General features: G+C 57.3%; 424 protein-coding genes, 2 tRNA genes and 3 other annotated features. Of the genes, 218 read left to right on the top strand and 208 right to left on the bottom strand.

All coding sequences use genetic code 11. The annotated features are described in order from the left end of the window. The first annotated feature begins 638 nt into the window (after window positions 1-638). The 14 genes from WKS99_RS11560 to WKS99_RS11495 all read left to right on the top strand — a co-directional run bounded on the left by WKS99_RS11560 (window position 639) and on the right by WKS99_RS11495 (window position 16,148). Window positions 639-1,400 carry an IclR family transcriptional regulator gene (locus WKS99_RS11560; RefSeq protein ID WP_186853347.1) on the top strand — a complete coding sequence of 254 codons (762 nt, stop codon included), beginning with the start codon at window positions 639-641 and terminating at the stop codon, window positions 1,398-1,400. A gap of 205 nt (window positions 1,401-1,605) precedes the next feature. Continuing rightward, on the top strand, window positions 1,606-2,436 hold the full coding sequence (locus WKS99_RS11555) for an RraA family protein (protein WP_186853348.1): 831 nt from the start codon (window positions 1,606-1,608) through the stop codon (window positions 2,434-2,436). A 44-nt stretch (window positions 2,437-2,480) separates the two neighbouring features. Then, window positions 2,481-3,299: an RraA family protein gene (locus tag WKS99_RS11550; protein ID WP_186853349.1), complete on the top strand. Its 819-nt coding sequence runs from the start codon at window positions 2,481-2,483 to the stop codon at window positions 3,297-3,299. A gap of 23 nt (window positions 3,300-3,322) precedes the next feature. Next, entirely contained in the window at window positions 3,323-4,363 is a 1,041-nt protein-coding gene (locus tag WKS99_RS11545) for a tripartite tricarboxylate transporter substrate binding protein (RefSeq protein WP_186853350.1), read from the top strand. A gap of 74 nt (window positions 4,364-4,437) precedes the next feature. After that, window positions 4,438-4,899, top strand: a complete 462-nt coding sequence (locus tag WKS99_RS11540) for a tripartite tricarboxylate transporter TctB family protein (protein WP_262670033.1) — start codon at window positions 4,438-4,440, stop codon at window positions 4,897-4,899. Window positions 4,900-4,910: 11 nt separating this feature from the next. Further along, window positions 4,911-6,413 (top strand): tripartite tricarboxylate transporter permease, encoded by a 1,503-nt coding sequence (locus WKS99_RS11535; protein WP_186853352.1) that lies wholly within the window; start codon window positions 4,911-4,913, stop codon window positions 6,411-6,413. Between the two features lie 1,203 nt (window positions 6,414-7,616). Continuing rightward, window positions 7,617-8,405, top strand: a complete 789-nt coding sequence (locus WKS99_RS11530; protein WP_340406068.1) for an IclR family transcriptional regulator — start codon at window positions 7,617-7,619, stop codon at window positions 8,403-8,405. A 315-nt stretch (window positions 8,406-8,720) separates the two neighbouring features. Then, window positions 8,721-10,409: a nitrilase-related carbon-nitrogen hydrolase gene (locus tag WKS99_RS11525; protein ID WP_340406066.1), complete on the top strand. Its 1,689-nt coding sequence runs from the start codon at window positions 8,721-8,723 to the stop codon at window positions 10,407-10,409. 18 nt (window positions 10,410-10,427) lie between these two features. Then, window positions 10,428-11,741, top strand: a complete 1,314-nt coding sequence (locus tag WKS99_RS11520; protein ID WP_186853355.1) for a cytosine permease — start codon at window positions 10,428-10,430, stop codon at window positions 11,739-11,741. Between the two features lie 44 nt (window positions 11,742-11,785). Next, complete coding sequence (locus WKS99_RS11515; RefSeq protein ID WP_186853356.1) at window positions 11,786-12,871, top strand: DUF917 domain-containing protein; 1,086 nt, start codon at window positions 11,786-11,788, stop codon at window positions 12,869-12,871. 110 nt (window positions 12,872-12,981) lie between these two features. Continuing rightward, window positions 12,982-13,653: an AroM family protein gene (locus WKS99_RS11510; protein WP_340406063.1), complete on the top strand. Its 672-nt coding sequence runs from the start codon at window positions 12,982-12,984 to the stop codon at window positions 13,651-13,653. Window positions 13,654-13,665: 12 nt separating this feature from the next. Next, window positions 13,666-14,607 (top strand): aminopeptidase, encoded by a 942-nt coding sequence (locus tag WKS99_RS11505; RefSeq protein ID WP_186853358.1) that lies wholly within the window; start codon window positions 13,666-13,668, stop codon window positions 14,605-14,607. Window positions 14,608-14,622: 15 nt separating this feature from the next. Next, the gene (locus WKS99_RS11500; protein WP_186853359.1) at window positions 14,623-15,483 is read left to right on the top strand and encodes a hypothetical protein; all 861 of its coding nucleotides are present in this window, start codon (window positions 14,623-14,625) and stop codon (window positions 15,481-15,483) included. Beyond that, window positions 15,480-16,148, top strand: a complete 669-nt coding sequence (locus WKS99_RS11495) for an aspartate/glutamate racemase family protein (protein ID WP_340406059.1) — start codon at window positions 15,480-15,482, stop codon at window positions 16,146-16,148. The genes WKS99_RS11500 and WKS99_RS11495 overlap by 4 nt, the downstream gene beginning before the upstream one ends. Window positions 16,149-16,569: 421 nt before the next feature. On the opposite strand, the gene WKS99_RS11490 is transcribed toward WKS99_RS11495, so the two are convergent. The 8 genes from WKS99_RS11490 to WKS99_RS11455 all read right to left on the bottom strand — a co-directional run bounded on the left by WKS99_RS11490 (window position 16,570) and on the right by WKS99_RS11455 (window position 21,061). Further along, window positions 16,570-16,839, bottom strand: a complete 270-nt coding sequence (locus tag WKS99_RS11490; RefSeq protein ID WP_340406057.1) for a hypothetical protein — start codon at window positions 16,837-16,839, stop codon at window positions 16,570-16,572. A 51-nt stretch (window positions 16,840-16,890) separates the two neighbouring features. Continuing rightward, window positions 16,891-17,055, bottom strand: a complete 165-nt coding sequence (locus tag WKS99_RS11485) for a hypothetical protein (RefSeq protein ID WP_186853361.1) — start codon at window positions 17,053-17,055, stop codon at window positions 16,891-16,893. A gap of 72 nt (window positions 17,056-17,127) precedes the next feature. Continuing rightward, window positions 17,128-17,352, bottom strand: a complete 225-nt coding sequence (locus WKS99_RS11480) for a tautomerase family protein (RefSeq protein WP_340406053.1) — start codon at window positions 17,350-17,352, stop codon at window positions 17,128-17,130. Beyond that, window positions 17,318-17,509, bottom strand: coding sequence for a hypothetical protein (locus WKS99_RS11475; protein WP_340406051.1), 192 nt, complete (start codon window positions 17,507-17,509; stop codon window positions 17,318-17,320). The genes WKS99_RS11480 and WKS99_RS11475 overlap by 35 nt, the downstream gene beginning before the upstream one ends. Window positions 17,510-17,525: 16 nt before the next feature. Continuing rightward, a complete protein-coding gene (locus WKS99_RS11470) occupies window positions 17,526-17,726 on the bottom strand; it encodes a hypothetical protein (protein ID WP_340406049.1) in 201 nt (66 codons plus the stop codon). Window positions 17,727-17,754: 28 nt separating this feature from the next. Then, window positions 17,755-17,880: a hypothetical protein gene (locus WKS99_RS11465; protein WP_279287590.1), complete on the bottom strand. Its 126-nt coding sequence runs from the start codon at window positions 17,878-17,880 to the stop codon at window positions 17,755-17,757. 656 nt (window positions 17,881-18,536) lie between these two features. Beyond that, window positions 18,537-19,736, bottom strand: coding sequence for a sodium/glutamate symporter (gltS, locus tag WKS99_RS11460; protein WP_186853364.1), 1,200 nt, complete (start codon window positions 19,734-19,736; stop codon window positions 18,537-18,539). 83 nt (window positions 19,737-19,819) lie between these two features. Further along, window positions 19,820-21,061 carry an NAD/NADP octopine/nopaline dehydrogenase family protein gene (locus tag WKS99_RS11455; RefSeq protein ID WP_340406046.1) on the bottom strand — a complete coding sequence of 414 codons (1,242 nt, stop codon included), beginning with the start codon at window positions 21,059-21,061 and terminating at the stop codon, window positions 19,820-19,822. A gap of 150 nt (window positions 21,062-21,211) precedes the next feature. Between WKS99_RS11455 and WKS99_RS11450 the strand changes: the two genes are divergently transcribed. The 9 genes from WKS99_RS11450 to WKS99_RS11410 all read left to right on the top strand — a co-directional run bounded on the left by WKS99_RS11450 (window position 21,212) and on the right by WKS99_RS11410 (window position 33,900). After that, complete coding sequence (locus WKS99_RS11450; RefSeq protein WP_340406043.1) at window positions 21,212-22,099, top strand: LysR family transcriptional regulator; 888 nt, start codon at window positions 21,212-21,214, stop codon at window positions 22,097-22,099. 1,147 nt (window positions 22,100-23,246) lie between these two features. Next, entirely contained in the window at window positions 23,247-23,516 is a 270-nt protein-coding gene (locus tag WKS99_RS11445; protein ID WP_340406041.1) for a hypothetical protein, read from the top strand. A gap of 903 nt (window positions 23,517-24,419) precedes the next feature. Beyond that, entirely contained in the window at window positions 24,420-25,943 is a 1,524-nt protein-coding gene (locus tag WKS99_RS11440) for an AbgT family transporter (protein ID WP_340406039.1), read from the top strand. A gap of 36 nt (window positions 25,944-25,979) precedes the next feature. Next, the gene (locus WKS99_RS11435) at window positions 25,980-27,194 is read left to right on the top strand and encodes a M24 family metallopeptidase (RefSeq protein ID WP_262670017.1); all 1,215 of its coding nucleotides are present in this window, start codon (window positions 25,980-25,982) and stop codon (window positions 27,192-27,194) included. An 82-nt stretch (window positions 27,195-27,276) separates the two neighbouring features. Continuing rightward, complete coding sequence (locus tag WKS99_RS11430) at window positions 27,277-28,308, top strand: NAD/NADP-dependent octopine/nopaline dehydrogenase family protein (RefSeq protein ID WP_262670016.1); 1,032 nt, start codon at window positions 27,277-27,279, stop codon at window positions 28,306-28,308. Between the two features lie 70 nt (window positions 28,309-28,378). After that, window positions 28,379-29,413 (top strand): asparaginase, encoded by a 1,035-nt coding sequence (locus tag WKS99_RS11425; RefSeq protein WP_340406035.1) that lies wholly within the window; start codon window positions 28,379-28,381, stop codon window positions 29,411-29,413. A gap of 35 nt (window positions 29,414-29,448) precedes the next feature. Beyond that, window positions 29,449-30,387, top strand: a complete 939-nt coding sequence (locus tag WKS99_RS11420; protein ID WP_340406033.1) for a LysR family transcriptional regulator — start codon at window positions 29,449-29,451, stop codon at window positions 30,385-30,387. A gap of 45 nt (window positions 30,388-30,432) precedes the next feature. Then, on the top strand, window positions 30,433-31,722 hold the full coding sequence (locus WKS99_RS11415) for an aminotransferase class I/II-fold pyridoxal phosphate-dependent enzyme (protein ID WP_340406031.1): 1,290 nt from the start codon (window positions 30,433-30,435) through the stop codon (window positions 31,720-31,722). A 1,026-nt stretch (window positions 31,723-32,748) separates the two neighbouring features. Beyond that, window positions 32,749-33,900 (top strand): tyrosine-type recombinase/integrase, encoded by a 1,152-nt coding sequence (locus WKS99_RS11410; RefSeq protein WP_262670012.1) that lies wholly within the window; start codon window positions 32,749-32,751, stop codon window positions 33,898-33,900. Window positions 33,901-34,032: 132 nt separating this feature from the next. Here the strand turns inward: WKS99_RS11410 and WKS99_RS11405 are convergent. Next, window positions 34,033-34,108 (bottom strand) — tRNA-Met (locus WKS99_RS11405). Between the two features lie 3 nt (window positions 34,109-34,111). Further along, window positions 34,112-34,198: transfer RNA gene (locus WKS99_RS11400), tRNA-Leu, on the bottom strand. Window positions 34,199-34,687: 489 nt separating this feature from the next. On the opposite strand from WKS99_RS11400, the gene prfB reads away from it, so the two are divergent. The 3 genes from prfB to WKS99_RS11385 all read left to right on the top strand — a co-directional run bounded on the left by prfB (window position 34,688) and on the right by WKS99_RS11385 (window position 37,849). After that, complete coding sequence (prfB, locus tag WKS99_RS11395; RefSeq protein WP_186853368.1) at window positions 34,688-35,809, top strand: peptide chain release factor 2; 1,122 nt, start codon at window positions 34,688-34,690, stop codon at window positions 35,807-35,809. A 112-nt stretch (window positions 35,810-35,921) separates the two neighbouring features. Next, entirely contained in the window at window positions 35,922-36,599 is a 678-nt protein-coding gene (locus tag WKS99_RS11390; RefSeq protein ID WP_240286584.1) for a TIGR00266 family protein, read from the top strand. A 257-nt stretch (window positions 36,600-36,856) separates the two neighbouring features. Beyond that, complete coding sequence (locus tag WKS99_RS11385; protein WP_147573461.1) at window positions 36,857-37,849, top strand: 4-hydroxy-2-oxovalerate aldolase; 993 nt, start codon at window positions 36,857-36,859, stop codon at window positions 37,847-37,849. A 129-nt stretch (window positions 37,850-37,978) separates the two neighbouring features. Here WKS99_RS11385 and WKS99_RS11380 read toward each other — a convergent pair whose 3' ends face one another. The 4 genes from WKS99_RS11380 to WKS99_RS11365 form a co-directional block, all read right to left on the bottom strand. Next, entirely contained in the window at window positions 37,979-38,407 is a 429-nt protein-coding gene (locus WKS99_RS11380) for a CBS domain-containing protein (RefSeq protein WP_147573462.1), read from the bottom strand. 132 nt (window positions 38,408-38,539) lie between these two features. Then, on the bottom strand, window positions 38,540-38,710 hold the full coding sequence (locus tag WKS99_RS11375) for a hypothetical protein (RefSeq protein ID WP_340406024.1): 171 nt from the start codon (window positions 38,708-38,710) through the stop codon (window positions 38,540-38,542). Window positions 38,711-38,769: 59 nt separating this feature from the next. Beyond that, window positions 38,770-39,774 (bottom strand): ATP-binding protein, encoded by a 1,005-nt coding sequence (locus tag WKS99_RS11370; RefSeq protein ID WP_186853370.1) that lies wholly within the window; start codon window positions 39,772-39,774, stop codon window positions 38,770-38,772. Between the two features lie 4 nt (window positions 39,775-39,778). Beyond that, window positions 39,779-40,717 carry a DnaD domain protein gene (locus WKS99_RS11365; RefSeq protein ID WP_147573464.1) on the bottom strand — a complete coding sequence of 313 codons (939 nt, stop codon included), beginning with the start codon at window positions 40,715-40,717 and terminating at the stop codon, window positions 39,779-39,781. A 413-nt stretch (window positions 40,718-41,130) separates the two neighbouring features. Here WKS99_RS11365 and WKS99_RS11360 point away from each other — a divergent pair, with 413 nt between their 5' ends. From WKS99_RS11360 to WKS99_RS11305, 12 genes are all read left to right on the top strand, one after another. Next, window positions 41,131-41,442: a cell division protein ZapA gene (locus WKS99_RS11360; RefSeq protein WP_340406021.1), complete on the top strand. Its 312-nt coding sequence runs from the start codon at window positions 41,131-41,133 to the stop codon at window positions 41,440-41,442. Between the two features lie 68 nt (window positions 41,443-41,510). After that, window positions 41,511-43,595, top strand: a complete 2,085-nt coding sequence (locus tag WKS99_RS11355; RefSeq protein WP_186853373.1) for a U32 family peptidase — start codon at window positions 41,511-41,513, stop codon at window positions 43,593-43,595. A 21-nt stretch (window positions 43,596-43,616) separates the two neighbouring features. Then, complete coding sequence (locus WKS99_RS11350) at window positions 43,617-44,741, top strand: LuxE/PaaK family acyltransferase (protein WP_240286576.1); 1,125 nt, start codon at window positions 43,617-43,619, stop codon at window positions 44,739-44,741. Further along, complete coding sequence (locus WKS99_RS11345) at window positions 44,738-45,997, top strand: acyl-CoA reductase (protein ID WP_340406017.1); 1,260 nt, start codon at window positions 44,738-44,740, stop codon at window positions 45,995-45,997. The genes WKS99_RS11350 and WKS99_RS11345 overlap by 4 nt, the downstream gene beginning before the upstream one ends. Window positions 45,998-46,021: 24 nt before the next feature. After that, window positions 46,022-46,471 (top strand): dUTP diphosphatase, encoded by a 450-nt coding sequence (dut, locus tag WKS99_RS11340; RefSeq protein ID WP_186853376.1) that lies wholly within the window; start codon window positions 46,022-46,024, stop codon window positions 46,469-46,471. Window positions 46,472-46,528: 57 nt separating this feature from the next. Then, a complete protein-coding gene (locus WKS99_RS11335) occupies window positions 46,529-47,380 on the top strand; it encodes a DUF2262 domain-containing protein (protein ID WP_340406014.1) in 852 nt (283 codons plus the stop codon). A 36-nt stretch (window positions 47,381-47,416) separates the two neighbouring features. Continuing rightward, window positions 47,417-48,016: a Maf family protein gene (locus WKS99_RS11330; RefSeq protein ID WP_262670005.1), complete on the top strand. Its 600-nt coding sequence runs from the start codon at window positions 47,417-47,419 to the stop codon at window positions 48,014-48,016. Beyond that, window positions 48,013-48,855, top strand: coding sequence for a rod shape-determining protein MreC (gene mreC / locus WKS99_RS11325; protein WP_147573472.1), 843 nt, complete (start codon window positions 48,013-48,015; stop codon window positions 48,853-48,855). The genes WKS99_RS11330 and mreC overlap by 4 nt, the downstream gene beginning before the upstream one ends. A 41-nt stretch (window positions 48,856-48,896) precedes the next feature. Continuing rightward, entirely contained in the window at window positions 48,897-49,409 is a 513-nt protein-coding gene (locus tag WKS99_RS11320; RefSeq protein WP_147573473.1) for a rod shape-determining protein MreD, read from the top strand. 34 nt (window positions 49,410-49,443) lie between these two features. After that, on the top strand, window positions 49,444-51,744 hold the full coding sequence (locus tag WKS99_RS11315; RefSeq protein ID WP_262670003.1) for a penicillin-binding transpeptidase domain-containing protein: 2,301 nt from the start codon (window positions 49,444-49,446) through the stop codon (window positions 51,742-51,744). Window positions 51,745-51,854: 110 nt separating this feature from the next. Next, the gene (locus WKS99_RS11310; RefSeq protein WP_240286571.1) at window positions 51,855-52,664 is read left to right on the top strand and encodes an Mrp/NBP35 family ATP-binding protein; all 810 of its coding nucleotides are present in this window, start codon (window positions 51,855-51,857) and stop codon (window positions 52,662-52,664) included. A 350-nt stretch (window positions 52,665-53,014) separates the two neighbouring features. Further along, on the top strand, window positions 53,015-55,417 hold the full coding sequence (locus WKS99_RS11305; protein WP_240286521.1) for an S-layer homology domain-containing protein: 2,403 nt from the start codon (window positions 53,015-53,017) through the stop codon (window positions 55,415-55,417). Between the two features lie 54 nt (window positions 55,418-55,471). Here the strand turns inward: WKS99_RS11305 and WKS99_RS11300 are convergent, their stop codons facing one another. The 9 genes from WKS99_RS11300 to WKS99_RS11260 form a co-directional block, all read right to left on the bottom strand. Beyond that, complete coding sequence (locus WKS99_RS11300) at window positions 55,472-55,960, bottom strand: hypothetical protein (RefSeq protein WP_340406007.1); 489 nt, start codon at window positions 55,958-55,960, stop codon at window positions 55,472-55,474. A 281-nt stretch (window positions 55,961-56,241) separates the two neighbouring features. Continuing rightward, complete coding sequence (gene rpiB / locus WKS99_RS11295; protein ID WP_147572373.1) at window positions 56,242-56,676, bottom strand: ribose 5-phosphate isomerase B; 435 nt, start codon at window positions 56,674-56,676, stop codon at window positions 56,242-56,244. A gap of 19 nt (window positions 56,677-56,695) precedes the next feature. Then, window positions 56,696-57,499 (bottom strand): histidinol-phosphatase HisJ family protein, encoded by an 804-nt coding sequence (locus WKS99_RS11290; RefSeq protein WP_186852855.1) that lies wholly within the window; start codon window positions 57,497-57,499, stop codon window positions 56,696-56,698. 93 nt (window positions 57,500-57,592) lie between these two features. After that, window positions 57,593-60,028 carry a glycogen/starch/alpha-glucan phosphorylase gene (locus WKS99_RS11285; RefSeq protein ID WP_147572371.1) on the bottom strand — a complete coding sequence of 812 codons (2,436 nt, stop codon included), beginning with the start codon at window positions 60,026-60,028 and terminating at the stop codon, window positions 57,593-57,595. Between the two features lie 243 nt (window positions 60,029-60,271). Next, window positions 60,272-61,708, bottom strand: a complete 1,437-nt coding sequence (glgA, locus tag WKS99_RS11280; RefSeq protein WP_340406002.1) for a glycogen synthase GlgA — start codon at window positions 61,706-61,708, stop codon at window positions 60,272-60,274. A 51-nt stretch (window positions 61,709-61,759) separates the two neighbouring features. Beyond that, a complete protein-coding gene (glgD, locus tag WKS99_RS11275; RefSeq protein ID WP_147572369.1) occupies window positions 61,760-62,875 on the bottom strand; it encodes a glucose-1-phosphate adenylyltransferase subunit GlgD in 1,116 nt (371 codons plus the stop codon). Continuing rightward, window positions 62,872-64,080 (bottom strand): glucose-1-phosphate adenylyltransferase, encoded by a 1,209-nt coding sequence (locus WKS99_RS11270; RefSeq protein WP_340405999.1) that lies wholly within the window; start codon window positions 64,078-64,080, stop codon window positions 62,872-62,874. The genes glgD and WKS99_RS11270 overlap by 4 nt, the downstream gene beginning before the upstream one ends. A gap of 77 nt (window positions 64,081-64,157) precedes the next feature. Continuing rightward, on the bottom strand, window positions 64,158-66,221 hold the full coding sequence (gene glgB / locus WKS99_RS11265) for a 1,4-alpha-glucan branching protein GlgB (RefSeq protein ID WP_340405997.1): 2,064 nt from the start codon (window positions 66,219-66,221) through the stop codon (window positions 64,158-64,160). A gap of 195 nt (window positions 66,222-66,416) precedes the next feature. Next, the gene (locus WKS99_RS11260; protein WP_340405995.1) at window positions 66,417-67,562 is read right to left on the bottom strand and encodes a D-alanyl-D-alanine carboxypeptidase family protein; all 1,146 of its coding nucleotides are present in this window, start codon (window positions 67,560-67,562) and stop codon (window positions 66,417-66,419) included. A gap of 293 nt (window positions 67,563-67,855) precedes the next feature. Between WKS99_RS11260 and hemW the strand changes: the two genes are divergently transcribed. From hemW to rlmH, 4 genes are all read left to right on the top strand, one after another. After that, complete coding sequence (hemW, locus tag WKS99_RS11255) at window positions 67,856-69,103, top strand: radical SAM family heme chaperone HemW (protein ID WP_262669983.1); 1,248 nt, start codon at window positions 67,856-67,858, stop codon at window positions 69,101-69,103. Between the two features lie 260 nt (window positions 69,104-69,363). After that, complete coding sequence (locus tag WKS99_RS11250) at window positions 69,364-70,659, top strand: UDP-N-acetylglucosamine 1-carboxyvinyltransferase (RefSeq protein ID WP_147572364.1); 1,296 nt, start codon at window positions 69,364-69,366, stop codon at window positions 70,657-70,659. 103 nt (window positions 70,660-70,762) lie between these two features. After that, window positions 70,763-71,575, top strand: coding sequence for an MBL fold metallo-hydrolase (locus WKS99_RS11245; RefSeq protein WP_147572363.1), 813 nt, complete (start codon window positions 70,763-70,765; stop codon window positions 71,573-71,575). Then, entirely contained in the window at window positions 71,569-72,051 is a 483-nt protein-coding gene (rlmH, locus tag WKS99_RS11240; RefSeq protein WP_147572362.1) for a 23S rRNA (pseudouridine(1915)-N(3))-methyltransferase RlmH, read from the top strand. The genes WKS99_RS11245 and rlmH overlap by 7 nt, the downstream gene beginning before the upstream one ends. A gap of 154 nt (window positions 72,052-72,205) precedes the next feature. Here rlmH and WKS99_RS11235 read toward each other — a convergent pair whose 3' ends face one another. The 6 genes from WKS99_RS11235 to recG all read right to left on the bottom strand — a co-directional run bounded on the left by WKS99_RS11235 (window position 72,206) and on the right by recG (window position 79,304). Further along, window positions 72,206-74,047 (bottom strand): 5'-nucleotidase C-terminal domain-containing protein, encoded by a 1,842-nt coding sequence (locus WKS99_RS11235; RefSeq protein WP_340405991.1) that lies wholly within the window; start codon window positions 74,045-74,047, stop codon window positions 72,206-72,208. Between the two features lie 19 nt (window positions 74,048-74,066). Then, window positions 74,067-74,945, bottom strand: coding sequence for a 4Fe-4S cluster-binding domain-containing protein (locus tag WKS99_RS11230; protein ID WP_340405989.1), 879 nt, complete (start codon window positions 74,943-74,945; stop codon window positions 74,067-74,069). A gap of 46 nt (window positions 74,946-74,991) precedes the next feature. Continuing rightward, the gene (gene mutY, locus WKS99_RS11225; protein WP_186852861.1) at window positions 74,992-76,038 is read right to left on the bottom strand and encodes an A/G-specific adenine glycosylase; all 1,047 of its coding nucleotides are present in this window, start codon (window positions 76,036-76,038) and stop codon (window positions 74,992-74,994) included. A gap of 297 nt (window positions 76,039-76,335) precedes the next feature. Beyond that, window positions 76,336-76,725 carry a C-GCAxxG-C-C family protein gene (locus tag WKS99_RS11220; RefSeq protein WP_240286535.1) on the bottom strand — a complete coding sequence of 130 codons (390 nt, stop codon included), beginning with the start codon at window positions 76,723-76,725 and terminating at the stop codon, window positions 76,336-76,338. Between the two features lie 19 nt (window positions 76,726-76,744). Beyond that, window positions 76,745-77,197: a GNAT family N-acetyltransferase gene (locus tag WKS99_RS11215; protein ID WP_240286537.1), complete on the bottom strand. Its 453-nt coding sequence runs from the start codon at window positions 77,195-77,197 to the stop codon at window positions 76,745-76,747. 10 nt (window positions 77,198-77,207) lie between these two features. Next, entirely contained in the window at window positions 77,208-79,304 is a 2,097-nt protein-coding gene (gene recG / locus WKS99_RS11210; protein ID WP_340405984.1) for an ATP-dependent DNA helicase RecG, read from the bottom strand. A gap of 168 nt (window positions 79,305-79,472) precedes the next feature. Here recG and WKS99_RS11205 point away from each other — a divergent pair, with 168 nt between their 5' ends. Beyond that, the gene (locus WKS99_RS11205) at window positions 79,473-80,411 is read left to right on the top strand and encodes a D-2-hydroxyacid dehydrogenase (RefSeq protein ID WP_240286541.1); all 939 of its coding nucleotides are present in this window, start codon (window positions 79,473-79,475) and stop codon (window positions 80,409-80,411) included. A 42-nt stretch (window positions 80,412-80,453) separates the two neighbouring features. Here the strand turns inward: WKS99_RS11205 and WKS99_RS11200 are convergent, their stop codons facing one another. From WKS99_RS11200 to WKS99_RS11105, 20 genes are all read right to left on the bottom strand, one after another. Then, entirely contained in the window at window positions 80,454-81,017 is a 564-nt protein-coding gene (locus WKS99_RS11200) for a DUF2313 domain-containing protein (protein ID WP_340405979.1), read from the bottom strand. After that, window positions 81,014-82,069, bottom strand: coding sequence for a baseplate J/gp47 family protein (locus tag WKS99_RS11195; RefSeq protein WP_186852954.1), 1,056 nt, complete (start codon window positions 82,067-82,069; stop codon window positions 81,014-81,016). The genes WKS99_RS11200 and WKS99_RS11195 overlap by 4 nt, the downstream gene beginning before the upstream one ends. Beyond that, a complete protein-coding gene (locus tag WKS99_RS11190) occupies window positions 82,066-82,440 on the bottom strand; it encodes a hypothetical protein (RefSeq protein ID WP_147572354.1) in 375 nt (124 codons plus the stop codon). Before WKS99_RS11190 ends, WKS99_RS11195 begins: the two co-directional genes overlap by 4 nt. 10 nt (window positions 82,441-82,450) lie before the next feature. Next, complete coding sequence (locus WKS99_RS11185; RefSeq protein ID WP_340405976.1) at window positions 82,451-82,837, bottom strand: hypothetical protein; 387 nt, start codon at window positions 82,835-82,837, stop codon at window positions 82,451-82,453. 11 nt (window positions 82,838-82,848) lie between these two features. Further along, window positions 82,849-83,799, bottom strand: coding sequence for a hypothetical protein (locus WKS99_RS11180; protein WP_147572352.1), 951 nt, complete (start codon window positions 83,797-83,799; stop codon window positions 82,849-82,851). Beyond that, entirely contained in the window at window positions 83,796-84,368 is a 573-nt protein-coding gene (locus WKS99_RS11175) for a LysM peptidoglycan-binding domain-containing protein (RefSeq protein WP_240286545.1), read from the bottom strand. The genes WKS99_RS11180 and WKS99_RS11175 overlap by 4 nt, the downstream gene beginning before the upstream one ends. Before the next feature lie 41 nt (window positions 84,369-84,409). Continuing rightward, complete coding sequence (locus WKS99_RS11170; RefSeq protein WP_340405973.1) at window positions 84,410-84,976, bottom strand: hypothetical protein; 567 nt, start codon at window positions 84,974-84,976, stop codon at window positions 84,410-84,412. After that, the gene (locus WKS99_RS11165; protein WP_340405972.1) at window positions 84,973-85,227 is read right to left on the bottom strand and encodes a molybdopterin oxidoreductase; all 255 of its coding nucleotides are present in this window, start codon (window positions 85,225-85,227) and stop codon (window positions 84,973-84,975) included. Before WKS99_RS11165 ends, WKS99_RS11170 begins: the two co-directional genes overlap by 4 nt. Next, on the bottom strand, window positions 85,221-85,604 hold the full coding sequence (locus WKS99_RS11160; RefSeq protein WP_147572350.1) for a hypothetical protein: 384 nt from the start codon (window positions 85,602-85,604) through the stop codon (window positions 85,221-85,223). The genes WKS99_RS11165 and WKS99_RS11160 overlap by 7 nt, the downstream gene beginning before the upstream one ends. A gap of 2 nt (window positions 85,605-85,606) precedes the next feature. Beyond that, window positions 85,607-85,996 carry a hypothetical protein gene (locus WKS99_RS11155; protein WP_147572349.1) on the bottom strand — a complete coding sequence of 130 codons (390 nt, stop codon included), beginning with the start codon at window positions 85,994-85,996 and terminating at the stop codon, window positions 85,607-85,609. A gap of 51 nt (window positions 85,997-86,047) precedes the next feature. Further along, complete coding sequence (locus WKS99_RS11150) at window positions 86,048-87,106, bottom strand: phage tail sheath subtilisin-like domain-containing protein (RefSeq protein ID WP_340405970.1); 1,059 nt, start codon at window positions 87,104-87,106, stop codon at window positions 86,048-86,050. After that, window positions 87,103-87,606, bottom strand: coding sequence for a hypothetical protein (locus tag WKS99_RS11145; protein WP_340405968.1), 504 nt, complete (start codon window positions 87,604-87,606; stop codon window positions 87,103-87,105). Before WKS99_RS11145 ends, WKS99_RS11150 begins: the two co-directional genes overlap by 4 nt. Then, the gene (locus WKS99_RS11140) at window positions 87,603-87,923 is read right to left on the bottom strand and encodes a hypothetical protein (RefSeq protein WP_262669968.1); all 321 of its coding nucleotides are present in this window, start codon (window positions 87,921-87,923) and stop codon (window positions 87,603-87,605) included. Before WKS99_RS11140 ends, WKS99_RS11145 begins: the two co-directional genes overlap by 4 nt. After that, entirely contained in the window at window positions 87,920-88,270 is a 351-nt protein-coding gene (locus tag WKS99_RS11135) for a hypothetical protein (RefSeq protein ID WP_262669967.1), read from the bottom strand. The genes WKS99_RS11140 and WKS99_RS11135 overlap by 4 nt, the downstream gene beginning before the upstream one ends. A 1-nt stretch (window position 88,271) precedes the next feature. Beyond that, on the bottom strand, window positions 88,272-89,285 hold the full coding sequence (locus tag WKS99_RS11130) for a phage major capsid protein (RefSeq protein ID WP_186852870.1): 1,014 nt from the start codon (window positions 89,283-89,285) through the stop codon (window positions 88,272-88,274). Window positions 89,286-89,306: 21 nt separating this feature from the next. Further along, a complete protein-coding gene (locus WKS99_RS11125) occupies window positions 89,307-89,693 on the bottom strand; it encodes a hypothetical protein (protein WP_186852871.1) in 387 nt (128 codons plus the stop codon). A 56-nt stretch (window positions 89,694-89,749) separates the two neighbouring features. Continuing rightward, window positions 89,750-90,682: a hypothetical protein gene (locus WKS99_RS11120; RefSeq protein ID WP_262669965.1), complete on the bottom strand. Its 933-nt coding sequence runs from the start codon at window positions 90,680-90,682 to the stop codon at window positions 89,750-89,752. Further along, entirely contained in the window at window positions 90,679-91,818 is a 1,140-nt protein-coding gene (locus tag WKS99_RS11115; RefSeq protein ID WP_262669964.1) for a phage portal protein, read from the bottom strand. The genes WKS99_RS11120 and WKS99_RS11115 overlap by 4 nt, the downstream gene beginning before the upstream one ends. Window positions 91,819-91,915: 97 nt before the next feature. Next, window positions 91,916-93,178 carry a PBSX family phage terminase large subunit gene (locus WKS99_RS11110; protein WP_186852874.1) on the bottom strand — a complete coding sequence of 421 codons (1,263 nt, stop codon included), beginning with the start codon at window positions 93,176-93,178 and terminating at the stop codon, window positions 91,916-91,918. Next, the gene (locus tag WKS99_RS11105) at window positions 93,175-93,468 is read right to left on the bottom strand and encodes an XRE family transcriptional regulator (protein WP_147572341.1); all 294 of its coding nucleotides are present in this window, start codon (window positions 93,466-93,468) and stop codon (window positions 93,175-93,177) included. Before WKS99_RS11105 ends, WKS99_RS11110 begins: the two co-directional genes overlap by 4 nt. A 172-nt stretch (window positions 93,469-93,640) precedes the next feature. Here WKS99_RS11105 and WKS99_RS11100 point away from each other — a divergent pair, with 172 nt between their 5' ends. The 5 genes from WKS99_RS11100 to WKS99_RS11080 all read left to right on the top strand — a co-directional run bounded on the left by WKS99_RS11100 (window position 93,641) and on the right by WKS99_RS11080 (window position 97,681). Further along, complete coding sequence (locus tag WKS99_RS11100) at window positions 93,641-93,844, top strand: helix-turn-helix transcriptional regulator (RefSeq protein WP_147572340.1); 204 nt, start codon at window positions 93,641-93,643, stop codon at window positions 93,842-93,844. After that, entirely contained in the window at window positions 93,841-94,266 is a 426-nt protein-coding gene (locus tag WKS99_RS11095) for a hypothetical protein (RefSeq protein ID WP_147572339.1), read from the top strand. The genes WKS99_RS11100 and WKS99_RS11095 overlap by 4 nt, the downstream gene beginning before the upstream one ends. A gap of 47 nt (window positions 94,267-94,313) precedes the next feature. After that, window positions 94,314-95,156 (top strand): RluA family pseudouridine synthase, encoded by an 843-nt coding sequence (locus tag WKS99_RS11090; RefSeq protein ID WP_262669963.1) that lies wholly within the window; start codon window positions 94,314-94,316, stop codon window positions 95,154-95,156. Window positions 95,157-95,249: 93 nt separating this feature from the next. Continuing rightward, window positions 95,250-96,977, top strand: coding sequence for a phospho-sugar mutase (locus WKS99_RS11085; RefSeq protein WP_147572338.1), 1,728 nt, complete (start codon window positions 95,250-95,252; stop codon window positions 96,975-96,977). Window positions 96,978-97,201: 224 nt separating this feature from the next. Beyond that, window positions 97,202-97,681 (top strand): hypothetical protein, encoded by a 480-nt coding sequence (locus WKS99_RS11080; protein ID WP_340405960.1) that lies wholly within the window; start codon window positions 97,202-97,204, stop codon window positions 97,679-97,681. A gap of 66 nt (window positions 97,682-97,747) precedes the next feature. On the opposite strand, the gene WKS99_RS11075 is transcribed toward WKS99_RS11080, so the two are convergent. From WKS99_RS11075 to WKS99_RS11060, 4 genes are all read right to left on the bottom strand, one after another. Continuing rightward, window positions 97,748-100,825, bottom strand: a complete 3,078-nt coding sequence (locus WKS99_RS11075; RefSeq protein ID WP_147572336.1) for an S-layer homology domain-containing protein — start codon at window positions 100,823-100,825, stop codon at window positions 97,748-97,750. A gap of 485 nt (window positions 100,826-101,310) precedes the next feature. Next, window positions 101,311-102,306 (bottom strand): helix-turn-helix transcriptional regulator, encoded by a 996-nt coding sequence (locus WKS99_RS11070; RefSeq protein WP_186852886.1) that lies wholly within the window; start codon window positions 102,304-102,306, stop codon window positions 101,311-101,313. Between the two features lie 59 nt (window positions 102,307-102,365). Beyond that, window positions 102,366-102,698: an arsenate reductase family protein gene (locus WKS99_RS11065; protein WP_147572395.1), complete on the bottom strand. Its 333-nt coding sequence runs from the start codon at window positions 102,696-102,698 to the stop codon at window positions 102,366-102,368. Next, entirely contained in the window at window positions 102,695-102,913 is a 219-nt protein-coding gene (locus WKS99_RS11060) for a DUF1653 domain-containing protein (protein ID WP_147572394.1), read from the bottom strand. The genes WKS99_RS11065 and WKS99_RS11060 overlap by 4 nt, the downstream gene beginning before the upstream one ends. Window positions 102,914-103,042: 129 nt before the next feature. Between WKS99_RS11060 and WKS99_RS11055 the strand changes: the two genes are divergently transcribed. The 4 genes from WKS99_RS11055 (at window position 103,043) to WKS99_RS11040 (ending at window position 111,823) form a co-directional block, all read left to right on the top strand. After that, window positions 103,043-105,403 carry a sugar phosphate nucleotidyltransferase gene (locus tag WKS99_RS11055; RefSeq protein ID WP_147572393.1) on the top strand — a complete coding sequence of 787 codons (2,361 nt, stop codon included), beginning with the start codon at window positions 103,043-103,045 and terminating at the stop codon, window positions 105,401-105,403. Window positions 105,404-105,744: 341 nt separating this feature from the next. Further along, on the top strand, window positions 105,745-107,403 hold the full coding sequence (locus WKS99_RS11050) for a ribonuclease J (RefSeq protein WP_186852889.1): 1,659 nt from the start codon (window positions 105,745-105,747) through the stop codon (window positions 107,401-107,403). Window positions 107,404-107,533: 130 nt separating this feature from the next. Continuing rightward, entirely contained in the window at window positions 107,534-108,301 is a 768-nt protein-coding gene (locus tag WKS99_RS11045; protein WP_147572391.1) for a type II toxin-antitoxin system PemK/MazF family toxin, read from the top strand. Window positions 108,302-108,850: 549 nt separating this feature from the next. After that, complete coding sequence (locus WKS99_RS11040; protein ID WP_340405952.1) at window positions 108,851-111,823, top strand: S-layer homology domain-containing protein; 2,973 nt, start codon at window positions 108,851-108,853, stop codon at window positions 111,821-111,823. A gap of 78 nt (window positions 111,824-111,901) precedes the next feature. Here WKS99_RS11040 and WKS99_RS11035 read toward each other — a convergent pair whose 3' ends face one another. Both WKS99_RS11035 and gap (WKS99_RS11030) read right to left on the bottom strand, forming a co-directional pair. Next, entirely contained in the window at window positions 111,902-112,333 is a 432-nt protein-coding gene (locus WKS99_RS11035) for a hypothetical protein (RefSeq protein WP_240286492.1), read from the bottom strand. Between the two features lie 185 nt (window positions 112,334-112,518). Then, a complete protein-coding gene (gene gap / locus WKS99_RS11030) occupies window positions 112,519-113,529 on the bottom strand; it encodes a type I glyceraldehyde-3-phosphate dehydrogenase (RefSeq protein WP_147573480.1) in 1,011 nt (336 codons plus the stop codon). A gap of 368 nt (window positions 113,530-113,897) precedes the next feature. Between gap (WKS99_RS11030) and WKS99_RS11025 the strand changes: the two genes are divergently transcribed. From WKS99_RS11025 to WKS99_RS11015, 3 genes are all read left to right on the top strand, one after another. After that, the gene (locus WKS99_RS11025) at window positions 113,898-114,947 is read left to right on the top strand and encodes a sensor histidine kinase (RefSeq protein ID WP_240286495.1); all 1,050 of its coding nucleotides are present in this window, start codon (window positions 113,898-113,900) and stop codon (window positions 114,945-114,947) included. A gap of 136 nt (window positions 114,948-115,083) precedes the next feature. Next, the gene (locus tag WKS99_RS11020; protein WP_186853384.1) at window positions 115,084-116,571 is read left to right on the top strand and encodes a DUF1846 domain-containing protein; all 1,488 of its coding nucleotides are present in this window, start codon (window positions 115,084-115,086) and stop codon (window positions 116,569-116,571) included. A 19-nt stretch (window positions 116,572-116,590) separates the two neighbouring features. After that, complete coding sequence (locus WKS99_RS11015; RefSeq protein WP_340405949.1) at window positions 116,591-118,120, top strand: DUF6056 family protein; 1,530 nt, start codon at window positions 116,591-116,593, stop codon at window positions 118,118-118,120. Window positions 118,121-118,161: 41 nt separating this feature from the next. Here WKS99_RS11015 and WKS99_RS11010 read toward each other — a convergent pair whose 3' ends face one another. Then, window positions 118,162-120,426 (bottom strand): glycogen/starch/alpha-glucan phosphorylase, encoded by a 2,265-nt coding sequence (locus tag WKS99_RS11010; RefSeq protein ID WP_340405948.1) that lies wholly within the window; start codon window positions 120,424-120,426, stop codon window positions 118,162-118,164. Window positions 120,427-120,829: 403 nt separating this feature from the next. Here WKS99_RS11010 and WKS99_RS11005 point away from each other — a divergent pair, with 403 nt between their 5' ends. After that, window positions 120,830-123,871 carry an S-layer homology domain-containing protein gene (locus WKS99_RS11005; protein ID WP_340405947.1) on the top strand — a complete coding sequence of 1,014 codons (3,042 nt, stop codon included), beginning with the start codon at window positions 120,830-120,832 and terminating at the stop codon, window positions 123,869-123,871. Window positions 123,872-123,926: 55 nt separating this feature from the next. On the opposite strand, the gene WKS99_RS11000 is transcribed toward WKS99_RS11005, so the two are convergent. Then, window positions 123,927-124,682, bottom strand: a complete 756-nt coding sequence (locus WKS99_RS11000) for a M23 family metallopeptidase (RefSeq protein ID WP_340405946.1) — start codon at window positions 124,680-124,682, stop codon at window positions 123,927-123,929. A 147-nt stretch (window positions 124,683-124,829) separates the two neighbouring features. Here WKS99_RS11000 and WKS99_RS10995 point away from each other — a divergent pair, with 147 nt between their 5' ends. The 4 genes from WKS99_RS10995 (at window position 124,830) to WKS99_RS10980 (ending at window position 128,199) form a co-directional block, all read left to right on the top strand. After that, complete coding sequence (locus WKS99_RS10995; RefSeq protein WP_147572313.1) at window positions 124,830-126,080, top strand: M16 family metallopeptidase; 1,251 nt, start codon at window positions 124,830-124,832, stop codon at window positions 126,078-126,080. 89 nt (window positions 126,081-126,169) lie between these two features. Beyond that, complete coding sequence (gene lspA, locus WKS99_RS10990) at window positions 126,170-126,655, top strand: signal peptidase II (protein ID WP_147572314.1); 486 nt, start codon at window positions 126,170-126,172, stop codon at window positions 126,653-126,655. Next, window positions 126,642-127,550, top strand: a complete 909-nt coding sequence (locus WKS99_RS10985; protein WP_147572315.1) for an RluA family pseudouridine synthase — start codon at window positions 126,642-126,644, stop codon at window positions 127,548-127,550. Before lspA ends, WKS99_RS10985 begins: the two co-directional genes overlap by 14 nt. 184 nt (window positions 127,551-127,734) lie before the next feature. Then, window positions 127,735-128,199: a helix-turn-helix domain-containing protein gene (locus WKS99_RS10980; RefSeq protein ID WP_340405945.1), complete on the top strand. Its 465-nt coding sequence runs from the start codon at window positions 127,735-127,737 to the stop codon at window positions 128,197-128,199. 238 nt (window positions 128,200-128,437) lie between these two features. Here WKS99_RS10980 and pta read toward each other — a convergent pair whose 3' ends face one another. Next, the gene (gene pta, locus WKS99_RS10975) at window positions 128,438-129,412 is read right to left on the bottom strand and encodes a phosphate acetyltransferase (protein ID WP_147572317.1); all 975 of its coding nucleotides are present in this window, start codon (window positions 129,410-129,412) and stop codon (window positions 128,438-128,440) included. A gap of 239 nt (window positions 129,413-129,651) precedes the next feature. Here pta and WKS99_RS10970 point away from each other — a divergent pair, with 239 nt between their 5' ends. After that, a complete protein-coding gene (locus WKS99_RS10970; RefSeq protein WP_340405944.1) occupies window positions 129,652-130,347 on the top strand; it encodes a helix-turn-helix domain-containing protein in 696 nt (231 codons plus the stop codon). A gap of 184 nt (window positions 130,348-130,531) precedes the next feature. Continuing rightward, entirely contained in the window at window positions 130,532-132,340 is a 1,809-nt protein-coding gene (gene lepA, locus WKS99_RS10965; protein WP_340405943.1) for a translation elongation factor 4, read from the top strand. Window positions 132,341-132,547: 207 nt separating this feature from the next. On the opposite strand, the gene WKS99_RS10960 is transcribed toward lepA, so the two are convergent. After that, the gene (locus tag WKS99_RS10960) at window positions 132,548-133,186 is read right to left on the bottom strand and encodes a recombinase family protein (RefSeq protein ID WP_340405942.1); all 639 of its coding nucleotides are present in this window, start codon (window positions 133,184-133,186) and stop codon (window positions 132,548-132,550) included. A gap of 209 nt (window positions 133,187-133,395) precedes the next feature. On the opposite strand from WKS99_RS10960, the gene WKS99_RS10955 reads away from it, so the two are divergent. The 4 genes from WKS99_RS10955 (at window position 133,396) to WKS99_RS10940 (ending at window position 136,652) form a co-directional block, all read left to right on the top strand. After that, window positions 133,396-134,340: an L-lactate dehydrogenase gene (locus WKS99_RS10955; protein ID WP_340405941.1), complete on the top strand. Its 945-nt coding sequence runs from the start codon at window positions 133,396-133,398 to the stop codon at window positions 134,338-134,340. Between the two features lie 65 nt (window positions 134,341-134,405). Beyond that, entirely contained in the window at window positions 134,406-135,458 is a 1,053-nt protein-coding gene (spoIID, locus tag WKS99_RS10950) for a stage II sporulation protein D (RefSeq protein WP_340405940.1), read from the top strand. 299 nt (window positions 135,459-135,757) lie between these two features. Next, entirely contained in the window at window positions 135,758-135,898 is a 141-nt protein-coding gene (locus tag WKS99_RS10945) for a hypothetical protein (RefSeq protein WP_340405939.1), read from the top strand. Window positions 135,899-136,412: 514 nt separating this feature from the next. Next, the gene (locus WKS99_RS10940; protein ID WP_340405938.1) at window positions 136,413-136,652 is read left to right on the top strand and encodes a hypothetical protein; all 240 of its coding nucleotides are present in this window, start codon (window positions 136,413-136,415) and stop codon (window positions 136,650-136,652) included. A gap of 56 nt (window positions 136,653-136,708) precedes the next feature. Here WKS99_RS10940 and ilvC read toward each other — a convergent pair whose 3' ends face one another. The 5 genes from ilvC to ilvB (WKS99_RS10915) all read right to left on the bottom strand — a co-directional run bounded on the left by ilvC (window position 136,709) and on the right by ilvB (WKS99_RS10915) (window position 142,274). Then, the gene (gene ilvC, locus WKS99_RS10935) at window positions 136,709-137,728 is read right to left on the bottom strand and encodes a ketol-acid reductoisomerase (RefSeq protein ID WP_147572325.1); all 1,020 of its coding nucleotides are present in this window, start codon (window positions 137,726-137,728) and stop codon (window positions 136,709-136,711) included. Then, window positions 137,709-138,275, bottom strand: coding sequence for an acetolactate synthase small subunit (ilvN, locus tag WKS99_RS10930; RefSeq protein WP_147572326.1), 567 nt, complete (start codon window positions 138,273-138,275; stop codon window positions 137,709-137,711). The genes ilvC and ilvN (WKS99_RS10930) overlap by 20 nt, the downstream gene beginning before the upstream one ends. 15 nt (window positions 138,276-138,290) lie before the next feature. Beyond that, on the bottom strand, window positions 138,291-139,994 hold the full coding sequence (gene ilvB, locus WKS99_RS10925; RefSeq protein WP_340405937.1) for a biosynthetic-type acetolactate synthase large subunit: 1,704 nt from the start codon (window positions 139,992-139,994) through the stop codon (window positions 138,291-138,293). Between the two features lie 151 nt (window positions 139,995-140,145). Then, window positions 140,146-140,631: an acetolactate synthase small subunit gene (gene ilvN / locus WKS99_RS10920; protein ID WP_147572328.1), complete on the bottom strand. Its 486-nt coding sequence runs from the start codon at window positions 140,629-140,631 to the stop codon at window positions 140,146-140,148. A gap of 14 nt (window positions 140,632-140,645) precedes the next feature. After that, window positions 140,646-142,274, bottom strand: a complete 1,629-nt coding sequence (ilvB, locus tag WKS99_RS10915) for a biosynthetic-type acetolactate synthase large subunit (protein ID WP_340405936.1) — start codon at window positions 142,272-142,274, stop codon at window positions 140,646-140,648. 65 nt (window positions 142,275-142,339) lie between these two features. After that, window positions 142,340-142,574 (bottom strand) — a binding site (T-box leader). 357 nt (window positions 142,575-142,931) lie between these two features. On the opposite strand from ilvB (WKS99_RS10915), the gene WKS99_RS10910 reads away from it, so the two are divergent. After that, window positions 142,932-146,126 (top strand): S-layer homology domain-containing protein, encoded by a 3,195-nt coding sequence (locus tag WKS99_RS10910; protein ID WP_340405935.1) that lies wholly within the window; start codon window positions 142,932-142,934, stop codon window positions 146,124-146,126. 164 nt (window positions 146,127-146,290) lie between these two features. Here the strand turns inward: WKS99_RS10910 and WKS99_RS10905 are convergent, their stop codons facing one another. Further along, window positions 146,291-146,641: a hypothetical protein gene (locus tag WKS99_RS10905; protein WP_340405934.1), complete on the bottom strand. Its 351-nt coding sequence runs from the start codon at window positions 146,639-146,641 to the stop codon at window positions 146,291-146,293. Window positions 146,642-147,019: 378 nt separating this feature from the next. On the opposite strand from WKS99_RS10905, the gene WKS99_RS10900 reads away from it, so the two are divergent. The 7 genes from WKS99_RS10900 (at window position 147,020) to WKS99_RS10870 (ending at window position 154,056) form a co-directional block, all read left to right on the top strand. Continuing rightward, window positions 147,020-147,934, top strand: a complete 915-nt coding sequence (locus tag WKS99_RS10900; protein ID WP_340405933.1) for a prephenate dehydrogenase — start codon at window positions 147,020-147,022, stop codon at window positions 147,932-147,934. 459 nt (window positions 147,935-148,393) lie between these two features. Beyond that, a complete protein-coding gene (locus WKS99_RS10895) occupies window positions 148,394-149,569 on the top strand; it encodes a cation diffusion facilitator family transporter (protein WP_340405932.1) in 1,176 nt (391 codons plus the stop codon). Between the two features lie 105 nt (window positions 149,570-149,674). Continuing rightward, the gene (locus WKS99_RS10890) at window positions 149,675-150,367 is read left to right on the top strand and encodes a response regulator transcription factor (RefSeq protein WP_147572387.1); all 693 of its coding nucleotides are present in this window, start codon (window positions 149,675-149,677) and stop codon (window positions 150,365-150,367) included. Between the two features lie 50 nt (window positions 150,368-150,417). Continuing rightward, window positions 150,418-151,845, top strand: a complete 1,428-nt coding sequence (locus tag WKS99_RS10885; RefSeq protein ID WP_147572386.1) for a sensor histidine kinase — start codon at window positions 150,418-150,420, stop codon at window positions 151,843-151,845. A gap of 30 nt (window positions 151,846-151,875) precedes the next feature. Then, the gene (locus WKS99_RS10880; RefSeq protein WP_340405931.1) at window positions 151,876-153,120 is read left to right on the top strand and encodes a S1C family serine protease; all 1,245 of its coding nucleotides are present in this window, start codon (window positions 151,876-151,878) and stop codon (window positions 153,118-153,120) included. Between the two features lie 136 nt (window positions 153,121-153,256). After that, window positions 153,257-153,760 (top strand): NUDIX hydrolase, encoded by a 504-nt coding sequence (locus tag WKS99_RS10875; protein WP_240286474.1) that lies wholly within the window; start codon window positions 153,257-153,259, stop codon window positions 153,758-153,760. Window positions 153,761-153,813: 53 nt separating this feature from the next. Beyond that, window positions 153,814-154,056 (top strand): hypothetical protein, encoded by a 243-nt coding sequence (locus WKS99_RS10870; protein ID WP_186852880.1) that lies wholly within the window; start codon window positions 153,814-153,816, stop codon window positions 154,054-154,056. Between the two features lie 41 nt (window positions 154,057-154,097). Here WKS99_RS10870 and WKS99_RS10865 read toward each other — a convergent pair whose 3' ends face one another. From WKS99_RS10865 to WKS99_RS10845, 5 genes are all read right to left on the bottom strand, one after another. Next, complete coding sequence (locus tag WKS99_RS10865; RefSeq protein WP_240286472.1) at window positions 154,098-155,030, bottom strand: LCP family protein; 933 nt, start codon at window positions 155,028-155,030, stop codon at window positions 154,098-154,100. Between the two features lie 374 nt (window positions 155,031-155,404). Continuing rightward, window positions 155,405-156,871: a hypothetical protein gene (locus tag WKS99_RS10860; RefSeq protein ID WP_340405930.1), complete on the bottom strand. Its 1,467-nt coding sequence runs from the start codon at window positions 156,869-156,871 to the stop codon at window positions 155,405-155,407. Further along, on the bottom strand, window positions 156,868-157,374 hold the full coding sequence (locus WKS99_RS10855) for an RNA polymerase sigma factor (protein ID WP_340405929.1): 507 nt from the start codon (window positions 157,372-157,374) through the stop codon (window positions 156,868-156,870). Before WKS99_RS10855 ends, WKS99_RS10860 begins: the two co-directional genes overlap by 4 nt. 108 nt (window positions 157,375-157,482) lie before the next feature. Next, window positions 157,483-158,496 (bottom strand): alpha-hydroxy-acid oxidizing protein, encoded by a 1,014-nt coding sequence (locus tag WKS99_RS10850; RefSeq protein ID WP_147572379.1) that lies wholly within the window; start codon window positions 158,494-158,496, stop codon window positions 157,483-157,485. An 81-nt stretch (window positions 158,497-158,577) separates the two neighbouring features. After that, window positions 158,578-160,269 (bottom strand): Na/Pi cotransporter family protein, encoded by a 1,692-nt coding sequence (locus WKS99_RS10845; RefSeq protein ID WP_147572378.1) that lies wholly within the window; start codon window positions 160,267-160,269, stop codon window positions 158,578-158,580. Between the two features lie 348 nt (window positions 160,270-160,617). Here WKS99_RS10845 and WKS99_RS10840 point away from each other — a divergent pair, with 348 nt between their 5' ends. Further along, window positions 160,618-161,313 carry a YjjG family noncanonical pyrimidine nucleotidase gene (locus tag WKS99_RS10840; protein ID WP_340405928.1) on the top strand — a complete coding sequence of 232 codons (696 nt, stop codon included), beginning with the start codon at window positions 160,618-160,620 and terminating at the stop codon, window positions 161,311-161,313. Between the two features lie 59 nt (window positions 161,314-161,372). On the opposite strand, the gene WKS99_RS10835 is transcribed toward WKS99_RS10840, so the two are convergent. Then, entirely contained in the window at window positions 161,373-162,968 is a 1,596-nt protein-coding gene (locus tag WKS99_RS10835) for an ABC-F family ATP-binding cassette domain-containing protein (protein WP_147572376.1), read from the bottom strand. A 454-nt stretch (window positions 162,969-163,422) separates the two neighbouring features. On the opposite strand from WKS99_RS10835, the gene WKS99_RS10830 reads away from it, so the two are divergent. Then, the gene (locus WKS99_RS10830; RefSeq protein WP_340405927.1) at window positions 163,423-166,047 is read left to right on the top strand and encodes an S-layer homology domain-containing protein; all 2,625 of its coding nucleotides are present in this window, start codon (window positions 163,423-163,425) and stop codon (window positions 166,045-166,047) included. Window positions 166,048-166,131: 84 nt separating this feature from the next. Here the strand turns inward: WKS99_RS10830 and WKS99_RS10825 are convergent, their stop codons facing one another. The 5 genes from WKS99_RS10825 to WKS99_RS10805 all read right to left on the bottom strand — a co-directional run bounded on the left by WKS99_RS10825 (window position 166,132) and on the right by WKS99_RS10805 (window position 173,050). After that, complete coding sequence (locus tag WKS99_RS10825) at window positions 166,132-166,554, bottom strand: hypothetical protein (protein WP_340405926.1); 423 nt, start codon at window positions 166,552-166,554, stop codon at window positions 166,132-166,134. Window positions 166,555-166,737: 183 nt separating this feature from the next. Further along, window positions 166,738-169,860 (bottom strand): efflux RND transporter permease subunit, encoded by a 3,123-nt coding sequence (locus tag WKS99_RS10820; protein ID WP_186852893.1) that lies wholly within the window; start codon window positions 169,858-169,860, stop codon window positions 166,738-166,740. Window positions 169,861-169,866: 6 nt separating this feature from the next. Further along, a complete protein-coding gene (locus WKS99_RS10815; protein ID WP_147572333.1) occupies window positions 169,867-171,036 on the bottom strand; it encodes an efflux RND transporter periplasmic adaptor subunit in 1,170 nt (389 codons plus the stop codon). A gap of 11 nt (window positions 171,037-171,047) precedes the next feature. Then, window positions 171,048-172,427: a TolC family protein gene (locus WKS99_RS10810; protein WP_340405925.1), complete on the bottom strand. Its 1,380-nt coding sequence runs from the start codon at window positions 172,425-172,427 to the stop codon at window positions 171,048-171,050. After that, complete coding sequence (locus tag WKS99_RS10805; protein ID WP_147572335.1) at window positions 172,424-173,050, bottom strand: TetR/AcrR family transcriptional regulator; 627 nt, start codon at window positions 173,048-173,050, stop codon at window positions 172,424-172,426. Before WKS99_RS10805 ends, WKS99_RS10810 begins: the two co-directional genes overlap by 4 nt. A gap of 427 nt (window positions 173,051-173,477) precedes the next feature. On the opposite strand from WKS99_RS10805, the gene WKS99_RS10800 reads away from it, so the two are divergent. Further along, complete coding sequence (locus tag WKS99_RS10800) at window positions 173,478-176,432, top strand: S-layer homology domain-containing protein (RefSeq protein WP_340405924.1); 2,955 nt, start codon at window positions 173,478-173,480, stop codon at window positions 176,430-176,432. A gap of 81 nt (window positions 176,433-176,513) precedes the next feature. Here WKS99_RS10800 and WKS99_RS10795 read toward each other — a convergent pair whose 3' ends face one another. The 40 genes from WKS99_RS10795 to WKS99_RS10600 form a co-directional block, all read right to left on the bottom strand. Continuing rightward, complete coding sequence (locus WKS99_RS10795; RefSeq protein WP_186852896.1) at window positions 176,514-177,020, bottom strand: hypothetical protein; 507 nt, start codon at window positions 177,018-177,020, stop codon at window positions 176,514-176,516. Between the two features lie 301 nt (window positions 177,021-177,321). Beyond that, window positions 177,322-178,143 (bottom strand): amidohydrolase family protein, encoded by an 822-nt coding sequence (locus tag WKS99_RS10790; RefSeq protein ID WP_340405923.1) that lies wholly within the window; start codon window positions 178,141-178,143, stop codon window positions 177,322-177,324. Between the two features lie 161 nt (window positions 178,144-178,304). Next, on the bottom strand, window positions 178,305-178,649 hold the full coding sequence (gene rplQ / locus WKS99_RS10785; RefSeq protein WP_147572401.1) for a 50S ribosomal protein L17: 345 nt from the start codon (window positions 178,647-178,649) through the stop codon (window positions 178,305-178,307). A 189-nt stretch (window positions 178,650-178,838) separates the two neighbouring features. Beyond that, window positions 178,839-179,789 carry a DNA-directed RNA polymerase subunit alpha gene (locus WKS99_RS10780; RefSeq protein ID WP_147572402.1) on the bottom strand — a complete coding sequence of 317 codons (951 nt, stop codon included), beginning with the start codon at window positions 179,787-179,789 and terminating at the stop codon, window positions 178,839-178,841. Window positions 179,790-179,923: 134 nt separating this feature from the next. Continuing rightward, window positions 179,924-180,526 (bottom strand): 30S ribosomal protein S4, encoded by a 603-nt coding sequence (rpsD, locus tag WKS99_RS10775; protein WP_147572403.1) that lies wholly within the window; start codon window positions 180,524-180,526, stop codon window positions 179,924-179,926. A 22-nt stretch (window positions 180,527-180,548) separates the two neighbouring features. Then, the gene (rpsK, locus tag WKS99_RS10770; protein WP_147572404.1) at window positions 180,549-180,950 is read right to left on the bottom strand and encodes a 30S ribosomal protein S11; all 402 of its coding nucleotides are present in this window, start codon (window positions 180,948-180,950) and stop codon (window positions 180,549-180,551) included. A gap of 14 nt (window positions 180,951-180,964) precedes the next feature. Then, window positions 180,965-181,333 (bottom strand): 30S ribosomal protein S13, encoded by a 369-nt coding sequence (gene rpsM / locus WKS99_RS10765; RefSeq protein WP_147572405.1) that lies wholly within the window; start codon window positions 181,331-181,333, stop codon window positions 180,965-180,967. 18 nt (window positions 181,334-181,351) lie between these two features. Further along, window positions 181,352-181,465, bottom strand: coding sequence for a 50S ribosomal protein L36 (gene rpmJ / locus WKS99_RS10760; protein ID WP_008982609.1), 114 nt, complete (start codon window positions 181,463-181,465; stop codon window positions 181,352-181,354). Window positions 181,466-181,712: 247 nt separating this feature from the next. Then, window positions 181,713-181,931 (bottom strand): translation initiation factor IF-1, encoded by a 219-nt coding sequence (infA, locus tag WKS99_RS10755; protein ID WP_020989775.1) that lies wholly within the window; start codon window positions 181,929-181,931, stop codon window positions 181,713-181,715. Further along, window positions 181,918-182,217 (bottom strand): KOW domain-containing RNA-binding protein, encoded by a 300-nt coding sequence (locus WKS99_RS10750; RefSeq protein WP_147572406.1) that lies wholly within the window; start codon window positions 182,215-182,217, stop codon window positions 181,918-181,920. The genes infA and WKS99_RS10750 overlap by 14 nt, the downstream gene beginning before the upstream one ends. Then, on the bottom strand, window positions 182,210-182,974 hold the full coding sequence (gene map, locus WKS99_RS10745; RefSeq protein ID WP_147572407.1) for a type I methionyl aminopeptidase: 765 nt from the start codon (window positions 182,972-182,974) through the stop codon (window positions 182,210-182,212). Before map ends, WKS99_RS10750 begins: the two co-directional genes overlap by 8 nt. A gap of 11 nt (window positions 182,975-182,985) precedes the next feature. Further along, a complete protein-coding gene (locus WKS99_RS10740) occupies window positions 182,986-183,618 on the bottom strand; it encodes an adenylate kinase (RefSeq protein WP_147572647.1) in 633 nt (210 codons plus the stop codon). Window positions 183,619-183,640: 22 nt separating this feature from the next. After that, window positions 183,641-185,023, bottom strand: a complete 1,383-nt coding sequence (gene secY, locus WKS99_RS10735) for a preprotein translocase subunit SecY (protein ID WP_340405922.1) — start codon at window positions 185,021-185,023, stop codon at window positions 183,641-183,643. Window position 185,024: 1 nt separating this feature from the next. Then, on the bottom strand, window positions 185,025-185,465 hold the full coding sequence (rplO, locus tag WKS99_RS10730; RefSeq protein ID WP_147572409.1) for a 50S ribosomal protein L15: 441 nt from the start codon (window positions 185,463-185,465) through the stop codon (window positions 185,025-185,027). Window positions 185,466-185,480: 15 nt separating this feature from the next. Then, complete coding sequence (gene rpmD, locus WKS99_RS10725; protein WP_050623215.1) at window positions 185,481-185,663, bottom strand: 50S ribosomal protein L30; 183 nt, start codon at window positions 185,661-185,663, stop codon at window positions 185,481-185,483. A gap of 14 nt (window positions 185,664-185,677) precedes the next feature. Continuing rightward, window positions 185,678-186,178 carry a 30S ribosomal protein S5 gene (gene rpsE, locus WKS99_RS10720; protein ID WP_147572410.1) on the bottom strand — a complete coding sequence of 167 codons (501 nt, stop codon included), beginning with the start codon at window positions 186,176-186,178 and terminating at the stop codon, window positions 185,678-185,680. A gap of 18 nt (window positions 186,179-186,196) precedes the next feature. Then, window positions 186,197-186,556, bottom strand: a complete 360-nt coding sequence (gene rplR, locus WKS99_RS10715) for a 50S ribosomal protein L18 (RefSeq protein WP_147572411.1) — start codon at window positions 186,554-186,556, stop codon at window positions 186,197-186,199. Window positions 186,557-186,573: 17 nt separating this feature from the next. Beyond that, the gene (rplF, locus tag WKS99_RS10710) at window positions 186,574-187,119 is read right to left on the bottom strand and encodes a 50S ribosomal protein L6 (RefSeq protein ID WP_147572412.1); all 546 of its coding nucleotides are present in this window, start codon (window positions 187,117-187,119) and stop codon (window positions 186,574-186,576) included. A gap of 14 nt (window positions 187,120-187,133) precedes the next feature. After that, window positions 187,134-187,532 (bottom strand): 30S ribosomal protein S8, encoded by a 399-nt coding sequence (gene rpsH / locus WKS99_RS10705; protein WP_147572413.1) that lies wholly within the window; start codon window positions 187,530-187,532, stop codon window positions 187,134-187,136. A 704-nt stretch (window positions 187,533-188,236) separates the two neighbouring features. Further along, a complete protein-coding gene (locus WKS99_RS10700; RefSeq protein ID WP_147572414.1) occupies window positions 188,237-188,422 on the bottom strand; it encodes a type Z 30S ribosomal protein S14 in 186 nt (61 codons plus the stop codon). Window positions 188,423-188,437: 15 nt separating this feature from the next. Next, window positions 188,438-188,989 (bottom strand): 50S ribosomal protein L5, encoded by a 552-nt coding sequence (rplE, locus tag WKS99_RS10695; protein ID WP_147572415.1) that lies wholly within the window; start codon window positions 188,987-188,989, stop codon window positions 188,438-188,440. A 20-nt stretch (window positions 188,990-189,009) separates the two neighbouring features. Beyond that, window positions 189,010-189,327: a 50S ribosomal protein L24 gene (gene rplX, locus WKS99_RS10690; protein ID WP_147572416.1), complete on the bottom strand. Its 318-nt coding sequence runs from the start codon at window positions 189,325-189,327 to the stop codon at window positions 189,010-189,012. Window positions 189,328-189,342: 15 nt separating this feature from the next. After that, window positions 189,343-189,711 (bottom strand): 50S ribosomal protein L14, encoded by a 369-nt coding sequence (gene rplN / locus WKS99_RS10685; RefSeq protein ID WP_147572417.1) that lies wholly within the window; start codon window positions 189,709-189,711, stop codon window positions 189,343-189,345. A gap of 12 nt (window positions 189,712-189,723) precedes the next feature. Then, window positions 189,724-189,984, bottom strand: coding sequence for a 30S ribosomal protein S17 (gene rpsQ / locus WKS99_RS10680; protein WP_023346506.1), 261 nt, complete (start codon window positions 189,982-189,984; stop codon window positions 189,724-189,726). 15 nt (window positions 189,985-189,999) lie between these two features. Next, complete coding sequence (rpmC, locus tag WKS99_RS10675; protein WP_147572418.1) at window positions 190,000-190,197, bottom strand: 50S ribosomal protein L29; 198 nt, start codon at window positions 190,195-190,197, stop codon at window positions 190,000-190,002. After that, a complete protein-coding gene (gene rplP / locus WKS99_RS10670; RefSeq protein WP_147572419.1) occupies window positions 190,197-190,628 on the bottom strand; it encodes a 50S ribosomal protein L16 in 432 nt (143 codons plus the stop codon). The genes rpmC and rplP overlap by 1 nt, the downstream gene beginning before the upstream one ends. Next, on the bottom strand, window positions 190,628-191,476 hold the full coding sequence (rpsC, locus tag WKS99_RS10665; protein ID WP_147572420.1) for a 30S ribosomal protein S3: 849 nt from the start codon (window positions 191,474-191,476) through the stop codon (window positions 190,628-190,630). The genes rplP and rpsC overlap by 1 nt, the downstream gene beginning before the upstream one ends. 15 nt (window positions 191,477-191,491) lie before the next feature. Beyond that, the gene (gene rplV / locus WKS99_RS10660; RefSeq protein ID WP_147572421.1) at window positions 191,492-191,824 is read right to left on the bottom strand and encodes a 50S ribosomal protein L22; all 333 of its coding nucleotides are present in this window, start codon (window positions 191,822-191,824) and stop codon (window positions 191,492-191,494) included. A 12-nt stretch (window positions 191,825-191,836) separates the two neighbouring features. Next, complete coding sequence (rpsS, locus tag WKS99_RS10655; protein WP_147572422.1) at window positions 191,837-192,109, bottom strand: 30S ribosomal protein S19; 273 nt, start codon at window positions 192,107-192,109, stop codon at window positions 191,837-191,839. Window positions 192,110-192,123: 14 nt separating this feature from the next. Continuing rightward, window positions 192,124-192,957 (bottom strand): 50S ribosomal protein L2, encoded by an 834-nt coding sequence (rplB, locus tag WKS99_RS10650; protein WP_147572423.1) that lies wholly within the window; start codon window positions 192,955-192,957, stop codon window positions 192,124-192,126. Between the two features lie 14 nt (window positions 192,958-192,971). Continuing rightward, entirely contained in the window at window positions 192,972-193,271 is a 300-nt protein-coding gene (gene rplW, locus WKS99_RS10645) for a 50S ribosomal protein L23 (RefSeq protein ID WP_340405921.1), read from the bottom strand. After that, on the bottom strand, window positions 193,271-193,891 hold the full coding sequence (gene rplD / locus WKS99_RS10640; RefSeq protein ID WP_186852898.1) for a 50S ribosomal protein L4: 621 nt from the start codon (window positions 193,889-193,891) through the stop codon (window positions 193,271-193,273). Before rplD ends, rplW begins: the two co-directional genes overlap by 1 nt. A gap of 19 nt (window positions 193,892-193,910) precedes the next feature. After that, window positions 193,911-194,639 carry a 50S ribosomal protein L3 gene (gene rplC, locus WKS99_RS10635; protein ID WP_186852899.1) on the bottom strand — a complete coding sequence of 243 codons (729 nt, stop codon included), beginning with the start codon at window positions 194,637-194,639 and terminating at the stop codon, window positions 193,911-193,913. A gap of 262 nt (window positions 194,640-194,901) precedes the next feature. Then, entirely contained in the window at window positions 194,902-195,213 is a 312-nt protein-coding gene (gene rpsJ, locus WKS99_RS10630) for a 30S ribosomal protein S10 (protein WP_147572427.1), read from the bottom strand. 432 nt (window positions 195,214-195,645) lie between these two features. Continuing rightward, window positions 195,646-196,350 carry a hypothetical protein gene (locus WKS99_RS10625; protein WP_340405920.1) on the bottom strand — a complete coding sequence of 235 codons (705 nt, stop codon included), beginning with the start codon at window positions 196,348-196,350 and terminating at the stop codon, window positions 195,646-195,648. After that, window positions 196,347-197,189 carry a permease prefix domain 1-containing protein gene (locus WKS99_RS10620; RefSeq protein ID WP_340405919.1) on the bottom strand — a complete coding sequence of 281 codons (843 nt, stop codon included), beginning with the start codon at window positions 197,187-197,189 and terminating at the stop codon, window positions 196,347-196,349. Before WKS99_RS10620 ends, WKS99_RS10625 begins: the two co-directional genes overlap by 4 nt. A 14-nt stretch (window positions 197,190-197,203) precedes the next feature. Then, the gene (locus WKS99_RS10615) at window positions 197,204-197,569 is read right to left on the bottom strand and encodes a permease prefix domain 1-containing protein (RefSeq protein WP_340405918.1); all 366 of its coding nucleotides are present in this window, start codon (window positions 197,567-197,569) and stop codon (window positions 197,204-197,206) included. Between the two features lie 4 nt (window positions 197,570-197,573). Further along, the gene (locus WKS99_RS10610; protein WP_340405917.1) at window positions 197,574-198,239 is read right to left on the bottom strand and encodes a hypothetical protein; all 666 of its coding nucleotides are present in this window, start codon (window positions 198,237-198,239) and stop codon (window positions 197,574-197,576) included. Window positions 198,240-198,250: 11 nt separating this feature from the next. Continuing rightward, a complete protein-coding gene (locus tag WKS99_RS10605) occupies window positions 198,251-198,610 on the bottom strand; it encodes a PadR family transcriptional regulator (protein WP_317246513.1) in 360 nt (119 codons plus the stop codon). 151 nt (window positions 198,611-198,761) lie between these two features. Then, window positions 198,762-200,210, bottom strand: a complete 1,449-nt coding sequence (locus tag WKS99_RS10600; RefSeq protein ID WP_262669520.1) for a nicotinate phosphoribosyltransferase — start codon at window positions 200,208-200,210, stop codon at window positions 198,762-198,764. Between the two features lie 189 nt (window positions 200,211-200,399). On the opposite strand from WKS99_RS10600, the gene rbr reads away from it, so the two are divergent. Beyond that, window positions 200,400-201,002: a rubrerythrin gene (gene rbr / locus WKS99_RS10595; protein ID WP_240286421.1), complete on the top strand. Its 603-nt coding sequence runs from the start codon at window positions 200,400-200,402 to the stop codon at window positions 201,000-201,002. Window positions 201,003-201,045: 43 nt separating this feature from the next. Here rbr and WKS99_RS10590 read toward each other — a convergent pair whose 3' ends face one another. Together WKS99_RS10590 and WKS99_RS10585 are read right to left on the bottom strand one after the other, a co-directional pair. Continuing rightward, entirely contained in the window at window positions 201,046-202,569 is a 1,524-nt protein-coding gene (locus tag WKS99_RS10590) for a peptidoglycan DD-metalloendopeptidase family protein (RefSeq protein WP_147572433.1), read from the bottom strand. 314 nt (window positions 202,570-202,883) lie between these two features. Next, window positions 202,884-203,174 carry a hypothetical protein gene (locus WKS99_RS10585; RefSeq protein ID WP_147572434.1) on the bottom strand — a complete coding sequence of 97 codons (291 nt, stop codon included), beginning with the start codon at window positions 203,172-203,174 and terminating at the stop codon, window positions 202,884-202,886. A gap of 541 nt (window positions 203,175-203,715) precedes the next feature. On the opposite strand from WKS99_RS10585, the gene typA reads away from it, so the two are divergent. Continuing rightward, window positions 203,716-205,545, top strand: a complete 1,830-nt coding sequence (gene typA, locus WKS99_RS10580; RefSeq protein ID WP_147572435.1) for a translational GTPase TypA — start codon at window positions 203,716-203,718, stop codon at window positions 205,543-205,545. Window positions 205,546-205,650: 105 nt separating this feature from the next. Here typA and secG read toward each other — a convergent pair whose 3' ends face one another. From secG to mnmG, 5 genes are all read right to left on the bottom strand, one after another. Continuing rightward, window positions 205,651-205,884, bottom strand: a complete 234-nt coding sequence (secG, locus tag WKS99_RS10575) for a preprotein translocase subunit SecG (protein ID WP_147572436.1) — start codon at window positions 205,882-205,884, stop codon at window positions 205,651-205,653. A 187-nt stretch (window positions 205,885-206,071) separates the two neighbouring features. Beyond that, window positions 206,072-206,449 (bottom strand): RidA family protein, encoded by a 378-nt coding sequence (locus WKS99_RS10570; protein ID WP_147572437.1) that lies wholly within the window; start codon window positions 206,447-206,449, stop codon window positions 206,072-206,074. Window positions 206,450-206,554: 105 nt separating this feature from the next. After that, window positions 206,555-207,451: an MBL fold metallo-hydrolase gene (locus WKS99_RS10565; protein ID WP_147572438.1), complete on the bottom strand. Its 897-nt coding sequence runs from the start codon at window positions 207,449-207,451 to the stop codon at window positions 206,555-206,557. Further along, a complete protein-coding gene (locus tag WKS99_RS10560; protein WP_147572439.1) occupies window positions 207,448-207,693 on the bottom strand; it encodes a DUF7336 domain-containing protein in 246 nt (81 codons plus the stop codon). Before WKS99_RS10560 ends, WKS99_RS10565 begins: the two co-directional genes overlap by 4 nt. A 16-nt stretch (window positions 207,694-207,709) precedes the next feature. Further along, window positions 207,710-209,587 carry a tRNA uridine-5-carboxymethylaminomethyl(34) synthesis enzyme MnmG gene (mnmG, locus tag WKS99_RS10555; protein ID WP_186852908.1) on the bottom strand — a complete coding sequence of 626 codons (1,878 nt, stop codon included), beginning with the start codon at window positions 209,585-209,587 and terminating at the stop codon, window positions 207,710-207,712. A 291-nt stretch (window positions 209,588-209,878) separates the two neighbouring features. On the opposite strand from mnmG, the gene WKS99_RS10550 reads away from it, so the two are divergent. From WKS99_RS10550 to WKS99_RS10475, 16 genes are all read left to right on the top strand, one after another. After that, complete coding sequence (locus tag WKS99_RS10550) at window positions 209,879-210,331, top strand: hypothetical protein (protein ID WP_186852909.1); 453 nt, start codon at window positions 209,879-209,881, stop codon at window positions 210,329-210,331. Window positions 210,332-210,702: 371 nt separating this feature from the next. Continuing rightward, window positions 210,703-212,766, top strand: coding sequence for a single-stranded-DNA-specific exonuclease RecJ (gene recJ / locus WKS99_RS10545; RefSeq protein WP_186852910.1), 2,064 nt, complete (start codon window positions 210,703-210,705; stop codon window positions 212,764-212,766). A gap of 41 nt (window positions 212,767-212,807) precedes the next feature. Continuing rightward, entirely contained in the window at window positions 212,808-215,042 is a 2,235-nt protein-coding gene (locus WKS99_RS10540) for a RelA/SpoT family protein (RefSeq protein WP_147572443.1), read from the top strand. A gap of 21 nt (window positions 215,043-215,063) precedes the next feature. Continuing rightward, window positions 215,064-215,273, top strand: coding sequence for a hypothetical protein (locus WKS99_RS10535; protein ID WP_186852911.1), 210 nt, complete (start codon window positions 215,064-215,066; stop codon window positions 215,271-215,273). A 27-nt stretch (window positions 215,274-215,300) separates the two neighbouring features. After that, window positions 215,301-215,741: a D-aminoacyl-tRNA deacylase gene (gene dtd, locus WKS99_RS10530; protein WP_340405916.1), complete on the top strand. Its 441-nt coding sequence runs from the start codon at window positions 215,301-215,303 to the stop codon at window positions 215,739-215,741. A gap of 125 nt (window positions 215,742-215,866) precedes the next feature. Beyond that, the gene (locus WKS99_RS10525) at window positions 215,867-216,481 is read left to right on the top strand and encodes an MBL fold metallo-hydrolase (protein WP_262669525.1); all 615 of its coding nucleotides are present in this window, start codon (window positions 215,867-215,869) and stop codon (window positions 216,479-216,481) included. Window positions 216,482-216,493: 12 nt separating this feature from the next. Then, window positions 216,494-217,951 carry a coproporphyrinogen dehydrogenase HemZ gene (hemZ, locus tag WKS99_RS10520; protein ID WP_340405915.1) on the top strand — a complete coding sequence of 486 codons (1,458 nt, stop codon included), beginning with the start codon at window positions 216,494-216,496 and terminating at the stop codon, window positions 217,949-217,951. 45 nt (window positions 217,952-217,996) lie between these two features. Further along, on the top strand, window positions 217,997-218,935 hold the full coding sequence (locus WKS99_RS10515) for a uridine kinase family protein (RefSeq protein WP_147572448.1): 939 nt from the start codon (window positions 217,997-217,999) through the stop codon (window positions 218,933-218,935). Window positions 218,936-219,047: 112 nt separating this feature from the next. Further along, entirely contained in the window at window positions 219,048-220,910 is a 1,863-nt protein-coding gene (locus WKS99_RS10510) for a glycoside hydrolase family 13 protein (RefSeq protein WP_340406078.1), read from the top strand. A gap of 148 nt (window positions 220,911-221,058) precedes the next feature. After that, complete coding sequence (locus WKS99_RS10505) at window positions 221,059-221,868, top strand: helix-turn-helix domain-containing protein (protein WP_240286406.1); 810 nt, start codon at window positions 221,059-221,061, stop codon at window positions 221,866-221,868. 242 nt (window positions 221,869-222,110) lie between these two features. After that, window positions 222,111-222,761 (top strand): GntR family transcriptional regulator, encoded by a 651-nt coding sequence (locus tag WKS99_RS10500; RefSeq protein WP_186852917.1) that lies wholly within the window; start codon window positions 222,111-222,113, stop codon window positions 222,759-222,761. A 245-nt stretch (window positions 222,762-223,006) separates the two neighbouring features. Then, window positions 223,007-223,795, top strand: coding sequence for a carbon-nitrogen family hydrolase (locus WKS99_RS10495; protein ID WP_186852918.1), 789 nt, complete (start codon window positions 223,007-223,009; stop codon window positions 223,793-223,795). Between the two features lie 23 nt (window positions 223,796-223,818). Further along, the gene (locus WKS99_RS10490) at window positions 223,819-224,511 is read left to right on the top strand and encodes a DUF2848 family protein (protein ID WP_240286403.1); all 693 of its coding nucleotides are present in this window, start codon (window positions 223,819-223,821) and stop codon (window positions 224,509-224,511) included. Beyond that, entirely contained in the window at window positions 224,512-225,579 is a 1,068-nt protein-coding gene (dctP, locus tag WKS99_RS10485; RefSeq protein ID WP_340405914.1) for a TRAP transporter substrate-binding protein DctP, read from the top strand. It begins immediately after the preceding gene. A gap of 101 nt (window positions 225,580-225,680) precedes the next feature. Beyond that, on the top strand, window positions 225,681-226,166 hold the full coding sequence (locus tag WKS99_RS10480; RefSeq protein WP_186852921.1) for a TRAP transporter small permease: 486 nt from the start codon (window positions 225,681-225,683) through the stop codon (window positions 226,164-226,166). Then, window positions 226,163-227,431, top strand: coding sequence for a TRAP transporter large permease (locus WKS99_RS10475; protein WP_186852922.1), 1,269 nt, complete (start codon window positions 226,163-226,165; stop codon window positions 227,429-227,431). Before WKS99_RS10480 ends, WKS99_RS10475 begins: the two co-directional genes overlap by 4 nt. Window positions 227,432-227,470: 39 nt before the next feature. Here WKS99_RS10475 and WKS99_RS10470 read toward each other — a convergent pair whose 3' ends face one another. The 17 genes from WKS99_RS10470 to WKS99_RS10390 all read right to left on the bottom strand — a co-directional run bounded on the left by WKS99_RS10470 (window position 227,471) and on the right by WKS99_RS10390 (window position 242,977). Then, on the bottom strand, window positions 227,471-227,983 hold the full coding sequence (locus tag WKS99_RS10470) for a Gx transporter family protein (RefSeq protein WP_340405913.1): 513 nt from the start codon (window positions 227,981-227,983) through the stop codon (window positions 227,471-227,473). Continuing rightward, the gene (locus WKS99_RS10465) at window positions 227,964-228,341 is read right to left on the bottom strand and encodes a NusG domain II-containing protein (protein WP_240286397.1); all 378 of its coding nucleotides are present in this window, start codon (window positions 228,339-228,341) and stop codon (window positions 227,964-227,966) included. The genes WKS99_RS10470 and WKS99_RS10465 overlap by 20 nt, the downstream gene beginning before the upstream one ends. Continuing rightward, window positions 228,338-229,375 (bottom strand): FAD:protein FMN transferase, encoded by a 1,038-nt coding sequence (locus WKS99_RS10460; RefSeq protein WP_340405912.1) that lies wholly within the window; start codon window positions 229,373-229,375, stop codon window positions 228,338-228,340. The genes WKS99_RS10465 and WKS99_RS10460 overlap by 4 nt, the downstream gene beginning before the upstream one ends. A 33-nt stretch (window positions 229,376-229,408) precedes the next feature. Then, on the bottom strand, window positions 229,409-229,651 hold the full coding sequence (locus WKS99_RS10455) for an RNA-binding S4 domain-containing protein (RefSeq protein WP_147572461.1): 243 nt from the start codon (window positions 229,649-229,651) through the stop codon (window positions 229,409-229,411). A gap of 64 nt (window positions 229,652-229,715) precedes the next feature. Next, complete coding sequence (locus tag WKS99_RS10450; RefSeq protein WP_147572462.1) at window positions 229,716-229,991, bottom strand: HU family DNA-binding protein; 276 nt, start codon at window positions 229,989-229,991, stop codon at window positions 229,716-229,718. 76 nt (window positions 229,992-230,067) lie between these two features. Continuing rightward, window positions 230,068-230,868, bottom strand: a complete 801-nt coding sequence (gene mazG, locus WKS99_RS10445) for a nucleoside triphosphate pyrophosphohydrolase (protein WP_240286393.1) — start codon at window positions 230,866-230,868, stop codon at window positions 230,068-230,070. Window positions 230,869-230,965: 97 nt separating this feature from the next. Next, window positions 230,966-232,801, bottom strand: coding sequence for a putative polysaccharide biosynthesis protein (locus WKS99_RS10440; protein ID WP_340405911.1), 1,836 nt, complete (start codon window positions 232,799-232,801; stop codon window positions 230,966-230,968). 72 nt (window positions 232,802-232,873) lie between these two features. Next, window positions 232,874-234,178, bottom strand: coding sequence for an amidohydrolase (locus tag WKS99_RS10435; RefSeq protein ID WP_340405910.1), 1,305 nt, complete (start codon window positions 234,176-234,178; stop codon window positions 232,874-232,876). Window position 234,179: 1 nt separating this feature from the next. Beyond that, the gene (locus tag WKS99_RS10430; protein WP_147572466.1) at window positions 234,180-234,452 is read right to left on the bottom strand and encodes a hypothetical protein; all 273 of its coding nucleotides are present in this window, start codon (window positions 234,450-234,452) and stop codon (window positions 234,180-234,182) included. 34 nt (window positions 234,453-234,486) lie between these two features. Next, complete coding sequence (locus WKS99_RS10425; RefSeq protein ID WP_147572467.1) at window positions 234,487-235,311, bottom strand: purine-nucleoside phosphorylase; 825 nt, start codon at window positions 235,309-235,311, stop codon at window positions 234,487-234,489. A gap of 10 nt (window positions 235,312-235,321) precedes the next feature. Continuing rightward, window positions 235,322-235,714, bottom strand: coding sequence for a zinc ribbon domain-containing protein (locus WKS99_RS10420; protein WP_186852929.1), 393 nt, complete (start codon window positions 235,712-235,714; stop codon window positions 235,322-235,324). 192 nt (window positions 235,715-235,906) lie between these two features. After that, entirely contained in the window at window positions 235,907-236,518 is a 612-nt protein-coding gene (lepB, locus tag WKS99_RS10415; RefSeq protein WP_240286383.1) for a signal peptidase I, read from the bottom strand. A 68-nt stretch (window positions 236,519-236,586) separates the two neighbouring features. Then, window positions 236,587-238,839 (bottom strand): ATP-binding protein, encoded by a 2,253-nt coding sequence (locus WKS99_RS10410; protein WP_340405909.1) that lies wholly within the window; start codon window positions 238,837-238,839, stop codon window positions 236,587-236,589. Next, the gene (locus tag WKS99_RS10405) at window positions 238,836-239,918 is read right to left on the bottom strand and encodes a metallophosphoesterase family protein (RefSeq protein WP_262669536.1); all 1,083 of its coding nucleotides are present in this window, start codon (window positions 239,916-239,918) and stop codon (window positions 238,836-238,838) included. Before WKS99_RS10405 ends, WKS99_RS10410 begins: the two co-directional genes overlap by 4 nt. A 2-nt stretch (window positions 239,919-239,920) precedes the next feature. Further along, complete coding sequence (locus WKS99_RS10400; RefSeq protein WP_340405908.1) at window positions 239,921-240,697, bottom strand: TIGR00282 family metallophosphoesterase; 777 nt, start codon at window positions 240,695-240,697, stop codon at window positions 239,921-239,923. A 363-nt stretch (window positions 240,698-241,060) separates the two neighbouring features. Further along, window positions 241,061-242,482, bottom strand: a complete 1,422-nt coding sequence (locus tag WKS99_RS10395; protein WP_147572472.1) for a glycine--tRNA ligase — start codon at window positions 242,480-242,482, stop codon at window positions 241,061-241,063. Between the two features lie 68 nt (window positions 242,483-242,550). Next, window positions 242,551-242,764 (bottom strand) — a binding site (T-box leader). A 39-nt stretch (window positions 242,765-242,803) separates the two neighbouring features. Next, the gene (locus tag WKS99_RS10390) at window positions 242,804-242,977 is read right to left on the bottom strand and encodes a ribbon-helix-helix domain-containing protein (protein ID WP_240286377.1); all 174 of its coding nucleotides are present in this window, start codon (window positions 242,975-242,977) and stop codon (window positions 242,804-242,806) included. A 94-nt stretch (window positions 242,978-243,071) separates the two neighbouring features. On the opposite strand from WKS99_RS10390, the gene WKS99_RS10385 reads away from it, so the two are divergent. Continuing rightward, a complete protein-coding gene (locus WKS99_RS10385; RefSeq protein WP_240286375.1) occupies window positions 243,072-243,293 on the top strand; it encodes a hypothetical protein in 222 nt (73 codons plus the stop codon). Window positions 243,294-243,331: 38 nt separating this feature from the next. Here the strand turns inward: WKS99_RS10385 and WKS99_RS10380 are convergent, their stop codons facing one another. The 14 genes from WKS99_RS10380 to WKS99_RS10320 all read right to left on the bottom strand — a co-directional run bounded on the left by WKS99_RS10380 (window position 243,332) and on the right by WKS99_RS10320 (window position 257,633). Next, window positions 243,332-244,072, bottom strand: a complete 741-nt coding sequence (locus tag WKS99_RS10380; RefSeq protein WP_147572475.1) for a DivIVA domain-containing protein — start codon at window positions 244,070-244,072, stop codon at window positions 243,332-243,334. 123 nt (window positions 244,073-244,195) lie between these two features. Continuing rightward, a complete protein-coding gene (locus WKS99_RS10375) occupies window positions 244,196-244,696 on the bottom strand; it encodes a cell division protein SepF (protein WP_147572476.1) in 501 nt (166 codons plus the stop codon). A gap of 26 nt (window positions 244,697-244,722) precedes the next feature. Continuing rightward, window positions 244,723-245,448, bottom strand: coding sequence for a YggS family pyridoxal phosphate-dependent enzyme (locus WKS99_RS10370; RefSeq protein WP_240286373.1), 726 nt, complete (start codon window positions 245,446-245,448; stop codon window positions 244,723-244,725). A 50-nt stretch (window positions 245,449-245,498) separates the two neighbouring features. Beyond that, complete coding sequence (locus WKS99_RS10365) at window positions 245,499-246,764, bottom strand: HlyD family efflux transporter periplasmic adaptor subunit (protein ID WP_240286371.1); 1,266 nt, start codon at window positions 246,762-246,764, stop codon at window positions 245,499-245,501. A 104-nt stretch (window positions 246,765-246,868) separates the two neighbouring features. Further along, window positions 246,869-246,979: an RNA chaperone Hfq gene (locus WKS99_RS13530; RefSeq protein ID WP_147572479.1), complete on the bottom strand. Its 111-nt coding sequence runs from the start codon at window positions 246,977-246,979 to the stop codon at window positions 246,869-246,871. A gap of 119 nt (window positions 246,980-247,098) precedes the next feature. Continuing rightward, window positions 247,099-247,335 (bottom strand): RNA chaperone Hfq, encoded by a 237-nt coding sequence (gene hfq / locus WKS99_RS10360; protein ID WP_147572480.1) that lies wholly within the window; start codon window positions 247,333-247,335, stop codon window positions 247,099-247,101. A gap of 67 nt (window positions 247,336-247,402) precedes the next feature. Beyond that, window positions 247,403-248,344, bottom strand: coding sequence for a tRNA (adenosine(37)-N6)-dimethylallyltransferase MiaA (gene miaA, locus WKS99_RS10355; protein WP_147572481.1), 942 nt, complete (start codon window positions 248,342-248,344; stop codon window positions 247,403-247,405). Between the two features lie 21 nt (window positions 248,345-248,365). After that, window positions 248,366-249,040, bottom strand: a complete 675-nt coding sequence (locus WKS99_RS10350; RefSeq protein WP_240286369.1) for a hypothetical protein — start codon at window positions 249,038-249,040, stop codon at window positions 248,366-248,368. 165 nt (window positions 249,041-249,205) lie between these two features. Beyond that, window positions 249,206-251,236, bottom strand: coding sequence for a DNA mismatch repair endonuclease MutL (gene mutL, locus WKS99_RS10345; protein WP_340405907.1), 2,031 nt, complete (start codon window positions 251,234-251,236; stop codon window positions 249,206-249,208). A gap of 50 nt (window positions 251,237-251,286) precedes the next feature. After that, the gene (locus WKS99_RS10340) at window positions 251,287-251,796 is read right to left on the bottom strand and encodes a hypothetical protein (protein ID WP_340405906.1); all 510 of its coding nucleotides are present in this window, start codon (window positions 251,794-251,796) and stop codon (window positions 251,287-251,289) included. A 2-nt stretch (window positions 251,797-251,798) separates the two neighbouring features. Then, window positions 251,799-252,554, bottom strand: coding sequence for an AAA family ATPase (locus WKS99_RS10335; protein ID WP_340405905.1), 756 nt, complete (start codon window positions 252,552-252,554; stop codon window positions 251,799-251,801). 10 nt (window positions 252,555-252,564) lie between these two features. After that, window positions 252,565-255,171, bottom strand: coding sequence for a DNA mismatch repair protein MutS (gene mutS / locus WKS99_RS10330; RefSeq protein WP_340405904.1), 2,607 nt, complete (start codon window positions 255,169-255,171; stop codon window positions 252,565-252,567). A 25-nt stretch (window positions 255,172-255,196) separates the two neighbouring features. Continuing rightward, entirely contained in the window at window positions 255,197-256,612 is a 1,416-nt protein-coding gene (gene miaB, locus WKS99_RS10325; protein WP_147572488.1) for a tRNA (N6-isopentenyl adenosine(37)-C2)-methylthiotransferase MiaB, read from the bottom strand. Between the two features lie 373 nt (window positions 256,613-256,985). Further along, window positions 256,986-257,633, bottom strand: a complete 648-nt coding sequence (locus WKS99_RS10320) for a GNAT family N-acetyltransferase (RefSeq protein WP_240286363.1) — start codon at window positions 257,631-257,633, stop codon at window positions 256,986-256,988. Window positions 257,634-257,888: 255 nt separating this feature from the next. Between WKS99_RS10320 and WKS99_RS10315 the strand changes: the two genes are divergently transcribed. The 5 genes from WKS99_RS10315 (at window position 257,889) to argB (ending at window position 264,153) form a co-directional block, all read left to right on the top strand. Continuing rightward, the gene (locus tag WKS99_RS10315) at window positions 257,889-258,344 is read left to right on the top strand and encodes a hypothetical protein (RefSeq protein ID WP_340405903.1); all 456 of its coding nucleotides are present in this window, start codon (window positions 257,889-257,891) and stop codon (window positions 258,342-258,344) included. Window positions 258,345-258,556: 212 nt separating this feature from the next. After that, window positions 258,557-259,624, top strand: a complete 1,068-nt coding sequence (locus WKS99_RS10310) for an alanine racemase (protein WP_147572491.1) — start codon at window positions 258,557-258,559, stop codon at window positions 259,622-259,624. A 60-nt stretch (window positions 259,625-259,684) separates the two neighbouring features. Beyond that, entirely contained in the window at window positions 259,685-260,905 is a 1,221-nt protein-coding gene (locus WKS99_RS10305; RefSeq protein ID WP_262669544.1) for a carboxylate--amine ligase, read from the top strand. 59 nt (window positions 260,906-260,964) lie between these two features. After that, window positions 260,965-261,681 carry an aspartate/glutamate racemase family protein gene (locus WKS99_RS10300; RefSeq protein ID WP_147572493.1) on the top strand — a complete coding sequence of 239 codons (717 nt, stop codon included), beginning with the start codon at window positions 260,965-260,967 and terminating at the stop codon, window positions 261,679-261,681. A gap of 108 nt (window positions 261,682-261,789) precedes the next feature. After that, window positions 261,790-264,153 (top strand): acetylglutamate kinase, encoded by a 2,364-nt coding sequence (gene argB / locus WKS99_RS10295; protein WP_340405902.1) that lies wholly within the window; start codon window positions 261,790-261,792, stop codon window positions 264,151-264,153. A 14-nt stretch (window positions 264,154-264,167) separates the two neighbouring features. Here the strand turns inward: argB and WKS99_RS10290 are convergent, their stop codons facing one another. Beyond that, window positions 264,168-264,338, bottom strand: coding sequence for a ribbon-helix-helix domain-containing protein (locus WKS99_RS10290; RefSeq protein WP_186852942.1), 171 nt, complete (start codon window positions 264,336-264,338; stop codon window positions 264,168-264,170). 133 nt (window positions 264,339-264,471) lie between these two features. Here WKS99_RS10290 and WKS99_RS10285 point away from each other — a divergent pair, with 133 nt between their 5' ends. Further along, window positions 264,472-264,624, top strand: coding sequence for a hypothetical protein (locus tag WKS99_RS10285; RefSeq protein WP_340405901.1), 153 nt, complete (start codon window positions 264,472-264,474; stop codon window positions 264,622-264,624). An 80-nt stretch (window positions 264,625-264,704) separates the two neighbouring features. Here WKS99_RS10285 and WKS99_RS10280 read toward each other — a convergent pair whose 3' ends face one another. Then, entirely contained in the window at window positions 264,705-265,733 is a 1,029-nt protein-coding gene (locus WKS99_RS10280) for a glycosyltransferase family 2 protein (protein ID WP_186852944.1), read from the bottom strand. 95 nt (window positions 265,734-265,828) lie between these two features. After that, window positions 265,829-266,992 carry a UDP-galactopyranose mutase gene (gene glf, locus WKS99_RS10275; RefSeq protein ID WP_186852945.1) on the bottom strand — a complete coding sequence of 388 codons (1,164 nt, stop codon included), beginning with the start codon at window positions 266,990-266,992 and terminating at the stop codon, window positions 265,829-265,831. A 180-nt stretch (window positions 266,993-267,172) separates the two neighbouring features. After that, window positions 267,173-267,428, top strand: a binding site (T-box leader). Between the two features lie 316 nt (window positions 267,429-267,744). On the opposite strand from glf, the gene ileS reads away from it, so the two are divergent. The 3 genes from ileS (at window position 267,745) to WKS99_RS10260 (ending at window position 272,762) form a co-directional block, all read left to right on the top strand. After that, the gene (gene ileS, locus WKS99_RS10270) at window positions 267,745-270,522 is read left to right on the top strand and encodes an isoleucine--tRNA ligase (RefSeq protein ID WP_340405900.1); all 2,778 of its coding nucleotides are present in this window, start codon (window positions 267,745-267,747) and stop codon (window positions 270,520-270,522) included. Window positions 270,523-270,868: 346 nt separating this feature from the next. Next, the gene (locus WKS99_RS10265) at window positions 270,869-272,233 is read left to right on the top strand and encodes a Na+/H+ antiporter NhaC family protein (RefSeq protein WP_147572500.1); all 1,365 of its coding nucleotides are present in this window, start codon (window positions 270,869-270,871) and stop codon (window positions 272,231-272,233) included. A gap of 16 nt (window positions 272,234-272,249) precedes the next feature. Then, window positions 272,250-272,762, top strand: coding sequence for a macro domain-containing protein (locus WKS99_RS10260; RefSeq protein WP_147572501.1), 513 nt, complete (start codon window positions 272,250-272,252; stop codon window positions 272,760-272,762). Between the two features lie 45 nt (window positions 272,763-272,807). On the opposite strand, the gene WKS99_RS10255 is transcribed toward WKS99_RS10260, so the two are convergent. Next, a complete protein-coding gene (locus WKS99_RS10255; protein WP_147572502.1) occupies window positions 272,808-272,960 on the bottom strand; it encodes a ribbon-helix-helix protein, CopG family in 153 nt (50 codons plus the stop codon). Window positions 272,961-273,337: 377 nt separating this feature from the next. Here WKS99_RS10255 and rpsO point away from each other — a divergent pair, with 377 nt between their 5' ends. From rpsO to WKS99_RS10240, 3 genes are all read left to right on the top strand, one after another. After that, window positions 273,338-273,604 (top strand): 30S ribosomal protein S15, encoded by a 267-nt coding sequence (gene rpsO, locus WKS99_RS10250; protein ID WP_008982127.1) that lies wholly within the window; start codon window positions 273,338-273,340, stop codon window positions 273,602-273,604. A gap of 265 nt (window positions 273,605-273,869) precedes the next feature. Further along, on the top strand, window positions 273,870-276,020 hold the full coding sequence (locus WKS99_RS10245) for a polyribonucleotide nucleotidyltransferase (protein ID WP_340405899.1): 2,151 nt from the start codon (window positions 273,870-273,872) through the stop codon (window positions 276,018-276,020). A gap of 207 nt (window positions 276,021-276,227) precedes the next feature. After that, on the top strand, window positions 276,228-278,102 hold the full coding sequence (locus tag WKS99_RS10240) for an LTA synthase family protein (protein ID WP_340405898.1): 1,875 nt from the start codon (window positions 276,228-276,230) through the stop codon (window positions 278,100-278,102). A 39-nt stretch (window positions 278,103-278,141) separates the two neighbouring features. Here the strand turns inward: WKS99_RS10240 and WKS99_RS10235 are convergent, their stop codons facing one another. The 3 genes from WKS99_RS10235 to WKS99_RS10225 form a co-directional block, all read right to left on the bottom strand. Continuing rightward, window positions 278,142-279,338, bottom strand: coding sequence for a vWA domain-containing protein (locus WKS99_RS10235; RefSeq protein WP_186852950.1), 1,197 nt, complete (start codon window positions 279,336-279,338; stop codon window positions 278,142-278,144). Window positions 279,339-279,341: 3 nt separating this feature from the next. Then, complete coding sequence (locus tag WKS99_RS10230) at window positions 279,342-280,151, bottom strand: AAA family ATPase (protein WP_147572506.1); 810 nt, start codon at window positions 280,149-280,151, stop codon at window positions 279,342-279,344. Window positions 280,152-280,342: 191 nt separating this feature from the next. Beyond that, window positions 280,343-280,561, bottom strand: a complete 219-nt coding sequence (locus tag WKS99_RS10225) for a hypothetical protein (RefSeq protein WP_340405897.1) — start codon at window positions 280,559-280,561, stop codon at window positions 280,343-280,345. Window positions 280,562-280,614: 53 nt separating this feature from the next. On the opposite strand from WKS99_RS10225, the gene WKS99_RS10220 reads away from it, so the two are divergent. The 3 genes from WKS99_RS10220 to WKS99_RS10210 are packed head-to-tail and all read left to right on the top strand — an operon-like array spanning window position 280,615 to window position 281,363. Further along, the gene (locus WKS99_RS10220; protein ID WP_186852952.1) at window positions 280,615-280,929 is read left to right on the top strand and encodes a DUF6442 family protein; all 315 of its coding nucleotides are present in this window, start codon (window positions 280,615-280,617) and stop codon (window positions 280,927-280,929) included. Window positions 280,930-280,933: 4 nt separating this feature from the next. Beyond that, window positions 280,934-281,143, top strand: coding sequence for a helix-turn-helix transcriptional regulator (locus WKS99_RS10215; RefSeq protein ID WP_147572509.1), 210 nt, complete (start codon window positions 280,934-280,936; stop codon window positions 281,141-281,143). Window positions 281,144-281,168: 25 nt separating this feature from the next. After that, the gene (locus WKS99_RS10210; protein WP_147572510.1) at window positions 281,169-281,363 is read left to right on the top strand and encodes a hypothetical protein; all 195 of its coding nucleotides are present in this window, start codon (window positions 281,169-281,171) and stop codon (window positions 281,361-281,363) included. A gap of 65 nt (window positions 281,364-281,428) precedes the next feature. Here the strand turns inward: WKS99_RS10210 and rnhA are convergent, their stop codons facing one another. The 11 genes from rnhA to dnaA all read right to left on the bottom strand — a co-directional run bounded on the left by rnhA (window position 281,429) and on the right by dnaA (window position 292,529). Continuing rightward, window positions 281,429-281,866: a ribonuclease HI gene (rnhA, locus tag WKS99_RS10205; RefSeq protein WP_147572511.1), complete on the bottom strand. Its 438-nt coding sequence runs from the start codon at window positions 281,864-281,866 to the stop codon at window positions 281,429-281,431. A 37-nt stretch (window positions 281,867-281,903) separates the two neighbouring features. After that, window positions 281,904-282,287 carry an SHOCT domain-containing protein gene (locus WKS99_RS10200; protein ID WP_147572512.1) on the bottom strand — a complete coding sequence of 128 codons (384 nt, stop codon included), beginning with the start codon at window positions 282,285-282,287 and terminating at the stop codon, window positions 281,904-281,906. A 112-nt stretch (window positions 282,288-282,399) separates the two neighbouring features. Continuing rightward, entirely contained in the window at window positions 282,400-284,910 is a 2,511-nt protein-coding gene (gyrA, locus tag WKS99_RS10195) for a DNA gyrase subunit A (RefSeq protein ID WP_262669552.1), read from the bottom strand. A 26-nt stretch (window positions 284,911-284,936) separates the two neighbouring features. Beyond that, complete coding sequence (locus tag WKS99_RS10190; RefSeq protein ID WP_340405896.1) at window positions 284,937-285,089, bottom strand: hypothetical protein; 153 nt, start codon at window positions 285,087-285,089, stop codon at window positions 284,937-284,939. 131 nt (window positions 285,090-285,220) lie between these two features. Then, window positions 285,221-287,176, bottom strand: a complete 1,956-nt coding sequence (gene gyrB, locus WKS99_RS10185; protein WP_147572515.1) for a DNA topoisomerase (ATP-hydrolyzing) subunit B — start codon at window positions 287,174-287,176, stop codon at window positions 285,221-285,223. Window positions 287,177-287,279: 103 nt separating this feature from the next. Then, window positions 287,280-287,543 (bottom strand): extracellular matrix regulator RemB, encoded by a 264-nt coding sequence (gene remB, locus WKS99_RS10180; protein ID WP_147572516.1) that lies wholly within the window; start codon window positions 287,541-287,543, stop codon window positions 287,280-287,282. Window positions 287,544-288,049: 506 nt separating this feature from the next. Beyond that, window positions 288,050-289,162, bottom strand: a complete 1,113-nt coding sequence (gene recF, locus WKS99_RS10175) for a DNA replication/repair protein RecF (RefSeq protein WP_147572518.1) — start codon at window positions 289,160-289,162, stop codon at window positions 288,050-288,052. After that, complete coding sequence (locus WKS99_RS10170) at window positions 289,159-289,374, bottom strand: RNA-binding S4 domain-containing protein (protein WP_147572519.1); 216 nt, start codon at window positions 289,372-289,374, stop codon at window positions 289,159-289,161. Before WKS99_RS10170 ends, recF begins: the two co-directional genes overlap by 4 nt. 21 nt (window positions 289,375-289,395) lie before the next feature. Continuing rightward, the gene (locus tag WKS99_RS10165; protein WP_340405895.1) at window positions 289,396-289,782 is read right to left on the bottom strand and encodes a hypothetical protein; all 387 of its coding nucleotides are present in this window, start codon (window positions 289,780-289,782) and stop codon (window positions 289,396-289,398) included. Window positions 289,783-289,825: 43 nt separating this feature from the next. Further along, window positions 289,826-290,932: a DNA polymerase III subunit beta gene (gene dnaN, locus WKS99_RS10160; RefSeq protein WP_147572521.1), complete on the bottom strand. Its 1,107-nt coding sequence runs from the start codon at window positions 290,930-290,932 to the stop codon at window positions 289,826-289,828. Window positions 290,933-291,209: 277 nt separating this feature from the next. Next, complete coding sequence (dnaA, locus tag WKS99_RS10155) at window positions 291,210-292,529, bottom strand: chromosomal replication initiator protein DnaA (protein WP_147572522.1); 1,320 nt, start codon at window positions 292,527-292,529, stop codon at window positions 291,210-291,212. Window positions 292,530-292,993: 464 nt separating this feature from the next. Here dnaA and rpmH point away from each other — a divergent pair, with 464 nt between their 5' ends. From rpmH to WKS99_RS10110, 9 genes are all read left to right on the top strand, one after another. Continuing rightward, a complete protein-coding gene (rpmH, locus tag WKS99_RS10150; protein WP_040649988.1) occupies window positions 292,994-293,128 on the top strand; it encodes a 50S ribosomal protein L34 in 135 nt (44 codons plus the stop codon). A gap of 198 nt (window positions 293,129-293,326) precedes the next feature. After that, window positions 293,327-293,689, top strand: coding sequence for a ribonuclease P protein component (gene rnpA, locus WKS99_RS10145; RefSeq protein ID WP_186853222.1), 363 nt, complete (start codon window positions 293,327-293,329; stop codon window positions 293,687-293,689). Beyond that, the gene (gene yidD / locus WKS99_RS10140; RefSeq protein WP_147572524.1) at window positions 293,686-293,904 is read left to right on the top strand and encodes a membrane protein insertion efficiency factor YidD; all 219 of its coding nucleotides are present in this window, start codon (window positions 293,686-293,688) and stop codon (window positions 293,902-293,904) included. The genes rnpA and yidD overlap by 4 nt, the downstream gene beginning before the upstream one ends. 45 nt (window positions 293,905-293,949) lie before the next feature. After that, on the top strand, window positions 293,950-295,434 hold the full coding sequence (locus tag WKS99_RS10135; RefSeq protein ID WP_262669554.1) for a YidC/Oxa1 family membrane protein insertase: 1,485 nt from the start codon (window positions 293,950-293,952) through the stop codon (window positions 295,432-295,434). A gap of 2 nt (window positions 295,435-295,436) precedes the next feature. Further along, window positions 295,437-296,423 carry an RNA-binding cell elongation regulator Jag/EloR gene (jag, locus tag WKS99_RS10130; RefSeq protein ID WP_186853221.1) on the top strand — a complete coding sequence of 329 codons (987 nt, stop codon included), beginning with the start codon at window positions 295,437-295,439 and terminating at the stop codon, window positions 296,421-296,423. A gap of 62 nt (window positions 296,424-296,485) precedes the next feature. Then, on the top strand, window positions 296,486-297,805 hold the full coding sequence (locus tag WKS99_RS10125; protein WP_340405894.1) for an aminotransferase class I/II-fold pyridoxal phosphate-dependent enzyme: 1,320 nt from the start codon (window positions 296,486-296,488) through the stop codon (window positions 297,803-297,805). A gap of 30 nt (window positions 297,806-297,835) precedes the next feature. Further along, window positions 297,836-298,771: a DNA polymerase III subunit delta gene (locus WKS99_RS10120; RefSeq protein ID WP_340405893.1), complete on the top strand. Its 936-nt coding sequence runs from the start codon at window positions 297,836-297,838 to the stop codon at window positions 298,769-298,771. Between the two features lie 83 nt (window positions 298,772-298,854). After that, window positions 298,855-300,117 carry a PSP1 domain-containing protein gene (locus tag WKS99_RS10115; protein WP_340405892.1) on the top strand — a complete coding sequence of 421 codons (1,263 nt, stop codon included), beginning with the start codon at window positions 298,855-298,857 and terminating at the stop codon, window positions 300,115-300,117. Window positions 300,118-300,215: 98 nt separating this feature from the next. After that, window positions 300,216-301,160 carry an AEC family transporter gene (locus WKS99_RS10110; RefSeq protein WP_147572531.1) on the top strand — a complete coding sequence of 315 codons (945 nt, stop codon included), beginning with the start codon at window positions 300,216-300,218 and terminating at the stop codon, window positions 301,158-301,160. A gap of 151 nt (window positions 301,161-301,311) precedes the next feature. On the opposite strand, the gene WKS99_RS10105 is transcribed toward WKS99_RS10110, so the two are convergent. The 18 genes from WKS99_RS10105 to WKS99_RS10020 form a co-directional block, all read right to left on the bottom strand. Continuing rightward, window positions 301,312-302,490, bottom strand: coding sequence for a glycoside hydrolase family 3 protein (locus WKS99_RS10105; protein WP_340405891.1), 1,179 nt, complete (start codon window positions 302,488-302,490; stop codon window positions 301,312-301,314). A gap of 10 nt (window positions 302,491-302,500) precedes the next feature. After that, window positions 302,501-303,361 (bottom strand): fumarylacetoacetate hydrolase family protein, encoded by an 861-nt coding sequence (locus WKS99_RS10100; protein WP_340405890.1) that lies wholly within the window; start codon window positions 303,359-303,361, stop codon window positions 302,501-302,503. 146 nt (window positions 303,362-303,507) lie between these two features. Next, on the bottom strand, window positions 303,508-303,882 hold the full coding sequence (locus tag WKS99_RS10095) for a desulfoferrodoxin family protein (RefSeq protein ID WP_240288863.1): 375 nt from the start codon (window positions 303,880-303,882) through the stop codon (window positions 303,508-303,510). A 228-nt stretch (window positions 303,883-304,110) separates the two neighbouring features. Next, complete coding sequence (gene aspS, locus WKS99_RS10090) at window positions 304,111-305,910, bottom strand: aspartate--tRNA ligase (protein ID WP_240288862.1); 1,800 nt, start codon at window positions 305,908-305,910, stop codon at window positions 304,111-304,113. 54 nt (window positions 305,911-305,964) lie between these two features. After that, window positions 305,965-306,456 carry a hypothetical protein gene (locus WKS99_RS10085; protein ID WP_340405889.1) on the bottom strand — a complete coding sequence of 164 codons (492 nt, stop codon included), beginning with the start codon at window positions 306,454-306,456 and terminating at the stop codon, window positions 305,965-305,967. Between the two features lie 49 nt (window positions 306,457-306,505). Further along, window positions 306,506-306,946 carry a hypothetical protein gene (locus tag WKS99_RS10080; RefSeq protein ID WP_340405888.1) on the bottom strand — a complete coding sequence of 147 codons (441 nt, stop codon included), beginning with the start codon at window positions 306,944-306,946 and terminating at the stop codon, window positions 306,506-306,508. A 109-nt stretch (window positions 306,947-307,055) separates the two neighbouring features. Then, window positions 307,056-307,541: a hypothetical protein gene (locus tag WKS99_RS10075; protein ID WP_340405887.1), complete on the bottom strand. Its 486-nt coding sequence runs from the start codon at window positions 307,539-307,541 to the stop codon at window positions 307,056-307,058. 48 nt (window positions 307,542-307,589) lie between these two features. Further along, a complete protein-coding gene (gene hisS / locus WKS99_RS10070) occupies window positions 307,590-308,957 on the bottom strand; it encodes a histidine--tRNA ligase (RefSeq protein WP_340405886.1) in 1,368 nt (455 codons plus the stop codon). A gap of 333 nt (window positions 308,958-309,290) precedes the next feature. Beyond that, on the bottom strand, window positions 309,291-309,707 hold the full coding sequence (locus WKS99_RS10065; protein ID WP_147572547.1) for a methylglyoxal synthase: 417 nt from the start codon (window positions 309,705-309,707) through the stop codon (window positions 309,291-309,293). 173 nt (window positions 309,708-309,880) lie between these two features. Beyond that, window positions 309,881-310,615 (bottom strand): nucleotide-binding protein, encoded by a 735-nt coding sequence (locus tag WKS99_RS10060; RefSeq protein ID WP_147572549.1) that lies wholly within the window; start codon window positions 310,613-310,615, stop codon window positions 309,881-309,883. A gap of 105 nt (window positions 310,616-310,720) precedes the next feature. Beyond that, the gene (gene rsmG, locus WKS99_RS10055; protein ID WP_340405885.1) at window positions 310,721-311,434 is read right to left on the bottom strand and encodes a 16S rRNA (guanine(527)-N(7))-methyltransferase RsmG; all 714 of its coding nucleotides are present in this window, start codon (window positions 311,432-311,434) and stop codon (window positions 310,721-310,723) included. A gap of 24 nt (window positions 311,435-311,458) precedes the next feature. Beyond that, complete coding sequence (locus tag WKS99_RS10050; RefSeq protein ID WP_186853211.1) at window positions 311,459-311,827, bottom strand: hypothetical protein; 369 nt, start codon at window positions 311,825-311,827, stop codon at window positions 311,459-311,461. Window position 311,828: 1 nt separating this feature from the next. Beyond that, a complete protein-coding gene (mscL, locus tag WKS99_RS10045; protein ID WP_262669562.1) occupies window positions 311,829-312,263 on the bottom strand; it encodes a large-conductance mechanosensitive channel protein MscL in 435 nt (144 codons plus the stop codon). 222 nt (window positions 312,264-312,485) lie between these two features. Next, window positions 312,486-313,787 (bottom strand): serine--tRNA ligase, encoded by a 1,302-nt coding sequence (serS, locus tag WKS99_RS10040; RefSeq protein ID WP_240288860.1) that lies wholly within the window; start codon window positions 313,785-313,787, stop codon window positions 312,486-312,488. 172 nt (window positions 313,788-313,959) lie between these two features. After that, entirely contained in the window at window positions 313,960-314,583 is a 624-nt protein-coding gene (locus WKS99_RS10035; RefSeq protein WP_186853208.1) for a hypothetical protein, read from the bottom strand. Further along, the gene (locus tag WKS99_RS10030) at window positions 314,576-315,469 is read right to left on the bottom strand and encodes a ParB/RepB/Spo0J family partition protein (RefSeq protein ID WP_147572562.1); all 894 of its coding nucleotides are present in this window, start codon (window positions 315,467-315,469) and stop codon (window positions 314,576-314,578) included. Before WKS99_RS10030 ends, WKS99_RS10035 begins: the two co-directional genes overlap by 8 nt. Window positions 315,470-315,589: 120 nt before the next feature. Beyond that, window positions 315,590-316,345, bottom strand: a complete 756-nt coding sequence (locus tag WKS99_RS10025) for a ParA family protein (protein ID WP_147572564.1) — start codon at window positions 316,343-316,345, stop codon at window positions 315,590-315,592. A gap of 222 nt (window positions 316,346-316,567) precedes the next feature. Next, window positions 316,568-317,377, bottom strand: coding sequence for a ParB/RepB/Spo0J family partition protein (locus WKS99_RS10020; protein ID WP_340405884.1), 810 nt, complete (start codon window positions 317,375-317,377; stop codon window positions 316,568-316,570). A gap of 393 nt (window positions 317,378-317,770) precedes the next feature. On the opposite strand from WKS99_RS10020, the gene WKS99_RS10015 reads away from it, so the two are divergent. Both WKS99_RS10015 and gap (WKS99_RS10010) read left to right on the top strand, forming a co-directional pair. Next, on the top strand, window positions 317,771-319,015 hold the full coding sequence (locus WKS99_RS10015; RefSeq protein ID WP_435321447.1) for a dicarboxylate/amino acid:cation symporter: 1,245 nt from the start codon (window positions 317,771-317,773) through the stop codon (window positions 319,013-319,015). A gap of 314 nt (window positions 319,016-319,329) precedes the next feature. Beyond that, window positions 319,330-320,349, top strand: coding sequence for a type I glyceraldehyde-3-phosphate dehydrogenase (gap, locus tag WKS99_RS10010; protein WP_340405883.1), 1,020 nt, complete (start codon window positions 319,330-319,332; stop codon window positions 320,347-320,349). A 46-nt stretch (window positions 320,350-320,395) separates the two neighbouring features. Here the strand turns inward: gap (WKS99_RS10010) and WKS99_RS10005 are convergent, their stop codons facing one another. Further along, entirely contained in the window at window positions 320,396-320,872 is a 477-nt protein-coding gene (locus tag WKS99_RS10005) for a hypothetical protein (protein WP_147572571.1), read from the bottom strand. A 430-nt stretch (window positions 320,873-321,302) separates the two neighbouring features. Here WKS99_RS10005 and WKS99_RS10000 point away from each other — a divergent pair, with 430 nt between their 5' ends. The 5 genes from WKS99_RS10000 to WKS99_RS09980 all read left to right on the top strand — a co-directional run bounded on the left by WKS99_RS10000 (window position 321,303) and on the right by WKS99_RS09980 (window position 327,206). Then, a complete protein-coding gene (locus WKS99_RS10000; protein WP_147572573.1) occupies window positions 321,303-321,878 on the top strand; it encodes a xanthine phosphoribosyltransferase in 576 nt (191 codons plus the stop codon). Window positions 321,879-321,959: 81 nt separating this feature from the next. Beyond that, the gene (locus WKS99_RS09995) at window positions 321,960-323,270 is read left to right on the top strand and encodes a BMP family ABC transporter substrate-binding protein (protein ID WP_147572574.1); all 1,311 of its coding nucleotides are present in this window, start codon (window positions 321,960-321,962) and stop codon (window positions 323,268-323,270) included. Window positions 323,271-323,482: 212 nt separating this feature from the next. Beyond that, window positions 323,483-325,102 carry an ABC transporter ATP-binding protein gene (locus tag WKS99_RS09990; protein ID WP_340405882.1) on the top strand — a complete coding sequence of 540 codons (1,620 nt, stop codon included), beginning with the start codon at window positions 323,483-323,485 and terminating at the stop codon, window positions 325,100-325,102. A gap of 2 nt (window positions 325,103-325,104) precedes the next feature. Next, entirely contained in the window at window positions 325,105-326,208 is a 1,104-nt protein-coding gene (locus WKS99_RS09985) for an ABC transporter permease (protein WP_147572577.1), read from the top strand. Beyond that, the gene (locus WKS99_RS09980) at window positions 326,208-327,206 is read left to right on the top strand and encodes an ABC transporter permease (RefSeq protein WP_340405881.1); all 999 of its coding nucleotides are present in this window, start codon (window positions 326,208-326,210) and stop codon (window positions 327,204-327,206) included. The genes WKS99_RS09985 and WKS99_RS09980 overlap by 1 nt, the downstream gene beginning before the upstream one ends. Window positions 327,207-327,315: 109 nt before the next feature. Here WKS99_RS09980 and WKS99_RS09975 read toward each other — a convergent pair whose 3' ends face one another. Beyond that, entirely contained in the window at window positions 327,316-328,266 is a 951-nt protein-coding gene (locus WKS99_RS09975; protein ID WP_340405880.1) for an AraC family transcriptional regulator, read from the bottom strand. A gap of 417 nt (window positions 328,267-328,683) precedes the next feature. Here WKS99_RS09975 and WKS99_RS09970 point away from each other — a divergent pair, with 417 nt between their 5' ends. The 6 genes from WKS99_RS09970 to WKS99_RS09945 all read left to right on the top strand — a co-directional run bounded on the left by WKS99_RS09970 (window position 328,684) and on the right by WKS99_RS09945 (window position 333,970). Next, entirely contained in the window at window positions 328,684-329,772 is a 1,089-nt protein-coding gene (locus WKS99_RS09970) for an NAD(P)-dependent oxidoreductase (RefSeq protein ID WP_147572578.1), read from the top strand. A gap of 55 nt (window positions 329,773-329,827) precedes the next feature. Next, window positions 329,828-331,228 carry a sodium/glutamate symporter gene (locus tag WKS99_RS09965; RefSeq protein WP_186853200.1) on the top strand — a complete coding sequence of 467 codons (1,401 nt, stop codon included), beginning with the start codon at window positions 329,828-329,830 and terminating at the stop codon, window positions 331,226-331,228. Window positions 331,229-331,442: 214 nt separating this feature from the next. Further along, window positions 331,443-332,612 (top strand): stage II sporulation protein P, encoded by a 1,170-nt coding sequence (gene spoIIP, locus WKS99_RS09960; protein ID WP_240288851.1) that lies wholly within the window; start codon window positions 331,443-331,445, stop codon window positions 332,610-332,612. A gap of 69 nt (window positions 332,613-332,681) precedes the next feature. Then, window positions 332,682-332,858 (top strand): hypothetical protein, encoded by a 177-nt coding sequence (locus WKS99_RS09955; RefSeq protein WP_240288850.1) that lies wholly within the window; start codon window positions 332,682-332,684, stop codon window positions 332,856-332,858. Continuing rightward, window positions 332,848-333,291: a tRNA adenosine(34) deaminase TadA gene (gene tadA / locus WKS99_RS09950; protein ID WP_147572582.1), complete on the top strand. Its 444-nt coding sequence runs from the start codon at window positions 332,848-332,850 to the stop codon at window positions 333,289-333,291. The genes WKS99_RS09955 and tadA overlap by 11 nt, the downstream gene beginning before the upstream one ends. 460 nt (window positions 333,292-333,751) lie before the next feature. Next, window positions 333,752-333,970 carry a hypothetical protein gene (locus WKS99_RS09945; RefSeq protein WP_186853196.1) on the top strand — a complete coding sequence of 73 codons (219 nt, stop codon included), beginning with the start codon at window positions 333,752-333,754 and terminating at the stop codon, window positions 333,968-333,970. Window positions 333,971-334,363: 393 nt separating this feature from the next. Here the strand turns inward: WKS99_RS09945 and WKS99_RS09940 are convergent, their stop codons facing one another. The 9 genes from WKS99_RS09940 to WKS99_RS09900 all read right to left on the bottom strand — a co-directional run bounded on the left by WKS99_RS09940 (window position 334,364) and on the right by WKS99_RS09900 (window position 342,656). Then, entirely contained in the window at window positions 334,364-335,620 is a 1,257-nt protein-coding gene (locus WKS99_RS09940) for an acetyl-CoA C-acetyltransferase (protein ID WP_240288848.1), read from the bottom strand. A gap of 247 nt (window positions 335,621-335,867) precedes the next feature. Then, window positions 335,868-337,913 carry a hypothetical protein gene (locus WKS99_RS09935; protein ID WP_340405879.1) on the bottom strand — a complete coding sequence of 682 codons (2,046 nt, stop codon included), beginning with the start codon at window positions 337,911-337,913 and terminating at the stop codon, window positions 335,868-335,870. Then, window positions 337,888-338,790: an ABC transporter ATP-binding protein gene (locus WKS99_RS09930; protein ID WP_147572589.1), complete on the bottom strand. Its 903-nt coding sequence runs from the start codon at window positions 338,788-338,790 to the stop codon at window positions 337,888-337,890. Before WKS99_RS09930 ends, WKS99_RS09935 begins: the two co-directional genes overlap by 26 nt. Beyond that, window positions 338,787-339,158: a GntR family transcriptional regulator gene (locus WKS99_RS09925; protein WP_186853193.1), complete on the bottom strand. Its 372-nt coding sequence runs from the start codon at window positions 339,156-339,158 to the stop codon at window positions 338,787-338,789. Before WKS99_RS09925 ends, WKS99_RS09930 begins: the two co-directional genes overlap by 4 nt. 51 nt (window positions 339,159-339,209) lie before the next feature. After that, window positions 339,210-339,623, bottom strand: a complete 414-nt coding sequence (locus WKS99_RS09920; RefSeq protein ID WP_186853192.1) for a hypothetical protein — start codon at window positions 339,621-339,623, stop codon at window positions 339,210-339,212. Window positions 339,624-339,825: 202 nt separating this feature from the next. After that, window positions 339,826-340,875: a tyrosine-type recombinase/integrase gene (locus WKS99_RS09915; protein ID WP_329962952.1), complete on the bottom strand. Its 1,050-nt coding sequence runs from the start codon at window positions 340,873-340,875 to the stop codon at window positions 339,826-339,828. A 161-nt stretch (window positions 340,876-341,036) separates the two neighbouring features. After that, window positions 341,037-341,843: a hypothetical protein gene (locus WKS99_RS09910; RefSeq protein ID WP_262669585.1), complete on the bottom strand. Its 807-nt coding sequence runs from the start codon at window positions 341,841-341,843 to the stop codon at window positions 341,037-341,039. Window positions 341,844-341,859: 16 nt separating this feature from the next. Next, a complete protein-coding gene (locus WKS99_RS09905; RefSeq protein WP_340405878.1) occupies window positions 341,860-342,285 on the bottom strand; it encodes an ImmA/IrrE family metallo-endopeptidase in 426 nt (141 codons plus the stop codon). Further along, the gene (locus tag WKS99_RS09900; RefSeq protein ID WP_340405877.1) at window positions 342,285-342,656 is read right to left on the bottom strand and encodes a helix-turn-helix domain-containing protein; all 372 of its coding nucleotides are present in this window, start codon (window positions 342,654-342,656) and stop codon (window positions 342,285-342,287) included. Before WKS99_RS09900 ends, WKS99_RS09905 begins: the two co-directional genes overlap by 1 nt. Before the next feature lie 191 nt (window positions 342,657-342,847). Here WKS99_RS09900 and WKS99_RS09895 point away from each other — a divergent pair, with 191 nt between their 5' ends. After that, window positions 342,848-343,087, top strand: coding sequence for an XRE family transcriptional regulator (locus tag WKS99_RS09895; RefSeq protein WP_340405876.1), 240 nt, complete (start codon window positions 342,848-342,850; stop codon window positions 343,085-343,087). A gap of 21 nt (window positions 343,088-343,108) precedes the next feature. Beyond that, window positions 343,109-343,291, top strand: coding sequence for a zinc-ribbon domain-containing protein (locus WKS99_RS13525; RefSeq protein ID WP_445297954.1), 183 nt, complete (start codon window positions 343,109-343,111; stop codon window positions 343,289-343,291). Here the strand turns inward: WKS99_RS13525 and WKS99_RS09890 are convergent. Beyond that, entirely contained in the window at window positions 343,280-343,744 is a 465-nt protein-coding gene (locus WKS99_RS09890) for a DUF2321 domain-containing protein (protein WP_262669590.1), read from the bottom strand. The genes WKS99_RS13525 and WKS99_RS09890 overlap by 12 nt on opposite strands. 94 nt (window positions 343,745-343,838) lie before the next feature. Between WKS99_RS09890 and WKS99_RS09885 the strand changes: the two genes are divergently transcribed. Beyond that, complete coding sequence (locus WKS99_RS09885; protein WP_262669591.1) at window positions 343,839-344,186, top strand: hypothetical protein; 348 nt, start codon at window positions 343,839-343,841, stop codon at window positions 344,184-344,186. 104 nt (window positions 344,187-344,290) lie between these two features. Next, window positions 344,291-344,425 carry a hypothetical protein gene (locus tag WKS99_RS09880; protein ID WP_262669592.1) on the top strand — a complete coding sequence of 45 codons (135 nt, stop codon included), beginning with the start codon at window positions 344,291-344,293 and terminating at the stop codon, window positions 344,423-344,425. Window positions 344,426-344,591: 166 nt separating this feature from the next. Here WKS99_RS09880 and WKS99_RS09875 read toward each other — a convergent pair whose 3' ends face one another. Further along, window positions 344,592-345,284, bottom strand: coding sequence for a DUF4145 domain-containing protein (locus tag WKS99_RS09875; protein WP_262669593.1), 693 nt, complete (start codon window positions 345,282-345,284; stop codon window positions 344,592-344,594). 182 nt (window positions 345,285-345,466) lie between these two features. On the opposite strand from WKS99_RS09875, the gene WKS99_RS09870 reads away from it, so the two are divergent. The 43 genes from WKS99_RS09870 (at window position 345,467) to WKS99_RS09665 (ending at window position 368,548) form a co-directional block, all read left to right on the top strand. After that, entirely contained in the window at window positions 345,467-345,664 is a 198-nt protein-coding gene (locus WKS99_RS09870; RefSeq protein ID WP_340405875.1) for a hypothetical protein, read from the top strand. Beyond that, on the top strand, window positions 345,648-345,845 hold the full coding sequence (locus WKS99_RS09865; RefSeq protein WP_340405874.1) for a hypothetical protein: 198 nt from the start codon (window positions 345,648-345,650) through the stop codon (window positions 345,843-345,845). The genes WKS99_RS09870 and WKS99_RS09865 overlap by 17 nt, the downstream gene beginning before the upstream one ends. A gap of 84 nt (window positions 345,846-345,929) precedes the next feature. Beyond that, the gene (locus tag WKS99_RS09860) at window positions 345,930-346,583 is read left to right on the top strand and encodes a polymer-forming cytoskeletal protein (protein WP_340405873.1); all 654 of its coding nucleotides are present in this window, start codon (window positions 345,930-345,932) and stop codon (window positions 346,581-346,583) included. Continuing rightward, window positions 346,567-346,692 (top strand): hypothetical protein, encoded by a 126-nt coding sequence (locus WKS99_RS09855; protein WP_340405872.1) that lies wholly within the window; start codon window positions 346,567-346,569, stop codon window positions 346,690-346,692. Before WKS99_RS09860 ends, WKS99_RS09855 begins: the two co-directional genes overlap by 17 nt. 225 nt (window positions 346,693-346,917) lie before the next feature. Further along, on the top strand, window positions 346,918-347,070 hold the full coding sequence (locus WKS99_RS09850) for a hypothetical protein (RefSeq protein WP_262669596.1): 153 nt from the start codon (window positions 346,918-346,920) through the stop codon (window positions 347,068-347,070). Between the two features lie 2 nt (window positions 347,071-347,072). Beyond that, complete coding sequence (locus tag WKS99_RS09845) at window positions 347,073-347,897, top strand: DUF1351 domain-containing protein (protein ID WP_340405871.1); 825 nt, start codon at window positions 347,073-347,075, stop codon at window positions 347,895-347,897. Next, window positions 347,890-348,765, top strand: a complete 876-nt coding sequence (locus tag WKS99_RS09840; protein WP_340405870.1) for a hypothetical protein — start codon at window positions 347,890-347,892, stop codon at window positions 348,763-348,765. Before WKS99_RS09845 ends, WKS99_RS09840 begins: the two co-directional genes overlap by 8 nt. Then, a complete protein-coding gene (locus tag WKS99_RS09835; protein ID WP_340405869.1) occupies window positions 348,755-349,420 on the top strand; it encodes an MBL fold metallo-hydrolase in 666 nt (221 codons plus the stop codon). Before WKS99_RS09840 ends, WKS99_RS09835 begins: the two co-directional genes overlap by 11 nt. Then, window positions 349,417-349,629: a helix-turn-helix domain-containing protein gene (locus tag WKS99_RS09830; protein ID WP_262669600.1), complete on the top strand. Its 213-nt coding sequence runs from the start codon at window positions 349,417-349,419 to the stop codon at window positions 349,627-349,629. Before WKS99_RS09835 ends, WKS99_RS09830 begins: the two co-directional genes overlap by 4 nt. Before the next feature lie 43 nt (window positions 349,630-349,672). Next, on the top strand, window positions 349,673-350,110 hold the full coding sequence (locus WKS99_RS09825) for a DUF4373 domain-containing protein (RefSeq protein WP_262669601.1): 438 nt from the start codon (window positions 349,673-349,675) through the stop codon (window positions 350,108-350,110). A 178-nt stretch (window positions 350,111-350,288) separates the two neighbouring features. Next, the gene (locus tag WKS99_RS09820; protein ID WP_340405868.1) at window positions 350,289-350,738 is read left to right on the top strand and encodes a hypothetical protein; all 450 of its coding nucleotides are present in this window, start codon (window positions 350,289-350,291) and stop codon (window positions 350,736-350,738) included. Beyond that, a complete protein-coding gene (locus tag WKS99_RS09815; RefSeq protein ID WP_340405867.1) occupies window positions 350,729-351,181 on the top strand; it encodes a DUF1064 domain-containing protein in 453 nt (150 codons plus the stop codon). Before WKS99_RS09820 ends, WKS99_RS09815 begins: the two co-directional genes overlap by 10 nt. Before the next feature lie 20 nt (window positions 351,182-351,201). Continuing rightward, a complete protein-coding gene (locus tag WKS99_RS09810; RefSeq protein WP_340405866.1) occupies window positions 351,202-351,501 on the top strand; it encodes a hypothetical protein in 300 nt (99 codons plus the stop codon). Next, window positions 351,498-352,061 carry a hypothetical protein gene (locus WKS99_RS09805; protein ID WP_340405865.1) on the top strand — a complete coding sequence of 188 codons (564 nt, stop codon included), beginning with the start codon at window positions 351,498-351,500 and terminating at the stop codon, window positions 352,059-352,061. The genes WKS99_RS09810 and WKS99_RS09805 overlap by 4 nt, the downstream gene beginning before the upstream one ends. Window positions 352,062-352,083: 22 nt before the next feature. After that, window positions 352,084-352,746, top strand: coding sequence for a DNA cytosine methyltransferase (locus WKS99_RS09800; RefSeq protein ID WP_340405864.1), 663 nt, complete (start codon window positions 352,084-352,086; stop codon window positions 352,744-352,746). Then, window positions 352,736-352,978 carry a hypothetical protein gene (locus WKS99_RS09795; RefSeq protein ID WP_340405863.1) on the top strand — a complete coding sequence of 81 codons (243 nt, stop codon included), beginning with the start codon at window positions 352,736-352,738 and terminating at the stop codon, window positions 352,976-352,978. Before WKS99_RS09800 ends, WKS99_RS09795 begins: the two co-directional genes overlap by 11 nt. After that, on the top strand, window positions 352,962-353,387 hold the full coding sequence (locus tag WKS99_RS09790; RefSeq protein WP_340405862.1) for a DUF551 domain-containing protein: 426 nt from the start codon (window positions 352,962-352,964) through the stop codon (window positions 353,385-353,387). Before WKS99_RS09795 ends, WKS99_RS09790 begins: the two co-directional genes overlap by 17 nt. Beyond that, window positions 353,374-353,784 (top strand): DUF551 domain-containing protein, encoded by a 411-nt coding sequence (locus WKS99_RS09785; protein WP_340405861.1) that lies wholly within the window; start codon window positions 353,374-353,376, stop codon window positions 353,782-353,784. Before WKS99_RS09790 ends, WKS99_RS09785 begins: the two co-directional genes overlap by 14 nt. A gap of 20 nt (window positions 353,785-353,804) precedes the next feature. Beyond that, on the top strand, window positions 353,805-354,119 hold the full coding sequence (locus tag WKS99_RS09780; protein WP_340405860.1) for a hypothetical protein: 315 nt from the start codon (window positions 353,805-353,807) through the stop codon (window positions 354,117-354,119). A gap of 1 nt (window position 354,120) precedes the next feature. After that, the gene (locus tag WKS99_RS09775; RefSeq protein WP_340405859.1) at window positions 354,121-354,249 is read left to right on the top strand and encodes a hypothetical protein; all 129 of its coding nucleotides are present in this window, start codon (window positions 354,121-354,123) and stop codon (window positions 354,247-354,249) included. Then, window positions 354,246-354,635, top strand: a complete 390-nt coding sequence (locus WKS99_RS09770) for a GNAT family N-acetyltransferase (protein WP_340405858.1) — start codon at window positions 354,246-354,248, stop codon at window positions 354,633-354,635. The genes WKS99_RS09775 and WKS99_RS09770 overlap by 4 nt, the downstream gene beginning before the upstream one ends. Further along, window positions 354,632-354,844 (top strand): hypothetical protein, encoded by a 213-nt coding sequence (locus tag WKS99_RS09765; RefSeq protein WP_340405857.1) that lies wholly within the window; start codon window positions 354,632-354,634, stop codon window positions 354,842-354,844. The genes WKS99_RS09770 and WKS99_RS09765 overlap by 4 nt, the downstream gene beginning before the upstream one ends. 72 nt (window positions 354,845-354,916) lie before the next feature. Further along, window positions 354,917-355,849, top strand: coding sequence for a hypothetical protein (locus tag WKS99_RS09760; protein ID WP_340405856.1), 933 nt, complete (start codon window positions 354,917-354,919; stop codon window positions 355,847-355,849). Continuing rightward, window positions 355,846-356,166 (top strand): dATP/dGTP diphosphohydrolase domain-containing protein, encoded by a 321-nt coding sequence (locus WKS99_RS09755; RefSeq protein WP_340405855.1) that lies wholly within the window; start codon window positions 355,846-355,848, stop codon window positions 356,164-356,166. Before WKS99_RS09760 ends, WKS99_RS09755 begins: the two co-directional genes overlap by 4 nt. Continuing rightward, window positions 356,163-356,534, top strand: coding sequence for a YopX family protein (locus WKS99_RS09750; RefSeq protein ID WP_340405854.1), 372 nt, complete (start codon window positions 356,163-356,165; stop codon window positions 356,532-356,534). The genes WKS99_RS09755 and WKS99_RS09750 overlap by 4 nt, the downstream gene beginning before the upstream one ends. A gap of 3 nt (window positions 356,535-356,537) precedes the next feature. Further along, the gene (locus WKS99_RS09745; protein WP_340405853.1) at window positions 356,538-356,903 is read left to right on the top strand and encodes a hypothetical protein; all 366 of its coding nucleotides are present in this window, start codon (window positions 356,538-356,540) and stop codon (window positions 356,901-356,903) included. Then, window positions 356,896-357,234: a hypothetical protein gene (locus tag WKS99_RS09740; RefSeq protein WP_340405852.1), complete on the top strand. Its 339-nt coding sequence runs from the start codon at window positions 356,896-356,898 to the stop codon at window positions 357,232-357,234. The genes WKS99_RS09745 and WKS99_RS09740 overlap by 8 nt, the downstream gene beginning before the upstream one ends. A gap of 197 nt (window positions 357,235-357,431) precedes the next feature. Next, the gene (locus tag WKS99_RS09735) at window positions 357,432-357,662 is read left to right on the top strand and encodes a helix-turn-helix domain-containing protein (protein ID WP_340405851.1); all 231 of its coding nucleotides are present in this window, start codon (window positions 357,432-357,434) and stop codon (window positions 357,660-357,662) included. 618 nt (window positions 357,663-358,280) lie between these two features. Continuing rightward, window positions 358,281-358,628: a transposase gene (locus WKS99_RS09730; protein WP_108979855.1), complete on the top strand. Its 348-nt coding sequence runs from the start codon at window positions 358,281-358,283 to the stop codon at window positions 358,626-358,628. Next, entirely contained in the window at window positions 358,621-359,859 is a 1,239-nt protein-coding gene (locus WKS99_RS09725) for a PBSX family phage terminase large subunit (protein ID WP_340405850.1), read from the top strand. The genes WKS99_RS09730 and WKS99_RS09725 overlap by 8 nt, the downstream gene beginning before the upstream one ends. Further along, on the top strand, window positions 359,856-361,277 hold the full coding sequence (locus WKS99_RS09720) for a phage portal protein (RefSeq protein ID WP_340405849.1): 1,422 nt from the start codon (window positions 359,856-359,858) through the stop codon (window positions 361,275-361,277). The genes WKS99_RS09725 and WKS99_RS09720 overlap by 4 nt, the downstream gene beginning before the upstream one ends. Next, window positions 361,274-362,836, top strand: coding sequence for a phage minor capsid protein (locus WKS99_RS09715; protein WP_340405848.1), 1,563 nt, complete (start codon window positions 361,274-361,276; stop codon window positions 362,834-362,836). Before WKS99_RS09720 ends, WKS99_RS09715 begins: the two co-directional genes overlap by 4 nt. Next, window positions 362,833-363,042 (top strand): hypothetical protein, encoded by a 210-nt coding sequence (locus WKS99_RS09710; RefSeq protein ID WP_340405847.1) that lies wholly within the window; start codon window positions 362,833-362,835, stop codon window positions 363,040-363,042. Before WKS99_RS09715 ends, WKS99_RS09710 begins: the two co-directional genes overlap by 4 nt. Before the next feature lie 416 nt (window positions 363,043-363,458). Further along, on the top strand, window positions 363,459-363,959 hold the full coding sequence (locus WKS99_RS09705) for a hypothetical protein (RefSeq protein WP_340405846.1): 501 nt from the start codon (window positions 363,459-363,461) through the stop codon (window positions 363,957-363,959). Between the two features lie 13 nt (window positions 363,960-363,972). Beyond that, entirely contained in the window at window positions 363,973-364,944 is a 972-nt protein-coding gene (locus WKS99_RS09700) for a phage major capsid protein (RefSeq protein ID WP_340405845.1), read from the top strand. A gap of 17 nt (window positions 364,945-364,961) precedes the next feature. After that, complete coding sequence (locus WKS99_RS13520; protein ID WP_186853471.1) at window positions 364,962-365,222, top strand: cadherin-like beta sandwich domain-containing protein; 261 nt, start codon at window positions 364,962-364,964, stop codon at window positions 365,220-365,222. Window positions 365,223-365,236: 14 nt separating this feature from the next. Then, complete coding sequence (locus WKS99_RS09695) at window positions 365,237-365,713, top strand: hypothetical protein (protein ID WP_340405844.1); 477 nt, start codon at window positions 365,237-365,239, stop codon at window positions 365,711-365,713. Continuing rightward, the gene (locus WKS99_RS09690) at window positions 365,661-366,110 is read left to right on the top strand and encodes a hypothetical protein (RefSeq protein ID WP_340405843.1); all 450 of its coding nucleotides are present in this window, start codon (window positions 365,661-365,663) and stop codon (window positions 366,108-366,110) included. The genes WKS99_RS09695 and WKS99_RS09690 overlap by 53 nt, the downstream gene beginning before the upstream one ends. Next, the gene (locus WKS99_RS09685) at window positions 366,110-366,520 is read left to right on the top strand and encodes a minor capsid protein (protein ID WP_340405842.1); all 411 of its coding nucleotides are present in this window, start codon (window positions 366,110-366,112) and stop codon (window positions 366,518-366,520) included. Before WKS99_RS09690 ends, WKS99_RS09685 begins: the two co-directional genes overlap by 1 nt. After that, window positions 366,510-366,980 carry a hypothetical protein gene (locus tag WKS99_RS09680; protein WP_340405841.1) on the top strand — a complete coding sequence of 157 codons (471 nt, stop codon included), beginning with the start codon at window positions 366,510-366,512 and terminating at the stop codon, window positions 366,978-366,980. Before WKS99_RS09685 ends, WKS99_RS09680 begins: the two co-directional genes overlap by 11 nt. A gap of 14 nt (window positions 366,981-366,994) precedes the next feature. Beyond that, window positions 366,995-367,525, top strand: a complete 531-nt coding sequence (locus WKS99_RS09675) for a hypothetical protein (RefSeq protein WP_340405840.1) — start codon at window positions 366,995-366,997, stop codon at window positions 367,523-367,525. 3 nt (window positions 367,526-367,528) lie between these two features. Next, window positions 367,529-367,960, top strand: coding sequence for a hypothetical protein (locus WKS99_RS09670; protein WP_340405839.1), 432 nt, complete (start codon window positions 367,529-367,531; stop codon window positions 367,958-367,960). 15 nt (window positions 367,961-367,975) lie between these two features. Continuing rightward, a complete protein-coding gene (locus tag WKS99_RS09665) occupies window positions 367,976-368,548 on the top strand; it encodes a Gp15 family bacteriophage protein (RefSeq protein WP_340405838.1) in 573 nt (190 codons plus the stop codon). 26 nt (window positions 368,549-368,574) lie between these two features. Here WKS99_RS09665 and WKS99_RS13515 read toward each other — a convergent pair whose 3' ends face one another. After that, on the bottom strand, window positions 368,575-368,748 hold the full coding sequence (locus WKS99_RS13515; RefSeq protein WP_445297956.1) for a zinc-ribbon domain-containing protein: 174 nt from the start codon (window positions 368,746-368,748) through the stop codon (window positions 368,575-368,577). 38 nt (window positions 368,749-368,786) lie between these two features. Here WKS99_RS13515 and WKS99_RS09660 point away from each other — a divergent pair, with 38 nt between their 5' ends. The 11 genes from WKS99_RS09660 to WKS99_RS09610 all read left to right on the top strand — a co-directional run bounded on the left by WKS99_RS09660 (window position 368,787) and on the right by WKS99_RS09610 (window position 377,880). Further along, on the top strand, window positions 368,787-371,471 hold the full coding sequence (locus WKS99_RS09660) for a hypothetical protein (protein WP_340405837.1): 2,685 nt from the start codon (window positions 368,787-368,789) through the stop codon (window positions 371,469-371,471). Window positions 371,472-371,488: 17 nt separating this feature from the next. Then, window positions 371,489-371,887, top strand: coding sequence for a hypothetical protein (locus WKS99_RS09655; RefSeq protein WP_340405836.1), 399 nt, complete (start codon window positions 371,489-371,491; stop codon window positions 371,885-371,887). Continuing rightward, window positions 371,884-373,344 carry a hypothetical protein gene (locus tag WKS99_RS09650; protein ID WP_340405835.1) on the top strand — a complete coding sequence of 487 codons (1,461 nt, stop codon included), beginning with the start codon at window positions 371,884-371,886 and terminating at the stop codon, window positions 373,342-373,344. Before WKS99_RS09655 ends, WKS99_RS09650 begins: the two co-directional genes overlap by 4 nt. Further along, complete coding sequence (locus WKS99_RS09645; RefSeq protein ID WP_340405834.1) at window positions 373,341-374,564, top strand: hypothetical protein; 1,224 nt, start codon at window positions 373,341-373,343, stop codon at window positions 374,562-374,564. Before WKS99_RS09650 ends, WKS99_RS09645 begins: the two co-directional genes overlap by 4 nt. Next, entirely contained in the window at window positions 374,564-375,007 is a 444-nt protein-coding gene (locus WKS99_RS09640; protein WP_340405833.1) for a hypothetical protein, read from the top strand. The genes WKS99_RS09645 and WKS99_RS09640 overlap by 1 nt, the downstream gene beginning before the upstream one ends. Window positions 375,008-375,019: 12 nt before the next feature. Continuing rightward, window positions 375,020-376,135 carry a hypothetical protein gene (locus WKS99_RS09635; protein ID WP_340405832.1) on the top strand — a complete coding sequence of 372 codons (1,116 nt, stop codon included), beginning with the start codon at window positions 375,020-375,022 and terminating at the stop codon, window positions 376,133-376,135. 12 nt (window positions 376,136-376,147) lie between these two features. Then, window positions 376,148-376,423: a hypothetical protein gene (locus WKS99_RS09630; RefSeq protein ID WP_340405831.1), complete on the top strand. Its 276-nt coding sequence runs from the start codon at window positions 376,148-376,150 to the stop codon at window positions 376,421-376,423. Next, window positions 376,420-376,851 (top strand): hypothetical protein, encoded by a 432-nt coding sequence (locus WKS99_RS09625; protein WP_340405830.1) that lies wholly within the window; start codon window positions 376,420-376,422, stop codon window positions 376,849-376,851. The genes WKS99_RS09630 and WKS99_RS09625 overlap by 4 nt, the downstream gene beginning before the upstream one ends. Then, the gene (locus tag WKS99_RS09620; RefSeq protein WP_340405829.1) at window positions 376,844-377,179 is read left to right on the top strand and encodes a hypothetical protein; all 336 of its coding nucleotides are present in this window, start codon (window positions 376,844-376,846) and stop codon (window positions 377,177-377,179) included. The genes WKS99_RS09625 and WKS99_RS09620 overlap by 8 nt, the downstream gene beginning before the upstream one ends. A 146-nt stretch (window positions 377,180-377,325) precedes the next feature. Beyond that, window positions 377,326-377,586 carry a phage holin family protein gene (locus tag WKS99_RS09615; RefSeq protein ID WP_340405828.1) on the top strand — a complete coding sequence of 87 codons (261 nt, stop codon included), beginning with the start codon at window positions 377,326-377,328 and terminating at the stop codon, window positions 377,584-377,586. A gap of 33 nt (window positions 377,587-377,619) precedes the next feature. Next, on the top strand, window positions 377,620-377,880 hold the full coding sequence (locus WKS99_RS09610) for a hypothetical protein (RefSeq protein ID WP_340405827.1): 261 nt from the start codon (window positions 377,620-377,622) through the stop codon (window positions 377,878-377,880). 15 nt (window positions 377,881-377,895) lie between these two features. On the opposite strand, the gene WKS99_RS09605 is transcribed toward WKS99_RS09610, so the two are convergent. Further along, window positions 377,896-378,165 (bottom strand): hypothetical protein, encoded by a 270-nt coding sequence (locus WKS99_RS09605; protein ID WP_262669576.1) that lies wholly within the window; start codon window positions 378,163-378,165, stop codon window positions 377,896-377,898. A 61-nt stretch (window positions 378,166-378,226) separates the two neighbouring features. Here WKS99_RS09605 and WKS99_RS09600 point away from each other — a divergent pair, with 61 nt between their 5' ends. From WKS99_RS09600 to WKS99_RS09580, 5 genes are all read left to right on the top strand, one after another. Next, window positions 378,227-378,991 carry a peptidoglycan recognition protein family protein gene (locus WKS99_RS09600; protein ID WP_340405826.1) on the top strand — a complete coding sequence of 255 codons (765 nt, stop codon included), beginning with the start codon at window positions 378,227-378,229 and terminating at the stop codon, window positions 378,989-378,991. Window positions 378,992-379,007: 16 nt separating this feature from the next. Further along, complete coding sequence (locus tag WKS99_RS09595; protein ID WP_340405825.1) at window positions 379,008-379,259, top strand: hypothetical protein; 252 nt, start codon at window positions 379,008-379,010, stop codon at window positions 379,257-379,259. Window positions 379,260-379,535: 276 nt separating this feature from the next. Then, window positions 379,536-379,910 (top strand): hypothetical protein, encoded by a 375-nt coding sequence (locus tag WKS99_RS09590; protein ID WP_340405824.1) that lies wholly within the window; start codon window positions 379,536-379,538, stop codon window positions 379,908-379,910. A 6-nt stretch (window positions 379,911-379,916) separates the two neighbouring features. Next, complete coding sequence (locus WKS99_RS09585; RefSeq protein ID WP_340405823.1) at window positions 379,917-380,381, top strand: hypothetical protein; 465 nt, start codon at window positions 379,917-379,919, stop codon at window positions 380,379-380,381. Beyond that, entirely contained in the window at window positions 380,378-380,599 is a 222-nt protein-coding gene (locus tag WKS99_RS09580; protein ID WP_340405822.1) for a hypothetical protein, read from the top strand. Before WKS99_RS09585 ends, WKS99_RS09580 begins: the two co-directional genes overlap by 4 nt. Before the next feature lie 12 nt (window positions 380,600-380,611). Here WKS99_RS09580 and WKS99_RS09575 read toward each other — a convergent pair whose 3' ends face one another. Next, window positions 380,612-381,283, bottom strand: a complete 672-nt coding sequence (locus WKS99_RS09575) for a hypothetical protein (protein WP_340405821.1) — start codon at window positions 381,281-381,283, stop codon at window positions 380,612-380,614. A 168-nt stretch (window positions 381,284-381,451) separates the two neighbouring features. On the opposite strand from WKS99_RS09575, the gene WKS99_RS09570 reads away from it, so the two are divergent. From WKS99_RS09570 to WKS99_RS09490, 17 genes are all read left to right on the top strand, one after another. Beyond that, window positions 381,452-382,207, top strand: a complete 756-nt coding sequence (locus WKS99_RS09570) for a hypothetical protein (protein WP_340405820.1) — start codon at window positions 381,452-381,454, stop codon at window positions 382,205-382,207. A gap of 113 nt (window positions 382,208-382,320) precedes the next feature. Next, window positions 382,321-382,743, top strand: a complete 423-nt coding sequence (locus tag WKS99_RS09565) for a hypothetical protein (RefSeq protein WP_340405819.1) — start codon at window positions 382,321-382,323, stop codon at window positions 382,741-382,743. Window positions 382,744-382,757: 14 nt separating this feature from the next. Further along, on the top strand, window positions 382,758-383,180 hold the full coding sequence (locus WKS99_RS09560) for a hypothetical protein (RefSeq protein WP_340405818.1): 423 nt from the start codon (window positions 382,758-382,760) through the stop codon (window positions 383,178-383,180). A gap of 15 nt (window positions 383,181-383,195) precedes the next feature. Then, window positions 383,196-383,534: a hypothetical protein gene (locus WKS99_RS09555; RefSeq protein WP_340405817.1), complete on the top strand. Its 339-nt coding sequence runs from the start codon at window positions 383,196-383,198 to the stop codon at window positions 383,532-383,534. Window positions 383,535-384,011: 477 nt separating this feature from the next. Next, a complete protein-coding gene (gene proC / locus WKS99_RS09550; protein WP_240288844.1) occupies window positions 384,012-384,869 on the top strand; it encodes a pyrroline-5-carboxylate reductase in 858 nt (285 codons plus the stop codon). Window positions 384,870-384,884: 15 nt separating this feature from the next. After that, entirely contained in the window at window positions 384,885-385,694 is an 810-nt protein-coding gene (gene proB, locus WKS99_RS09545; RefSeq protein WP_186853183.1) for a glutamate 5-kinase, read from the top strand. Beyond that, window positions 385,691-386,035, top strand: a complete 345-nt coding sequence (locus tag WKS99_RS09540) for a TIGR04076 family protein (RefSeq protein WP_240288843.1) — start codon at window positions 385,691-385,693, stop codon at window positions 386,033-386,035. Before proB ends, WKS99_RS09540 begins: the two co-directional genes overlap by 4 nt. 31 nt (window positions 386,036-386,066) lie before the next feature. After that, window positions 386,067-386,693 carry a LysE family transporter gene (locus WKS99_RS09535; protein WP_262669606.1) on the top strand — a complete coding sequence of 209 codons (627 nt, stop codon included), beginning with the start codon at window positions 386,067-386,069 and terminating at the stop codon, window positions 386,691-386,693. Between the two features lie 59 nt (window positions 386,694-386,752). Beyond that, a complete protein-coding gene (locus WKS99_RS09530) occupies window positions 386,753-388,009 on the top strand; it encodes a glutamate-5-semialdehyde dehydrogenase (RefSeq protein ID WP_147572607.1) in 1,257 nt (418 codons plus the stop codon). A 92-nt stretch (window positions 388,010-388,101) separates the two neighbouring features. Further along, entirely contained in the window at window positions 388,102-388,599 is a 498-nt protein-coding gene (locus WKS99_RS09525) for an HDIG domain-containing metalloprotein (protein ID WP_147572609.1), read from the top strand. A gap of 190 nt (window positions 388,600-388,789) precedes the next feature. Beyond that, on the top strand, window positions 388,790-389,473 hold the full coding sequence (locus WKS99_RS09520) for a DapH/DapD/GlmU-related protein (RefSeq protein WP_147572611.1): 684 nt from the start codon (window positions 388,790-388,792) through the stop codon (window positions 389,471-389,473). Window positions 389,474-389,549: 76 nt separating this feature from the next. Then, window positions 389,550-390,533 carry a ribose-phosphate pyrophosphokinase gene (locus WKS99_RS09515; RefSeq protein WP_147572613.1) on the top strand — a complete coding sequence of 328 codons (984 nt, stop codon included), beginning with the start codon at window positions 389,550-389,552 and terminating at the stop codon, window positions 390,531-390,533. Between the two features lie 57 nt (window positions 390,534-390,590). Then, on the top strand, window positions 390,591-391,184 hold the full coding sequence (pth, locus tag WKS99_RS09510) for an aminoacyl-tRNA hydrolase (protein WP_340405816.1): 594 nt from the start codon (window positions 390,591-390,593) through the stop codon (window positions 391,182-391,184). Window positions 391,185-391,212: 28 nt separating this feature from the next. Further along, on the top strand, window positions 391,213-392,529 hold the full coding sequence (locus WKS99_RS09505) for a tetratricopeptide repeat protein (RefSeq protein WP_340405815.1): 1,317 nt from the start codon (window positions 391,213-391,215) through the stop codon (window positions 392,527-392,529). 88 nt (window positions 392,530-392,617) lie between these two features. Then, window positions 392,618-393,391, top strand: coding sequence for a hypothetical protein (locus WKS99_RS09500; RefSeq protein WP_240288840.1), 774 nt, complete (start codon window positions 392,618-392,620; stop codon window positions 393,389-393,391). A 202-nt stretch (window positions 393,392-393,593) separates the two neighbouring features. Then, on the top strand, window positions 393,594-397,106 hold the full coding sequence (mfd, locus tag WKS99_RS09495; RefSeq protein WP_445297955.1) for a transcription-repair coupling factor: 3,513 nt from the start codon (window positions 393,594-393,596) through the stop codon (window positions 397,104-397,106). Between the two features lie 151 nt (window positions 397,107-397,257). Then, window positions 397,258-398,571: a peptidylprolyl isomerase gene (locus tag WKS99_RS09490; RefSeq protein ID WP_340405813.1), complete on the top strand. Its 1,314-nt coding sequence runs from the start codon at window positions 397,258-397,260 to the stop codon at window positions 398,569-398,571. 61 nt (window positions 398,572-398,632) lie between these two features. Here the strand turns inward: WKS99_RS09490 and WKS99_RS09485 are convergent, their stop codons facing one another. Further along, window positions 398,633-399,049: a RidA family protein gene (locus tag WKS99_RS09485; protein WP_147572623.1), complete on the bottom strand. Its 417-nt coding sequence runs from the start codon at window positions 399,047-399,049 to the stop codon at window positions 398,633-398,635. Window positions 399,050-399,095: 46 nt separating this feature from the next. Continuing rightward, entirely contained in the window at window positions 399,096-400,313 is a 1,218-nt protein-coding gene (locus tag WKS99_RS09480; RefSeq protein WP_147572625.1) for a pyridoxal phosphate-dependent aminotransferase, read from the bottom strand. Between the two features lie 219 nt (window positions 400,314-400,532). Between WKS99_RS09480 and WKS99_RS09475 the strand changes: the two genes are divergently transcribed. The 5 genes from WKS99_RS09475 to WKS99_RS09455 form a co-directional block, all read left to right on the top strand. After that, window positions 400,533-401,483 (top strand): LysR family transcriptional regulator, encoded by a 951-nt coding sequence (locus WKS99_RS09475; protein ID WP_186853177.1) that lies wholly within the window; start codon window positions 400,533-400,535, stop codon window positions 401,481-401,483. A gap of 135 nt (window positions 401,484-401,618) precedes the next feature. Beyond that, window positions 401,619-404,279, top strand: coding sequence for a cation-translocating P-type ATPase (locus tag WKS99_RS09470; RefSeq protein WP_340405812.1), 2,661 nt, complete (start codon window positions 401,619-401,621; stop codon window positions 404,277-404,279). Between the two features lie 85 nt (window positions 404,280-404,364). Continuing rightward, complete coding sequence (locus WKS99_RS09465) at window positions 404,365-405,873, top strand: spore germination protein (protein WP_147572631.1); 1,509 nt, start codon at window positions 404,365-404,367, stop codon at window positions 405,871-405,873. Next, window positions 405,870-406,955: a Ger(x)C family spore germination C-terminal domain-containing protein gene (locus tag WKS99_RS09460; RefSeq protein WP_186853176.1), complete on the top strand. Its 1,086-nt coding sequence runs from the start codon at window positions 405,870-405,872 to the stop codon at window positions 406,953-406,955. Before WKS99_RS09465 ends, WKS99_RS09460 begins: the two co-directional genes overlap by 4 nt. A gap of 16 nt (window positions 406,956-406,971) precedes the next feature. Continuing rightward, window positions 406,972-408,084, top strand: a 1,113-nt coding sequence (locus WKS99_RS09455) for a GerAB/ArcD/ProY family transporter (protein WP_340405811.1), incomplete at its 3' end; no start/stop codon positions are given.

Genomic DNA, 408,084 nt, shown 5'->3' with positions numbered 1-408,084 from the left:
TCGCTGACTTTTAGGGCCGCCTCGGTCGTCACACGCGACGGCCGGGCGGCCCGCCCCTATATATAGCCTCTTTTGTGTCTCAATCATGCTTTTAGGATTTCAGCGGCCCCATTCCCATTAAGGACTTCGCTTGATTCTAGGTATGAGGGAAAGGCGCAAATTAGCAAGGAAGAAAAGACTATGCTCCCACCTGGGAAACAGACATAAATCAGTCTCACTCCAGGGACCAAAGCGGTATGGACCGCGAAATTCCTCCATCATTCTCTTTCTGTGCTGCGGCAACATTCTGTTCATCGCTGGCATAGCCATGCCTCGTAGACGTCGTATATACAAAAGTGTAGTCCTTACTGTAAGAAAAACTACAAACAAAATTCAATCATGAGCTGTGCCGCAGGGGTCCCCCATTATGGCACAGTTCTTTAATTTTTATAAAAACTGGTCAAAAGCTGGAGGTCGTGTAAGCCCCGTTTTATCTCTGGCTTTTCTGGATCTGGAGCAGGTAATAAGTAGAAAATTGAGTCGGGTATAAATTAAAAGGCCCCACATGGTTGCCCTGCAATCTTAATTTGCCAACCGGTAATTGACATGCGTTGAGCCCCCCGCTACAATAGCAAAAGAACGAGAGGGAGGGATACTATATGACATCTGGTGAAAAAACCGTTTCACTGTTGAAATTACTTGGGCAGGCTCCCTATGTCCACAGTGTTACTGAACTGGGAGAAAAAATTGGATGCACAAAGAGCGGAACATGCAAGCTATTAGCGGCCCTGGTAAAAAGCGGATTGGCTACCCAAACTGTAGATCGAAAATACACTCTGGGACCGGTGGTATATATTTTAGGAAAAACTTATGAAGATCACATCGGCTTATCCAAAATGGTTAAGCCGTATTTGGTGCGGCTACGGGATCTCACCGGGGAGAACGCCTCCTTCAGTATGTTGGTTGACGGAAAGGCCAACCTGGTCTACCGGGAGGAGAGTCTCCAAGCCGTCCGGGTGGCTGGCAGTGTGGGGCAAGAACGCCCCCTGTATGCCGGTGCCAATGGGAAGGTCTTGGGGGCCTTTCAGAGCGACGAGGTCATCCGTCGCCGTCTGATGGAGGAACCCATTACACCACTGACTGAGCGCACTATTATTTCGCCAGATGAGCTTTTGAAGGAGTACGCTAAAATTCGCGCACAGGGATATGCCATCAGCGATGGGGAATTGAGTATTGAGACCATCGGCATCAGCGCCCCCATTCGGGATGAGTCCGGGACCGTCTGGGCGGCTATCTCCATCGGCGCTCCCCGACTGCGGGTGGATCAGACCAAACTAGAACGGTACATCTTTTTAGTCAAGGAAATCGCAAAGGAGATGTCCAAGGATCTAAGCAGCGGCGCCATTGGAAATTCACTGTGACAACGCAGGAAACATCCCCGTACTCATTTTCCTATCAGGAAACAGTATCGGGGATTTTATTAAAAATTGTCCAATATAAATGTGGAATATTGATGAATTTTCTTTGATTTTCTTGTATATATTGAATATTTTTCTTTCTTATGATATCCTATATTCAGAAAATAAGTTTCCTATTTAGAAATATCATTAAGAAGGAGTATAGGTTATGGATATCACACAAGTGGAAAAGGCTAATGAAGAGGTTGCCGCCCTGCGCGCCCAGCGCGACAAGGATTACGCGGAGTACGAGGCGGCCGGACGAGTCTGGGGTCTGGTCCCCCGGGAGCGGATCACTCGGATCAAATTTCCTCGCGTCAGCAGGCAAATTATCGACGGTTACCTATCCATGGAGGACATGAGCACCACTGTCTCTGATGTACTGGACTCCTACGGGATCGACGGGGCCATCCCCACTTCTTATTTGAAGCCAGTGATTCCCGGCAGCAAAATCTGCGGTCCCGCGGTAACTATTCGGAACATTCCGGTCCGTAAGACACCCACCCAGGGCGCCCACGACCATGACTTCATCGCAATGTCTACCCGGGATATCTACTACCTAGGAGAGCCAGGCGACGTTTTGGTGTCCGACTTTGGCGGTAACCTGGATGTATCCAACATGGGCGGCCAGAGCTGCACCGTTGGCAAAAGCTGCGGCTTTGCCGGCAATATTGTCAACGGTTGCTGCCGGGATGTGTCCTCCATCCGAGAGATGGGTTACCCCGTATTCAGTTGCGGCACCACTCAGATCACCGGAAAGTTCCGCATGGAGTGCATCGAGATGAACGGTCCTGTCACTCTGTGCGGCAAACTGGTCATCCCCGGCGACCTAATGGTGGCGGACGACTCCGGTGTGTGCATCGTCCCTTATGAACTGGCAGAGCCTGTACTAGAGGAGTGCCTAAAGATCGCCGCCTCCGAGGAGCGGATGCGCCAACTGATCGTATCCAAGGCTCCTATTTCTGAATTGCGGCCTCTGTTCCGGGCACGGTATAAATAAGAGCCCATATTTCACTTTGCCGGAAACGGAAAGGAGTTTTTGATATGATAGATCCGAAAGTTGCCGCTGACTATGAAGAATATAAGGCGGCAGGACGTATCTGGGGCGTAATCGACAAGGAGAACATCAAGATGATCAAGTTCCCCCGAGTGCCAAAGGAGATTGTCGATGGCTTCAAGGCACTGGAGGACGACCTGACCGGAACTGTCAGCGACCTTCTGGACGCACTGGGTTACAACAAAGTGATCCCCGCTTCTGTACTGAAGCCCATCGAGCCGGGCCACTTGATTGTTGGCACTGCGGTGACCCTGCGTAGCATCCCCATCGAAAAGACCACTACTAAAGGCCTGATGGACCACGATTTCATCAAAATGGCCTCTCGAGAGGTTAATTATCTGGCAGAACCCGGCGATGTACTGGTGGGTGACGCCGGCGGTATGACGGATATGAGCAGCATGGGTGGTCAATCCTTTGTTTCCGCCAAGATTCGTGGACTGGAGGGTGTGGTCATTGATGGTGCGGTCCGAGATGTTGGCGAAATCCGCAAGTATCAGATGCCCACTTGGTGCCGAGGTGTCACCCCCAAGACAGGCAAGTGCCGTATTGAGGCCATTGAGATCAACGGCCCTGTGGTGCTTGCAGGTGTCCAGATCAATCCTGGCGATCTGATCATCGCTGACGACTCAGGGATCTGTGCCGTACCTCCTCAGCATGCAGCTTATATACTGAAAAAATGCCAAGAAATCCTGCCTGACGAGGAAGTCATGCGGGAACTCATTGAACGGGATGCCCCCATTGCAGAAATTAAAAAGCTCTTCCGCAAGCGCTACACCGACGACGCACCCAGCACCGAGAACACCTAAGTAGTCTTTAGGAGGAATTTGATATGAAAAAGCTTGTTTCTTCCGTTCTGTCTCTCGCCATGCTCCTCTCTCTCGCAGCTTGCTCCGGTGGCGATCACTCCAGCACCTCCGCCGGCGGAAGCACCAGTTCCAACACCGGATCCAGCGCAAACACTTCGGGTGACTCTAGTACAGCTCCACAAGTAGAATTCCCTGAAATCATTACGGTCACTGTCCCCTTCAATGCTGGCAGCAACACCGATATCCAGATGCGCTTTATTCAGCCCTACCTGGAGAAACACCTTGGCGCTACCTTGGTAGTCAACAACGCCGGCGGCGCCTCCGGCGTCATCGGCACCACCGCTTTTGTCTCTCAGGCGGCGGACGGTAGCAACATCCTGTTCAGCCTCCCTACCCCTACTGTCTACCGCCCCGCTAGCGGCGAAACCACCTACACGGTGGACGACTTGATCCCTGTCTCCCGGATCACCGCAGATCCCTTCTATCTGGCAGTTTCCGGAGAGAACGACAAATTCCCTGATGCCCAGTCCGTCCTCACCTATATCCAGGAGAACCCCGGCCAGTTCACCTACGCCAATGCCGGTAACGGCGGTATCGCCCATGTGGCCTTTGCTTCTTTCCTGTCAGGCGAGGGGCTGGACGCCCTCAGCGTCCCCTTCACCGGCGGTACCTCCGACTGCTACACGGCGGTGATGGGTGGTCATGTGATGTCTTATGCAGTAAGTGAGTCCGAGCTGACCGGCCGCTCTGACATCCGGCCGGTGATCAATCTGGGCTCCAAGTCCAGCACCCCAGGCTTCGAGGACGTACCCACCCTAGGAGAGCTGGGCTATGAGGGCTATGAGACCAACGCCTTTGCCGGCTTCTACTACATGAAAGGCGTGGATCAGACCTATGTAGATGCCTTTGACGCAGCAGTCAAGGCCACCCTTGAGGACGAGGAATTCCAAGCTGCGGCAGCGGAGTCCAACTTTATGCACAGATATGCTGACCATGAGGAGTTCTCCCAGCAGGTACACAATGCTGCAGAGCTGGCAGTTCCTGTCCTGGAGTCCCTCCAGTAAGCTCTCACGATGCTGGACCGGCCGCGTCCTGTCTGGGGAAGCGGTCCGGTCCAGCTTCATTTTAGACATTCGAGGTGAAACCTTTGAATAAACGAAATTGTATCACCGGAATCTTAGTGCTGGCATTTTTCATTTTATTTTATGTTTACAGTCTTCAGCTCCAGCCCGCAGCGGCCCTTTGGCCCAAGTTTATCTGTGTGACCGGCATGGCTTTGTCTGCCGCTAACATCGTGATTTCCGGTGTGAAGTGGCAAAAAGAGCGGGACCAGGCGACGGTATTTCCTCTAAATTCAGGGCAAATCAAGCGCGGCATCATCCTCGCATTTATCGCCGCGCTCTGGATCTTTGCGATCCCACGGGTTGGCTTTTTGAGCTCTTCCATGTTATTTACTGGAATTACTATTTTAATCTTTGAGCCGGTCAAAGATAAAAAGCATATCGTCCGGGATATCATAGCGACTATCTTTTTCTCTGTTTTCCTGTTCGCCATGTTCTCTCTTCTGGGCATCCGATTCCCCAGAGGGATCCTGATCTGAAGGAGGCACCCATGACCGAAATTTTAGGCTATATTGCCACCGCATTTTCTCCAGGTAATCTGATTTTTGCCCTTGTCGGCACGATTTTGGGAATCATCGTGGGGGCTCTGCCCGGCTTCACTCCTACTATGGGCATCGCAGTGCTTATCCCGGTAACCTACACCATCGACTCCACTACCGCTCTGGTATTTTTAGGGGCCATCTATTGTGGTTCCATGTTCGGAGGCTCCATCTCCGCTATTTTAATCAATACCCCTGGTACCAGTGCCGCGGCCGCCACCGCCATGGACGGTTATGCCATGACTTTGAAGGGGAAGTCTCACGAAGCTCTGGTGGAGTCCGCAATGTCCTCTTTCTGGGGCGGTATCCTCAGTGTTGTAGCCCTGCTGTTTTTAGCTCCCCCGTTGGCTCGTTTCGCCTTCCAATTCGGCCCCCAAGAGAGGTTCATGATGGCTCTCTTTGGTCTGACCATCATAGCCTCTTTGACCGCCAAAAGCGTACTCAAGGGCTTGATGATGGGTTGTGTTGGTCTGGTTTTGGCCTGTATAGGCATCGACCCTGTCCAGGGCAGCATTCGCTTTACCTTTGGCAGCACTTTTTTCATGGGTGGCATTCAAATGATCCCGGTGGTCATCGGCCTGTTCAGTATGTCCCAGGTGTTCACTTCTTTGAAAGATCCTCTCGAGGTGGCAAGCAAGGACTCTCTGGTGCAGTACAAGAGCAGTAAATTGAAACTAAAAGATATTTTCAAATACCCCAAAATCTATTGGTGGTCTTCTGTCATTGGTCTGATTGTGGGTATTATTCCCGGCACCGGGGGGGATGTGGCCTCCTATGTAGCCCACAACACTGGTCATATGTTTACGAAGGACCCGGATTATGGCAACGGTTCCCGGGAGGGTGTCGCTTGGTGTGAGGCGGCCAACAATGCGGTCACAGGCGGCACTCTGATCCCTACTCTGACTCTAGGTGTCCCTGGCAACGCCACCACAGCAGTGCTACTGTCCGCCCTTACCATCCAGGGCTTAACTCCTGGCTACGGCCTGTTCACCACAGAAAAAGAAATCACCTACCCCTTTATTTGCGCTCTATTTATTGCAAATGTAATGATGGCGGCCATCGGCATCTGGGGCGCTAAATACTTTGCCCGGGTTACTCTAGCCCCCAAAAATATTTTAAACGCCTGCGTGCTGTTCCTTAGCGTTATCGGAACCTATGCTATCCGGGGCAGCGTGGCGGACATTCTGCTCATGCTGGTGTTCGGCGTGATTGGCTATCTCTTGAAGCTATATAAATACAATGTGGTCCCCATTGTACTCGGCTTGATTTTGGGCCCCATCGCTGAAGCCGGTCTATCCCAGGCACTACTTTTAAACAACAATTCCATCTCTGCCGTATTTACCTCTATGGTGACCAGACCAATTTGTATCGTGCTGTTTCTGTGTATGGTAATCTCAGTCAGCTATCCTTATATCTCTCAATACCGCGCCAAAAAAAAGAGCCAGACATCGTAAGTTTTCTTCAAAGCCCATCTCAAACAGGGGAATGCGTCTGATCAAGGGAGGCATTCCCCTGTTTTTTCTATTGGACCGCTGACCCCTACTGTAATTTAGAAGCAGCCATTTGAAAGTTCCAGCGGTCCTATTGTGCAGCATATTCCCCACCAAGTTTACCTCCGACACTGAAACCCATGCAACTACCAAAGCGCAGTACAGGCGGCAGAGATTATGGAGCACATCCTCTCCAGTAGTCTATAGCCCTCTCTTCCCCGGAAAAATTTTCGTACGGCTCAAGAAATTAGTCAGACTAACGCCTCAACAAAATCATCAAGCTAGAAAAGTAATAAAAAGCAGAGAAGCCCCGTTGGAATCAGCTTATTCCAGCGGAGTTTCGGTTGCGGGAGGAGGGACTTGAATCTCCGACCTCCGGGTTATGAATTGCGGTTCGGATATGATTTCTGCTCTGTCGGGGGCTTTTGTACCCTTTCTGCAAGGAGCTTGTGTGCTGTCTGTCTCTGTTTGCTCCATTGGTTCCGTTCTGTCTGACCCTCGTGTATCACAGTTTGGGGCAGGCTAAAACGACCTCATTAAAACCGTGTACCGGCCAGGACTGAAGCCCCCGATCATGGTCGAATAACCTCCTCAACAAACACTTCTATGTGGGAGTCTTTGTAGGCTAGGAGGCATTGAATCTTTTGCATATCGAGTAAAAGAGCTCATACTACAACTGTTCCTCTACACTTGGCAAAACAAAAAACAGAAAAATATGATACGTTCCTGTTGTCTATTCTGAGTCTTTCAAGGGAATCAGGGACTTCTTATGGCACTGTTTTAGGATTTGGATAAAGGAACCAAAAATTTTGCACTAAAGCTGAAGGCGAGATGCAAAATTTTCACCCGTTCAGGATAATCCATAGATCGGTAAAAACTGCGGGCCTAGTTTTTTGCTGAGTAAGGTGACCGAGCGGCACCTTTGATCCGTATTCTCCGGAATGGACCATATGTCTCTATTAGCGAGAAAGTTGCTGACCTGAAGTAGATGGACATCGCTTTGAAACAGGGCGGATTAGCCGATTCACGCTTGATTCTCATACAGGTAAAGTCGAGGTAAAAACCATAAAACAAAAAAGTAAGTAGCAGCAATTTAACCTATCCGGTTGACAGAAGCGAGGAGAATTGGTACACTTTAAACGATTTATCTAATAAAGGTGGTACACCGTGAAAGAAGATTTGGATAAGCGGGATGACATGAGCTATCTGCAGACAGCAGGCCGTGCATTGTCTATCTTAAAAATGTTTCGGCAAGAGAATACCCTGTCTCTTCCTGCTATTGCCAGCGGGCTGGGCGTGGGGAAGACCATTGCATACCGGTTGGTACATACCTTAATGACAGAAGGCTTTTTGGTGCAGGACCCTCTTACTAAGCAGTATTCTTTAGGAGAACAGGTACTTCTGCTTGGTTTCTGTGCAGTGCAGAGGCAGGATGTAAAACGGATTGCCCATGACTTTCTCTGGAATTTTCATGAGCGCACAAAAATCAGCACCTATCTCACCATTCCCTGTGGAAACCAGAGCCTATGTGTGGATCGGGTGGTCTCCGACAGTACCGGGCGTCTGAGCACCGTGTTTGTAGGCGGAGTATATCCACTGTTCTGCGGGGCTACCAACCGGGTACTGCTGGCTTTTGCCTCCCCCCAGTTTCAAAGCGGATATCTGCGCAGCCTGGAACTGCCAGGGGAGGAAATGGCTCAGTTGGCCGAAGATCTGAAGCAAGCGCAAGCCCGCGGCTATGACTTTACCCATAACAGACTTACAGAGGGACTCTTTGCCGTTGGTTTTCCCATCTATAATTCCTCCAATCAGTTGGTAGCTGGCCTGAGTGTGGGTGGAGTGGATGACCCAGCCCGGCCGGATGCAGTGGAGCAATTCGTTCAGCAAGGCCGCCAGCTCGCTGTGGAAATTAACAATCAAATGGGCTCCAATTATTACAGCAATTTGATCTATTGATGATTTTATACTGAAAGATTCAGGAAAATAGCGCAAAAACAAGCCAGGCGGGGAGAAAACAACCCCCGTCTGGCTTGTTACATTTTGACCAAAGCCAATTAAGCAAACAGAATGTTTCCTGTGTATTTTACCGGCTTCTATCTTGACAAACGCTAAGTGTAGTGCTACTATAATTACAATATTCCATAATAAGATTTTTTATTTCTATTATAGGAATATTTGCAAAAATCGGATGACTATCTTGAGAAAAAATATTCAGTTGAAAGAAGTGGGATCGTCGGGAAGATTCGGGACAATAAAAGGAGGGTAAGGACCATGAAGTACAAGGGAGCGGCAATCCAATTCGACTGTCGTTTCATGGAAAAAGAGAAAAACCTGTCTCAGCTGGCCGGTCTGATACGACAGGCAGCCGGTCAGGGGGCAAAGCTCATAGTTTTGCCCGAAATGTGCGCTACAGGCTATTACTTTGACAGCATGGATCAGGCATCGGAGATGGCGGAGTATGTGATCGGCGGGCGGACGGTAGGGTTACTGGAGGACTTAGCCCGGGAACTGGACTGTTATTTGGTAGCCGGGCTCCCTGAGTCGGAGGGGGATCGACTTTACAACACTGCCGTCCTCGTGGGGCCAGGAGGCCTAATTGGCCGTCACCGGAAAATGCACCATTACACTCCTGACAGCACCTGGGCCAAGACGGGAGATGAGCCGGTAGCTGTATTTGACACCCCCATTGGAGTCGTTGGCATACAGATCTGTATGGATCTAAGCTACCCAGAAGCCTCCAGGTTGAGCCGCCTAATGGGGGCGCAGATTTTATGTTCCCCTATGAATTGGAGTGAGGCATCTGTCCCTTCCAGTATCTGGATAACCCGTGCCAAGGAAAATGGGATGTATGTCATTGCAGCAAACCGACACGGAGAGGAAAAGGGATTTTCCTTCTGCGGTGGAAGCGGTATCATTGGCCCGGACGGCAGGGTACTAGCATGTCACCCCTACGGAAACGGTATTGCTTTGGCCGAGATTGACTTGGATACTCAGACGGATAGGAGTGAGATCCCTCCGCGCCGCCCGGAGCTCTACCGTGAATTGCAGCTGCAGCGCTATCCTTGGTTCCAGAGTCAGTATTATCAGATCTTTGCTCCGCATCCTCTGCTCCAAGGCAGCCTGTTTTCTGTAGCGGTATGCAGCATGGAACCGGAGTACCGGGAGGGACATCTGGCCAATATAAAGCAGACCATCTGCCAGGCCGGAAAGCGAGGGAACCGCTTGTTGATACTGCCTGAGCTGGTACTAGGAGGCGTTCCCGAAAACCTGAAGCAGGCACAGCGTATCGCTATCCGGGCAGATGATCCAGTGTGGCCGGAACTGTCTGATTTGGCTGTAGAGAACCATGTCGATGTAATCTTGGGCTTTGTTCTGGAGGAGAACGGGAAGCTTTGGAATGCAGCGGAATGTCTGTGTGAGGATGGCACCCGACACTGTTACCGTAAGAGTCACCTGACTCGCCGGGAGGCACAGTGGGCGGAAGCGGGGGACCAGGCCGGGCTGATTCTTGACCGCCCCTATGGCAGAATCGGCATACTGTTAGGGAGTGAAATTATGGTCATGGAGGTACCCCGGCTGCTGGCCAACAGCGGGTGTGACATTTTTGCTGTCCCGGCGGTTAAAAATCCAAACTGTCTCTCCGGCTGCCCGGAAGCCCAGCAGGCGAGAGAGAATTATCACCCTGCCAGAGTACGTGCCAACGAAAACAATACCTACACAGCCTTTGCCGTCCAAGAGGGAATAAGCGGCATATTTGGACCGGATATGTTTCTTGAGCCCAGAGATGAGGTACTACTCCGAGAGAAAGGCTTCAGGGAAATGAAACTGGATACACGTTTTATTTTGACGGATATACAGGGCCACCCGGCGGTAAACGTAGTCCGAGAAAAACCTATGCTAGGCACTAGACATACCATTTGGTATGACCGGCTGATAGAAAAAACGGATTGTGTGCTGTAACAAAGAAAGGAGATAGCTATGAGTGACAAGCAACATAATGTGAGCACTTCGGTAACCGAGGGTGGTGTGGAAGAACAGGACTATATCTATACTCCCGTTCCCAAAAATAAACGGTACGGCTGGATCAAGATGTTTTTTGTCTGGCTGTGCTGGAATGTGGTGGTGGGAGATCTGGCCACTGGTACAGCACTAGGCTCCAGCATGAACTTTCGGGATGCCCTCATTGCCTTGTCTATCGGCGATATTATCCTAGTGGTAGTCATGATTATGACTGTGTATATCGGGTCCAAAACCGGACTGGCGGCTATGTCCCTAATCCGATTTACTGTGGGCCGGGTAGGAACTTATATTTTCTCGGCGATTATCTGTTTTACTTCCGTGGGCTGGTTCGCCACGCAGTTAGGTTTCTTTGGGCAGATCTGGACCAAGTACATCCCCCTGAGTGTGCCGGTGTTGGCAGTACTGGGGGGAATCATGATGGCCTCCACCGCAATCAAAGGATTTAAAGGAATGGAGAAGTTGAGCACCTTTGCCGCCATCCCCCTGTTACTGTTCATTGTTCTGGCTCTGGTCAACTGTGTACGTCTCATCGGTGTTGATTCTCTGTTCTCCTATAGCCCTACCGGCAATCAAATCGGCGCTATGACCACCGGCGTGACCACGGTCATCGGCAGCTGGGCTGCTGGCATGGCCACCGTGCCCGACTGCGGCCGGTTTGCAAAGACCGATATTGTAAAAATTTCTATTGTATGGGTTAGCGGTCTGTTTTTCGGCCATTTCCTGTTGCCCATCGCCGGCATTGCCGCCGCCCTGCACTTGGAAACGTGGGACTTTGGCGTGGTGTCCGACTACATCGGCGTGCTAGCCACCGGTTCCGGGTTGATTGGTGCTGTACTCATTACCCTGGCAGCCTGGACCACCAATCAGCAGAATCTCTACTCCGCAGCCAATGCCGCCTGCAACATCATTGAAGTAAAGAAAAAGGCCCCCATTACTATTATTTTAGGCGTCATCGGAATTGCTTTGGGCTTCTGTGGTGTAGTGGACTACTTTGTGCCCTATATGACTTGGCTGGGTATCGTGATTCCTCCCATGGCCGCAGTCATGGTGGCTGACTATCTGGTGCTCCCCCTGTTTGGGATCAAGCACGACTATAACTACAACGATATCTCCTATGAAAAGCTCCCTCTTATCAAGTGGCCGTCAGTTCTGGCGTGGGGCTGCGGTGTAGTAGTGGCCATTTTCACCCCAGGTATCCAAGCCGTCAATGGCATGGTGGCTACCGTTGTCCTACACGTAGTATTCAATCTGGTGTCTAACAAAAAACATTGAGTGCAGGGAAATTGTGGAGCAGATAACAGAAAGGAAGAAAAATCATGGAACGCAATGGGATTAAGCTGACCGAGCAACATGTCCGTTGGGCAGCTCTGGGAGGAGCCATTCTGGGCGGCGGTGGAGGAGGATCGGCGGTAACCGGGGCGGAAACCGGCGAGTTGGCTGTGCGGTTTAGCCCCCTGGAGCTGACTCCGCTGGATCAAATCGATCCAGAAACTGTGATTGTCACGGCCTCCATGGTTGGGGCTCCTGCGGCCCAGGAAAAGTTTGTTTCTCCCGCAGATATGATGCGCTGTGTGGAGCTGTTTATCAAGAGCACAGGAATTCGGCCCGGTGGCATCATCACTAACGAAAATGGCGGTGGTTCTACGTTCAACGGTTGGCTGGAGGCATCCGTGCTGGGAATTCCCTTATTGGACGCCCCGTGCAACGGTCGTGCTCACCCTACAGGCGTGATGGGCAGCCTGAATCTTCACCGCGATCCTACCTATGTCACCACTATGACCTGTGTCGGTGGTCGGAAAGAATTGGGACGGTATGTGGAATGCACTGTGACTGGTTCCATCGACCACTGCTCCAAGCTGGTTCGAGCGGCTGCAGTGGAGGCTGGTGGCCTAGTAGCTGTAATCCGCAATCCAGTAAAAGCCTCTCTCCTGCAAAAAAATAGTGCTGTGGGCGGGCTGTCCCAGGCTATTGAGACGGGTCACCGCTATGCTAGGGGTCTGGAGCAGTCTGTACAGGCAGGCGTACAGGAGGTTTGTGAGTTTTTAGGCGGCGAGATCCTAGCTCATGGCCCGGTAGAAGAGTATCAGTTGCGCAGTGAAGGTGGCTTTGATGTGGGTGTTGTCAAGATTTGCGGATATGAGATGTCTTTCTGGAATGAGTACATGACGGTAGACGGGCCGGACGGACAGCGCCGTGGCACTTTCCCTGATTTGATCATGACCTTTGACAGCCAGACTGGCCGACCGACCCCAACCTCTGACCTGAGACTTGGCCAGGAGGTCTACCTAATCCATGTAGGGTATCAACATTTGAAACTGGCCGCCCCCATGTTTGACAAAGATCTGCTAGCCGGAGTGGAAAACATTATTCACCGCCCCATGGTGGAACACGTTCCTTTCTGACAAAAAAAATTTGGGGGCAGGAAAAAAGCAATGCTGACCGACCCCCGCTGCCGGATCACTGGCGGCGGGGGTTTTATAGATCGAATAAATATGGGACGGAGGAAGACAAGATGATGAAAGTTGGCGCCATTACCATTGGACAGTCGCCCAGAGAGGACGTAATTCAAGACCTGCTTCCCCTGATGGATGATCGGGTGGAATTAATTCAGGCAGGAGCGTTGGATGGGCTCACCCGAGAGGATATTCGTGCCTTTGCACCGGGGCAGGAGGATTATGTCCTGATCTCACAACTGCAGGATGGGAGCCCCGTAATGTTTGCCGAGCGGTATATCCTACCCAGGTTACAGCAGTGCATCGAACTCCTAGAGGAGCAGGGAGCGGAGCTGATACTGTTTTTGTGCACCGGGGATTTTCCTGACGTGTTTCACTCCAAAGTGCCTCTGATTTTCCCCTGTAAGGTACTCAACGGCCTTGTGCCGGCACTGGCTAGCCGTGGAAAGATTGCTGTTGTGGTTCCCACCCCCCAGCAGGTGGCACAGTCGGAGCAGAAGTGGAAACAATACGTCCAAGAGAGCACTGCAATTCCTGCCTCGCCTTACGGAGATCAGGAGGCTCTGGATGAGGCTGCCCGGACCGTATCAGAGCTAGATGTAGATCTAGTAGTGATGGACTGTATTGGCTATCACACTGGAACGAAGGAACGGTTTCAGAAATTATCCAGAAAGCCGGTAATTTTGTCCCGAACCCTAGCGGTTCGCGTCATGATGGAACTACTGTCGTAAGGAGGAAAAAAGATGGAGCTAGTGGAGATCGGAAAAAATATATTGACCAGTTGTATGAATGTTCGGCCAAAGGAGCAGGTACTGGTGGTAACTGACGATGAAAAGTATGCTATTGGCCAGGCGCTGTATCAGGCGGCCAAGGTGTTGGGATCGGAGGCTATGCTGATGACCATGTCTCCTCGGGCAGTGTCGGGTCAGGAGCCACCCGCTGCGGTGGCCGCCGCCATGAAGGCTGCAGATGTGGTCCTTTGCCCTATGAGTACATCCATTACCCACACCCGGGCCAAAATCGAGGCTGCGGCGGCGGGAGCGCGGATTGCCACGATGCCAGGTATCACAAAAGATATGTTTACCAAGGGTGCTATGACTGCTGATTATAGGCGGGTCATGGAGTTCACCGAGCGAGTGGCAGAATTGTTAACTAAGGCCAGCACGGCTCGTATCGAGAAGCAGGGGCGTGTTATGACACTAGATCTCCGGGGCCGGCCCGGCGTATCCAGCCCCGGCATCTATCGAGAGAAAGGGCAGGCGGGAAATCTTCCTTCGGGAGAGGCCTATATTGCTCCAGTAGAGACAGGGGCCAACGGCAGCATGGTGATTGACGGCTCCGTGGTTGGAATTGGTCTGCTAAAAGAACCTCTGGAGGTAGAAGTAAAAAACGGGGTCCTGCAAAGTATTCGGGGCAAAGAAGCGGAAAAATTGGACATCCTTTTGAAAAGCAGAAATAATGCTACATTGTGTGAGTTGGGAATTGGTACCAACTATGCTGCTGGACTGGTTGGCATCATCCTGGAGGACGAAAAGGCCTATCAGACTGTCCATATCGCTTTTGGAACCAATGTGGGATTTGGTGGCAACAATCAGGCAGACTGCCATATCGATGGCATTATTAAAAATCCCACATTATATCTGGATGACAAGTTGGTAATGCTGGACGGAGTATTCCAGATCTGAAGGGATAGTTATGCTATGGAAACAGCCCAGTTTACTCTATGGGGAAGCCAGTGTCAGCAAATGATTGCCCACTGCATTGCAACAAGTGGCATTCTGACCCCCTATCTGGAGCATGGCCAAATTCTATTTAAGGGTTCTTCAACAGTGTCCTGCCTATCTAAACTGGTGACAGGTGACACCCTTCGTATCTGCGGGCGGTGGACAAAAAACGGCATGAAAGGGGCGTTGCATAAGTGCAAAGGGGCTCATTTCATGCTATATCGGCAGGGGAAAGCTCAAAAAGTGGATGATTGTTTGGAGCAGACCATGAAAGGCCTGGGTCCGGAGACACTATTTATTACCGGAGCAAATGCCTTGGATGCTTTTGGTCACGCTGCGTTGCTCATCGGAAGCCCGAGTGGGGGCGGCTATGGCATCTGCATGCCCTATCTATACACAGAGGGTATCCAAACATTAATCCTGTCCAGCGTATTGAAGCTGATCCCGGGCGATTTGACCCAAATCATGGGCCATGTGTCTATGCGGCGTTGTGGATTCTCTTATGGCATGGCCTGCAGTCTTGCCCCTATTCCTGGGGAGATTATAACAGAAATTGAGGCTATTCAATTTTTTGCAAAGGTGCAAGCTCAGATTTTTGCAAAGGGCGGGTTTTTCGGCGCCCAGGATTCAACAGCTATTCAGATTCAGGGAGAGCGGGATCAAGTGGAGCGAGTTCTTACGTTGGTAGAGTATATAAAGACCTTACCAGAGGAACCGCCAGTAGATCACGACAGCCTAGATGAGTGTAATTTTCCTTGCTCGGAGTGCGGATCCCATCACAGTTGCGGATATTCTGGCCGGCAAAATATTTTCCACAAAATTGGGGGAAAAGAGTGAATAAATTGAAAACATATAAAGTGGGCCTGATTCGGGTCTTGACCACAGAAGACGAGGAACTGCTACAGCTGCACGGAAAGCTTATCGAATCCTATTTCCCCATGCTGCAAGTAGTGTCCCGATGCATTCCCGATCAACCAGAGGGAATTCATGATGATGTGACATTTACTTCTGGTGTACCCAAGGTAGTGAAGCTTGCCGTGGAGTTGTGGCAGGAAGGGTGCCAAGCCATTATTGTCAGTTGTGCTGGTGACCCGGGAGTTGCAGAGGCAAAACAGGCAGTGCCTATTCCGGTTATTGGAGGCGGTGCCAGCACTGCCGCACTGAGCACATTTTTTGGCAGCTATCCAGCTGTCCTAGGTATTACTGAAGATGTACCAGAGAGCTACCATCGGATATTGGGTGATCGAATTGTGAACAATGCAAAGGGAGATGGGGTGGAGAATATTTTAGACTTGATGACAGCCAAGGGGTACGAGGCTACTATGGAAAAGGCGGCTGCACAGAAAGCACTGGGGGCTGATGTAATTGCTTTAAGCTGCACTGGAATGTCCAGTATCCAAATTGCCTCATCGATAGAGAAAGCAGTGGGAATTCCTGTTTTAGATCCTGTTATGTGCGAAGGACTATTAACAGTATTTGAATTGCTGCGAAAAGGAATCTAAACTATGCGTCTCTGCCAACCACCTTTCTGCGATTGGATGCCCACACCCGTTGTTGCAGAATCGGTATCACGAGCAGCAAACAGACATATCAAAAATTAGCGCACAACACCGAACGGTATGCTGGCAATTCCCCAGTTTTATTCCTTGTTGGCAATTATATACCAGACTGTAGCGCTTGGCAGAATCTTCCTTATCAATGGATCAGAGGGCAACTTGGAGCGACTTTCAAGGAATACTGTTGGCGCAGGGCCTTTGACGAGAAAAAACTGTCTGGGCCGCCGCCTCGGGGATAATAAGGTTGATTTTCTCCTTATGTACCACAATGTTCTCCCTCTGTTTCAAAAATTTCACCTTTGAATAGGCACAGAGGTACGACCGCAAAGCCGCACCTCTGTGTCGTGAAATCAAAAAGGAGGATCGTTTAGCCAGCCCAAATCTTTTTATCCGTAGGGATGTATATATCGGGCACTCGATAGGAAATGTGGCTCACGTTCATCACGTGTGTGTACCACAGATTTTCGCTGATGATGTTGTTGCCCCAGGTACCGCAGCCCAAGGTGGTGGTGGGGTTTAGGCCGTTGTCCATGGCACCGCCCAGAGCAGTGCCGCCCACCTGGTTGACCGCATAGCGGGACACATTTACCACGCCGGGGACCGCTTCAATGTGCTTCTGAGTATTAGAGTGGATCACCACACTGTGGTCAGGTTGGCCCGAGCAATTTCCATGGCCTCATCCTAGGTGTCATGCAGGAACAGCGCCAGCATGGGGAATGGGTTGAGACGGGTAATCATTGTTGGTGTTGGGGTTTGAAGCGCTGCTATTCGAACTGGAACCTGGGGAGCAGGCGGTGAGGATTGCCGTCAAGGATGCGGCAAAGGCAAAAGCTTTTACGATTGACTTTCTCATAAATAATCTCCTCTCTTCTCATATCCATACAAAAACTTTCTTTGGTACAGTATCTTCCAATTGCAAATCGCTTTATTCTTCCAAGGCCTTCTCCATCGGCTTTTTCTCCTCAAACTCCGGCATCTCAGCGGTCATGACTCCGCCCACGATATACCGGTTCCGGGGGAGTTCGTCCACGATGACCCGGACCTGCCTGGGCTTGGCGTCGAAGTTCCGGATCATAATCTCAGAAATCTCCACCATGGTCTTCTCGATGACCTCCTTAGGCTTGCCTTTGGGCATCTGAATGTTGCACATGTAGGGCATCCTGTTTCACCTTCTTTGAAAAATCTTTAGGTTTTCCGTCAATCATCAAATGGGAGCCTTCCCATCTGTCCAGCAGGTGGCATCGAACGTCCCGCTTGCCGCACCCAAGGTTTTCGCTGAGGATCTCCGTCACCCAGTTCATCAGCATGTTCTTGGCCTCCAGGCTACGGCCGGGGCCGCAGTTGAAGACAACTGTGGGGGGGCAGACGGCCTCTGCACTTGCCGCCCTCATAGATTTTTTCCGGGTCAGACTCGTAGATCCCGATGCGCACCATGAGGGGCGCAAGAATGTCCGCCGTGGCGGCTGTGATTTCCCGCAGGGACTTCTCCACCGCCAGGTCGTCCAGCCCCTTGGGCATGGACATACGATAAAACGGCGTACTTGGTTCCTCCTTAAAAATCCATCTCGATGGCATTGTATTTGATTTTGCCCTGATAGATGGTAGCCATCGGAGTAAACTTCACCGGACCCGGGTAGGTCAGACCGAAGGCGTCGCAGAACTCGCGCTCCCCGAACACCTATGCCCACATGACCGCCTCGGCTCAACGGCAGGCGGCGGAGATGATGAAAAACGCCCTCTCCGCCAATCTATAACCTTATTCAACCCAGAAAATTTCCCGTATGGGTCAAAATTTGAAAGCCAAAAATAATCCGCTGGAATCAGGCGATTCCAGCGGATTTCTGGTTGCGGGAGTAGGACTTGAACCTACGTGAGCTACGCTCTGAAGTTCAGTTTGGGCCTTTTCAGCGCTTTCCGGGCCTGTCCCAACCGAAGGCAGGTACTCTCCAAGTCTCTTTGCCCCGTTGCCTCCATTGATTTTTTCCTATTCTGGTTCAAGTTACGGGTCAGAAGATGTCAAGCAACGCAAAAACTTCTATAAAAAAGACAAAGAAAGGATCACAGAACAACCAAAAAATGTTTTATCAAAGCAAGGGCACCAATATCCAGAATAGCTGGTTTTCTCTCTGCTCTATCTAAACTCCAAGCGGCCAGACTGTCAAGAGGGTTTTCGAGGTACGCAGGTCACCAAGAGTCCCTCCTCATTCTCCTTGGTAAAACCTTGTGTGCAATTCTGTACGAAAATGCAAGGGAAAGCACACGGAGACGATGGGCCCCCGCCCGTAGCAACTCTACGGCCTTGGTTTTTGTGTAAGTTGGAGGAACATTCTCCGCTCATCCAAGAAGATTCATCAGAGCGGTTAAAATCAATGCATTGACCACATCGATAATCACGGAACCAACGCCTGGCACAACAAAGAACGCAGTGGGCGAAGGTCCCCATTTCTTTGTAAATGCCTGCATATTCGATACTCCATTGGGCATAGCCCCTAAACCAAAACCGCAGAAACCTGTTACCATCACGGCCGCATCATAATCACGACCCAAGATGTAATAGCCCACAAAAATCATAAAGATTGCGATGAACACAACCTGCGTGGCCAGGGTGACGATCATGGGGACCGCCAAATCAATTAGCTGCCACAGTTTCAGAGACATCAGCGCCATAGAAACGAAAAGGGATAAGCTAATATTACCCAGACAATCAATTTCCGGCAGAGGAGTTTCAAATTTTCCGGTGTAGGTGCTGACATTGCGTAGCACCACACCCATGACCATGCCTCCTACATAGGAGGGGAACGTGATGCCCACCATCTTCAGCAGCAAGTAGATAATAGTGCCCACGCCCATACATAAAATGATCTGATTCACTGCGGAAACCATACCTTTGGCACTCAGTGGGATCTCCATTTCATGGGTAGACGCTTGTGTCGGGTCCTCTCGGCGGGCAGCAGCAGTTTCAGCTAATCCGTGACGGCGGACCAGGAAGTTGCCCACAGGACCGCCAACAAGTCCGCCACTGACCAGGCCAAAGGTTGCAGCGGCCAAACCAACTACCAACGCCCCCTCACAGCCATAATTCGTTTCAAATAGAGGAGCAAAGGAACCTGCAGTACCGTGTCCACCGGTCATAGATGCCGAGCCGGTACACAGCCCCAGAAGAAGGTCGATGTCGAACAGCTTGGCCAGTCCAACTCCGATAGCGTTTTGGAAGATTACCAGCAGTGTCAGCAAAACAGTAAACTGAATGGCGCGCTTTCCGTATTTCAGCAATACTTTTACATCGCAGGTAAAGCCGACAGCGGTAAAGAACACCGTCATAAAAACATTTTGTAGGGTGGTGTCCAGTTCGAGCAGAAACATCCCTGACTGGTGGCCGAAAAGGACAACAAGCGAGAACAGGATGCCTCCTACCACAGGGTCAGGAATACACAGCCGATCCAGCACCTTAACGTAGCGCTTGATACCCTTGCCGGCAAAGAGAACGATCACGGCTACGGCCAAAGTTTGTAAAATATCCAAGGGGATTGTCATATGGAATCTCCTTTCATAATACGGTTAAAATCCGAATCTCAATCCCTGTAGCGTGAAACGTCGCAGGGATTGAACGATATCGTTCAGACTAGGCGGGTGCCCTCATTTAAGTAGGTTAGCAGGTCCTCCTTGGACATATTGTCAATGCCCAGATAGGCCAAGGTGTAGCGGCTGTCCTGGAAGAAGTTCTTCTTGTGCATGGCGCCGGCCAAGACAATCATGGAGTCGATAATGGGTGTGGGCACGCCGTACTGTACGCCCAAGTCGTGGTAAATTTTGCACCCAATGGGCACATCCTCGGTCATGTAACGGTGATGGATGGTGTTGGGGCCTGTGTTACCCTCGTTGGAGGGCTGATCCAGCGGGAAGACCACGTTGTCGTTGCCGTTCTCGTCTAGGCCCATGTACTCCTGAGTCAGTACGCTGCGGCGGGAGAAGAACATCTCATACTTGTACTCAGGGCAACCCACGCCGATTGCCTTGGCCAAGGCAATTTCTTCGTTATAAAACTGATACTGCACCTCGCAGATAGAGGGGCACAAGCCGTGGGAGTACATAGAGTAGGTGGTCTTATCGTTGCCGCAGAAGATAACGCCCCAGTTCTCCATGGTGGACACGCCCAGCACAGTGGCGGGGACATGAATGACAGGGTTGACGTTTGCAAAGTCAACGTCCAGAATGGTGTTGGCTTTGGAGGGGCCGTCGCCTCGAGTTACGGCATCCATGCAGGGCAGATACTTGGAGGCCTCCAAGAAATCATCGGTGTCCTTCATAGGCAGAGCAGCACCCCGCAACGTGATGGCGCGGTATTTGGCACTTACATGGGGGAACTGAAACTTACCGATGGACTCAATCCGGGTGCCGTAGGGGGCGGAGGACCAACCACCCACGATAACCTTCTTAGCGCAGCCCATTTCCTGCATCAGGCGGCGTAGAAGTAGGCAACCAAAGTTGTCGGCGAAGATATTGATTACCTGACCATCCTCTAGGTGGGGAATTAAGGCCCGGAAGGTTGCTTCATGCCCCCAAGAGCCCATAGCAATAACAATATGGCCCACACCCTTTACGGCGGCGGCGATGTCGCTGGTCACCAAGTCGAAGAAGGCCCGCCCAGAGCGCTCAAAGCAGTACTTGTTGCGCTGAACACCGTCCAGAAGGATGCCGGTCTTTTCCACGTCTTTCAGGGAACTGGCGGCGAAGGGCATAGCGTCATAGAGGCGTACCTCCTTACCAGCCAGTTTCATGTCAGCTGCGCAGGTCTTACCCACGGCGCCCCCGCCCAGTACCGCAATTGGCATATCCTGCAAATACTCCATCTTACTCATATCTTGCCTCATTCTTTCATAAGTTACAATTTTTTTAAAATGGCATCATTATTTTGTTGCAAATTCAATAATATAGTGCTAATATTAATTTGTAAAACGAATAGTTTAGATGAAGTTCATTCGATTTTTCGATTAAATAGAGGATAGCTTATGGATGAGCGTACACTTCGTGCATTTACAAAAGTAGCGGATCTAAAGAGTTTCACAAAGGCTGCAACCGAGCTCGGCTATGTGCAATCTACCATCAGCAATCAAATCAAGCAGTTAGAATGCGAGCTGGGATTTCCGTTATTTGACCGAATTGATAAAAAAATTTACCTGACCTCCCTCGGTCAGGAATTCCGTTCCTATGCTGATTCGATTTTAGAAAATATACATCGATCTGTCATGTTAGGAAAATCGGACAAAGAAATACACGGTGTCATTCGTGTGGGCGTTTTGGAATCGCTGTTATTCAGCACATTGGTCAACATATTGCCGCATTATGCCAGCCAATGGCCCAATATTGAGATTCAAATTAAAATGGGTCGGACAAAGGACCTCCAAGAGTGGCTCAGGCTAAACCAATTAGATATGGTTTACCTGTCTGACGACTTAAATTCTGATCCGGATTTTTTCTGTGCTTATCAGCATAAGGAGACACTGGCTTTTGTATCCAGTCCCAACCACGAATTGGCCGGTCGTGAGCAGATAGCCTTGGAAGATTTTTTCTCGTACCCCCTGGTCGTGACAGAGCGATCCGGCATCGTTTACCGAAAACTGCAACGCCTTGCATATTCTTGCGGGATGCTGCCTAAGAATTCACTGGTGGTGGACAATACAAAGGCGATTGCCGAAATATTAAAAAACAGTGAGGGGTTGACTTTCCTTCCCGAATATTCAGTCAGGCGTGATATAGGGAGCAACACTCTGGTCAAGTTGAACGTCAGCGTTGCACCGCAAATTTATTTCAGCCAAATCATCTACCACCGCGGAAAGTGGGTGGCATCCTTTATGAAGGGTTTTATAGATCTGATCCGAAAGCAGCATACACTTTAACCGTATTTTATGCTCAGTTCGTTTTTCCGTTTTGTGGACCGTATGAGCCTTTGCGATCTCTGCCCCGTAAGAGCAGAAACTGAGTGGTGGGGTAGAAAAAGACATTTTAGAACGACAAACTGCACTTTTCCCTTTGCGTCTCAAATGTAACTGTGTCAAAAAGAACATAGCCGGCGCACAGTATCCGGCGGCCTTGCCAATTTGACAAACGGCAGGACGAACCGTGGGGTTGAAAAAAGTGCAGTATAAAGGCAGGTTCTCAGACGGCCACCGCAGGAACTACTTCTGCTCGCAGTGCAGGCAGTTACGAGAGCTTTCACAGTGTATCAAAAGCGGGGGCAAAATTTGGCCTGTGATATCACTTCTGCGATCGTCATCCCCCGGACACCTACTGTCACAAAGAAAAAGCAGGGGAATCTGTCTGTCCTTTTCTATAAGAGATACCTTTTTCGGACTGGACACCTCATCCCCAAAATTGCGCCGCCTAATCAAAGATAAAAGTTCTCCCTGGGATCAAAAGAGCGACGTTTAACAAAGAGAATGTGCGAAAACCCAAAAATTTGAATCGTTTGATGACTCTGCGCCATTTCCCGTCTATTTCCCGTTTCCTTGGTATTGTGTGTCGTTACAAAGGAGATGGAACAACATGGGAAAACACGGAGCCGACAGGAAGGGCAATCTCCAGAAACGGAAGGATGGCCGTTGGGAGGGACAGTACACCGCCAGCCGACCCCTGGAGACCGGGGCTATATTGACAACTACATCAAGATAAACATTAGGAAGATCTCGCTTGGGCAAGCTCGCCTCTTTAGAGCTACAGAAGTTCCGCAAGAGGCTGCTAAACAGCGGCCGAGTGAATCGGGGCAAGAGCAAAAGCCAGCCATGCCAAGACGGTCAGAAACCTCCACCAGATTATTACCTCAGCTATGAAGCTGACAAAAGAGTTGGAATCAACTTTCGCTGGTCCAGCCTAGAGTTGCGCCATGCCCAAGGGGAAGTACAGGGAGATGACACCCCCCCGGTGGAGCAGCTGGGCTACTTTCTGCGGAAGGCAAGGGACATCGGTGTGTTCGAACTCTACTCATGGAGTTGGCCCCCGGAGTACGGAGAGGTGAACTTCTAGGTCTGAAGGTGGGAGGACCTTGACTTGGAACAGGGCGACCTCCGGATACGGCGGCAAATTGCCCATATTAATGGAGAGGTGGTGCAGGCCCCACTCAAAACAAAAAACGCCTACCGCACCCTGCCTCTGGAAAAGGATATGGTAGACATTCTGAATCAGCAGAAAAAGAAAGTCGGGGAAGGCCCCTGGGTGTTCCCTAGTACCACAGACGGTCCCATCTCTCCAGACAGCGTCCTGCACATGCTCCACCGGGTGCTGAAACGGGCAGGACTACCCAGAAGTCAGGTTCCATGATCTCCGGTATATCTTCGCTACCCTGGCCCCGCAAAACGGGGTAGATATGAAAAACGGTGTCCGGGATGCTGGGGCACCTCTCTGCCGGGTCCACCCTGAACACTCCAAATTTCCGTATGGGCCGGAACCTAGGTCAGATTTGAAAGCCAAAAATAAAGCTCATAAAAAAGTCGCAGAAAGCAAAAATAATCCGCTGGAATCAGATGATTCCAGCGGATTTCTGGTTGCGGGAGGAGGACTTGAACCTCCGACCTCCGGGTTATGAGCTGCTGTTGGTTTGTCCATCTGCTGCGGTTCAACGCTTTCCGGGCGTTTTTGGGCCTAAAATGGGCCCAAACCCGGAGGTTATATTTTCTCTGTTCCGACCCAGTTTTTCCGGTTCTGGGTCAGATCTTGGGTCATTCACTGAGATTCCTTCTGACACAATAAGCCTTTAGCGGAGGAATGTCATACTCCACCACATTTCCAATAATAGTGTGATCTACTGTACCATAACAGTGGGCCACAATGCGACAGTGTTGCGGTAGACAGAATCGACCGCAAAGATGGAATAGCTGGCTCCGAACTGCTCCACCGCCAGGTCGATTTGTTCGCAATAAGAGACGATATGCTTTAAACACTGCATACCGAGTTGTGGGAGGATTCATTTAGGAGAAACGATTTTCCCCCGCACAAGAGCTATGCCGCCTCCACAGAAATTGTCTATTTTGACAAATTTGATTGCAAAAACCCGTCTATATTTTAATAAATCACAGGACTAGACCTGTTGATACAAAGAAAAAGTGGTGTTGGACAGATTGGGGCCCTTGTATGATAATAATTCCATCGGGCCCATGATTATGAAAGAAAAAAAGAGGGAAGCGCTGCAAAATCAACAGATAGTGAAACGGGAGGTTGTTTCATGTGAAGAAAAAAAGCACGCTAGGGTTTTATGAGAGAGTAGAAAAAATTGGAAATAAAATCCCCAACCCTATGGTATTTTTTGTCTGGTTTGCAATTCTTGTCATCGTTCTCTCTTGGGTCTGTACTGCCGCCAGAGTGACAGCGGTTAATCCCGCGACTGGCGAGGTAGTAGTACCCTACAACTTACTATCCAGAGAAGGGATTGTCCGGATGCTGACCAGCATGGTCAGTAACTTCCAGACCCTCTCTGTTCTGGGGCCCGTACTGGTATGCATGTTCGGCGTGGGGATCTGTGAGCGGTCCGGTCTATTCCGTGTGGTACTGCAGAAGGTGGTAGAAAGCTCCAAAGGCTCTGATTTGCGGGTGCTGCTGGTTTTTACCTTTGTTGCTGTGTTAGCTGATGCCGCCGGCGGGACTGGCTATGTAGTGATGCCCATTCTTGGATCTGCTCTATTCGCCTCTATGGGTAAGCCAGCGGTGGCCGGCGCCCTGTGCGGATACGCCACAGTCTCTGGTGCCTTCTGTGCTAATTTGCTGCTGACCAATATGGACGTAGTCAACGCCAGCTTTACAGTAGCCGCCGCCCAAACTCTAGACCCCGACTTCACTGCATCCCCGGCTATGACATATTTTTTCTCGGCGACCTCGGTCTTTATTTTGACCGCTGCCTCTCTGTTTGTGACCACTCGTATAGTGGAGCCAAGACTGCGGAACCGGCCAAACGTAGTGGTAACGGAACGGCAGATTGCAGAACTCACACCAGAGGAGAACCGGGGACTGCGAGCCGCGTTGATTGCTGTTCTGGTGTATCTGGCCATCATCCTAGTTATGTGCATTCCCAGTAACGGATGGCTACGGGACCCAGAGACCGGTGGCCTGGTAATTGCCGCTGCTCCCCTGATGCAAGGTCTCCCCTTCTTTATTGCACTGCTGTTCTTTATCCCCGGTGTGGCCTACGGATTCAGAAGTGGCCACTTTAAAACCAGCAATGATTTGGTGGATGCTATGGGCAATGCCATGGTGGACATGGGTCCTTTCGTGGCCCTATGCTTTGTGATCGCCCAATTTTTGGCCTACTTTGAGTGGTCTAATCTAGCTACCATTCTGGCCATCAAGGGTGCGGAACTGCTGGAGTCCTCTGGTTTACCGCCGCTGGCCATCATGTTGCTATTCATTCTCCTGTGTGCGTTCTTGAACTTGTTTGTGGGCAGTGCCTCTGCCAAGTGGGGCCTGATGTCCTCAGTATTTGTCCCCATGTTCATGCTGCTGGGTTATCACCCTGCGGTGACCCAGATGTGCTTCCGGGTAGGTGATGCGGCCAGTGACCCCATCACCCCGGCCTACGCCTATTTTGCCATGCTGCTTTCCCTGTGTAAAAAGTATGACAAGGATTTTGGATTTGGGACCCTGATTTCCAACATGCTCCCCTATTCCCTGACTTTCCTGGCCTGCTATATGATCCAGTTCATTATCTGGTTCGTGTTCCAGATTCCCCTGGGGCCGGGTGTCAGCTTTATGCTATAAACGCTATCATTGTATATCATTAAGGAGGTTTTCACTATGACGATCAATGAAATCAAGGAACAGCTCAAACAGTACGACCGCAAGCAGCTCTACCGGGAAAAGGTCATCAAAATGCAGAAGGCCATGGCTGAGCAGGGAATCGATGGCATCATCTGCTTCAAGCCCCAGAATACCTTCTTCCTGTCTGGCTTTAACCCCATTTTGTACAGCCACCCTGTTGTGGTTGTCATTCCCCAGGAGGGTAATGCGGTCCTTCTAGTTCATAGCCTTCGCGCCCGCCACTCCGCAGATGAGGCTGCCATTGAGGATATTAGACTGTTTGGCATGTGGGCCAATCAGAAGCCAATAGCCAACGACGCCTACTCCGCCATTGATATCATCGTTTCTGACTTGAGAATGAAGGGGAAGGTTCTGGGCTATGAGGGCGACTTTATCTCCCTGTCCCAGTATCAGAAGCTGCAGGATATCACCCAGGCGACCAAGATGGTGGATGTCTCTGATTTCCTCAAACGCTCCCGCAATATCAAAGACGAGTACGAGATCAACCTGCTACGTCTGTCCTCCTATCTGACCAACGTGGGCATGGAGGCGGCCCTTGCCAATATTCGCAAGAGCGAGGCCGAGGCGAGCATTGCCGCCGAGATCGCTATGCGGGAGACCTGGGCAAAGGAGCTCAGCGAGTTTGAAATCAGCAGTTTCGGCAATACCGAGGGAGGCATCGTCACTGCCCTGTGGTGCTATTCCAACTCCGGCTACCGGGTGCCCTATGGCTGCGAGTGCCCAAGCAATCGTGTCCCTCAGGAGGGTGAGGTGTGTTTGCCTGTTTGCTGGGCCGCGATCGACGGCTATCACTCTGAAAATGAGCGCACTGTTATGATCGGCAAGATCCCGGAGCGGTACGAGAGGGCGTATGACGCGATGCTTGCCGGGCGCCAGAATGTGTTCCAGATGATGAAGGCCGGTGTGGCGGTATCCGACGTGTATGCTGCCGGTGTTGCACCATATATCGAGGCGGGTTTCGGTGACTATCTGCCCGGGCGTATCGGCCACGGCCTGGGTCTGAGCCTTCACGAGTTCCCCTCCCTTTCCAAGGACAGCAGCCTGGTCCTAGAGGAGGGAATGGTGGTCACTGTAGAGCCCGGCCTGGTATTTGCCGGCTGGGGCTCCACCCGTCACTCGGACACTGTGGTTGTTCGAAAGGATGGAATTGAAATTTTGACCTGCTCTCCGGAGGAACGGCTGGTCCGCTAAACTCCCCTTCCCCCATCCATCCTCATGGGTGGATGGGGGAATAATATTTCAACGTTGTTGATTATGAAAAGAGGTATGCGCTATGAAAATTGCAGTTCTTGGTCTTGGAAAAATTGGACACAACACAGCCGCTCTGCTGACCCAGCGAGGGTATGAGGTCACCGGCTTTACCAGAGATGCGGAAAAAGCACGCGCTGCGAACGAACACGGCATTACCGTGTCCGGCGCGCTGGAAGGAAACTTTAAGGTGCAGGCCACAACGGACATCGCACAGGCGGTGGACGGGGCCAAATTTCTGGTGGTGACCACCACCTCGAAGGGGCACAAGCCCATGGCCCAGCTGCTGAGGGGCCACCTGCAGGAGGGCCAGCGAATCGTGATCTTTACTGGAAATTGGGGCGCCTATGAGTTCTACAGCGTGCTACGGGATGAGGTGAAGGCCAAGCATGTGATCATCGGGGAGACCAGCGGAAACATGGCCGCCTCTCCCACCCTGACCTACCCCGCCACCACAATGATGAAGCCCTCGAAGAAGAGCATGAGCTTTGCCACTATCCCAGGCACGGCGGCTCCTGCGGTGGTGGAGGAGCTGAAGCAGGCCTTCCCGGAATTTTATCCTGTAAAGAATGTGTTGGACACCTCCATGAACAACACGAATCCGCCTGTACATGTCCCCTTCTGCCTGTTCAATATTACCCGGATGGCCAACGGCGAGGACGCCCAGTTCTACGGGGAGTGCCTCCCGCCGATTCTGCTGGACTTCACTATGGCGGCGGATGCAGAGCGCTGCGCTGTTACCAAGGCCATCGGCGGTGAGCCCAAAACAATTTTGGAGCTGATGAACGCGGCCTGGAATGTGAACTATGACAACATCAAGGACCTGGGCCTCAATAATCCCAGTTTGAAATCGGTCAAGCTCCCCAAGACCCCCTATCACCGCTTCTTAACAGAGGACGTGCCCTATGGCTATTTGGCTGTGAGCCGCTTAGGAAAAAAGTATGGGGTACCCACCCCCCGCATCGATCTGATGGTGGAGGCCTATCGCTATCTGCTGGGGGAGCACGCAGAGATGGATGGACCGGAGTTCGATGTGGATATGGCCGAGATCCTGTAAAGGCCGGACCAATACCGCATATCTCACCTGGGAGGGAATCGCTCAGGCAGCAGGGAAAGGAGGAAGCGCTGTGAAGAACATCCTATTGCTGACCACAGGGGGGACGATCGCCTGCACTGAGGGAGCAAACGGCTACACCCCCACGCTCAGCGGCGAGGCGTTGCTGGAGTATGTGCCTCAGGTGCGCGAGTATGCGCGCCTGAGGGTGCAGCCCCTTTTAAACAAGGACAGCACCAATATGGAGCCGCGAGATTGGCTCTCCATCGCTGACGCGATCTTTGATCATTGGCTGGAATATGACGGGATCGTGGTCCTCCACGGGACCGACACTATGGCCTACTCCGCCTCTGCGGTCAGCTTTATGACGCTTGGGATCGGGATCCCCGTAGTATTTACCGGATCACAGCACCCGGCGGGGCAGCCGGAGAGCGACGCCCCGCGCAACCTAGCCGACGCCATCTGCACCGCCTGCCGATGCAATCTTGGCGGAGTGCTTCTGACATTTGACGGCACGGTATTCAACGGATGCTGTGTCAGCAAGGTGAGCACCAGCGAACTTCACGCCTTTGAGAGCTGCGGCGGCACCCCGGTGGGGCGTATCCGCCATGGGGCGCTGCAAATCACCGCGCCGCCCCACCGTGATGTCCGAACCAGCCTGACCTGGCGGCGTAGTCTGGACAGCAGGGTGCTGTTTTTGAAAATCACGCCAGGAATGGACGGCGCGCTCTTAGAGCTGGCCACCCTTGGACACTATCCCATCGTGGTGCTGGAAGGCTTTGGACTGGGTGGGATTCCGTCGGGAGAGAACGGCCTGCTGGAGCGCATCACCCAGCTGCACCGGCGGGGGATCCTGGTGGTAGTGACCACCCAGTGTAGCCGCGGGCGGTGTGACATGACGGTATATGAGGCAGGGCAGGCCGCCCTGGAGCACGGCGCCCTGTGCTCCTCTGTCATTTCCAAGGAGGCACTGCTCACAAAGCTCATGTGGATCCTGGCTCAGACTCAGGCACCCGAGGAAATCGAGCAGCTATTGTTTTACGATTTTTGTGGGGAACTTGGCACAAATTTTCCGCCGATTGACAAGGATGGAGCGAGGGTCATATAATTCTTTCATCCTTAGAAAGCAGGCGGGTGGGATGGATGAATCTTTTGAATTTAGAGTATTTTTTGGTGGCGGCAGAGGAGATGAATTTTACACGTGCCGCGAAGAGGCTGTATATCGCCCAGCAGTCTCTCAGCAATCACATTGCACGTCTGGAGGACAGTCTGGGGGTAGAGCTGTTTGACCGCACACCTCCCATGACACTGACCCCTGCGGGCCTGTGCCTGCTGCGCTATGCCAAGCAGTTTCAGATCTCTCTGGACGACCTGAAGCGTGAGCTGCAGGACATCAAGGACTGCAAGAGCAGTGAGCTCACACTTGGAATCACTCAGGGGCGCGGCGCAATCTATCTTCCCATTTTGCTGCCCCGCTTTCAGGCGGAATACCCAAATTTAAAGATCCATCTGCTGGAGGCGAGCTCCGCACAGCTGGAGCAGGCCCTTCATGAAGGAAAAGCGGATTTGATCATCGGGTTCGCGCCCAAGGACCCGCTCCAGATTACGGCTCAAAAGGCCTGGAAGGAGGAATATGTAATCCTGGCCCCTAAGACGATTTTAAAGGATTACCTACCCCAGCGCTGGGGTCAGCTTGTTCAGGCCCCGGAGCGGGTAACCCTAAAAGATCTGGAGCCCTGCCCCTTCCTGTCCATTCAAAGGGACCTGTATGTGGGTTCCATCTTCCAACATTGTTGCGCCCGGGTCCATATGATTCCCAACGTGATCGTAGAGTCCCGCAACATCAATATTGTCTTAGGCCTGTGTATGAAGGGAATGGGCATCTTGGTGTGTCCCAAGGTGTTTCTATACCCCTACCTGCAGACTCAGATACTGCAGAAGGAAGAACTGTTGCTCTTCCCTCTGGACTACAGCGATCAGATTTACGTCAGCTATTTGACACAAAAATATATGTCCTATGGCACACAAAAATTGATCGAGCTGGTCCAGGAGCTTGGCCAGGAGCTTCCAAACATGCTATAAGGAATCTCAATATCCATAAATAATCGAATAAAATGGAGGGATCCCATGAATACTGTACAGCTGTCTCCTGAAGAGTTGGGAGAATCGTACCACCAAACAATGGAAGAATTTTTATGCTGGAAGAAAAAAGGCCTGTCTCTGAATATGGCACGAGGAAAACCATCAAAGGAACAACTGGAATTATCACGTGGGTCATTTTCTATTCTGGATTTTGACCAATGTATAGAAGACGGCATAGACGCCCGCAACTATGGAGAAATCCAGGGGATGCCCAGTGCCAGACGCTATTGGGCGGAGTTGCTGGAGGTGGATCCCTCTCAGTGTTTTGTTGGGGGAAGCTCCAGCCTGACCATGATGTACGACCTGATTGCCAAGGCATGGAGCCATGGATTACTTCACAGCGAAAAGCCATGGGGACAGCTAGAAGCGGTCAAGTTCCTGTGTCCTGCGCCGGGATATGACCGGCACTTCCGAATCACACAAGCCTTTGGCATGAAGTTGGTCCCCATTCCCATGACAGACGAGGGACCTGATATGAACGCTGTGCGGCAGTGGGCATCCGATCCAACGGTCAAGGGTATATGGTGTGTCCCAAAATACTCTAACCCAGATGGCATCATATATTCCAATCAGGTCATCGAGGAGATCGCATCCCTTCGGCCAGCTGCCCCTGATTTTGTGGTGATGTGGGACAACGCATACCTGATCCTTGCTCTCCAAGGAGATGCCCAGCCAATTCCGGAAATTTTACATCTGTGTGCCCAGAAGGGGAATCCGGACCTGGTCGTTGAATTTGCTTCTACCTCTAAGATTACACTACCTGGAGCGGGAATGGCAGTTATGGCCGCCAGCGAGAACAACATCCATTATTTTACTCAGCTGATGGAACCCCAGATGATCAGCTATGACAAGGTCAATCAACTGCGTCAAGTCCACTTTTTACAGGATCGGGACCATACTCTGTCCCTGATGCGGCAGCACGGCGAGATCCTTCGTCCCAAATTTGAAGCATTTCTAGAGGAGTTTGAACAGCAGCTTGCCCCGCATGATCTTGCCTCCTGGACTCGGCCGAAGGGTGGATATTTCATCGGTCTATACACAAAACCGGGCTGTGCAAAGCGTACCGTAGAGCTGTGTCGGGAAATTGGTCTTATCTTAACGGATGCAGGCGCTACATACCCCTATGGCCATGACCCGAATGACCGTCACATTCGGATTGCCCCCTCTTATCCCCCCTTGGAAGAAGTACGTTTGGCGGCGAAAGCATTCTGTACCTGCCTAAAGCTAGCGACCTTAGAGCAGCAATACCGCAGGACCGCACTTGATGCAATATGAGGCAGTATCTCATGATGTAAAGATTTTCCTCCTGCAAAATAGCTGCCTGCAGAATCAATGAATGGCCCTTATAGAGTTCTACATATTTCTCTGGGAGTGAATTTTCACCCTCATGAACATCCATCCGACCTCGGACATTTCGTTGAGAATGGGGCGTTTAATTCTGGAACAAAAACAAATCAATGGCCAGCTCACATCCATGCAGAATATCACCTACGACCGTTGTCCGTACCAAGCGGTGGGACGATTTTACCCACCTTTGGGTGGGGCAAGCAGAGCGTCTGGCTTGCCGCGAGCGGCAGCCAACGCGGTTTCCGGGCAGAAGCCCGGACCCACTTTGCGGCCAGGGGCCGAAGACAGAGAGAAGAAAAGCGGCTCTGTCGATCACCGGGATTGCGATGCTGTTGACAAAGAGAAATCACCTTGCGTCAAATGGAGTGAGAACAAATACGAGAACAGCCCCTGTTTGGCCGTGTGCACCGTTGTGTGCCTCGATTACGGGAGGGGCAGAGTCCCTACCCCTCCCAGACAAGCCCAGGCCAACGTGGGCCGTTGTTCCCGGCCGTTTTGGACCGGGGGTTTTCTCCCTCCCGGCCCCTTTTCGGAGGACGAAAAATATAGCAGGATAAAGGCCGGGGTCGCCGTTGGCGCCTCCGGCCAGTCACATCTGCCCGCAGTGCGGGCAGTTACGGGGAGTTTCCGGTGTATCAAAAGTGGGGTCAAAAACAGCAGGCGGGGATTACGTTTGCGGTCACGATTCCCAAGAGGCTACTGTCGCAACGAAAAAACAGGGGTCACACGAGTCTTCTCCGCTACGAGAGACACCCTTTTCAGACTGGACGCCCCCTCAAAAATTGCACCGCATGAAACAAAGATAGAGGCTCTCCCTGGAGCCGGAAAATGCGATGCTCAACAAAAAAAGGACAGAAACCAAGAAATGTGAATTGTTTGATAACTCTGCGCCGTGCCCCTGGCTATTTCTGTTTTCTGTGGTATGTTGTGTCGTTGCAAAGGAGGCGATACAACATGGCAAAGCGCAGAGCCAACGGGGAGGGCAACCTCCGCAAGCGCAAGGACGGCCGCTGGGAGGGCCGGTACACCGCCGGACACGACCCGGAGACGGGAAAGGCCATCTATCGGAACGTCCTGGGCCGGACCCAGGCGGAGGCCAGAGCCAAGCTGAAGCAGGCCATTGAGGAAGCCAAGCAGGTCGACCCGGTAAAGGCAAAGCAGTACACCGTGGGAGAGTGGATGGACGTATGGTTCGAAAATTACGCCAAGGTGAAGGTTCGTCCCTCCTCCCACCAGACCTACCGGGGTTACATCGACAACCACATTAAGCCCAGCATCGGAAAAATCCCACTGTGCAAGCTCACCTCTCTGGAGTTACAGAAGTTCTACAAAAAGCTGCTGAGCAGCGGCCGAGTGGACCGAATTGAGAGCAAGAAACAGAGTAAGGGCCTGAGCCCTAAGACCGTACGGAATCTCCACCAGATCATCGCCTCGGCGATGAAGCTGGCCAGGGAGCAGAGGCTCATCGCTGCAGATCCCACAGAGGGCTGCGCCCTGCCCAAGGTCGAGCACAAAGAGATGAAAACTCTCCCGGTGGAGCAGCTGGCGTCCTTCCTGCGGGAGGCGAAGGAAAGCGGTGTATTCGAGCTCTACTACGTAGAGCTGGCCACCGGATTGCGGAGAGGTGAATTGCTCGGCCTGAAGTGGGAGGACCTTGATCTGGAACGGGGCGGTCTCCGGGTTAAACGGCAAATAGCACGAATCAATGGCGAGGTAGTGGAGGCACCTCTGAAAACAAAAAACGCCTACCGCACCCTGCCCTTGGCAAGGGATACGGTAGACGTTCTGAATCAACAGAAAAAGAAAGTCGGGTCAAGCCCTTGGGTGTTTCCCGGCCCCACGGGCGGCCCCATGTCTCCAGACAGCGTGCTCCACATGCTCCACCGGGTGCTGAAGCGGGCGGGACTTCCAAGAGTTAGATTCCATGATCTGAGGCACACCTTCGCTACTCTGGCCCTGCAGAACGGGGTGGACATAAAAACCGTCTCTGGCATGCTGGGGCACTACAGTGCCGGATTTACCCTGGATACCTATGCCCACGTGACCACGGCGGCGCAGCGGCAGGCGGCGGAGGCCATGGAAAGCATCCTCTCCGGCAGTTTATAGCCCTGTCCAGTCCAGAAAAATCCCCGTATGGGTCAGAATCTGGGTCAGATTTGAAAGTCCGAAATAAACCCCTCAAAAAAGTTGCCAAAAACAAAAATAATCCGCTGGAATCAGGTGATTCCAGCGGATTTCTGGTTGCGGGAGGAGGACTTGAACCTCCGACCTCCGGGTTATGAGCCCGACGAGCTACCAACTGCTCTATCCCGCGATATGGTGCCGGAGACCGGGATCGAACCGGCACGGGATCGCTCCCACGGGATTTTAAGTCCCGGGCGTCTGCCAATTCCGCCACTCCGGCATGGGTGGCTTCCGATCTTCTTTTGAAGGCTAGAATAGTTTACCATATGAAATGGACTATGTCAAGTCAAAAAATATCTTTTCTTTTCCCCATAGTTCCCCTCGGCTGGATGTACAAAAACGGACACATATCCCCACAGGGCCCGCATATACTGATATGTATATCCCTTCTCCCCGCCATCTGCTGATGAACTGGGGAGAGACATAACTGGAGGAACCAATTATGGATGAACACAAGACCCCTATTTTAGAGCTGCCTGAGCGTTCCGCCCCCAAGGACGATTTGGATGATCTAATCTTCCGCGGAGAGGGCTGGCTGGCCAGTGATCGTTAGGGGGCCGTTCACGTCTGGAACGGCCCTCATTGATTCCTTTCTGGGCGAGGGCAGGTTTTCCTTTACTTTTGTTTCCAGCTCATATATAATAATTGGGCCTAAAACCAACTTGTCCCCGGCTATTCCGGGAGTTTACGAGAGAGAGTTGAGGACCGCATGCTCCAATTTGATGAATATAAAGTCAAGCTGAACAACCTGCTCCCCGCCCTGAAGGAGCTGGCTCAGGCCCTTGATCTGGATGGGGCCGAGCGCGAGCTGGATATGCTCCAGGCTGAGTCTGCCGCCGACGGCTTTTGGGACAACCTGGCCAAGGCCCAGAAGGTCCAGCAGCGGATCAAGAACCTGCAGGACAAGGTGGACAGCCAGAAAAAGCGCCAGAGTCAGTGGGACGACCTGATGGCCCTGTGCGAGATGGGCAACGAATTTGAGGACGAATCCCTTATCCCGGAGCTCGAGGATGGCTTCGCCCATCTGGAGGCCGATATGGAGACGGCCCGTTTGGAGACGCTGCTCACCGGCGAGTACGACCGCTCCAACGTGATCCTGACCATTCATCCCGGCGCCGGCGGGACTGAGGCCCAGGACTGGGCACAGATGCTTTACCGGATGTACACCCGCTGGACCGAGCGCCACGGCTTCACCTATCAGATCATGGATTACCAGGAAGGGGACGAGGCCGGCATCAAATCGGCCACTATCATGATTGAGGGGAGCAACGCCTATGGCTACCTCAGAGGAGAACACGGCGTTCACCGGTTGGTGCGGGTGTCCCCCTTTGACGCTAATGCCCGGCGGCAGACCTCCTTTGCCTCCGTGGAGGTCATGCCCGACCTGCCCGAGGATGTGGAGATTGAAATCCGCCCTGAGGACATTGAGATGCAGGTCTACCGGGCCAGCGGCGCCGGCGGCCAGCACGTCAACAAGACCTCCTCCGCAGTCCGTCTCATTCACAAGCCAACTGGCGTGGTGGTAGCTTCCCAGCAGGAACGCTCCCAATTCCAGAACAAGGACAACTGTATGAAGATGCTCCGGGCCAAGCTGGTGGAACTGCAGATGCAGGAGAAGGCGGAGAAGATTTCCGATCTAAAAGGCGTCCAGCTGAAGATAGAGTGGGGCAGTCAGATCCGCTCCTACGTCTTCATGCCCTACCAGATGGTGAAGGACAACCGCACCGCCTATGAGACCAGCAACATCAACGCCGTAATGGACGGCGATCTGGATGGCTTTATCAATGCCTATCTCACGGCGGAGGCCACAGGTAACTGGGCCACCAAATAATAAGCAGCCTGCCGGAGCTCTCTGGCAGGCCGCTTTTTTATATCCTGGTTGTATCAGCTTCCCGCTTCTGATATACTGGAGGTACCACCAATAAAAAGAAAGGCGGGATACTATGAAATACGAGATCAAGGGTGAGCCCACCCCGGTAGTTATCTGTGAACTGAGCGCGGGGGAAAGTATGATCACCGAAAAAGGCTCTATGGTTTGGATGAGCCCTAATATGGAGATGCAGACCTCGGCAGGAGGCCTGGGAAAAGCCTTTGGTCGGATGTTCTCAGGAGAATCCATCTTTCAGAACATCTATACAGCCCAGGGCGGTCCGGGGACGATTGCTTTTGCGTCTAGCTTTCCAGGCGCTATCCGGGCTGTGGAGATTACTCCGGATCGGCCCATCGTGGTCCAGAAATCTGCCTTTTTGGCGGCCACCGATGGGGTGGAGCTCTCCGTCTTTTTTCAAAAGAAGTTAGGGGCCGGCTTTTTCGGCGGCGAAGGCTTTATTATGCAGAAACTTTCTGGCCGCGGAACCGTCTTTTTGGAGATCGACGGCTATGGTGTGGAATACGATCTGGCGGCCGGACAGCAACTGATTGTAGATACAGGAAATCTCGCTGTTATGGACACCAGTTGTTCCATTGACATCCAATCCGTAAAAGGAGTCAAAAATATGATCTTTGGCGGTGAGGGGTTGTTCAACACCGTTGTCACCGGTCCGGGGCACATCACGCTCCAAACCATGCCCATCAGCGCCTTTGCCGGGGCTATCTCCTCGGTGCTGCCCACCAAGGGATAGAATCGTTTTGCCCTGTCAGGTGTATCTCCCGGAATCTTTTTCCCTTTCAGGCCCTGTGTACCGCCCCCTCTTGACATCGTCCCACTTCTGATAGAAAATGTGAGTATGGCGTCCCATGCAGTGACCAGCGGTCAAGAAGCTTTGATCCGCATGGCACTGGGGTCCATTCAAAGGATGGTGAGGTCTTGTCCAGAAATCCCATGTCCTGATCTATGATTTGTCTACAAAAAATGTACAAACAATAAAGGAGCAGCGCTATGTTAGTAATGGATTGCACCCTGCGAGATGGGGCCAATGTGGTAGGCAAGGGCTTCGATGCCCGGCTGACCAAAATGATGATCGAGGGAATGATCGCCGCGGGTATCACCACCATCGAAATGGGAAACTGTTTGGGTCTGGGCGCATATGAGGCCAATGGTTCTATTGCCCCCTGCACAGACGAGGAGTATCTCCAGCTGATACAGCCTTATCTGTCCCAGGCTGAAATCGGTATGTTTCTGGGCTATAAGAACGCCACCCAGCCCAATGTGGATCTGGCTGCCAGATATGGGTTGAAATTTCTCCGCATCGGCGCTAACGCCGGCGACGGAGCAGGAGCCTGCGAGGGAATCCGGCGGGTAAAGGCTGCCGGCATGAAGTGCCGTTACTCTTTGATGAAGGCCTATGTCCTGTCCCCCAAGGAGTTGGCAGAGGAAGCCAAGATGCTAGCTGACTGCGGACTGGATGAGATCACTATCATGGACTCTGCCGGTACCATGATGCCCCATGAGACAGAGGCCTATACCAAAGAGCTGGTCGCTGCTGTGGATATCCCTGTGGCATTCCACGGCCACAATAACCTGGGACTGTCCGTAGCCAACGCCATCGCCGCCGCTGAGGCCGGGGCCACCGTCTTTGACTGCGGCCTGCTGGGCATGGCCCGCAGCGCCGGCAACTGCGCCACTGAACTTCTGGTAGCCACTTTCCAACGGCTGGGCTATTTTAAGGACATTGACCTCTACAAGCTGCTGGCCTTTCTGGACGGTGAGTTAATCCCTGCCATGGAGGAATACAACTACCACGTGGCAGTTAAGCCCTTTGACCTGATCCTGGGTCTGGCGGGCTGCCACTCCAGCTTTACCAAGCGGTTTCAGAACATTGCCGATGAAATGGGCGTGCCTCTGTATCAACTGATCGTAGAAGTATCTAAGCGGGACCAGAAGGCCCCCAGCGAGGAACTGATCCGCCAGATCGCCGCGGATCTGGTCTGATTTCCAACAGTCCTATATTCGCTTCAAATCCGGACGATTTCCGCTCCCTAGAGGAGATACATTTATATCCAAAGAACGTTTAAAAAATGTGCGTCCATGCTGAACATGGACGCACATTTTTTACCGCTTTTACCGCACCACTATATTCTCCGATATCTCACACAGAGCCTGGGACGCCTCCATGTCGAAGCGGTGGCTGCGGGCCAGATCCGCCAGGGAGATGACGCCTACCAGCTTGCCTTTTTCAACAACAGGAAGCCGGCGGACCTGCTGGGTGGACATGAGCCGGGTGGCCTCCCGGCAGTCATCTCCCGGAGCTACTGTGGCACAGTTCCGGGTCATAATATCCCGGACCATGGTCTGGGCCGGGTCCTCCTCCGCGGCGATGCAGCGCAGGACGATATCCCGGTCCGTCACCATTCCGCGCAGCCGGCCGTCGCTGGAACAGACCGGAAGTGAGCCTACATTGTGCCGGCTGATGAGCCGGGCGGCCAGGGAGGCCGAGGAGGTTGGCTCGATGGTGACCACGCTGGGATTCATCAGTTCTCTTACTTCCATGTAAAAACCGCCTTTCCGGTAAAAATTGGTCTTGCACCAGTTTGTCCGGAAAGGCGGTTTTTTATTCTGTCTCCTGAATCCTATTTATCTCCCGAATGACAAATCGGCCGCTCTCATTCCTACGGACAGAGATCACTTTTTGGATATTCTCTGGTCGATTCGGTAAAATACCTCACCCAGCACAGAGCATATGGCAAAAAACAAAATGACCTTGACCGGTTCAAACTCGGGCAGCAGCACAGCGCCCAGTCCGCCGCCCACGATCAGCGCCATAACCAGCAGCAGCGACCTTCTGAAACGCATGATAACCACCTATCTTCCATCACTTTTTCTCTATGGAAAACGCTTCGAAATTCAGGGTATTACAGTCTGCCTTTCTTCAACAGGCGGATGTCGTCACCGAAAAACTCCAGCAGGTGATACTCCCCATCCAGGCGGGAGGCGATCTGGGGTGAGTATCGCCGGGCCGCCTCCTCCATGGTCAGGTTGGAGGAGATAACTGTGTGCAGCCCCGCCACCAGCCGGGAGTTGATGAGCTCATAGAGAGCAGACTGGGTAAACTGGGTAGTCAATTCGCTGCCCAGATCGTCTAAAATCAGCAGGTCGCAGTTGAGATAGCGGCGGGTCTCATCCCTGGCCTCCTGGCCGTCCTGGCTGTCCCGGAGGAACTTCTTGGCTTCGAACTGGGCAAAGATATTTCCCGCGGTATCGTAGACCACAGAGCGTCCCCCCTCTGACACCGTACGGGCGATACAGGCGGACAAAAAGGTCTTGCCCAGCCCCGGAGCGCCGGAGAGGAACAGATTTTTGTAGTGGAACCTGCCGAACTTCTGCGCATAGTTCAGACAGACCTCGTAGATCAGCTCCATGTTTTCCCGGGGGGAGATCCCCCGGTTCGGCCAGGGAGTCTGACTGTAATAGTCGATGCGGAAGGAGTCGAAGGACTGCTCCCCTAGGTCCAGCAGCTTGGACAGCTCCCGGATCTGCTCCTGGGCACACAACCGCTTCAGGCAATCGCACATCTGAGCTCCCCTCCAGCCGGTGTCTCCGCACAGAGGACAGGCAGGCTTGTCCTCCAGGGCATCGGCGGGCAGTCCCATAGCGCCCAGCAGGACAGCCCGCTCCTGCTGCAGGTCCAGATTTTTTTCCTTTACCGTCCGTACCGCCTGGGCGGGGTTCCCTCCCTGGCGCAGGGTGGCGGCGACCAACTGGGCCATGGTCCCCTGAAGCTGCCGGTCCAACTGGGCCAGGCGAGGCTCCCGGCCGTAGGCTCTGTCCCGCAGCCGGTCCAGCTCCACCCTTCTTCGGCGCCGCTCCCCTTCCAGCCGGTCCACAGCCCGGCGAAGCACATTGGGATCATATGCCATAGGTTCACCCTTCCTTCTTCATCTGGTCCAGCATACGGCGCATCCGCTCCATGTTTTCCCGTGTCCGCTTCTCCTGGTCCGCCGGAGCCCCCTGAGGCGGCTGGCCAGCCCGCAGGGGCCTGGGGTCCCGGTCGCCCGCCTGGATGGCGGCGGCGGTGTGGAGGCCTTTCTGGTGCCAGCGGCGGAGAATACCGTTCATATAGCCCCAATCCATAGACTGCTTCTTCAGCACCGTCTTTTCATACGCCATCCGCAGGGCCTCGTCGTCAAAGCCCATATCGTCCCAGGCGGCGATATAAGTCCGCTCCTGGGACACCAAGGGGTGCGGCGGGATGTCCAGCAGCCGGAGCACCTGGGCCTCCCGGCCCCGGAGGTGGGTCAGGCGCTGGAGATGGGCCTCGGCCCGCTCCATCGTGTCGATGCCCTGGCGGGCCCAGACAAAGCCCTCCTTTTTGATCTGGGACAGGAAGGGGCGCCGTCCCGGCCCGTATTTTCGTTCCATCTCCTCGGTACACCAGCCCACCAGCATCAAAACAACCTCGGCAGGCAGAGCCAGATGGTCATAGAGTGTGTACAAAGACCGCAGGTCGTTGGCGGACAGCTTTTTGCCCAGCCGCCGCTCCACCTCGTCGCACAGGGCGGGAAAGGTGGATGTATTTTCTTTCAGGGCGGCGGTAATATCCTCTAGGGAATACTCCGGGGGAGGAGCTTCCGGGACAGGGGGGGCGGAGACGGGGGGCTGCTCCGGTGCCATCCCCAGCTTTTTTAACTGGTCCAGAGCTGTGTCCAGACGCTGCTGGGACCAGGTCAGATGGGACAGGTCCCCGTGGCGCAGAAAATGGAGATAGAGCAGGGCGGCATCGCCGCTGTCCAGTCTCAACAGCCGGTCAGCCGCCTGGTCTGTCATGGCCAGGACGCTTCCGGGCAGCAATGTTTGGGCCATACTACCGCCCTCCTTTCTAAAAACGGTCCCGCTCCCGACCCGAGGCAGGGCGGAGGGACCGTGGCTGTGTTTCTTCATTTTACCGCAAAAACCGCCCGGCGTAAACAGGAAATTGCGGAGGCCTCCGGTCCATCCCCGCTGTTCGCCGCGGGTCGGCGCTTCTGGTTGTCACGCCTCCCCGGCTCACGACGCGTGGCTTCCCTCCGTCTCGGGCTGGAAACAGCCGCTTATGCGGCTTCGGTTTCGCGCCCTCGCTCCGGTCCATCCCCGCTGTTCGCCGCGGGTCGGCGCTTCTTGGAAAAATTCATGGATTATTTGTTTTTCAAATGTTTCCTTCTGTGGTATAATGATGAGTAAGTTGGATTCGTATGCCCATTTGGCATACAAAAGATAGAAGAAGGGGAGGAGCTCCGATGAAGAACAAAGTGGTAGTGACCATCGCGGGACAGGAGTATACCATGGTGGCGGTAGAGGACGAGGCCTATGTCCGCAAGTGCGCTGACTATGTGGACAGCCAGCTGCGTGATCTCATGAGCAACAAGCTGCCCAAGGAGACGGCCGCCGTGCTGGCCGCCATGAATATGGCCGACCTGTACTTCAAGGAACAGGATGCCGCCGAGAATCTCCGCCGCCAAATCAAGGAGAATCTGGAGGAGGCCAGCCGGCTGAAGATGGAGCTGTCTGAGGCCAAGCGGGAGATCTTCAAGCTTCAGACCCGCAAATAACCGCCGGAGGCGGACACGACTTTTGCCGCGTGTCCGTCCCGTGCCTTTGATTTTCCAGGAGGTATCCCATGTTGGAACTGCTCGCGCCGGCCGGCTCTATGGAGGCGGTGACGGCCGCCGTCCAGAACGGCGCCGACGCCGTCTATTTTGGATATGGAGATTTCAACGCCCGCCGCAACGCCAAGAATTTTTCTGAGGAAGAGGCCGCGGCGGCGGTTTCTTATTGCCATCTCCGGGGCTGCAAGGTACATCTAACTCTGAACACCCTGCTTACTGACCGGGAGTTGCCGGGGGCGGCGGAGGTTGCCGCTCACGCCAGTCGCATCGGCGTGGACGCGGTCATTGTACAGGACCTGGGTGTGCTGCGTATGCTAAGGCAGACCGTCCCGGACCTGCCCCTCCATGGCTCCACCCAGATGACCGTCCACTCTTTGGACGGGGTAAAGCAGTGCGCTGACCTGGGCATCAGCCGGGTGGTGCTGTCCCGGGAGCTGAACCGGGACCAGATCGCCTATATCTGCCAGAACTCCCCCATCGAGATCGAGGTGTTTGGTCACGGGGCGCTGTGTATGTGTTACTCCGGCCAGTGTTATTTCTCCTCGGTCATTGGGGGGCGGAGCGGCAACCGTGGTCTGTGCGCCCAGCCCTGCCGGCTGAAGTATGGCTGGAACGGCCGGGCGGACGAGTACCCTCTCTCTCTAAAGGATATGTCCCTGGTGAGCCACCTGAAGGAGCTTCAGGACATGGGGGTGGCCTGCCTGAAGTTGGAGGGCCGGATGAAGCGGCCGGAGTATGTGGCCGTGGTCACCGGTGTGTACGCCAGAGCTCTGAAGGAGGGCCGCTCCCCTACCCAGGCGGAGCTGGATGCCCTGGAGCAGGTCTTTTCCCGCCAGGGCTTTACGGACAGCTACTTCATGGGTCAAAAGGGCCCCGAAATGTTTGGTACGCGCCAGGAGGGAAAGGAGCCCAAGGAGCTCTATGCCCAGGCCCGGGCCACCTATGAAAACGGCGAGAACCGGAAGGAGCCGGTGAGAATATACGCCATGATCCAGGCCGACCAGCCAGCCCGGATCGCCGTGGAGGACAAGGAGGGCCGGATGGTCCATGGGGAGGGGCCGGTGCCCGAGGCGGCTCGAAACGTGCCCCTGACACGGGAAAAGGTGGAGGGCCAGCTGTCCCGCACCGGAGGCACCCCCTACTCCTGTCAGAAGGTGACCGCCAAAGTAGAGGAGGGCCTATCCCTTCCCCTGTCCGCCCTGAATGACCTGCGCCGCCGGGCCCTGGAGGATCTGTCCGTCCAGCGGCAGGCCCTCCCCCAGAGGAGGGTGGAGCCCTTCCGGCCGGGTGTGAGGTATGAGAATCCCAGGGGGACGCCTGTATACACAATTTCTGTCCGGGAGGCGGCCCAGATCAGTGGAGAGCTGCTGCGGCTGTCCCCTGCTCTGATCTACTTACCCGCCGACCAGGGCGCTGCCCACCCGGAGGTGGTGAAGCGGTGCCAAGAGGCCGGTGTCCCCGTCGCCGCCCTTATGCCCCGTGTGTACAGCGACCGGGAAACTTTGGCCCTGGAGGAGGATTTGGCTGCCCTGCGCCGCATTGGAGTAGACCAGGTGCTGGCCGGCACACTGGGCGCTGTCCGCCGGGCTGCCCAGCTGGGCTTTTCGGTCCGGGGAGACTACGGCCTTGGGGTATATAACAGCCAGACCATGAAAGAGCTGAAGCGGCTGGGACTCATCTCCGCTACCGCCTCCTTCGAGCTGAAGCTGGCCCAGATTCGGGACCTGTCTAAGGCTATTCCCACGGAGCTCATCGCCTATGGCCGCCTACCTTTGATGATTACAGAAAACTGTATTATCCACAACCATTCCGGCCAGCACACCTGCTCCAACGTGAACCTGCTCACCGACCGGAAGGGGGAGCGGTTCCCGGTGGTCCAGGCCTACGGCTGCCGCAACGAGATCTTGAACTCCAAAAAGCTGTTTTTGGCTGACCGGACCCAGGACTATGGCCGCCTGGGCCTGTGGGCGGCCCGGCTGATGTTTACCACGGAAAACGCCATGGAGTGCGCCCAGGTATTGGAACGCTATCTGGGACAGGGGTCATACCAGCCAAATGAGTATACTCGGGGACTCTACTACCGAGACGTGGAGTAACAGAGACTAGGGGGAAACGCCGTGTTCAGCCGACAGCGCCTGTTTTGGCTCCACCAGCCCTATGACCTGGAGGGCTCCGACCCGGACTTTCTTCGGGCGGTGCGGGATAACTGCGCCTTCCATATGGCCCGCTGCCCGGAGTACCGGGCCATTGCGGACCACATCGGCTTCTCTCCAGAGCAGATACAGACCATAGCTGACCTGGCCCGGCTCCCCGTCCTGCCTACCCTGTTTTACAAGCGGCACGCCGTCTTTTCCATGCCCCGGTGGCGAATGGCCATGCGGGTCACCTCCTCCGGCACCAGCGGCAGGTTCAGCCAGGTGGGCTTTGACTGGGGCTGTCTCCTGGCGGAGGTACCCATGGTCCTTCGCCTGGGCTGGCGGCACGGCCTGATCTCTCCCAGGCCCGCTCACAATGTGATCCTGGGCTATCAGCCCCACCGCCAGAATAAAACAGGTGTCACCCGCACCATGTTCGGCCTGACCTGGTTTGCCCCTCCCATCAGCCGGACCTACGCCCTGCGCTATGGGGACGGCGGCTATGTCCCCGACCTGGACCATGTGGCGAAGGCCCTGGAAAAGCTGGGCAGTTCCCGGTTTCCCACCCGGATCATCGGTTTTCCCTCCTACCTCTGGTTCGGTCTGAAGCGGATGGAGGAGCTGGGCCTGCGGGCGCAGCTGCCGAAGGGCTCCCGCATCCTCCTGGCCGGAGGCTGGAAACAGCACTACGCCCAGCAGGTGGAAAAGCCTGTCCTCTATGGCCTGGCCGGTCGGATACTGGGCATCCAAGAGGCGAATATCAATGAGTTTTTCGGTGCGGTAGAGCACCCCATCTTTTTCAACGCCTGCAAAGAGCACCACTTCCACATCCCCGTCTACTCCCGCGTCATCATTCGGGATGTGAATACATTGGAGCCCCTGCCCATGGGGAAGGTGGGGCTGATCAACCTGATCTCTCCCCTCCTCCGGGCTACCCCGGCTACCAGCGTCATGACGGATGATCTGGGCTATCTCACGCCGGGGGAGGAATGTGGCTGCGGCCTCCGCTCCCCCTATCTGACCATCCTGGGCCGGGTGGGGCTGGCGGAGATTCAGACCTGCGCCGCCGGAGCTGCGGAACTGCTTGGGAAGGGGGAGATGCCGTGATTCTTGCCAATGGAGCCCTTCTCCCGGACAGCGACCTGCCAAAGGTGCTCTCCGGTCTGGAGGCGGAGATTAACCACACCCGAAGCGCCTCCCCTTTGGAAGCGGAGGCCGTCGTGGATGCCTGCGCTACGCTGCTGGACCGGCTGGATCAGGGAGAGCTGGACCATCTCCTGTCCCGGTTTGCCACCCCACAGCTTCTGGATACTCTGGGGAGGTACCGCCACACGCTCCAGCCGGAGAGCCTGCGCTATAAACTGGCCGTAGAGCTGGACGGTCTCTGGACAGGGGAGCGCCCCCGGCCCTTTGGCCGCTCTGTGGTCCTGCCCCTGGGCACCCTGCTCCACATTGCCGCCGGCAACATGGAGGGCCTTCCCGCCTTCAGTGCCCTGGAGGGCCTGTTGACCGGAAACGTCAACCTGCTGAAGCTGCCTTCTGGAGATACGGGCTTGTCCCTGGCTCTGCTCAAGCTGCTGACAGACATCAAGCCCGATCTGGCCCCCTACCTCTATGTCTTTTCCATCCCCTCTGCCGACCGGACCTCCCTGGAGGTCCTGGCCAGCCTGGCGGACGGCATCGTCACCTGGGGCGGGGATGAGGCTGTCCGGGCCGCCCGGAGCATGGCTCCCGCCGGCTGCAAGCTGATTGAGTGGAGCCACCGGCTCAGTTTCGCCTATGTATCTGGCCGTCCGCCGGAGGAGGAATGGTATGCCCTGGCCCGCCATATCCTGTCCACCGGGGGGCTGCTGTGCTCCTCCTGCCAGGTGATTTATCTGGACACCGACAGCCTGGATGATGGCAGGGCGTTCTGCCATAGCTTCCTGCCTATCCTGGAGCGCGCGGCCGCCGCCTGTCACCCGACCCCCGGACAGGCGGCCCAGGCCACCCTCCACGGGTATGAGCATTTTTTGGAGCAGACGGTGAGAAACACTGGGGCCCAGGTCTTTCTGGGGCGGGGCTGCTCGGTCACCCTTTGTCCCGACCAGGAGTTGGAGCTGTCGCCTCTCCATGGAAACATACTGGTAAAACGGCTGCCCCGTTCCCAGCTTTTTTCTGTCCTTCGACGGCAGAAGGGAAGGCTTCAGACCGCCGGACTGCTCTGCCCCCCGGAGGAGCGGGAGGAGCTGACCGCCCTTCTGGTCCGGGCGGGACTGACCCGAATCACCGCCGCCGGCACTATGTCCGCCCCATTTCAAGGGGCGGGACATGACGGGGAGCACCCCCTGCGCCGGTATGTGCGCATCGTGGATATCGAATAGAAAAAGGATTAGGAGTTTACAATTATGGAGTTGAAGATCAAAGCAGTTTCCCCTAAAATTGGGAGCGACATCCCCCTGCCCTTCTACGCCACCCCCGGATCGGCGGCCATGGACCTGCACGCCTGTATGGAGGAGGCGGTGGTCATTCCTGCCGGCGGCCGGAAGGTCATCCCAACTGGCATCGCCATCGCCCTGCCCTCGCCGGACTATGTGGCGCTGGTCTTTGCCCGGAGCGGGCTGGGCATAAAACATGGCATCGCCCCCGCCAACTGTGTGGGCGTCATCGACAGCGACTACCGGGGAGAGATCCTGGTGGGCCTGCAAAATTCCGGGGACACGGACTTTACCATTCAGCCCGGTGAGCGCATCGCCCAGCTGATGGTCACCCCGGTAGTCCAGGCCGAGCTGAAAATCGTGGATGAGCTGGACGACACCCAGCGGGGCGCCGGCGGCTTCGGCTCTACCGGAAAATAAGCGACAAACACGGGCCCCTTTAACCAGGCCCAGTGTGACGAGCATGGAGGAAGCAGTATGTTTGGACTGTTCAAAAAGAAAGAAGCGCCCAAGGAGCCTCCCTCCCAACAGAGGGACGAGTGGAAGGAGTTCGCCGCCCCCTTCCTGCCGGAGGAGTTGTCTATTGTGGCTGTCACGGACGCCAGCGGCTTCGGCTCTGTCAAAGAACCGGAGCAGGAGCTCTGGCGGGTGGGCATCGGCCTGACCGCCTGGATGGAGGAGGACAGCCCGGACATCCACCGGGGAGAGGCCAGCCTAGTCTCTCTGGCCGACGACACCCTGCGGAACTATCTCCGCCAGCGGGTCCGGCCTGACTTTATCATCAAGTTCACGGCGCGGGTGTCAGAGGATGGCCGGAGGCTCCTCTTACTGGACCTGCCGGAGCCGGGCTTTGATCCGGACCTGAAGGCCATCCTGGAGGAGCAGAAAAAGCCTGTATCCTTCTGGGAGGACGGTCTGGGCACCTTTACCTTGAACCGCTCGGTGGGCTGGTTTGAGACTGAGGCGGAGTGGCTGGGCCAGCCTGCCCGCCTGGACTTCGACCGGGACGAAAACCGGGCGGACTGTCTGACGCATTTTCACACCCTGATGGAGCGTCAGGAGGAGTGGGACCAGAGGGTGCGGGCCTTGGCCGCGGAAAAGCTGCTTGACCTGGCCAACGACTGGGCTCAGGAGTCGGAGGAGGGCCGGGAGACGGCGGAGATCACCCAGGAGCAGTTCATGGAGCGCATGGAACTGGACGCCATTCAGATCTATGAGGACGGAGCCTTCGAATTTTGGTTCAACGACGGGGACCTGTTCTGGGGGCACTCCATCCACGTCACCGGCTCTCTGACAAATGGGCCGGAGGAGGCCCAGATGGAGGGATGAGTCCTCCCACCTATTTTCTCACCAAGGAGTTTTGTTATGCGTATCATCCTCGCCTCTCAATCCCCCCGGCGGCGGGAGCTGCTGGAGCGGATGGGGGTCGCTGAATTTGACATCATTCCTGCGCAAGGGGAGGAGGTCATGGACCCCTCGCTGTCTCCGGACCGGCTGGTGGAGGAGCTGTCCCGCCAGAAGTGCGCGGAAGTCGCCGCCGCCCACCCGGACGGCCTGGTCATCGCCGCTGACACGGTGGTATCTGTGGGCGGGCTGGTGCTGGGCAAGCCCCACAGCCGGGAGGAGGCGGTCCGAATGCTCTCCGCTCTGTCCGGTCGGGAGCATATGGTATACACCGGCGTCACCCTCTTTTCCGGTGGCCGGACCGCCACGGAGCACGAGGCCACCTCTGTCCGCTTCCGCCCCCTGTCCCAAGGGGATATCGACCACTACCTGGCCACTGGAGAGCCCATGGACAAGGCTGGGGCTTACGGCATCCAAGGGTACGGCAGTGTGCTTGTAGAGGGCATCTCCGGGGACTACTATAATGTGATGGGCCTGCCGGTCTGCCGGCTGGGCCGGATGCTGGCCCGGTTTGGAGTGGACACATTGTCCATGGCCGCGAAAAAGGAGCAAGGAACGTGAAAGATTTTCTCCGCCAGAACGGGATCCTGCTGGTCATCATCGCCTTGCTGCTGACCATTCTGATCGGGGTGGGCACCGCCTTTATGGGCGGCAATGCCGACCCCCTGTCCAACGTGGTGAACACGGTCACCAGCCCCATACGAAATGGCATTGCTGCCGCCGCTGACTGGGCGGAGGGAGTATATAACTATGTATTCCGCTATGGCCAGATCCAGGAGGAGCTGGACAGCCTGCGGGCCCAGGTGGCCGAGCTGGAGGACCAGGTTCGAGAGGGGCAGGAGGCCGCCAAGCAAAACGAGCGCCTGCGGGAGCTGCTGGACCTCCAGGCCAAACGTGAGGACTTCGTCTTTGAGTCCGCGCGGGTTACTGGGCGCTCCACTGACAACTGGGCATCCACACTGACCATCAGCAAAGGCACCTCCGCCGGCGTGGAGGCGGGCGACTGCGTCGTGACCTCCACCGGCGTGCTGGTGGGAGTTGTGTCCAAGGTGGGGCTGAACTGGTCCACCGTCTCCACAATTATCAACACAGACATTGAGATTGGGGGCATCGTCACCCGAACGTACAGCGCCGGGGTGCTGGAGGGAGACTTTGCCCTGATGGGCCAGGGCCGTCTGAAGCTGAGTTACCTCCCCCACAGCGCTCAGTTGGTGTCTGGGGACGAGGTGCTCACCTCCGGCAAGGGGGACGTGTATCCTTCCGGGCTGGTGGTAGGTCAGGTGGAGGGCGTCTTTACCGACCCTTCTGGGATGACCCGCTATGCCGTGGTGGTCCCTGACGCCGACCTGTCCTCCTTAGTTGAGGTATTCGTCATCAAAGACTTTGATATCCAGGAGTAGGCGCGGCCTGTGGCCGCCCTACCCAGTAAGGAGCGTTTCATTTGACCCGACGTGACCTGATCCACAAGTGGCTTGTCTATGCCCTGGGCCTGCTGCCCCTGTGGCTGCTGGACGACTATATCCTGCCTCGGTACCCCCTCTTTGGCGTAACACCCATGCTGCTGCCTGTGGCGGCAGCCGCTGTGGCGGTGCTGGAGGGGGCCTATGCCGGAGCGGGCTTTGGAATGGCGGTCGGCCTGCTGTGGGAGCTGGCCTACCCCGGAGGCTTTGGCGGCCTGGTGCTTGGGATGGCCCTGGCCGGCATGGCCATTGGGGCCCTCGCCCAGTATGCCCTGAGCCAGTCCTTTCCCGGCTGCCTGCTCTGTTCCGCCGCTATCCTTGCTCTGCTGGACCTGCTGCGGGTGCTGCGGGGGCTCATCACCCACGCGGCCTCCCTCCCGGCGCTGCTCCAGGTGGCCGTGCCCGAATTTCTCTATTCCTTGGCCTGGACTCCGGTAGTCTATCTCCTGTTCCGGGCCATATTTCGCCGGGTGGGCGGGACCAAGCTGGCCTGATTCGCCCTTTTCTTCTCCAGGATGGAGGTATTCCATGGATGTAAAACAATTTCATCGCCGGGTCCTGTGCATCGCCTTGCTCCTTTCCCTGTGTCTTACCGCCATGGGGGCCACACTGTACGACCTCCAGATCAATCAGGGTGAGGCGCTGTATGAGCGATCTCAGAACAAGATCGCAGAAACCCAGATAGTCGAAGCAGACCGGGGAGACATTCTGGACCGAAATGGCCGTGTGTTGGTGTCTAATCGGGTGGTCTACCAGGTGACGCTGGACCTGGATCACATGGGAAAGGAGCCGGAGGAGCGCAACGCGACCCTTCTGTCCCTCATCCACGCGGCTCGGGCCTCTGGGGTAGAATGGAGCGACACCCTGCCCATCTCCGCCGATGAGCCCTTTGTGTTCACTGAGCAGTCCCCCTACTTTACCCTCTCACAAAATGAGGACGGGACCCCTTCTAAGACTTTGACCCGCCTGGGCCAGTTGGCTGTCAAAATGAAATGGATCACCGACCCCACCAAAGAGCCCGAGCCAGTAGAAACAGCCCCTGTACAGCAGGAGGAGCCTGGGCTTTGGGACAGGATCACCGGATTTTTTACTGGCAAGACGCCCCAGAAAGAGGTCCAGACACCAGTGCAGGAGAAGGATAGCTCACTTCCTACCGCCCGGCAGCTGCTTGGTAAAATGTGCGCCAGCTTTGAAATCGCAGGCGAGGGCGCTGTGGACAAGAAGTCTGCGGAGGCATCCGGGCAGGCGGTGCCCGACCTGAATATCGGAGACATGGACCCGGCAGATGCCCGGGCCATCGCCGGACTGCTGTATGAGCTGTACTTGCGTTCCCGTGAGGTCACCTGGACTCCCTATGTCTTTGCCGAGGGCGTGGATATCGATTTCATCTCCCGTGTCAAAGAGCTCTCTCTGCCTGGAGTGGTCATCGAGCCCACTACCGTCCGTCAGTACCACACCCAGTATGCCGCCCACATCTTAGGGCGGGTAGGACTGATGAACCGTTCAGAGGTGGAATACTATACCTCGCTGGACGAGGACGGGGACGGTAAGCCCGACTACGAGATGGACGATACCGTAGGTAAGGAGGGGGTGGAAAAGGCCTTCGAATCCTTCCTGCGGGGTACCCCAGGGATCCGGGCCGTGGATCGGAACACCAGCGGAAAGATCTTGTCAGAGAGTTGGATCACCGAGCCAAAGCCAGGGGACAATATTGTGCTCACCATCGATATTGACCTGCAGAAAAAGGTGGAGGACACTCTGGCCTCCTCCCTGCCCAATCTGGTCAGTGAGGAGGTGGAGGGCGCGGCCTGCGTGGTGCTGGATGTAAACAGCTTTGATGTATTGGCTTCCGCCTCCTACCCTACCTTCGACCTGGCCAACTACTCCCGTGACTGGGAGAAAAATTCTACAGATCCCCTCACTCCCCTGGTCAACCGGGCACTTACAGGCACCTACGCCCCCGGCTCCACCTTTAAGATGGTCACCGCTATCGGAGCACTGGAGGAGGGCATTATCACTCCCGACTCCCAAATACGGGACCTGGGCCGCTACACCTACTACCCCGGCACTCCTCCCCAGTGCTGGTACTACCGCCAGTACGGCAAGTATCACGGGCTCATCAACGTCAGCGAGGCTATCGAGGTATCATGCAACTACTTTTTCTACGACGTGGGACGGCGGCTTGGCATCGACCTGTTGGTAGACTACGCCACCCGCTTTGGCCTTGGCCAAAAGACGGGCATTGAGCTGGAGGAGTCCTCGGGCGTCATGGCTGGCCCCGAATATACTGAGAGCATGGGCGGGACCTGGTACGAGGGCTCGGTCCTATCTGTGGCCATCGGCCAGGAGAGCAGCCAATTTACCCCTATCCAGCTTGCCAGCTATATCTCCACACTGGTCAATGGAGGCACCCGAAAGTCCACCCACCTGCTGAAGGAAATCAAATCCAGCGATTACTCCCAAATCGTGGAAACCTATGAGCCGGAGGTCCTCAGCACCATTGAGATACAGGACAAAAATCTAGAGGCTGTCAAGGCCGGAATGCTGGCCCTGACCACTGACGGCTCGGTACGCCGCTACTTTCAGGACCTGCCTGTCCAGGTGGGCGCCAAAACTGGCTCCGCCCAGGTCAGCGCCCAGACGGAGTCCAATGCCGTTTTCGTCTGCTTCGCCCCCTATGATGACCCGGAGATCGCCTTGGCCATGGTGGTGGAACACGGCGGAAGCGGCTCAGAACTGGGCGCCATGGCAGCCGATATTCTCTCCTATTACTTCTCAACCAAGGGCAGCATGGATGAGATCCCCATGGAAAATACTTTGATCCGGTAGTTTCCGGTCCTTTTTTGCCTCTGTCTTGACGGGCGGAGAGAAAAGGGGTACACTTTGAGAGAACGACTATACTCGGGCCCGGCCCGTATGATTGTAAGGAGATGTTCCAAGTGTCTGAATGTACTCATGACTGCTCCAGCTGCAGCGCCGATTGCTCCTCCCGGGATATGCGTGTCCCTGCCAACGCCATGTCCAGTGTAAAGCGGGTCATCGCCGTTGTCAGCGGGAAAGGCGGCGTCGGCAAGAGCACCGTCACCGCCAGTCTGGCCGTCGCTATGGCCAGAAAGGGCCGTAAGGTAGCCATCTTAGATGCCGATATCACCGGCCCCTCTATCCCAACCGCTTTTGGCATCCATGAGAAGGCCACAGGAAGCGACGCCGGCATCGACCCCGCCGTCACGGCCGGCGGCATCAAGCTCATGTCCCTGAACCTGCTCACCGCAAATGAAACGGACCCCGTGGTATGGCGTGGACCCGTCATTGCCGGCGTAGTCACACAGTTCTGGCAAGAAGTGGTCTGGGGCGATGTGGACTATATGTTCGTGGATATGCCCCCCGGCACTGGCGACGTGCCTCTAACTGTTTTCCAGTCCCTTCCCGTGGACGGTATTATTGTCGTCACTTCTCCTCAGGATCTGGTATCCATGATCGTGACAAAGGCTGTAAATATGGCTAAGATGATGGATATTCCCGTCCTTGGGCTGGTAGAGAATTACAGCTATTTTCAGTGTCCTGATTGCGGCAAGAAGCACGCGATTTTCGGGGACAGCCATTTGGAAAAAGTGGCGATGGAACTGGAGATTCCTGTGCTGGCCCAGTTGCCTATTGATCCCAGCCTTGCCGCCGCCTTTGACGCTGGAAAGATTGAACAGGTCGAACGGAATTATTTGGAAGACGTTGCGGCCCGCCTGGATGGCTAAGGTCAAGTAAAATGTCATACAGAATCCCTTTGTCCGCCGGTCCTATGGACCGGCGTTTTTTTCTGGTAGGCGCGCTATGTCTACCAAATGTCTACCAAAAAAAGCGGGAAAGTGCTGGGAAACAGGGCTTTCCCGCTTTTCCATTTTCTGGGTGTCTACCAGATGTCTACCAAGGGCACTTTTTCTTTGAAAAAGCCCCCTTTTTTATTTGCTCTTAGCGGGTTTTCCTCACCTTTTTTGCTTTGCAAGGGGCGTTATACAGGGCTGATGCCCTAAAAAGTCCTCAAAGCCTCGAAAAAATGGGGATTTTGTCAGAAAAGTCCCCGAAAAAATTTAAGGAGGAATCCCGAATGAGAAACCTGAAACGGGCTCTTAGCCTGGCTCTGGCTTCCGTCATGGTCATGGGCCTGATGGTAGTCGGTTCCGGAGCGAGCTACGTCGATGTGTCTTCCAAGAACAATCAGGAAGCCATCGAAGTTCTCCAGGCCGTCGGTGTTATGACCGGCGACGAGAACGGCAAGTTCAACCCCGACGCCAACGTCACCCGCAACGAGATGGCCGTCATCATGTCCAACATGCTGGACTACAAGGTGTCCAACTACGCTGGCACCGCCCCCTTTACCGATGTGCCCGCCTGGGCTGAACCCTATGTGGCCGCCTGCTGGACCCACGGCATTATCTCCGGCTATGACGCCAAGACCTTTGGCGGCAGCGACTCCGTCACCGCCGCCCAGGCCGCTCTGATGATGCTGAAGGCCCTGGGCTACTTCCAGTATCAGTCCGACTTCGGTGACGACTGGCAGCTGTCCACCATCCGTCAGGCTAACCAGATTGACCTGTACAACGACGTGGATGTTGCCGCTATTGAGGCCATGACCCGGAACGACGTGGCCCAGCTGGCTCTGAACACCCTGGAGGCCACTCAGGTCATCGTGGGCCGTGAGCCCGGCAAGGTGGTCACCCCCGACGGCACTACTGTGTACCTGGGCTCCGCTGAGTACAGCGACCTGTACAAGTCCGGCAACCGTTATAACGCCATTAATGGCAAGAAAGATGACGACAGCAAGAAGTACTCCGCCGAGCTGGGCGAGGACCTGTTCGCCGGCGAGCTGAAGAAGAAAGCCGACGACCACGACGACTTCGGCCGTCCCGCTGTCATCTGGTCCTACGAGGGCGACGAGATCGGCAAGTACGCTGGTGAGGAGCCCGTCATGACCTATGTCAAGGACTTTGACAAGGACGAGGTAAAGGACTTGGAGAAGGACGGCTACGACTTCGACGGTGCCACCATCTATGTCAACGGCTCTGATGAGACCGGGCTGGACAGCGTCGCAGACTTGGCCGCCCGCAAGTACAAGGGCACCGTCATTGAGCTGTACGCTGCTGAAGATGACGACAAGAAGATCGACCGGATTGTCCTGCTCCAGGGCTACCTGGCTCAGGTGACCGACATGGACGACGAGGATGTCACCATGGACGTCTACAACCCCTGGCTGAATAATGACGACGAGGCCGTTTCTTTCACGGTTGAGGACAACAGCAAGGATGACGACGACTGGTTCGACCGCCTGTCCAAGCGTTATGACGTGGACGACTACTTCGTCATCTTCATTGAGGCTGCCGACGTGAACGACGACAATGATGTGCTGGCCGTGTCTGACGTAGAGACCGTCAGCGGCACCGTCAAGACCGTCAAGATCACTGACGATATGGAGAATGGCTACAACGGCAGCTTCACTCTGGACGGCACCAAGTACACCCTGGCCTCCGGCTACAACAATGTCGAGATCAACGCCGGCGACGAGTATGACTTCTTCCTGGACGAGAACGGCTTTGTGATTGGCGCCAAGGCTGCCAACGACGAGGTCAATGTTGACGACTATATCTTCGTGAAGGAAGTTGGCGAGAGCGGCTTCGACAACATCGCCAAGGCCCTGTTTATGGACGGCACCTCCAAGACTATCACCGTGTCCGAGTTGGACAACGACGATGACTTCACCTGGGATAAGTCTGAGGATGCCAAGAAGTTCTACACCTTCAAGGAGAAGAAGAACGGCGAGTATGAGTTGAAGCTGGTGGACGATCAGAATAAGGCCGAGAGTGCCACCGTGGATAACGTCGCCAAGCCCATCTCCGGCGTTACCAAGACTGGTAACTCTTCCACTCTGTTCATCGCTAAGGATAAGGTTTACACCGGCGTGAAGAACGCCCCCGAGGTTGAGGCCGGCAACGTATACTACATCTTCGACGGCGGCCGTCTGGTCGTTGTGTACTCCGAGAACGAGGGCTCCGCCAGCACCAGCGCTGACGAGCTGGTCTATGTCCTGTCCGACAACTACGCTGTGGGTCTGGACGAGGACGACGAGGAGTACTATGAGTACGATGTCTTCATGGACGGCGAGAAGACCACCCTGCTGACCCGTAAGGATGATCTGGAGGTTGGCCTGTACCAGATCAAGAGCTACGAGGACGACCTCTATGCCGAGTTTGAGAAGAACGTTGACGGCGATCTGGTGAAGACCGAAGAGTCTGTGTCCACTGTCGACTACGAGGACGGCACCCTGACGTTGGACGACGAGAGTTACCTGCTGGCTGATGACGTGAAAGTCTACACCATCGACGGCACCACCGTCAAGTCCATTGGCGCCGGCTCCATCGAGAACCGCGTAACCAAGGACGGTTTTGACAACGTCACTCTGATCCAGCTGGACGAGGATGACAACGAGTTCGTTATCGTCTATCTGACCAAGTAATTTCTTTTCCGCAACCCCAAAGGACCCCGGAGCCAGAGCTCCGGGGTCCTTCTTTCACTCCATTTCCAGAAGGGCCAGATAGTGATAGGTCCTGCCCTCGTCGTTTAACTGAGGCGACGCCTTGCCATCATCATTATACCAGGATACGGCCCGCTCCTCCCATGTTACCGTGTTCGTCCGGTCGTTATTGACCGTAGACTGGGCCGCCGCAGAGGTCTCTCCACGGCCGCAGAGCAACCGCCAGCTGCCATAGACGTAAAGAAGCATCGGTCTTCGCTGGAAGGTCAGGCGGTTTGGGGCACTGGCTCCGGCGCCTCCGGTCCCTACATAGCTCCCCGCCACTACCTGACAGTTTCCTTTTCCGGCCATATCCGCTGCGAGAACAGCGGCCTTCTGTGTCAGCTGGTCCATGGCTTCCCGGCTGGCTTTCCCAAAAAGAGCTGTATCGATTTTTTGGTTGTCCTCATTGAACTCCATACGGAGCACCTTATCCTCCGCCTCCCATTGGTTGAGCTGGTAATGCTGCGTCTTGTTGGTTGACATGATGGTTCCTCCTTTAATGATTAAGATCAGAGATGTGGCTTTTGCGGGGTACACCTTTTTCTCCCGCTTTGGGTTGTCACGCCCTGTATGCGCCCCTCTACCGGTCAGTCAGGCCGGAGCCGCAGCGTGACCCCTTCTATCTAACACAAAAAACCGCCCCGGAGTGGGACGGTTTCATACATTTTTTGGAAATTATAATACAATTCTGTTCAAAGAGAGTCTGCCATCGGGTCTCTTCCCATAAAAAGGACCTGGAGGCCACGCCCCCAGGTCCTTGCCCTTTATTTCTCCATATCCATGATTTGGGACACGCGGCGGGCGTGGCGCCCTCCCTCAAAGTCCGTGGTCAAAAACACGTCTACGATGCGCTCTGCCAGGTTGGGCCCGATCATCCCCGCGCCCATCGCCAGCATATTGGCGTTGTTGTGGCGGCGGGTCAACTCGGCGGACAGGGGATCGGCGCACAGGGCGCAGCGGATACCCTTCACCTTGTTGGCGGTGATGGAGATGCCGATGCCGGTGGTGCAGATGACAATCCCCTTCTCACAGGCGCCGGAAGCCACAGCTTCGGCAGCGGCCTTGCCAAATACAGGGTAGTCACAGCTGGCGGTACTGTCTGTACCGAAGTCCTGGCAGGAGATGCCCTTGGCTACCAGATAGGCCTTGATATGCTCCTTCAAATTATAGCCGCCATGGTCAGATGCGATTGCGATCATAATAAATATCCTCCAATTCTTATAGTTTGATCCATTCAGGCCGCCGCTTCCGATAGACGGCAAAGCGATGGAATCCTGTTTCACGAAGGAGAGCCACAGCCTGGGAGATGCCGCGTCCCACATTTCCGGGGGAGTGGGCGTCAGAGCCGGTAGTGACCAACTCGCCCCCCAACTGATGGTAATGTCTAAGGATGGGGCGCCAATCCTCCACCTCCCGGCCGCCGTGGGTGTTGACCTCGATTGCCTTCCCGTTTTGGATGACGGCACGGAGCAGCTGGTCCAGCTGGTCCCCATACCGGTCCAAGGTGATGTGCCAGCCTGCTCTGCCGTTCATATAGCGGAGGGGATAGATAATATGGCCCAGGGCGTCGTAGCAGTCCAGCCGGGTCAGAGCCAGCATACTGGCGAAATAGTCATCCAGCGTGGTGTAGCACGCCTCCTCGGAGCGGTAGTCCAAATAGAAAAAATCTCGACCTCCCGCCTCTGGGCTCAGATTGTGGATGGAGCCGATGACAAAATCCAGGGGGGCGGCGGCCACAAGAGCCTCAGCCCGGCCGGGGTCCGTATAGGCCCCGCCCAGCTCGAGGCCCAGCAGCACCTTCACCTCGCTGCCGCCTTTGTCACGGGCCCGCCAGTATTGGTCCAAGATGGGCGTCCAGTCCCAGCCGCCCAGAGGAGCTCCGTTTTCGTCCTGCAGGTCACAGTGGTCGGTGGTGCACAGCTCCCGGAGGCCGGCCCTGCGTGCCGCCCGGACCATGTCCTCCAGCCGGGCGGTGCTGTCCGGTGAACAGCAGGAGTGCGTGTGGTAGTCTGTAAGATACATGGCCCACCTCCTTCTTCCCTATTGTAGTGCCTTTCCCCTGTTTTTGCAAGGGGGAAGGATGGAAAAGCGGGCCCGGAGGGCCCGCTTTTCCCATTATTTTCGGACAGGAACATGCCAGATCTCTCTGGCGTAGTCGCTGATTGACCTGTCGGCAGCAAAGAGGCCGGAACGGGCGATGTTGATGAGGGACATCTGATTCCATCGCTGGCGGTCGGCATAGGCCTCCAGCGCCCGCTTGTGAGCCTGGCAGTAGCTAGAGAAATCGGCCAGCAGCATATATTCGTCCGCCATAGAGCCCCCAACGCCAAAGAGGAGGCGGTCGGTGATGCTGCTATACGACACATGGTCGTCAAAGCCGGCGGCGATCTGGTCAATGACCCGCTTCAGCCCATGGTCCCGCTGGTAGAGGTCCAGGGAGCGGTAGCCCTCCCGCTTGCGCTGGTTCACCTGCTCGGCGGTCAGGCCGAAGAGGAAAATATTTTCGTCCCCCAACTGCTGGTGCATCTCCACATTGGCGCCATCCAGAGTACCGATGGTCAGCGCACCGTTCATCATGAATTTCATGTTGCCGGTGCCGCTGGCCTCCTTACCGGCGGTGGAGATCTGCTCGGACAGCTCACTGGCGGGCATCAGCTTCTCCGCCAGGGACACCCGGTAGTTCTCCAGGAAAACCACCTGAAGCTTATCCTTGCAGACCGGGTCCCTGCTGATTTGGGCTGCCAGGGAGTTGATGAGCTGGATGATCTCTTTGGCCACATGGTAGCCGGGAGCCGCCTTGGCGCCAAAGAGAAAGGTCTGGGGGGTGAAATCCATGTTGGGATTATCCCGCAACTGCTGATACAGATAGACGATGTGGAGGACATTGAGCAGTTGTCGCTTATACTCGTGGAGGCGCTTGACCTGGACATCGAAGATGGCGTCGGTGTTCAGGATAACGCCGGATTCCCGGGCCACATAGGCGGCAAAGCGGCGTTTGTTCTCCCCTTTGATGGCCTCCAGCTGCTTCAGCACGGACTTGTCGTCCTTGCAGTTCTCCAGCTTCCGAATGGCCTCCGGGTGGATGAGGTACTCGTCTCCTCCGGAGCAGTCCCGGATCAGGGCGTCCAACTTGGGGTTAATTTGAGACAGCCAGCGGCGGTGGTCAATGCCGTTGGTCACATTCTTGAACTTACCCGGGGCGGCCAGATAGGCGTCATGGAATACCTCCCGTTTCAGGATATCGGAGTGGAGGGCGGAAACGCCGTTGATATACTGGCAGGCACAGACGCACAGGTTGGCCATGCGCACCTCGCCCCCCCAGATGATGGCCATGTGGGCGATCTTGCCCTGGTCGCTGCCGTAGCGCCGCTCCAGTTCCCCCTGGTAGCGGTGGGCGATCTCCTTCAGGATCTGCCACACACGGGGGAGCAGGCTCTCAATCAAGGCCTGGGGCCACCGCTCCAGAGCTTCGGCCAAGACGGTATGGTTGGTGTAGCACACGGTATGGGTGACAATATGCCATGCCTCGTCCCAGGAATAGCCCTCCTGGTCCAACAGGATGCGCATTAGCTCCGGGATGACCAGGGTGGGATGGGTGTCGTTGATCTGGATGACATGCTTTTCATGGAAATTGTGGAGGGTGCCATACTGGGCCCGGTGCTTGCGGACAATGGACTGGACCGTGGCGGATACAAAGAAATACTGCTGCTTCAGGCGCAGGGATTTCCCCTCGTAGTGGTTGTCGTCGGGGTAGAGGACCTTAGCGATGACCTCCGCCATGGCCTGCTGCTCCACAGCCTTGAGATACTCGCCCCGGGAGTAGAGGGACATATCCACCGGGACCGGACTCTTGGCGTCCCACAGGCGCAGGGTGTTGGTATGCCGGGTCTGGTAGCCGGCGATCTCCATGTCCCGGGGAATGGCCAGCACGGCGGTATAGCCCACATGCTCAGGGTGGTTGACGCCGTTTTCATCCCATCGGTCCTCAATCTTTCCGCCGAAGCGGACCTCCTCCGTCTCATCCAGCTTGGGGATGAGCCAGGCGTCCCCCAGACCTAGCCAGTTGTCCGCCAGCTCTACCTGCTTGCCGTCGATGATCTTCTGCTTGAAGATGCCCAGCTCGTAGCAGATGGAGTAGCCGGTGGCGGGGATCTCCAGGGTGGTCATGGAGTCCAGGTAGCAGGCGGCCAGACGGCCCAGGCCGCCGTTGCCCAGGCCGGCGTCGGGTTCCTGCTCAAATAGATCGGCGGCGGAGAAGCCCAGCCCCTCCAGCGTCTCCTTGAGTGTATTCAGCAGCCCCAAGTTATAGGCGTTCTTCTCCAGAGAGCGGCCCATGAGGAACTCCAGGGACAGGTAGTGGACCTGACGCCGCTGCCCCTCCCACACCTGGTTGCCCGTTTCGATTTGATGGCGGGACATGATGTCCCGGAGGACTAGGGCACAGGCCTTGAACATATGGTTGGGGGTGGCCTCTTCCACAGTGCGGCCGAAGTTGCGCTGGAGCTTACCGATAATCATCTCGGTGAGCTGGGCCTTGGTATATTCTGCCATAGAGAGCCTCCTGTAATATCAAAATCGGTGCTTCCGCACGCAGGAAAAATTGCAAAAAGCGGTCTTTGCCCAGCCATTGTATCAGGTTTGGGCAGGAGCGTCAATGGGCAGAAACGCCCAAGATATGGGCGTTTCCGGGGATTTCTCAACATTTTTCATAAGAAAAGATGCCTTGTAAAAATCGATGGGCCCCGGACGCTATACACATCGTCCGGGGCCCTCTGATTATGTCAGACAGAGCTGTCAGCCGAGGATGCGCTGATAGATGTCCAGATACTGCCTGGCCGAGTTGTCCCAGGAGAAGTCGGCAGTCATTCCCTCTCTTTGCAGAGCCCGCCAAGCCTTTTTGTTGCTGTGGTAGAGGTCTACGGCCTCCCGCAGCACCCAGACCATGTCCCCCGCGTTGATGTTGGCAAAAGTGAAGCCACGGCCGGTCCCATCAAACTTATTGTAGGGGACAACGGTGTCCTTCAGGCCGCCAGTCTCCCGAACCACAGGGATGGTGCCGAAGCGCATGGCGATCATCTGAGACAGGCCGCAGGGTTCGGAGACCGAGGGCATCAGGAACAGGTCGGCTCCGGCATAGATCATGGTGGACAGAGGGGCGGAATAGGTCAGTTGGGCGGCGAAGCGGCCGGGGTACTGACTCTGAGCGTGGCGGAACGCCTCCTCATACTGCCAGTCGCCGGTGCCAAGCACCACCATCTGCACGTCCAGGCCCATGATCTCCTGAAGGGAGTCTGTCACCAGGGAGAAGCCCTTGTGGCCAACCAGACGGGACACGCAGGCGATGATGGGCACATCAGGATTCTCCTGAAGGCCAACGGCCTGCTGCAGGGCCTGCTTACACTGGTTCTTGCCCTTGACCAAGGCGCGGGGGGTAAAGTTGGCGGCAAGGCCAGGGTTGGTGGCTGGATCGTAGAGGTCCACATCGATGCCGTTTAGAATGCCCTCCAGCTTGCCGCTCTGTTGATTGATGACCCCGTCAAGCCCATGGGCGTAGAAGGGAGTGCGCAGCTCCTGGGCATAGGTGGGAGATACCGTAGTGACGAAGTTGGAGGCCATAATAGCGCCCTTCATCAGGTTCACGTCCCGATGGTAGGCCAGCATCCCCTCGTTGAGATAGCTCTTGTCCAGACCGATGACATCCTGAAGGACCTGGTCGCCGTAGCGGCCTTGGTACTCGATGTTGTGAATGGTAAAGACGCTCTTGGTCCCTCCCAGCTGAGGGATGCGGTATTTCTCCTCTAGCAGATAGACGGGGACGAGGGCGGTCTGCCAGTCGTTGCAGTGGATGATATCTGGGGCCCAGTCCATCTGTCCCGGAGTTTCGATGATAGCCCTGGAGAAGAAGGCGAACCGCTCGCAGTCGTCGAAATGTCCATAGAGCTGCCAACGCTTGAAGTAGTATTCGTTGTCTACAAACCAGTAGGCGACCCCCTCCCGCTCCAGCTGGAAGACACCACAGTAGACCTGCCGCCAGGACAGGGTGACATTGAAGTATTTGAGAAAGGTCATCTGTTCCCGCCACTCCTGGCCGATGCCCTCGTACAGAGGAAGGATGACCTTGACCTCGTGGCCCTCCCGGGCCAGAGCCTGGGGCAGGGAGCCGGCCACATCGGCCAGTCCGCCGGTCTTAATAAAGGGAGCAACCTCGGAGGAGGCAAATAGGATCTTCATAGACGATTCCTCTTTTCAAAAGATTCAAACTGGAGTGGATGAAAGAGACGGTCATACCACCGAATTTTTGGCGATGGCCAGGGGATATGTAGCGTGGCCCATGAGCATCCGGTCCTCATTGATCACCACGTTTTTATCCGCGATGACATAGGCCAGAGAAGCTCCGGCTTTGACCACCGTACCCTGCATCAATACGCTGTTGGACACCTTGGCGCCCTTTTCTACAATGACGCCGCGGGAGAGGATGGAGTTTTCCACCACGCCCTCAATATAGCAGCCGTCGGCTACCAGGGACTGGACCGCCACCGCGTCGGGCCCGTAGTAGGTGGAGGGGTTGGACTGATCCTTGGTGCGGATGGGGCGGCTGATGTTGAACAAGTCAGCGCGGACCTTGGGATCCAGAAGATCCATGGAGTGTTGGAAGTAGTCGCTTACAGACTGGAAGCGGGCCACATAGCCCTGGTGGATGTAAGGCATCATCTTCAAGCTCTTGAGCCGGGGGCGCAGGACACCTCGGCTGAAGCTGTGGATATCGTGCGCGGAACAGTACTCTACCATATCCAGCAGCAGCTGCTTGGACAGGATGTACACCTCCAGGGACTCCAGGGCCTGGTCCGCAGTAGTGGGATGGATGGACAGATCCGTGATCCGGCCCTCCCCGCTGACCTCCACATACTCCGAGAACTGAGGAGCCCCTTTCAGGGTGGGGGTACACACCATAGTCACGTCGGCCCCGGAGGCGATGTGCTGCTCCAGTACCTGGGCCACGGGCAGGTTAACAGCGATATCGCCCCAGCCCATGATAACATAGTCCTGGCGGATATTCTGAAGATATCCGGCTACGCCGGCCAGAGCCTCCATGTTGCCCCGATACTCGCCGCCTCCCTTGCCCTGATATCCGAAGGGGGGCAGGATGCGCAGGCCGCCGTGTTTGCGGGACAGGTCCCAGTCCTTCCCGGTTCCCAGGTGATCCAGCAAAGACTGATAGCTCTCATGGACCACCAGCCCCACGTCGGTGATACCCGCGTTGACATAGCTGGACAACATGAAATCGATCAGGCGGTACCGCCCGCCAAAGGGCAGGGAGCAGGTGTTGCGGGGCCTGGTCAGCTCTCCCAGATTGGCGTTAGAGCGATAGGCGAAGAGAATGCCGTGGAGATCATTCATGCCCGATCACCTCCCTTCACCGCTTCCCGAACCATGGCGCCGGGGGACACCACAGCCTGTTCCCCTACGGCGACGCCGCTGGCCACCACGGCGATGCCCCATTTGGGATCATCGTTGGGAGCGGAGCCCACTACGGCGCCCGCCTCAATGACGGCGGCCTCTGCCACAATGGCGTAAGACACCTGGGCTCCGGCTCGGACCACCGCCCCTGGCATGAGGATGGAGTACTGAACGCTGGCTCCTTCCTCTACAGTGACAGAGTGAAACAGTACAGAGTTCTCCACCGTCCCGTCCACCCGGCTGCCGCCGGTCACCAGAGAGTGGGAGATGTGGGCGTTGGGGCCTGTGACATGGGGAGGTTTCACGGGAGTTCTGGCGTAAATGGGCCAGTCTGGGTCATACAGGTCGATGCTGTTCCGGGGGGCCAGCATATCCATGTTAGCGTCCCACAGAGAATTGATGGTGCCAACATCCTTCCAGTAGCCGTGGAAGCGGTAGGCCATCATCACCTCGTTGGCGGCGAGCATGTTGGGGATGATGTTCTTCCCGAAGTCGTTGGTAGAGGCCGGATCAGCTTCGTCGTCAATGAGGTACTGCCGGAGCTTGGACCAGGTGAACACATAAATGCCCATGGAGGCCAGATTGCTCTTGGGTTGGGCCGGCTTCTCCTCAAACTCGTAGATCCGGTCGTTTTCGTCCACATTCATGATGCCGAAGCGGGTGGCCTCCTCCATCGTGACCTCCAGGACGGAAATGGTGCAGGCCGCCCCGGACTTCTTATGCAGGTCCACCATGTCGGCGTAGTTCATTTTATAGATGTGGTCACCGGACAGGATGACCACATACTCCGGGTCATACAGGTCCAGAAAGCCAATGTTCTGGTAAATGGCGTTTGCCGTACCCTTGTACCAGGTGCCCTGGTCGCCCTCCCTCATATAGGGGGGGAGGATGTGTACGCCGCCGTCAGACCGGTCCAGGTCCCAGGGCTGCCCGTTGCCGATGTAGCTGTTCAGCTCCAGGGGACGGTACTGAGTCAGGACACCGACGGTATCAATGCCGGAGTTGACACAGTTGGACAGGGGAAAATCAATGATGCGGTACTTGCCCCCAAAGGGGACGGCAGGTTTGGCTACATGGCTGGTCAGAGCGTAGAGGCGGCTGCCCTGGCCGCCGGCCAGCAACATGGCCACAACTTCTTTCTTCATGCTGTTCACCTCTTGTCTGTTTCGAGCGCGGGGGAAGGAAAACGTGAAATCAGGGCGCGGAGCTCTGGAATTTCCAATCAGTGCTTAGGGCTTTTCCCGGCAGGGGTCTTTTTCCCCCTGGTGGGAGCCTTTTTTTCTTTGGCTGGCGCTTTTTTGCCTTTGACAGGGGCCGCCTTCTCGGCCTTTGCCCCCTCCTCTTTGTCTGCCTTGGACCTGCGTGCCGGATTTTTCCGCACACAGCGGTAAATGACCGCCGACATGGGAGGCAGGTCGATAACCAGGGACTGCTGCTGGTCATGGCAGGGGACCTTCTCAGTTTTAAGCGGTTCCTTGTCCCCCAGTCCCTGGCCGCCGAACTGCTGGTCGTCGGTGTTGAGGACCACGGCCCACCGCCCGCCGAAGGGGGCGCCTACCCGATAGCCGTCCCGGTGCTCCGGGGAGAAGTTGCACACCACAATCAAAGGGTTGCCCTTTTTGTCCCACCGGAGGAAGGAAATGGTGTCGGCTTGATTATCATCGGCACATAGCCACTGGAAGCCCTGCCAGGAGTCGTCCTGCTCCCACAGGGGGGGCTGGGAGAGGTAGAAGTTGTTGGCCGTTTTGAAAAATGCCTGGGTCTGGCGGTGGGGCTCGTACTGGAGCAGGTGCCAGTCCAGGGAGTACTCGTAGTGCCACTCGTTCCACTGAGCCAGCTCTGCCCCCATGAAGGTAAGCTTTTTCCCTGGATGGGTCAGCATATAGGTATAGAAGGCCCGGACTCCGGCGAATTTCATGGGGTTGTCCCCCGGCATCTTGCCAAAGAAAGAGCCCTTCATATGGACCACCTCGTCGTGGGACAGGGGGAGGATGTAATTCTCAGAAAAGGCGTACATCAGGGAGAAGGTGATATCCCGGTGATTGTACTGCCGGAAATAGGGGTCCAGCTTGATGTAATGGCAGATGTCGTTCATCCAGCCCATGTTCCACTTGAAGTTGAACCCCAGACCCCCGTCATGGACGGGCTTGGTCACCTTGGGCCAGGCGGTGGATTCCTCGGCGATCATCAGCACATCGGGATGGGCGGCAAAGACGGCGGTGTTCAGCTGCTGGAAAAACTCGATGGCCTCCAGGTTCTCCTTGCCGCCGTGGATGTTGGGCATCCAGGCCCCGTCCTGTCGGCCGTAGTCCAGATAGAGCATGGAGGACACCGCGTCTACCCGCAGGCCGTCCATGTGGTACTCCTCCAGCCAGAACATGGCCGAGGAGAACAGGAAGGAGCGGACCTCGTTTCGCCCATAGTCAAAGACCTGGGTGCCCCAGTCCGGGTGCTCCCCCTTCCTGGGGTCGGCATACTCATAGGTGGGGGTGCCGTCAAAGTGATATAGCCCAAAGGCATCCCGTGGGAAGTGGGCCGGGACCCAGTCCATGATGACCCCGATACCCGCCTGGTGGAGCTGGTCGATGAGATACTTGAGATCGTCAGGGGTGCCGAAGCGGCTGGTAGCGGCAAAGTATCCGGTGCATTGATAGCCCCAGGAGGCATCCAGGGGGTGCTCGGTGACCGGCAGGAGCTCCACATGGGTGAACCCCATCTCCTTTACATAGGGCACCAGATAGGAGGCGATATCCCGATAGCTGAGGAACTCCCCCTCGCCGGTGCGCCGCCAGGAGCCCAGGTGACATTCATAAATATTCATCGGGCCGGTATAGGGGACATATTTGGACCGATACTCCAGCCAGGACTGGTCGCCCCACTGGTAGGCGTTCTCCCACAGGTCATAGATCTTGGTAGACACATCGGGCCGGGTAGCGGCGTGGAAGCCATAGGGATCGGCTTTGCCCACGAAGGAGCCGTCCTCTTTATGTATGGCATACTGATAGGCGTCATAGCGGCGCAGCCCTGGGACAAACGCCTCCCAGATGCCGCCCTCCAGCTTAGTCATGGGGGTGGCTTCCAGGTCCCAGCCGTTGAAGTCGCCGATGATGGTGACCTTAGGGGCGTTGGGGGCCCACACCCGGAACAGATAGCCCTCTCTGCCGGCCTCGTCCTCCGCTGGGTGGGCGCCGAAACACCGCCACGCATGGGTGGAACGTCCCTCTGAAAATGCCTCCAATTCCAAAAACAAGTCAAAAGAAGACAAACTTCCCTGATATTTCAACATTTTTTCACCTCAAAAATAAGTGCTTCTGCCGCCTATCGGCCAAAGTAACAATATTAAACGGATAGTTTGATAGTATATTTATATAAATTATACAACGGCGGTGGTGCCACGTCAAGTAAAATAGAGGTAAAGCCTCCCATTTTCTTTCAATATTCTCGCCGCTATGTAGGGTCGGGCAAATAAGCCCGGCCTGGTTCAGCGCGCCATGAGCAACTGCCGTAGCAGCTGGCCAAAGATGCCAGGGACAGTAAGCCTGTCCACCTGTTGCGCGGAGACGATGGGAATGGTGTCCCGAAGCTCCCCGCCCACATAGACCTCCATCTGCCCCAGAGTCTGACCCTGGTCCACAGGGGCTTCCACGTCCTGAGCCACGGTCAGCTGGGTGGTCACCTGGCTCTCCTCCCCCTTGCGGACCAGCAGGCGGCAGTCACGATTGAGCTGCGGCTGGACCTGCTCCACTGTACCCAGGAGCACATCTACCGGAGCTAGGGGGGCGTCCGGGTACACATCCACCAGGGCATAGTTGGCAAAGCCATAGTCCAGCAGGGCCTTGGCGTCGTCAAAGCGCTGGGCGGTGGTGGGGGCCTTCATGACCACGGCGATGAGCTCCATGCCATCCCGCTCCGCGGTAGCGGACATACAGTACAACGCTGAGTCGGTGGAGCCGGTCTTCAGGCCGGTGGCTCCCTGGTAAAAGCGGATGAGGCGGTTGGTGTTGGTCAGGCCGAAGGCGCCGTTTCGGATGGAGTCCATCCAGATGGTGGTGTACTCCCGGATGGAGGGATGGTTCAGAATGAGCTCCCGAGACATGAGAGCGATATCATGGGCGGAGGTCTGATGTCCCTGGGCGGGCAGCCCGGTGCAGTTGAGGAAGGTAGTGTCCGCCATCCCCAGCTCCTGGGCCCGCTGGTTCATCAGAGAAACAAAGGCCCCCTCACTGCCGGCCAGATGCTCGGCCAGAGCCACAGCACAGTCGTTGCCGGACACAACGGTGACACATTTGATCATCTCGGCCACCGACATCTGCTCCCCTTCCTTTAGATAGACTTGGGAGCCGCCCATTCCAGCGGCATAGGCGGAAACGGTGACGGTGTCGTCCAGGGCAATCCTGCCGCTGTCTACCGCCTCCATCACCAGCAGAAGGGTCATGATCTTGGTGACACTGGCGGGCTCCAGCTTCTGGTGGGCATCTTGCTCATAGAGGATGGTCCCGGTCTCCTTCTCCATCAGGATGGCCGAGGGGCAGGACAGGGATAGTCCCGCATCCTCCCCCACAGCAGCCGCGGGAAACAGGCCGGCGAGCAGCAGGACAGCCAGAAAAATCGTGGACAAGCGTTTCATAAAAGGTTCCTCCTGATCCTTCATTTGTCGGTAAGGTCAGGATATGGAGAGAGAAACTTTTCTATACAGAGAGAAACTGCGGTATTTTTTTCTGGCTGTTCACTTATTACCATAGCGCATAGAGACGGCAAGATGTGTCGAAGGCGGGCGAAAGGAGCCTGGAATGGTAAATTTTGGATTTTATTGCCTCTGCCGCTTGTCCACACGCTTCTGCGGATCAAAATTTTTCTCCCCCATTTGCATTTTCGCTCACATTCGATATAATACTGATGAGAAAGAGGGAGGGACGCCCCGTGTTTGGAAAAAAGAAAGAAACCCAACCCAAGGCCCCCACAGGGGACAGTCTTGGCATTTACATCCACATCCCTTTTTGCCGCAGCAGATGTGACTACTGCGACTTCTACTCTGTGGCCGGTCGAGAGGACCGGATGGACAGCTATCAGAAGGCACTGCTGGCCCACATCAAAGAGACAGCTCCCCTGGCCCAGGGGATCCCGGTGGACACGGTCTATTTCGGCGGCGGTACCCCCAGCTTCTTTGGGGATAAGCGGCTGCGGGAACTGCTGGGAGCCATTCAAAAGCAGTTCCAGCTTACCCAGGACGCGGAAATCACTCTGGAGGCCAATCCGGACAGCGTGGATGTCCGGGCCCTTCGCCGCCTCCGCAAGGCAGGCTTCAACCGACTTTCCTTAGGGATGCAGTCCGCCTGCCCAGCGGAGCTGGAATCGGTCCACCGCCCCCATACCGTCCAGCAGGTAGACCAGGCGGTGGCTGCGGCTAGGAAAGCTAAATTTAAAAACCTGTCCTTGGACCTGATCTACGGATTGCCGGGCCAGACCATGGACAGCTGGAAGGCCACAGTGGAACACGCCCTGTCCCTCATTCCCCAGCACCTGTCCTGCTATGGGCTGAAGGTGGAGGAGGGCACGCGGCTGGCCGCCCGGGTGGCGGCGGGGGAGCAACTGCCCGACGACGACGCCCAGGCGGACCTGTACCTGTGGACCGTGGGCCGCTTGGAGCGGGCCGGTCTGCCCCAATATGAGATCTCCAATTTTGCCAAGCCCGGTATGGAGTCCCGGCACAACCTGCGCTACTGGCTCACCCGGCCCTATATCGGATTTGGGCCCGGGGCCCACTCCGACTTCGGCGGACGGCGCTACTCCTTTGTCCGGGACCTGGACGGATATATTGATGGTGTGCTCCGCGGGGGCAGCCTCATCGACAGCGAGGAGCTGATTCCCCGCCGGGAGCGGAGCGGGGAGTATCTGATGCTCCGCCTGCGTACCGCCCAGGGCATCGAGGAGTGGGAATACCGGGGAACCTATTTTATGGATTTCGCCCCCCTGGAGGCCCGGTTGGAGCAGTTTTGTGATAAGGGCTGGGCGGAGCGGACGGCGGAGGGCCGCTGGCGGTTGACGCCCCAGGGCTTTCTGCTGTCTAACCAGCTCATCGGTGATTTGTTGGAGCGGCAGGAGCAGTCCGAACTGTCTGACCTGCTGCCTCGGGCCCGACAGCAGTTTACCAAGCGAAAGGGGGAGTAAGGACCCAAGTTCGTCAAAAACAGACCGTTTTTTTTGCGCCATCAGACAGCCCAAAGGCCATTTTATGAGACCGCTCTGTATTTTTTTACAATTCGAGGCCGGCTATGTAAAATCTGTTGCTACTCGGATATAATAGTGCTATAATATATTTGTTTTATAGCGCCCTGGTGAAGATACAGGGCTTTTTTTGACTTACATATGGCCGTTTTGGCCGTATAATCCATAAATTCCACCATTTGGAGCAAAAGAGGGTGCAATATTTGACCAAGTATCAGATCCGTGGCGGAAGGCCCCTGCACGGTACTATCGAAATCAGCGGCGCCAAAAATGCCGCTGTGGCTATCATCCCCGCCGCTCTGCTGGTAGATGGGGTGTGCCGCATTGAGAATATCCCTCAAATCAGCGATGTGACCCTGATCCTCCAGATCCTGCGGGAGCTGGGGGCGGATATAAAGACTGTCAACCGCACGACTGTGGATGTGGACTGCTCCCACATCCGCAACCGTCAGGTCCCCTATGAGCTGGCGCGGAAGATCCGGGCCAGCTATTATCTGGTCGGGGCTCTCCTGGGCCGCTTTGGCTGGGCGGAGGTACCTCTGCCCGGCGGCTGCGATCTGGGCGGCCGTCCCATTGATCAGCACATCAAAGGCTTTGTCTCCATGGGGGCCGAGGTGGACGTGCGCAACGGCCTGATCTACGCCCAGGTGCCCGGCGGCGGCCGTCTGGCTGGGGGACAGGTGTACCTGGATATGGTGTCCGTGGGCGCGACCATGAATATTATGCTGGCCGCGGTCCTTTCCGCCGGCATGACTGTGATTGAGAACGCCGCAAAGGAACCCCATATTGTAGACCTGGCCAACTTTCTCAACTCCATGGGCGCCGACATCATGGGCGCCGGTACTGATGTCATCAAGATTCGGGGTGTGGAGCGGCTGCGGGGTGGCTCCTATTCCATCATTCCCGACCAAATTGAGGCGGGCACCTATATGGCCGCAGTAGCTGCCGCTGGGGGCGAGGTTTTGATCAAAAACGTCATCCCCAAGCACCTGGACTGCATCACCGCCAAGCTGGTGGAGATGGGGGTAGAGGTGGAGGAGCAGGACGACGCGCTGCTCATCCGCCGGAATGGCCCCATCAGCCGGGTCAATGTGAAGACCATGCCCTATCCTGGCTTTCCCACTGACATGCAGCCTCAAATCGCCGCGGTCCTGTGCCTGGCACGGGGGACCAGCGTTTTGACAGAAGGAGTATGGGAAAACCGCTACCGCTATGTGGATGAGTTCCGCCGCATGGGCGCCCAGATCCAGGTGGATGGAAAAGTAGCCGTTATTGAAGGGGTGGAGGCACTGACCGGGGCGCCGGTCCATGCCTGCGACCTGCGGGCGGGGGCCGCCATGGTCATTGCCGGACTGGCCGCACAGGGGGTCACGGAGATCGACAGCATCCATCATATCGAGCGGGGCTATGAAACTCTTGTGGAGAAGCTGGCCGCTGTGGGCGCCGAGATCCAGACCGTCACCGTGCCTGACGAGGAGAGCCAGCCACAGGTAGGATAAGCAGCACCGCATCAGGAATTAGGAGTTAGAAATCAGGAACCGGTCTATGGTCCCATTCCTGATTCCTCATTTCTAATTCCTGATTTTTTGAGAGGGATCTGATTTGCTTACATTTACAACACTGGCCAGCGGCTCCAGCGGCAACGCCGCCCTGGTATCCTGTGGAAATACCCATGTACTGCTGGACGCCGGGATATCGGCCAAGCGCATCACCGCCGGGCTAAAGTCATTGGGCATAGCGCCCGAAGCTCTGGCCGCCGTCCTGATCACCCATGAGCACCACGACCACATCAGCGGGCTCCAGGTGCTGACCAAGCGGTTCCGGCTCCCCGTTGTCACCTCCGGCCCCACCGGACGGCAGCTTTGCTACCGTGTCCCATTCATGGACGACCTGATCCGACAGCAGGAGCCTGGAACCGGCATCCAGCTAGGGGATCTGTGGATAGAGTCCTTCCCCACGCCCCATGACGCGGCGGGCAGCGTAGGATACTCTATCACCGGCGGCGGCCATCGGGTGGTACTCTGCACCGACCTTGGCTATGTCACCGACCAGGTGAAACAGGCCGTCCGGGGCTGCGATCTGTTAGTGTGCGAGGCCAATCACGACGAGGACTGGGTCCGCTCAGGCCCGTATCCTTATCACTTGAAGGCCCGCATCCTGGGGGACCGGGGCCATCTGTCCAACGAGGCGGGGGCGGAACTGGCCGCTCTGGCCGTGGAGTCTGGCACCCGGCAGGTGGCGCTGGCCCACTTGTCCGCCGAGAATAACACTCCCTCCCGAGCCCGGCAGACGGTCTGCCGCCGCCTGTCCGCCATGGGCTGTGACCCGGAGCGGGACATCGCCCTGTGGGTGGCCCCCCGGAGCGAAATGGGGCCGGTGTGCCAGATGAACCGGGAGGAGGCTGTCCTGTGCTGAGTATATATCTAGTCTGTGTAGGCAGGCTGAAGGAGAGGTTCTACCAGGATGCCTGCGCTGAGTACTTAAAGCGGCTGTCCCCATACTGCAAGCTGACTTTATTGGAGCTGCCGGAGGAGCGACTGCCACAGTCCCCATCCCAGGGGCAGATCGATGCCGCCTTGGAGAAGGAGGGACAGGCCATCCGCTCCAAGCTCCCCCCCAACACCAGCCTCGTCTGCCTGTGTGTGGAGGGCAGGCTTCGGTCCAGCGAGGAACTGGCCTCCCTGGTCCAAACCTGGGAGCACAACAGCGCCAAGCATCTGGCCTTTGTCATCGGAGGGTCCTTTGGGCTGGCGGAGAGCCTGAAGGCGGAGGCTTGGGTGCGCCTGTCCATGTCCCCCATGACCTTTCCCCACCATTTGGCACGGGTTATGGTGCTGGAGCAGCTCTACCGGGCCTTTAAAATCAATGAGGGTTCCAACTATCATAAATAAAAGAGAGGGAGGCGCTGCCGTTGGGCAGCGCCTCCCTCTTTCTTAATATTTGAATCGAATCTCTGAAGCCACTGTGCCGCTTCCCCCAGTGTCAAGCCGGAGGCCTTGTCCGCGGCCGTGGGACCGCCGATCAAATACCGGCGCTTCATGGCGGCTATGGCAGCCTGAGCTGCTGACCCACATAGATACGGTGGGGATTGGAGAGGATGTCCCGATTCCGGTCATAGATCTCCTGCCAGCGGCGGCCGTCCCCCAACTGCCGCGCGGCGATGCTCCACAGGCAGTCCCCTTTCTGGACCGTATAAGTCCGGTCCTGGGGCTGTGTTCCTGTCACTGGCTCTGGTTCTGACACATCGGACAAGATGGTAATGCGGTCCTGTCCGGCGGGGTCCTGATAGGCCGCGCCTACCAGCCCGTCCAGCTCCTCTGCCACATAGCCGATAAGGGCCTGGTTGTCCAGCATGGTACAGTCCTTCAGCAGTCGGTCGTCCTGGAACATGGAAAAGCCGTCTCCTCCAGACTTGATCATATAGTTGTGAGAGGCCACAGTATATACCTGGTCCAGCACCAGGGGCTGGCCGCCCACCTTTACGTCGGATACCCGGTAGGATCCCTCCACCCGCTGAAACATGCCCTTGTCTGACAGAACCACCGAGGAGGGAGTGGAGGGATCCAGGGTATAGGTCAGGCCGGACACCTGAAGGAAGCCGCCGCTGCTTTCCGGATAGCGGCTGGCCCCCAGCTCCAGGGCATCCAGAATGTCCTGCCCGGTGGTCTCGACCAGGCACAGCTCGTTCCCATAGGGCTGGACGGAGATCAGCGACCCATAGGTGATATCGCCAGCCGCGACATTGGCCCGGATGCCGCCCCCGTTAGCAAAGCCTATATCGGCGCCCATCATCGTCCGGTAGGCGTCGGCCACCAGGTCCCCCAGATTGGTTTCCCGGACACGGACAGCCCAGTTCCACTGGTCAGCCTCGGTGGCCATCAGATCCGCGGCCGCAGTGCCGACCACCCGATTCAGCTGGACCTGGAACTGGCTGCTCAACTGGTCCAGATAGATCTGTGTCTCCTGGTCTGCCGGGACGCCCTCCCCCTCCAAGGGCAGAAGCTGGGTGGAGATCTCCCCAGTATCCGGGTCCAGGATCAGACAGCCCAGGCTGGCCAGCTTTGTTCCGGTCTGAGTCAGAGGGATAAGCTGGCCGTCCCTGTTGGCCGCATGCTGCTGGTATACCTCGTGGGAGTGCCCGTCGATGACCGCGTCGATACCAGTGGTGCTGGCGATCAGGGCGGCGGAGGTCCACTCCTCAGTAATACCCTCTATGCCCAAGTGGGCCAGCAGGATCACATAGTCCGCTCCGCCGGCGGTCCGCAGGGAATCCACGGTCTGCTGGATATCCTCATAGAGCGCCAGGCCGCCGTCCCCTTCTGAAAATGTGTAGACATAGTTTCCCTCTCCGTCCTGAAAGTGGGTGGGATCGGATTTGGTCAGGGTCTCCGGTGTGGTGACTCCAACGAAGGCGATGCTTGTATCCCCACATCTGGCCATATAAGCTCCGGGCAGCACAGTGGTCCATCCGGCGTACGCATCTCTTCCCTTCCAATTTTCCGACAGGTAGAGATACTCCGCCTGATTTTGCGCCAGGTCCAGAAACACGTCCATGCCATAGTCAAACTCATGGTTGCCTGGGATGGCCAGATCATAGCCCACGAAGTTCATCATGTCCACTACACTAGCCCCCTGGGTCAGTGTGGCGATGGGGCCGCCCTGAATGGCATCGCCAGCATCCACCAGAAACACCCGGTCGGCGCCGTACTCCGCCTCAAACCGCTTCTTATAGCCGGCCACCGCGGGGTAGTGGTCCAGGCTGGCATGGACATCGTTGGTATGGAGGATTACAATGGGTCCCTCCTTGTCAGGCCCAGCCGCCAGGGAAGGGACGACCAGCCCCAGCAGCAGAACGGCAAGCAGACAAAACCGGCACAGCTTCTTCATAGGATGCTCCTTTCTCTTATCATATCCCCGTCAGGTCAAAGGGCGGGGTGTATTCTTCCTTAGCCGAGGTTCGCTCCTGGGTAAAGCCCGCCAGACCTAGATTTTCCATATATTCCAGAGCTGCCCGCATCTCGCTGGTCCGTAGCCGACGGCTGATCTCTGGATAGCGTTCCAGATCCCCCCAGGGAGTATACTGGCTCATCAACGAGAAAAGCACCGTCCCCGGCGCAAATTCCGCAGATATCCAGTCCATAACCGCCTTGGCTTCGCCCACCTGACCGGGCAGGATGAGGTGGCGGATAATCGTCCCACTTTTCAGTAGGCCATCCCCGTCAAATTGACAGGGACCCGTCTGCCTTACCATTTCCCGGAGGGCAGCGACAGCCGCTTCGGGATAGTCCGGCGCCCCGGAATACCGGGCGGCCACTCCGCTGTCCAAATATTTCAAATCGGGCAGGTAGATGTCTACCAACCCCTCTAGGGAACGGAGTGTATCCACCTGGTCATACCCTCCGGAGTTCCAAACCACGGGAATGGGCGGCCGCCAGTTTTCCAGCAGCTCCCGCAGCGTATGGGCGTAGTGGGTGGGGTTGACAAAGTTCAAATTGTGTGCCCCCTGGTCCGCCAACTCCTGACAGATGTCCCGCAGGCGGGCCATCGTCACCGGCTTTCCGAAATCTTGATGGCTGATTTTCTCATTTTGGCAGAACACACAGCCCAGGGAGCAGCCGGAGAAAAAGATGGTCCCCGATCCTCTGGTGCCGGAGATTGGGGGCTCCTCCCAGTGGTGGAGAGCCGCCCGAGCCAAAACCGGCAGAGCAGGCATCCGACACAGTCCGTCTCCCCGTGTGTCTGTACGGAGCGCCCCGCAGCTCCGGGGGCATTGGGTGCAGAGCATAGAACGCCTTCTTTCTCAAAATCAAGGGTTGAGCTTCCGCCCAAATTCAAAACCGGCCCAACTGGTCAGCCACGACCTGGGCAAAGCTTTGAAACGCATTGGGGATGGCGTAGATATCCCGCAGTTCCCGCCGGTCGGCCCAAACCCAGCCTTCCGGCAGATCGGCGCTGCCCAGCTCCCCACCCATGGCGGTCATATGCCACTCGATGTGGGTAAAGATGTGCTTTCCAGCGCCCAGCCGCTCCAACGGCACCGTATCCAGGCCCCAGGAGGCTGGCCAGTCCGTGCCGTCCGCCAGCTCGTTGGGATATTCCCACAATCCGGCCAACAGTCCTCTTGGCCCTCGGCGGCGAAGGGCCACCCGGCCCTGGCAGAACAGGAGATAGACAGTCCGTACCTCCACCTTCCGTGCCTTCTTTGCGGCTTTGACGGGCAGCTCCCCTGTCCTCCCCTCCTGAAAAGCACGACAGAAGGGGGCGGCGGGGCACCGCTCGCACAGTGGCGCGCCGTTGGGCAGACAGACCGTGGCCCCCAGCTCCATCATGGCCTGGTTAAAATCTCCCGGTGCCTCCAGAGGAATGATTTGGGCCAGCGCCTGTGTCACCTTCCTCTTCATGGCGGGCGTGGTAATGTCGCTGCTATCTCCACAAACGCGGGCTGCCACCCGCAGTACGTTGCCGTCCACCGCGGGTACAGGCAGGTGAAAGGCAATGGATGAGATGGCTCCTGCCGTATAATCCCCAACTCCGGACAGGGCCCGGATTTCCTCATAAGTATTTGGGAATACCCCGCCATGAGTCTCCATGATCTGGCGGGCGGCCTTTTGTAAATTTCTGGCCCGGCTATAATAGCCCAGTCCCTGCCACAGCTTCATCAGCTGATCCTCCGGCATGGCGGCCAGGTCGGCCACAGCAGGGGCGGCCTCCAAAAAACGGCGATAGTAGTCCAATACCGCGGCCACCCTGGTCTGCTGGAGCATAATCTCTGAGATCCAGACCCCGTAGGGGGTGGGATCACTTCGCCAGGGCAGGACCCTGGCGTTTTCCCGGTACCACACCAGCAGCGGGATAACAAGCTGTTCCAATTCCTTCAAAGCAGACCTCCTGGCGCAAGATTTCTCCCCCTGATTATACTCCGGTTTTTGGATGCGGGCAACGGGAGAAATTATAACCTTTTCGTAATGTTGAGTATAACGGATTTGGGGATGGCAATTTCCAGGGCCCAGTGGTAAATTAATTGCAGGACAAGGGTTAAAAATTTAACGATATTCGGTGGCCGCTCTTCCGAATGTCGGGAAAGTCCTTTCGTCCTAACATTCCTTTTTCATCCATCCTTCCAGATCAAACCACAGAGGGACGCCTGTATGGGCGTCCCTCTGTGGTTTGATTGTTCATTTCTGGGCAGTCAATTGGTCCAGAGCGGCAGCGGTCTCCAGGACCAGGTCGTTGCAGAAGTCCTTGCGGTCCTGGCTGTCTGGATCAGAAAATCCGCTGATCAGCACACCGCAGGCGGTGTCCCCGCGGCGCTTCTGAAATTGTTGGATAAACGCTGCGGCCTCCTCCTCGCTAAATCCCATGGCACCCAGCACCAGCAGGGCGCCGGATAGGGCCCCGCAGGTGCCGCCGTGGCGCATTCCCTTCCCAAGGTGGGCCCCCAGGGCATAGGCCTGCTCCTCAGTCATGCCCAGCTCCTTACAGAAGGGAACCAGGATAGACTGACCGCAGTTGTAGTGGGGCTCCACAATGGCCCGCACCTCTTTCACTCGCTCTATGTGGCTCATTTCTATCTCCCTTTCTCTTTTATTTGATCTTATCCAGTACCATCTGGTCATACCGCAGATACTGGTATCCGCTCTTCTCATATAACCGGATAGCCCCCTGGTTAATCTGGGTCACCTCCAGGCGGAAACGCCGGGCAGCGGGGTATTCCCGCTCCAGCCAGGCCATAATCTCCCTGCCTAACCCCTGTCCCCGGAAGGGGGCGGCTAAAAATATCTCCTCGATAAAAACGCACCTGCCCCCCACCTCGGCGGAGTAGCACTGGGTCACATAAATATATCCTGCCGGCTCCTGGCCCTGGTACACCAGGATTCCCCGGAGCAGGGGTTCGCCGGGGTCCACAGCGGCCTGGAAGGACCGCTCCAGGATCTCCCGTTCCACGGGGTGATCCACCGCGTCCGATTGATAGAAGGTCTCCACCATGGGCAGGACCAGGTCCCGGTCCTGTATGGTCATGTTACGAAAAGTCAGCATAGTATCTCTCCTAGTTGAAAATATCAGGGGTAGCGGCAAAGAGCTGCCGCACCCGCTCCAGCACAGGCCGGTCCTCCGGAGCAGACAGCTCCGGGTCCTCCTCCAGCAGCTGCTTCGCCGCCTCCTGGGCCAGATTCAGCAGCCTCATATCCCCAGCCAGGTCAGCAATCTTCATCTGGGGCAGGCCATGCTGCCGGTTGCCGAAGAAGTCGCCCGGCCCCCTGGCCTTCAGGTCTTCCTCCGCGATCTTAAACCCATCTGTGGTGGAGGCCAGCGTCCGCAGCCGGGCCATGGACTCCGGATTACGGGTAGCGGTGATGAGGACGCAGTAGGACTGGTGCCTGCCGCGGCCCACCCGGCCCCGCAGCTGGTGGAGCTGACTGAGGCCGAAGCGGTCAGCATTCTCCACAATGATGAGAGAGGCGTTGGGCACGTCCACCCCCACCTCGACTACGGTGGTGGATACCAGCACCTGGGTATCTCCTCGGTGGAAGGCGGCCATCACGGCCTCCTTTTCCCGGGACTTCATCCTGCCGTGAAGGAAGTCCACCTTCAGATTGGGGAACACCTGCTCCTGGAGCTGGACAGCGTAGGTCTTTACCGCCTTCAGGTCCATGGGCGGCGAGGCTCCCTCACGGGCGGCGAGGGCCAGCTCCTCTTCAGATCGCTCCTCTACCGCCGGACAGATGATATAGACCTGCCGGCCTTCCTGGACTTGCTTGCGGACAAATCCATACATCCGCTGGCGCTTATCCTCACGAACCACAAAGGTCTCCACCGGAGTCCGTCCTGGCGGCAACTGGTCAATAACAGATATGTCCAGATCCCCATATACGATCAGAGCGAGGGTACGGGGAATGGGTGTGGCGGACATGACCAGCACATGGGGGGGCCTGTCCCCTTTGGCTGCCAGCGCAGCTCTCTGAGCGACGCCGAACCGATGCTGCTCGTCAGCCACCATCAGCGCCAGGTCCCGAAACTCCACCCCGTCCGAGATCAGGGCGTGGGTACCCACCACAAAGTCGATGTTACCAGAAGCCAGTGCTGTCCGGACCCGTTTTTTCTCCGCCGCCCCCATGGAGCCGGTGAGCAGAGCCACTTGGACTCCGGCCGGGGAGAGCAGGCTGGACAGGGATCTGGCGTGCTGCTCGGCCAGTACCTCTGTGGGGGCCATCAGGGCGGCCTGGTGACCATTTTTCACTGTCAGCCAGGCCGCATAGGCGGCCACCACTGTCTTCCCGGAGCCCACATCCCCCTGGACCAGCCGGTTCATAGGGCGGCCCGCGGCCATGTCGGCGGCCATTTCTTCCATCACCCGGCGCTGGGCCTGGGTGAGTTTAAAGGGGAGCAGGGCCCGAAACTCCTCCAAAGGGCAGGGCAGGATGGAGCAGCCGGAACACTCCCCCTCCCGTCGCCCCTTCAGGAAAGACAGCCCCACGGAGAAATAAAACAGTTCCTCAAAGGTGAGCCGTTTCCGGGCCAGCTCCAGGGCCTCCTCGTCAGCGGGGAAATGGATATTCTGGACAGCAAATTGGGTGGAGGCCAGCCCCTGCTCCTGGCGGATGCGCTGGGGCAGGGTATCCGCCAGGCTGTCGGCGCACGGGAGGACCTGCCGTATCAGGGAGGCCATCAGGTGATTGGAGATCCCCGCAGTCAGCCGGTAGATGGGCATGATGCGGCCGGTAAAGGACTGGCTGTCCGCCCGCTCGAAGATGGGATTGACCATGGCGCGGCGGCGGCCCTGCTCCTCGACAGTGCCGAAGAAGATATATTCTTCCCCGGCCCGGAGGGCTTTCTCTACATATCCCTGGTTAAAGAAGGTGAGGTGAAGGGCTCCGGTGTGGTCCACCACCTTCAGCTGGACCAGCTCCAGCCCCTGGCGGATGCGGGCCTTCCGCGGGTGCTCCGCCGCCATGGCGGCCACACATACCCGCTGTCCCACAGGGGCCTCCCGCAGAGTATATATCTTCCTCCGATCCTCATAGTCCCTGGGATAGTAGGTCAACAGGTCGGCGGCCTGGGCCAGCCCCAGCTTGGCCAGCTTTTTCGCCCGCGCCTCTCCCACGCCGGCTAACTGGGTAATGGGTGTATCCGGACCGACGGCCATCTCTGTCCCCCCTTTTCCGGAATATTCTAACAAATTATTTTATCATAGAACACGATGGGAGTAAAGGCGAAGAATGTCTTTTGCCCCGTCTTGCGGCGGGGGACAGAGTGTGGTATGATGAATGTAATTCTTCTAAAATCGTTTTCTTCCCTCTAAGGAGAGAATACTATGTCTGAATATATCCTAAACCTCCTTCCGGTTACAGAGGCAGAAAAGGCGGAGTTTGAGGCCATCGCACCAGATGCCGTTCATGTCTATGCTGGCCGAAGGACACTCACCTCGGAGCAGATTGCCCAGGCTACCGTTATCCTGGGCTGGCCCAGGCCCAAGGACATAAAGGGGGCGGCCCGCCTCAAATGGTTCCAGACCATGTGGGCCGGCACCGACGAGTACGAGGGGGAGGGCATCCTGCCCTCCGGAGTCATCTTCACCTCCTCCAGCGGCTCCAACCGCCAGTCGGTGGCCGAGCATATCCTTTCCTTCACCCTGGCCCTCTGCCGCCGCCTGCCCACCTACCGGGACGCCCAGAGGGACCACCGCTGGGAGGACCACGGGGCTATGAAGACCATCTTTGGCGCCAACGTCCTGGTGGTAGGGGCTGGAAACATCGGCGCTACCTTCGCCGCGATGTGCCGGGGGCTGGGGGCTCATACCATCGGCTTGAAGCGTACAGTGAACGGCCCCATTGCCGGATTTGATGAGGTATTTTCCATCGACCACTTGGACGACCTGCTGCCCCAGGCGGACGTGGTGGTGCTGGTCCTGCCCCACAGCGCCCAGACTGTCGGGCTTATGGATGAGGGCCGCCTGTCCCTGATGAAGGAGGACGCTATTCTCATCAGCAGTGGGCGGGGCTCTGTGCTGGACCAGGAGGCCCTGGCTCGGACCATGAAGGGAGGCAGGCTATGGGGTGCTGCCCTGGACGTGACCGAGCCCGAACCCCTTCCCACCGACAGCCCACTGTGGGATATTCCTAATCTAATCATCACCCCCCATGTGGCCGGAGGGATGCGTCTGGAGTTGACCCGCCGCGTTTGTATCCAGATGGCCCAGGATAACCTACGGCGCTATCTGGCGGGAGAACCGCTGAAAAACCGAGTCCGATGAATATAGAAAAGGGGCCCAACTCCCAGGAGTTGGGCCCCTTTTCTATATTACACAAGTCTCCAGACCAGACCAGGTCAGGTCCCGGTCCTCGATATCCCGCCAACAGGAGAACTTATCCTCCAACTCCGCCCAGGTTAAATACCAGAAGTGGTACTGAATATCTAGGTGAGGGGGAAGGATGTCCTCAATGATCCGCTTCAGCTCCCCGAAGCCAGGGGGCTCTCCCGCCACTCCGGGGAAGGACACCGCCACCGCGGCGGCCCCCAGCTCCTCCACTTTGGCGGGGATGCCGCAGCCCAGGATGGTGTCGTTGATCGCCTCGAGGGTAAAGCTGTCCCCGCCGATGCGCATTAGGGCAGCCAGAGCATCTGCCAACGGGCGGGGTTGGGTGGCTACTGGACGCCGGAGAAACAGCCGGGCCACCTGTTCCAGTCCCCAGCTCTCTGCCGTGGCCAGGCTGCTCTCCCGCTGGACCTCCTCCAGGGCGGCCATGGCCCCGTCCAAAGCCTCCCCCTGGGCATCCAGCTCACCGCCGTTGAAGGGTGCCTCTAGGTCATAGATTCCCAGGGGACGCAGCAGATCTCGAAGGTATTGGCTGTGGCTCATGGCATCTCCTCCACAGTTAGGGTATCCAGAACGGGCAGCACATCCTGCTCCACCTCCACGTCAGCGGTGGGGGAGAGGATGGCGTAGTTTGCCACGCCATCACAGCCGTAGATCAGGCTGCCCAACTGGGCCAGCAATACATCATGCCCCAGGCGCTGTCCGGTAAACCAGCCCCGGACCGCATCTTCTACTTCCTCCAACACCTGCTCCGCCCGGTATTCGGAGTGGGGCGCCACCTGGACGGCCACCTGGACAGCCTGTGTCTGGGGCGCCCGCACCTGGACCTCCACAGCAATCTCTCGGCGGCGCTGAAAATACTTGGCCAATTCATCCAACAGGTCCCGGTCTGGAAGCCCCTGGTGGGTAGCCACCACCACATCCAGCGTCCCTGTTCCCCTGGGCTTGGGCACTACCACTGCCGCCGCCACCGGGTCAAAGGACAGGGCCCCCTGCTGATAAAAGGCGGCGTTGGCCCCGTTGGGCAGCCGCTGGAAGGTATCCAGCACCCTCTGACGCAGCTGCTCATCCCCCTCCCGGTCCACTCCCCCTTGGCAGGGCGACGGGTTGGAGCAGGCGGATATTCCAGCGGGCGCTACCGCCATGGACAGGATGGTTCCTGCTGCCACATTCCCAGAAATGCCGGGGACCAGAGCCTGGACCGGGACATCCACGTGGGCCTGTCCAGCGGCTAGCAGACCATCCTCGATCGTTTCAAAGCGGATCAGGCCGGCTGTCATACAGACCGTCCCCGCTGGAATGGGCCGGTCCGTATTCTCTGAAATTTCGCCAGCAAAACGGACTACACCCCGCGCCGCCACCGGCTCCTTCCGCTCCAGCCCCCGGAGCTGGGCGTGGCGGTCCAGATACTCCCCCTCCGCCGTCTGGGGAAAAGCCTGCCGTGCCACCCAGCCAGCCTGGACATAAAGGGAAAAGACCTGAGCGGCGCAGGCATACAGGCGGGCGGACAGATCACACCCCTCTGCCGGGGCCACCCCTGTCTTCTCTCCATAGGCGGAAAGCATCTCCTGATAGATCTCCTCCACAGTCTTCACCATGTCACCTCCACCGCTTCACGGGGGGACAGCTCCAGGTCCAGGGAGAGCGGCTGACCCTGCCATTCCAATTGTACCCGAAGCTCCGCTCTGTCTCCTGTCTGTGCCAGGGCTACGTCTTTGACCTTCAATTCCCGCTCTCCTTCTAAGGCCTGGGCCACATACCGGGCAGCCAAGGACTGCCGGACCGATGGCTTCTCCCGCGGCACCTGGTAGAGCCGGCTGCCCAGCTCAGGCAGAAAGGGCAGCCCGCCCCGCCGGGCGGTGAGCCTGTACAACGCCCGGGCCAGTACCTCCTCGCTGCCGGTGAGGGTGGTCAGTCCTCCCGCCCCGTCGGGCACATAGTCCCCCTCAATCAGCTTTCGTTCCATATCTTCCTCCTCACCCCAGCATCTCGGCCACAATTTTTTGGATATATGCCTCCAGAGTCTGGCCGTTGAGATAGACCGTCCCCTCCAGCTCCACTCTGCCCTGGTCCAGCCCAAGGGCGCTGCCTGGGCCGAACAGACGGATCGGTCCCGCCTCCTCAACATTCTCCTGGATCTTTCCCAGGATATAGGGGCTCTCCCGTTCCACGCCCGCCTTGAGTACCAGCACCTTGTCCCCGGCGCCGGGCTGCCAGGAATAGCCGCCTGGGGCGCAGACCGGCAGCCACCGCCGCTCTCCCCCTAACTCCACGGCGGCAGGATTTCCTCCCAGCGTGACTACGCCTACCTCTGCCGCCGGCTCCTGGCTCTGGGGCAGGCGGCCCCGCTCCGATGTCCACATATTCCATCACCTCAGACCACAAAATCCGGGAGCGCCAGTTCCAGCCTGGTCCATGCGCCCTCCATACCCATCCCTGTGGCAGACTGGAGTACCCGGTATCGCCCGTTCCAGTCCCACTTGCTCCGCCGGATGGAGACCAGGTCTCCAGGCCAGGCGCAGAAGGGCTGGGCGATGGTCAGTTCCACCCGCTCCTGTTCCGAGGCGGACCGGTCCAGCTGAAACTGGCCGTTGTACCGCATCGTTTTATAGTTGCTCCGGCCTGGCATAGTCAGCACTCTCCGAGCACTGCCTCCCTGGGACAGAAAATCCCCGTTATCCACCCGCTGTACCGCCCCGGACCACCGGTCCCGGACCAGCACTCGGGATAGAACCCCATACCGCCGGTCCCGGCGGACCAGAGTGGTTACCGGAGTTCCATCCTCTACGAGCCGCTCCTGGCTGTCCTGCCAGCCAGACAGGACCAGACGGCCCAGGCGGTCAAACCGGGGACATACGCCGCCGTAATAGCGGGCGAAATCATAGACCACCGACCACTCACTGCTTCCTGTGGCCACGGAGAAGCGGGTTACAGCGGGCAGCGCCGCCCCTGGAGCGGTCTGGATGCCGTAGGGCGTCACATGGTCCCGGAGGATGTCCGCCAGGGTGGCGGTGCCGTAGTCCTGCCCAATGGCCTCGTTGTCCAGCAGCAGGGCCGCCAGCCCCCGGCCGCTGATCTCCAGCTGGCAGCCTCCCTGGTCCAGCGTGACCTGGCACTCGTCCACCACTCCGTTGAACATATCTTTTCCCTGGTACCGGGCGGAAAAGCGGACCCAGTCTCCAGGGGCGGTCTCTCCCCCCATCTCCCAAGGACAGCGAAAAGTAAAGCTGTCACAGGGCACCCCGGCAGTATACTCCAGCTCCCACTGAGTGGGATAGGGCAGCAGCCACTCCCTGCCCCGCCAGTCTGTCACATAGCCTCTCACCGCACTCGAACCTCCTCGCCCACCCGGATAAGATTCGGGTTTTTGATCTGGGGATTGAGGGCTACCAGCTCGTCCAGGGACAGGCCGTACTGTCCCGCCAGCGCCCACAGGGTGTCCCCCGACACCACCCGGTGGTAGACGGCGGACGGCTCCCACTCCTGGGCGGTCTGGCCGCCCGCTCCGCCCTGGTTCTGCCGGACCGCCAGGCCGGTGTACCAACTGTCGTCCTCCCAAAAGGTGAAAGAATAGCGCACAAAGTCAGGCCGGGGCTCTTGTTCCAGCCGCAAAGACACGAAATAGGCGTTGGCCGCCTGCCACAGCGGGTGGATCAGCAGTCCCGGACCGCCGTTGTAGAACATATTGGCCAACTGCCCAAACTGGCTGTATGCGTCCGGGCCCACAAATTCCCCCTCCCCCTCCATGATCCGGTTGGTCCGCCCCAGGTCCTGGAGGCGGAACAGGCCGAAGGGTGTCTTGTGAACGGCCATCTTTCTCTCATAGTCGATGGAGTACACCCTGGGGTTGTGGGGCCAGGTGTAGCTCTTGTAACGCATGGGTGACAGGTCCATTCTGCATACCTCCTTCTGTGGCGGCGGGCCTGACTGCCCGCTCAATAGAGGAAAAAGCCCCCGTCATAGCGGCGGCTGTCCCGGCGAAAGGCCTGGTCCATCTGCCGAATGGACGGCCCGGAGGAACTCTCCGCCTCTCTCGCCCAGTCCGGCTCCGGTCTTCGGCTGTCTGGGCCCATTCCCAGCCCGCCAACTTGGGAAAATGGCCTGTGGAGCGGGATAGGCCCAGCTTCTAGGCCTCCTCCGGACCGGCGCATACCGGAAGCCTCCTGGGCGGTTCTGATTTCATTCAGGGCCGCCGCTGCCCGTTCCCGCTCCAGGAGGACGGAGAGCAGCGGGAGGGCTTCCTCCCCATCCTCCCTTCCCCCTCTGATGAGCGGGGCCTCCGCCCCGGTGGAAGACCCTGGGGCGTCCTCCCGGTCCGGCTCCCGCCGATCCGCCGGGGAAACGAAACTGCCCTGTATACAAAGATCCGTAGCAGGGAGGGAGGTGCCCCCATCCGCCTCCGCCGTCCGGCCGTCCGGGACCGGGATCCACAGGACCATCGCCTCCAGCGCTTGGAGCAGCGCCTCCCCTTGGCCGGGCCCTTCTTCCAAATAGTCGGTCATGGCTTCCCAGCTCCCTGTTCAAATTTCTCCATGTCAAAGGAGATGTTTACGCTCCCCTCCGCCCAGCTGGAGGCCGGCCGGCCGCACACAGGGCAGCGCTCCTCCGCTCCCCGGCTCTTGCACTCTGGGCAAAAACGCTCCAGCTCATCCTCCCGGTCCAGCAGAGTATGGACTAGGCACCAGAGATAGTCCCTTCCCTTCATCTCCCTGGCCCGCTCCTCGGTGGGCAGGGCGTGAAATTCCTTCAGCACCCGCCATCGGAGCCGTTCAGCGGGGGCCCCGCGAAGTTTTTTTTTAGTTCCTCCAACTCCGTTTGGCTCACATCCAGTCCAGGATCGGATCGGCGGCGCAGCTGGGCCCACCGGGCGGCCAGCGCCCCAATTTCCTCCACCGTCAGTCCGGCCAACACGCTCTGCCCATCTGGAAAGACGGGGGTGTGGTTCTCTGTCCGCTCCAGGGCCCTGGCCAGCAGGCAGGCGTTGGAGCACAGGGCCCGCTCCCGGTCCTCACAGGCCAGCTCCCCGGCCTCCCGTCTGGCCTGGAGCACCTCCAGAGCGGACAATAGCCGCAAATCCATTCCGTTATCTAGGTGGACGCGGTCCTGCCGTGCCAAAATAGAACTGTCCACCCCTATACCCCCGTTTCGATGCGCCGGGAGGCTACCAGGGTTACCTTCTCCAACACCATGGAGCCTAGAGTGGCGCTCTCCTGAATGGCGCTCCACTGGCAGTCGGAGTAGATGATTTTTTTATCCGGCTTACAGATCACCAGGGAGAAACCGGACAGCTTGTAAAAGTCAATGCCGTCCCGGACGGCCTCATCCGTGGCGTACAGCCGAGTCAGCTCCACCACGTGGGTGGCTTGTCCGGGGACGGTGGCCACCGGCTCCGACTCCCCAAAGGCCTCCACGGCAGTGCTGGATTTGGTAGCCCGTGCGGTGTAGCTCTGGACTACCGCGACCCGGGTGCCATCCACTTCCAGATAGATGTCGCTGCTGGTGGGAAAGCCAGCGATACTCATATCAATACCCCCTTCTCGCTCTTGTGCCTCAGTCTTTTTTCAGCGGGGCCATTATACCGTGATGTGGGCGGTCAGCCAGATTTGGTTGAGACCGTGGGCCACTGTAAAGGAGAAGTCCACTAGGCATCGGGTGGGCTCCTCAGGGTCAGCGCTCACCGCCACATCCTCATAGCCAGTGATAATCTCCCTGGACAGCTTTTGCTCCAACTCCAGCACTACCTGGGCTCGGATCGCGCCGCGGCTCTGGGGTGTGTTTTTGGCTCTTCGAAACTTGGCCGCCAGCGCTTGGCGCAGGGATGGGATCACGTCGTCCACCACCCGAATGGTGGCCAGGTCCCGCCAGGTGGGGTCCGCCGCAGCCCCGGTGGCAGTCCGGGTGGTCACACCCCGTACCACGCTGACTGTGCCGCCTACCTGCTCTACCGGGGTAACGCCCCCCAGGATAAGCCGGTCCAGGTCCTTTTCTCCATAGCGGCCCTCCAGGCCGTACAGTCCAAGCAGTTCCGCTCCGCCCAGAGGGACTGCCGGATCCGATTCCCCCGCCAGGGCTCCAGCCACCGCCGCCGCCACGGTCAGCCCGGAAATGTCCTCTCCCTCCTGGTCCAATCCACCGGGGGCCACCAGGACCGCCCGCTCCGAGTTCAGTCCCTTTGCTCGGTCGATCAGGTCGTCCACACTCTCCCCCTTGGCTCCAGCCAACAGGGCAAGGCGCTCCCGGCGGTCCGCCGAGGCCGCTTTCACGCTGTCCAGCAGCAGCTTCTGTATCTCTGTGTCGGTGCTGTCACAGAGGACTACGGCGATATCCTCCACCTCTGACAGCTGCGCGAAGGCGGCCTTATAGCCCGCCTCGTCCGCTGTCGCCACAGCGGCCACACCGGAGGCTCCGTTTTTCAGGGCTAGCCGAATCAGCTCCGCCATGCCCTCCGCCCCTTGCGAGCCAAAGGCGGCCACCGCCCTGTCATAGCTGGTGATAATATGCGTCTCTCCGGGAGCGGCTACGGTATTGACTGCCGCCAGTCCCACCAGCCGTCCGCTTCCCCGTCCGCTGACCAGGGATGAGGCATCGTAGGAGGAGTAGACCCCCGGACGCTCATGTACTGTTATGCTCATGGTTTGATTCCACCTCTCAGTTCAAAGTCGGTAAAGAGCCCTCCGGGCTGGGCCGCGGCGTAGAGATAGGCCTGGCATACCACTTGGGCTGGCCGCTTCATCCGCTTGGCCTGACCGTCGTAGACTGTCTCTCCGCAGGCCACCTCCTGAACGGCCAGCCCCTGGGGAGCGCCCTGTGCGAAAGCCTGGACCACCTGGTCAAAGGCCGTCTGAATGCCAACATCCCCCTGTCCCCGAGGGGCGTACAAGTCCAGTCCAAATGTCAGGGCAGCCTTTCGGCCGTACAGCTCCTGCCACAGGCCGGTCCTCTCGTCATACCGCTCTCCCAGGTAGTGCTGAAAGCCGGCGGGACCGGCCTGACATCCCCGGAGGGACACCACGACCAGTGCTCCTTCTTGAACTGGGCGCTCCCCGGCGGGCCAGGCGGCGAATGCCTGAACTCCCTGCTCTTTCAGGTAATCCACCATCTGTTCCCGGATGTTTTCCAGTCCTCCGCTCATGTTGCCTCCCTGTCCCTGGGCCGCAGCAGGGCCCACCAGTGGCTGTCCCCCACCAGATGGGCCGACTGCACCTCAAAGGCCCGGTCCTTCCACTCCACTTGGCTCCGCCCTGCCTCCAGCGGGATGTCGGCAGGTCCTAGATATAGATACCGGTCCTCCGGACGCTGGCCCAGGGGAGAAGGGAGGCGTTGCTCCCTCTCCCGGTCCAGCACTGGCTGGAGGAAAGCCCGCAGAGGCCGGTCCTCCATCCCTTCCAAGCGCAGCGTCACCTCCTGGCCGTACATGGCCAGAAGGGAGCGCCACTCCCGCTCCATCATCCCCGCACCCCCCGAAAGGCAAAGCCGGTCTCTCCCAGCCAGGGGGCCAGCAGCCGTTCCGCCGTAGCGGTCAGGCCGCCCTCTCCGGCCGTTCCCCCCATACGGATGGACAATTCTCCGGCGGTGAAGGAGGACACTCGGCCGCTTCCCACGGCCCGCTCCAGCCCATCCATCGCCAGCATGGCGGCAGCCAGAGGGAAGGCGGGACCACACAAGCCGGGGGAGGTCCCCGGCTTCAGCCGCCGCTCCAAAGCCTGCGCACTGGCCTGAGCCAGGGGGAGCAACAGCCCCTCCTGGTCCTCGGTGGCTCCCATGGCTCGGCACAGAGCCATGATCTCCTCCGTCATGTCACACCTCCAGTACCCGGCTGGCTCCCTGGAAGATCTTGGCGAAGCCGCAGATCGTGGTGATGGCGGCCCGCTCTAGCTGCCGGTCGATAAGCTTGTCATACTCCACCATTACGTCGCTCCCCTGGACCATCTCCAGGGCAAATCGCTTGTCCAGCCCGATAGCGGTGCCGCTAGGCAGGACCGAGGTACGCAGCAGCTGGGCGCCCAGGGGGGTGGTCAGCTTGCCTGTCCCCTGGAAATTCAGGCCGGTAAGGGGGTTCTGGAACTCCGTCAGCTTGAGCAGCTTGACCATAACATCCCCGGACACTAACAGGGCGTTCATCTCATAGGGGTCAAATTTGGCCCAGAAGTCCACCAGGTCCTCATACGTCAGAGTGCCGGTTGACTTAACCTGGTCCGCCTCGGCCCCATTGTCGTTGCCGTCCCCATGGATAAGCACTTCCACGCCGTCGGCCAACAGTGTCCGGGCGATGTGGGCCCCCATCTGACGCAGAGTGACCGAGAACAGGTCCAGCTTTTGATAGCGCACCGCCTCATAGCTGGCTACCAGCATCCGTCCTCTCTTGTGGAGCCGGACCAGGTTGGACTGGACCTGCACTGTGGTGGCGGGGATGGAGGCGCCCTCCTCCACGTGGCGCAGCTCCTTACTGTCCCCTCCCGCCTCGGCAGTGATGGAGCGGTAGTCCATGCCGTCAAAACGGGTCACAGCGGCGGTGATGTGGGGGAGAATGTCGCTCTCCTCCATACCCTGCCGGACCGACCGGGCGATGTACTCTGGAAAGAGGACGGCGGAATCGGCGGTTCGGAAAAACTTTTCCACTACGTCGCTGCCAGCTCCCTTTACCCGGATATCAAACCGCTTGAGCTGCCGCTGGAAAGCGTCCAGCCCCTCCAGGCTGGTTCCCTTGTACTGGTCGCTGGGGTCCTGGCGCTCTAGCACCTGGGTGAAGGTACTGCCCGCCTCCTGATACATCCCTTTGTCCAGCTTCAGATTATCGTAACAAAACGCCATGCTCACACGCTCCTTTCCAAATTACAGGCAGAGGACAGCAGTGCCGTCCTCTGCCGTGCTGACCACCAAGGCCCTGACCCCGGCGGGGGAGGGCAGTGTGACCGCTCCGCTTTCCACAGTCACCGAAGGGGCTTCGGCCGCCTTTACGCCTCCCTGCCCGTCCGCCACCAGCTCCACCCAGCCCAGGTTCATCTGCCCAGTGCGGGACACTTTTGTAAAGCCCTTCACCTGGACGGCCGCGGCCCCATTTCTGGGCTCCAGAGCCACGCCGCAGAAGGCGTCCCCATCCGCGCAGGGACCAACTGTGCCATCCTCTGTCACCTTGACCACCTGGCCGCCCTTCACGCCGGTGTCGGCGGCAAAGCTGACCGTCACCGCTCCCATCTCTTCAAAGGAAAATTTGCTCATCCTCATGTCCTCCTCTGTTTATTTGGCAGGGCGGGGCAAATCCCCCGCCGCTGTCCTCAGATCAAAAACGCCCTGTCCCTGTCCCGCTCTGGGGCCTGGTCCTGCTGATATTGGAGCTGGGGGAGCAGCGGATACCGCTCCGCCGCCCGGCGACGGCAGCCATCTTCCATCGCCAGCAACTCCTCCCAGGACAGCTTGGCCGCCACACCTTTTAAGGTGTCCCGGTCCAGTCCTATCTGGGCTAGCATGCCAAGCCGGACTACCTCCTCCCGTAGCCGGGAGAGATAGCGCCGCCCTGTTTCAGCCTCCTCCTCCAGCCGCTCCAGCTCCAGGGCACAGCCGGGGGCCTGACGGACCAGCTCCTTCAGGCTGGTATGCCGCCCCGCCCCTTTGATCACCCCGGCCAGGGGCTGGGCGGGTACCGCTACGAAGGAAAACTCATAGGCGTCGCTCGCCCCTTCCAGATTGGCAAAACAAAGCCTTCCGCCGTATTCCTGGCCCTTCCGGTGGCCGCAGTCCCCAGTCCGCAGGTCCCCGCCGCAGATGGAACACACCGCCCGCTCCACGGCGCAGCCCACGCTGACCTCCCGCTTGATCCCCCCTTCGATCTCCGCAATCAGGTCCCGGCCGCTCTCGGTCCGCACCATGTAGGCGTAGCCCTTCAGCCAGCAGTAACCGTCCCCGGCCAGAGTGATTTTTTCCGGCTCCCGGATCACCTCCGTCTTATAGATCCGGGCCGACTGCCCCCGGGCGGACCACTGGTGGTCAAAAATTCCGCTCTTGCCCACAAACAGTCCGGCCAGCTCCTCCAAAGTCTGTGGAGAAAACCGCTCAAAGTCCCGGTCCACCTGGTCGTCACACAGTCGAACGGAAAAGGTGTACACCTCCTCCGCCTTGAGCTCTTTGCGGGCCAGCTGGTTGATCAGGGCCAGGTCCTCCGGACTCACCTCTGTTTCCTGCCCCCCCTGGCTCTCTTTTATGATCTTCATGCCATTTCCTCCCTCAACTTGTCCGCTTGGGCTCGGTACAGCTCGGCCCGAGCTTCTTCCACCATATCCTGCAGGTCGATGTCCTCCCACTCCAGCTCCACCCGGTCGTCAAAGCCGTGGAGCTGCAGCCACAGCTCCGCCACACGGAGCAGGGCCGGCTCCACCGTCCGGCGGATGGCTGTGATCTCACTGGTCAGCAGGTCGGCCTGCTGGGCGCTCATCCGCTCCGTGGCCGACCAGGACAGGCCCAGCATGAAGGGCGGGATGCCTGTCCGGGCCACTAATTGTTCCAGAATCTGCCGCACGGGTACTTGGCTGTCCAGCACCGGACTGTCCGCCCCGATGACCTTGATGTCCACGTCCCCCACCGCTACAAAGTCACGCACCTGACCCTCCCGGCCGGCGGCCATGGCGGAGGACCACTCCTGGACGATCTGGCCGCACCGCTCCTGGGCAAAGGCCTCCTCGCCCTGGCCCGGCCTGCATACCACCGCAAAGCGGAGGTTACCTGCCCGCTCCCAGTTCTGGCCGGTGGCCTGAAAAATCTTCAGCAGGATGCCTGCCAGAAAGGGCATGGAGCGCAGCAGGGATACCCCGCAGGGGGCGTCTCCTGTGGGTTGGAATGGTGTAAACAGGAGCAGCTCCTGCCAGGGCAGCTCCCGGACTGCCCCCGCCTCTCTTCGGCACAGGAGGAAGTCCATGGGGCTGTCCCCCAGCCGCGCCTCTACCTGCTCTGGATCGGCGCAGAGCAGGGCGGCGATATCCCTGCCGTCGCCGGACAGCACCATCTCCCCCAGACCGTGGCCGCAGGTGAACAGGTCGTCCAGATACCGGTCCAAGAAGGATTGGACGCCCCGCTGCCCCCAGCCCGTGTCCACAGTTCGCCAAAAGCGATCCAGGCCCGCCTGAGCCCTGCCGTCTCCACACCGGGGAGTCGTCCCGCCACACAGCCGTACCAGCTTCCAGATGGCGGCGTCCACTAGGGGGACCCCCTCCCGGATCGCCCGGTACAGCTCCACCTCACCGGAGCTCAGGGGCACATAACGGTCCAGCGCCCCGAAGGGCTGTCCCTTTCCCTGCCGTACCTGGACCACCGGGGCGGGAGGCTCCCGCCGCTTTCGTTCCCACCATTTCATGCTGTTTGCTCCTTTCTATGGATTATCTGAGAGTACCAGCCTCTATTGGTAATCAGGGTCTGATCTTCCGCCGCAAAAATAAGGGAGAACTATGTCTTTAAAACCCGCTCCGCTCTACCACTCCGGCGTAGAGACCGCCTCGTCTCTCCTCTCGGGCGGCTACCGTGGCAGCGAAATACCGGATTTCGTCCATAGCGTGGTCGTGCTCCTTTTTTACCTGGTCCCGCCCCTGGCAGTCCGGGTCCCAGTGGTAAAGGGAAAACTCCCGGATGGCGGCCGTGCATCCCGCGCAGACGACCAGCTTTCCGGCCTTTAGCAGCCTGGCGGTAAGACGAATACCTGATAGGACCCGGTTGTCAGCCGGCAGCACCCGCCATCCCCTGCGGCGCAGAGTTTCCAGGAAGCTGGCCGCAGCCGGGTCTACCACTACTCCCTGGATGGACCGTCCACCCGCCAGAGCCGTTAGGTCGTCGGCGTACTCCTCGTCGGTCTTTTGCCGGTGTTCCTCTCTTGAGTTGTAGTAATACTCCTTTACCCGATACCAGACTCCATCTCGCTGTCCCCACAACCCCATGGAGGTGGGGTTGGCCGTACCATAGTCCACAGAGATGTGCCACCGCTCCAATCCGTTCTCCGGGGCCTCTTTCCAAAAGCTCTCGTCCAGAAAGTCGTAGACCAGCCCTTCGGCGGCTACCCACTCTCCCAGAACGAACCGCCGGTAAAAGGTCCCCTGAAACATGGTACGGTATCTCTCACGTACCTCAGGGGTCAGCCCAGGATTGTCCTCCATAGAAAAAGGGAGGCGCAGGACTTTCTTCTCCTCCGCCTTTCGTACCCACTCCTGATAAAACCAGTGGGCTGGAGACTCCGGGTTGCAGGAGAACCACAGTCTGCTGCCCGCCACCGAGCACCGGGCCACAGCCTGCTCCACAAAGGACCGAGGCATGAGCGCCACCTCATCTAGCAGGGCTCCCGCCAGCGTAATCCCCTGGATCAAAGCCGCTGAACCCTCGTCCCGCCCTCCAAACAGATAAAAGGTGTTGACCCGTCCCCCCAGTCGGACGGTGAGCAGGTTTTTGGACGTCCTTTTCTCGCACCGGAATCCCATATCATCCAGCAGAGGCAGCAGTTCCTCCAGCAGATTGCGGCCTATGGACTGGATGGTCTTGCCACACAGGGCAAAGTTCTTCCGGTGAAAGGACACCATGGCCCAGCAAAAAAAGGACAGGCCAGTACACAGTGTCTTGCCGCTTCGTACTGCCCCGTCGCAAAGAATAGCTTGCCTGTCCCGGTCCGGAGATCCTGGCCGCCACCAGGTCAGCACCCGCCGTTGTTTTGGGGAAAATACCAGCTCTCTCACTCCTGCCCCTCCATAGCCTGGAGGAACCGATCCACCTGTTCCTGACCGCTGTGTTCCGCCGCGTCCAGCAGCAGCTCCAGCAATCTGGCCCGGTCGGTAAACTTCAGCTCAATGACCCCATTCGCCCCCCGCTTAAATTCGGTGAGCCCGTCCAGCTCCAACTTCTCCAGCCGCCCCGGCTCCTCCTCCGGCCAGCAGGCCAGCCGTACCGCGTCCTCCACCCTGGCGTTAGCCAGCTTCCACATCCGTTCTAAAATATCCTCCCTCCCAGGGAGCTTTTTCTTTGCCACCCTATCCCTCCTCACCCTCTGCCCTCCCGCCCCAAAAGTTGTATCTTCCCGTCCATGCAGGAGCAAAAATGAAAATTTTTTCTAAATAGTAAAGTCAGCTTGACACAAAATGTTAAGTGTGCTATACTTCTTGTTGTAAAGTGCGCTTTACATCTCGAAAGGAGGTGTCTGGGTGACCAATCGCATCGCGGAGCTTCGGAAGGAGCGCCGTATCTCTCAGGCGGAGCTGGCGGACGAGGTGGACGTCACCCGTCAGACCATTATTTCCCTGGAGAACGGCCGGTACAATGCCTCGCTTCTCCTGGCCCACCGCATTTCCAAATACTTTGGGTTGACCATCGAGGAAGTCTTTTTGTTTGAGGAGGATGAGCCATGAAAAAATTTCCACCAAAAAATTTTTTCCCTGGGATCGGTCTGGGGATCGCCGTTGGACTTGGCGTAGCGGCGGTTATTTTGGGGGACCGCCTCACGGCCCCTATCAGTGGGCTGTGCTTTGGCCTGGCCGGAGCTTTGGGCGGTCTCTCCGGCAGCCGGCTCCTCATGGCCCACTTTGACCGGACCTGGACCCCGGAGGAGCGGAAGGAGATTGAGCGAGCAGAGCGGGACGAACGCAACGTATCCATCCGGGAAAAGGCGGCCTATTCCAGCTGGTACTGGACGTTATATCTTCTGTGGGCGGTATTTTTTCTTACGTTGGTGCTGGGCAGCGGATTTCCCACCGCTCTAGTGGCGGTCGTCATCACCCTCCACTGTGTGTTCTACATGGTCAATGTGAACCGCTGGACCAAAAAGCTGTGAGCCGCCGGTTGGAGTTGTCCATTTCCCCGGAGCTGGAGGGGAGCAAAGTGGACACTATTTTAAAAAAGCGGCTGGGACTGTCGGGCACGGTGGTCCGCCGGATTAAGTGGTGGCCGGACGGCATTCTTCTGGATGGACAGCGGGTTCAAACTGATGCCCGCCCCCAGGTGGGCCAGCTTCTCTCCGTCCGGCTGGATGACCTGGAGCGGCGCAGCGGCATTGTCCCGGCCCCCGGCCCCTTGGACCTCGTCTACGAGGATGAAGACCTGATAGTAGTGAATAAGGCCCCCGGTGTCCCCGTCCATCCCGGTCCGGGGCATTATAATGATACTCTGGGTAATTTTTTACTCTGGCATTACGATTTGGAGGGAGATTCTGCGGACTTTCACCCGGTCCATCGGCTGGACCGTGGCACCTCCGGCCTGCTGGTGGCGGCCAAACACCCTCATGCCCAGGAGATTCTGAAACGCCAACTCCACGCAGAGGGATTCCGACGGACCTATCTGGCGGTCTGTGAAGGCAGGCCGGAGCCCCCCTCCGGCCTCATCAGCGCCCCTCTGGGGCCGAAGGACGGGTCTCTGGTGGAGCAGATGGTCCGCCCAGACGGCAAGCCGGCCCGCACGCGCTATCGAGTGCTGTCCGCCCACAGTGGCCGCTCCCTCCTCCGCCTGGAGCTGGATACCGGCCGAACCCACCAGATTCGGGTCCACATGGCCTATCTCGGCCACCCCCTTACCGGGGACTTCCTGTATGGGAGGGAAGACCGGACGCTGATCTCTCGCCCGGCCCTTCATTCGGCGGAGCTCTCCTTCCTTCACCCCCTGACTGGCCGCCTTCTGTCCTTCTCCCGCCCGATGCCAGGGGATATGGCCGCCCTGCTCTCTGATTAGAGGTGTTTTCCCCCAAATGCGGCTGGAAATTTCCCTTTTTCTGTGTTATACTGTGGGCGAAACCTGATCTTACCACCAGAGGAGGATTTTTCTATGTCCTATCAAGATAGATACCAGGAGTGGCTCCACAGCCCCGCCCTCTCCGCCGCGGAGAAGGCGGAGCTGGAGTCCATCCAGAACGACCCCAAGGAGATCGAATCCCGTTTCTTCGATCAGCTCTCCTTTGGCACCGCCGGCCTGCGGGGCACCATGGGGGTGGGACTGTACCGGATGAACGTCCATGTCATCCGCCACGCCACCCAGGCCTTTGCCCAGGTGATTCTGGAGGAGGGGCCCCAAGCTGCCGCCCGGGGGGTGGCGATCTGCTTTGACTGCCGGAACAATTCTGATATTTTTGCCAAAGAGGCCGCCTGTGTCATGGCCGCCAACGGCGTCCCTGTCCGTCTGTTCCAGGCGCTCCGCCCCACGCCGGAGCTTTCCTTTGCCGTTCGGGAGTATGGCTGCATCGCCGGCATCAATGTCACCGCCAGCCATAACCCCAAGGAGTATAACGGCTATAAGGTTTACTGGGAGGATGGGGCCCAGCTCCCTCCCAGGCACGCCGACGAGGTGGCCAAAAAGATGAAGGAGCTGGACGTGTTTGCCTGTGTAAAAACCATGGATTACGACCAGGCCGTAGCCAGCGGCCAGATCGTCCTCATGGGGGCGGAGACCGACGAGAAATTCCTGGCCAACGTCATGGAGCAGGTCAATGACAAAGCCGTGGTGGAGCAGGTGGCGGACACCTTTAAAATGGTGTATACCCCCTTCCACGGCACCGGCTACCAACTGATTCCCGAGGCCCTGCGCCGTCTGGGCATGAAGCACGTCATCTGCGTTCCGGAGCAGATGGTGGTGGACGGGAACTTCCCCACCGTGGTCTCCCCCAACCCGGAAAACCCAGAAGGCTTTGCCCTGGCGGTGGAGCTGGCGAAGCGGCATGGGGCGGACTTTATCCTGGGCTCCGACCCGGACGCGGACCGGGTGGGCATCATGGTCAGGACCGGGGACGGCAACTTTAAGGTCATTTCCGGCAACCAGACCGGCGTACTGCTGCTGGACTACCTGATCGGAGCCAAGCGCCGCACAGGCAGGATGCCGGACAAGCCCGTAGCTCTGAAAACCATCGTCACCACCGAGATGGCCCGTAAGGTGGCCGAGGTCAACGGCCTTCAGTGCTATGACACCTTCACTGGCTTCAAGTTCCTGGCCCAGAAGAAGGACCAGCTGGAGGAAAGCGGCCAGGGCAGCGTCATCATGTCCTACGAGGAGTCCTACGGTTATATGCTGGGTGACTATGTGCGGGACAAGGACGCTGTGTCCGCCAGTGTGGAGCTCACCGAGATGGCGGCCTGGTACGCCTCTCAGGGCATGACGCTCTACGATGCCCTCCAGGCGCTCTATCAAAAGTACGGCTGCTACGGGGAAAAGACCCTGAATCTGGTCATGCCTGGATTGGACGGGCTAAAGAAGATGGCCGCGCTCATGGCGTCCTTGCGCTCCCAGCCCCCGGTGGAGATTGCCGGTGTGGCGGTAAAGGAGCAGAAGGACTACCAGGATGGCTCCGTAGTCGCTGTGGCCGATGGTTCCAAATCCTTTATGGAGCTGTCCGGCTCCAATGTCCTGCGCTATGAGATGACCGACGGGACCAGCCTGATTGTCCGACCCTCCGGCACCGAACCCAAGGTCAAGGTCTATATCCTGGCCAATGGACAGACCCAGGCTGAGTGCGACGAAAAGGTGTCCAAATACTCCGTCTGGGCGGAGAGTCTCAAAGGCTGAACCTGTGACTGAATCAAACAAAGCCCGCCGGTCCATAGGACCGGCGGGCCTTGTTTTGGACAAAATTGTCCTATGATTTCCAAAAAATGTATGCAGCCGTCCCACTCCGGGGCGGTTTTTTGTGTTGGGTAGAGGGAACTTCGGTGGAAGCCCATGGCTGACAGCCCCCCTCCCAAAAAAAGAGAGCCAAAACAATAACTTTAATACTTAAAGGAGGAACTACCATGTCAACGAACAAGACCCAACACTACCACCTCAACCAATGGGAGGTGGAGGACAAGGTGCTCCGTGCGGAGTTCAACCAGGACAACGCCAAGCTGGACAGCGCCCTGGCCCAGGCGGCCCAGGAGCGGGCGGAGCTTCGCTCCGCCATCCCCAAAATTGTCACCGGGACCTATCAGGGGAATGGAGCGGCCAGCCAGACCATCCCCCTGGGCTTTGCTCCCAAGGCGGTCCTGACCATGACCCAGAGCGGCCTGATGTACAGCCCCAATTCCTCCGGCTATATGTTCGGCGGTCTGGCCCTCCCCGGCCATTCTGCCAGCCACCGATATCGCCGGTCAATTTCCTCCCCCTATGAGTATTACCCCGGTGTGGAGGTGACGGATGCGGGCTTTACAGTGTACGAAACCAGAATAGGGGAGTACGCCGGGGTATCCTGCAATTCAGCGGATACCACCTATCACTATCTGGCTGTTGGATAAAAGGCTGGCACCCCCGGATTTCTCCGGGGGTGCCTCAGTGCTAGATTGGATTCAACTGTTTCTGGTTCAGCTCACAGTAACAGCCAAAGCCTGGTCGGCATCAGCGATTACTACCTGGAAAGAAGCCTCACCATTGGAGGGCAACTTAGCACCGGAATTACCGCTAGCGGCGCCAGTGTAATTGAAGGTGCGCTTGTCGCTTTCGCTGGAGCCAGTCCAAGTGGGGTGAGAAACATACACGTTGACGGTATCGCCATCAGCAGCGTACTTATCGCCCTTCAGGACCCATTCACCGCCCATGTTGTTGGTATAGGTGATGACCTTAGCTTCATTTCTGGTAATGGTAAAGTTATAGGTCACACCATCCTTAACAGCTCTCAGAGCAGTGTTGCTGGTAGCGGAGATGTCGGTATAATCCTGGGCCTTGAGGTAGTTGATGGCAACGCTCTGAACATTACCAGCGCTCTCAGAAGCCACAGCATTTACTGTAATCTCGGAACCATCGACCTTGGAAACATGGGTGGTGTAACCATCCACGGTGGGATCCGGAGGAGTGACAACGCTACCGTCAGCCTTGGAGCAGGCAGTCACGACCACATAGATACGGACGGCCAAGTCATTGTCGTTCTTGTCGTCATAGATAATATAGGCGTTGCCCACTACAGTGCGGTCCTTGAAGGTGTTGGCCAAGGTCTTGGCGGCGATGTTCTGCTCCACCTGATAGTCGGCGTTGTTGTCGTTCATGACCTCGCCGGACAGGGGGTAGCGGTCGCCCTTGTTGTCGGGCATCATAATCAGGGAGATCTGGGTGTCGCCGCTGACCACGACAGAAGTACCATCCAGGGTCAAGGTGTCGCCGCTCTGGGTAATGGTGTCGTTGTTCAGAGAAACGTTGACCTTATCAGGATCAGTGGTGTCAAAAGTGGAGCCGGTCTCATAGTAGCCGTCAGCGTCGATGGAGTAATCCTCATACAGGTTGCCCTTGCTCCAACGCTCCTTGGTTTCCACCTTGGTCAGCTCGCCGTCCAGGACCACGAACCAGCGCTCCACCTTCTCATTGTCGCTGTTGTCCACGAAGGTGGTGTCCTTCTTCACGGTGTACAGCAGGCTGTCGGTGGTGTTCTTCACGCTGCCGGTGCCCACGTCCACAAAGACCAGAGAGGCGGCCTTGCTGCTGTTGTCCTTGTCCCGCATATAGGCGATCTTGCCACCAGTGATAGTAATGTCGGGCACGTTGACGATGCCGGTGTATACGGTGATGTCGTCGTTCTTGTCCTTCACGATAAACACGGTGTTGCTGTTGCCTACCACGCTGTCAAAAATGACTACCTTGTTGTTCTTGATGCTGGTGGCAGAACTGGTTCCGGTAGTGGCTGCAGCAGTCAGAGTGTACTCGTCTTTGCTGTTGCGGCTATAGGAGTACCAGCCGTTGTAGCTATCAGTACGGTTACCGCTGGCGTAAGTGATTGTCTGCTTCTGGCCGGCCGCGTTCCGCAGCTCCTTGATGGTGATGGTCTCATTAGCGCCGTCGGAGAAGTAGGCGTCAGAGATGTCCTTAGTAGACAGGTTGGTTTCCTTGGCGATGCCGTTGATGTAGACATAGTTGCCCATGGACAGGGAAGCGTCGTCCACATACAGGGCATAGCCGTACTGATCCAGCACGATGGCGGCGTTGTTGCCCACAGAGAACTCGGTGGCGCAGCCGTTGTCGCCGTCAACCTCAGCGAACTTGGCGTAGTCGTGCTTAGTGCCGTCGATGGTCACGTTGCCGCCGGCGTCGCCATAGGTCTTGGTAGCGGTGGAGTAAGCGGTGACCTCGCCGGTCAGGACCTCAGCCTTCACAGCGGACTGAACCTTGCCGCCAGCGTAGGTGTACAGGATGTAGTCGTCCTCGGCCATATCCTTGACGGAGTCGAAGTCGTCGTCAGCCAGGGAGTTGACGCTGTTGGTCAGACCGCCAATGGGAGTGGTCAGAGTGGTGACAGCCACAGTGCCCTTGCTCTCGTTGTAGTCGCCGGTGGCCTGCATCAGATAGGTGTTGGACACGGTGACGGTGACCAGTTCCTTGTCGGCGTCCGTATACACCTCGGTCAGCACGCCCTTGCCGCTCTGGCAGGAGGCGGAGGAGGAGTTGGCCTGAGCGTAGGTGGTGGTGATGGCGACCTCGTCGGCAACCTTCACACCGTCAACGAACAGATCCAGACGATAGTCGTCCACCACGTCCTTGCCCAGCAGGTCGTACAGGTCGTCCTTGCTCATCTTGGCGGTGTAGGTGGCGGCGGGGGTATCGGAGTAGGTGCCAATGGTAGTGGTCTTGTAGGTCCAGCGGGTGCCGGGACGGCCGAAGTCGTCGCTGCGATCCTCGTACATCTTCAGATCGCCCTGATACAGCTTCTCGCCCAGCTCCACGATCCGGGTGCCGGAGTTGACAACAGTGCCGGCGGTGGTCAGGCCCTTGATGGCGCCGGCATAGGACTCGCCGCTGGTGATGAAGTTGTAGCTGACCTTACCAGCCTCAACCTTGACGCCGTCGGCGTCGACCTTGATGGTGTCGTTGTCGGCCTCAACAGTGCCGGCCTTCAGGGTGTTCAGCACCAGTTGAGCCAAGTCGTTGCGGGTCATGGGCTCGATGACGCCGGACTCCACATCGATGAACAGGTCGATCTTGTTGGCCTGCTTGATGGTGGAGAACTGCCAGTCATTCTCAAAGTCGGACTGGAACTGGAAGTAACCCAGGGCCTTCATCAGCATCAGAGCGGCCTGGGCAGTGGTGACAGACTGGTCACCGCCGTAGGTGGTGGCGCTGACACCGGAAGTGATGCCGTTGGTGTAGCAGGCGGCTACATAGGGTTCAGCCCATGCGGGGACATCGGTAAAGGGGCTGGTGCCCTTGTAGTTGGCTACGCGGTAGTCCATCAGGTTGGACATGACCACGGCCATCTCATTACGGGTGACCAGTGCGTCGGGGTTGAAGTTGCCGTTCTCGTCGCCGGTCATAACACCGACTTCCTGGAGAACTTCGATGGCTTCCTGATTCTGCTTGGAAGACACATCGTCGTAGGCCGCGCCGGTGCCGACTACCATCAGGCCCATGACCATGACGGAAGCCAGAGCCAGGCTAAGGGCCCGCTTCAGGTTTCTCATTCGGGATTCCTCCTTAAATTTTTTGGCCCTCGGACCTGTGCAGCCTTTCGGACCATATCTCAACTGACCGCTTTTCGCCCCGGAACCCGAAACAGGCGGGAGAGCTGCCCCTTCCTGTGCCGACCGTCAGCAGAGGCCCTGTGGAGCGCTCCATGGCAACGTTCAGGGGCCGCCCTCCGACCTGTTTCGAGTAGAGAGCCATTATTTTACAGCGGTCATTGTTAGGGGAAAACGCCTGAATTTTCGCGCTTTTTTCGTTCAAAACAGGGGAGTTTTCGCCCAATAGTCGGCCCAGCGGAGTATAACGCCCCTTGCAAAGCAAAAAAGGTAAGGAAAACCTGCTAAGAGCAAATAAAAAAGGGGGCTTTTTCAAAGAAAAAGTGCCCTTGGTAGACATCTGGTAGACACCCAGAAAATGGAAAAGCGGGAAAGCCCTGTTTCCCAGCGCTTTCCCGCTTTTTTTGGTAGACATTTGGTAGACAAGATCACAAACTTACATCTTGATATGCCGCTTGAATAGAGACGAGCCGCTGGCGGTATAAATCCACAGCCTCCTGGGGGGCCACCAGTTCAATACCGTCTAAGGCAAAAAGCCAGCCTAAAAACTGGGGGCTCATGACTAGAGAGAGGGTGACCCGAAAGTGGGACTCCCCGTCAGGGACCAGAATGATGTCCTGGCCGAAGCGATCCCAGACCACGCCGGCCATAGATTGGCGGCCCCGAAGGGTAACTGTCATCTCTTTGCCGGAATACATGGCAAAGTGCTTCTGGCCGTAGGAGGCTACCTGAAAGTTGGGATACTGCTCCTGGCCGGAGCGAGGAAGATTGGTGACTACGATATCTGCCATCTTGTCCACCCGGTAGTGGCGCATTTCCTGATTGACATGATCAAAGGCTACCAGGTAGTAGTTCTCGTTGTCCCAGATCAGGCCATAAGGGGAGACAGTATACCGCTTGCCGTCCCGGCGAAAGACCTTCTGGCGAGAAATGTCGTAGTCGAAATATTTGAAGGTGATGGCCTTCTGGGCGGACAGCGCCCCATGGAGCCTGTCTACATTATAATAGATGCTCTCGTTCATCACCTTGATCCGCCCGCTGACATACACCTGGCGTTGGAGCTGCCGGGCCTGGTGGATGCTAGCCAGCCCCTCTAGCTTGCGAATCAGGGCGTCGCTCTTTTTCTGGGTGATAAAACGGGAGGACTGTACTGCGTCCATGAGCAGCTTCAGCTCTGGCAGCTCAAACTCTCGGGAACCGATGAACCAGCCTGGTGAACGGCCCTTGCGGCTCTGAACATCCAGGCCGAACAAGGAGAGTGTCTCAAGGTCGTCATAGATACTCTTTCGCTCCGCTTTGATGTCCCGCTTGGCCAGCTCCTGAATCATCTCAGGGACGGTGATGGGGTGATCCTCGTCCGTCTGCTCCAGCAGGATCTTGGACAGATAGAGCAGCTTGGATTTTTGATTGGCGCTTTTTGCCACAGGGCATCTCTCCTTTCTCGACTCAAGGATAGCAGAGCCTATGTCCGATAAATAGGACTTTATTGCCAGTGGGCCCAGACGTCGGGACAGTAGCCCACGGTGGCCTGCCTGCCATTCCTGACGATTGGGGTGCGGAGCAAAGACGGGTCCTGGTAGAGCTTCTCCAGTTTAGCTTGGTCGGAGGCCAGATAGGACAGCAGCGCCGCGTCCGGGTGTCCCGTGTCTACCATGACGGCTAGTCCCACGGCGTTTTTCACGCTGGTCAGCTCCCCCAGGCTCATGCCATACTTTTTTACGTCCACAGCCTGAAATTTGATGCGCCGTTCCTTAAACCATCGCTCCGCCTTTTTGGTGTCGAAGCACTTGCTTTTTCCAAAAATCTGAATATTCATCCTATATCCCCCACAAAGATAAAACGAGGGCCAGAATACCCGTCCCGCGTTATCCACTCGCTCCACATAACGGCCGGCCGGACCCACAGTCCGCCCTCCCCGTATAAGGCCCGGTAGACCACCATAGCCTCCCCGGTCTCCGAGTGCGTGGCGGAACCGAGCACCTGGTATTCACTCCCTTTAAAATGGCGGTAGCGCCCCGGCTTGATGTCCATATCCAGTCCCTCCTGTTTTTCCAAAGTATATCATATTCAATTGAACTGGACAAGCTGCCGGTTGGCATGAAAGGCAACCGGCCGGACCATACTAACCGTTACTAACAAAGGAAAGGACGGTAGCGGTCCATGAAAGCAGTTATTATGGCCGGCGGGGAAGGCACCCGGTTGCGGCCCCTATCCCTTGGTGTCCCAAAGCCCATGACTCCCCTGTTCGGGCGGCCGGTAATGGAGCACATCATCACCCTGTTAAAGCGCCACCACATCACCGATATCTGTGTCACTCTGTGCTACAAACCCCAGGCAGTGATGGACTACTTTGGCAGTGGGGAACAGCTGGGCGTCCAGCTGACCTATTTTGTAGAGGAGGAGCCTCTGGGGACCGCCGGAAGTGTTAGAAACTGCCTGTCCCACCTGGGGCGGGAGGACTTCCTGGTCATCAGCGGGGACTGTGTCTGCGACCTGGACCTGACTGAAGCCATCCAGGCGCATCAGGAGCGGGAGAGTTGCGCTACTCTGGTCCTCTACGCCCACCCCAAGCCTCTGGAGTACGGTCTGGTCCTCACCGACGAGCAGGGGCGTGTACAGCGGTTTGTGGAAAAACCCTCTTGGGGCCAGGTGGTTACCAACATGGTAAATACAGGCATCTATATCCTATCCCCACGGGCTATGGAGCTGGTGCCCCAGCAGGGCCCCTTTGACTTTGGCAAGGACCTGTTCCCTACCCTGCTGGAACAGAGGATGCCTCTGTACGGCTGTCCCCTGGAGGGCTACTGGTGCGATATGGGGGACTGCGGAGCCTACCTTAAGTGTGTTCAGGACGCCCTGGATGGACGGGTAACAATGGACCTGAATATTCCCCAGCGGAGCGACGGGATCTGGTCCGCCCAATCTCTTCCCCAAGGGATCACGCTGACGCCTCCCTGCTGGATCGACCGGGATGTGGAACTGGAACCAGGCGCCATTGTAGGCCCCTATGCGGTAATCAGCAGAGAGTGCCGGGTGGGAGAACGGGCGGTGGTCCAGCGGTCCGTCCTGCTGGAAGGAACCGCCGTAGACTCTAGGGCCTCACTGGACGGCGCCATTTTATGCCCCGGCTCTGCCGCTCAGAAGAAGTCTATTTTGAAGGATGGAGCTGTGCTGGGGGACAACGCCCTGGCGGAGGAGGGGGCCATCCTGTTGGAGCGGGTGCGTCTGTGGCCTGGGCAGACAGCCCCCGCTGGCTGTCGGCTGGCCCGATCTATCACCAGCGGCAGCCAGAAGGGAGTGCACCGCTTCGGGGATGGCGGGGTGATCCGGGGCGTGCTGGGCGAGGATCTGGGGCCAGACGCCCTGCTGGGGATCGGCAGCGTCCTGGGTGTGGAGGGCCAGGTTGGACTAGGATGTTCCAATACTCCCGGAGCCAGAATGCTGGCCCGGGCGGCCGCGGCGGGAGCCGCGGCCGCAGGTGGTCAGGTGCTGACCTATGGCCTGGACAGCCCCGTCCAGGGAGCCTGGGTGTCCGCCAGCCGTATGCTGCCCATCTCCCTCTTTATAGAGGAAGGGGAGGAGCGCGTCTTTCTCCATTTCTTTGACCGCCAGGGCCTGCCTCTGGAGCGGGCCAGGGAGCGGAAGCTGGAGCACGCCCTTCTCCAGGGGGAGTTCCGGCGGGTCCGAGCCCGGCAGGTGGGGCAGATGGAGCGTCTGGAACTGACGCGGAGGCAGTGGGCCGACCAAGTGGCTGCCGCCGCCTCACTGGGTCACCCCGCCCTCCGCCGGGTGACGGTGGCGGTGGAGGGAAATGGTCCGGATGACCGGGCCATACGGGCGGTCCTCCTGTCCCTGGGCTGCCAGGTGGAGGACCGCTGGCGGCCGGGCATCCCGGCCTTCCGGGCCAGCCACGGCGGCTTCTGTCTTACCGCCCAGGATGAGCGGGGCGCCATCCTGGATTCCAGCCAGCTGCTGGCCCTGGTGGCCCTCATCGAGATGGAGAACGGTTCTGGCAGACTGGCCGTCCCCTCCGGGGCCAGCGCCGCGGTGGACTTGGTAGCCGCCGGTTATGACGGGACCGTCCTGCGGCTGGACCGGGACGGAAAGCCAGCCAGGGACCTGTATGCCGCTCAACCTTGGTTTTGGTCGGCGCCCAGCGCCGCAGCCCGGATCTGCGCTCGGATGGGCGTATCGGGCCAAAAGCTGGACGCGCTGATCTCCAAGACCCCCCGCTTCTCCTCCTGGCGGCGGGAGGTCCCCCTCTCCTCAGACCGGGGGCGGGTCATGGAGGCTATGGTTCGGGAGCAGGGCCGGACCTGCGGGGGCGAGGGCCTACGTGTCCACACTGGGGGTGGCTGGGTCTATCTGGTCCCCCTGGCCCGCCGGTCCGCCCTTCGGGTGGTGGGCGAGGGCCCCGACCTGGAGATCGCCGCCGAGTTGTGCGATTTCTACGCCGGGCGGGCGGCCCAGCTGGACCGGGCCATTTCTGAACAATGTGCCCAAGGAAGGGATAAAAAGTAGTTCTTTTGTTCTCTTGAAAGCAATAGTATACTTTTAGAAAAAAGTGTGGTATACTATCTGTGCCAGTAATTGGCTTTGTTTTTGATTTATGCGCGTATGGGCCCCAGGCCCGCGCGTTTAAATATATCCTGTGCGCCCAAACCGTGAGTAACAGGCGGGGCCGGCCCACAGGGGACCAAGGCGAGATCCACTAGACAGGCGAAGGGACCATTTTCCCCTCCGGCGAGGCAGGGCCGGAGGGGGGCAGTCCTTCCGTCCAGTAGCTGTGCCGTGGGGCACGGCTGGTTTTTGTGGGTCCTTTCGCCGCTACATCCAAATTAAAACGACGATAAGGAGTATTTATGGCTGAAAAATTGAAAATCATTCCTCTTGGCGGCCTCAACGAGATCGGCAAGAACCTCACGGTTTACGAGTACGGCGGCGACATCGTGGTGGTGGACTGCGGCATGGGCTTTCCCGACGACGATATGTACGGCATCGACGTAGTCATCCCCGATGTCAGCTATCTCATTAAGAACCAGCAGAAGATTCGGGGCATCTTTATCACCCACGGACATGAGGACCACATTGGCGCCCTGCCCTATGTCCTCCGCTCCATCAACGCCCCTATCTACGCCACCCGGATGTCCGCGGGCCTCATTAAGCTGAAGCTGGAGGAGCACCGTCTGCTGGATAAGACCAAGCTCATCACCTGCGAGGCGGGGGATGTGGTCAAGGCGGGGAAATTCAGCGTGGAATTTATCCACGTCAACCACTCTATTGCCGACGCGGTGGCCTTTGCCATCAAGTGCCCTGTGGGAACCTGTGTCCACACCGGCGACTTTAAGATCGACACCACCCCCATCCAGGGGGGGATGATGGACCTGGCCCGCCTGGGCGAGCTGGGCAAGGAGGGCGTGCTGGCCCTTCTGGCAGACTCCACCAATGTGGAGCGCCCCGGCTATACCCGCAGCGAGCGCAGCGTGGGCGCCTCCTTTGACGCCCTGTTCCGGGGGTGTGAGGAGCGCATCATCATCACCACCTTTGCCTCCAACGTGGACCGCATTCAGCAGATCATCGACGTGGCGGCCCGGTACGGCCGGAAGGTGGCGGTCACCGGCCGGTCCATGGAGAACGTGATGAAGGTCTCCTCCGAGTTGGGCTATATGAACATCCCAGACGGAGTGCTCATGGACCTGAACCACATCAAGTCACTGCCCAAGGACCGGGTGTGCATCATCACCACCGGCAGCCAGGGCGAGACCATGTCCGCCCTCACCCGCATGGCCTTCAACACCCACCGCCAGGTGGACCTGCTCCCCGGAGACCGGGTCATTATCTCCGCCTCCGCCATTCCAGGCAACGAGAACGCCATCGGCAACGTGGTCAACGAGCTGTACCGCAAGGGCGTGGAGGTGATGAACGAGCGGGAGATGACCCTCCATGTATCCGGACACGCCTGTCAGGAGGAGCTGAAGATTGTCCACGCCCTGGTCAAGCCCAGGTTTTTCATCCCCGTCCACGGGGAGCAGCGGATGCTCCAAATCCACGCCAAGCTGGCCCAGCAGATGGGCATGACCCCCAACCAGGTCATCATCGGCGACATCGGCCGGGTCATTGAGCTGACCCATTCCTCCGCCAAGCTGGCGGGTACCGTCACCGCCGGGCAGGTCTTTGTGGATGGCTACGGCGTGGGCGACGTGGGCAGCGTGGTCCTTCGGGACCGGCGGCACTTGGCCCAGGACGGCATGATCGTGGTGGTCCTGTCCATGTCCGGCGAGGACGGCGCTCTGGTGTCCGGCCCGGATATCATCACACGGGGCTTCGTCTATGTGAAGGAGTCCGAGGGGCTGATGGAGGAGCTGCGCCAGGTGGCCCTGGAGGCCATCCAGTCCGTGGACGGCCGATACGCCACCGACTGGTCCGCCATCAAGGGGGCCATCAAGGGCGACCTGTCCAACTACCTCTATAAAAAGACCAAGCGGTCCCCCATGATCCTGCCTGTCATCATGGAGGTCTGACGGACCATATAAAAATGAACAGCGCCCCCTTCCACATAGAAGGGGGCGCTGTTCTACGTTATATAGCGTTGACTTTTGGGGAAAAGGATGGTACATTTGTGAAAATGAGAACATTTACGGGGTGTGCAGCATGAAAAAGGAATATTCCATACTAAAAAAAGAGGCACTGACAGCGCTTTCCTCTTATATGGATTCCTTAGGAGAAAACCAGGGGAGCAAGCTGGCCTACTGGATCTCCGATTATGTGCGTTTTCTGAAACGGGAACCCGGATTTGACCCCAAAAAATTAATCCGCTATAAGCGTGGCGCCATTGTAAAGGTCCATTTGGGGTACCGGGTAGGCAGTGAAGAGGGTGGACTGCACTATGCGGTGGTAATGGACGTGGACAACAAGCTGTCCAATCCGGTGGCCACCGTGATCCCCTTAACATCCATAAAGCCCGATACGGATCTGGATCATCTCCATTCCTCCAAAGTCTTTTTGGGTGACGAGATTTTTGTCAAGCTGCTGGAGGAGTTGAAAGAGTACCAAAAGCAGACACTCTGCCTCCAGGAGGATATCCTCACCCAGCAGAAGGCGCTGCTGGCCCAGAAGGTTGACCAAAAGGACGAAAATTATGAAATGCTGTCGGCCAAACGCCGGCTTCAGCTGGAGAGCATCAACATTCAGATAGAATCGATGAAGGAGCGAGCAGCGCGCTGCAAAAAAATGCTCCAGGAAGTGCAGAAGATGAAGCAGGGCAGCATCGCTCTTGTAGGGCAGATCACCACTGTCAGTAAGCTGCGAATCTACGATCCTCTTTATCCTTCTGATGTATTGAGCAACATCCGCCTCTCTTCCGATTCTCTGGAAAAGCTGGACACGAAACTCAAAGCATTATATACCTATCAGAAGTGACATACCAAATATGGTAAAGTGTACGCAACTGTGCATTTTCCTTGACTTTATACATATATTATGATAGGATGATGATGTCAACAGGGCCGTTTACCGGCACTGGAAAAGACATTGCCGCTTGCCGGCACTTGAAAAATCATCCGAAGGGGTCACTCACATCTGTGGGTGACCCCTTCACCTTTTTCCCTGGGTGTACGGTCCTGTGCCACACGCCCGGGGGGCTGTTATTATAATGTAAGGGAACCGTGATCTCATGTCCTGGAGATGTGTGGTAGCACGGGGAACAGCAGCCCCAAGCAGCGGGTTCCCCGCCCCAGGCAGAGATCCCCTGAAAAGCCGCTGATTTCCTCTGCTGTAACAATCCGGACGCAATATTACGGTTCTGTTACACTTGTATCAAACCCGTTGACTTCAAATTTGACTTCTGCTAAGATAATCACGAGGCAAGGGGAGTTATACAGGGCTAATGCCATAAAAAGTCCTCAAAGCCTCGAAAAAATGGGGATTTTGTCAGAAAAGTCCCCGAAAAAATTTAAGGAGGAATCCCGAATGAGAAACCTGAAACGGGCTCTTAGCCTGGCTCTGGCTTCCGTCATGGTCATGGGCCTGATGGTAGTCGGCACCGGTGCGAGCTACGCCGATGTGTCTTCCGAGCAGAATCAGGAAGCCATCGAAGTTCTCCAGGAAGTCGGCATCATGACCGGCGACGAGAACGGCAACTTCAACCCCAACGCTAAGGTCACCCGCAACGAGATGGCCGTGGTCATGTCCAACCTGCTGGACTACCGCGTAGCCAACTACAAGGGCACCAGCCCCTTCACTGATGTGCCCTCCTGGGCTGAACCCTATGTGGCCGCCTGCTACACCAACGGCATCATCGCCGGCTACGACGCCAAGACCTTCGGCGGCAGCGACTCCGTCACTACCTCCCAGGCCGCTCTGATGCTGATGAAGGCCCTGGGCTACTTCCAGTATCAGTCCGACTTCGAGGACGACTGGCAGTTCGCCACCATCAAGCAGGCTGGCAAGATCGAGCTGTTTGAAGATGTGGACTCCGGCGTTACCGAGGCCATGACCCGCAACGACCTGGCTCAACTGGTTCTGAACGCTCTGGAGTCCGGCATGGTCGAGGCTGACGACGACACCATCAAGGTCAACGCCGACGGTGTGATCGTAGAGGCCGGCAAGGTCACCTACAATTATGTCACCAGCGACAAGGCTTATGCCCGCGCCATCAGCGATCTGCAGCCCACCTCCTCCACCAGCTCTACTAAGGGCTCCATCGTGGAACTGGGCGAGAAGCTGTACAACGGCGACCTGAAAAAGGACGAGGGCAGCGACGATTTCAACCGTCCCGCCAACGTCTGGACCTATAAGTCCAGCGAGATCGGCAAGTATGCCGACTCCGCCGAGCAGACCTGGACTGTCAAGGTCACCGAGAAGGCTCTGTACCAGGCTGTCGGCTCCGCCGCTTTTGATAACTACGACTGGGCCATCTACCAGAACGGCGGCCTGGTTGCCGAGGACACCAACGCCGCCCCTCACGCTGCCCGCGACCTGGCTATCGCTCACAGCAAGACCAGCAGCGAGCGCGTGCTGACCGCTGACAAGGGCGTCCTGACCGAGGTCTTCGTGGACTCCGACAAGGAGACCGTCGTTCTGACCCTGATCGACACCGGCGTGGCCAAGGTCACCAAGGTCACCGGCGACGAGGGCGACTACGAGGTCACCGTGTCTTTTAAGACCAAGGTAAACAATGGCGCTGGTTCTGCTTACACCCCCGACAACAAGTTCACCACCGATCAGAAGTTTGAGAAGGACGACATCGTCATCTACACCGCTTCTGTTTCCTCCGGCGAGATCGAGTCCCTGGCTGTCGCCGAAACTGTAGCCGGCAAGGTCACTGCTGTGAAGAACGCCGACTACGCCACTCTGGACGGCACCAAGTACAGCTACAACTACGCTTACACCAAGGAAGTCGCCAAAAACGGCATCGGCACCGGCCTGTACAATCTGGAGGACAGCGTCGCCGACGCCAACCCCGTCATCGACAAGGAAGCCACCCTGTACCTGGACGCTTACGGCTACGCCGTGGCCTTCGAGGGTGATACCGCTACTGCCGAGGATTACCTGTTCGTGAAGGAAGTGGGCACTGTCTTCAACAGCGAGCCCTCTGCCAAGGTCGTCTTCTATGACGGCACCGAGGACACCATCACCGTAGACCAGATCATCGACGGCGGCAAATCCTATGACGCCGTTAAGTCTGGCGGCGACAATAAAACCACCAAGACCGTTGCTGAGGAGGCCATCTACAAGTTCACCAAGGGCTCCAGCAGCTATGACCTGGAGGTCGTCGCCGAGAAGTACGGCAGCAGCGCCACTGTGAAGAAGGATGTTCCCTCCATCTCCGCCACTGGTGCTGCGAACGGACAGGCTACCAACAACAACACCGTGTTCGTAGACGTGGTGAACAACAACTCCTGGACCGGCTACAAGAACGTATCCAGCAAGACCGGCGCTGAGGTAAAGCTGGTTCTGAACAGCGACAACGTGGCTGAGGTCGTCTTCATCTATGGTAACTTCACCAGCGATGCCGACGCCGAGGACTACATCATCCTAAAGGGCACCGGCTATCAGGCTGAGAAGGACAAGAACAACAAGACCGTCTATCGCTTCATCGACGCCTATGACGCCAACGGCGAGAAGGTCGAAGACCTCTATACCGCCAGCGAGACTCTGGCTAAGAATGCCAAGAAGGCTATGTACCTGATCGACAAGCGCGATGGCGATGACTATGTCCAGACCTGGACCGCCAAGTTCGATCTGAAGAGCAATGCCGGTAAGGCCGCTGCCAACTGGGCTACCGCCGCCAAGGACGGCGTGCTGACCCTGAACACTGGTATCACCTTCGGCGGCAACGCCAAAAAGACCTTTGCCTATGACGACAACACCGTCTTCGTGGTGGTGGAGCTGAAGGCCAATGGCGATGTGGACCTGCTGCGTACCGGCGATATCTCTGATATCGAGGCCGATACCACTCGCGCCGCTGACACCACCGGCGTGTATGTCATGACCGTGGACAACGAGTATGACCAGGCTCCTCTGGCCGAGACTGTCCTGGTTGTCGTGCCCGACGACAAGGGCATCACTGAGGGCGGCAAGGACCCCGTGGTGACCACCGATGGTTCTGTGACCGTCGGGCTGACGAACTCCGGCAGTCTGGCTATGACCATCACCGCTCCTACCATTGATGGCAAGGACATCTCTGGTTGGGAAGCCAAGAATGTCACTGTGAAGACCACTCTGACTGTTGACGGGAAAGACTTCGCTAAGACTGTCAGCAGCGCTAAGGATGAGAAGGTTTCTCTTGGTACTACTCTGAGTTCCCTCGACGACAGCGCACTGCCCAATGTGGCTATCTCCGGCAGCCATACTTATCAGGCTACTGTCGTTGTCACCTTCCAGGGCATGGACAACAACACCTATACTCTGACCGGTTCCAGCGCCATGATCTTCTCCTAAGCTTTTATTGGTCAGCAATCTAAGACAACCATAACGTGTCGCCCCTGGGCCAGTTGGCCTGGGGGCGATTCTTTCATATCAGGCTAGTGCAAGGTAATGGTATACCGTCCCATTTCGGTTGGTGGCAATATTGGCAGCCTTGCTCTGGTCCGAGAAAATTTTGACGGCAAACCCGGTGTCCGTGATTTCCGCGCAAATGATGTTGCAGCGGTCATTTTTTAACCGCAGAGGGTATCCGTCTAAGATCAAGCCGCCCTGACAGGTAAAATAGTTTGGTGGACAGTAGTAAAAGCAGGTCGTTCCATCTTCTGGAAACAAAAGCACCGCCTTGGGACGAAACCCCAGCTGGATTGTCCGGTCTGCCGCCCCGTCGCCGGTATAGGTCCCGGTGACGATTCTTGGAATTACTTTGTCTAACTTTGCGTTGTCAGCATTGAAGTCCTCCCGGAGGACGGGGTCTTCCGCCGCCCATTGATTGAGCTGGAAATGTTCCGTGTAACTGCTTGCCATAGTCCATCGTCCTTTCTGTGTTTGAAATCTTTGATTGGGGCGTGAGGCCTTTCCCTCTGTCTAACACAAAAAACCGCCCCAGAGTGGGACGGTTTCATACATTTTTTGGAAATTATAATACTTCTATATTCAAAAAAAGAAAAAGGGCGCCGCGGCTGCGGCGCCCTGATCGAATCAGAAAAATCTTACTTGTGATCCACAGAGTACATGTGCTTGATGAGCTCCAGGACCTTGTTGGAGTAGCCAATCTCGTTGTCGTACCAGGACACGACCTTCACAAAGGTGTCGGTCAGGGCGATGCCGGCGTCGGCATCGAAGATGGAGGTACGGGGATCGCCCAGGAAGTCGCTGGACACCACAGCCTCGTCGGTGTAGCCCAGGATCCCCTTCAGTTCACCCTCGGAGGCGGCCTTCATAGCGGCACAGATCTCCTCATACTTTGCGGGCTTGGCCAGGTTAACGGTCAGGTCCACCACGGACACGTCCAGGGTGGGAACACGCATGGACATACCAGTCAGCTTGCCATTCAGCTCGGGGATGACCTTACCCACGGCCTTGGCGGCGCCAGTGGAGGAGGGGATAATGTTGCCGGAGGCGGCGCGGCCACCGCGCCAGTCTTTCAGAGAGGGGCCGTCCACGGTCTTCTGGGTGGCGGTGGTGGAGTGGACAGTGGTCATCAGACCGTCGGTGATGCCCCAGTTATCGTTCAGAACCTTGGCGATGGGGGCCAGACAGTTGGTGGTGCAGGAGGCGTTAGACACGAACTTCATGTCGGGGGTGTACTTATCCAGGTTGACGCCGCAGACAAACATGGGAGTGTCGTCCTTGGAGGGGGCGGACATAACGACCTTCTTGGCGCCTGCGTCCAGGTGGCCCTGGGCCTTCTCTTTGGTCAGGAACAGGCCGGTAGACTCCACCACATACTCGGCGCCCAGTTTAGCCCAGGGCAGGTCAGCGGGGTTGCGCTCGGCGGAGACAGGGATCTCCTTGCCATTGACGATGATGGCGCTCTCAGTGTAGCCGATCTCGGCCTGGCAGTGGCCATGCATCGTATCATACTTCAGCATATAAGCCAGGTAGTCGGCGGGACACAGGTCGTTGATGCCAACGATCTCGATCTCGGGGTGGTTCAGGCTGGCGCGGAACACCATACGGCCGATGCGGCCAAACCCATTGATGCCAACTTTGATGCTCATGTTGAAAACTCCTTTTTTTCAAAGAATCAATATCTATTGCTTCCACTGGTATTATACCCCGTTTCAATGCCTTTTGATAGTGACTTTTTTCATATATTTCGGGAGGATTTTCCAATACTTTTCCGATAAAATTGGCAATTCGACAAGTTAAGCGAGGACTAGGTAGGATTTTCGGAGGTTCTTTGGGGTTAAGGCGGGGCTTATCCGCCGCTTTCCCCAAAGAGGCTGTTTTTCGACTTTTCTCTTGTTGCCAGTGGAAATTTTTGATATACTGGAAATGCGTCATGATAGCGGCGCAGGCAACACATCCTAACCGCGCGGCTGTCTTCGGTACGCGCCTTAAGAAACCCTGACCGAAAGGATGCGACATGATCGAATTAAACCTGTCTATTTTAGAAAATCTGCCAGAGGCGGCGGTCTATGTCGTGCTGGGACGGATCACGGCCATCAATCCCATGGCGGCCCACTATCTGCCCCAGTTGGAGATCGACGGACCGGTGCCCGGTTATCTGGACCTGCCCCGGTATGGCCCTAAGGGGGTTGGCACGTTTACCGCCGGACGGACCACCTATGCCTTCAGCCGTACAGACACAGGAGAGGGACAGTTGTTTTTGTTCCACCCCGCCCCACAGACGTCGCTGACAGACCTGCAGCTGGAGGGGACTATCCGGCAGATGCGGCAGCTGATGGCGGAATTTCTGACCCAGATCGGACCCATGACAGAGGGGGGAGAGGGGAAGCTCTCTACCGCGGCCCGGGAGAATTTCAGCAAGAGCTACCACCGGATGTTCCGACTGCTGAACAACCTAGATTTTGTCACTTCGGCTGCCGGGCCGGACGGCATCCCCTTCCGACCGTCCGTATTAGACCTGGCTGGGCTGTGCCGCCAGATCGCCCGGGACGCGGGCCAACTGCTTCAGCAGGACACCCACCTGGAGTACCGCTCTGACCTGCCCTCTCTGCTCATCCAGGGAGATATCCCCCTCCTTCAGCGTATGCTGCTGGGGCTGATCTCCAACTCAGTACAGACGATGAGGGGTGGCGTGGTGCTCCTCTCTCTGCGCCGTCAGGGTGACCGCGCTGTACTCTCCCTCACAGACAGCGGGGAGCGGCCCTCTGACCGGCAGTTGGCGGCCCTGTTGCAGCAGGACACTGATCAAGCTATCCCCCAGCCCGGCCAGGGGGCCGGACTGGGCCTGTCGGTAGTTCGGCACATCGCAGCCCTCCACAGGGGGACCATGCTGGTGGAGTGGGGTGAGAAGGCCCCGGTCATTCTCATCTCTCTGCCTGCTGGTGCCCAGGAGCGGCTTGCGGTGCGCACACCGGAGGTACAGCAGGATGGCGGCCTATCCCCACTGCTGGTAGAGTTGTCCGACGTGCTGCCCCCTCAGCTCTTTGGTCAGGAAGGGCTGGACTAAAATTCTTTTGCGGACGGCCCGGAATAAGAGTTCCGGGCCCCTTTTATGCCCGATAATTCTCGAAACCCCTTGACGGTCCCCGCCGCCCAGGGGTAAAATATCTTGTTTGTATTAGGAAAGAACGGGGGAGTCTTTTGTGAGCAAGACAGGCTTTGACAACCAGCGGTATCTGCAGCTCCAGTCCCAGCATATCCAGGACCGGATCGATCAATTCGGGGGCAAGCTGTATCTGGAATTCGGGGGCAAGCTCTTCGACGACTACCATGCGTCCCGCGTCCTGCCCGGCTTCGCGCCGGACAGCAAGGTCCGGATGCTGGAGAAGCTGAAGGACAAGGCGGAGATTCTCATTGCCATCAAGGCCGGCGATATCGAAAAGAACAAGGTCCGTGGGGACCTGGGTATCACCTATGACAGCGAGGTACTGCGCCTCATCGATATTTTCCGGGGCAGGGGCCTGTTCGTGGGCAGCGTGGTGGTGACCCAGTATACCGGCCAGCCTGCCGCCGACGCCTTCCAGTCCCGGCTGGAGCAGTTAGGCGTCAAAGTGTACCGCCACTACCCCATCGCCGGCTATCCCCATAATATCACAAAGATCGTCAGCGACGAGGGCTTTGGAAAAAATGACTATGTGGAGACCAGCCATCCCCTGGTGGTGGTCACCGCCCCCGGCCCGGGGAGCGGGAAGATGGCCACATGCCTCTCCCAGCTCTACCATGAGCACAAGCGGGGCATTGTGGCCGGCTATGCCAAATTTGAGACCTTCCCCGTCTGGAACCTTCCGCTGAAGCATCCGGTAAACCTGGCCTACGAGGCGGCGACCGCGGACCTGGACGACGTGAATATGATCGATCCCTTCCATCTTCAGGCCTATGGGCAGACCACCGTCAACTACAACCGGGACGTGGAGGTATTCCCCGTTCTGGCGGCCATGTTTGAAAAGATTACCGGAAGCTGCCCCTATAAGTCCCCCACTGATATGGGGGTGAATATGGCAGGCAACTGCATCACTGACGATCCGGTGTGCCGGGAGGCCGCCTGTCAGGAGATCGTCCGCCGCTACTATGAGGCCCTGTGCGATCAGCGCCAGGGCCGTGGCTCGGAGGACACGGTATACAAGCTGGAGCTTCTGATGCAGCAGGCCGGCGTCACCCCCGATATCCGCCCTGTGGTGGCAGCGGCCGCCCACATGGCCGAGGAGACCGGCGAGCCCGCCATGGCCATCCAGCTGGCAGACGGCACTATGGTCACCGGAAAGACCTCAGAGCTGATGGGCTGCTCCGCCGCCGCCCTGCTTAACGCCTTGAAATATCTGTCCGGCGCGGGAGGCCACGGAATCCATCTCATTGCCCAGTCCGCCATTGAGCCCATCCAGACCGTGAAGGTCAAGCATCTGGGTTCAGCCAACCCCCGTCTCCACAGTGACGAGGTGCTTATCGCCCTGGCCTCCTCGGCCAACGCCGATCCCAAGGCCGCCAGGGCCCTGGATCATCTGGAAGAATTAGGGGGATGTCAGGCCCACTGCACCGTCATCCTCTCCCCCGCCGACGCGGTGACCTATAAAAAGTTGGGCCTTCAGCTCACCTGTGAGCCCCAGTACCAGACCAACAAACTCTATCACCGGTAACATGAAGGGTGGCGTTGGCTTGTCCAAACGAAGTTCAGCAGAGACAGCGCTCCTTCTGGGGGCGCTGGTCTTCTATCTGTATATTGCCTGGTCGGTGCCATACAGTACCACGGACGATCTGCAGTGGGGCATGGACCAGGGGCTGCGCTGGTGGCTCCAGGGATCGCTGAACAGCCGGTATGTGGGTAATTTCTTTGCCGTTGCCATGTGCCATTCTCCACTGGTCAAAACTCTGATCATGGGGCTGACCATGTTCGCTATCCCTCTCCTAATGGCCCGACTGGCGGCTCGTGGGGAAGAGCGGTCCCTCCTGCCCATTTATCTGGCCTCCAGCGCGGGGCTGCTGCTCATGCCGCCCGTCATGTGGCAGGAGACCTACGCATGGGTGTCCGGATTTGGCAACTATGTAGTGCCCACCCTCTTATTTCTGGTATGGCTGCTTCTGGTACGCCGCGTCGTGGATAGGGGCGGACATCGTCTGCTCTGGGCTGTTCTTTTCCTTGCCCTTGAGGTGGTTATGGGGCTGTTCGTGGAAAATTTGACCTTGCTGTTTTTGGGGGCCGCTCTGCTGACCGCCCTCTGCTCCTTGGGAAACAAATCCGCGCGTTTGCCCCTGTGGGCGGGATTCTTAGGCTCCGCCCTGGCAGCGGCCATCATCTTTGGCGGCGGTTCTTTTTCCCACCTACTTTTGGAAGGCTCCGCCCTCAACGGTCTGCGTGACCTGACCTTCGACTGGTCTGGGGGCCTCCCAGCGGCTTTGACTGGTATCCTGGAACAGTATTTCGTCCGCCTGCTGCCTATCAGTTTCCTGCGGGGGCCCCATATCGCCCTGCCCTCGGCGGTCATCCTTGCCCTCGGCTTCTGGAACAGCCGGCTCCGTCCCCTGGCGCTTCTGGGGCTTCTGCCGCTGGGTTACCACGGGCTGCTCCTCCAGACTGAGGAATACGACACTCCCGTTCGAGTTGCCGTCAGCGCCCTGATCTGGGCCCTGGTCCTTTTGGCCCCGTTGGTTCAGCGGACAGAACCTAGTGTAAAGCTCGGCCGGTTCCTCCTCTGCTTGGCCGCCCCACTGTCCTTACTCCCCCTGGCCGCTACCACTACCCTGGGCCAGCGGCTGTATTTTTTCCCCATGGCCATGCTGATTCTGACCGCCGCCGATATGGCCGCCCCGCTGCTCGCCCGTTGGCCCGTCCAGCTCCTGACCAGTGGGGCGCTGGCGGCTCTGATGATCTGCTGGGGGTGGATGCACTGGACAGTGCTGGGCTGTACAACATTGCGGGAGGAACTCACCTCCCAGGCGGTGGAACAGGGAAACGACACCCTGATCCTGCCTACCGACCGGTACGAGAGGGTGGTCTGGCACACCCGAAACCCCTGGAATGTGGAGTACGCCGACTACTACCGCCAGTTTTATCACATCCCCGACCAGGTAACGCTGGTCATCCTGCCCGCCGGCTCCTATGAGTGCTGGCCGGATGTTGACCCGGAACAGTGGGAACGGAGGCTGGAATTTTTCCCCTCCAAGGACTACACCCCCTCCTTGCCCTAAGAGGAAGACCGCTCCCCCAGCAATGCCGGGGGAGCGGTCTTTCATTTCAGGCGCCAGATGTCCTGATTGTATTCCTGGATGGTCCGGTCAGAAGAGAAGTAGCCCGACCTGGCGATGTTGACCAGCATCTTTTTGGCCCAGCCCTGCCGGTCGCCGTAGTCACCCACACACTGGTCCCTGGCGGCGATGTAGTCCTCTGTGTCCAGCAGCGCCATGAACCAGTCCTTGCACTTCATATCATTCCACAGGGCCGACAGGCAGGCAGGGTCCCCGATGGATAGCAGCTCCGGGGACACCAGGAAGTCCACCAGCTCCTCGATGCTCGGACGGTGGTAGAGGTCCAGCGGCCGATAGCTTCCTTCATCGTACATTTGGATGACCTGGCCGCTCTGTACGCCGAAGGTGTAGATATTCTCTGGCCCCACCAGCTGGGCGATCTCTACATTAGCTCCATCCATCGTTCCTAGTGTGACCGCCCCGTTAGCCATAAACTTCATGTTCCCGGTGCCGCTGGCCTCCTTGGAGGCCAGGGAGATCTGCTCCGAGATATCACAGGCGGGGATCAGCCGCTCCGCCCAGGTCACATTGTAGTTCTCCACCATGGCCACCCGGAGCCATGGGCGGACCTGGGGGTCCCGCTCGATGAGCTGCTGGAGGCAGAGGATCAGATGGATGATGTGCTTTGCCATGGTATAGGCCGGGGCGGCCTTGGCCCCAAAGAGGACGCTCACCGGCCGCTGGGGCAGCCGGCCCGCCTTGATATCCAGATACTTCCGAATGATATACAGGGCGTTCATCTGCTGCCGCTTGTACTCATGGAGCCGCTTGATCTGGATATCAAAGATAGACTGTGGGTCCAGGGCGATGGACTGCTCGGCCCACAACAGGCGGCAGAGCTGATTCTTGTTGTCCTGCTTGATAGCCAGCAGCCGCTCCAGCACCGCCGGATCGTCCCCGAAGTTCAACAGGTCCTCTAGCTGCCGGGGGTCCTTCCGCCAACCGCCGCCGATGCACTGGTCGATAAGGCCCGCCAGGCTGGGATTACAGGCCTCCAGCCACCGGCGGAAGGTAATGCCGTTGGTCTTGTTGTTGAACTTCTGGGGGTAGAGGTCGTAAAAGGGCTTCAGCTCAGACTCTTTGAGGATCTGGGTGTGGAGAGCGGCCACCCCGTTGACGGAAAAGCCGTAGTGGATGTCCATGTGTGCCATGTGGACCAGCCCTTGGCTGTCCAGAATGGCCACACGGGGATCTGGATGGTCCTCCCGGACCCGGCGGTCCAGCTCTTGGATAATAGGGACCAGTTGAGGCGCCACATCCTGGAGAAAGGAAAGGGGCCACTTTTCCAGTGCCTCCGCCAAAATTGTGTGGTTGGTATAGGCACAGGTGCGGGACACCTGATCAATGGCCTCATCCATAGACAGTCCCCGGTCCGTAAGCAGGCGGATCAGCTCCGGGATGACCATAGAGGGGTGGGTGTCGTTGATCTGGATGACCACATGATCAGAGAGCTGACGGGGAGAAAAGCCCCGTTCCTCCAGTTCCGTCAGGATGAGCTGGGCGCCGGCGGATACCATGAAGTACTGCTGGTAGACCCGAAGCCGCCGGCCCGCCTCGTCGCTGTCATCGGGATAGAGGAAGGAGGTCAGGCGGTGGGCAATGTCCTCCTTGTCGAAGCTGATGCCTACCCAGGGCTGAGGAGCGGGCCGCTCCACGTCGAAGAGGTGGAGGCGGTTGGCGCACCCGCTGCCCGCGCCAGGAACGACGATATCATAGAGGACCGCAGTCAAATCAAAACCACCGAATGGGACAGAGAAGGTCCGGCCAGTGGCGATGAGCCAGCTGTCCGGCTGGATCCAGGGGTCCGGCTCCTCCGCCTGCTTGTTATGGACGAACTTCTGCCGGAACAGGCCATAGTGGTAGTTGAGTCCAACCCCGTCCCCAGGCAGCCCCAAGGCGGCGATAGAGTCCAGAAAGCAGGCAGCCAACCGGCCCAGGCCGCCGTTGCCCAGAGAGGGCTCCGGCTCCATAGACTCAATGATCCCCAGGTCACGGCCCAGGTCGGACAGTATCTTCTTCACCGGGTCATAGAGGCCCAGCGCCAGCAGATTGTTGGACAACAGCTTGCCCATCAAAAACTCGGCGGAAAAATAGTACAGCTTCCGGCCGCTGTCCGGAGCGGGGAGGCTTTGAGCCATCTGTTGGGTAAGGAGTAGCAGCCCCTCATAGAGCTGGCCGTCGTCACACTGGTCCGGGGCGCGGCCAAACCGCTCTTGTGTCAGCTGCCAAAACCTCTCTTTCAATTCCATGATAGGATCTCCTCTCTGGCCCCAAGGGGGGCCGGAAATGGGAACAAGTTCCAATTCGGCCAACAGTATATCAGTAAGAACCATGGCACGTCAAATCTTTTGAAAAGATTTTTCCCAAATTTTACATAGATATTAGAACTTTCTACCTATTTTTGAAAATCAACACCTTCCAGATGAAATTTTTTATGAGAAATCCATGGCGCTGGTCTTGTGGATATTTTAAGGAGTAGAACGCAAAAAATAAAAAAGTGTACTTTTTGGAATCGAAGATTATGATAAAATTTGTAGCTAAATAGTTGCTTTTTCCTTGCGTGAATGCTATATTTTTTATTGTAAAGGTGTGCTTTCTCAAATTTGGGAAAGTACACATTTTCAAATTGGATTAAGGGGGATCTTGAAAACAATGAAGAAGCAAATCATGGCAAAAATATTGGCTGTAATAATTGTGATGACTTTTGTTCCTTCGAATGTTTTTGCGACCGAACCGCAAGGGGATGCCGAATTCAATTATGTTTATGAAGACGGCGTAGTTTACAAGCAAAACGGTGAAGAAACAAAAACTGAGCTGACCGGCGACGAACTGGCTGAGTTTAGCGGTGTCAGTCTGCACGGCATCGCGGATTTTAATGGGAAGGTATTTCCTACAATGGAAGCCGCCGTTAGCGCGGTCAGCGCAAAGCTGGCAGAAACAGGCGGCTTAGGGCAAGATGGATTAACAGAGGAAGAATTTAACGCGTTGTACACCGATAAAGTGCCAGAAGATAGCGAGCACCAAGGTGTCAGCCTGACGTGGACTATATTTGGAGAGGTCCAGCTTCCCAGCACTTTGAATCAATATTATTTGTCTGGAGGCCGACAAGCCGCATGGTACGGCAGTGTTGATAGGAGTATCCGCGCCATCAATATCGTAGGTTATGATGACAATGCCTCCATCGACATTGAAAAGCCCCTGAAAATGCCCTATCTGTGGTGGGGAGAAACCGCGGATGACTTTATGGCTCTCTCAATTAAAAATTTGACCTTAGACTGCGCAAAGGTCAATGCGGCAGGATCTTTTGCCATTGAGGCTAATTACAAATCGGGGTTTGACACCACCCTAGATAACTGTAATATTCAGGGTTCCATACACTACTACTTTCATGGAAAAGGCAATGTGACCGTCAATGATTGTAATTTTGATGGGAACGGCAGTACAGCATCCTATGCATTCTTTGCGCAGGGGCACGAAACGGAACCCTTGGCGGTTCAGTTTACGAACAACACGGTATCTGGATATCCCAGGGGGATCAACATTGATCAGGCAACAGCGCACGCCGTCATTTCCGGAAATACCATTACTCCGGGTGTGGGATATTCCGCTGTTCAGATCTCTGGTTGTCAGACCATTTTAATTGAGAATAACACTATTTATGATCAAGGAAACGCGATTACTCTGCATGTGAATCTGGCAAACAATCAAATAGACAACCGGGAGATCACCGTTAAAAACAACAAGATATACAGCGTAGATGGTGTGCAGGGTTATTTGATTTATGACGACATTAGCGCAACGAATAAAGACGGGGAATATTTCACGCTTGTCTGGGAGGGCAACGCTGTTGACAGTGGGATAATCTCCGATCAGGGCATCAAAGGATCAGAGGTATACGACCTCTCCAGTTATGTGAGCAGTGTCCTTTCTCCCGTAGCCAAGATTGGAAATGTGGGATACAACTCCTTGCAGGCCGCCTTGGACGATGCTCAGAACGGAGACACGGTCCAGATCCTGCCTGGCACCCATTCGGAAGCTATCACTATGCCCTTAACAAACATTACAGTGCAGGGCCCGGAGGACCATACAGCCATTTTGACCGGCGGTATTTCCTTCGCCGGAGGGTCGGCCAGTGGACTGAATATGACCATCGAGGACCTGGTATTCGACGGCAAAGGAATCAACCTGACGGCCTGGACCCAAACCACCGATCTGGACCAGGTAGGGGCTTTGGTTTTCCGTGACAATGAGTTCCGGAATATAACCGGCGACAATATCTATGCCATCCATATCAATAATGGCGACTCTCCTATCAGCGGGCTGACCATCACCCAAAATCAATTCAGCGGCGCCCAGGATAGCACTAAAAACGGCGGCGTGTATGCCACAGTCTGCGGCACAGCTACAATTACGAATAACATTTTTGCGAATATGGGATTCAATGGAATCACCCTATCAGGTTCTGACGGAATCAAAACTGTTGTTATCTCTGACAACAAATTTGACCAGTGGGCCACTCATGGCACTGGCGAGAAGGACGGCCGCGCGATGAGACTGTCCAATCTGTCCGACGCCACTACCTTGGATATTACCAAAAACAGTTTTATCTGCGATACCATGCAGGAGGAGATCATCAAGGTCACCGAGCTGGGCGCGGAGCAGGACATCGACCTGAGCTATTGCTATTGGAATGGCTTAAATCCTGATGAGATCATTGGCGAAGGCCAGGGAAAGATCCTGCTAGTACGAGATGACACAACAGAAGAAGGGACAAATGAAAACACACAACTAGGTCCTTACTACACCGCGCCTACTATGCGCCCTGAAGATCTGAACACTTATGTCCCCTCCTCCAGTGGTGGAGGCGGCGGCTCCAGCAGCTACTCCATCAGCGTGGACAAGAACATTGACAACGGCAGCGTGACCGTGTCCCCCAAGAGCACCTCCAGCGGCCGGACGGTGACCATCACTGTCAAGGCCGACGAGGGTTATGAGCTGGACGAGCTGACCGTTACCGACAAGAACGGGGACGAGATCGAGCTGACCGACAAGGGCGATGGCAAGTATACCTTCAAGATGCCCCGGTCCAAGGTCACCATTGAGGCCTCCTTCGTGGAGATCGACCACCAGGATACCTGCCCCTCCGCCGGCTTCCGGGATGTGGACGAGGACGCCTGGTACCACGAGGCGGTGGATTACGCCCTGGACAACGGCCTGATGTCCGGTGTGTCCGGCCGGGAGTTCGCCCCCGGCAGCACCCTGACCCGTGCCATGGTGGCCCAGATGCTGTACAGCCTGGAGGGCAAGCCCGCGGCCGGCAGGGCTGACTTCGCTGACGTGGCGGAGGGCGCCTGGTACGCCGACGCCATTTCCTGGGCGGCCGGTGAGGGCATCGTGTCCGGCTATGGCGACACCTTCGGCCCCAACGATCCCATTACACGGGAGCAGCTGGCGGCCATCCTGTACCGCTATGCCCAGAACGAGGGGTACAAGACCAGCCAGAGCGGCAAGGGGACAGAGGGCTATCTGGACGCCTCCTCCATCTCCAGCTATGCCGTGAAGGCCATGGACTGGGCGGTAAACGCCGGTCTTCTGTCCGGCAAGGGGAACAACACCCTGGCGCCTACCGCCGGGGCCACCCGTGCCGAGGTAGCACAGATTTTCATGAACTTCTGTGAGAACATTGCCAAGTAAGCGGACATTAAAATAAGAGGAAAGGGCCTCTGCCGAATGGCAGAGGCCCTTTTGTTCACCGCTGGGGCAGGTATTCGGCTGGGTCTACCACCACACCGTCCACCGCAGTCTCCAGATGGAGGTGGGAGCCCATGTTGCTCTCCGCGATGGCTGTGGCACCGACGGTGGCAATCGCGGTACCTGTTTCCACCGTATCTCCCTCCGCAACCAGGACCTGGTCTAGGTTACAGTAGGTTGAGGTCAGGTCGTTCCCATGGTCAATGACCACGGACGTACCCATCAGGCCATCTTCAAAGACCTGGACCACAGTGCCGTCGCCCATGGCTAGCACCTGGGTGCCCGCCTGGACAGAGAGATCCAACCCTCCATGGGTGCGCCAGTCCCCAAGTGTGGGGTCCAGCAGCAGCGTCTCCACACTGAACTCCCGTAAGATTTCTCCCTTTACAGGCCAGGTGAAAACGGTGGTGGTAGGCTTGTCCTCTTGGGGCGTGGTTTCGGCGGGCTGCTTGACCGGCTCTGGGTCATCCGGCTGGGTCACCGGTTCCGGATTACCGGTGGGCTGGTCATCCGGCTTTGATGAGACCGGCGGGGTAATGGTGCCCGCGGGATCAGGCCCGTTGGCCTCGGAGTCAGGCAGGACCACAGTGGGGTTGCCAGTCACCGGCGAGGTCCCATCCATATCACCGGCGATGGAGTTGAGGAGATAATAGCCCGAGATTCCTATGGTGGCGACGCACAGGAACAGGACTATGTAAAAGCCCTTTCCCAGCATGAAGTCGCCCAGACGTTGTATCAGGTTTCGATTCTTCACAAAATGCACCTCCGAAGCCTATTGTGGACAGCGGAAGGAGTGGTTATACATGGCAGGCAAAAATTTTCTGGCCGGGCCGGCCATGGACGAATCCCTCTTTTTATGGTATACTGCTTAAAAATCAATTACAGTTCTCGGGAGGTCCAGATGTATCAAGAACTAACACTGTCTAATGGAGCCCGGATTCTACTAGAGCGGGTGGCCGGCGCGCGGTCGGCGGCCTTGGGCTTTTTTGTCGGCGCTGGCTCCCGACACGAATCGGCTGTGGAGAATGGGGCCGCCCACTTCATTGAGCATATGCTGTTCAAAGGGACAGCCCGCCGGTCCGCTGCCCAGCTGGCCCGAGACATGGACGCCATTGGCGGTCAGGTCAACGCCTATACCACCAAGGAGCACACCTGCTTCTACGCCCGGAGCCTTGACCGTCACCTGGACCAGGCCCTGGATATTTTGAGCGACATGCTCTTTCACTCCAGATTCGCCCAGAAAGATGTGGAGATGGAGCGGAGCGTCATCCTAGAGGAGATCGGAATGTATGAGGACGCCCCGGACGACCTGGTATCTGAGCGGCTGGCCGCCGCCGTGTACAAGGGATCCCCCCTGGCCCGTCCCATCCTAGGCACCCAATCCACCCTGGCCCCCATGACCGGAGCGTGGCTAGACCAGTGGCGGCGGGAGCACTACCGACCAGGAGTTCTGGTTGCCGCCCTGGCGGGCAGCTTTACGGACAGCCAAGTGGACAAGCTGAAGGACTGCCTGTCCGCTCTGGAGCCGGGGGTCGCTCCTGTCCAGAAGCCAGCCGCCTACCGCCCGGCGGTCACCGCCCGGAAGAAGGCCATTGAGCAAAACCACCTGATCCTGGCCTTTCCCTCCCCGACCTATCTGGACCCCAGGCGGCGGCAGCTCCAGCTGCTCAACGCCCTGCTGGGGGGAGGGTGCTCCTCGCGCCTGTTTCAAGAGGTCCGGGAGAAGCGCGGCCTGTGCTATACCGTCTACTCCTATGTGGCCGACCACCAGGATACAGGGCTTCTTGGCATCTATACCGCCGTTGGAAAAGAGCAGGAGCGCCAGGCCCTGGACACGGTCCGGGACGTAGTGGAGCGGCTGCTCCAGGAGGGGCCGTCCCAGGAGGAGCTTGACCGGGCCCGTGAGCAGGCCAAGGCCAATCTCCTGATGGGCGCTGAGTCTATTCAGGCCCGGATGAGCCACCTGGGGGCCTCCGCCCTCCTGTATGGCAGGGTGCAGGAGACCGAGGAGATCATCTCCCTCTATGACAGCGCCACCCGGGCGCAGTTGAGGGATCTGGCCCGTGAGATCTTCCACTGGGACCTGGCCTCCCTGTCCGCTTTAGGACGGGTGGAGGCCGGGGACCAGTACCGCCGCTGGCTGGAGGGGTGATTTTTCTCCCGCTTTTTGGAAAAGGGGCTTTTTCTCGCCCGGTCCATGTGTTATGATAGAAAAAAAGAACGTGCCTGGAGGAGAAGTCCATGCCCTATGCCATCCTTGCGGCTGTCCTGGTGGCCCTGGATCAGCTGGTGAAATATCTGGTCCTGCAAAACATTGAGCTGGGGGCCCATGTGCCCTTTATTCCCCATCTGCTGGAACTGACCTATGTAAAAAATACTGGGGCGGCCTTTTCTATTTTTTCCGAGCACACCTGGCTGCTCGCCCTGGTGTCCCTGGTCATGTCCGTGCTGCTGGCCCTGGCTATCTGGAAGAATTTTTTTCATCATCCACTGGGAAAGGTCATCCTGACCCTGCTGCTGGCCGGGGCGGTGGGCAACCTTATCGACCGGGTCTTCAGGGGCTTCGTGGTGGATATGTTCAACGTGCTGTTCATGAATTTTGCCGTCTTTAATGTGGCGGACATCTGTGTGGTGGTGGGGGGCATTGCCGCCGCCCTCTACTATCTCTTTCTGGCGGATAAATTGGAGCCCCATCCGGGCAGGGAGACTGACGATGATCCCGCTTGATCTGACGGCCGACCGGGAGGGGGAGCGGTTGGACGCCTTTTTGGCCCGCTCTGTCCCCGACCTGACCCGCTCCGCCGCCCAGCGGCTGCTGGAGCGGGGGGCGGTCACCCTCCGGGGCCGGGCCGCCAAAAAAAATGACAAGACCAGGCTTGGGGACAGCCTAACAGTCTGTCTGCCCGAACCACAGCCCGTGGACCTGGTCCCCCAGAACATCCCTTTGGATGTGATCTATGAGGATGACGATGTGATTGTGGTCAACAAGCCGGTGGGGCTGGTGGTCCATCCGGCACCCGGACACCCAGACGGGACCCTGGTCAACGCCCTGCTGTACCACTGTGGGACCTCTCTCTCCGGAATCAACGGGGAGCTTCGCCCCGGCATCGTCCACCGCATTGACCGGGACACCTCTGGCCTGATCGTCGCCGCTAAAAACGACCGTGCCCATCTGGCCCTGGCCGCCCAGCTCCAGGATCACTCCCTGGCCCGGGTGTACGAGGCGGTGGCGGTGGGAGGCTTTCGGGAAGACTGTGGCACTGTGGACGCTCCCATCGGCCGCCATCCGGTGGACCGGAAAAAGATGGCCGTTGACCGCAAAAACGGCCGGGAGGCGGTGACCCACTGGTCCGTTCTGGCCCGCTATCCTGGCTATACCCATGTGGAGTGCCGGCTGGAAACAGGCCGTACCCACCAGATTCGGGTCCATCTGGCCTCCATCGGCCATCCGCTGCTGGGGGATACGGTGTACGGCAGCAAAAAGCCATGGCCCGGACTGGCCGGCCAATGCCTGCACGCCCGCAGGCTCCGGTTCGTCCACCCTTCCACCGGGGAGCCGCTGGAACTGGAGTGTCCGCTGCCTGATTGGTTCCGGGATGTCTTGGAAAAGCTGGAACATTAAAAGCTCCTGTGCTGGCCTATGGCCGATACAGGAGCTTTTTCATGGGTATCTGGATTTCCATACCAGAATCACAGGAGCGGCGGGCTTTTTCCCTTGCTGAAAGCGGCGGGCAAATATGATTTGCTTGTCAGGGCAAACCGGTTCAGATATACTGAACCCAGAACACAAGAACAGGAGGGGACTTATGAAACAGATCTCTCAAAATATCCACCGGCTTAGGAAAGAAAAAGGGATGTCCCAGGAACAGCTTGCCCAGGCCCTTCATGTGACGCGGCAGACGGTATCCGCCTGGGAGCGGGGAATAGCCCAACCAAGTCTGGACGTTCTGGGGCAGATCGCCCAATTACTGGGGGTGGAGCCGGAGCGGCTGCTTTACGGCGAGGACAGCGGCCGGGGGCGGGTCTACCGCGGCGTGTCTTTCTGGCCGGTATTGGGCGTGATCCCCATGTTTTATGTTATGGTATTCTGGGTTCTGCCCATCCCCATAAGCCTGGTAGCAGGCACTTTTACTGATACAGCTATTGTGCTGTGCGGTCAGCTCTTTTTAGCCATCGTCATGATGTTCTGCTACTGTGGGTTGAAGGATGAGATCCGAAACCGGGACTACTATGACCAGACAGAGGACCGGGAAAACGACGACCTGGAGTAGTGTGGGGAAGGAAATTGCATCAATACAAACGTGGGGAGCGCCTATCTGGGTGCTCACCTTTCAACGGCAGTGTTGTCATGTCTTGGTCTCTTCGATGCTGGGCCGCTTTCGCTACGACTTGTAGGGCGGATAGCTCCGCTTTGCGGCTCACAGCGCGCCCCGCCTGTGGGGTGGCAGGTCACTCCATAGCAAACAATAAAGGAACGCTCCGAAGAGCGTTCCTTCCGCTTTGATTAAATCAGGCCAGGGCCGCGGTAATAATTGCCATGGAGTAGACCTCCTGGGCGTTACAGCCGCGGGACAGGTCGTTGATGGGGGCGTTCAGGCCCAGCAGAATGGGGCCGTATGCCTCAAAGGAGCCCAGGCGCTGGGCGATCTTATAGCCGATGTTGCCGGCATTGATGTCGGGGAAAATAAAGGTGTTGGCATAGCCGGCCACTTTGGAGCCCTTGCATTTGGTCTGGGCCACACGGGGGGACACGGCAGCATCAAACTGCAGCTCGCCCTCGATAGGCACGTTGGGCATAGCCAGCTTGGCCTTCTCGGCGGCGTTGCGCATCTTGTCTACATCCTCGCCCTTGCCGGAGCCAAAGGTGGAGTAGGACAGGAAGGCCACCTTGGGGTCGATGCCAAAGATCTTGGCGCAGTCCACAGTTTCAGAGGCAATCTCCACCAGCTCGTCCTCAGTGGGCTTGATGTTGATGGCGCAATCAGCCATGGCAAGCACATCGTTTTCGCCGGTGGCGGAAGGACGGACCAGGATGAAGCAGGAGGACACGATGGAATTGCCGGGCTTGGTCTTGACCAGCTGCAGGGCGGGACGGACGGTGTCGGCAGTGGAGTAGGTAGCGCCACCCAGCAGGGCGTCGGCCTCCCCCATAGCCACCAGCATAGTGCCAAAGTAGTTGCCCTTCTTCAACATAGCGCGGCACTCATCGGCGGTCATCTTGCCCTTGCGCAGCTCCACCATGCGGGCCACCATGGCCTCCATGTTCTCATAGTTCTCAGGGTCTACGATGATGGCACCCCGGATATTGAAGCCGGCGTCCTCGGCGGCAGCCAGAATCTCAGCCTCGTTGCCGATGAGAATGGGGGTCAGGAAGGTCCCGGAGAGCAGACGGGCAGATGCCTCCAGGATACGGGGATCGGTCCCCTCAGTGAATACAATCTTGCGAGGATGGGCCTTCAGGATCTCAATGAGCTTTCTAAACATAACGACTTCCTCCAAATCAAAAATCAGGCGCGGAAAAGCGCCAATTCCTGGTCCCTATGGTAGCATTTTCGGACCCGAAATGCAAGGGGCTTTCGCCTGTTTTTCCCGTGTATCCTGTGAAAAATCTTTGTTCGGCGGGAACAAAATTTTTCAGTTTTGCTCTTTACGACAAGTATAGGTTTCAGGTATACTATACCAAGTGTATTGTCGCTCCCCTGGAGCGCGTTGAGGTGAGAGATATGAATGAAGAATTTTCCCGCACCCTCTCCCTGCTGCGGCAGGAGAAAGGGGTGAGCCAGCGCACCGCCGCCACAGCCCTGGGCATCTCCCAGGCCCTGCTCAGTCACTATGAAAACGGTATTCGGGAGCCTGGCCTGCCCTTTGTGGTCCGGGCCTGTGACTATTACGGCGTGTCCGCTGATTTTCTCCTGGGGCGCACCCTTAGCCGGGACGGCACCACCATTGCCCCCGAGGAGCTGTACGACCTGAGCGACGAGAAGGACAACTCTCTGCGCGGGGGCGTCCTGGCCCTCCTGTCTAAAAAGCTGCTGGTCAACTCCATCGGCGTACTGTTCGACCTGTTGGCCAAGACGGGTAGCCGGGAGGCCATCCGCACCTGCGCCAACTATCTGTCCGGGGCGGTCTATAAAATGTACCGCCGGCTGTATCAGGCCAATCCAGCCAACAACCCGGACTTTTTTTCCGTACCCCCCCACCTGTTTGAAGGCGGGCTGGCCGACGCGGACATGAGCTGCTCCGAGTCGGAGTTTTCTGCTGCCCTGGCGGCCCAGGTCAAAGAGAAGGCCCCCCTGCCTGAGCTGTCCAATGATATTTTGGCCCGTGATTACCCGGTGCTGTATCAATCCCTGCTCCAAATCGTCCATAACACCGGAGAGCGGGTCAATGGGCTGTTGGAAGGCCGGAAGAGCAAGTGAGGCGGGCGCGTTTTTCCCACTTGCTCATTTTCCCCTCCACCTCTCAAGCTTCAACCGCTCGCCCTCTCCATATCAGATCCATCTGCTCACAAGGGGGGCTCCACTCCGCAAGCGATAAATCGCTGACAGATGTGCAGTCGTTTGGCTTTGATTTGGTTTGATTTCCTACCGGAGGTTTATGCTTATGACCGATCAATCTAAAATCCGCAACTTTTCTATCATAGCCCACATTGACCACGGCAAATCGACACTGTCTGACCGGCTCATCGAGCTGTGCGGAGCGGTAGAGCAGCGGCAGATGGAGTCCCAGCTGCTGGACAACATGGACTTGGAAAAGGAGCGTGGCATCACCATCAAGGCCCGGGCTGTCCGGCTGGACTACCGGGCGGAGGACGGGAACACTTACGCCCTCAACCTGATCGACACCCCTGGGCATGTGGACTTCAACTATGAGGTGTCCCGCTCTCTGGCCGCCTGCGAGGGAGCGGTGCTTATTGTAGACGCTTCCCAGGGCATCGAGGCCCAGACCCTGGCCAATACTTATCTGGCTATGGAGCATGATCTGGAGATCCTGCCTGTAATCAACAAGATCGACCTGCCCGCCGCCGACCCTAAGCGGGTAAAGGAGGAGATCGAGAACATCCTGGCTCTCCCCGCCGAGGACGCTCCAGAGATCTCCGCCAAGCAGGGAATCAATATTTCCGCCGTGTTGGAGGACATTGTTCAAAATATTCCCGCTCCTCAAGGAAATCCCTCAGCCCCGCTGAAGGCCCTGATCTTCGACAGCCAATATGACCCCTATGTGGGAGTGGTGGTCTATTTCCGGGTAATGGAGGGAACACTGAAAAAGGGGATGCAGGTCAGGATGATGGCCTCCGGAGCCTCCTATCAGGTGCTGGACTGCGGTTATCTGCGCCCACTAGGCATGGATTCCTGCCCAGAGCTGACCGCCGGCGAGGTGGGCTGGTTCACCGCCTCCATTAAAAATGTAAAGGATACCCGCGTCGGCGATACCATCACAGGGGCGGAGGTCCCGGCGGCGGCCCCTCTGCCCGGCTACCGGCCCGCCCAGCCTATGGTCTACTGCGGCATATATACCGAGGACGGCTCCAAATACCCCGACCTGCGGGACGCCCTGGAAAAGCTCCAGCTCAACGACGCCTCCCTGTCCTTTGAACCGGAGTCCTCTATTGCCCTGGGCTTCGGCTTCCGCTGTGGATTTTTGGGGATGCTCCACATGGAGATCATACAGGAGCGGCTGGAGCGGGAGTTCGATCTGGACCTGGTAACCACCCTGCCCTCCGTTATCTATGAGGTAACAAAGACCGACGGCACAGTGGTCCGTGTGGACAACCCCCACAACTACCCCGACCCCGGCTCCATCAGTGAGGCGCGGGAGCCCTACGCCAAGGTATCCATCATCTCGCCCCCGGACTATGTGGGTAATATTATGCCTATGTGCCAGGACCGTAGAGGTGTTTTTAAGGACATGCAGTATCTGGACACCAATCTGGTGGAACTGCACTACTCCATGCCTATCGGGGAGATCATCTATGATTTCTTCGATGCGCTAAAGGCACGCACCAAGGGGTACGCCTCCCTGGACTATGAGCTAGAGGGCTATGAGAAGAGTGATTTGGTGAAGGTGGATCTGCTCCTCAATGGGGACCAGGTGGACGCCCTGTCCTTTATTGTCCACCGGGAGAAGGCCTATGGCCGGGCCAGGCGCATCTGCGAGAAGCTAAAGGAGAACATCCCACGCCAGCTCTTTGAGGTGCCCGTTCAGGCGGCCATCGGCGGCAAGATCATCGCCAGGGAGACGGTGAAGGCCATGCGGAAGGATGTGCTGGCCAAGTGCTACGGCGGTGACATCACCCGAAAGAAAAAGCTGCTGGAGAAGCAGAAGGAAGGCAAAAAGAAAATGCGTACTCTGGGCACCGTCCAACTGCCCACTGAGGCATTTATGGCAGTCCTCAAGCTGGACGAGGAGTAAACGGGCATTTTCGTCTGCCTTCCTGGGCCCCCATCTTTGATGGGGCGGCGCTGTGCGCCGTAAATTCGCAGCGAAGCGGAAAATTGCGTTTATTCCCACCCAAGCATTGAAATCACCCTCAGGGCCCCCGGCAAACCGGGCCGATTTCGCCAAAACAGTGGTGAGGCCGGGCGGTACATGATTTTTTCATGTACCGCCCGGTTTTTTCTATCCTCGTTCTGATGACAACCTCTTGGAACTTCGGATCATGGAGGAAAGCTCCTCCAGCTTCCTGGCCTTGGCATAAAAGGTACCGATGGGCATTTCACAGGCACGGGCTGCTTGGGGGAGGGTCAAGCTCTTTTCTCGCCATGCCTTATGGATCAGGTAGAAATTATCCGGCAAAGCCTGGGACGGCCGGCCAAACCGCACTCCTCTGGCCTTGGCGGCGGCAATGCCCTCGGCCTGTCTCTTGCGGATATTTTCCCGCTCGTTCTGCGCGACAAAGGACAGAATCTGAAGAACCAGGTCGGCGATAAAGGTACCCATCAGGTCTTTGCCCCGCCGGGTGTCCAGAAGAGGCATATCCAGCACCACAATGTCCACTCCCTTTTCTTTGGTCAGCACCCGCCACTGCTCCAGCACTTCGGAGTAATTGCGGCCCAGGCGGTCGATGCTTAGGATATACAGCAGGTCCCCTGCCCGTAACCGTCTGAGCATCCGCTTATAAGCTGGCCGCTCAAAGTTTTTGCCGGACAGCTTATCCATATATTGACTGTCTGATGGTACCCCGGCAGCCAGCAGGGCCAACCGCTGCCGGTCCTCGTTCTGGTCCGTGCTGGACACACGAATATAGCCATAGATCAATTTGCTTTCCTCCTTCGTTTTCTACCATCATAAGACAACGTGAGGAGAAAGCGCAGCCTAGATCAAGAGACAGTCAAAAAAATCAGGAACTCATAACCCTTCCCATCCTCTAATTGAAAGTGAACACCGAATCTTCAGGAATAGCGGCTCGAAAAATCAGGCACAACTAAAAGCCAGGGGGCTTTTAGGCCTGAGAAAGGAGAACAATCATGACTACAGATCCCAGAAAGGCGGCCATCATTGGCTGCGGTGCGGTGGGTGCCTCCATCGCCTTCCGATTTTTGCAGCAGGGCCTGTTTTCCAAGCTGGTGCTGGTAGATGTGAACCGGGCCAAGGCGGAGGGCGAGGCCATGGACCTGAGTGACGGCCTGCCTTACGGTTCCGCCATGGAAATATCGGCCGGGGACTATGACGATCTGGCTGACTGTTTTCTTGTCGTTATCACCGCCGGGGCAAACCAGAAGCCCGGTGAGACCCGGCTGGACCTGATCGGCAAAAATACCGCCATCCTCAAAAGTATTCTCACTGAAATTAACGCCCGCGGCTTTCAGGGTATCCTGCTGATCGTTTCCAATCCGGTAGATGTACTGACCTATGCGGCCTGGAAGCTGTCCGGCTGTCCCAGAGGCCGGGTCATCGGCTCGGGTACCGTGCTGGACACCGCACGGCTGAAGCAGCTGCTGGGCGAGGAGCTGGCGGTGGACAGCCGAAATATTCACGCCTTTATCATTGGGGAACACGGGGACAGCGAGCTGGCGGTTTGGAGCGGGGCCAATGTGTCGGGCATCGATCTGGACCAGTTTTGTCAGCTTCGGGGCGGAGTGGACAACTGCCACCTGGACCAGTTGTACCGACGGGTGCGGGACAGCGCCTATGAGATCATCCGACGAAAAGGGGCTACCTACTACGGCATCGCCATGGCAGTAGGCCGCATCGCCCAGTGCCTGGTGCGGGACGAACACTCTGTTCTCCCGGTGTCCGTGGTGCTGGAGGGACAGTACGGCTTGGAGGGCCTGGCCCTCAGCATCCCTTCTGTCGTGGGGCGGAATGGCCTGGAGGAAGTGCTGGAAATCCCGCTGAACGGGGAGGAGCGTCAGGCGCTGGAGGACTCCGCCCGCCAGATGAAGGAGGCCATCGAGTCTTTGGACCTGTAACGGTAACAGGCATAAAAAAGCCCGCCGTCCCATAAGTTGTCCCAAAGGACAAGGAGGGGCGCGGGATGAGGATACAGCGGGCACGGGCAAAAATATGGCTGGGGCGGTCTCTGCGGCAGGTGGTGGCGGCCGCTCTCTTGAGCGTGGGCGTACTGTTCTGTCTGCCCGGAATTCTAATCCGGGGAGATCCCTTATATCAAGGATCCGAGGTGGTTGAATCACTTCCTCCGTCCGGGGACGCAGCCTCCGGTGGAGTACAGGCCGCCTCCCGGGACCGCGGGAGAGCTGTACGGCTGCAGATGGACGACGGAACGATCCGGGAGCTGTCTATGGCTGACTACCTGTGGGGGGTAGTGGCGGCTGAAATGCCGGCCTCCTTTGAACTAGAGGCCCTGAAAGCCCAAGCCTGCGCCGCGCGAACCTATACGGTAGTCAGGCAGAACTCCGGCTCTGACAAGCACCCGGGAGCGGATATCTGTGAAGACAGCACCTGCTGTCAGGCCTATATCGAGCGGGAGGCGGCCCTGGCCCGCTGGGGACTAAACGCCCAGGAGTATGAGGAAAAGATTTCCCAGGCGGTGGAGGGGACCGACGGGCTGGGTATTCTCTATGAGGGGCAGCCCATTCAGGCACTGTTCTTCTCCTCCGCCGCCGGCCGGACCGTGGACGCTGTGGCGGTGTGGGGCAACAGCGTGGACTATCTGAAAAGCGTGGACAGCCCAGAGGGGGATGAGGTCCCCAACTACCACAGCCAGGTCGTTCTCCCCTCTCAGCAGGTCCAAGAGGCGGCTTTGGCCGCCTACCCCGGAGCGGATCTGTCCGGGGAGCCCTCCAGTTGGTTTGGTCAGGCCGTCCGGGATGAGGGCGGCACCGTCACCTCCATCCCCTTTGGCGGCCTTACCCTCACCGGCGGCCAGGTCCGGTCCATGCTGTCCCTCCGGTCCGCCGCCTTTACCGTGACCTGGGACGGGGAAAATTTTACCTTCGACGTTACTGGCTACGGCCACGGGGTAGGTATGAGCCAGTATGGAGCCAACGCCATGGCCAAAGAGGGGAAAAATTTTACAGACATCCTGACCTGGTACTATACCGGCACCCAGGTAGACGCTCTCTGGTGAGAAAGGCACAGCCCTCCCGGCAAGCCGGGAGGGCTGCTTCTGTTCCAGTCAGCAAAAGGCGGCACCTTGATTTGGTTATTTTTAATAAATATATCTCATTTACATGGCAATTATTTACAAATTGCATAAATCTCGTTAAAATAAAGACAGTAATATCTTCCTGATATCCTGTACCCACGGAGGCGGCGGAAGGAGCAGCTCGATGGGCTAAATGCTGATTCCCCACCAAAACCGGGGGACCCACTTCAAGACTGATACGACCGCTGCCGGCAGTAAGGGAGTGACTGGGGATGGATTCTATGAAATATGAGATCGCTGGCTTGGCGGTCATGACAGCAGCCGCATTTCTTTACGGCCCGGAGGTGGGAAGTTTTGTATTCTCCCTCTCAATCTTGATAGAAGGCATCGTCTGTTTGATCAAATTTCGGCGGAATCGCTGACTCGCCCTGATGCTGCTCGTCATGGTGGTTTTGGGCAGCGTGTTCACCGTCCGGGAATTTGTTGGACTCTTATCCGAGTAATTGAAAAACTAGAACCTCCGGTGTTGCCAGGGGAGCAGTTCAAGATGGATACGGCCGCTGATGATAGGCCGCACCAAAATACCAGCGCACCATTGGAGGACTGGTAAAAATGGGATCTGATCGGAACATAGATAAATATATTTTGATACTAGCCTTGTGTTCCTCCCTGATCGCCCTCTTATTTGCAGGTATTACGTATGCTATCTGTATTTATTGTTTTGGCATCTTTCTTTATGGGGGCATTGGGTGTATCTGTACAATAAAAAAGAAGCATTATGTTCGGGCCCTGGTTTATCTCCCCCTTATCATTTTATCCTTCGTCGCTCTGCTTCGGGAGTTATCACCAGCCCTAAAAAAATAGAGGGAACCCCCAGCTTACGCCATGGAACCCATTTAAGGCGGATACGACTGCTGATGTCAGGAGGGCTCGGATATGGACCGTAAAAAGTACCGTTACCGCTACCGCGTCACTGTTCTCGTAATCATGATAGCAGCCGGGATTTTTTTCAGTATGAAGGCAGTAAGCCTCATATTCTACACATCACTTTTGATTGAATGTTTCGGCGCTTTGATCGTAGATCGGCCGAAAGGCTGGATCGTGCCGGTACTGCTCGCAGTGGGGATCTTGGACGGTATTTTGGTGGTCAAAAAGCTCCTTGAGCTCATGTCTTAACTAAGCAGGCCCCCCGGCTTATGCCGGGGGGCCTGAATTTTGATGCGGAGCAGTATTTAGTTGGAAGCAGTATCCAAATCGGTGTCCCCGCCCCAGATCATATTCTTCCGCAGCTCGGCACCCACGGTTTCCATCTGGTGCTTGGCCAGATTGGCCCGCATGGAGTTGAAGAAGGTGCGGCCGTTCTTGTTCTCGGCGATCCACTTACCGGCAAAGGTGCCGTCCTGGATGTCCTTCAGAACTGCCTTCATGTTCTTCTTGGTCTCCTCATAGGGCAGGACACGGGGACCGGACACATACTCGCCATACTCTGCGGTGTCGGAGATAGAGTAGTTCATGGCCGCCACGCCGCCCTTGTTGATCAGGTCGATGATAAGCTTCATCTCGTGGATGCACTCAAAATAGGCGTTCTCGGGCTCGTAGCCGGCCTCGACAAGAGTTTCAAAGCCCAGCTTCATCAGCTCCACCACGCCGCCGCACAGAATGGCCTGCTCACCGAACAGGTCGGTCTCAGTCTCATCGTGGAAGGTGGTTTCCATCACGCCGCCCCGGGCGCCGCCGATGCCGGCGGCATAGGCCAGCCCCAGCTTATAGGCGTCGCCGGTGGCGTTCTGCTCTACGGCGATCAGGCAGGGCACGCCCTTGCCGTTGACATAGGTGGAGCGGACGGTGTGACCGGGGCCCTTGGGGGCGATCATAACCACGTCTACGTCGGCGGGGGGAACGATCTGCTGATAGCGGATATTGAAGCCGTGGGCAAACATCAGCATATTGCCGGAGGACAGGTTGGGGGCGATGGACTTTTTATAGACCTCGGCCTGGACCTCGTCATTGATCAGGATCATGACGATATCGCCCCACTGGGCGGCCTCCTCCACTGTCTTGACCTGCAGGCCGGCCTTCTCAGCGTTGGCCCAGTTCTTGGAGCCCTGGCGCAGGCCGACGCAGACATCACAGCCGGAGTCCTTCAGATTCATGGCGTGGGCGTGGCCCTGGGAACCGTATCCGATAATGGCAATCTTTTTCCCGTCCAGATAGCTCAGATCACAGTCCTTCTCATAGTACATTTTTGCCATAGTTGTATTCCTCCTTCAGTTTGTTGTCATCATATATAGTGCTACGCCCTCTTTCGATGGCGAGAGTACCCGTCTTTGCGATCTCCAGAATGCCGAAGTCGGCCAGCAGGTCTGTGAGTGCCCTGGTCTTGGACCGGTCACCGAAGATAGCTACTGTCAGGGTGTCCCGGCCCACATCGATGATGTTGGCCCGGAAGATGTTGGCCATTTGAATGACCTCATCCCTGGAATTGCGGTCCGTGGCCCGGACTTTGATGAGAGAAAATTCCCTCTGGATAGAGGTGGCCTCGTCCAAGATCTTTACCGCCAGCACAGGGATAAGCTTACGGCACTGGTCGGCAATCTGGTTTATCATCAGCTCGTCCGCCAGAATGCTGATCGCCAGGCGGGCGGTGTTGGGCCGGTCGGTTCCGCCGGTGACAATGGACTCGATGTTATACCCCTTACGGGCAAACAACCGGGCCACCTGGCTCAATACGCCGGGGATGTCCTGGACCAGGATGGCCAGGGTATACAGCTTTTTTTCTGGATCAAATTCCCGTTTCATATCCCCCTAGCCCCCTTATTTGAGTAAGAAGTCAGTGATATGGGCGCCGCCGGCTACCATGGGCCGGACCATCTCATCCATATCCAGGCGGCAGTCGATGACACAGCCGCGGCCAGCGGTCAGCGCTTCCTGGAAGGCCGCCTCCATCTCCGCCATACTGGTTACCCGGAAGCCCTTCAGTCCATAGGCCTCGGCCAACTTGACAAAGTCCGGGCCTCGGTCCAAGGTGGTCTCCGAGTACCGCTGATGGTAGATCAGATTCTGCCACTGGCGAACCATACCCAGGGTGCCGTTATTGAACACTACTGTAATGATAGGCAGGTGGTAATGTTCTACCGTAGCCAGCTCATGGCAGTTCATGCGGAAGCAGCCGTCTCCGGTGGTATGGACCACCACCTTGTCCGGGTTGCCCAGCTTGGCCCCGATGGCCGCTCCCAGGCCGAACCCCATGGTCCCGAAACCGCCGCTGGTCAGCAGCTGCCCAGGATAGTCAAAATGGAAGTGCTGAATGGACCACATCTGATGCTGGCCCACATCGGTGGCCACGATGGTATCCTGGGGCGCCAGACGCCGGATGGTCTCCAGCACCTGCTTGGGGGTAAGCTTATCTCCCGTTTCCGCCACCGAGGGGACCCGCAGAGGCAGGACCTGCTCCTTCCATTCCGGATGGCTGTACTGGGGCAGCTTGGCGTTGAGCATCTCCAACACCCGCCGGGCTGAACCGATGATGTGGTGGTCCGTGAGGACATTTTTGTCAATCTCAGACCGGTCAATGTCAATCTGGACGACCTTGGCCTGGCTGGCAAAGGTCTCCGGCTGGAGCGCCACCCGGTCTGAGAAGCGGCAGCCCACGGCGATGAGCAGGTCACACTCATTGCACGCCACATTGGATGCCTGAGAGCCGTGCATCCCAATCATCCCTGTCGTCAGCGGATGTCCGCCCGGGAAGCCGCCGCCCCCCATAACAGTGATGGCCACCGGAGCGTCCAGCTTCTCGGCAAACTCCTGGAACTGCCGGTGGGCACGGCCCCGGACCACACCGCCGCCGCAGATGAGCAGCGGCCGCCTGGACTGGGCAATCATCTCCACCAGGGTATCAATGTCCCCTTTGTTGGGCTCCGGAGCCTTCAGCTCGTGGCTGGTGGCCAGGGACTGGATGGAGCTGCAGGAGCGGTTCCTGCTCCAAGGGACAAACTCATAGTCGATCTCCACACTGGGAAACGTAACATTTTTCAGGAAATCGATGAGCACCGGGCCGGGCCGGCCGGTGGCCGCCACGGCAAATGCCTGACGCATCACGTCCGGGATGGTCTGGGCGTCCCGGACCAGATAGGTGGCTTTGGTAATAGGCATAGCGATGCCGGTAATGTCCACCTCCTGAAAGGCGTCCTTCCCCAGCGTCTGCTCCGTCACATTGCAGGTGATGAACACAATGGGAGAAGAGTCCATATAGGCGGTGGCAATCCCGGTGACCAGATTTGTGGCGCCAGGGCCGCTGGTAGCGAAACAGACCCCCACTTTCCCGGTGGAACGGGCATAGCCGTCGGCGGCGTGAGCAGCCCCCTGCTCATGGGCGGTCAAGATATGGTGGATCCTATCCTGATAGTTATACAGCTCATCATAGAGATTCAGGATCGTTCCACCTGGATATCCGAAAACAGTGTCCACCTCCTGCTCCAGCAGACACTCCATGATGGCCTGAGTGGCGCGTACTTTCAAAACGGCTGACCCCCTTTGGGTGAGATAGAAGTGTGATGTTACGCTGCGCTTTGCGCATGCGGTCTGGGCGCTCTCGCTGCGGCTCTGGACACAAACGGCCGGACTTCGCCTGCCCTGGTTTGTATTCGCCGCTCCGCTCCAAGCTCCGCGCTCAAATTTTCCCTCCGCCCTTCTGCACGGCGATGACGCCGGTACGGGCAACCTCCAAAATGGAGAAGGGCCGCATCATGGCCTGGAAGGTATCCAGACGATCCGGCGTGTCGGACAGTTCCAGAGTCATAGAGGTAGGAGAGATATCATCCACCTTAGCCCCGTAGATGGAACAGATGGTCATAATATCCTGCCGGGTTTTATTGTTGGCGTTTACCTTTAAGATCATCAGCTCCCGGCCAATCAAGTTGGTCTCCTCCAAAGTGCGGACCTTGATGACCTCGATGAGTTTGTTGAGCTGCTTTTCCACCTGCTCCACCACGCTGTTGCCGCTATCCACGATGATTGTGATACGGGAGATGGTAGGGTCGTCGGTGACACCCACGGCCAGGGATTCGATGTTGAAGGCTCGGCGGGCAAACAACCCAGTAATACGGTTTAGAGCGCCCGCCTGGTTCTCCACCAGCACGGAGATTGTCTGTTTCATCTGGTCCCCCTCCTTTAATCGTTGGTGCCCACGTCGGGGTGGACTTCACAGAGCATCAGGCAGGCGCCTTTGGTGGACAGAAAGCGCTCGATGGCCTCGTCCAGTTCTTCCTCCTCGCAGACCATAATGCTGGGGATCCCGTAAGCGGCGGCAATGGCGGCAAAGTCCGGGGAACCGTCCAAATCCACCCCAAAGGGGCCATGATAAGGAACTGATTTCTGGATCTGGTGGACCAAACCCAGGGTATGGTTCTGAAACACAAGAATCTTGATATCCAAATCAGCACACCGTATGGCGGCCAGTTCGTTCATGGCCATCTGGAAAGAGCCGTCTCCACAGACAACGACGGTCTGCCTGCCCGGCTTCGCCACCTTGACGCCAATCGCGGCGGGGAGGGCGTAGCCCATGGTCCCCAAGCCGCCGCTAGTCAGCAGTCGGCCGTGCTTTTGGGGAAAATACTTACAGGTAAAGATCTGATTCTGGCCTACATCCACGCACACCACGGCGTCCTCATCCAGCTTGGCCCCCAGCCTACGGATGGCAGTACCAGGGAACACAGAACCGGGGCGCTTAGGAAAGACCCGGCTCAACTCGGCCTTCCGGTAGTCCCGAAGCATGGCCAGCCAGTCGGCAGAATCGGTGCTGGAAACACCCATATCCAGGATCTGGCGAAGGATGACCTTCACGTTTCCTACCAGGGGGACGGCGGCCTGCATATTTTTCCCGATCTCCGCCGGATCCACGTCGATATGAATGGTGGCCATCCTGCGCTGTATCTCGTCGGGGGAGGTGATGGCCCGGTCGGCAGCCCGAGTGCCCACCATGATGAGCAGGTCGGACTTTGCCAGGGCTTTGTTGGCGCAGTGGTTGCCGTGGGCTCCGATCATGCCCAGGTTGAGTGGGTGGTCCGTGGGCATCAGGCCAATGCCCATCATGGTCTTGACAACCGGGATATTGGCGGTCTCCGCCAGCTCCAGCAGCTCCTCCTGTGCGTCGGCCAGCCACACACCGCCGCCAGCGCAAATCAGAGGCTGGCGGGCCTTGGCGATGGTTTCCACTACACGCTTAATTTGGAGGTCATTTCCTTTGACGCTGGGCTTGTACCCCCGGATATTGACCTCCTCAGGCCAGTCAAACTTCTTTAACGTCTGCTCCTGGACATCGATAGGAATATCAATGAGGACCGGGCCCGGACGACCAGTGGAGGCGATATGGAAGGCCTCTCGGACCACCCGGGGAATGTCGTTGGCGTTTTTCACCAGATAGCTGTGCTTGGAGAAGGGCGCCACGGCACCGGTGATATCCACCTCCTGGAAGATATCTCGGCCCAGCAGATGGCTGGGCACCTGTCCGGTGATGGCCACCATGGGGATAGAATCCATGTAGGCTGTAGCGATACCAGTAATCAGGTTGGTGGCCCCGGGACCGGAGGTGACCATGCATACTCCTACCTTGCCGCTGACCCTGGCATAGCCGGAGGCCATATGGCCGGCGTTCTGCTCCGTCCGCACCAGGGTATAGCCGATCTCCGGATGTTCCTTTAGGGCGTCTACCGCCGGGCAGATGGTGGCTCCGGCGTAGCCAAAAATATGGTCTACCTGCTCGCGCAGCAGGCTTTCAATCAACGCGTGCGCTCCATTCATGGAACTTCACCTCCATTGGTGTGCTTTGGATCAAAAAAACAAAAGCGGCTTCGTCCTATCCATACAGATAGGACGAAGCCGGATGCTCCGTGGTACCACCTAAATTCATAACCTTTGGCTGGTTATGCGCTCATTTCCCCAATAACGGTGGGAGAACCGTTCCAACCTACTATGGCACGCTGCCAGTTCAGAAGGACTGCTCACGGGCGAGCTTCGGGGGAGGTCCTTCACGAGCGCTTACACCGACCGCGCCCTCTCTTCGCATCCAGACAAGCCTACTGTCCCGTTCATCGCGTTTATGATGATTGTTCACAATCATACTCTATTCTGTCGGATTTGTCAATTCCCTTTCCCCGGAAATTTCTCCGTTTTTTTGCTTGACCATGTCTACCAAATGTCTACCAAAAAAAGCGGGAAAGTGCTGGGAAACGTGGCTTTCCCGCTTTTCCATTTTCTGGGTGTCTACCAGATGTCTACCAAGGGCACTTTTTCTTTGAAAAAGCCCCCTTTTTTATTTGCTCTTAGCAGGTTTTCCTTACCTTTTTTGCTTTGCAAGGGGCGTTATACAGGGCTGATGCCATAAAAAGTCCTCAAAGCCTCGAAAAAATGGGGATTTTGTCAGAAAAGTCCCCGAAAAAATTTAAGGAGGAATCCCGAATGAGAAACCTGAAACGGGCTCTTAGCCTGGCTCTGGCTTCCGTCATGGTCATGGGCCTGATGGTAGTCGGCACCGGCGCGAGCTACGTCGATGTGTCTTCCGAGCAGAATCAGGAAGCCATCGAAGTTCTCCAGGCCGTTGGTGTTATGACCGGCGACGAGAACGGCAACTTCAACCCCGACGCCAACGTCACCCGTAATGAGATGGCCGTGGTCATGTCCAACCTGCTGGACTACACCGTGTCCAGCTACAAGGGCACTGCGCCCTTCAGCGACGTGCCCTCCTGGGCCGAGCCCTATGTGGCTGCCTGTTACACCAACGGCATCATCGCCGGCTACGACGCCAAGACCTTCGGCGGCAACGACTCCGTCACTACCGGCCAGGCCGCTCTGATGCTGATGAAGGCCCTGGGCTACTTCCAGTATCAGTCCGACTTCGGTCAGGACTGGCTGGTGGAGACCACACTGAAGGGCAGCCAGATTGGCCTGTTTGACGACGTGGACACCGCCGCTACCGCCGCTCTGACCCGGAACGACGTGGCCCAGCTGGTGCTGAATGCCCTGGAAGCCAACATGGTCCAGTACACCGGCAACGGCGGCACCACCATCAAGGGCGACGGCTATGAAATCACCACCGGCAAGGCCACCTATGAGGACCGCACCAGCACCAACAGCAAGTATGGCAAGCTGGACAACGAGCGCTCCACCAACAACGGCAAGTACATCATCCAGCTGGGTGAGGACCTGTATGACGGCGACCTGGAGAAGAAGGACAGCCAGACTGACGATTTTGGCCGTCCTGCCACCCAGTGGGTCTATGACGGTGATGAGGTCGGCACCTATGCCAAGTCCGCCGACGACAGCATGGTCATCAACAAAGAGCTGGACTACGCCGAAGTCATGGTTACCGACGACGACTACTTTGACTACAAGGCCAGCGACATCTCCGAGGACGTGGAGGTGTATGTGAACGGCGTGAAGGCCACTGCCCCCGGCTCCGACTTCTTTAAGGCCGGTGACGTGGTCGAGGTCTTTGAGAATGACAGCGACGAGGTGGAGACCATCGCCGTCATCCGCTATACCCTGGCCAAGATTGACAGCGTGGATGACGACCTGTCCACCTCTCTGGAGAAGCAGGGCGCCAAGTACGCCGTCGACCTGAAGGACCTGGATGCCGGCGTCTTCTCCGACGTGGACGGCAACACCTACTATGACGCCAACGACGACGACGAGAAGGTCCTGAACGGCTTTGCCGCCAGCACCTACACCGAGGGCACCGTGATCGCCGTTGCCGTGGGCAAGAACGACGCCATTCTGGCCTCCCACGTGGCCACCGCTGTGGAGGGCACTGTTTCCAAGTACAACAGCGGCTCCAAGGCTGCCGTTACTGTGGACGGCTCCTCCTACCCCCTGACCACCAAGGTGAAGGGCACCAACCCCAACTTTGATTTTGACGACAGCACCTACACCGTCTACGTGAACGCCGACGGCTATGTCATCGGCTATGAGACCACCGCCTCCGCCAAGCTGGAGGACGTGTACTACGTCACCGGCGTGGTGCGCGATACCGAGGGTCTGTACGGCTCTACCTCCTACTATGCCCAGAGCGTGAAGCTGGACGGCGGCACCGTGGAGAACGTCAAGCTGGAGCAGGGCTGCTACCTGTCCATGGCCACTGGCCGTGAGATCGTGGCCGCTGCTGACGGCAAGATCTATATGCAGGCTGCCAGTGGCACCTATTACAAGCAGAACGATGGCACCTTTAGCACCACCGTGAACGGCACCATCAAGTACAAACAGTATGCTAATCTGAACGCCGCCGCAAGTGATGTTACCAGCGAGCTCGGCCCTGCCAATGCTCTGGATACCACTACCACCGGCCTGTTCACCTTCACTGACAAGGACGGCGGCAAGTCTGCCAACGCCAAGTCCAACAACGGCAAGCTGACCGCCGAGGTCTATAACCATATCGCTGACTCCAGCTACTATGTGGCTCTCGGCACCGGCCTCGGCGACGACCTGAAGCGGGACGCCAGCTCCCTGAATCTGTCAGGCAGCACTGCTTCCAATAGCGACTTCACCAAGAAGGCCTATCTGGACGACAAGACCCAGTATATCAAGGTCGAGGAGCCCGGCGACGACATCGACGTGAAGCCTGTCACCGGCGGCACCTCCGCCACCCAGGCCTCCACTGACGCTGCCGCCGTGGTAGCCACCAAGTCGGGCAGCAACTACACCGCCGCTTATGTGGTGCTGGTATCCAACGCCGGCTTTGACGCCGCCGCCGCTGACGCCGACATCCTGTACGTGGACGAGAAGTCCAGCAACAAGACCGCCAGCGACGAGTGGGAGTTGACCGCTTACTTCTTGGACGGCTCCGGTGAGCAGACCATCACTGCCGACACCGCCGGCACTGACAACCACTTCTACACCTACACCATCAACGATGACGGCGTGTATGAGCTGACTGACGTGACCAATGATAGTGCCTACGTTCCCGAGGTCGACGGCAACAAGGACTATGACGACGGTACCGGTCTGGTGACGGGCGCCACCCTGACCGGCGTGTACAACGATCAGCTGTCCGGCACCAAGACCGGCACCATCAACTTTGACGATGTGGACTTCTCCGCCGACGTGGTGATCATCGACAGCCGCACCAAGGCCCAGAAGAACACCGCCCTGGTCACCGGCGACATCACCAGCGTTTCCAAGCTGAAGAGCGCCATCGAGAAGGGCTCTGTCACTGCTGACGTCTATCTGGACGACGGCGCGGTCATCCTGGTGTCCGTGACTGCCAGCGAGAATGCCACCGGCGGCGGTTCCACCGTGGACGCCAAGGCCGCTACCCTGTCCATTACTGGCGGCGACACCAACCCCGTAGCCTCTGTGGACATCAAGGACTTCGGCGGCAAGACCACTGGTTCTATCGCAGTGGCTACTGACGCCAAGAACATCAAGATCACCGCTACTGAGCCCACCGTGACTGGCTATACTGTCTCCACTACCCTGAAGCTCAACGGCGCCTCCTACACCAGCGGAACTGAATACACCGTGAAGCAGGCCGACCTAAACCGCGGCTATATCACCGTTGAGGCCACCACCGCCTTCACTCCTACCAACGGCGGCGAGGCCATCGAGTCCATCGTGGTGGAGTACACCATCACCGTCACTGGGTCCCTGGTAGCCTCCTGAGCCAACCAGTGATCCACTCCGCACAGTCCTGAGTAAAGGCCCCCCGCTCCCCTTGGAGCGGGGGGCCTTCCCCGTGGGCAGAGCCTTCAGCAGATGGCCAGATAGCGGTAGGTCACGCCAGAGCGGTTAAAGGCATAATCAGCGGTACCGGATCTGTGTGCGATTCAAAATCCGGTGTCGGTAAAGGTCACAAGGTCGGCGATCCCCGTCATCCCTGTGGTGGAGTAAAAGGGCAGACAGAACTCCTCCGCCGCCAGCAGGCCGCAGTAATGCGCCTTATCCTTGCTTGACATGACGGCCAGCATCAGAAATTTCGGCCGCGCCCCCAGAACATATTCCGCCGTGCCCGCCACCCTGGTCCCCCGGTAGCTACCGCAGATGAACTGGGTCTGCCCCTCCGCCAGTGCAGCTAGGGCCCCGTCTATGATCTGGTTATCTGCGTTGAAGTCGAGGCGGAGCACCTTATCCTCCTCCCATTGGTTAAGCTGGTAGTGTTGAGTCTTGTCCGTTGACACGATGGCTCCTCCTTTAATTATTAGAGTTGTTGTTTTGGCTCCCCCAGAGGGGAGCTGTCAGCCATAGGCTGACTGAGGAGGCGACTGGGGCGGGTTTTGCCCCTCCACACGGCGGCCCCATGTGGCCGCCCCTGCAAGAGGACTGAGGGGTTCGGTATCGGGGCACACAGCTCGGCACCCTCCCCACAGGGGGAGGCTTTGGACTGCCGCCCAAGCCCTCTCTATCCAACACAAAAAACCGCCCTGAAATGGGACGGTTTCCTACATTTTTTGGGAAATTACAGTGCCCTTCTGCCTTGAATACCATCTTGATTTCGGCGGGCAAATGTGATACAGTTCCGTTATTCGCCGGACACGGTGTAGAAACGAGGTTATATCATGAAAAAGCGTCTGGTCATTGTGGGGCTGGGCCTGATCGGCGGTTCCCTTGCCAAGGCCCTCCGGGGCTTTGAGGACTATGAAATCATCGGCGTGGACGTGAGCCAGCCCACCCTTCGCTACGCCATGGAACAGGATATCGTGGACCGGGCCGAGGCGGACCCAGTCCGGGCGCTGGCGGAGGGCGACCTGGTATTTTTATGCCTCCATCCCCAGGGCATCGTAGAATTTATGACCGAGCACCGGAACCATTTCAGGCCTGGCTCCATGGTGACCGATGTGTGCGGGGTAAAGGGGGCCATTTTGAAGGGGGCCGGGGTACTGCCTGACACTGTTTCCTTTGTGGGAGGGCACCCCATGGCGGGGACGGAGTTCTCCGGCATTCAGCACGCCCTGGCCAATATGTTCCACGGGGCCCACTATATCCTAACCCCGAATAACCAATCCAGCCCGGAGCATCTGGCTCTTATGGAGCGGCTGGCTCGGTACATCGGCTGCGCGGATGTGGTCCAGACCACGGCGGAGCGGCACGACGCCATCATCGCCTACACCAGCCAGATGATGCACGTTATCGCCGTTTCCGTGTGCGACAACCCTAGCCTATTCGACTATCAGGGCTTTGAGGGGGACTCTTTCCGGGGCTGCACCCGGGTGGCCGCTCTGGATGTGCCCCTGTGGACCCAGCTCTTCTCCATGAACGCTGAGGCCTTGGGCCGGGCCCTGGAGCAGTTGGAGGAGAACATCCGACAGTACCGTCAGGCTATCCAGTCCGGGGACCTGGAGGGGTTGAGCGAGAAGCTGGCCCGCTCCTCCGCACGGAAGCGGAAAATGAACCGGATGGAGGCCAGCAGCGGCGCTGTGGGCCGGGACCGCTGGGAGGGTTCCAGAGATGGGGCCACGACATCGGAATCCTGAACGACAAAGGCCCCTGACCAGGAAGGTCAGGGGCCTTTGTCTGTGTGTTGTAAAAGGGAGGAGAAAAAGGAAGATATCTTGAGTACGGATTTATCATAAAATAGAATTAAGGCAATACTATGTCCTCCCCATGAATTTTTTGTAAACACTGTCAGTCCTATAAACGACGAAGACCTCCGGCATGCCGGAGGTCTCCATCTGTGTGTTGTAAAGGAGAGGGAGAAATGGAAGATGCATTTTGTTCCCTTGGAACGGTTTTATCATAGAATAGAATTAAGGCAAAACAATGACCCTGGTATGAACAGTTTGTAAATACTTCTCTCCGGCCTTCCAAGAGGACGGAAAAATTTACCTGTCCGGCCCCGCCTTTTTCTTGACGGAGGCCAGTTGCCGTGGGATAATAAAATGATACAGATCAATCCGGTCATCCTTGGCCGGTTCGGGAGGCATCTGTCAGCTATGAACTTTTTGATCCGTGCCTGTCTGGGGGGCGGCGCGCCCCAGGCTCCTGCCACCAGGCTTCGCTGCGGCACCATCTCCGGCGCCGCAGGCATCTTTCTCAATGTGCTGCTGTTTCTGGGTAAGGTGATCGCCGGCACGCTCACCTCCTCTGTGGCCATGGTGGCTGACGCGGTAAATAACTTATCTGACGCCGCGACCTCGGTGGTCACCCTCATCGGCTTTCGGCTCGCTGGCCAGGAGGCGGACGAGGACCACCCCTTCGGCCACGGGCGCGTGGAATATATTGCCGGACTGATCGTGGCGATGGCTATTCTGCTCATGGGGGTGGAGGTGGGCCGGTCTGCCCTGGAGTCCCTGTTCGGCCAGTCTGAAACTCAATTTTCGCCAGTGGCTCTGGTCATTCTAGCGGCGGCCATCCTGGTGAAATTTTGGATGTACTGGTTCAACCGCGGCCTGGGCCGGGCCATTGACTCCGCCGCCATGGAGGCCACCGCCGCAGACTCCCTGTCCGACTGCCTGTCCACCGGCGTAGTCCTTCTCTCCACCCTTGCCGATCATTTCTGGGGGCTTCAGGTGGACGGATTGGCCGGCCTGCTGGTGGCCGCCTTTATTCTCAAGACAGGGTGGGAGGCCGCCAGGGACACCCTGGACCCTTTGCTAGGGCGGCCCATGGACCCGGAGCTCGCCGCGGACATCGACCGCATCGTGCTGGGCCACGACCACATTCTGGGCATCCACGACCTGGTCTACCACGATTATGGCCCCGGTCGAGCCATGATGTCCTTCCACGCCGAGGTCCCAGCGGACGGAGATTTTTTGGAGCTCCATGACATTATCGACCATATCGAGCGGGAACTGAAGGAGAAGCACCACATTGACACCTCCATCCATATGGACCCGGTAGTGTGTGACGACAGCACCTCCGCCCTTCGAGAGCAGGTGGACGCCATCGCCCGGAAAATCGACCCCGTGCTCACCATCCATGATTTCCGCATTACCCCTGGCCCAATTCACACTAACCTAATTTTTGACGTCATGGTGCCATATGGGTTCCGGCTGAAGGATACCCAGGTGCGGGAACAGCTCACCGAGGGAATTAAGGGGCTGTCCGGCCATTACTTCCCCGTCATCCAGGTGGACCACTCCTATGTGGCCTCCGGTGACCAGGGGTAGGGGAAATGTGGGAGCAATTTACAAATTATTCACCTAACACTGGGGTTTCGCGCTATAATAAAGGTATCCCATACACAAATTACATTGAGAAAAGAGGGTACGGCTATGCCAAAGAAGGTTTTGATCGTGGAGGATGATGGCAACATCGCCGAGCTGCTCCACCTCTATCTGGAGAAAGAGGGGTTCGAAACCCAGGTAGCCCAGGATGGCGGTAAGGGTGTAGAGCTGTTTCGCTCCTTTCAGCCCGATTTAGTGCTTCTGGATATTATGCTCCCCATTATGGACGGCTGGTCTGTGCTGAAGAAGATTCGGGAGGGGGATAAGACCCCTGTTATTATGCTCACCGCAAAGGGCGAAACGGAGGACAAGGTCACAGGTCTGGAGCAGGGCGCCGATGACTACATTGTCAAACCCTTCGAGATGAAAGAGGTGCTGGCCCGTATTCATGCCGTTCTGCGCCGTACCATGGGGGAGGAAGAGCAGACCAGCAAAAAGCTGACCTTCGATAAGCTGGTCATCAACCTGGACTCCTATGAGCTGTTGGTAGACGGCCAGCGGGTGGATACGCCCCCCAAGGAATTGGAGCTGTTGTTCCATCTGGCCTCTGCTCCCAACCGGGTATTTACCCGAAACCAGCTTCTGGATGAGGTATGGGGCTTCGATTATTTCGGTGACAGCCGGACTGTGGACGTCCATATCAAGCGGCTTCGGGAAAAGCTGGAGAATGTCAGTGACCAGTGGCGGCTGAAGACTGTTTGGGGTGTGGGTTATAAATTTGAGGTGGGCGGAAATGCCTGAACCCGCTGAAATCGGATGGATATGACAAACTGCCTAAGGAGGTGAAGCCTTTGCGTTCGTTATATAAACGTCAGCTAGCTATGATGGTGGGGATCGTCGCGCTGTCCTTTACTCTTCTGTCCACCGCCTTTATGATGCTCTCTTACCGCTATATCATTTCAGAGAAACGGGACGCGATGGAACGCAATGCCGGCTATATCGCTATGTTTGCCTCCTCCTTTTATCAGCAGCTTCGCAGTGAGCCGTTCCAGAACTATGTCGCCTCCATCGCCCTGATCTCAGATTCTTATGTGATTGTAGCCGCCCCGGATGGCGAGATCATCTATGCTACGGACGGCGTCAATTTTTATGCGTATGAAAACAGCAAAGTCCCTGAGTCAGTGGTGTCCCAGGTGCTGGAACGGGGCTCTTATGCCGGTATGACCAGTCTGGGCGGAATCTTCCCGGAGCGGCGCTATCTGGCCAGCCTGCCTATTACCGTCAGCTTGAATAACCTGTCAGTCACCCAGGGGCTGGTGCTGGTGTCTGCCGACGCCTCCAGCCTGGCGGAGATGTGGTCGGCCACCGCCACCATTTTCTTTTTTACCGCTGTGGTGGTGCTGCTGATTGCCTTCGTCGCCAGCTCCCTCTTTTCCGCCCACCAGGCCCGGCCTCTAAACGAGATGGCCGAGGCAGCCCGAAAATTTGGCCGTGGAGAGTTTGATGTCCGGGTCACCAGCTATGAGGGGCGGTGTGATGAGATCAGCACCCTGGCTGAGGCGTTCAATACCATGGCCAACTCCCTGGCCAAGGTAGAGAGCCAGCGATCAGAATTTATTGCCAATGTATCCCACGAACTGAAGACCCCCATGACCACCATCTCCGGCTTTGCCGAGGGAATCCTGGATGGGACCATCCCGCCCGAACGGGAGAAGGAATCTCTACAAATCGTGGTATCTGAAACCAGGCGATTGTCCCGGTTAGTCCGGCGGATGCTGGATCTGGCTCGGCTCAACGCCCTGACAGAGAACACCGTCACCGCCCAGGAGCAGTTCGACCTCACCGAGGTGGTGTCCCAGGTTATCATTAGCCTGGAGAGCAAGATCACCGGCCGGAATTTGGATGTAGACGTCCAGATGCCCGACGAGAAGCTAATGGTCTGGGGGGACCCGGATTCCATCACCCAGGTCTGCTATAATCTTTTGGACAACGCGGCGAAGTTTGCCGCCGCCGGTACTGCTATCACTGTCCAGATCACAAAGAAGGATGGGAAGGCTTACACCACCATCCGGAATCTGGGCTCTACGATCCCCAAGGATGAACTGCCCCTCCTTTTTGAGCGATTCCACAAGGCAGACTACTCCCGCTCCATGGACCGGGAGGGTGTGGGGCTGGGGTTGTATATCGTCAAGACGATTTTGGGCAACCTAAAGGAGACTATCACAGCGACCAGCGAGGACGGCGTCACTCAGTTTACCTTTACCCTGACGTTGGCCTGACATTTGGACATCCCGGTTTGGAGGGAGTTTATGGACAACAAACATGACGGTCTCTGGCAGGGCGGCCCCTGGGAACAGCCCAGCCAGCCGGTGCCCAACCTGCCCTACATCCCTGTCCCAGCAGCGGGGATTCCCGTCCTGCGCCCCAGAAAGAGGAGGAGAAAGTGGCCTTGGATCACCGGGCTGGCCATTTTGGTCCTTGCCCTGTGTCTGCTTACTGTTGTGCTGGGGCGCCACCTGTCCTTCTCTTTGAGCGGGCCGGGTTATCTGCCTGCAAACCCAGGGGAGGACTGGTGGGCCCAGCAGGAGGAATACAGCACTGACCCGCCGAACATCCGGCAGGCGCCCACGGGGACCGGGGTGACCCTTCCGCTCCAGGCAGCTGCCGGACCGGCGCTGACCTATACCCAGATCTATGAGAAGAACGCCCCCTCCATCGTGTCCATCGAGTCCCAGAGCCAGTCGGAATATGGAACAGGTACAGGCATCATCATGACGGAAGACGGCTATATCATCACCAATGCCCATGTAGTAGCTGGCGCTGACGAGGTCCGGGTCGCCCTGTCGAACAACAGCGTTTTACAGGCCAGCCTGGTAGGATTCGACGCGGATGAGGACTTAGCGGTGTTGAAGGTGGATGCCTCCGGACTGACTCCGGCGGAGTTTGGGGACTCCGCCGCGCTGCGCATCGGCGATCCGGTCGCCGCCATCGGGGACCCGCTGGGCTACCGCTCCACCATTACGGACGGCATCATCTCCGCTCTGGACCGGGAGGTAGAGGTAGACGGCACCACCATGGTGTTGATCCAGACCAGCGCGGCTATCAACTTTGGCAACTCCGGCGGCGCCCTTATCAACCAATATGGCCAGGTGGTGGGGGTGACCACCATTAAGATCGTCACGGAGGACGGCTCTGCCGAGGCACTGGGCTTCGCTATCCCCACCACGCGGGTGAAATATGTGGTGGACCGGCTAATCGACGGACAGGTCATCCACACCGGAGTCTTCGGCTTTACTGTGTACACCTTTCCCGCAGAGGGCGGGGGCCTGGAGATCATGGATGTGGCCCCATCCAGCGACGCCTACGCCAAGGGCATCCGCCCCGGCGATATCCTATTGGTCGCCAACGGCCAGACCATCACCAGCACCCAGGATCTGACCCGGCTGAAGCAGTCCCTGGGGCTGGGCGATACGGTATCCCTGACCTATCTCCGGGATGGACAGAGCTACACAGTAGATGTGGCTCTGGTAGACCCGCAGGAAGACAACAGATGACCCTTCAGCGGGGTTGTCCAGCCGGCGCTTACACGGGAGAATACCTCCCTGGTGAGGGCCGGCCTTCTCATGTTCTTAGTTTTTGGTTGCCCTAGACCGGACATCATGGTATACTTTGAGAGAAAAGAGGGATCGTATGATCAATACCACCCTGTGCTATCTCCAGCGGGGCGAGGAATACCTCATGCTCCACCGGGTCAAAAAGGAAAACGATCTGAATCAGGACAAGTGGATCGGTGTAGGAGGCAAGTTCGAGGACAAGGAGAGCCCGGAGGACTGTGCCTTGCGGGAGATACGGGAGGAGACCGGCCTTACCGCGACAGGCTACCGCTACCGCGGACTCGTCACATTCCTCTCCGACCGCTGGCCCACTGAGTATATGCACCTGTTTACTGTCCACAGCTGGACAGGTGAGCTGAAGGAGTGCGACGAGGGGGATCTAGAGTGGGTCCCCAAAGCCAGGCTAAAGGAGCTCCCCCTTTGGGATGGGGACCACATCTTTCTCGACCTTTTAGACCAGGACGCCCCCTTCTTTTCCCTGAAGTTGAGCTATGTGGGGGACAAGCTGGTGGAGGCCGTTCTGAATGGCCGGCATCTGAAGGGAGGGCCTATGGGTGGGGAACTTAGCTACTCAGAATGAGGGTGCGTGCCCTGCACGAGTCCTTGTTTCCAAGACAGAAAGGAGGGTTGAGCATGAAGCCTGAATACGCCAATACCTTTGGTATCCGCAAGGTGTCGGACAAGGACGGAGAGGTCCTGGAGGTCACCTTGGATATCGCCTATAAATATATGGAGACCGCCATGACCGTCACACCAAAAGGGATGGAGAATATCTCCACGCCCGCCGCTGACTATGTGGCCTCCATCGTAATGAACCGGCAGAGCGCCATCTCCCTACGCAATCTGCTGATTCAGACCCTGGGGACTGAGCCGTAAAAAGAGAGCGGATACTTCTGTATCCGCTCTCTTTTTATCTCTTATGACTGGGGCAGGTGGAGATCCGCCTCGGTCAGAGGGGTGTCGTAGGGATTGACCAGCTCATTGAGCGTTGGCAGGATATCCTCCGCCTGGTAGAGGAAGCAGTATGAAAAGCCCTTATAGGTCTTGGTGCCGTCCCCCTTTAGCGTGTCCTGGCGGATCCCAGTGGAGAGATCTACCTGGAGGGCCTGGGTAGCAAAGTAGATCATTTCCTCCAGCTCCAGGTCCGTTTTAACATAGGTCTGGAAAATCTTGATAAATTCTGTTACCCTTGTGACTGAGTTCCAGGACACCACCTTCTTGGCCAGTTGGGTCAGCAGCTGCCGCTGCATCTCCCCCCGCTGTACATCACTGTACCACTGGTTAGCCCTATAATTGGGACTGTCCTCATTGTCGTGGCGGTAGCGGACCGCCTCCATGGCGCCCTGCCCGTCCACCTTGTGGACCCCCTTGGTAAAATGAATATGCAGATTCTGGTATGGGTCATCGTAGTTCATATCTAAGGGGATATCCAGTTCTACGCCGCCCAGCTCATCCACCAGGGCTATAAAGCCCTCCAAGTCCACCAGAACGTAGTAGTCAATGGGGATGCCAAAGGTGTGCTCGATCTCTTCCTTCAATACGTCCGGCCCTGCCCCGTAGAAAGCCCCGTTAATTTTGGGATTTTTGCGCCAGGTCCGCTCCACCGCCGTGTCCCGCGGGATAGAGATCATTCCCACTTTCCGATTTGGAATGTCAAAGCTGACCACGATGATGCTGTCCGTGTTGCCACTGTCCACGTCTTTGCCCAGTAGGACGAAATTATACACCAGCTCCCGGCGCTGGGGCCCCTGAGGCGTGCTAATATCGGTATCTCCGCTCCCATCCTCCTGCCCCCCGTTGATCACGGGGGTCGGATCAGGGGTCTGGATTGGGGGCGGCTTGATGGTCATTGTCCAGCCCACATAGATGGCTACGATCACAGCGGAGAGAAAAACCAGGAATTTATAAAATCCCCAGAATAAGGATTTGTGCCCGCTGCTTTTCCTGGGCGGCCCTCCCCGGCGCTGGGGACGGGCCGGCTCCCGCCTGGGTGCTGTCCGGCGAGCACCACCCTGGCGGGATACGCTGACATATTTTTCTTCCAGGGCGATCCTCCCCCTTCCCGTGCGAATACCCTTTCAGTATAGCGGTTTCGTCTGCCTTCGACAAGGGGGAAAGAGGTGTATTCATAAAAAATTAAATTTTTCCAGCCCCGCCCCAAAACTTTGACAGAGCGCGGTCGGGGCATACAGGCAGGCATCCGCCTACTGAATCGACCCGGAGTTCACACCAATGTTTCCTCCACCAACGCCCATACCTGGTCTATGGAAAGCCCCTTGCAGGAGTAGGTCACCAGGGCTCCGTCATCATGGAGGACGGAAAAGCTCACACGGGGGCCGTCGGAATCCCCCTGGTCAGCCAGGGTATAGGCCCTGGCTTCCACTATCTCCCGGCTCATGTCCACTGCCCGGAACACTGGGGAATGGAAGGCGTCGTAGTATTCTTCCGGCACACTGTCCGCCCAGGGGATGGAGTACAGACGCACATCGTAGGTTTCTGGCCGGGCCGTATCCACCAGATTTCCCCACTCCGCATCTCCCTCGGGCAGCTCCACCCGGATAGTCACATCGTCATATCCCCAGCTCCAACGCAGGTACAGTGTGTGCTCGCTGCCCTCCTGGTAGGTCATCCTGCTGTAGAACTCGTCATAGCCGGAGAGATCTTCCGCAGGAAGATAGGAGACGAAATCCACCTCCTGCCGGGCATCCTCCAGGGAGGAAAATTCCGCCGCCCGCCACTCCGGCACCTCCTCCGCCTTCAGCAGGTGGTCCAGGTACAGGCCGCCGTCCTGGGACAGGGCCTGCCGCACCAGCAGGGCATTGAACATCTGTGCGCCTCCCTGGACCAGCGAGGCACTCTCTCCATATTCCGAACCAAAAATTCCACCTGAATTTTCAAACCGGACACCCACCTCTCCGGCCATGAACTCGCTACAGCAGGTATAAAGGCCGCCTTCTTCTCGGCTCCAGCCGGTGACTGGGGTCCCCATCACATCGGTACTCTCTACATCGGAGTAAAGACCGCACTGGAAGGGCAGCTCCCCCGGCCGCAAGGTCAAGGTAAAAGAACTGTCCGCCTCCTCATTTTCCCCCCAAATATTCAGCCACAGCAGGCTCCCGCTCCTGTCGTACAGGGCCGAGCCAGTGAGTGTGTAGCCCTGCCAAAACAGCATCCAGGGCAGATTTCCTGAATCGTTTTTTGGGTTTTCTACCTCCGGCTTGCCCTCTGGCCCCCAAAAGGTCCTTTGGATCTGCTCTTTTGTCAGTTCCTGGGAGAAAGAACCCTCTATCAGATACCGGGCCGGGGCGGCGTCCGCCGCCAATTCTCCGTCCACCCTCTGGTAGTTCACATAGGGAATACATGGCAGCATCATTTTTTCTCCGTCAGGCCCCTCTGCCACAGTGAACCCAGACGGGGGTTCCTCCCCAGGGCCGTAGGTGTCTTTGATCCCTGGATAGATGGCGTCGGCAGCCGTCTGTCCCCCTGGCGGGGCTGGTTGGGCCAAATGCCACACGCCCAGTCCCAGGGCCAAGGCACAGCAGGCCGCCAACGCCCCCCACCTGTGTCCCCACCTTGTCCGACTGGTGACTGCCCGGCCTGTTGACAGACTATTTTCCCCCAGGGCCAGGAGTCGTTTATGGGTTTCCTGGGAAATTTCCTGCCGTTCAAGATACGATTTGTAATATTTCATTTAAATTCTCCTTTTCGTTGTCCGCCCTTGCAGTCCTCTTCTGACTCCAGCAGCTTCTTCAGCCTCTGTCTGGCTCTGGTCAGACGGGAGCGGACTGTGCCCGGCCGCTGTCTGGTCATATGGGCAATCTCCCGAGTGGAGTATCCCGCATAGTAGAAAAGATGGATGACCGTTCGGTCCTCCGGGGGGAGAGAAAACAGCTCCTCCAGCTCTGCCCTCTCCTCCAGGGCGGGGGCGGGCAGCGTGTCCGGCAGGGGGCCCACCCGCCGCCAAGCGAGTCTAAGGCGGCTCTTACAGCCGTTGACCAGCACCCGCATCAGCCAGGCGTCCGGACGATCCAGGTCCGCCGGGGCTTTTTCCAAAAATACCAGAAAGGCATCCTGCACCGCGTCCTCCGCCTCCTGAGAATCACCCAGAATGGCCAGCGCTGCCCGGTACAGGCGGTTTTCGTTGTCTGTGACTAGGGCTTCCCAATCCACCGGCCGGTTGGATATATGGGGCATAGGGCCACCTCCTTTCGTAAATTTAGACGTTTTAACAGGGCATTTTGCTGCACGGCGGTAAAAATATTTGAAAAAAGAGCCGCCCATCGGGCGGCTCCCACACTGTTTTTAAAAGATAATATCCCGGCTGATCTCAGCCAGGGAGTGGACACCGCACATGGCCATGGTGTCCTCCAGCTCTCCCTTCAGCTTCCGCGTCAGCGCCTTGACGCCCTCAATCCCACCGCCGTAGACCGCGGTGACATAGGGCCGGGCCAGGATGACCGCGTCAGCCCCCAGGGCCAGCGCCTTGCACACATCCACGCCAGTGCGGATGCCGCCGTCCACCAGGACTGTCATCTGGCCTTTTACCGCATCCGCAATGGCAGGCAGGACGGCCGCGGTGGCGGGAACTCCATCCAGCACACGTCCTCCATGGTTGGACACCACAATACCAGCGGCGCCCGCCTCCAGGGCTTTTCTGGCTCCCTTGACGGTCATGACACCCTTGATGAGAAAGGGCACGCCCGCATAGTCGATGATCTCTCGAAGTTCTGCCACCGTCTTGGAGCCCGCCGGCGGGGTCAACCCCTTCAGGAAGGGCAGTCCCGCAGCGTCGATGTCCATGGCAAATACTTTGGCGCCGGAGGCCTTGGCGTCATCCAGCTTGGCAAAAATGGTATCCCGGTCCCAGGGCTTGACAGTGGGGATCCCCTTCCCGCCGTTCTGTCCAATGGCCTTGGCGGCCCCGGCAAAGACCTCCGGGTCTGCCCCATCTCCGGTAAAGGCGGCGATCCCCGCCTGGGCACAGCCGGGGACCAGGATGTCGTTGTAGGCCAAGTCGGTGAGCTTGTCCCCGTAGTGGAGCTTGACCGCGCCCACTGGGCCGGCAAAGACAGGCAGCTCATACCTCTGGCCGAAAAAGGTATAGCTAGTGTCTACCGGCTGGTTGACTGTGATGGTATCCATATTCAGACAGATGTCCTGCCATGCCTCGTAGTTTCGGATGGCCACAGTGCCGCTGCCCTTTGCTCCGGGGCCCGGCATGGTATTCTTACAGGCCCGGCCATTGCATACGGGGCAGGCTTTACAGTATGGGCCGCTGCAGGTGCGGGCTGCCTCCAGTATCTCTTGATAGGTCATAAAAAACCCCTCCTCACTTTTCTCTCCCAATCATACCGTTCTCCCGGTCATTCGTCAAGAAAAAGTGGAAGGGGTCCGTAATTACAGGCCGGTCTGGGCCTTGGTCAGCTCCTCTGCGATGTTGAGCACATGGTCGCCAATGCGTTCAAAGTCGGTGAGCAGCTCGGAGTAGAGGATGCATGCCTCCTGGTTGCAGGTGCCCTCCTTCATTCGCTGCAGCTGACCGCGGCGGAAGCTGTCGGTCATATCGTCGATCTTCTGCTCCATCTGGGCCACCTCGGACAGCCACTGGGGCTGACCGGCCTGGTAGTGGAGCAGGGCGGAGATGGCCTCCAGAGAGATGTCACGCATAGCACTGATCTCACTCTGGGCTGTTTCGGAAAAGGAGATGTTTTTGCCCACCAGCATCCGGGTATAGCCAGCCAGATTGTCCGCGTGGTCGCCAATACGCTCGATGTTGCCAGAGATGGTGAAGAAGCTGCTGACCACAGCGGAGCCTTGCTCGTTGGTTTCAATCGAGATCAGGTGAGACACATAGCGGGAGATCTCCCGGTTCAAAAAGTCGATATACTCCTCCCGCTGCTCCACCTGGACCAGCTGCTCCTGATCCCGGGCCAGTACGGCCCGGAAGCTGTCCGCCACGTTGTCCCGTGCCATGGACAGCATCCGGTTGAGCTCGTTGCGCAGTTGATCGATGACAATGGCAGATACACCCAGGCCGCCCTCTTTGCCTCCGGCTTGGATGGGGGTGAGATAGGCCAGGGTCATGCTCTCCTGGTCTTCGGTCTCCACAGCCTGGTCAGGTAGGATGCGGATAGCCAGCTTGGCCAGATAATTGCCCAGAGGAAGCAGGACCAGGGTAGTCGTGATGTTAAAGACAGTATGGGTCATGGCGATTTGAGCCATGGGGTCAGTGGGGATCAGATGGGACAAGGTCCTGCCCACCTCACCCGGAAGAACTAAGGTGCCTTCTACCACGGCAGCGATAGGAAAGAGAACAAACAGAGTGGTAAAGATCGCGGTGCCAATCAGGTTGAACATCAAGTGGATAAGAGTAGCCCGCTTGGCATTCCGGTTGGTACCGATGGCTGCCAGCACGGCGGTGATACAGGTGCCGATGTTCTGACCGAACAGGACAAAAACTGAGCTGGCATAGCTGATCACGCCGCTGCTGGCCAGAGCCTGGAGGATACCCACCGAGGCGGAGGAGGACTGGATGACGGCAGTAAAGGCCGCGCCGGCCAGGATTCCCAACAGAGGATTAGAGAAGGTGGACATGATACGGATAAAGGGTTCGGAATCCCGCAATGGAGACATGGAGGAGCTCATCATGCCCATTCCGATAAACAACACGCCCAACCCGGCCAGGATCTGGCCGATGTGCTGGAGCTTCGGCTCCTTGACAAAGACCATCAGCACCACGCCCACAAAGGCAAACATAGGGGCCAGCTCACCCACATCCAGGGCAATGAGCAGGCCGGTAACCGTGGTACCAATGTTGGCGCCCATGATGATCCAGACCGCCTGGCCCAGAGTCATCATCCCGGCGTTTACAAAGCCTACCACCATCACTGTGGTAGCGGAGGAGGACTGGATGACAGCGGTGATGGCCGCACCCACCAGCACGCCCAAAAAGCGGTTGGCGGTAAGCCGCTCCAGAATACTCTTCATCCGTGCGCCGGCGGCAGCCTCCAGGCCGGAACTCATCATCTGCATCCCATGCAAAAACAATGCCAGGCCGCCCAGCAGCCCCAATATTTCTGAAATGCCCATCTCTTTCTTCCCTTTCTCTCGCAGCCCTTCCCGGCAAGAAAAAAGACACAGCCCGCGCCTGAATGTTCAGGAGCAGGTCATGCCTCATATCCTCTTCCTCCGCTGATTTGGTACCAGTCGGCTGGCTGCATCATGACGATTTCCTCTTAGTCTTTCAATTTTTGGCAGTATTTATTATAAAATCCCCCGTGTCAACCGTCAACAGATTTAACACAGGTTTAACATTTCTTTACGAAAAAGAGACGCATCCTTTTTGAGTATGCCATAGGCAAGAATTTTCTTGACTTTTTTTGCGGGACCGATATCATGGTATCCATACCATATATCCAAATGGAGGGGAATCTCAGGATGATCCAAGTCATTTTATGGGATATCGACGGCACACTGCTGGATTTCGGCTTGGCAGAGAAGGCGGCGATCCGGGCCTGCTTTATCCGCTTCGGCCTGGGGGAATGCCCTGACGATATGCTGGCCCGATACTCGTCTATCAACCAGAAATATTGGAATGCCCTGGAGCGGGGAGAGTTGACCAAGCCCCAGGTACTGTCCGGCCGCTTCCAGGAGTTTTTCCAGTCAGAGGGCATCGAGTTCTCCGATATCGAGGGGTTTAACCACGCCTATCAGATTCAGCTGGGAGAAACCGTGGTCTTTCGGGATCACGGCTATGAGCTGGTCAGGGACCTGAAGGGCCAGGTCAGGCAGTATGCCGTTACCAATGGCACTGCCGTCGCCCAGCAGCGGAAGCTGGACAAGTCAGGGCTCATCCGGCTGTTGGACGGGGTGTTCATCTCTGAGCAGGTAGGGGCCGAAAAGCCCAGCCCAGATTTTTTCCGGGCGGTATTTAACCATGTCGGCCCCATCGCCCCAGAGGAGGTCCTGATCGTGGGGGATTCTCTGACCAGCGATATTCAGGGGGGCAATAACGCCGGTATTCTGTGCTGCTGGTACGACCCAGAGGACCGCCCTCTGCCCCAGGGACTCACGGTCCACTACCACATCCAGGACTTGAACCAGGTGAGAGAGATTCTGACGTTGTCCCTGTAAAAAAGAGCCGCTCATGGACTCCCATGAGCGGTTCTTCTCTCTGGCTGTTGCGAAAAATCTTACTCGGCCTTCTGGCTCTCCAGATACTCGTCATAGGTGGTCTTCCGGTCGATGAGCTTTCCATCGGCAGTGAAGTCAAAGACTCGGTTACATACCGTTTGGATGAGCTGGTGGTCGTGGGAGGCTACGAGCACGTTGCATTTCACGGCCTCCAGTCCCTTGTTCAGGGCGGCGATGGACTCCAGGTCCAGGTGGTTGGTGGGCTGGTCCAGCAGGAGGACGTTGGCCCCAGAGAGCATCATCCGGGACAGCATACAGCGCACCTTCTCACCGCCGGAGAGGACCTTCACCGGCTTGTATACCTCGTCCCCGGAGAAGAGCATCCGGCCCAGGAAGCCCCGGAGGTACTGCTCCTGGGGATCGGGGGAGAACTGGCGTAGCCACTGGACCAGGTTGTCGTCGTTGTCCTGGAAGTAGGGGGTGTTATCCTTGGGGAAGTAGGAGAAAGTGGCGGTCTGTCCCCACTTCACAGTGCCCTCGTCTGGCTCCATTTCTCCGGCCAGGATCTTGAACAGGGCGGTGTGGGCGTTCTCGTTGTCGCCCACAAAGGCGATCTTGTCCCCGTGGCCTACGATGAAGGACACCTTGTCCAGCACCTTTACCCCGTCAATGGTCTTGGATACGTCGGTGACAAAGAGGATATCCTTGCCCACCTCTCGGTCGGGAGAGAAGGCCACCCAGGGATAACGGCGGGAAGAGGCAGGCATCTCCTCCACCGTCAGCTTATCCAGCAGCTTCCGTCGTGCGGTGGCCTGCTTGCTTTTGGACTTGTTGGCGGAGAAGCGGGAGATGAAGTCCTGCAGCTCCTTGATCTTCTCCTCGTTGCGCTTGTTTTGATTCTTAATCAGCTGCTGCACCAGCTGGGAGGACTCATACCAGAAGTCGTAGTTGCCCACATACATCTTAATCTTGTTATAGTCGATGTCCACGATGTGGGTACATACAGTGTTCAGGAAATGGCGGTCATGGGATACCACAATAACCGTGCCTTCAAAGTCCAGCAGGAAGTCTTCCAACCAGTTGACCGCGTCAATGTCCAGGTTGTTGGTGGGCTCGTCCATCATCAGCAGATCGGGATTACCAAACAGGGCCTGGGCCAGCAGCACCTTCACCTTCAGCCGGGGGTCCAGAGTGGCCATGTCGTTGTAGTGCAGCTCCGTACCGATACCCAGCCCCTGGAGGATGCGGCTGGCGTCTGATTCCGCCTCCCAGCCCCCCAGCTCGGCGTACTCCTCCTCCAACTGGCAGGCCAGCATACCGTCCTCGTCGGTCATCTCCTCTTTGGCGTAGAGGGCCTCCTTCTCCTTGCCGATGTCGTACAGTCGCTGGTTGCCCATGATTACGGTGTCCATTACGTTGTAGGCGTCATAAGCATTCTGGTCCTGCTTGAGGACAGACATACGGATATTGGGCAGGATATTTACTTCTCCGGATGTGGAGTCCAGTTCACCGGACAGAATCTTGAGAAAGGTAGATTTGCCAGCGCCGTTGGCCCCGATGATGCCATAACAGTTGCCCCGGAGGAATTGCAAGTCCACGTGAGAAAACAGCGGGGTGCCGCTGTAATTCAGGCTTAAATCGGTGACAGTGATCATGTCGTCTTCTGCTCCTTTTCCAAATCGTCAAAATTATCCGTATATCATCTTAACATATGCGCTCCAAAAAAGATAGCACCTTTTTGATCGAAATCGTAGGCTGATTGTGGGGACAACTGTGATACCTGACCGAAAAGGCCTAAAATGCTCTTTTGCCGCCGACGCACACTTTTTTCTCATTGGTCTACCAAATGTCTACCAAAAAAAGCGGGAAAGCGCTGGGAAACGTGGCTTTCCCGCTTTTCCATTTTCTGGGTGTCTACCAGATGTCTACCAAGGGCACTTTTTCTTTGGAAAAGCGCCCTTTTTTATTTGCTCTTAGCGGGTTTTCCTCACCTTTTTTGCTGTGCAAGGGGCGTTATACAGGGCTGATGCCATAAAAAGTCCTCAAAGCCTCGAAAAAATGGGGATTTTGTCGGAAAAGTCCCCGAAAAAATTTAAGGAGGAATCCCGAATGAGAAACCTGAAACGGGCTCTTAGCCTGGCTCTGGCTTCCGTCATGGTCATGGGCCTGATGGTAGTCGGCACCGGCGCGAGCTACGCCGATGTGTCTTCCGAGGACAACAAGGAAGCCATCGAAGTTCTCGAGACTGTCGGCATTATGACCGGCGACGAGAACGGCAACTTCAACCCCGACGCACTGGTCACCCGTAACGAGATGGCCGTGGTCATGTCCAACCTGATGGACTACCGCGTAGCCAGCTACGCCGGCACCTCTCCCTTTACCGATGTGCCCGCCTGGGCTGAACCCTATGTGGCCGCCTGCTACACCAACGGCATTACTTCCGGTATCAGCGCCACCACCTACGGCGGCAGCGACTCCGTCACTACTGCCCAGGCCGCTCTGATGCTGATGAAGGCCCTGGGCTACTTCCAGTATCAGGACGACTTCGGTGATGACTGGCAGCTGGCCACCACCCGCCAGGGCGCCAAAATTGAGCTGTTTGACGACGTGGATGCCGGCGTGCGCGAGGCTATGACCCGCAACGACCTGGCCCAGCTGGTGCTGAACACCCTGAAGTCCGGCATGGTGGAGCCCGATGACAACACCATCAACGTCACCGCCCCCGGCGTGCAGGTCCAGGCCGGCAAGGTCAACTACTACTTTGTGACCAGCAACAAGGACTATGCCAAGACCATCAGCGTGGCTGAGTCTGCCTACAGCCTGAGCGGCATCTCCGGCCCCATCGTGGAGCTGGGCGAGAAGCTGTACAACGGCGATCTGAAGCAGAAGGAGAACCAAACTGATGACTTCGGTCGTCCCGGCACCAAGTGGAGCTATAAGTCCACCTCCATCGGCACCTTCGCCGACACCCCCATCGCCACCTACACCGCTAAGGCCTCCCGCGCCGCTCTGTACGACCTGGTGGGCAGCAGTGTGGTGGATGACCTGACTCTGAAGACCACTGCCCTTGCCGCTGGCGACGAGGATCAGCTGGTCGTCTATGTGGACGGCGTGCAGGACACCGCTACTCCCAAGAGCAATTACTTCGGCCGCAACAGCTCCGCCGGCGGCGTGTCCGGCAAGGGCGTGACCACCGAGGTCTATCTGGACAACGACGGCAACGTTACTCTGGTCTATGTCAACACCTATCTGATGCAGGCCACCAACGATTACAGCGAGAAGAAGGGCACCATCAACGTCACCGTTAAGACTAAGCCTGAAGCCGGCCTGAGCGTCAATGTTCTGGACGAGGACGACTTTGAGGAGATCAAGGACTTCGCCGACGACGACTACATCCTGTACACCGCCTCCAAGAAGGGCGGCAGCTGGGATATCAAGTCCGTGGCCAAGGCCGAGGTCGTTACTGGTACCGTTGAGGCCTTCTCTATCGGGGGCTCCGGCTATGTGAAGATCGATGGCACTCAGTATGACTACGCCAAGAAGGCCGCTTCTGACGCCTCCAACGGCTATGCCACCGAGTATGTTGTCACCGACACCGCCTCCGTGGTGACCGATGCCAACGGCTACGTCCTGTATGTGGACAACGCCTCCATCTCCGTGGGTAACTATGTTTATATCGATGCTGCTGCCGAGTCCAGCACCCTGGGCTCCAATGTCATTGCCGATGCTTACTTCTCTGACGGCACCCGCGGCGAAATCACCGTGAAGGATCTGTTTGAGCGCGACGGCAGCGGTAATCTGAATAGTTCAGCTACCCCTATTACAACGAAAACCACCGCAATTGCCGGCTGGTACGCCTACACCAAGAACAGCCGTGATGAGTACACCCTGAAGGAAGCCAAGACCAGCGCCCAGATCGGCTCTGATAACGCTCAGAGCATCGACAACGGCAAGGTCTCCATCGGCAGCAAGGCCGCTAACGCCGACACCATTTTTGTGGTGAAGCAGACCGACGGCAACAAAAACGTCAATGTGTACACCGGCATCACCAACGTACCCAACATTGACAACGCTACCGTTTATGCCATGAACGCCAAGGATGATGCCGCCAAGAAGCTTTCCCTGGTCTATGTCGAGGCTGCCAAGGCCGACATAGACAACGCTACCACCGACAGCGTCCTGTTCCTGCTGAAGCACGACTCCACCTACATCAACGATGTGGACAACGAGAAGGTCTATGTATGGAAGGCTCTGCTGGATGGCGAGGAGATCACCATTGAGTCCAAGACCATTGATACCACCTACTCCGCTGGTGCTATCTTCGAGGACTACTCCATCGACAGCGACGGTTACTATGAGGCCGGCAATAACTTTGTTGCTGGCAGCAAGGCTTCCGTAGATCCCCTGTATATCAGCGGTGGTGATAAGATTGCCGTGAGCGGTGGCACTCTGACCATCGGCGGTAAGAGCTACGTAGTGGATGACGATACCGCTATTAACCTGGTCATGCTGCCCAAGAGCAGTACCAATGGTCAGACTTTGAAGGATGAGATCATGACCGACGACAACGCCAAGTACGAGGTCGCTCTGGGCATCGATGCCGGGGATCTGGAGGGCCGCTTCGACGGCTACAAGGTTGCTGGTAATGTCTACGCCACCTATGTGGATGATATCACCGACACCGACCTGCTGGCCTCTGTGTATGTTGTCATCACCGAGGTGTTTGCCGGCTGATAATTGGGCATACGTCTAAACAAAGACGTCCTTATTGCATTGGGCATCCATCCCCCCGCACCGTAAGGTGCGGGGGGATGTCCTTTATATCAGGGCCATATAGTGATATATGGTATTGGCCACATTGGAGTAGATCCCAAAATATTCCGTCCGGTTGAAGTGGACCCGGATGCCGGTCCCCTCGATCTCCAGCACCATGTACTGATTGACCTGGACGGGGTGTCCGGCTAAAGCCAGCCCGCCATAGTGGCCGCTGCCGGCGGAGGCATAGGTGTTGCCGGCCTGTGTGGAAACATATATTGCCTTTGGCGCAAAACCCAGGTCAATTAGTCGGCTCTCGGTCCCATCTCCGGTATAGGTTCCGGTGACAATCCGGGGCACGGCCCCCGCCAGCGCCCTCAGCGCCTGGTCTATCTTCCTGTTGTCCTCATTGAACTCCGCACGGAGCACCTTATCCTCCGCCGCCCATTGATTGAGCTGGAAATATTCCGTGTAACTGCTTGCCATATTCCTTCGTCCTTTCTGCGTTTGAAATCTTTTGTTGGGGCGCCGGTCTTTCCCTCTATCTAACACAAAAAACCGCCCCGGAGTAGGACGGTTTCATACATTTTTTGGAAATTATAAGCCAACTTTATTCCTTTTCAAAAAAGCTCCCCTGTCCAGGACAGGGGAGCTTTTTATTAGGCCGGTTCAACCCACTTCAGCGGGGACAGGGGGTTCGGCCTCCTTCTTTTTCCGGCGGAAAGTATGGCTCAAGTCGTCGATGACTGAGTAATACACTGGAGTAAATACCAGGGTTATCACCGTAGATATGACCATGCCTGAGATCATCGTGACGCCCATATCGGTCATCATCTCGTTGGTCTCCCCAATACCAAGGGCCATGGGGATCATGGCAATCACCGTAGTCAGGGTGGTCATCAGAATGGGCCGGACGCGCAGAGGGCAGGCGTGGAGGATGGCCTCCTCCCGGCTTTCTCCCTTGGAGCGGCGGATCTTGATGTACTCCACGAGGATGATAGAGGAGTTGACCACCGTACCGGCCAGCATAATAATAGACACCAGCGCCAGGATGGACAGGTCCCGCCCAGTGAGGGGCAGGGCGAACAGAGCGCCAGTAAAGGCCACCGGGAGGATCAGCATGACCATGACCGGCATGGCAAAGGACTCGAACTGGACCGCCAGCACAAAGTAGACCAGCAGCAACGCAACCACCAGAGCAAAGCCCAAGTCAGCAAAGCTTTCCATCATATCCTCATAGGAGCCGGCGGTCTGGGCCTCATAGCCCTGGGGCATGGCATACCCGTCCAGGATCTCATTGATGGCGGCGGTCATCGCTGTCGTATCGCCGCTGATGGTATCACCGGTGATGGTGACCTGTCTGGTCTGGTTGCTGCGTGTGATGCTCTGGGGCGCCTGCTCCACAGTCACCTCCGCTACCGAGGACAGGGGGATGGTCCCCCCGTAGCTGGAAGGAACCGGCATGGACTTCAGGGCATCCAGACTGGCGGAGGCGGCCCCGTCGCCCTTGACCACTACATCATACTCCTTGTTGTCAATGGTAACTGTTGTGGCGGTGACGCCGGTTAGCTCCGACCGGACCGCGGAGCCAATAGACGCGGCGGTCAGGCCATATTGGGCGGCCGCCTCCCTCCGAATGGATACCTTGACCTGATCCACAGCCTCGGACAGAGAACTCTCCACATCCACGGCGTCAGGCAGGGCGGCAATTTGGTCCTTCAGATCGTTCGCGATCATCTCCAGCGTATCATAGTCATCGCCAGAGACCTCTACGTTGATATCGTTGCCGCTCATCATAGTCATGGAGCTGGAGGCGCTGACCGTGATCTCGCAGCCCGCGATATCCTGCAGGGCCAGACGCAGATCGTCCTCAATATCAAAGGCGCTGCGCTCCCGCTCACTCTTTCCCACAAGGTTGACACCCATGGTCACAGAGTTTCCGGAGGACATCATGGAGGAGCCGCCTCCCTGGGCGATGTAATACATATCTTCCATCTCCGGGACCTCCCGCTCCACAATGGCGGCGACACGATCGGAGATAGCGGTGGCCTCCTCCACAGAGGAGCCGATAGGCATTCCAATACTGATGGAAACGCTGTTCTGATCCATTTCCGGGATCATGACCATCTTGGTGTTGGCCAGGGTGAGAACAAATATTGCCACCAGACCAAGGGAGGCCAGCATCCCCATCTTCAGATGGCGGACAAAATAGCCCAGAAGGCCCATATAGCCGTGATAGATCCGCTGGAACAGGCGGGTGGAGAAGGTAGCCCCACCGCTCCTCTTCAGGGCCCGGGCGGCCTGCTTCTCCCTGCGGCGGCGGACCTTCTCCTCATCCAGGGTAAAGTAGCACAGAAGGGGCACCAGTGTGAGAGAGATAATCAAAGAAGCCGCGATCAGCGACGCAATGGTCAGACAGAAGTCGCGGAACATATCCCCCGCCATACCTTCCACCAGCCCCAAGGGGACGAACACGGCCAGAGTGGTGAGGGTGGAGGCTACCACAGAGGAGGTGACCTCCTGGGTTCCATCGACACAGGCACTCAACCGATCGTGTCCTTCGTCAGAAAAACGGTTGATGTTTTCCAGTACGACGATGGAGTTGTCCACAATCATACCTACGCCCATGGCGATGCCGCCCAGACTCATCATGTTTAAGGTCAGGTCCAGCACGCTCATCAGAACGAACACAGACAGGATGCACACGGGCATGGAGATACAAATAGTTAGGGTAGAGCCTCCCCGGCGCAGGAACAGCAGCACCACGACAGCGGCCAGCAGGACGCCCTGCCAGATGTTGCTGAAGGCAGAGTTCACCGACTGGTCAATGTAATCACTGGCGATATAGGGGACAGAGTAACGAATATTTGGGTTCTCCGCCGCCAGCTCCTGGAGCCGTGTTTCCACAGCCCGCGCCACGGCCATTTCATTTCCTCCCGCCTGCTTGGATACCTGAAGAATAACGCAGGAGGTTCCCCCTACTTTAGCGACCGCGTCCAGGTCCTCCGCCTCCATCCTGACATCGGCCACCTCGGACAGACGGACTGTCCCGCCGGCCGGCAGCGTAATCAGGGTGTTGGCAACATCCTCCAGTGAGGTGTATTTGGCGTCGGTGGACACCGTCAGCTTCTTCGAGCCGCTCTGTAAATCGCCGCCGGGGTACAGCAGGTTCTGTCCTGCCAAGAACTGACTGATATAGCTGTTAGACAGGCCAAAGCCCGCCGCCTTGGCCGGGTCAATCTCCACGGCGATCTGTTGCGCGTTTCCGCCGCCGACGGATACCTGTGCCACTCCGTCGATGCGCTCCAGGGCGGGAGCAATCTCATCCTCCGCCAGAGTCTGGAGCTGGGACAGGTCCTCGCCCATCAGGGCAATCATAGCTGTGGGCATCAGTTCACTGGCGTTGATGTTGATGATCATGGGGTCTGCGGCGTCCTCCGGCAGGGAAACCATGTCAAATTTCTCCCGCAGCTTGGTAGCCGCAATGTCTAGGTCGGTTCCTTCCTCGTAAGTAATTTGAATGGTACTGACGCTCTCTGACGAAGTGGATTGGATCTCATCCACACCGGAAACCGACATAATAGCGGATTCCAATGGAGCGGTCACCAGATCCTCAATGTCGCTGGGGTTGGCACCCACATAGGTAGTCATCACCACAGCCATGGGCATTTCCATATTAGGCATCAGAGCCATTTGCAGGCGGGCGCTGAAAAGGACACCGAAGATGACCACCATGATGACTGCCAACAATGTCGCTACTTTATGGCGGATACAGGCTTTTGCAGTATTCATCAGGGCTCAATCCTCCCCGGATACGATCCGCACCGCAGTGCCGTCAGCCAGATAGGACTGGCCCACAGTTACGAGCTGCTGCCCTTCGCTCAGGCCAGAGGTCACCTCGGTTACACCGTTTCCGGTCAGCCCAATCGTCACCTCGGTGTACTTGGCCACGCCATCCTCCACTACAAAGGCATATTGGGTCGAACCGCTGGTCAGGATGGCCTCAGTGGGAACTACCACAGCGTCCGCAGAGGTGTCCGTGTGGAAGGTCACATCGGCGAACATACCAGACAGCAGGCCCTCGATGTCCTCGTCCAAGGCTACAGTGACGGTATATAGCTTGGTCTGCGCATTGGCCGCCTTTTCGATGCCCCGGATGGTCCCCACCGTGGATACGCCCAGGGAACTGATGGTCACGTCGGCTTCATCTCCCTGGCCAAGCTTGGGTACCAGAGCCTCCGACACAGACACCTGGACCTTCATGGTGTCCACTCCCTCCACCACGGCTACCGGCATAGAGGCAGATACATAGCCACCCTCTGTGGCATTTAAAGTAACCACAGTCCCGGCAACGGGGGAAATCACATTTCCACCACTGTCTACATTCTCTAAAACAGTGGCCAGCTGCTCCACATTAGATTTATAGCTCTGCATCCCAGCCTCTAACTGGGAGAGCGTGGAGTTACGGGTTGCAACGGCGCTCTCCAGCTGGAGTTCAGCCTGATCGATCTCCAGCTGAGAAGCCGCCCCAATCTCCTTCAGCGCCTTCAGGTCGCTGAGGTTTTTCTCATATAAGGCGATCTGGCTGTCAAAGACTGCCTTCTGATCCTGGTAGCTTTGAACAGCGGAACTGTAACTAATATTGGCGGCGTTGTAAGAGGAGAGGGTGCTGGCCATATCCAGTGTGCAGATTTTCTCCCCGGCAGATACGGTATCACCCGCCTCCACATAGACAGCGGTACACTGGGCATTGACAGCCACAAAAATGGACTCTTGTCCGTCAGCGACCACCTTGCCAGACACCTTGTTCTCTGTGGAGATGGTCTGGCGGGATACCTCCTCCACCTGAACCGCCACGCCGGCGGGGACATCTGTCTGGGAGCTGTCCTCCTCCCCAGACTGGCAGGCGGCAAGGGACAAGATCATGGCGGCCGCCAGGACAGTGGAAATCGTACGAGTGTGCTTCATGGTGCTCTCCTTCAATTCAAAATGCCGTAGTCCACGGCCCAGCGGTAATTGTTATAAGCGGTAAACAGGTCGACCTCAGCGCCCTCCACCGTTTCCTGGGCGCTCTTCACCTTGTCCTCCGCCTCCAACAGCCCGTTGTCGGACAAGCTGCCCTGGCTATGCTTCAGTTGGGCCACGGAGTAATTGTCCTGCTCCACCGCCAAGGCGGTCCTGGCGGCGTCCAGCACCTGCTTATAGTCCTTCACTTGGAGGTACAGGGAGCGAAAGCTGTTTTCAAAGCTCTGTAATGTCGCCTGATAAGTATATTGGGCAGATTCCCAGGTGTGCTGGGCGGAAACATACTGATACTTTTTCTCGTTGTAATTGTAATCCTTTCCAGCGTCCTTAAAGTCCTCTTGGGCGTCTTCCAAGGTGCGCTGGGCGGCAAACAGATTGTAGCTGACCTCCTTGGCGGCAGCCAAATCCGCCTCCAGGTCCATTTCCTCCAGCTGTTGGCTGGTGACCTGGGGCAGCCCCTGAAGCTGGATGTTCCCGGTCTGCTCCGCTCCGATCAGCATCTCAAGCTGTGCCTTGTAGTTGGAGATATTCATCTCCAGTGTTTGCTGACCGCTGACCAGGGCCGTGCGGCTGGCCTGTGTCTGACGCAGTGTCTGGGAGGAAATATGGCCCAGCTCATAGCGCAGCTCCATTTCCTGGATAGTGCGGTCCAGGGCAGTCAGCTGGCGGTCCAGGGCGCTGTCATTCAACTCCAAATCCACCAAAGCCACATATAGGGATTCAGCTGCCATTATAATCTGCTCCTGGGCGTTTTCCAGCTGGCGGATGACAGCGGCGTTGTCCTCCTGGATCTTTCCATCTTTCAAATCGTCAAAGGTATCCCGCAGGGAATCGTAGGCGGCATCCATAGAGGAGGCGGCGATAGAGCCAATTCCCCCAGGAATCCCCGTGATCATTCCCCACTGGGCCTGGGCAATCTGGTTGATCTGCTTGCGGATATCGTCGGTCATTTTTTCATAATCTATGGCCTCGATGGCCTGGATACTCTCCTCCAAGGCTAACAGATTCAGATTGTTCTCCCGCAGGCGGTGCTCCAAGTTGGTAAAACTGATAGAGCCCACCGGATCAGGTATGTATTCCTCCGCGGGCGGCTGTTCCTCCTGTTCCTCCTCCACTTCCCCAGCGTCCGCTCCATAGACGGCGCTCTCCATCTCCTCGGCGCCTTCCGTATTTTCCGGGGAAACATCCGGTTCTCCAGAGGTTGGGGCCCCGTCAGTCTGGGCAGCGGTGCTCCCGGAGGACGCAGCGTCGTCCTCCACAGCCAGAGCCGCCCCGCCAATCAGGGACAGCCCCAGCGCCGCCGCCAGCAGCAGCGCGATGGTCCTATGTTTCATGTGGTTTCCTCCTCATGTGTCCGGGCTGCGCAGCCATAGCGCAGCAAATCGATTCTTGCTTGCAGGATATCACGTTGTATCTCCCGCTGACTATATTCCTGTAGAGTTTCCACGACAGCACCGCCTAAAATAGCCATGCCCAGGAAAAAGATATGTTCCGCATACTCTCTATTCTGTTGCCGCAGCCCGGTCATATCCGTCTCATCCCATAAAGGTTCTGGCATCAATCCTGGTCGTTCTGTCAAAAAGCTCTGGGTCTCTATCCCCGGATTGAGGCGCAGGACCTGAATAAAACGTGCCAGCACTGGGTCAGCGACTCCTCTTTGTTGAACTAAACGGTCAAACGCCCCAAGAGGAAGGGATAATAAATCACCTTCATGGGTATGCAAAATATCCCGCAGGCTTTGGATAAAATATTCCCGTACACCTTTTAGTAAGTAACGGATCATGTCCTCCTTATCGGTAAAGTATTGGTAGAAGCTACCCCTTGGAATGTGGGCAGCCGCAATGATACGGTTGATAGATACATCAGTGAATCTGACCCGGGTACATTCCTCCCAGCAGGCGTCCATCAGCCGCAGCCGTTTTTCTTCCGGCAGGCGAAAAAATGTACTGGTTGGCATATGCGTCCTCCCTTATGACGACCTGTCGCTTATGACAGCCTGTCGCATATTATACACACCATCTCCCCCTGTGTCAACTCAAAGACCTGTTACGATTTTGTGAATTTTTTGAGGCCCTATTTGGTAGACATTCCAAATTGTTTCTCTCTTCTATGTCTACCAAATGTCTACCAAAAAAAGCGGGAAAGCGCTGGGAAACAGGGCTTTCCCGCTTTTCCATTTTCTGGGTGTCTACCAGATGTCTACCAAGGGCACTTTTTCTTTGGAAAAGCGCCCTTTTTTATTTGCTCTTAGCGGGTTTTCCTCACCTTTTTTGCTGTGCAAGGGGCGTTATACAGGGCTAAGTGTCCCTAAAAGTCCTCAAAACCTCAAAAATGCGGGGGATTTTCAAGAAATCACCCCGAAAAAATTTAAGGAGGAATCCCGAATGAGAAACCTGAAGCGGGCTCTTAGCCTGGCTCTGGCTTCCGTCATGGTCATGGGCCTGATGGTAGTCGGTTCCGGCGCGAGCTACGTCGATGTGTCTTCCGAAAACAACGTGGAAGCCATCGAAGTTCTCCAGAAAGTCGGTGTCATGACCGGCGACGAGAACGGCAAGTTCAACCCCGACGCCAACGTCACCCGCAACGAGATGGCCGTCATCATGTCCAACATGCTGGACTACAAGGTGTCCAACTACGCTGGCACCGCTCCCTTTACCGACGTGCCTTCCTGGGCTGAACCCTATGTGGCCGCCTGCTACACCCACGGCATCATTTCCGGCTACGACGCCAAGACCTTTGGCGGCAGCGACTCCGTCACCGCCGCTCAGGCCGCTCTGATGATGATGAAGGCCCTGGGCTACTTCCAGTATCAGTCCGATTTCGGCGAGGACTGGCAGATGGCCACCATCCGCGAGGCCAACAAGATCGACCTGTACAAGGACGTGAACGCCACCGCTGTGGCCCCCATGACCCGCAACGATGTTGCCCAGCTGGCTCTGAACACCCTGAAGTCCTATCAGGTTGAGGCTGACAACGACACCATCAATGTCAATGGCAACGGCGTGTCCGTCAGCGGCGGCAGCGTCAAGTACTATCAGCTGGTCAGCAATGACAAGATGTACAAGGCCATTGACGACCGCACCGGCCTGAGCATGTCCAATGTTTCCGGCTACACCAAGGAGCTGGGCGAGGACCTGTATGACGGCGACCTGGAGTGCAAGGACGAGACCGACGATTTCGGCCGCCCCGCCACCACCTGGAGCTACAAGAGCTCTACCATCGGCACCTACTCCGACTCTGCCGACCAGACCTGGACTGGCAAGGTCAGCGAGAAGGACCTGTACACTGCCGCTGGTTCCGCCGCCTATGACAACTACAAGTGGACTGTGTACCGCAACGGCGAGATCGTTGAGGACATGGACCGCGTAAACGGCAAGGACGTTCTGGACTATGGCAAGACCAGCAGCGAGCGTTGGCAGGAGACTGGCAACGGCGTGCTGACCGAGCTGTATGTGGACTCCACTGAGGAAGATGTCGTTGTGACCATCATCGACACCTTCGTGGCTGAGGTCACCAAGGTGGAGGACAATGGCGACGACTACACCGTGACCATTTCCTACAAGAGCGATAAGCCCTCCAAGGCCGAGAACGAGTTTGACACCGATCAGAAGTTCTCCAAGGAGGACATCGTGGTCCTGACCATCGGCGGAACTGAGATTCAGTCCATGGCCAAGGCCGAGATCGTTGAGGGCACCGTCAGCTCCGTCAAGGACAACGACTATGTGAAGCTGGACGGCACCACCTACAACTACAACCGCGCTTACTGCACCACCGTGATCAATTCCGCTAAGGGCCTGGTCAACCTGGACGACGGTGACAACTTCACCAACCCTGACATCGACAACGAGGTCGTTCTGTACCTGGATACCTACGGCAACGCCGTGGCCATCGAGGGCGCTGAGGACTCCGTGGACGACTACCTGTTCGTCACTGGCGTTGACTCCGCCTATGGCGACGTGTCCGCCAAGGTCGTCTTTGCTGACGGCACCGAGGAGAAGATCGACATCGACGAAATCGACGGTGTGGATGCTTACTGGAAGGGCACCGGTGACAAGCGCGTCCCCACTGAAGGCCACATCTACAAGTGGAACCAGAGCGGCAGCGAGTACGACCTGGAATCCGCCTCTTATGCTAACTTCGAGCAGATCCTGTTTGATGCCTCCAATGGTAAGGGCAAGGTGGAGCGCGACAACGCCTCCGTGTATCGTGGCAGCGACCGTATCGGCACCGCTGACAGCGACACCGTGTTCATCAACACCGACGACGACAAGGTGTGGACTGGCTATAAGAACGTCTCCAGCCAGGAGGACATCGTGGGCGCCGCTGTGAAGGATGACGGCGTGATCACCATCCTGTTCATGTCCAGCTCCAGCGGCTCCTCCGCCGAGGACGACGACTTCGTCTTCATCAGCGGCACCGATCCTGAGGTCGTCAACGACAACGGCGACAAGCTGTACCAGTACAACAGCGCCTACATCAACGGCGAGAAGGTCGAGGGCGGCTTCATTGTTTCCAGCAGCTCCGCTAAGGACGACATTGTCACCAAGGGCCTGTACCAGGTCACCAAGCGTGACAACGACGATCACGCCACCGAGGTAAAGCTGGTTGTGGACGCCACTGCCGACAAGAAGGGCGACTACGAGAGCGGCGCTCTGGAGGCCTTTGAGTCCTATGCCACCTACGCCAAGAAGGACATCCTGTCCCTGAATAGCGGCAAGGGCAACCTGACCGCTGGCAGCCAGTCTGACTTCAGCTATAACAACGACACCACCTTCGTGGTCGTGGAGCTGAAGAAGGACAACACCGACGTGGACTCCGTCTATGTGGGCGGTGTCAGCGACATCGAGACCGACGCGGAAGGCCTGACCGGCGTGTTCGTGGTCACCGTTGAGGATGACGGCGACGATACTCCTATGGCCGAGGTCGTTCTGGTCATCGTGCCCGACGAGGACACCGTGATTGATAAGGACGACAACAACAACGGCGATTACGAGGTCGTTTCTCTCGCTAGCAAGAAGATTGAGCTCACCGTTGATAAGAATGGCGAGTTCACTCTGAAGAATGTCAAGGTCCAGAAGGGCGGCGAGAACTACGAGAATCTGGGCGATGTCACCCTGTCCGCCAAGATCGAGCTCTACAACAAGGGCTGGGATGAGCTGGAGACTGTGGAAGAGGTCTTCACCGCTGAGAAGTCTGTTGTCGCTGACTCCAACGGCATCAACTTCAGCAGCGACCTGCTGTCCTCCGGCGATAAGATCCGTGTCACCCTGACTCTGAGCAACAAGACCATCGGTGATATCGAGTTCTTCACCGGCTCCATGACCGTTCCTGAGGCCTAAGAATTCTATTCTTTAGAACTCTAGAGCGATTGGACACCTAGACTGAAAGCACCCCCGGTATTTCCGGGGGTGCTTTTCCTCTTATCCCAAGGCCAAATAGTGAAATACAGTATTTTTTTCATTCGAGGCATAGTAATCGCCGTTCGAACTTTTGTGTACCACCCGGAAGCCCCCCGCCTCCAAGGTGACCAAAGCGGTCTCTCCAGCGGTTGCCGGATTCCCAGTTACCGCCAGTCCTCCGTAATAGTAAGCAGCCAGATTGGCGCCGCTGGCGTAGGTCCTGCCCTGCTTGTCACACAGATAGACCGCCTTAGGTGAGAATGGAAGGGAGATCAGCCGGCTGGCCGCTCCGTCCCCCGTATAAGCCCCCGCCGCGATCTGTACTAAATTGCTCCGCATCTCCTCCAGGTCGGTGCTGTCCGCCTTTTGAGACACTAGGCTTTGAAGGGCGGTCAGCGCCTCCTGGTCCGCCTTTTCCTGGAGCGCCTGGTCTATCTTCTGATTGTCCTCATTGAACTCTGTGCGGAGCACCTTATCCTCCGCCTCCCATTGGTTAAGCTGGTAGTGTTGGGTCTTGTTGGTTGACATGATGGTTCCTCCTTTAATGAGTAAGGTTAAGGGTGTGGCTTTTGCGGGGTACGCCTTTTTTATACACTTTGACATGATTGTCTGAAGGGGCCTGTAAAATACGGCACGCCTAGTTGTCACGCCCTGCATGCGCCCCTCTGCCGGTCAGCCGGGCCGGAGCCGCAGCGTGACCCCTTCTATCTAACACAAAAAACCGCCCCGGAGTGGGACGGTTTCATACATTTTTTGGAAATTACAGGATTATTATCTTCAAAAGAGGGCGGACCCCCTTCCAGGGGGTTCCGCCCTCTCTTATACCTGGTCACAGACCAAGTCCATAGATCCGGTTTGCGTTGTGGAAAAACACCTTTTCCCAATGCTCCTCTGGTACAATCCCCTGAATGAAGCGAATATACTCCTCCAAATTGACGATAGGCCAATCCGTACCATACATAATATCATCCCACTGGAGGATAGCGGTGAGCCAGGTCCGGAGAAGGGATACATAGCCCGCCTGCTCCCGGAAATAGCGCTCCAGATCCACCCGCCCCTCCAACAGACCGGACAGGTCCGCGGATACGTTCCGGTTCTTCTCCACCACCGCTGCGGCCGCCTCTAAAAAAGGGTTCCCAAAGTGGCACATGACAAACCGGGTCTTTGGATGGTCGGCGGCGGCTTCATCCAGGGCGAGGGGGTGGCAGTATTTCAGATGGGCCCGGGAAAACGAGGTCAGCCCCATATGGACGGCCACAGGCTTGTCATAGCGGGCCGCCAGGGCGTAGACAGGCTCATAGACAGGGTCGGTGAGCCAGACCTTATTATAGCCCGGATAGAGCTTCACCCCGCAGCAGTTATCCCGCTTCAGGTTCTCCTCCACACGGTCAGCCAGATCCGGGATGAGCCGCTTTCCACCCTCCAGCAGGGAGCTGTCCAGCCCGATACAGTAGTGGAACAAATCAGCCGGATAGGCATGGTAGGCCGGGTCCAAGCTCCGGTTGCCCATGACCACTCCATGTACCATCTCCAGTTCCCCATAGACATCCCGCAGGTGGTCCACCGAGTTGATATGTCCCACTCCCTGGGCCATGGCGTTAGTTCGCTCATCGGGTGGAAAGAGATGGAGGTGGGCATCAATGATTTTCATAGGAAGGCGCTCCTTTGGCACGTTTTTTTCTATTATAGCAGATAGCGCGGGTCAAAAAAAGGGGGCTGGCTGCTTTTCCCCGCCGGAGGCGCCCGCCTGGTTTTCCGCCGCCGTCGACGCAAAAGCCCCCTGGCATATGCCAGGGGGCTTGCAAATGTCTATCACACCAGCTGGATAATCGCCATCTCGGCGGCGTCGCCGCGGCGGGGGCCGATGCGGACGACGCGGGTGTAACCGCCGTTGCGCTCGGCATACTTGGGGCCGATCTCCTTAAACAGCTTGTTGGCCACATCCTCCTTCGTGATGTAGGACAGGGCCTGGCGGTAGGAGGCCAGGGTGTTGTCCTTGGCCAGGGTGATCATCTTCTCGGCCACGGGAGCCACTTCCTTAGCACGGGTGACAGTGGTCTTGATCTGGCCGTTCTCCAGCAGGTAGGTGACCATGGCGCGCAGCATAGCGCGGCGCTGATCGCTGGTGCGGCCCAGCTTGCGGTTCTTCTGAGACATGAGAAACACTCCTCCGACCTCGCGTGGCGAGATCTCCATAAATTCGTTCATTCGGCCACTAGGGCCGGGACACCCCGCTGAGGGGACAGGAACCCCGCACCCGGACAGGAACGTTACTTACTTCCGGGCTGTCCTTTGAAGTATCGCGAAGTACGATACCCCTTCTTTTGTCTGATGATTCGGCGCTTCTTAGTTATTTTCCTCGCTGGCCAAGGACAGGCCCATCATCGCCAGCTTGTTGATAACCTCTTCCAGGGACTTACGGCCCAGGTTCCGAACCTTCATCATCTCTTCCTCTGTCTTGGAGATCAGGTCCTCCACCGTATTGATGTTGGCCCGCTTCAAGCAGTTATAGGAGCGGACAGACAGATCCATGTCATCGATGGTCATCTCCATCACCTTATCCCGCTGGGTCTCCGCCTTCTCCACCACCGTAGACTTGTTACCCATGGTCTCGGACAGGTCGGTGAACAGCGTGAAGTGGTCGCACAGGATGCGCGCCCCCAGGGAAACAGCGTCCCGAGCATCGATGGTGCCGTTGGTCCACACCTCCAGCGTCAGCTTGTCATAGTCCGTGGCATCGCCCACACGGGTGTTCTCCACGGTGTAATTGACCTTACGGACGGGGGTATAGATGGAGTCTACGGGGATGGTGCCAATAATGGACTGGGCCGGCTTGTTCTTGTCGGCGGAAACATAGCCACGGCCGTGGGCCAGGGTCAGTTCCATCGACAGGGTGGCGTCAGGTCCCAGGGTTGCGATATGGAGATCAGGATTCAGGATCTCCACATCAGCGTCCGCTTTGATGTCACCGGCGGTGACCTTGCACTCCCCGGCGGCCTCGATGTGGACGGTTTTCACTCCCTCGCAGTACAGCTTGGCGATGATCCCCTTCACGTTCAGGACGATCTCGGTCACGTCCTCCTTGATGCCGGGGATAGTGGTAAACTCGTGCTGGACACCGGCGATCTTGATGGAGGTCACCGCGGTACCAGGCAGAGAGGACAGCAGGATCCGACGCAGGGAGTTGCCCAAGGTGGTGCCATAACCCCGCTCAAGGGGTTCCACAACGTACTTGCCGTAGGAGGCGTCGCCGGGATTCTCCACACATTCGATGCGGGGCTTTTCGATTTCTACCATATGCTAGGATACCCTCCTTTTCTCGGCGGTGTACTTGCCACCGCCTGATTCAGCTCACCAATATCTGAGGGTTGTCTAAGTCTGGTCTTTTGCCAGGTCTCTCCAGCTCGTCTGGAGAGACCCGCAAAAATAGATTACTTAGAATACAGCTCGACGATGAGGTGTTCTTCCACGGGGAAGTCGATGTCGTCCCGGGCGGGCATGGCAGCGACAGTACCCTGGAGGGTATTCTTGTCACGGGTCAGCCACTTGGGCAGAGTGACCATAGGGGCATCCTCACCCAGCAGGCCCTTAAACTTGACGGAGGAGCGGCTCTTCTCCCGAACCTCGATCACGTCGCCCACCTTCACCAGGTAGGAGGGGATGTCCACCCGCTGGCCGTTGACAGTGAAGTGGCCATGGGTAGTCAGCTGGCGGGCCTCGCGGCGGGTCTTAGCAAAGCCAAGACGGTACACCACGTTGTCCAGACGGCGCTCAATGAGGGTCAGCAGGTTCTCACCGGTCTTACCCTGCATACGAGAGGCCTTCTCATAGTACATATGGAACTGTTTTTCCATAATGCCATAGACAAACTTGACCTTCTGCTTCTCGGTCAGCTGCAGGGCATACTCGGACTTCTTCTTCCGCATATTCCCGCCGGGATTGCGATTGGTAGTCTTTTTGGCATAGCCCATAGCGGCAGGGGACAGGTTCAGAGCCTTGCACCGTTTAGCGATGGGCTGCATATTTCTAGCCATGTGTCATAACCTCCTTCTCTGATCAGACGCGGCGGCGCTTGGGCGGGCGGCAGCCGTTATGGGGAACCGGGGTCACATCCTTGATCATGGTGACCTCCAGGCCCACGGCCTGCAGCGCGCGGATAGCGGCCTCACGGCCGGCGCCGGGGCCCTTCACGAAGACCTCGACGGATTTCAGGCCGTATTCCATCGCAGCCTTTGCAGCCGTTTCGGCGGCAGTCTGAGCGGCGAAGGGGGTGGACTTACGGGATCCACGGAAACCCAGACCGCCGGAGGAGGCCCAGGACAGGGCGTTGCCCTGCGCGTCAGTGACGGTGACCATGGTATTGTTGAAGGAGGAGCGGATATGCACCTGGCCCTTCTCCACGATCTTGCGTTCGCGGCGCTTACGCACCACTTTCTTACCCTTGGTATTAGCAGCCATTGTATATCCCTCCCTTACTTCTTCTTATTGGCTACGGTACGCTTGGGACCCTTACGGGTACGGGCGTTGGTCTTGGAACGCTGGCCGCGGACAGGCAGCCCCTTGCGGTGGCGGATGCCCCGGTAGCAGCCGATTTCAGTCAGCCGCTTAATGTCCATCGCCACGTTGCGGCGCAGGTCGCCCTCGACCGTATACTCATGACCGATAACCTCGCGCAGCTTGGCCTCATCCTCCTCGGTGAGGTCCTTCACACGGGTATCGGGGTTAATCCCGGCCTGGGCCAGGATCTTGTTGGCGCTGGTGCGCCCAATGCCGTAGATATAAGTGAGGCCGATCTCGATTCTTTTCTCTCTCGGCAGGTCAATACCGGCAATACGAGCCATTTTTTACAGCACCTCCAATTAACCTTGTCTTTGCTTATGCTTGGGGTTTTCGCAAATAACCATGACTTTGCCCTTGCGCTTAATGACTTTGCACTTCTCGCACATGGGCTTCACGGACGGTCTGACTTTCATTGTTAAAACCTCCTATGAATGCCTTGATGGCCCCTCCTCGTCGAAACAAGCTCCGTATCCTTCGCCCCCACACGTGTGTGAGGGCTCAGTTACTCCGCTGTTTCTCCTCTCCAAATGCGACCCGCTTCGCTGGGCTCGCATTTGGGAGCGGCCTTGCGGCCGCTTGTCCCCGCGGGGGGACGGGAGTCTGGGCGGACCCCGGAAGGCAAGGCTTCCGGAGAAAGCCGGACGATTCGGTCGTTGATAGTTACTTAGATCTCCAGGTAATACGGCCTCGGGTGAGGTCGTAAGGCGACATCTGGACCGTCACCTTATCGCCGGGCAGGATACGGATGAAATTCATACGCAGCTTGCCCGAAATATGTGCCAGGATGATGTGTCCGTTTCCAATATCCACATGGAAGGTGGTATTGGGCAGGGATTCGGTAACGACTCCCTCCAGCTCGATCATATCATCTTTCGCCAAGCGTGTTTCCCTCCTTGAAGGCGGCCAGCGCCCTTCTCAATGCTCTGTCGGACAGCGGTGTCCCGCGTTTCAGCCCTTGGATGGTCGGGTGGTCAAATGGATGCTCCATATCAGTGAGAGGGAGCACATGGCCCAGCTTTTTGACCTTGGGATTGGCGACCTTACGGCGCTTTCCATCGGCCAGCAGCAACATGGACCGCTCCTGGTCCACTCCCACCACACAGAACACTCCGCCCTTGTCCCGGCCAGCGGCGGCCTCTACGATCCAGCCCGTATAATCATACATAGGCTCCATCCTCTGTGACGGTCAGGATCTCAGGGCCCTCTTCTGTGATCAGGATACTGTTCTCATAGTGGGCTGTCAGGGACCCATCCAGAGAGACGGTGGTCCATTTGTCTGACAGCACCTTCACCCGCCAGTCTCCGGCGCATACCATAGGCTCTACCGCCAGGGTCATGCCAGGCTGAAGCCGGGGACCGTGGCCGGCAGGTCCGAAGTTGCGTACCTCCGGGGGCTCATGGAGTCTGGCGCCCACGCCATGTCCCACAAAATCCCGGACGACGGAAAAGCCGTTGGCCTCTACATACACCTGGACCGCGTGGCCGATGTCAGAGACCCGGCAACCCTGGCGGGCAAATTTCATGCCCTCCCAGAAGCTCTGCTGGGTGACCTGAATCAGGCGCTTGGCCTCGTCGCTCACCTGCCCGCATGGGTAGGTGGCGGCGCAGTCACCATGGAAGCCGCCGATAAAGGCGCCCACATCTACGCTGACGATGTCGCCCTCCTTCAGCTTTCGGGGCCCAGGGATGCCGTGGATAACCTCCTCGTTCACCGAGATACAAGCGGAGCCGGGAAAACCGCCGTATCCCAGGAAGGAGGGCTTGGCCCCATGGCTCTCGATAAAGCGGCGGACCGCTGTATCGATCTCATGGGTCGTGACTCCGGGTCTGATCATAGAGCCAGCCAGAGCCCGGGCCTGGGCGGTAAGGCGCCCAGCCCGGCGCATGGCCTCGATCTCTCGGGGAGATTTTAGTGAAATCATTTCCAAACCCATCAGATACTCAGGGCCTCCATGATCGCTTTGGTGGTATCCTCAATGGTACACTGATTATCTACGGGGGTCAGGATACCCTTCTCCTCATAGTAGCCCTTCAGGGGCTCGGTCTCAGCGTGGTAGACCTCCAGCCGGTGGCGCACAGTCTCCGGCTTGTCGTCCTCCCGCTGTACCAGGGGTCCGCCACAGGTGTCGCACACACCTTCCACTTTAGAGGGCTTGGCCTTCACATGGTAGGGCGCGCCGCAGTTCTGGCAGACCCGGCGGCCGGTCATGCGCTCTTCGATCTCCCCATCGGAGATCTCGATGGACACCACATGGTCAAAGGTCACACCTGCCTGGGCCAAAGCCTGGGCCTGGCCAATGGTGCGGGGCACTCCGTCCAGGATAAAGCCCCCGGAGCAGTCAGGCTGCTCCAACCGCTGGGCAACGATGCCGATGATAACGGAATCGGGGACCAGCTTGCCCGCATCCATATAAGACTTGGCCTCTAAGCCGATGGATGTGCCTTCCTTGATGGCGGCACGCAGAATATTGCCGGTGGAGATGGTCGGGATTCCCAGCTTGGCGCTGAGGATCTCAGCCTGAGTTCCTTTGCCGGCGCCCGGAGCGCCCAGCAGGATCAGCTTCATTCCCATATCTCCAACCTCCCGCTTATTCAAGGAAACCCTTGTAATGCCGCATCAGCATCTGGGCTTCCAGCTGCTTGACGGTCTCCAGGGCCACGCCCACCACGATGATGACTGAGGTGCCGCCGATCGCCAGAGAACTATAGCCCACGATATTTCCAGTGATAATGGGGGCGATGGCAATGACAGACAGATACAGAGCGCCAAACATAGTGATCTTGGACAACACCCGGGTGATGAAGTCGGCAGTTGGCTTACCGGGCCGGATGCCGGGGATGAAGCCTCCGTTCTTCTTCAGGTTATTGGACACCTCAATGGGGTTGAAGGTCATGCTGGCGTAGAAGTAGCTGAAGCCAACGATCAGGAAGAAATACAGCACGGAGTAGAAGGGTTTGCTGGTGTCAAACAGCCGCATCATGGCTCCGCCAAAGCCAGTGCTCTCCACGGTAGCCCCGGTAAAGGCGCCGATGGTGGCGGGCAGGGAGGCGATGGACTGGGCAAAGATGATAGGCATGACGCCGGACATATTCACCTTCATGGGGATATGGGTGGACTGGCCGCCATACATCTTCCGGCCAACTACCCGCTTGGCATACTGGACAGGCAGGCGGCGCTCGGCGTTGGAGATAAACACGATAAACACCACCAGAGCCAGCAGGCCGATAACAATGACCGGGATCATCCAAGGAGCCAGGGCCAGTTTCAGCTGGGCCTCAGCCTGCTGAGTGGTCATGCCGGCCGCGGTCAGCGTATCCATGGTCATAGTGCCGTCCTGGACGCTCTTCCAGATGGTTACACCCTTTATGCTGTCAGTCACCATGGTGGGGAAGCGGGACACGATGCCGGCGAACAGGATGATGGAGATACCATTTCCAATGCCGAACTCAGTGATCTGCTCACCCAGCCACATCAGGAAGGCGGAGCCGGCGGTAAAGGAGAGGACGATGACCGCTCCAACCCAGAAAGCGTTCAGGCTACCGCCCTGGACCAGACCATAGCTGTTGATCAGGGAGTAATAACCAAAACCTTGCAACAGGGCGATGGCCACGGTGGTATAACGGGTGATAGAGGCGATCTTCTTCCGGCCCTCCTCGCCGCCCTCCTTAGCCAACCGCTCCAAAGCGGGAATGGCCACCGTCAGCAGCTGGATGATAATGGAGCTGTTGATATAGGGCTGGATGGACAGGGCAAAGACCGTCGCCATAGAGAAGGCGGAGCCGCTCATGGCGTTCATCAGGCCCAGAATCGTACCGCTCTGAGCCTCCAGATAGAATCCCAGCTGCTCGGAATTGATATAGGGAACAGGGATAGCCGAACCCAGACGGAAGATAAGCAGGGCAAAGATGGTGAACAGGATCTTCTTCCGCAGCTCAGGGACGGACCATGCGTTACGGATCGTCTGGATCATGTCAGATCACCTCCGCCTTACCACCCGCAGCTTCGATCTTTTCCTTAGCGGAGGCGGAGAAGGCGGAAGCCTGGACGGTCAGCTTCTTAGAAATCTGGCCGTTGCCCAGGATCTTGACGCCGTACTCGCACTTGGAGAGGATACCCTTCTCCAGCAGAGCCTTGGCATCGACCACAGCTCCGTCCTCAAACTTATCGAGGGCAGAGACATTGATGGCCTCCAGGGGTTTCGCAAAGATGTTGTTAAAACCGCGCTTGGGGATACGGCGGCTCAGAGGCATCTGGCCACCCTCAAATCCCACGCGGACGCCGCCGCCGGAGCGGGCCCACTGGCCCTTCTGGCCGCGGCCGCCGGTCTTACCATTGCCGGAGCCGGCGCCCCGGCCCTTGCGGTATGCCTTGGTGTTGGAGCCGGCGGCGGGGGAAAGTTCATGCAGATTCATGTGTCGCGCCTCCTTTTAGTTTTCCTCGGTGACCTGGAGCAGGTACCCGATGTGGGCGATCTTGCCGCGGGTAGCCGCGTTGTCGGGCTGCACGGTGGTATCGCCGATCTTACGGAGGCCCAGGGCCTCGGCGGTCGCCTGATGCTTGGCGATGCGGCCGTTCAGGCTCTTGACCAGCTTGATGTTCAGATTAGCCATGGTGAACGCCCTCCTTAACCCACGATCTCTTCCACGCTCTTGCCGCGGATACGGGCCACTTCCTCGGGGCTCTTCAGGGACTTGAGGCCCTCGAAGGTCGCGGAGACCACGTTCTGCGGGTTGTTGGAGCGCAGGCACTTGGTACGGATATCCTTAATTCCGACAGCCTCCATAACGGCACGGACCGGGCCGCCGGCAATAACGCCGGTACCGGGGGCAGCGGGCTTCATCAGCACGCGGCCGGCGCCGAACTCACCAATCACCTCGTGGGGGATAGTAGTGCCGGACAGGGACACGTTGACCATGTGCTTCTTGGCATCCTCGATGCCCTTGCGGATGGCCTCAGGGACCTCGGCGGCCTTACCGGTGCCGAAGCCTACGCGGCCCTTCTCATCGCCCACCACCATCAGGGCGGCGAACTTCATGACACGACCGCCCTTGACGGTCTTGGACACGCGGTTCAGGGAAACGAGCTTCTCCACGAACTCGCTGGGTTCTCTCTCAAATCTAGCCATTTATCGTTTCCTCCTCCCTTAGAACTGCAAGCCGCCCTCACGGGCGCCCTCGGCCAGAGCCTTCACGCGGCCGTGATAGACATAGCCGCCGCGGTCAAAGACCACGTTCTCGATGCCCTTGGCCTTGGCACGTTCAGCCACAGTGACGCCCACCTGCTTGGCGGCGTCGGTCTTGGTGCCCTCGCAGGCAAAGTCCTTCTCCAGGGAAGACGCAGAAACCAGGGTCTTTCCGCTCACATCGTCAATAATCTGGGCGTAAATATTGGTTTCGCTGCGAAATACGTTCAGCCGGGGACGCTCGGGCGTGCCGGAGATTTTAGCACGCACGCGCTTGTGGCGCTTGATACGCTGAGAACGAGTATCGGGTCTGTTGATCATAGTGGCACACCTCCTTCTTACTTCTTGGCGCCGGTCTTACCAGCCTTGCGGCGGATGACCTCGTCTGTATACTTGATGCCCTTGCCCTTGTAAGGCTCAGGGGGACGCTTCTCTCTCACTTCGGCGGCAAACTGGCCCACCTGCTGCTTGTCGCAGCCGTGGATAATGATCTTGTTGGGGCCGGGGACCTCGATCTCAATGCCGGGGATCTCCTCCACGACCACCTGGTGGGAGTAGCCCAGGTTCATGACCAGCTTGTTGCCCTCCTTGGCCACACGATAGCCGACGCCATTGACGTCCAGCTCCTTCTTGTAGCCCTCGGTGACGCCCACCACCATGTTGTGGATGAGGGTGCGGGTCAGGCCGTGCAGGGCACGGTTTTCCTTGGCGTCATTGGGACGGGTGACGTGCAGTGCGCCCTCTTCCATGGCGATAGCCATGTTGGGGTTAAACTGCTGGGTCAGGGTGCCCTTGGGACCCTTGACAGTGACAACGTTGTTGTCCTCTACCTTGATCTCCACTCCGGCGGGAATGGCGATAGGAGCTCTACCAATTCTAGACATTCCTATGACCCTCCTTACCAGACAAATGCCAGGACTTCGCCGCCGACATGGGCCGCACGAGCGGCCTTATCGGTCATGACGCCCTTGGACGTGGATACGATGGCGATGCCCAGGCCGTGCAGAACACGGGGCAGCTCATCGGCGCCGGCATAGACGCGCAGACCGGGCTTGGACACCCGGCGCAGACCGGAGATGACCTTTTCCTTGCCGGCATTGTACTTCAGAGTGACGCGGATCACGCCCTGAGTGCCGTCGTCGATCAGCTGGAAGTTCTTGATATAGCCCTCATCCAGCAGGATCTGCGCGATGGCCTTCTTCATGTTGGACGCGGGGACGTCCACGGTGTCATGCTTGGCGTTGTTCGCGTTGCGGATGCGGGTCAGCATATCCGCAATGGGATCGGTGATGTGCATGAAGTTTACCTCCTATATAAGTTTACCTTGTCGTGCATTGTTACCCTGGGAGCACACAGCTTTCCTCCATATCAGAACACAATCGTCTGAGCAGACCCTTCTGATTTGTGTCCCTCTCTTTGGTCTCACCGCGCTTTCCAAAGCGACGCAGCACTTCCCGGTACAGACGGCAAGGTATCGAGAATTAGGTGGTTCCCGACCTGTTGACCGTCTTTGCGCCTGGTTGGGGCAGGCGCAGTTATCAATACCACCTGAGGTGGGATCGACCTGGATACCCTGTCCCACTTCCGGACGGAGCGCTTTCGGCGCCGGTCTCCGGTCTTTGATAGGGGACAGGACAAATCCCCGCAGCCGCCAATCTTTTTCTGACTGGCGGTTCCGGGTGCGCACTCCCGACTACGTTGGGAGTTTATTGTGTCATTTCCAAGGGGCGACAACAATTTATTATACTCCATACAGCCTGATATAGCAAGGTTTTTTTGCCTCGCACACACGGGCAGGTGGAGAGATTTACGCCGGAACGGGGAAATTTCCCACGTTCCGGACTGTAAAAACCGCAGATTTTGTCGCGCTTCTCCTAAGAGGGAGGGCGGAGCGCCTTGAAAAAAGGCGCCTTCTTCCTGGAAACGATTTTGTTCGGTGATGGGGGCCGCCGCCGCACTTATTGTACGGCAGGCCGCCCCAACCAAAGCATAACAGAAAGATTACCAGGATGCCTTCTTCACGCCGGGGATTTCGCCCTTATAGGCCAGCTCACGGAAGCAGATACGGCAGATGCCGTAGTCCCGGAGATAGGCGTGGGGACGACCGCACAGCTTGCAGCGGTTGTACTGCCGACTAGAGAACTTGGGCGCACGCTGCTGCTTCAGGATCATAGATTTCTTAGCCATAACTCTTCCTCCTCCTTAGCGGCCGGCAAAGGGAGCGCCCACCAGCTTCAGCAGCTCACGGGCCTCCTCATCGGTCTTAGCGGTGGTACACACCACGATGTCCATGCCGCGGATCTTGTCGATCTTGTCGTACTCGATCTCGGGGAAGATCAGCTGCTCCTTCACGCCCAGGGCGTAGTTGCCGCGGCCGTCGAAGGCGTCGGCGGAGATGCCGCGGAAGTCACGGACACGGGGCAGGGCCACATTGAACAGGCGGTCCAGGAACTCCCACATCTTGTTGCCCCGCAGGGTAACTTTCGCTCCAATGGGCATACCTTCACGGAGCTTGAAGTTGGCCACAGACTTCTTGGCCTTGGTGATAACGGCCTTCTGGCCGGTGATGGTGGTCAGGTCATTGACCACGGCATCCAGCACCTTGGCGTTCTCACGGGCCTCGCTGCAGCCAACGTTGACCACGATCTTCTCCAGGCGGGGGATCTGCATCACGGACTTATAGCCGAACTTCTGCATCAGAGCAGGAGCGACCTCGTCCTGGTACAGCTTCTTCAGGTTAGGGGTATTAGCCATTTCGAATCGTTCCTCCTCTCTTAAATCTCGGCGCCGCACTTCTTGCAGACGCGGACCTTCTTGCCGTCAGCCAGCAACTTGTGGGCCGGACGGGTGGGCTTGTTGCACTTGGGGCAGACACGCTGCACCTTGCAGGCGTAGAGGGGAGCCTCTTTCTGCAGGATACCGCCCTGATCGCCCTGCTTGCGTGGCTTGGTGTGGCGAGAGACCATGTTGATCTTCTCAACAATGACCTTGCCGTCCTTGGGCATGACCTCCAGGACCTTGCCCTGCTTGCCCTTGTCCTTGCCGGACAGGACGACAACCAGGTCGTCCTTCTTGATGCTCATCTTATTCATCTTCATTGCCCTCCCTTACAGCACTTCGGGAGCCAGGGACAAGATCTTCATATAGTCCTTGTCGCGCAGCTCACGGGCCACTGGGCCAAAGATACGGGTGCCGCGGGGATTCTTATCGTCCTTGATGAGGACGGCGGCGTTGTCGTCGAAACGGACATAGGAGCCGTCGGCGCGGCGGACGCCCTTGGCGGAACGGACGATGACGGCCTTGACCACTTCGCCCTTCTTAACAGTGCCGCCGGGAGCGGCCTTGCGGACGGAGGCGACCACCACATCACCGATGTTGCCGAACTTGCGCTTGGAGCCGCCCAGCACCCGGATGGTCTTGATCTCCTTGGCGCCGGTATTATCGGCCACCTTCAGATAGCTTTCTTCCTGAATCATACCGACACCTCCTTACTTCGCTTTCTCGATGATCTCAACCACGCGCCAGCGCTTGTCCTTGGACAAGGGGCGGGTCTCCATGACCTTGACGCGGTCACCCACGCCACACTGGTTGTTCTCATCATGGGCCTTCAGCTTATAGGTTCTCTTCACGATCTTCTTATACAGAGGATGGGCCACGCGGTCGGCGATGGCGACCACAACGGTCTTATCCATCTTGTCCGAAACCACCAGGCCGACTCTGGTCTTACGAGAAGAAGTTCTGTTTTCCATCTTCTATTCCTCCTCTTAGCGGCCGGCGAGCTGCTGCTCGCGAATGATGGTCTTGACCCGGGCGATATCCTTCTTGACCTCAGCGATCCGGATCGGATTATCGAGCTGGTTGGTGGCGTGCTGGAGGCGCAGGTTGAACAGATCTTTCTTCAGATCCTTCAGCTTGTTCTCAAGCTCCGCTGCAGACATCTTACGGACTTCATTGGCCTTCATTACGCTTCACCACCCTTCTCGGTCTCTTCACGCTTGACGATTTTGCACTTGACAGGCAGCTTGTGGCTGGCCAGGCGCAGGGCCTCACGGGCAGTTTCCTCAGAAACGCCGGCGATCTCGAACATCACACGGCCGGGTTTGACCACGGCCACCCAGTACTCAGGGGAGCCCTTACCGGAGCCCATGCGGGTCTCGGCGGGCTTCTCAGTCACGGGCTTGTCGGGGAAGATCTTGATCCAGACCTTACCACCACGCTTGGTATAACGGGTCATGGCAATACGGGCAGCCTCGATCTGATTGCTGGTGATCCACGCGGGCTCAATAGCCTGCAGGCCAAACTCACCGTAGGCGATGGTGTTGCCGCGCATGGCCTTGCCCTTCATGCGTCCGCGGTGGACGCGGCGGTACTTTACGCGCTTAGGGAGCAGCATTACTGAGCGCCTCCTTCCTTAGGAGTGTTGGCCTGACCGGCGGGGCGGGGGCCACGGTTGAATCCGCCGTTCTGGCGGTCACGATTGAACCCGCCCTGGCGGTCACGGTTGAAGCCGCCCTGACGGCGGTCACCATCCCGGCGGTCACGGCGGGGACGGTCACGGCGCTCCTGGTAGGGCTTGCTGGTATCCAGAGTGCGGGGGGTGGTACGCAGGGCCTGAGTGAGCACCTCGCCCTTGTAGATCCACACCTTCACGCCGATGCGTCCGTAGGTAGTGGCAGCCTCAGCAAAGCCGTAGTCGATGTCGGCCCGGAGGGTCTGCAGGGGAATGGTGCCGTCGTGATAGTGCTCGGTGCGGGCGATCTCAGCGCCGCCCAGACGGCCGGAGCAGGAGGTCTTGATGCCCTTGGCGCCGGCGCGCATGGCGCGGCCCATAGCGTTCTTCATCGCCCGGCGGAAGCCGATCCGCTTCTCCAGCTGCTGGGCGATGTTCTCAGCCACCAGCTGGGCATTGGTATCGGCATCACGAACCTCTACGATCTTCAGATCCACAGGCTTGCCGGTCATCTTGACCAGCTGGGCCTCGATCTTCTTGATGTCCTCGCCGCCCTTGCCGATGACCACGCCGGGGCGGGCACAGTGCAGGTAAATGCGGGTCTTGGCGTTGTCCCGCTCGATCTCGATCTTGGGGATACCGGCGCCGTAGAGGGTCTTCTTCAGGTAGTCACGGATCTTCTTGTCCTCCACCAGCAGGTCGCCCACCTTCTCGTTGCGGGCATACCAGCGGGAGTCCCAATCCTTAATGACACCCACGCGCAGTCCGTGGGGATTAACTTTCTGTCCCATATTGTTCCTCCTCCCTTAGCGCTCGCTCACAACAATGGTGACGTGAGAAGTGCGCTTGTTGATCCGGTACGCGCGGCCCTGAGCCCTGGGCATGATGCGCTTGATAATGGGGCCGGGGTTGGCGTAGCAGGCGGACACATACAGCTTCTCAGGGTCCATCTGGTGGTTGTTCTCCGCGTTGGCGGCGGCGCTCTTCAGCAGCTTGAGCACAGGCTCAGAGGCGGCCTTGGGGGTCTGCAGCAGGATGGCGGTGGCGGTACCCACATCCTTGCCCCGGATCAGGTCCAGGACGATCTTCACCTTACGGGGAGAGATCCGCAGATATTTCAGATTTGCTTTCGCTTCCATGCTCTCTCCTCCTTACTTACCGGTCTTGCTGCCCGCGTGGCCCTTGAAGGTGCGGGTGGGCACAAACTCGCCCAGCTTGTGGCCGACCATGTCCTCGGTGACATAGACGGGCACGTGCTTGCGGCCGTCGTGTACAGCAAAGGTGTGTCCAACGAAAGAGGGGAAGATGGTGGAGGCGCGGCTCCAGGTCTTCAGGACCTTCTTTTCGTTCTTTTCATTCATCTCATCGACCCGCTTCAGCAGCTCGGGGGCGCAAAAGGGGCCTTTCTTAATGCTTCTGCTCATCTTTCACAGCCTCCTTACTTGGCATTGCGGCGCTTGACGATGAACTTATCAGTGCGGTTCTTCGTCTTGCGGGTCTTGTAGCCCAGGGCGGGCTTGCCCCAGGGGGTGACAGGGCCGGGACGGCCGACGGGGCTCTTGCCCTCACCACCGCCGTGGGGGTGGTCATTGGGGTTCATAACAGAGCCGCGGACGGTGGGCCGCCAACCCATGTGGCGCTTGCGGCCGGCCTTACCGATCTGGATGTTGGCCCAGTCGGTGTTGCCCACCTGGCCGATGGTGGCCTTGCAGTTCTCGCGGACATAACGCACCTCGCCGGAGGGCAGGCGGATCTGAGCCATGCCGTTCTCCTTGGCCATCAGCTGGGCGGCCACGCCGGCGGCGCGGACCAGCTGGGCGCCCTTGCCGGGGTACAGCTCGATGTTGTGGATCTCCTCGCCCACAGGGATGTTGGCGATGGGCAGACAGTTGCCGGGCAGGATGTCGGCGTCGGGGCCGGTCATGATGATGTGGCCGGCCTTCAGGCCGTTGGGGGCCAGAATATAGCGGCGCTCGCCATCCTCATACTCGATCAGGGCGATGTTAGCGGAGCGGTTGGGGTCATACTGCAGATTGACCACAGTTGCCTTGCCCTCTTTATCCCGCTTAAAATCGATCACACGATACTTCTGCTTGTTTCCGCCGCCGTGGTGACGGACGGTGATGCGGCCATAGCTGTTGCGACCGGCGTGCTTCTTCAGCACTTCGGTCAGGGCACGCTCGGGCTTAGCCTTCTTATCGATCCCCTCGAAGGCGGACACAGTCATGTGACGGCGGGAGGGGGTTGTGGGCTTAAAAGTCTTAATAGCCATTTCTCAATTCCTCCTTACACCATACCCTCGAAGAACTCGATGGGCTTGGAGTCGGCGGTCAGGGTGACCATGGCCTTCTTCCAGCTGGGCCGGCGGCCGGCGGGGCGCATCCCCATCCGCTTCTCCTTACCCTGCATGTTCAGGGTGTTGACCTTGGCGACCTTGACGCCGAAGATCTCCTCAATCGCCTTGGCGATCTCGATCTTGTTGGCGGTCTTGGCGACCTCGAAGGTGTAGCGCTTCATCTCAGTCTGCTCCATGGACTGCTCGGTGATGATGGGGCGCTTGATGATGTCATAAGCAGTGGTAGCCATTACGCATACACCTCCTCGATGATAGCCAGGGCAGCCTTGTCAATGACCAGCTGCTTGGCGTTTACGATGTCATAGACGCTGAGGATCTTGGCGGTGGTGGTGACCACGCCGGGGATGTTCCGGGCGGACTTGACCACAATCTGATCCACCTCAGGGGTGATGACCACGGACTTGGAGGCGCCGATGCTGTTGAGCATCTCCTTCATGGCCTTGGTCTTGATCTCCTCCAGCTTCAGACCGTCTACCACCAGAACGGCGCCCTGGGCAGCCTTGGCGGACAGAGCGGACTTAAGAGCCAGACGCTTGACCTTCTTATTCAGAGTATAGCTGTAATCCCGGGGCTTGGGGGCAAACACGATGCCGCCGTGGGTCCACTGGGGAGCCCGGGTGGAGCCCTGACGGGCGTGACCGGTGCCCTTCTGACGCCAGGGCTTCTTGCCGCCGCCGGAAACCTCGGCGCGGGTCAAAGCGCTCTGGGTGCCCTGACGGCAGTTAGCCAGGTGGTTCTTGACCACCTCGTGGACCACAGCCTGGTTGGGCTCGATCCCGAACACGGCCTCGGAGAGCTCGATCTCGCCGACCTGCTGACCGGCCATGTTGAACACGTTAGCTTTAGGCATGACTCAATCTCTCCTTTCCTTACTTGTTGCGGGCGGAAGCCTTCTGCGGGTTGACACGGGCGGAAGCCTTCTGCGGGTTGACGCGGCCGATCTCGGCGGCCTTCTTCTCCACGTTGGTCTTGACGGTGCTCTTCACAAAGACCACGCCGCCCTTGGGGCCGGGGATGGCTCCACGCACGGCGATGAGGCCCAGCTCCTCGTCCACCTGGACCACGTCCAGATTCTGGACGGTGACCTGTACGTTGCCCATCTGTCCGGCGCCGTCGCGGCCCTTATAGATGTGGCCGGGGGTGGTGCCGGCGCCCAGAGAGCCCTGGTGACGGTGGACAGGGCCGCCGCCGTGGGTCATGCGCTTGATGGCGGCGCCGTGGCGCTTGACAACGCCCTGGAAGCCGTGGCCCTTGCTGATGCCGGTGACGTCAACAAAGTCGCCGGCGGCAAAGATGTTGGCGGTCAGCTGATCGCCCACCTCGAACTTGGAGCAGTCGTTGAGGGCAAACTCCTTGAGGACCTTCTTCAGCTCCTCCAGTCCGGCCTTCTTCTGGTGGCCCAGCTCGGGCTTGGTGAGCTTGCGCTCAGGAACGGTCTGATAACCCAGCTGAATGGCCTCATAGCCATCCTTCTCGGCGGTCTTCTTCTGCACCACAGTGCAGGGGCCGGCCTGGATCAGGGTGACGGGAATCACCTTGCCAGCCTCATCGAAGATCTGGGTCATGCCGATCTTTTTGCCGATGATCGCTTTCTCCATGTTGGATTTCCTCCTATAAAGGTTATTGGTTGAAAAACTTGGGGCATTGGGCTCCTATTGGTTTTCCAACTTGACCCGCCTGTCTCAATAGGCGACAGGCAGCGGGTACACATCGTCAAAGCAAAGTTCGCTAAACTCCGTTTCCGCCTGCGGCGAAAACCTCGTTCGCTTCCTTGCTTTTCCTCTCCAAACCGAACCCGCTATCGCCGGGCTTCGGTTTGGTCGCGCGGCTGCGCCGCACATTTTTGAGACCAAGCCTTAATTACAGCTTAATTTCAATCTCCACACCAGCGGGCAGCTCCAGGCTCATCAGGGCCTCGACAGTTTTCTGGGAGGGCTTGATCACGTCGATCAGGCGCTTGTGGGTGCGGCGCTCAAACTGCTCGCGGCTGTCCTTATACTTGTGTACAGCCCGCAGGATGGTAACGACCTCTTTCTTGGTAGGCAGGGGAATGGGGCCGGAAACGGCGGCGCCGGTACGCTTGGCGGTTTCCACGATCTTCTCAGCGGACTGATCGATCAGCTGATGATCGTAGGCCTTCAGACGGATGCGGATCATTTCTTTCTGAGCCATTTTGGGTTTCCTCCTTAAATACATACGAAAGTTGACTTTGTCCAGCCTTCGTACGGTGAGAGCCCTTTCGTGTTACCACGCTTTCGTGCGTATCACTCCCGGCCACAAAAAAACCGGCATGATGACAGGCCGGTTCCTTCCCGCCAGACGATATACGCCGTGGCACGAAGCTCTCAGCCGCCCGATTATCGGACATACTCCGCGGAAGTTACCTCATTTCTGAGCAATCTCCCGCATCATCGCAGACTGCGCCCTAGCAGGCGCTTGGTTATCATACAACAACACCGCCGTGTGTGTCAAGCATTTTTTAAAAATTTTTTTGTCGTTTTCTTCCGGCCCCTTTTCCGGTCTTTTCATGCACTATATCTTGTATCTTTCTTCCATCTGTCACGCAACGCCAAAAGGAGAGAGGGGCGCTTCGGCCCCTCTCCTTTACATCGGCTCCGGCAGGACGCCTTCCCGCTCCAGCAGAAGTTCCCCACCCTCGCCGTACAGCCGCAGGGCATAAGATGCCCCCGCATACCAGTCTTGGGAATATGCCCCCTCCGGGGACTTCATGGAAAACAGCCACAGCCCCTCCTCCAGACAGATGCCTTCCTGGGCATAACGGGCGAATCTCTCGCCTCCCAAAAGCACCGTGTCTACATCCAGCTCCGTCCGGGTGGTTTCTCCGGGGATCTGATAAAACAGGAGATTGCATCCGCTCATCCATACCTTTCCGGGCTCCGGGACCCAGGCGATCACGCTGTTAATCGGGATTGGGGTCGGTCCCTTGCCCAGAGGGACGACATTCATTATGTGCTTCCCAGGCGCATACAGCGTGGCGGCGTATACCTGATCCTTTATCGTTCCCGCCACAAACGGCTGGAACACACTGAGGTAAGTTCCATCCCGGCTTTTAATCTCTTCAACATCCCCGATGTTCCAGAAGCCCGTCTGATACACAATCTCGCTCCGTGGCAGCAGATACTGCCGCTCCAGCCGCCGAAATTCCATCTCCGCCGTGGGCAGGGGACAGCCGTACTGTCCCCAGATCATCAGGGCCAGGGCCGCCGTCAAAAGGAGATTCCGGACCGTCCTTCCCCCGCGCCCCAGCCGGGGGCGGCTGAACCAGAGCTCTCTCCACTTTTTCTTCATGCCGCCCCCTCCTCAAGGTCCAAGGTAAAGGTAAATACCGGATCTCCGGGGCCGTAGCTCAGATAAATGGTTTCCGCCTGTGGGTCTATTCCCCAGACACGCAGGGTATATCCCCGGTGGAAGGGGCCCTTGCCCGCCCCGCCGGACAGGGAACTGAGCAGCCCGCCACTTGGATTCCGGGGAGCATCCAGTCCCAGGCCGTATCTATTCCCCCGGTCGTCAGTGACCGTCATCCACTCCTCCTTCAGGATTCCCAGCGCCCAGAATTTCCAGGTGTCCACCCGGAGATAGAGGTAGAGTACCTGTGTCCCCTCCTCCTCCCAGAGCGCGCCCCGCAGGGCCGAGATCCTCTGCCCCGCCGCCTCCTGCTCCAAGCCGGGGGAGAAGGTAAGGAGCTGGCCGGGATCCTCGCCGTGCAGATAGGTGGTTTCATACCAGTCCATCCGCCCCCGGTCAAAGGGCATAGCGTCAAAGTCCCAAAACTCCGCATCTGAGTCGTCCCCCAGAAAGGCATCGTCCCCCAGGGCGAAATTTAGCCCCAGAAAGGCGATGAGAACCAGGGCCAGCAGCACCCCGGAAGCCCGCCACAGCCAGCCCAGCCAGGGCTTATGGACCCTGGCCAGCTCCTTCCCAATCTCCGCCGGATCTCCCATCTCTGACAGGGCCCGTTCCTCCGCCTCCTCGCGGGAGATACCCGGGAAAATCCGCTGAAGGTCCGCCGCCTTGTCCTCCATGTGGGCCTCCAGCTCTTCCCGCACCGCCGCCCGGTCCGGTCCAAAACGGATGCCGCCCACCGCCGTGTCCAGCCACCTGACGGCGGCCTCATTTCTTCTTTCCATCGTTCCCCCCCGCTTTATCCTCTCAGCGCCCCGGCCCACAGCAGATCCCAGGCCACGGGCAGCACAATAACCGCCTCCACCGCCAGCAGGAGCAGCGCGGCCAGGGCCAGAAACCTGGAGAACTGCCACAGCCAGCCCAGCCAGGGCTTGTGGATCCTGGCCAGCTTCTTCCCGATCTCCGCCGGATCTCCCATCTCTGACAGGGTCCGTTCCTCCGCCTCCTCGCGGGAGATATCCGGAAAAATCCGCTGAAGGTCCGCCGCCTTGTCCTCCATGTGGGCCTCCAGCTCCGCCCGGACCGCCGCCCGGTCCGGTCCAAAGCGGATGCCGGACACCGCTTGATCGAGCCACCGGTCTATCGGCACGTTTCCCCGCTCCACTCCCTCACCTCCATTGGTCGGTCAGACTGCCCCGGACTTGCTCCAACACAGTACCCTCGCTGTCCAACAGCTCCAGGATATAGGGAAAATCGGAACCTCCGTTGACCTCCGTCACCTGACGGGGAATGGTGGTCAGAATCACCCGGTCGTCGGATTCCCGGTCGCTGGTGCCATAGGAAAGGCCGCCTCCCCGGAAATCCAGAATGGACTTGACGGCAGCCGCCTCCTCAGGCAGATCCATCGCCGCCATCCACGCCCCGATGAGGGGATTTTCCGGAATGATCCCACCATTTCCCGGCTCTGCCAGGTAAACCAGGGCCGGTCCCTGGGGCTCCGGACAACTACTGACCCCGCCGAAATGGGCGTCCCCTTCATAGGTAGTCAGATAACCCCTCCACAGCCGGCCTCCGCCCCGAGCCAGCACCATTGGCAGGCTGTATTCATAGAGGGGAAAATGGCCGCCGTCGCCAGACTCACAGGCTATGGCTCCCGCCCACAGCACCTCGATCCGCTCCACTCCAGCCCGCCGGGCCTCTGCCCGAATCTGCCCCTCGATAATCCACAGTGGTATCTTAGGCAAAGCGACCCAAACGGCCACAGCCAGCAGGAAAATTACCACATTTCGCACAGTCCTCTGTCCACGGGTCAACCGAAAGGCGCTTTTCTTCATGGCTGTTCCTCTCACGCCAGCCCCAGGGCGTTGGCCCCGCCGGACAGCACGTCGCTGACGCCCTGACGAAAGTTCTTCCACTCCTCCTTTTTGTCGGCCAGCAGTTCCCGTCCCCGCCTGGTCAGGCGGTAATACTTCCGCTGCCGTCCCGTGGGGGCCTCCTGTTGGTAAGAGGTCAGATACTTGCCCTGCTCCAGGGCATGGAGGATAGGGTAGAGAGTGCCCTCCTTCATCTGAAAGGCATCGTTGGATCGGCGGGCCAGCTCCTCAATCATCTGATAGCCATACATATCTCCGCTCTCCAGCAGGGACAGCACCAGCAGCGTACTGCTCCCCGCCATCAGGCCCTTGTCAAACTTCATTTCGTTCATCCTTTCTTTCCTGGGAAATCTTCCACGCCAAATACCTCGTTTCTCTAGGTATATAATACCTAGAGAAACGAGGTATGTCAAGTGCCTTTTGACAAATATCATAGAAAAACAGCCCTCCGGCCGTTTGGCCGGAGGGCTCATTTGATCCTGTTTACTTCATCTCGTGGCTGTTCAGCAAACCCTGCTTGATATCCCACAGCTTCTGAGACAGGTCCACATAGTAGTTATGGGGGTTCTCGAACCGCTTGACCTCGTCCCACAGGGCATCCACCTGTCGTTGGCAGTAGGCCCGGCTGGTCTGCAGGTCGGGGACCTGGTACACCAGCTCGCCTCCCCGGAACACAGGAACCAGCAGCTCCCGGGCCTCGATGCTGGTAAAGACCTTTCGCTTCCAGGTGGCGTCCGGGTCAAAGAGCTCCAGCGGCTGGTCAAAGTCAAACTCCTCGTCGTGGAGGCAGATCAGGTCGGCCTCCGCCTTTCCTGTGTCCTTGGAGAAAATGCGGTATACTTTCTTAAAATGAGGTGTGGTAATCTTGGCGGCGTTCTCGCTGATCTTGATCTTGGGAATGATATTGCCCTGGTCGTCCTCGATGGCAGCCAGCTTATACACCCCGCCAAAGACAGGCTCGGAGCGGGAGGTAATGAGCCGCTCGCCCACGCCAAAGGAGTCAATACGGGCCCCCTGGCGGACCAAGTCCCGGATGATATACTCGTCCAGGGCATTGGAGGCCACGATCTTGCAGCCGGTCAGCCCCGCCTCGTCCAGCATCTCCCGCGCCTTCTGAGACAGGTAAGTCAAGTCGCCGGAGTCCAGCCGAATCCCACACTTGGTGATCCCCTGGGGCAGCAGGACCTCCTGAAAGGCCCGGATGGCATTGGGCACGCCGGACTTGAGCACGTTATAGGTGTCCACCAGCAGGGTGGCGTTGTTGGGGTAGAGCTGGCAGTACGTCTTAAACGCGGTGTACTCGTCGGGGAACATCTGGACCCAGGAGTGGGCCATGGTGCCGGTGGCGGGGGAGCCATACCACTGGTCGGCCATGGTGCAGGCCGTGGCCGAGCAGCCGGCGATATAACTGGCACGGGCGCCCAGCAGGGCGCCGTCCGGCCCGTGGGCCCGGCGGGAGCCAAATTCCGCCACAGGCCGGCCCTCCGCCGCCCGAACGATACGGTTGGATTTGGTGGCGATCAGGGATTGGTGGTTCAGGGTGAGCAGCAGGAAGGTTTCGATAAACTGGGCCTGGATAGCGGGTGCCCGAACAGTGAGCAGGGGCTCGCCGGGGAATACGGGGGTGCCCTCCGGCACGGCCCAGATGTCGCCGGTAAACCGGAAGTCCCGGAGGAAGTCGAGGAACTCCTCGCTGAAGCAGCCCTTGCTCCGAAGATAGCCCAGGTCCTCCTCGTCAAAGCGCAGCTCCTGGATATACTCGACGACTTGGGCCAGGCCGGCGGCCAGGGCAAAGCCGCCCTTGTCGGGGACCGAGCGATAGAACACGTCAAAATAGCAGATCCGGTCGGCCAGCCCGGTCTGGAAGTAGCCGTTGGCCATCGTCAGCTCGTAGAAGTCGCAGAGCATGGTCAAGTTGGTCTTTGCTTTCATTTGAGAAAGCCTCCTTAGTTTCGGGTGACAAGACACCCCGTCATTGCTCCTATTATAATGCCCCTCTACGGAAAAGGCAAGAAAAAGGCCAAAAAAAGCCCAGGACATCCCGCTCTTGCCGGGAGTAAAGGTTCCGCTCCCTGGGCATACTGTGGGGGAATCCATATTTTATACCGAGGAGGGAGCTTTATGTCCGACAATATGCAGGCCTTTGCCCACAGCCAGACCAGGGAGAACCTGATGCGTGCTTTCGCGGGGGAGAGCCAGGCCCGGAACCGTTATACCATCGCCGCCGGCATTGCCCACAAGGAGGGGCTGGAGGTGCTCCGGGGTGTCTTTTTGTTCACCGCCGACCAGGAAAAGACCCACGCCAAGCAGTTCTATGGCCAACTGGCCCAGCTTAACGGCCAGACCATCCAGATCGACGGCACCTACCCCGTGGACCTGTATGACAACCTGCTGGCCCATCTGCGGGCGGCCCAGCATAACGAGTATCAGGAGTGGGAGCACGACTACCAGCACTTTGCCCAGGTGGCCATGTCCGAGGGCTTCCCCCTGGTCGGTAAGCTATTTGAGAATATCGCGCGGGTAGAGCAGACTCACGGAGACCGGTTCGGAAAATTCGCTGACCTGCTGGAGAAAGGCCAGTTGTTCTTTTCTGACGTGGAAGTGCAATGGACCTGCCTCCACTGTGGCTGGGTAGTCACCTCCACGGCCGCCCCGGCTCAGTGTCCTGTCTGCCGCCATCCCCAGGGCTATTTTGTCCGGGTGGAGCTGGCCCCCTGGAACTAAAAAGGCACAAAGAGGCCGCGGTCTATAAAGACCGCGGCCTTTTTTATTTCAGATAATTCAAGGGGTTAACAGCGCTGCCGTTCACGCGGACCTCGAAGTGGCAGTGATTGCCAGTGGACCGGCCAGTGCTGCCCGCCTTGGCGATAACTTGGCCCTGGTACACCTTCTCCCCAGCGGAGACCAGAAGGGAGGAGTTATGGGCGTAATAGGTCTGCGTCCCGTTGTCGTGGGTGATAATGACCAGATTGCCGTAGGTACCCTTCCAGCCCGCGAAGGTGACGGTTCCGCCGTCCGCTGCCTTGATGGAGGCGCCGTAGCTGGCCTTGATATCCAGACCTGAGTGGTAACTGTAACTGCCAAAAATATATCGGCCGCCGAAGTAGGAGTTGATCTTCCCCTTAATGGGCCAGATGAAATAGCCCTTGGAGGCTGTCTTAGGCTTCTCCTTGGTCCCCACCGCTTTAATGGTGGTGGTGGGCTCCCGGAGCGTGGTGGAGCTCTGGATGTCCCGCTCCTTCTCCACGCCGTTCACATAGGTAACGGTGGCCTCTACCAGCGCCTCGCCCTCCTCGCCCTGAACGAGGATCTTGGAGTCCCCCTTATACATGGAGCTGTCCTCCTGGGTCTCCACGGGGCAGGCGATGGCCTCGTGATAGGTGACCTCTTCCACGGTCTCCACCGATACGGTGGGGATGACCTCCTTCACGTTGACCACGTCTCCGATCATCAGCCGGTTGATATCCGCCTGGGGATTGAGGGCCATCAGATCACTGAGGGACATGTCGTTGGCGTAGGCGATGCCGTTATAGGTATCCCCCTTGACCACGGTGTAAGTGGTCTCGCCGGTGGTATTGGCCGTCAGGGCCTGGTGCATCTCCTCGACAGTCATCATATTGTCGGCGGAGTAGATATAGTCTACCGATACATCCTCCACGAAGTCAGCGGATACGGTATTCTCTGTGACGTACTGGTCCTGCATCTGGTCCAGCATCTCGTTGAGGGCAGCCTCGTCCTTGACCACGCCGATGACCTCTCCATCCACGGACACCTGGTATTTGCGCAGATGGTCGCTGACCGAGTTGAGCTGGTCGTAAAAGTAATTTTCGATCTCCTTTTCTCCGTCCAGCTCGGTCTTCAGCGTCAGGGTAAACTGATAGTCGATGTCCCCTTCCACCTGGTAGTCATAGCCCAGCAGGGAGGATCCCTCCGCCTCCACCTCCTGAATGGCGGCGGATACGATATCCTGGTCGGCCACCACGCCCACCTTCTCTCCGTCTACGGTGACGGCGTAACTGGAGGAGTAGAGAGTGGTGATGGTCAGCGCCAGCCCTAGGGCAGCGGACACACCCAAAAAGGAGGCGGGCCCCACAGTCCACCGGCCGCCCGATTCGCTGTGGAGCACATGGACCCAGCGGCGGAAATGGATGCGGGCCCACTCGCCCGTCCCTTTGCACTGGCGGATCAGTCCAAGACGGAGCTGCGCCCAGTTGATCTTTTCCTTTGGCTGCTTTTGATTTGGCCGCGGACCGGAGGACCTCCTCCGTGACCGCTCCCGATATTCGCTCATGGTATCCCTCGCAATCGACGACGCGAAAAAATTACAGATCGGATAAAAGAGTTACAATTTGGTTACAAAGTAGAATATACACGGTTTCCGCCGTCACGTCAACCCCTTTGCCAAAACTCGACGAGTTCGTTTTCCTCAATCGGGGGGAATTTTATAGCCCGGCATCCGCAATAAAATATTGTATTTTTTCTTTCCATCGGCGGAAATTACCACAAAAAGGCGGGGGCCGCCCAAAATTGGAGCGGCCTCCGCCAAAATTTCAGTGATTTTGCCGGGATGAGGGAAGAAATGAGCGGGAAGCATCCAAAACGGCCTTACACCGCCAGCACACGAAGGGTAAACGTCAGTGTCATGAGGAGCACGCCCATGCTGGCACAAATATCCAGCGCCCAAGCCCGGCGGGCCGCCCTGTTGGAGTTCCGGGCACGTCGGTCCTGAACTGCCACCAGATGCAGGCGGGGCGCTTCCGGTTCCTCCCGCTCCTCCGGCAGAGGGGCCAAGTTGCCCTCTCTAGTCAGGGCTAGCTTCCGGCGGTACTCCTCCAGATCTACCACATTTCCTGTGTGGCGGACAAAATGGGTGGTAGTATAATAGATCGTCTGCATCCAAGATCCCTCCTAACGCTTTGAACCTACTATAAGAAATAAAACGTCCTATAAAACGGACTTTTTTCAGTCTCTCCAAAACGGAACAAATGTTCTGTTTTAAAAATACAACAGATGTTCGAGTCTGTCAAGACATTTTTCGAACATTTTTTCGATTTTCTGGGTGCCCCTTCCAGGGAAGTAGTAGGGCCTTTCTATTTAGTCAGACGAAAATTGACGAAAAAGGTTTCCTTTCTTTGCGAAAAACCTGTAACATGGTGCCAACGATTGTAGATAGAGTCTGATTTTTTTGGAAAGCCGTTGCTTTTTTTTCGGATTGGAGATATAATACCACGTCTGAAACTCAAGCTTCCTCTGCCACATGGAACAAGTCCCTCCTGTGACCCTGTGTCTCGGAGAAATTATTAATGGATGTTGGGCGGGCGCTGGTCTCTCCACCGACGAGCTCCTGCCCCGCGCAGTATTTTATACACGCCATTCGGCGCGCCCCATGGGCAATAGGGCTCCGAGTGGTTTTGCCATAGGTAAGGAGAATCACTGCATGAAAAATGAAAAGTTGAGAAATGTCGCCATCATCGCCCACGTGGACCACGGCAAGACCACCCTGGTGGACGAGCTGTTGAAGCAGTCCGGTGTCTACCGGGAAAATCAGGCCGTGGTGGATCGGGTCATGGACTCCAACGACCTGGAGAGGGAGCGGGGCATCACCATTACCGCCAAGAACACCGCCGTCCAGTACGGCGATGTAAAAATCAACATCGTAGACACGCCGGGCCACGCCGACTTTGGCGGCGAGGTGGAGCGCATCTTGAAGATGGTTAACGGAGTCATCCTGCTGGTGGACGCCGCCGAAGGGCCCATGCCCCAGACCCGCTTTGTGCTGTCTAAGGCCCTGGAACTGGGCCACCGGGTCATCGTGGTGGTCAACAAGATCGACCGCCCTGACCAGCGGGTATACGAGGTCATCGACGAGGTGCTGGAGCTGCTGCTGGACCTGGACGCCACCGACGAGCAGTTGGACAGCCCTATGCTGTTCTGCTCCGGCCGGCAAGGCACTGCCTCCGTCCAGCCTGATGTGGCGGGCAGCGACTTGAAGCCCCTGTTTGATACCATCATTGACTACATCCCCGCCCCCGAGGTGGACCTGGAGGCCCCCTTCCAGATGCTGGTGTCCTCCATTGATTATAACGAGTTCGTGGGCCGCATCGCCATCGGCCGGATTGAGCGGGGCACTATCCGCCAAAACCAGGAGATTGCGGTGTGTAACTACCACGACCCGGACGCCGCCCCCAAGAAGGCCAAGGTGTCCGCCCTGTATGAGTTTGACGGCCTGTCCAAGGTGCCCGTCCAGCAGGCGGAGGCGGGCAGCATCGTAGCCATGAGCGGCATTGGGGATATCACCATTGGGGACACCATCTGCGCCCCCGACAAGGTGGAACCCATTGAGTTTGTCAAGATTTCCGCGCCCACCATCGAGATGACTTTCTCCGTCAACGACTCCCCCTTTGCCGGCCGGGAGGGCAAGTTCGTCACCAGCCGGCAACTCCGGGAGCGCCTGTTCCGGGAGACTATGAAGGACGTATCTTTAAAGGTAAGCGAGGTGGAGGGTTCCACCGACTCCTTCAACGTGGCCGGCCGGGGAGAGATGTCCCTGTCCATCCTCATTGAGACCATGCGCCGGGAGGGCTATGAGCTCCAGGTCTCCCCGCCCCGTGTGTTGTACCAGGAGATCGACGGAGTGAAGTGCGAACCCATTGAGCGACTGGTGGTGGACGTCCCCTCTGACTGTGTAGGCGCCGTGATGGAGAAGATCGGCTCCCGGAAGGGGGATCTGGTGGAGATGACCCCTGTGGGCGACCGGATGAAGGTAGAATTTCTGGTCCCCTCCCGCGGGTTGTTCGGCTATCGCAACGAGTTCCTCACTGATACCAAGGGAGAGGGCATCATGGCCTCTGTCTTTGACCGCTACGCCCCCATGAAGGGGGAGATCAGCCGCCGCTCCACCGGCTCGCTGGTGGCCTTCGAGACTGGCGAGGCGGTGACCTACGGCCTGTTTAACGCCCAGGAGCGGGGCCAGCTGTTTATCGGCCCCGGCACCCCTGTCTACGGCGGCATGATCGTGGGCGAGTGCCCCAAGGCGGAGGATATCTCCGTCAATGTCTGCAAGAAGAAGCAGCTGACCAATATGCGGGCCTCCGGCTCTGACGAGGCCCTCCGCCTGGTGCCCCCAAAGGTCCTGTCCCTGGAGCAGTGCCTGGAGTTCCTGGCTGACGACGAGCTGTTGGAGTGTACCCCGGAGAATCTCCGTCTCCGCAAGCGGCTGCTGGACCACGGCGACCGGATGCGGGAGGCTTCCCGAAAGAAGTCCTGACTGCAAAAATAAGCTGCACCGTGTTCTGACGGAGGCCAGAACACGGTGTATTTTATCCTGGAGATAAGAAGAGCGCCCCGTCCAGATGGACGGGGCGCTTTTTGATCAGTGTACGATGCTCAGGGACAAGGTCAGCAGGATCCAGAGGATGGCCACCCACTTGGTCATCTTGGCCAGTTTGGCATCCACGCTCTTGGCCTTATTTTTGGACAGGAAGGTGTCCGCGCCACCGGCGATGGCACCAGACAGGCCGGCGCTCTTACCAGACTGGAGCATAACCACAGCGATAACAGCCAGACCACACAGGACCTGGAGGACAGTAAGAATCATATTCAGCATTGTTTTCGTTCCTTTCAAGGCCCGGTGGGGCACAGATTCCAGAAATTATCCAGGCGAACCCGGAAGTACAGGAAAGTGTACCACAATTTTTCCCGGATTGCAAGCCTTTTCCGCGATTTTCTTCCGACGCGCGCCTGAAACACCATAGCTTATATATCCAAACCAGGCCGCAAGCGCAGGATAGTTCTTACAGGACGGCGATGGCCTCGATCTCCACCAGTACGTCCTTGGGCAGCCGGGCCACCTGGACAGCGGAGCGGGCGGGGCATTCGGCCTCAAAAAAGGTCTTATATACCCGGTTCATCTCCACAAAGTTTTCCATATCGCTGAGAAACACTGTGGTCTTCACCACATGGCCCATCGTCCCGCCCGCATGGGCCAGGATGGCCTTCAGATTGGTCAGCGACTGAGCTGTCTGGGCCTGGATAGTGGCCTCTACCACCTCGCCGGTAGCGGGGTCCACGGGGATCTGCCCCGAAATGAACAGCAGGTTTCCGGCCTTGACCGCCTGGGAGTAGGGTCCGATGGCGGCAGGCGCCTTTTCGGTGGAAATGATCTCTTTCATGACAAAAGCTCCTTTCATATTTGCATAAGCTAGAGTCAGTATATCAGGAACTGCTCCGTTCCACAAGCGCCTGTCTATCTTTTTCTGTCAGAGACCGAAGGGGGCTCAAGCCTTGGGACGGCTGTACAGCACTACGCCCCTCTGGCATGACATTTCCAGCTGCCCTGTATCCACCAGATACTCCACAAAGAAGCGGATATTCCGCTCAAAGCGCAGGGCCCGCCGGTTCTTTCTGGTGTACAGCTCATAGCGGGCGCAGGCGGCCTGGTCGATCTCACTGGCCGTCATGGGCCGGTCCACCAGCTCGAATATCTCCTGGGCCCGGCGCCGAACCAGCTTCTGGTTCTCCTCAATAAGCGTGTCGATCTCCCCGGAACCGCACACCCCCCGATGGGCCATAATATAGTAGTCGCACCCCAGCCCCCGCAGCTTTTCCCGGCTATCAATAGCCGCCTGGTGGCTCAAGCTGTATGGCAGCTTGGCCTCTATCATCTCATAGCTCAACAGGGCGTCAGCTGTATAGCACACATTGTCCGGCGTGACCGTACAGATGTGGCCAGCGGAGTGGCCTGGGGTGTGGACGATGTGAAACTCCGCGCCGCAGAAGGAGAAGGGGCCGTCCCCTGGCGGGATAATCACGTCGGGGGTATGAATCATATTGGAGGACTCCTCCGCCACCGTTTCAGGCGGCAGGGTGAGAAAATAGCACTTCAGCGTCAGCAGATTGGCGCACATCCCCGCTTCCGGAGCGGTAAGCGCTTCCGGTATACCGTATTTCCGCTGGAGATAGGCGCTGTTTCCACAGTGGTCGATATGGGCGTGGGAGCACAGGATGCCCGCCGGGACCAGTCCGGCCCCCTTCAGGCTCTCCTCTAGCTCCTTCTGCTCCTGGACCAGACCGTTGTCCAGCAGGACGCAGCGGCGCTCATCCAGCCTATAAAGAGGGATAAACTCCTGTCCCTCCAGCACCCAGGTATTGCCCTTGATTTGTGTCAGGTTCATGGTTCAGCTTCCCTCCAACGGATCGTAGTAAATCCATCTTCCCAGCTGATCCGGTCCATCTCTGTCTTATGAATCTCAAAACAGCATTGGGGGAGATCCCGAAATCCTTCCTTATCTTTTAAGCGTTCTATTGCTTCCCGCGCGTTGGCCTTCGAGGAAAAAACGCCGATCAGCTTTTCCTCATTATGAATACCAGTGCCATCTCTTTGCTCGTATATGTGCCATAGCATAAAAACATCCATGGATGGTCCTCCAAAATCAGATGCTGTTATTTTGCTTCAAATATACCATCAGCACCGCCACGTCCGCCGGGGATACCCCGGACACCCGGCTGGCTTGGCCCAGGTTTTGGGGGCGGATATCATTCAGCTTCTGCCGGGCCTCCAGCCGCAGTCCCTGGATGGACTGGTAGTCCAGGTCCGCAGGCAGAGGCCGGGCCTCCAGCCGCTTGACCTCCTCCACCTGGCGCAGCTGCCGCTGGATATAGCCTTCATATTTAATGGTGATCTCTGCCTCGCTGGCCACGGCGGGGGCCAGGTCCGGGCGGTCCGGGTCAAAGGGGGCCAGATCAGCGTAGGTCAGCCTGGGCCGGCGCAGCAGGTCGGCCAGCTTGGCCCCATTCCTCACCTGGGGCTCGCCCCGCTCCTCCAGCAGCCGGTCCAGCTCAGGGGAGGGCGGGGTGCCCGTGTGTTCCAGACGGCGGACCTCCAGCTCCACCGCCCGGCCCTTTTCCAGCACTCGCCCATATTGCGTCTCAGAGAGCAGCCCCAATTCCCGCCCGATGGAGGCCAGCCGCCGGTCGGCGTTGTCCTGGCGGTGGAGAAGGCGGTATTCTGTGCGGGAGGTCATCATGCGGTACGGCTCGTTGGTCCCCTTTGTCACCAGGTCGTCGATGAGGACGCCGATGTATCCCTGGTCCCGCCGGAGGACCAGGGGGGGCTTTCCCAGTATCTTCAGGGCGGCATTGACACCGGCCACAAAGCCCTGGACCGCCGCCTCCTCATAGCCGGAGGAGCCGTTAAACTGTCCCGCTCCATATAGGCCGGACACCGTCTTTGTTTCCAAGGTAGGGAGCAGGCCGGTGGGGTCCATGCAGTCGTACTCGATGGCATAGGCGGGGCGTGTCATCTCGGCCTGTTCCAGGCCGGGAATCGTGTGGAGCATCTGAATCTGGACCTCCTCCGGCAGGGAGGAGGAGAGGCCCTGAATATACAGCTCCTCGGTATCCAGCCCCATGGGTTCAATGAACAGTTGGTGGCGCTCCTTGTCTGGGAACCGCTCCACCTTGGTTTCAATAGAAGGGCAGTAGCGGGGACCGATGCCCTCAATGGTGCCGTCATAGAGAGGGGAGCGGTCCAGATTGGCCCGGATCACCGAATGAGTTCTCTCATTGGTGTAGGTGAGATAGCATACAGCCCGGTTTTCCAGATGGTGGTCCGTCCAGAAGGAAAAGGGCTGGGCGTCCCGGTCCCCCTCCTGAAGCTCCATTTTCGAAAAATCCACCGAACGGCGGTTGACCCGTGGGGGCGTACCCGTCTTGAATCGACGGATCGATAGGCCCAACTCTACTAGGCAGGCGGTCAGCGGCAGGGCGGCCGCCAGTCCGTCGGGCCCGGAGTCCCGGACCACCTCTCCCACGATGGTCCGCCCCCCCAGATAGGTGCCGGTGGCGACGACCGCGGCTCTGACCTGGTACACCGCCCCGGTGTGGGTCACCACCCCGGATACGGCTCCCCCCTCCGTCAGCACCTGAACCACCTCTGCCTGTTTGACCCACAGGTTCTCCTGGCGCTCTAAGGTGTGTTTCATCACCTTTTGGTACTCCCGGCGGTCCGCCTGGGCCCGTAAGGACCAGACAGCGGGGCCCTTGCTCCGGTTGAGCAGTCGGTACTGGATGCAGGCCTGGTCGGCGGCCCGTGCCATCTCTCCCCCCAGGGCGTCCAGCTCCCGGACCAGGTGGCCCTTGCCTGTCCCCCCGATGGCGGGATTGCAGGGCATATTACCCACCGCGTCCAGGTTGATGGTAAAGCACAGCGTCCGCAGGCCCATCCGGGCGGCGGCCAGGGCAGCCTCAATCCCGGCGTGGCCCGCCCCAATGATAGCGATATCATATTGTCCGGCGTTATAAGTCGTCATAGGTCTCTATCCTTTGGTATGATCGCGCGCCTGTCTGGCACCCTGTCCAGGCAGGCGTCTAATTCGGGGGGTATTGTATCACGATTTCCCCCCTGCCGCAAGAGGTGGTCCACAACGTCCCTTTTACATTTGGACTGATGGGTCCTAACTCTGTCGCTTTAGCTAAAACGACCTATTTTCAAGCATTGAAAGAATCACGAGAATGGTATATTATATAAAAACCGAGATGTTTTTCAGATTTTTTATTGATATTGTCTATGCAAATAGAACTATAACAAGGAGGTAATCTGTATGAGAAAATACATAGCGTTAGTTTTAGCGTTGATTTTAATGCTTGGGCTGGTCGGCTGCAAGGAAAAAACGGTCAATATCGACTTTCCATTTGAGGTCGGAGATGTTGAAACCATTGAACTGTATCGCTATGCGGGGGCGCCTGTTTCAGCAGAAAAGAAAGTTATTGACGCAGAAGAAACCATAAAAGACTTGTATGATAGGTTCGAGGGTTTAACCTTAAAACTCAAAGAGACAGAAGAAACCACAGGCGGGAAGATAACCAGTTTCAGATTTAATCTATCCGACGGAACAACCTATGAATTGATCTATGTCTGCTATGGAGTAAAGAGTGGCAAGCTAAAATCCTCAACAGGTAATTTTGAATACTTTACAAGTGCAGACATTGGATCTTATTGGAACGATATCGACCTTGAAGCAGTTTCCGTTGAAGAAAGCGAGTTGCCGAAGTAAGCCGGACCCATTTTAATTTGTGAACTGGGCTTATCTGAAAGGGCGCATGCTAAATTTTATCAGTATGTTGGTATGTGTCCTTTAAGGCTCTCGGCATACAGGTCGAACACAGACCAGGGAAAAGCTCCGCCTGTTCAATGGCGGAGCTTTTTCTGTGCATCTGACGAATGAATTGTTAGGTAAGCCTAAATCAGTCCAAAAGGTAAAAGGGAGCCCGCAACGTGGAAAAAACTGAGACAAAACAGGCAAAAAGAGGTGCTGAACGGGATTTTGTCTTGATGGTCCCTCCGCCACTGTGATATAATAGATAAGTTAATACTCCCCATATCCGCCCTTTGGCGGTATCCTGCATGGTCTGGAGGTGGATGCCAATGAAATACAGACAGTGGTCAGTGGCGTCCCCCGACGCAGCCCTTCGCTCCGCCCTGGAAGGGGCGGGACTGCCCCCCTTGCTGGCCTCCATCCTGGCTGCCCGGGGCATTCATAGCGGGGACCAGGCCCAGCAACTGCTGTCCCCCGGAGGGGAGTCCCTTCTGTCTCCTCTGTTGATGCTGGGCATGGATCAGGCGGCGGCAAGGGTCCGGCTGGCCCTGGAGCGGGGAGAGCAGATAGCGGTCTATGGGGACTATGATGTGGACGGCATCACCGCCACCTGTCTGCTCACCGAATTTCTGTCCGGCGAAGGGGGCGCTGTGTTGCCCTATATCCCCGGCCGGCTGGAGGAGGGCTATGGCCTGAACCGGGAGGCCATCGCCTCCCTGGCCCGACAGGGCGTCACGCTGATCGTCACTGTGGACTGCGGCATCACCGCCGTGGATGAGGTGGCCTTCGCCAGTCAGTTGGGTGTGGACGTGGTGATCACCGACCACCACACCTGCAAGGGTATTCTGCCTGATGCCGTGGCGGTGGTAGACCCCCACCAGCCCGGCTGTCCCTATCCCTTCAAGGGGCTGGCCGGCGTGGGAGTGGCCCTCAAGCTGGCCATGGCCGTGGCCGGTTCAGAGAGAGCCTGCAAGGTGTGGGAGTCCTCCTGCGACCTGGCCGCCATCGGCACCGTGGCCGACGTGATGCCTATGACCGGGGAAAACCGGCGCATCGTCAGCGCCGGCCTGGCCCGGTTGAACCCCTCCCGGCGGCTGGGGCTGGCCCGGCTCATCTCTCTGTCCGGACAGGGGGACCGCCCCATCAGCTCTGTGTCGGTGGGCTATACCCTGGCCCCCCGGATCAATGCCTCCGGCCGGATGGGGCGGGCAGAGGCCGCCCTGGAGCTGCTCATGACCGGGGACCCGGAGCGGGCGGAGGAGCTGGCTCAGGAGCTGTGCGCCCTGAACCGGGAGCGCCAGACCGTAGAGGGCGAGATCTTCCAGCAGTGCGTCCAGCGGCTGGGGGAGGCTCCCCAGGCCGAGGCCCTCGTGCTGGCTGGCCGGGCCTGGCACCAAGGGGTAGTGGGCATCGTGGCCTCCCGCCTAGCAGAAAAATATGCTAGACCCTGCTTTATGATCTGCCTGGACCAGGGGATGGGCAAGGGCTCCTGCCGCTCCTGGGGCGGAATCAATCTGTTTGAACTCCTGGAGGAGTGCGCCCCTCTGCTGGAGAGCTTTGGGGGCCACGCCCTGGCCGCCGGCTTTACCGTCCGGGAGGAGCGCATCCCCGCCCTGGCGCAGGCTCTAGCACAGGCGGTGGCGGAGCGAGCCCAGGGGACCGAGCTGCCCTCTGTTCTGGAGGCGGATGGGGTAGTGCCACCGGAGCTGCTCACCGTGGAGGAGGTATCCGCCCTGGACCGGCTGGAGCCCTGTGGGGTTGGAAACCCGCGGCCCGTGCTGGTCCTCAGTGGAGTGCAGATCCATTCTATGGCTCAAGTGGGCCGGGGCCGGCACCTGAAGCTGAAACTGGAGTCCCGTGGCATTCTATTGGACGCCATCTGGTTTTCCGCCGACGGCGGGGAGCTGGGCCTGTCCCCCGGCTGCCGGGTGGACGCGGCCTTTTATCCCCAGATCAACGAGTTTCGCGGCTGTCGCTCCGTGCAGCTCCAAATCATCGACCTGCGCCCCGCCCCCTCCAGGGCACAGCTGGAGCAGGCCATCTATGACAAGTATCGCCGGGACGAGGCCCTGACTCCCCAGGAGGCCCGGTTCTTATTGCCCAGCCGGGAGGAATTTGTCTGCCTGTGGAAATGGCTGGACCGGCATTGCTCCCCCAGTGGTCCACTGGAGGACACCCTGCCCCGGATCTCCCGGGCGGTGGCCCGCTCCGGAAGGCAGGTCGAGGTGCCTGCCCGGACCCTCCTGTGTCTGGAGGTGTTGGAGGAGCGGGGCCTGATCCAGCTGGGCCGCAGCGCCGGCCGCCTTCAGATCACCCTGAACCGGCTGGAGGGGAAGGTGGATCTGGACGCCTCTCTGCTGCTGCGGCGGCTGCGGGATGTCCTGCGTGAATAAGGCGAGCTCCTCAAACTTTTACTCTACTTCGAGGTGATCTTATGGACCCTATTCTGGTCCGTTATCAGGCCCTTGAGGACAAGGTGGCCTCCTATACCCCAAATCTGGATACCAAGCGGCTGTTCGACGCCTTCACCTATGCCGACGCTGCCCATAAGGGCCAACTGCGCAAGAGCGGAGAGCCCTATATCATCCATCCCCTGGCTGTGGCGGAGATCGTCGCCGACCTGGGGCTGGACGTGGACTCCGTCATCGCCGCTATGCTCCACGACTGCATCGAAGACACCGCCTCCACTCATGAGGAGATCGCCAAAAAATTCGGCGCCTCTGTGGCCGAGCTGGTGGAGGGCGTCACCAAGCTGACCAAGATGCAGTTCGTCACCAAGGAAGAGGAGCAGATGGAAAATCTGCGCAAGATGCTCATGGCCATGAGCCGTGATATCCGAGTCATCCTCATCAAGGTGTGTGACCGGCTGCACAATATGCGCACCATGGAGTACCAGTCCCCCAAAAAGCAGCGGGAAAAATCCTTGGAAACCATGGAGATCTATGCTCCCATCGCCCACCGCTTAGGTATGCAGAAGCTGAAGTGGGAGCTGGAGGACCTTTCTCTGCGCTATCTGGACCCCATTGGCTATAAGGAGATCGAGGACGAGCTGGCCCGCCGCTCCTCCGCCCATGAGGAGTTTATGACCTCCATCCAGCATAAGATCCAGCAGCGGCTGGCCCAGGACGGCATCCACTGCACCGTCTACGGCCGGGTAAAGCACATCTACTCCATTTACCGCAAGATGTTCGCCCAGAATAAGACCTTGGACGAGATCTTCGACCTGTACGCCTTCCGGGTCATCGTGGACGACATTCCGGAGTGCTACAACGTGCTTGGCTGCATCCACGATATGTTCAAGCCGGTGCTGGGGCGGTTCAAGGACTATATCGGCACCCCCAAGCCCAATATGTACCAGTCCCTCCACACCACCGTCATCGGCCGGGAGGGCATCCCCTTTGAGGTACAGATCCGCACCTGGGAGATGCACCAGACCGCCGAGTACGGCATCGCCGCCCACTGGAAGTACAAACAGGGGATGGCCAACCAAAAGCTGGGGACAGAGAAGGACTTTGAGTGGGTGCGCAAGCTGCTGGAGAGCCAGCAGGATACCGACGCTGAGGAGTTCGTCCGCACCCTGAAGGTGGATATGTTCGCCGACGAGGTGTTCGTTTTTACCCCCAACGGCGATGTCATCAACCTGCCCAACGGGGCCACCCCCATTGACTTCGCCTATAACATCCACTCCGCTGTGGGCAACCACATGGTGGGCGCCCGGGTCAACGGCCGGATGGTCACCTATGAAACGCCTCTGAAAAACGGCGACATCGTGGAGATCATGACCTCCAAATCCGCCAAAGGCCCCAGCCGGGACTGGTTGAAGATCTGCAAATCCAACGAGGCCCGGAACAAGATCCGCCAGTGGTTCAAAAAGGAGCGGCGGGAAGAAAATATCGCCACTGGCCGCGCTGCCTTCGAGGCAGAGCTAAAGCATGTAAAGATCCCCCTGTCCGCCATCACTGGGGAGGAGGTGCTGCCTCACATCCTCCACAAAGTGCGCTTTGGCACTCTGGACGAGCTGTACGCCTCCATCGGCTATGGCGGCACCACTGCGGTCAAGGCGGTGGCGCGGGTGAAGGACGAGCTGCTTCGGCTGGGCCGGCTCCAGGCGGAGAAGGCGGCGGCCTCCTCCAAGAGTCTGGAGGAGAGCGTGATCGTCCCCGGAACCGGCGCAGCCCCCGCCGCAGGCCAGGTCAAGCCCAAGCACTCTGACTCCGGTATTGTGGTGGAGGGACTGGGCAACTGTCTGGTCAAATTTGCCAAGTGCTGCACCCCCGTGCCAGGCGACCCGGTCATCGGCTTTATCACCCGCGGCTACGGCGTGTCCGTCCACCGGGCCGACTGTCCCAACGCCTCCCCCGACAAGCGCCGGCCAGAGGAAGCGGACCGCTGGGTCAAGGTGTCCTGGGTGGAGAGCGACCTTCCCAATTATAAAACAGCGTTGGAATTGGCCTCTAAGGACCGGGACGGCCTGACACTGGATGTGGCCATGGCTCTGTCCGCCGCCAAGGTAAAGGTGACCGCCCTGTCCGCCCGCTCCCAGCCGGACGGACACGCCACGGTCAACATCGTGGTGGAGGTCAAGGACAAGGCGGAACTGAGCGCCGTCATCAACAAGCTGAACAACATCCAGGGGGTCTATTATGTGGCCCGGTCTTCCGGGAAATGACATCCACAGGGAGGAAGCAATATGTTGTTTAAAGTATTCGGAATCTTTTTCGCATGGACCTGGATCTTATGGGCTTTTTTGTTTGTTTTTTGTCTAGTAGCCGCTATCTCTAGGGCTATCCAGGAGGCGGGAGACGGCCAAGACCACAAGTCCGTCCTGTATACCTTTTGGGCCGCCCTGTTCTTTGCTGTCATATTGGGCGGGTTCAGCTCGCTGTTCGCACTGCTGTAAACATTGTTAAGAAAGCGAGGTCAAATTATGCGCGCAGTCGTCACAAGAGTTTCCTCCGCCTCTGTCACCATCGGCGGAGCGGTGGAGGGGACCATTGACCGGGGCTTCCTGATCCTGCTGGGGGTGGGCCCCAGCGACACCCCGGCGGTCTGTGATAAGCTGGCAGAAAAGATCTGCAACCTGCGGGTTTTCGAGGACGAAAACGGCAAAATGAATCTGGATCTGTCTCAGGTTGGCGGCTCTCTGCTGGTGGTGTCCCAATTTACTCTGTATGCCGACACCAAGAGCCGCCGCCCCGGCTTTAGCGGGGCGGCCAAGCCTGACCTTGCCGTCCCACTGTACGAGCGGTTTATCGACCAGTGTCGGGCCAGGGGATTTCAGGTGGCCCACGGCCGATTTGGAGCGGATATGCAGGTGGCCTCTGTTAACGACGGGCCGGTCACCATTTTATACGATACAGACCAGTAAGAGGAAAGCCAAAAGTATGAAGCGCGGAGATACCATATCCGGCCGCGCTGGGCGGGCTGTTCGCCTTCGGCCACCCCCCACTGTCTACTTTTCACTCTCCACGTTCAACCTAAAGGGGTGTTTTCATGAAAGTCAAAGTCATGCAGGTCGGTCCCATCGGCACAAACTGTTATATTTTAGAGGACGAAGCCACCAACAAGGCCGCCGTTATCGACCCCGGCGACGAGGGGGACCGCATCCTGTCTGTTCTAAAAGAGGACGGGGTACAGGTGGAGTATATCCTCCTGACACACGGCCACTACGACCACACTACCGCTGTTCCCGACCTGATCCGGGCCCTGCCCCAGGCGGAGGTCTATATCCACCAGGCAGACGCCAACGGGGCTGGAAGCCAGCTCTTTCCCCTGGCCGGGCAGGTAGCGGACTTGAAATACTACACCGAGGGGGATACCCTCACTCTGGGCTCTCTCACTATCCAGGTCCTCCACACCCCAGGCCACTCCAAGGGCTCCGTCACCCTCCAGGTCGGGGATGTGCTGTTTACCGGGGACACCCTGTTCTGCGGCTCCTGCGGCCGCACCGACCTGCGGGGGGGCAGCTATGAGGAGATCATGTCCTCTCTAAATCGCCTGGGCCAGTTGGAAGGGGACTTCCACGTCTGCCCCGGCCATGACCGGACCTCCACGCTGGAGCGGGAGCGGCAGTACAACCCCTTCCTCCGGGAAGCCATGGGGCAATGAGGAGACTATCTTATGAAATTGGTTCTGAACGGGCATGATGAGCGGTATGTTGTAGAGCAGGGAATGCTCAATCTCTTTCCCGGCGAGCGTCCCGTCTATGAGCCCATCGGCCCTGGGGATGACAGCTGGGCCGTTGTCACCCTCCGGGAAGATGACCGCTGCCATGTCACCGTAGAGCTGTGCTTCTGCGGCAAGTCCCTGCCCTATTCCCTGGATGTTCCCCTGGTCGGCGACGAGTTCCAGCGGGAGGGCATCCGCCGCCGGGCCATCGGCAAGTGCTTTTTTCTGGCCGCCCGTGCGCTCACCGGCCATACGCCTCCCTGGGGGATGCTCACTGGTGTCCGTCCGGTGAAGCTGCCCACCCGCGCCCTGCTGTCCGGGGCCACACCCCTTCAGGCCAAGCAGGAGCTAAGGGAGGAATACTATGTCTCTCCCGACCGGGCCGTGCTGGCGGTGGACTGCGCCCAGGCCAGCATCGCCGCCCAGCGGTCGCTGAAGGAAGGGGAGGTATCCCTGTACCTCGGCATCCCCTTTTGCCCCACCCGGTGCGCCTACTGCTCCTTTGTATCCGCCGACGTGGGCCGAACATTAACATTGGTGGAGCCCTATGTGGACGCCCTGCTGAAAGAGATCGATGGGACGGCCCGTGTACTGGCGGAGAGTGGCAGGACCATCCGCTCCTTCTACATGGGGGGCGGCACCCCGACTACCCTAAGCGCCCGGCAGCTGGACCGGGTCCTGACCCGCTGTGAGCAGGTCCTCCCTCTGGAGGGATGCACCGAACTTACGGTGGAGGCGGGCCGGCCGGACACGATCAACCGGGAAAAGCTGGAGGTGCTCCGGGCCCACGGTGTCGGCCGCGTCTCCATCAACCCCCAGACGCTAGAGGACCATGTGCTGGAGTCCATTGGCAGAAAGCACTCCTCGGGGGATATTCAGACTGCCTACGACCTGGCCCGCAAGGTGGGCTTCGACTGCATCAACATGGACCTGATCGCCGGCCTGCCTCTGGACTCCCTGGACGGCTTTCGCCGCTCTCTGGATGGGGTGCTGGCCATGGGGCCGGAGAATATCACCGTCCACACCCTGGCCATGAAGAAGGGCTCCGCTTTGATTCAGAGGAAAGGCGCCCTTCCCGGCGGGGAGGAGGTGGCCCAAATGCTGGACTACTCCCGCACGACCCTGTCCGGCGGCTATCTTCCCTACTACCTCTATCGGCAGAAGTACATGTCCGGCTCTCTGGAAAATGTAGGCTGGGCAAGGCCGGGCACGGAGAGCTTGTACAACATCGTCATGATGGAGGAGCTCCACACTGTCATCTCTCTGGGGGCGGGCGGCGTTACCAAGCTCATCGATCCCCAGAGCGGCCGGCTCCTCCGGCTGTCCAACCCGAAGTATCCCCAGGACTACCTGTCCGCCGGGGAAAAGTTGGCGGAGCAGCAGAGGGAGATGCTGGCGTTTTTCCGCTGACCATCTATACCACTGGGCAGCCTGCCCAAGGGAAAGGAGTTCCAAATGGCTTATCAACTGCAGGAGATCAACCGGCGCATTCAGACTGACGTGACCGCCTTCCTGACCGAGTGCGACGAAAATTACGCCCAACGGGTGTCCTTGGCGGCAGACAAGATCCTGGGCAATCTGGAGCACAGCCCTATCGTGCTTTTGTCCGGGCCCTCCGGGTCCGGCAAGACCACCACTGCCCTGAAGATCGCCGAGGAGCTGCGGCGCCGCGGAGTCAACTCTCACGCGGTGGCCATGGACAACTACTTCAAGACCATGAACAAAAAAACCGCCCCCCGCACCCCGGAGGGAGACATCGACTATGAGTCCCCCCTGTGCCTGGACATGGAACTGCTGGATGAGCACTTTGCCGCCCTGTCCCGTGGAGAGGAGATCCTCATTCCCAAGTTCGAGTTTGCCCGCCAGATGCGCAACGACTCCCTGGGCCTCCCCCTTCGGCTGGAGAAGAACGAGATTGCCATTTTTGAGGGCATCCACGCCCTGAATGACGACATCGCCGGCCGCCACCCAGAGGCCACCAAGCTCTATATCTCCGCCCGGTCCAACGTGAACGAGGGGGCCGTCCTCCGCTTTAAGGGCACCTGGATGCGGCTGACCCGCCGGGCGGTCCGGGACTACAACTTCCGGGGCACCGGGGTAGCCGAAACTCTGGAGATGTGGGCCAATGTCCGCCGGGGAGAGAAGCTGTATATCTCCCCCTTTAAGGGCCGGGCGGATATCATCTTTGACTCCTCCCTCCCCTATGAAGTGCCGGTCATGAAAAATTACGCCATCCCCATCCTCCGCTCTGTCCCCCAAGAGAACGAGCGCCATGACGAGATGCTTCAGCTGGTGGACGCCTTTCAGCATTTCGAGGCCATTGACCCGGCCCTGGTGCCCAAGGACTCCCTGCTGCGGGAGTTCATCGGCGGTGGGAGCTACCAGTATCACTGACCTATCAAATCCATGGCGCTGTCTTGCGCGGGGAGGGGCAAAGTCTCCAGCCCCCGGCCCTGACTTCTCTTTCCGCGGTGGGCTCCAGCAAAGCTTTTATCCTATTTCCGGAGTGATCGACTTGACCGACCAGCCTATCTATAACTCCCGGGACTCCCGGTACAAGACGCCCTACGGGGCGGTCCCCTCCGGGACACAGGTCCGGTTCACCCTCCGCCCTGGAAGGGTGGAGGGCTTCTCCCGCGCCACCCTCTCCGCCCGCTTTGAAAGTCGTGGGGATCAGATCGAGTCCCTTCCGATGCTCTGGAGCGGTCTGGAGCTGGATCGGGACCTGTTTCAGGGCAGCCTGGACATTGGGGACTATGTGGGGCTGGTGTGGTACTCCTTCCTGCTGGAGCGGCTGGATGGAGGCCGCCAGGAACTGGGCCCCTATCAACTCACCGTCTATCAGGCGGAGGAGGTCCCCTCCTGGTTTGGAGAGGGGATGACCTATCAAATCTTTCCGGACCGCTTTCTCCGCTCCCGTGTCCCCGATCCCGCCGGGATGGTAGGAGGACGCTGGGTCCACCAGGATTGGGAGGAACTGCCTGAGTGGCGGCCTGACCAGCGTGGAGAGATCCGGAACCGGGACTTTTTCGGCGGCGACCTGCTGGGCGTCATGGAAAAGCTGGACTATCTGAAGGGCCTTGGAGTGGAGACCCTCTATTTTAACCCCATCTTTGAGGCATCGGAGAACCATCGTTACGGCACCGCCGACTACGACAAGATCGACCCCATGCTGGGCAGCAATCAGGACTTCTCCCGGCTGTGTGACGAGGCCCACAGGCGGGGGATGCGGGTGATGCTGGACGGGGTGTTCAACCACACCGGCTATGTCAGCCGCTACTTCAACGGCGACGGCTTCTATCCCGACGTGGGGGCCAGCCAGAGCTGGGACTCCCCCTACCGCCCCTGGTTCAATTTCATCCAGTGGCCCAAGAGGTACGAGAGCTGGTGGGGCATTTACTCCCTGCCCGCCGTCAACGAGAGCTGTCCCTCTTACCGGGACTTTATCTTCGCCGGGGAGAACAGTGTGGTCCGCCGGTGGCTCCGGGCCGGAGCGGACGGCTGGCGGCTGGATGTGGCCGACGAGCTGCCCGACGACTTCGTAGCGGGCATCCACCAGGCCGCCCGGGCAGAGAAGCCCGACGCCCTGGTCATCGGCGAGGTGTGGGAGGACGGCTCCACCAAAGTAGCTTACGGAGTACGGCGCAAGCACATTCTGGGCGGCCACTGTGACGGGCTGATGAACTACCCCCTGCGCAACGCGATCCTTGCCTTTTTCCGCGGCGGCGGAGGAGAGCACTTCGTATCGGCCATGGAGACCATTCGGGAGAATTATCCCCCCTCCGCCTTCTACTCCGCCATGAACTCCCTGGGCACCCACGACACCCCCCGCATCCTCACCCTGCTGGGGGCAGGAGGGGAGTACCGGAATCAGTCCAGAGACTGGCGGGCCCACTTCCGTTTGTCCCCTAAACAGAGGCGGCGGGGCAAGGACCTGCTCCGGGCGGCGGCCCTTCTGCTGTTCTGCTTTCCCGGCTCCCCTACCGTGTACTACGGAGACGAGGCAGGGATGGAAGGCTTTGAGGACCCCTTCAACCGCCAGACCTACCCCTGGGGCCGCGAGGACCGGGAGCTAGTGGACTGGTTTCGGGCTCTGGGCGCCCTGCGCCGGGACCACCCCGCCCTTCGACGGGGGAACATCCGGTATGTGGCCGGCCAGGGGCCTCTGCTGGCCTTCACCCGGTCGGCGGCAGGGGAGACCATCCTGTGTGCCTGCAACGCCGGGGATGGGCCCGCCGCCATGGAGCTGGGCTTTCCCAGGGAATTGACGCCCCTGTTGGGCCGGGCCCATGTGGACCCCGGGGAGGAGGGGCCCACCCTGACTATCCCCCCTCTGTCCGGCGCGGCCTTCCTGGTCCACGAAGGCTGAAAGCCTTGAGGCCCAAGGGGGGCAACCACAGATTGACAACTTGTCAGGGACGGATGGTAGACCCCATTCGTCCCTTTATGCTATGTTTTTCACAGAAAAAAGTTGGGGGCCTGCGAGCCTGCCATATTCTGAACAGGGAGATGAGAACATGACCCTTGGCCAGCGTATTCAGGCGTTGCGAAAGCAGCACGGCCTGTCCCAAGAGGGCCTGGGGGAGAGGCTGGGTGTCTCCCGACAGGCGATCTCCCGCTGGGAGATGGACGGGGCGGTCCCCGAGGTGGACAAACTCATCGCCATGGCCAGGCTCTTTGGAGTTTCTTTGAACCAGCTTTTGGGGGTAGAGGAGCCAGAACAGCCGGTGTCGGAAGCAAAACAGGTGTCTCATGGCAGGCGGTCCCGCCTGCTGGCCGCCCTGTGCGCCCTCCTTTCCGTGGTTTTGGCAGTATCTCTGGGCTTCAATTTTTATTATCGCTACCGGGTCCTCATGATCCTGGACCCACCTCAAGCCCCGTCTGCCCCCGTTCAGCAGGTGTTGTATGCCGTCCGGCCTGACTACGAAACCATGACCTATGACCTAGCGCTCTCCCTGACGGAGAATGGCGGGCTTAGGGGCTATGACACCCAGGTATCCCTCTTTACAGTCCTTCCGGAACAGCCATCCTATCAGGATGGGAACACCACAGTCATCCCTGCCCCCTCTTATCACCAGGAGGAATTTCCTGTCGCCTTCCGCAACAAAACGGCCACTCTGGTCCTGGAGGACCTCCCCTTCCGCTATCATAAAGCCGCCGTCATCTCCCTAACCTACTCCAAGGGGGAACTGGAGGGGACCCACGCTCTGCTGCGGCTGGAGCCCACCGGACGGGGCATTGACTGGATCATAGAGGCGGGCAGCAGTTCCTTCGGCCAGCACCCTCCCGAGATCAAAGAGGAGCCGGAACTCTTAGCGCTCCAATGACCCCACCTCCCTGGTCGGCAACGATGAGCCGGCAGTGTGCTCCGCCCAGACGACACGTTGCCGCCCTACTGAGCTTCTATAAAAGACTACAATTCTCTGCAAAAGTACCTATGGAAAGAGGAAAGCATCGGTTTCTTGACAAGGTCCTCCATCTAGTATAATATTTTACTGTGGCGGCAAGAGTATGCGGAACTGACCCTTGCCCGTCAAGAGGAAGACGTTACTTCTGGAGGATGAAAACATTGATTGAAAAGCAACTCCCTTACAAATATAAAGTATATGAGATCATTAAGGAGGATATCCTTTCCGGGAAGTATCAGGCTGGAGAAGAACTGAACGAGCGAGAGCTGGCCGAGACTATGGGGGTCAGCCGCACCCCTGTCCGTGAAGCGATTCAGATGCTGGAACACAACGGCTGGGTGAGTATTGAAACTTACAAAGGGGCGGTCATTCGCAGCTTTGGTAGAAAATATCTGGCTGATTTAATGAAAGTCCGTACAGCTCTGGAGTTATCCGCCGTGGAAGACGCGGCCAAAAATATTACTGACGAAACTTTCGCCGCTATTGAACAGACCTATCAGCAGCAGGTCGCAGCTATGGACTCCTCAAACAATCTGGATTTCGCCCAACTTGACCGCCTCTTTCACCAGAGCATCTATGAGCTTAGTGGCAACAATACCCTAATCGACCTGTTAGGCAACTTGAACGATATGATTTTTGTCACCGCCACCAAGGCTTTGTCCGGCGCGCCTCGGCGCCAATCTACCATTCGAGAACATGCCGCAATTTTGGAGGCGCTGCGCTGCCGGAACGCGGACCAGGCAGTCCGGGCCATGAAACTCCACATGGAGCAGACTCACTGTAATGTTCAGCATAACACCTCTATAGACTGAATCTTTTTTATATGGCAGCAGACACACGGCAGGTTAAACCCCTGTCGTGTGTTTTACTTCGTATGTTGATAGTTTTATACAAAAAAGCAAATATTCTTTCGTGAAAATCTACAATCATGCAAGAAAGGCTGCGTAATTCTTGACAAAATAATGCCCTGCGTATAAAATCTATGTTGGAATTTTGAATTTGGTATACAAAATTCAAAATTACTGTTCTCAAGTTTCTCAAAAAGGAGTTATGAGATATGAAAGTCAGTCTGATCCAGATGGATATGAAGTTCGCCTCTCCTGACGAGAATTTCGCCCACGCGGAAGAGCTGATCCGTCAGGCGGCCCAGAGCCACCCAGATGTGATCACCCTGCCGGAAACCTGGAACGTAGGCTTCTTCCCCAAGGAGAACCTGGCAGAACTCAGCGACAAGGACGGCGCCCGTGTGAAGGAGACCTTCTCCCGTCTGGCTAGTGAGCTAAACGTAAACATCGTGGCCGGCTCTGTGTCGAATGTCCGGGATGGCAAGATTTATAACACCGCCTTTGTCTTTGACCGCAAGGGAACCTGCGTCGCCGAGTACGATAAGACGCACCTGTTTTCTCCCTCCGGCGAGCATGAATACTTTCAGTCCGGAGACCATACCGTCCGGTTTGAGTTGGATGGCGTCCCCTGCGGCTTAATTATCTGCTATGATGTCCGCTTCCCGGAGCTAATCCGTACCATTACCGTCCAAGGAATCGACGTATTGTTTGTCGTGGCCCAGTGGCCCTCTCTGCGCCGCTTCCATTGGCAGGCGCTGAACCAGGCACGGGCCATCGAGAACCAGTGCTTTGTAGCCTGCACCAATTCCTGCGGCACCGCTGGAGAAACCAAGAACGCCGGCTACTCCGCCGTCTACGACCCCTGGGGCGAACTGGTCGGCGGCTGCGGCCCTAATGAGATGATTCTGACCACCGACATGGATTTGAACATCATCAAGGGGATCCGCAGCAGCATCAATGTGTATAGGGACCGCCAGCCCGGTCTTTATCAAGTCAACTGACTTCATAGATACGGAGGATTGACATGAGCAAAATCAATTTTACTCTGGAGAAGGCAAATGGCAGTGAGGCTCTCGAGCTGAACTATGAGCGTGTCTTCGCCATCGGCTATGCCGGACGCAACATGGAAAAAACCATGGAGCACATCAAGGAGCTGGAGGAGCAGCTGGGTGTTCCCGCCCCCAAGCGCATCCCCACCATCTTTCAGTGTGGCAACTACACCCTGACTCAGGAGAAGGACCTGCACTTTGTGGGCGAGAAGACCTGTGGTGAGGTGGAGTACGTCATCATCATCAAAGACGGCAAGCGTTACATTGGCGTGGGCAGTGACCACACCGACCGTGCCCTGGAGAGCGCCAGCGTTCCCAAGTCCAAGCAGGCCTGTGCCAAGCCCATTGCCGTCCAGGTCTGGGACTATGAGGATATGAAGGACCATTGGGATGGCATTAAGCTGCGCTCCTATCAGACTGTGGATGGCAAAGAGATCGCCTATCAAGACGGTACTTTGGCCGACATCCTGCCCCCCGACCTCATCCTGAAGGAGCTGGACGAGCGTGTAGGCGGCATTGACAACGTGGTCATCTTCTCTGGCACCGTGCCCCTTTTGAATGGGTTTACCTTCGGCACCAATTTCCGTTATGAGATGGTGGACGAAGTTTTGAACCGCAAGATTACTTCTGACTACAACGTAATCGCTATTTCTGAGGAGGAAAGATAAATGAAAAGAATTCTGAGTTTTGCTCTGGCCGCCGCCATGACACTTTCTCTGGCCGCCTGCGGCAGCACAAACGGCGGGAGCTCCGCCGGGAACACCTCCAGCGGCGCCACCAACACCAACTCTGAGGGCAAATCCTACACCCTGAAGATCGCCACCACTGGTAACGAAGATCACCAGTCCACCATCGCCGCCCGCGCCTTTGCTGAGAAGATCGAGGAGCTCTCCGGCGGCCAGATCAAGGGTGAGGTGTATCCCAACTCCTCCCTGGGCAGCGAGCGTGAGGCCGCTGAGGGCGTGCAGATGGGTTCTCTGGAGATGACTGTCGTGACCACTGACGGCACTCTGCCCAACTGGGTGCCTGAAACCCAGGTCCTGTCTATGCCCTACCTGTTTGAAACCAAGGAAGAGGCCTACTATGTGCTGGACAACTTCCTGCAGGACGAGTTTGCCCCTCTGTTCGAGGAGCAGGGCATCAAGCACCTGGCATTCTGTGAGCTGGGCTTCCGTCACTTCACTACCAACGGCAAGGAGATCAAGTCCGCCGCTGATCTGAAGGGCCAGTCCATCCGTGTTCAGGAGGCCACCATCTGGTTCGCTCTGGCCGACGCGCTGGGCTTTATCGCTACCCCCATCGCTTTTAATGAGCTGTACACCGCTCTGCAGCAGGGCACCGTGGACGGCCAGGAAAACCCCATTGCCTCTATTGCCACCTCCGCTTTTGGTGAGGTCCAGAAGTATATGTGCATGGACGGCCACACCTATGGCGCTGAGAGCATCATTATGAATCTGGATCTGTACAACGGCATGACCCCTGAGCAGCAGGCCTGGGTGGACGAGGCTGCTGCCTATGCCAGAGATACCCAGCGCGCGGCCGTTGACGCTGTTGAGGCCGAGTACCTGCAGCAGATCAAGGACGGCGGCACCATCGTGTGCGAGGATCCTGACATCCAGTCCTTCAAGGATGCCACCGCTGATATGTACAAGCTGCCTGAGGTGGCTGAACTGGTCGATCTCTCTCTGACGGAGGCTGTCATGGCCAAGGTCGCCGAGTTCAACGCCAACAAGTAAGCCTCTCCCCGGATTTATTTCGGGAATCGGCCTGCAAGACGATGTCCGGCGCAGGCTCTGCCTGCGCCGGACGTTCCTTTGTACTAAGGGAAGGAGAAAATATGAAAGTAATTGACCAAATCGTCGACTTCCTTGCACGGCTGGTCATGGGCGTCAGCGCTATCGCCGTCTTCGGCGTTACCTTTGCCCAGGTCCTCTGCCGCTATGTTTTGAAGTCCCCCCTACCCTGGAGCCAGGATATCCTCCGCCTTGCCTTTACTTATCTAGTATTTTGGGGCGCCGCCTGGTGTGTCCGCGACAAGAACCATCTGAATGTAGACGTAATCCTTACCTCTCTGCCCAATAAGGTCCAGAAGGTAGTGGAAATAATAATTAACTTGGTTCTGTGCGGCTTCTTTGTTTTTTTGATTGTTATTGGCTATCAGTTCGCAATCGGCGGTATGCGCCAGACCACCTCTTATCTGCCCCTGCCCATGACCGCTTATTACGCAAGCATCCCCAGCGCTGCCGTGCTGATGTTGTACTACATGATCAAGAATATTATCGGCCAGTTCCGTAACTTTAATAAGGAGGAGGAAAAGAAATGATTTATATTCTGTTGCTCTTTGTTCTCTTCCTCATTGGTATTCCTATCTGCTTTTCCCTGGGGCTGGTTTCCCTGGGTGGCATCGTCGCCGGCGGTTATCCCCTTACCGTAGTCATCCAGCGCCTGTTTACCGGGGCTGACAGCACCGCACTGATCGCTATTCCTCTGTTCATCCTGGCTGGCGGTCTGATGGTACAGGGCGGCATTTCCAAGCGTATTGTCGACTTTGCCGATGCCCTGATTGGCCACCTGCCCAGCGGCCTGGCCTTGGTGAGTATTTTAGCCTGTATGTTCTTCGCCGCCATTACTGGTTCCGCCATTGCGGCTACCGCGGCAATCGGCGGAATTATGATGCCCATCATGGAGAAAAAGGGTTATGAAAACACCTTTTCCGCTCCTCTAATTGCCTGCGGCGGCTCCATCGGCCCCATCATCCCCCCCTCTATCCCTTTGCTGCTCTATGGCACCATGGCTGGCGTCAGCGTGGGCAAGCTGTTTATCGGCGGCTTCATCCCCGGCATCATCATGGGCGTTGGACTGATGATCCTCAGCTATTTCATCGGCAAGAAGCGCCACTATGTCGGCCGTGAGACCCGCGCCTCTATGAAGGAGATTCTTTCCACCGGTAAGGATGCCATTCTGGCTCTGATTATGCCCATTATTATCATTGGCGGTATCCTGTCCGGTGTCTTTACCGCCACCGAGTCCGGCGCCATTGCCTGCGCCTACGCCCTCATCCTGGGCATCTTCGTCTATCGTGAGCTGAAGCTGAAGGATCTCTTTGGCCTGTTCGTTGACTGTGCTAAGTCCACCGGCCAGGTGTTGCTGGTGGTGGCCTGCGCATCTCTGTTTACTTGGATCATCACTGTGGCCCAGGTACCTCAGATGGTTAGCTCCTTCCTGTCCGCTACCATTAGTAACAAGTATGTTCTGCTGCTGGTCATCAACATCGTATTGCTCATCGCCGGCACCTTTATCGACACCACCAGCGCCTTGGTCATCTTTACTCCCCTGTTCCTGCCCCTGGTTCAGTCCATGGGTATCGACCTGATTCACTTTGGCCTGGTTATGGCGGTAAACCTGACTATCGGTATGTGTACTCCTCCTCTGGGTGTGTGCCTATTTGTGGCTGGATCCATTGGCCGAGTCTCCTTGAAGGAGCAGATGAAGGACCTGCTGCCTATGCTGGGTGTGTTGCTCATTGTTCTGATCATCATTACCTATATCCCTGGTACGGTTACCTTACTGCCCAATCTAGTGGGTTAACCTTATAAAAAACTCCCGACACGTTGTGTCGGGAGTTTTTTAATGTATTTTCTCCAAATGTCGGATGAGCACCTGGGCACATAGGCCGGTAAACAGACCGGCCGCCGCGCCGGCCATGACCAGATAGGGGAGATAGGCCAAAACCGCCCAGGTCTTCATTACTCCGGCTGCCACCAGGAGCTGGCCCAGGTTGTGAAATATGGCAGCCACAGGACTGCACAGCCAGATCTGGTCTCTGGAGAGGACCCTTCTCAGCAGGCATAGGGCCAGCCAGCACAGCAGTCCGCCTCCGGCGCTGTACAACAATGTACTCATCTGTCCGGAGAACACCGCGCCCAGGAAAACCCTGGCGGACAGCACCAGCAGGGCATCACCGGGCCCCAGGACAAACATCACATACACGGTGACAATGTTGGCCAGCCCCAGCTTCACTCCTGGAATCGGAATCGGCACGGGGATCTGGGCCTCGACCATAAAAATCGTCAGGGCGATAGCGGTAAATAGGGCCAGCAGAGTAAGCCTGCGGGCCCCCCTAGCCGGTGGCCGCGTCAAGGCCGCCACCCCCTCCTGTAATCTCGATGATAAGCTGATGGGGCAGGCAGACGATGGGTACCGTACCGTCGGATATGGCGCCCTGGTCCACACAAACCTGGTCGGGACAGTTGGCCTGACTGATCCGGATACGCCCCCGCTCCACCTGTACCGTATTTGTGCCGCCCGCTCCGTCAGACAGTACAAAGGAGTAGGGCGCAGACACCTTGTCCAGCTCTATCTTTTGGAGCACCTGTCCATGCTGGGTGATAACAGCCACAGGGGCCTCGGGGCGTTCCTGCTTCAAGAACACCGCCAGGGCAGAGGCAGCTACCGCTGCCCCAAGCAGGGCCAGGATGATCTTGGTATTTTTATTCATGACAGCACCTCCACCTCCCGGTCCTCATAGCCCTGCGCCAGAGTAAAACTGTCCTTTAGCCCAGAGGTAAGGGCCAAAGAGCCGTCCTCCAGAATAAAGAGGGCCTCAAACTCCAGTTCGGGGTGATTCCGCCAAAATTGTGTCCCCCGCTCCAGTCCCATAACGAACAGAGCGGTGGACAGGCCGTCACAGGCAAGGCCGGAGGGGGATACTACTGTGACCGAGAGCAGGCCGCTTCGGGCTGGAGCAGCGGTGGCCGGATCAATAATGTGCCAGTAACGCACTCCATCCCTCTCAAAGTACCGCTGATAGCCGCCGGAGGTGCCCATGGCCTGCCCCTCCAGCTCCAGAACGCCCAGATAGCCCTCTCCCTGGGGATCCTGGATGCCGATGCGCCAGGGGGAGCCATCGGGCTTGGCTCCCAGGGCCAAGATGGTGCTCTGGCCCAGGTCCAGCAGGGCGGAGGTGATGTCTCGCTCCTGGGCTAGCTTGGCCAGACGGTCAGCCGTGTATCCCTTGGCCACAGCCCCCAGATCCAATTTCATCCCATCGGGCAGGGAGGCGCTCTCCTGGTCCAGGCTCACTTGCGTATAGTCGATACGGTCACCCAACTCCTCCAGCTCCGCCTGATTGGGTACTCGGTACTCCCCGGTGGTAAAACCCCATGCCTCCACCGCGGGGTAGGCTGTGATATCCAGCGCCCCCCCGGTGAGGGCACACAGCGCCAGAGCGGCGGAGAGCAGTTGGGCCGTGTCAGGGGAGAGGTGTGCCTGTCCCCCTTCATTAAGGGCAGATATCTCGCTGTCTGGGGCGGTGGCGGACAGCAGGTCCTCCAGCTCATAGACCTCCGCCACCCCCTCCTCTAGGGCCTCCCGTCCACTCTCTCGGTCCTGCCCATGGTAGGTCAAGGTCATGACCGTATCCATGGCAAAGATTCGGCTCTCCTCCTCGACATCCTCCACCTGGCAGCCAGCCGGCAGAGAGAGGAGCAGCCCCAGGACCAGGGCGGCAGTCCATATGCGCGTTTTGACCACAGAGGTCCCTCCTTTTCCTTCTCTGCTCAGGCTTTACAGAACCTCACGATACATAGCCGCCGCGTCGCTTTTCCCAACATTATCGGCCACCACCAGCACCTCTACCTTGACAACGCGCTCTCCAAAGCGGAGCTCCAGGATGTCTCCTGCTTTTACATCATAGCTGGCCTTCACTGGACGGCCGTTGGCGACCACCCGGGCATTGTCACAGGCCTCATTAGCCACGGTGCGGCGTTTGATGAGGCGGGAAACCTTCAACCATTTGTCCAATCGCATAGAATGATCTCCTCTACGGAAAACGGGGACGCTGTATACAGCGTCCCCGTTCTATTTACGGAACTTACTTGGACACAGCATCCTTCAGAGCCTTGCCGGCCTTGAAAACAGGGGTCTTGGAGGCGGGGATCTGAATGGTCTCCTTGGTCAGGGGGTTGCGGCCGACACGTTCAGCGCGGGCCTTAACCTCAAAAGATCCAAAGCCGACCAGCTGTACCTTCTCACCGTTCTTCAAAGAGTCAGTAATGGCGTCGATGGTGGCAGTAATGGCGGCCTCAGCGTCCTTCTTGGACAGCTCGGCCTTCTCAGCAACAGCAGCAATAAGTTCGGTCTTGTTCATGGTGGTTTTCTCCTCCTGTGAATTTGGGCAGCGCCAGCGCGCCGCCGCCGTGATTATACTTAAATCCCGGGGGATGTTAAGTCATCGAAGTGGAGTCGCTATCCCGCTTTGCCTGTGCCCAGAACCGCTCCAAATCAGATAGCTCCATCTGGGTCATCGGCTGCCCGGCCAGCTCTTCTGTCCGGCGGAAGCGCCGGATAAATTTTTCACAGGCCGCGTGGAGTGCCAGCTCGCTGTCCAGTCCCAGAAACCGGCCGACCTTGACTGCAGCGAACAGCAAATCGCCCAGCTCCTCCTCCACGTTGGAGCCCTGGGCCGCGGCCGTCTTCAATTCTCCCAGTTCCTCGGACAGCTTGTCCAGCGCCGGACTGATATCCGGCCAGTCGAATCCCGCCTTTTTGGCCTTGTCCTGAATTTTCTCCGCCCGCATCAGCGCTGGCAGAGAACGGGCCACACCGTCCAGAGAATCAGCGGCGGTCTTCTGTCCTTTCTCCTCCCGCTTCTGCTTCTCCCAGGCGGTAAGAGCGCCGTCCGCATCCCCGGCCTCTACAGTGCCAAAGACATGGGGGTGGCGGAATACCAGCTTCTTGCAGATGCCGTCCACCACATCGTCAAAGGTAAACAGCCCCTCCTCCTGGGCCATGCGGGAATGAAACACCACCTGAAGCAGTACGTCGCCCAGCTCTTCCTTCAGGTTGGCTGTGTCCCGGTTATCGATGGCTTCGGCCACCTCATAGGCCTCCTCCAGCATATTGCGCCGGATGGACTGGTGGGTCTGTTCTCTGTCCCAGGGGCACCCCTCCGGAGCGCGGAGCAGCTCCATGATGCGGAGAAGGTCCTCCATGGAATAGTGGTCCATACACTGAAAATTTACCACAATTTCGCTTCCTTATCAAGTCATTTTATATATTTTCAAGTTTTTCAGGAAAAATACCTAAAATCTTTGAAATAATGCCACATTATGGAATTTGCGCTTACAGCCGGAGCAACCGGGCCAGCTTATCCCCCTTGGGCATCAGGGACAGGTCCTCCCGTGAGATGGCCCGCAGGGCCACCACCAGCACCAGATAGACCACCATAGCCACTCCGATAGCCGCCAAGGTGGCCACAGCGTTGCCCATCCTGCTGAGGACCGCCTCCGTCCCCCCCTCGGGGACCGCACTGAGCAACCGGGCCAGCACACGGTAGACTACCCATGCGGCTCCGCCCATCAGAGCGGAAGCTGCCAGCGGTTTAACAAAAATAGGCAGATACCGGGGCCTCTTGGGGATGACCCGGGAAATAATAAGCAAGTCCAGCGCCAGGCATAGGCCGAAGCACAGAATATTACCCGCCGGTGCGCCGAAGATACCGACTTCGGGCCGGACCACCAGGTTATAGTTGGTCACGATCTTCAGCACCCCACCCAGCACCATGACCAACACGGGCAGGTTGACAAACCCATGGGCCTGGAGGATGGAGTTGCACACCAGCATCATACACACAAAGACAGTAGCCAGGCCCAGAGTGGACAGCAGGGGACCAGCCAGATCCGGGTTGAGCTTGGTAAAAAGCAGCCGCATGATAGGCTGGCCCATGACGAACAGGCCCACTCCCATTGGGAAAGCCAAAAGGGCGGTGATGCGTAGAGCGGAGCCAGTGATCTTGGCGCTTCCCCGGCGGTCCCGGCGGGCCAGCGCGCCAGAAACGGCTGGGATAACCGAGGCAGTGATGGCAGCCATAAGGGAAGTAGGCAAATTATAGATATTCAGCGCCCCGCCATAATTCCCGTAGAGGGTCCGGCTCACATCCTGCACCGCGTCGCTCAGGGCTTGGGCAGCGGCCGGCGGGGCCTCCAGGGCCATCTGCTGGGTCAAAGAGGCCATGTTAGCGGCGGCCCCAGCAGCCAGAGTTTCCTTCCATGTGTTCAGTGCGTTCTCCAGGGCGCCAAAGTCCACAAAGTCGGCATACAGCGCCCAACTGGCGGGGTCCTCCACCAGTGCCCGCTGAAGCTGCCCCTGGACCAGCGAGGAGTCGATGACCGTAACGATGCCCACCATAGAGGAGCTGAGGGTGATTGGAATGGCGATGCGCAGGATATCCTTCAAAATACTGCCCGCGCCGTCTGGCACATCTCGGGACAGCCGGGGCTCACGGGCCCGGCCAAAGCCGTAGCTGAACAGCATATAGGCCAGGGCCACCACAGTACCCACCGTCACGCCGGTAATAGCGCCGGCAGCGGCCACATGGGCGGGCTGCCCCGCCTGAATCAGCCAGTAGGCCAGGGACAGGCCGATGACCAGCTTGCAAAGGGCCTCAATGATCTGGGAGATGGAGGTGGGGGCCATGTCGCTGTGTCCCTGGGAATACCCCCGGAAGGCGGCCAGACAGCCCACGCACACTACGGCGGGAGCCAGCGCCTTGATGCCGGCGGCGGCCTTGGTGTCGTTCATCATGGCGGCCAGCGTATCGGCCTTGAAATACATCACTAAAAAGGAGATCAGACCCAGGGACAAAAACAGGAGCATCGATACCCGAAAGGTCTTGCGCATCTGATTGTGGCGACCCAGGGCACTGGCCTCGCTGACCAGCTTGGACACGGCCACAGGCAGGCCGGCAGTGGAGATGGTCAGCAGGACCGCATAGATATTATAGGCGTTGGTAAAGTCGGTGTTCCCCTGCTCCCCAATGATATTGACCAGGGGGATCTTGTAGAACATACCGATGAGCTTGACCACCAGGATGCCCACAGCCAGGATGGCCGCTCCGCCAAAAAAGGTATTTTGTTTCTGACCGCTGATCCGGCGGGGGGCGGTATCTCGTTGGGACATAGGCAGCCTCCTTTATGCTGGGCACAGAGAGGGGAGAGAGCTCCGCTTTCCCACCTCTCCGTGGGTATCGCTTCATATGCCAAAGATTCGGGGCAGGGCGTAGCCCTCCACCTCGGCCCGGATCTTCTCCAGGTCCAGGGTGAAAAATTCCCCCTTCTCATATATGACCTTCCCCCTGGCCATATTCATGACCACGTTGGAACCTCGGGCAGAAAAGGCCAGGTTTTCCACCGCGTCGTGACAGGGGAACAGGTTGGGGGCGGAAAAGTCCACCAGGATCAGGTCAGCCGTCTTGCCGGGGGCGATGACTCCGGTATCCCGGCCCAGGGCCCTGGCCCCATTGACCGTGGCCATCTCCAGGGCCTGTTGGGCCGTGACCGCCTCCGGGTCCAGGCCGACTCCCTTGTGGAGAATCGCGGCCAGCTTGATCTCCTCAAACAGGTCGTGACTGTTGTTGGAGGCCACCCCGTCAGTCCCCAGGGCCACGTTGACCCCGGCCTTTAGCATCTGGGGGACTCGGGCCACGCCGGAGGCCAGCTTCAAATTGGAGACCGGGTTGTGGACGGCGGTGATGCGCTTCTGGGCCATGATGTCCATATCCTGGTCAGACACCCAGACACAGTGGGCAGCGATACCCCCCCGCTCCCATACTCCGTATTGGTCAAGAAGCGCAATGGGGGTTTTCCCATATTTCTTCCAGCAGTTCTCATGCTCTGACTGGGTCTCAGAGATGTGGACCTGCATCCCTAAGCCATGCCTCCGGGCAAAGTCAGCCGTCCACTCCCACAGTGGGGGACAAGAGGTGTACTCCGCGTGAATAGATGCGTCCACTAGGATCTGCCCCTCGCCGGCGCCGTGCCAAGAGTCCATTAGGATCTCCTCATTTATGCAGTCCTCACAGCGGGCAGGATCAAACTCCTCTGGTTTCCCAAAATACACTCCACCGCAGGACAGATTGGCGGAGATACCCGCCTCTAGTATGGTTTTGGCAATCGCATCAGTGTACATATACATATCCGCGATGCAGGTAGTGCCGCTAGCAATCATCTCGGCCAGCCCCAGAGCGGTGCCCGCGGCAACGCATCGGGCATCCAGCTTGTCCTCGGCCGGGAAGATATAGTCGTTCAGCCAGTGGTGCAGGTCGTGTCCGCCTCCGTACCCCCGCAGGAGGGCCATGGCCACATGAGTGTGGGCGTTGACCAGGCCGGGCATGAGCACCTTGCCAGTCCCGTCAATGACCCGGTCAAACTCCCCCTGGGGGCGGGCAGTGCCCACCGAGGCGATTTTTGTGCCCTCCACCGCTACAAATGCGTCTTTCAGGACCGGTTGGGCCGAGTCCATGGTCACAGCGGTGACATGTTCCAACAACAGTGACATATCAGATCCCTCTCAGTATCGCTCTGGCCCAGTCCAGATCCTTCCGGCGGACATAGAGCTTATATTCCACCCAGGCCCCGTCGTTCATACCGAAGGTGCCGGTGCGGCCCCGGCTGCTGCCGCCGCACAGCCCCTCCCACATAGTGGGGCTGGTCAGATCCTTGCTCCGGTAGATATAGTCGAGCCCCGCCCCCTCCAGGGTGTCGCGCACCTGGTTAAAGCGGCTGAGGTCATAGGTCAGGAACAGCTCTACGCGGTTGAAGATTGTAATCATGGACAAAGCCACCTTTCATCGCCGGGCAAAGAGATCACATCTTCCTCAGACACGCCCGCACCAGACCGGAGAACTTTTCACGGGCCGCCTCGCCGGCTTCCAGCACCTCCTGCTCGCTGAGAGGCTGGTCCAGGATGCCGGCAGCCATATTGGACAGCAGAGTCAGGCCCAGCACCTCCATGCCACAGTGGCCGGCCACGATGACCTCCGGCGCGGTGGACATGCCCACGGCGTCGCCCCCCAGGACGCGGGCGGCCCGGACCTCTGCCGGGGTCTCATACTGAGGCCCGTAGCAGTAGAAGTAGACCCCCTCCCGCAGAGGAATGCCCAGCTCCTGGGCCGTCTGGCGGGCCAGCTCCCGGAGGCGGGGGGTGTACAGATGGGAGGCGTCGGGGAATCGGACCCCGAACTCGGGCAGATTTTCCCCCCGGAGAGGAGACTCGGAAAACATCTTGATGTGGTCGGTAATGAGCATCAGGTCCCCGGCCTGCCAGCTGGTGTTGACGCATCCGGCGGCATTGGTGACGATCAGGGTGTCACACCCCAGCAGGCGCAGCACCCGGACGGCGTAGGACACCTCCTCATAGGAGTAGCCCTCGTAGTGGTGCGTTCGGCCCTGCATGACCGCCACCCGCTGCCCCTCCAGAGTGCCGAAGACCAGCCGCCCCTTGTGTCCCGGCGCGGTGGATGCCTTAAAGTTGGGAATATCCAAGTAATCGATGGCGACGGCACCCTCCACCTCGTCCCCCATATAGCCTAGACCGGAGCCCAACACCATGGCCACCTTAGGGATAAAGTCTCCAAGGCGGTCCCGGATCGCTTTGGCGCTGGTCCGGTATTGCTCCATCGTATAGCCCATGGCCCCCTCCTTACAGAGAGGCGCCGCAGCTGCGGCAGAACTTGTCCCCTTTACCGCAGGGCGCGCCGCAGGTGGGGCAGCTGCGGGACTGGCGCAGGTCGGCGATGCGGGATTTGACCTCCTCCACCTTGGCCGCGGTCTCATCGGCCTCGGCCAGCAGCTCTGTCACCGGGTCTCCCTCAGGGGTCTGGCCCCTGTGGGTGTCATACATCACCTGGCCCAGTCGGCGCAGGATGTCGTTGAAATCTCCGTTCAGATCGAAGAGCTGGACATTCAGCTTGGCCACGTCCACCATCTGGCCAGCCTTCTTACCCGCCACCCTGGCGGTGTCGGCGGCGGCGTCGGCGGCCACAGAGGCAGTGCCGCGGATCTTATCCAGCAGTTCCTTCACCTTGTCGTCCATACTATGCGCTCCTTTCCCGCATCTGTATTTCAGTTTCGTCAGAGGGGAGGAGACCACTCTCCACCCGTGACAGTTCCCTGTTATTTTACACCAATCCCCCTGTGATTGCAACAAATCCCTGTGCAGCCGGCGGTTTTCCGTAAAAAATAGCCCGCCCGCGCCGGGCGCGGACGGGCTGAAGCCGATATTCCGTTACAGGGGACCGATCTTGGAAGGGGGCCACAGGCCGCACACCACCTTGCCCAGCACATAATCCTCGTCGATGGCGCCCAGCCGGGCATCCCGGCTGTCGGTAGACTTGTTCCGGTTATCTCCCATCACAAAGATAGAGCCCTCAGGCACCTCCCAGTGGGTCTGAACTCCCGTGGAGTCGTAGGCGGAGGGGGTATAGGGCACCCCCATAGGCTCTCTGATATAGGGCTCGTCCAGAGCCACCCCGTCCACATAGACCGTACTGGTGCCATAGTCGATATCCACGGTCTGACCGCCGGTGGCGATGACCCGCTTGACGATGGCCTTGCCCCCTAAAAACTCAGCCGTGGTCTTGTTGACGACCACGATATCCCCCTGCTGGGGCTGGTAGCCCAGGGACCAGACCAACATCATCTCCCCGTGCTGCAGGGTGTTGTTCATAGACTCTCCATCCACCCGGGTCAGACGGCCCAAGCAGGTAAACAGCAGCACCGCGGCCAGGACACAGCCCATCAGCATCTGGAGCCACTCATACAGCTCCGACCCCAGAGGCCGCACCTCCTGGGGCTCCTCGTCCTTCTGGTCCAGGAACTGATCCATCTCTTCTGACAAAGGGTATCCCTCCTTCTGTATCACCGTGAAGCCCTGCTATTATAGCCGCTTTTCCATCCAAATTCAACTTATAATTCCAACCGGGTAACCGCAGACGTCCCCTCCAGGGCAGCCCCTTCCCGGCGCTGGCAGGTAAAGAGGAGGACCTGCTGCTCACGGGCCAGCTCCTTCAGCAGCTCCAGCGCCAGGACCATCCGCCTGTCGTCAAAGGCGGCCAAGGCGTCGTCCAGCAGGATGGGGGGCTTCTCAGGCAGACATAGGCCGCACACCGCCAGCCGCACCGACAGGTACAGTTGGTCCGCGGTCCCTCGGGACAGGAACAGCGCGTTTCTAGGCGACACATCTTCTATCCGGGCGGCAGCACCCTCCAGCTCCCGGTTCAGTGCCACCGACTGGTACCGCTGCCCGGTGAGCCGGGCCAGATACTGGCCGGACAGCCGATTCAGCTCCGGGGAAAATCGCTGCTGGAGCTGGGCGTTGGCCTCTTTCAGCGCCTCCAGCGCAACAGCCAGGGCACGATATTCCTCCTGTCGGCGGTCCAGTTGGGCAGCCAGCTCCTCCCGACGGGCAGCCAGGGCCGCCGGATCGCCCACCGCCTTCCGCTGTCCCAGGGCCTGATTCAGGTCCTGGTCAGTCTGGGCCAGCCGGCGCTCCGTCTCCGCCAGGGCCCGCTCTGTTTCCTCCGGGGTCCGGGCGGGGGGCTCCGCCTCTCCAACGGGTTCAGGCAGCCCGCCTCCCTGGGCCTCTAAGTCATCCAGACGGCGGCGGCGCTCCTCCACCCGCTCCCGCGCCAGGGACAGCTCGTGGTCCAGATTCAGCCCTCTGGACAGGGCGGCGGAGCAGCCGAACAGGTCGGTGACCTGGGGGGAGAAAGTGTGGACAAAGTCCAACAGGTCCGTCCGGCTGTTGTCCCGGCGGGCCTGCCGGTCGCTCAACGTTCCCCGGATGGTCCGAACCTGGCGGGCCGCCTCTTCCGCCGCCTGGCACCGCCGCCGGTAGTCCTGGGCCAGTTCCTCCAGCTCCTGGGGGGACTGCACCCGGTACCGCTCCAGCAGCTTGGCGCACCGGTCCTCCCAGGCCCGTCGGCCGGTGTGGTTGACAAACCCCGCCATCAAGGTAAGCAGAAAGATGAAGCCCCCGGCGTAGAGGGGATAGGACAGCAGTTGTCCCTCCCGGACCCCGCCGACCACACCGGCAATCAGGGCAAACAGCAGGCCCAGAGCAGGGAACAGCTTGGCCGCCATCCCCTTGACCCGCGCGGTGGCCAGGCCGGTGTTGTAGTCGGACAGGGCCTTCTGGACGGCCTGGGCCCCTTCCTCCCAGGTCATGCCAGGAAAGCGGTCGTCCTGGGCCGCGATCTGTGCCTGGACATAGACCTCCTCCGCCTCCTTCCGGGCCGCCTCGCCCTGGCGCAGTTCCTCGTCCAGCACCTTCAAATATTGCAGCTCTCCCTGTGCCTTCTTCAGCAGGTCCTTGTCGGGCAGCGGGCCGTATTTGGCCGTCTCCCCCTCCAGGGTGGCCAGTTGGCTCCTGGCCGCCTCAAGCTCCTCCCTGGCCTGGGCAAAGCGCCGGTCCAGCTCTCGCTGGGCCAATCGGCGGTGGGTCGCCCGCTCGGCGGCCAGCAGGTCTCTACGGGCGGACAGGGCGGTCCGCTCCCCCTCCAGCAGGGCGATGCGGCCGGACAGCTCCTCCAACTGCTCCAGGGCCTGGTCCACCTCCCGCAGCTCTCCCTCCAGCCTGGGGATCAGCCCCACGCTTCGGTTGACCTTTCGGCGGTTGAGCCACTCCCGCAGCCTCCCCTCGGTCTGGGAGTAGGACACGTCCTCCTCCCCGGAGGACACCAGCGCGGCAATACGCCGCTCCAGCTCCGGGGCCGCTGTAACCGCCAGGTCTCCACCCAATCCAATGAAGGCCGACCGCTCAAAGACCTCCCGTCCCACACCGGTGAGCAGCTCGCCGCAGTTGGCGGCAGTCAGGCCGGGGACCGCCTCCTCCGTCCCGGTGTAGACGGCGGAAAAGGCCCCGAAGGGAGCGCTGCCCTTGGGACCCCGGCGGAGGGTGATGTCCCGGTCCTGCCACTCCAGGTCCATAGTCCCCTCCATGGGGGCGCCGGACCAGGGCTGATACCGGTTCTTGTCCGCCAAATACCCCTTTTTATCCCGGTCCCGGGTATCGATGCCATAGAGCATAGCCTTCCAAAAGGCGGCCCAGGTGGATTTGCCCCCCTCGTTGGGGGCATAGATCAGATTTAAGCCATCCCCCAGCTCCAGCCGGGCGTGGTCCAGCTTGCCGAAAGTGGCCGTCATGGATCTTATCTTCATAGGGACACATCCTCCCCGCCCTCCAGGGCGGCCAGGCCGAACCGGGCGGCCATCTGATAGGTCCGCTCCTCCGGCTCCTCTTGACATTTTGTCCACATGGCCCGGAGAAAGAGGCCAGTCAGGGTGTCCTCCTCCCGCCGTTTCCACAGGTCTGTGGGCAGTCTTGTCTGGTCCCGGAGGGTCAGGCCGTAAAACCGGGGGGCCAGTTCCCGCTCCAGCGCCGGCAGATTTGGGCTCTCTCCCTCGCCGGTGAGCAGAATGCGGTAAATGTGCTCGCTGGTGTCCTGGGGCAGGGCGGCCAGTACGGCCTCCAGCGGTTCCTTTCCCGTAACATCCACCGGCAGAATCTCATACCGGCGGCGGCCCAGGGGGAGGAGCTGGGCCTGGGCCCGGCCCTCCTCCAGCTCTACATAGAGCACGCCCTTCTGTCCCAGCTCGTCAAAGCCGCGGCCCTCCGGGCAGCCGGGATAGGCCCAGAAGGTCCGGCCCGCCCGCCGCAGGCCGCTCCCCTGGTGGATATGGCCCAGGGCCAGGTAGTCCAGGCCGCTGGTCTCGATCTCGGCGGGGGAGAGGGGCCCATACTCGCTCTGGGGCGCCGTGTCGCCGTGGACGCACATGATCTGCACACCCTTCCCCTCTGGGGCCCGGAAGCCGGCCAGCGGGCTGTCTGTCTGGCGGCTGTCATAAAAGGCCCGGCCCCAGACCGTGCAGCCCAACTGGGGCAGCTCTACCGCCTCCATCTGTGGGGAGGAGAAAATATGGACGTTTTCCGGCCAGTCCAGGGTGGCGTACACCGACCGGGGGGACCAGAAATCGTGGTTTCCCGGAGAGAGGAACACCGGGCAGGGGATGTCCCCCAGGGCCCGGGCCAGGGCCTGGGCCGTCTCCTGAAAGACCCGCTCCGAGTCCAGCAGATCTCCGGCCAGCAGCACCAGGTCGGCCGCCCTCTCCCGTGCCGCCTGGGCCATGCGGCCCAGCAGCTCCCTCTGCTCTCCCCGCCGCCGTGCCGCCTGGTCCGGGGAGAGGCCAGAAAAGGGGCTGTCCAGGTGGAAGTCAGCCCCATGGATTATTCTAATCATGATTATTCCTCCAGGTCCGCCCGGCGGACCTCCACGCACCGCTTCGTCTCCGTGTCGATGGTAAACAGGCAGGCGTTGAGCTTGCAGTTCCCCTCCGCCTCCTCATACCGCCGGGGCAGTCCTCCCAGGAACAGATTGATGGAGTGCTCCGGCCGTATGCCCAGCACGGACCGCTTGGGACCGGTCATTCCAAGGTCGGTGACAAAGCCCGTGCCCTTGGGCAGGATCTGGCAGTCGGCGGTGGGCACATGGGTGTGGGTGCCCCAGACGGCCTGGACCCTCCCATCCAGATACCAGGCCATGGCCCCCTTCTCGCTGGTGGCCTCGGCGTGGAAGTCTACCAGGGCCAGGTCGTAGTCCTGCCCCCGGAGGAGGAAATTGGTGGCCTTAAAGGGGCTATCCAGGTTGGGGTTCAGCTCCACCCGGCCCATCAGGTTCAGGACAGCGACGCGCTGGCCCTGGCACTGGTATATCCCCATTCCCCGGCCCGGCACCCGGCCGGCGTAGTTGGCCGGACGGAGGATATGGGGGTCCTTGTCCAAAAATTCGCCGATCTGGATACGGTTCCAGGTGTGGTTGCCCAGGGTGATAACGTCGGCCCCCGCCTCCAGCATCCGCCGGGCCTGGGCGGGGGTGATGCCCACACCAGAGGCGTTCTCCCCATTGACCACGGCAAAGTGGGCCCCGGTGTCCTCCCGCAGCTCCCGCAGCCGGCGGGCCAGGATATCCTGGCCTCCCTCGCCCACCACATCCCCCACGGCCAGTATCTTCAACAGCATAACAAAGCCCCTCCTCCAAGTTGGTACCACTTCTATTCAAATGGATTATACCGTATCCCAGGCCGGTCCGCAACCACCGGAGGCAAAAGAAAAAGCGCCGCCCATGGAGGTCATGGGCGGCACGGAGGGCCTGATTGCGGGGCGGAGGGGCAGATCAATAGGCCAGCTTCTCCTCCAGCCAGCCCTTCAGCCCGCTGATGGGAACACGGACCTGCGCTCCCACACAAAGCGGGCTTTGTGTGGGGCCCCAAGGCAATTAAAATCCTCGGACGGAATGGATCCGCCCTCCGGAAATTCTCCCTGCGGTCGAATTTTTAAACCGCCGCTTCAGCAGGCGGCATGGAGCAGGTGGCGGCCGTCTGCTTAATAGGCCAGCTTCTCCTCCAGCCAGCCCTTCAGCTCGCTGATGGGAACACGGACCTGCTCCATGGTGTCCCGGTCCCGGATGGTAACGGCGTTGTCCGCCTCATCGGTGTCGCTGCCCACGGTCTGGAAGTCCACGGTGATGCAGTAGGGGGTGCCGATCTCGTCCTGCCGGCGGTAACGCTTGCCGATGGAGCCGGCGTCGTCGTAGTCCACCATGAAATACTTGGACAGCTCGGCCTGGATCTCCCGGCCCTTGTCGGCCAGCTTCTTGGACAGGGGAAGCACGGCGCACTTGAAGGGGGCCAGGGCAGGGTGGAGGCGCAGGACAGTGCGGACATCGTTCTTCTCGGCATCCACCACCTCCTCGTCATAGGCGTCCACCAGGAAGGCCAGTGTCACCCGGTCGGCGCCCAGGGAGGGCTCCACCACATAGGGGATATAGTGCTCGTTCTTCTCCTGGTCGAAGTAGGTCATGTCCTTACCGGAGGTGTTCTGGTGGGCGGTCAGGTCGAAGTTGGTCCGGCTGGCCACGCCCCACAGCTCGCCCCAGCCGAAGGGGAATACGAACTCAAAGTCAGTGGTGGCGTTGGAGTAGTGGGACAGCTCCTCCGGGTCGTGGTCCCGCAGGCGTAAATTCTCATCCCTCATGCCCAGGTTCAACAGCCACTGATGGCAGAAGTCCTTCCAGTAGGCGAACCATTCCAGCTCGGTGCCGGGGGTGCAGAAGAACTCCAGCTCCATCTGCTCAAATTCACGGGTACGGAAGGTGAAGTTTCCGGGGGTGATCTCGTTGCGGAAGGACTTGCCCACCTGGCACACGCCGAAGGGCAGCTTCCGGCGGGTGGTGCGCTGGACGTTCTGGAAGTTGACAAAGATGCCCTGGGCGGTTTCGGGGCGGAGGTAGACGGTGTTTTTTGCGTCCTCGGTAACACCCTGGAAGGTCTTGAACATCAGGTTAAACTGGCGGATGTCGGTCCAGTTGTGCTTGCCGCAGGAGGGGCAGGGGATGTTGTGCTCCTCCACAAACTCCTTCATCTGGGCCTGGCTCATGGCGTCCACGCTGTGGCCCAGGTCAAAGCTGTTCTCCTGGCACCAATCCTCGATGACCTTGTCGGCGCGGAAGCGTTCCTTACACTCCTTGCAGTCCATCAGGGGGTCGGAGAAGCCGCCCACGTGGCCGGAGGCCACCCACACCTGGGGATTCATCAAAATGGCGGCGTCCAGGCCCACGTTGTAGGGGTTCTCCTGAACGAACTTCTTCCACCATGCCTTTTTCACATTGTTTTTCAGCTCCACACCCAGGGGGCCGTAGTCCCAGGTGTTGGCCAGTCCGCCGTAGATCTCGCTGCCGGAGAAAATGAAGCCCCGGCCCTTACACAGGTTGACGATCTTCTCCATGGTCTTTTCGGTGTTTTTCATGGTAACTGCTCCTTTTCATCATACTGTTTGATTGGCTCAGAGCAAAAAAAGCGCCCCGAGCCCTTGGGGCTCAGGGCGAATATGTTACAAATATCCGCGGTTCCACCTGAATTCGTGTCTGGCTGACACGCGCTTCGTTCCCGGTAACGGCGGGGGGACCGGCGGGCCATTTCCTGCCCGCGCTCCAGAGGCGCCTTCCCTTCGCGGCTTTGGAGGATTTTCACCAGCCATCCTCTCTCTGAAGCCCCGCCGCTGGGTACTATTCTCTGTCCTTGCTTTGAAGCGTATTGTATGACAGTTTTTCCCCGTTGTCAAGGGAATTTACGGTTTTTTCGCCCCGTCAGCCCCGTTTTTTTCCATCCGCTCCAGATGGGCCTTCAGGAGCAGATTGATATAGCTGGACAAAGAGCGGTCCTCTCTTTCAGCCAGACGCTTTGTCTGCTCCAGTACCGGGTCATCCAATGTAATACTGATTTTTGTTTTAAGCGGCTTCATACTTATCACCATATACGACTATACTATCAAATAGTATTTAATATTGACGAATCCTATCGAATCGCCTATAATCGTACTAAAAGAGGTGATGCATATGTATTCCAATGATTTTGAAGCCGCCTTCTCCTGCTTTTTAGAGCGGAGGGACTATGACGAGGCGGCGAACCAGATGTTCACCCTGGCCCGTCTGGCCTTTGCCGCTGGATGGCAGGCGGCGGGAGGGGCCCCGCCTCAGGAGGAGCCCATCTTTACCCTCCTCCGCGGCGGCGCGGAAGATGGACAGCGTGAAGCGGCCTCTCAGCCGGAAATCGGTTGAGAGGCCGCTTATTTCACGCCGGACAAGTCCGGCTCTCTTCATTTGATCTCATAGTCTCGGCCGAACTGGAGCTCACCGAAGTTAATGCGGCTGCCCCGGACTGGGGGCAGATCCTCCTCATCTTCGTCCTCCGCCTCGCCGCCCGACACGGGGCCAAACTCGGCGGTATCCTCCAGATCCTCAGGCTCCTCCTCCGCCTCCTGGCGGGCCTTCAAATTCTCCGCCGTGGCCTCCAGCATGGCCTGGTTCAGCAATCGCTGAACATTGTCGTCTATCTCGGACACCGTTTCCTCCACCGGATCAGGGGCCGGCTGGGGCTGGGCGTCGGGACACATCTCGCCCAGCTGGTCCAAAAATTCCTCCTGCTTGGCGTGGATGGCCCGCAGCTTATCCACAAAGGCGGCGGTGGCGTTCTTGGCCTGCTGAAGCCGGAACTCCTCCGCCTCCACCTCCTTGGTAATGCTCTCCATACGCTGGCGCGCTTCGCCCTCCGCCTCGTGGATCAGGGCGGCACGCTTCTGCTCCGCCTCCCGGACCAGATCATCCGCCCGGCGCTGGGCGATCATAAAGGCCTGCCGCATGGCGTCCTCGGTGGCCCGGTACTCCTCCACCTTGTCGGCCAACACCTTCATCTTGCTTTTCAGCACGGCGTTCTCGCTGTACAGGGCGGAGTAATCCGCCGTCAGAATATCCAAAAATTCGTCCACCTGGGACATATTGTAGCCGTTGAAGGTGGCCTTTTGAAAGGCGCGCTCAGACACTTCCTGGGGCGTAAGCATAGTGTGATCCCTCCTAAAATCTTTCTACTGCCAAAAGGGAAGCGGGCCGACGGGTATGCCGGCCCTTCCAATTTACGGCGCTTGCCGCGCCGCCCCATCCGTGACGGGGCTTGGGCGGCGATCTCAGAAATATAGCCCGTTGTTCTCCAGTTCGTCGATCAGGTCGCCCAGGATATCCACGTTGTAAGGGGTGATGATATAGGTGGAGATGGCCACCTTTTTGATCTTGCCCTCGTTGGCGTAGGCCACGCCGGACAGGAAGTCCAGCAGGCGGCGGGCGATCTCCTTGTTGGTGGACTCCAGGTTCAGCACCACCGTTCGCTTCTCCCGCAGATGGTCGGCGATGGCGGAGGCGTCCTCAAACTTCTCCGGTTTGACCAGCACCACCTGGAGCTGGGTCGCCGCCCGGATGTTGACCACCTTGTTGCTCCGGCGCTCCTCCTCCTGGGAGGAGCCGTACAGGGTGTCCACATTCCGGGAGGACCGCTCCAACCGCTCGGGCCGCTCCCGGCGCTCTGCCCGTGGGGCGGGGGCGTCGAAGTCGTCAAAGCCATCAAAGTCGTCGTCGGGCTCCTCGTCCTCATAGGGGTGGGCCAAACGCTTAAATTCGTCAAAAAGTCCCATCACACGTTCCTCTTTTCTTCAGCGCGTCATTTGTGTATGTCCGTCCGGGGCGTGCCCATGGGAGGCCGGGGCCCAAACAGGGCGGTGCCCACCCGGACAAGAGTAGATCCCTCGGCGATGGCGTCGGCGTAGTCGCCGCTCATCCCCATGGACAGACAGTCTATACTAGCTTGATTATCCGACATTTTCTCCTTTATGTCAACAAAAAGCTGTCGCATGGCCTGAAAATATGGCCGGTTGGAACCAATTTCCAGTGAGACCGGAGGAATAGCCATCAGGCCCCGGAGCCGGACATGGGGAAGCTGGGCCGTCAGCTGGGCCAGCTCCTCCGCCTCCTGAGGGGAGCAGCCCCCCTTGCTCTCCTCGCCGGCGATGTTGACCTCCAGCAAGATGTCCTGGACAATGCCCAACTTCTCCGCCTGGCTGTGGATGGCCCGGAGCAGGCGCTCCGAGTCCACCGAATGGATGAGCTCCACCTTTCCCACCACCTGCTTGACCTTGTTGGTCTGGAGGTGGCCGATAAAGTGGACCCTGGCCCCCTCATAGGCCCCGGCCTCCAGGTGGGCGGTCAGCTCTTGAACCCGGTTTTCCCCGCACACCTGGACCCCGGCGGCAATAGCCGCCCGGATGGTTTCGTCCGTCTGTACCTTGGTGGCGGCGCACAGGGTGATCTCACCCGGCGTCCGGCCGGCGTCAGCCGCCGCCTGGGCGATTTTTGCCCGCACCGCCTGAATATTTTGTGCCAGCTCCATAAAATATGACCTTCTCTCTATCTCAAGGGATCTTCCCCTTTTGAATGCGCTTAGAATTGAAGCAGTTGGCCGTCAAACAGCCCGATGGCCTGGGTGATGACCTCGTCCCCGGCCCGCAGGGCATCGCTGCTGGTGGAAGTAGGCTTGACCACATAGTAGTCGCCGCCCTCCGTCACCACCTGGATGCCCTTAAACTCCGCCCGGCCGGCCACCAGCACATAGACGCCCAGCTTGCTGACCTCCCGCTCCTCGCCGGTCTCCTCATCCTTCTGGGTAGATTTTATCATGCGGACCGCCTCCTTGGGCACCCGCAGGCCGGAGAAGCTCTCAAAAATCAGCTCTGCCGTCTGATGGCGCAGCAGAGTAGTACGGGCCAGATACCGGTCCGAGGAAAAGACCACCAGGGTCACCTCTCCCTCTGTGGGACCCACCTGCTCCACCCGCATGTCCACGTCCTGGGAGAAGTCCCCGGTAAACCGGAGGAGGGCCGTTCCCCCCTCCCGCAGCCGCTCCGCCGCCTCGTTGGGCAGGCTGGCGGCAAAGTACCACCGGTCGGAGGTGATAAGCTTGCCCACCGCGCCCTCGTCGGCGCTCTGGCTGTCCATCATGGCGGCCAGGGAGGAGGGGGTGAGCTGGAACACCGTTTCCGGAGTCAGCAAGCTCTCATAGCCGTCCACCAGGCTGGAGAACACGCCGGACCGGTCGGCGGTGATCCGGGTCGTGGCCCCGGAAGACTGCTTGTACAGAGCGGAACGCTGGCTCTTCAGGCTCTGGAGCTGGGCCGTCAAATCGGCGGAGGTGAGGCCGTCGCCGTAGGTATAGCCCCGCTTCAGGACGCCGCTCTTTACCTCCCGCACCTGATCCTCCAGATCGGCGTAGTCCCCCAGGGCCGTAGAGGCCCGCAGAGATACCACGGACTGGAGGATATCCTCATCCAGCCGGGCGGCCGACTCCACGTCGCCGCTCTGGGCGGCGGCATATTGGAGCAGCTCGATCTCCATGGACAGCCTGTCCAGCTCGGCCTGGTCGGCCTGGGCCTGGCTGTCCCGGTAGATAAGAGCCACGGTCTGGCCCACGCCCACCTTCTCTCCCTCGGTCCGGGTCACGTCCAGGATGCCGGCCTGACCGGACAGCGCCTTCTCCTCCCGGACCAGCAGACCATCGGCCTCCACGCTGTCGTTGACCGTGTAGGAGTAGGCCAGAGTGGTGGTGAAGGGGTCGTTCAAGGTGTCAAAGACGTAGTAGCCAAAGTAGATGGCCAGCGCCCCGGCGATGAGGACCATCACCAGCGTGATGACAGATTTTCCTTGCTTCATGGGTATTCTCTCTTTCTGTACAGCGTGCCTGCCCCGGCGGAACCCCGGAGGACCCGCAATTCACAGCCCTGGAGCCACTAGACCGCCCTTGAGACAGACGGTGGTCATTCCAGCTCCCCCGGATCGCACAGGGGCACCGGCCGCTCCGGAACGATGGTGGAAATGGCGTGTTTATAAATGATCTGCTGCTTTTCCCATGGGGGGCAAGCCCCCATGGGGTCCCGTTTTTTTATATCCTCGGGGCAAATGAATTGCCCCTCCGGAAATTGCCGGCTCGGCCGGCAATTTTACGCGCTTCGCGCGGGTCGCTGGCGCTCCCGCGGCAAGCAGCAGATTAGTCTCCCTCCCCGGGCTCGCACAGGGGCACCGGCCGCTCCGGAACGATGGTGGAAATGGCGTGTTTATAAATGATCTGCTGCTTGCCATCGCTGGTCAGCACTACAGTAAAGGCGTCAAATCCGGTGACATAGCCCCGCATCTGAAAGCCGTTCATCAAAAACATGGTGACGGGCCGGCGGTCCCGGCGGACCTGGGTCAGGAAAATCTCTTGAAGGTTGTTGGTTTTCTGCATGATATGTAGCACTCCTTTTTTCTTTAAGGGGGAAACCAGATTTGTTTTCCACCCTTGAGTGCTTCCACTATATACCAAAATCTTCCAGATATCCTGTCGAAACCTGGAGGGCCTGGGCAAAATTTGGCTCAGAGTCCCAAGTGATCCATTTGGCCGCCCCGTTCCGGCGGAACCAGGTGAGCTGCCGCTTGGCGTACTGACGGGAGCGCAGCTGGATCTCCCTCGCGGCCCGGTCCACATCCCCGTCTCCCCGCAGGGCGGCGGCCATCTCCTTATAGCCGATGGCCTGCATGGCAGTACACTTCTCCGGCACGCCGCTGTCCAGCAGGGAGCGGACCTCCTGTGCCAGCCCCCGTTCCATCATTTCGTCCACCCGGCGGTCGATACGGGCCCACATATCCTCCCGGCGCTGAAAGGCCAGGGTGATGGTCAGGGCGTCATAGCGGGGGGGCAGGGCGAGGGTCTCCCTGTTGTGCTGGGTGATGGTCTTTCCCGTGGACAGATAGACCTCCAGGGCACGGACGATCCGCTTCTCATCGTTGGGGTGGAGGCGGGCGGCGGTATCCGGGTCCGCCCTGGCCAGCTCGTCCAGCAGGGCCTGGCCCCCCTCCCGCCGGACCCGCTCCTCCAGTTGGGCACGGAGGGCGCTGTCCGGGTCAAAGTGGGCGAAGGTCCGCCCGGAAAGCAGGGAGTCGATATACAGTCCGGTCCCTCCGGCCACGATGGGCAGACCGCCCCGGGCGAGAATGTCGTCCACACAGCGGGCGGCCATGTCCACATACCGGGCCACAGAAAAGTTTTCCTCCGGCTCGGCCACATCCAGCATATGGTGGGGCACGCCCTCCATCTCCTCATGGGTGGGCTTGGCGGTGCCGATGTCCATGCGGCGGTAGATCTGCATGGAGTCGGCGGACACCACCTCGCCGCCCCGGGCCTTGGCCAGCGCCACCGCCAGCTTTGTCTTGCCGGAGGCGGTGGGGCCGCTGATGACTAAGATTTTTGGGGGCATAAGAGCCACCTCCGCTGTCAGTTACGTTGTCTTGGGCATAGGCCACATGGTCACCCCGTCCCGTGCCGCCCGGAGGAGCCCTAAAAACCCGTCCATTTGAGTATTAAAGCACCTGCTGCCCGCCTGTAAAAGGGCTTCCTTGTCCTCCGGGTCCATATAGAGGGTATCAGCGGCCATAGCCTCATTGATCCAGGGGGAGGCGCCCCCTATTGTGCCGAACACATCGCCGGCATTGACTTCTATCCTATGCCAGCCCCCGCCCTGGGGGGCCTCTCCCACCTGGATGGAATCTTTTTCCCGCATAGCCAAAGCGTTGCGGAGGGCCAGATCTCCCAGCACCAGCTTGGTAAAGGCGGGGCTGTTGGTGGTGATGATCCGGCCACGGGTGGCCTCAGGATATCCAAACTCCATATCTCCGCCCACGAGACCCATCACGTTCTGAACCCCCGCCCCCACCACGCTCTTGGCCCGGATGTGTAACGTATACTCCCCATCCAGCCACACCATGGTCCGGGCCCTCAGCACGTCTCTGCTGCTCCCTCCGGTGAATTCCGTGTCAAACCAGACCAGAAGGGGGGTCTTTTCCCCCTCCGCCAGTACCAGATATCCGTCCCAGCAGGAGTCTCCGTTGCCGAAGAAATAGCCGCCCCGCTCCTGCTGGTAGCGGGCCAGATACCGATTCCATTCGATCGCCATGGATCTTCACCTCCAACCACCGGGGGCGGTCTGCCGCCCCTCGCTTTTCGACGCTCCGTTTCCTTATGGAAAGGGGGCTTCCACGCCGGGAGCCCTTTTTTGATTTCTCCTCGGGGGAAAATAGATTCCCCCCTGCGGCGGCTGCGCCTGTAAAATATTGCCCTATCAGGCTCTTTTGAACTGTTTTTCCAATTCCTTTTTCGTCAGCTCGATGGCTACCGGCCGACCGTGAGGACAATATTTTACGCTGCCCTCCATGACCGCCTGGGCCACCCGCTCCAGCTCCTGAGGACTGGTCTTCCAGCCCCCCTTGATGGCCGCCTTGCAGGCCATGGTGTGGAGCAGCTCATCCCGGGCGGCGGCGGGGTCCGCCCCGCCCGTAGTCAGCAGCTTTTGGGCGATCTCCTCCAGGGTGGCGGGGATATCCTCCACCGCCACGTCAAAGGGGGCCTGACGGACCGCCAGGTCCTGCCCCAGCTGGTCCACCTCAAAGCCGAACTCCTCCAGCAGCGCCCCGTGGGCCAGCAGGACCTCCCGCTCCTGGGCGGACAGGCGGCAGATGGCGGGGGCCAGCAGGCTTTGAGCCATGGGGTCATAGCCCGACGCCTTCATCCGGTCAAAGTTCATCCGCTCATGGGCGGCGTGCTTGTCGATCAAATACACCGTGTCCCCCCGCTCCACGATGATATAGGTGTTGAGCACCTCCCCGGCCAAGCGCCAGCCCTCCTCCTGGGGGATAAGGGGGGTGTCCCCGGCGGAGGCGTCCCGCTCTTGACCAGGCCGCTCCTCCGCCACCGTCACTTGCGGCGGAGCCTCCTGATTCCTACGGGGCAGCTCCCCCTGCCCGGTGGAATCGCCCTTTGGCGGAATGGGGCTCCCTGTGGCACGGCCGGGCGCCTCCTCCCGCCTCGCCGGGGCGGCCGGGGTCAGGACGGCGGCCAGAGGGCTGGGGCTGAAGCGCCCAACGGGCTTCCTCTCTCCGGCGGGGACGGCCGGCCGACCCTGGTAGCTGGTGTCATGGACCTGGACCACGCCGGACGGGACGCTCTCCCGGCGGGGGGGCTGGGGTAGGACGGGGGGCCTTTCCCCCTGCCGTCCCTCCGCCGCCCAGGACGGACCTCCGAGCCGGGTCTGGTTCGGCGTAACCGTATCCTGGGGCCTCACCCCGGCCAGGACGGTGTTTTTCAGCTCCACCTGGGGGTGGGAGTGGTCGCTCTCCAGGGCGGAGAGGACCGCGTGGTATATGGCGGAAAATACCTGGCGCTCCTGGCCGAACTTCACCTCGGTCTTGGCGGGGTGGACGTTCACATCCACAGCGGACAGCCTCAACTCCAGATGGAGGACACAGCCTGGAAATTTGCCCACCATCTTCTGGTTTTGATAGGCCTGCTCCAGGGCGGCGGCCATCAGCGGGCTTTTCACCTGGCGGCCGTTGACGAAAAAGAACTGCCAGCTCCGGCTGCCCCGGCAGCAGGCGGGCATGGACACGAAGCCGGTCACAGTCATATCCTCGCCGCTTGCCTTCACCGGGCGGAAGCCCAGTGCCAGCTCCCGGCCCAGGACGGAATAGACGGCGGACTGAAGCTGTCCGTCACCGGGGGTGAGCAGCTCCTGCTTGCCGTCCCTGATAAATTTCACACTCACCTCCGGGTGGGACAGGGCCGCCCGCTGGACCACGGCAAAGACGGCCGCCCCCTCGGCGGCGTCCTTTTTCATGAATTTCAGCCGGGCGGGGGTGTTGTAGAACAGGTCCCGCACCACCATGGTGGTGCCCAGGGGGCAGCCCGCCTCCTCCACCTGTCCCGGTACTCCGCCCTCCAGGGCCAGGGAGGCCCCCAGAGGGGCGTCCGCTGTCCGGGTCATCACCTCCACACGGGACACGGCGGAGATGGCGGCCAGAGCCTCCCCCCGGAAACCCAGGGTGCCGATGGCCTCCAGGTCATACTCAGTGCGCAGCTTGCTGGTGGCGTGGCGGAGGAAGGCGGTTTTCAGCTCCCCGGCGGGGATGCCCTTCCCGTCGTCCGTCACCCGGAGGAAGGTCATTCCTCCGTGGGAAATCTCCACCGTGATGGCGGAGGCCCCAGCGTCGATGGCGTTCTCCATCAGCTCCTTGGCCACGCTGGCGGGCCGCTCGACGACTTCACCGGCGGCGATCAGGTCGGCAACATGGGGGTCTAACACTTGGATATTTGGCATGATATACCTCTTTTTCTGTTCTAAGCTGTGGGGCGTTCAGGCCGCTGTGCCTACAACACTGTGGCAACGCTGTCCGGATCCACCGCCGCCCGGCGCGGCTTTTTTGCGTCCAGATAAACAGTGACCGGTCCGGATCTGACCGGCTCCCGCCATATCAGGGGGCTTTGAACGGTGTACTCCCTTCCCTCCCAGGTGTATCGGCACGAAACACTCCAGGGGGAATTCTTTCCCGGAAAATTGATCCAGTCATTTTCATTCCAGGTGATAAAAATGTGGCGCCGGATCTCCAGGATCTCTCCCGGAACAGGCTGTCCCTCCGTCAACAGGCGGATGCGGGCGGCTTTTTTACTCCGTGCCCACAGGTCGCACGCCCCTCCAACAGCCAGAATGACCAGTCCCATAGGGAGAGATCCCCGCGCCTCATCCGCTTTCATGGGCAGGTCTAATACATACCCCAGCAGGCCCAGCACAGAAAACAAAGTACCCAGAGCCATAAGTATTAAGGCCGCTATTTGGGATATGGAATCCGGGCTGTTTTTTCCGGCGTTTTTGCGGGACATGGTCAGCCCTCCTCCTGAAACAGCAGCTCCATCATCCGCTCCGGGGCCTCCAGAAACCGCCGTGTCAGCTGATAGTGCTCTGTATCTCGATAGTTCACCTGGGAGATCCCTGTTTCTGACAACTGATAGATACAGGCGCCGGGGTAAGCCATCAGGATCGGGGAATGGGTGGCGATGAGAAACTGGGAGTCCCGTCCCACCAGATGGCGGATGTGGACCAGCAGAGTCATCAGCCGGGCAGGGGAGAGGGCGGCCTCCGGCTCGTCCAGCAGGTATAGGCCCTGGCCGCCAAAGCGGTGCTCCACCAGGGAGAGGAAGCTCTCCCCGTGGGACTGCCGGTGGAGGGACACCCCGCCGTAGCTGTCAATGACCCGTCCGCCCGGCCCCGGCTCCTCGTCCATCTCATCGATGTTGGTAGCCACGTTATAGAAGCTCTCCGCCCGAAGAAAAAAGCCGTCCCGTGGGTAGCTCCTTCGCCCCACCGTCAGATAGCGGTGCAGGGGAGAGTGGGTGTCACGGGTGGAAAAGCTGAAATTTCGGGTGCCTCCCTCGGCGTTGAAGCCACAGGCCACCGCAACAGCCTCCAACAGAGTGGATTTGCCCGTGCCGTTCTCCCCCACCAAAAAGGTGACGGGAGCGGGGAAGGTCAGGGGGTGGTCCCGGCCCCCCAGGGCCCGGACGGCCGGGAGGGCGGCAAGATAGCTGTCCGCCGGGACAGGCTGATTTAAGTAGATACGGTCGATATAGCGGCGGTCCATGGCGCTCCTCTCACTGGGCCAGATCCTGCTTCAGCTCGGCCAACAGATTCAGCGCCTCGATGGGGGAGAGGACGTTCACATCGGTCATCCGCAGCTTCTTCAGCACGGTCTGGCCCCCCAGGTCGCCCAGGGAGATCTGCTCCTCAACCGATGGCTGTGTCCCGGCAGCGGGCTGGGGTACTCCTGCCTCCAATTCCTCCAGAATCTCCCTGGCCCGGCGCACCACCCGGTCGGGCACCCCGGCCAGCTTGGCTACCTCCACGCCGTAGCTCTGGTCGGCCCCGCCCCGGACGATCTTCCGCAGAAAGATGACGTCAGAGCCCTTTTTCTTGGCGGCGATGTTGTAGTTCTTCACCCCTGGGATCTGGCCCTCCAGGGCGGTGAGCTCATGGTAGTGGGTGGCGAACAGGGTCTTGGCCCCCAGCCGCTTGGGGTCGGCGCAGTGCTCCAACACCGCTCGGGCGATGGCCATGCCGTCATAGGTGGAGGTGCCCCGGCCGATCTCGTCCAGAATGAGCAGGGAGCGCCGGGTGGCGTTTTTCAGCAGGGCGGCCACCTCGGTCATCTCTACCATAAAGGTGGACTGGCCGGCGGACAGATCATCGCTGGCTCCGATGCGGGTAAACACCCGGTCCACCACCCCGATATGGGCCGACTTGGCTGGGACGAAGGAGCCCATCTGGGCCATGAGGACAATGAGGGCCACCTGGCGCATATAGGTGGACTTGCCCGCCATGTTCGGGCCGGTAATGATGGCGCACATATCCTGGCCGCAGTCCATGTGGGTATCGTTGGGGACAAAGAGGGCATTTTTCAACACCTTTTCCACCACGGGGTGGCGGCCCTCCACAATGGTCAGAGAGTTGGAGGCGTCCACCTGAGGCATACAGTAGCCGTTGGCGGCGGCCACAGCAGCGAAGGAGTTGAGCACGTCCACCTGTGCCACGGCGGCGGCGGACTTCTGCACCCGGTGGACCTGGGCGCACACGGCCTGCTTTAATTGGCAGAAGATCTGGTACTCCAGGGCGGTCACCTTATCCTGGGCGGACAGGATGGCGTGCTCCAGCTCCTTCAGCTCCTGGGAAATGTACCGCTCGGCGTTCACCGTAGTCTGCTTCCGGGCCCACTCAGGGGGCACCAGGTCGATCTGGGACTTGGCCACCTCGATGTAATAGCCAAAGACCTTGTTGCTCTTGATCTTCATGTTCTTGATGCCCGTCTGCTCCTTGGTCCGGGCCTCCAGCTGGGCCAGCAGCTCGGCGGAGTGCTCCAGCAGGTTGCGCTGCTCGTCCACCTCCGGATCATAGCCATCCCGGATAAAGCCGCCCTCCCGGACGGAGAAGGGGGGCTCGTCCACCAGGGCCCGGTCCAGCAGGTCCCGGACCTCGGGCAGGTCGTCCAGCTCCTCCCGGAGGGACTGGAGCAGGGCGGAGGGACAGTGGCCCAGCAGTTCCCGAATACGGGGCAGTCGGGCCAGGCCGCCCGACAGGGCCACCAGGTCCCTCCCGCCGGCGGAGCCATAGACCACCCGGCCGATGAGCCGCTCCAGGTCGGTGACTTCCCGCAGGGTGAGGGCCAGCTCCTCCCGGGTGATGATGTCCTCCACCAGGTCGGACACGGCCTGCTGCCGCCGGCCGATCTGGACTGGGGAGAGGAGGGGCCGCTCCATCCAGCCCCGGAGCAGGCGGCCGCCCATAGCGGTCTTTGTCTTGTCCAGCACCCACAGCAGGGAGCCCTTCTTGTCCTTGGACCGGAGGGTGGAGGTGAGCTCCAGGGTCTGCCGGGCGGTCAGGTCCAGCTCCATGAACTGCTCGGCGGTGTAGTAGGTAAAGTTGGCGATGTGGGACAGGTCTGTCTTCTGGGTCTCGTAGAGATAGGTCAGCAGGCCGCCGGCGGCCTGGACCGCCCCCTCGTCCCCCCGAGGCAGGGTGTCCAGCCCGGCCTTAAACTGCTTTTCCACCAGGGGACGGGCGGCGTCCAGGCGGAACCTGGCCTCCCCACCGTTCTCACAGGGGCAGTCCAGCCGCTCCCGCAGGAAGGGGACCAGGCCGTCAAGCTGAAACGCCCCGTCGGACAGCACCGCCTCGGCGGGGTGAAATCTACCCAGCTCGTTCTCCAGGTGGTCCAGGGCCTCCGCTCCGGCGGAGAAAGAGGTGGCGTACACCTCGCCGGTGGAGATGTCGCACAGGCACAGGCCAAAGGCGGCCGAGTCGGCGTAGACGGCGCAGATGTAGTTGTTTTTCCCCTCCTCCAGCATGGAGGAGGCGATGACGGTGCCCGGAGTGATAACCCGGATGATTTCTCGGTCTACCAGGCCCTTGGCCAGAGCCGGGTCCTCGGTCTGCTCGCAGATGGCCACCTTGTAGCCCTTGGCGATGAGCCGGGCGATATAGCTGTCACAGGAGTGATAGGGGACCCCGCACATGGGGGTGCGCTCCTCCGGGGGCTTGTTCCGGTCCCGGGTGGTCAGCGTCAGGTCCAGCTCCTTGGACACCAGCTTGGCGTCCTCGTTGAACATCTCGTAGAAGTCGCCCAGCCGGAAAAACAGGATGGAGTCCGGGTTCTGGGCCTTGATATCCAGGTATTGCTGCATCATGGGGGTGGTTTCTGCCGGCATAGGGGGCACCTACTTTCTTCTCTCTCTACTCAATCAGCTCCCCAAACAGGGACCACTTGTTGGCGTCGGTGATCTTCACATCCCGGAACTGGCCTAGGGCGGACCTGCCGCCCACCACTCGGACCAGGCGGTTTCCGGGGGTGCGGGCGGTAAGGTCGTACCGCTCGTCGTCGGACAGTCCGTCCAGCAGACAGCGCACGGTCCTGCCGACATAGGCCCGGTGCTTCTCCTCGGAGATGGCGTCTTGAAGAGCGGTCAGCCGGTTGAAGTTGGCCAGCTTCTCCTCCCGGGGCATGGGATCGTCCATGTTGGCCGCCGGGGTCCCCACCCGGGGGGAAAAAATGAAGGTGAACAGGGCGTCAAAGCGGACCTCCTCCAGCACCTTCAAGGTGTCCTCAAACTCCTCGGTGGTCTCCCCAGGGAAGCCCACGATGATGTCGGAGGTCAGTACGATATCGGGGATCAGGGACTTTAGGTCCCGAATCTTTTCTAAATACTGCTCTCTGGTATGCCTCCGGTTCATCACCTTCAGCACCCGGTCATTTCCCGCCTGGAAGGGCAGGTGGAGGACGGGGGCCACCTTCTCACACCGAGCCATGGTTTCAAACAGCTTGTGGGTGGCGTCCTTGGGGTGAGAGGTCATGAAGCGGATGAGAAACTCCCCAGGGATAGCGTTGACCCGCTCCAGCAGGTCGGCGAAATCCATCGGCTCCTCCAAATCCTTGCCGTAGGAGTTCACATTCTGACCCAGCAGGGTGATGTCCTTATAGCCCTCCCGCGCCAGCTCCTCCACTTCCTGGAGGATATCCTCCGGCCTCCGGGACCGCTCCCGCCCCCTGACATATGGCACAATGCAGTAGGAGCAGAAGTTGTTGCACCCGTACATGATGGACACCCATGCCTTCACCTTATCCTGGCGGACTACCGGAATGCCCTCAGCGATGGAACCCGCCTCGTCAGCGTTGGAGAAGATGCGGCCCCGCTGGGTCAGCAGGGTGTAGATCATCTCCGGAAACTTCCACAGTGCGTGAGGGCCAAAGACCAGGTCCACATGGCGGTAGGACTGGCGTATCTTTTCAGCCACATGAGGCTCCTGCATCATACAGCCGCACAGGCAGATCAGCTGCTCCGGGTGGCGGCGCTTCACATGGACCAGCGCGCCCACGTTGCCCAGCACCCGCTGCTCGGCGTGTTCCCGGATGGCGCAGGTGTTGATGACGATGATCCGGGCCCGCTCCTCGTCGTCCGTAAAGCCGAAGCCCATCTTTTTCAGATAGCCCCGGATGCGCTCGCTGTCCGCCTCGTTCTGCTGGCAGCCATAGGTGTCCACAAAGGCCAGAGGCCGCTCCGGCCACTGGGCGGTGACGGCGGCGACCTGTTCGCAGTACCAAAGCTGGCGCTCTACGTCGCCCTGGGGGATGATCGTAGTGGTCTTTTCCATGTTGTTCCTCCCGATACAGGGGTATTTGCCGCCCTGTTTCGGGCGCACATACTGAATCATTATATTATAGCATTTATTGAGCGGAAACACAAGAAGGAGGGGGCGCCGATCTGGCGCCCCCTCTCAGGCCTTTCGACAAAGTCAACAGGCCCTCTCCAAAACGCAAACATTTCTTTCGAAGACCTGCAGCCTGCTGCGTCGCACTCGCTGTGCTCGCACACTTGCAGGCTGAGAAGTGTTTTTTCCAGGCGTATATCCTCGGAAAAACAAATTTCATTCTGTCGTCTGCGGACGATGGAACTCCGCGAGGCTCTTACACAAAATTTGGGGTATTTCTACTTTTTCGACGAGCTGCCTGCTTTTTTATATCGGTCTATTCCGGCAGCATCGCGCTGCTTAGGATATAGAACTCCTCTTGGCAGGGCAGTTCCTTTTTCTCCAGGGGCTCCAGGGTGTCGTCATAGGCCAGGGCCTCCTCCTCGCTAAACTCAAAGACGGGACTCTGGCGGTACACCCACTTCCTGCCGTCCAGGGAGCCGGGGACCAGCTCCTTTACCAGCATGGCCGCCGGGAAGGAGCCGTTCTCCAGGCAGACGTTGTACCTCTTGCAGCTCTTAAAGCCCCGGCTCACATAGTTGCCCGGTGCGCCGAAGATTACAATGGTGTCGTAGCCCATCTCCACCGCCTTTTGGAAGGATGCCTCCATCAGCATCTTTCCGTACCCCATGCGCTGATACTCCGGCAGAACGCATACCGGACCAAAGGTGAGGATCTCCCGCTCCTCCCCACGCTCATCCACCAAGTGGGTTCTGGTGTACATGATCGCTCCGATGACCTGTCCCTCTAACTCCAGCACTAGGTCCAGCTCCTGAATAAAGTCCGGGTGGGAGCGCATGATGTGGACTAGGTAGTGCTCCGCGGCTCCGGGAATATACAAGTTATAAAAGGCCCGCCTGACGATCTCCTCTACCCTGGGCCGGTCGTCCTCTGTTTCCCTCCGGATAATAATGTCTTTTCTCATGAATGTTCCTCCGATCCTGCGGGCCGCTGTCTGGCCGTGCCCGTATTGTTTAGTTTACCACGCTTTCTTCCCCCGTACAACAGAGGTCCGCTTCTTTTTTCTCCATAGGGATGTCCCGGTGAGATCCATTATCCCTTTTTCCTTTTGAACGGATGGAGTCTAACTCCGTCGATTTTATCAAGCATTGATACAAAGAAAACAATATGATAAATTAAACCAAAAGACAAATTGGAATATTTTGAGGGGGCATCTCCAATGAGTGTATGTACATTTATCGCTTCAGACTATCCTTTGACTGAAATAGAACCTTCACAGGATTACCCATTGGATATACATATTGATGATGGCACAGTACATGATAGCGGCGCAGATGATAACTATTGCCTGTACACCTTTGCAGCTGTTGAGGACTATACCGAAAAGAGAAACGCTGTCTATCTGGAATGGAATTATACCGATGGGAGAGCGAAGCAAATAATTGCATATATAAAAAACGCGCTGCAAAATACTGATTCTATAGAGCTCTGGCATGTGTGGCTGATTGACTGCTATGAATTTGAGGACAGCCCTGTAGTTCACAGAAGAACAATATCCATTTCTGATCTTACCACAAAACATATCAAGGACATTGATAGTGCAGATATTTGGAATACCCCGGATAAAATGCATCCAAATAGGCCTTCCTTTTATTGCATGGAAATAAAGCGATAATAACAAGGAAATTCCGGCTTATGCATCAGTTATCAACTGAGAATATGCCTCCCTTCGTCATTTCGACGAACGAATTGTTAGGTAAGCCTAAATCGGTCCAAAGGGGAAAGGGGAGGCGCCATCTATCCGTTGCCTTTTATTTCAAATAGTGGTAAAATGAAGCGTTAATATGGGTAAGATATATCCTGGAGAGATAGAGGGGAGCCATCCATATGCGTAAATTAGTCATCGAAAAGTCGGCGGTCAAAAACAACCTGGCGGTGATCAAGGAGCGGGCCGCCGGGGCGGTGATCTACGGCGTGCTGTCTGGGGACGGAGGGGGCGCCGGCATCGCGGCCCTGGCCCAGCTTCTCCGGGACGAGGGTATCGGCCACTTTGCGGTGTCTGAAGTGTCCGAGGCCCAGGCGCTGCGCGAGGCCGGCTTTGTGGACGAGGAAATCCTGATGCTCCGTTCCACCACTGACCGGGAGGAGCTGGAGCGGCTGGTGGACCTAAACGCGGTGTGCACCATCTCTTCGGTGGACACCGGGATGGCTCTGAACGCGCTGGCGGAGAACCGCTCCACCGTGGTGGAGGCCCACATTCAGGTGGACACCGGGATGGGCTTTGGAGGCTTTCTGGTGGGGGAGCCGGAGAAGATCCTGCTGGCTTATCGCTCTCTCCCCAATGTGGCTCTATCTGGCATCTATACTCAGCTCCACGCCGCCCAGCCCAACGACCCGGAGGCCAAGCAGCAGCTGGAGCAGTTCCACCAGGTGCTGGACACGATTCATGCCGCCGGCTTTGAGACCGGAGTGGTCCATGCCGCCGGCTCCTTCTCTCTGCTCCACGACGACAGCGCCCGGCTGGACGGCGTGCGGGCCGGCTCCGCTATTTTGGGGCGGTGCCGACGGACCCGGGACGACGGATTGCGAACCGTTGGCTATGGGGAAGCCCCTCTGGCCGAGGTCCGCTGGCTGCCCAGGGGCCACACCATCGGGGCGGACAAGCCCCTTGTGCTGAAAAAGCCTACCCGAGTGGCCGTCCTACCCGTGGGCTATCAGAACGGCTTTGGCGTGGAGCGCCCCCGGCAGTCCGGCCTGACCGCCCTGCTGGCCCAGTGGCGCCGGAGCCGGAGACGCACCGTCCGCGTCGGAGAGCAGCGCGCCCGGGTGCTGGGCCCCGTGGGCGCCAGCGAGACTATTCTGGATGTAACCAACATGAAATGCGCCTATGGGGATTTGGCGGTCTTTGAGATGGACCCTCTGTTTGCCAGGGGCTTTGTCATTGAGTACCGCTGACCTGCCTTTTGGCACGCCCCCTCTTTACCCTTTACTCTTGAGAAAAAGGAGTCCTATCAAGTGTCCGATCCTTTACAATTTCAGCCCCTCCTCTTTGGCGGGGACATCAACGTGTACTCCGTGGCCAGGGCCTTTCATGAGGCCTATGGGGTAAGGAGCGTGGCCTATGGCAAATATCCCTCCTTCCCCTGCCACGGCTCCGCCATCCTCGACTACCGGGTGTGCCCCGACAACGAGAGCGAGGCGGCCTTCCGCCGGAACACAGAGGCGGTAGCCAGGGAGTTTCCGGACAAAAAAGTCCTCCTGCTGGGCTGCGGGGACAGCTATGTCCAGCTGGCCGCCCACTGTAAGGACAGCCTGCCGGCCAACGTCATCGCCCCCTACATTGACGGAGACCTGCTGGACACCCTCATCAACAAGGAAAAGTTTTACGCCCTGTGCGACCAGCATGGCATCGATCACCCGGCCACCTTTATCTACGACAAGTCCATGGGCCACGACTTTCAGCTCCCCTGGGGTCCGCCCTACATTGCCAAGCCCGCTGACAGCGTGGCCTACTGGGCCTGTGGGGACCACTCCCTGGCCAAGGTCTACATCTGTCAGAGCTGGGAGGAGCTGCTGGCCGCTCTGGACCATGTATACGCCGCCGGCTACCAGGACCACATGGTCCTTCAGGAGTTCATCCCCGGAGATGACAGCTATATGCGGGTGCTGACCAGCTACTCCGACCGGAACGGCCGGGTGACCACCATGTGCCTGGGCCATGTGCTGCTGGAGGAACACTCCCCCCACGGCATCGGAAACCACGCCGTCATCCTGACTGAGTGCGACGAGGCCCTAGAGCTGAAAATCAAAACTCTCCTGGAGGCCCTTCACTTCACCGGCTTCTCCAACTTTGACATCAAGTACGACAGCCGGGACGGGAAGTACAAGGCCTTTGAGATCAACTGCCGCCAGGGGCGGAGCAACTACTACGTCACCGGGGCGGGCCACAACATCGCCAAGATGGTCGTCCAGGACCGTGTGGAGGGGAAGGACCTGCCCTTTGAGATGACCCGCAACCGCTCCCTGTGGCGCATGGTTCCCCGGAAGGTGGCCTTCAAATTCACCCCAAAGCAGTACCACCAGGAGATGCGGGCCCTCATTAAAGCCGGGGCGGACAGCCACTCCCTGGTTTACGACAAGGATGGCTCTCTCAAGCGGCGGCTCCGGGTGATGAAAAACCACCTGGGGAATATCAAGCGGTTCGACCAGTATAACAAGATACCCGCGGAGGATTGACCGGCACAGGACCTGCGGCTCCTCTTTTTTGCTGTTCTTCTTCCCACCATGGTGATTTTATGGAATATCGTTTAGGCGTTCTGGGGGGAATGGGCCCCCAGGCAACCAATACCTTTTATCAATTTGTCATCGACCGGACGGAGGCCTCCTGTGACCAGGAGCACGTCAACGCCCTGATCCTCTCGGACAGCCAGATGCCCGACCGCACCGAGGCTATTTTAGGCAGCGAGGGGGAACGGGAGGCTGTTTTTCAACGGCTGTTGGCCGACGCGCGCCTGCTGGAGGGAGCGGGCTGTACCGTCATCGCCGTCCCCTGCAACACCTCGCACTTCTTTTTGGACAGGGTGCAGGAGCAGGTAGGGGTGCCCATCCTCCACATGATACGGGAAACCGCCCGTCTGCTGGCCTCCCAGGGGTTGAAGCGCCCTGGCATTCTCGCTACGGATGGTACAATTCAGTCCGGATTATACCAAAAGGAATTTGAGGCTGTGGGGATTCAGGCGACAGTACCCACGCCGCCGGCCCAGAAGTTGGTCATGTCCCTGATCTACGACGATGTGAAGTCCGGTCGGGACGGGGACCCCCAGAAGTTCGCCGCCATCCACCGGGACCTGGAGGAACAGGGCTGCGACTGCGGCGTGCTGGCCTGCACCGAGCTGTCCGTCTTTGCCGACAGGCACCACCTGCCTCCCTTCTACACAGACGCCATGGCCGTCCTGGCCGAGCGGTCGGTCCAGGCCTGCCGCAAGCCCCTGCGGCACATCTTCATCAAATAGCGTGAAGCATAGAGATTTTGTGTCCGGCCCTGCCGGACGCCTTAAAATCGGTTTGCCTGGGACAAACACAATATCTTCCCTCTCAACCCTGAAATCGAGGTGTTCATCATGGCGCACATTCTGAAGGACTACATCGCCCTGCTGGATCGCTCCGGCCTCTTAGCCGCCCCCATTCCCAGGGAAATAGACCAGACCGCCCCGGTGGCTCTGGTGTCTTACGACTCCCGAGAGGTGGTCCCCGGTACCCTGTTTCTTTGCAAGGGAGCCCACTTTAAGCCGGAATTTCTGGAAATGGCCCAGGAGAGAGGGGCGCTGGCCTATGTGAGCCAGGTCCCCTATCCCCAGTCTGACCTGCCCTGCCTTCAAGTCCATGATATGCGCTCGGCCATCGCTCCCCTGGCCGACCTGTTCTACGGCCACCCCTCCGGAAAGCTGAAGGTCATCGGCCTGACGGGCACCAAGGGGAAGTCCTCTACCGCCTACTATTTGAAATATATCCTGGATGAGTATATGGCCGAGCGGGAGAAGCCGGAGAGCGGCATCATCTCCTCCATTGACACCTATGACGGGGTGGAGCGGTTCGAGTCCCACCTCACCACACCCGAACCGCTGGAGCTCCAACGCCACTTTGCCCACGGGGTGGAAGCGGGGATGGAGTATCTCACCATGGAGGTATCCAGCCAGGCCCTGAAATACCACCGGACTCTGTGTACCGAGTTCGCCGCCGCCTGCTTTCTCAACATCGGCCTTGACCACATCTCACCCATTGAGCACCCGGACTTTGAGGACTACTTCTCCTCCAAGCTGAAAATTTTTTCCCAAGGGGCTGTCAACTGCGTCAACCTGGACTGCGACTACGCCGACCGGGTGCTAGAGGCGGCCCGGGCGGCAGGCAGGCCCTTGTTCACCTTTTCTCAGAAGGATCAGGAGGCGGATGTCTACGCCTCCCAGGTCCGCAAGCGGGGGAACGACATTCTGTTCCGGGTCCGCACCAGGCGCTATCTGCGGGAATTTCGGCTGACCATGCCCGGCCTGTTCAACGTGGAGAACGCGCTGGCCGCCATCGCCGTGTGCGAGGCGCTGAACATCCCGGAGCGGTGTGTCTATGTGGGGCTGATGAAGGCCCGGGTCCCCGGCCGGATGGAGATTTACTCTAATGCTGATGAAACGGTCACCGCCATCGTAGACTATGCCCACAACCGAATGAGCTTCGAAACGCTGTTCCGCTCTGTCCAGGCGGAATATCCCGGCCGGCGGATCGTCACTGTCTTTGGCTGTCCGGGGAAAAAGGCCCTGGACCGGCGGAAGGACCTGGGGGAGATTTCGGGCAAATACTCCGATCTGGTGGTCCTCACCGAGGAGGACAGCGGAGAGGAGGACACCCTGGACATCTGCCGGGAGATCGCCTCCTATGTGGCCGGACAGAACTGCGAGTGGTCCATTGAGCCCAACCGGGGGGAGGCTATCCGCCAGGCTGTCCTGGGCTGTCATGTCCCCTCCGTCCTGCTCATCACTGGAAAGGGGGCGGAGACCCGCCAGAAGCGGGGGAATGAGTATGTGGACACCCCCTCTGACGTGGATTATGTCCAGGCTTTCCTGCGGGAGTACGATGTCCAGCATGGTCTGGACGGCATGGAAAAGGTACGCAATCTGCTGTCCATCCTGCCCATTCTGAATCGGCATGAGGGGAAGACCGTAGTGGTCAAGTACGGTGGCTCCGCCATTGGGGCGGAGGCCGCCCTGGACACCACCCTCCAAGATGTGGCCGCCCTTCGGATGGTGGGTATGCGGGTGGTGCTGGTCCACGGGGGCGGAAAGCACATTACTGCCCTGCTGGACAAGCTGCAGGTGCCCACCCGCTTTGAGAACGGCTACCGGGTCACTGACGAGGCCGCCCTGGAGGCGGCGGAGATGGCCCTGTCTGCCCAGGTGAACAAGGCCATCGTCCGGGACCTGGCCCGGTTAGAGGTCTCCGGTGTGGGCATTTCGGGCAAGGACGGCGGGCTCATCACCGCCGTGGTCAAGGACCCGGCTCTGGGGCGGGTGGGAAGCATCACCCGTGTAGACCCCAGAGTGCTGACCACCCTGCTGGATGGGGATTTTGTGCCCGTGGTCTCTCCCATCGCCCTGGGAGAAGACGGCGACGGCCTGAACTGCAACGCTGACGACGCCGCCCGGGCGGTGGCCGAGGCTCTGGGGGCGGAGAGCCTGGTTTTTCTCACCGACGTGGGGGGCATCCTGATCGACAGCCACAACAGCAAGACCGCCGTGGACCACATGGACGTCAAGCGGGCGGAGGAGCTCATCGACACGGGCCTCATCGCCGGGGGCATGGTGCCCAAGGTGCGGGGCTGCGTCCACGCCATTCGGGCCGGAGTGGGCCAGGTGTCCATTTTGGACGGCCGGGTGGAACACTCCCTGCTGCTCCATATGCTGGGCCAGCGGGCCTCTGGAACGACGATTACAGGATAAACAAAAAGGATGGCCTACTCGGCCATCCTTTTTTCATATTTTTTCAACAGGTCCTCCACAGCCTCGTCAATCAGGCGGGATTTGGGGACCCTTGTCTTTTTAGACAGCTTGTCAAAGGGCTCTACCAGCTCATTGGCAAGGGATGTGATGAGTTTTTTTCGATTGACCAATACTGCTTCTCCCATAATCGCATCACCTATGTACTATATAGTTACTATCTACTGTCATTAGGGTAACAGTAATTTTTTTCACCGTCAAGTAGTGTCCATATATTGACTTCATGGTAACTATATGGTATCGTTTGCTTGAGGTGATACTATGGAACAATCATGCAAAACTGTATCTGTCCGAATGTCCCAGGAGCTCTACACCGCCTTGAAGGATCTGGCGGACCGGGACTGCCGCTCTGTCCCCAGCTACATCCGAAAGCTCCTGCGGGAACACATCCGCCGGCTTCCACCAGAGGAGTGAAGGCGCAGGGCGCGGGGGAGAGGACTGCCCCATATTGCCGGCGGGGCCGCCCATGACAGCCATGGGCGGCCCCGCGCTCTTTAATTGAACTTATAAATCTTCCGGGCCAGCCGGTAGAGCCCCACCGACAGCCGCCGCCCCTGGTAGCCGGGGAAGGCGGTAAAGGCGGAGACCGCCCGGTACTTCATCTTGTGGTACACCGCGCTGTCCACCGTCCGCAGGTACTCCCACAGCTGGGTCCGCTTACCCAGTGCTTCGGGGGAATTGTCGATAATCAGGAAAATGGAGGAAATAGCCATCATCATGGCCAGGTAGTTGAACATATAGCGGCCCAGCTTCTTGTGCTGGGCGCTGACCTGGCGCAGATCGTGGGAGCCAATCATGTGATAGGTGACCCGCAGCTGCTGGTCCACCCGTGTGACCATCACCTTCTCGTTGACCGACTGGTCCGCCCGACCGATAAAGTAGCGGTACAGGTCCACATCCATGTAGTACATATTCTTCACCGCCGGCAGGGGCTGATAGACAAAGATATTGTCCACATAGAAGGTGTGTTTGGGCAGCTCCAGCCCGCAGTCCCGCAGCAGCTGGGTGCGGTAGATGACGCTGTGCATCAGCAGATACTGGGAGGGACGGAACCGCCCGATCTGCTCCCAGCCAAAGACCCGGCCCACGGGAAATACGTTCCGGTAGTTCACTACCTTTTGGGTGTTGTCCTCCACATGCTCATAGACATAGTTGGCGATCATCATATCGATGGGCTTTTCGTCCCGCTGGAACTGCCGCAGCTTGTCCAGCACCTTTTTCAGCGCGTCCACGTCCACCCAGTCGTCCGAGTCCACTACTTTATAGTAGACGCCCTGGGCGTTTCGGATGCCCTGGTTGACTCCCTCTCCATGGCCGCCGTTCTCCTGGTGGATGGCCCGGACAATACCGGGATACCGCTCCTGGTAACGGTCACAGATGGCCGGGGTCTCATCCTTGGTGGAGCCGTCGTCCACCAGGATGATCTCAATATCGTCCCCTCCCTGGAGCAGTGTGTCCACACAGTGCTCCATATAGGCCGCCGAGTTATAGCAGGGGACCGCGAAAGTAATGAGCTTTTCCATGTCTTTCTCTCCCATTGTACGTGGATTTCCTCAGCAGGAACCAAGTTCCCGCCGCGCTTTTAGCCTCTCAGTCGCCCCGCCGGGCTCCGAATTGGCTAGAGTTTTTCTGCCAGCTCCAGTGCTTTCCCGGCAATCGCGTCCATGTTATAGTATTTGTATTCGGCCAGACGGCCCAGCAGATGGAGGTTGGAGAACCGGTCCGCCTCCGCCCTGTATTTCGCGTATAGGGCGTTGTTCTCCGGGTTGATGATCGCATAATAGGGGATCTCGCCCCTCTCCCCGGTATACGCCTTGGAATATTCCTTTACAATCGTAGTCACGCCGGGCGCCGCCTGGCCGGTCAGGTGTTTGAACTCAGTGATGCGGGTAAAGTCCTCGTCCACTGTGTAATTGACTGTGCCGTACCCCTGGAAGTCGTCCTGCTCCAGCGTTTCGAAGGCAAAATCCAGCGTGCGGTAGGGGAGGGGGCCGAACCGGAAGCCAAACAGCTCGTCCGCCTGGCCGGTGTAGATAACCTGGCCGTCAAAGGGGGCGCCGTCTACCTTCAGTGTGTTACCGGACAGGTCCAACCGACCCAAGGCGTCCGTCCCCAGCTCCACGGTGATGCTGGGATGGTCCAGCATCCTTTCAAACATGGGGGTATAGCCCTCCAAAGGCATCCCCTGGTATGTATCCTGAAAATAGCGGTCGTCCCTGGACAGGAACACGGGCACCCGGGCGGTGGTATTTGGGTCAATGTCCTCCGGCCTCTGGCCCCACTGCTTCATGGTGTAGTGGACAAAGACGTGCTCGTACACATAATCCGCCAGGGCGGCGATTGACGGGTCCTGATTTTGCCGCAGTTCCAGAATGGTGACCTTTTTCTCCGCTCCATAGGCGGCGGTCAGCTTATCCCCCAGCCGTCTCCCCTCCTCCGGACCGAAGGCCGTTTCCAGGGAGGTCAGGTTGAAGGGCACCGGATAGGTTATCCGTCCGCCCCGGCCGTCCGGGATATTGGCCACCACCCGGTGCTGGTAGTCCCGCCACCGGGTGAACCGGGAAAGCCAGTCAAAGACCTGTTTGTCATTGGTGTGGAAGATATGGGGGCCGTATTGGTGGATCAGCACCCCCGCCTGGTCCGGACGGTCATAGGCATTGCCGCCAATGTGGTCCCTCCGCTCCAGCACCAGGACCCGTTTCCCCTGATCCGCCAAAGCGCGGGCGGCCACGGCGCCGGCATAGCCCGCTCCCACGGCCAGAACGTCAAATTTCTCCTCCAAGCTCGATCCCACCTCATTTTCCGGCCTGCTGGCCGTTATAGATGTTCCTTTGTATCATATCACACTTTCCCGGAAAAGGAAATTAAAATTCCTTGAAGATTGGATAAAATAAGCGTAATATGCTGTTCCATCCCCCTTGACATTCCCCGAAAAAGCAGATAAGATATCAACTGCATATAGAAACACGCGATGAAAAGGACGAGTATCCACCCCTGAATGGTACAGAGAGCCGCCGGTCCGGTGCGAGGCGGACAGGAGGGGGAGGGGAAAATCACCTTGGAGCAGAGGGCCGAACCGGGAAGCGCTGTGAGATCAGGCTTCCCTGACAGTAAGCGCCTCCGGACGCCCCCGTTACCAGGCAGGCTTGAGTGGCCGTGGTCTTTTCCCACGGCAAGAAGAGTGGTACCGCAGAGGATGTTTCGCCTTTGTCTCTTTCGGGGGACAGAGGCGTTTTCTTTTTTGAAAGGAGCGGCTTCTATGAACTGCCCCCAATGTGGACGCCCTATGGAGGAGGGGACGATGCACACCTAAAAATACCCCTTCTGGACTCAACAGGAATTACGGTTTTTCCGCGGTCCGACGGACGTGGTGGAGCTGGGGCCCCACGGTGACGATACCACCAGTATGTTTACCCGGGACCCGTTTCCCCAATTTCCCCATACGATGCTCTGCCGGCACTGCGGCTTAGTCACATTCCCATGTAATCTGATAGAAAAGTCTAAAAAAGACCTGAAATAGGAGGAAGCAAACCAATGGACTACAACAAGACCATCAACCTGCCCAAGACCGATTTCCCCATGCGGGCCGGACTGCCCGCCCGGGAGCCCGGTATGCTGGAGGGCTGGGAGAAGCTGGACCTGTATCACGAGCTGCTGAAGAAGAACGAGGGCAAGCCCCTGTTCTCCCTTCATGACGGCCCTCCCTTCTCCAACGGCAATCTGCACATGGGCCACGCTCTGAACAAGTCCATCAAGGACTTCATGGTCCGGGCCGCGGCCATGCGGGGCCGCTACACCCCCTATATCCCCGGCTGGGACAACCACGGTATGCCCATCGAGTCCGCTATCATCAAGGAGCAGAAACTCAACCGCAAGCAGATGAGCGTCCCCGAATTCCGCACCGCCTGTCACGACTACGCCCAGAAGTATGTGAATATCCAGCGGGAGGGCTTTAAGCGGCTGGGCGTGGTGGGGGACTGGGAGAACCCCTACCTTACAATGGACCCCGGCTTCGAGGCAGAGGAGGTCAAGGTTTTTGGCGAGATGTACAAGAAAGGCTACATCTATAAGGGCCTGAAGCCTGTGTACTGGTGCCCCAAGGATGAGACCGCCCTGGCCGAAGCGGAGATCGAGTATCAGGACGACCCCTGTACCACCGTATATGTCAAATTCCAGGTCAGGGACGATTTGGGCAAGCTCAGTCAGTACGGCGATCTGTCCAAAATGTACTTTGTGATCTGGACCACCACCATCTGGACCCTGCCCGGCAACCTGGCCATCGCTGTTCACCCCCGGGAGAGCTATGTGCTGGTAAAGGCGGACAACGGCGAAATGTATATTATGGCCGAGGCCCTGTGCGCCAAGGTGATGAAGATCGGCGGCTTTGAGAATTATGAGATCGTCAAGCAGTTCAAGGGCGCTGACTTTGAGTATATGCTGGCCCAGCATCCCTTCCTGGACAAGACCAGCCAGCTCTGCACCGCCGAGTATGTCACTATGGACTCAGGCACCGGCTGTGTTCACACCGCCCCCGGCTTTGGCGCAGACGACTACGAGACCTGCAAACGCTACAAAATCGAGATGGTGGTGCCCGTGGACGACCGGGGCCGCCACACCGATTACGCTGGAAAATACGCCGGCATGAAGACCGAGGAGTCCAATCCCGTCATTCTGGCCGATATGAAGGAGAGCGGCGCCCTCTTCGCCAGCGAGGACATCGTCCACTCCTACCCCCACTGCTGGCGCTGCAAGAATCCCATCATTTTCCGGGCTACCCCCCAGTGGTTCTGCTCTGTAGACGCCTTCAAGGAGCAGGCCGTGGCCGCCTGCGACAACGTGCGGTGGATCCCTGGCTGGGGCATTGACCGGATGAAGTCCATGATTCGGGAGCGGGCCGACTGGTGCATCAGCCGCCAGCGCCGCTGGGGTCTGCCCATCCCCGTGTTCTACTGTCAGGACTGCGGCAAGCCCATCTGCAACGACGACACCATCTCCGCCGTGTCCAAGCTCTTTGGTGAGAAGGGCTCTAACGCCTGGTACGAGATGGAGGCCGCTGACATTCTGCCTGCCGGCTTCTCCTGTCCCCACTGTGGGAGCAAAGCAGGCTTTACCAAGGAGGAGGACACTCTGGACGGGTGGTTCGACTCCGGCTCCACCCACTACGCCTCCATGAAGAAGGACCAGGGCTTCTGGCCCGCCACCGTCTATATGGAGGGCCTGGACCAGTACCGGGGATGGTTCCAGTCCAGCCTGCTCACCGCCGTGGGCGCTCTGGGCCAGGGCGCTCCCTTTAAGGAGTGCGTCACCCACGGCTGGACCGTGGATGGCGAGGGTAAGGCCATGCACAAATCTTTGGGCAACGGCGTGGACCCCGCCGACATCTTTAAGAAGTACGGCGCCGACCTGATCCGCCTGTGGGCCGGCTCCGCCGACTACCATGTGGACGTGCGCTGCTCGGACAATATCTTCAAGCAGCTCAGTCAGAATTATCTGAAGTTCCGCAACACCGCCCGCTACTGCCTGGGCAACCTGGATGGGTTTGACCCCAACTGCCTGGTCCAGCCTGGGGAGATGCTGGAGCTGGACCGCTGGGCCGTTACCAAGCTGAACCAGCTCATTGAAAAGTGCTTCGCCGCCTATGATGAGTACGAGTTCCATGTGGTGTCCCACGCCATCAATGACTTCTGCGTGGTGGAGCTGTCCTCCTTCTATCTGGACATCATCAAGGACCGGCTGTACTGCGAGGGCAAGGACAGCCTGGAGCGCCGCTCCGCCCAGACCGCCCTGTTCCTTATCCTGGACACCATGACCAAGCTGTTTGCCCCCATCCTGGCCTTCACCTGCGACGAGATCTGGCTGGCCATGCCCCACCGGGCGGAGGACGACGGCCGGAACGTGCTTCTCAACGAGATGAACAAGCCCTTTGCCGACTATGCCCTCACCCAGGAGCAGATGGCCCAGTGGGATAAAATCATTGCCGTCCGGGACGCGGTCAACGTCGCTCTGGAGGCAGCCCGGAACGGGAAGAAGATCGGTAAGAGCCTAGAGGCCGACGTGGCCCTCACCGTCCCGTCCGAGGACGCCTTCCTGGCCGAGATGGACAGCGCCCTCCTGGCCGACCTGTTCATCGTTTCCCAGGTGGAGATCACGGTGGGCGGCGAGCTGGCTGTCTCTGTGTCCGAGGCCGCCGGTCAGAAGTGTGAGCGCTGCTGGAAGCACCATCCCCTGGTGGGTGCCGATATGGCTCATCCCACACTCTGCCCCAGATGCGCAGGCGTCATCGCAAAGTCTACCTCTTTTGAGGCGCTTTAACAGCCACCCCCTCTCGATTCGTTCTCCTGCGCCGCACCTTCAAATAATGATCGCTTCACGCAGGAAGCGCAATGGAACTGGAAAGAAAAAAGTTGCCTGGACGGATGTCCAGGCAACTTTTTTCTTTTGTCCATGAGTCTATTCCGCCCAAGTCGTACTCTCCCCTCAGGAGACCCCAATCATCCACCGCTACGCCATAACACCGGCCGTATCATCGGACTGCCCTAGTCCTTCCCTTCACTCCACAGGCGCCTCCTTATTTTATTTTAATGCCTCCGGACAAACTCTTTGCCCTCCTTAATCCCTCTGACACTATACTTGTGCCAAACAGAGGGAGGTACCTCATATGGATCACGGCATCTTGACCCTGCTGCCCATCGTAACAGTGGTGGCTATCGCATTAAAAACCCGACGAACTCTGGAGCCCCTAATCGCGGGTACCCTGGTTGCCTATCTGATCATTGATGGACCCAAATTTATCTTCGGCTGGATGGACGCCTTTTTCCGGGTGGCCACCAGCTATGACCACCAGTGGGTATTTATGGTTTGTCTACTGTTTGGCAGCCTCATTGCCCTCCTGGGGGCCTCCCACGGCACCATGGGCTTTTCCAAAATACTGGACAAGCTGTGCCGAGGGCCAAAAAGCACACTGATTATCACCTGGATTATGGGCATCCTGATTTTTGTAGACGACTATCTCAACATCATGACTCTATCCATCTGCATGAAAAAAGAAACGGACAAACACCATATCCCCAGGGAGGCCCTCTCCTATGTTATCGATTCCACCGGCGCCCCGGTCTGCGCTCTGCTCCCCTTCTCCACTTGGGCTGTGTTCTTTTCCGGTCTTTTCTTTGCTGAGGCCGGCGTCCCAGAACTGGGCTACGGGAGCGGCATTTCTACCTTTTACCGGGTCATTCCCTTTGTGTTTTATGCTATCGCCGCTGTGGTCATCGTGCCCCTGTTCGCCCTGTCCGTCATCCCACCTATGGGCAAGATGCGGGCGGCCTACCAGCGGGCGGCGAAGACCGGAGCGGTCTACTCCCCAGAGAGCGAACTGATGAACTTGGAGGGCGAGGATGATGCCCCTGATATACAGGGCAATGTATGGAACTTCGTCATTCCCATCGGCGTACTCATCGTCCTGGCTATCGTGGGGGGTGAGCTGTTTCTGGCCGTCATAGCCGCCATCGCTATCTGCCTGCTCCTGTATGTCCCCCAGCGGATCATGTCCCTGTCCAAGGCTTGCGACTTGGCCATGCACGGCTTCTGCAATATGATCCCCACCGTGGCCATCATTTACTTTGCCTTTGTCATGCAGGAGGCCATGAACGAAATCGGCATTGCTCCCTACATTATTAATTTGGTTCAGCCCTTTATGAGCGCAGAATTTTTTCCTTGCATTACCTTCCTGGTGGTAGCCGCCCTCAACTTTTCCACTGGCAGTGTGTGGGGCATCCCCGCTATCGTGGTCCCCGTTATCCTGCCCTTAGCCGTTTCTCTGGACGCCAATCTGCTGGTTGTTATGGGAGCCGTGGTATCTGGAGCAGTATTAGGCAGCCACGCCTGCTTTTACTCCGACGCCACCGTTCTCACCTCCAGTTGCTGTAAAATGGAAAATATGGACCACGCCCTTTCCCAGTTTCCCTATGCCATGCTGGCCGCCGCCATCGCTGCGGCAGGCTATCTGCTGTGCGGATTCTTACTGTGACAGGAGGTCTTACCCTATGAAACTACTCACTGGTGATATTACCAAAATAGAGACAGATGCCATCGTCAATGCCGCCTCCCCCGATCTGCGTCGGTCTCCCGGCATCTGCGATGCCATCTTTGCCGCCGCTGATACCAGGGCCCTTACTGCCGCCTGCAAAAAACTGCGCCGCTGTCCTGTGGGTACGGCAGTAGTCACCCCGTCCTTCGGCCTTCCCTGTAAGTATATCATCCATGTGGCCCTGGGTGAGTGGATGGGGGACCTGCGAACTGGAAAGCGGCTGATGGAGGCTTGCTACCGCCACGCCATGCAGCAAGCCCTGATGTGCCGGTGCAGAACTCTGGCCTTCCCCCTGGTCTTTTCCGGAGCCTTTCATCTACCCAGAATGGAGGCCCTCACAGTAGCAGAAAAAGCGATCCTGAAATTTGAAGCCAAACATCCAGAGTTAGATGTGTCCCTGGTCCTCTACACCCCCCAGATACTGGCCCAAGCTCAGGCTGTGCTGCGCCAGCTCTGTCCAGAGAACTAAAGACAGCGGAAGGGCCAATAAATTGGTCCTTCCGCTGTTTTTAGGCTATTTTTCGCTTTCTCTGTTCTTCAGATACTCCTCCATCACCCGAAGGATCAGAGCGGTGACGCTGCGCCGTTCCCGCTTGGCCTGGGCCGTTAACTCCCCCTTGAGCTTTTTGGACAGCCGTAGGCTGATCTGAGCGTCTGACTTGGCCACAGGATCACCTCCTTTTTTCTATCATACCGAAATGGAGGCTCCGTCGGTCGCATGACTTTGTATTATTTCGCATTATTTTTACGCTTCAACTCTTCGCCTCTGGCGGGCAGCAGGACCACTACATCTTGCGGATCTGGGAAAAGATAAAAAATTTCCTTGGAATACGGGACTTTTTTCTTTACATAGGGGGAAAATTGTGATATATTAACCCAGCATGAGAATGCGTCGGTATGCCCACTGGCTTGGTTCCGGGATATGGCCTGCGCAGGTGCGCGGGGTTCTGCCCGCCCGCTACCCAGCCCTTAGGGTAAAACAACAAGCGGCTTTACCGTTAGACGGGAAAGTAGTATGCCGCAATTAAGAAAGGTGGAAATTTCATGATTCGCAAGGACGAAAAGACGGCCGTTATTGAGGCCAACCGCACCCATCCCACTGACACCGGCTCCCCCGAGGTCCAGATCGCCATTCTAACCGCCCGCATCAACGAGTTGACCGAGCACCTGAAGGTCCACAAGCAGGATAACCACTCCCGCCGCGGTCTGCTGAAAATGGTCGGTAAGCGCCGCAAGATGCTGGACTACCTGATGGCCAAGGACATCGAGCGGTACCGCGCTATTATCGCCAAGCTGGGCATTAGAAAATAAGTTTATGCCGCATAGGGCAGCGCGTTCCGCGTGCTGCCCTATGTTCGCATATAAAACCAAACGAAAACTCCGAATTTCCCGCACTTTTTTAGCAGTTGAATATGAGCCGAAGCGCCGAATTTCCCAGCAGGGGTGCTTAGACCGGGGCGAAGGCGAGAACCCAGGAAAGGAACTTTCTGGCTCGATCCTATCCGTTTCGGCCTGTATTCAAGTGCTAAAGAGTTGTTGGACGTTCGGAAAAATTTGAAACAAAGGAGAATCCGAGATGTCAACTATCATCAAGCACAAACAGTTCCCCAAGTACAGGACCTGGACCATGGACTTGTGCGGCCGGCCTCTGACCATTGAAGTGGGTAAGACCACCGAGCTGGCCTCCGCCGCCGCCTGGGTCAAGTACGGTGACACCACGGTCCATGTGGCGGTCACGGTGTCCCCCCGTCCCCGGGACGGCATCGACTTCTTCCCCCTGTCCGTGGAGTTTGAGGAAAAGCTATACGCCGTGGGCCGCATCCCCGGCAGCTTTATGCGCCGGGAGGGCCGCCCCTCTCTGCCCGCCGTGCTGGCCAGCCGCCTGATCGACCGGCCTATGCGTCCCCTGTTCCCCTATGACTTCCGCAACGACGTGTGCATTCAGTGCACTGTCATGAGTGTGGACTACGACTGCTCCCCCGAGGTGGCCGCCATGATCGGCGCCTCCGCCTGCGTCAGCTATTCTGAGATCCCCTTCGCCGGCCCCATCGGCTGTCTGGAGGTGGGCTACTGTGACGGCCAGATTGTCCTGAACCCCAATCAGGAGCAGCGCAAGACCAGCCGCATGGACGTCACTGTGGCCGCCACACGGGAAAAGGTGGTCATGATCGAGGCCGGCGCCGACGAGATCCCCGACGAGATCATGTACGCCGGCATCGTGAAGGCCCACGAGGAGATCCGCAAGCAGATCGACTTTATTGACCAGATCGTCTCCGAGATCGGCAAGCCCAAGATGGAGTATGACCACGCCCAGTTCAACCAGGAGCTGTTCGACAAGATCGTGGACGAGTTCATGGACGAGGCCAAGGAGGCCATGGACACCGACGACAAGAATGTCCGGGAGACCCGCTGGAACGCCATGATCGACAAGTGGCACGAGAAGTATCTGGAGGAGTATCCGGATATGGACCAGTATCTGGAAGAGTTCACCTATAAGTTCCAGAAGAAGATCGTCAAGGCCTGGCTGCTGGAGGGCCACCGTGTGGACGGCCGCGCCAAAAACGAAATCCGTCCCCTGGCCGCCGAGGTGGGCGTCCTGCCCCGGGTCCACGGCTCCGGCCTGTTTACCCGGGGCCAGACCCAGGTGCTGTCCGTGTGTACCCTGAACACCCTGGCCGCCAGCCAGAAGCTGGACACCATCTGGGAAGAGGAAGAGAAGCGGTATATGCACCACTACAACTTCCCCCCCTACTCCGTGGGCGAGGCCCGTGCCCCCCGCTCCACCAACCGCCGGGAGTACGGCCACGGCGCCTTGGCCGAGCGGGCCCTGGTGCCTGTGCTCCCCTCTGTGGAGGAGTTCCCCTACGCCATCCGTGTAGTGTCCGAGGTGCTGTCCTCCAACGGCTCCACCTCCCAGGGCTCCATCTGCGGCTCCACTCTGGCTCTGATGGACGCCGGCGTACCCATCAAGGCCCCTGTGGCCGGCATCTCCTGCGGTCTGATCCAGGACGACAACGACGGCTTTACTACCTTCATCGACATCCAGGGCGTAGAGGACTTCCACGGCGAGATGGACTTTAAGGTGGCCGGTACAAAGGCCGGCATCACCGCCATCCAGATGGACCTGAAGAACGACGGTCTGACCCATGAGATCATTAAGGAGGCACTGGACATCACCCGTGACGCCCGGTTCGCCATCCTGGACGAGATCATGCTGCCCTGCATCTCCGCCCCCCGGGCCGAGGTGAGCAAGTACGCCCCCAAGATGATCACCGTCAAGATCGATCCCGACAAGATCCGTGAGGTCATCGGCAAGGGCGGCTCCGTCATCCAGAAGATCACCGCCGAGTCTGGCGCCCAAATCGACATTGAGGATGACGGCACCATCCACATCGCCTCCCCCAACGCCGAGGCCTGCGACGCCGCCAAGAAGATGATCGAGACCATCGTCTTTGTCCCCCAGGTGGGTGAGTTGTACTACGGCAAGGTGGTCCGCATCCTCCAGTTCGGCGCCTTTGTGGAGCTGGCTCCTGGCAAGGACGGCATGGTCCACATCTCCAAGCTGGCCGAGCACCGGGTGGACAAGGTGGAAGACGTGGTCAACATCGGCGATATGATCTGGGTCAAGGTCACTGAAATTGACGACAAGGGCCGGGTCAACCTGTCCTATAAGGACGCCCTGCGTGAGATCCGTGCCAGAAAAGAATCCGGCGAGCCCATCAAATAAATCTGTTCTTACCATTTAAACGAGGTGGACAGCTTTGCTGTCCACCTCGTTGCTTTTCCCTAAAAGCACAGAGGGAGTTTTCTTTTACTTTTCCAAAATATGTGCTATAATATCAACAATTCCCACACGGAGTGTCATTTGGGGACCAAAATCACGGCCGTTCTCTCCCACCCGGCCTTTTCTCCCCATAGTAAGAGGTGCCTCCCAATGAAAACGCTGCTTACCATCATGCGACTGCCCGACGGCTCCCAGGAGCACTGCGGCCGGGCTCACACCATCTGGCTGGCCCTGGCCCTGACGGGAATGGGGTGCTGCGTCGGCGGCCTTTCCCTGTTTTTTTCCGCTACCGCCTATGTCAGTCTGAACTCCTGGCATCTGCTGGGCGCCTATCTTTCCAGCCCCTTGCTCATGTTCTTGAATCTTCTGCCTCCTGTCCTGCTGATCTGGCTGTTCTACTTCTTGTTCCGCCGGAGCTGGGCCGCCTTTATCTGTACTTTTCTGCCCGTTTTGGCCATCGCTCTGGCCAACTACTTCAAGATCCGGCTCCGGTCAGACCCCCTGCTGGCCTCTGACTTGCTGTTGGCGGCAGAGGCCGGGGGTATCGTGGGCAACTACACACTGGACCTGACCTGGCTGGTGTGGTTTGCCCTGTTCTGCTTTGTGGCCGGGCTGATCTTTACCATCTTCCTTATGCCCCATGGCATTCGGGGCTGGCGGGAGCGGACCTTCGGCGCCTTGTCCTGTCTGGCCTTGATTGGCGTCGCCTTTGTGTCCCTCTACCTCAACCCCACTGTCTATGACCAGACTCCCACCCAGGCCATCCGCTACGCCTGGTCCGATGTGGAGGTCTATCTGTCCAAGGGTGGACTGTACCCCTTTCTCCACTCCTTCCGGGATATGCTTCCCACCCCACCGGAAAACTACGACAAAGAGGAGGCCGACAGCCTGCTTCAGCAGTACGAGGACCAGAGCATCCCGGAGGGTCAGAAGGTATCGGTCATGGGAATCATGCTGGAGGCCTTCTGTGACCTCACCGACTTCGACGCCCTGGCCGGGCAGGAGGGGGTGGCCCAGGTCTACGCCCCCTGGCACCAGCTGGAGGCCCAGTCCATCTTCGGCGACCTGCTGACCAACATCTTTGCCGGGGGCACGGTGGACAGCGAGTGGGCCTTCCTCACCGGCTACTCCACCCATGATGAGTTTTGGAAGGACACCGACTCCTATGTGTGGTATTTGAAGGACCAGGGCTATCAGACCTTTGGCAGCCACCCCGGCTTCGGCTGGTTTTACAACCGCCAGAACGTGAACCAGTACCTGGGCTTTGAGGAATACTGGTTCACAGAAAACCACTATGGGGAGCTGGTGGACCCGGTATTCGCCCAGTGGCACTCCGACCCCCTGTTGGTCCAGGAGCTGCTGGCCCAGATGAAGGAGCGCGTCCAGAGCGGCCCCTGCTTCTCCTTCTCTGTATCCTACCAGAACCACGGCCCATACAGCACCGAGCTGCCCTCCGGGCCCCGGCACCTCACCCCAGAGGGCTCCGGTCTAAGTCAGGAGAGCTGTAATATTTGGAACAATTATCTCAACGGCGTGGCCGAGACCCTTCAGGCCCTCACCACTCTGGTCCAGGGGCTGGAGGAGATGGAGGAGCCGGTGGTGCTGGTCCTGTTCGGCGACCACAAGCCCTGGGGCGGCAACGGCAACTCCGCCTATATTGAGATGGGGGCCACCTTTGATTTGTCCACCCTGGACGGCTTCTATGACTACTACGCCACCCCCTATGTGATTTGGGCCAACTCCGCCGCCAAGGAGACCCTGGGCCGGGACTTTGTGGGGGACGGGGGAGACTTCTCCCCCTGCTTCCTGATGACAGAGCTCTTTGACCAGTGCGGCTGGACTGGCCCCGGCTTTATGGAGCTATCCAGGCAGGTCCGGGCCGTCACCCCCCTGGTCCACACCCAGGGGCTCTATCTGGTGGACGGCCAGCTCACTGATACACTAGCGCCTGAGGATCAGGCTTTGCTGGACCAGTTCCTGTCCGCCGAATATTTCAGAGAGAACCAGCTCCTCCCCGTTGAATAGACAAGGCCCCCGCCTGATATCAGGCGGGGGCCTTTTTGATTACCGAACAAGGAGTTTCTTCATGGCCTCCTCCAGGCCGTCCACTGTCAAGGGGAACATGGGGAACTCCTGGGAAATGGCATCATAAGTCTGGCACCAGTACTGGCCCCACCCCGGCCGCTCACTGGGATTAAGCCATACCGTATGGCCAAAGCGTCCCTTCAGCAGCCGCAGCCAGTCCATGCCACACTTGGGCCCGTCCTCCCGACTGCCGCCGTAGTAGCCGCCCAGCAGCTCATGGGGCGCCATCTGGGCATCCCCCACCAGGATCAGCTTATAGTCGCTGGGGATATTGGACAGCACCCAATCTGTCTGCACTGAGTTTCGGCTCATGAGCATGGGGTCCTGATACAGTCGAGAATAGACGCAGTTGTGAAAATAGTACACCTTCAGATCCTTGAAATGGCCCGACTTGGACACCGCCTGAAACAGAGCTGAACAGAGCTGACTGTAATAGTCCATAGACCCCCCGGAGTCCATCAAAAGAAGCACCTTCACCGTGTTTTCCCTGGGCCGCTTGTATCGCACCTTCAGCACGCCGCCATTGTCGGCGGTGTCTTTGATGGTGTTGTCCACGTCGAACTCCGTGGGGGGGAGGTCCACCAGTCCGGAGAATTGCCGCAGCTTCCGTAGGGCCACCTGGAACTGCCGGGTATCCAGGGTGTTATCCCGGCGGAAATCCCGAAACTTCCGCTCCCCGGCCACCCGGAAGGCCCGTCGGTACATGCTCTGGCCCCCTACTCGAATGCCCTTGGGGGACAGTCCAGAGTTTCCAAAGGTGGACATCCCGTGGGTTCCTACCCAGTAACGCCCCCCGTTGTGCTCCTCGGTCTGCTCCTCCATACGCTCCTTCAGCATCCGCTCGATCTCCTCCTCGGAGAAGCCCAGGTTTTTCAGCGCCTGTTCCTCATCCCAGCTGGCGTAGTCGGACAACACCTCGGGCCTGTTCAGCCAATCCAGCAGCTCCTGAGACACCTCCTGCTGGAAGGGCACGTCCTTAAAATACTCCAGAAAGCAGCGGTCGAAGGTGTCAAAGTCCGCCTCGCTTTTCACCAGAAGACAGCGGCACAGGTGGTAAAAGCCCGTGAAACTGGAGCTGTGGAGCCCCTTGTCCATGGCTTCCACCAGGGCCATCCACTCAGTGAGGGACACCTTTAGGCCGTTCTTCCGCAGGAGATACAGAAAATCCTCAAACATGGCTCACCGCCACTGCCGCCGAAGCGTATCGATGTCCTCGTTTTTCTTCAGCAGCACCCCCAGATAGGGGACCTCCTTGACGATTTTATCCACATTGACGCCGCCGTGCTGAAGGGCCTGAATCCAGTCGATAATCTCACTGGTGGAGGGCTTCTTCTTAATGGTGGGCAGGGAGCGGATCTTGTAAAATGCCTCCAACACCTGGGTAAGCAGCTTGTTGTCGATGTCCGGGAAGTGGACCCGGACGATATCTGCCATCAGCTCCTTGTCGGGGAACTCGATATAGTGGAACACACACCGGCGCAGAAAGGCGTCGGGCAGCTCCTTCTCCGCGTTGGAGGTGATAATAACCACCGGCCGGTGATTGGCCTTGACCGTTCGCCCTGTCTCCGGGATATAAAACTCCATCCGGTCCAGCTCCCACAGCAGGTCATTGGGGAACTCCAGGTCCGCCTTGTCGATCTCGTCGATGAGGAGGATGACCTGTTCCTCGTCAGTAAACGCCTCGCCCAGCTTGCCCAGCTTGACATACTTCTCGATATCGTCCACGCCCTGTCCACCAAACTGGCTGTCGTAGAGCCGCTGGACTACGTCGTAGACATACAGGCCGTCCTGGGCCTTGGTGGTGGACTTGATGTTCCAGATGATGAGCTTTTTCCCCAGCGCCTGGGAGATGGCCTCGGCCAACATAGTTTTTCCGGTACCTGGCTCCCCCTTAATGAGCAGGGGCTTCTGGAGCACCATGGCGATATTGGCCGCCCGGAGCAGCTCCTCCGAGGCCACATAATTCTGACTTCCTCTAAATTCCTTCATTCCAAATATCCTTCCCGGCCCGGGGATTCGGGCCTGTGTAGTCTATGCTCCGAATTTTATAGTCTTTTGCAGAGAAAAGCAACCCCTTTCCCTGAAATTACCTAGAATCACCTGACCTCCCCAAAACTGCACCTATTTCTTGCCAAAAAAATGGTCAGAAATTAAAATAAATTCCCCCTGTGGAGAAATTTTTATTCTGCTGCTCTGACCTTGCAAATGGTGCCGCGTTCCCTCTCTAGGGCTGTAAGGGCAATCCGGGACAGATATCCTCTTAGGAATACCGGCTGCCTCTGTAAGTTGTCGATCTCCCTAACCAGTAGAGGATGACCCCACTCCATTTTGACAAGTTTTATTATTTTTTTGATAAGTATACTTGACACAAAAATTTCTATGTGATATGCTTTCTCCATAAGCCGGGGCCTCAAATCAGAAAACGTCCCACAGGGGAGATGGAGGAACTGTTATGGACAAAGAGAAAATTTTAGAAAAAAGCAGGAAGGAAAATATGCGCCAAGATGAGATGGAACGCACCGTCCAAGTGGAAGGGGAGTCCTTCTCTCTGATTTTCGTCTTTCTGGTTGGGCTGGTCATTCTCATCTATAATCGGCTCCACGACCTGCCTAGCAGCCAGGTGTTAGCCATGTTTTGGGCCAGTTGTGTGGGCAGCCGAGTGTACCGGCTGACCAAGCGAAAAAACATTTCTGATATCATCACTGGGCTTATTTCTCTTGCATTTCTGGTATTCTGTCTGGTAAGATATTTTACACAGGGGCGGTGATAAAATGGATGACCAGCTGATCTTAAAGAACCGGCTGAAGATAGCCCGTGCGGAAAAAAATCTGTCCCAGGGAGAACTGGCCAAGCTGGTGGGTGTATCCCGCCAGACCATTAGCTCTATCGAAACGGGGCAGTTCAACCCTACGGCCAAGCTGGCTCTGGTCCTGAGCATCGCCTTAGACAAAAAATTTGAGGACCTTTTTTATTTTGACTGACGGCTTTGAGGAGGGTGCGACTTCTATGGAATATTTTGCTGTAGCCCTGTTTTCCATCGGGGTCATTGGTATCCCCATCGCGGTCCTGTTGTACAATGACTATGGAAAAAAGCGGGGGTGCGGCCGGGGATGCGCCACCTGTGGAAATCGTTTTCTTTGCCATCCGGACCAGTATTCTGACAAACCGGAGCAAATCGACAAAAAAGAGACGTCTGGATAAACAGACGTCTCTTTTTATTGGTGCTTCCATCACTTGTCTGATCGTTTTTTACCAAGGAGCCTTCCTTACCTGTACTTTTGACTTTCCGCTACCGCCATTTCATCACAGCGGTTGTTATATTGATTTTCCGCATGTCCCTTGACCCAATGGAGGTGGACGGTGTGGTAGTCGCACAGATCCAGCAGGCGGCCCCAGAGGTCTGGATTCAAGGCGGGCTTTTTGTCACTCTTTATCCAGCCCCGGGCCCGCCAGCCTTTAGCCCAGCCTTTGTCCAGGCCATCGATAACGTATTTAGAGTCAGACCACAGCTCCACAACACAGGGTTCCTTGAGAGCCTCCAAGGCAGTGATAACCCCAGTGAGCTCCATACGGTTATTGGTGGTATGGGCCTCGCCCCCGGACATCTCCTTTTTGTGGGGGCCGTACATCAGGATTGCCCCCCAGCCCCCCGGTCCTGGATTGCCGGAGCAGGCTCCGTCCGTGTAGATGGTAACAGTTTTCATAGTTCTCCTATCGCTGCCTTCCCCTGTGGGAAGGCTTTTATAGCTCCTCCACGATCTCCCGGCGCTTCTGGTCGTACTCCTGCTGGGTGATGAGCCCGGCCTCCCGCAAGGTCTTGAGCTGCTCCAGCCGCTCCCTAGCGTTCAGGGCGGTGGACTGGATATGGTCGTGGGACTCGTCAGAGGGAACGGGTTCTCCTTCTTTGTCCTCTTCAATGCGGATCTCGGGGCCCACATACTTTTTTCCAAACGCGTGAAGGGCGTTTATCACAGTGATTCCCAAAGCGCCCAGCGTCCATATTATTCCAAACGGTCCAAAGGTGGGGATTACCACAAACAGCCCGATCAGGACGAAGATGCCTCCCCATATCGTTCCAAAGGCTCCCTGTGCCTTGCCCGGGCGGTAAGTTACCCGTTTTCTCATGTTTCCTTAGCCTCCTGTCCCGCGGATCCTTTCCAGACGATAAAGGCTGTTATAGCCCACTGGAAAGTTCATCCTCTCCTGTCGGTTTGCGGCCTCCTTACGACTGGAGCTTTTACTCCTGATTGACGGGGGACTGCTCATTCTCGTCCGCCTGCTCCTCCCGCTCGGTGAGGGCCAGGGAGATGACCTGATCCCCCTCCTCCTTGAAGCGCATGACGATGACGCCCTGGGTAGCCCGGCCGGCGGTGCGGATGGCATCCACATGAGTACGGATCAGGATGCCGCTCTGGGTGACCAGCAGCAGGTCCTCTGAGCCGTCCACTACCTTGACGCCCACCACAGGCCCGGTCTTTTCGGTAACCATATAATTTTTGATGCCGATGCCGCCTCGGTTCGTGATCCGGTACTCCTCCACCGGGGTCCGCTTGCCATAGCCCTTTTCTGTAATGGATAGAAGGCACTTGCCCTCGGCAGCACGGGCGGCCCCTACCACATAGTCCCCATCCCGAAGGCGGATACCCCGGACGCCCACAGCGTCCCTGCCCATAGCCCGAACGTCGTTCTCGTCAAAGCACACAGCCATACCGTCATGGGTGGCGATGAGGATATTCTGCTTCCCGTCGGTCTCTCGGACGGAGATCAACTCATCCCCCTCGTCCAGCCGGAGGGCCCGGATGCCACTGGCCCGAATATTTTTCAGCGCGGAGGCAGCCAGACGCTTTACTGTGCCGTTCCGGGTGACCATAAACAGGTATACCTCGTCCTCGGTGAAGTCCCGGAAGTGGACCATGGTCTGAATCCGCTCTCCCTGCTCCACCTGGAGGATATTGACGATATTGGTCCCCTTGGCGGTCTTGCCGCTCTCTGGAATCTGGTAACCCTTCTTTCGGTAGACCTTGCCCGTGTCGGTAAAGAACAGGATATAGTCATGGGTGGAGGCGGTAAACACATCCACCACATAGTCCTCCTCCCGTGTGGTGATCCCCTTCTTTCCCATTCCGCCCTTGGACTGGGCGGCGTACTCGCTGACCGGGGTGCGCTTGATATAGCCCGCCTGGGTCAGGGTAAAGACACACTGCTCCTCCTCGATCAGGTCCTCAATGTCGATCTCGTCCTCTACATCCTGGATCTCAGTGTACCGCTCGTCTCCGTACTTGTCCCGGATGGCGGTCAGCTCGTCCTTGAGCACGCCCCGGAGCATCTCCTCGCTGGCCAGCAGGCGGTTGAAGTAGTCGATGCGCTTCTCAAGCTCCTCATATTCGTTTTGAAGCTTCTCCCGGTCCAAACCCTGCAGGGCCTTCAGCCGCATATCCAAAATGGCCTGGGCCTGAACATCGTCCAGGGAGAATCGGGTCATCAAGGCTTCTTTGGCGTCGTCATAGCGGGAGCGGATGATCTGGATGACCTCGTCAATGTTATCCTGGGCCACCAGCAGGCCCTCCAGCAGATGGGCCCGCTCCTGGGCTTTTTTCAGGTCGAAGCGGGTGCGGCGGATAATGACCTGCTCCTGATAGGAGATGTACTCGTCCAAAATATGGCGCAGAGAGAGAATGCGGGGCTGGAGCTTGCCGTTGACCTCCACCAGGGCCAGCATATTGATAGCAAAGGTAGTCTGGAGTTGGGTCTGGGCAAACAGGCGGTTGAGCACCACCTGGGGGTTGGCATCCCGCTTTAGTTCAATGACAATACGCATCCCGTTCCGGTCGGATTCGTCCCGGATGTCGGAGATGCCTTCCAGCCGCTTGTCCTCCACCTGATCGGCCATGTTCTTGATCAGCATCCGCTTGTTGACCTGATAGGGGATCTCGGTGATGATGATGCGGGTGCGGTCCTTGCCAAACTCCTCAAACTCATGGCGGGCCCGGACCACCACCCGGCCCCGGCCGGTGGCATAGGCCGCCCGAATGCCGGACCGACCCATGATGATGCCGTGGGTGGGGAAGTCGGGGCCCTTGATGTGCTCCATCAAATCGGAGAGGGTACACTCCGGGTCGTCCAGCACCCGAATGGTGGCGTCGATGACCTCCTTCAGGTTGTGGGGAGGGATGTTGGTGGCCATGCCCACGGCAATGCCGGAGGAACCGTTGACCAGCAGGTTGGGGAAGCGGGAGGGGAGCACCTTGGGCTCCTTCCGGCTCTCGTCAAAGTTGGGGTCCCAGTCCACCGTGTCCTTTTCAATATCCCTCAGCATTTCGTCGGACAGCTTGGACATCCGGGCCTCGGTGTAACGGTAGGCAGCCGGGGGATCACCGTCGATGGAGCCGAAGTTACCGTGGCCGTCCACCAGCATATAGCGCATGGAGAAGTCCTGAGCCAGACGGACCAGGGCGTCGTACACGGACTGGTCACCGTGGGGGTGGTACCGGCCCAGCACATCGCCCACGCAGGTGGCGGACTTCTTAAAGGGTTTATCCGCCGTCAAGTTATCCTCATACATGGCGTAGAGGATGCGGCGGTGGACGGGCTTCAGGCCGTCACGGACATCGGGCAGGGCCCGTCCCACGATGACGGACATGGCGTATTCGATATAGGACTGTTCCATCTCCGGTACCAGGGGGGAGGTAACAATATGCTGGTCCGGGTAACGAATCTCCTCGGGATCGTATTGTGGTTTTTTGCTCATGAATTTATTTCCTCCTTGTTAGAGGCTCATTTTCTCCTTCTGAGCCAGCCGCAGGCCACACCCGCCAGGGAACCCAGCAGGTAGGCCAGAGCGCAGAACAGGGCAAATCCTGTCTCATAGGGATGGTACAGGTTGATGACGCACAGCAGAAACACCAGGCACAGCCAAAGCCGCCTCATCCGAACCCACAGCAGGGTCTTAGAGTACGGCAAAGGTAAGGAACAAGACCAGCGCCAGGGAGGCGCCGTTGGGCGGTGTGACGGACTCCGTGCCGGGCAGGGGAGCTCCCAGCAAAATGATATGCTCCATATCAATAGTCCAAATTGACGGCATATCTGGCGTTGCGCTCGATGAACTCCTTCCGGGGCTCCACCTTCTCACCCATCAGAATAGTAAAGGTCTCGTCGGCCTTAACGGCATCGTCCAGCTCGATGCGGCGCAGAGTGCGCTTCTCCGGGTCCATGGTGGTCTCCCACAGCTCGTGGGGGTTCATCTCGCCCAAACCCTTGAAGCGGCTGATATCAATCTTTACATTGGGATTACCCCCCCGCATCTCGGCAGAGATGGCATCCCGCTCCTCATCGGAGAAGGCCACACGGGTGGTCTTGCCCCGTGTCAGCTTGTACAGGGGAGGGACGGCGGAGTAGACATACCCGTGCTCGATGAGGGGCCGCATGAAGCGGAAGAAGAAGGTAAGCAGCAGGGTGCGGATATGGGCGCCGTCCACGTCGGCATCGGCCATAATGATAACCTTGTGGTAGCGCAGCTTGCTCAAATCGAACTCCTCTCCGATGCCGGCACCCAGAGCGGTGATTACCGGGGTGAGCTTGTCGTTACCATATACCTTGTCCGCCCGGGCCTTCTCCACATTGAGCATCTTGCCCCATAGAGGGAGGATCGCCTGGAAGCGGCTGTCCCGGCCCTGGGTGGCGGAGCCGCCGGCGGAGTCGCCCTCGACGATATAGATCTCGGTGAGCTCCGGGTTGGCCTCGTTGCAGTCCCGCAGCTTGTCCGGCATGGCCGCCCCGCCCAGGGCGGTCTTTCGGCGGATGGATTCTCTGGCCTTACGGGCGGCCTCTCTGGCCCGATTGGCAGTGAGGGCCTTATCCAGAATAGCCCGGCCCACAGCGGGGTTCTCCTCCAGATAGGTCTCCAGCTTTTCGGTGACAATGGCGTTGACCAGAGTACGCATCTCGCTGTTGCCCAGCTTTGCCTTGGTCTGACCCTCAAACTGGGCCTCGGTCAGCTTGACGGAGATAACCACGGTCAAGCCCTCCCGGCAGTCCTCGCCGGACACCTTGTCATCGTCCTTCAGCACCTTGATTTTCTTTCCGTAGGCGTTGAGCACGTTTGTCAGAGCGCGGCGGAAGCCCTCCTCATGCATACCGCCCTCAGGGGTATGGACGTTGTTGGCGAAGGACACCATCACCTCGCTGTACCCGTCGTTATACTGCATGGCCACTTCGGCCATGCTGTCCTCCCGGGCTCCAGACATATAGATGACGTCGTTGTGAAGGGGGTCCTTATTTTTATTCAGAAAGGTAACAAACTCCCGAATGCCGCCCTCGTAGCACATGTCGTCCTCTTGCTCCTGGCCAGGCCGCAGGTCCACGGTCTGGATGCGCAGGCCGGCGTTGAGGAATGCCTCCTCCCGCATACGGGTGTGCAGGGTCTCATAGTTATACTCCAGGGTGTCAAACATCTCCGGGTCGGGCTTGAAGGTGACGGTAGTGCCGGTGTGATCAGTCCTGCCCACTACCTTCATACTCTGGGTGATCTTACCCCGGGAAAACTTCATCTCATAGATCTGCCCGTCCTTGTGGACCTGGACCTCCAGCCACTCGGACAGAGCGTTGACCACTGAAGCGCCCACGCCATGGAGGCCGCCAGACACCTTATACCCGCCGCCGCCGAATTTTCCGCCAGCGTGGAGGATGGTAAAGACTACCTCTAGGGCGGGCCGGCCGGTCTGGGGCTGAATATCTACCGGGATGCCCCGGCCGTTGTCAGTGACGGTAATGGTATTGCCAGGATTGATGGTCACTGTGATATCCGTGCAGTAGCCCGCCAGAGCCTCGTCAATGGAGTTGTCCACAATCTCGTAGACCAGGTGGTGCAGGCCAGACTCGCTGGTAGAGCCGATATACATACCGGGGCGCTTGCGGACCGCCTCCAGACCCTCCAGCACCTGGATCTCAGAGCCACCATATTCGTGGTTGGTCTGGGTGGTGTTCAGCTCATTCAGTTCGTTTCGTTCTTCAGACATAATTTACCTCCGGTTTCATATGGTGGAAGGGTCAAGACGGGAGGGGCAAGAGGCGCTCTCTTTCCTCTCCTCTCTTGACTCTTCGTAATAAAAAAAGAAAATATCACTCAAAGGAATTTCGCTCTGCCCGGCTGACCAGGGCAGAGGGGGACAGAGAAGATAGATAGACCGTGGGAGGGGACTTGCCGTCCCCCGCTAAAATAAAGGACCTGGGAAGGTCATCGGTAAGCCAGACAGACCGACCCTCCCGTTCTGCCCGCTCTAAAAATTCCCGGGTCTTATAGGCCCAACTGGCGTTGTCCAAATCGAAAATGGCCAAAATTTCCCGGTGAGGAAGTACCACGGACTGGCCTAAATACAAGTACATAACAAACTCCCTATTTTCTCCTTGACCACAAAAATGCTGGCAGTTCATAAAATACACAGCCAACCATCCAAAAAAATGCAATAGACGGAATGACAATCAGCTTTGCCCTCATATCTGCCCCTATGGGCAGATACCATGTAATCCAGCAAATCAAAAAAATAGCCCCGCTAACCAATAGAGATAATTTCTTCCCTTTTTTTCGGCCCCTTACAGACAGCCAAAATTGAAGGGAATAGGAGAGCGCCGCCGGCCAAGCTACCAGTCCTAGGGCTACCAGTCCACCATGTCCAAAGAGAGCTCCGCCGAACCAGGGGCTGGATAATTCCTGCCAATACGAAATAAGATTCCGCAGCACAGTATCTTCCTCCATACAGCACATGATGAACTTTTTTATGAATCAAGCCCTGTCGGAGCCCTTTTAAATTAAAATCCCCGAACAAATTAAATTTTCTCTCTGGAAATTTTCCGCCGCCGCGACTTCGATTTGACGGCGCAAATACGCCGTTTTAGATATTCGTTACAATAGAGCCGTCTCGAATATGAAACACCCGACCACCCTCCAGCCCCTCCAGCTTTTCCTCCTCACAGCAGGTAATAAATACCTGGCCGCCACGGATACGGTTAAGAACAAAGGCCTGCCGTTTCGAGTCCAGCTCAGACAGCACGTCGTCCAACAGCAGGACTGGCCATTCTCCTGTCTCCTCCTGAAAGATCTCCCGCTGGGCCAGCTTCAGGGATAGGACCGCTGTTCTGGTCTGGCCCTGGGAGGCGTAGGTTTTAGCCAGCTGCCCACCGATGGATACCACCAAATCATCCTTATGGGGACCGGACAGGCACTGGCGGGCGTCCAGCTCCGCCTGACGGTGGCTCTCCTGGTGGGCCAGTAGCTGGGGAAGGATCTCTCTGGGCTGTGCCATGGGGTCAGTTACCGTGGACACTGTTTCATAGGATAGTTCCAGCCGCTCCCTTCCGCCGGAAAAATCAGCGTGGATGGCCGGGGCGTGTTTCTCCATCCGGCGGATAAAATGGGCCCGGTAATGGATCAGGATGGCCCCGGTCTGAGCTAGGCGCAGATTAAAGTCATCCAGGGTCTGAAGCAGAGATGGGTTCTCCGGCCAGTCTCGCAGAATGCGGGTCTTGTGGTCATAAAGGCGGTTATATTCTGCCAATGCCTGACTGTATCGGGGGCGGAGCTGGCAGATGGCCCCATCCAGAAACCGGCGCCGGGCGGAGCTCCCCTCCCGGATAAGATACAAGTCCTCCGGGCAGAACAGCACCGTGGTCAGGATCCCGGCCAGCTCCCCGGCTGTCTTAAGGCGTACGCCGTTGGAAAAAAGCTGTCTGCCTCGGCCCCGGAACAGCTTGGCCTCCAAAGTGAACACCCGGTCCCGACTGGCCACCTCCCCTTTGAGAAAAGCGGAGTCTATCCCCATCATGATCATCTCTCTGTCATAGCGGGCCCGATGGGACCGGGCGGCGGAGAGGTAGGCGACTGCCTCCAGCAGATTGGTCTTTCCCTGGGCGTTGTCCCCATATATCAGGTTGACCCGCGGGTCAAAGGAGGCCTCCAGATGGGTATAATTTCGAAAAAAATCCAGCTCTAAGGCGTTTACGATCATGTAACCACCAATTCAAGGGCGTGGTCGATGGCCGCCCGGTCCCCGGGGCGGAGCTTTTTGCCCCGCATTTCGCACACCTCGCCGTTGACTGTCACCCGTCCCTCCTGGATGATAAGCTTGGCGTCGCCTCCGGTCTCCACCGCCCCGGCGAACTTCAGTAAATCCTGGAGCTTGATAAATTCAGTTTTTATTTTGACCTCATGAGATTCCATAGCGGCCTCAACTTTCTAAGGTTATTGTTTTGGCTTCCATACCGCAATTCCAGCAGCGATACAAGGCAGCAAAAAGATGGGGAGAGCAGCGTGTCTTGTTACATATCGATAAAAGCTCCAATGTTCTCTGGAATAAACATGCCCCAAGGTCTGATATACCAGAAAAAAGCCAGCAATCGCTACGATACAGACCAGGACCGTAATACCTGTCACAAGGCCCTGCTTTCCCTCTTTTTTACATAGGTAGCTGGCTGAAATAAGAAGGATACAGGCAACATAGTGTCCAAATATCCAAAACACCAAGGGAATCCAGAATGAAATGAGAAGGAAAAATCCCAGAAATCCCAATACATTGATGAAATAGGATTTATGCCTCTGCCAGAGCGTCAATCGGTCGTTCTGTTCCATGGTATCCTTCCTTTCTGTTCTCTCTGTTTTTTGGTCCCGGTCTTTAATTGGCCTTCAAACGGACGGGCAGCACCATATAAATGAACTTCTCCTCCCCCTCGGCGGGCAGGATGACACAGGGGGCCACACCGGAGGTAAACTCCATCCGGAGCTTGTCAGCGGGGGCGGCCTTCAGAGCGTCCATCAGATACTTGTTGTTAAATCCAATCTCCAGCCCGCCGCCGTTGCCACTAATAGGGCACCGGTCGGCGGTGTCGCCCAGGGCGGTCTTTGTCGTAATATCTACCACCCCATCCCCAAAAAGGCAGCGAAGGGGAGATTTCAGCTTCTCGCTGATGATAAGGGACACCCGGTCAATGGAGGACAAGAGTGCTTTAGCTTCCACTTCCACTTGAATCGTGTTATTTCGAGGAATGGCGTTCTTATAGGGCAGAAACTCTCCCTCCAGCCTGCGGCAGACCAGAAGGATATCCCCGGTCTGGAACAGGATATGCCGGGCTCCCTGGATAATGGTCACCTTTTCTTCCCCGGAGCAGATTTTTTCCACCTCGTTAAGAGCGGAGCCGGGGACCACAAAGGAGAATGCCTCGGCCCCGGTTTTTTCCTCTACATCTTCCCGGCGGAGAGCCAGACGATAACCGTCCACAGACACCACAGTGAGGCGGCTGCCCTCCACATCAAAGAGGGAGCCAGTATGGATGGGGCGGCTCTCGTTGTCGCTGACGGCAAAGAGAGTCTGGGCAATCATGGACCGGAGCACAGGCTGGCTCAACACCAGAGAGTTCTGCTGGTCCACTGAGGGCAGTTCTGGAAACTCCTCGGCATCGGTGCCCAGGATGTTGATTTCATACATCCCGCATTTGATATTGACCGAGTAACCCTGTGAGGAAAAGACCACCACATCATCTGGCATTTTCCGGCAGGCCTCCCCCAGCAGGCGGGCGGAGAGAACCAGGGAACCCCCCTCCTTGATCTCCGCCGGTACCGTAGCCTGGATGCCAGTTTCCAGATTATAACCAGTCAGCTTCAGCTGTGCTCCGGCCTCGATGAGAATGCCCTCCATGGCAGGGATAGAGCTCTTAGCCGCCACTGCCCGAGAGGCCACGGTAACAGCGGAAGACAGCAGGGCCTTTTCACAGGAAAATTTCATATGGATTCCTCCGATCTCTTTCTCTCTCCCGGAAGGGGAGAGGACTGGATATATTTCGTAGTAGTTAGCCGTAGGAGAAAAAATTGTGGAAAGATGGCTGAAAGCTCTGGGGGAGTAAGAAAATAGCTTCCACAGGGGATGTGGATAGAGAAAAGCTCTTTTCCACAGAGAAAAAATTATCCACATTGGTCAACAGATAATCCACAAAAAAAGGTGGATAACTTATGTGTTCTCTGATTTTTTCAAGATCTCCTATGGGTCTATCCTTCGCGCTTTTTTATTCGTACCGGCTGTTGATGTTGGCAGTGATGTCCTTGACGATCTCCGCCTTTTCCGAGTCGCTTTTGATGGACTCCTCGATTTGACGGATGGAGTGGATGACTGTACTGTGATCCCGGCCGCTGAACTCCTGGCCGATCTCGTCCAGAGAGAGGTTGGTCATCCTTCGGATCTGATACATAGCGATTTGGCGGGCCAACACGATGTCCTTGGACCGGCCTTGGCCCCGTAGAATGGTAGGTTCTATGTTGTAGAACTTGCATACCTCGTCAATGATAACATCCGCTGTGGGCAGGATATCCGACTTTTCCTTGAACATATCTTTTACCGCCCGGACCACGGTGTCCTTGTCCACAGTGGCGCCCATCAGATCCCGGTAAGCCATGATCTTGTTGATGGTCCCTTCGATCTGCCGCACGTTGGCGGTAATGTTCTCGGCGATGAGTTGGAGCAGAAATTCGGGCAGGTCCAGCCCCATACGGACAGCCTTAGTTTTAATGATGGCCATTCTGGTCTCATAGTCGGGAGGCTTGATATCGGCGGGCAGGCCCTGCTCGAATCGGGTCTGAAGTCGCTGGTCCAGCCGAAGCAATTCCTTTGGGGGGCGGTCAGAGGTGAATACGATCTGGTGCCCGGCCTCGTACAAGGTGTTGAAGGTGTGGAACATCTCCTCCTGGGTGGACTCCCGGCCGGCGATGAACTGAACGTCGTCCATCAGAAAGACATCCGCCTCCCGGTATTTCTCCCGAAACTGCTGATTGCGGCCCTCTCGGATGGCGGCTACTAGCTCGTTGGTAAAGGTGTCCCCCTTGATGTAGACGATCTTATAGTCTGGATGGTTGGCGTGGATGGTGTGGGCGATGGCGTAGAGTAGATGGGTCTTGCCCAGTCCGGATTCGCCGTAGATAAACAGCGGGTTGTAGCCCGCCCGGCCCGGAATATCGGCCACCGCCCGGGCGGCGGAGTAGGCGTATCGGTTGGAGGAGCCTACCACAAATCGCTCGAAGGTATAATCGCTGGTGCCGGGAAACAGGATATCCTGTTTGGCCGCGCTGGTATTCTCCAGCTCTTTTTCCGTCAGGACCACCACCTTCAGGTCCATAGAAAACAGTTCTTTCAGGGCTGCCTCGATCTTCGGAATATAGAGGGATTTAATCACGCTCTGAGTATAGTCGTTTGGGGTCGATATGGTAAAACTGTCCTCAGTGAGGGATACGGCTTTCGCGTCGTCAAACCATGTTTTGATGGTGGTAGGGCTCAGGCCTTGCTGCTTCATCAGTTCGATGACCTTTGCCCAGATATCGTCGGCAGGGTTCATTGGAGTCCTCCTTAAAACAGTCTGAAAACTTGGAAAGCGCCTTCCCCTGCACAGAGAAGGCGGCTGGTCGGTTTCATCGGGATGTTCCTGAAAATAGGATTTTCTATACTGAACATTATACCAAAATTGGGGCTGGACCGCAAGGATTTCCCTTTATTTTTATTTATAATGTAAGGGAAAAAATAGTCCAATTTGTGTATAGGAAAGATATCTGACACAAGATGTAGAGATATGAGGAAAAAGAGAGAAAAAAGTTGACTCAGATGATAAAAAAGATGGTTGACATCAGGTCCCATCATCGTCTATAATGAGTAACGCTTTCCTGCAAAGGGGCTATTGTACCCATTTTTGCGGAAATACCGGCCGGGGTCTATCCGGCGCCGGAAAGAGCAGACCGCAGTTTCTTTGGAAACTGTTGTTGGGCCGGGAAAGCCGGCTTGAGATCAAATGAGGAGGTGTCCCCCATGCTTCGTACCTATCAGCCCAAGAAGCGCCAGCGTTCCAAGGAGCACGGCTTCCGCAAGCGTATGGCCACCCGCAATGGCCGCAAGGTGCTGGCTCGCCGCCGCGCCAAGGGCCGCGCCCGCCTGACCCACTGATGAGACTGGCGGGACCAGAGTCGTCCCGCAAAACCATCCTGGGATGAGCGGAAGACCGGATCTGATGCAGATGCGGTGAGAGGACACGATTTTTATAGATCGGGCAGAAGGGGCGTGGGATCTGATCCCCCGCCCCAAATGCGCATACGGAGATTCCTGTAAACCAATGGAGATGCCCTGGACAGAGGGAGGCGTATCATGAAGCACACCGTTTCATTGAAACAGAATCATGAATTCCGCCGCCTGTACAACAAAGGAAAAAGTGCGGTGTCCCCCTATTTTGTGGTATATTGCCGCAAAACAGGCCGGGACCAGAGCCGGCTGGGCATTACCACTGGCGTGAAGCTGGGCAACGCTGTGAAGCGCAACTTTGTCCGCCGCCGTATCCGGGAGCTGTACCGTACCAATGAGGAGAAGTTCCTCCCAGGTTTCGACATCGTGGTAGTGGCCCGGACGCGGGCCATCTTTGGCCGGTACAGGGAACTGGAGCGCAGTTTTCTCCAGCAGATGAAGAAGTTGGGACTTATGGCCCAGTCCGACAAAAAGGAGGACAGGCCATGAAATGGCTGCTCCTGAAGCTCATCCGGTCCTACCAGCGCAATATCTCGCCCCTGCGCCCCCCTTGCTGCCGCTTTATCCCCACCTGCTCTGCCTACGCCCTGGAGGCAGTGGAGAAATACGGCGCTCTCAAGGGAGGCTGGCTGGCCCTGCGCCGCATTCTTCGGTGCCACCCCTTCCACCGGCAGAGATCGATCCAATATGATCCTGTCCCGTAACGAGACCGGGCCCGCCGCCCCAACCTGATTTGTGGAGGTAACATTGTGGGTATCATACTAAAACCCTTTGCCTGGCTGCTGCTGACCTTTTATAATATCTTTAACAGCTACGGCCTGGCCCTGATCCTGTTCGCCATTGTGATTAAGCTCATTCTCTTCCCTGTTTCTCTGAAGAGCAAGAAGAGCATGATCCAGATGAATTTGCTCTCCGGCAAGATGCAGCAGCTGCAAAAGCAGTACGGCAAAGATCGGGAGCGCTATAACCTTGAGGTACAGAAACTTTACGAGCGGGAGAAGGTCAACCCCATGGGCGGCTGCCTGTGGTCCCTGATCCCTATGATTGTGCTCATCGCGCTGTATGGCATTATCCGCGAGCCGATCACCTACTTCATGAACCTGTCTATGGACCAGATCAAGGAAGTGGCCCAGCTGCTAAACTGGGATACCGTAGCGGTCACCCAGGGCTGGGTGACCCAAGCCATGATGGACAAGGCCGGCGGCGTCTTTGAGAACGGCGCCTATAATCAGCTGTATCTGCTGTCCCTGATCAATGACTCCAATCTGGCTTCGCTCCAGGCTGCCCTGGGTGAGGCCGGCAGCGGCTTATTTGTTATGAACTTCCAGTTCCTGGGTCTGGACCTGTCCCTCATCCCCACTTGGAAATTCTGGACCGGCGGCCTGAAATGGAGCTCGATCGGCCTGTTTCTCCTGCCCTTGGTGTCCACCGGAGTCTCCTTCCTATCCATGAAGGTGTCCATGGCCACCAACAAGATGAATACCAAGACTCAGAATGCCCAGATGGATCAGACGAATAAAATAATGATGTGGATGATGCCGCTGATGTCTCTGTGGATCGGCTTTACCGTTCCTGCCGGCCTGTCTGTCTACTGGGTGGCCCAGTATTTCGTCACCATGGCCCAGGAGGTCATCTGCGGCAGGATGCTGAAGAAGGACTATGAGGCTGCCCGGCTGGCCGCTGAAGAGCGGGAGCGCCAGGAGAAGGAAGAGGAAAAGCGCCGTAAGGAGGAGGCTCGTCTGGAGCGGGCCCGCCGCATCGAGGAAGAGAAGCAGAACAAGGGCAAGAAAAAGTCTGGTCAGAAGAAGAAAAAAGATGAGGAACCCGATCAGGAGGGCGTCAACAAGGAGGACAGCCGGGAGGGCATCCGAGCCTACGCCAGGGGCAGGGCTTATATACCCAGCCGATTTGGCGGCGTCACACCCTATCAGGATCCCAATATCCTGATCCGTGCCCAGATGGAGGCTCAGGCCGCCGCCAAGGGAAAAAAGAAGGGTCAGCCGGCCCCTGAGTCCCAGGCGGAACAGCCTGCCGCTCCCGTTCAGACGGAGCAGCCGGCGGCTGAAGCCCCAGCTCAGGAGGAGTTAGATGTCCAGTCCGCCCAGGCTGTGGAGGAGCATATGCCCTCTGCCGCTGAAGTGACCGAGGAAGCCGAGACTCAGGAAATCGAGGTCGAGGTAGAGGAGATCGAGGTCGAAGTGCCGGATGAGGACGAGAAGAAGGAGGGTATCTGACTATGATCAAGTGGATTGAGACCACCGGACGCTCTGAGGAGGATGCCATCTCCGCCGCCCTGTTCCAGCTGGGCCTGGACCGGGACGATGTGTCTGTTGAAGTGATTGAGCGGGCAAAATCCGGATTTCTGGGTTTTGGCAGCAACCCCGCCAAGGTCCGTGTGAGCTATGAGGTGGAGGATGGCTCTCCCAAGCCTATGATGGAGGACCTGCTGGAGGAGATTTCTGTCCGCCAGGAGGAGCCCAGACAGGTGGAGAAAAAGCCTCAGCCCAGGGAGGAGCGTGTGCTGTCTGCCGCTCCTGTCCAGGAGAAGGAAGAGGAACAACCCGCCGCCCCTGTGGAAGAGGAGACTATTTTGTCCGCTAAACCTGGCTGGAAGAGCCAGCAGCCCCGCCGGGACCGCCGGAATGAGGGTAAGCGCCGTCCCGCGCCTGGCCAGCTCCAGGAGGGAGATGAGGTGCTTATCAGCAGCAGGGAGCACAAACCCCTGCGGACAGAAACGCCCGCGGTCCCCGTATCTGAGGACGATGAGAAGGCCCAGAAGATTGCCACATTCCTCACCGGTCTGATGGAGCACCTGAATGTGCAGGCCGCTCCTGAGATTTTTGTCACCGAGGAGGGCAACTATAAGGTGCGTCTCCAGGGGCAGGATCTTGGGGCTATCATCGGCCGCCGGGGAGAAACGCTGGACGCTATTCAGCAGCTGACAAACTACGCCATCAATCATGGTCAGTCTAAACGGGTCCGTATCCACGTGGACGCTGAAGGTTATCGCTCCAAGCGGGAAGAGGCTCTTCAGCGCCTGGCGGTGAAGGTAGCCGGCAAGGTGGTCAAGTACCGGAAGAATATGACTTTGGAGCCCATGAACGCCTACGAGCGCCATGTGATTCACACTGCTCTTCAGGACTATCCCAATGTTACCACCTACTCCACTGGTGTGGAGCCCAACCGCCGCACTGTGGTGGCCTATGCTCCCGGTCAGAAATAAGAGAATGCACGGGCGGCGGGAGAAATTTTCTCCCGCCGCTTTTTTTCAGTTGGAGGTGTCCCATGCCTACGCCTTTATATGACGCGGTGAAAAAGTACGCGGACCAGGAGCCTTTCCGATTCCATATGCCGGGGCACAAGGGAGGGCCTGTTCCCCTGATGGCGGAGCTGAAGTGGATGACCCCCATTGACCTCACCGAGCTGCCCCCTACCGGGAACCTGTACGAAGGGGGTGAGCCCTTTGCTTCCGCCCAGGCTCTATGGGCAAGGGAGTTTGGCTTTGAATACTGCCAATTTCTCACCGGCGGCTCTACCCAGGGCATCCACACCGGACTGGCCCTGTGTTGTCCGCCGGGGAGTAAGGTGCTGGTGGACCGAAACTGCCACCGGGCGGTGTTTAACGCCATGGCTCTGCTGGACCTGGAGCCCATCTATCTGGAGCGCCCTTGGCTGGGAGAGGAAAGCCTGATCGGTCCGATTTCCCCGGAAACTGTGGAAAATATGCTGTGCCAATGTCCTAAAATAAAAACAGTTTGTATTACTGCTCCAACATATGCCGGTGTGTTATCAGATGTTGGCACAATTTCTCGTCTCGTTCACGCCCATGGTGGAAAACTTTTTGTAGACGGCGCCCACGGCGCCCATCTGCCCTTCCTAGGTCTGGCTCCCTTCTGGGAAGCGGATGGAGTTGTAGTGTCCGCCCACAAGACCCTTCCCACCCTGGGACAAGGGGCCCTGCTCTTTACCAATGGGATGGACCCGGACCGGGTGCGGCAGTTGGCCTCGGTCTTTGGCACCTCCAGTCCCTCCTATCCCATTATGGCCAGCATGGACACGGCCCGAGAGTGGATGGTCAAATGGGGACATCACGACTACCGCCGGACCGCTCTCCGGGTGGCACAGCTGCGGGAGCAATTCCCCTCCCTAAGAGAAAAAAGACTGTCACTGGATCCCACCCGCTTTGTCCTCAGCGTCCAGAACGGTCCCGCTTTTACCCGCGCGCTGGAGAAGCGCGGCGTTTATCCAGAGATGGAGGACGGGGGCCATGTGGTCTTTATCTGTACCCCCTTTGATAACAGCTTTTCCCTGAGTGCGCTGGAGAGGCGGCTGGAGGAGCTGCGGGAGCAGATGGGACCCTGTCCGCCCATTCCAGCTCCGCCTCTGCCGGAGCAGGCCATGTCTCCCCGGCAGGCTCTCTTTGCCCCCAGCCGGGTCTGGCCGCTGGAGGACTGTGAGGGGGAGGTGGCCGCCTGTCAGATTGCGCCTTACCCTCCGGGAGTACCAGTAGTGGCTCCCGGCGAGGTAATCTCAAAAAAATCGCTGGCCTATTTGAAACAAATAGGATATAATATAAAATCAGAGGTGCGGATTGCCGCCCTCTGATGGAGAATGTTCCCACAAGTGAGGAAGGTTATGGAATTTTCGGCCTTGGCTGGCAACGACAGGTTGAAGGAGCAGCTCTCCCAGCAGGAGAGCGGCCGCGGCCTGGCCCACGCCTACATTATTTCAGGTCCAACCGGCTCCGGCCGGCATACTTTGGCCCGGCTGCTGGCCGCCGCTATGGTATGTACGTCCGATAGCGGCAGCAGGCCCTGTGGAAAATGCTCCCCATGCAAAAAGATAATCGCTGGAATCCATCCAGATTTTGAGATTATTTCCGGCCCGGAGGAGGGCAAACCTATCACCGTGGATCAGATCCGAGCCCTCCGAAGCGACGCATATATACGTCCTAACGAGGGGGATCGGAAAATATATCTGCTGGAAGGGGCAGACCAGATGAATGCCTCCGCCCAGAATGCCATGTTGAAGCTGTTGGAGGAGGGCCCTGGATATGCCGTCTTTCTGCTGTTGGCGGAGAACGGGGGGGGACTGCTTCAGACAGTGCGCTCCCGGTGCGAGGAACTGGTGCTGTCCCCTGTTTCTGTGGTCCAGTGCCAGAGCTGGCTGAAGGACCGCTTTCCCCAAAAAAGCTTGGAGGAGATCCAGACAGCCGCTCTGGATTGCCAGGGCATTCTGGGCCGGGCGGTGGACCGGCTGTCTGGGACCGACGAGAAAACCAGGACCAGAGAGGAGCAGGCGGACCGGCTGGCCCAGGCCGTGGAGGAAGGTACGGAGCTGCAGCTCTTTGAGGCGGCCATGGTTTTGGATAGGATGGACCGGGAGGAGCTGAACCGACTGCTGGACAGTCTGGAGGCGGCTCTAGGTGCCCGAATTGGTAGGAGCGGCGACCGCCGTAGATCCCTCCGGGGAGTAGAGCTGGTCCATCAGCTGCGGAGGGCTTCACAGCTCAACGCCAATTCTGGTCAGATGGCTGGCTGGTTATGTGCCGGGATGTTCATAAAGGAGTGAGAACTCCGGGAGCGGAGCGGGGAAAAGGCGGCACAGCCGCCGGCCCCGCGTATCCACTCTGGAGAGAAGAAGGAGAATCCCCTATGGTAGAGATCATCAGCGTCCGCTTTCAAAGCGGCGGAAAGCAATATTATTTCAACCCCGATGGACGGCAGTTCCAGATAGGGGACGGGGTCATCGTGGAGACCTCCAGGGGTACGGAGTACGGTGAGTGTGTACAAGCAAACTCTATGATCGATGAGATTGAGCTCACCGCCCCCCTGCGCCCGGTGATCCGGGTGGCCACGGAGGAGGATCGGCAGACAGTAGAGGCCAACCGAGAGAAGGAGAAGAAAGCCTTTTCCATCTGCCAGCAGAAGATTGCCGAGCATGGCCTGGATATGAAGCTGGTCAAGGCGGAGTACAGCTTTGATGGCAGCAAGGTGTTGTTCTTTTTTACCTCCGAAGGGCGGGTGGACTTCCGGGCGCTGGTCAAGGACCTGGCCGGGGCCATCCACGCCCGTATCGAGCTGCGCCAGATCGGCGTGCGGGACGAGGCCAAGATGCTGGGTGGATTAGGCATCTGTGGAAAGCCCTTCTGCTGCTCCCAATTTTTGGATGAATTCCAGCCTGTGTCTATCAAAATGGCAAAGACGCAGAACCTGTCCCTGAATCCCACCAAGATATCGGGTACCTGTGGCAGATTGATGTGCTGCTTGAAGTACGAGCAGGAGGCATATGAGGACCTGGTGAAGCACGCCCCGAAGCAGGAGTCTTTTGTGGAAACTCCAGACGGAGCGGGCACTGTGTCCAGCGTCAACCTGCTCCGTCAAACAGTCCAAGTTCGGCTGGAGTCGGCACCGGAGACCCCCAAATGCTACCATAACTGTGAACTGTGTGTGATCCGAAATGGGAAGGGAAAGCGGCCGGAGGGCTATGTGGAGCCACCTTTGGAGCAGTTGGCCCAGCTGCGCCGTAAAGTAGAGGACGCCCCGGAGGAGAAGCGGGAGTTCAGCGGTGAGGGCTCCTCTCTGGCCGCCGCGCTGGAGGAGGTTTTCAGCCGCCGAGAGGAGAGCCAGACCCCACCCCCGCCCGCTGTGGAGCAGGAGGGGGGCGAGGAGCGCCGGGAACGCCGTCGCCGCCGCCGACCCAGAGGAGAGCGGCGTACCGCTGGAGAGCAGGAGGGCCGTACTACGGAGGACCGCCCCCGCCAGGAGCGGAAGGAGCAGCGGCCCCAGGAGATTCAGAGCGGCGAGGGGCAGCCCAAGTCCGCCGGGACCGAGGGGAGCGAGAATCGGAACAGCCGTCGCCGCCGCCGCCGGCCTAGAGGGGGCAGCGGCCCCAGGAGTGAACAGCCCCAGGAGTGAGCTCTGCTCCCATCGCACTGTGGCAGAGAGATAGGGACCCGGTCTATTCGCGGAGAGGGCCGGGTCCTTGCTTTTGATTTGAGAAGAGGTGGAAAGGGATGGATGGCTTCCTCCACGCGCTGTCCGCTGTGTCAGTGCTGCTGATGCTCATGTCTGTGGGCTACTTTATGGGAGTCAAGGGCTGGATGACCACTAGGGAGAAGCGGTTTGTCAGCCGGTACATCGTAAACATCGCAGTACCATGCAACTGTGTGGTGGGACTGCTGGATAATCTGAGCCATAATGATTTGGCCCAGGCTGGACTTCTAGTGGCGTCTGGAGTCCTGGGAGTGGGGGTCACACTGCTGATATCTACCGCTGCCGCAGCCCTGCTTCATCTGCCGCGGAAGCGGTGGGGTGTCTTTGTGGCTATGGCCGGGTTGTCCAATACCCTGTTTATTGGCATCCCGGTCTGTACTCAGTTGTTTGGTCAGGTATGTATGCCTTATGTGATGCTATATTATCTGGCCAACACCATTTTTGTACAGTCGGTTGGGATCTTGCTTATTGAACGGTCGGGAGACAGACCGGCCTCTAGAGGCGGAGTGACCGGCTTTTTTTGGGACTTGGTGACAAAGCCGCCTATTCTTGCCCTTCTGTTGTCCTTACTGCTCCTAGTAGCGGATCTGAAATTGCCGGAGCCGGTGATGCGGTTCGCGGAGTACATCGGGGATTCAGTTTCCCCTCTCGCGTTAATTTACTGCGGGTTTATTCTCTATGAATTGGGGCTGAAAAATTTGAGACTGATGCCCGGACTGCCTGTTATGCTGGTGATACGTCTGGGGCTTTCCCCGGTGATCTGCTGGCTATTCTGTATGCTGTTCGGTGTCAGTGGGCTGGCCCGGGATGTCTTTGTGGTGGAGAGCGCTCTGCCGGTGGTCAGCCAAGTTCCTGTGCTGGCTGGAGCCTATGGCGCAGACGAGGAGTACGCTGCTGCTGGAGCTTGCTTGTCCGTGCTAGTCTGTCTAGTGACGGTCCCCTTTTTAATGCTGGGTCTGGGATGAGGAGTGGACCCAGGACCAGTTCGGCACCAAATTGGTTGGCACTGAGTTTGAAAAATGGGTGGAATAAAAAGCCGGCGAGTATAATTACTCGCCGGCTTTCCTATTCTGGTTTAACACAGGCAGCGAATGGAGGGCCGACGGCCTAGGCTGCTTACAGCAGGCCCAGATCGTATTTCCAGCCCAGTACCCGCTCCACGGCCCGGTCCAACAGCTCCTGGGGGATGACATCGTCCTCCAGTGCCTGGAGGATCTGGGGGATCTGTTCCTGAAAGTCAGTGGTGACCAGCATATCGTTGCCAGCCAGCAGGGCCAGAACAGCGGCGGAGCCGTCAGCGGCATACTGATCAATGGCGTCCATGGCCAGGTCGTCAGTGAGCGCCACTCCCTCAAAGCCCAAGCCCTGCCGCAGCAGTTGGTGGACCGCTGGGGAGAGGGAGGCGGGGAGATCCGGGTCCAGAGCCGCCATGATATTGTGGGATACCAGCACGGCGGTCATCCCATGGTTGGAGGAGGCCTGGATGCCGGCCTGGAAGGGGAGGAGATCTTGCTCCCAAAACAGCTCCAGCGGCCGTTGGTCCAGGGCGATGCCGGTGTGGGTGTCCACATTGTCTCCATAACCTGGGAAATGCTTTAGCACAGAGCCCATGGTATCCACTGACATCTGCTCTACCACCTGGGCGATGTAATCGCCGGTTTCCTCTACGCCCTGACCCAGCGTGCGGTCGTAAATAAAGTCATTGGGATTCGTGGACAGATCGGCCACCGGGGCAAAATTCACATTGATGCCAAGAGAGCGGAGCAGCTCGTCCTTTTCCTGTGTGTCAGCCAGGATAGCTTCTATCCCGCCCTGTTCATACAACGCCTGGGGGGACTGGAACCGTTGGGGCCGTAGTTTTGGGTTGGAGCTGACCCTGACCACAGTGCCCCCCTCCTCGTCCACGCCGATCAGCATAGGGATCTCCACAGCCGACTGGTAGGAGGCGATATCCTCCTTGACCTGCTCCGCGGTCTTGTCCTTAAAATCCCGGCCGAACAGAATATATCCCCCCAGATGGTACTGGCTGGCCAGAGCGGCTCCATCTTCCTGTGGGTAGCGGGCAAAGAAGATCTGCCCCACTTTTTCCTCCAATGTCATGGAGGAGAGGAGGCGGTCAATGGTCTCCCGCCGGGGGTCGGGGACTTCCTCTGGGGAGGTAGAGGGTTCGGTGGTTGAGATAGAGGGCCCCGCCGGGACGGCTGGCTCGTCAGGGCCTTCAGAGGAGGTCTCAGGCGCGGAGGTACAGCCTGTCAGCAGAAAAAAGAGTAGGAGCAGGGAAAGACATCGTTTCATGGTATGCTCCTTAACAGAATGTGGTACGCAGAGTGCCGATGCCCTGGATGGTCACCTCCACCCAGTCGTCCGGTTTTAACCAGCTCTTTTGGTCAGCAGGATAGCCGTGCATTACACCTTGGGGGGTGCCGGTGAAGATCAGATCTCCGGGCATCAGAGTAAAGTGATGGGACAGGTCAGCGATGATCTGGGCCAGGGGGAAGATCATGTCCGAGGTATTGGAGCTCTGCCGCACCTCCCCGTTGACCGTGCTGGAGATGTCCAGATGGTTGGGGTCCAATTCTCCGGCAGGGACCAGACAAGGGCCCACGGGGGCAAAACCGTCGAAGGTTTTGGACAGCACCCACTGGCCGCCCCGGGCAAACTGCAGGTCCCTGGTGGACAGGTCGTTGCCGCAGGTGTAGCCAAAAACATAGTCCAGGGCATCCTCCTCGGACACGGACCGGGCGGGTTTTCCGATTACAGCTACCAATTCCGCCTCATAATCATACTCTTTGTAATCTGAAATCAGCTTGACACAGTCCCCATGTGCAGCCAGAGCGTTGGAAAACTTGTTGAACAGCACCGGGGCAGGGGGGATGGGCAGACCACACTCCTTAGCGTGCTGGCGGTAGTTCAGACCGATGCAAAAGATACGGTCAGTCCCGGTGACCACCGGGGCCAGGGGGGCGCCGGTAAAACACTGAGGGTCCTGGAGCAGGGGGGTCAGCAGCCGCTCCAGCTCGCCAGCGGGGAGGGCAATGGCGGCGGCCATATCTTCTGGGACCGTGACGCCCAGGCGGGTGGCCTCGGCAGCCGCGTCTACCACCCCTCTTTCGGTCTGGAGTCCCAGGGCGGGCCTTCCATTGCGCCAAAATTGCACCAGTTTCATAAACGATCTCTCCTTTTGTATCAAATCAGGGGCAGTCCCGCGAAGGGCTGGCATCGGTGGCGGGACAGGGTTCCGGTACCACTATGGTAGCATATCCGCCGGGGAACGGCAAGGAGAACCGTAGAAAAGGCAGGTGGCCATCCGTTCTACCGCTGAGAGGCCCAGAATCCGTGTATATTGCAGTAGGCGTAAGCAGCTTCCACCTGGTCACCGTCGGTTAGCAGAAACGTAGCCTTGGGCTCCTGACCGGGGACCAAAAAGCGGCACTGCCTACTGTTAGCACACTCCAGCACGATCCACTGAATATAGTGGACAGATAGCATGGGGTGGGGCTGAGTGCCCACATGGACAGTGACCTCGTTCCCGTTGATAGACAAGATGGGGACGTGGACCTCTGGAGAACCTCCACCAGAGCCGGAGGCCAGAGGCCGCATCCGCCGCCCGCAGGAGGAGATGGGGGTACCAAAATTATTCAGAAAGGTGACGACCTCGCTGTGAGGGGAAACGGCGTAAAAATTCATTGTAAAAGGCTCCTTTCCCGTAATACTGAGATATTCTATGCGGTGGACCTGGCAGTGACTATAAAAAAACCGGAGTCCCATGGTACATGGGACTCCGGTGGATGCCAGGGGAGAGGCGATTTCTCCCCGGCGGTTTTTTCCATGTGGATAACAGCGACGGGTAGGGCACCTAATTGTTTGGCGTTTCTCTCTGCAAAATAGAATTTTGTGGATGACAGGACAGGAGAATCAGGCTTCCGGCTCATCCTGTTCCCTGCGGGTGACAGCAATGCTCAAATCGTCCAGCTGCTTGTCATCCACAAAGTCCGGACAGGCCATCATTAGGTCAGAGGCGTTCTGCACCTTGGGGAAGGCGATGACGTCCCGGATGGAGGGAGCGCCGGCCATCAGCATACACAGCCGGTCCAGACCATAGGCCAGGCCGCCGTGAGGGGGAGCGCCGAACTTGAAGGCGTTGACCAGATGGCCAAAGCGCTCCTGAATGTCCTCCTCGCTGATACCCAGAGCCTGGAACGCCTTTTCCTGCATCTCCGGGGTGTTGATGCGGATGGAGCCGCCGCCCAGCTCGGTGCCGTTAAGAACGATATCATAGGCCCGGGCCCGGCAGTGGGCTTTATCGGTGAGGATCTTGTCCTCGTCCTCTACCATGGGGGCGGTGAATGGGTGGTGCATGGCCTGGTAGCGGCCCTCCTCCTCAGACCACTCGAACATGGGGAACTGGGTCACCCACAGGAAGCGGAAGTCCTTGGGGTCCAGGATATTCAGCTGACGGGCTACTTCGCACCGCAGGGCGCCCAGGGCGGCCCATACCACGTCGTTTTTCTCGTCGCCTACGATGAGGATCAGGTCGCCGTCCCTGGCGCCGGCCCGGTCCAGAATGGCCTTGTTCTCCTCTTCAGTGAGGAACTTGGCGTAGGAGGAGGTCACTTGGCCGTCCACCATCCTTGTCCAAGCCAAGCCCTTGGCCTTATAGGTCTTGACGAAGTCCACCAGCTTGTCGATTTTCTTCCGGGGGAAGTCGGCAGCGTGACCGTTGATGTTGATCAGCCGGACGGAGCCGCCGCCTGCCACTGGACCGGAGAACACGCCGAAGCCGCAGTCCTTTACAATGTCGCTGATGTCGGTAAGCTCAAAGCCGAAGCGCAGGTCGGGCTTGTCAGAGCCGAAGCGGTCCATGGCCTCCTGCCAGGGCATACGTTGGAAGGGGGTCTGAACATCCACATCCAGCACCTCTTTGAATACCCGCTTCAAAAAGCCCTCCTGGATGGACATGATGTCGTCCTCGTTGACAAAGGACATCTCCAGGTCGATCTGGGTAAACTCAGGCTGGCGGTCGGCCCGCAGGTCCTCGTCCCGGAAGCACCGGGCGATCTGGAAGTAACGGTCAAAGCCGGACAGCATCAGCAGCTGCTTGTACTGCTGGGGGGACTGGGGCAGGGCATAGAACTTGCCAGGGTGTACCCGGGATGGGACCAGATAGTCCCGTGCGCCCTCGGGGGTGGACTTGGTGAGGACGGGGGTCTCAATCTCCAAAAAGCCCTGCTCATCAAAGTAGTCCCGGCAGATCTTGGTGATCTTGTGGCGGGTGGCGATGGCCGCCTGCATCTCCGGGCGGCGCAGGTCCAGATAGCGGTACTTCAGCCGCAGCATATCATTGGCCTTGGAGTGCTCCACAATCTCAAAGGGAGGGGTCTCGGACTTGGCCAGCAGGCGCAGCTGGGTGACATAGACCTCGATATCTCCGGTGGCGATCTTGTTGGTCTTGGACTCACGCTCCCGCACCAGTCCGGTGGCGGCCACCACAAACTCCGCCCGGAGAGAGGCGGCCTTTTCAAAGATGGCCTTGTCGGTGCTGTCGTCGAAAGACAGCTGGACCAGCCCGGTGCGGTCCCGCAGGTCCACGAAGATCAGGCCGCCCAGGTCCCGCTGGCGCTGGACCCAGCCGCAGAGGGAAACCGTCTTGCCGACATCGGACAGGCGCAGGTCCCCGCAGTAGTTGGTGCGGTGAAAGTTCTGAAGGTTATCCATAAAAATCAACTCCAATTTGTATTATTCAAAATTAAAATTGCAAAAAGTATATCATCAAGCGCCGTTTTGGCAGCTTTCCAGAAAGGCGATGACCTCCTGTTGAAATTCCTGGTTGCCATCGGGGAGATAAGTCCTGGATTTGCCAGGGAAAGCCAGGGGGTTGACTAAGATTAGGTTGCCGGGGAGGATGAGTTCCATGTGGCGGCCGCCGGAGTGGAAAAAGACCCGCGCATGAGGGTCCAGAGTGATTTGAACGGTGTCCTCCGGGATCCCGATATTTTTTCCGGGGACTTGATAAGTCGTACTGGAGAGCAGGTCCAGCAGTTCATGGAACTGCCCGGTGGTCAAATCAAAGCAGAGCGCGTTTTCCCGGTCGGAATAGTCCATCTGTACGTCGCAGGCCTCAATGTCCTCTGGGGAGAGAGGAAGGATATCAGCCAGAGTCTGGGGCCGATAGTACCAGCTGTGCCATCCAAAGAAAAGGGCGGCCAGAACGGCCAGCACAGCCCCGGCGATGAGAAATTGCTTCAACTGGTTTTTCATCATGGCAGCACTCCTCTCTGTGATTCGTGATGGATAGGGGAACGGCTGCGTTCTATGGGGTTTGGCCGGCGCTGATCTTCTCCAGCTGTTCCCCCAGCGAGTGGGGCGGAAGGGGAAGAAAGCGGTTCCACCTCCCTGGCGCTGAGGCCGGCAGCCAGAGAAAGGTGCCGTCCCAGTAGGCCATGCACTCCGGGGTACAGCCGGAAAGATAGTAAATTGCAATCCCGCCGTCCGGGGCCCCGGGCAGGGAGGGGAAGGGGAGATAGTCCTGCCCCCGGAGAGCGGTTAGAAGTTCCCGATAGTTCTGTCCCTCATCAAAGGTGACAGGGGTATCGCTGAAGCCGGGGAAAGTACCCTGGCGAACCACAGTGAAAGAATCTGTCGGTATTGCGGGCGGCTCTATATCATAGCCCTGAAAAGCATTGTCAAAGGTAGTCTGCCCCATCAGACAATATAGCGTTCCGGCAGCCATGACAAGTACCAGGATGACCAAAGAAAAAAGGCTTTTTTCTTCATCTTTTTTATTCCTTCAGAAAGTAGGTAGACTGCAATTCCGCCATCCAGGGCCCCGGGCAGGGAGGGGCTGCTTAGAGTCGGGTGCGTTACTCCATACACGACTGCAAAAAGGCCGAAAGTGCCTGGTATTGGGCCAGACTGTCCCCTTCCGGGCGGTAGGCAACGGAATCGCCCCGATAGGTAAGGGGGTTGACCAGCAGGAGTTCTCCGTTCAGCATCAGCTCCGAGTGACTGGAGCCGGAGGTGTGGAGATAGATCCGGATCAGAGAGTTTGTTTCCGTGGAGAGCCCGCTGGCGGAGCCCTCCCGCCGGTAGGCGGATTGCGAGAGCTGCTCCAGAAGATCCTGGGTCTGTGCCTGGGTGAGCTGGGTGTGGAGAGATTTCTCCTGAGCCGGGTCGTCCAGATAGAAACATTCGAGGGTAGCGTAGCACGCAGTGACTTCCTGGAGAGAAAACGGAAGGAGGGAGGAAAACTCTCTGGATCGATCCAGCCACCGAAACCCTAAAAATAACGCCAGGAGAAGACTGCCTGCCAGGAATAAGGTGTGAGAACGCTTTTTGACAGCTTTCATGGTGACCTCCCTTTTGTGGCGGAGAGGAAGATCTGATCAGTGGACGGCTTATCTCTCCCAGTCCCGGATGGGTGTGCCCCGATTCAGCTGTTCCAACCCACTTTGGATATGGGCCACGGCCTCAACGGAGGGCAGCTTCACCTGCTCGCCGGTACGCAGATCCTTGACAGCGGCCACGCCGGCGCGGATCTCGTCCTCTCCCAGAAAGACGACATAGGGGATAGCCAGCTTATCGGCATAGGAGATCTTCTGCTTGAATTTTTTCTGTTCCCCGTGGATTTGGGTACGGATACCGGCATCCCGCAGGGTGGTAGCCAAAGAGATGGCGGGGGAGAGGTCCTCGGTCATGGGCAGGATGAGCACGTCGGCGGGGGCGGTGTTCAGATCCTGATTCAGATAGCCCTGATCCTCCAGAACGAAGAACAGGCGGGTCAGGCCGATGGAAATTCCCACTCCGGGGAGTTGTTTATCGGTATAATATTCCGCTAAGTTATCATATCGGCCGCCGGAACAGATGGAACCGATTTCCGGATGGTCCAGCATGGTGGTCTCGTAGACGGTTCCGGTGTAGTAATCCAGCCCACGGGCGATGGTCAGGTCCACGGCAAAGTGGCTCTCCGGCACGCCAAAGGCGGCCAAGTACTTTGTGACGGTCCGCAGTTCGTCCAGTCCAGTGTCAAAGAGCGCGTGACGGCCCCGATAGCCCTCCAGAGCGGCAAGAACTTCTCCGTTACAGCCCTTGATGGCGATGAATTTCAGGATCTCATCGGCCTGGTCTTGGGTGAGGCCGATGTCCTGCCCGGTGAGGAGGGCGGCTACCTTCTCCCCGCCGATCTTGTCCAGCTTGTCCACGGTGCGCATGATGTCTCCGGACTTGTCCGTCAGCCCCAGTATGGCGTAAAAGCCGTTTAGGATCTTCCGGTTATTCACCCGGATCTGGAAGCGCCGCAGGCCCATTTTGGAAAAGGCCTGATAGATGATGGCGGGGATCTCCGCCTCGTTGGAGATGTCCAGTTTGCCATCGCCAATAACGTCGATGTCCGCCTGATAGAACTCCCGGAATCGGCCCCGCTGGGCCCGCTCTCCCCGATAGACCTTGCCAATCTGGAAGCGGCGGAAGGGAAAGGTGAGCTGGCCATAGTTTTGGGCTACATACTTGGCCAGGGGAACGGTCAGGTCAAAGCGGAGGGACAGATCCGTGTCCCCCTTCATAAAGCGGTAGATCTGTTTTTCTGTCTCTCCTCCTCCCTTGGCCAGCAGTACCTCGCTAGACTCGATGAGCGGGGTATCCAAGGGGGTGAAGCCATAGAGAGAGTAAGTTTCGCGCAGAATGGCCGCCATCCGCTCAAACTGGGCTTGCTGCGGAGGCAGCAGCTCCATAAAGCCGGACAGGGTGCGGGGCTGTACTTTGCTCATGGTATCAAGATCCTTTCTTTGGTGGAAATGAAGTAATGGGATTGGCTGGTTAGAATAAAAAACACGCTCTCCTCCCATGATTGGGACGAGAGCGCGGAACGCTTCGTGGTGCCACCCAATTTCAGACGCCTCCGGCGTCCCTCTGACCTTCTGTTGCGGGAAGGGGACCGCACCCGTCTCCGGGCCCGCTGGTGGCACTGTCTTCTCCGGAGCCGGACCCTAGGGCCCTCTCAACCAAGGGGCCCCTCTCTGTTGGGCGACATACCGAATACTAATGAGCCGTCATCACGGTGATTTATCGATCTTACCCCAGCGGGGAAGAAAAGTCAAGCCTTATAGGGCAAAGGGGACCCGATTGGGATTCATGCCCTCCCGCCAGTCCAGGTCGCCCCGGGCCAGCCCGTGAATGAGCAGCTCGGCGGTGGCCACGTTGGTGGCCATGGGCACGGAGTGCTGGTCACACAGCCGGGAGATGTAGAGGACGCTCTGATCCATCTCGTTATCCAGAGGCGAGTTGAAGAACAGCACCAGGTCAATCTCATTATAAATGATGCGCTGGCCGATCTGCTCGATCCCACCATGCTCATGGGATAAAAACAGGTTGACGGGCAGGCCGGTGGCCTCCATAACCATGCGGCCGGTGGCGTTGGTGGCGCATACCGTATGCTTGGACAGGATGCCGCAGTAGGCGGTGCAGAACTGGACCATCAGATCCTGCTTTTTGGTATGGCTCATGATCGCGATATTCATAAGGCGTTACCTCCTTCTCCGGCGGAGACTTTGCCGCCAGTCTTTGTGGGGCCAACGTAAAATACCGATCTATTTTTCCGTAGGCCGCCCTGTGGAAACGGACCCCTGTAGGCGGGGTATTTCCATTATACTTCCTATTTTTTCTGGCAAGGGGCGCGTCTTGGCCAGGGGGGTTACCGGATGCGCATGATGGGAACCTGATTGCCGTCCAGACGGAGGGCAATGTTCCAGCAGGCCAGGGCGGCGCCTCGTCGCCCCTGGGCGGTCAAGGGCTGGCCCAGGTTGGCGGCCAGCATGACCTGATCGTCCTCCGGCACCACCCCAATCAGAGGCAGGCCGGCGGTGTTCATGGCATCGTCGATAGTGGCCCGCAGCTTCCGGAGGAGCTTGGGCTGGATACGATTCATGATCAGGTGGACCTGGCGGATACTCTCCAGCTCGCAGACTGTACGCTGGGCGTCCCGCAAAGAGGAGGCATCATTGGTAGCGATGACCAGAGCTCGGTCGGCTCCGCAGATGGCCAGCCGAAAGCCGGCCCCCAGTCCAGCGGGGGAGTCAATGAGGATGTAGTCATATTGCCCCCGGGCGGTATCCAGCATGGCCCGGACCTTGTCGATGGTCAGACTGGGGGACAGGGACATAGGGGCAGTGAGTAGGGACAGCCCCTTCACATCGGGGTGGTCCACAGCCCCTCTCGCCAGGGGACAGCGGCCCAGCGCCACGTCAGAAAAGTCCATCAGGGCCCGGTCACTGAGACCAAGGGTGATGTCCAGATTACGCAGGCCGATGTCCATGTCGATACATAGTACCGTGTGGCCCATCAGAGCAAGGGAGGCGGCTACGCCGCCGGTGATGGAGGTCTTTCCAGTCCCTCCCTTCCCGGAGGTGACGGCAATGACAGTTCCCATAAAAACCTCCTAACTCACCAAATCAAGTGTACCCACAATTTGGGATTTCGTCAACTATTTCACAAAAAATTTTCGTCTAAAACCTGTTTTTTTTAGGCCTTTTCGTCAGAGCGGCTCTTTCTGAATTTTTGCCCAGCGCCGGGGATAGCCCTTGAGCGTTGGAGCAACCTTTTCAATGGCCACAACCCGGTGGGTGATCTCTGTGCCGGGAATTTGATAGTCCGCCTGGTCCCGGACCCGGCCACCCAGCAGCTTGATAGCATGGGCGGCGCCCTCCACTTCAGGGCCGCAGTCCACCGATTTCATGGCCAGGAACACGCCGCCCACTTTCACAAAGGGGAGGCACAGCTCGGCCAGCAGCCGCAGGTCGGCCACCGCCCGGGCGGTAACAAAGTCAAAGGAGTCCCGAAAGCCTTTAACCAGGGCCTGCTCCTCGCTTCGGGCGTGGATGGCCGTGACACCGGACAGACCAAGCTGCTCCGACACCTCACGGAGCCAGCGGACCCGCTTGCTCAGGGAGTCCAGTAAAGTAACCTCCAGGGTGGGGCAGAGGATCTTTAAGGGGAGACCGGGAAATCCGGCTCCGGTACCTACGTCAAGAAGCGTTTTCCCCTCTAGGTGGACGTAGTTGAGCAGGGCTGCGCAGTCCAGCATATGCAGCCGGGCCACCTGGTCGGGCTGGGTAATGGCGGTCAGGTTCATGACCTGGTTTTTTTCCACCAGCGCCCGGCCGTAGGCCTCCAGCAGCTCCGGTGCCTCCGGTGGGACTCGTTGGGACAGGCCCAGCTCCTCCAGGCCGGCGGCGATGATATCACGCATGGTTGCTTCCTCCAGAATCAGGGATCAGAAAACTGACGCAATGATGCCGAACCCGCTGAAGTTTGACAGCAGGCCCACAATGCCGATGGGCAGAGTGGCCAGGGCAGCCAGCCAGCACAAAATAGCCAGCAGGATGGCGAGCCATTTGCGTGGCCGACCAGTGGACCGCCAGCTCACCAGAGCCAGCGCCCCCAAGCCGATGAGGCCGGGAACGGTGAGCAAGGGGGCCAGATTACCCAAAGTAGTGCCGGTGTAAAAGTAGTAGGTGGTCAGGGCTAAGAGGATGAGCACATAGGCCAGGGCGATCCAGGCCATGGTCCTTTTCAGGGGAGAAGCGGGGGTATATCCCCGGTCCTCCCCTTTATGCTCCTCCGGGAGCTTTTCCTCGGACATTTTAGGATCTCTCCTTTAATAAGTCACGGATCTCGGTGAGCAGCTTCTCCTCGGCGCTGGGCTCCGGGGGAGCGGGCTCCTCGACGGGGACCTCCTCCGGCTTCTTATGGAGCCGGTTGATGGCCTTGATGACACAGAAGATGGCGAACGCGATGATGATAAAGTCCAGGATCACCGAGATCAGGTTGCCGTAGTTGATGGCCAACTCGGGGGTGACGACAGTGCCTTGGGTATCGATCACCGCCTCGTTGAGGACCAGCTTCCAGTCAGAGAAGTCTATGCCGCCGGTAATCATGGAGATTAGGGGCATGATGATGTCATTGACCAGGGAAGTGGAGATCTTGCCAAAGGCGCCGCCGATGACCACGCCGACGGCCATGTCCATTACATTGCCCCGCATAGCGAAGGCCTTGAATTCTTCCAAAAATTTTTTCATGCCTGCTTTCCTCCTATCTGCTGAATGGGCCTACCGGAAAGGGGAGAACCTGGAAACCGTTGGGCCGCAACGGTTTGAAGCCTGCGACCCGTCTGGAGCCATTTTCGGCGGTCCAAATGACTTGGGGTAGGGTAAGACGTGCTGTAAATCGCTCCAGAACGGTCAATACAAATTGTAATATATAATAAAAATATTGCAAAATAGAATATCCCAATCGCTAAATTACTTTTCAGGCACCATGACTTCCAGACCACCCATGTAAGGACGAAGGACCTGGGGGATGACCACGGAGCCATCGGCCTGGAGGTTGTTTTCCAGGAAGGCGATGAGCATACGGGGCGGAGCTACCACTGTGTTGTTCAGTGTGTGGGGCAGATAGGTGCCCTTTTCCCCCTTGACCCGCATCTTCAGGCGGCGGGCCTGGGCGTCACCCAGATTGGAGCAGGAGCACACCTCAAAATATTTTTGCTGGCGGGGAGACCAGGCCTCAATGTCACAGGACTTGACTTTCAGGTCGGCCAGGTCGCCGGAGCAGCACTCCAGCTGTCGCACGGGGATGTCCAGGGAGCGGAAAAGCTCTACGGAGTAGCGCCACATCTTTTCGTACCAGTCCATGGAGTCTTCAGGCCGGCAGACCACGATCATCTCCTGCTTCTCAAACTGGTGGATGCGGTAGACACCCCGCTCCTCGATGCCATGAGCGCCCTTCTCCTTGCGGAAGCAGGGGGAGTAGGAGGTGAGCGTCTGGGGCAGGGATTCCTCAGGAATGATTTGGTCAATAAATTTGCCGATCATGGAGTGCTCGCTGGTGCCGATGAGGTACAGGTCCTCCCCCTCGATCTTGTACATCATGGCCTCCATATCAGTCTGAGACATGACGCCCTCCACCACGTTGCCATGGATCATAAAGGGAGGGATACAGAAGGTGAAGCCCTTGTTGATCATAAAGTCTCGGGCATAGGCCAGCACTGCCTCATGCAGCCGGGCGATGTCTCCCAGCAGATAGTAGAAGCCGTTGCCCGATACCCGGCCGGCGGCGTCCATGTCGATGCCGCGGAAGGACTCCATAATTTCAGTGTGGTAGGGGATAGGGAAGTCCGGTACCTTGGGTTCCCCAAACCGCTCTACCTCTACGTTGGCGGAATCGTCGGGGCCAATGGGGACGGAGGGATCGATGATGTTGGGGATTTGAAGCATGATCTTGCGGATCTGGGCGGCCAGCTCGGTTTCCTTGGCCTCCAGCTCCGCCAGACGGTCGGCGTTGGCCTTGACCTGGGCCTTGACCGCCTCCGCCTCCTCCAGCTTGGAGGGATCTTTTTTTGCCTGACCCATGAGCATACCCACTTGTTTGGACAGGGCGTTGCGGCTGGCGCGGAGCTCATTGGCCTCGCTAACGGCGGCCCGGTTCTCCTCGTCCAGGGCAATGACCTGATCAACCAAGGGCAGCTTGGCCTCCTGGAATTTCTTTTTGATATTTTCTTTGACGGCATCGGGGTTCTCGCGGACAAATCGAATATCTAACATTTTATACGTTCTCCTTTATTTAAGTGTAATGTTTCACGTGAAACGTTCCAGGGGGAAAGTCAGTTTGATAAGGAGTGACTTGGCGGGCTTTCCTGATCCAACGCCCATGTCTCTAAGTCACAAAACAGATTTCCCTGGCGCTCGGCCTCAGCTTGAGGGTAGAGCAAGTGCCCTAATAAAGAGCCTCGTAAATCTCCAGATAGCGGTCATAGGGAGAAAAACGGCCATTGTCAGTGGTGCTCTCCTTAGGGAGATAGTCTTTCAGCGGTGTCTGCCCATTTTCTGTGGCTTCCATCTCCTGAATTAACTCACGACAAAGGGAATAACGCCCCCGAACATAGGCCTCGTCAATCTGCCAGAAGTGGTCTAGGGCGCGGCAGGTTTCAGAGAGCACATGTTCCTGGTGGCTGATAACATCAGGCAGCACATCTAACTGGTCATTGGCATCCGCCAACTGTTCCTCCAGGTCCGCTACCTGCTCCTTCAACTTCGCATTCTCCTCGTACAGGGCATCCAACCGCTGAACGGCGGATGCGGACTGCTGAAGGCTGTCGATTTGCTCCTGGTTTTGCTCCAGATAACTCTGATATTGCCGCCGCTCCATCATGAAAGAGTACAGCAACAGCAAGAAGGCGGCGGCAAAGAGGATAGCTATATATTGGAATACCGACCGCTGGCGGCGCTGCCGCTGTCCCTTGGTCATGGGTTTGTCCCCACGTTTGGCGGGAGAGGGGGGGAGATCCTGTGAATCAGGCTGGGGGGCCTGTCCTACCTGCTGATCTTTTTCCTCATCCATTCCCACCACCTCCTTCCCGGTGGAGGCTCTGAAGCAGGGTCAAGAGAGCTTCCAGGTCCTGGTCATCATAGTACTCCAGCTCGATCCGGCCCTTTTTTCCTTTGTGGGCGATCTTCACCTTCCGGCCCAGCCGGCCGGATAGGTCCTTTTCCAGATCTCCCAGGTAGAGGGAGAGGTCGGGGCCGACGGCCTTCGGCTTTTCATTACGCTCCTTTTGAAGAGCCTTGACCAGCGCTTCGGTCTGGCGCACAGAGAGCTGACCCTCCGCTACCCGCTGGGCCGCCTCCTTCTGAATGGCGGCGGTGGGGGCGCCTAGAATGGCTCGGGCGTGCCCGGCGGAAAGAATGCCCTCCTCCAGAAGCGCCAGCACCTCATCCGGCAGAGCCAGCAGGCGCAGAGTGTTGGCGATGGCGGGTCGGGACTTGCCCATCTGTTGAGCTACCTGCTCCTGGGTCAGACCATATTCATCCATCAGGACCTGATAGCCTCGAGCCTCCTCGGCCGGATTCAGGTCCTCCCGTTGGAGGTTTTCAATCAGGCCCAGCTCCATGACCTTCCGGTCATCCGCCTCAATAATGACGGCGGGCACCTCGGCCAGCCCGGCGGCCTTGGCCGCCCGCCACCGGCGTTCACCGGCGATAATCTGATAGTAGCCGGAGGACAGCCGCCGAACCGTAAGGGGTTGAATAATGCCGTGGACTCGGATAGATTCAGTGAGATCGGCCAATGCCGCCTCGTCAAATCGCTTTCTAGGCTGGTTCAGTCCCGGCTCCACCTGGGAAATGGGCAGGGATACAGAGCCCTCGCCTTGGGGCTGGAGGTCCGGGTCGCCCAACAGGGCGTTAAGACCACGGCCCAGCCCCAGTTCTTTGGTTCGTTTTGCCATAATAAACTCCTTTTCCAGAGTAAAACATCGGGTGCGGAGAGGAACGATATTGATTCATAAGAGCCGGACGACCACACAGCAGAACCTCGAAAGCTCCGCTTTCCGTACTCTTTTATAAGGTTAGCGCTTGGATGCGATCTCATCCGCCAACAGGCGGTAGGCCTCCGCGCCACGAGAATAGGGATCATAGGCGGAGATAGGTCTGCCGTGGCTGGGTGCCTCGGAGAGGCGGACGTTCCGAGGGATAACGGTGGCGTATACCTGGCCAGGGAAGTGGCGCTTGACCTCCTCCGCTACCTGAAGGGAGAGGTTGGTACGGCTGTCGAACATGGTGAGCAGAACCCCCTCCAGAGAGAGGGCGGGATTCAATCCCCGCTTGACTAACCGCACTGTGGCCAAGAGGTCGCTAAGCCCCTCCAGGGCATAGTATTCGCATTGGACCGGGACCAACAGGGAGCCGGCGGCACACAGGGCGTTGACAGTAAGCAGCTCTAGAGAAGGGGGACAGTCGATAAATATATAGTCATAGTCCCCGGACAGGGCGTCCAGGGCGGTTTTCAACAGTCTCTCCCGGTTGTCGATGGCGATCATCTCAATGCCCGCTCCGGCCAGCGCCTTGTTAGAGGGGAGAACATCGCCATATCTGGTCCGGACCACTGCTTTGGCCGGCTCGGCCCCATTGATCAGCACATCGTAGATATTGGGAGAAGCGGTATTCTTATCTACACCCATGCCGGAGGTAGAGTTGGCCTGGGGATCGAAGTCGCATAGCAGCACCCGCTTGCCCAGGTCATGGAGGGCGGCGGACAAGTTGACAGCGGTGGTCGTCTTGCCTACTCCACCCTTTTGATTGACGACAGCGATGATCTTGGCCATGAGCGCCTCCTTAGCAGCGATGAAAATGCCCCCGAAGGGGCGGTACAGCATCTTATTATATCAATCGGGCACCGGGATTTCAACTGCTTTTCCGCTTTTTCTCTGTCCTTTCCCACAAAAAATGAGTGCCTAATGTTTCACGTGAAACATCAGGGCCATCTGGGCGCAAAAACCCCGTGGGCTCAGGATCAAAAGCCCACGGGGCAAAAAGGGGGGAGGGCGTCATGTGGCCCTTCGGGGAATGTGAATGGTAAGTAAAATCTCCTCGTCGGTGTCCTCTCTGCGGCAACAGGCGTTGACGCCGGCAGAGCGCATCAGATCCAGACTACGGCTGATGGTATTTAAAAACAGCCGGACATCCTTGACAATAAACGTGGGTTTCTTTTTAGGGCCGGAGGAGGGAGAGGAGAGCATGGCCTCCACCATACTCTCTGTCTGGGCCACGGTCAGGGAACGCTCGGTCACCTGCTGCGCCGCTTCCCGCTGCTGGGCCGGGTCCTCCAGACGGAGCAGGGCGCGAGCGTGACGCTCGGTGCATCCACCTTCCCGCAGGATTGTGAGGACCGCCGGGTCCAGCTTCAGCAGCCGGAGCTTATTGGCCACAGCGGACTGGCTCTTACCCAAACGCCGGGCGGCTTCATCCTGGGAGATGTGATAGGTGTCAATGAGTTTACGCAGGGCGAGAGCCTCCTCCCAAAAATCCAGGTCACGCCGCTGGAGATTCTCCACCAGGGCCAGCAGGGAGGAGGACTGACCGTCTGTCTGGATGGATAGGCAGGGCACTTCCCGCAGACCGGCTAGCTTGGCCGCACGCAGCCTCCGCTCGCCAGCCACCAGCTCCCAGCCGCCCTCCCGGCGGCGCACAGTAAGTGGCTGTAAAATACCCATAGACTGGATGGAGTCAGCCAGTTCCTCTAGTTCGCGTTGGGAAAACAACGTGCGGGGCTGGTCAGGATTGGGAAGGATTGAGTCCACAGGGAGGAATAGGACACGCCCGCTGTCGAATATACCTTTTTTGGGCAGCAGCCGCATGATAGGTACCGCCTTTCTGTCAAGTTCTCACACCCATATTCTACCAAAATATGGTAAATAATAGGTCGAAAACACAGAGGGGCAGAAAAAAATCCGTAAAAATTTCAGAGGGAGGGTCAAAGGCTGACTGAATAGATAAAAAATGAATGATTGATATGGGAAACTTGCACAATTATAAAAGGAGAGGAAGAGAATACCTTGTAAATTCAAAGCGAGGTGTATATAATGAAAGCAGAACAAAAAGTGCTGTAAAAAGCGGGGATGAGGGAAATAAGAGGAAGGAGAGAGGGAGAGGGCCGGGTCCAATGCCGTTGTATGTATGATTACGGCCGTTTTATTTCTGGAAAATCCTTGCGAAAGTATAAGGGAAGATAGGGAAGGAGAAGGAGAATTATGAAAACAAAAAAACTGCCTCTTGCCTTTTGGATCTTTGTCGGCTTAGTGGCTGGTATTGCCGCGGGCCTGATACTGATGGCGGTCCCTGACGGAGGGCAGATCGCCATTGGCTATATCAAGCCCTGGGGCGACATCTTTTTGAACCTGCTGAAATTTATTGTAGTGCCTATCGTCCTGTTTTCTATCGCTGCCGGAGTCATCTCGATGCAGGACATCAGCCGCGTGGGTTCGGTAGGTGGCAAGACAGTGGTATATTATATGTGTACCACAGCCTTTGCGGTGGTGCTGGCCCTAACGCTGGCCAGCGTGGCGAAGGGGGCCGGCCTCTTTACGACCTTGGAGACCAGCGGCCTGAGCTATGAACCCCCAGCGGGAAAAAGCATTATGTCGGTCATTGTGGATATTTTCCCCGCCAACCCAATCACGCCGCTGGCCAATGCCTCTATGCTTCAGGTCATCGTCATTTCTTTGCTGTTGGGCTTCGGTATCCTGCTGGCCGGAGAGAAGGGGCTGGTGGCCGCCCAGATTGTGGACAGTTTCAATGAGGTGTCCATGAAGATTATGGACCTGATTATCAAGTTGTCTCCCATTGGTGTCGCCTGCCTGATCTGTCCGGTCATCGTGGAAAACGGCCCGGAGATCCTAGCATCCCTAGTGGCGGTGCTGCTGGTGGCCTATGTGGGGTATATCCTCCATGCCGTCCTGGTCTATTCCCTAACCGTGGGCACCTTGGGCGGAGTGTCCCCTCTCAAATTCTTTGCTTACATGGCCCCGGCTATGATGATGGCCTTTTCCTCCGCGTCTTCAGTAGGGACGCTGCCCTTTACGCTGGAGTGTTCCGAGCGGCTGGGTGCCCGGCGTGAGGTGGCCTCCTTTGTCCTGCCCCTGGGGGCCACCATCAATATGGACGGTACCGCCATCTACCAGGGCGTCTGTGCCATCTTTATCGCCACGGCCTTCGGCATTGATTTGAGCCTGGGACAAATGGTCACCATAGTGCTCACCGCTACCCTCGCCTCTATCGGTACCGCCGGCGTACCAGGGGCGGGCATGGTCATGCTGGCCATGGTTCTTCAGAGCGTCAATATCCCCATCGAAGGTATCGCTCTGGTGGCCGGGATCGACCGGATCTTCGATATGGGCCGTACTACAGTGAACATCACTGGCGATGCCGCTTGTGCGGTCATCGTGTCCAAGATGGAGGACCGTAAGACTGCCAAGACGCAGGGCGTGGTCCGCTGATTTTTTCCGCGTTGTGCCTGGAGAGGCGGTGAGGGCCGCCCGATCCACAAAGCTGGCGCGCCAATGGAACAATAAGAGGGAGCCCCTCCTTTGGGAGAGGCTCCCTCTTACTTTTTAAACAAGCCAGAAAAAATTTGATTTTTATTTAAATAATAATTATGTTATTTTATAATATAATTAAGCAACAAAAATATTTATTTAGAAAAAACTTATTTAATTATATAGACAAATTAGAAAAGAGATATATAATGAAAGCTATACTAAATATATATTTTTTAGTATTTATTGAAAAGTAAAATGGAGGATGATGTAAAATGGGTATTCCAGTTGGGATCAATGGATTCGGACGGATTGGAAGGGTTGTACTCCGAATCATCTTGGAGCGAGGGGACGACTTTGACCTGTGCGGCATCAATTTGCGTAAGGCTGACCTGGACTACATGGAGTACATGGTGAAGTATGATTCAGTGTTTCACACCTTTCAGGGGACGGTGGAGCATGATGGCCGCGACCTGATTGTAAACGGACGCAGGATCCGGGTATTCAGTCAGAGCGACGCGGGGCAGATCCCATGGAGCGAGTGCGGCGCACAGTACATCGTAGAATCCACCGGGGCCTTTAACTCCCAAGAGCTGGCCTCCCTCCATTTTCAGGGCGGGGCAAAAAAAGTGGTCATTACCGCTCCGGCCAAAGATGAAATGACGCCCACCTTTGTCATGGGCGTCAACCACTGGAATTATAGCGCGGATATGGATGTAGTATCCAACGCCTCCTGCACGACAAATTGTCTGGCGCCTCTGACTAAGGTCATCCAGGACAATTTTGGGATAGAGCAGGCCCTTATGTCCACCATCCATGCCTCTACAGCCAAGCAGAAGGCGGTAGACGCCAGAGCGGGGCGTGATTGGAGGACAGGCCGCTCTGTCATTGGCAACATCATTCCCTCCACGACCGGGGCGGCCAAGGCGGTGGGCCTGGTCATTCCGGAGCTGAAGGGCAAAATGACCGGGATGTCCTTCCGTGTCCCGACCAATGATGTATCCGTGGTGGACCTGACCGCCCGCCTGGTGACACCCACCACCTATGAGGATATATGCCATGCTGTCCATGTGGCCGCCCAGGGCCCCATGAAGGGAATCCTATCCTATACCAGAGATCAGATCGTGTCCTCCGATATCATTGGCAATCCCCACACCTCCATTTTGGACGAAACCGCGGGTATCATGCTGGATGACCGCTTTGTCAAGCTGATCGCTTGGTATGATAACGAGTGGGGGTACTCCAATAAAGTGCTGGACCTGATTTCCCATATGTACCGCGTGGACCGTTCCTAAAAGGAGAGCCGTCTGCCGGGAAACCAGCAGGCGGCTCTTTTTTGTTTTACTCGTCAGCGGTCGTTCTGGTACGCCAGGCAATCTCAGATTCCAAGTCGCTTTTCAGCTTGTTGTTCTCCGCCACCAGATCGTCGTAGTGCCGGCTTTGGACATAGTATTTGACAAACTCAAAAGTGGCCTCCTGGAATTCCTCCTCGCTATAAGAGGGGAGGAGGGAGCCGTTGACTCGCTTCAGGCCCTGGACGGAAATGAGGACCAGACGGCGGTTCTTTTCAGACAGGCGGGCCAGCTTCAGGGTGTCAGGAATCTCCAGACCCAGGCCGTAGGCCTCGTTCACCAGTTCCAGCAGCCGGCGCTGTTCCGGCTTGGCCGATACGATGACCCCGTATTTTTGGAATAGGTCCTTTAGATAATCTACCGATACCAGTTCTCTGGTAATGGTCCCTTTGCCAATGCCGGAGAACATTGTATTTGACAGGGAAAAGCTGACATAAACCTCATTTCCAGTTTTCGGATAACCCATGGACGTTTCCTCCTATACTTTAAATAAAATAGACTGGGGTGAAAGGGGCTGTGTATAGTTTTATTATAGTTCAGGTTGCATTAAATATCAAGAAGATTTTAAAAAAAATTGTGCAGGATTACCGACTGAAAAAAGATGCTGCACTTGGTTATGTCGGCTGAAACTTTGTCAGCCTGTATTTCAAGCGGTACCGTATTGCCCCGTTTTCTCCTGTGGAACGGGACAGTCGGGGCAAAAGAAGGCGTGGTTGGTGAAAAAGGACGAAAGCTGGGGAGAAACAGAGAAAAAATTGTGGAAGGCGCAAGAGAAAAAATTTAAAAAAGGGATTGCAGGGGACGAAAATTTTTTGTAGAATGAATGTATATCAAGAAGTAGCGTGGCCCGTATTTTCGGGCCACTGTCATTTTCGAGGAAAGGACGGGGACTGGAAATGGAGCTTCTCAAGCAGCGGATCCGTCAGGACGGGATCGTGAAGGGGAACGATGTGCTGAAGGTGGACAGTTTTCTGAACCATCAGATGGATATTGCCCTTTTTGAGGAGATTGGCAAAGAATTCCAGCGCCGGTTCGCCAACTGCGGCGTGAACAAGATTTTGACCATCGAGGCCTCCGGCATCGGGATCGCTTGTATCACGGCGCAGTTTTTTCACTGTCCGGTGATTTTTGCCAAAAAGACCCAGACCAAAAATATTGACGGCGAGGTCTTTGCCACCCAGGTGGAGTCTTTTACTCACGGCCGGATCTATCAGGTCATCGTGTCCAAAAAGTTTCTGGGCCCCCAGGACAAGGTGCTTATCGTTGACGACTTTTTGGCCAACGGTGCCGCCCTGGAGGGACTGATCGACATAGTGGCGCAGTCCGGGGCACAGCTGGCCGGGGCGGGGATCGTCATTGAAAAGGCGTTCCAGCCCGGTGGAGACCGGCTCCGCGCCCAGGGCGTGCGGGTGGAGTCCCTGGCCAGAGTCAAGGCTATGAGTGAGGAAAACGGTGTGGAGTTCGCGGATTAAAGCCGGAGCCATCCGGTTTTAATATATGTACCATCCGAGGAATGAAAAGAGCAACCAAAAACTAAGGAGGATAACACAACGATGAAGAAGATCCTTGCGGCGGCTATGGCAATGGCCATGGTCCTGTCCCTGGCCGCCTGCGGCAACAGCGGCGACGGCGGCAACAGTGCCACCAGCGGAAACAACCAGTCCAACACCAGCAGCAGCCAGGCTGGCGGCTCCCAGACCACCGACGTCAGCGACTTTAAGGTGGGCGCTATCTACATCAACAGCAAGAACGACACCGCCGGCTACACCTATGCCCACCACAACGGCATTACCAAGGCCATGGAGGCCCTGGGCATGGACCCCGACACCCAGCTCATCATCCAGGACGAGATCACCGAGGACTATGAGAACGTGGCCACCGCCGTGGATACCCTGGTGGGCGAGGACTGCGACATCATCTTCGGCATCTCCTTCGGCTATCTGAATGCCATGGCCGACAAGGCTGAGGAGTATCCCGATGTGATCTTCTCTCACGCCACTGGCTATATGAGCAACCCCAACAACTACAACAACTACTTTGGCCGTATCTATCAGGCGCGCTACCTGGCCGGTATTGCCGCTGGCCTGAAGAGCCTGGAGACCAACAATAACAATGTGGGCTATGTGTCCGCCTACGGCACTGAGTACGCTGAGACCTGCTCCGGCATTAACGGCTTTGCCCTGGGTGTCCAGGCCGTCAACCCCGACGCCACTGTCTATGTGAAGGAGCTGGGCAACTGGTTCGACGAGGTCAACGAGTACGCCTTTGCCGAGGAGCTGATTAACAGCTACAACTGCGGTGTCATCGCCCAGCACTGTGACTCTGCCCAGCCTCAGCTGGCCGCGGAGAAGGCCGGCGTGTTTGGCTGCGGTTACAACTCCGACATGACCAAGGACGCCCCCAACGCCCACCTGACTGCCCCTGTGTGGAACTGGGATGTCTACTACAAGCTGGCAATCGAGACTGCCATGGCCTGTGAAGGCGATGCTTCCCAGTTCGTGGAGAAGATGGGCGGCGAAGCTTGGTACGGCGGTCTGGCTGAAGGCTTTGTAGATGTGTCCCCTCTGAGTGACAACTGTGCTGCCGGCACCCAGGACGCCATTGACCAGGTCCGTGAGCTTATCGTCTCCGGCGCTTGGGACGTGTTCTCCGGCGTAAAGCTGAAGGTCACAGTCGCTGACGGTAAGGCCGCCGTGGAGCAGTATGACGACGCTCTGGTCACCAGCGACCGGGACGAGACCAAGGACGGCCAGGTGGTGGTTCCCGCCAACACCGAGATCGTGCCCGCCGGCGGCGAGTCTGTGGAGGACGGCGTCATCACCGGCACTATGAACTACTTTGTCAAGGGTGTCGTAGTGGCCTGAGCTTTTTGAACGAATATCCCCTAAGACCCGAAAAACCGGGCCGGCCACCGGCCGGCCCGGTTTTTAGAGCTTATGGCCCTTGGCCTGTGCTCCCTGGTCCGGAACCTCCGGCCCAGGGAGCACAGGCCAGCGGTATTGGATTGCCTGGATACGATATGTAATATAAGAGAGAAAGATAACAATTTGTAGTACAAAAGAGGGAGCGTGGTTCCATGGCGTCGGAATATGTCATTGAAATGAAGGGCATCACCAAGACCTTTGGCAGTGTGGTGGCCAACAAGGACGTAGATCTGACCCTGCGCCAGGGGGAGATTCTGGCCCTGCTGGGGGAAAACGGATCGGGCAAGACCACCCTGATGAATATGCTGTCTGGTATTTACCAGCCTGACCGGGGCCAGATCCTGATGGACGGGATACCTGTGGCCATTAACTCCCCGGAGGATTCTAAGCGGCTGGGCATTGGTATGGTCCATCAGCACTTCAAGCTGGTGGATGTGTTCTCCGCGGCCGATAACATCTGGATGGGCAAGGAGAGGGCCGGTATCGGGCTAAACAGGGCTCGGTACGGAGAGATCGGGGAGATGGCCAAAAAATTCGGCTTTGACATCGACCCCAGAAAAAAGGTCCGGAACATGGCGGTGTCGGAGAAGCAGACCCTGGAGATTATCAAGGTGCTCTATTACGGAGCTAAGGTCATCATTCTGGACGAGCCTACCGCGGTGCTGACAGTCCAGGAGATTGACAAGCTCTTTGCTGTGCTGCGGAAGATGAAGGAGGAGGGCCACTCCATCATCATCATCACCCACAAGCTCAACGAGGTCATGGACATTTCCGACCGGGTAGCCATCCTGCGCAAGGGGGAGTATATTACCACCGTGGACACCGCTCACACCAACGAGCAGGAGTTGACCGAGTGGATGGTAGGCCGGAAAATTGACCTGAATATTGAACGGCCTGTGGTGGAAAAAACCCGGCCCCTGCTGGAAGTCCGGGATCTGACCATCAAAAACGACGAGGGCGCCGTGGCCATCGACAAGGTGAGCTTCTACATCCGGGGAGGGGAGATTCTGGGAGTGGCAGGCATCGCCGGCTGCGGCCAGAAGGAGCTGTGTGAGGCCATCGCCGGCCTGCGGCCTATCCAGTCCGGCTTGATGATTCACAAGGGGGACAATATTGTGGGCCTGCCCCCCAAGGCTATTCTGGAGAAGGGCATCTCCATGTCCTTTATCCCCGAGGACCGGCTGGGAATGGGCCTGGCCCCCTCCATGTCCATTACGGACAATATGCTCCTGAAAAATTATGGTGAGAACAAGAGCCCCTTTGTGGATTGGAAGGCGGGCCGGGCCGCCGCTCAACAGGTGATTGAGCAGCTGGGCGTGGTCACTCCCTCAACAGAAACCCCGGTACGCCGGTTGTCGGGCGGAAATGTGCAGAAGGTGCTGCTGGGCCGGGAGATTAAGGCGGGCCCCAATGTCCTGATAACCGCCTATCCGGTCCGTGGTCTGGACATCAATTCGTCCTACGCCATCTATCACATCCTGAACCAGCAGAAACAGGATGGGGTAGGCATCCTGTTCGTGGGCGAGGATCTGGATGTGATGCTGGCCCTGTGCGACAAGATCATGGTACTGTGCCACGGTAAGGTCATGGGCGTGGTCCACGCTCACAAGACGACCAAGGAGGAGCTGGGTCTGATGATGACTGGCGCCCTGGACCTGACCAATAAGTATGAGGATAAGCCCGCCGGTATTGCCCGGGACACCAACATCACCGACCAGGAGTTGCGTGAGCTGGAGGCCCAGGAGGACGGCGGCCGGAGGAAGGAGGACTGACCATGCGTTTTCATATCGTCAAGCGGGATCACTGTCCCCTCTGGAAAAAGCTGTGCCTTTATCTGCTTGCGGTGGGCGCCGCCCTGGCGGTAGGCGGTCTGCTGCTGCTGGCCATGGGAGTGGACCCAGTCGCCTATTACAGCCGGATGTTCACCATGGGCATGGTGGGCAACAAGATTGCCTACAAGACCTTTGAGAACTATCTGAAGGTCTTTGTTCCCCTGGCGCTCACCTCTGTGGCCCTGTCCCTGGCCTTTAAGATGCGGTTTTGGAACATCGGGGGCGAGGGTCAGTTCATCCTGGGGGCTGTGGCCGCCGCCACAGTGGCCTTTAAGGCCGGCCCTATGCTTCCGACTCCGCTGACTTTAGTGCTGATGTGTCTGGCAGGAATGGCCGCCGCCGGTCTGTATGGCGCCTTCGTAGCTGTGCTGAAGGTGAAGTTCGGCACCAATGAGACCCTGATGACCCTGATGCTCAACTATGTGGCCCTATATTTCCTGGTATTTTTGGGAGAAACCCAGGCGTCCTGGAACTTCTTTCTGGACACCTCGTCCGTACGGCCTGTCTTTGCTAACTTCAGCAAGATGGTGTCCTTCCCCACCATTCCCATCGGGAAATTTTCCCTGAATATCTGCGTTCCCCTCACATTGCTCATCGGCGTCTTGGTCTATATCTACCAGAGATACTCCAAACAGGGGTATGAGATCGCTGTGGTGGGGGACAGCGCCGGCACCGCCCACTATGCGGGCATGAAGGTGAACGCCATCGTGCTGCGCACCGTATTCCTGTCCGCCTGTCTTATCGGCCTGGCTGCCTCCTTCAAGGTGGGCACCTCCGGCATCCTCTCCACCTCCTTTACCGACGATGTGGGCTGGACGGGCGTTATTGTGGCCTGGCTGTCCCAGCTGAACACCGCTGTGATCTTTGTGGTGGCCGCTCTGATCTCCATGCTGCAGCACGGCTCCACCATTGCCGCCGCCACCTTCTCCAAGGTAGACTCCAGCTTTGCCGATATGCTTCAGGGGGTCATTCTGTTCCTGGTACTGGCGGCGGACTTCTTCATCCGCTTTAAGCTTGTGCGTTCTCAGAAAGGGGGCAGCACCTAATGGAAATGGATAAACTGGGCGTGGTCACCACCTTTGTCCACAACATCGTGGTGTACAACATTCCTCTGCTCTACGGCACGGTGGGCGAGATCGTGGTGGAAAAGTCAGGCAGCCTGAACCTGGGCGTGGAGGGCATTATGGCCGTGGGAGCCATCTTTGGCTATATTGTGGGCTGCTACGCCAACAGCCTGGGGGTGGGCATTCTGGTGTCCTTCCTGGCCGGCGCCCTCTGCGGCCTGCTCTTTGCCCTGCTGACCGTTTCCCTCCAGGCGAACCAGAACATCACCGGCCTGACCCTGACCACCTTCGGCCTGGGCGTCTACTTCTTTGTGGGCAACGGCGTCAAGGCGGTCAGCTGGCCCGCCATGAATGACTACGCCAACATTAAGGAGGGCTTTTCCGATCTGGCTATTCCCGGCCTGTCTCAGCTGCCCGTTGTCGGCCGGGGCCTGTTTGACCACAATATTATGGTCTATCTGGCGGTGGCCATTGCTCTGCTCATGTGGTGGTATCTGAACCGTACCGCACCCGGCCTGCGTTTGAGGGCGGTAGGGGAAAATCCCGGCGCCGCCGACTCTGTGGGTATCAATGTAAAGCGGTACAAATATATCCACATCTGCCTGGGCTGCGGCATCATGGGGATCGGCGGCTACTATATGGGGCTGAATATGTCTGGCTCCTTCAACAGCAGCTGCTGGATCAACGGCTACGGCTGGATTGCGGTGGCCCTGGTCATCTTTGCCAACTGGAATCCTGCCCTGGCCATCCTGGGCACCTTCGTTTTCGGCTTTTTCAATACCCTGCGAGTTTCAGGCTCCAGCCTGGCCGCCGCCTTCCCCGATACGCTTGGGTGGCTGGCTGCCGTCCCAACCCAGCTGTACCAGGCCCTGCCCTTCCTCATCACCGCCATTGTGCTGGTGGCTACCTCCGTCCGCAAGCGTGAGGGCTCCGGCCTGCCCGCCTCCCTGGGGCTCAATTATTTTCGGGAAGAGCGGTGACCTGCCAAGAAAAAGACCTGACCGGATCCATCACAATAGTTTTTTGCCGCTGTCTTCTGAGGAAGACAGCGGCATTTTCTATATATTTTATGTACCGTTTCCACATTTTTCAGGCTTTGATGCTTTCCACAATTCGTCCATCCTGACCTTTGATGGTCACCACCTCCTGCTTCATATTCAAGTCGATCTCACGATACATCATGCCGTAACGTTTTGGGGTTACTCCCGTAAGCTTTTTAAAGGTACGGATAAAATGTTCGTTGCTTTGGAAGCCGGACCGTTCTCCCGCTTCCTGTACCCGCATTCCCTGTCGCAGCAGTCCCCGCGCCTTGAGAACTCTGCAGTTAATGACATAGTCAATTAAGCTAAAGCCAGTGTGCTCCTTAAATAGGTGGCACAGATAATGCTTGCTCATATAAAAGGCTTCCGCGATACTTGCGGTAGTCAGCGGCTCATCCAAATGGTCCTGGATATATTCTAAAATCGGGGCCACTTTTTCTAGTCCCGGATTGGTGCGCGCCTGGGGTTTTCCGGCTTTGGCAAAGTGGGAAAAGCACTCCACCAAAAAGTTGATGACCTCTGCAACTCTGTTCAAATCGGCGCCAAACCCGATCTCTTTTGGGGCCATCAGGCCGGAAAACAGTGTTTCCAGCCTGTTGATATCGTCTCCAGTGAGGGTCACCGCCTGCCCGATCCCGCAGCAGTATGTGCTGAACTGGGTATAGGGGCTGCTGAGGACCTGGAGCATCTGGGGAGACACATGAAATACCATACACCGGTACTCCTCATTCGCCACGCTGCGATGCAGGACCGAGCTATTAATGAAAAATAGCTGTCCCCGGTGCAGCGGAAACACAGTGTTTCCAATAAACAAAAGCCCTTCTCCAGACACACACAGAACAATCTCCACATCCTCATGGAAGTGAGGCTTATCCATAGAATAGGTGTCATTTTTACTGATGTGTACTTCATATCGGCACTGCAGCATACGGGCGCTGTTCTCTCCTTTCTCAAGTCGGGCGTTTCCCAGGGAGCGCCTGTGTTCTCTCAAATGTAGCATGGACGGAAACGCTTCTCAAAGCATTTTGCTTTTTTGAACAAGATAGATCAATAAAATAACAAGGTACCTACCAGAAATTTCGACATGACCCCATTTTATGTGTTTTATCCGAATTATTTGATACTTTTGGAATTAAATCCATTTTTTGTTTTATTCAATTTGTTTATTTGCTTTACTGTCATTTTCGCTTTTTTGGTGTTTTCATCCTGCTATTAGCAAGATACGTCAATTTAATCCTTGTTGAGTGCAGGAAAACTTCCTTATTCTCTGACATAATTCAAGGCAGAAAAGCCAATGCGCAGCGGCGATTCCCATCTGTCTCTGCCCAGCAGCCAAGAAAAACCTGCGGCACGGGCCTTATACCAGGCGCAGCCAGCGGGTTGGGCTGGGCACGAATGAAAAAGGAGCAACAACATAATGCTGCACAACTACGACGTGATCCACTTTGAGGCTTTGGGCGAGGAAGCTCACCACCTTCGTGAGGAGACGGAGGCAGCGCAGGCCAAGGGGCTGCTGCCCAGGGATCTGCGTTATCTGATCGTTCCCGATGCACTGCAGGATTTTCTTGCACAGCACCCAGACGAAACGCTTCCTCCCCTCATTACGATTAAGACCCACTCTGTTCCTCCCCAGGACTACCTTGCCAGCGATCCCAAAAAGAGCATCATTACCAGAAGTGCCGGCTATGATCATCTGGAAAGTCTGGCTGATGTTTCCAACATCACCTCTTTGCGCAACTACTGCGTCAACGCGGTTGCGCAGACCGCCATCAAATTCCTGTACGCAACTGCCGGACTGCTAAACCAATACACAGTGAACACTGCTACGTTTGAGCGCAACAAGACTGACTCCTTCATGGAGTTGGCCGCCAACCGGGTGGTGACAGTATTTGGTCTTGGCAATATTGGAAAGCGCGCATTTGATCTGGCTCGTGCCAACGGTCTGACAGTACAGGCTGTGGACATCCGCGCCCGGGAGCTGTCCCAGCGATACGGTGACGACGTGAAATTTGTCACCAAGGATGAGGCCATTGAGACCAGCGACGTGATCATCAACGCCATGAATCTGACCCGGATCAAGGGGAGCCCTTATTACAACGAGAACTACTTCTCCTACGACTATCTCAGCCGTGCCAAGAAGGGGTTGATCTTCATCAATGTGACTCGTGGCGAGATCGCGCCGGAGCCTGTGCTGCTGAAGCTCTACGATCAGGGGGTGCTGGGCGGCATCGGCCTGGATGTGTTCTCCAATGAGCATGATTTTTCATTGGCTGTTCAGAAGGGGCAGGTTGAGACTGTGAACAACCGGGTAGCTGCGGCGCTGGTGCTGCTCCAGATGGCGGAGAGCCGGATGGGCAACATTTATGTGCAGCCCCACCAGGGCTTCAACTCTGATCTGGCTGTGGAGTCCAAGGCAGCTGACACAATTTCCCACATGATCAGCTGGTATCAAAACGGGAAGAAACGTTTTGATGAACAGCTGCCCTATTACCAGGATGTGATCTGACTTTCTGCGCGTCAGGGCTTTCTGGAGCAACTGATAAAGGAGGAAAGTGTTTACAATGGAACTCACAATGTCTTCTGCTATCTGGCAAGTCATGGTCGATATTTCGATCATGGGCGCACTGCTACTGATTGGTGAATTTCTGCGTGCCAAGGTAAAACTGATTCAAAAGGTGCTGATTCCTCCCGCGGTTATCGCTGGTTTTCTGGCTCTTCTGTTCGGTCCACAAAGTCCTGTGGAGCAGCTGAAGATCCTGCCTCTGTCTACCTCATTCGGGACCTATGCCAGCGTGCTGATCGTGGTGATCTTTGCCGCCACCCCCATCGGGGACAAGCCCCAGAAAGGGGCCGCGTCGGGCCCCAAGATCAGCGGTATGTTCTTTAACGTGTCGGGTATTGCCGTACTGCAGTACGCCGTAGGCATGCTGGTCACACTGGTGCTGCTGGTCAAACTCTATCCCACTCTGGACGAGAACTTTGGTCTGATGATGGCTACTGGCTTCTACGGCGGCCATGGCACCGCTGCGGCGGTAGGCTCCGCTCTGAGTGAGCTGGGCGTGCCTAACATGACGGATCTGGGCAACACCTGCGCCACCATTGGCATCGTAGGCGGCATCATTAGCGGCATGATCATTATCAACTGGGGCACCCGTAAGGGCTACACCCACTACGTGGAGAATCCCAAGGAGCTCCCTCAGGAAATGCGTACCGGCCTGGTCCCTGCCAATAAGCAGAAGTCTTCTTCGAAAGGCACCGTAGCCTCCATCTGCCTGGATCCTCTGGGCTTCCATCTGGGTATTGTGATGCTGGCCTGCTGGGTGGGCTATATCGCCTCTAAGTGGTTTGCCAACTGGACGCTGGCTACCTTTGATTTCAAGATCTCTATTCCTGAGTTCTGCCTGTCTCTCATTGCCGGAATCATCCTCAATGGCTTTCTGAACAAGACGGGTGCGGATCAGTATGTGGACCGGGGTACGGTACAGCGTATCCAGGGCACCGCCACCGACTTCCTGATGATTTCCGGTATCGGCTCGCTGAACCTCAGTGTCGTAATGGAATTTGCGGTTCCCCTCATCGTGGTGTGCGCCGCTGGCTTCCTCATCAACTGGTTCTGGTTCATCATCGTGGGCGGAAAATCCTCCGACGAGGATTGGTTCGAGCGCAACATGATGGTCTGGGGTCACGCCACCGGCGTGGCGGCCACCGGCGTGCTGCTGCAGCGCGTGGTTGACCCGGAACTGAAGAGCCGCGGTATTGAGGACTCCGGCATCGCCGATGTGTTCAACCGTCCCATCATCATTGGCCTTCAGGTAATTCCTCCCATTCTTATCGTCAACATGGGTACGACCGGAAGCTGGATCGTCACTGGCGCTTGCTTTGCCATTGTGGCTGTTATGTGGATCTTCGCCTACTTCACTAAGGGCTGGGTCCCCGGACGTCGTCTGAAGACATATCGATAATTTACCCATTTTTCATCTTCTTCTACATACACCGTCTCTTGGTCCTCCCCAGAGAGCCAGGAGGCGGTGTGTGCCGCTATATACCCAGATCGGAGTGCCCCATATACCAGCCAGGTCTTTTCTGCCCAGGAAATAGGGGGGCAGAAAGTCATATAGGAGCTGGCTCCCGCATATCTTCCTGATACGAACCATACAGAGGATAAGGGGTGGTAATGTGGATAAGAGAGATCAAATCGGACGGGCCCTGCGCCGTGGAGTGGCCCTGGGGCTTGTGTTGGTGGCCTGCTGGGGGCTGTCCCTGATGGCCGATTTATCCGGGGTAAAGGAACGGCTGGCCGCGCTGGGGCAGGAGCCCGGCCTGTCCGTGTCCCTGTTGTCCAGCCAGCTGGGGGAGCTGCCCCGGCAGACCGCTTCCGCAGAGCTGACCGGATGGGGCAGGCTGCTGTTGAGTCACAGCGCCCTGCTGGCTGCCGGAGAGGAAGCGGTAGCGGAAGTCCGAGATGGGGCCGACCCGATGGAGGATTTGGGCTCAAAGGAAGAATTGGTGGATGAGGAGGAGCAGGGGGAACCCGACCTGAAGCCTCCCACAGAGGACGAGGGCATCCTGGAGATGACGGCGAAGGGCAAAGAGGGGGGGAAGTACCTCCACGACCAGGGAGTTTATGTCTATGACCGGACCGACCTGGGGCTGGACGCCTCGGTGCTGGGGGAGGGCACGGTGGACGTTCCACTGGGAGAGGGACCGCAGATCCTGATCCTGCACACCCATGGCAGTGAGGCATACTCCCAGTCGGACGGGAGGTCCTATGAGGAGAGCGATCCCTACCGGACCACCGACTGTAACCACAACATGGTCCGGGTGGGGGAGGAGATGGCCACGGTTTTTCGGGCCCACGGCCTTCAGGTGGTCCATGATACCAACCTCTATGACTATCCGGCCTATAATGGGGCCTATGACCGGTCCAAGGCGGCGGTGGAGCAGTGGCTGAAGCAGTATCCCACCATCAAAGTGGTGCTGGATGTCCACCGGGACGCCCTGGTGGGAAACGAGGGGGAGATCTATAAGCTGGTTTCAGAGGAGGCCGGGGAGAAGGTGGCCCAGGTCATGCTGGTGGTGGGCACCGACGGCTCTGGCGCCGCCCACCCCCGCTGGAGGGACAATTTGGCCTTTGGAATCAAGCTGCAAAAAAACCTGGTCACAGGGTACTCCAGCCTGGCCCGGCCCATCGTCCTGCGCAACAGCCGGTATAACCAGCAGCTCTCGCCCGGCTACCTCCTGGTGGAGGTGGGAGGCCATGGAAATACTCTCACCGAGGCCCTGGCCGGGGCCCGCCTGTGGGCGGACAACGTGGCCCGCACCCTGCTGGCCATGAAGGAGGGGTAGGAAGTCCAAGAAAAGAGCGGTTGCGAAAACCACCCCCCTGGTGTAAACTGGGGAAAAGGGGTGAAACGGATGAAGCAATACGAATATAAAATAGCTGATATCAGGGTATCTATGGGGTTTGACGAGAAGAAAAAGGTGAGAGAAGCGGAGGAGCAGTGGAATGCGCTGGGCCGGGCAGGCTGGCAGTTTTGCGCACAGGTGAATGGGGGACTGGTGTTCATGCGGGAGATTCAGGATGAATCATGAACAGTATATGCGCCGGGCTCTGGAGCTGGCGATGGAGGCCCAGGCAGAGGGGGATGTGCCCGTAGGCTGTGTTATTGTTCGGGACGGAGAAATCGTTGGCGAGGGGCGCAACCGGCGGGAGGAACGGGGAGACGCCACCGCCCACGCGGAGCTGGAGGCCATACGGGACGCATGCGCCAGGACCGGAAGCTGGCGTCTTCACGGCTGTACCCTCTATGTAACGTTGGAGCCATGCCCCATGTGCGCCGGAGGGATCATCAACGCCCGCATTGACCGAATCTACTACGGAGCGGGAGATGAGAAGGCGGGCTGCTGCGGCTCGGTTCTCAATCTGTTCGAGGAACGCTTCAACCACCATCCCCGCATCTATCGGGGTCCCCTGCGGGAGGAGTGTGAAGCGGTCCTTCAGAAGTTTTTTGAGGCGCTGCGCTGAAAAGATTTAAAGGTTTTGTAACAACTGCGGATAACTTTTGTAATAACCCTTGGGTATACTGATACTCGCAAGGCAAGAGCATCTTTTCATTCTATCCTCCAATTTTTTTTGGAAGACCGGCGGTTTGACCGCTGGTCTTTCCCCCTTTTTGGGCAAAATTTTTGGATCCAGGAGAGATTTAAAACTTATGTAACAACTTGCGTTGGAATTGTTAATAAGTTTCTCTTATCATAAAATCTGCAAGAGACAGTTCGTTTCATTTTGATCCTCTTTTTCAACGGAAGCCCCCGGACGCCTTGGAGCAGGCGTCCGGGGGCTTTCGTCAGCGGCCCCGCAGAAAAAGAAAAGGCAGGCCTGTTCCAACTACAGGCCTGCCTTTTGATTTTTATGGGGAGGGGATACTTGTGTCAGCATTTCCCTGAACTTTCTTTTTCCGCATCAGCAGCAGGGTCATCAGCCCATGAAACAGCTTGCTTACAGGCAGCAGCAGGGAAATAAAGGTTACCTCCCCAAAATAGAAAAACCGCCACCACAGAAACCCCGCGGCCGCGAAGAAGCATACCGCATTACAGACAACGGAATTTTCCGCTGGCCGTATGGAGCACAGCGCCGTCCGGCCCAGGACCAGCAGCAATACAAGGATAAAGGCGGCAATGCCGGTCCCAAGGTCAAGGAGTAGGTATACAAGCTGATAGGTGCTCTGTGCCTTTTCCTGAAAGCCGGAGCAAGCCACATGACTCAGGAAAATAACAAGAAAAATGCCGCAGTAATAGAGAAGCTGTTTCTATATCTTGTTCATCTGTTTCCTCCCTCGATCATTGGATGGACCCTTTGACCGATTTGTTTCACTCTGCCTTTGAGTACCTTATTTTTCCCCTTGTTTCAATCTATCACCAGAATTTTCGTAAAAAAGACGAAAAGGCCCAAGGACCTCGGAAATTCCCGCTTTCTTGGGGGGAGACTCACAGGACAAAAGGAGCGGAGCCCTGGGGATGTCCCGGAGCTCCGCTCGATACTATATTGTGATCCTTCCAAAATCACAGGCCGCTTTTCCAAAGGGGAGAAGAGAAAATCAGCACTTCTCAAAGATGGTGGCAACGCCCTGGCCGCCGCCGATGCACAGGGTGGCAAGGCCCTTCTTGGCGTCGTCGCGCTTCTGCATCTCATGGAGCAGAGTGACAATAATGCGCGCGCCGGAGGCTCCCACGGGGTGACCCAGAGCGATAGCGCCGCCGTTGACGTTGACCTTGCTCATGTCGAAGCCCAGCTCGCGGGCCACGGCGATGGACTGGGCGGCAAAGGCCTCGTTGGCCTCCACCAAATCCATGTCCTCGATTTTCAGGCCGGCCTTGGCCATGGCCTGACGGGAGGCGGGCACGGGGCCCACGCCCATGATCTTGGGATCCACGCCGCCCTGGCCCCAGGAGACCAGCTTGGCCATGGGCTTCAGGCCGTACTTCTCCACGGCCTCGCCGGAGGCCAGGATGATAGCGGCGGCGCCGTCGTTGATGCCGGAGGCGTTGGCGGCGGTGACGCGCTGCTGGCCCTTGTCAGCGGACTCCTTGATGCCGGTGGGCTCGAAGGTGTGCTCCACGGCGGGGGCGGGGGATTCAGGCCCCACAGGGAAGGCGCCCTTCAGCTTGGAGATACCCTCGGCGGTGACGCCGGCGCGGGGGAACTCGTCCACTTTAAACTCCACCATCTGCTTCTTCTGCTTGACCATCACGGGGACGATCTCGTCGTCAAAGCGGCCGGAGTTGATGGCGGCCTCAGCCTTGTTCTGGGAGGAGGCGGCAAACTCGTCCAGTTCCTGGCGAGTGATGCCCCACACGTCGCAGATGTTCTCGGCGGTGGTACCCATGTGGTAGTTATTAAAGGCATCCCACAGGCCATCCTTGATCATGGTGTCTACCACCTTCTTGTCACCCATGCGGGCGCCCCAGCGCTCGGCAGGCAGGGCGTAGGGGGCGGCGGACATATTCTCGGTGCCGCCGGCCACAATGATGTCGGCGTCGCCGGCCATGATGGTACGGGCGGCCTCGATGACGGACTTCATACCGGAGCCGCACACCATGCCCACGGTGTAGGCGGGGACGGAGGTGGGCACACCGGCCTTGATGGCAGCCTGACGGGCCACATTCTGGCCCAGGCCAGCGGTGAGGATGCAGCCAAACATGACTTCGTCCACCTGCTCAGGCTTGACGCCGGCGCGGGACAGGGCCTCCTTGATGACGGTAGCGCCCAGATCAGCGGCGGGGATATCCTTCAGGGAGCCGCCGAAGGAGCCGATGGCGGTGCGGCAGCAGTTGACAACGTAGATGTCTTTCATAGCTTCTGTTACCTCCAAAATTTATTTGGCGTCCAGAGGGACGCCCACGATTTCCGCTCTTGTTCTGATTATATCGGAGGAAAGGGGAAAAAGCAATCAATTTTTCTGTCCAAGGGTGCCTCTTTCCTGCCTGTGATTGACAAAATCGCAAAAATTATATCAGCGGAAGGGCAAAAATTATGTAATATAGTGAATTTTTTAACAAAATCCCCCGGCTCTATTTTAAGCCGGGGGAGGGAAGAAGGCTTCAGTCCGCAAGGACGGCCTCCTGGTAGGGGGCCGCCACAGAGGTATCTCCGGTAGAAACGCTTCCGACAGCCGTTTCCTCATCGTGGAGGACCAGCTCATACTGGGAGCCCAGGCCGCTGAACGTCCGAAGCCATTCCAGTGTTCGGCTGGCGTTGGGCGTCAGGGTGATGCTGAGGGAGGAGGAATAAGTCTGGCCGACGGGACTGCTCTCTGCGGCGGGGGCATACTGGCCGCCGCGGCCGAGCTGCTCCTCAAGGGGCAGCTCCCATTGGAAACGCAGGTCGGTGCGGTAGGTGTTTCGCAACCGCTCCTCGTCGCTGAAGAGATAGCGTACGCCGATGCTCCCATCAGCAAAGTCAGCCTTGACCGCTTCCCACAGGCCCTCCAGGTCCTCCCCGGCGGCGCCGTCCAGATACAGGGTGCTCCGATCTTCCCCCTCCGGGGACAGGGAATTGGGCAGCATCCGGACATCGGTGAGATAGGCCTCCACCAGCCGGCCCTGTTCCTCGAAAGAGGCAAAATTATACACCATGGAGATCAGGCCGCGGTTCTGGATCAACTGGTCGGCCAGCTGAGTGACAGAGCCCTCCTTGTCCAACTCATCCAGGAAGATGGGGACGCTGGAATATTCACGGGACAGGGTGGACCCATCCTTCAGCGTATAGGTCACATAGAAAAAGATGTAGTCATCACCGTATATGCTGTAATTGTCAGCTCCATTCCGGTCCCTCTCATTGATGATGGCCTGGTGGAGGTCCAAGACCTGCTGGATCTGGCCGGGCTCGGTGATCTGGGACAGATGGAAGCCGCTGATATCCATGGGGTATCCCATGTCTGCCGATAGATTGATGGAAGCGACTTGGCCGGCATCGGGAATCCGGCTCTCCACGCCAAAGAGATCATAGACACAGGCGGCGCATAACAGAGCCATGGCGGCCGCCACCGCCGCGCAGCCTTTCCAGGCGTTTAGCACCCGGAAGGATTTTTTTAGCAGCATCTCGGCGGTAAAATAGCCCGCTACGGTCCAAAACAGCACACAGGCGGTGAGGAATACGGCGTCTGCCTGCCAGCCCAAAAAAGTGCTGGTAAAGGTGCCAAAGCACAGTCCGGCGCAGAAGGAGACCCCATATTTAAAAATAGGCCGGACCAGGGGGATGGACACTACATCCCCGGCGGATTCCACATGACGGTGGCGGTAGACCAGCAGGGCTAAAAGGGCAAAAACCAGTCCGGCCACGGCGTAGATGGCCACGGTGGAGGGGGAGGCGAGACCCCACTCCCTAGTCACAGCGACCCCGCTCTCCCCCGTCTGGACCACATTCCAGTTACAGGCCTGGGACAGCAGATAGACGGGGGTACACCACTCTACCAGTCTGCCCCCCACCCAGCCCCGGCCGGGGAAGCCGTAGAAAAAGCGGTTCATCAGCTCCGCCAGCAGGGTGGAGATCACCATGACCAGAAAATTCAGAATGACATAGAAGGCGGGCAGGGCCAGGATGTGGCCGGTAAACATGGCGCAGAAGGCGGCAAAGGAGAAGAAAAACAGAGCGGTGCCGCTCTGAACCAGCAGCCAGACAGCCAGGGCGGCCAGCGCCTCTCCCCAGCACTCCATAGGCAGAAAGGCCAGTTCGGCGGCCGCCGTCACCAGAGCCACCGCCAGATGGGGCAGCAGCAGGCAGGACAGACCGGCCAGATACTGGGTGGTGAACAGGGCCTCCCGCCGCAGGGGCAGCGCGTGCATCATGGCGGCGGACCGGTTATGGTATAGATAGCCGAAGGAGGCCATGGCGGCCAGCGCCCCAAAGACCAGAGAGAGGGCCACTCCCATAGTCAGGAGATAGGGGATGTCCAGGGCGGCGGAGGTCAGCATGGACTGAAGGTCCAGCTCTCCCTGATATCGCTCCTGAAGCCAGAAAAACTGATTGAGCAGGTTCAGAGGGATCAGAAAGGCCCAAATCACCCCATACAGGGCCCAAAGGGGCCAGAAGCGGGTCATAGTTTTGCGGTAGAGGGTGGAATTAAAGCACGATGTCGCGGACCCCATAGTCCTCACCTCCCATTTCATAGATAAAGATTTCCTCCAGGGACAGGGGCAGTGCCTCCATCAGAATGGGGGAATACACCGCCATCCTGGTCTTGATGTCCGCTGGGCTGCCCCGGACAATCAGAGTGAACACCCGACCTACCTGGGTGGTGTGGAGGACGTTCATATCCTGGGGCAGTTGGGGCAGCTGCCCGTCCTGGAAGGCCACCTGGAGCTTGACCACGTTATCCTGAAGGTCGGTGAGGGACCGCTCCAGAAGTACCTTGCCATGGGACAGGATGCCCACATGGTCGCACACGTCCTCCAGCTCCCGCAGGTTGTGGGAGGACACCAGCACCGTGGTCCCCCGCTGGGCCACGTCACCCATCAGCAGGGACCAGACCTGACGGCGCATCACCGGGTCTAACCCGTCTACCGGCTCATCCAGCACCAGTACCTCCGGCTGGCAGCACAGGGCCAGCCAGAAGGCGGACTGCTTCTGCATCCCTTTGGACAGGCGGCGAATGGGCTGCTTCTCATCCACCTCGGGGAAGGCATCCTTCAGCGCCTCATATCGCTTGGCGTCAAATTGGGGGTACATCCCCCGGTAGAACCGCATCATGTCCCGGGTGGAGGCGGAGGCGAAATAATACAGCTCATCCGGAATGGTGGCGATCTTGGCCTTTACGGCGGGATTTTCATAGACCGGCTGGCCGTCAACCAAGACGCTGCCGGAATCGGGGCGGTAGACGCCAATGATGTGGCGCAGGATGGTGGATTTTCCGGCGCCGTTGGGGCCCACAAGGCCGTAGATAGAGCCCTTCTCCGCCGTCATGGTCAGACCGTCCAGGGCCCGGAAGCCCTCGAAGGTCTTGACTACGTTGTTTACCTTTATCATGGTTCCTCTCCTCCTTCCAGAGCCCGGACGCGGGCCCATAACTCCTCGCCGTTGACCCCTAGAAACAGCAGCTCCGCCGCTGTCTGGTCAAAGGTCTGGAACAGGGCGTCCCGCCGCCCGGTGTCCACCCCGCTGTTGGGGGCGGCAAAGGAGCCTTTGCCTGGCACGGAGCAGAGATAGCCCTCGGACTCCAGAGCGTCGTAAGCCCGCTGGATGGTATTGGGATTGATGGCCAGGGAGCTGGCCATGGTACGGACAGAAGGGAGCTTTTCTCCCTCCTGAATGACTCCGGATACCATCAGCTTCCGCAGGCCGTCCTTCACCTGTTCATAGATGGGACGGGAATCCCGAAAGTCTAGGTTGAGCAAAGCGATTCCTCCTCTCTCGGCGGGACGCCGCCGGATCTGGTCTGTAGATATTTACTGTAGTTCGGCCTGAAAGCCTGTTGCCTCGTCCCCGGAGAGTATCACAGTGTAACACGCTCCATACTGGGCGGGGATAGATACCTGGTCCGTAGTGCCTAAGGGGATGATCCTGCCCTCCGCATAGGGGGAAAAATCGATGGAGAAGCCAATCGGATCTGCACCGTCTAGGTAGGCACGGGAGAAACAGGGGACAAGTTCGCTTTCCGCTGTCAACTCTTCTCCGTCCAAGTCGGCCATTCCCCCAGAACCATAAAAGACTCCATCCAGATAGCAGCTCCAGAAGATTTGCTGTATGCCGGAACTCTTGCAGATAATCTGGACCTGAAAGGCGTCTTGCTCCGCAGCAGCGCAACTGGTCAACCCCAAACACAGCAGGCAGGCACCCAGGAAACAGAGGCTTTTTTTCATCCCGCGCATCGCGACCTCCCACACTCAAAACTGTATTAATTGTATTAGTACACATAGTATATCGAAGGGAGCGGGAAAAAACAATTAAGAACTCCTTAAATTTTCAAAAAAGAAAAGTGCCGGTATATCAGCACTTTCCCGACTTTTGTTACTAACCGTGTTACTAACCCGTTACTAACGCCTGGTTTCTGGTGATTATTTTTTACGCAATTTTTGCCATCTCGGCGGCAAGCCAGGCGGGGTCCGGGTGAGTGTATTGCGCGGTGATATTTCCCCGCTGGGAGTGTCCGACAATGAACTTTAGGGCCATCTCATCTACCCCAGCTATTTTAGCTCTGGTTACGAATGTGTGGCGGCACCAGTGTGGTGTGGCATCAGGCACCCCCAGAGCGTCCATGACACCTTTGAATGCGGAGGCCCGATACCATCTGTCTGATACGGGATTTCCGTCCTGATGGATAATAGTATCTGCCTGATCTGCCATCCAACGGTCAAAGTATGGACGGATTTTTGGATGAACAGGAACGGTCCTACCCTTCCCAGCTTCAGTTTTGCTGCCGCCAGTTAAGCATCCTGTGTCTGGATCAAAGTTGAATGGAGTGAGGGACAAAAACTCGTTGATGCGGAGGCCGGTATAGCAGAGCATGAGCACCGTGTCAGCCCATGGGAATCCTTCTTTAGCCAACTTCTCCAGTCTTGCCATCTGTAGGTCGTCAAAGGCACCTTTGGTATGCTTCGGACCGACCTTCGGGACCTGAATAAAAGCGGAGTAGTCCTTCGCAACAATGTCACGTTCCATTAAAAATTTAAACAGAGCTTTGATAAGGATGCAGTCGTTATTAATGGACGAGCTAGACATACCATCCGCCGCATCCTGGTCAATGATAGCCTGGAGATCATCAATAGTAATACTCCTGGCCTTCCGGTCAGCTAGAGCCCCTACACGGCTCCAGGAGGCTTTATAGGATGCCACAGAGGCAGGTCCAGCTATCCTGTACTTTCGAGCGGACCATATCTCATAAGCCTGCCCCCATGTCGTATTGATTGTATCGGCGCTGATATGATTCCCAGCTTGGATTTTCTTGACTAATTCATCCAAGGCGGCCTGTGCCTCGGCGGCCTTTGCGTGGTAACTGACGGCTGTTTGGATCACATATCCACGCTTATCTCGCTGGGATATCCTGACACAGTATGGACGGCTCCGGTTACCGGATAGTTTGACCACAGTTCCGGTCCCATTTGCTCGCTTCATGGTGCTCCTCCTTTTTATGGTTGCACCCGTGGCCCCAGTATGATACAATAAAAGGGCGCAAAGGTGCCTTGATTTGACTGTTGGGGTGCTTTGCTTACCGTCGATGTTGGTAGCATCTACGGCCCGCCCTCGGTGTTGGTAGCACCGGGGGCTTTTATTTTTTAAGAAAAATCTGCATAGTCTGTAAAATGCCAACTACAATCGTATAAAGTAAACAGCTTTCTATCCTGCCCTAAAGTATTAATTTTTGAAATTAAAAAAGTTCTTCCTACAACGGAGAATATGAGCTCTGCAAATTTTCCATGTTTGTGGCAGTGAACAGTTGCTTTAGATAAATCACCATTTATAGCATAGTAAAGCTTTCCTAGATAAAATTCATCTACATAACGTTCGGTTCCTTTTGCGGTGTTAAAGAATGCGATTAACGGATACTGTGATTTTTTCCCGCTTTTTGTTTCTGGCTGATATAAAATGTAACTTCTGGGCAATCCGTAGCTATAAGGCCCATCAAAACAAATTGAATTGAAATTGATATAAAAGTCTGTTGGGATAATCTTTGGCACTGTTTCATCTAAAGCTTTCAAATCCCCTAAAAAATAGTTGATTTGATTAATAGCAATTTGTAAAATTTTTTTGTTATTAAAGTTATAGCCTGTCCAAGCTATTCCTTCTCCAATATATGAACAGTTACATACTTGAAAGGGAAGGTAACGAAAAAACATCATTTTTTCTTCAATGGCCTGACTATTTTTTAGCCATACCTCTTTTGACAAATTCTCTCTGTATATTCTTGAGTTGAGTAAAATTGCAATCCTTTCTTTTCCGTATTTTTCAATCTCTGATGTTCTTTCTTTATCTTGTTGTATTTCTTTTATGTCATCACTAAAAGCTTCTTGCTCATAATATATCCGATTTAACTCTTTCGTTTCATGCAAATAAGAACGAAAACGACCGAGAATATTTTTCACGAGGAACTCTCCCTTGCTAAAAATACAACTCCGTTGCCAAATTCCCGTAGGCATACCAGCAGACAGCTTTCCTCATAAAATCTTCGGTGACATGGAAGTAGTCTGCTAAGTCCCACATTTCTGTATGACCATCAGCGATAGCTTCATCCAAGGCACACACAGGTATCATTTCCTCAATTGCCCATTTGTCCGCCCTGTGCTCATGCTTTTGCCGAACATCACGGGCCGCCCATCGGTTATAAAACGCCCCGGTTTTACAGTGCCCAAGCTCATGGGCCAAATGGACACGTTTGCTGGCTTCGTCCTCTAAAACACCGTAGTCCATCCCAATATAGCACCGTCTGTCCGTCTGGACACACATGGAACCATTCTCCGGGATACTTAAATACATAATCGGAATATCGGAATCCTGCGCTTCTTGAAACAGCTTGGCAGTCTCCATTATTTCTTCTCCTTTTCCGCCTCCTCCCGGAGTTTGACCATCTGGGCGAAGCGTTTTACCTCATCGTACATGGCATCGGTAATCTCACCGTCGCCTCCAAACAGGGCAAATTTAATATCGTCGTCGCTGATCTCGCGCTCACCCTCCGGGGTGGGCGCTTTTTTTGTTTCTTCTCCGGTTAAGAGGTAATCAACAGATACTTTAAAATATGTTGCGATTTTTGCAAGTTTATCTGCTGATAGGCTTTCGATTCTTCCCATTTTAAGGTCTGAAATATTCCCTCTGCTGATTCCTAAATCCGCACACATCTTTCCTGGTTTTATCCCGTTCTCAGTGCATAAGAAAAAAATTCTTTCGTACAAGTTGTTCATAATTAAGTACTCCGTTTTGTGCATGATTACAAAAGCACTTAATTTCGTGCGAAACTATTGACTTGCACTTAATATAGTACTATAATGCAGTCATGACAAGCACGAAATAAAGTACGATGTTTGGTGGTGCTTACATATTAGTACAATATTAAGTACTTGTCAACAGCAAATATAAGGAAGGAGGTATTTTCGTGGATTCATGCAAATTCACGTCGTTTGGTTTGTGCGTAAAGACGGAGCTGCTAAGGCGTGGAAAGACGCAAAAGTGGCTTGAGGAGGAAATCACAAACCGGACGGGGCTTTTTGCAGACAGTGGGTACATGGACAAGATTTTGAAGGGGAAGCGAAATGCTCCAAGAGTTGTGGAGGCTATCCGGGAAATTTTGGAAATCCAGAAGTGCGATCATGATAGCACGGAACCTGTCCAATAAAACGGACTGAATGGGGAGGGGGTGAGAGAGGTGGAATGCCCATCATGTCGGGCCAAAAATCCGGATCGTGCGAACTTCTGCAAGTCGTGCGGTACAAAGCTAAAAGAAGTGTGCGACTGCTGGATAAAAAAAGAGCCATATAACTGCGGGCAGGAGAAGTGCCCTGGTTACAGGCTCTTTGTGGTGGAGAAGTCAAAGACCTAATTGACTTTTTGCAAGCTCACATCCGAAATCAATGGCGAATTGGCGCAGACCTTCTGCTGTGAATTGCCCGACGGAGAGCAAGGCTTTTTTGAAACGAACTACTGCGACTTGTGTTTTTGGAGTTTCTGAAACAATGTCTGAAAGTGAAGCAGTCAGTTTGCTACGTTGTAGATCGTCAAGTTGCTCTTCTTCCTCAAGTAATTCAGCAACGGCATCCATGGCGGATTTTGTCCACGGATAAGGGGACCCGCAATTTTTACAAAATGCGGCTCTTTCATATTTTGGATTTCCAAGTACAGCGCCACCGTATGACCACGTTCTTATAAACTCTCCGCATGATGGGCATTTATCAATCATTTCCGCTCCGCATTTTTCACAAAATTCTTTTCCATCTATCGGAGCCCTTGTGATAAGTACATGCCCGTTTGTGCAGATATGGGCGCATCTATCCATAAAATCACCTCCCTTCTCCACCAGTATACCACGACAGGAAACGGAGGTAAATATGAAGGAAGCGGCCAATAAAATGACCAGAAAGGAGGAAACCATGAAGAAGCAAGAGACCCCACCTATCGGGGAGAAGGAGATCCTATCACATTCAAATGTGCCGGTTTATCTGGCGGCTCAGTTCATCGGATGGTCCACACCCACGCTGTACCGGGCGCTCCAGGAGCAGAGGGCACCCTTTGGCTTTGGGGTACAGAATCAGGAAACTGGAAGCTGGGCCTATAACATCTCGCCAGGGCTGTTGGTAAAGTACAAACGGGGAGACCTTCCTACTTACAAGCTTCGGGAGGTGGAGGAGCTGGCGGTGGATGGGATTGAGCGAATCGTAAACGAAAGACTATCCGGCTTACAGACTATTTTGAGTGCGGCTTTGTCAGCAACAAAATAATTGCCCCCACCCGTGGTAGCGCACGGATGAGGGCGGAAGAACAGGACACGTCCTAGTACCTTGTATTTTAGCATGGTGCGGGACGGAATACAAGGAGGAAAGTTATGAAGTATGAAGAATATCAGTCTATGCTGGACGGGCTTGGTTATCGGATGAGGGAAGTTGTGCTAAAAGATGTGGCCAACGACCCGGAGTTAAATATAGAGCAGAAAGTCACGTTGGCCAAATTGCAATACTAATCTGGAGCAAATCTAAAGGAAGTGCCATATGAAAGATAATGAAATAAAATCAGTCCGACCTCGTGGAACAGACAGCGCAAAGGTAATTCAAGTTATTGTTACAAAGTCTTTAGAGGGCATTGGAACAGAGGAAGATCCTTGCAAAATTCAAACACGATATTGGAGTTTAGACGGAATCTTGCTGGCAACCAGTTCCTGACTTACGTTCAGCCTCTTTTTCATCGGCTAGTTTAGATATTTCGTCGAGAAGCTGCTCTTCATCATTTCTGGCAATATACCATTTTTCAATCAAAAGCTCGATCAATTTGAGGAGTTTTTTTGCTTCACCAGGGTCAACATCAATGATTAGTTCTACATCTTTTTCCATATGTGCCCCAATGTTTCCAATTTTTCGGAGTCCATCTATCGCCTTCCACTGAGTAGGAGATACCTTTCCTTTGAGCGATGTAATCTCCGCGTTCAAGTTTTTCTCCTTAATATCCCAAAAATCATGGATCATGCCCTGTAAGCAACGACGTGCCAATGTAGCGGATGCCTTTGGACTTAAGTCTACTATGGATACGGCTTCTTCATAATCAGATCGAATTGCCTCTGGAACATATTCAGGAAGAAAGATTGCCATAGACGGGGGGTAGGAAAAACTGAATTTCATATTTTTGTTTTTCCAATACGGAGACATTTTAATGGAGGTTTTCCCGCAGTTTGGGCAAATGCTGAAATCAATTTGAACAGCATTGGTTATAGCATCTGCTTCACTCATTCCTTCTAGATCTGCACTACCATGTGAAGGATAGTAGGTTGTGTTGATATCTCCGTTGTCAAAACAAGTGTGATTGCAGTATGGGCAAAGATAACCCATAAAAACACCGCCTTTCGCCCACATTCTACCATATCACGGCGAAAGGAACAACAAAAAAACGCCCCATCAGGTGTTGAGACCACCTGACGAGGCTGGCAAACCTAACTGACCACACCAATTAGGCTTGATGGATATATCATACTAGAACAAACGTTCTCTGTCAAGCCGGAAAGGAAAATTTTATGAAAAAAACACTTGACGAGAACGACAGCATTAAGGACCTTGGGACGCAGAGCCGGAATTCCAGGAGGCACATGAACAATCTGGAACGGGATCATTATGGAGTTGATGTGCCGGAGCTGCTTAAAACGGTTCGGAATTTAGCTGAGGTCGTGGCGAGAATCCTGGACCGGGAGGACAGAAATGAAAACTCCAAATGAGACAGTCCGCCGTATCACACAGCGGGCTATGGAGCGGCACCGGCTGTCGCAAAGGGGCCTTGCCCATGAGATCGGATGCGGCGATGGCTCTATTGCAAAGCTACTGGACGAGCAGGAGGTACGCCTTACTCAAGAGCAGTGGTTCTATTTGATGACACTGGGAGGAATCAGAATTGTTTGAGTTTTTATCCGTGGTGTGCATGGTGTGCATCGTGATCTGTACCGCCCTCGCTGTGGCGGAATTTATGGAAAAGAGGCGGAAGAAGTGAAAAAGTATGAGTTGACATCTGAAACGAAGGTCTTCCTTGGGAAAACCTTATACCGCATCAAAGCTCTGGTTCAGTTTGGAAATGTAAATGCTGGCGATCTAGGTGGCTGGATTGAGAAGGAGGAAAATTTGAGTCAGTCCGGCAACGCCTGGGTGTACGGCGACGCCAGGGTGTACGGCGACGCCGAGGTGTCCGGCGACGCCAGGGTGTACGGCAACGCCGAGGTGTACGGCAACGCCAGGGTGTACGGCAACGCCAGGGTGTACGGCAACGCCGAGGTGTACGGCAACGCCAGGGTGTACGGCAACGCCGAGGTGTACGGCAACGCCAGGGTGTCCGGCGACGCCAGGGTGTACGGCAACGCCGAGGTGTACGGCAACGCCAGGGTGTACGGCAACGCCGAGGTGTGTAAGATAGGTGCTGTCTTTTGGATCGGAGCTATTGGCTCTCGCAACGATACCACCACCTTTTTCCAGTGTAAAGACGGAAAGATCCGTGTTTCCTGTGGGCGCTTTTTTGGGGATCTGGAGGAGTTTACCGCAAAAGTAAAACAGACCCACGGAGATAACGAACATGGCCGAGTTTATATGCTCGCTATTGAGATGGCAAAGGCCAGGATTGGAGATGGAGATAGTGAAGACACGGAATGAGCGCCGACAACAGAGACAGGAGCGGTTTTGGACCGGGATGGTGATCCTCTTTGGGTGCCTGGTGTTCTGGCTGGGTGCCGCCGTAGGGATACAGGTGGCGGGGCTATGAACCGGGGGCCTTCATTCAAAGTAGGGCCCACGCCAAGAGATGTAAATATGGAAGAAAGCGTTTCTGAATGTGAAAAGTGCCGGGGAGAGATCTACACAGGCGGACTTCGGTTTTTCTGGGCTGGGAGATGGCTCTGCCCAAACTGCTTCAGATATGCTGTGCGTAAGGTTTTATGGGAAAACCCGGAACAAATTGCCCTGGAGATGGGCGTAGAGGTGGAACGGTATGAGTAAATGTACATATTCCTGCATTGATGCGGAACACAACACTTGGAGCGGAGCCTGCGGATTCCTTACGCAGTTTGAGGCAGACGGCCCCCAGGAAAACGGATGGGATTCCTGCCCCCGCTGTGGGCGGGAGATTGTACAGGAGGATTGATGATGGAGGCGCTAATCCAGGTCAAGCAGCTCCCTGTTATTGAGGAGCATCTGCGCTCCATGAAGGAAGCGGTGGACAAGCGGGTAGAGGAAGCACTCTCCCTTGTCTGTACAGAGGAAACGGTTCAGTCCGTAAAAAATATCCGGGCCGACCTGAATAAAGAGTTTCAGGTCTTGGAGGAGCAGCGGAAAGAGGTAAAGAAAGCTGTCCTCGGCCCCTATGAACAGTTTGAGGCGGTCTATAAGGAGTGCGTCAGTGACGCTTACCGCTGGGCGGACTTGGAGCTAAAAAAGAAAATCAACGATACTGAGAACGAGATCAAGAAGCGCTGTGAGGACAGTTTGCGTGAGTATTTTGACGAACTTTGCGCGGCCGAAAGAGTAGATTTCGTCCGGTATGAGCAGGCCGGTATTGTTGTGGATATGGCATCCGCCAAGCAGAAAACGCCCAAGAAACTGCGGGAAAAGTTGGCGGATTTCGTGGCCGGGATTTCACGCAGTATGGAGCTTATCTCCGGCATGGACGGCGCCGAGGAGATCATGGTGGAGTTCAAGCGGACGCTGGACGCTCCGTCGGCCATTACTACGGTCCAGGAGCGCCACCGGCGCATCGAGGCGGAGAGGGAGGCCCAGGCGCTCCGGGAAGCGCAAAGGGCACGGGAAGCTGAGGCAGTGGCGAGGGTAGAAGCCGCCGCACCTCAGATCGTGGAGCCGCCCAGAGAGGAAAGGCGCATTAGAAAGCTGAATATTTTAGCCTATGATGTTCCGGTTTCCGTAGCGAAGAGAATTAAAGAAATTTTAGACCAGGAGGGAATCCGTTATGAATAACGAAGTTAGAAATACATCCGCTATTGCCGAGTTTGAGGATAAAACACCAGCCCAGCGCAGAGTAGGCGCGGAACTGGCAGCCAGCCGGGAGGCGCAGGAGGTCCAGGTTGCTATGGTGGCCGCCAAGCGGTTTCCACGGGATGCGGTGGAGGCGTACAACCGTATTCTTCTGGATTGCCAGAGGACAAGTTTAGCAGAAAAGGCGATGTATGAGTTTCCTCGCGGTGGGCAGGTGGTGACCGGCCCCTCCATTCACTTGGCCAAGACCTTGGCCAGAGGCTGGGGAAACATTGACAGCGGATTCAAAGTGCTGGAGCAGACGGCCAAAGAGTCCACGGTTATGGCCTACTGCTGGGACCTGGAGACCAACTACCGGGAGACAAAAGTGTTCACCGTCCCGCATATCCGAGAGACGAAGAAAGGGGCCTATCCCCTGACCGACCCGCGGGACATTTATGAGATGGTTGCGAATCAAGCGGCCCGGCGGGAGCGCTCCTGTATCTTGTCTGTCATCCCTGGGGATGTGGTGGACGCGGCGGTCGGCCAATGCAACGCTACGCTTGCGGGGAAGAGCAAAATGCCTCTGGTTGACATGGTGCGGGCGCTGGTCAAGAACTTCCAGGAGCAGTACGGAGTGACAGCGGAAATGTTGGAAGCTTACATTGGATGCAAAAAGGAAGCATTTTCCCATCAGAGTGTTGTCCGCCTGAAGAACGTGTACAACACCCTGCGTGATGGCTCCGCCAGCGTGGAGCAGTATTTTGATATGTCCCAGGCATCCGCTTCTAGCGAAAAATTGTATGAGACCCAGGAGACGCCGCAGAACACCGCCCCCGACGAGGAGCAGGTGAGCCTGAATGACCTATAACATTATCTCCACCGGCTCAAAGGGCAACGCTGTGGTTATCAATGACAGAATTCTCATCGACATCGGGGTGCCATTCAAAGCGTTGGAGCCGGTCAAGAAGGACCTGCGGCTGGTACTGCTGACGCACCAACATTCGGACCATTTCAATCCCCGGACGGTGCGGTCGCTCCATAAGGAGCGCCCCACCCTCCGCTGGGGCTGCTGTGAGTGGATGGTCGGGCCGCTTCTGGAGGCCGGTGTGGACAAACGGCGGATTGATGTGCTGGAGCCCGGTAAGGAATGCCGCTATCCGTCTTTATGGGTTTCGGTTCTTCCAGAGCGGCTGACTCACAATGTTCCAAATTGCGGCTATCACATTACAGCCGAGGAGGAGCGCCTTTTCTATGCTACGGATACTGGCACTCTGGACGGCGTAGAGGCCAAGGGCTATGACTGGTATTTCATCGAGGCCAACCACACCAGAGCCGAGCTGGAGGCCCGTATGGAGGCCAAGAGAGCCGCTGGGGAGTTCTCATATGAGTGGGCGGCGGCACAGAATCATTTAAGCAGGGAACAGGCCGAGGACTGGCTTTATCAGCAGATGGGGCCGAACAGCCGATACATATTCCTGCACCAGCATCAAGAGAAAATAGATTTGGGGGGCGGAAAGAAATGACACAGACAGAGAAGGTCCTTCGGCACCTGGAGGAGTTTGGTAGTATTACGCCTCTGGAGGCACTGGACCAGTACGGTATTATGAGGCTTGGCGCCCGGATATGGGACCTACGCCATATGGGTAGGGCTATCCGCTCTGAAGATGTGAGGGGCCAGAACCGCTTCGGAGAGCCAACCAGGTACGCACGATACATCATGGACAACAAATAACCTGGAGGAAACTGATCCGTGATAACTGAGAGGAGGCGGTGAGATGGCAGGACGGCCCAAGGAGGGCATTGAGTTCTCTGGATGGGCCACCGACGTTTTTGACGATCCGAAGATAGACAAGCTGATAGACGGCCAGGGTGTGGCCGGATTCGCTATCTACTTCTATCTTTGCCAAAGGGCTTTCGGGCTCCATGGATACTACTTGGACTGGACCTGCGATGAAGCCGCAAGCGTCGCCAGACGCATCGGCGGTGGAGTTGGGTCAAAGGCGGTCACGAATACCGTCGGGCTGTGCTTACGTATTGGCTTGTTTGAAAACACGCTGTACGAGAGGCATGGAATACTGACAAGTCGGGGTATTCAGCGGAGTTTTGTTCCGGCGCTGAAGAAGCGCCGCGTAAAGTCTGTCATAGCCGATTACTGGCTTTTGGACGCCGACGAAAGCGCCGGTGTGGTTCTCATACCCAAAAACAGCAGATAAGGACTATTTGTCGCTTGCAAATGCCCATTTGCTCCATGCAAATGACATATAGGAATAGGATAGGTATAGGGATAGGATAGGTAGTTCTATAGATAGCACTCAAAAGACTATACCCTCTACTACTAACGGGGGTGATGCTGCGTTCTACTGAAAGTCTATCTATAGAAGTACAGGGAGCATGACCGAGCAGCAGCCCAGCAGAAAAGAGAGTGAGGTCATCATGACAGAAAAAGATATAGACGGACTGTTCGGTTTATTGTCTGTTTATTTCCCCAACAATCCAAAAACAAAAGACAAAACACTGAAAAACGCATGGCTTTTGGTTTTGGAGGAGTATGGCCCAGAGGAAGTAAAACTGGCCCTGAAGCAATTTTTGAGGGAGAGCAAAAACTTTCCCTTTGTGCAGGAGATCGCCATGAGATGCCCCAGAAGGACAACGGCGGGGGAACGAAATATATTGCCAGGGCAGTCCGAACAAGAGCACATGGAGCGAGCGAGGAAATGGCAGGCAGAGTGGCATGAGGAACTGCATAAGCTGGGACTTCCAACAATGCGTGAGGCTCTGGAGCAGGGCATGAGCCTGGCACAGTGGAACAAGGCGCTAAAGGAGGGTGGAGCATGGGACTGACAGGAGCGGACCTGGCTCGGCTGGGACCTTCGGCTCAACGGCAGGTGCTTGAAAAGCTGGGAAATCAGGCTGCGGCAAAGGAGAGCAAATACCACAATGAGCCGGACAGCCGGGGCAAGCTGCGCTTTGACAGCAAAAAAGAGGCCCGGCGATACGATGAATTGTTAGTATTGCTCCGTTCTGGGAAAATACGTGACCTTCGCCTCCAGAGGCAGTACACGCTCCAGGAGAGCTACATCACGCCGGAGGGCGAGCGGGTCCGAGCTATCCGCTATGTGGCGGATTTTTCCTACGAGCGGCCCACTATGCCGGATCAGAACGGTACTGTTCACTGGGTGCCAGTGGTGGAGGATGTCAAGAGCAGAGCCACCAGGACGGCTCAATACGAGATAAAAAAGAAGCTCCTGCTGGAGCGATTCGGGATCTCAATCAAAGAAGTCTGAGGAACCAGGAGAAAAATAAGATGAATACTGCAACGACGAACCATATGGACGATATTAAGCGTGCCCTGTTGGGCGACCACGGGGCGGCCAGACGGCTGACGGAGGCGGGGGTGCTGCTGGCGTGTATGTGCGGCGGTGAGGCTGATTGCAACTGTAATGGCTTGATGCAAGGCGGAAGTTTCAAGTGGGCGGTTGAATGTCTTAAATGTGGACTCATTCTTGGCCCGTTTGAGACAGAAAAAGAAGCAGAAGCACAATGGAACACCCGCGCGCCGATCCTGAGCGCGGAGGAAATTCAAAAATTGGAGGAGAACACATGAAATCTGCAAGGATTTACACCAATGACCTGAACCGGCTAATTGCGGCTACCAAGTCTTTTGTGAGTGATAGTAATCATCGACCCTGCAGCCAGTACATCAAATTGGAGTTTCATGCGGCAGACAATCAGGTCGTGGCAATGGCCGTTGACGGATATCGGATGTCTGTAGAACATTCCGTTATCAGTGATTGCGACGAGGACTTTGTGGCATTCATCAAGAGTAATACCAAACTCCCCAATAAGCAGTATGCAACCATCTCTCTGACCGAGGACGGGAAAGAAGCTGTAATCCGGTGCGGTGGGTTCTCGTTCGGATATATCCAGCCGCAGGACAGCGGGTTTGAATGGGAAAAGGCAATCCCAACCAGCGAGGTAAAGTATCGAATTGGCTTCAATGGGAATTACCTTCTGTCTGCATTGCAAGCGGCGAAAGTCTCTGCTGACGGCAGTTTTAGGCAGCCGGTCATTTTAGAATTTCGCAGCAATATTGAGCCGATTCTTCTCCGTACCAACAAGGAGGACATTAAAATGGTTCTTCCTGTTCGTATCAAGGAAGATTGAGCGGCGGAGATGGAGATGCTGGATGAAACTACTTGAATTATTTGCAGGAACACGCTCTGTAAGTAAGGCGTTTGAAAAGAGGGGCCATCAGACGTATAGCATAGAGTGGGACAAGTCATTCCCGGATATCAGCCTTTATGCAGATGTACTGACTGTGACGGCAGACCAGATCCTGCGAGACTTTGGGCGACCAGATGTGATATGGGCGAGTCCAGATTGCAGTACATACAGTATCGCAGCGATCTCCCATCACCGAAGGAAAGAAGAAAACGGAAACCTTGCTGCGGTCAGCGATTACGCAAAGTTCTGCGACCGAGTAAACCTTCACGTTCATGGGCTTATCATGACACTCTCGCCTCGTCTTTGGTTTATAGAAAACCCAAGGGGCGGGATGCGAAAGATGGAGTGGATGCAGGGTCTGCCGAGATACACTGTCACTTACTGCCAATATGGAGATACTCGAATGAAACCTACCGATATCTGGAGCAACTATCCAGACCCCCAATTTAAGCCTCCATGCCACAATGGAGACCCTTGCCATATAAGCGCACCACGAGGTGCAAAAACTGGGACACAGGGTCTAAAAGGGGGCCGGGAGCGTGCAGTGATACCAGAAGCACTTTGCGACCACATTGTTGATATATGTGAGATGGAGATGCTGGAGGCGCTGAAAGATGCGGATTGAGCGCAAACGGTATGTAGTTATGCGACGGAACCGAACCGAGGTTTGGTGTGGCCTTTCCAAACATTTTAGTTTTCGCCCGATTACAGAAGTGAAAGATGTTTCTGTCAAGACATATCGCTCTGAAGCACAAGCCAGAAGCGGATGTTCTTCATGGGACAGAGATTTTGAGGTCGTTCCAGTAATCGAGATGATTGCGACTGAGGAGGCGCTGAAAGATGGCAAGGGCGATTAAGCAAGGACAGCATATTTTTATAGCGTTCCAAGATGGGGAAGCTGTTCTGGATAGTCAACTTCGTCCCAGAATGTACAAAAGCAGGGAGCAGTTTGAGAAATCATTCCCTGCATGGCGAGATGGCAAAGCGGAGCTTGTTGAGTATGCGCCCACCCTCACCCCGCCGAACGAGTGGGTGAGCGTGGAGGAAAGACTGCCAGAAAAGAAGCAGGATGTGCTCATGCTCTTTAAGAGCGGGAACATGGCGGTTGGTTGGTGGCATGATGTAGATGAGCACGTCACATTTTGGTGTGCTTATACAGATGACGGATTTTACACTGATTGCGACGATATGCCGGTATACTGGATGCCCCTCCCCGCGCCGCCTGACCGCCGCCCGCCGGAGGGAGAAGCCGATGGAGGAAAATAAGCCGTGGTGGGTATCAACAAAAGATTTTCTCCCAGATGAAGGGGAAAAGGTTTTAATCATCACAAAGTTTGGAGTTGTGCAGGACTCGGCACTTAGAACCTATCTCCCGACCGGGCGGCAAAAAATCTGGCCTGTGTTATTCTCACCAGACGCATATAAACCCAATGAGGATGTGAAATGGTGGATGCCAATACCAGAGGATGGCTGGCATGACATCAAAGAGGAAACTCCGATGGAGGGCGATATTGCCCTTACAATGGGGATGTATGGTCGAATTTTCAGCGGAGTTTGGAAAAAACCGTGCGGAGCCACGGAGTTTATGTTCATGCCCTATGTGTGGGATGTTTTTTTCTGGCACGAGATGCCGGAACTGCCGCGAGGAGTAAAACTGTTTTAGCCGGAGGGAGAGGAAGACCTATGATGGACGTGGAAGATGAATTTCCAAAATGTGCAAACGCTGTGAGGCAGGCCGCCGACGCTCTCTCCACGCTTCAGACCGAAAACGAGAAGCTGCGGGCGGAGTTGGAGCAGGTGAAGCGGGAACGAGATGCGGCAATACATGACATGCGACAATTCTCGATTGATTGGTGGGAATCTGCCAATGGATTTCCTTGTATGTACTGTAAATACCAACTTTCGGATGGGAATTGCAAATGGAAAATGGAACATAAAGGCGAAAAAGATGGGTGCTTTGCCCGTCAGTTTAAATGGCGCGGCCCGAAGGAGGACTGACATGAAGCGGCTGACATACTTTGACGGCGGGAAATGGCGGCTCAAAATTGGCGATATGGAATACAGCGGAAAAGCCGTTGACCGCCTCCACGAGCTAGCCAAGGCGGATAAGGAGGACGGCACGGAATGAATACACCTATGATGAATTTTATTCATACACCGTACGGCTACTGCTACTACGATTTAGACAAGCCAGTTTCGGACGGTGGGACATACCTCATTTTTGGGCTGTTTGTATACCCGGAATACAGAAGAAATGGTCATTCAAAGCGGATGTTGCAATTCCTGATTGATGAAATCAGAGGTACTGGATATTCCGGGCCAATTTACGTTAAAGCTAAACCGGAAGGAAATAGCATAAAAGTTGATACGCTGTCTATGTACTATCGTCAAATGGGACTTACAGTTTTAACGGAAGTTGCAACAGACTTGCAACAAATTTGCAACGAGGGAGAGCTGGAAGCCCAGGCCGCACTACGGAGGGAGCAGGATGAAAAAGGAGGAGACTCAGAATGATATTTTTCGCTGGCATGGATTTCTTTCTGGCGGCACTGAATGTTTATTACGGGATAAACGGAACTGGCAATACTGCGCTGAATTGGGCCGCAGCAGTTTTTGTTTTTGGGATAGGACTTATTCAAATTGCGTTTTACATTATAAAGGCTCTTGATGAGATTTTCCGAGGACACATGGAAAAGAACAAGAAGGTCAATCATGAGCAGTGAACTATGGCTTGGCTATGTGGCCGGTGCGCTGACATTTGGCTGGCTGCTGCCGTGGATAGGAAGGAAAATCAAATGAAGTTTCGGAACCCTGAGACGGGGGAAGTGTTTGACGATGTAGACGTCACTCTTGATTCCGCTTTTGATTGCGACTGCTGCAATCCGGGGACGTGCCCCGTTGGAAAGGCAGCGTTTATTTCTGGATATTCCTGCTGCGATTACGTTGAAAAACACCCCCACGAAGCCGCCTGCCTGATGGGCTTCGAGGTGGTGGAGGATGAACAATTTCGTGAGGTCACGAAAATGATGAAGGAGGCCAACATGAAAGAAAAATGCCCTATTTGTGATTATGATATTGAGCACTGCCAGTGCCTTTTCGGCGGGTCTGCCCATCCGGACAGAAGTAAAAAGCAGGATGTAGTAAAAGACCATCTATATCTTTTCTCTGATGAGCAAGTAAAGCACATTATTAAGCTTGAAAGATTTTGGGAAATAAGCTATTTGGACAAAGAAAAAAAGAAAATCATGGCGGAACTGAAAAAAGAGTATCCAAAAATTCAGGTGCCGGTATCATCGAAGGAGGCCAACATGGACAAGCCGAGAATTTGTGATGTGCTAGGGGTTAACGTGGACGAGGAATTTGAATTTGATTTTGATAGCAATCAGGTAAGCAGAGGAACGATGAAAATCGGCGCGGATGGATTACGGTACTACAAGGACAAAAAAGATTGGTTCCAATGTTGGAATGAAGAGGACTTAATATATATTATCAACCACCCCGACCGCATCATCCGCAAGCCCCGCTTCACCCAGCAGGAGGTGGAATTTGCGAGACTGTTCAATGCTGCTTGCAAGAATGTTGTATGGATACAAAGAAATGATGAAAAAACGCTCGTATGGGTAGTGGAATACAGCAACGAGGAATACAGGCTGCCATTCAGGCTGTTTCCGAGCATCCAGCCCGGACAGTCCTACACCCTTGACGAGATCATCGGAGGTGCGGAATGAACGAAGTTATCATTACCAGTACATGGGAACATGAAGATGACCAGCAAGCCAAAGCAGACGCAGGAAAGCCTCGCCCCACGCTTACTCCTGTTAGTCTAATCGATGCTGTGACAGCGGTCCGCATGTACGGGAACGAAAAGTATCACGACCCGGAGAACTGGCGGCAGGTGGAGCCGCAACGTTACCGAGATGCGCTCTACCGGCACTGGCTGGCCTATCTCAAAGGGGAGAAAATAGACCTGGAAAGCGGGCTTCCTCACTTATGGCATCTGGCTACAAATGCGGCGTTTTTGATTGAGATGGAGGGCAAACAATGAGAGAAATCCTTTTCAAAGCCAAGCGGCTGGATAGTAGAGATTGGGTAGAGGGATTCTTTTGGAAAGACATATGGGGTGACGGAGAATCCTGCTATATTCTCTACGACGGAGAAGATTACGAGGTCGACCCCTCCACGTGTTGCGAGTGGACGGGCCTCATTGATAAGAATGGTACAAAGGTGTTTGAGGGCGACAAGATATTTGATCCGCACGAAAATATAATTTTTGTAGTGGAGCATGATCCGCTGGAAACTGGGTTCACCTTGAGAGATAAAATTGGACGGTATGTAGGTGTTTGTCGGGTGTCGTATAGTGAAGTCATCGGCTCCATCCACGACGGGGAGGGCGGACAGCATGAGGAGGGATAGTAATTGACCAGCCAAGGAATAGAAAACTTCCTCTCCTATCTACGAGAGACCGAGCAAAGATACCACATGGCTGAAGCGGACGAGCAGGAGGCAAATAATGAGACTCAGGATATCCTACATAGCTTGGAGCTTCAGGACCATGACTATCACGATTTTGCTCGCCTATCAAAGGAGCTGAGAGAAGTACGCCAGAAACGACGGGCCGCAAAGGACACTATGAGTGAGGCGGCCCCGGTGCTTGATTGGATAGACCAAAACCGCCCAACAATCAAAAACCTTGAACGACTCCTGGGTGATGTGCGGAAAGCTGAGAAGAGCACTGCCAATCGGATCTATACACCCAGGGCGAGGAGGGATAGCAATGCCTAAACCAAGCGCAACCCTCGCCCGTATCAAGACAGAAGCGGAGGCCAAGTATAACGCCCTTTTCCGGTTAAAAATGGACATGCTGATGCAGATGGGACAAGATGCTGCTATGATCGCCGCTCACGAAGTCCTCCAGCTTGGCCCCGGCAGGTCTGAGGCTTTCCGCACCGCATACATAGAGGCTATGAACGGTATGGCACGGATGGTCTGTGAGGATCAGCAGGACGATAGCGAGTTCGTCTATGCCAAAGCAAAGATTGACGAGCAGATCAGGGCCATTGTTGGAGATGACCTGTTTAAACCCTGGGAGGAGAGATATGGTCGAAATCTGTAACAAGGAGAAAACTTGCGTCTACTGGCGAGGTATCAATAATTCCAAGGATGCGCCCTTTTGCAACCATCTATTAGATACCGGATGCCGTAGAGTGGGAGACGTGGACCACTGTGAATCCAAGGAAATAGGAAAGCGGAGAAAAAGAGTATCCTTTGACTGCCCTCTGGAACAGCAGGGATTATAAGGATGGTGATAGGATGGACGAGTTTCCAGAGCGGCTAAGAAGGTTAAGGGAGTCTATGAGGCCGGTCAGGAGCATGACGGTTACATCACAGCTAATGGGTCTGCACCATGATATGTTGAGGCGGTATGAGCGTGGAGAAGTAGAGCCATCAATGGACGCATTATATAAGATTGCTGATTATTACGGTGTCAGCACAGATTACTTGATGGGTCGAACGAACTTCCCGTTTGTGCATAGACTGTAATCTTTTATCATCTCAAAAAAATAAGAAAATATCTCCCACAAAAGTGGGAGGCAAAGCCGACGATTATGCGACAATGGGAGTGTGGGAGCGTATGCCCCTGCGCTCCCATTCGCTTCTTCTATTTCCTCCTCAACCCAGGCGCTTGCCGGGGTACATACGCCGCACGAGCGCATCAGCCCACACATCCGGGCCGGAGGGTTGCGCCCTCCATGCGGCAACATCGCCCTTTACGGGCATTATACAATGCGCTCCAAAGGCCACGGAGCTGACTGTGGAAAGACACTATACCGGAGGCTTACAGTGCCTAATTATGCACCGGAGAAGGGTAAAGGGCACCCGCCTGTCATAGAGGCGGAAGCGGTGGCAGCTATGACCTGCCCCGGCGCTATCCCGCTGAAAACTGCATGTTGTGGTGTGACAATCTAAGCGGGAAGCGCACATACGCCGCTCCTCGCCTCGTGAGGCGGGCGGTGGCACCAGCGGCGCAAGGCCGAACAGAATTTCTTGGCGAAAGGCAAGTGAGCAAAGCCGAAAACTCACAACATACCCCGGAAGGGGTATATATGCCGCGCCTCGTTGCGGGAGACGGGGGCGGGACCGGAAGGTGGTGAGCCCATTGTGGCGAAAGGCAAATATCAACGGTGGCTGGAGCCGGATGGGCTTCTGCTGCTTGAAGGATGGGCACGGGATGGGCTGACAGTTGAACAGATCGCCCACAATATGGGGATTACTGCAAAAACATTATATGAGTGGAAAAATGCTCATAGTGAGATTTGTGAGGCCCTAAAAAAAGGAAAAGAAGTCGTTGACTACCAGGTTGAAAACGCTCTGCTGGCATCTGCATTGGATGGTAACACCACGGCACAGATTTTTTGGCTGAAAAACAGACGGCCGGACAGGTGGAGGGACAAGCCCATCGAAAAAACAAGTGAGGATATGGAAGTCAAGGTGGTCATAGATGTCTGAGGTGCGCTTATCTACTGTACTTGGTCCCGCATTTCATTTGCTGGCCCGTGATGTATTTCAGCACGGACATACACACTACGACCTGTCCGGCGGCCGAGGCTCACTGAAATCCTCCTGTGTGTCCTTACTAGTTCCGCTGCTGCTGATAAACAACCCAGGGACTCACGCCCTTGTGCTCCGAAAGGTAGCTAATACGATTCGAGACAGTGTATACGCACAATATCTCTGGGGCATTGGAGAGCTTGGAATGGCAGAATACTGGGATGCAAAGGTGCAGCCTATGGAACTGATTTATAGGCCAACCGGACAGAAAATTATGTTCCGGGGCGCGGATGATCCCATGAAAATCAAGTCTATCAAGGTTCCCTTTGGCTATATCGCCGTCACCCATTTTGAGGAGAAAGATCAGTTTGCTGGTCGGGCTGAGATCCGAACTATACTGCAATCTACCATGAGAGGTGGGTCGAAGTTCTGGAATTTTGAGAGCTACAATCCACCAATCAGCCGGGATAACTGGGCCAACAAGGACAGTTTGGAGGAGCGGGTGGACAGGCTGTGCCACAAGAGTACATACCTTGAGGCCCCGCCAGAGTGGCTGGGAGCGCAGTTCATGGCGGAAGCCGAGCACCTGAAAGCCACAGATGAGCGGGCGTACCGTCATGAATATCTAGGTGAAGCTGTTGGAACTGGCGGGAACGTATTCGAAAACCTTGAACTGCGGGAGATAACAGACAAAGAGATTGCGTCTTTTGACAAGATTTATCAAGGCGTGGACTGGGGCTGGTTTCCTGACCCCTTTGCCTTTATCCGCCTCCACTATGATCGGGCCAGAGAGACGATTTATCTGATGGACGAGATATACCAAAATAAGCTGACCAACGAGGCGAGCGGGAAGTTGATTCTTTCCAAAGGGTACAAGGACGCTTACATTACCTGCGACAGCGCAGAGCCTAAATCATCAGCAGACTACCGGGCGATGGGGCTCCCAGCCAAAGAAGCAATTAAAGGCTCTGGGAGTGTAGAGTACGGCATGAAATGGCTCCAGAGGCGGAAGATTGTCATTGACCGCAGAAGAACGCCAAATGCATACAACGAGTTTGTGAATTATGAGTATGAGCGAAATAAGGACGGAGAAATTATCAGCGGTTATCCTGATGAGAACAATCACCTGATTGACGCTACTAGATATGCCCTAGAGAGAGTATTCCGAAGGATGGGAATAACGGCATGAATATTACAGAAAAACTGAAAGAGCTTGGTTACTCCACGGTGCCGGAGGAGTTTTACACAAAAGTGCAGGAGTGGAAGTCTTGGTATGTGGGCGACGTAAAGGGATTCCACAGGTACAAGGTCCACAACGGGGCTAGTGTGGTTCGGTGCAAGCGGTACACTCTCAATATGGGCAAGAAAATCCCGGAGGATTGGGCGAACCTACTTATGAACGAACGGGTTGAAATCACCCTGGAGGGCCAGCGGGAGCAGGACTTCATTGACCGTGTGTTCACCGAAAACAATTTCCTGGTCAAAGCAAATGAGATGCAGGAAAAGGCGTTTGCCCTTGGAACAGTAGCCTTTATCCCCAGGGTTGTGGGCATGGAGGCCACGGAAGAAGGGCCTGTCCCCGGAAGCGCCGACGGAATTGTGATGGACTATGTGACCGTAGAGCACATTTGGCCGCTGGCATGGCGGAATGGAATCATTACAGAGTGCGCTTTTGACAGCATCGTTACCATCAATGGAGAGGATTACTGCTACCTCCAGATCCACCACAAGGTCGACGGCCTGTACGACATTGAGAACCGGCTCTACAGATACCGGAACAACAATGTGGATGCGGAAGTTTTACTGGCTGATGTGTCAGGCTTTGAGCGGGTTCCACAGGTGGTACATACTGGGTCGGACCGTCGGCAGTTTGTCATTGACCGGCCCAACATCGCCAACAACTACGACGATAATATTCCTCTTGGCATCTCTGTGTTTGCCAACGCCATCGATGTACTCAAGGGCGTGGACGTGGCTTATGACAGCTATGTAAACGAGTTCATCCTGGGGAAAAAGCGTATCATGGTAAAGCCATCAGCTACAAAGGACCTGGATGGAGAGCCGTTTTTCGACCCAGACGACCTGACATATTATGTGCTCCCGGAGGATACGGACAATAACGGGATCATCACCCCCATCGATATGACCCTTCGGACGCAGGAGCACAATACAGGAATCCAGGACCAGCTCAATTTGCTGTCCAGCAAGTGCGGCTTCGGAGAGAATCATTACAGATTCGACCAGGGTAGCGTGGCCACAGCGACGCAGGTCATCAGCGAAAACAGCACCATGTTCCGTACGATCAAGAAACATGAAATCATTCTGGAGCAGGTATTGACCGAGCTGTGCCGGATCATTCTCCGCCTGGGAAACACGGCCATGAATGCCGGACTGAATGAGGACGCAGAAGTCACCATTGATTTCGATGATAGTATCATCGAGGACAAGACAACAGAGCGCAATAATGACCGCCAAGACCTTGCGGCGGGCATCATGAACGACTGGGAGTACCGCATGAAGTGGTACAACGAGGACGAGGCCACGGCAAAGAAGATGCTTCCAAAGATGGAGGATATGACAGACGAGGAGGAAGAGGAGATTGAATGAGATATCCATTCACCCCGGAACTTCTCGATGCCCTCCCGGAAGAGATGGCCGAGCTGTATCGCAGTCTGGAGGCGACCCTCCTTGACGAGATATGCTCCCGGCTGAAACTGGCTGGCGAGTTGAACGAGGTCACGGTGCAGGACATCCGGGCGCTTCGCTCCCACGGCATCAGCCTGGAGGAAATCGAAAAGGCCATCCAACGCACCGCCAACATCAGCCAGCGGGACCTTAAAAAGCTGCTGGACGACGTAGTAGAGCGTAACCAGCGGTACTACCGAGAGGTCATAGACCTTGCGGGGGTGACTGCACCTGAAATGCTTGTGAGTGTCACCGAGATTGCCGCCATCATGGCACAGGCACAGCGGGAGGTTGGAAACCTAACCCACTCCATGGGATTTCTGGTGGACAATGGGCGGACGATGCTGAAGCCTGGAAAAGCCTATCAATGGGCGCTGGACAATGCGGAGATGCAGATCACGAGCGGGGCCATCTCTTACAATCAGGCCATCAAAAGCGCCGTCAAACAGCTTGCGGACAGCGGTATCAAGATCGTGGATTACGAGAGCGGACACCGAGACCAAATTGACGTGGCTGCCCGTCGTGCAGTGATGACAGGCGTATCCCAGCTCTGTGCCAAGTACACGGAGCAGAGCGCAGAGTATCTGGAAACACCTTACTTTGAAGTGTCCGCCCACATCGGGGCACGGGATAAGGGTGTCGGCTGGCAGAACCACAAGCTATGGCAGGGCCGTGTGTACTCTGTCAGATCCGGGGACAAGTATCCGAACATCTACGAGGTGTGCGGCCTTGGTTATGTGGATGGACTGGAAGGAGCCAACTGCCGTCATATCAGGACTGCATTTGTGGATGGTGTGATGGAGCGCACATACACCGATGAGGAGCTGGCCCACATCGACGATGGCCACGACGTTGACTTTGAAGGAAAGCACTATACAGCCTATGAGGCCACCCAGAAGCAGCGGCAGATCGAGCGGACTGTCCGCAAGCTGAAACGGGAACAGGCGGCATACAAGGCCGCAGGACTGGAAGAGGACGCTCAATCGGTGACAGCCCGCATTCGGCGGCTAAACGCAGAATATAAGTCGTTCAGCGAGGCGGCGGGGCTGCCGTTGCAGCGGGAGCGGATGAAGGTTACTTATACCGATGTGGCATCTGAGCAAATGGCATCAGCCCTCAAAATACAGCGCGATGCGGAAGCACCGATCAGGCAGGCAATCCAAAGCGGTGGGTATCCGTTGGAAATCAATCCAGAGAAACAAGCGCGGCATATGGCTGGTATGGCTATACCGGGTAGAAGTGTAATAACGGTTTCTATGGAGGAGTTACAAGCCATCATAAACGCAAAGGCAGGTAGCGGGAAAATCAATTTTACAGATGATTTTAAAAAGTGGAAAAATACAGAAATTATTGATGCCGGAAGAGAGATTGGATATACAATCAATAGAAACGGTGATATAATAATTGCAAGAAGCATCAAAATCCATTATAGCAAAAGCGGAACTCATGGCGTTCCATTTTCGGGGAGGTGGAAAAAATGATAATTGAAAATCCTGAGATTTACTTCGGAAAGAAAATTAAAGTTTTTTCCACAAGCGGACGCGAAACGGTTGGGGAGCTCTATGGGTATGATTACGACTTTGACGATGATGGAAATGAGTTTCTGGAGTTCGATGTAGAGAATGAAAACGGTTTACTGATTGGATTTACGGAGGACGAAATTGAACGCATCGATATTATTGGATGATAAAGCGAAATGCGTAATCGAAGCACTTCTATCCAAAGGCAGCCGTGTTGAGTTGATTCCCGTGAAGAACGGTGTTAAAATCATACATATCAAGCGGGAGGAAGTGAGAATGTGAGCGATTGGTGGAAGGACTTTTGCGAGAATGCCAATCAAAAGCGAGTGGCTGACCTAATCCGAGAAAATGAGCGATTAAAGACGGAATGTGCTTCTATTGATTTATCAAAAATAAGGATAGAAATTTCGGAATATCCGAAATCAAATGAACATTGCTCCCTCCTCTAAGCGTTGAGGCGGAAGACCCGAGCGTGGGTAACTACTGAGATTTTCTTGGTAGTTGCCCACGCTTTTTCTTTTGTATCCATGCCGAGAGGCGTAAAACCGCAGGGCGACGGCCCTGACAATAAACGGAGGTATTTATGAGCGAACCTATCAATAACCCTACCCCGGCCCCTGTGCCGGAGCCCGCCCCTGAGAAAACCTTCACTCAGGCGGAAGTGGATGCCATGATTGGCAAGCGGCTTGCAAAAGCCATGAAGGGGATGCCCAGCGAGGAAGAACTGACTGCCTACCGCACTTGGCAAACTGGACAGGCTGGTGAGAAAGAACGCTGGGATAAGCTGACCGGCGAGCGGGACACCCTCTCCGGCAAACTGACTGCCGCGGAAAGCGAGCGGGACCAGTTGAAACGGGAACTGTACGTTCTGAAGAAGGGTCTGACCGGCGAGGAGGCGGAGTTTATCGCCTTCAAGGCTGGGAAGATGGTGGACGATAAGACCACCTTTGAGCAGGCTGTGGATTCCCTGACCGCTGACCGCAAAAAGACCACTTTTGACTGGACAGCTCCTGTGGGTGGCGGAAGCTCCAAAACAGGAGAAAACGACCTGATGAATGCCCTGATTCGGGGCGCACTGAAATGAAAGGAGAACCTAAATGGCTGTTGATATTATTGATAGAAGTAAACTTTCCGGGCTTATCCCTGAACCTGTGACCCGTGAGATCATCCAGGGAGCCGTAACAGAGTCCGCCGTGCTGCGGATGGCCCGGCGGCTGCCCAACATGACCAGTAAGACCCAGACCCTTAACGTGCTGGACGCACTGCCCACCGCCTACTTTGTGAACGGCGAGGCTACGACTGGAGCGTCTGACTCCAAGGCATCCCTCAAAAAGACCACCAACATGGCGTGGGACAAGAAGAAAATCTACGCCGAGGAGATCGCCGTCATCGTCCCCATCCCAGAGGCGGTGCTGGATGACAGCGGCTACGATATCTGGAGCCAGGTACGGCCCCGCCTACAGGAAGCATTCGGCAAGGTCATCGACGCCGCCATCCTGTACGGCACGGACAAGCCCACCTCCTGGCGTGAGGGCTTGGTTCCTTCGGCTACTACTGCAAACGCTGTTGTGACTGCTACCAGCGATATTTTCAAGGACATCATGGGTGAGGGCGGTGTGATCGCCAAAGTGGAGGAGAGCGGCTATATCCCCAACGGCGTGATGGCTGCTATCCAGATGCGGGCCAAGCTGCGCGGCCTGGTGGATAAGAACGGTCAGCCCATTTTCAAAACCGACATGCAGGGTGACACCCGCTACGCGCTGGATGGTATGTCCATGTACTTCCCTGTCAACGGCGCATTTGACCCGGAGGAATCCCTGGCCATTGTGGGCGACTGGAGCCAGTTGGTCTATGCCATCCGGCAGGATATGACCTTCAAGATCTTTGACAGCGGTGTGGTGCAGGACCCCACTACCGGAAACATCCTTTATAACCTGATGCAGAATGACATGGTGGCTCTCCGTGCCGTCATGCGGCTGGGCTGGGAGATCCCCAATCCCATCAACGCCTATAATGCGGGGCTGGAGAACGCCTTCCCTTTTGCTGTCTACGAGCCAGCGGGGGGTTAAGCGCGCGCCTCTCGGGGCTGACGATTGGCGCGCTGACACTCACTCCGTCGTTTGACCCAGATGCGACGGAGTATACAGCCAACACGACAAACGCCACCAACACCATCACCGCAACGCCGGAGGATGACGAGGCGACAGTAACCATCTTGAATGGCGAAACGCCCGTAAGCAATGGCGCGGCGGCTACCTGGGCGGAGGGGGCAAACACAGTTACTATCACGGTGAAAAACGGGGCGGCGCAGAAGGTTTACACCGCTACCGTCACGAAATCAACCTGAAAGAAGGCTCTGTAATGGCTTACGCAGACTATAGGTATTACATAACTACATACCTGGGGACAGCCATTCAGGAGGCCGACTTTCCCCGCCTGTCCCTGCGCGCAAGCTCCTTCCTGGATTACTACACGCAGGGCCGAGCGGCCCGTAATGATGGCCTTGATGCGCTGAAAATGGCCTGCTGCGCCATTGCGGAGCAGTATCAGGCCATTGATGCCGCCCAGGCGCTGGCGCAAAAGGCTCTGTCCGCAGCCTTGTCCGAGAAGGGCGGAGAGTTGCAGAGTCAATCTGTGGGCAGTTGGTCCAAGACATACCGAAGCGGCGGGGACAGCGCACAACAGGCCCTGTCCTCCGCCCAGGCGGCGCAAGCCTCCCTTGGGGCTATCGCCCAGCAATATTTAGGGGCTACCGGCCTCCTGTACAGAGGGAGGGGGTGCGGATATGGACATGTTTCCCCATACTGTGACGCTCTACAATGTGTCGTTGGAGACTGATCCGGCTACTCTGGATGAGAGAACGATCAATCACATCACGGTGCTGGAGGGGGTTCTTCTGGATGCCGTGAAGGGGAAAAACGTCAACGAAAGCGGGCTTGTAGATGCCGATTCCGTGACGCTCTACATACCAGCCAACGTGTCAGCCACTGATGGCGTAACCGGAGAGAAAAAGCGGTACGTTGGCCCCGTAGAGTTCTGGAACGGTGAGAGCCGGGACGGTCTGTGGACGCTCTCTCCCGGACAGAACACCTTTTTTCTCAAGGGGAAGGCCGTCCACCGAGACTGGAGCAACCAGAAAATATCCGCCGCCTATGATTACGTCTATGACGTGAAAACGGTTGACTTCAAAGACTTCGGCGGGGAGATGTCCCACTGGGAAGTAGGTGGAGCCTGATGTTGAAGTTTAGTGTCCATACCGAGGGGCTAGAGGCAATCAAGGACAAGCTCACCGAAGGATGCACTAAGGCGGAGCACACTGTGGCGCTCCAAGTGCGGAAGGATACTTCTCCTTATGTCCCAGCCTTGACAGGTGACCTGGACCGGAGGACAAGGGTTGATGGCTCTAAAGTTATTTATCCTGGACCACAGTCTCGCTATTTGTACTATGGGAAACTGATGGTTGATCCTGAGACCGGAAGCAGTTACGCCCCAAAGGGTGGCACAAAGGTCCTGACGGACAAGGACCTGGTTTTTAGCAAAGCAGTACACGGACAGGCACAATCCCATTGGTTCGAGGCCAGCAAGGCGGAAAACCTGGAGAAGTGGGTCCGTGTGTCGGATAAGGCGGTGAAACATGATCTATGAAAAACGGGAAAAGCCCCGGATGCTGGCGGCGGCGGAAGAGGTAGACAAGATTTCCCGCTCAATGAATGTGTGGGTGAACACCTTCCCCGAAAAGCCGGTCACAATGATCAAGTACGAATCGCTGGATATTGCCATCGGAGAAGAGGTGGCCATGGCGCTGTCAACCATCCAGGGGACCTATATTACGAGGCAATACATTTTGGGAGGATACCAGGCGGAGTATCAATTCAAACTGATCTACCGCATCAAGCCTGGGAGTAGCAATGACCGCCGCCTGGAGGCCGACGAGCTGCTGAACCACTTTGGGGACTGGGCCAGGAAGAATCTGCCTAGCCTGGGAGATGGAGTACGGGCCCTTAGAGTCGAGCCGACTACCCAGGCATCAAAATTCGCCTCCTATGAAGGAGGAATAGAGGACTACCAAATTTTGATGAAGCTGACCTATGAGGTCGGCGTGTGAAAGGAGACAGCACAATGGCTGATTTAGAGTTTAACACCACCCCAGGCCAGACTGTAGGCCGGGAAATGCTGATTGCCTATCTAAATACTGGAGAGAGCGGGACCCCCACTTGGTCCCCCATCGGCAAGCGCGTGGAGGACAGCTCCATTGAGTTTGACTGGCAGACGGAGACCAAGGTAGATATCTTTGGTGATACTTATACCACCGGAAAGAAGGCCACCAAGACACAGACCTTTGACCCCTGTGAGTTGGACGGCGCTGACAAGGCCCAGCAAAAGATTTGGAATCTTGCTATCAAAGAGAACAATGTCAATGCCCTGCTGAATCAGGATATGCTTATTGTCCACCTGTATGCAGGTACGGCAAACACGGCAGTATTTGCGGAGAGGTATTCTGCCTGCTCGGTATTGCCCACTGGCCTTGGCGGCGAGGGTGGCGGCTCCATTGGGATGCCCATTGAGGTAACCTACGGCGGCACCCGCACAACCGGAACAGCATCCATTTCGGGAGCCACTGTGACCTTTAAAGCAGATGGAGAGGAGTAATCCATGAAAGAGCTCAATTTTGATACTGGCCTTGTTACATATGACTTGAATGGGAAAGTGGAAGTTACCTTCAACCCTTCAGATTCTAACTTTGTGGAGCGTTTGTACTCTGCATTCGAGGACCTGGATAAGAAGCAAGATGGATACAAGTCCAGTATTGAAAAGATGGCAAATAAGAAGGAAATTTTCGAGTTTGCCAGAGAACGGGATACCGAGATGCGGGAAATCATTGACGGCCTGTTTGGTGTTCCTGTCAGTGAAGCCTTGTTTGGTGGGATGAATGTTTATGCCCTGGCAAACGGGCTGCCCGTGTGGTGTAACCTGATGCTGGCTGTGATGGACGAGGTGGACAGCACCTATGCCAGAGAGCAAAAGGCCACAAACCCCAGGATTGCCAAGTATACGGCCAAATATCAGAAATACCAGAAGAAGTAACAGAAGGAGCACGGCATGGGCTATGGATTACCAAAAAGCGTAATGGTTGGCGGAGAGGAGTTTGCCATCCGCTATGATTACCGGGTGATTCTGGATATTTTCGAGGCGATGAATGACCCGGATTTATCAGAGGAAGATAGGGCTCTTGCCGTGCTCCAGATGTTCTATCCAGAATGGGAAGCCCTTTCTGACTTTGACGAGGCCATCCATGAGTGCATGATCTTCATCAATGGGGGAAAGGACCAGCCAGAGGGGCGAAAAGCTCCCAATCTGGTGGACTGGGAGCAAGATTATCCGTACATAGTCGCTCCCATTAACAGAGTGTTAGGTTATGAGGCAAGAGCGGTAGATTATGACCCAAATAAAAATTCGGGTGGTTTACATTGGTGGACTTTCCTGGCGGCCTACTATGAGATTGGGGACTGCCTCTTTGCTCAAATAGTCCGTATCCGGGAGAAAAAAGCGAAAGGCAAGCCCTTGGACAAATCGGACCGGGAGTTCTACCGAAAGAATCGGGATCTTGTGGACATCAAGACACGGTACAGCGAAGCGGAGAACGATTTGGTCAATATGTGGACTAAGGGATAAAAAAACGCCCCAAAAGGGGCGGGTGATTACGTTAAGACCTCTCTAAAAAAATCAAAAAATATAAGTCCACATGCAAAAATTGTAAGAACAACAATAATGGCACAAATTGAAAGTGCGACCTGGTGCTGACGGGCACCACACTTTGGACACCGATTTGCGGTTTTAGCAATCTCGGCTCCACATGTTTTACACTTAACCATTTTCCCTTTCATTCTGATACCTCCTAGGTGGTGATTTTATGGCGGCTGATGGTTCTATCATCATTGAAGCCGAAATTGACGATAAGAAGGCCCAGCAGGAGCTTAGTCGGCTAAATAGGAAAATCGAAACGCTGAATGAGCAAATCTATGTGAAGCAGCAGCAGAAAATGCCCCTTGTAGAGCAGGCCCAGAGATTAGGCGCTGAACTGGATGCCGCAAAGGCGAAATTGGACAACATGGAAAACAGCGGGAAGTTTTTTACCTCTGCGCATGTAGACGAGCAAAGGACCATTGTTTCCAACCTCCAGAAAGAGTGGGATGGAGTGGTTGTCCAAATTGAACGAATGGATCGCGGCATTCAAGAAACCACAACTCGGCTCAATCTGGCAAAGGAACGGGCTGGAGAAGTCTATCAGTCCATGGCCAGAACAGGGCCAGCCGCAGAGGCGATGGCGAGAGCGGTGGACCGGGCACAGAAAAGCACCCAGCGGTTTTCCATGCGGCTCCGTGAGGTTCTGAGAAGCGCTCTCATCTTCACAATCATCTCCCAAGGGGCGGCGGCGCTCCGTGAATGGCTTGGAAAGGTCATTAAAACTAATGACGAGACGGTGAGAGCAATAGGCCGTCTGAAGGGCGCTCTGCTGACGTTGGCACAGCCTTTGATTGAGGTGATTATACCAGCTTTTACGGCATTTGTAAATGTGCTTACCCGCATTGTTTCTGCGGTTGCCAGCCTTGTCGCGGCACTATTCGGAATGACGGCGGATCAGGCAGCGGATGCCGCAGAAAATCTATATAACGAGGCAAACGCCGTAGAGGGAGTTGGAGATGCGGCAAAGGAAGCCGGTAAGTCACTTGCCTCTTTCGATGAGATTAACAAACTATCTGGGGGAGGGGCGGCTTCTGGTGGTACAGGTACAGGAGCATCAGAAGGAATAAAGCCTGTCTTTGATGATTTCTCAACTTCGGAATACAAGCAGAAGATTGATGAATTAACGGCGTATGTGAGTGGTGCTCTTCTTGCACTTGGTGCGCTCCTTGCGTTTTCAGGAGTGAATATCCCCCTTGGACTGTCGCTTATGGCAGCGGGGGCAATCGGACTAGTATCTGTTGTTGCAGAGAATTGGGGATCTCTCGATGGTCCTCTGCTCAATGCGATTACTAGGGTCTTAGTGATACTTGGTGATTCTGCCTTAGTGGTTGGAGCTATCTTGGCTTTTTCAGGAGCGAACATTCCACTCGGCATTGGATTAATGGTAGCAGGTGCGCTGGCATTAGGAACGGTAGTTGCGATTAATTGGGACAGTATACCAACGGAGATGCAAAAAGTTATCACCGGAATGCTGGAGCTTTTGTCCGTCTCTCTTCTAGTGATTGGTGCGCTTCTGACATTTTCAGGCGCAAACCTTCCACTTGGCATTGGGATGATGATTGCTGGTGCGTCAGCCATGGCGGCTGCGGTTGCGCTTAACTGGGGTAGCGCAACAATCAGTGTGAAACAGGTGATTACTGAGATTATGAGTCTGCTTGGTGTATCCCTTCTTGCGCTGGGCGCTGTCCTTACCTTCTCTGGTGCAAATCTGCCTCTTGGCATTGGTATGATGTTGGCTGGGGCGGTCAGTTTAGCGACAACGGCAGCGATAAACTGGGACACTATACAAACTGCTTTGCAAGGGCCGATAGGAGCAGTTACAGCAATCGTTAGCGGCGCTTTGTTGGTTCTTGGTGTAATACTTCTGTTCACTGGTGCCGGAATCCCTCTTGGGCTTGGACTTATTGCTACTGGGGCAGCTGGTCTAGTTGCTGCAATTGTTCCAAACTGGAATTTTATTCTGGATGCCATATCTGGAGCATGGAGTAATTTTACTTCATGGTGGGATGCTGGCCCGTCTAAATTCTTCACTTTGGATTATTGGCTTGGCCTCGGTCAAGATATGCTGGACGGTTTGTTTAACGGCTTATCTTCCATTGGGCAAAAAATTACTGAATGGGGCGGAAACTTTATTGATGGAGTAAAGGATTTCTTTGGCATCCATTCCCCATCTACTGAATTCGAGGACCTGGGCGGATACATGATGTCCGGACTGGAAAACGGTGTAAACGACAATTCCACAATGGTCGTATCCGCCTTTAGCATCATGTTTAATGCGGTATTAGCTCTTTGTACCAACAATACAGAGCTTATGAAAGCATCGTTGGTTGCCTTCCTCCTGTATATGACGGGCGAATTTGCTCCTGCTTGGAACAAGACTTGGACAGACTGCTACAACAAGGCATCCCAAAACATTCAGGAAGTAATTGCGGAGATCAATGCCCTTAACGCAAAGCTGGCATCTATTGAGCGGAATATAACCATCACAATTACAACGGTTTATAAGACTGTTGGTAAATCGTCCTCCGGTTCTAGCTCATCCAGCCGAAGCGGACGAGCTTCAACAATGTCGGTTTCGTTACCCATGCAAAATATTCCGGCACTGGCCCGTGGTGCGGTAATTCCTCCGAATCGTGAGTTTTTGGCGGTTTTGGGCGACCAGAAGAGTGGGACCAATGTGGAGGCACCTCTTGATACCATCGTTCAGGCTGTGATGATGGCCCTAACCAGGAGCGGGATGAATGCAGATGGTCAGCTTATTGAAAATGTTATTAACCTGGACGGGGAAGTGATCTACCGCAACCAGAAGAAGGTAGCCCGTAGACACGGGATGTCCCTGACGAACAGATAGAAATGAGGGTGTCCACTATGAGCTACATTAAGTTAAATGGGATAGAGTTCGATGCAGATGTGGCAATCTCTAAATATAACCGAAACTTCAATGTCCTGGACGGTGAGAACGCCGGACGGGTCATGACTGGACGCATGGTACGGGATATTATCGGTACATATATCGGCCACAAACTGACAGTATTCCGCCGGGGTGATAACTACAACGGACTGGACGAATTTTGGGATTACCTTGTAGAGCACTCCGTGGATGATTCGGTTATGCTGGAGGCTGCTGATGGACAAACCACTATCTCCTATGAAGCTTATTATACAAGTGCATCTCAGGACATAGAAAAGGTGGAAAGAGGCGTGAATTACTGGGGCGAGATTGAAGTCAATTTTATCCCAATGGAGGCGCAGGTGACACCCGCATGAGCAGGACCACGATTCTGTATAAGGATATAGCCCCCGGAGCGGAGGAGGATGCTTCTGTCAGCACCACAGCGGTTGAGAGCTTTTCAAATCCATCTTTACTGCCATCTGGGGTCACCCCGGCACCTACTATCACATGTGAGCTGAATCATTGGGGCTTAGACGGGACTTATATGCTGGTAGAAAATGAGCCTGTTGCCTTTTGGTCAACTGAAATGAGCGGAGATGACTGCTCTTTTGAAAATCCGCCTGTTATTACGATTGACTTCGACCAGCAATATTCATCTGTTGGGCTAACCCTTATATTTGACAGCGCCTCTGGAGACTACTGCAATTCCGTCAATATCAAGTGGTATCAGGGAGACACACAGAAGGCGAACACCGATTTTTCCCCCAATGCTGCCACATTTTTCTGTCAACAGCGAGTAGAGAGCTATAACAAGGTCGTGATTACTCTTAACAGCACGAATCTGCCAGGCCGAAGGGCAAAACTGGAACAAATCGTATTTGGAATATTTAGATATTTCGGAATGTCTGAGTTGCGGTCTGCTTCTATTGTAAACGAAATGAGCCTGATTGCGACGGAGCTTCCTATCTCTACCATGAAATGGACGCTCGACAGCAAAGATGATGTGGACTTTATGTTCCAGCTAAAACAGCCTGTGGAGGTACGGAATAACGATAATTTGATTGGTGTCTACTATATTGATGGATACTCCAGATCAGCAGCCACAGTTTATGATATTGAATGCTACGACGCATTAGGCGTGTTAGATGAAACGCCATTTTCAGGTGGTGTGTATACCAACAAATCAGCAAAGAAGCTTTTGTCTGAAATAGTAGACGGAGACTTTGAGATTGAGTACGATCCCGCTATAACAGATATAACACTGGCCGGAGCTTTACCGGAGACATCCAAGCGTGAGGCTATACAGCAGGTGTTGTTTGCCTGGGGTGTATGTGCTTCTACAGATGGTAGTGAACGCCTCTATGTGTTTCATCTACCATCTATAGCCAAAGAGGTCGGTAAAAATAGGACCTATACGGGCGTAACGGTGGATACAGCAGCCATTGTTACAAAAGTGGTGGTGACCGCACATACATACTCCCAAAACACAAATGGGTCAATAGAAATCAACGGCATTAAATATAGCGATACAAAGACAGAATATAGTGTTTCCAATCCGAACATAACGGCATCGGACAAGCAAAATGTGATAGAAATCACAGATGCGACTTTAGTTTCTCCCTCTATCGGACAGGCAGTGGCGCAACGTGTTTATGACTACTACCTAAAGCGCAGCACCAACAAGGCAAAGATCGTATGGGCCGGTGAGAAACTTGGAGATATGCTGGCCATGCCAAATGCTTGGGATGGGACCAACACAGGAAATGTCGCAAAGATGGAGATCAGGCTTTCAAATACTGTTGCGGCAAATGTGGAGGCGATAGGAACATGAGCATCCTTGATACATTAATCACAGACCGCACTCAGGCGGATGTAACCCGCTGGAAAACCCTCCATGACAAAGGCTGGTCCAGAATGTCACCAGAAGAAAAAGTGGAGTGGTCTTCCGGCCTGAAGGGCACCTACAACGCCACAGACCTGAATCGAGTAACGGCGGCGATGGAGGAATTGGACCAGCAGTTCCGTCAGTACGGTTACAGCACGGGCTATCAGAGGATAGAGATACCCCATGGTGGGAATCAGGGTATCACCTACTTAGAGTACATTGAAAGCAGCGGGACACAGTATATCGATACAGGGCATAAACCAACGAATAACAGCCGGGTCGTTATGGAGGTTGAGGCATTAAAAGGCGGCGTTTACCCTTTCTTTGGCGCTCGTACAGCAAATGGAGTAGGTAGCTTTGTGTTGTGGGAGATGTCTGCTAGTTCGATTCGGTCTGATTTTAATACGACTGGAACAGAAACTACGGTATCAAAAGTTTTGTCCCACGTTGTTATAGACAAAAACAAAAACGTCTGCAAATTTGGAGATACGACTATTACCAGTGGAGCGGCATCATTTAACTGTTCGTATAACCTCTGCCTTTTGGCGCTCAATTCAGGGGGAGAGATAGATGAGAGAAAACTGTCCGCCAAGCTTTATCGTTGCCAGATATATGATGATGGAGTGCTCCGTTATGATTTCAGGCCGGTATTAGATAGTAGTGGCAGGGCTTGCCTGTGGGACCGCATAGGCAGAAAACTTTACTATAATGCCGGGACAGGCTCATTTGTTGCAGGTCCACAACTAGAACCCGAACCCGGCGAGGAAAAAGATCCGTACACCTGGTATGAAGATGATATTCCAACCGCTGATCTGATGGAGAAATATCTTGCGAATGTTTCCGCTCTACGTTCTACCATTGACTTGCTGTCCACTACGCCAGAGGCGCCGGAGAGCATGGAACTGTTGACGTATATCGAGGCCAACAATATTGAGCAGATACTAATAGATATTCGGTTGACCATCGAGCAGGTGGTTCGTGCTTTCAAGCGGTCCAATGCGTACGCCTTTTGGAGTGGATATAACCCCTTGCCAAGTGCGGGTAGTAATCTAGGAAGAAACTGGGCGGAACTGGATGCCATGAATACTGAATGGAAGAATTGGCAGGTAGCCACATGGTATCTGCTACTATATGGAAATATGAAAGCGGAAGGAGTGATTAGCTGATGGCTTTTACACCGTTTGTTGAAACGGACCAACCAACGATGGCGAAGTTTAACGAGAAGTTTCAGGATGCAATATCGGATGCGATTGCAGGTGGAATTGCAGGTGGAATTGCAGGATCGCCGAAGATTATGACGGGCAGCTACATTGGAACGGGGACGTTTTTGAGTTCATCCCCAAATACGTTAACATTTCCGTTTACTCCAATAATTTGGGGAGTTTTTAGGATGGTTTCTACGGGTGGTGTAGATCTCTCTTTGCCTAATATAATACTATGGGATAATGATTATAAAAATATGAATGTTAGTATGTATACTAGATCAGATAGCACGACCACACAGTTTGTTACAATCAACGGAAATTCTGTGTCATGGTATTCATCAAGTAGCGGTGAACATCAACTAAACGCAAATGGTACCACATATCACTACTTTGCCATCGGCTGAAAGGAGGACCAAATGGACGACAGAAACGTACAATACCCAAATCGCTTTCAGCTTACAAAAGTAGATGGGACAGACGATATTTACGAGATAATCCCGGCCCCTGGAAAGGTGTACACAGAAGGCACCTTTATCAACAAGTTCGCTCTTTTAAAGGACACCACAGCGGCTTTGTTTGGGCTGGGCGTAGATAATGTCCCAGATGATGTGCTGGTCTTTTTAGGGAAATATAATCAGTATTGGTGGAAGAGAAGAACTTCTGGTTTTGCTCTTGTACCGAATCTTGGTGCCGAGCAAATACAGTGTGTTGAGTGGCAGGGTAGACCTAATTCTGGTTCATATACGCCAACAAACCATATTAGGTATTCTCCAACAGTAACTGTACATGAGGATTTAAGTGTTACTTTAAATAATCCACAAGTTTTGACTTTTACTCCAAACGGAATAGGCTCAAATCTTCAAGTGCTACAAGGAAAATACTTTTATCTAACGAAACAAGTAAACAGTGTAGCGCATGGCAACTGGGGCAATATAGATTATAAGACTACCCCAGCGAATGTTATCTATTATGCATCGGGAGCTCCAACTGGCAAACAGAACAGTGCGGATAGCGAGGACTATACCTATGTAGCAAAGGCTATACCTGCTAAAACCGTTACAGGAAAAAAGGAATTACATGATGGTCCTTGGGAATACGTCCGCTCCTCCAACCGCAACGCCTACCCCGACAGCGGCATCCATGATGGGTATGAGTATCAGTTTTTGGGGATACCGTTTGAAAACTCCGTATTACCACTGAGAGTAGAGACTGGCAGTTATGTGGGGACCGGCACCTACGGGATCAATAACCCATGCAGTTTGACACTCCCTTTTGAGCCTAAACTATTTATAGTCGGCGATACAGATGGGTGTAAAGGGACAAAAGGAAACTATTTATATTTTGCATTGCCTATATTTTTAGGCGATACATACGAAAAAATAAGCTGGAAATATGGAGGAACAACTGCAACTCAATATACCCTGATGAAGAGAGAGGGGTCCACTATTTCTTGGTATATAAATTTTACCGGAAGTGGAAGCGACCAGTTAAATGGTACAGGAACTACCTATTACTATTATGCCATCGGCTAAAAGGAGGTTTCCATGCTAATCATCGAAATCCAGCCCCTGGAAAATGGGGCGCACCGCAACCAAACCTGTAATTTGAATACCATCCCGAAAGGGTGGGCGGAGGTCCCTCCTGGCATCTCAGTGCCTGATACCTTCCCCTTTGTGGATATCGAGGTGGATGGCCAGACTGTTATCGCCATGACTGCCGGAATCGTCCCTGAGCCGGAGCCTGAACCGGAGCCGGAGCCCACCCTTGAGGACAGGGTATCCAGCATTGAGACCGCCATTGAGAGGGGGCTTACACTGTGAGCAATTTGTACGACGCACTGGCATCCGCTATCTATGTGTCCCGGCAGACCTTAGCCGGGGCGGCCATCGACACTGATGACAAGCGAATCCGGGCCTCCGGTCTGTATGAGGACTGGACGGAGGGCAAATATCAGGTAGACGATATCCGCAACGCCAACGGCCAGACCTGGGAGTGCTTTCAGGCGCACGACAATGCGACTTACCCTGACATCAAGCCAGATAACCCCGCCTGGTTCACCTTCTGGCGGCCCCTTCATGGGACAAGCCCTGAGACGGCCCGCCCCTTTGTGCCTGTTCAGGGTGCCCATGATATGTATAGGGTAGGGGAGTACATGATCTATACCGACGGCAAAACATACCAGTGCAAGCAGGATACTAACTTCTCACCGGAGGATTACGCCCAGGCGTGGGAGGTGTACGATGGATGAAAAATGTATCTTAGACCCACGGCGGGATTGTATAGGGAAGGCGGAGGCCGCCAAGCTGGAGGGAAGAATCAAAGCCCTGGAAGAATGGCGGGAGGATTCCAAAGACTTCCACGCTAAGTTTTATGATTGGCAGAGACAACAGATTGCGCGGGACGCAAGGCTGGACGAAAAGTTAAATGGGATGGATGCCAACATTAAGAAGGTGCTGGCCAAACAGGAATCCTGTGAGTTGAAACCGGCCAAGCGCTGGGATGCCATTGTGGACAAGGCCATTTGGGCGGTGCTGGCTGCGTTTATCGCTCTCGTCCTGGCGAGAATCGGGCTATAAAAAAATCCTCCCAAATCGGGAGGATAAAAGAATATAAAAACCGTCGCCCCAAATCGAGGTGAATGATAGGCGGGGCAACGGGTCCCGAAGGACATATCCACTATATCATTTTTTCGACAAAAGTCAATGGGATGGGAGGTGAAAATATGGACTTTGGAATCGCATCCGTGGCGGCTATTACCGTCATCTGTTATCTGGTGGGACTGATCGTCAAATCGTCCGGTCTGGATAACAAGTACATCCCGGCTATTGTGGGCCTGTGTGGCGGTGTTCTTGGCGTGGCGGCGCTGTATACCGGCCTCCAGGACTTCCCTGCCACGGACCCCTTGACCGCCGTTGCCGTGGGCATTGTAAGCGGTTTGGCGGCAACTGGTGTCAACCAGGCCATCAAGCAGTTGAAGGAATAACAACATATTTTTTACTACAAAGGAGATTGAACTATGAACACCGAAATGCTCTATGAACTGTACGAAATCACTGAGAAGAACGACGCACCCGATTTGGCTACCGTAGGCATGCCCATGCTCCTGAAGAAGCACCCTGAGATTACCCACGAGGAGGCCAAGGAGATGCGTGAGTTTACTGGCCGCCATGGGCCGGAGTTGGCCGCCGCCTTCCCTGACAAGGAGGCGTTTGAGGCCGCCGTGGCTACTGGCGTGGCGGAGGATGAGGCCGCCAAAGAGGAAGCGGAAAGAGAATAATAAAAAAGCACCCAATCAGGGTGCCTTTAGCTCCATATTTAGCTGTTGAATAATCAGGGCGGTCTCTAACATCCCAGTCATTTTCTCCTCACTGTCCGGCATGGAGGAAAAGTTCTCCCTGGCATTTGTCAGGATTCTGAGGGCCATTTCCCGGTCTTCGTTTGTGGCGTTGCCGGACTCGAACTTGTCTGCTAGTGCAGAAAATTCCTGGTTTGTGTCCACTGATAGGCTGAAAGCAGTTTCTGCCTGCCTCAAAAAGTGGCAAAGCAATTTGTAATCATGCATTTTATCACTCCCTTATCCGCATATTACAGCACACGCCCTGATATGTCAATGGAGGAAGACCATGAGATTACGAAAACAGTATTTGACCAAGAACGACTGTTACAGGGCCGGGAGGACCATTCGGCCACAGGGGGTAATGGTACACTCGACTGGGGCCAATAACCCCTCTGTGGCCCGCTATGTGCCCGGAGATGATGTAATTGGTCGGAATCAGTACGGGAATGATTGGGACAGGCCCGGAGTGGAAAAGTGCGCCCATGCCTTTGTAGGCAGATTTGCCGACGGATCGGTGGGGACAGTACAGACCCTTCCATGGAATCGCCGTGGCTGGCACTGTGGCCGAGGGAAGAACGGCAGTGCAAATGATACCCACATTTCCTTTGAAATCTGTGAGGACGGCCTGGAGGATGCCAGCTATTTTAAGGCGGTGTACCAGGAGGCCGTGGAGCTGACCGCCATGCTTTGCCGGGAGCACAACCTGGACCCGTTGGCTGACGGAGTGGTAATTTGCCACAAGGAGGGCTATCATCGGGGGATCGCCAGCAACCATTCCGACGTTCTCCATTGGTTCCCCAAATTCGGCAAGACCATGGATGATTTCCGGGGGGATGTAGCCCAGAAGATGAGAGGTGAGCAAGAAGTGACCTACGAGCAGTGGAAGGAGTACATGGACCGCTATCTGGCCGAGCGAGCGGAGCTGCCGGCCAGTATGCCGAAGCTGTTTGCAGAGGCCAACGAGCTTGGCCTGACAGATGGGACCCGACCTATGGCATTTGTCACTCGTGAGGAGAGTGCCGTCATGGCAAGGGCGGCGGCGTTGAAGTAAGGAAAGGACGTGGAGCATGAGCGCAAGAGTAAAGCTACCGGAATCGCTTGACAAGCTCTTGCGCTCTCAACTGGAGGAGGCCATCCACGAGGCCGCACTCCACCGGGACGATGAACTGATCGCCAGACGATATCTTATTGACAAATGGTGTCAAATGGATATTGCGGCGGAGCTGGGATGGCGCAGGGCCACGGTGGGAGACCACCTTAAACATATTTTGGAACGGGTGAAAAATGTATCCGCCAAGCTCTACACAAACCGTACATAAAACGTACACAACCCCGACTGGGACCGTACCCAGCCGGGGGATTTTTATGCGACAATATAGACATGGAGGACGTGAGGATCAAGGGTTGGTACACGTCGCCGCCCTCCTCACGGACTCCTTATTTTTATACAAAGGACGTGTGATATATGACCCCGGTAGAGAGATTGATTGCCGCCGGTATCCGGCCGGATTGCGCCAGGGAAACCATTATGTGGTTTCGGGCACAGGGGGATGATTATGGTTTGGAAAAGTATCTGAATGAGGTGGAAAGCCGCCATGCGAACAACGGAGAGGTATTCATGGCACAACGAAAACCCTTACAACAGGAATGTGGGGGACTGCACGGTTAGAGCTATTTCCACCGCTTTGGACCAGGCCTGGGACACCACCTACATAGGCCTGTGCCTGGAAGGGTATCTCCTGAAGGATATGCCAAGTTCCAACGAAGTGTGGAGGAGCTATCTCAGCCAGTATGGTCTAGAGCGAAGACCGGCTCCGCCTCACACAACAGTGAATGAATTTGCCAGGACACATAGAAACGGTGTGTACCTTCTCGGCCTGAATTCCCATGTGGTCTGTATTATCGACGGGACAATTCTGGATACATGGGATTCTGGGGAAAAGGAAGTTTTGTACTACTGGAAAGGATGACGTGATATGGCCTATACACCTACACCTTACTATCCGGGCTATCAGCCCATGTACTACCAGCCGCCCATGCCGGACCAACTGGCCCAGCTCCGTGGGCAGCAGTTCCAACCTCCCATGCAAGGACCGCAAATGCCGCCCGTACAGTCCCAGCAAAATGGGCAGTCCATGGTTTGGGTGAATGGTGAACAGGAGGCCATGGGGTATCTGGTGGCCCCAAACAGTGCCGTTGCTTTATGGGACAGCAACAGCCCCACTATTTATCTCAAGCAGGCGGATGCCTCTGGAAAACCCAGCATCAAAATTTATGATCTGGTAGAACGCAGCAATGCCACAAGGACTGCCCCAGCGCAGGAGCCTTCTATCCGCTATGCCACCCAGGATGACTTGGACGCTCTTGCGGCCCGTGTGGACGCTCTGAGCGCAAAGGAAAAGCCCGCCCGAAAGGCGACAGCAAAGGAGGATGTGGAATGAATCCCTTTTTCAACGCAATGGGCGGCAACCGTCAGCCCAACATGATGCAGCAGTTTCAGTCCTTCATGCAGCAGATGCGGGGTAAGGACCCCAACGCCATGATACAAGAGATGGTATCATCTGGCCGCATTTCCCAAGATCAGCTTAACCAGGTCCAGAAACAAGCCCAGCAGATGTCTGGCATGTTTGAGGGGATGCGAGGGATGTTTGGCAAATAAAAAGCAGGGGCATTAAGCCCCCGCTGTGTGGTCAGGTTTTGTGTGGACTGGCTCCGTCATCATTCGCTCAATGCTCCAACCACGCACATATCGGTTGTGAAATGTGACCCAGTTTATACCAAGTTCTTTTGCCCAATCCGTTAAAGTCTGCGATTTTCCATTATACTCAACAACAATGTTATCAGATTTATTCCTGCACTGGTCGTGCATGGTTGCCCATCTGCAATTATCTGGACTGTAAGGCCCGTCATTGTCGATACGGTCTATGGTATATCCGTCGGGCCTTCCGCCGACAGAATCAGACCATTTTGCAAAGTTAAAGAAATCGTGCCATTCATCATAGACAGTTATACCACGGCCTCCATACCTGTGGTAGACCTTCGATTTCTCGCTGTAACACCGTTGCATCATCTGTCGCCAGATTCCATACAATGGATGCTTACTGCGGCCATCTTGTTTGGCGTAAATGGTGTTTCTGAGACAACCGCAACTTTTTACAGCCCCGTTTTTGAATTGATAAGGCAATACATCAATTGTCCCACCACAATCACACCGACAGCGTAAACGCCAACCGTCATCATTTGGCTTTCTTTCAGCTAAAGCAATCACGGTCAAATGATTGTTCCGTTTTCCGATGTACTCGTTCACATCGAAATATGGTTTATAGATTCTTTTTTGTTTCATAGCACTTCCCCTTTTGTGCGCCCTGATTATCAGATTGCGTGGAAACCGTCAGGGTAACGGCTTGTCGGGAGCGACCCTATCCACGCACAACAATTATAGCATAAAACCATCAAAAAGTATATAGATGCGGCCGCATTTATAAATATTTTTTACAAAGGAGAAAGTTGTATGTCTCTTAGTAATGATGCAACCCTGACTATGCCAGTAGCTCCTGCGTATTCCGCTGGTGGCTATGGTGGCAATGGTTCCATGTGGGGTGGAGACTGGTCCGCCTGGATTATTTTGTTTCTCATTTGGGGAGCCTTTGGCGGCGGCTGGGGCAATGGCTTCGGCGGAGGTTTTGGCGGAGCAAACGGGCCTGGCTTCCAGGGTTATGCTACACGCTCCGACATCAACGAGGGCTTTGCGCTGAACGGTCTCCAGACCGGCCAGAGCGGTATCCTCTCCGCCGTAACCAACGGCTTCCATGGTGTGGATAATGCTATCTGCAATCTGGGCTATCAGCTCCAGAACTGCTGCTGCCAGACCCAGCGGGCAGTGGACGGCGTGAATTATAACCTGTCCACCCAGGGCGCAGCTACCCAGACGGCAATCCAGGGCGTCCGCTACGACATGGCTACCCAGGCTTGCGATACCCGGAATACCATCCAGAACAGCACCAGGGACATCATCGATAACCAGAACTCCAACAGTCGTGCGATCCTGGACTTTTTGACTCAGGACAAGATCGCTACTCTGACGGCTGAAAACCAGAGCCTGAAGTTCCAGGCTTCCCAAGCGGCGCAGAACGCTTTCTTCACCGCCAATCAGGAGGCCCAGACCGCTGAACTGATCCGCCGCATCAACCCCATGCCTGTTCCGGCCTATCAGGTGCCCAACCCTTATGCCGGTTGTGGGTGTAATCCCTGCGGCGGCTGCTGCTAAAACCCAATACATCAACTGTCCGATAAATTCGGACTGTTCGGCCCCGTGCCGATTTTGAACTATGCGGCGGGGCAATAGCCTCGCCGCTAATCTTTTTGAAAGGAATGATTTTTTTGGCCGAGTATACAAATAGCGCAATCGTAACCGTTGCCGCTGGTCAGAACGTGCCATTTACCGAGGAGGCCAACACGAGCAAGCCCTGCATCGTACACCGGGAGGGGGCTGGACTGGTGACGCTTCGTGGGCTTACTAACCAGTGCAGAGCAAAGTTCAAGGTGTCCTTTGGCGCGAATATCGCCATCCCTGACGGCGGGACCGTGGAGGCCATCACTGCGGCAATCTCCATCAATGGCGAGGCATTGACCGCATCTACCGCTACTGTTACCCCTGCCGCTGTGGAGAATTTCTTTAATATCTATGTCTCCGCTGTGGTAGATGTCCCCCGTGGCTGCTGTGTCACTGTTGCCGCAAAAAACACCAGTACACAGCCTATTCTAGTAGCCAACAGTAACTTTATTGTTGAGCGTGTAGCCTGAAAGGAGAGGATACTATGAAAGCACTATATGACCTGAAGGATAAGCTCCAGGACGAACTGGACGAGATTGCCCGCAAGCCCGAAATGTCTGCCGGTGATCTGGAGACCGTCCACAAACTGACTGATACCATCAAGAACATCGATAAAATCTGCGCTCTGGAGGAGGACGGTGGCTACTCTGAGGCGGGCGACTGGGAGGGACGCGGCTCCTATAATCGTGGCTCCAGTTATGCTAATCGTGGTAAGCACTATGTTCGAGGCCACTATAGCCGAGACGGTTATAACAACCGTGGTGACTATAGCAGAGATGGAGGGTATAGCCGCCATGATGCTAAAGAGGCTATGATGGAACAGGCTCGTGAGATGATGGAAAATGCCACCACTGACCGAGAGCGTGAAGCAATCCGCCGTTTTATGAGCGAGCTGGGCCGAGACTGATAGGGGGTGTCCCCCATGCTTGACCGCAAGGAGATAGACATTGAGATTGCCCGTCTGGAGTACGGAGAATCCAGCTACCCGGCCTACGCAAAGCTGGCCAACCTGTATACCATTCGGGACCGCATGGACCGTCAGGAGCGCCAAGTGCCCTATGAGGCGGCCTACTCTGCTACCCCGGCAGATGCCGAGTATTCCTCGGTGGTTGAGGACTACGGAGATAGTGATTTTCTACGCACTGTCTATGGCAAAGATCAAGGCGCGGCGTGGGCCATTATGGATGATCTGATGGACACACTCCACACAGTAAACCCCCGTGTCTACGAGGGTGTTATGCGGAAAATTCGAGCTCTCTAAACTAGTCCGCCTTCCCAAAAGGAGGGCGGATTTGTTACTAACGAAAGATTTTGTGTGATATGATGTAGCAAAAAAAGTTGAAGAAAATGAGAATTTATAAACTGGAAGATAACTTTTGCTCTCGATATATGAAGATAATCGATTAAAAATTTAAGAACTTCTTAAATTTTGAAAAAAGGAAAAAAGAACCGGGGGCGGGACCGGCAAAGGTCCCGCCCCCGGTTTCAAAAACAGAGGCCGGGCCTACGGCCGGGACATATAGGAGTAGTAGACAAAAACAAGATTTCACCAGTCTTATAGGCGAAAAGCAGATATGGTCGGGGCTAAAACAATACAAATTAGAAGGAAGTAAAAAAGTTAGAGGACCCTGGCGCAAATTTTTATTGAATTGTTGACGGAACGTGTTATGATTAGAAAAGGAAAATTTGTCTTTTACCAGAAATACCCCAAATCCCGGAATATAAGGAGGACCAGTGAATGTTTCGTGCGATCGGATTTATTGGCACCGGCAATATGGGCTCCGCCCTGGCCCGGGCCGCGGACAAGGGAGCCGCCCCTGGCGCCCGTCTCTATCTGTCCAACCGAACACCCGCTAAGGCGGAGGCGCTCTGCAACCAGCTCTCTCGGGCCCAGATGTCTGATAATCAGGAGATTGCCAGGTCCTGTGATACGATCTTCCTGGGGGTGAAGCCCCAGATGATGGCCGCTGCTTTAAAGGATTTGGTTCCCGTCCTTGCCGCCCGGACCGACCGTTTCGTGGTGGTCAGTATGGCGGCCGGACTGACCTTTGAAACGCTTACTTCCCTGCTGGGCGGCTCCTATCCTCTGATTCGCATTATGCCAAACACCCCCGCCTCCATCGGGCAGGGCATTGCCCAGTTCTGTGTTCAAGGGGTAACGGAAGAGGAGAAGGCGGGCTTTTTATCTCTAATGGCCCCCTCCGGTCTGCTGGATGAGATGGATGAGCCCCTGATGGCGGTGGCCAACTGTGTATCCGGCTGTGGCATTGCCTTTGCCGCCATGTTTTTGGAGGCGCTGGCCGACGGCGGTGTGGCTTGTGGACTGGCCCGGGATAAGGCCATGATTTGCGCCGCTCAGACCCTTGTGGGCACAGGGGCCCTATATCTGGCTGAAAAGACCCATCCCGGCGCCATGAAGGATGCGGTGTGCTCCCCCGGCGGATCCACCATTCAGGGGGTACGGCTGCTGGAGGAGCGGGCTTTCCGGTCCGCCGCCACCGACGCTGTAATTGCCGCCTATGAAAAGACCATGAAGATGACCCAGCAGGGATCTACGCCCTCCGGCCAGCTCCTCTCGCCGGACCAGAAGAAATAGTATGAGGTGATTCCAATGCGCATCGTAGTCAAAGTAGGCACCTCCACCTTAGCCCACGCCACTGGGCGATTGAACATCCGCCATGTGGAGGAGCTGGTCAAGGTGCTGTCCGACCTGAAAAACGCCGGACATGAGGTGATTTTGGTGTCCTCCGGCGCAATCGGCATGGGGGTAGGCAAGCTGAATCTATCCGGCCGGCCGGCTGATATGCCCACCAAGCAGGCCGCCGCCGCGGTGGGCCAGTGTGAGCTGATGTATACCTATGATAAGCTGTTTGCCCAGTACAACCACACAGTAGCCCAGATCCTGTTGACCGGAGAGGACGTTGACCACGACGACCGCCGGCAGAACTTTGAGAACACGATGGCCCGACTGCTGGAGCTGGGCGCTCTGCCTATCATTAATGAGAACGACACCGTTGCCACCGCCGAGATCAAGGTGGGGGACAACGACACGCTGGGCGCAATCGTAGCCTGCTCGGTGGAGGCCGACCTGCTGGTCCTTCTGTCCGACATCGAGGGGCTGTATACTGCCGACCCCCGCAAGGACCCCGCCGCCCGCCTTATCCCCACAGTGGAAGAGGTCACACCGGAAATCGAGTCCCTGGCTGACGGTAAGGGAAGCGAGCTGGCGGTGGGCGGCATGGGGACCAAGCTTCGGGCGGCCAAAATGGTCACCCAGCGGGGCTGCGATATGGTTATCACCAACGGCGCGCGCCCAGAGAACCTCTATGACATCGTAGACGGCCGGGCCGTAGGTACCCGCTTCCTGGGGAAGATTGCCCTGGAGGCCGCGCATCAAAAAGGACGGGAGACCGGGCGATGAAAAAAGTAAAGATCACCGTTCTGCGCAAGACACTTCAGGAGGACTTGGCCAGGGAATACGGAGTGGAAGGACTGTCTGCCTGTCCCATGCTTCAGGAGGGAGAGGTATTCTATGCCGACTACGCCAAACCTGACGGGTTGTGTGATGAGGCATGGAAGGCGATCTATCAATATGTATTTGCCCTGGCCCACGGGGCGGGCCAGGAGCCCTTCTACTTTGGGGACTGGATCCGCACCCCCGGTGTTGCCATCTGCTCCTGCAATGACGGCCTGCGCCCCGTCATCTTCAAGCTGGAGGCCACCGATCAGGATGTCCAAATCAATTACGTACCAGTGAACTGAGCTCACAGACGGAAAGAAGAGATGTGCCGCTATGCCTGTAACCATGCTCCCGTCCTTCCTCTTATATTGTTTTACAGGCGGCATTACCCCCGGCCCCGCCAACCTGTGCTCCCTGTCGGCGGCCCTGCGGTATGGTCCCGGTGCGGCCCTGCGCCAATGGCGCGGGCTGTTTACCGGGTTCCTCCTCATCTCTCTGGTCTCGGTGGCCATCACTTGGCGGCTGGGCGCGGCGCTGGGCCAATACGTGGGAATGCTGTCCTGGCTGGGCGCGGTGTATATGCTGTGGCTGGCCTGGCACATAGCGCGCAGCCCGAAGTCCGGGGCTGCCAAGGACCCGGCCGCCCCCACTTTCCGGACCGGGCTGCTTATCAACCTGACAAATGTGAAAATCATGATTTTCTGTCTGACCGCGTTGAGCGCCTATGTGCTGCCCTATACCCGATCCTTCTGGGCCCTGCTGGGCGTGGGGCTGTTTCTCCCCTTCACTGGGCCGGTCTGCAACCTGGTATGGCTCTTTGCTGGGGCCTCCCTGCAGTCCCTGTTCACCAGCCACCGCAGGGCGGTAGATACCACAATGGCCGCCGCCCTAGTCCTGTGTGCGTTTAGCTTGGTATGGCCCTTTTTTACCGAGGGCCCTGCCTCCCTCGTCTCTGGTTGAAATCGAGTGTGCGCCCGTCCTTTTCTATGCTGACCTACCATGATAAAGAGGTGTTTGATATGACGACACAAGAACTGCTGCAAAAGGCCAAGGCATCCAAGGCCGCCATGGCTCTGGCAGATACTGACCGGAAAAACCGTGCCCTGCTGGCTATGGCGGATGCGCTCATCGCCCGCGCAGACCCCATCCTGGCGGCGAACGCCCTGGATATGGAGGCGGCCAGAGGGACCATCTCTGAGGTGATGCTGGACCGGCTGGCCCTGAATGAGAACCGGATCGCCGGAATGGCACAGGGTGTCCGGGAGGTGGCTGATCTCCCAGATCCGGTGGGCGTCGTCCTGAACCGAGTGGACCGGCCAAATGGCTTGGTGATTCAACGGGTCTCTGTTCCCATGGGGGTCATCGCTATCATCTACGAGTCCCGGCCCAACGTGACCTCCGACGCCGCCGCTTTGGCCCTGAAGGCCGGGTCTGCCTGCGTGCTCCGCTGTGGCAAGGAGGCCCACCACTCAGCCGCCGCCATTGTGGCTGCCCTGAAGGATGGGCTGTCCTCTGCCGGCCTGCCCAGCGAGGCACTCCAGCTGGTGGAGGACACCACCCGCCAGTCGGCGGGGGAGCTGATGGCGGCCAGGGGCCTGGTAGACCTGCTCATTCCCCGTGGCGGGGCGGGGCTGATCCGGGCGTGTGTGGACAACGCCGCCGTCCCGGTACTGGAAACAGGCACCGGCATTTGCCACATCTATGTGGACCAGTGGGCCAATCAAACGATGGCCTTGGACATTGTGGAGAACGCCAAATGCTCTCGGCCCAGTGTGTGCAACGCCGCCGAGGTGTGCCTGGTCCACCGGGCCATCGCCGAGGAGTTCCTGCCCAAGCTGCGTCGGCGGCTGACGGAGGACCGGGCTGCCGCCGGCCTGCCCCCCGTGGAACTGCGCCTGGACCGCTCCGCCGCGGCGGTCATTCCGGGCACTCCCGCCGGGGAGCGGGACTTTGACACGGAGTTTTTGGACTACATTCTGGCAGTCAAGGTAGTGGACAGCTTGGAAAACGCGGTGGACCACATCGCCGCCCACTCCACCGGCCACTCTGACGCCATTGTCACCGGCGACGAGAGGGCTGCCCACGCCTTTCAACAGCGGGTGGACTCTGCCGCCGTGTACTGGAACGCCTCCACCCGCTTTACCGACGGCGGTGAATTTGGACTGGGGTGTGAGATGGGCATTTCCACCCAAAAGCTCCATGCCCGGGGCCCCCTGGGGCTGGCGGAGCTGTGTTCCTACAAAACTATCGTCCGGGGCAGCGGCCAGATACGATAGATTTGGTAAATTTTTTGTCTGGTATTTTTCCAGCTTTTGTGTATAATGAGCCCAGAGAATGACTTTTCCAGAAGGAGAAAGGATGGATTCCCATGAATCGTCATATTTTGGATTTCCTCCAGACTACCCGTGAGCTGTTGGAGTCTGACCAGGTGCGGATGATGGGCCGGTGGAAGCACCATGGCCCTATTTCCACCCTGGACCATTCCCTGTTTGTGGCCTACTTGTCCTACCGCGCCGCCAAGGTACTGGGGCTGGATGCTCGGGCCGCTGCCCGGGGAGGACTGCTCCACGACCTGTATCTGTACGACTCTAAGGATAAGTCCGCCCATCCCGGCTGGCAGTGCTTTGACCATCCGCGGGCGGCCGCTCGAAACGCCGGGGAGCTGACCTGGCTGTCCGACAAGGAGCGGAACATCATCCTGTCCCATATGTGGCCCCTGGGTGGAGCTCTGCCCAGGTCTCGAGAGGCTTGGCTGGTGGACCTGGTGGACACCCTTTGCGCCGGACTGGAAATGTCCCGCGTTTACCATCCCGCCCGTCTGCGGGAGCGGCTCGGAGTGCGCCCCCTCCTGCCCGCCTGTGCCTGATTTTTATCTCTCCTCCACCTGCTGGAGGAGAGTTTTTTTGCGAAGTTGGGGGATTTTGCGGTGAAATTGTGCTTTCTGGCCTTTTTGAAAAAATTTTCCTTGTCACGGGAAAAAAGACCTGATAATATGCTATAATGTCTATAGTCCTGATTTCAGGGCCTGTTAAGCCAGAGCAAAAGGAGAATTCAATATGCGTGATCGTCAGGCCGCTTTGGAAGCCAAACGCCAGGCTCTGCTGGAGGCGGGCGTGGATATGATGGACCCCTCCTCTGTGTATGTGGAGGACTCGGTCCAGGTGGGCGAGGGGACCCTGCTCCTCCCCGGCACCATTTTACGCGGGGACACCGTGGTGGGCAGGAACTGCCAGATTGGGCCCAACGTGATGCTCACCAGCTGCACAGTGGAGGATGAATGCGCCATCAACGCCTCCCAGTGTGAGGAGAGCGTCATTCGGAAGGGCTGCCAAATTGGCCCCTATACCCACATCCGCCCCCACTGTGTGGTAGGCGAGGGGTCCAAGATCGGCGCCTTTGTCCAGCTGAAGAACTGCAATCTGGGCAAAGGGACCAAGATGGCCCACCTGACTTATGTGGGGGACAGCGACGTGGGGGACGACTGCAACTTTGGCTGCGGCACCGTCACCTGCAATTATGACGGCTTTCAGAAGCACCGCACCATCATCGGGAGCAACGTGTTCGTGGGCTGCAACACCAACTTTGTCCCCCCAGTACAGATTGGGGACGGGGCCTTTATCGCCGCTGCTACCACGGTTACCCAGGATGTGCCCCAGGACGCCATGGTCATCGGCCGCACCCGCCAGCAGGTGAAAGAGGGCTGGGCCGCCGCCAACCGGGAGAAAAAGCGCAAAAAGTGAGGGGACGCCTCACACAACATAGGAACGGGGCCGGCGGCGACAGCCGGACCCAAAAATATTAGGAGGAAGCTGTATTATGATCGCACACGGGAAGGATATCAAGGTCTTTACCGGCAATTCCAACCCCCAGCTGGCCAAGGACATCTGTAAGGAGCTGGGCATCCCCCTCGGGAGCTCCGAGGTAGGAGCCTTCTCCGATGGAGAAAATTTTGCCTCCATCTATGAGACTGTCCGCGGCTCCGACGTTTTCGTGGTCCAGTCCACCTGCTCCTTTGTCGATGAGGGAAAGCCCGGCACCGTCAACGATTCCCTGATGGAACTGCTCATCATGATCGATGCCCTGAAGCGGGCCTCCGCCGGCCGCATCACCGCTGTTATCCCCTATTTCGGCTACGCCCGCCAGGACCGCAAAACCAAGCCTCGGGACCCCATCTCCGCCAAGCTGGTGGCCAACCTGATCACCACGGCGGGAGCGGACCGGGTGCTGACCATGGACCTCCACGCCAACCAGATCCAGGGCTTCTTTGATATCCCAGTGGACAATCTGTTGGGCTCCCCCATCTTTGTGGAGCACTTTACCCAGAAGTACGCCTCCTGCCATGATGACACTATGATCGTGTCGCCCGACGTAGGCTCCGTGGCCCGGGCCCGGGCCTTTGCCCAGAAGCTGAATATGCCCCTGGCCATCGTGGACAAGCGCCGCCAGAAGGCCAACTCCTCCGAGGTCATGAATATCATCGGTGATGTGCGGGATAAGCACGTCATCCTTCTGGACGACATGGTGGATACCGGCGGCTCTCTGTGCCACGCGGCTAAGGCGCTGGTAGAGATTGGCGGCGCCAGGGATGTTACCGCCTGCGCCTCCCATGGCGTGCTGTCCGGCCCCGCCATCCAGCGCATCATGGACAGTGTGCTGGACGAGGTGATCTTCCTGAATACCATCCCCGCGAAGCCTGGTATCCAGTGCCCCAAGATCAAGTACATCTCTGTGGCCCACATGTTTGCCGAGGCCATCAGCCACATCTACATGGAGACCTCCGTTTCTCCCCTTTTCCTGTAAGAACAAACCTCCAGGGGCGGGCTTTTGCCCGCCCCTGCTTTCAAAGAAGGGACCGCGATGTTTTTGAAAAAAGATGCCGGCGGCGTCAACTGGCTGCTGGTCTGCCTGGGAAATCCCGGAGAAAAGTACGAAAATACCCGCCACAACGTGGGCTTCATGGTGGCCGACGAGATCGGCGAGCGCCAGCACGCCCCCATCCAGAAGCTGAAATTTAGGGCGCTGACCAATATCTTCACCATTTCCGGGGAAAAGGTGCTGGTGATGAAGCCGGTCACCTATATGAACCTGTCTGGCGAGGCGGTGCGGCAGGCGGCGGATTTTTACAAGGTCCCGCCTGACCATGTGCTGGTAGTGTTGGACGATACCGCGTTAGCTGTGGGTAAACTGCGCGTCCGGAGGGGCGGCTCCGCCGGCGGACACAACGGGTTGAAAAGCATCATCCAGCACCTGGGCACAGATCAGTTTCCCCGCCTGCGGGTAGGCGTGGGCGAGAAGCCCCACCCGGACTACGACTTGGCCGACTGGGTGCTGGGCAGGTTCACCGGCGAGGACAAGAAGGCCATCGACGCCGCGGTGAAGCGGGCGGCCGACGGGGTGGAGTGTATTTTGAAGGACGGCCTGGAGCAGGGAATGAATCGGTTTAACGGGTAGGGCAGAACTTTTTGAGGAGGATGTCCAGATGGGAGAGCTGATGACCGGGATCGCCTGCGGCCGGGCACTGAAGAAGCTGGCGGGGATGGCCCGCCCCCTGTGGGAGCGGTGCGACCCAATGCCGCTGAAGCGCGCCATCGAGAATCGATATGCCGGCGGCCCCCGGCGGGAGCGCCAGCTGGTCCAAGATCTCTATACCACCTATTATGTGGGTGCCCTGATCGCGGCGGGGGAGGTAGTGACACCGGAATCTGTGATGAAGGCCCAGTTAGAGGACAGGCACAGCGGCAACGGCGCCCTGTACTGGGGGCTGGCCGCCCTGATCCATATCCAGTGGGAGCGCTGGGACCAGGCCCTTCAGGCCCAGGTTCAGGCCATGGCCAACTATGACGACTGCCCCCTGCGGCGGGACGTCCGGCGGGAGGTCCAGCGCCTGCTGTGCGTCACGGGCTACGCCTTGAAGATCCACAGTAGTACCCTGGAGGGGCTGGAGGACGATTTGTCCGCCTTGGCAGACAGCGCCGTCAACCGGTTCCAGCGGGTAGAGGCCCGGCTGCTGCTGGGGCGGTATCACCTGACTGTGGGAAATACCCAGGCGGCCCGGGACCATCTGGAATTTGCGCTGGCCCAGGGCGGGGAAACCTATGTCGGGCTGCTGGCGGACGACCTGCTGAGGGAGCTGGAGGGCCGGGAGCCCAGCCCGGAGCGCCAATGGCGTCGGGCCATGCTTCGGGTGGAAGAGGAAACCAGGAGGATGGCGGATACCTGCGATCCTTGGCCCCTGCTGGCGGCCCTGGAGGCTGCCCAAGCCTGTCAGATCCCTGCCCCTGCCCGCACCGGACTCCGGATGCTGGAGGCCACCGCTCTGGTCAACCTGGGCCGGGAGGAGGAGGCCGAGGCCCTGCTGGACCAGGTCCCTGACCAGGAGCAGGGGGATTACAGGATGCAGAAGCTGCAACTCAGGGCCATCCTGTGCAACCGCCGGGGCCGGACCGAGGAGGCGGAGGAGCTGGCCGGAAAGATGGAGGAGCTGATGGTCCAGGCGGGTAGGGACAATGGACAGCGGGAGGTGTTTTGCCTCCGGTGCACCGCCCGCCTCAAGCGGGGGGAGGCGGATGGACTGGAGGAGGGCCTTCGGCGGTACATCACCTGCGGCGGGCCTCTCCTTTCTCAGGTCGGTGACCACTTGCTGCTGGGCCGGTACTGCCTGGCTGTGGGGAGAATAGAGGAGGCCGGGGAGCACCTGACCTTTGCGGCGGAGCGGGGCGGGCCCATGTATGTGGGAAAAGAGGCGGCGCAGCTGCTTCGGACCCTCCGCCAATCCCCGCGGGACGGAAAAAATTAAGAGAGAATTAAGAGAATATACCTCTTTTTTTAACAGAGCCGTGCTATTCTGACCGGGCAATACATAGGATTTCAGGAGGTATTCTGTGATGAACCGATGGATTTTAACCCATGCCCGGCTAGCCTTCTGGCTGTGGACTGTTCCCTCCCTGGCCCTGTTGGTCTGGTATGCCGCGCGGAACGAGGGGGAGGGCCTAATGACCGCCTACGCCCTGTTTGTCCTCTGGGAAGCGGCGGGGTTTTGGGGGATCAACGGATTCCTGTGCGGCTGGGCCCGGCGGCCGGCATTCCGGGCGATGGACGAGTATTGTGACCCGGAACCCCTGCTGGAACTGTGCCGCATGGTGCTGAAGCAGAACCCCAAGTCCCTTTTTTACCGGGTGTTTGAGGGCTATGCCCTGGCTCTGTTGGGCCGGCGTAGGGAGGCGGAGGACTCTGCTCACATGGCCGCGGAGCAGCCCCGGCTGTGGAAAAACCCGCCCCTTCTAGCTGTGTGGCTCACCCAGCTCCCTCCAGAGGACCCGGAGCGGGAACGAGGAGAGCTGGCCATGGAACGGCTGGTCCGCCGGCTCTCTCCCCAAAAGCGGGCTGTCCTGGCCAGGGCCGGGACCATGCGGGACCGGGCGGCCCAGATCCAGGAGGCGCGGCCTGAGCTAGAGCCTCTGCTGCTGGCCGATCTGGAACAGGCCGGCTGTACCCGGGAACAGGTAGCGGCCCACATGGCGCTGGGGATCTATTACCAGCGCCGGGGGTTGGAGAACAAGGCCCAGGAGCATCTGTCCTTTGTGGTTGCCCGCGGGGGACGGCTGGCAGTCCGTACGGAGGCGGAGCGGATGCTGTGCCGCCTATCAGGAAAGGGCTGAGGCAAGCGGGGGACAACGTCCTTCCGGTTCGCCTGGGTTTTCTTCCTTTTGGATGACCCTCTGAACGGGGCGGTCCCACTTACCGCCCTGTTCCTCTTGACACGGGCCTATTCTGGAGTAAACTTTTATCCATACCAAAGAGATCACCCCCTGTCCGGTTGGATTGGGGGCTTTGCCGCGTTGCTTCGGAGGTTTTGTTATGATGCAGCTGCTTATTGACGCCCTGAACCGCATCCCTGAATTCCAGCAGCTCCTCTCCGCCCTGGAGGGGGGCCGCTCTCCCGCCGCCCTGTCCGGTGTGGCGGCGGTCCACCGGGCTCACATGGCCGCGGGGATTGGGACGATGACCGGGCGGCCCGTGGTAGTGGTGTGCGCCGACGAAGGGGAGGGGGAACGGCTGGCCCGGGACCTGGCTGCCTTCGTAGGTCAGGAGGTGCCGGTTCTTACCCCGCGCTCCTTTACCTTCCACAATGCCGCCACCGTCTCCCGCCAGTGGGAGCACCGGAGGCTGGCCCTGATGGAGAAGCTGGCCGCGGGGCGGCTTCCCTTCCTGGTAGCCACGGTGGAGGGCTTGCTCCAGCGCACCCTTCCGCCACAGGCGCTGGAGCAGTATTGCTTCCGACTGAAAGTCGGCCAGAGCCAGGACCTGGCCCAGATGGCGGAAGCCCTGTCGGCCGCGGGATACATCCGGTGTGACCAGGTGGAGGGTGTGGGCCAGTTCGCCCTCCGGGGCGGCATCCTGGATGTGTATGCCCCCGGTATGGACGCCCCAGCCCGGGTGGAGTTTTTCGGGGATGAGGTGGACGCCATGGGTTCCTTTGACCTGTCCACCCAGCGGCGGACGGAAAATTTGGAGGAGGTCCGCCTTCTCCCGGCCGCCGAGACGCTGCCTCAGCTGGCCCCAGGGGGACTGGCCGGGTTGTCGGAGCGGCTCCGCCAACTGGCGGCTAAGGCCGCCCAGAACGGCTTAAAGGAGCTGGCAGCCACCTTGGAGCAGGACTGGGAGGCCATTTCCCAGGGCCGTTCCTTCCCGGCTATGGACCGCTATCTGCCGTTGATCTATCCCAAGGCGGCTTCCGCCGCCCACTATCTCCCCGGAGATGCCTGTGTGGTATTCTCCGAATGCGCCCGGGTGGCTGACCGGGCCAAGACCTGGCAGTGGCAGCTGGATGAGGACGTGAAGTCCCTGCTGGAGCGGGGGCTGCTGGATGGCTCCTGCGGCGAGCTGTCCCTGACCTTCTCCCAGCTCACCGCCCTGCTGCGGGACTGGCCGGTGGTCTATCTGGACTCCTTTACCACCTCCGCCTATCCTGACCCGCCCAAGGTGCTGCTGTCCATCACCGCCAAGCAGCTTCCCTCCTTTGGGGCCAGTCTGGAGACGGCGGTCCAGGACTTGGCTCACTACCAGAACAGCGGCTTTTCCTCCTTGGTGCTGGTGTCCGGGGAGCAGCGGGCCTTGGATCTACAGGGACTGCTCCGGGAGCAGAAGGTAAAGTCGGCTGTGGATTTCCAGATGAAGGAGCTGCCCCGGCCTGGGCAGACGGTCATCACCGTGGGCGGCCTGTCCGGGGGAATGGAGTATCCATCCATCCAACTGGCCGTCATCACAGAGGGCGACCCGCGGGCCATCAAAAAGCCGCGGGCCCGGAAAGACGCCACCAACCGGCAAAAGCTGAAGTCCTACGCCGACCTGTCCCCCGGCGACCTGGTGGTTCATGAGCACCATGGAGTGGGCCGCTATGTGGGTATGGTCAAAATGCAGGTAGACGGCGTGGAGAAGGACTATGTGAAGATCGCCTATGCCGGCACCGATGTGCTCTATGTCCCAGCCACCCAACTGGATATGGTGTCCAAGTACATTGGCGGCGGCGAGGACGCGGCGGAGACCAAGAAGCTGAACAAACTGGGGGGCACCGAGTGGGAGAAGGCCAAGACCCGGGCCAAAAAAGCGGTTCAGGACCTGGCCAAGGGGCTTATTCAGCTCTACGCCCAGAGACAGCGTCAGCCAGGATATGCCTTTTCTCCTGATTCCCCATGGCAGAGGGAGTTCGAGGAGCAGTTCGAATACACCGAGACGGAGGACCAGTTGCGCTGCATCCAGGAGATCAAAACAGATATGGAGCGGGCCTCCCCAATGGACCGCCTCCTCTGTGGCGACGTGGGCTACGGAAAGACGGAGGTAGCCTTCCGGGCCATGATGAAGTGCGTGCTGGACGGCAAGCAGGCCGCTATCCTGGTGCCTACCACCGTATTGGCCCGTCAGCACTATCTCACAGCCCTGCGCCGCTTTGCCAAATATCCGGTGAACATTGACGTGGTGTCCCGGTTCCGTACCCCCGCCCAGATGAAGGAGACACTGCGTCAGGTGGAGAACGGTTCGGTCGATATCCTGATTGGCACTCACCGCCTGTTCAATAAGGATGTGAAGTTCAAGGATCTGGGGCTGCTGGTGGTGGACGAGGAGCAGCGTTTCGGCGTGCAGCACAAGGAGAAACTGAAGGAGCAGTTCAAGCAGGTGGACGTCCTTACCCTGTCCGCCACCCCCATCCCACGCACACTGAATATGGCCCTGTCCGGTATCCGGGATATGTCTACCCTGGAGGAACCGCCGGCGGACCGCCAGCCGGTCCAGACCTATGTGCTGGAGCACGATTGGGGGGTGTTGGCCGACGCCATGCGCCGGGAGCTGGAGCGGGGCGGCCAGGTCTACTACCTCCACAACCGGGTGGAGACCATCGACCGCTGCGCCGCCCGTGTTCAGACGCTGCTGGGGGAGGATGCGGCGGTGGGTGTGGCCCACGGCAGGATGACCCAGGAGGCCATCGACGACGTGATGAGCCGGATGACCGACGGGGAGTTGAACGTGCTGGTGTGTACCACCATCATCGAGACGGGCATCGACCTGCCCAACGCCAACACCCTTATCATCGAAAACGCCGACCAGCTTGGCCTGGCCCAGCTCCACCAGATTCGGGGCCGGGTGGGCCGGTCCAGCCGCCGGGCCTTCGCCTATCTGACCTACCGTCGGGGCAAGGTGCTCACCGAGGTGGCCTCCAAGCGGCTGGAGGCTATCCGGGAGTTTGCCGAATTTGGCTCCGGCTTCAAGATCGCCATGCGGGATCTGGAGATCCGGGGGGCGGGCAATGTGCTGGGTCCGGAGCAGAGCGGCTTTATGCTCTCGGTGGGCTATGATATGTACTTGAAGCTGCTGGAGGAGGCCGTCCTGCTGGAGCAGGGACAGGAGGTCCCCACACGTGCCGAGTGCTCCGCCAACCTGTCGGTGGCCGCCTCCATCCCCGACCGGTATGTGCCCTCCCCGGAGCAGCGGATGGACCTGTACCGCCGCATCGCCGCCATCCGGGAGGAGAGCGACGCTGACGACCTGGTGGATGAGCTTATCGACCGCTACGGCGAGCCTCCAAGGACTGTAAACAACCTGATCTCCGTGGCGCTGCTCCGGGCGGACGCCGCCCGGGCCGGCGTCACCGACATCGACCAGAGGAATGGTTGCCTGCTGCTGACCATCCCTCAATTCGATCTGCGTCAGGTATCCCTCCTGTGTGGAGATCGCAAGTACAAGGGCCGGCTCCTTTTCTCCGCCGGGGAGCTCCCGTATCTCTCCCTGCGGCTGAAGCAGGGGGAGGACGCTCTGCGGGCGGCCCGTACCCTGGTGGCCGACTACGCCGCCGGAGGTGAGGGGCCCGCGGAGGGGTGACCGCCCGCCGTGGCCCGGCCCGTGCCCCAGGGGAGCGGGCCCTCACTTGCCCTTGCTCCCCGCTTCATTTTGTGTTATGATGATATGCGTCCGCAGGCCTTTGGCCTAAGAGAGACAAAACTTGTCCTGATGAGAAAGGAATCCTATCTCCATGATCATGATGAAACGAATCCTGTCCCTGGCCCTTGCGCTGGCACTGGGGACCATGCTGTTGAGCGGCTGCTCCAAGGGGGACGGCGCGGAGGACAGCAGCACCAGCGGCTCTTCCGCCGACACCTCCGCCCCCTCTGAAGTTGAGCCCATGGACCTGACCGGGGTCACGGACCCCTATCAGGCTACCGCCGGCGTCCCCGGAAACACCGTAGTGGCCAAGGTGGGCGACTATGAGATCACCGCTGAAAGCCTGCTCTACTGGCTGAACTACAACATCGAGTATCAGTTGCAGCAGTATGCCATGTTTGGCTTGACCGACCTGCCATGGGACAGCGAAACAGAGGACGGCACCTTAGCGGACACGCTAAAGAACGCTGCCCTTCAGATTGCCGCCTATTACCGCCTGGTTCCGGAACTGTGCGCGGAGAAAGGGCTGTCCCCAGATCAGGAGATGCTGGACCAGGTGGCGGCCTTTCTAGACAGCGCCGTCCAGGAGCTGGGCGGCCAGGAAACGATGGAGCACTACTTTTGGGCCAGCATGATGACCCCGGACCAGTTCCGCAGTATGTACGAGGGGGTCAGCCTGGATGAACAGCTCCAGGAGCTCTACTACGGCGAGGGGAGCGAGGGCTATCCCACCGACGCCGAGGTACTCTCCTACGCCCAGGATGAGCTGGGCGTCTATCGGGCCAAGCACATTCTGCTGCTGACCAAGGATATGGAGCAGACTGTCACCAATGAGGACGGGACCACCGGGTATGCCCCCTTAGACGACGCCACAGTAGCGGAGAAGAAGGCGCTGGCAGATGACCTGCTGGCCCAGCTAAGGGCTGCGGAGGACCCCATCGCCCTCTTTGACGAACTGATGAACGAGCACAGCGAGGACAGCGGCCTAGCCGCCAATCCTGATGGGTACACAACCACTAAGGGCCAGATGGTCCCAGAGTTTGAGAACACTGCTTTGGCCCTGAAGGACGGGGAGATCAGCGACGTGGTGGAGAGCACCTATGGCTACCACATCATTCTTCGGCTGCCTCTGGACCCCGCTGACTACCGCGGGCAGATGGTGGCGGACAAAATGGAGATTCTGAGTCAGCAGTGGCTGGATGAGTACGGCGTCGTGCCCACCGAGGCCTTTGAGCAGATCGATCCCATCGCCTTCCGGACCCAGGTTACGGCCCTGCAGGCAGCGGTTCAGCAGGAGATTGCGGCCATCTATGAGGCCGCGGAGGATGACGCGGACTCCTCCGCCCCCTCCGATGGCTCCAGTCCCGCGACAGACAGTTCCAGCGCCTCTGGAAGCCAGGGATAAATCCAAAAAACGGGAGGCTCTCTTTTGAGAGCCTCCCGTTTTTTGCTGTTCAGGGAGCGGATTACTCCGCCCAGGCGATGAACTGGACCTCCACAGGGGCATTACCGGGCAGGGTGCCCATACCGATGGCGGCCCGGGCGCCGATGCCGGCGTCGCCCAGCTTCTCATAGAGATAGTCGGAAACCAGGTCGCCGATCTTGGCGTGGGAAGTAAAGTCGGGGGCGGCGTTGATATAAACAGTGAGGGACAGGATCTGGGTGATCTTCTCCCCAGGCTGTACACAGCTGAGGGCGGCGTTCAAGGCGTTGGCGGTGGCCTGGTCCGCGGCCTGGCGGTAGTCCTCTACGGAGACGCCGCTCTCCACCTTGCCGGACATAATCAGCTGGCCGTTCAGGCGGGGGGTCATGCCGGCGGTAAAGATCAGGTTGCCCTTCCGGACGGCGGGCTTATACTTGCCCTGCGGGATCGGATTACTCATAACAGACACTCCTTTATGTTTTGGTAATATTAAGTAGCGGCTGTGTTTAGGCGTGGTACCGCTGGGCCATCTGGCAGATGCGCTCCACAGCGGCCACGGCAGCCTGGTGATCCTGGGAGAAGTTCAGGCGGACGCTGTCCGTGAACTGGGGACCAAACTCGGTGCCGGGGGTGACGGTGACGGCGGCCTGAGCCCGGCACAGCTTAACGAACTGGTCCAGGGTGACCTTCAGAGCGGGGAGCTGGAGGAAGATGTAGCTGCCGCCCTCGGTGGGACGGGCCCAGCAGCCGGGGTACTTGGCGACAACCTTCAGCAGATCGTCCCGGATGGCCTTGTGGTCGGCTACCCGCTTCTCCATCCACCCATCGGGCTCGGAGAACCAGCTGAGATAGGCGGACTGGCAGTAGCCGGCAGTCCGCAGGGACACGATAGCCTGGAGCTTTTCCATGCGGGTGATGATGTGGGCGGAGCCGTAGGCCACACCCAGACGGAAGCCGCTGAGGGACTCGGTCTTGGAGGGGCCAATGATGGTGATCAGAGTGTCGGGCTTCTCCTCCAGGGCGCGCAGGTGGGTGTAGGGCTGGTCCTTATCGAAGAGCTGGCGGGAGTACAGCTCGTCGGCGATGACGGCCACATTGTACTTCTTGGCCAGCCGGCCGATGGCGGCCACCTCTTCAGGGGAGTAGATGACACCAGTGGGGTTATTGGGGTTGGAGTACAGGAACACCTTTACGCCGCTCTGGAAGGCCTTTTCCAGCGCCTCCAGGTCCAGACCGGAGTAACGGTCCACATCCTTCCAGTGGATGGGCACAGGGACCAGCTCGCCGTCAAAGAACTCCACCAGCTTGCGGTTGGCAAAATAGTCGGGCTCGATGATGGCCACCTTGTCCCCGCGACCGATGAGGGAGCCCATGGCCAGGAACAGTGCGCCCTGGGTGCCGGGAGTCAGAATCAGCTCGCTGGCCGCGTCCACAGGGGCGCCGCTAAACTCGGTGAGCTTCTGGGCCAGATAGGCGCGGATATCGCTCTTGCCGCGGTACTCGGTGTAGGCCTGGTGGCCGCCTCCCACCACATAGCCCTCCACAAACTTCTCCAAGCTGCCGGGGATGGGCTTGTGTGCGTCCACGTCGCCGTGGGAGAAGTCTACGGGGGTGCCGGGGATGGGATCGCCCTCCATGGGCAGGGCCTCCTGCTTCTGCAGGGTCTCCTGGCCGGGAGCGTTGTCACAGCCCAGCTTTGAGAATTTTTCAGTGATGTAATCCATATTCAACATACCTCCTGAATAGTGGTCAGTGCCGTCTCCTCCAGAGGAGGAAGAGTGCCGGTCCGCCTTTGATAGCTCTATTTTAGTAGCATCCCGCCAGAAAATCAATTACAGAAAATTATATAAGAATATATCTAAAAAATTTTAAGGTTGCCCCAAGGGGCCCTGTTGAGGTAAAATAAATCATTCTAATACGATTAAAATAAGGAGGGACGTCCTATGCTCCGAGACAGGGAATATGTCTATGCTGTTTACCAGGAGCGCAGCTTTTCCAGGGCGGCCCAGCGGCTGTTTATTTCTCAGCCAGCCCTCAGCAGCAAGGTGAAGAAGGTGGAGGAGCGGGTGGGAGCCCCCCTCTTTGACCGCAGCACCAACCCCATCCGCCTGACTCCCGCCGGCAAATGCTATGTGGAGGCGGTGGAGCAGGTGATGGGCATAGAGGACGAGCTCCGCAGCCGCCTCGCCCAGCTGGCCGACCAGCGGGAGGGGGCCATCACCATTGGAGCATCCGCCTATTTCTGCTCCTATGTGCTGTCTGAGCTGGCGATGGAATTTCAGCGCCGGTACCCCGGCTATGTGGTCAGCCTGCTGGAAGGCAATACCAGCGACCTGACTAAGTGTCTACAGTCCGGTGTCATTGACTTCATGCTGGATATTTACCCCTTGGATACCAACCTGTTTCAGGGCCAGCTTTGGGGGCAGGAGGAGCTGATCCTGGCAGTCCCGGCGGGGCTGGAGATCAACCAGGAGATGGCGGAGTGGCGCCTCACGTTTGAACAGGTCCGATCAGGCAGCGGCATGGGGGTGGACAGCCACCGGGCGCCTCTGTCCGCCTTTGCCAAGGAGGGCTTTCTGCTGCTGAAGAAGGGGAGCGACACCTACCGCCGGGTGCTGAAGCTGTGCCGCAACGCGGGCTTTACCCCCAAGGTGAATATGTACCTGGACCAGATGCTGACCGCCTATCATGTGGCGGAGAACGGCCATGGCCTCACCTTTGTCCGCCCCCGGGTGCTGGACCATGTGAAGCCCACGGACCAGCTCTACTTCTACGAGATCGACGACGAGAATGTGATGCGGACCCTCTATCTCTACTACCGGAGGGAATCTTCCCTCCCGGCTATCTATACCGATTTCCTGGACTTTATGGACAAAAATCGGCAGGAGGAGTGAACCCACACCCCCGAACCTCTGGTTCGGGGGATTTTTATGCCCCAGCCTCTCTTTTTTTCTTCCCCCAGGATTCTCCAAAAAATGGACAGGCCCAAGGCTATACTGAAAGAGAAGCTGAGAAGGAGCGTGGTACATATGAGTGACTGGCACAGCCGGCCTTTGGAACAGGTAATGAAAGAGCTGGACAGCCGTCCCTCCGGCCTGACGGAGCGGGAGAGCGCCCAGCGGCTGGAGCGGCTGGGTCCCAACCAACTGGAGCCGCCCAGAAAGCCCTCTGTGATGGCCCGGGTGCTAGGCCAGTTGAAGGACCCTATGATCCTGGTGCTGCTGGGGGCGGCCGCCCTGTCCCTGGCGGCCAGCGGCGGGGAGGACTGGTTGGACGGCGCTATCATTCTAATTATTGTTCTGGTCAACGGAGTCATCTCCATCACCCAGGAGGACCACGCCCAGCAGGCCTTGGAGGAGCTGAGGCGGATGTCCTCCCCACAGGCCCATGTCCTGCGGGAGGGGCGGGCAAAAAAGATATCCGCCGCCGCCCTGGTGCCTGGGGACGTGATCCTGCTGGAGGCGGGGGACATGGTGCCCGCTGACGCTAGAGTTATGGAGTGCAGCCGCCTCCAGGCGGACGAGTCGGCCATGACCGGCGAATCGGTCCCCGTGGAAAAGGGAGCCCACGACCGGCTGCCTGAGGAGGCCGCTCTGGGGGACCGGACCAACATGGTGCTCTCTGGCACCATGATCACCGCCGGCCGAGGGACCGCCCTGGTGGTGGCCACGGGGATGGACACCCAGATGGGGCGGATCGCCAACCTGCTTCTGGAGGACAAGGAGGGCGACACGCCGCTCCAGCGAAAAATGGGGGAGATCTCCAAATCCCTGTCCTTCCTGTGCCTGTCGGTGTGCGCTGTCATGTTCGGGGTGGGACTGATCCAGGGAAAAAATATGCTGGATATGTTTCTTACCGCCGTATCCCTGGCGGTAGCTGCCATTCCTGAGGGGCTGCCAGCCATCGTCACCATCGTCCTGGCCCTGGGCGTCCAGCGTATGGCGGCCCGGGGGGCCATAGTAAAAAAGCTGCCCGCCGTAGAAACGCTGGGCTGTGCCAGCGTCATCTGCTCGGATAAGACAGGGACACTGACCCAAAACCGGATGACGGTCCAGGAGCTATGGACACCTGCTGGCGGCCATCGGCGGGACGCTCTGCTGGCCGGCTGCCTGTGCTCTGATGCCAGGCTGGAGTGGAAGGCGGGGGCGCCTACCGCTGTCGGTGACCCCACCGAGGGGGCCTTGGTGGTGGCGGCCGCCCGGGAAGGGGTGGACCAGGAAAAGGAGGAACAGAACTGGCCACGGACGGCGGATCTGCCCTTTGACTCCGGACGAAAGCTTATGTCCACCATTCATGCCAGGGAGGACGGGAGCTGGACTGTTTTTGTCAAGGGGGCCCCTGACATCCTGCTGGAGCGATGTGTGGCTGGCCCCCGCGGGCCTCTGTCCGCCCAAGACAGGCGGGCGGTGCTGGAGGCCAATGAGGCCATGGCCCAAAAAGCCCTGCGTGTCATCGCCGTGGCCCGGCGGGAGCTGCACATCCTGCCGCCTGGGCTGGAGCCGCGGGCGGTGGAGAGCGGCTTGACCTTCCTGGGTCTCTTTGGCCTGATGGACCCGCCCCGGCCGGAGGTAAAGGCGGCCGTGGCTCGCTGCCACCTGGCCGGAGTCCGTCCCGTGATGATCACCGGAGACCACAGGGCAACCGCCGCCGCCGTGGCCCGGGAGCTGGACATTATCCGCCCCGGAGAGTGGACCGTGACAGGCGGCGAGCTGGACTTCATGCCCCAGGAGGTGTTGGAGGAGGACATCGAAAAATTTGCCGTCTTTGCCCGGGTGACTCCGGAGCACAAAATGCGCATCGTAAAGGCGTGGCAGAAGCGGGGCCATGTGGTGGCCATGACTGGAGACGGCGTCAATGACGCCCCTGCCCTCAAGACGGCGGACATCGGCTGCGCCATGGGAGTGGCGGGCACCGACGTGGCCAAGGGGGCAGCCCACATGATTCTCACGGACGACAACTTCTCCACCATCGTTTCCGCCATCGAGGAAGGGCGGGGCATCTACTCCAACATTCGAAAAGCCATTCACTACCTCCTCTCCTGCAACATCGGGGAGATCTTCACCATCTTTGCCGCCACTCTGCTGGACTTCGGACAGATGCCTCTGGTCCCTGTGCAGCTGCTTTGGCTCAACCTGGTTACAGACTCCCTGCCCGCCCTGGCGCTGGGGGTGGAGCCTGTGGAGGAGGGGGTTATGGAAGAGAAGCCAAGGGACGCCGCGGCCGGCCTCTTTGATCAAAAATTTTCTTTCCGACTGGCCTGGCAGGGCCTGATGGTGGGCGGACTCACCCTGGCGGCTTACTTTTTGGGCTTTACCAGGCTGGCTGCTCCAGGCATGGAGGGGGCCGTGGCCAACACCATGGCCTTTGCCACGCTGACCCTGTGCCAGCTGTTTCACGCCTTCAATGTCCGCAGCGAGGACCGCTCCCTCTTTGCCCAGGGGGCGCTGTCCAACCCGGCTATGAACCGGGCGTTCCTGGTGGGAATGGCGCTTCAACTGTCGGTGCTGCTGGTGCCTCCGCTCCAGGGCGTATTTGCGGTGACTGCCATGGACAGCGCCCAGTGGTTAGCTGTCTTTGGGCTGGCGGCGGCCCCCATTCCCATCTGCGAGATCACCAAGGCGCTGGGACGGAAGGGAGAGCGAGGGGAGCGGGAGGAGCGGTCTGCCGTCAGAGAGAAAGCAAAACGGTAAAAGTCCCTCCATTCCAGCGGGAAAAATTGATTTTTACATAATCTCCCTTCTTCTTGGCAAACTATGCCGGAAGGAGGGAGCTGTCATGTCAAACAAAAATCAGGTGGACGGGCCCCATCCCCGCAAGGAACCCCTGTTTCCCGGACCGCTCTCACTGGAAAATCTGGAGGCGGCATTTGCCGGCTGTGCCGACTTCAGCAAGCGGCAGATGTACCTCCACGGGGACAGGGAGCGGATGGTGACTGTCTGTTATCTGTTGGGAATGGCCCGAAATGAGAGACTGAACGACTATATCCTGCGTCCCCTGACCCAGAATCCGGCACTGAGCCAGGTGTCAGAGGGAGAATTGTTTTCTATGCTTCAGTATGGGGCCTTATATAATCTGGCCGCAGTCCGGCGGGATACACTGGACGATGTGGTCAATGACCTTATCCTGGGAAGCTGCGCTTTGTTTTTTGACGGCCGGATAGACGCGCTTACTCTGCCTGTCCCCACAGAGGAAAAACGGTCGGTGGGGGAGCCGGACAATGAACCTGCCCTGAAGGGAAGCCGTGAGTCCTTTGTGGAGTCGGTGCGTACCAACACCGCTATGGTACGCCGCCATCTGAAGGCCCCCCAACTGAAAATCAAGGAGCAGATCGTAGGCCGGCAGTCCAGGACGGTGGTGGATGTACTCTTTTTGGACGGCATCGCCGATCCGGACACTGTGTCCCAGCTGGAGGAAAGGCTGGCGGACCTGGATATAGACGGGGTGGAAGCGACCGGCAATCTGGAGGAGTATCTGGTGGAGGGAGACAGAAGCCCCTTCCCTCTGATGGCCTATACCCAGCGGCCGGACCGCTTCTGCCAGGGCCTGCTGGAGGGAAGAGTGGGCCTGCTGGCCGACGGGATCCCTCTGGGGTGGCTGGTGCCTGGCACTATCGACCAGTTTTTCAAGACCGGACAGGACCAAGCCTACCACTGGATGGTGTCCTCCGCCCTCCGACTGATCCGCTGGTTTTGCGCCCTGGTCACCCTGGTGGTGCCCGGCCTCTATATCGCTTTGGTCACCTTTCATCCGGAGGCCATCCCGGTGAAGCTGGCCCTGTCCATTGTGGCCGCTAAACAGGAAGTGCCATTTTCCACTGTCTTTGAAGTGTTAATTATGCTGCTGGCCTTTGAGGTCATTCAGGAGGCTGGCCTCCGTCTTCCGGGCCCTATCGGGTCCGCTGTATCCATTCTGGGCGGCCTGGTGGTGGGCAACGCCGCGGTAGAGGCCCATATCGTGTCCCCGGCGGTCCTCATCGCCGTTGCCATCGCCGGGGTGGCGGGGTACGCCCAGCCCTCCCAGGACTTTGGCAACGCCCTGCGGCTGTGGCGGTTCCTGCTGGCCGTCCTGGCCAGTGTGGGCGGGCTGTTCGGCCTGGCCATGGGCTGGGCCGCCCTGATCTATCACCTGGCCGGGCTGGAGAGCTTTGGCATCCCCTATCTGGCCCCCTTTACCACTGGGGCTGGGGCCAGGAGAGGCCACCCTACCTTGATCCGCCTGCCCCTGCCGCGAATGAAGTGGCGGGATGGAGCCTATGACACCAAGAACCGGAGGAATCAGAAATGAGAGGACGGCTGTGTGCCTTGGCCCTTGCCTGTGCTTTTTTAGCTGGGTGCTCCCCGCTGCCCAGGGCCAGGGAAATGGGGGACATGGCGCTGTTGCGTACCATGGGAGTAGACTGGCTGGAAACGGGACTGTCCGTCACCGCCTCCACCGGTCCACGGGCCAGAGGGCTGCAGGCGGAGGGACAGTCTGCCCTAGTCCTATCCGCCCAGAGCCAGTCCCTCAGTGGAGCCTGCCTGGCCATGCAGGGCCAGAGCGACAGCTATGTGTTTTTCGGATATGTAGACCAGCTTTTGCTCGGGGAGGAGCTGGCCCGCCATGGGGTAGTATCTGTGCTGGACTACTTTGCCCGGGATGTGGAGCTGGGACTTGGAGCTCAACTGTGGCTGGTCCGGGAGGCCTCTGCGGAGGAAGCGGTTCGATCTGGCGGAGATCAGGGGGTGGAGGCCCGCCTTTCCACCCTGCAGATCGACAGCGAGATGGGGGTGGCGACCATCTCCCGTACTGCCGGGGAGGTGTATGCCGACCTGCTGGAGCAGGGGGCGGCCTATGTCCCAGCCCTTATCCCGGCGGAAGGGGGGGAGGGGGACACCTCCCTGCTGGAGGGCGGCTATGGTATCTTGAAGGGTGAGCTGCTGGCGGGATATCTGGAGGGGCGGGAGGCCCGGGGGCTAGAACTGCTGGCCGGCAGGCCGGGAGTCAATCTCCTGGAGGGCGAACTGCCCGAAAACCGGGCCGCGCTCCGCGTGACACAGGCCCATACAGAGATGTCCCCTATCTGGGAAGGGAATAAGCTGATGGGGCTGACGCTGACCTGCCGCGTCGAAGCGGACCTGTTGGAGTACCGCTACCCCCTGTCCGACCAGGAGCGGAAAGAATTGACCGGACGGCTGGCCAGCCAGGTGGAAAACCAAATTAGGGGGGCGCTGGACAAGCTCCGCCAGTGGCAGGCGGACTGCCTGGGGCTGGGCGCCCAGGTGGCCCTGACCTCGCCCGGCAAATGGCAGGCCATCCAGGAGGACTGGCCCAGTATCTTTGCCGCGCTGGAACCAGACCTCCAGATCAGGGTATCGATCCAGGAGTGAGGAAAGAGGGAAGCTTGTGAAGAACAACGACCATATTTCACGCACCCAGCTCATGACCATGGTGTGGGCCGGACTGCTGGCCCCGGCGGCGGAGCTGCTGCCCGGTCTGACCCTGCCTGCCGCGGGGAAGGGCGCCTGGCTGGCTCCGCTGGCCGCCGCTCCTCTGGCGCTGGTATCGGGCTGGCTGCTGGGACGGCTTTCCGGGGGGCGGGGGCTGGCGTTCGCCTTTTGCGAGCGGCTGGGCAGGGCAGGGGGAAACTTGCTCCTCATTATATATATAGTGTGGGCGGAGCTCCTTCTGGCCATCCGCCTTCGCGCTTGTGCCCAGCGCCTGCTGGCTTCGGGTTACCGGGACGGATCGCTGATCTTTTTCTTGGCGGCCCTGGCTTTGATGGCCCTCTGGATGGGAACTGGCCGGCTCGCTCCTTTTGCCCGGGCGGCGCAGCTTTTTCTGGTGGTCCTTCTGGGGACGGCGGCCGCGGTCCTAGTTTTGTCTCTAGGACAGGTGAAGGCGGGGCACTTGCTGCCGCTGTGGAGTGGGGACTTGCCAGGAATACTCCGCTCCGCTCTGCCCGCCTTTGGGGTGGTGGGCTGGGGCGGCTGGGCCGCCTTCCTGACAGGCTCTCTGGAGGGGCAGGAGGGAAAGCGGAACTGGCATTGGCTGTTTTGGGGGCTAGGTGGGATGGCCCTGCTTACTTTGGCTCAGGCCGTTATCCTGGGTAACCTGGGACCTCGGCTGGCCGCAGGTCTGGACAGCCCCTTCTTTGCCCTGGCCAAGAGCGTAGGCGTTGAAGGCGCGTTTCAACGGGTGGAGAGCGTAGTGTCCGCGCTATGGACCTTTTCAGACCTGACCATGGCGGCCCTCCTTCTATTTTCTATCCGGGCTATGGCCAGGACTGCCATTCCCAGACTCAGGGAGCGGGGACTGGCGGCGGGGGCGTTGGCCGTCGCCGCGGTGGGCGCCCTGGCTGGCTTCTCCGACGGAGCGGCGGCAGAGCGATGGAGCCGAGAGGTCCTGCCCTGGGGGCATATCATTCTGACGTTGGGTATCCCACTCCTACTGTGTCTGTCGGATGCCTTTGTGAAAAAAGACACAGGCGGTCCAGATATAGTGGTAGGAGGGAGTGAA

The organism is Flintibacter sp. HCN-6482 (assembly GCF_037892565.1).
GTDB lineage: Bacteria > Bacillota > Clostridia > Oscillospirales > Oscillospiraceae > Lawsonibacter > Lawsonibacter aceti.
This window is presented reverse-complemented; position numbering and strand designations above follow the sequence as displayed.

Excerpts from the sequence above, each read along its gene's own strand:
- WKS99_RS10450 (WP_147572462.1), bottom strand. The coding sequence starts at position 229,991 with ATGAACAAGACCGAACTTATTGCTGCTGTTGCTGAGAAGGCCGAGCTG.
- rbr (WP_240286421.1), top strand. The coding sequence starts at position 200,400 with ATGTCCGACAATATGCAGGCCTTTGCCCACAGCCAGACCAGGGAGAAC.
- rsmG (WP_340405885.1), bottom strand. The coding sequence starts at position 311,434 with ATGCGTGATATCATCGCCGCCGGCCTGGAGGAGCTGGGCCTGTCCCAA.
- WKS99_RS10955 (WP_340405941.1), top strand. The coding sequence starts at position 133,396 with ATGACTACAGATCCCAGAAAGGCGGCCATCATTGGCTGCGGTGCGGTG.
- WKS99_RS11010 (WP_340405948.1), bottom strand. The coding sequence starts at position 120,426 with ATGGAATTGAAAGAGAGGTTTTGGCAGCTGACACAAGAGCGGTTTGGC.
- WKS99_RS10190 (WP_340405896.1), bottom strand. The coding sequence starts at position 285,089 with ATGAGGCGGCTTTGGCTGTGCCTGGTGTTTCTGCTGTGCGTCATCAAC.
- rpmJ (WP_008982609.1), bottom strand. The coding sequence starts at position 181,465 with ATGAAAGTCAGACCGTCCGTGAAGCCCATGTGCGAGAAGTGCAAAGTC.
- WKS99_RS11055 (WP_147572393.1), top strand. The coding sequence starts at position 103,043 with ATGAAAGCAGTTATTATGGCCGGCGGGGAAGGCACCCGGTTGCGGCCC.
- WKS99_RS09825 (WP_262669601.1), top strand. The coding sequence starts at position 349,673 with ATGGCAGGACGGCCCAAGGAGGGCATTGAGTTCTCTGGATGGGCCACC.
- WKS99_RS09930 (WP_147572589.1), bottom strand. The coding sequence starts at position 338,790 with ATGATAAAGGTAAACAACGTAGTCAAGACCTTCGAGGGCTTCCGGGCC.
- rpsE (WP_147572410.1), bottom strand. The coding sequence starts at position 186,178 with ATGGCTAGATTTGAGAGAGAACCCAGCGAGTTCGTGGAGAAGCTCGTT.
- WKS99_RS11140 (WP_262669968.1), bottom strand. The coding sequence starts at position 87,923 with ATGATGGAGCGGGAGTGGCGCTCCCTTCTGGCCATGTACGGCCAGGAG.
- WKS99_RS11385 (WP_147573461.1), top strand. The coding sequence starts at position 36,857 with ATGTTAGTAATGGATTGCACCCTGCGAGATGGGGCCAATGTGGTAGGC.
- WKS99_RS11060 (WP_147572394.1), bottom strand. The coding sequence starts at position 102,913 with ATGGACATCAAGCCGGGGCGCTACCGCCATTTTAAAGGGAGTGAATAC.
- rplN (WP_147572417.1), bottom strand. The coding sequence starts at position 189,711 with ATGATTCAGGAAGAAAGCTATCTGAAGGTGGCCGATAATACCGGCGCC.
- rplE (WP_147572415.1), bottom strand. The coding sequence starts at position 188,989 with ATGGCTAATACCCCTAACCTGAAGAAGCTGTACCAGGACGAGGTCGCT.
- WKS99_RS11410 (WP_262670012.1), top strand. The coding sequence starts at position 32,749 with ATGGCAAAGCGCAGAGCCAACGGGGAGGGCAACCTCCGCAAGCGCAAG.
- WKS99_RS10390 (WP_240286377.1), bottom strand. The coding sequence starts at position 242,977 with ATGAAGCCGCTTAAAACAAAAATCAGTATTACATTGGATGACCCGGTA.
- WKS99_RS10000 (WP_147572573.1), top strand. The coding sequence starts at position 321,303 with ATGGAGCTTCTCAAGCAGCGGATCCGTCAGGACGGGATCGTGAAGGGG.
- WKS99_RS09790 (WP_340405862.1), top strand. The coding sequence starts at position 352,962 with ATGGCAAGGGCGATTAAGCAAGGACAGCATATTTTTATAGCGTTCCAA.
- WKS99_RS09465 (WP_147572631.1), top strand. The coding sequence starts at position 404,365 with ATGTCAAACAAAAATCAGGTGGACGGGCCCCATCCCCGCAAGGAACCC.
- ilvN (WP_147572328.1), bottom strand. The coding sequence starts at position 140,631 with ATGAAACAGACAATCTCCGTGCTGGTGGAGAACCAGGCGGGCGCTCTA.
- WKS99_RS10970 (WP_340405944.1), top strand. The coding sequence starts at position 129,652 with ATGAATGAAGAATTTTCCCGCACCCTCTCCCTGCTGCGGCAGGAGAAA.
- gyrB (WP_147572515.1), bottom strand. The coding sequence starts at position 287,176 with ATGTCTGAAGAACGAAACGAACTGAATGAGCTGAACACCACCCAGACC.
- typA (WP_147572435.1), top strand. The coding sequence starts at position 203,716 with ATGAAAAATGAAAAGTTGAGAAATGTCGCCATCATCGCCCACGTGGAC.
- WKS99_RS11005 (WP_340405947.1), top strand. The coding sequence starts at position 120,830 with ATGAAGAAGCAAATCATGGCAAAAATATTGGCTGTAATAATTGTGATG.
- WKS99_RS09705 (WP_340405846.1), top strand. The coding sequence starts at position 363,459 with ATGAGCGAACCTATCAATAACCCTACCCCGGCCCCTGTGCCGGAGCCC.
- mutL (WP_340405907.1), bottom strand. The coding sequence starts at position 251,236 with ATGCCAAATATCCAAGTGTTAGACCCCCATGTTGCCGACCTGATCGCC.
- WKS99_RS11435 (WP_262670017.1), top strand. The coding sequence starts at position 25,980 with ATGACGATCAATGAAATCAAGGAACAGCTCAAACAGTACGACCGCAAG.
- miaA (WP_147572481.1), bottom strand. The coding sequence starts at position 248,344 with ATGCCCCCAAAAATCTTAGTCATCAGCGGCCCCACCGCCTCCGGCAAG.
- WKS99_RS09555 (WP_340405817.1), top strand. The coding sequence starts at position 383,196 with ATGCTTGACCGCAAGGAGATAGACATTGAGATTGCCCGTCTGGAGTAC.
- WKS99_RS11330 (WP_262670005.1), top strand. The coding sequence starts at position 47,417 with ATGCGTATCATCCTCGCCTCTCAATCCCCCCGGCGGCGGGAGCTGCTG.
- WKS99_RS11510 (WP_340406063.1), top strand. The coding sequence starts at position 12,982 with ATGATGAAAGTTGGCGCCATTACCATTGGACAGTCGCCCAGAGAGGAC.
- WKS99_RS10065 (WP_147572547.1), bottom strand. The coding sequence starts at position 309,707 with ATGAATATCGCGATCATGAGCCATACCAAAAAGCAGGATCTGATGGTC.
- rplD (WP_186852898.1), bottom strand. The coding sequence starts at position 193,891 with ATGCCTAAAGCTAACGTGTTCAACATGGCCGGTCAGCAGGTCGGCGAG.
- glgA (WP_340406002.1), bottom strand. The coding sequence starts at position 61,708 with ATGAAGATCCTATTTGCCTCCTCCGAGGTTGCTCCCTTTATTAAGACC.
- WKS99_RS09820 (WP_340405868.1), top strand. The coding sequence starts at position 350,289 with ATGACCGAGCAGCAGCCCAGCAGAAAAGAGAGTGAGGTCATCATGACA.
- WKS99_RS10850 (WP_147572379.1), bottom strand. The coding sequence starts at position 158,496 with ATGACCTATCAAGAGATACTGGAGGCAGCCCGCACCTGCAGCGGCCCA.
- WKS99_RS10880 (WP_340405931.1), top strand. The coding sequence starts at position 151,876 with ATGGACAACAAACATGACGGTCTCTGGCAGGGCGGCCCCTGGGAACAG.
- WKS99_RS09650 (WP_340405835.1), top strand. The coding sequence starts at position 371,884 with ATGAGCAGGACCACGATTCTGTATAAGGATATAGCCCCCGGAGCGGAG.
- WKS99_RS10420 (WP_186852929.1), bottom strand. The coding sequence starts at position 235,714 with ATGGACGACAAGGTGAAGGAACTGCTGGATAAGATCCGCGGCACTGCC.
- WKS99_RS11035 (WP_240286492.1), bottom strand. The coding sequence starts at position 112,333 with ATGGCAAGCAGTTACACGGAACATTTCCAGCTCAATCAATGGGCGGCG.
- WKS99_RS09595 (WP_340405825.1), top strand. The coding sequence starts at position 379,008 with ATGAGCGCAAGAGTAAAGCTACCGGAATCGCTTGACAAGCTCTTGCGC.
- WKS99_RS10800 (WP_340405924.1), top strand. The coding sequence starts at position 173,478 with ATGAGAAACCTGAAGCGGGCTCTTAGCCTGGCTCTGGCTTCCGTCATG.
- WKS99_RS09635 (WP_340405832.1), top strand. The coding sequence starts at position 375,020 with ATGGACGACAGAAACGTACAATACCCAAATCGCTTTCAGCTTACAAAA.
- WKS99_RS09900 (WP_340405877.1), bottom strand. The coding sequence starts at position 342,656 with ATGAACAACTTGTACGAAAGAATTTTTTTCTTATGCACTGAGAACGGG.
- WKS99_RS11115 (WP_262669964.1), bottom strand. The coding sequence starts at position 91,818 with ATGAAATGGTGGGAACGAAAGCGGCGGGAGCCTCCCGCCCCGGTGGTC.
- WKS99_RS11500 (WP_186853359.1), top strand. The coding sequence starts at position 14,623 with ATGGAAACAGCCCAGTTTACTCTATGGGGAAGCCAGTGTCAGCAAATG.
- WKS99_RS09785 (WP_340405861.1), top strand. The coding sequence starts at position 353,374 with ATGGAGGAAAATAAGCCGTGGTGGGTATCAACAAAAGATTTTCTCCCA.
- WKS99_RS10515 (WP_147572448.1), top strand. The coding sequence starts at position 217,997 with ATGGCTTATCAACTGCAGGAGATCAACCGGCGCATTCAGACTGACGTG.
- WKS99_RS10225 (WP_340405897.1), bottom strand. The coding sequence starts at position 280,561 with ATGGAGAAAGCATATCACATAGAAATTTTTGTGTCAAGTATACTTATC.
- WKS99_RS10810 (WP_340405925.1), bottom strand. The coding sequence starts at position 172,427 with ATGAAACATAGGACCATCGCGCTGCTGCTGGCGGCGGCGCTGGGGCTG.
- WKS99_RS10870 (WP_186852880.1), top strand. The coding sequence starts at position 153,814 with ATGAAGCCTGAATACGCCAATACCTTTGGTATCCGCAAGGTGTCGGAC.
- WKS99_RS11200 (WP_340405979.1), bottom strand. The coding sequence starts at position 81,017 with ATGAGCCACAGCCAATACCTTCGAGATCTGCTGCGTCCCCTGGGAATC.
- WKS99_RS10550 (WP_186852909.1), top strand. The coding sequence starts at position 209,879 with ATGAGAAAATACATAGCGTTAGTTTTAGCGTTGATTTTAATGCTTGGG.
- WKS99_RS11065 (WP_147572395.1), bottom strand. The coding sequence starts at position 102,698 with ATGAATATTCAGATTTTTGGAAAAAGCAAGTGCTTCGACACCAAAAAG.
- hfq (WP_147572480.1), bottom strand. The coding sequence starts at position 247,335 with ATGCAGAAAACCAACAACCTTCAAGAGATTTTCCTGACCCAGGTCCGC.
- WKS99_RS10940 (WP_340405938.1), top strand. The coding sequence starts at position 136,413 with ATGGACCGTAAAAAGTACCGTTACCGCTACCGCGTCACTGTTCTCGTA.
- WKS99_RS10030 (WP_147572562.1), bottom strand. The coding sequence starts at position 315,469 with ATGGCAAAACGAACCAAAGAACTGGGGCTGGGCCGTGGTCTTAACGCC.
- WKS99_RS09665 (WP_340405838.1), top strand. The coding sequence starts at position 367,976 with ATGGGCTATGGATTACCAAAAAGCGTAATGGTTGGCGGAGAGGAGTTT.
- WKS99_RS11125 (WP_186852871.1), bottom strand. The coding sequence starts at position 89,693 with ATGAGCAAATTTTCCTTTGAAGAGATGGGAGCGGTGACGGTCAGCTTT.
- rpsH (WP_147572413.1), bottom strand. The coding sequence starts at position 187,532 with ATGCACATCACCGATCCCATTGCGGATATGCTGACCCGCATCCGCAAC.
- pth (WP_340405816.1), top strand. The coding sequence starts at position 390,591 with ATGTTTTTGAAAAAAGATGCCGGCGGCGTCAACTGGCTGCTGGTCTGC.
- WKS99_RS09525 (WP_147572609.1), top strand. The coding sequence starts at position 388,102 with ATGAATCGTCATATTTTGGATTTCCTCCAGACTACCCGTGAGCTGTTG.
- WKS99_RS09700 (WP_340405845.1), top strand. The coding sequence starts at position 363,973 with ATGGCTGTTGATATTATTGATAGAAGTAAACTTTCCGGGCTTATCCCT.
- WKS99_RS10300 (WP_147572493.1), top strand. The coding sequence starts at position 260,965 with ATGGAATATCGTTTAGGCGTTCTGGGGGGAATGGGCCCCCAGGCAACC.
- WKS99_RS09490 (WP_340405813.1), top strand. The coding sequence starts at position 397,258 with ATGATCATGATGAAACGAATCCTGTCCCTGGCCCTTGCGCTGGCACTG.
- WKS99_RS10505 (WP_240286406.1), top strand. The coding sequence starts at position 221,059 with ATGACCCTTGGCCAGCGTATTCAGGCGTTGCGAAAGCAGCACGGCCTG.
- WKS99_RS11545 (WP_186853350.1), top strand. The coding sequence starts at position 3,323 with ATGAAAAAGCTTGTTTCTTCCGTTCTGTCTCTCGCCATGCTCCTCTCT.
- WKS99_RS09780 (WP_340405860.1), top strand. The coding sequence starts at position 353,805 with ATGATGGACGTGGAAGATGAATTTCCAAAATGTGCAAACGCTGTGAGG.
- WKS99_RS10060 (WP_147572549.1), bottom strand. The coding sequence starts at position 310,615 with ATGGGAACTGTCATTGCCGTCACCTCCGGGAAGGGAGGGACTGGAAAG.
- WKS99_RS10350 (WP_240286369.1), bottom strand. The coding sequence starts at position 249,040 with ATGGCGATCGAATGGAATCGGTATCTGGCCCGCTACCAGCAGGAGCGG.
- WKS99_RS11415 (WP_340406031.1), top strand. The coding sequence starts at position 30,433 with ATGAATACTGTACAGCTGTCTCCTGAAGAGTTGGGAGAATCGTACCAC.
- WKS99_RS09460 (WP_186853176.1), top strand. The coding sequence starts at position 405,870 with ATGAGAGGACGGCTGTGTGCCTTGGCCCTTGCCTGTGCTTTTTTAGCT.
- WKS99_RS09570 (WP_340405820.1), top strand. The coding sequence starts at position 381,452 with ATGTCTCTTAGTAATGATGCAACCCTGACTATGCCAGTAGCTCCTGCG.
- ilvB (WP_340405936.1), bottom strand. The coding sequence starts at position 142,274 with ATGAATGGAGCGCACGCGTTGATTGAAAGCCTGCTGCGCGAGCAGGTA.
- WKS99_RS09935 (WP_340405879.1), bottom strand. The coding sequence starts at position 337,913 with ATGGGGTCCGCGACATCGTGCTTTAATTCCACCCTCTACCGCAAAACT.
- rpsS (WP_147572422.1), bottom strand. The coding sequence starts at position 192,109 with ATGAGCAGAAGCATTAAGAAAGGCCCCTTTTGCGCCCCCGAGCTGCTG.
- WKS99_RS11135 (WP_262669967.1), bottom strand. The coding sequence starts at position 88,270 with ATGACGGAGGAGATCATGGCTCTGTGCCGAGCCATGGGAGCCACCGAG.
- WKS99_RS10860 (WP_340405930.1), bottom strand. The coding sequence starts at position 156,871 with ATGAAATATTACAAATCGTATCTTGAACGGCAGGAAATTTCCCAGGAA.
- rplQ (WP_147572401.1), bottom strand. The coding sequence starts at position 178,649 with ATGTCTCAGAAGAACCGCAAGCTGGGCCGCACCAGCGATCAGCGCCGC.
- WKS99_RS10265 (WP_147572500.1), top strand. The coding sequence starts at position 270,869 with ATGGATCACGGCATCTTGACCCTGCTGCCCATCGTAACAGTGGTGGCT.
- WKS99_RS10290 (WP_186852942.1), bottom strand. The coding sequence starts at position 264,338 with ATGGGAGAAGCAGTATTGGTCAATCGAAAAAAACTCATCACATCCCTT.
- WKS99_RS11155 (WP_147572349.1), bottom strand. The coding sequence starts at position 85,996 with ATGAGTATCGCTGGCTTTCCCACCAGCAGCGACATCTATCTGGAAGTG.
- WKS99_RS10365 (WP_240286371.1), bottom strand. The coding sequence starts at position 246,764 with ATGAAGCAAGGAAAATCTGTCATCACGCTGGTGATGGTCCTCATCGCC.
- WKS99_RS10125 (WP_340405894.1), top strand. The coding sequence starts at position 296,486 with ATGCCTACGCCTTTATATGACGCGGTGAAAAAGTACGCGGACCAGGAG.
- WKS99_RS10540 (WP_147572443.1), top strand. The coding sequence starts at position 212,808 with ATGGACCCTATTCTGGTCCGTTATCAGGCCCTTGAGGACAAGGTGGCC.
- pta (WP_147572317.1), bottom strand. The coding sequence starts at position 129,412 with ATGTTTAGAAAGCTCATTGAGATCCTGAAGGCCCATCCTCGCAAGATT.
- WKS99_RS09590 (WP_340405824.1), top strand. The coding sequence starts at position 379,536 with ATGCGAACAACGGAGAGGTATTCATGGCACAACGAAAACCCTTACAAC.
- WKS99_RS10995 (WP_147572313.1), top strand. The coding sequence starts at position 124,830 with ATGTATCAAGAACTAACACTGTCTAATGGAGCCCGGATTCTACTAGAG.
- WKS99_RS10855 (WP_340405929.1), bottom strand. The coding sequence starts at position 157,374 with ATGCCCCATATATCCAACCGGCCGGTGGATTGGGAAGCCCTAGTCACA.
- WKS99_RS09520 (WP_147572611.1), top strand. The coding sequence starts at position 388,790 with ATGCGTGATCGTCAGGCCGCTTTGGAAGCCAAACGCCAGGCTCTGCTG.
- WKS99_RS10590 (WP_147572433.1), bottom strand. The coding sequence starts at position 202,569 with ATGAGCGAATATCGGGAGCGGTCACGGAGGAGGTCCTCCGGTCCGCGG.
- WKS99_RS10245 (WP_340405899.1), top strand. The coding sequence starts at position 273,870 with ATGTCAACTATCATCAAGCACAAACAGTTCCCCAAGTACAGGACCTGG.
- WKS99_RS09865 (WP_340405874.1), top strand. The coding sequence starts at position 345,648 with ATGAAAACTCCAAATGAGACAGTCCGCCGTATCACACAGCGGGCTATG.
- WKS99_RS10085 (WP_340405889.1), bottom strand. The coding sequence starts at position 306,456 with ATGATGAAAAACCAGTTGAAGCAATTTCTCATCGCCGGGGCTGTGCTG.
- WKS99_RS09630 (WP_340405831.1), top strand. The coding sequence starts at position 376,148 with ATGCTAATCATCGAAATCCAGCCCCTGGAAAATGGGGCGCACCGCAAC.
- WKS99_RS09515 (WP_147572613.1), top strand. The coding sequence starts at position 389,550 with ATGATCGCACACGGGAAGGATATCAAGGTCTTTACCGGCAATTCCAAC.
- WKS99_RS11190 (WP_147572354.1), bottom strand. The coding sequence starts at position 82,440 with ATGGAACGAAAGCTGATTGAGGGGGACTATGTGCCCGACGGGGCGGGA.
- gltS (WP_186853364.1), bottom strand. The coding sequence starts at position 19,736 with ATGACAATCCCCTTGGATATTTTACAAACTTTGGCCGTAGCCGTGATC.
- tadA (WP_147572582.1), top strand. The coding sequence starts at position 332,848 with ATGAATCATGAACAGTATATGCGCCGGGCTCTGGAGCTGGCGATGGAG.
- rplO (WP_147572409.1), bottom strand. The coding sequence starts at position 185,465 with ATGAATCTGCATGAACTTTCCCCCGCCGCCGGCTCCAACACCAAGGCA.
- argB (WP_340405902.1), top strand. The coding sequence starts at position 261,790 with ATGGCGCACATTCTGAAGGACTACATCGCCCTGCTGGATCGCTCCGGC.
- mutS (WP_340405904.1), bottom strand. The coding sequence starts at position 255,171 with ATGCCGGCAGAAACCACCCCCATGATGCAGCAATACCTGGATATCAAG.
- gap (WP_147573480.1), bottom strand. The coding sequence starts at position 113,529 with ATGAGCATCAAAGTTGGCATCAATGGGTTTGGCCGCATCGGCCGTATG.
- WKS99_RS10830 (WP_340405927.1), top strand. The coding sequence starts at position 163,423 with ATGAGAAACCTGAAACGGGCTCTTAGCCTGGCTCTGGCTTCCGTCATG.
- WKS99_RS10315 (WP_340405903.1), top strand. The coding sequence starts at position 257,889 with ATGAGTGTATGTACATTTATCGCTTCAGACTATCCTTTGACTGAAATA.
- WKS99_RS11520 (WP_186853355.1), top strand. The coding sequence starts at position 10,428 with ATGAGTGACAAGCAACATAATGTGAGCACTTCGGTAACCGAGGGTGGT.
- WKS99_RS11080 (WP_340405960.1), top strand. The coding sequence starts at position 97,202 with ATGTCAACGAACAAGACCCAACACTACCACCTCAACCAATGGGAGGTG.
- WKS99_RS13515 (WP_445297956.1), bottom strand. The coding sequence starts at position 368,748 with ATGGTTAAGTGTAAAACATGTGGAGCCGAGATTGCTAAAACCGCAAAT.
- WKS99_RS10435 (WP_340405910.1), bottom strand. The coding sequence starts at position 234,178 with ATGTCACTGTTGTTGGAACATGTCACCGCTGTGACCATGGACTCGGCC.
- WKS99_RS11205 (WP_240286541.1), top strand. The coding sequence starts at position 79,473 with ATGTCTGAATATATCCTAAACCTCCTTCCGGTTACAGAGGCAGAAAAG.
- rplV (WP_147572421.1), bottom strand. The coding sequence starts at position 191,824 with ATGGAAGCGAAAGCAAATCTGAAATATCTGCGGATCTCTCCCCGTAAG.
- WKS99_RS11045 (WP_147572391.1), top strand. The coding sequence starts at position 107,534 with ATGAAAAAGGAATATTCCATACTAAAAAAAGAGGCACTGACAGCGCTT.
- ilvC (WP_147572325.1), bottom strand. The coding sequence starts at position 137,728 with ATGGCAAAAATGTACTATGAGAAGGACTGTGATCTGAGCTATCTGGAC.
- WKS99_RS11515 (WP_186853356.1), top strand. The coding sequence starts at position 11,786 with ATGGAACGCAATGGGATTAAGCTGACCGAGCAACATGTCCGTTGGGCA.
- WKS99_RS09870 (WP_340405875.1), top strand. The coding sequence starts at position 345,467 with ATGAAAAAAACACTTGACGAGAACGACAGCATTAAGGACCTTGGGACG.
- WKS99_RS09980 (WP_340405881.1), top strand. The coding sequence starts at position 326,208 with ATGGAAATGGATAAACTGGGCGTGGTCACCACCTTTGTCCACAACATC.
- rpsQ (WP_023346506.1), bottom strand. The coding sequence starts at position 189,984 with ATGGAAAACAGAACTTCTTCTCGTAAGACCAGAGTCGGCCTGGTGGTT.
- hisS (WP_340405886.1), bottom strand. The coding sequence starts at position 308,957 with ATGAGCAAAGTACAGCCCCGCACCCTGTCCGGCTTTATGGAGCTGCTG.
- WKS99_RS10560 (WP_147572439.1), bottom strand. The coding sequence starts at position 207,693 with ATGGATGTTTTTATGCTATGGCACATATACGAGCAAAGAGATGGCACT.
- dtd (WP_340405916.1), top strand. The coding sequence starts at position 215,301 with ATGCGCGCAGTCGTCACAAGAGTTTCCTCCGCCTCTGTCACCATCGGC.
- WKS99_RS09740 (WP_340405852.1), top strand. The coding sequence starts at position 356,896 with ATGCCTAAACCAAGCGCAACCCTCGCCCGTATCAAGACAGAAGCGGAG.
- glgD (WP_147572369.1), bottom strand. The coding sequence starts at position 62,875 with ATGAATGATCTCCACGGCATTCTCTTCGCCTATCGCTCTAACGCCAAT.
- WKS99_RS10280 (WP_186852944.1), bottom strand. The coding sequence starts at position 265,733 with ATGGAAAAGCTCATTACTTTCGCGGTCCCCTGCTATAACTCGGCGGCC.
- WKS99_RS10815 (WP_147572333.1), bottom strand. The coding sequence starts at position 171,036 with ATGAAGCACACTCGTACGATTTCCACTGTCCTGGCGGCCGCCATGATC.
- WKS99_RS11175 (WP_240286545.1), bottom strand. The coding sequence starts at position 84,368 with ATGGACCTGTCACCCATGCGTTACAAGAGCTACACCTGGCCCCACAAC.
- rplC (WP_186852899.1), bottom strand. The coding sequence starts at position 194,639 with ATGGAGAAAGCGATCATCGGCAAAAAGATCGGCATGACCCAGATCTTC.
- WKS99_RS10400 (WP_340405908.1), bottom strand. The coding sequence starts at position 240,697 with ATGCTGTTGAAGATACTGGCCGTGGGGGATGTGGTGGGCGAGGGAGGC.
- WKS99_RS10210 (WP_147572510.1), top strand. The coding sequence starts at position 281,169 with ATGGAATATTTTGCTGTAGCCCTGTTTTCCATCGGGGTCATTGGTATC.
- WKS99_RS10790 (WP_340405923.1), bottom strand. The coding sequence starts at position 178,143 with ATGAAAATCATTGATGCCCACCTCCATCTCTTTCCACCCGATGAGCGA.
- WKS99_RS10035 (WP_186853208.1), bottom strand. The coding sequence starts at position 314,583 with ATGGATGAGGAAAAAGATCAGCAGGTAGGACAGGCCCCCCAGCCTGAT.
- WKS99_RS09875 (WP_262669593.1), bottom strand. The coding sequence starts at position 345,284 with ATGGGTTATCTTTGCCCATACTGCAATCACACTTGTTTTGACAACGGA.
- WKS99_RS11220 (WP_240286535.1), bottom strand. The coding sequence starts at position 76,725 with ATGAGCCACATAGAGCGAGTGAAAGAGGTGCGGGCCATTGTGGAGCCC.
- lepA (WP_340405943.1), top strand. The coding sequence starts at position 130,532 with ATGACCGATCAATCTAAAATCCGCAACTTTTCTATCATAGCCCACATT.
- WKS99_RS10455 (WP_147572461.1), bottom strand. The coding sequence starts at position 229,651 with ATGCGATTGGACAAATGGTTGAAGGTTTCCCGCCTCATCAAACGCCGC.
- rpsK (WP_147572404.1), bottom strand. The coding sequence starts at position 180,950 with ATGGCTGCTAATACCAAGGGTAAGAAAGTGGTGCGTAAGCGCCGCGAA.
- WKS99_RS10380 (WP_147572475.1), bottom strand. The coding sequence starts at position 244,072 with ATGCTTACGCCCCAGGAAGTGTCTGAGCGCGCCTTTCAAAAGGCCACC.
- WKS99_RS10600 (WP_262669520.1), bottom strand. The coding sequence starts at position 200,210 with ATGAAAGCAAAGACCAACTTGACCATGCTCTGCGACTTCTACGAGCTG.
- WKS99_RS11375 (WP_340406024.1), bottom strand. The coding sequence starts at position 38,710 with ATGCGTTTCAGAAGGTCGCTGCTGCTGGTTATGGCGCTGATCGTGGGC.
- WKS99_RS10845 (WP_147572378.1), bottom strand. The coding sequence starts at position 160,269 with ATGGGCATTTCAGAAATATTGGGGCTGCTGGGCGGCCTGGCATTGTTT.
- WKS99_RS09695 (WP_340405844.1), top strand. The coding sequence starts at position 365,237 with ATGGCTTACGCAGACTATAGGTATTACATAACTACATACCTGGGGACA.
- WKS99_RS09560 (WP_340405818.1), top strand. The coding sequence starts at position 382,758 with ATGAAAGCACTATATGACCTGAAGGATAAGCTCCAGGACGAACTGGAC.
- WKS99_RS09945 (WP_186853196.1), top strand. The coding sequence starts at position 333,752 with ATGAAACAGCTTGCTTACAGGCAGCAGCAGGGAAATAAAGGTTACCTC.
- WKS99_RS10215 (WP_147572509.1), top strand. The coding sequence starts at position 280,934 with ATGGATGACCAGCTGATCTTAAAGAACCGGCTGAAGATAGCCCGTGCG.
- WKS99_RS11475 (WP_340406051.1), bottom strand. The coding sequence starts at position 17,509 with ATGCTGATGAACTGGGTGACGGAGATCCTCAGCGAAAACCTTGGGTGC.
- WKS99_RS10020 (WP_340405884.1), bottom strand. The coding sequence starts at position 317,377 with ATGCGGCTGCTGCCCAAAAAAGGTATATTCGACAGCGGGCGTGTCCTA.
- WKS99_RS09615 (WP_340405828.1), top strand. The coding sequence starts at position 377,326 with ATGGACTTTGGAATCGCATCCGTGGCGGCTATTACCGTCATCTGTTAT.
- WKS99_RS11215 (WP_240286537.1), bottom strand. The coding sequence starts at position 77,197 with ATGCTGACTTTTCGTAACATGACCATACAGGACCGGGACCTGGTCCTG.
- WKS99_RS10610 (WP_340405917.1), bottom strand. The coding sequence starts at position 198,239 with ATGAAGAAAAGCGCCTTTCGGTTGACCCGTGGACAGAGGACTGTGCGA.
- WKS99_RS09585 (WP_340405823.1), top strand. The coding sequence starts at position 379,917 with ATGGCCTATACACCTACACCTTACTATCCGGGCTATCAGCCCATGTAC.
- WKS99_RS10165 (WP_340405895.1), bottom strand. The coding sequence starts at position 289,782 with ATGGAACAGAACGACCGATTGACGCTCTGGCAGAGGCATAAATCCTAT.
- WKS99_RS09765 (WP_340405857.1), top strand. The coding sequence starts at position 354,632 with ATGATATTTTTCGCTGGCATGGATTTCTTTCTGGCGGCACTGAATGTT.
- WKS99_RS11535 (WP_186853352.1), top strand. The coding sequence starts at position 4,911 with ATGACCGAAATTTTAGGCTATATTGCCACCGCATTTTCTCCAGGTAAT.
- WKS99_RS09675 (WP_340405840.1), top strand. The coding sequence starts at position 366,995 with ATGGCTGATTTAGAGTTTAACACCACCCCAGGCCAGACTGTAGGCCGG.
- WKS99_RS11025 (WP_240286495.1), top strand. The coding sequence starts at position 113,898 with ATGATCGAATTAAACCTGTCTATTTTAGAAAATCTGCCAGAGGCGGCG.
- WKS99_RS11130 (WP_186852870.1), bottom strand. The coding sequence starts at position 89,285 with ATGGCGTTTTGTTACGATAATCTGAAGCTGGACAAAGGGATGTATCAG.
- WKS99_RS10900 (WP_340405933.1), top strand. The coding sequence starts at position 147,020 with ATGAAAAAGCGTCTGGTCATTGTGGGGCTGGGCCTGATCGGCGGTTCC.
- WKS99_RS09810 (WP_340405866.1), top strand. The coding sequence starts at position 351,202 with ATGAATACTGCAACGACGAACCATATGGACGATATTAAGCGTGCCCTG.
- WKS99_RS09500 (WP_240288840.1), top strand. The coding sequence starts at position 392,618 with ATGAACCGATGGATTTTAACCCATGCCCGGCTAGCCTTCTGGCTGTGG.
- rplF (WP_147572412.1), bottom strand. The coding sequence starts at position 187,119 with ATGTCTAGAATTGGTAGAGCTCCTATCGCCATTCCCGCCGGAGTGGAG.
- rpsJ (WP_147572427.1), bottom strand. The coding sequence starts at position 195,213 with ATGGCTCAGAAAGAAATGATCCGCATCCGTCTGAAGGCCTACGATCAT.
- WKS99_RS10895 (WP_340405932.1), top strand. The coding sequence starts at position 148,394 with ATGAACTTTTTGATCCGTGCCTGTCTGGGGGGCGGCGCGCCCCAGGCT.
- aspS (WP_240288862.1), bottom strand. The coding sequence starts at position 305,910 with ATGGATAACCTTCAGAACTTTCACCGCACCAACTACTGCGGGGACCTG.
- WKS99_RS09770 (WP_340405858.1), top strand. The coding sequence starts at position 354,246 with ATGAATACACCTATGATGAATTTTATTCATACACCGTACGGCTACTGC.
- WKS99_RS10025 (WP_147572564.1), bottom strand. The coding sequence starts at position 316,345 with ATGGCCAAGATCATCGCTGTCGTCAATCAAAAGGGTGGAGTAGGCAAG.
- WKS99_RS09850 (WP_262669596.1), top strand. The coding sequence starts at position 346,918 with ATGAGTAAATGTACATATTCCTGCATTGATGCGGAACACAACACTTGG.
- WKS99_RS09760 (WP_340405856.1), top strand. The coding sequence starts at position 354,917 with ATGAAGTTTCGGAACCCTGAGACGGGGGAAGTGTTTGACGATGTAGAC.
- WKS99_RS09735 (WP_340405851.1), top strand. The coding sequence starts at position 357,432 with ATGGACGAGTTTCCAGAGCGGCTAAGAAGGTTAAGGGAGTCTATGAGG.
- WKS99_RS09965 (WP_186853200.1), top strand. The coding sequence starts at position 329,828 with ATGGAACTCACAATGTCTTCTGCTATCTGGCAAGTCATGGTCGATATT.
- WKS99_RS09955 (WP_240288850.1), top strand. The coding sequence starts at position 332,682 with ATGAAGCAATACGAATATAAAATAGCTGATATCAGGGTATCTATGGGG.
- WKS99_RS10525 (WP_262669525.1), top strand. The coding sequence starts at position 215,867 with ATGAAAGTCAAAGTCATGCAGGTCGGTCCCATCGGCACAAACTGTTAT.
- WKS99_RS10105 (WP_340405891.1), bottom strand. The coding sequence starts at position 302,490 with ATGAAACGATGTCTTTCCCTGCTCCTACTCTTTTTTCTGCTGACAGGC.
- WKS99_RS09715 (WP_340405848.1), top strand. The coding sequence starts at position 361,274 with ATGAGATATCCATTCACCCCGGAACTTCTCGATGCCCTCCCGGAAGAG.
- WKS99_RS09645 (WP_340405834.1), top strand. The coding sequence starts at position 373,341 with ATGAGCATCCTTGATACATTAATCACAGACCGCACTCAGGCGGATGTA.
- WKS99_RS10385 (WP_240286375.1), top strand. The coding sequence starts at position 243,072 with ATGTATTCCAATGATTTTGAAGCCGCCTTCTCCTGCTTTTTAGAGCGG.
- remB (WP_147572516.1), bottom strand. The coding sequence starts at position 287,543 with ATGTACTTGTATTTAGGCCAGTCCGTGGTACTTCCTCACCGGGAAATT.
- WKS99_RS11525 (WP_340406066.1), top strand. The coding sequence starts at position 8,721 with ATGAAGTACAAGGGAGCGGCAATCCAATTCGACTGTCGTTTCATGGAA.
- WKS99_RS09710 (WP_340405847.1), top strand. The coding sequence starts at position 362,833 with ATGATAATTGAAAATCCTGAGATTTACTTCGGAAAGAAAATTAAAGTT.
- WKS99_RS10795 (WP_186852896.1), bottom strand. The coding sequence starts at position 177,020 with ATGTCAACCAACAAGACCCAACACTACCAGCTTAACCAATGGGAGGCG.
- WKS99_RS11555 (WP_186853348.1), top strand. The coding sequence starts at position 1,606 with ATGGATATCACACAAGTGGAAAAGGCTAATGAAGAGGTTGCCGCCCTG.
- WKS99_RS10490 (WP_240286403.1), top strand. The coding sequence starts at position 223,819 with ATGAGCAAAATCAATTTTACTCTGGAGAAGGCAAATGGCAGTGAGGCT.
- WKS99_RS11480 (WP_340406053.1), bottom strand. The coding sequence starts at position 17,352 with ATGTGCAACATTCAGATGCCCAAAGGCAAGCCTAAGGAGGTCATCGAG.
- WKS99_RS11150 (WP_340405970.1), bottom strand. The coding sequence starts at position 87,106 with ATGAGCATAACAGTACATGAGCGTCCGGGGGTCTACTCCTCCTACGAT.
- WKS99_RS09840 (WP_340405870.1), top strand. The coding sequence starts at position 347,890 with ATGAATAACGAAGTTAGAAATACATCCGCTATTGCCGAGTTTGAGGAT.
- dctP (WP_340405914.1), top strand. The coding sequence starts at position 224,512 with ATGAAAAGAATTCTGAGTTTTGCTCTGGCCGCCGCCATGACACTTTCT.
- WKS99_RS11120 (WP_262669965.1), bottom strand. The coding sequence starts at position 90,682 with ATGAAGATCATAAAAGAGAGCCAGGGGGGGCAGGAAACAGAGGTGAGT.
- WKS99_RS11455 (WP_340406046.1), bottom strand. The coding sequence starts at position 21,061 with ATGAGTAAGATGGAGTATTTGCAGGATATGCCAATTGCGGTACTGGGC.
- WKS99_RS10585 (WP_147572434.1), bottom strand. The coding sequence starts at position 203,174 with ATGCAGACGATCTATTATACTACCACCCATTTTGTCCGCCACACAGGA.
- WKS99_RS11485 (WP_186853361.1), bottom strand. The coding sequence starts at position 17,055 with ATGAGAAAGTCAATCGTAAAAGCTTTTGCCTTTGCCGCATCCTTGACG.
- WKS99_RS09480 (WP_147572625.1), bottom strand. The coding sequence starts at position 400,313 with ATGGATTACATCACTGAAAAATTCTCAAAGCTGGGCTGTGACAACGCT.
- WKS99_RS09655 (WP_340405836.1), top strand. The coding sequence starts at position 371,489 with ATGAGCTACATTAAGTTAAATGGGATAGAGTTCGATGCAGATGTGGCA.
- WKS99_RS10340 (WP_340405906.1), bottom strand. The coding sequence starts at position 251,796 with ATGTCCCGCAAAAACGCCGGAAAAAACAGCCCGGATTCCATATCCCAA.
- WKS99_RS11285 (WP_147572371.1), bottom strand. The coding sequence starts at position 60,028 with ATGGCAGAATATACCAAGGCCCAGCTCACCGAGATGATTATCGGTAAG.
- WKS99_RS10980 (WP_340405945.1), top strand. The coding sequence starts at position 127,735 with ATGAAACAGATCTCTCAAAATATCCACCGGCTTAGGAAAGAAAAAGGG.
- WKS99_RS10480 (WP_186852921.1), top strand. The coding sequence starts at position 225,681 with ATGAAAGTAATTGACCAAATCGTCGACTTCCTTGCACGGCTGGTCATG.
- dnaN (WP_147572521.1), bottom strand. The coding sequence starts at position 290,932 with ATGAAATTTTCCTGTGAAAAGGCCCTGCTGTCTTCCGCTGTTACCGTG.
- WKS99_RS10335 (WP_340405905.1), bottom strand. The coding sequence starts at position 252,554 with ATGGACCGCCGCTATATCGACCGTATCTACTTAAATCAGCCTGTCCCG.
- WKS99_RS11335 (WP_340406014.1), top strand. The coding sequence starts at position 46,529 with ATGTTTGGACTGTTCAAAAAGAAAGAAGCGCCCAAGGAGCCTCCCTCC.
- WKS99_RS09800 (WP_340405864.1), top strand. The coding sequence starts at position 352,084 with ATGAAACTACTTGAATTATTTGCAGGAACACGCTCTGTAAGTAAGGCG.
- secG (WP_147572436.1), bottom strand. The coding sequence starts at position 205,884 with ATGCTGAATATGATTCTTACTGTCCTCCAGGTCCTGTGTGGTCTGGCT.
- WKS99_RS09755 (WP_340405855.1), top strand. The coding sequence starts at position 355,846 with ATGAACGAAGTTATCATTACCAGTACATGGGAACATGAAGATGACCAG.
- WKS99_RS10825 (WP_340405926.1), bottom strand. The coding sequence starts at position 166,554 with ATGGCAAGCAGTTACACGGAATATTTCCAGCTCAATCAATGGGCGGCG.
- WKS99_RS09995 (WP_147572574.1), top strand. The coding sequence starts at position 321,960 with ATGAAGAAGATCCTTGCGGCGGCTATGGCAATGGCCATGGTCCTGTCC.
- WKS99_RS09830 (WP_262669600.1), top strand. The coding sequence starts at position 349,417 with ATGACACAGACAGAGAAGGTCCTTCGGCACCTGGAGGAGTTTGGTAGT.
- spoIID (WP_340405940.1), top strand. The coding sequence starts at position 134,406 with ATGAGGATACAGCGGGCACGGGCAAAAATATGGCTGGGGCGGTCTCTG.
- WKS99_RS10985 (WP_147572315.1), top strand. The coding sequence starts at position 126,642 with ATGATCCCGCTTGATCTGACGGCCGACCGGGAGGGGGAGCGGTTGGAC.
- WKS99_RS09720 (WP_340405849.1), top strand. The coding sequence starts at position 359,856 with ATGAATATTACAGAAAAACTGAAAGAGCTTGGTTACTCCACGGTGCCG.
- WKS99_RS11305 (WP_240286521.1), top strand. The coding sequence starts at position 53,015 with ATGAGAAACCTGAAACGGGCTCTTAGCCTGGCTCTGGCTTCCGTCATG.
- WKS99_RS09485 (WP_147572623.1), bottom strand. The coding sequence starts at position 399,049 with ATGAGTAATCCGATCCCGCAGGGCAAGTATAAGCCCGCCGTCCGGAAG.
- WKS99_RS11505 (WP_186853358.1), top strand. The coding sequence starts at position 13,666 with ATGGAGCTAGTGGAGATCGGAAAAAATATATTGACCAGTTGTATGAAT.
- WKS99_RS09725 (WP_340405850.1), top strand. The coding sequence starts at position 358,621 with ATGTCTGAGGTGCGCTTATCTACTGTACTTGGTCCCGCATTTCATTTG.
- WKS99_RS10230 (WP_147572506.1), bottom strand. The coding sequence starts at position 280,151 with ATGAAGGAATTTAGAGGAAGTCAGAATTATGTGGCCTCGGAGGAGCTG.
- WKS99_RS09805 (WP_340405865.1), top strand. The coding sequence starts at position 351,498 with ATGAAATCTGCAAGGATTTACACCAATGACCTGAACCGGCTAATTGCG.
- WKS99_RS13530 (WP_147572479.1), bottom strand. The coding sequence starts at position 246,979 with ATGGGGGCTTGCCCCCCATGGGAAAAGCAGCAGATCATTTATAAACAC.
- WKS99_RS10375 (WP_147572476.1), bottom strand. The coding sequence starts at position 244,696 with ATGGGACTTTTTGACGAATTTAAGCGTTTGGCCCACCCCTATGAGGAC.
- WKS99_RS10115 (WP_340405892.1), top strand. The coding sequence starts at position 298,855 with ATGGTAGAGATCATCAGCGTCCGCTTTCAAAGCGGCGGAAAGCAATAT.
- WKS99_RS11085 (WP_147572338.1), top strand. The coding sequence starts at position 95,250 with ATGTCCTATCAAGATAGATACCAGGAGTGGCTCCACAGCCCCGCCCTC.
- WKS99_RS10220 (WP_186852952.1), top strand. The coding sequence starts at position 280,615 with ATGGACAAAGAGAAAATTTTAGAAAAAAGCAGGAAGGAAAATATGCGC.
- WKS99_RS11300 (WP_340406007.1), bottom strand. The coding sequence starts at position 55,960 with ATGTCAACCAACAAGACGCAGCATTACCAGCTCAACCAATGGGAGGCG.
- dnaA (WP_147572522.1), bottom strand. The coding sequence starts at position 292,529 with ATGAACCCTGCCGACGATATCTGGGCAAAGGTCATCGAACTGATGAAG.
- rpsO (WP_008982127.1), top strand. The coding sequence starts at position 273,338 with ATGATTCGCAAGGACGAAAAGACGGCCGTTATTGAGGCCAACCGCACC.
- WKS99_RS10200 (WP_147572512.1), bottom strand. The coding sequence starts at position 282,287 with ATGAGAAAACGGGTAACTTACCGCCCGGGCAAGGCACAGGGAGCCTTT.
- recF (WP_147572518.1), bottom strand. The coding sequence starts at position 289,162 with ATGATCGTAAACGCCTTAGAGCTGGATTTTTTTCGAAATTATACCCAT.
- WKS99_RS11470 (WP_340406049.1), bottom strand. The coding sequence starts at position 17,726 with ATGTCCATGCCCAAGGGGCTGGACGACCTGGCGGTGGAGAAGTCCCTG.
- WKS99_RS11390 (WP_240286584.1), top strand. The coding sequence starts at position 35,922 with ATGAAATACGAGATCAAGGGTGAGCCCACCCCGGTAGTTATCTGTGAA.
- WKS99_RS09845 (WP_340405871.1), top strand. The coding sequence starts at position 347,073 with ATGGAGGCGCTAATCCAGGTCAAGCAGCTCCCTGTTATTGAGGAGCAT.
- WKS99_RS10570 (WP_147572437.1), bottom strand. The coding sequence starts at position 206,449 with ATGAAAGAGATCATTTCCACCGAAAAGGCGCCTGCCGCCATCGGACCC.
- prfB (WP_186853368.1), top strand. The coding sequence starts at position 34,688 with ATGCTCCAATTTGATGAATATAAAGTCAAGCTGAACAACCTGCTCCCC.
- WKS99_RS11360 (WP_340406021.1), top strand. The coding sequence starts at position 41,131 with ATGAAGAACAAAGTGGTAGTGACCATCGCGGGACAGGAGTATACCATG.
- WKS99_RS09610 (WP_340405827.1), top strand. The coding sequence starts at position 377,620 with ATGAACACCGAAATGCTCTATGAACTGTACGAAATCACTGAGAAGAAC.
- WKS99_RS09835 (WP_340405869.1), top strand. The coding sequence starts at position 348,755 with ATGACCTATAACATTATCTCCACCGGCTCAAAGGGCAACGCTGTGGTT.
- WKS99_RS10440 (WP_340405911.1), bottom strand. The coding sequence starts at position 232,801 with ATGTCCCAACGAGATACCGCCCCCCGCCGGATCAGCGGTCAGAAACAA.
- WKS99_RS11145 (WP_340405968.1), bottom strand. The coding sequence starts at position 87,606 with ATGAGCGGAGGACTGGAAAACATCCGGGAACAGATGGTGGATTACCTG.
- recJ (WP_186852910.1), top strand. The coding sequence starts at position 210,703 with ATGAAATACAGACAGTGGTCAGTGGCGTCCCCCGACGCAGCCCTTCGC.
- WKS99_RS10535 (WP_186852911.1), top strand. The coding sequence starts at position 215,064 with ATGTTGTTTAAAGTATTCGGAATCTTTTTCGCATGGACCTGGATCTTA.
- WKS99_RS10910 (WP_340405935.1), top strand. The coding sequence starts at position 142,932 with ATGAGAAACCTGAAACGGGCTCTTAGCCTGGCTCTGGCTTCCGTCATG.
- mfd (WP_445297955.1), top strand. The coding sequence starts at position 393,594 with ATGCAGCTGCTTATTGACGCCCTGAACCGCATCCCTGAATTCCAGCAG.
- WKS99_RS10475 (WP_186852922.1), top strand. The coding sequence starts at position 226,163 with ATGATTTATATTCTGTTGCTCTTTGTTCTCTTCCTCATTGGTATTCCT.
- WKS99_RS10075 (WP_340405887.1), bottom strand. The coding sequence starts at position 307,541 with ATGAAAGCTGTCAAAAAGCGTTCTCACACCTTATTCCTGGCAGGCAGT.
- WKS99_RS11095 (WP_147572339.1), top strand. The coding sequence starts at position 93,841 with ATGAAAAAATTTCCACCAAAAAATTTTTTCCCTGGGATCGGTCTGGGG.
- WKS99_RS09795 (WP_340405863.1), top strand. The coding sequence starts at position 352,736 with ATGCGGATTGAGCGCAAACGGTATGTAGTTATGCGACGGAACCGAACC.
- WKS99_RS09475 (WP_186853177.1), top strand. The coding sequence starts at position 400,533 with ATGCTCCGAGACAGGGAATATGTCTATGCTGTTTACCAGGAGCGCAGC.
- rplX (WP_147572416.1), bottom strand. The coding sequence starts at position 189,327 with ATGAATAAGATGAGCATCAAGAAGGACGACCTGGTTGTCGTCCTGTCC.
- WKS99_RS09970 (WP_147572578.1), top strand. The coding sequence starts at position 328,684 with ATGCTGCACAACTACGACGTGATCCACTTTGAGGCTTTGGGCGAGGAA.
- WKS99_RS11040 (WP_340405952.1), top strand. The coding sequence starts at position 108,851 with ATGAGAAACCTGAAACGGGCTCTTAGCCTGGCTCTGGCTTCCGTCATG.
- WKS99_RS11380 (WP_147573462.1), bottom strand. The coding sequence starts at position 38,407 with ATGGAAGTAAGAGAACTGATGAATCCCAGCGTGGTCACCATCGAGCCA.
- glgB (WP_340405997.1), bottom strand. The coding sequence starts at position 66,221 with ATGTTGAAATATCAGGGAAGTTTGTCTTCTTTTGACTTGTTTTTGGAA.
- WKS99_RS09905 (WP_340405878.1), bottom strand. The coding sequence starts at position 342,285 with ATGGAGACTGCCAAGCTGTTTCAAGAAGCGCAGGATTCCGATATTCCG.
- WKS99_RS11235 (WP_340405991.1), bottom strand. The coding sequence starts at position 74,047 with ATGAAGAAGCTGTGCCGGTTTTGTCTGCTTGCCGTTCTGCTGCTGGGG.
- rpsD (WP_147572403.1), bottom strand. The coding sequence starts at position 180,526 with ATGGCTAGAAATATGCAGCCCATCGCTAAACGGTGCAAGGCTCTGAAC.
- WKS99_RS10780 (WP_147572402.1), bottom strand. The coding sequence starts at position 179,789 with ATGGTAGAAATCGAAAAGCCCCGCATCGAATGTGTGGAGAATCCCGGC.
- WKS99_RS10865 (WP_240286472.1), bottom strand. The coding sequence starts at position 155,030 with ATGACCATCAAGCCGCCCCCAATCCAGACCCCTGATCCGACCCCCGTG.
- WKS99_RS10700 (WP_147572414.1), bottom strand. The coding sequence starts at position 188,422 with ATGGCTAAGAAATCTATGATCCTGAAGCAGCAGCGTGCGCCCAAGTTC.
- WKS99_RS09575 (WP_340405821.1), bottom strand. The coding sequence starts at position 381,283 with ATGAAACAAAAAAGAATCTATAAACCATATTTCGATGTGAACGAGTAC.
- yidD (WP_147572524.1), top strand. The coding sequence starts at position 293,686 with ATGAAATGGCTGCTCCTGAAGCTCATCCGGTCCTACCAGCGCAATATC.
- ilvN (WP_147572326.1), bottom strand. The coding sequence starts at position 138,275 with ATGAAACGGGAATTTGATCCAGAAAAAAAGCTGTATACCCTGGCCATC.
- WKS99_RS11355 (WP_186853373.1), top strand. The coding sequence starts at position 41,511 with ATGTTGGAACTGCTCGCGCCGGCCGGCTCTATGGAGGCGGTGACGGCC.
- WKS99_RS11270 (WP_340405999.1), bottom strand. The coding sequence starts at position 64,080 with ATGAAGAAAGAAGTTGTGGCCATGTTGCTGGCCGGCGGCCAGGGCAGC.
- WKS99_RS11075 (WP_147572336.1), bottom strand. The coding sequence starts at position 100,825 with ATGAGAAACCTGAAGCGGGCCCTTAGCCTGGCTCTGGCTTCCGTCATG.
- WKS99_RS09775 (WP_340405859.1), top strand. The coding sequence starts at position 354,121 with ATGAAGCGGCTGACATACTTTGACGGCGGGAAATGGCGGCTCAAAATT.
- WKS99_RS10565 (WP_147572438.1), bottom strand. The coding sequence starts at position 207,451 with ATGAACCTGACACAAATCAAGGGCAATACCTGGGTGCTGGAGGGACAG.
- WKS99_RS10120 (WP_340405893.1), top strand. The coding sequence starts at position 297,836 with ATGGAATTTTCGGCCTTGGCTGGCAACGACAGGTTGAAGGAGCAGCTC.
- rplW (WP_340405921.1), bottom strand. The coding sequence starts at position 193,271 with ATGGCTACCACTGCTTATGACATCATCAAGCGCCCCATCATCACCGAG.
- recG (WP_340405984.1), bottom strand. The coding sequence starts at position 79,304 with ATGGCCGTCGGTCCGGATACACCCATTACCCAGTTAGCCGGCGTGGGA.
- WKS99_RS09885 (WP_262669591.1), top strand. The coding sequence starts at position 343,839 with ATGAAGAAGCAAGAGACCCCACCTATCGGGGAGAAGGAGATCCTATCA.
- ileS (WP_340405900.1), top strand. The coding sequence starts at position 267,745 with ATGGACTACAACAAGACCATCAACCTGCCCAAGACCGATTTCCCCATG.
- WKS99_RS09505 (WP_340405815.1), top strand. The coding sequence starts at position 391,213 with ATGGGAGAGCTGATGACCGGGATCGCCTGCGGCCGGGCACTGAAGAAG.
- WKS99_RS09940 (WP_240288848.1), bottom strand. The coding sequence starts at position 335,620 with ATGAAAGACATCTACGTTGTCAACTGCTGCCGCACCGCCATCGGCTCC.
- rpmH (WP_040649988.1), top strand. The coding sequence starts at position 292,994 with ATGCTTCGTACCTATCAGCCCAAGAAGCGCCAGCGTTCCAAGGAGCAC.
- WKS99_RS10320 (WP_240286363.1), bottom strand. The coding sequence starts at position 257,633 with ATGAGAAAAGACATTATTATCCGGAGGGAAACAGAGGACGACCGGCCC.
- rpmC (WP_147572418.1), bottom strand. The coding sequence starts at position 190,197 with ATGAAGGCCAATGAAGTCCGTAAGATGTCTGCAGCGGAGCTTGAGAAC.
- WKS99_RS10395 (WP_147572472.1), bottom strand. The coding sequence starts at position 242,482 with ATGAAAAACACCGAAAAGACCATGGAGAAGATCGTCAACCTGTGTAAG.
- WKS99_RS10100 (WP_340405890.1), bottom strand. The coding sequence starts at position 303,361 with ATGAAACTGGTGCAATTTTGGCGCAATGGAAGGCCCGCCCTGGGACTC.
- WKS99_RS10605 (WP_317246513.1), bottom strand. The coding sequence starts at position 198,610 with ATGAACGAAATGAAGTTTGACAAGGGCCTGATGGCGGGGAGCAGTACG.
- WKS99_RS10835 (WP_147572376.1), bottom strand. The coding sequence starts at position 162,968 with ATGATCACTGTCACCGATTTAAGCCTGAATTACAGCGGCACCCCGCTG.
- WKS99_RS09975 (WP_340405880.1), bottom strand. The coding sequence starts at position 328,266 with ATGCTACATTTGAGAGAACACAGGCGCTCCCTGGGAAACGCCCGACTT.
- WKS99_RS10875 (WP_240286474.1), top strand. The coding sequence starts at position 153,257 with ATGATCAATACCACCCTGTGCTATCTCCAGCGGGGCGAGGAATACCTC.
- gyrA (WP_262669552.1), bottom strand. The coding sequence starts at position 284,910 with ATGAGCAAAAAACCACAATACGATCCCGAGGAGATTCGTTACCCGGAC.
- WKS99_RS11315 (WP_262670003.1), top strand. The coding sequence starts at position 49,444 with ATGGATGTAAAACAATTTCATCGCCGGGTCCTGTGCATCGCCTTGCTC.
- rplR (WP_147572411.1), bottom strand. The coding sequence starts at position 186,556 with ATGATCAACAGACCCGATACTCGTTCTCAGCGTATCAAGCGCCACAAG.
- WKS99_RS10740 (WP_147572647.1), bottom strand. The coding sequence starts at position 183,618 with ATGAAGCTGATCCTGCTGGGCGCTCCGGGCGCCGGCAAAGGAACTCAG.
- WKS99_RS09535 (WP_262669606.1), top strand. The coding sequence starts at position 386,067 with ATGCCTGTAACCATGCTCCCGTCCTTCCTCTTATATTGTTTTACAGGC.
- WKS99_RS09600 (WP_340405826.1), top strand. The coding sequence starts at position 378,227 with ATGAGATTACGAAAACAGTATTTGACCAAGAACGACTGTTACAGGGCC.
- rpmD (WP_050623215.1), bottom strand. The coding sequence starts at position 185,663 with ATGGCTAATCTGAACATCAAGCTGGTCAAGAGCCTGAACGGCCGCATC.
- rpsM (WP_147572405.1), bottom strand. The coding sequence starts at position 181,333 with ATGGCTCGTATTGCCGGTATTGACCTGCCGAGAGAGAAAAGAATCGAG.
- gap (WP_340405883.1), top strand. The coding sequence starts at position 319,330 with ATGGGTATTCCAGTTGGGATCAATGGATTCGGACGGATTGGAAGGGTT.
- WKS99_RS10430 (WP_147572466.1), bottom strand. The coding sequence starts at position 234,452 with ATGATTACAATCTTCAACCGCGTAGAGCTGTTCCTGACCTATGACCTC.
- WKS99_RS10095 (WP_240288863.1), bottom strand. The coding sequence starts at position 303,882 with ATGAATTTTTACGCCGTTTCCCCTCACAGCGAGGTCGTCACCTTTCTG.
- rnpA (WP_186853222.1), top strand. The coding sequence starts at position 293,327 with ATGAAGCACACCGTTTCATTGAAACAGAATCATGAATTCCGCCGCCTG.
- proB (WP_186853183.1), top strand. The coding sequence starts at position 384,885 with ATGCGCATCGTAGTCAAAGTAGGCACCTCCACCTTAGCCCACGCCACT.
- WKS99_RS10015 (WP_435321447.1), top strand. The coding sequence starts at position 317,771 with ATGAAAACAAAAAAACTGCCTCTTGCCTTTTGGATCTTTGTCGGCTTA.
- WKS99_RS10750 (WP_147572406.1), bottom strand. The coding sequence starts at position 182,217 with ATGTATGATTATACGGGCTGGATCGTAGAGGCCGCCGCTGGCCGGGAC.
- secY (WP_340405922.1), bottom strand. The coding sequence starts at position 185,023 with ATGATCCAGACGATCCGTAACGCATGGTCCGTCCCTGAGCTGCGGAAG.
- WKS99_RS09580 (WP_340405822.1), top strand. The coding sequence starts at position 380,378 with ATGAATCCCTTTTTCAACGCAATGGGCGGCAACCGTCAGCCCAACATG.
- WKS99_RS11370 (WP_186853370.1), bottom strand. The coding sequence starts at position 39,774 with ATGGCATATGATCCCAATGTGCTTCGCCGGGCTGTGGACCGGCTGGAA.
- WKS99_RS10110 (WP_147572531.1), top strand. The coding sequence starts at position 300,216 with ATGGATGGCTTCCTCCACGCGCTGTCCGCTGTGTCAGTGCTGCTGATG.
- dut (WP_186853376.1), top strand. The coding sequence starts at position 46,022 with ATGGAGTTGAAGATCAAAGCAGTTTCCCCTAAAATTGGGAGCGACATC.
- WKS99_RS09605 (WP_262669576.1), bottom strand. The coding sequence starts at position 378,165 with ATGCATGATTACAAATTGCTTTGCCACTTTTTGAGGCAGGCAGAAACT.
- WKS99_RS09660 (WP_340405837.1), top strand. The coding sequence starts at position 368,787 with ATGGCGGCTGATGGTTCTATCATCATTGAAGCCGAAATTGACGATAAG.
- WKS99_RS10235 (WP_186852950.1), bottom strand. The coding sequence starts at position 279,338 with ATGTTTGAGGATTTTCTGTATCTCCTGCGGAAGAACGGCCTAAAGGTG.
- WKS99_RS10495 (WP_186852918.1), top strand. The coding sequence starts at position 223,007 with ATGAAAGTCAGTCTGATCCAGATGGATATGAAGTTCGCCTCTCCTGAC.
- WKS99_RS10890 (WP_147572387.1), top strand. The coding sequence starts at position 149,675 with ATGCCAAAGAAGGTTTTGATCGTGGAGGATGATGGCAACATCGCCGAG.
- WKS99_RS11170 (WP_340405973.1), bottom strand. The coding sequence starts at position 84,976 with ATGACCGACTATTTGGAAGAAGGGCCCGGCCAAGGGGAGGCGCTGCTC.
- WKS99_RS10260 (WP_147572501.1), top strand. The coding sequence starts at position 272,250 with ATGAAACTACTCACTGGTGATATTACCAAAATAGAGACAGATGCCATC.
- WKS99_RS11420 (WP_340406033.1), top strand. The coding sequence starts at position 29,449 with ATGAATCTTTTGAATTTAGAGTATTTTTTGGTGGCGGCAGAGGAGATG.
- WKS99_RS09880 (WP_262669592.1), top strand. The coding sequence starts at position 344,291 with ATGAAGTATGAAGAATATCAGTCTATGCTGGACGGGCTTGGTTATCGG.
- map (WP_147572407.1), bottom strand. The coding sequence starts at position 182,974 with ATGATTTCACTAAAATCTCCCCGAGAGATCGAGGCCATGCGCCGGGCT.
- WKS99_RS10240 (WP_340405898.1), top strand. The coding sequence starts at position 276,228 with ATGAAAACGCTGCTTACCATCATGCGACTGCCCGACGGCTCCCAGGAG.
- proC (WP_240288844.1), top strand. The coding sequence starts at position 384,012 with ATGTTTCGTGCGATCGGATTTATTGGCACCGGCAATATGGGCTCCGCC.
- WKS99_RS11450 (WP_340406043.1), top strand. The coding sequence starts at position 21,212 with ATGGATGAGCGTACACTTCGTGCATTTACAAAAGTAGCGGATCTAAAG.
- WKS99_RS09750 (WP_340405854.1), top strand. The coding sequence starts at position 356,163 with ATGAGAGAAATCCTTTTCAAAGCCAAGCGGCTGGATAGTAGAGATTGG.
- WKS99_RS10370 (WP_240286373.1), bottom strand. The coding sequence starts at position 245,448 with ATGGAGCTGGCACAAAATATTCAGGCGGTGCGGGCAAAAATCGCCCAG.
- WKS99_RS11560 (WP_186853347.1), top strand. The coding sequence starts at position 639 with ATGACATCTGGTGAAAAAACCGTTTCACTGTTGAAATTACTTGGGCAG.
- serS (WP_240288860.1), bottom strand. The coding sequence starts at position 313,787 with ATGTTAGATATTCGATTTGTCCGCGAGAACCCCGATGCCGTCAAAGAA.
- WKS99_RS11290 (WP_186852855.1), bottom strand. The coding sequence starts at position 57,499 with ATGTATCTTACAGACTACCACACGCACTCCTGCTGTTCACCGGACAGC.
- WKS99_RS10410 (WP_340405909.1), bottom strand. The coding sequence starts at position 238,839 with ATGAAGATAAGATCCATGACGGCCACTTTCGGCAAGCTGGACCACGCC.
- WKS99_RS09640 (WP_340405833.1), top strand. The coding sequence starts at position 374,564 with ATGGCTTTTACACCGTTTGTTGAAACGGACCAACCAACGATGGCGAAG.
- WKS99_RS09530 (WP_147572607.1), top strand. The coding sequence starts at position 386,753 with ATGACGACACAAGAACTGCTGCAAAAGGCCAAGGCATCCAAGGCCGCC.
- WKS99_RS09670 (WP_340405839.1), top strand. The coding sequence starts at position 367,529 with ATGAAAGAGCTCAATTTTGATACTGGCCTTGTTACATATGACTTGAAT.
- WKS99_RS11550 (WP_186853349.1), top strand. The coding sequence starts at position 2,481 with ATGATAGATCCGAAAGTTGCCGCTGACTATGAAGAATATAAGGCGGCA.
- WKS99_RS09680 (WP_340405841.1), top strand. The coding sequence starts at position 366,510 with ATGATCTATGAAAAACGGGAAAAGCCCCGGATGCTGGCGGCGGCGGAA.
- WKS99_RS11050 (WP_186852889.1), top strand. The coding sequence starts at position 105,745 with ATGGCTGAAAAATTGAAAATCATTCCTCTTGGCGGCCTCAACGAGATC.
- WKS99_RS10170 (WP_147572519.1), bottom strand. The coding sequence starts at position 289,374 with ATGGAATCTCATGAGGTCAAAATAAAAACTGAATTTATCAAGCTCCAG.
- WKS99_RS10405 (WP_262669536.1), bottom strand. The coding sequence starts at position 239,918 with ATGATTAGAATAATCCATGGGGCTGACTTCCACCTGGACAGCCCCTTT.
- WKS99_RS09815 (WP_340405867.1), top strand. The coding sequence starts at position 350,729 with ATGGGACTGACAGGAGCGGACCTGGCTCGGCTGGGACCTTCGGCTCAA.
- WKS99_RS10425 (WP_147572467.1), bottom strand. The coding sequence starts at position 235,311 with ATGGGCTATACGATGGAGCAATACCGGACCAGCGCCAAAGCGATCCGG.
- rplB (WP_147572423.1), bottom strand. The coding sequence starts at position 192,957 with ATGGCTATTAAGACTTTTAAGCCCACAACCCCCTCCCGCCGTCACATG.
- WKS99_RS09985 (WP_147572577.1), top strand. The coding sequence starts at position 325,105 with ATGCGTTTTCATATCGTCAAGCGGGATCACTGTCCCCTCTGGAAAAAG.
- WKS99_RS11430 (WP_262670016.1), top strand. The coding sequence starts at position 27,277 with ATGAAAATTGCAGTTCTTGGTCTTGGAAAAATTGGACACAACACAGCC.
- WKS99_RS09470 (WP_340405812.1), top strand. The coding sequence starts at position 401,619 with ATGAGTGACTGGCACAGCCGGCCTTTGGAACAGGTAATGAAAGAGCTG.
- WKS99_RS09690 (WP_340405843.1), top strand. The coding sequence starts at position 365,661 with ATGGACATGTTTCCCCATACTGTGACGCTCTACAATGTGTCGTTGGAG.
- rplP (WP_147572419.1), bottom strand. The coding sequence starts at position 190,628 with ATGCTGCTCCCTAAGCGCGTAAAGTACCGCCGCGTCCACCGCGGACGC.
- WKS99_RS10620 (WP_340405919.1), bottom strand. The coding sequence starts at position 197,189 with ATGGAAAGAAGAAATGAGGCCGCCGTCAGGTGGCTGGACACGGCGGTG.
- lspA (WP_147572314.1), top strand. The coding sequence starts at position 126,170 with ATGCCCTATGCCATCCTTGCGGCTGTCCTGGTGGCCCTGGATCAGCTG.
- WKS99_RS11365 (WP_147573464.1), bottom strand. The coding sequence starts at position 40,717 with ATGGCCCAAACATTGCTGCCCGGAAGCGTCCTGGCCATGACAGACCAG.
- mscL (WP_262669562.1), bottom strand. The coding sequence starts at position 312,263 with ATGAAAAAATTTTTGGAAGAATTCAAGGCCTTCGCTATGCGGGGCAAT.
- WKS99_RS10805 (WP_147572335.1), bottom strand. The coding sequence starts at position 173,050 with ATGCCAACCAGTACATTTTTTCGCCTGCCGGAAGAAAAACGGCTGCGG.
- WKS99_RS09920 (WP_186853192.1), bottom strand. The coding sequence starts at position 339,623 with ATGAAAAAAAGCCTCTGTTTCCTGGGTGCCTGCCTGCTGTGTTTGGGG.
- WKS99_RS09990 (WP_340405882.1), top strand. The coding sequence starts at position 323,483 with ATGGCGTCGGAATATGTCATTGAAATGAAGGGCATCACCAAGACCTTT.
- WKS99_RS10820 (WP_186852893.1), bottom strand. The coding sequence starts at position 169,860 with ATGAATACTGCAAAAGCCTGTATCCGCCATAAAGTAGCGACATTGTTG.
- WKS99_RS10945 (WP_340405939.1), top strand. The coding sequence starts at position 135,758 with ATGAAATATGAGATCGCTGGCTTGGCGGTCATGACAGCAGCCGCATTT.
- WKS99_RS09540 (WP_240288843.1), top strand. The coding sequence starts at position 385,691 with ATGAAAAAAGTAAAGATCACCGTTCTGCGCAAGACACTTCAGGAGGAC.
- WKS99_RS09890 (WP_262669590.1), bottom strand. The coding sequence starts at position 343,744 with ATGGATAGATGCGCCCATATCTGCACAAACGGGCATGTACTTATCACA.
- WKS99_RS11185 (WP_340405976.1), bottom strand. The coding sequence starts at position 82,837 with ATGTGGACATCGGAGCGGGGCCGCCTGCCCCAGAGCCAGGAGCCGGCG.
- rnhA (WP_147572511.1), bottom strand. The coding sequence starts at position 281,866 with ATGAAAACTGTTACCATCTACACGGACGGAGCCTGCTCCGGCAATCCA.
- miaB (WP_147572488.1), bottom strand. The coding sequence starts at position 256,612 with ATGGAAAAGACCACTACGATCATCCCCCAGGGCGACGTAGAGCGCCAG.
- WKS99_RS10285 (WP_340405901.1), top strand. The coding sequence starts at position 264,472 with ATGGAACAATCATGCAAAACTGTATCTGTCCGAATGTCCCAGGAGCTC.
- rpiB (WP_147572373.1), bottom strand. The coding sequence starts at position 56,676 with ATGATCGCAATCGCATCTGACCATGGCGGCTATAATTTGAAGGAGCAT.
- WKS99_RS10310 (WP_147572491.1), top strand. The coding sequence starts at position 258,557 with ATGCGTAAATTAGTCATCGAAAAGTCGGCGGTCAAAAACAACCTGGCG.
- WKS99_RS10625 (WP_340405920.1), bottom strand. The coding sequence starts at position 196,350 with ATGAAGAAAAAGTGGAGAGAGCTCTGGTTCAGCCGCCCCCGGCTGGGG.
- WKS99_RS09620 (WP_340405829.1), top strand. The coding sequence starts at position 376,844 with ATGGATGAAAAATGTATCTTAGACCCACGGCGGGATTGTATAGGGAAG.
- WKS99_RS09915 (WP_329962952.1), bottom strand. The coding sequence starts at position 340,875 with ATGAAGCGAGCAAATGGGACCGGAACTGTGGTCAAACTATCCGGTAAC.
- WKS99_RS10050 (WP_186853211.1), bottom strand. The coding sequence starts at position 311,827 with ATGTCCGAGGAAAAGCTCCCGGAGGAGCATAAAGGGGAGGACCGGGGA.
- rpsC (WP_147572420.1), bottom strand. The coding sequence starts at position 191,476 with ATGGGACAGAAAGTTAATCCCCACGGACTGCGCGTGGGTGTCATTAAG.
- mnmG (WP_186852908.1), bottom strand. The coding sequence starts at position 209,587 with ATGACGACTTATAACGCCGGACAATATGATATCGCTATCATTGGGGCG.
- WKS99_RS10005 (WP_147572571.1), bottom strand. The coding sequence starts at position 320,872 with ATGGGTTATCCGAAAACTGGAAATGAGGTTTATGTCAGCTTTTCCCTG.
- WKS99_RS11230 (WP_340405989.1), bottom strand. The coding sequence starts at position 74,945 with ATGCTCTGCACCCAATGCCCCCGGAGCTGCGGGGCGCTCCGTACAGAC.
- WKS99_RS10840 (WP_340405928.1), top strand. The coding sequence starts at position 160,618 with ATGATCCAAGTCATTTTATGGGATATCGACGGCACACTGCTGGATTTC.
- WKS99_RS09685 (WP_340405842.1), top strand. The coding sequence starts at position 366,110 with ATGTTGAAGTTTAGTGTCCATACCGAGGGGCTAGAGGCAATCAAGGAC.
- WKS99_RS10465 (WP_240286397.1), bottom strand. The coding sequence starts at position 228,341 with ATGAATAAAAATACCAAGATCATCCTGGCCCTGCTTGGGGCAGCGGTA.
- WKS99_RS11260 (WP_340405995.1), bottom strand. The coding sequence starts at position 67,562 with ATGAAACGCTTGTCCACGATTTTTCTGGCTGTCCTGCTGCTCGCCGGC.
- hemZ (WP_340405915.1), top strand. The coding sequence starts at position 216,494 with ATGAAATTGGTTCTGAACGGGCATGATGAGCGGTATGTTGTAGAGCAG.
- jag (WP_186853221.1), top strand. The coding sequence starts at position 295,437 with ATGATCAAGTGGATTGAGACCACCGGACGCTCTGAGGAGGATGCCATC.